This window comes from Nakamurella panacisegetis (assembly GCF_900104535.1).
GTDB classification, from domain to species: domain Bacteria; phylum Actinomycetota; class Actinomycetes; order Mycobacteriales; family Nakamurellaceae; genus Nakamurella; species Nakamurella panacisegetis.
The window spans coordinates 2187150-2648522 of sequence record NZ_LT629710.1 but is presented as its reverse complement, the minus strand read 5'-3'; the positions used below and the strand labels follow the sequence as shown (position 1 = coordinate 2648522).

The 461373-nt window shown below is 69.3% G+C and carries 413 protein-coding genes, 9 tRNA genes, 1 other RNA gene, 3 pseudogenes, 3 riboswitches and 1 other annotated feature (2 of these 430 running past the window's edge); of the genes and pseudogenes, 168 read left to right on the top strand and 258 right to left on the bottom strand.

Annotated elements, in window-relative coordinates:
• Positions 1 to 713 carry the 5' portion of an SDR family NAD(P)-dependent oxidoreductase gene (locus BLS97_RS11675; protein ID WP_090476111.1) on the bottom strand. It extends 46 nt beyond the left edge of the window, so 713 of the gene's 759 nt are visible here — the first part of the coding sequence; its start codon is at positions 711 to 713; the stop codon falls past the left edge of the window.
• Between the two features lie 361 nt (positions 714 to 1074).
• Here BLS97_RS11675 and BLS97_RS11670 point away from each other — a divergent pair, with 361 nt between their 5' ends.
• Positions 1075 to 1959 (top strand): fumarylacetoacetate hydrolase family protein, encoded by an 885-nt coding sequence (locus tag BLS97_RS11670; protein WP_090476110.1) that lies wholly within the window; start codon positions 1075 to 1077, stop codon positions 1957 to 1959.
• Between the two features lie 78 nt (positions 1960 to 2037).
• Here the strand turns inward: BLS97_RS11670 and BLS97_RS11665 are convergent.
• From BLS97_RS11665 to BLS97_RS11655, 3 genes are all read right to left on the bottom strand, one after another.
• Positions 2038 to 2114, bottom strand: a tRNA-Phe gene (locus BLS97_RS11665).
• 45 nt (positions 2115 to 2159) lie between these two features.
• Positions 2160 to 2236: transfer RNA gene (locus BLS97_RS11660), tRNA-Asp, on the bottom strand.
• A 57-nt stretch (positions 2237 to 2293) separates the two neighbouring features.
• A tRNA-Glu gene (locus tag BLS97_RS11655) sits at positions 2294 to 2366 on the bottom strand.
• A 290-nt stretch (positions 2367 to 2656) separates the two neighbouring features.
• Positions 2657 to 2771: riboswitch (SAM riboswitch) on the top strand.
• A gap of 42 nt (positions 2772 to 2813) precedes the next feature.
• Between BLS97_RS11655 and BLS97_RS11650 the strand changes: the two genes are divergently transcribed.
• Positions 2814 to 4250, top strand: coding sequence for an aminotransferase class V-fold PLP-dependent enzyme (locus tag BLS97_RS11650; RefSeq protein WP_090476109.1), 1437 nt, complete (start codon positions 2814 to 2816; stop codon positions 4248 to 4250).
• Between the two features lie 84 nt (positions 4251 to 4334).
• On the opposite strand, the gene BLS97_RS11645 is transcribed toward BLS97_RS11650, so the two are convergent.
• The 10 genes from BLS97_RS11645 to BLS97_RS11600 all read right to left on the bottom strand — a co-directional run bounded on the left by BLS97_RS11645 (position 4335) and on the right by BLS97_RS11600 (position 14444).
• Complete coding sequence (locus BLS97_RS11645; protein WP_090476108.1) at positions 4335 to 6221, bottom strand: MDR family MFS transporter; 1887 nt, start codon at positions 6219 to 6221, stop codon at positions 4335 to 4337.
• Positions 6221 to 6820 carry a MarR family winged helix-turn-helix transcriptional regulator gene (locus tag BLS97_RS11640; RefSeq protein WP_090476107.1) on the bottom strand — a complete coding sequence of 200 codons (600 nt, stop codon included), beginning with the start codon at positions 6818 to 6820 and terminating at the stop codon, positions 6221 to 6223. The genes BLS97_RS11645 and BLS97_RS11640 overlap by 1 nt, the downstream gene beginning before the upstream one ends.
• A 155-nt stretch (positions 6821 to 6975) precedes the next feature.
• Entirely contained in the window at positions 6976 to 8025 is a 1050-nt protein-coding gene (paaE, locus tag BLS97_RS11635) for a 1,2-phenylacetyl-CoA epoxidase subunit PaaE (protein ID WP_090476106.1), read from the bottom strand.
• A gap of 5 nt (positions 8026 to 8030) precedes the next feature.
• Positions 8031 to 8558 (bottom strand): 1,2-phenylacetyl-CoA epoxidase subunit PaaD, encoded by a 528-nt coding sequence (gene paaD / locus BLS97_RS11630; RefSeq protein ID WP_090476105.1) that lies wholly within the window; start codon positions 8556 to 8558, stop codon positions 8031 to 8033.
• Positions 8552 to 9442 carry a 1,2-phenylacetyl-CoA epoxidase subunit PaaC gene (gene paaC, locus BLS97_RS11625; RefSeq protein WP_090476104.1) on the bottom strand — a complete coding sequence of 297 codons (891 nt, stop codon included), beginning with the start codon at positions 9440 to 9442 and terminating at the stop codon, positions 8552 to 8554. Before paaC ends, paaD begins: the two co-directional genes overlap by 7 nt.
• 11 nt (positions 9443 to 9453) lie before the next feature.
• Complete coding sequence (paaB, locus tag BLS97_RS11620; protein WP_090476103.1) at positions 9454 to 9738, bottom strand: 1,2-phenylacetyl-CoA epoxidase subunit PaaB; 285 nt, start codon at positions 9736 to 9738, stop codon at positions 9454 to 9456.
• A complete protein-coding gene (gene paaA / locus BLS97_RS11615) occupies positions 9735 to 10688 on the bottom strand; it encodes a 1,2-phenylacetyl-CoA epoxidase subunit PaaA (protein WP_090481983.1) in 954 nt (317 codons plus the stop codon). The genes paaB and paaA overlap by 4 nt, the downstream gene beginning before the upstream one ends.
• The gene (gene paaZ / locus BLS97_RS11610) at positions 10685 to 12742 is read right to left on the bottom strand and encodes a phenylacetic acid degradation bifunctional protein PaaZ (RefSeq protein WP_090481980.1); all 2058 of its coding nucleotides are present in this window, start codon (positions 12740 to 12742) and stop codon (positions 10685 to 10687) included. Before paaZ ends, paaA begins: the two co-directional genes overlap by 4 nt.
• Positions 12743 to 12894: 152 nt before the next feature.
• Positions 12895 to 13752, bottom strand: a complete 858-nt coding sequence (locus tag BLS97_RS11605; RefSeq protein WP_231988062.1) for a 3-hydroxyacyl-CoA dehydrogenase family protein — start codon at positions 13750 to 13752, stop codon at positions 12895 to 12897.
• The gene (locus BLS97_RS11600; protein ID WP_090481973.1) at positions 13749 to 14444 is read right to left on the bottom strand and encodes an enoyl-CoA hydratase/isomerase family protein; all 696 of its coding nucleotides are present in this window, start codon (positions 14442 to 14444) and stop codon (positions 13749 to 13751) included. Before BLS97_RS11600 ends, BLS97_RS11605 begins: the two co-directional genes overlap by 4 nt.
• A gap of 284 nt (positions 14445 to 14728) precedes the next feature.
• On the opposite strand from BLS97_RS11600, the gene BLS97_RS11595 reads away from it, so the two are divergent.
• The gene (locus BLS97_RS11595; RefSeq protein WP_090481970.1) at positions 14729 to 15328 is read left to right on the top strand and encodes a TetR/AcrR family transcriptional regulator; all 600 of its coding nucleotides are present in this window, start codon (positions 14729 to 14731) and stop codon (positions 15326 to 15328) included.
• A gap of 13 nt (positions 15329 to 15341) precedes the next feature.
• Here the strand turns inward: BLS97_RS11595 and paaK are convergent, their stop codons facing one another.
• The 8 genes and pseudogenes from paaK to BLS97_RS11550 form a co-directional block, all read right to left on the bottom strand.
• Positions 15342 to 16652, bottom strand: a complete 1311-nt coding sequence (paaK, locus tag BLS97_RS11590) for a phenylacetate--CoA ligase PaaK (protein ID WP_090476102.1) — start codon at positions 16650 to 16652, stop codon at positions 15342 to 15344.
• Positions 16653 to 16746: 94 nt separating this feature from the next.
• Positions 16747 to 18220, bottom strand: a pseudogene (gene styD, locus BLS97_RS11585) (phenylacetaldehyde dehydrogenase StyD).
• Positions 18217 to 19786: pseudogene (locus BLS97_RS24655) on the bottom strand (GMC family oxidoreductase). The pseudogenes styD and BLS97_RS24655 overlap by 4 nt, the downstream one beginning before the upstream one ends.
• A 283-nt stretch (positions 19787 to 20069) precedes the next feature.
• On the bottom strand, positions 20070 to 21680 hold the full coding sequence (locus tag BLS97_RS11575; protein WP_157695372.1) for a DUF1593 domain-containing protein: 1611 nt from the start codon (positions 21678 to 21680) through the stop codon (positions 20070 to 20072).
• Positions 21681 to 21887: 207 nt separating this feature from the next.
• The gene (locus BLS97_RS11570; protein ID WP_197676135.1) at positions 21888 to 23033 is read right to left on the bottom strand and encodes a D-ribose ABC transporter substrate-binding protein; all 1146 of its coding nucleotides are present in this window, start codon (positions 23031 to 23033) and stop codon (positions 21888 to 21890) included.
• A gap of 69 nt (positions 23034 to 23102) precedes the next feature.
• Positions 23103 to 24116: an ABC transporter permease gene (locus BLS97_RS11560; protein WP_090476098.1), complete on the bottom strand. Its 1014-nt coding sequence runs from the start codon at positions 24114 to 24116 to the stop codon at positions 23103 to 23105.
• A 74-nt stretch (positions 24117 to 24190) separates the two neighbouring features.
• Positions 24191 to 25744, bottom strand: a complete 1554-nt coding sequence (locus BLS97_RS11555) for a sugar ABC transporter ATP-binding protein (protein WP_090476097.1) — start codon at positions 25742 to 25744, stop codon at positions 24191 to 24193.
• Entirely contained in the window at positions 25741 to 26358 is a 618-nt protein-coding gene (locus tag BLS97_RS11550; RefSeq protein WP_090476096.1) for a DUF2291 family protein, read from the bottom strand. Before BLS97_RS11550 ends, BLS97_RS11555 begins: the two co-directional genes overlap by 4 nt.
• A gap of 489 nt (positions 26359 to 26847) precedes the next feature.
• Here BLS97_RS11550 and BLS97_RS11545 point away from each other — a divergent pair, with 489 nt between their 5' ends.
• The 4 genes from BLS97_RS11545 (at position 26848) to BLS97_RS11530 (ending at position 31303) form a co-directional block, all read left to right on the top strand.
• Entirely contained in the window at positions 26848 to 27735 is an 888-nt protein-coding gene (locus BLS97_RS11545) for a transketolase (protein ID WP_090476095.1), read from the top strand.
• The gene (locus BLS97_RS11540; RefSeq protein WP_090476094.1) at positions 27732 to 28682 is read left to right on the top strand and encodes a transketolase family protein; all 951 of its coding nucleotides are present in this window, start codon (positions 27732 to 27734) and stop codon (positions 28680 to 28682) included. The genes BLS97_RS11545 and BLS97_RS11540 overlap by 4 nt, the downstream gene beginning before the upstream one ends.
• Positions 28679 to 30151: an FGGY-family carbohydrate kinase gene (locus BLS97_RS11535; protein ID WP_090476093.1), complete on the top strand. Its 1473-nt coding sequence runs from the start codon at positions 28679 to 28681 to the stop codon at positions 30149 to 30151. The genes BLS97_RS11540 and BLS97_RS11535 overlap by 4 nt, the downstream gene beginning before the upstream one ends.
• A 159-nt stretch (positions 30152 to 30310) precedes the next feature.
• Positions 30311 to 31303, top strand: coding sequence for a sugar-binding transcriptional regulator (locus tag BLS97_RS11530; RefSeq protein ID WP_090476092.1), 993 nt, complete (start codon positions 30311 to 30313; stop codon positions 31301 to 31303).
• Between the two features lie 93 nt (positions 31304 to 31396).
• Here BLS97_RS11530 and BLS97_RS11525 read toward each other — a convergent pair whose 3' ends face one another.
• The 5 genes from BLS97_RS11525 to thiO form a co-directional block, all read right to left on the bottom strand.
• Complete coding sequence (locus BLS97_RS11525; RefSeq protein ID WP_090476091.1) at positions 31397 to 32383, bottom strand: sugar phosphate isomerase/epimerase family protein; 987 nt, start codon at positions 32381 to 32383, stop codon at positions 31397 to 31399.
• A gap of 217 nt (positions 32384 to 32600) precedes the next feature.
• Complete coding sequence (ribB, locus tag BLS97_RS11520; protein WP_090476090.1) at positions 32601 to 33809, bottom strand: 3,4-dihydroxy-2-butanone-4-phosphate synthase; 1209 nt, start codon at positions 33807 to 33809, stop codon at positions 32601 to 32603.
• Between the two features lie 133 nt (positions 33810 to 33942).
• Positions 33943 to 34731, bottom strand: coding sequence for a thiazole synthase (locus BLS97_RS11515; RefSeq protein WP_090476089.1), 789 nt, complete (start codon positions 34729 to 34731; stop codon positions 33943 to 33945).
• Complete coding sequence (gene thiS / locus BLS97_RS11510; RefSeq protein ID WP_090476088.1) at positions 34724 to 34924, bottom strand: sulfur carrier protein ThiS; 201 nt, start codon at positions 34922 to 34924, stop codon at positions 34724 to 34726. The genes BLS97_RS11515 and thiS overlap by 8 nt, the downstream gene beginning before the upstream one ends.
• Positions 34921 to 36111, bottom strand: coding sequence for a glycine oxidase ThiO (gene thiO / locus BLS97_RS11505; RefSeq protein WP_090476087.1), 1191 nt, complete (start codon positions 36109 to 36111; stop codon positions 34921 to 34923). The genes thiS and thiO overlap by 4 nt, the downstream gene beginning before the upstream one ends.
• 219 nt (positions 36112 to 36330) lie before the next feature.
• Here thiO and thiE (BLS97_RS11500) point away from each other — a divergent pair, with 219 nt between their 5' ends.
• From thiE (BLS97_RS11500) to BLS97_RS11490, 3 genes are all read left to right on the top strand, one after another.
• On the top strand, positions 36331 to 36978 hold the full coding sequence (thiE, locus tag BLS97_RS11500) for a thiamine phosphate synthase (RefSeq protein ID WP_090476086.1): 648 nt from the start codon (positions 36331 to 36333) through the stop codon (positions 36976 to 36978).
• A 334-nt stretch (positions 36979 to 37312) separates the two neighbouring features.
• Positions 37313 to 37385 (top strand) — tRNA-Lys (locus BLS97_RS11495).
• Positions 37386 to 37515: 130 nt separating this feature from the next.
• Positions 37516 to 37908, top strand: a complete 393-nt coding sequence (locus BLS97_RS11490) for a PPOX class F420-dependent oxidoreductase (RefSeq protein WP_090476085.1) — start codon at positions 37516 to 37518, stop codon at positions 37906 to 37908.
• Between the two features lie 3 nt (positions 37909 to 37911).
• On the opposite strand, the gene ribD is transcribed toward BLS97_RS11490, so the two are convergent.
• Both ribD and BLS97_RS11480 read right to left on the bottom strand, forming a co-directional pair.
• Positions 37912 to 38955 (bottom strand): bifunctional diaminohydroxyphosphoribosylaminopyrimidine deaminase/5-amino-6-(5-phosphoribosylamino)uracil reductase RibD, encoded by a 1044-nt coding sequence (ribD, locus tag BLS97_RS11485; RefSeq protein WP_197676133.1) that lies wholly within the window; start codon positions 38953 to 38955, stop codon positions 37912 to 37914.
• Between the two features lie 105 nt (positions 38956 to 39060).
• Entirely contained in the window at positions 39061 to 39852 is a 792-nt protein-coding gene (locus tag BLS97_RS11480; protein WP_090476084.1) for a dioxygenase family protein, read from the bottom strand.
• 59 nt (positions 39853 to 39911) lie between these two features.
• On the opposite strand from BLS97_RS11480, the gene BLS97_RS11475 reads away from it, so the two are divergent.
• Positions 39912 to 40370: a MarR family winged helix-turn-helix transcriptional regulator gene (locus BLS97_RS11475; RefSeq protein WP_197676132.1), complete on the top strand. Its 459-nt coding sequence runs from the start codon at positions 39912 to 39914 to the stop codon at positions 40368 to 40370.
• Here the strand turns inward: BLS97_RS11475 and BLS97_RS11470 are convergent.
• From BLS97_RS11470 to BLS97_RS11440, 7 genes are all read right to left on the bottom strand, one after another.
• Positions 40367 to 41950 (bottom strand): Na+/H+ antiporter, encoded by a 1584-nt coding sequence (locus BLS97_RS11470; RefSeq protein ID WP_090476082.1) that lies wholly within the window; start codon positions 41948 to 41950, stop codon positions 40367 to 40369. The two genes, BLS97_RS11475 and BLS97_RS11470, sit on opposite strands and share 4 nt — an antisense overlap.
• Before the next feature lie 12 nt (positions 41951 to 41962).
• Positions 41963 to 43294, bottom strand: a complete 1332-nt coding sequence (locus tag BLS97_RS11465; RefSeq protein WP_197676131.1) for a reverse transcriptase family protein — start codon at positions 43292 to 43294, stop codon at positions 41963 to 41965.
• 260 nt (positions 43295 to 43554) lie between these two features.
• Positions 43555 to 44499: a hypothetical protein gene (locus BLS97_RS11460; RefSeq protein ID WP_090476081.1), complete on the bottom strand. Its 945-nt coding sequence runs from the start codon at positions 44497 to 44499 to the stop codon at positions 43555 to 43557.
• On the bottom strand, positions 44496 to 46817 hold the full coding sequence (locus BLS97_RS11455) for a hypothetical protein (RefSeq protein WP_090476080.1): 2322 nt from the start codon (positions 46815 to 46817) through the stop codon (positions 44496 to 44498). Before BLS97_RS11455 ends, BLS97_RS11460 begins: the two co-directional genes overlap by 4 nt.
• Before the next feature lie 90 nt (positions 46818 to 46907).
• Positions 46908 to 48857, bottom strand: coding sequence for an AAA family ATPase (locus BLS97_RS11450; protein WP_157695370.1), 1950 nt, complete (start codon positions 48855 to 48857; stop codon positions 46908 to 46910).
• 152 nt (positions 48858 to 49009) lie between these two features.
• Positions 49010 to 49633: an NADPH-dependent F420 reductase gene (locus BLS97_RS11445; protein ID WP_090476078.1), complete on the bottom strand. Its 624-nt coding sequence runs from the start codon at positions 49631 to 49633 to the stop codon at positions 49010 to 49012.
• Positions 49634 to 49780: 147 nt separating this feature from the next.
• Complete coding sequence (locus BLS97_RS11440; RefSeq protein ID WP_090476077.1) at positions 49781 to 50515, bottom strand: SDR family NAD(P)-dependent oxidoreductase; 735 nt, start codon at positions 50513 to 50515, stop codon at positions 49781 to 49783.
• A gap of 136 nt (positions 50516 to 50651) precedes the next feature.
• Between BLS97_RS11440 and BLS97_RS11435 the strand changes: the two genes are divergently transcribed.
• Positions 50652 to 51293: a TetR/AcrR family transcriptional regulator gene (locus BLS97_RS11435; protein ID WP_090476076.1), complete on the top strand. Its 642-nt coding sequence runs from the start codon at positions 50652 to 50654 to the stop codon at positions 51291 to 51293.
• A gap of 418 nt (positions 51294 to 51711) precedes the next feature.
• On the opposite strand, the gene BLS97_RS11430 is transcribed toward BLS97_RS11435, so the two are convergent.
• Positions 51712 to 51784 (bottom strand) — tRNA-Thr (locus tag BLS97_RS11430).
• Positions 51785 to 51874: 90 nt separating this feature from the next.
• Between BLS97_RS11430 and BLS97_RS11425 the strand changes: the two genes are divergently transcribed.
• Positions 51875 to 52306, top strand: a complete 432-nt coding sequence (locus tag BLS97_RS11425) for a hypothetical protein (RefSeq protein ID WP_090476075.1) — start codon at positions 51875 to 51877, stop codon at positions 52304 to 52306.
• Between the two features lie 22 nt (positions 52307 to 52328).
• Positions 52329 to 53081 carry a 3-hydroxybutyrate dehydrogenase gene (locus BLS97_RS11420; protein ID WP_090476074.1) on the top strand — a complete coding sequence of 251 codons (753 nt, stop codon included), beginning with the start codon at positions 52329 to 52331 and terminating at the stop codon, positions 53079 to 53081.
• 92 nt (positions 53082 to 53173) lie between these two features.
• Here the strand turns inward: BLS97_RS11420 and BLS97_RS11415 are convergent, their stop codons facing one another.
• The 4 genes from BLS97_RS11415 to BLS97_RS11400 form a co-directional block, all read right to left on the bottom strand.
• A complete protein-coding gene (locus BLS97_RS11415; protein WP_090476073.1) occupies positions 53174 to 53998 on the bottom strand; it encodes a PSP1 domain-containing protein in 825 nt (274 codons plus the stop codon).
• Between the two features lie 61 nt (positions 53999 to 54059).
• Positions 54060 to 55253: a DNA polymerase III subunit delta' gene (locus tag BLS97_RS11410; protein WP_231988058.1), complete on the bottom strand. Its 1194-nt coding sequence runs from the start codon at positions 55251 to 55253 to the stop codon at positions 54060 to 54062.
• 127 nt (positions 55254 to 55380) lie between these two features.
• Complete coding sequence (locus tag BLS97_RS11405; RefSeq protein ID WP_157695369.1) at positions 55381 to 56142, bottom strand: hypothetical protein; 762 nt, start codon at positions 56140 to 56142, stop codon at positions 55381 to 55383.
• 69 nt (positions 56143 to 56211) lie between these two features.
• Positions 56212 to 56631, bottom strand: a complete 420-nt coding sequence (locus tag BLS97_RS11400) for an Lrp/AsnC family transcriptional regulator (RefSeq protein ID WP_090476070.1) — start codon at positions 56629 to 56631, stop codon at positions 56212 to 56214.
• A 68-nt stretch (positions 56632 to 56699) separates the two neighbouring features.
• Here BLS97_RS11400 and BLS97_RS11395 point away from each other — a divergent pair, with 68 nt between their 5' ends.
• On the top strand, positions 56700 to 57350 hold the full coding sequence (locus tag BLS97_RS11395) for a LysE family transporter (RefSeq protein WP_090476069.1): 651 nt from the start codon (positions 56700 to 56702) through the stop codon (positions 57348 to 57350).
• A gap of 32 nt (positions 57351 to 57382) precedes the next feature.
• Here BLS97_RS11395 and BLS97_RS11390 read toward each other — a convergent pair whose 3' ends face one another.
• The 7 genes from BLS97_RS11390 to BLS97_RS11360 form a co-directional block, all read right to left on the bottom strand.
• Positions 57383 to 59593 (bottom strand): bifunctional MFS transporter/dTMP kinase, encoded by a 2211-nt coding sequence (locus BLS97_RS11390; protein ID WP_157695368.1) that lies wholly within the window; start codon positions 59591 to 59593, stop codon positions 57383 to 57385.
• Positions 59594 to 59611: 18 nt separating this feature from the next.
• Positions 59612 to 60265, bottom strand: coding sequence for a hypothetical protein (locus tag BLS97_RS11385; RefSeq protein ID WP_157695367.1), 654 nt, complete (start codon positions 60263 to 60265; stop codon positions 59612 to 59614).
• 96 nt (positions 60266 to 60361) lie between these two features.
• On the bottom strand, positions 60362 to 63247 hold the full coding sequence (gene topA, locus BLS97_RS11380) for a type I DNA topoisomerase (RefSeq protein ID WP_090476066.1): 2886 nt from the start codon (positions 63245 to 63247) through the stop codon (positions 60362 to 60364).
• Positions 63248 to 63511: 264 nt separating this feature from the next.
• On the bottom strand, positions 63512 to 64138 hold the full coding sequence (locus BLS97_RS11375) for a hypothetical protein (RefSeq protein WP_090476065.1): 627 nt from the start codon (positions 64136 to 64138) through the stop codon (positions 63512 to 63514).
• A gap of 125 nt (positions 64139 to 64263) precedes the next feature.
• Positions 64264 to 65025, bottom strand: a complete 762-nt coding sequence (locus tag BLS97_RS11370; RefSeq protein WP_090476064.1) for a hypothetical protein — start codon at positions 65023 to 65025, stop codon at positions 64264 to 64266.
• 179 nt (positions 65026 to 65204) lie between these two features.
• Positions 65205 to 65990: a hypothetical protein gene (locus tag BLS97_RS11365; RefSeq protein ID WP_090476063.1), complete on the bottom strand. Its 786-nt coding sequence runs from the start codon at positions 65988 to 65990 to the stop codon at positions 65205 to 65207.
• Positions 65991 to 66188: 198 nt separating this feature from the next.
• Entirely contained in the window at positions 66189 to 68468 is a 2280-nt protein-coding gene (locus tag BLS97_RS11360; protein WP_090476062.1) for a sodium-translocating pyrophosphatase, read from the bottom strand.
• A gap of 359 nt (positions 68469 to 68827) precedes the next feature.
• Between BLS97_RS11360 and BLS97_RS11355 the strand changes: the two genes are divergently transcribed.
• Positions 68828 to 70735, top strand: coding sequence for a serine/threonine-protein kinase (locus BLS97_RS11355; RefSeq protein WP_090476061.1), 1908 nt, complete (start codon positions 68828 to 68830; stop codon positions 70733 to 70735).
• Positions 70736 to 70784: 49 nt separating this feature from the next.
• A complete protein-coding gene (locus BLS97_RS11350; RefSeq protein ID WP_231988057.1) occupies positions 70785 to 73115 on the top strand; it encodes a DEAD/DEAH box helicase in 2331 nt (776 codons plus the stop codon).
• Positions 73116 to 73150: 35 nt separating this feature from the next.
• Here BLS97_RS11350 and BLS97_RS11345 read toward each other — a convergent pair whose 3' ends face one another.
• From BLS97_RS11345 to BLS97_RS22870, 3 genes are all read right to left on the bottom strand, one after another.
• Complete coding sequence (locus BLS97_RS11345; RefSeq protein ID WP_197676130.1) at positions 73151 to 73492, bottom strand: Rv3654c family TadE-like protein; 342 nt, start codon at positions 73490 to 73492, stop codon at positions 73151 to 73153.
• Positions 73485 to 73808, bottom strand: a complete 324-nt coding sequence (locus tag BLS97_RS11340; RefSeq protein WP_157695361.1) for a TadE family type IV pilus minor pilin — start codon at positions 73806 to 73808, stop codon at positions 73485 to 73487. The genes BLS97_RS11345 and BLS97_RS11340 overlap by 8 nt, the downstream gene beginning before the upstream one ends.
• Before the next feature lie 62 nt (positions 73809 to 73870).
• On the bottom strand, positions 73871 to 73978 hold the full coding sequence (locus tag BLS97_RS22870) for a DUF4244 domain-containing protein (RefSeq protein WP_157695366.1): 108 nt from the start codon (positions 73976 to 73978) through the stop codon (positions 73871 to 73873).
• Between the two features lie 188 nt (positions 73979 to 74166).
• Between BLS97_RS22870 and BLS97_RS11330 the strand changes: the two genes are divergently transcribed.
• Together BLS97_RS11330 and BLS97_RS24495 are read left to right on the top strand one after the other, a co-directional pair.
• A complete protein-coding gene (locus BLS97_RS11330) occupies positions 74167 to 74676 on the top strand; it encodes an HNH endonuclease (RefSeq protein WP_090476058.1) in 510 nt (169 codons plus the stop codon).
• Positions 74673 to 74909: a recombinase family protein gene (locus BLS97_RS24495; protein WP_090476057.1), complete on the top strand. Its 237-nt coding sequence runs from the start codon at positions 74673 to 74675 to the stop codon at positions 74907 to 74909. Before BLS97_RS11330 ends, BLS97_RS24495 begins: the two co-directional genes overlap by 4 nt.
• 11 nt (positions 74910 to 74920) lie before the next feature.
• Here the strand turns inward: BLS97_RS24495 and BLS97_RS11320 are convergent.
• Positions 74921 to 76083 (bottom strand): IS3 family transposase gene (locus tag BLS97_RS11320; protein WP_090481961.1). Its coding sequence is split into 2 segments (ribosomal slippage): positions 74921 to 75816 and positions 75816 to 76083, totalling 1164 coding nucleotides; the frame shifts between segments, so codons are not numbered across the junction.
• A 7-nt stretch (positions 76084 to 76090) separates the two neighbouring features.
• Between BLS97_RS11320 and BLS97_RS22865 the strand changes: the two genes are divergently transcribed.
• The 7 genes from BLS97_RS22865 (at position 76091) to BLS97_RS11285 (ending at position 83510) form a co-directional block, all read left to right on the top strand.
• The gene (locus tag BLS97_RS22865; RefSeq protein ID WP_157695365.1) at positions 76091 to 76663 is read left to right on the top strand and encodes a hypothetical protein; all 573 of its coding nucleotides are present in this window, start codon (positions 76091 to 76093) and stop codon (positions 76661 to 76663) included.
• A gap of 90 nt (positions 76664 to 76753) precedes the next feature.
• Positions 76754 to 78003 (top strand): IS3 family transposase gene (locus BLS97_RS11310; protein WP_231988056.1). Its coding sequence is split into 2 segments (ribosomal slippage): positions 76754 to 77039 and positions 77039 to 78003, totalling 1251 coding nucleotides; the frame shifts between segments, so codons are not numbered across the junction.
• Positions 77038 to 77166, top strand: a sequence feature (AL1L pseudoknot). (Overlaps the previous gene by 129 nt.)
• A complete protein-coding gene (locus BLS97_RS11305) occupies positions 78004 to 79281 on the top strand; it encodes a phage portal protein (RefSeq protein ID WP_090476055.1) in 1278 nt (425 codons plus the stop codon).
• Between the two features lie 317 nt (positions 79282 to 79598).
• Positions 79599 to 80303 (top strand): phage minor head protein, encoded by a 705-nt coding sequence (locus BLS97_RS11300; RefSeq protein ID WP_157695364.1) that lies wholly within the window; start codon positions 79599 to 79601, stop codon positions 80301 to 80303.
• 745 nt (positions 80304 to 81048) lie between these two features.
• A complete protein-coding gene (locus tag BLS97_RS22860) occupies positions 81049 to 81543 on the top strand; it encodes an HK97 family phage prohead protease (protein WP_157695363.1) in 495 nt (164 codons plus the stop codon).
• Positions 81468 to 82466: a PQQ-binding-like beta-propeller repeat protein gene (locus BLS97_RS11290; protein WP_172832262.1), complete on the top strand. Its 999-nt coding sequence runs from the start codon at positions 81468 to 81470 to the stop codon at positions 82464 to 82466. The genes BLS97_RS22860 and BLS97_RS11290 overlap by 76 nt, the downstream gene beginning before the upstream one ends.
• A 510-nt stretch (positions 82467 to 82976) precedes the next feature.
• Complete coding sequence (locus tag BLS97_RS11285) at positions 82977 to 83510, top strand: DUF1203 domain-containing protein (protein WP_090476051.1); 534 nt, start codon at positions 82977 to 82979, stop codon at positions 83508 to 83510.
• Between the two features lie 244 nt (positions 83511 to 83754).
• On the opposite strand, the gene BLS97_RS11280 is transcribed toward BLS97_RS11285, so the two are convergent.
• Positions 83755 to 84600 (bottom strand): helix-turn-helix domain-containing protein, encoded by an 846-nt coding sequence (locus tag BLS97_RS11280; RefSeq protein WP_269457503.1) that lies wholly within the window; start codon positions 84598 to 84600, stop codon positions 83755 to 83757.
• 53 nt (positions 84601 to 84653) lie between these two features.
• Between BLS97_RS11280 and BLS97_RS11275 the strand changes: the two genes are divergently transcribed.
• On the top strand, positions 84654 to 85823 hold the full coding sequence (locus BLS97_RS11275) for an IS30 family transposase (RefSeq protein WP_090476049.1): 1170 nt from the start codon (positions 84654 to 84656) through the stop codon (positions 85821 to 85823).
• A 414-nt stretch (positions 85824 to 86237) separates the two neighbouring features.
• On the opposite strand, the gene BLS97_RS11270 is transcribed toward BLS97_RS11275, so the two are convergent.
• The 4 genes from BLS97_RS11270 to BLS97_RS24490 form a co-directional block, all read right to left on the bottom strand.
• Entirely contained in the window at positions 86238 to 86531 is a 294-nt protein-coding gene (locus tag BLS97_RS11270; protein ID WP_157695362.1) for a putative quinol monooxygenase, read from the bottom strand.
• 125 nt (positions 86532 to 86656) lie between these two features.
• The gene (locus tag BLS97_RS11265; RefSeq protein WP_197676129.1) at positions 86657 to 87181 is read right to left on the bottom strand and encodes an Rv3654c family TadE-like protein; all 525 of its coding nucleotides are present in this window, start codon (positions 87179 to 87181) and stop codon (positions 86657 to 86659) included.
• Positions 87174 to 87497 (bottom strand): TadE family type IV pilus minor pilin, encoded by a 324-nt coding sequence (locus tag BLS97_RS11260; protein WP_157695361.1) that lies wholly within the window; start codon positions 87495 to 87497, stop codon positions 87174 to 87176. Before BLS97_RS11260 ends, BLS97_RS11265 begins: the two co-directional genes overlap by 8 nt.
• Before the next feature lie 62 nt (positions 87498 to 87559).
• The gene (locus BLS97_RS24490) at positions 87560 to 87712 is read right to left on the bottom strand and encodes a DUF4244 domain-containing protein (protein ID WP_090481951.1); all 153 of its coding nucleotides are present in this window, start codon (positions 87710 to 87712) and stop codon (positions 87560 to 87562) included.
• 368 nt (positions 87713 to 88080) lie between these two features.
• Here BLS97_RS24490 and BLS97_RS11250 point away from each other — a divergent pair, with 368 nt between their 5' ends.
• Positions 88081 to 89508, top strand: coding sequence for an FAD-binding oxidoreductase (locus tag BLS97_RS11250; RefSeq protein ID WP_090476047.1), 1428 nt, complete (start codon positions 88081 to 88083; stop codon positions 89506 to 89508).
• Positions 89505 to 90833, top strand: coding sequence for a class I SAM-dependent methyltransferase (locus BLS97_RS11245; protein WP_090476046.1), 1329 nt, complete (start codon positions 89505 to 89507; stop codon positions 90831 to 90833). Before BLS97_RS11250 ends, BLS97_RS11245 begins: the two co-directional genes overlap by 4 nt.
• Before the next feature lie 32 nt (positions 90834 to 90865).
• Here the strand turns inward: BLS97_RS11245 and BLS97_RS11240 are convergent, their stop codons facing one another.
• The 5 genes from BLS97_RS11240 to BLS97_RS11220 form a co-directional block, all read right to left on the bottom strand.
• Positions 90866 to 91594, bottom strand: a complete 729-nt coding sequence (locus tag BLS97_RS11240; RefSeq protein WP_090476045.1) for a type II secretion system F family protein — start codon at positions 91592 to 91594, stop codon at positions 90866 to 90868.
• Positions 91591 to 92370, bottom strand: coding sequence for a hypothetical protein (locus BLS97_RS11235; RefSeq protein WP_157695360.1), 780 nt, complete (start codon positions 92368 to 92370; stop codon positions 91591 to 91593). Before BLS97_RS11235 ends, BLS97_RS11240 begins: the two co-directional genes overlap by 4 nt.
• Positions 92367 to 93536 carry a TadA family conjugal transfer-associated ATPase gene (locus BLS97_RS11230; RefSeq protein WP_197676128.1) on the bottom strand — a complete coding sequence of 390 codons (1170 nt, stop codon included), beginning with the start codon at positions 93534 to 93536 and terminating at the stop codon, positions 92367 to 92369. Before BLS97_RS11230 ends, BLS97_RS11235 begins: the two co-directional genes overlap by 4 nt.
• Positions 93537 to 93541: 5 nt before the next feature.
• A complete protein-coding gene (ssd, locus tag BLS97_RS11225) occupies positions 93542 to 94609 on the bottom strand; it encodes a septum site-determining protein Ssd (RefSeq protein WP_157695359.1) in 1068 nt (355 codons plus the stop codon).
• Between the two features lie 1163 nt (positions 94610 to 95772).
• The gene (locus BLS97_RS11220) at positions 95773 to 96501 is read right to left on the bottom strand and encodes an oxidoreductase (RefSeq protein ID WP_090476041.1); all 729 of its coding nucleotides are present in this window, start codon (positions 96499 to 96501) and stop codon (positions 95773 to 95775) included.
• A 290-nt stretch (positions 96502 to 96791) separates the two neighbouring features.
• On the opposite strand from BLS97_RS11220, the gene acs reads away from it, so the two are divergent.
• On the top strand, positions 96792 to 98792 hold the full coding sequence (gene acs, locus BLS97_RS11215; RefSeq protein WP_090476040.1) for an acetate--CoA ligase: 2001 nt from the start codon (positions 96792 to 96794) through the stop codon (positions 98790 to 98792).
• A gap of 345 nt (positions 98793 to 99137) precedes the next feature.
• Here acs and BLS97_RS11210 read toward each other — a convergent pair whose 3' ends face one another.
• The gene (locus tag BLS97_RS11210) at positions 99138 to 99617 is read right to left on the bottom strand and encodes a hypothetical protein (RefSeq protein ID WP_157695358.1); all 480 of its coding nucleotides are present in this window, start codon (positions 99615 to 99617) and stop codon (positions 99138 to 99140) included.
• Between BLS97_RS11210 and BLS97_RS11205 the strand changes: the two genes are divergently transcribed.
• From BLS97_RS11205 to BLS97_RS11195, 3 genes are all read left to right on the top strand, one after another.
• A complete protein-coding gene (locus tag BLS97_RS11205; RefSeq protein ID WP_090476038.1) occupies positions 99610 to 100167 on the top strand; it encodes a L,D-transpeptidase family protein in 558 nt (185 codons plus the stop codon). The two genes, BLS97_RS11210 and BLS97_RS11205, sit on opposite strands and share 8 nt — an antisense overlap.
• A gap of 198 nt (positions 100168 to 100365) precedes the next feature.
• Positions 100366 to 100851, top strand: coding sequence for a phage holin family protein (locus BLS97_RS11200; protein WP_090481947.1), 486 nt, complete (start codon positions 100366 to 100368; stop codon positions 100849 to 100851).
• Positions 100852 to 100907: 56 nt separating this feature from the next.
• Positions 100908 to 101822, top strand: a complete 915-nt coding sequence (locus tag BLS97_RS11195; protein WP_090476037.1) for an alpha/beta fold hydrolase — start codon at positions 100908 to 100910, stop codon at positions 101820 to 101822.
• A gap of 12 nt (positions 101823 to 101834) precedes the next feature.
• Here the strand turns inward: BLS97_RS11195 and BLS97_RS11190 are convergent, their stop codons facing one another.
• From BLS97_RS11190 to nth, 3 genes are all read right to left on the bottom strand, one after another.
• Positions 101835 to 103019 carry a MarP family serine protease gene (locus BLS97_RS11190; RefSeq protein WP_090476036.1) on the bottom strand — a complete coding sequence of 395 codons (1185 nt, stop codon included), beginning with the start codon at positions 103017 to 103019 and terminating at the stop codon, positions 101835 to 101837.
• Positions 103016 to 103702 (bottom strand): NUDIX hydrolase, encoded by a 687-nt coding sequence (locus BLS97_RS11185; protein ID WP_090481944.1) that lies wholly within the window; start codon positions 103700 to 103702, stop codon positions 103016 to 103018. The genes BLS97_RS11190 and BLS97_RS11185 overlap by 4 nt, the downstream gene beginning before the upstream one ends.
• A gap of 71 nt (positions 103703 to 103773) precedes the next feature.
• Positions 103774 to 104538: an endonuclease III gene (nth, locus tag BLS97_RS11180; RefSeq protein WP_407938052.1), complete on the bottom strand. Its 765-nt coding sequence runs from the start codon at positions 104536 to 104538 to the stop codon at positions 103774 to 103776.
• 257 nt (positions 104539 to 104795) lie between these two features.
• On the opposite strand from nth, the gene BLS97_RS11175 reads away from it, so the two are divergent.
• On the top strand, positions 104796 to 105032 hold the full coding sequence (locus tag BLS97_RS11175; protein WP_090476035.1) for a hypothetical protein: 237 nt from the start codon (positions 104796 to 104798) through the stop codon (positions 105030 to 105032).
• A gap of 179 nt (positions 105033 to 105211) precedes the next feature.
• Positions 105212 to 105886, top strand: a complete 675-nt coding sequence (locus tag BLS97_RS11170; protein ID WP_090476034.1) for a Crp/Fnr family transcriptional regulator — start codon at positions 105212 to 105214, stop codon at positions 105884 to 105886.
• 60 nt (positions 105887 to 105946) lie between these two features.
• On the opposite strand, the gene BLS97_RS11165 is transcribed toward BLS97_RS11170, so the two are convergent.
• From BLS97_RS11165 to BLS97_RS11155, 3 genes are read right to left on the bottom strand one after another with little or no spacing between them, the layout of a single operon-like run.
• Positions 105947 to 106888 carry a putative RNA methyltransferase gene (locus tag BLS97_RS11165; RefSeq protein WP_197676126.1) on the bottom strand — a complete coding sequence of 314 codons (942 nt, stop codon included), beginning with the start codon at positions 106886 to 106888 and terminating at the stop codon, positions 105947 to 105949.
• The gene (locus tag BLS97_RS11160; protein ID WP_090476033.1) at positions 106885 to 107673 is read right to left on the bottom strand and encodes an MBL fold metallo-hydrolase; all 789 of its coding nucleotides are present in this window, start codon (positions 107671 to 107673) and stop codon (positions 106885 to 106887) included. The genes BLS97_RS11165 and BLS97_RS11160 overlap by 4 nt, the downstream gene beginning before the upstream one ends.
• Positions 107670 to 108452, bottom strand: coding sequence for an NUDIX hydrolase (locus BLS97_RS11155; protein WP_090476032.1), 783 nt, complete (start codon positions 108450 to 108452; stop codon positions 107670 to 107672). Before BLS97_RS11155 ends, BLS97_RS11160 begins: the two co-directional genes overlap by 4 nt.
• Before the next feature lie 75 nt (positions 108453 to 108527).
• Between BLS97_RS11155 and BLS97_RS11150 the strand changes: the two genes are divergently transcribed.
• Complete coding sequence (locus BLS97_RS11150) at positions 108528 to 109274, top strand: MBL fold metallo-hydrolase (protein WP_090476031.1); 747 nt, start codon at positions 108528 to 108530, stop codon at positions 109272 to 109274.
• 22 nt (positions 109275 to 109296) lie between these two features.
• Here the strand turns inward: BLS97_RS11150 and BLS97_RS11145 are convergent, their stop codons facing one another.
• Both BLS97_RS11145 and BLS97_RS23240 read right to left on the bottom strand, forming a co-directional pair.
• Complete coding sequence (locus tag BLS97_RS11145; RefSeq protein ID WP_090476030.1) at positions 109297 to 109752, bottom strand: RidA family protein; 456 nt, start codon at positions 109750 to 109752, stop codon at positions 109297 to 109299.
• On the bottom strand, positions 109749 to 109922 hold the full coding sequence (locus tag BLS97_RS23240; protein WP_090476029.1) for a hypothetical protein: 174 nt from the start codon (positions 109920 to 109922) through the stop codon (positions 109749 to 109751). Before BLS97_RS23240 ends, BLS97_RS11145 begins: the two co-directional genes overlap by 4 nt.
• A gap of 104 nt (positions 109923 to 110026) precedes the next feature.
• Here BLS97_RS23240 and BLS97_RS11135 point away from each other — a divergent pair, with 104 nt between their 5' ends.
• From BLS97_RS11135 to BLS97_RS11125, 3 genes are read left to right on the top strand one after another with little or no spacing between them, the layout of a single operon-like run.
• Entirely contained in the window at positions 110027 to 110275 is a 249-nt protein-coding gene (locus BLS97_RS11135) for a hypothetical protein (protein ID WP_090476028.1), read from the top strand.
• Positions 110276 to 110292: 17 nt separating this feature from the next.
• Positions 110293 to 111336 (top strand): ArsA-related P-loop ATPase, encoded by a 1044-nt coding sequence (locus BLS97_RS11130; RefSeq protein ID WP_090476027.1) that lies wholly within the window; start codon positions 110293 to 110295, stop codon positions 111334 to 111336.
• A complete protein-coding gene (locus tag BLS97_RS11125) occupies positions 111333 to 112448 on the top strand; it encodes an ArsA family ATPase (RefSeq protein ID WP_090476026.1) in 1116 nt (371 codons plus the stop codon). The genes BLS97_RS11130 and BLS97_RS11125 overlap by 4 nt, the downstream gene beginning before the upstream one ends.
• Here BLS97_RS11125 and BLS97_RS11120 read toward each other — a convergent pair.
• A complete protein-coding gene (locus BLS97_RS11120; RefSeq protein ID WP_231988525.1) occupies positions 112441 to 112731 on the bottom strand; it encodes a WhiB family transcriptional regulator in 291 nt (96 codons plus the stop codon). The two genes, BLS97_RS11125 and BLS97_RS11120, sit on opposite strands and share 8 nt — an antisense overlap.
• A 481-nt stretch (positions 112732 to 113212) precedes the next feature.
• Here BLS97_RS11120 and BLS97_RS11115 point away from each other — a divergent pair, with 481 nt between their 5' ends.
• The 3 genes from BLS97_RS11115 (at position 113213) to BLS97_RS11105 (ending at position 116650) form a co-directional block, all read left to right on the top strand.
• Positions 113213 to 115615, top strand: a complete 2403-nt coding sequence (locus tag BLS97_RS11115; protein ID WP_172832261.1) for a penicillin-binding protein — start codon at positions 113213 to 113215, stop codon at positions 115613 to 115615.
• Between the two features lie 10 nt (positions 115616 to 115625).
• Positions 115626 to 116501: a metallophosphoesterase gene (locus BLS97_RS11110; RefSeq protein ID WP_172832365.1), complete on the top strand. Its 876-nt coding sequence runs from the start codon at positions 115626 to 115628 to the stop codon at positions 116499 to 116501.
• 72 nt (positions 116502 to 116573) lie between these two features.
• Positions 116574 to 116650 (top strand) — tRNA-Pro (locus BLS97_RS11105).
• Here BLS97_RS11105 and BLS97_RS23485 read toward each other — a convergent pair.
• The 4 genes from BLS97_RS23485 to BLS97_RS11085 form a co-directional block, all read right to left on the bottom strand.
• Positions 116629 to 116949 (bottom strand): hypothetical protein, encoded by a 321-nt coding sequence (locus BLS97_RS23485; protein ID WP_197676125.1) that lies wholly within the window; start codon positions 116947 to 116949, stop codon positions 116629 to 116631. The two genes, BLS97_RS11105 and BLS97_RS23485, sit on opposite strands and share 22 nt — an antisense overlap.
• A gap of 189 nt (positions 116950 to 117138) precedes the next feature.
• Positions 117139 to 117924, bottom strand: a complete 786-nt coding sequence (locus tag BLS97_RS11095) for a hypothetical protein (RefSeq protein ID WP_157695356.1) — start codon at positions 117922 to 117924, stop codon at positions 117139 to 117141.
• A 260-nt stretch (positions 117925 to 118184) separates the two neighbouring features.
• Positions 118185 to 119231 (bottom strand): hypothetical protein, encoded by a 1047-nt coding sequence (locus BLS97_RS11090; protein ID WP_090476022.1) that lies wholly within the window; start codon positions 119229 to 119231, stop codon positions 118185 to 118187.
• Positions 119232 to 119445: 214 nt separating this feature from the next.
• Complete coding sequence (locus tag BLS97_RS11085; RefSeq protein WP_090476021.1) at positions 119446 to 120279, bottom strand: SH3 domain-containing protein; 834 nt, start codon at positions 120277 to 120279, stop codon at positions 119446 to 119448.
• 330 nt (positions 120280 to 120609) lie between these two features.
• Between BLS97_RS11085 and BLS97_RS11080 the strand changes: the two genes are divergently transcribed.
• From BLS97_RS11080 to BLS97_RS23480, 4 genes and pseudogenes are all read left to right on the top strand, one after another.
• Complete coding sequence (locus BLS97_RS11080) at positions 120610 to 121152, top strand: FHA domain-containing protein (RefSeq protein WP_172832260.1); 543 nt, start codon at positions 120610 to 120612, stop codon at positions 121150 to 121152.
• Positions 121139 to 121339, top strand: coding sequence for a hypothetical protein (locus BLS97_RS11075; RefSeq protein WP_090476019.1), 201 nt, complete (start codon positions 121139 to 121141; stop codon positions 121337 to 121339). The genes BLS97_RS11080 and BLS97_RS11075 overlap by 14 nt, the downstream gene beginning before the upstream one ends.
• Complete coding sequence (locus BLS97_RS11070) at positions 121336 to 123714, top strand: serine/threonine-protein kinase (protein ID WP_090476018.1); 2379 nt, start codon at positions 121336 to 121338, stop codon at positions 123712 to 123714. The genes BLS97_RS11075 and BLS97_RS11070 overlap by 4 nt, the downstream gene beginning before the upstream one ends.
• A 72-nt stretch (positions 123715 to 123786) precedes the next feature.
• Positions 123787 to 124043, top strand: a pseudogene (locus BLS97_RS23480) (transposase); the annotation flags it as partial.
• Between the two features lie 90 nt (positions 124044 to 124133).
• Here the strand turns inward: BLS97_RS23480 and BLS97_RS11060 are convergent.
• Entirely contained in the window at positions 124134 to 124328 is a 195-nt protein-coding gene (locus BLS97_RS11060) for a hypothetical protein (RefSeq protein ID WP_090476017.1), read from the bottom strand.
• Positions 124329 to 124552: 224 nt separating this feature from the next.
• On the opposite strand from BLS97_RS11060, the gene BLS97_RS24485 reads away from it, so the two are divergent.
• The 5 genes from BLS97_RS24485 (at position 124553) to BLS97_RS11035 (ending at position 128834) form a co-directional block, all read left to right on the top strand.
• On the top strand, positions 124553 to 124858 hold the full coding sequence (locus tag BLS97_RS24485; RefSeq protein ID WP_197676600.1) for a hypothetical protein: 306 nt from the start codon (positions 124553 to 124555) through the stop codon (positions 124856 to 124858).
• Positions 124855 to 125019, top strand: coding sequence for a hypothetical protein (locus BLS97_RS23855; RefSeq protein ID WP_231988051.1), 165 nt, complete (start codon positions 124855 to 124857; stop codon positions 125017 to 125019). Before BLS97_RS24485 ends, BLS97_RS23855 begins: the two co-directional genes overlap by 4 nt.
• A 43-nt stretch (positions 125020 to 125062) precedes the next feature.
• Entirely contained in the window at positions 125063 to 126814 is a 1752-nt protein-coding gene (locus tag BLS97_RS11050; RefSeq protein ID WP_090476016.1) for a sensor domain-containing diguanylate cyclase, read from the top strand.
• 111 nt (positions 126815 to 126925) lie between these two features.
• Positions 126926 to 127513, top strand: coding sequence for a hypothetical protein (locus tag BLS97_RS22855; protein WP_157695355.1), 588 nt, complete (start codon positions 126926 to 126928; stop codon positions 127511 to 127513).
• A 97-nt stretch (positions 127514 to 127610) separates the two neighbouring features.
• On the top strand, positions 127611 to 128834 hold the full coding sequence (locus BLS97_RS11035; RefSeq protein ID WP_090476013.1) for a fumarylacetoacetate hydrolase family protein: 1224 nt from the start codon (positions 127611 to 127613) through the stop codon (positions 128832 to 128834).
• 51 nt (positions 128835 to 128885) lie between these two features.
• Here the strand turns inward: BLS97_RS11035 and BLS97_RS11030 are convergent, their stop codons facing one another.
• From BLS97_RS11030 to BLS97_RS10990, 9 genes are all read right to left on the bottom strand, one after another.
• Positions 128886 to 129869: a GGDEF domain-containing protein gene (locus BLS97_RS11030; RefSeq protein ID WP_090476012.1), complete on the bottom strand. Its 984-nt coding sequence runs from the start codon at positions 129867 to 129869 to the stop codon at positions 128886 to 128888.
• Positions 129870 to 130051: 182 nt separating this feature from the next.
• Complete coding sequence (locus BLS97_RS11025) at positions 130052 to 131116, bottom strand: hybrid-cluster NAD(P)-dependent oxidoreductase (protein ID WP_197676124.1); 1065 nt, start codon at positions 131114 to 131116, stop codon at positions 130052 to 130054.
• The gene (locus BLS97_RS11020; protein WP_172832259.1) at positions 131113 to 132360 is read right to left on the bottom strand and encodes an aromatic ring-hydroxylating oxygenase subunit alpha; all 1248 of its coding nucleotides are present in this window, start codon (positions 132358 to 132360) and stop codon (positions 131113 to 131115) included. Before BLS97_RS11020 ends, BLS97_RS11025 begins: the two co-directional genes overlap by 4 nt.
• A 25-nt stretch (positions 132361 to 132385) precedes the next feature.
• Entirely contained in the window at positions 132386 to 133099 is a 714-nt protein-coding gene (locus BLS97_RS11015) for a TetR/AcrR family transcriptional regulator (RefSeq protein WP_172832258.1), read from the bottom strand.
• Positions 133096 to 135111, bottom strand: a complete 2016-nt coding sequence (locus BLS97_RS11010) for a CocE/NonD family hydrolase (protein WP_090476010.1) — start codon at positions 135109 to 135111, stop codon at positions 133096 to 133098. The genes BLS97_RS11015 and BLS97_RS11010 overlap by 4 nt, the downstream gene beginning before the upstream one ends.
• On the bottom strand, positions 135108 to 137225 hold the full coding sequence (locus BLS97_RS23475) for a dipeptide ABC transporter ATP-binding protein (protein ID WP_090476009.1): 2118 nt from the start codon (positions 137223 to 137225) through the stop codon (positions 135108 to 135110). The genes BLS97_RS11010 and BLS97_RS23475 overlap by 4 nt, the downstream gene beginning before the upstream one ends.
• Positions 137225 to 138136, bottom strand: a complete 912-nt coding sequence (locus BLS97_RS11000) for an ABC transporter permease (RefSeq protein ID WP_090476008.1) — start codon at positions 138134 to 138136, stop codon at positions 137225 to 137227. Before BLS97_RS11000 ends, BLS97_RS23475 begins: the two co-directional genes overlap by 1 nt.
• Positions 138133 to 139092, bottom strand: a complete 960-nt coding sequence (locus tag BLS97_RS10995) for an ABC transporter permease (protein WP_197676123.1) — start codon at positions 139090 to 139092, stop codon at positions 138133 to 138135. Before BLS97_RS10995 ends, BLS97_RS11000 begins: the two co-directional genes overlap by 4 nt.
• Positions 139093 to 139094: 2 nt before the next feature.
• Entirely contained in the window at positions 139095 to 140735 is a 1641-nt protein-coding gene (locus tag BLS97_RS10990; RefSeq protein ID WP_090476007.1) for an ABC transporter substrate-binding protein, read from the bottom strand.
• A gap of 259 nt (positions 140736 to 140994) precedes the next feature.
• On the opposite strand from BLS97_RS10990, the gene BLS97_RS10985 reads away from it, so the two are divergent.
• Entirely contained in the window at positions 140995 to 143043 is a 2049-nt protein-coding gene (locus BLS97_RS10985) for an oxidoreductase (protein WP_090476006.1), read from the top strand.
• A 22-nt stretch (positions 143044 to 143065) separates the two neighbouring features.
• Here the strand turns inward: BLS97_RS10985 and larC are convergent, their stop codons facing one another.
• Genes larC through BLS97_RS10910 form a run of 15 tightly spaced genes read right to left on the bottom strand, consistent with a single transcriptional unit; the run spans position 143066 to position 158563 of the window.
• Positions 143066 to 144283 carry a nickel pincer cofactor biosynthesis protein LarC gene (gene larC / locus BLS97_RS10980; protein ID WP_090476005.1) on the bottom strand — a complete coding sequence of 406 codons (1218 nt, stop codon included), beginning with the start codon at positions 144281 to 144283 and terminating at the stop codon, positions 143066 to 143068.
• Positions 144280 to 144948: a nickel pincer cofactor biosynthesis protein LarB gene (gene larB / locus BLS97_RS10975; RefSeq protein WP_090476004.1), complete on the bottom strand. Its 669-nt coding sequence runs from the start codon at positions 144946 to 144948 to the stop codon at positions 144280 to 144282. The genes larC and larB overlap by 4 nt, the downstream gene beginning before the upstream one ends.
• Positions 144941 to 145780 carry an ATP-dependent sacrificial sulfur transferase LarE gene (larE, locus tag BLS97_RS10970; RefSeq protein ID WP_090476003.1) on the bottom strand — a complete coding sequence of 280 codons (840 nt, stop codon included), beginning with the start codon at positions 145778 to 145780 and terminating at the stop codon, positions 144941 to 144943. The genes larB and larE overlap by 8 nt, the downstream gene beginning before the upstream one ends.
• Positions 145777 to 146304 carry a gluconokinase gene (locus BLS97_RS10965; protein WP_090476002.1) on the bottom strand — a complete coding sequence of 176 codons (528 nt, stop codon included), beginning with the start codon at positions 146302 to 146304 and terminating at the stop codon, positions 145777 to 145779. The genes larE and BLS97_RS10965 overlap by 4 nt, the downstream gene beginning before the upstream one ends.
• Positions 146301 to 147641, bottom strand: a complete 1341-nt coding sequence (locus BLS97_RS10960) for a lactate racemase domain-containing protein (RefSeq protein ID WP_090476001.1) — start codon at positions 147639 to 147641, stop codon at positions 146301 to 146303. Before BLS97_RS10960 ends, BLS97_RS10965 begins: the two co-directional genes overlap by 4 nt.
• A complete protein-coding gene (locus BLS97_RS10955) occupies positions 147638 to 148702 on the bottom strand; it encodes a LacI family DNA-binding transcriptional regulator (protein WP_090476000.1) in 1065 nt (354 codons plus the stop codon). The genes BLS97_RS10960 and BLS97_RS10955 overlap by 4 nt, the downstream gene beginning before the upstream one ends.
• Positions 148699 to 149745 (bottom strand): Gfo/Idh/MocA family protein, encoded by a 1047-nt coding sequence (locus BLS97_RS10950; protein ID WP_090475999.1) that lies wholly within the window; start codon positions 149743 to 149745, stop codon positions 148699 to 148701. The genes BLS97_RS10955 and BLS97_RS10950 overlap by 4 nt, the downstream gene beginning before the upstream one ends.
• Positions 149745 to 150638, bottom strand: a complete 894-nt coding sequence (locus tag BLS97_RS10945) for a sugar phosphate isomerase/epimerase family protein (protein ID WP_090475998.1) — start codon at positions 150636 to 150638, stop codon at positions 149745 to 149747. The genes BLS97_RS10950 and BLS97_RS10945 overlap by 1 nt, the downstream gene beginning before the upstream one ends.
• 23 nt (positions 150639 to 150661) lie before the next feature.
• Positions 150662 to 151714, bottom strand: a complete 1053-nt coding sequence (locus BLS97_RS10940) for a Gfo/Idh/MocA family protein (RefSeq protein ID WP_090475997.1) — start codon at positions 151712 to 151714, stop codon at positions 150662 to 150664.
• Entirely contained in the window at positions 151711 to 152541 is an 831-nt protein-coding gene (locus BLS97_RS10935) for a sugar phosphate isomerase/epimerase family protein (RefSeq protein ID WP_090475996.1), read from the bottom strand. Before BLS97_RS10935 ends, BLS97_RS10940 begins: the two co-directional genes overlap by 4 nt.
• Entirely contained in the window at positions 152541 to 153938 is a 1398-nt protein-coding gene (locus BLS97_RS10930) for a mannitol dehydrogenase family protein (RefSeq protein ID WP_197676522.1), read from the bottom strand. The genes BLS97_RS10935 and BLS97_RS10930 overlap by 1 nt, the downstream gene beginning before the upstream one ends.
• Complete coding sequence (uxaC, locus tag BLS97_RS10925) at positions 153935 to 155371, bottom strand: glucuronate isomerase (protein WP_090475995.1); 1437 nt, start codon at positions 155369 to 155371, stop codon at positions 153935 to 153937. The genes BLS97_RS10930 and uxaC overlap by 4 nt, the downstream gene beginning before the upstream one ends.
• A 6-nt stretch (positions 155372 to 155377) precedes the next feature.
• The gene (locus tag BLS97_RS10920; RefSeq protein WP_090475994.1) at positions 155378 to 156271 is read right to left on the bottom strand and encodes a carbohydrate ABC transporter permease; all 894 of its coding nucleotides are present in this window, start codon (positions 156269 to 156271) and stop codon (positions 155378 to 155380) included.
• Position 156272: 1 nt separating this feature from the next.
• A complete protein-coding gene (locus BLS97_RS10915) occupies positions 156273 to 157220 on the bottom strand; it encodes a carbohydrate ABC transporter permease (RefSeq protein ID WP_090475993.1) in 948 nt (315 codons plus the stop codon).
• On the bottom strand, positions 157217 to 158563 hold the full coding sequence (locus BLS97_RS10910) for an extracellular solute-binding protein (RefSeq protein ID WP_090481922.1): 1347 nt from the start codon (positions 158561 to 158563) through the stop codon (positions 157217 to 157219). The genes BLS97_RS10915 and BLS97_RS10910 overlap by 4 nt, the downstream gene beginning before the upstream one ends.
• A gap of 375 nt (positions 158564 to 158938) precedes the next feature.
• Here BLS97_RS10910 and BLS97_RS10905 point away from each other — a divergent pair, with 375 nt between their 5' ends.
• The gene (locus BLS97_RS10905) at positions 158939 to 160609 is read left to right on the top strand and encodes an MFS transporter (RefSeq protein WP_090475992.1); all 1671 of its coding nucleotides are present in this window, start codon (positions 158939 to 158941) and stop codon (positions 160607 to 160609) included.
• A gap of 63 nt (positions 160610 to 160672) precedes the next feature.
• Here BLS97_RS10905 and rpiA read toward each other — a convergent pair whose 3' ends face one another.
• From rpiA to BLS97_RS10890, 3 genes are all read right to left on the bottom strand, one after another.
• Positions 160673 to 161353: a ribose 5-phosphate isomerase A gene (gene rpiA / locus BLS97_RS10900; RefSeq protein WP_157695354.1), complete on the bottom strand. Its 681-nt coding sequence runs from the start codon at positions 161351 to 161353 to the stop codon at positions 160673 to 160675.
• Positions 161354 to 161439: 86 nt separating this feature from the next.
• Entirely contained in the window at positions 161440 to 162243 is an 804-nt protein-coding gene (locus BLS97_RS10895; RefSeq protein WP_090475990.1) for a spermidine synthase, read from the bottom strand.
• Positions 162244 to 162371: 128 nt separating this feature from the next.
• The gene (locus BLS97_RS10890) at positions 162372 to 162827 is read right to left on the bottom strand and encodes an NUDIX domain-containing protein (RefSeq protein WP_090475989.1); all 456 of its coding nucleotides are present in this window, start codon (positions 162825 to 162827) and stop codon (positions 162372 to 162374) included.
• A gap of 96 nt (positions 162828 to 162923) precedes the next feature.
• Between BLS97_RS10890 and BLS97_RS10885 the strand changes: the two genes are divergently transcribed.
• Together BLS97_RS10885 and BLS97_RS10880 are read left to right on the top strand one after the other, a co-directional pair.
• A complete protein-coding gene (locus BLS97_RS10885) occupies positions 162924 to 164912 on the top strand; it encodes an aldo/keto reductase (RefSeq protein WP_090475988.1) in 1989 nt (662 codons plus the stop codon).
• A 3-nt stretch (positions 164913 to 164915) separates the two neighbouring features.
• Positions 164916 to 165929, top strand: coding sequence for a LacI family DNA-binding transcriptional regulator (locus tag BLS97_RS10880; protein ID WP_197676521.1), 1014 nt, complete (start codon positions 164916 to 164918; stop codon positions 165927 to 165929).
• Between the two features lie 7 nt (positions 165930 to 165936).
• Here BLS97_RS10880 and BLS97_RS10875 read toward each other — a convergent pair whose 3' ends face one another.
• Positions 165937 to 166806, bottom strand: a complete 870-nt coding sequence (locus BLS97_RS10875; protein ID WP_090481919.1) for a LysR family transcriptional regulator — start codon at positions 166804 to 166806, stop codon at positions 165937 to 165939.
• Positions 166807 to 166875: 69 nt separating this feature from the next.
• Here BLS97_RS10875 and BLS97_RS10870 point away from each other — a divergent pair, with 69 nt between their 5' ends.
• Both BLS97_RS10870 and BLS97_RS10860 read left to right on the top strand, forming a co-directional pair.
• Positions 166876 to 167934, top strand: coding sequence for an EamA family transporter (locus tag BLS97_RS10870; RefSeq protein ID WP_197676520.1), 1059 nt, complete (start codon positions 166876 to 166878; stop codon positions 167932 to 167934).
• 266 nt (positions 167935 to 168200) lie between these two features.
• On the top strand, positions 168201 to 168995 hold the full coding sequence (locus BLS97_RS10860; RefSeq protein WP_090475986.1) for a putative protein N(5)-glutamine methyltransferase: 795 nt from the start codon (positions 168201 to 168203) through the stop codon (positions 168993 to 168995).
• A gap of 17 nt (positions 168996 to 169012) precedes the next feature.
• Here the strand turns inward: BLS97_RS10860 and BLS97_RS10855 are convergent, their stop codons facing one another.
• On the bottom strand, positions 169013 to 169909 hold the full coding sequence (locus BLS97_RS10855; protein WP_090475985.1) for a phospholipid scramblase-related protein: 897 nt from the start codon (positions 169907 to 169909) through the stop codon (positions 169013 to 169015).
• A 69-nt stretch (positions 169910 to 169978) separates the two neighbouring features.
• Here BLS97_RS10855 and BLS97_RS10850 point away from each other — a divergent pair, with 69 nt between their 5' ends.
• A complete protein-coding gene (locus tag BLS97_RS10850; protein WP_090475984.1) occupies positions 169979 to 171877 on the top strand; it encodes a S9 family peptidase in 1899 nt (632 codons plus the stop codon).
• A gap of 238 nt (positions 171878 to 172115) precedes the next feature.
• On the opposite strand, the gene BLS97_RS10845 is transcribed toward BLS97_RS10850, so the two are convergent.
• The 3 genes from BLS97_RS10845 to BLS97_RS10835 form a co-directional block, all read right to left on the bottom strand.
• Positions 172116 to 173852 carry an AMP-binding protein gene (locus BLS97_RS10845; RefSeq protein WP_090475983.1) on the bottom strand — a complete coding sequence of 579 codons (1737 nt, stop codon included), beginning with the start codon at positions 173850 to 173852 and terminating at the stop codon, positions 172116 to 172118.
• Positions 173853 to 173914: 62 nt separating this feature from the next.
• Positions 173915 to 174475, bottom strand: coding sequence for an NADPH-dependent FMN reductase (locus BLS97_RS10840; RefSeq protein WP_090475982.1), 561 nt, complete (start codon positions 174473 to 174475; stop codon positions 173915 to 173917).
• A 52-nt stretch (positions 174476 to 174527) separates the two neighbouring features.
• A complete protein-coding gene (locus tag BLS97_RS10835; RefSeq protein ID WP_090475981.1) occupies positions 174528 to 175643 on the bottom strand; it encodes a WD40 repeat domain-containing protein in 1116 nt (371 codons plus the stop codon).
• 238 nt (positions 175644 to 175881) lie between these two features.
• On the opposite strand from BLS97_RS10835, the gene BLS97_RS10830 reads away from it, so the two are divergent.
• The gene (locus BLS97_RS10830) at positions 175882 to 176328 is read left to right on the top strand and encodes a universal stress protein (RefSeq protein WP_090475980.1); all 447 of its coding nucleotides are present in this window, start codon (positions 175882 to 175884) and stop codon (positions 176326 to 176328) included.
• A gap of 206 nt (positions 176329 to 176534) precedes the next feature.
• Complete coding sequence (locus BLS97_RS10820; RefSeq protein ID WP_157695353.1) at positions 176535 to 177710, top strand: LptM family lipoprotein; 1176 nt, start codon at positions 176535 to 176537, stop codon at positions 177708 to 177710.
• Between the two features lie 138 nt (positions 177711 to 177848).
• Here BLS97_RS10820 and BLS97_RS10815 read toward each other — a convergent pair whose 3' ends face one another.
• Complete coding sequence (locus BLS97_RS10815) at positions 177849 to 178901, bottom strand: aspartate-semialdehyde dehydrogenase (RefSeq protein ID WP_090475977.1); 1053 nt, start codon at positions 178899 to 178901, stop codon at positions 177849 to 177851.
• Positions 178898 to 180163 (bottom strand): aspartate kinase, encoded by a 1266-nt coding sequence (locus tag BLS97_RS10810; RefSeq protein WP_090475976.1) that lies wholly within the window; start codon positions 180161 to 180163, stop codon positions 178898 to 178900. Before BLS97_RS10810 ends, BLS97_RS10815 begins: the two co-directional genes overlap by 4 nt.
• A gap of 1187 nt (positions 180164 to 181350) precedes the next feature.
• Here BLS97_RS10810 and BLS97_RS10800 point away from each other — a divergent pair.
• On the top strand, positions 181351 to 182694 hold the full coding sequence (locus BLS97_RS10800; RefSeq protein ID WP_090475974.1) for an HNH endonuclease signature motif containing protein: 1344 nt from the start codon (positions 181351 to 181353) through the stop codon (positions 182692 to 182694).
• A 187-nt stretch (positions 182695 to 182881) separates the two neighbouring features.
• Here BLS97_RS10800 and BLS97_RS10795 read toward each other — a convergent pair whose 3' ends face one another.
• Complete coding sequence (locus tag BLS97_RS10795; RefSeq protein WP_157695352.1) at positions 182882 to 183787, bottom strand: hypothetical protein; 906 nt, start codon at positions 183785 to 183787, stop codon at positions 182882 to 182884.
• A gap of 75 nt (positions 183788 to 183862) precedes the next feature.
• Here BLS97_RS10795 and BLS97_RS10790 point away from each other — a divergent pair, with 75 nt between their 5' ends.
• A complete protein-coding gene (locus BLS97_RS10790; RefSeq protein WP_090475972.1) occupies positions 183863 to 184459 on the top strand; it encodes a nucleoside deaminase in 597 nt (198 codons plus the stop codon).
• A 2-nt stretch (positions 184460 to 184461) separates the two neighbouring features.
• Positions 184462 to 185391, top strand: coding sequence for an alpha/beta fold hydrolase (locus tag BLS97_RS10785; protein WP_197676519.1), 930 nt, complete (start codon positions 184462 to 184464; stop codon positions 185389 to 185391).
• A 72-nt stretch (positions 185392 to 185463) separates the two neighbouring features.
• On the opposite strand, the gene BLS97_RS10780 is transcribed toward BLS97_RS10785, so the two are convergent.
• Together BLS97_RS10780 and BLS97_RS10775 are read right to left on the bottom strand one after the other, a co-directional pair.
• Positions 185464 to 185904 carry a hypothetical protein gene (locus BLS97_RS10780; RefSeq protein WP_090475970.1) on the bottom strand — a complete coding sequence of 147 codons (441 nt, stop codon included), beginning with the start codon at positions 185902 to 185904 and terminating at the stop codon, positions 185464 to 185466.
• 28 nt (positions 185905 to 185932) lie between these two features.
• Positions 185933 to 187510 carry a ribonuclease domain-containing protein gene (locus BLS97_RS10775; RefSeq protein ID WP_090475969.1) on the bottom strand — a complete coding sequence of 526 codons (1578 nt, stop codon included), beginning with the start codon at positions 187508 to 187510 and terminating at the stop codon, positions 185933 to 185935.
• A 372-nt stretch (positions 187511 to 187882) separates the two neighbouring features.
• On the opposite strand from BLS97_RS10775, the gene leuA reads away from it, so the two are divergent.
• On the top strand, positions 187883 to 189691 hold the full coding sequence (gene leuA, locus BLS97_RS10770; RefSeq protein ID WP_090475968.1) for a 2-isopropylmalate synthase: 1809 nt from the start codon (positions 187883 to 187885) through the stop codon (positions 189689 to 189691).
• A gap of 343 nt (positions 189692 to 190034) precedes the next feature.
• Here leuA and BLS97_RS10765 read toward each other — a convergent pair whose 3' ends face one another.
• Positions 190035 to 196094, bottom strand: a complete 6060-nt coding sequence (locus tag BLS97_RS10765; RefSeq protein WP_090475967.1) for a family 78 glycoside hydrolase catalytic domain — start codon at positions 196092 to 196094, stop codon at positions 190035 to 190037.
• A gap of 461 nt (positions 196095 to 196555) precedes the next feature.
• Between BLS97_RS10765 and BLS97_RS10760 the strand changes: the two genes are divergently transcribed.
• Positions 196556 to 199585 (top strand): glycosyl hydrolase, encoded by a 3030-nt coding sequence (locus BLS97_RS10760; protein WP_090475966.1) that lies wholly within the window; start codon positions 196556 to 196558, stop codon positions 199583 to 199585.
• Here the strand turns inward: BLS97_RS10760 and BLS97_RS24210 are convergent.
• Complete coding sequence (locus tag BLS97_RS24210; RefSeq protein ID WP_269457499.1) at positions 199561 to 199689, bottom strand: hypothetical protein; 129 nt, start codon at positions 199687 to 199689, stop codon at positions 199561 to 199563. The genes BLS97_RS10760 and BLS97_RS24210 overlap by 25 nt on opposite strands.
• Here BLS97_RS24210 and BLS97_RS10755 point away from each other — a divergent pair.
• Positions 199688 to 200863, top strand: coding sequence for a winged helix DNA-binding domain-containing protein (locus BLS97_RS10755; protein WP_090475965.1), 1176 nt, complete (start codon positions 199688 to 199690; stop codon positions 200861 to 200863). The two genes, BLS97_RS24210 and BLS97_RS10755, sit on opposite strands and share 2 nt — an antisense overlap.
• Positions 200864 to 200893: 30 nt before the next feature.
• Here BLS97_RS10755 and BLS97_RS10750 read toward each other — a convergent pair whose 3' ends face one another.
• Complete coding sequence (locus BLS97_RS10750; RefSeq protein WP_090475964.1) at positions 200894 to 201703, bottom strand: oxygenase MpaB family protein; 810 nt, start codon at positions 201701 to 201703, stop codon at positions 200894 to 200896.
• Between the two features lie 94 nt (positions 201704 to 201797).
• On the opposite strand from BLS97_RS10750, the gene BLS97_RS10745 reads away from it, so the two are divergent.
• Entirely contained in the window at positions 201798 to 202835 is a 1038-nt protein-coding gene (locus tag BLS97_RS10745; RefSeq protein ID WP_090475963.1) for a PHP domain-containing protein, read from the top strand.
• A 4-nt stretch (positions 202836 to 202839) separates the two neighbouring features.
• Here BLS97_RS10745 and BLS97_RS10740 read toward each other — a convergent pair whose 3' ends face one another.
• Positions 202840 to 204135: an MFS transporter gene (locus BLS97_RS10740; RefSeq protein ID WP_090475962.1), complete on the bottom strand. Its 1296-nt coding sequence runs from the start codon at positions 204133 to 204135 to the stop codon at positions 202840 to 202842.
• A gap of 117 nt (positions 204136 to 204252) precedes the next feature.
• Here BLS97_RS10740 and BLS97_RS10735 point away from each other — a divergent pair, with 117 nt between their 5' ends.
• Positions 204253 to 204795, top strand: a complete 543-nt coding sequence (locus tag BLS97_RS10735; RefSeq protein WP_090475961.1) for a TetR/AcrR family transcriptional regulator — start codon at positions 204253 to 204255, stop codon at positions 204793 to 204795.
• 206 nt (positions 204796 to 205001) lie between these two features.
• On the opposite strand, the gene BLS97_RS10730 is transcribed toward BLS97_RS10735, so the two are convergent.
• On the bottom strand, positions 205002 to 205616 hold the full coding sequence (locus tag BLS97_RS10730) for a hypothetical protein (RefSeq protein WP_090475960.1): 615 nt from the start codon (positions 205614 to 205616) through the stop codon (positions 205002 to 205004).
• Positions 205617 to 205640: 24 nt separating this feature from the next.
• Positions 205641 to 206276, bottom strand: a complete 636-nt coding sequence (locus BLS97_RS10725) for a TIGR03086 family metal-binding protein (protein ID WP_157695351.1) — start codon at positions 206274 to 206276, stop codon at positions 205641 to 205643.
• Positions 206277 to 206328: 52 nt separating this feature from the next.
• On the opposite strand from BLS97_RS10725, the gene BLS97_RS10720 reads away from it, so the two are divergent.
• The 3 genes from BLS97_RS10720 to BLS97_RS10710 all read left to right on the top strand — a co-directional run bounded on the left by BLS97_RS10720 (position 206329) and on the right by BLS97_RS10710 (position 208216).
• Positions 206329 to 206820, top strand: a complete 492-nt coding sequence (locus BLS97_RS10720) for a MarR family winged helix-turn-helix transcriptional regulator (RefSeq protein ID WP_090475958.1) — start codon at positions 206329 to 206331, stop codon at positions 206818 to 206820.
• Between the two features lie 8 nt (positions 206821 to 206828).
• Positions 206829 to 207047, top strand: a complete 219-nt coding sequence (locus tag BLS97_RS10715) for an RNA-binding S4 domain-containing protein (RefSeq protein WP_090475957.1) — start codon at positions 206829 to 206831, stop codon at positions 207045 to 207047.
• Positions 207048 to 207148: 101 nt separating this feature from the next.
• Positions 207149 to 208216, top strand: a complete 1068-nt coding sequence (locus BLS97_RS10710) for a hypothetical protein (protein ID WP_090475956.1) — start codon at positions 207149 to 207151, stop codon at positions 208214 to 208216.
• Here the strand turns inward: BLS97_RS10710 and BLS97_RS10705 are convergent.
• From BLS97_RS10705 to BLS97_RS10675, 7 genes are all read right to left on the bottom strand, one after another.
• A complete protein-coding gene (locus BLS97_RS10705) occupies positions 208197 to 209534 on the bottom strand; it encodes an ABC transporter ATP-binding protein (RefSeq protein ID WP_090475955.1) in 1338 nt (445 codons plus the stop codon). The genes BLS97_RS10710 and BLS97_RS10705 overlap by 20 nt on opposite strands.
• Positions 209524 to 210576 carry an ABC transporter ATP-binding protein gene (locus tag BLS97_RS10700; protein ID WP_197676518.1) on the bottom strand — a complete coding sequence of 351 codons (1053 nt, stop codon included), beginning with the start codon at positions 210574 to 210576 and terminating at the stop codon, positions 209524 to 209526. The genes BLS97_RS10705 and BLS97_RS10700 overlap by 11 nt, the downstream gene beginning before the upstream one ends.
• Positions 210576 to 211670, bottom strand: coding sequence for an ABC transporter permease (locus BLS97_RS10695; RefSeq protein ID WP_090475953.1), 1095 nt, complete (start codon positions 211668 to 211670; stop codon positions 210576 to 210578). The genes BLS97_RS10700 and BLS97_RS10695 overlap by 1 nt, the downstream gene beginning before the upstream one ends.
• Position 211671: 1 nt before the next feature.
• Entirely contained in the window at positions 211672 to 212715 is a 1044-nt protein-coding gene (locus BLS97_RS10690; protein ID WP_090475952.1) for an ABC transporter permease, read from the bottom strand.
• A gap of 90 nt (positions 212716 to 212805) precedes the next feature.
• The gene (locus BLS97_RS10685) at positions 212806 to 214581 is read right to left on the bottom strand and encodes an ABC transporter substrate-binding protein (RefSeq protein WP_090475951.1); all 1776 of its coding nucleotides are present in this window, start codon (positions 214579 to 214581) and stop codon (positions 212806 to 212808) included.
• 357 nt (positions 214582 to 214938) lie between these two features.
• Entirely contained in the window at positions 214939 to 215541 is a 603-nt protein-coding gene (gene recR, locus BLS97_RS10680) for a recombination mediator RecR (RefSeq protein ID WP_090475950.1), read from the bottom strand.
• 4 nt (positions 215542 to 215545) lie between these two features.
• The gene (locus BLS97_RS10675) at positions 215546 to 215965 is read right to left on the bottom strand and encodes a YbaB/EbfC family nucleoid-associated protein (protein WP_231988476.1); all 420 of its coding nucleotides are present in this window, start codon (positions 215963 to 215965) and stop codon (positions 215546 to 215548) included.
• Positions 215966 to 216141: 176 nt separating this feature from the next.
• On the opposite strand from BLS97_RS10675, the gene BLS97_RS10670 reads away from it, so the two are divergent.
• The 4 genes from BLS97_RS10670 (at position 216142) to BLS97_RS10655 (ending at position 219994) form a co-directional block, all read left to right on the top strand.
• Entirely contained in the window at positions 216142 to 216909 is a 768-nt protein-coding gene (locus BLS97_RS10670) for an SDR family NAD(P)-dependent oxidoreductase (protein WP_090481917.1), read from the top strand.
• A gap of 246 nt (positions 216910 to 217155) precedes the next feature.
• Positions 217156 to 217509 carry a bifunctional 3-phenylpropionate/cinnamic acid dioxygenase ferredoxin subunit gene (locus BLS97_RS10665; RefSeq protein WP_090475948.1) on the top strand — a complete coding sequence of 118 codons (354 nt, stop codon included), beginning with the start codon at positions 217156 to 217158 and terminating at the stop codon, positions 217507 to 217509.
• Positions 217506 to 218726 carry an NAD(P)/FAD-dependent oxidoreductase gene (locus tag BLS97_RS10660; protein WP_197676517.1) on the top strand — a complete coding sequence of 407 codons (1221 nt, stop codon included), beginning with the start codon at positions 217506 to 217508 and terminating at the stop codon, positions 218724 to 218726. The genes BLS97_RS10665 and BLS97_RS10660 overlap by 4 nt, the downstream gene beginning before the upstream one ends.
• Before the next feature lie 146 nt (positions 218727 to 218872).
• Positions 218873 to 219994, top strand: a complete 1122-nt coding sequence (locus BLS97_RS10655; RefSeq protein WP_090475947.1) for an aromatic ring-hydroxylating oxygenase subunit alpha — start codon at positions 218873 to 218875, stop codon at positions 219992 to 219994.
• A gap of 123 nt (positions 219995 to 220117) precedes the next feature.
• Here BLS97_RS10655 and BLS97_RS10650 read toward each other — a convergent pair whose 3' ends face one another.
• Positions 220118 to 220861 (bottom strand): IclR family transcriptional regulator, encoded by a 744-nt coding sequence (locus tag BLS97_RS10650; RefSeq protein ID WP_090481913.1) that lies wholly within the window; start codon positions 220859 to 220861, stop codon positions 220118 to 220120.
• Positions 220862 to 221004: 143 nt separating this feature from the next.
• Between BLS97_RS10650 and betA the strand changes: the two genes are divergently transcribed.
• Complete coding sequence (gene betA / locus BLS97_RS10645) at positions 221005 to 222681, top strand: choline dehydrogenase (protein WP_090475946.1); 1677 nt, start codon at positions 221005 to 221007, stop codon at positions 222679 to 222681.
• A 70-nt stretch (positions 222682 to 222751) separates the two neighbouring features.
• Here the strand turns inward: betA and BLS97_RS10640 are convergent, their stop codons facing one another.
• The 4 genes from BLS97_RS10640 to BLS97_RS10625 form a co-directional block, all read right to left on the bottom strand.
• Positions 222752 to 223948: an ABC transporter substrate-binding protein gene (locus BLS97_RS10640; protein WP_090475945.1), complete on the bottom strand. Its 1197-nt coding sequence runs from the start codon at positions 223946 to 223948 to the stop codon at positions 222752 to 222754.
• Positions 223949 to 224039: 91 nt separating this feature from the next.
• Positions 224040 to 224879, bottom strand: a complete 840-nt coding sequence (locus BLS97_RS10635; protein WP_197676515.1) for an ABC transporter permease — start codon at positions 224877 to 224879, stop codon at positions 224040 to 224042.
• Positions 224876 to 225664, bottom strand: a complete 789-nt coding sequence (locus tag BLS97_RS10630; protein ID WP_090475944.1) for an ABC transporter ATP-binding protein — start codon at positions 225662 to 225664, stop codon at positions 224876 to 224878. Before BLS97_RS10630 ends, BLS97_RS10635 begins: the two co-directional genes overlap by 4 nt.
• The gene (locus BLS97_RS10625) at positions 225661 to 226533 is read right to left on the bottom strand and encodes an ABC transporter permease (RefSeq protein ID WP_197676514.1); all 873 of its coding nucleotides are present in this window, start codon (positions 226531 to 226533) and stop codon (positions 225661 to 225663) included. Before BLS97_RS10625 ends, BLS97_RS10630 begins: the two co-directional genes overlap by 4 nt.
• Positions 226534 to 226890: 357 nt before the next feature.
• Between BLS97_RS10625 and BLS97_RS10620 the strand changes: the two genes are divergently transcribed.
• Complete coding sequence (locus BLS97_RS10620; protein WP_090475942.1) at positions 226891 to 228270, top strand: MFS transporter; 1380 nt, start codon at positions 226891 to 226893, stop codon at positions 228268 to 228270.
• A gap of 6 nt (positions 228271 to 228276) precedes the next feature.
• On the opposite strand, the gene BLS97_RS10615 is transcribed toward BLS97_RS10620, so the two are convergent.
• Positions 228277 to 228813, bottom strand: a complete 537-nt coding sequence (locus tag BLS97_RS10615) for a hypothetical protein (protein ID WP_157695350.1) — start codon at positions 228811 to 228813, stop codon at positions 228277 to 228279.
• Between the two features lie 98 nt (positions 228814 to 228911).
• Here BLS97_RS10615 and BLS97_RS22850 point away from each other — a divergent pair, with 98 nt between their 5' ends.
• Positions 228912 to 229052 carry a hypothetical protein gene (locus tag BLS97_RS22850; RefSeq protein WP_157695349.1) on the top strand — a complete coding sequence of 47 codons (141 nt, stop codon included), beginning with the start codon at positions 228912 to 228914 and terminating at the stop codon, positions 229050 to 229052.
• A gap of 338 nt (positions 229053 to 229390) precedes the next feature.
• On the opposite strand, the gene groL is transcribed toward BLS97_RS22850, so the two are convergent.
• From groL to BLS97_RS10585, 6 genes are all read right to left on the bottom strand, one after another.
• Positions 229391 to 231040, bottom strand: coding sequence for a chaperonin GroEL (gene groL, locus BLS97_RS10610; RefSeq protein WP_090475940.1), 1650 nt, complete (start codon positions 231038 to 231040; stop codon positions 229391 to 229393).
• Positions 231041 to 231151: 111 nt separating this feature from the next.
• Positions 231152 to 231403, bottom strand: coding sequence for a hypothetical protein (locus BLS97_RS10605; protein WP_090475939.1), 252 nt, complete (start codon positions 231401 to 231403; stop codon positions 231152 to 231154).
• A gap of 91 nt (positions 231404 to 231494) precedes the next feature.
• Positions 231495 to 231857 carry a propane 2-monooxygenase effector subunit MimD gene (gene mimD / locus BLS97_RS10600; protein WP_090475938.1) on the bottom strand — a complete coding sequence of 121 codons (363 nt, stop codon included), beginning with the start codon at positions 231855 to 231857 and terminating at the stop codon, positions 231495 to 231497.
• Complete coding sequence (locus tag BLS97_RS10595; protein WP_090475937.1) at positions 231854 to 232960, bottom strand: aromatic/alkene monooxygenase hydroxylase subunit beta; 1107 nt, start codon at positions 232958 to 232960, stop codon at positions 231854 to 231856. The genes mimD and BLS97_RS10595 overlap by 4 nt, the downstream gene beginning before the upstream one ends.
• Before the next feature lie 33 nt (positions 232961 to 232993).
• Positions 232994 to 234034, bottom strand: a complete 1041-nt coding sequence (locus BLS97_RS10590) for an FAD-binding oxidoreductase (protein ID WP_090475936.1) — start codon at positions 234032 to 234034, stop codon at positions 232994 to 232996.
• A 158-nt stretch (positions 234035 to 234192) separates the two neighbouring features.
• A complete protein-coding gene (locus BLS97_RS10585) occupies positions 234193 to 235860 on the bottom strand; it encodes a ferritin family protein (protein WP_090475935.1) in 1668 nt (555 codons plus the stop codon).
• Positions 235861 to 236212: 352 nt separating this feature from the next.
• Here BLS97_RS10585 and BLS97_RS10580 point away from each other — a divergent pair, with 352 nt between their 5' ends.
• Positions 236213 to 238054 carry a sigma-54-dependent Fis family transcriptional regulator gene (locus BLS97_RS10580; RefSeq protein ID WP_090475934.1) on the top strand — a complete coding sequence of 614 codons (1842 nt, stop codon included), beginning with the start codon at positions 236213 to 236215 and terminating at the stop codon, positions 238052 to 238054.
• A 178-nt stretch (positions 238055 to 238232) separates the two neighbouring features.
• Here BLS97_RS10580 and purU read toward each other — a convergent pair whose 3' ends face one another.
• Positions 238233 to 239105, bottom strand: a complete 873-nt coding sequence (gene purU, locus BLS97_RS10575; RefSeq protein WP_090475933.1) for a formyltetrahydrofolate deformylase — start codon at positions 239103 to 239105, stop codon at positions 238233 to 238235.
• A gap of 238 nt (positions 239106 to 239343) precedes the next feature.
• On the opposite strand from purU, the gene BLS97_RS10570 reads away from it, so the two are divergent.
• The 10 genes from BLS97_RS10570 to BLS97_RS10525 all read left to right on the top strand — a co-directional run bounded on the left by BLS97_RS10570 (position 239344) and on the right by BLS97_RS10525 (position 255883).
• Positions 239344 to 240252 (top strand): IclR family transcriptional regulator, encoded by a 909-nt coding sequence (locus BLS97_RS10570; RefSeq protein WP_090475932.1) that lies wholly within the window; start codon positions 239344 to 239346, stop codon positions 240250 to 240252.
• A 296-nt stretch (positions 240253 to 240548) separates the two neighbouring features.
• Entirely contained in the window at positions 240549 to 242006 is a 1458-nt protein-coding gene (locus tag BLS97_RS10565) for an aldehyde dehydrogenase family protein (protein WP_090481906.1), read from the top strand.
• Positions 242007 to 242154: 148 nt separating this feature from the next.
• Entirely contained in the window at positions 242155 to 243210 is a 1056-nt protein-coding gene (locus BLS97_RS24205; RefSeq protein ID WP_090475931.1) for a quaternary amine ABC transporter ATP-binding protein, read from the top strand.
• On the top strand, positions 243210 to 245318 hold the full coding sequence (locus BLS97_RS10555) for an ABC transporter permease (protein ID WP_090475930.1): 2109 nt from the start codon (positions 243210 to 243212) through the stop codon (positions 245316 to 245318). Before BLS97_RS24205 ends, BLS97_RS10555 begins: the two co-directional genes overlap by 1 nt.
• Before the next feature lie 54 nt (positions 245319 to 245372).
• The gene (locus tag BLS97_RS10550) at positions 245373 to 246485 is read left to right on the top strand and encodes an ABC transporter substrate-binding protein (protein ID WP_197676513.1); all 1113 of its coding nucleotides are present in this window, start codon (positions 245373 to 245375) and stop codon (positions 246483 to 246485) included.
• 356 nt (positions 246486 to 246841) lie between these two features.
• A complete protein-coding gene (locus BLS97_RS10545; protein ID WP_090475929.1) occupies positions 246842 to 249403 on the top strand; it encodes a GcvT family protein in 2562 nt (853 codons plus the stop codon).
• Positions 249404 to 249553: 150 nt separating this feature from the next.
• A complete protein-coding gene (gene glyA, locus BLS97_RS10540; protein WP_090481900.1) occupies positions 249554 to 250846 on the top strand; it encodes a serine hydroxymethyltransferase in 1293 nt (430 codons plus the stop codon).
• A 14-nt stretch (positions 250847 to 250860) separates the two neighbouring features.
• A complete protein-coding gene (locus BLS97_RS10535; RefSeq protein ID WP_090475928.1) occupies positions 250861 to 252102 on the top strand; it encodes a sarcosine oxidase subunit beta family protein in 1242 nt (413 codons plus the stop codon).
• A 32-nt stretch (positions 252103 to 252134) separates the two neighbouring features.
• Positions 252135 to 252434, top strand: coding sequence for a sarcosine oxidase subunit delta (locus BLS97_RS10530; protein ID WP_090475927.1), 300 nt, complete (start codon positions 252135 to 252137; stop codon positions 252432 to 252434).
• Positions 252431 to 255883: a 2Fe-2S iron-sulfur cluster-binding protein gene (locus BLS97_RS10525; protein ID WP_090475926.1), complete on the top strand. Its 3453-nt coding sequence runs from the start codon at positions 252431 to 252433 to the stop codon at positions 255881 to 255883. Before BLS97_RS10530 ends, BLS97_RS10525 begins: the two co-directional genes overlap by 4 nt.
• Before the next feature lie 4 nt (positions 255884 to 255887).
• Here the strand turns inward: BLS97_RS10525 and BLS97_RS24200 are convergent, their stop codons facing one another.
• Positions 255888 to 256022 (bottom strand): hypothetical protein, encoded by a 135-nt coding sequence (locus tag BLS97_RS24200; protein WP_269457497.1) that lies wholly within the window; start codon positions 256020 to 256022, stop codon positions 255888 to 255890.
• 140 nt (positions 256023 to 256162) lie between these two features.
• Here BLS97_RS24200 and BLS97_RS10520 point away from each other — a divergent pair, with 140 nt between their 5' ends.
• Positions 256163 to 256792 (top strand): MBL fold metallo-hydrolase, encoded by a 630-nt coding sequence (locus tag BLS97_RS10520; protein ID WP_090475925.1) that lies wholly within the window; start codon positions 256163 to 256165, stop codon positions 256790 to 256792.
• Between the two features lie 55 nt (positions 256793 to 256847).
• On the opposite strand, the gene BLS97_RS10515 is transcribed toward BLS97_RS10520, so the two are convergent.
• Complete coding sequence (locus BLS97_RS10515; protein WP_157695348.1) at positions 256848 to 258410, bottom strand: MFS transporter; 1563 nt, start codon at positions 258408 to 258410, stop codon at positions 256848 to 256850.
• Between the two features lie 127 nt (positions 258411 to 258537).
• On the opposite strand from BLS97_RS10515, the gene BLS97_RS10510 reads away from it, so the two are divergent.
• Complete coding sequence (locus tag BLS97_RS10510) at positions 258538 to 259167, top strand: TetR/AcrR family transcriptional regulator (RefSeq protein ID WP_172832257.1); 630 nt, start codon at positions 258538 to 258540, stop codon at positions 259165 to 259167.
• Here the strand turns inward: BLS97_RS10510 and BLS97_RS10505 are convergent.
• The 12 genes from BLS97_RS10505 to BLS97_RS10450 all read right to left on the bottom strand — a co-directional run bounded on the left by BLS97_RS10505 (position 259153) and on the right by BLS97_RS10450 (position 270386).
• Positions 259153 to 260166: an LLM class flavin-dependent oxidoreductase gene (locus tag BLS97_RS10505; RefSeq protein ID WP_090475922.1), complete on the bottom strand. Its 1014-nt coding sequence runs from the start codon at positions 260164 to 260166 to the stop codon at positions 259153 to 259155. The genes BLS97_RS10510 and BLS97_RS10505 overlap by 15 nt on opposite strands.
• Positions 260163 to 260513: a TIGR04076 family protein gene (locus tag BLS97_RS10500; RefSeq protein WP_090475921.1), complete on the bottom strand. Its 351-nt coding sequence runs from the start codon at positions 260511 to 260513 to the stop codon at positions 260163 to 260165. The genes BLS97_RS10505 and BLS97_RS10500 overlap by 4 nt, the downstream gene beginning before the upstream one ends.
• Positions 260510 to 260923 carry a nuclear transport factor 2 family protein gene (locus BLS97_RS10495; RefSeq protein ID WP_090475920.1) on the bottom strand — a complete coding sequence of 138 codons (414 nt, stop codon included), beginning with the start codon at positions 260921 to 260923 and terminating at the stop codon, positions 260510 to 260512. The genes BLS97_RS10500 and BLS97_RS10495 overlap by 4 nt, the downstream gene beginning before the upstream one ends.
• Positions 260920 to 261963 carry an LLM class flavin-dependent oxidoreductase gene (locus BLS97_RS10490; RefSeq protein ID WP_090475919.1) on the bottom strand — a complete coding sequence of 348 codons (1044 nt, stop codon included), beginning with the start codon at positions 261961 to 261963 and terminating at the stop codon, positions 260920 to 260922. The genes BLS97_RS10495 and BLS97_RS10490 overlap by 4 nt, the downstream gene beginning before the upstream one ends.
• A complete protein-coding gene (locus BLS97_RS10485; RefSeq protein ID WP_090475918.1) occupies positions 261960 to 262367 on the bottom strand; it encodes a Rid family hydrolase in 408 nt (135 codons plus the stop codon). The genes BLS97_RS10490 and BLS97_RS10485 overlap by 4 nt, the downstream gene beginning before the upstream one ends.
• Positions 262364 to 263551, bottom strand: a complete 1188-nt coding sequence (locus BLS97_RS10480; protein ID WP_157695347.1) for an amidohydrolase family protein — start codon at positions 263549 to 263551, stop codon at positions 262364 to 262366. The genes BLS97_RS10485 and BLS97_RS10480 overlap by 4 nt, the downstream gene beginning before the upstream one ends.
• A gap of 51 nt (positions 263552 to 263602) precedes the next feature.
• Entirely contained in the window at positions 263603 to 264556 is a 954-nt protein-coding gene (locus BLS97_RS10475; protein ID WP_090475916.1) for an ABC transporter ATP-binding protein, read from the bottom strand.
• Positions 264553 to 265539, bottom strand: coding sequence for an ABC transporter ATP-binding protein (locus tag BLS97_RS10470; RefSeq protein ID WP_090475915.1), 987 nt, complete (start codon positions 265537 to 265539; stop codon positions 264553 to 264555). The genes BLS97_RS10475 and BLS97_RS10470 overlap by 4 nt, the downstream gene beginning before the upstream one ends.
• A gap of 11 nt (positions 265540 to 265550) precedes the next feature.
• Positions 265551 to 266423: an ABC transporter permease gene (locus BLS97_RS10465; RefSeq protein ID WP_090481897.1), complete on the bottom strand. Its 873-nt coding sequence runs from the start codon at positions 266421 to 266423 to the stop codon at positions 265551 to 265553.
• A 35-nt stretch (positions 266424 to 266458) separates the two neighbouring features.
• A complete protein-coding gene (locus tag BLS97_RS10460) occupies positions 266459 to 267514 on the bottom strand; it encodes an ABC transporter permease (protein WP_197676511.1) in 1056 nt (351 codons plus the stop codon).
• A gap of 16 nt (positions 267515 to 267530) precedes the next feature.
• Positions 267531 to 269174 carry an ABC transporter substrate-binding protein gene (locus tag BLS97_RS10455; protein WP_197676510.1) on the bottom strand — a complete coding sequence of 548 codons (1644 nt, stop codon included), beginning with the start codon at positions 269172 to 269174 and terminating at the stop codon, positions 267531 to 267533.
• A 180-nt stretch (positions 269175 to 269354) separates the two neighbouring features.
• The gene (locus BLS97_RS10450; RefSeq protein WP_090475914.1) at positions 269355 to 270386 is read right to left on the bottom strand and encodes a LacI family DNA-binding transcriptional regulator; all 1032 of its coding nucleotides are present in this window, start codon (positions 270384 to 270386) and stop codon (positions 269355 to 269357) included.
• Positions 270387 to 270573: 187 nt separating this feature from the next.
• On the opposite strand from BLS97_RS10450, the gene BLS97_RS10445 reads away from it, so the two are divergent.
• Positions 270574 to 272214: a DUF885 family protein gene (locus BLS97_RS10445; RefSeq protein ID WP_090475913.1), complete on the top strand. Its 1641-nt coding sequence runs from the start codon at positions 270574 to 270576 to the stop codon at positions 272212 to 272214.
• Positions 272215 to 272248: 34 nt separating this feature from the next.
• Here the strand turns inward: BLS97_RS10445 and BLS97_RS10440 are convergent, their stop codons facing one another.
• From BLS97_RS10440 to BLS97_RS10430, 3 genes are all read right to left on the bottom strand, one after another.
• Positions 272249 to 274612, bottom strand: coding sequence for a DNA polymerase III subunit gamma and tau (locus tag BLS97_RS10440; RefSeq protein WP_090481888.1), 2364 nt, complete (start codon positions 274610 to 274612; stop codon positions 272249 to 272251).
• A gap of 104 nt (positions 274613 to 274716) precedes the next feature.
• An RNA gene (gene ffs, locus BLS97_RS10435) (signal recognition particle sRNA small type) lies at positions 274717 to 274815 on the bottom strand.
• A 13-nt stretch (positions 274816 to 274828) separates the two neighbouring features.
• A complete protein-coding gene (locus tag BLS97_RS10430; RefSeq protein ID WP_407938051.1) occupies positions 274829 to 275647 on the bottom strand; it encodes a translation initiation factor IF-2 N-terminal domain-containing protein in 819 nt (272 codons plus the stop codon).
• A gap of 824 nt (positions 275648 to 276471) precedes the next feature.
• On the opposite strand from BLS97_RS10430, the gene BLS97_RS10425 reads away from it, so the two are divergent.
• Positions 276472 to 276560 (top strand) — tRNA-Ser (locus BLS97_RS10425).
• A gap of 130 nt (positions 276561 to 276690) precedes the next feature.
• Here the strand turns inward: BLS97_RS10425 and BLS97_RS10420 are convergent.
• Positions 276691 to 278325: an ABC-F family ATP-binding cassette domain-containing protein gene (locus tag BLS97_RS10420; RefSeq protein ID WP_090475911.1), complete on the bottom strand. Its 1635-nt coding sequence runs from the start codon at positions 278323 to 278325 to the stop codon at positions 276691 to 276693.
• Between the two features lie 212 nt (positions 278326 to 278537).
• Positions 278538 to 278645: riboswitch (guanidine-I (ykkC/yxkD leader) on the top strand.
• Between the two features lie 59 nt (positions 278646 to 278704).
• Between BLS97_RS10420 and BLS97_RS10415 the strand changes: the two genes are divergently transcribed.
• From BLS97_RS10415 to atzF, 5 genes are read left to right on the top strand one after another with little or no spacing between them, the layout of a single operon-like run.
• Positions 278705 to 280246: an amino acid permease gene (locus BLS97_RS10415; RefSeq protein WP_090475910.1), complete on the top strand. Its 1542-nt coding sequence runs from the start codon at positions 278705 to 278707 to the stop codon at positions 280244 to 280246.
• Positions 280246 to 280950, top strand: a complete 705-nt coding sequence (locus BLS97_RS10410; RefSeq protein ID WP_090475909.1) for a DUF1989 domain-containing protein — start codon at positions 280246 to 280248, stop codon at positions 280948 to 280950. The genes BLS97_RS10415 and BLS97_RS10410 overlap by 1 nt, the downstream gene beginning before the upstream one ends.
• Complete coding sequence (locus BLS97_RS10405) at positions 280947 to 281597, top strand: urea amidolyase associated protein UAAP2 (protein ID WP_090475908.1); 651 nt, start codon at positions 280947 to 280949, stop codon at positions 281595 to 281597. Before BLS97_RS10410 ends, BLS97_RS10405 begins: the two co-directional genes overlap by 4 nt.
• Entirely contained in the window at positions 281594 to 283846 is a 2253-nt protein-coding gene (locus BLS97_RS23470; RefSeq protein ID WP_197676509.1) for a 5-oxoprolinase/urea amidolyase family protein, read from the top strand. The genes BLS97_RS10405 and BLS97_RS23470 overlap by 4 nt, the downstream gene beginning before the upstream one ends.
• Complete coding sequence (gene atzF / locus BLS97_RS10395) at positions 283843 to 285585, top strand: allophanate hydrolase (RefSeq protein ID WP_090475907.1); 1743 nt, start codon at positions 283843 to 283845, stop codon at positions 285583 to 285585. The genes BLS97_RS23470 and atzF overlap by 4 nt, the downstream gene beginning before the upstream one ends.
• Here atzF and BLS97_RS10390 read toward each other — a convergent pair.
• From BLS97_RS10390 to thiM, 4 genes are all read right to left on the bottom strand, one after another.
• On the bottom strand, positions 285579 to 286874 hold the full coding sequence (locus BLS97_RS10390; RefSeq protein ID WP_090481883.1) for an alpha-hydroxy-acid oxidizing protein: 1296 nt from the start codon (positions 286872 to 286874) through the stop codon (positions 285579 to 285581). The genes atzF and BLS97_RS10390 overlap by 7 nt on opposite strands.
• A gap of 104 nt (positions 286875 to 286978) precedes the next feature.
• A complete protein-coding gene (gene thiD, locus BLS97_RS10385; RefSeq protein ID WP_231988473.1) occupies positions 286979 to 287833 on the bottom strand; it encodes a bifunctional hydroxymethylpyrimidine kinase/phosphomethylpyrimidine kinase in 855 nt (284 codons plus the stop codon).
• A complete protein-coding gene (thiE, locus tag BLS97_RS10380) occupies positions 287830 to 288471 on the bottom strand; it encodes a thiamine phosphate synthase (RefSeq protein ID WP_090475905.1) in 642 nt (213 codons plus the stop codon). The genes thiD and thiE (BLS97_RS10380) overlap by 4 nt, the downstream gene beginning before the upstream one ends.
• Complete coding sequence (thiM, locus tag BLS97_RS10375; RefSeq protein ID WP_172832361.1) at positions 288468 to 289274, bottom strand: hydroxyethylthiazole kinase; 807 nt, start codon at positions 289272 to 289274, stop codon at positions 288468 to 288470. Before thiM ends, thiE (BLS97_RS10380) begins: the two co-directional genes overlap by 4 nt.
• A riboswitch (TPP riboswitch) is annotated at positions 289269 to 289366 on the bottom strand. Its footprint overlaps the gene before it by 6 nt.
• Positions 289367 to 289431: 65 nt before the next feature.
• Here thiM and BLS97_RS10370 point away from each other — a divergent pair.
• The gene (locus tag BLS97_RS10370; RefSeq protein WP_197676508.1) at positions 289432 to 290304 is read left to right on the top strand and encodes an LLM class flavin-dependent oxidoreductase; all 873 of its coding nucleotides are present in this window, start codon (positions 289432 to 289434) and stop codon (positions 290302 to 290304) included.
• On the opposite strand, the gene BLS97_RS10365 is transcribed toward BLS97_RS10370, so the two are convergent.
• From BLS97_RS10365 to BLS97_RS10350, 4 genes are all read right to left on the bottom strand, one after another.
• Entirely contained in the window at positions 290294 to 290743 is a 450-nt protein-coding gene (locus tag BLS97_RS10365; protein WP_090475904.1) for a cupin domain-containing protein, read from the bottom strand. The two genes, BLS97_RS10370 and BLS97_RS10365, sit on opposite strands and share 11 nt — an antisense overlap.
• Positions 290740 to 291555, bottom strand: coding sequence for a transglutaminase-like domain-containing protein (locus tag BLS97_RS10360; RefSeq protein WP_090481874.1), 816 nt, complete (start codon positions 291553 to 291555; stop codon positions 290740 to 290742). Before BLS97_RS10360 ends, BLS97_RS10365 begins: the two co-directional genes overlap by 4 nt.
• A gap of 170 nt (positions 291556 to 291725) precedes the next feature.
• Complete coding sequence (locus BLS97_RS10355) at positions 291726 to 292064, bottom strand: hypothetical protein (protein ID WP_090475903.1); 339 nt, start codon at positions 292062 to 292064, stop codon at positions 291726 to 291728.
• A gap of 111 nt (positions 292065 to 292175) precedes the next feature.
• Positions 292176 to 292478: a helix-turn-helix domain-containing protein gene (locus BLS97_RS10350; RefSeq protein ID WP_090475902.1), complete on the bottom strand. Its 303-nt coding sequence runs from the start codon at positions 292476 to 292478 to the stop codon at positions 292176 to 292178.
• Between the two features lie 63 nt (positions 292479 to 292541).
• On the opposite strand from BLS97_RS10350, the gene map reads away from it, so the two are divergent.
• The 3 genes from map (at position 292542) to BLS97_RS10335 (ending at position 295226) form a co-directional block, all read left to right on the top strand.
• Entirely contained in the window at positions 292542 to 293321 is a 780-nt protein-coding gene (gene map / locus BLS97_RS10345; protein ID WP_090475901.1) for a type I methionyl aminopeptidase, read from the top strand.
• 225 nt (positions 293322 to 293546) lie between these two features.
• Positions 293547 to 294314: an alpha/beta hydrolase gene (locus BLS97_RS10340; RefSeq protein WP_090475900.1), complete on the top strand. Its 768-nt coding sequence runs from the start codon at positions 293547 to 293549 to the stop codon at positions 294312 to 294314.
• 66 nt (positions 294315 to 294380) lie between these two features.
• Positions 294381 to 295226: a siderophore-interacting protein gene (locus tag BLS97_RS10335; protein ID WP_090475899.1), complete on the top strand. Its 846-nt coding sequence runs from the start codon at positions 294381 to 294383 to the stop codon at positions 295224 to 295226.
• A gap of 236 nt (positions 295227 to 295462) precedes the next feature.
• Here the strand turns inward: BLS97_RS10335 and BLS97_RS10330 are convergent, their stop codons facing one another.
• The gene (locus BLS97_RS10330; RefSeq protein WP_090475898.1) at positions 295463 to 296584 is read right to left on the bottom strand and encodes a DUF475 domain-containing protein; all 1122 of its coding nucleotides are present in this window, start codon (positions 296582 to 296584) and stop codon (positions 295463 to 295465) included.
• The gene (locus BLS97_RS10325) at positions 296585 to 297160 is read right to left on the bottom strand and encodes a TerD family protein (RefSeq protein WP_090475897.1); all 576 of its coding nucleotides are present in this window, start codon (positions 297158 to 297160) and stop codon (positions 296585 to 296587) included.
• A 215-nt stretch (positions 297161 to 297375) separates the two neighbouring features.
• Here BLS97_RS10325 and BLS97_RS10320 point away from each other — a divergent pair, with 215 nt between their 5' ends.
• Entirely contained in the window at positions 297376 to 297882 is a 507-nt protein-coding gene (locus BLS97_RS10320) for a GNAT family N-acetyltransferase (protein WP_090475896.1), read from the top strand.
• On the opposite strand, the gene BLS97_RS10315 is transcribed toward BLS97_RS10320, so the two are convergent.
• Complete coding sequence (locus BLS97_RS10315; RefSeq protein ID WP_090475895.1) at positions 297844 to 298284, bottom strand: PGPGW domain-containing protein; 441 nt, start codon at positions 298282 to 298284, stop codon at positions 297844 to 297846. The genes BLS97_RS10320 and BLS97_RS10315 overlap by 39 nt on opposite strands.
• 169 nt (positions 298285 to 298453) lie before the next feature.
• On the opposite strand from BLS97_RS10315, the gene kynA reads away from it, so the two are divergent.
• The 3 genes from kynA to BLS97_RS10300 are packed head-to-tail and all read left to right on the top strand — an operon-like array spanning position 298454 to position 301310.
• Positions 298454 to 299296, top strand: coding sequence for a tryptophan 2,3-dioxygenase (gene kynA / locus BLS97_RS10310; protein WP_090475894.1), 843 nt, complete (start codon positions 298454 to 298456; stop codon positions 299294 to 299296).
• Positions 299296 to 300510: a kynureninase gene (locus BLS97_RS10305; protein WP_090475893.1), complete on the top strand. Its 1215-nt coding sequence runs from the start codon at positions 299296 to 299298 to the stop codon at positions 300508 to 300510. Before kynA ends, BLS97_RS10305 begins: the two co-directional genes overlap by 1 nt.
• Positions 300507 to 301310: a PaaX family transcriptional regulator gene (locus tag BLS97_RS10300; RefSeq protein WP_090475892.1), complete on the top strand. Its 804-nt coding sequence runs from the start codon at positions 300507 to 300509 to the stop codon at positions 301308 to 301310. The genes BLS97_RS10305 and BLS97_RS10300 overlap by 4 nt, the downstream gene beginning before the upstream one ends.
• A 2-nt stretch (positions 301311 to 301312) precedes the next feature.
• Here the strand turns inward: BLS97_RS10300 and BLS97_RS10295 are convergent, their stop codons facing one another.
• From BLS97_RS10295 to BLS97_RS10280, 4 genes are read right to left on the bottom strand one after another with little or no spacing between them, the layout of a single operon-like run.
• The gene (locus tag BLS97_RS10295; protein ID WP_090475891.1) at positions 301313 to 302668 is read right to left on the bottom strand and encodes a guanine deaminase; all 1356 of its coding nucleotides are present in this window, start codon (positions 302666 to 302668) and stop codon (positions 301313 to 301315) included.
• Complete coding sequence (gene xdhC, locus BLS97_RS10290; RefSeq protein WP_090475890.1) at positions 302665 to 303510, bottom strand: xanthine dehydrogenase accessory protein XdhC; 846 nt, start codon at positions 303508 to 303510, stop codon at positions 302665 to 302667. The genes BLS97_RS10295 and xdhC overlap by 4 nt, the downstream gene beginning before the upstream one ends.
• Before the next feature lie 4 nt (positions 303511 to 303514).
• On the bottom strand, positions 303515 to 305905 hold the full coding sequence (gene xdhB / locus BLS97_RS10285) for a xanthine dehydrogenase molybdopterin binding subunit (RefSeq protein WP_090475889.1): 2391 nt from the start codon (positions 305903 to 305905) through the stop codon (positions 303515 to 303517).
• Complete coding sequence (locus BLS97_RS10280; protein WP_231988469.1) at positions 305902 to 307479, bottom strand: xanthine dehydrogenase small subunit; 1578 nt, start codon at positions 307477 to 307479, stop codon at positions 305902 to 305904. Before BLS97_RS10280 ends, xdhB begins: the two co-directional genes overlap by 4 nt.
• A gap of 342 nt (positions 307480 to 307821) precedes the next feature.
• On the opposite strand from BLS97_RS10280, the gene BLS97_RS10275 reads away from it, so the two are divergent.
• Entirely contained in the window at positions 307822 to 308964 is a 1143-nt protein-coding gene (locus BLS97_RS10275) for a glycerate kinase (protein ID WP_090475887.1), read from the top strand.
• Here BLS97_RS10275 and BLS97_RS10270 read toward each other — a convergent pair.
• Positions 308906 to 310018, bottom strand: coding sequence for a DNA glycosylase AlkZ-like family protein (locus BLS97_RS10270; RefSeq protein ID WP_090475886.1), 1113 nt, complete (start codon positions 310016 to 310018; stop codon positions 308906 to 308908). The genes BLS97_RS10275 and BLS97_RS10270 overlap by 59 nt on opposite strands.
• 114 nt (positions 310019 to 310132) lie before the next feature.
• Between BLS97_RS10270 and BLS97_RS10265 the strand changes: the two genes are divergently transcribed.
• Complete coding sequence (locus BLS97_RS10265; RefSeq protein WP_090475885.1) at positions 310133 to 312508, top strand: ATP-binding cassette domain-containing protein; 2376 nt, start codon at positions 310133 to 310135, stop codon at positions 312506 to 312508.
• 100 nt (positions 312509 to 312608) lie between these two features.
• Positions 312609 to 313364, top strand: coding sequence for an HNH endonuclease family protein (locus tag BLS97_RS10260; protein WP_197676507.1), 756 nt, complete (start codon positions 312609 to 312611; stop codon positions 313362 to 313364).
• 62 nt (positions 313365 to 313426) lie between these two features.
• Here the strand turns inward: BLS97_RS10260 and BLS97_RS10255 are convergent, their stop codons facing one another.
• Positions 313427 to 313801 (bottom strand): DUF4342 domain-containing protein, encoded by a 375-nt coding sequence (locus BLS97_RS10255; RefSeq protein WP_197676506.1) that lies wholly within the window; start codon positions 313799 to 313801, stop codon positions 313427 to 313429.
• 53 nt (positions 313802 to 313854) lie between these two features.
• Entirely contained in the window at positions 313855 to 314502 is a 648-nt protein-coding gene (locus BLS97_RS10250; RefSeq protein ID WP_197676505.1) for a GyrI-like domain-containing protein, read from the bottom strand.
• 225 nt (positions 314503 to 314727) lie between these two features.
• Here BLS97_RS10250 and BLS97_RS10245 point away from each other — a divergent pair, with 225 nt between their 5' ends.
• Positions 314728 to 315024 (top strand): hypothetical protein, encoded by a 297-nt coding sequence (locus BLS97_RS10245; protein ID WP_090475884.1) that lies wholly within the window; start codon positions 314728 to 314730, stop codon positions 315022 to 315024.
• Between the two features lie 2 nt (positions 315025 to 315026).
• On the opposite strand, the gene BLS97_RS10240 is transcribed toward BLS97_RS10245, so the two are convergent.
• Both BLS97_RS10240 and BLS97_RS10235 read right to left on the bottom strand, forming a co-directional pair.
• Positions 315027 to 315311, bottom strand: a complete 285-nt coding sequence (locus BLS97_RS10240) for a DUF427 domain-containing protein (protein ID WP_090481861.1) — start codon at positions 315309 to 315311, stop codon at positions 315027 to 315029.
• Positions 315312 to 315373: 62 nt separating this feature from the next.
• Positions 315374 to 315592, bottom strand: coding sequence for a hypothetical protein (locus BLS97_RS10235; protein ID WP_090475883.1), 219 nt, complete (start codon positions 315590 to 315592; stop codon positions 315374 to 315376).
• Between the two features lie 124 nt (positions 315593 to 315716).
• Between BLS97_RS10235 and BLS97_RS10230 the strand changes: the two genes are divergently transcribed.
• From BLS97_RS10230 to BLS97_RS22845, 3 genes are read left to right on the top strand one after another with little or no spacing between them, the layout of a single operon-like run.
• Complete coding sequence (locus BLS97_RS10230) at positions 315717 to 316415, top strand: NAD(P)H-binding protein (protein WP_090475882.1); 699 nt, start codon at positions 315717 to 315719, stop codon at positions 316413 to 316415.
• A 4-nt stretch (positions 316416 to 316419) separates the two neighbouring features.
• A complete protein-coding gene (locus BLS97_RS10225; protein WP_090475881.1) occupies positions 316420 to 316881 on the top strand; it encodes a PPOX class F420-dependent oxidoreductase in 462 nt (153 codons plus the stop codon).
• Between the two features lie 30 nt (positions 316882 to 316911).
• Positions 316912 to 317289: a hypothetical protein gene (locus BLS97_RS22845; protein ID WP_157695346.1), complete on the top strand. Its 378-nt coding sequence runs from the start codon at positions 316912 to 316914 to the stop codon at positions 317287 to 317289.
• Between the two features lie 529 nt (positions 317290 to 317818).
• On the opposite strand, the gene BLS97_RS10215 is transcribed toward BLS97_RS22845, so the two are convergent.
• From BLS97_RS10215 to BLS97_RS10195, 5 genes are all read right to left on the bottom strand, one after another.
• Positions 317819 to 319000 carry a hypothetical protein gene (locus BLS97_RS10215; RefSeq protein WP_157695345.1) on the bottom strand — a complete coding sequence of 394 codons (1182 nt, stop codon included), beginning with the start codon at positions 318998 to 319000 and terminating at the stop codon, positions 317819 to 317821.
• Complete coding sequence (locus BLS97_RS10210) at positions 318997 to 319515, bottom strand: RNA polymerase sigma factor (RefSeq protein WP_090475878.1); 519 nt, start codon at positions 319513 to 319515, stop codon at positions 318997 to 318999. The genes BLS97_RS10215 and BLS97_RS10210 overlap by 4 nt, the downstream gene beginning before the upstream one ends.
• A 73-nt stretch (positions 319516 to 319588) precedes the next feature.
• Positions 319589 to 321541 carry a vWA domain-containing protein gene (locus BLS97_RS10205; RefSeq protein WP_090475877.1) on the bottom strand — a complete coding sequence of 651 codons (1953 nt, stop codon included), beginning with the start codon at positions 321539 to 321541 and terminating at the stop codon, positions 319589 to 319591.
• Complete coding sequence (locus tag BLS97_RS10200) at positions 321534 to 322934, bottom strand: ATP-binding protein (protein WP_090475876.1); 1401 nt, start codon at positions 322932 to 322934, stop codon at positions 321534 to 321536. The genes BLS97_RS10205 and BLS97_RS10200 overlap by 8 nt, the downstream gene beginning before the upstream one ends.
• Positions 322935 to 322988: 54 nt before the next feature.
• Positions 322989 to 323762: a hypothetical protein gene (locus BLS97_RS10195; RefSeq protein ID WP_090475875.1), complete on the bottom strand. Its 774-nt coding sequence runs from the start codon at positions 323760 to 323762 to the stop codon at positions 322989 to 322991.
• Between the two features lie 108 nt (positions 323763 to 323870).
• Here BLS97_RS10195 and BLS97_RS10190 point away from each other — a divergent pair, with 108 nt between their 5' ends.
• Positions 323871 to 325961 carry a GmrSD restriction endonuclease domain-containing protein gene (locus BLS97_RS10190; protein WP_090475874.1) on the top strand — a complete coding sequence of 697 codons (2091 nt, stop codon included), beginning with the start codon at positions 323871 to 323873 and terminating at the stop codon, positions 325959 to 325961.
• Position 325962: 1 nt separating this feature from the next.
• Here BLS97_RS10190 and BLS97_RS10185 read toward each other — a convergent pair whose 3' ends face one another.
• From BLS97_RS10185 to BLS97_RS10170, 4 genes are read right to left on the bottom strand one after another with little or no spacing between them, the layout of a single operon-like run.
• Positions 325963 to 326490, bottom strand: a complete 528-nt coding sequence (locus BLS97_RS10185) for a YbhB/YbcL family Raf kinase inhibitor-like protein (RefSeq protein WP_090475873.1) — start codon at positions 326488 to 326490, stop codon at positions 325963 to 325965.
• Positions 326487 to 327779 carry an acetate/propionate family kinase gene (locus tag BLS97_RS10180; RefSeq protein WP_090475872.1) on the bottom strand — a complete coding sequence of 431 codons (1293 nt, stop codon included), beginning with the start codon at positions 327777 to 327779 and terminating at the stop codon, positions 326487 to 326489. Before BLS97_RS10180 ends, BLS97_RS10185 begins: the two co-directional genes overlap by 4 nt.
• On the bottom strand, positions 327776 to 329863 hold the full coding sequence (gene pta / locus BLS97_RS10175; protein WP_090475871.1) for a phosphate acetyltransferase: 2088 nt from the start codon (positions 329861 to 329863) through the stop codon (positions 327776 to 327778). The genes BLS97_RS10180 and pta overlap by 4 nt, the downstream gene beginning before the upstream one ends.
• Positions 329864 to 329895: 32 nt before the next feature.
• Positions 329896 to 330369 (bottom strand): GNAT family N-acetyltransferase, encoded by a 474-nt coding sequence (locus BLS97_RS10170; protein WP_090475870.1) that lies wholly within the window; start codon positions 330367 to 330369, stop codon positions 329896 to 329898.
• A 124-nt stretch (positions 330370 to 330493) separates the two neighbouring features.
• Between BLS97_RS10170 and BLS97_RS10165 the strand changes: the two genes are divergently transcribed.
• The 6 genes from BLS97_RS10165 to BLS97_RS10140 all read left to right on the top strand — a co-directional run bounded on the left by BLS97_RS10165 (position 330494) and on the right by BLS97_RS10140 (position 336295).
• Positions 330494 to 331228 (top strand): ABC transporter ATP-binding protein, encoded by a 735-nt coding sequence (locus BLS97_RS10165; RefSeq protein WP_090475869.1) that lies wholly within the window; start codon positions 330494 to 330496, stop codon positions 331226 to 331228.
• On the top strand, positions 331225 to 331977 hold the full coding sequence (locus tag BLS97_RS10160; protein WP_090475868.1) for an ABC transporter permease: 753 nt from the start codon (positions 331225 to 331227) through the stop codon (positions 331975 to 331977). Before BLS97_RS10165 ends, BLS97_RS10160 begins: the two co-directional genes overlap by 4 nt.
• Positions 331974 to 332681, top strand: a complete 708-nt coding sequence (locus BLS97_RS10155; protein ID WP_090475867.1) for a TetR/AcrR family transcriptional regulator — start codon at positions 331974 to 331976, stop codon at positions 332679 to 332681. Before BLS97_RS10160 ends, BLS97_RS10155 begins: the two co-directional genes overlap by 4 nt.
• Before the next feature lie 9 nt (positions 332682 to 332690).
• Entirely contained in the window at positions 332691 to 334049 is a 1359-nt protein-coding gene (locus BLS97_RS10150) for an MFS transporter (RefSeq protein ID WP_090475866.1), read from the top strand.
• Between the two features lie 63 nt (positions 334050 to 334112).
• Entirely contained in the window at positions 334113 to 335162 is a 1050-nt protein-coding gene (locus tag BLS97_RS10145) for a lipoyl protein ligase domain-containing protein (protein WP_090475865.1), read from the top strand.
• Between the two features lie 41 nt (positions 335163 to 335203).
• Positions 335204 to 336295: a Gfo/Idh/MocA family protein gene (locus tag BLS97_RS10140; RefSeq protein ID WP_090475864.1), complete on the top strand. Its 1092-nt coding sequence runs from the start codon at positions 335204 to 335206 to the stop codon at positions 336293 to 336295.
• A 13-nt stretch (positions 336296 to 336308) separates the two neighbouring features.
• On the opposite strand, the gene BLS97_RS10135 is transcribed toward BLS97_RS10140, so the two are convergent.
• The gene (locus BLS97_RS10135; RefSeq protein WP_090475863.1) at positions 336309 to 338429 is read right to left on the bottom strand and encodes a RecQ family ATP-dependent DNA helicase; all 2121 of its coding nucleotides are present in this window, start codon (positions 338427 to 338429) and stop codon (positions 336309 to 336311) included.
• Between the two features lie 154 nt (positions 338430 to 338583).
• Between BLS97_RS10135 and gluQRS the strand changes: the two genes are divergently transcribed.
• On the top strand, positions 338584 to 339510 hold the full coding sequence (gene gluQRS, locus BLS97_RS10130) for a tRNA glutamyl-Q(34) synthetase GluQRS (RefSeq protein ID WP_090475862.1): 927 nt from the start codon (positions 338584 to 338586) through the stop codon (positions 339508 to 339510).
• Positions 339511 to 339540: 30 nt separating this feature from the next.
• On the opposite strand, the gene tgt is transcribed toward gluQRS, so the two are convergent.
• The 6 genes from tgt to BLS97_RS10100 form a co-directional block, all read right to left on the bottom strand.
• Positions 339541 to 340767 carry a tRNA guanosine(34) transglycosylase Tgt gene (tgt, locus tag BLS97_RS10125; RefSeq protein ID WP_231988467.1) on the bottom strand — a complete coding sequence of 409 codons (1227 nt, stop codon included), beginning with the start codon at positions 340765 to 340767 and terminating at the stop codon, positions 339541 to 339543.
• A 70-nt stretch (positions 340768 to 340837) separates the two neighbouring features.
• Complete coding sequence (locus BLS97_RS10120) at positions 340838 to 341707, bottom strand: aldo/keto reductase (protein WP_090475860.1); 870 nt, start codon at positions 341705 to 341707, stop codon at positions 340838 to 340840.
• A gap of 347 nt (positions 341708 to 342054) precedes the next feature.
• Positions 342055 to 342375 carry a hypothetical protein gene (locus tag BLS97_RS10115; protein WP_157695344.1) on the bottom strand — a complete coding sequence of 107 codons (321 nt, stop codon included), beginning with the start codon at positions 342373 to 342375 and terminating at the stop codon, positions 342055 to 342057.
• 113 nt (positions 342376 to 342488) lie between these two features.
• Positions 342489 to 342576, bottom strand: a tRNA-Ser gene (locus tag BLS97_RS10110).
• Positions 342577 to 342634: 58 nt separating this feature from the next.
• Positions 342635 to 343108: a nucleoside deaminase gene (locus BLS97_RS10105; protein WP_231988465.1), complete on the bottom strand. Its 474-nt coding sequence runs from the start codon at positions 343106 to 343108 to the stop codon at positions 342635 to 342637.
• Positions 343109 to 343113: 5 nt separating this feature from the next.
• Positions 343114 to 343590 (bottom strand): tRNA adenosine deaminase-associated protein, encoded by a 477-nt coding sequence (locus tag BLS97_RS10100; RefSeq protein ID WP_231988463.1) that lies wholly within the window; start codon positions 343588 to 343590, stop codon positions 343114 to 343116.
• A 149-nt stretch (positions 343591 to 343739) separates the two neighbouring features.
• Here BLS97_RS10100 and BLS97_RS10095 point away from each other — a divergent pair, with 149 nt between their 5' ends.
• Complete coding sequence (locus BLS97_RS10095) at positions 343740 to 344744, top strand: prephenate dehydrogenase (protein ID WP_090481855.1); 1005 nt, start codon at positions 343740 to 343742, stop codon at positions 344742 to 344744.
• A 66-nt stretch (positions 344745 to 344810) separates the two neighbouring features.
• Positions 344811 to 346142: a hypothetical protein gene (locus BLS97_RS10090; RefSeq protein ID WP_090475857.1), complete on the top strand. Its 1332-nt coding sequence runs from the start codon at positions 344811 to 344813 to the stop codon at positions 346140 to 346142.
• A gap of 109 nt (positions 346143 to 346251) precedes the next feature.
• Here BLS97_RS10090 and BLS97_RS10085 read toward each other — a convergent pair whose 3' ends face one another.
• Complete coding sequence (locus tag BLS97_RS10085; protein WP_157695343.1) at positions 346252 to 347355, bottom strand: copper resistance D family protein; 1104 nt, start codon at positions 347353 to 347355, stop codon at positions 346252 to 346254.
• A 30-nt stretch (positions 347356 to 347385) separates the two neighbouring features.
• Entirely contained in the window at positions 347386 to 349068 is a 1683-nt protein-coding gene (locus BLS97_RS10080; protein ID WP_090475855.1) for an ABC-F family ATP-binding cassette domain-containing protein, read from the bottom strand.
• Positions 349069 to 349256: 188 nt separating this feature from the next.
• Between BLS97_RS10080 and BLS97_RS10075 the strand changes: the two genes are divergently transcribed.
• On the top strand, positions 349257 to 349844 hold the full coding sequence (locus tag BLS97_RS10075) for a putative glycolipid-binding domain-containing protein (protein ID WP_157695342.1): 588 nt from the start codon (positions 349257 to 349259) through the stop codon (positions 349842 to 349844).
• 70 nt (positions 349845 to 349914) lie between these two features.
• Complete coding sequence (locus BLS97_RS10070; RefSeq protein WP_090475853.1) at positions 349915 to 350109, top strand: antitoxin; 195 nt, start codon at positions 349915 to 349917, stop codon at positions 350107 to 350109.
• A gap of 61 nt (positions 350110 to 350170) precedes the next feature.
• On the opposite strand, the gene hrpA is transcribed toward BLS97_RS10070, so the two are convergent.
• On the bottom strand, positions 350171 to 354430 hold the full coding sequence (hrpA, locus tag BLS97_RS23845; RefSeq protein WP_231988462.1) for an ATP-dependent RNA helicase HrpA: 4260 nt from the start codon (positions 354428 to 354430) through the stop codon (positions 350171 to 350173).
• A 111-nt stretch (positions 354431 to 354541) separates the two neighbouring features.
• On the opposite strand from hrpA, the gene BLS97_RS10055 reads away from it, so the two are divergent.
• The 3 genes from BLS97_RS10055 to BLS97_RS10045 all read left to right on the top strand — a co-directional run bounded on the left by BLS97_RS10055 (position 354542) and on the right by BLS97_RS10045 (position 356671).
• The gene (locus BLS97_RS10055; protein ID WP_197676503.1) at positions 354542 to 355435 is read left to right on the top strand and encodes a DMT family protein; all 894 of its coding nucleotides are present in this window, start codon (positions 354542 to 354544) and stop codon (positions 355433 to 355435) included.
• Between the two features lie 129 nt (positions 355436 to 355564).
• Positions 355565 to 356125: an SHOCT domain-containing protein gene (locus tag BLS97_RS10050; RefSeq protein ID WP_090475852.1), complete on the top strand. Its 561-nt coding sequence runs from the start codon at positions 355565 to 355567 to the stop codon at positions 356123 to 356125.
• A 342-nt stretch (positions 356126 to 356467) separates the two neighbouring features.
• Entirely contained in the window at positions 356468 to 356671 is a 204-nt protein-coding gene (locus tag BLS97_RS10045; protein WP_090475851.1) for a cold-shock protein, read from the top strand.
• A gap of 41 nt (positions 356672 to 356712) precedes the next feature.
• Here BLS97_RS10045 and BLS97_RS10040 read toward each other — a convergent pair whose 3' ends face one another.
• Entirely contained in the window at positions 356713 to 357798 is a 1086-nt protein-coding gene (locus tag BLS97_RS10040; protein WP_090475850.1) for an FAD-dependent oxidoreductase, read from the bottom strand.
• A 186-nt stretch (positions 357799 to 357984) separates the two neighbouring features.
• The gene (locus tag BLS97_RS10035; RefSeq protein ID WP_157695341.1) at positions 357985 to 358326 is read right to left on the bottom strand and encodes a hypothetical protein; all 342 of its coding nucleotides are present in this window, start codon (positions 358324 to 358326) and stop codon (positions 357985 to 357987) included.
• Between the two features lies 1 nt (position 358327).
• Between BLS97_RS10035 and BLS97_RS10030 the strand changes: the two genes are divergently transcribed.
• Positions 358328 to 358537 (top strand): hypothetical protein, encoded by a 210-nt coding sequence (locus BLS97_RS10030; protein WP_090475848.1) that lies wholly within the window; start codon positions 358328 to 358330, stop codon positions 358535 to 358537.
• Here the strand turns inward: BLS97_RS10030 and BLS97_RS10025 are convergent.
• On the bottom strand, positions 358509 to 359276 hold the full coding sequence (locus tag BLS97_RS10025) for a TetR/AcrR family transcriptional regulator (RefSeq protein ID WP_090475847.1): 768 nt from the start codon (positions 359274 to 359276) through the stop codon (positions 358509 to 358511). The genes BLS97_RS10030 and BLS97_RS10025 overlap by 29 nt on opposite strands.
• A gap of 126 nt (positions 359277 to 359402) precedes the next feature.
• On the opposite strand from BLS97_RS10025, the gene BLS97_RS10020 reads away from it, so the two are divergent.
• A complete protein-coding gene (locus BLS97_RS10020; protein ID WP_090481850.1) occupies positions 359403 to 359876 on the top strand; it encodes a nitroreductase family deazaflavin-dependent oxidoreductase in 474 nt (157 codons plus the stop codon).
• Between the two features lie 46 nt (positions 359877 to 359922).
• Complete coding sequence (locus BLS97_RS10015) at positions 359923 to 360750, top strand: DUF1295 domain-containing protein (RefSeq protein ID WP_231988461.1); 828 nt, start codon at positions 359923 to 359925, stop codon at positions 360748 to 360750.
• 68 nt (positions 360751 to 360818) lie between these two features.
• Here the strand turns inward: BLS97_RS10015 and BLS97_RS10010 are convergent, their stop codons facing one another.
• The gene (locus BLS97_RS10010) at positions 360819 to 361373 is read right to left on the bottom strand and encodes a DUF1697 domain-containing protein (RefSeq protein ID WP_157695340.1); all 555 of its coding nucleotides are present in this window, start codon (positions 361371 to 361373) and stop codon (positions 360819 to 360821) included.
• A gap of 230 nt (positions 361374 to 361603) precedes the next feature.
• Between BLS97_RS10010 and BLS97_RS10005 the strand changes: the two genes are divergently transcribed.
• Positions 361604 to 363499 (top strand): glycoside hydrolase family 15 protein, encoded by a 1896-nt coding sequence (locus BLS97_RS10005; RefSeq protein ID WP_090481847.1) that lies wholly within the window; start codon positions 361604 to 361606, stop codon positions 363497 to 363499.
• A gap of 44 nt (positions 363500 to 363543) precedes the next feature.
• Here the strand turns inward: BLS97_RS10005 and BLS97_RS10000 are convergent, their stop codons facing one another.
• From BLS97_RS10000 to dcd, 4 genes are all read right to left on the bottom strand, one after another.
• Positions 363544 to 364791 (bottom strand): GGDEF domain-containing protein, encoded by a 1248-nt coding sequence (locus tag BLS97_RS10000; RefSeq protein ID WP_090475844.1) that lies wholly within the window; start codon positions 364789 to 364791, stop codon positions 363544 to 363546.
• Between the two features lie 245 nt (positions 364792 to 365036).
• Positions 365037 to 365420 carry a hypothetical protein gene (locus BLS97_RS09995; protein WP_090475843.1) on the bottom strand — a complete coding sequence of 128 codons (384 nt, stop codon included), beginning with the start codon at positions 365418 to 365420 and terminating at the stop codon, positions 365037 to 365039.
• Positions 365421 to 365651: 231 nt separating this feature from the next.
• Entirely contained in the window at positions 365652 to 367829 is a 2178-nt protein-coding gene (locus BLS97_RS09990) for a (Fe-S)-binding protein (RefSeq protein WP_090475842.1), read from the bottom strand.
• A gap of 267 nt (positions 367830 to 368096) precedes the next feature.
• Positions 368097 to 368678 (bottom strand): dCTP deaminase, encoded by a 582-nt coding sequence (gene dcd, locus BLS97_RS09985; protein ID WP_090475841.1) that lies wholly within the window; start codon positions 368676 to 368678, stop codon positions 368097 to 368099.
• A gap of 292 nt (positions 368679 to 368970) precedes the next feature.
• Between dcd and BLS97_RS09980 the strand changes: the two genes are divergently transcribed.
• The 4 genes from BLS97_RS09980 (at position 368971) to BLS97_RS09965 (ending at position 371892) form a co-directional block, all read left to right on the top strand.
• A tRNA-Gly gene (locus BLS97_RS09980) sits at positions 368971 to 369044 on the top strand.
• A 185-nt stretch (positions 369045 to 369229) separates the two neighbouring features.
• A complete protein-coding gene (gene trxA, locus BLS97_RS09975) occupies positions 369230 to 369595 on the top strand; it encodes a thioredoxin (protein ID WP_090475840.1) in 366 nt (121 codons plus the stop codon).
• A 381-nt stretch (positions 369596 to 369976) separates the two neighbouring features.
• Entirely contained in the window at positions 369977 to 370483 is a 507-nt protein-coding gene (locus BLS97_RS09970) for a protease pro-enzyme activation domain-containing protein (RefSeq protein ID WP_157695339.1), read from the top strand.
• Positions 370480 to 371892 carry a S53 family peptidase gene (locus BLS97_RS09965; RefSeq protein ID WP_090475838.1) on the top strand — a complete coding sequence of 471 codons (1413 nt, stop codon included), beginning with the start codon at positions 370480 to 370482 and terminating at the stop codon, positions 371890 to 371892. The genes BLS97_RS09970 and BLS97_RS09965 overlap by 4 nt, the downstream gene beginning before the upstream one ends.
• A 94-nt stretch (positions 371893 to 371986) precedes the next feature.
• Here BLS97_RS09965 and BLS97_RS09960 read toward each other — a convergent pair whose 3' ends face one another.
• The 3 genes from BLS97_RS09960 to BLS97_RS09950 all read right to left on the bottom strand — a co-directional run bounded on the left by BLS97_RS09960 (position 371987) and on the right by BLS97_RS09950 (position 374732).
• Complete coding sequence (locus BLS97_RS09960; protein WP_090481844.1) at positions 371987 to 372526, bottom strand: DinB family protein; 540 nt, start codon at positions 372524 to 372526, stop codon at positions 371987 to 371989.
• A gap of 62 nt (positions 372527 to 372588) precedes the next feature.
• A complete protein-coding gene (locus BLS97_RS09955; RefSeq protein ID WP_090475837.1) occupies positions 372589 to 373020 on the bottom strand; it encodes a TIGR03668 family PPOX class F420-dependent oxidoreductase in 432 nt (143 codons plus the stop codon).
• Between the two features lie 53 nt (positions 373021 to 373073).
• The gene (locus BLS97_RS09950) at positions 373074 to 374732 is read right to left on the bottom strand and encodes a bifunctional 3'-5' exonuclease/DNA polymerase (RefSeq protein WP_090475836.1); all 1659 of its coding nucleotides are present in this window, start codon (positions 374730 to 374732) and stop codon (positions 373074 to 373076) included.
• A 125-nt stretch (positions 374733 to 374857) separates the two neighbouring features.
• On the opposite strand from BLS97_RS09950, the gene BLS97_RS22840 reads away from it, so the two are divergent.
• From BLS97_RS22840 to BLS97_RS09925, 6 genes are all read left to right on the top strand, one after another.
• A complete protein-coding gene (locus BLS97_RS22840; protein ID WP_157695338.1) occupies positions 374858 to 375142 on the top strand; it encodes a hypothetical protein in 285 nt (94 codons plus the stop codon).
• A complete protein-coding gene (locus BLS97_RS09945) occupies positions 375139 to 375531 on the top strand; it encodes a hypothetical protein (protein ID WP_090475835.1) in 393 nt (130 codons plus the stop codon). Before BLS97_RS22840 ends, BLS97_RS09945 begins: the two co-directional genes overlap by 4 nt.
• Positions 375524 to 376150: a TetR/AcrR family transcriptional regulator gene (locus BLS97_RS09940; protein ID WP_090475834.1), complete on the top strand. Its 627-nt coding sequence runs from the start codon at positions 375524 to 375526 to the stop codon at positions 376148 to 376150. Before BLS97_RS09945 ends, BLS97_RS09940 begins: the two co-directional genes overlap by 8 nt.
• A 76-nt stretch (positions 376151 to 376226) precedes the next feature.
• Entirely contained in the window at positions 376227 to 377906 is a 1680-nt protein-coding gene (locus BLS97_RS09935) for an FAD-dependent oxidoreductase (RefSeq protein WP_090475833.1), read from the top strand.
• A gap of 73 nt (positions 377907 to 377979) precedes the next feature.
• A complete protein-coding gene (locus BLS97_RS09930; RefSeq protein WP_090475832.1) occupies positions 377980 to 379443 on the top strand; it encodes an ATP-binding protein in 1464 nt (487 codons plus the stop codon).
• Positions 379440 to 379790 carry a UBP-type zinc finger domain-containing protein gene (locus tag BLS97_RS09925; RefSeq protein WP_090475831.1) on the top strand — a complete coding sequence of 117 codons (351 nt, stop codon included), beginning with the start codon at positions 379440 to 379442 and terminating at the stop codon, positions 379788 to 379790. The genes BLS97_RS09930 and BLS97_RS09925 overlap by 4 nt, the downstream gene beginning before the upstream one ends.
• On the opposite strand, the gene BLS97_RS09920 is transcribed toward BLS97_RS09925, so the two are convergent.
• Both BLS97_RS09920 and BLS97_RS09915 read right to left on the bottom strand, forming a co-directional pair.
• Positions 379783 to 381147: a CoA transferase gene (locus BLS97_RS09920; protein WP_090475830.1), complete on the bottom strand. Its 1365-nt coding sequence runs from the start codon at positions 381145 to 381147 to the stop codon at positions 379783 to 379785. The genes BLS97_RS09925 and BLS97_RS09920 overlap by 8 nt on opposite strands.
• Positions 381148 to 381236: 89 nt before the next feature.
• Complete coding sequence (locus BLS97_RS09915; protein ID WP_197676501.1) at positions 381237 to 381668, bottom strand: hypothetical protein; 432 nt, start codon at positions 381666 to 381668, stop codon at positions 381237 to 381239.
• A 216-nt stretch (positions 381669 to 381884) separates the two neighbouring features.
• On the opposite strand from BLS97_RS09915, the gene BLS97_RS24195 reads away from it, so the two are divergent.
• The gene (locus BLS97_RS24195) at positions 381885 to 383735 is read left to right on the top strand and encodes an acyl-CoA dehydrogenase (RefSeq protein WP_090475829.1); all 1851 of its coding nucleotides are present in this window, start codon (positions 381885 to 381887) and stop codon (positions 383733 to 383735) included.
• Between the two features lie 9 nt (positions 383736 to 383744).
• Here the strand turns inward: BLS97_RS24195 and BLS97_RS09905 are convergent, their stop codons facing one another.
• Positions 383745 to 384482 (bottom strand): class I SAM-dependent methyltransferase, encoded by a 738-nt coding sequence (locus BLS97_RS09905; RefSeq protein ID WP_090475828.1) that lies wholly within the window; start codon positions 384480 to 384482, stop codon positions 383745 to 383747.
• 3 nt (positions 384483 to 384485) lie between these two features.
• The gene (locus tag BLS97_RS09900; protein WP_090475827.1) at positions 384486 to 385880 is read right to left on the bottom strand and encodes a bifunctional lysylphosphatidylglycerol flippase/synthetase MprF; all 1395 of its coding nucleotides are present in this window, start codon (positions 385878 to 385880) and stop codon (positions 384486 to 384488) included.
• A 121-nt stretch (positions 385881 to 386001) separates the two neighbouring features.
• On the opposite strand from BLS97_RS09900, the gene BLS97_RS09895 reads away from it, so the two are divergent.
• Positions 386002 to 386727 carry a uracil-DNA glycosylase gene (locus tag BLS97_RS09895; protein WP_090475826.1) on the top strand — a complete coding sequence of 242 codons (726 nt, stop codon included), beginning with the start codon at positions 386002 to 386004 and terminating at the stop codon, positions 386725 to 386727.
• Positions 386728 to 386779: 52 nt separating this feature from the next.
• Here BLS97_RS09895 and BLS97_RS09890 read toward each other — a convergent pair whose 3' ends face one another.
• The 9 genes from BLS97_RS09890 to BLS97_RS09850 all read right to left on the bottom strand — a co-directional run bounded on the left by BLS97_RS09890 (position 386780) and on the right by BLS97_RS09850 (position 394255).
• Positions 386780 to 387226, bottom strand: coding sequence for a hypothetical protein (locus BLS97_RS09890; protein WP_172832255.1), 447 nt, complete (start codon positions 387224 to 387226; stop codon positions 386780 to 386782).
• Positions 387223 to 388056 carry a heavy metal-binding domain-containing protein gene (locus BLS97_RS09885; protein WP_172832254.1) on the bottom strand — a complete coding sequence of 278 codons (834 nt, stop codon included), beginning with the start codon at positions 388054 to 388056 and terminating at the stop codon, positions 387223 to 387225. The genes BLS97_RS09890 and BLS97_RS09885 overlap by 4 nt, the downstream gene beginning before the upstream one ends.
• 65 nt (positions 388057 to 388121) lie before the next feature.
• Positions 388122 to 388985 (bottom strand): heavy metal-binding domain-containing protein, encoded by an 864-nt coding sequence (locus BLS97_RS09880; protein ID WP_090475825.1) that lies wholly within the window; start codon positions 388983 to 388985, stop codon positions 388122 to 388124.
• Positions 388986 to 389055: 70 nt separating this feature from the next.
• Positions 389056 to 390396, bottom strand: coding sequence for a VWA domain-containing protein (locus tag BLS97_RS09875; RefSeq protein WP_090481832.1), 1341 nt, complete (start codon positions 390394 to 390396; stop codon positions 389056 to 389058).
• Positions 390397 to 390446: 50 nt separating this feature from the next.
• Complete coding sequence (locus tag BLS97_RS09870) at positions 390447 to 390716, bottom strand: hypothetical protein (RefSeq protein WP_090475824.1); 270 nt, start codon at positions 390714 to 390716, stop codon at positions 390447 to 390449.
• The gene (locus BLS97_RS24190; protein WP_090475823.1) at positions 390713 to 391561 is read right to left on the bottom strand and encodes a TerD family protein; all 849 of its coding nucleotides are present in this window, start codon (positions 391559 to 391561) and stop codon (positions 390713 to 390715) included. The genes BLS97_RS09870 and BLS97_RS24190 overlap by 4 nt, the downstream gene beginning before the upstream one ends.
• Before the next feature lie 69 nt (positions 391562 to 391630).
• Positions 391631 to 393040 (bottom strand): Si-specific NAD(P)(+) transhydrogenase, encoded by a 1410-nt coding sequence (gene sthA / locus BLS97_RS09860; RefSeq protein ID WP_090475822.1) that lies wholly within the window; start codon positions 393038 to 393040, stop codon positions 391631 to 391633.
• A 172-nt stretch (positions 393041 to 393212) separates the two neighbouring features.
• Positions 393213 to 393965 (bottom strand): class I SAM-dependent methyltransferase, encoded by a 753-nt coding sequence (locus BLS97_RS09855; protein WP_090475821.1) that lies wholly within the window; start codon positions 393963 to 393965, stop codon positions 393213 to 393215.
• Positions 393962 to 394255, bottom strand: coding sequence for a GroES family chaperonin (locus BLS97_RS09850; RefSeq protein WP_090475820.1), 294 nt, complete (start codon positions 394253 to 394255; stop codon positions 393962 to 393964). The genes BLS97_RS09855 and BLS97_RS09850 overlap by 4 nt, the downstream gene beginning before the upstream one ends.
• Before the next feature lie 111 nt (positions 394256 to 394366).
• Here BLS97_RS09850 and BLS97_RS09845 point away from each other — a divergent pair, with 111 nt between their 5' ends.
• A complete protein-coding gene (locus BLS97_RS09845) occupies positions 394367 to 394957 on the top strand; it encodes a GNAT family N-acetyltransferase (protein ID WP_090475819.1) in 591 nt (196 codons plus the stop codon).
• Here BLS97_RS09845 and BLS97_RS09840 read toward each other — a convergent pair.
• The 8 genes from BLS97_RS09840 to pdhA all read right to left on the bottom strand — a co-directional run bounded on the left by BLS97_RS09840 (position 394954) and on the right by pdhA (position 401687).
• The gene (locus BLS97_RS09840) at positions 394954 to 395412 is read right to left on the bottom strand and encodes a hypothetical protein (protein ID WP_090475818.1); all 459 of its coding nucleotides are present in this window, start codon (positions 395410 to 395412) and stop codon (positions 394954 to 394956) included. The genes BLS97_RS09845 and BLS97_RS09840 overlap by 4 nt on opposite strands.
• 53 nt (positions 395413 to 395465) lie before the next feature.
• Complete coding sequence (locus tag BLS97_RS09835) at positions 395466 to 396230, bottom strand: trans-aconitate 2-methyltransferase (RefSeq protein WP_090481829.1); 765 nt, start codon at positions 396228 to 396230, stop codon at positions 395466 to 395468.
• 286 nt (positions 396231 to 396516) lie between these two features.
• Entirely contained in the window at positions 396517 to 396663 is a 147-nt protein-coding gene (locus tag BLS97_RS23230; protein ID WP_172832253.1) for a hypothetical protein, read from the bottom strand.
• A gap of 176 nt (positions 396664 to 396839) precedes the next feature.
• Complete coding sequence (locus BLS97_RS09830) at positions 396840 to 397700, bottom strand: mechanosensitive ion channel domain-containing protein (protein WP_157695337.1); 861 nt, start codon at positions 397698 to 397700, stop codon at positions 396840 to 396842.
• An 87-nt stretch (positions 397701 to 397787) separates the two neighbouring features.
• Entirely contained in the window at positions 397788 to 398042 is a 255-nt protein-coding gene (locus BLS97_RS09825; RefSeq protein ID WP_090475816.1) for a Smr/MutS family protein, read from the bottom strand.
• A gap of 10 nt (positions 398043 to 398052) precedes the next feature.
• A complete protein-coding gene (locus BLS97_RS09820; protein ID WP_090475815.1) occupies positions 398053 to 399468 on the bottom strand; it encodes a dihydrolipoamide acetyltransferase family protein in 1416 nt (471 codons plus the stop codon).
• A 15-nt stretch (positions 399469 to 399483) separates the two neighbouring features.
• Positions 399484 to 400488 (bottom strand): alpha-ketoacid dehydrogenase subunit beta, encoded by a 1005-nt coding sequence (locus BLS97_RS09815; RefSeq protein ID WP_090475814.1) that lies wholly within the window; start codon positions 400486 to 400488, stop codon positions 399484 to 399486.
• Positions 400485 to 401687: a pyruvate dehydrogenase (acetyl-transferring) E1 component subunit alpha gene (pdhA, locus tag BLS97_RS09810; protein ID WP_231988457.1), complete on the bottom strand. Its 1203-nt coding sequence runs from the start codon at positions 401685 to 401687 to the stop codon at positions 400485 to 400487. Before pdhA ends, BLS97_RS09815 begins: the two co-directional genes overlap by 4 nt.
• Before the next feature lie 420 nt (positions 401688 to 402107).
• Between pdhA and BLS97_RS09805 the strand changes: the two genes are divergently transcribed.
• Positions 402108 to 402842 carry an SRPBCC family protein gene (locus BLS97_RS09805; RefSeq protein ID WP_090475812.1) on the top strand — a complete coding sequence of 245 codons (735 nt, stop codon included), beginning with the start codon at positions 402108 to 402110 and terminating at the stop codon, positions 402840 to 402842.
• Positions 402843 to 402884: 42 nt separating this feature from the next.
• Here the strand turns inward: BLS97_RS09805 and BLS97_RS09800 are convergent, their stop codons facing one another.
• Positions 402885 to 403388, bottom strand: coding sequence for a nitroreductase/quinone reductase family protein (locus tag BLS97_RS09800; RefSeq protein WP_090481827.1), 504 nt, complete (start codon positions 403386 to 403388; stop codon positions 402885 to 402887).
• Between the two features lie 178 nt (positions 403389 to 403566).
• On the bottom strand, positions 403567 to 404508 hold the full coding sequence (locus BLS97_RS09795) for an alpha/beta hydrolase (protein WP_090475811.1): 942 nt from the start codon (positions 404506 to 404508) through the stop codon (positions 403567 to 403569).
• A gap of 49 nt (positions 404509 to 404557) precedes the next feature.
• Here BLS97_RS09795 and BLS97_RS09790 point away from each other — a divergent pair, with 49 nt between their 5' ends.
• Positions 404558 to 405049, top strand: coding sequence for a MarR family winged helix-turn-helix transcriptional regulator (locus BLS97_RS09790; RefSeq protein ID WP_090475810.1), 492 nt, complete (start codon positions 404558 to 404560; stop codon positions 405047 to 405049).
• A 56-nt stretch (positions 405050 to 405105) separates the two neighbouring features.
• Here the strand turns inward: BLS97_RS09790 and BLS97_RS09785 are convergent, their stop codons facing one another.
• Both BLS97_RS09785 and BLS97_RS09780 read right to left on the bottom strand, forming a co-directional pair.
• Positions 405106 to 405966, bottom strand: a complete 861-nt coding sequence (locus BLS97_RS09785; RefSeq protein ID WP_090475809.1) for an alpha/beta fold hydrolase — start codon at positions 405964 to 405966, stop codon at positions 405106 to 405108.
• A gap of 57 nt (positions 405967 to 406023) precedes the next feature.
• Positions 406024 to 406821: an alpha/beta hydrolase gene (locus tag BLS97_RS09780; protein ID WP_090475808.1), complete on the bottom strand. Its 798-nt coding sequence runs from the start codon at positions 406819 to 406821 to the stop codon at positions 406024 to 406026.
• Between the two features lie 142 nt (positions 406822 to 406963).
• Here BLS97_RS09780 and BLS97_RS09775 point away from each other — a divergent pair, with 142 nt between their 5' ends.
• Complete coding sequence (locus BLS97_RS09775) at positions 406964 to 407584, top strand: TetR/AcrR family transcriptional regulator (protein ID WP_197676499.1); 621 nt, start codon at positions 406964 to 406966, stop codon at positions 407582 to 407584.
• A gap of 33 nt (positions 407585 to 407617) precedes the next feature.
• Here the strand turns inward: BLS97_RS09775 and BLS97_RS09770 are convergent, their stop codons facing one another.
• The 12 genes from BLS97_RS09770 to BLS97_RS22835 form a co-directional block, all read right to left on the bottom strand.
• Positions 407618 to 409567, bottom strand: coding sequence for a phosphoenolpyruvate carboxykinase (GTP) (locus BLS97_RS09770; RefSeq protein WP_090481821.1), 1950 nt, complete (start codon positions 409565 to 409567; stop codon positions 407618 to 407620).
• 440 nt (positions 409568 to 410007) lie between these two features.
• Positions 410008 to 411429 (bottom strand): metallopeptidase TldD-related protein, encoded by a 1422-nt coding sequence (locus BLS97_RS09765; RefSeq protein WP_090475807.1) that lies wholly within the window; start codon positions 411427 to 411429, stop codon positions 410008 to 410010.
• Complete coding sequence (locus tag BLS97_RS09760; RefSeq protein WP_090481818.1) at positions 411429 to 412895, bottom strand: TldD/PmbA family protein; 1467 nt, start codon at positions 412893 to 412895, stop codon at positions 411429 to 411431. The genes BLS97_RS09765 and BLS97_RS09760 overlap by 1 nt, the downstream gene beginning before the upstream one ends.
• Positions 412896 to 413014: 119 nt before the next feature.
• Positions 413015 to 414187 carry a DUF6802 family protein gene (locus BLS97_RS09755; protein ID WP_157695336.1) on the bottom strand — a complete coding sequence of 391 codons (1173 nt, stop codon included), beginning with the start codon at positions 414185 to 414187 and terminating at the stop codon, positions 413015 to 413017.
• Positions 414188 to 414361: 174 nt separating this feature from the next.
• The gene (locus BLS97_RS09750) at positions 414362 to 415210 is read right to left on the bottom strand and encodes a hypothetical protein (RefSeq protein WP_090475805.1); all 849 of its coding nucleotides are present in this window, start codon (positions 415208 to 415210) and stop codon (positions 414362 to 414364) included.
• 103 nt (positions 415211 to 415313) lie between these two features.
• The gene (locus BLS97_RS09745) at positions 415314 to 417491 is read right to left on the bottom strand and encodes a dynamin family protein (protein WP_090475804.1); all 2178 of its coding nucleotides are present in this window, start codon (positions 417489 to 417491) and stop codon (positions 415314 to 415316) included.
• A gap of 51 nt (positions 417492 to 417542) precedes the next feature.
• Positions 417543 to 418577 carry an acyl-ACP desaturase gene (locus BLS97_RS09740; protein WP_231988454.1) on the bottom strand — a complete coding sequence of 345 codons (1035 nt, stop codon included), beginning with the start codon at positions 418575 to 418577 and terminating at the stop codon, positions 417543 to 417545.
• 166 nt (positions 418578 to 418743) lie between these two features.
• Positions 418744 to 419085, bottom strand: a complete 342-nt coding sequence (locus BLS97_RS09735) for a histone-like nucleoid-structuring protein Lsr2 (RefSeq protein WP_090481812.1) — start codon at positions 419083 to 419085, stop codon at positions 418744 to 418746.
• 499 nt (positions 419086 to 419584) lie between these two features.
• Positions 419585 to 419917 carry a nucleotide exchange factor GrpE gene (locus tag BLS97_RS09730; RefSeq protein WP_090475803.1) on the bottom strand — a complete coding sequence of 111 codons (333 nt, stop codon included), beginning with the start codon at positions 419915 to 419917 and terminating at the stop codon, positions 419585 to 419587.
• On the bottom strand, positions 419914 to 421623 hold the full coding sequence (locus BLS97_RS09725; RefSeq protein ID WP_090475802.1) for a dynamin family protein: 1710 nt from the start codon (positions 421621 to 421623) through the stop codon (positions 419914 to 419916). Before BLS97_RS09725 ends, BLS97_RS09730 begins: the two co-directional genes overlap by 4 nt.
• 42 nt (positions 421624 to 421665) lie before the next feature.
• Complete coding sequence (locus tag BLS97_RS09720) at positions 421666 to 423666, bottom strand: Hsp70 family protein (protein ID WP_090475801.1); 2001 nt, start codon at positions 423664 to 423666, stop codon at positions 421666 to 421668.
• 30 nt (positions 423667 to 423696) lie between these two features.
• On the bottom strand, positions 423697 to 425112 hold the full coding sequence (locus tag BLS97_RS22835; RefSeq protein ID WP_172832252.1) for an EsaB/YukD family protein: 1416 nt from the start codon (positions 425110 to 425112) through the stop codon (positions 423697 to 423699).
• A 196-nt stretch (positions 425113 to 425308) separates the two neighbouring features.
• Between BLS97_RS22835 and eccCa the strand changes: the two genes are divergently transcribed.
• The 9 genes from eccCa to trmB all read left to right on the top strand — a co-directional run bounded on the left by eccCa (position 425309) and on the right by trmB (position 435219).
• Entirely contained in the window at positions 425309 to 429427 is a 4119-nt protein-coding gene (gene eccCa / locus BLS97_RS09710; RefSeq protein ID WP_172832251.1) for a type VII secretion protein EccCa, read from the top strand.
• A 150-nt stretch (positions 429428 to 429577) separates the two neighbouring features.
• Positions 429578 to 430225, top strand: a complete 648-nt coding sequence (locus BLS97_RS09705) for a class I SAM-dependent DNA methyltransferase (RefSeq protein WP_090475799.1) — start codon at positions 429578 to 429580, stop codon at positions 430223 to 430225.
• A gap of 205 nt (positions 430226 to 430430) precedes the next feature.
• Complete coding sequence (locus tag BLS97_RS09700) at positions 430431 to 430763, top strand: hypothetical protein (protein WP_090475798.1); 333 nt, start codon at positions 430431 to 430433, stop codon at positions 430761 to 430763.
• Positions 430760 to 431569, top strand: a complete 810-nt coding sequence (locus BLS97_RS09695; RefSeq protein WP_090475797.1) for a hypothetical protein — start codon at positions 430760 to 430762, stop codon at positions 431567 to 431569. The genes BLS97_RS09700 and BLS97_RS09695 overlap by 4 nt, the downstream gene beginning before the upstream one ends.
• A 53-nt stretch (positions 431570 to 431622) precedes the next feature.
• Positions 431623 to 431808, top strand: coding sequence for a hypothetical protein (locus BLS97_RS09690; RefSeq protein ID WP_157695333.1), 186 nt, complete (start codon positions 431623 to 431625; stop codon positions 431806 to 431808).
• A gap of 75 nt (positions 431809 to 431883) precedes the next feature.
• Positions 431884 to 432495: a hypothetical protein gene (locus BLS97_RS09685; protein ID WP_090475795.1), complete on the top strand. Its 612-nt coding sequence runs from the start codon at positions 431884 to 431886 to the stop codon at positions 432493 to 432495.
• A gap of 115 nt (positions 432496 to 432610) precedes the next feature.
• The gene (locus BLS97_RS09680) at positions 432611 to 433675 is read left to right on the top strand and encodes an ABC transporter ATP-binding protein (RefSeq protein WP_090481810.1); all 1065 of its coding nucleotides are present in this window, start codon (positions 432611 to 432613) and stop codon (positions 433673 to 433675) included.
• Positions 433672 to 434427 carry a hypothetical protein gene (locus BLS97_RS09675; protein ID WP_157695332.1) on the top strand — a complete coding sequence of 252 codons (756 nt, stop codon included), beginning with the start codon at positions 433672 to 433674 and terminating at the stop codon, positions 434425 to 434427. The genes BLS97_RS09680 and BLS97_RS09675 overlap by 4 nt, the downstream gene beginning before the upstream one ends.
• 63 nt (positions 434428 to 434490) lie before the next feature.
• Positions 434491 to 435219 carry a tRNA (guanosine(46)-N7)-methyltransferase TrmB gene (trmB, locus tag BLS97_RS09670; RefSeq protein ID WP_090475793.1) on the top strand — a complete coding sequence of 243 codons (729 nt, stop codon included), beginning with the start codon at positions 434491 to 434493 and terminating at the stop codon, positions 435217 to 435219.
• A 63-nt stretch (positions 435220 to 435282) separates the two neighbouring features.
• Here trmB and BLS97_RS09665 read toward each other — a convergent pair whose 3' ends face one another.
• The 3 genes from BLS97_RS09665 to BLS97_RS09655 all read right to left on the bottom strand — a co-directional run bounded on the left by BLS97_RS09665 (position 435283) and on the right by BLS97_RS09655 (position 437597).
• Positions 435283 to 436044, bottom strand: a complete 762-nt coding sequence (locus tag BLS97_RS09665; RefSeq protein ID WP_090475792.1) for a LamB/YcsF family protein — start codon at positions 436042 to 436044, stop codon at positions 435283 to 435285.
• Positions 436041 to 436886 (bottom strand): fumarylacetoacetate hydrolase family protein, encoded by an 846-nt coding sequence (locus BLS97_RS09660; RefSeq protein WP_090475791.1) that lies wholly within the window; start codon positions 436884 to 436886, stop codon positions 436041 to 436043. Before BLS97_RS09660 ends, BLS97_RS09665 begins: the two co-directional genes overlap by 4 nt.
• 66 nt (positions 436887 to 436952) lie before the next feature.
• Positions 436953 to 437597, bottom strand: coding sequence for a TetR/AcrR family transcriptional regulator (locus BLS97_RS09655; RefSeq protein WP_157695331.1), 645 nt, complete (start codon positions 437595 to 437597; stop codon positions 436953 to 436955).
• A gap of 429 nt (positions 437598 to 438026) precedes the next feature.
• Here BLS97_RS09655 and BLS97_RS09650 point away from each other — a divergent pair, with 429 nt between their 5' ends.
• Entirely contained in the window at positions 438027 to 440375 is a 2349-nt protein-coding gene (locus BLS97_RS09650; RefSeq protein WP_090481807.1) for an amino acid permease, read from the top strand.
• 110 nt (positions 440376 to 440485) lie between these two features.
• Positions 440486 to 441079, top strand: a complete 594-nt coding sequence (locus BLS97_RS09645; protein ID WP_090475789.1) for an alpha/beta hydrolase — start codon at positions 440486 to 440488, stop codon at positions 441077 to 441079.
• Positions 441080 to 441091: 12 nt separating this feature from the next.
• On the opposite strand, the gene BLS97_RS09640 is transcribed toward BLS97_RS09645, so the two are convergent.
• Entirely contained in the window at positions 441092 to 441733 is a 642-nt protein-coding gene (locus tag BLS97_RS09640; RefSeq protein WP_090475788.1) for a TetR/AcrR family transcriptional regulator, read from the bottom strand.
• 102 nt (positions 441734 to 441835) lie between these two features.
• Here BLS97_RS09640 and BLS97_RS09635 point away from each other — a divergent pair, with 102 nt between their 5' ends.
• From BLS97_RS09635 to BLS97_RS09625, 3 genes are all read left to right on the top strand, one after another.
• Positions 441836 to 443992, top strand: a complete 2157-nt coding sequence (locus BLS97_RS09635) for an MMPL family transporter (RefSeq protein WP_090475787.1) — start codon at positions 441836 to 441838, stop codon at positions 443990 to 443992.
• Positions 443993 to 444326: 334 nt separating this feature from the next.
• Positions 444327 to 445676, top strand: a complete 1350-nt coding sequence (locus BLS97_RS09630) for a glycosyltransferase 87 family protein (protein WP_157695330.1) — start codon at positions 444327 to 444329, stop codon at positions 445674 to 445676.
• Positions 445677 to 445735: 59 nt separating this feature from the next.
• A complete protein-coding gene (locus tag BLS97_RS09625) occupies positions 445736 to 447148 on the top strand; it encodes a DUF2079 domain-containing protein (protein ID WP_090475785.1) in 1413 nt (470 codons plus the stop codon).
• 2 nt (positions 447149 to 447150) lie between these two features.
• Here BLS97_RS09625 and BLS97_RS09620 read toward each other — a convergent pair whose 3' ends face one another.
• Positions 447151 to 447966, bottom strand: a complete 816-nt coding sequence (locus BLS97_RS09620; RefSeq protein ID WP_090475784.1) for a trypsin-like serine peptidase — start codon at positions 447964 to 447966, stop codon at positions 447151 to 447153.
• Between the two features lie 134 nt (positions 447967 to 448100).
• Here BLS97_RS09620 and BLS97_RS09615 point away from each other — a divergent pair, with 134 nt between their 5' ends.
• Positions 448101 to 449294: an alpha/beta hydrolase gene (locus BLS97_RS09615; RefSeq protein ID WP_090475783.1), complete on the top strand. Its 1194-nt coding sequence runs from the start codon at positions 448101 to 448103 to the stop codon at positions 449292 to 449294.
• 6 nt (positions 449295 to 449300) lie between these two features.
• Here BLS97_RS09615 and BLS97_RS09610 read toward each other — a convergent pair whose 3' ends face one another.
• Entirely contained in the window at positions 449301 to 449828 is a 528-nt protein-coding gene (locus tag BLS97_RS09610) for a hypothetical protein (protein WP_157695329.1), read from the bottom strand.
• Positions 449829 to 449984: 156 nt separating this feature from the next.
• On the opposite strand from BLS97_RS09610, the gene BLS97_RS09605 reads away from it, so the two are divergent.
• Positions 449985 to 450551 (top strand): Dps family protein, encoded by a 567-nt coding sequence (locus tag BLS97_RS09605; RefSeq protein WP_090481804.1) that lies wholly within the window; start codon positions 449985 to 449987, stop codon positions 450549 to 450551.
• A 45-nt stretch (positions 450552 to 450596) separates the two neighbouring features.
• On the opposite strand, the gene BLS97_RS09600 is transcribed toward BLS97_RS09605, so the two are convergent.
• The 5 genes from BLS97_RS09600 to ilvA all read right to left on the bottom strand — a co-directional run bounded on the left by BLS97_RS09600 (position 450597) and on the right by ilvA (position 455783).
• Entirely contained in the window at positions 450597 to 451529 is a 933-nt protein-coding gene (locus BLS97_RS09600; RefSeq protein WP_090475781.1) for a hydroxymethylglutaryl-CoA lyase, read from the bottom strand.
• Between the two features lie 40 nt (positions 451530 to 451569).
• On the bottom strand, positions 451570 to 452604 hold the full coding sequence (locus tag BLS97_RS09595) for a zinc-dependent alcohol dehydrogenase family protein (RefSeq protein WP_090475780.1): 1035 nt from the start codon (positions 452602 to 452604) through the stop codon (positions 451570 to 451572).
• Entirely contained in the window at positions 452601 to 453650 is a 1050-nt protein-coding gene (locus BLS97_RS09590) for a zinc-binding dehydrogenase (RefSeq protein ID WP_090475779.1), read from the bottom strand. Before BLS97_RS09590 ends, BLS97_RS09595 begins: the two co-directional genes overlap by 4 nt.
• A 7-nt stretch (positions 453651 to 453657) precedes the next feature.
• Positions 453658 to 454146 carry a DnaJ family domain-containing protein gene (locus tag BLS97_RS09585; RefSeq protein ID WP_090481801.1) on the bottom strand — a complete coding sequence of 163 codons (489 nt, stop codon included), beginning with the start codon at positions 454144 to 454146 and terminating at the stop codon, positions 453658 to 453660.
• Between the two features lie 356 nt (positions 454147 to 454502).
• A complete protein-coding gene (gene ilvA / locus BLS97_RS09580) occupies positions 454503 to 455783 on the bottom strand; it encodes a threonine ammonia-lyase IlvA (protein WP_231988453.1) in 1281 nt (426 codons plus the stop codon).
• Positions 455784 to 455991: 208 nt separating this feature from the next.
• On the opposite strand from ilvA, the gene BLS97_RS09575 reads away from it, so the two are divergent.
• From BLS97_RS09575 to galK, 4 genes are read left to right on the top strand one after another with little or no spacing between them, the layout of a single operon-like run.
• On the top strand, positions 455992 to 456819 hold the full coding sequence (locus tag BLS97_RS09575) for a DeoR/GlpR family DNA-binding transcription regulator (protein ID WP_231988451.1): 828 nt from the start codon (positions 455992 to 455994) through the stop codon (positions 456817 to 456819).
• A 4-nt stretch (positions 456820 to 456823) separates the two neighbouring features.
• Complete coding sequence (gene galT, locus BLS97_RS09570; RefSeq protein WP_407938050.1) at positions 456824 to 457894, top strand: galactose-1-phosphate uridylyltransferase; 1071 nt, start codon at positions 456824 to 456826, stop codon at positions 457892 to 457894.
• Positions 457895 to 457948: 54 nt separating this feature from the next.
• Positions 457949 to 458917: a UDP-glucose 4-epimerase GalE gene (galE, locus tag BLS97_RS09565; RefSeq protein ID WP_090475775.1), complete on the top strand. Its 969-nt coding sequence runs from the start codon at positions 457949 to 457951 to the stop codon at positions 458915 to 458917.
• On the top strand, positions 458914 to 460062 hold the full coding sequence (gene galK, locus BLS97_RS09560) for a galactokinase (protein WP_090475774.1): 1149 nt from the start codon (positions 458914 to 458916) through the stop codon (positions 460060 to 460062). The genes galE and galK overlap by 4 nt, the downstream gene beginning before the upstream one ends.
• 12 nt (positions 460063 to 460074) lie before the next feature.
• Here the strand turns inward: galK and BLS97_RS09555 are convergent, their stop codons facing one another.
• Positions 460075 to 460464: a RidA family protein gene (locus tag BLS97_RS09555; RefSeq protein ID WP_090481798.1), complete on the bottom strand. Its 390-nt coding sequence runs from the start codon at positions 460462 to 460464 to the stop codon at positions 460075 to 460077.
• 76 nt (positions 460465 to 460540) lie between these two features.
• Positions 460541 to 461373, bottom strand: the 3' portion of a protein-coding gene (xylB, locus tag BLS97_RS09550) for a xylulokinase (RefSeq protein WP_197676497.1). Its footprint extends 547 nt past the window's final position; the window shows 833 of its 1380 coding nt (coding positions 548–1380); its start codon lies beyond the right edge, outside the window; its stop codon occupies positions 460541 to 460543.

Here is a 461373-nt window from a genome sequence, read left to right as displayed (position 1 = left end):
GCCAGGTCCGCCCCGGTGGTGGAGCCGGCGGCCGGGGACGCCAGGTAGACCACCGCCGCGGCCACCTCGCTCGCGGCGACCAGGCGCCCGTGCGGCTGGCGGGCGGCCAAAGCGGCCAGCTCAGCGGCCGGATCGGGTGCCGACCGGAGCAGCCCCTGGATCCACGGTGTGTCGGCGGTGCCTGGGTTGACCGCATTCACCCGGACGCCATCGGCCATGCCGTCGGCGGCCATGGCGCGGGTCAGAGCCGACACCGCGCCCTTGCTCGCGCTGTAGACGGCACGTTGCGGCAGGCCGGCGGTGGCCGCGACCGACGAGGTGTTCACCACGGCGGCGTGTTCCGAGGCCCGAAGGTGCGGCCACGCAGCGCGCGAGACCCGGGCGGTACCCACCACGTTCACGTCGAGCACGCGGTGCCACTCCTCGTCGGTGCTGTCCTGCACGGCCCCCTGCGCACCCATGCCGGCGTTGTTCACCAGCAGATCCAGGCCGCCCAGCTGCTCCACGGCCGCTGCAACGGCCGAGCGCACGGAAGGATCGTCCGTCACGTCGGCCCGCACGTAGCCCCACCCGTCCGGCAGATCGGCCGGTCGTTCCGATCGGTCCAGTACCACGACCTGCGCACCCTCGACCGAGAAGGCTTGCGCCACCGCGAATCCGATGCCCGATGCGCCACCGGTGATCAATGCCCGCAACCCGTTCAACTGCCCCATCTGGAGACCCTTCCTTCATTCATGCGCCCGCCACCCGGGTCCGACTCAGGAGCACCAACCGACGGAGAGCTCGCGTGGAGATCCAGCTCGATGCGGCCGGAGTCACCGCCGTCAGATCGCCCGGTCGCCACACCCGTCACCGTGCAGGCCCACATCATCGACGGTTGTCCGGCGGTGGATGCATCCGGGGTCGCGGGGCCGTTTCGTCCGGTTCCCGCGCGCTGGTTGCTACTGTCCTCGGCCAGGAGCACCGCCGGCCGCGACGGCCACCCGGTCGGTTTGACGCGATCGGCGGCCCAGGGCCCAGCACGACGTCGTCCGCGAGAAGCAGGTGGGACCGATCCCCCGGAAAGGTTGATCAATGGAGATCATCAGATACGTTGCCGAGTCGAAGGTTCACGTCGGAATCCGGTCCGAGGACGGAACGGTCAGGCGGCTGGCCGCGCGGTCGCTGGCCGAGTTGCTCCGGCTGCCGTTCCCGGTCCTGAGGGCCCTGGTCGAGACCGGAGGGGTGGTCGAGACGGCCGACCTCCGGATGTTGCCGCCCGTCGACGGGCTGACCGAGGTGTGGGCCAGCGGCGTCACCTACCGCCGGTCGAGCATGGCCCGTCAGGAGGAGAGCGTCGTCGCCGACGTGTACGCCCGGGTGTATGAGGCCGACCGTCCGGAGCTGTTCTTCAAGAGCGTCCCGTGGCGAGTGGTCGGTCACGACGAACCGATCGGCGTCCGTCCCGATTCGGAGATCAACGTGCCCGAGGCCGAGCTCGCCGTGGTGGTCAATGCTGCGGGCGAGATCGTCGGCGCCACCATCTGCGACGACGTCTCCTCCCGCTCGATCGAGGGTGAGAATCCGCTGTATCTCCCCCAGGCCAAGGTCTATTCCGGATCGTGTGCGATCGGCCCGGGGATCCGGCCGATCTGGGAGATCGAGGATCTGCAGAGCCTGAACATCCAGGTCCGGGTCGAGCGGTCCGGGGAGACCGCATGGGCCGGCTCGACCAACACCGACATGCTCAACCGCACCCCGGCCGACCTGGTCGGATTCCTGCGGCGTCACGCCTCCTTCCCGGACGGCGTCGTGCTTTCCACCGGAACCGGCCTGGTGCCCGAGATGGATTTCGACCTGCAATCGGGCGATACCGTCGTCATCGAGATCGAATCCGTCGGCGTCCTGTCCAATCCGGTGATCCCGGCGACCACCGACGAGTTCGCCTGGCTGACACCGGATCCCGCGCGCGCCCCGTAGCTGTGCTCGCCGCGCGTCCCGCCCGGCCCCCAAACAAGAAGATCCCCGCTCGGCCAACCGGCCGAACGGGGATCACTGTGGTGGCCAGGGCCGGGATCGAACCGGCGACCTTCCACTTTTCAGGCGGACGCTCGTACCGACTGAGCTACCTGGCCTCAAACAACAGGCCGGACCCAGGAGACCTGAGCCCGGCCGATGCTTGGCGACCCCGACGGGACTTGAACCCGCGACCTCCGCCGTGACAGGGCGGCGCGCTAACCAACTGCGCTACGGGGCCTTGATGAATCAAGACCAACTGCATACATCTACCCAGACCTTAGTCTGCATTTCTGCGTACCCCCAACGGGATTCGAACCCGTGCTGCCGCCGTGAAAGGGCGGAGTCCTAGGCCGCTAGACGATGGGGGCCTAGACGTCGTCACCGGGGAGAAGTACTACCTGACCTCACCGGCTTCAACGGCTGTCCGTTGGGAGCTACGGAAGCATACGACATCATCGGACCCACCTCCAAAACGATGCCGAGACCTGCCGGCGGCCTCTCGCACCATTGTCCTGACCTGCATGGATGGCACAACACCGAAGCCCCTGACCGGAGTTGGGCCGTTCCGGCGTTACCCAGGTCACACCGGGCAGCGGTGGCGGCCGCCCGGCCGCGGGGCTTTCGCGATCCCCGACGGCTTGCTACCCTTCACCTCGAAGGTCATGAGTGCCAGCGGATAGCTCCGGCTTGCTGGCCGGCAACCCTCCTACCGCGGTGGGGTGCCCCGGATGAAGACCTGGCTTGGTGCGAGGTGCATCAGGCAAGCGCGGACCACCCGGCTCGGCCGGGAGTCCAAGGATTCCTGAGGATCTTTGATGACCGCTGTTCTCGACCGTCCCGACTGGCTCTCCGCGACCGCGCCCACCCACCCGGTGCGTTGGTCCGCCGAAGCCCCGATCGCTCCGCGCCCCGGTGTCCGCCACCCGCACGCTCCCGGACTGGAGATCGTCGGGGCCCACGCCCAGGTGCCATTGGCCGGCGGTGGATTCGTGGAGTACGCGAACCTGGATCACGGTGCCTCGGCTCCGGCCCTGCGCGTCGTCCGCGACACCGTCGACGCCCTGTTGGAGCGTTACGCCAGCGTGCACCGCGGCGCCGGCTGGCACTCGAAGGTCTGCACCGCCCTGTACGAGGGAGCCCGCCGCCCGATCCGCGACTTCGTCGGCGGCCGCAGCGACGACGCCGTGATCTTCACCAAGCACACCACCGACTCCTTCAACCTGCTGGCCCACTGCCTGCCGGCTCGCACCACGGTCGTCGTCTTCGAGACCGAGCACCACGCGGCGCTGCTGCCGTGGGAGGACCGCGACGGCATCAACGTGGTGCGGCTGGCCGCGCCGGCCTCACCGGGCGAGGCGGTGTCGGCGGTTGATCACGCGCTGCGCACCCGGCCGGCCGGTCCGGCCCTGCTGGTGGTTACCGGCGCCTCCAACGTCACCGGCGAGATCTGGCCGGTGACGGCCCTGGCCGCGGTGGCCCGCGCCCGCGGCGCCCGGGTGGCCCTGGATGCCGCGCAGTTGGCTCCGCACCGCCCGTTCTCCATCCGGGAACTGGGGGTCGACTACGTCGCCCTGTCCGGACACAAGCTGTACGCCCCGTACGGGTCTGGCGCGCTGATCGGCCGGGCCGATTGGCTGGAGCTGGCCCCTCCCTACCTGGTCGGCGGGGGCGCCACGGCGACGGTCACCGACGAGGAGACCACCTTCAAGCCGGTGCCCGACCGTCACGAGGCCGGTTCCCCGAACGTCCCCGGCGCCGTCGCCCTGGCCACGGCCTGCCACGCGCTGGCCGCGGCCGACCGGGAAGGCCTGGCCGCGTCCGAGCAGGCGCTGACCGAGCGGCTGCGGGACGGTCTGCTCGACATCCCTGGCGTCACCGTGCATTCGTTGTTCGGCGATCAGGTCCAGACGATCGGAGTGGTCACGTTCACCGTCGCCGGCCAGAACTCGGCCGTCGTCGCCGCTGCCCTGTCGGCCGAGCACGGTATCGGCGTCCGGGACGGCGCGTTCTGCGCACAGCCGTTCGTTCGTCGGTTGCTCGGCGCGGCCGGGTGCGATGTCCAGGACGGCACCGGCCACGCCATCCGCGCCTCGGTCGGGCTGGGCAGCACCACCGAGCACGTCGACCGCCTGGTCGACGCGGTGGAATCCATCGCCTCGCGCGGTCCGCGGCGCCGGTACGTCGTGGTCGACGGCCGGCCCACCCCGGCCGTCGACGACCGCGAACTGCCCGTCATCGCCCCCTGGCAATAGCCGTCACCGGTTGCGGACGCAGCCGCGCACGACGAAGGGCCCGGCGGATGACCGCCGGGCCCTTCGATTCGTTCTGCGAAAGGATCAGACTTCGTGCTTGCCGTGGTCCGGAGCGGCCGCCGTCCCGTCGGGCCGGATATCGGACCCGGCGACCAGGTCGGCCACCGCGACGTGCTCGCCGCCGGCCTCAGGTGAATGGGCCGGCGCATGCTCTCGGGCCTCTTCGCGAGCCGCCGCGGCCTCTTCGGTGCGTTCGGCGGCAACACCCATCGGCGCGGTGACCTGCTGCTCCGAGGCCGGCAGGGTCTCGGCGGCCATGCTGGCCTGTTCCATCTGCGTCTCCTGCAGCGCCGACATGGTGCGCAGCGGGGTCTGCTTGATCATGATCACCAGCGCGAAGGCCACCAGCATGCAGATCGCGCCGCACACGTAGACGACGTGCGTGGAGTTGACGAACCCGACCTGGTACGGGTGAGCGACCACCTGGTCGATCTTGGACAGGAACGATGAATCGATCTTGAGCTGCTGTCCGAGGGAACCGAGGTAGGCCTCCACGTTCTGACCGGCCTTCGCCGCAGCCTTGCCGGCCGCCTGCAGAAATGACGGCTCCGTGACGGAGACCTTCAGCGCCTTCGCCGTGTTGTCACCGAGGGTGTTGAACAGCAGCGACAGGAAGATTCCCACACCGAGCGTGCCGCCGAGCTGGCGGAAGAACGTGGCCGAGGAGGTGGCCACCCCGATGTCCCGGGCCGGGACCGCGTTCTGGACGGCGATCAGCAGGGTTTGCATGCACAGCCCGAGGCCGAGGCCGATCAACAGGAAGTACACGTCGAGCTGGAAGAACCCGGTCTGCACCTTGATGGTCAGCAGCAGGACGAAGGCGACGGTCAGGATGGCGGTGCCGATCACCGGGAAGATCTTGTACTTGCCGGTGCGGGAGGTGAGCTGACCGGACACGATGGAGCCGGCCATCAGACCCACCATCAGCGGCAACAGCAGCAGGCCGGACCCGGTGGGGGTGGCCCCCTTCACCAGCTGCAGGTACAGCGGCAGCATGGAGATCGCGCCGAACATACCGACGCCGACCAGGACGTTGACGCCCAGGCCGAGGCTGAACGTCGCCTGCTTGAACAGGCGCATCGGGATCAACGCCTCGTCCTTCATCCGGAGTTCGATCAGGATGAACGCGATGATGCCGACGACCGCGACGGCGATCAGGCCCAGGATGCGACCGGACCCCCAACCCCATTCGCTGCCCTGTTCGGCCACGATCAGGATCGGGACGATGCCGACGACCAGGGCCAGTGCACCCCACCAGTCGATCCGGTGGTCACGGCGAACGTGCGGGATGTGCAGCACCTTCCACACCACGACGAGGGCCACGAAGCCGATCGGGACGTTGACCAGGAAGACCCAGCGCCAGCCGGCGATCCCCAGGATGCTGGTCGCTCCGGCGAAGAATCCGCCGACCAACGGGCCGATCACCGACGAGGTGCCGAAGACGGCCAGGAAGTAGCCCTGGTACTTGGCCCGTTCCCGCGGCGAGACGATGTCGGCCAGCACCGCGAAGGCCATGGAGAACAGACCGCCGGCGCCCAGACCCTGGAAGGCGCGGAACGCGGCCAGCATCGGCATCGACGTGGCGAACGAACTGGCGGCGGATCCGATGATGAACAGGGTGATGGCCGTCAGGAACAGCGGCCGGCGTCCGTAGATGTCCGACAGCTTGCCGTAGAGCGGCGTCGTCACGGTCGAGGTGATCAGGTAGGCGGTGGTGACCCAGGCCTGGATGTTCAGGCCGTGCAGGTCGTCACCGATGGTGCGGATAGCGGTGGAGACGATCGTCTGGTCGAGCGCGGCGAGCAGCATGCCCAGCAGCAGACCGACCAGGATGGTCATGATCTGCTTGTGGGTGAGCCCGGCCGGACTCGGTGGAGCCGCGGTGGCGGCCGTTGATTCGGTGGTGGCCATCAGTTGGACCTCTCGATGCTGGCTTGCGGTCGTGGTGGAGTCCCTGCAGAGGCGGCGGCGTGCAGGTGATGCGATCTGTTCATGCTGGTCAGGACCTCGTCTCGGTGGTCCTCGAGACTTTGCGTGTAGCGCCGGAGCAGCCGCAAGAAGTTGCTCCGGTCCTCGGCCGGCCAGTCGGCGATCATCGGCTCGATCATCTGGCCCCGATTCACGAAGTGCTCCTGAACGCGACAGACGCCGAGCTCGGTCGGCACCAGGATCGACGCCCGACCGTCGTCCGGGTCGGCCTTGCGCTCGACCATGCCCGTCCGGACCAGGGTCGCCACTTGACGGGAGACCGTGGAGGGGTCGGCGTTCATCGATTCGGCGAGTTCCTTGGCCCGGCGCGGGCCCTCCTTGACCAGCCGCACCAGGGGGAACAGGGCGGTCGTCTCGGGATCGGCGGCCGAGGCGATCCGCGCCTTGATACTTCCGTAGATGCGCATCATCGTGATGATCGAATCGGCGATCTCGGCGGCCTGATCGGCACCCGCCGGTCGGTCGATGTCGGCCGGCTCGCCGGCCCAGGACGGCGCGCCCACGGAGGTGTCACCCGTCATCGTTCCCCTCCCCTTCCTGCGATTCGCGGCCGGCCCGGCTGCAATTGCTTGCAGCCTGCATCTAGTTGCCGCCCGCAATAATGCACCGCTACTTGTGCCGACGCAACTAAATATCTCGGCCGCCGGTGCCGCCCTGGTCGGGCCGGCCCGCGACGTCAGGAATCGAAGTCCACGGTCACCGCATCGGACACCGGAAGGGCCTGGCAGGTCAGGACGTAACCGGCGTCGACCTCCGCCTTCTCCAGCGCGAAGTTCCGGCGCATGTGCACCTCGCCGTGCGTCACCAACGCTCGGCACGTTCCGCACACTCCGCCCTTGCAGGCGAAGGGCAGATCGGGGCGAACCTTCTGCGCTCCGTCCAGCACCGTGACGTTCGGGGGGACGGTGGCAATGGTGCTGCGGCCGTCGAGGATCACGGTCACCTCCGCGCCGGGCCCGGCCGGCGCGTCCTCATGGCGGGTCTCGACCGGCGGTTCGTCGCCGACGTAGAACAGCTCGCGGTGGATGCGGTCACCGGGAACGCCGAATGCGGTGAGCACCTCGATGGCGTCGGTCACCATCCCGAACGGCCCACACAGCCAAAAGTGATCGACGCCCTCGACGTCGACGGTGGCCGGCAGCAACCGTCGGAGACGGTCGGCATCGAGCCGGCCCGAGAACAGTTCCACCTCCTGCGGCTCGCGCGACAGCACGTGGACCAGGTGCATCCGGGATGGGAAGGCATCCTTGAGGTCGGCGACCTCGTCGGCGAACATCACCGAGTCGCTGCGCCGGTTGCCGTAGATCAGCGTGACCGTTGACTCGGGGTGAGCGGCCAGCACCGAGGCGGCGATCGAGAGCATCGGGGTGATCCCCGATCCGGCGGCGATCAGGACGTGACGGCCGGGGACCTCCAGGTCAGGGCTGAAGCTCCCGGCCGGACGCTGCACCTCGATGACGTCTCCCGGCCGGACCTGGTGGATCAGCCATCCGGAGAACAGGCCGCCGGCCACTTCCCGGACCCCGATGCGGGGCGATCTCCCGGCCGGGGCGCAGATCGAGTACGACCGACGCTCCTCGCCTCGCCGCAGCGTCAGCGACTGGCCGGGGGCGAAGCGGAAAGCGTCGACCAGGTCGTCCGGGATCTCGAACCTGACCGCGGCCGAATCGTCGGTCAAGGGCTCGATGTCGGCCACCCGCAGGGAATGAAAGTCGTTACGGGCCATTGCCTTCAGATTTCCTTGACGTATTCGAACGGCTCCGCGCAATCGCGGCACCGGTACAGCGCCTTGCACGCGGTGGCGCTGAAGGCCGAGGTTTCCTCGGTCCGGCGCGAACCGCACCGAGGACACGCGACATCACGGGCGATGGGCGCCAGGGTCAGCGGAATCGGGCCCCCCGGACGGCTTCCGGCAGCATTGGGCGGGGCGATGCCGGCCGCCGACAGCTTGGCCCGCCCGTCCGGGGTGATCCAGTCGCTACTCCACGGCGGCGACAACTCGGTCCGGATCTTGATGTCGTCGAAGCCGGCCTGCGCCAGGCGGAGCTGGAGGTCGTGGCTGATCTCCCGCATGGCCGGGCAACCGGAGTAGGTGGGCGTGATCGTGACGGTGACGCCGGCCGCGTCGACCCGCACGTCACGCAGGATGCCCAGATCGGCCAGCGTCACCATGGGCAGCTCGGGATCGGGCACCCGCGCCGCGACCGCCCAGGCCCGCTCGCGCCGCACCGAATTCGGATTCGTCGTGGTGATCACCATGTCGCGTCCGGGTGGGCTCGGGCGACGCTCTGCAACTCGGCCAGGATGTACCCGAACGCCTCGGTGTGCAGGCCGTCCCGTCCGTACTGACCGCGGACGCCGGCCAGCGGGCGCGCGTCCGGCCGATCCAGCGTGGCGGTGGCCAGGACGGTGTCGAGGATGACATCGACGCCGTCACGCAGGCCGGCGGCGTCGACCGCGACGGCCGGCAGCGAGGTCTCCACCGGGTGCGGACGGAACAATTCGTCGACCAGCGGCCAGATCGCCTCGAACCCGGCCTGCATCCGCCGATGGGACTCCGCCGTGCCGTCACCGAGCCGGACCACCCAGCGGGCGGCGTAGTCCCGGTGATACGTCAGCTCTTTCACGCCCTTGGCGGCGATGGCCGCCAGGACCGGATCCCGGGAGGTCCGCAGCGCCTCGAACTGGGCCAGCCGCCAGGTCGAGAAGACCAGCAGGCGGGCGACCATCTCGGCGAAGTCGGCGTCGGCCCGTTCCACCAGACGGACGTTGCGGAACTCCCGCTCGGCCCGCCAGAACGCGAACCGGTCCTCGTCCCGATCGGTTCCGTCGGCCTTGCCGGCGCGGGCCAGCAGCATCCGGGCCTGACCGAGGAGGTCGAGGGCGATGTTGCCGATCGCCGTCTCTTCCTCCAGCTCCGGCGCGCGGGTCATCCACTGCTGCAGGCGGTGGCTCAGGATGAGCGCGTCGTCCCCCAGCATCAGGCAGTAGGTGGCCAGGGCCTGCCCGTCGACATCGGCCGGAACCGTGGTGTCGACGCCTTGGAGGGCGTCGGTGAACCCGGTTCCGAAGGCCCAGCGGTGGTCCTCGGTCTCCTCGCTCAGCGCGTGGGCGGCGAAGTCGTCTTCGAGTGAGTCACTCATCTTTGCGCTCCTCACATATGGGGGACGTCGTCGGGAATCTCGTAGAACGTCGGGTGTCGGTAGACCTTGTCGCCGGACGGAGCGAAGAACGGGTCCTTCTCGTCCGGACTGCTGGCCGTGATCTCGGCCGCGGGGACGACCCAGATGCTGACCCCCTCGTTGCGCCTGGTGTACAGGTCACGCGCGTGATGCAGGGCCATCTGCGGGTCCGCCGCATGGAGCGACCCGACATGCACATGGTTCAGGCCCCGCTTGCCGCGGAGGAACACCTCGTACAGGGGCCAGTCGGTCTTCATCGCCGACCCGCCGACTTCGCGGCGTGGGCGAGCGCCGCTTCCCTGACCCACGCGCCTTCGTCATGGGCCGACTTGCGATGAGCCACCCGCTGCGCATTGCACGGGCCGTTCCCCTTCACCACGGCCCAGAACTCGTCCCAGTCCGGGGTACCGAAGTCGTAATGACCTCGCTCGGCGTTCCAGCGGAGGTCCGGATCCGGGAAAGTGACGCCGAGCTTCTCGGCCTGCGGGACCGACATGTCGACGAACCGCTGCCGCAGCTCGTCGTTGGTGTGGCGTTTGACGCCCCAGGCCATCGACTGCTCCGTGTTGGGCGATTCGTCGTCCGGTGGGCCGAACATCATCAGGGCCGGCCACCAGAAACGATCGACCGCCTGCTGCACCATGTCCCGCTGGGAGTCGGTCCCCCGCATCATCGTCATCAGGAGCTCGTAACCCTGCCGCTGGTGGAAGGACTCCTCTTTGCAGATCCGCACCATGGCCCGGCCGTAGGGCCCGTAGCTGCTGCGGCACAACGGGACCTGGTTGCAGATGGCGGCTCCGTCGACCAGCCAGCCGATCACGCCGACGTCGGCGTAGGACAGCGTCGGGTAGTTGAAGATCGAGGAGTACTTCTGGCGCCCGTGCACCAGCCGATCCGTGAGGTCGGCGCGATCGGCGCCGAGCGTCTCGGCCGCCGAGTACAGGTACATCCCGTGGCCGGCCTCGTCCTGGACCTTGGCCAGCAGCACTGCTTTTCGCCGCAGCGACGGCGCCCGGGTGATCCAGTTGCCCTCGGGTTGCATGCCGATGATCTCGGAGTGCGCGTGCTGCGCGATCTGCCGGATCATCGTCTTGCGGTATGCCTCGGGCATCCAGTCCCGCGGCTCGATCCGTCGTTCGCGGGCAATCGTCTCGTCGAAGTGCGACTGCAGCTCGTCGGGCTGCGTCTGATCGCTGATCACGGTCACGGTGTGGTCCCTTCCGGCTCGGTGGGCAACGGCCACTGTTTGGCGACCATGGTCAACACGTCGTACTTGGCGACCGACGTGCCGTCCTGCTTGGTCAGATCGGCATCCCACCGCACCTCCCCGTAGTCACCGTCGCGCGGCGTGATGGCCTTGGCGGTCAGGGTGACGGTGAGTTCGTCGCCGGGATAGGTGGGGGTCAGGAAGCGCAGATTGTCCAGTCCGTAGTTGGCCAGGACGGGTCCCGGCGCCGGATCGACGAACAGCCCGGCCGCGAACGAGACAACCAGATAGCCGTGGGCGACCCGGCCGTCGAAGAACGGGTTGGCCGCGGCGGCCTGCTCGTCGGTGTGGGCGTAGAACGTGTCGCCGGTGAAATCGGCGAAGTGGTCGATGTCCTCGATGGTGACGGTGCGCGGGCCGGCCACCACGGTGTCGCCGATCTGCAGCTGCGCCAACGACTTCCGGAACGGATGGGTACCGGTCTGGATGCGGTGGGCCCCGGTGGTCCAGCGACCGGTGACCGCCGTCAGCATGTCCGGGGACGCCTGGACGGCGGTGCGTTGCATGTGGTGCTGGACGCCGCGCAGTCCGCCCATTTCCTCGCCGCCACCGGCCCGACCGGGCCCGCCGTGCACCAGGGCCGGCAGCGGCGACCCGTGCCCGGTCGACTCGCCGGCGTCGTCCCGATCCAGCACCAGCAGCCGTCCGTGCCATGGCGCGAGACCGAGCACCACCTCCCGGGCGACCGCCGGATCGTGCGTGATCAGCGACCCGACCAGGCTGCCCTTGCCCCGGGCGGCCAGGGCGATCGCGTCCTCGAGCGAGGAGTATCCGATCAGGGTGCTGATCGGGCCGAACGCCTCGACCTCGTGCGGCTCGGCCCGATCGCTGGTGGCCCGCAACAGGATCGGGGACATGAAGGCCCCGCGGTCGGTGTCCGCGCCGACCACGTCGACATGGTCGGGATCCCCGAAGACAACAGTCGAGACGTCCAGCAGCGCCTTGAGGGACCGGCGGACGTCCTCCCGCTGCTCGAGACCGGCCAGGGCACCCATCCGGACCGACGGGTCCGCCGGGTTCCCGACAACCACCTTGGCCAGCCGGGCCGAGGCCGCCTCCCCGACCGCGTCGAGCAAGGACTCGGGAACGATCGCCCGCCGGATCGCGGTGCATTTCTGGCCCGCCTTGACCGTCATCTCGGTGGTCAGGGACTTGACGAACAGGTCGAACTCCGGCGTGCCGGGAACTGCGTCGGGGCCGAGGATGGAGCAGTTGAGCGAGTCGGCCTCGCCGGTGAACCGCACACCCGCGGCGACGATGGCCGGATGGGTCCGCAGCTTCCGGGCCGTGCTGGCCGAGCCGGTGAAACCGACCAGGTCCTGCTCGGTCAGGTGATCCAGCAGATCGCCGGCCCTGCCGGTGATCAACTGGATCGACCCGGCCGGGAGCAGGCCGGACGCGACGATCAGCTCCACCAGGCGGTGCGTGACGTACGCGGTCGGGCTGGCCGGCTTGACGACGCTCGGAACCCCGGCCAGGAAAGCGGGGGCGAATTTCTCCAGCGGCCCCCAGACCGGGAAGTTGAACGCGTTGATCTGCACCGCGACGCCACGCAGCGGGGTCCAGATGTGTTGACCCAGAAAGGTTCCGCCCTTGCCCAGGGGCTCGGTCGGGCCGTCCAGCAGGACCGTGCCGCTTGGCAGTTCGCGCCGTCCCTTGCTGGCGTAGCTGAACAGGACCCCGAACCCGCCGTCGACGTCGAACATGGAATCGCCCTTGGTCGCCCCGGTGCGCGCGGAGAGGGCGTAGAGCTCCTCCCGGTGCTCACGGAGATAGGACGCGAGCGCCTTGAGCAACGCCGCCCGTTGGTGGAAGGTCAACGCCCGCAAGGCTGGGCCGCCGACCTGCCGTCCGTAGTCAAGGACCGCGGCCATGTCGATACCGGCGGTGGACAGGCGGGCGATCTCGTCGCCGGTCACCGCGTCGTACACGGCAGCGCCGTCACCGTCCGGGGTGTGCCAGTTGCCTCGTACGTAGCTGGACAGCACTGTCACAACATCCTCCATCTCGACCTGAACTCCGCGAACCAGGGATATACCGACCGTCTGTTCGTTCAGTTATTATGCCGTTGCACGGTGATCGAAGTCAACGTGCGCGGACCGGGCAGCGCGCCGGCGCACCTGCGACGACGGACGGAATCGCTCGATCACGGCCAGGTGAAAAACCCTTGCCCCGATTTCCGGCCCAGTTCCCCCCGAGCCACCTTGTCCCGCAACAGTTGCGGCGCCCGGAAGCGATCCCCCAGGGTGGCGGCCAGGTGGTCGGCGATGGCCAGCCGGACGTCAAGGCCGACCAGGTCGGTGGACCGCAGCGGTCCCATCGGGTGCCGGTAGCCCAACTCCATGGCCCGATCGATGGACGCCGCGTCGGCGACCCCCTCCTCGAGCATGCGGATCGCCTCCAGACCCAGCAGGACACCGAGTCGGCTGGTGGCGAATCCCGGACTGTCCCGGACGACGATGCTCTGCTTGCCCAGTTGCCCCACCCAGTCGGTCGCCCGCTCGGCGACACGTGGATCCGTCCGGTCACCGACCACGACCTCGACCAGAGTGGAGGCCGGGACCGGGTTGAAGAAGTGCATCCCGATGAATCGGCCCGGGTTCGGCAGACCGGCACCGAGCTCGGTGATCGACAGCGAACTGGTATTGCTGGCCAGGACACAGTTCTCACCCACGACGGCCGCCGCCCGGATCAGCACGTCCCGCTTCAGTTCGGGGTTCTCGGGCACCGCCTCGACCAGCAGGCACGCATCGGCCGGCAACTCGCCGATCGCCGGGACCACGGTGAGCCGATCCAGCACATCCGGTACCGGTTCGGTCAGCGCTCCCTTGGCCGAAGCGCGCTCCAGCGACGCGCGGATCCGGTCGCGGGCCGCGGCGGCGGCGGCCGGGTCGCCCTCCGCGACCACCACGTCATAGCCGACACCGGCGAACACCTGGGCGATCCCGGCGCCCATCCGTCCGCCACCGATGACCGCGATCACGCCATTCCGGGGGGACGTCACTTCCGGCTCCGTTCCAGGAATTGGGTCATGCGTTCGTGTTTCTCCTCGGTCTCGAACAGGATGGCCTGGGCCAGGTCATCGGCCACCGGGTGCGGCCCTGGCGCATCGAGGACCAGTTTGGTCAGCCGCAGGGCCAGCGGAACGGCCCGGAGCATCCGGTCGACCAGGGCGTGCGCGGCACCGAGAAGGTCGGCCTCCTGGACGATGTCCGCCACCAGGCCCACCCGCAGCGCTCGCTCCGCGTCCAGGGTCGACCCGCCCAGCAGCACCTGCTTGGCCACCGAGCGGCCGACGAGTTCCGACAGGCGCCAGCTGGCCCCGGCCGCGGCCAGAATGCCGAGCCCGGGCTCCGGGTTGCCGAATCGGGCGGTCGGCGCGGCCAACCGGATGTCACAGGCATAGGCCAGTTCGGCGCCCCCGCCCAGGGCGGGCCCGGCGACCGCGGCCACGGTGGGCTGCGGCAGTTTCGCGATGCGATCGAACAGCCGACTGTTGATGCCCAGCAACGCTTCCCCGCGGCGGCGGTCGCGTAGCTGGGCGATGTCGGCCCCGCCGGCGAAGACGCCGCCCGACCCGATGATGATCAGCGGGCGGGGTCCGGCTTCCAACCGGTCACAGACGGCGTGCAGTTCGCCGATCATGGCTTGGTCGATCGCATTGCGGGCCGCCGGACGATTCAGCGTCACGACCATCCGGTCGGCCCGATCGTCCACCAGCAATGCCCCCCCGGTCGGTTCGCTCACGCCAAGGACCTCCCCATCGAGTCGATTTCCGGCTATTATTCACCCGAACGTTCGGTCTGGTCCAGTCGGGGAGGGCCGTGTCACATCCGCCGGTCGGCGATATTCTCGATCCGACCGCGGCCGGCACGCATCGTTTCGGCCGGCCCGGACCGGACCATGACGGCCGCGAGATCGTCGCCGTCTCGTGGCCGCAGGCGAGCAGATGCAGTCGAGCAGATCAGGAAGCGGATGCCATGACCACACCAGTTCGCCGGCGCGGCCGGCCCGGACACGATGTGGCCTCGGTTCTGGCCGCCTCGGTCGAGGTGTTCAACGAGCGCGGCTACGACGGCACCAGCATGGAGGACCTCTCAGCCCGCCTCGGCATCGGCAAATCCTCGATCTACCACCACGTCGAGAGCAAGGAGGAACTGCTCCGCCTGGCGCTCGACCAGGCCCTCACCGGCCTGGAGGAGGCTGCCGAAGAGATCAAGTCCTCCGACGGACCGGCGGTCGAGCGTCTGGAACTGTTGCTGCGGCGCAGCATCTCCGTGCTGGTCGACCGGTTGCCGTTCGTGACGTTGTTGCTCCGGGTCCGCGGCAACAGTGATGTCGAACGGCAGGCGCTGGCCCGCCGACGCCGGATCGACCACCTGGTCACCGACCTGGTCAAGGAGGCGGTCGGCGACGGTGCACTGCGATCGGATCTGGATCCGGCGGTGGTCGCCCGCCTGCTGTTCGGCACGGTCAACTCGCTGACCGAATGGCTCAAACCGACCAGCAAGCAGACGGCGGCCGACCTGGGTGATGTGGTCTGCGGGGTCGTTTTCGACGGTCTGCGGACTGCTACGTGACGGCCTGACGGGGTCAACGGGCGGGTCGCCGATCGACGACCCGGCGCATCTTGCCGGCCGACCGTTCCACCCCTTCCGGCTCCAGCACGCGCACGACGACGCTCACCCCGATGACGTTCTTGACCAGCGTCCGGAGGCTGGTCGCGGCGGCCTCCGCATCGGCCGCGGTCGCATCCGGACGCCGTTCGACGTGCACCGTCATCTCGTCCATCGGCCCGTGGTCGCGGTGCAGGACGCACTGGAAGTGGGCCGAGAGGGCGGGCGTCTGCAGGATCAGCTCCTCGATCTGGGTCGGGAACAGGTTCACCCCGCGGAGGATGATCATGTCGTCGGTCCGGCCCGTGATCTTCTGGATCCGGCGCATCGGGCGGGCGGTACCCGGCAGCAGCCGCGTCAGATCCCTGGTGCGGTAACGGATCACCGGCATCGCCTCCTTGGTCAGCGAGGTGAACACCAGCTCCCCCTCCCGTCCGTCCGGCAGCACCTCATCGGTGATCGGATCGATGATCTCCGGATAGAAGTGGTCCTCCCAGACGTGCAGTCCGTCCTTGGTGTCCACACATTCCATGGCCACCCCGGGTCCCATCACCTCGGAGAGCCCGTAGATGTCGACCGCATGCAGATCCAGCCGTTGTTCCATCGCCGCCCGCATGTCCGTGGTCCACGGTTCGGCCCCGAACACCCCGACCCGCAGGGACGTCGAGGCCGGGTCGACTCCTTGCCGTTCCATCTCGTCGACGATGGCCAGCATGTAGCTCGGGGTGACCATGATGACCTCCGGTTCGAAGTCCCGGATGAGGGTCACCTGCCGTTCGGTCATACCGCCGGACACCGGAATGACCGTGCAGCCAAGGGCTTCGGCTCCGTAGTGGGCTCCGAGCCCGCCGGTGAACAGCCCGTAGCCATAGGCGACGTGGACCCGGTCGCTGGGTCGCACCCCACCGGCCCGCAGGCTGCGGGCCATCAGACCGGCCCAGGTGGTGATGTCCTGCTTGGTGTAGCCGACCACGGTCGCCTTGCCGGTGGTACCCGACGACGCGTGGACCCGCGAGACCTGCTCCCGCGGGACGGCGAACATGCCGAACGGATAGTTGTCCCGCAGATCGGACTTGGTGGTGAACGGCAACCGGGCGAGATCGGACAACTGCCGGATATCGTCCGGATGAACGCCGGCCGCGTCGAACGCGGCCCGGTAATGGGGCACGTTCGCGTAGGTCCGGCGGACGGTGTCCTGCAGCCGCTGCAGTTGCAGCGCCCGGATCTCATCCACCGAGGCTCGTTCGATCGGTTCGAGTGACTCCGGGCTGGGGGTTCGGTCCTGCATGATTGCTTGCCTCACGATGCTTGTGGTCGGTGCGGGCGGAGTCGACCGGCGGCAACTGCTGCGAGTCACCGCCGGCCGAGGTGGCGGGGCAGCGTCAGAGGACGACGGTGATGACCTTCTCCTCGGTGTTGGCCAGGATGCCACTCCAGCCCAGTTCCCGCCCGATACCACTGGTCTTCATCCCGCCCCAGGGCAGCGCGGGGTCCAGAGCCGCCCAACCGTTGACCCAGACCGCGCCGACCCGCACCTTCGCGGCCAGCGTGTGGGCCGTGGTGACGTCCTGGGTCCAGATGCTCGCGGCCAGCCCGTACTGGGTGGCGTTGGCCAGCCGGAGCGCCTCCTCGTTGTCGTCGAACGGGATGACGACGCCGACCGGCCCGAAGATCTCCTCCCGGGCGACCGTCATGTCGTTGTCCACGTCAGCGAAGATCGTCGGCCGCACGAAGAACCCGGCGCCGTCGTGCTTGCGGCCGCCGGCCACCACCCGGCCCCCTTCGGCCGCACCGCGGGCGACGTAGCCTTCGACCCGGTCCCGCTGCTTGGCGTTGATCAACGCGCCCATGGTGGTGCCCTGGTCGAACGGATCGCCCAGGACCTGCGCCTCGGCCGCTGCGGCGAGGGCATCGACGACGTCGGCGTAGAGCGAACGATGGACCAGGACCCTGGTCCCGGCCGCGCACACCTCGCCCTGGTTGAAGAACAGTCCCATCGCCGTGCCGCCGACCGCGGCCTCGACGTTCGCGTCGGCGCAGATGATCTGCGGTGTCTTCCCGCCGAGTTCCAGCGTCACGCGCTTGAACGTCTGCGCCGCGCTGAACTGGATCCGGCGGCCGACCTCGGGGCTGCCGGTGAAGCTGATCTTGTCGACCCCGGGATGGTCGACCAGCGCCTGCCCGGCGGTCCGGCCCAGACCGGGCACCACGTTGACCGTTCCCGCCGGGAGGCCGGCCTCCTGCAGCAGGGTGGCCAGGTGCAGGATCGACAGGGGCGCGTCCTCCGGCGGCTTGATCACCACGGTGTTCCCGGCGGCCAGATTCGGGGCGAGCTTCCAGGCAGTGATCATCAACGGCGTGTTCCACGGGACGATCGCGCCGATCACGCCAACCGGCTCGCGCACCGTGAAGGAGTGGGTCGGGCGGCCGAAGTAGCCCGCGGTAGGAATGGCGGCCCCGGCCACCTTGTCCGCCCAGCCGGCGAAGTGCCGGAAGGTCGCCACCGCGTTGGGGATGTCCAGCATTCCCGGCTGGGCCAGGGGCTTGCCGATGTCCAATGCTTCCAGCTGGGCCAGAAGGGCGCCGTCTCGTTCGATCAGGTCGGCGATCCGGTTCAGCACGAGGGCTCGCGCCGGGCCCGGAGTCGCCCCCCCACTCCCCCTCCAGGGCCTGGCGGGCCGCGCCGACGGCAGCGTCGATGTCCGATGCCGAACCGGGGGAGATCTCGGCGATGGGGCTTTCGTCGGCCGGGTTGAGATCGGTGAACGTGCCACCGTCCGAACTGGCCCGCCACCGGCCGCCGATGAACAGTTCGGTGGTGATCGGCGTGGTGTCCAGGTCCAGCGTGTTGGTCATGACGAAGCTCCGTTCAAGATGAGATCCGAGCCCTTTTCGCCGATCATGATCGACGGGGCGTTGGTGTTGCCGGCCGGGACGGTCGGGATGATGGACGCGTCGATGACCCGCAGGCCCTGCACGCCAACCACTTTGAGTTCGGGCGTGACGACAACCGATGCGTCCGTGTCGGGGTCGCCCATCTTGCAGGTCCCGACCCGGTGGTGGTGGGTGCCGACCGCTCGGCGCACATAATCGCGCAGTTCGTCCCGGATCGTGGCCGACGGGTCGGGGGCCACCTCGGCGCCACGCCATTCGTCGAAGGCCGCCGCCTGCCCGATCTCGCGGCACATCTCGGCGGCGTCGACCATCGCTTCCAGGTCGTACGGATCGGACAGGATGTTGGGGTCGACCAGCGGAGCGGCGGCCGGATCAGTGGAGGCGAGCCGCAGCGTTCCCCGGGACTTCGGCGCGACCAGGCCCGGGGCGATGGTGTAGCCCTGTTCGGGCACCGGGTAGCTCTCGGCCGGATAGACCAGGTGCAGGAACAACGGTTGCAGGTCGGGCGCCTCGGTCGTCGCGCCCCGGCTGAACGAGTAGAACTTCGCCTCCAACAGGTTGTTCACCCCGGCCGGTACCGGCTTGCGCGATTCGTAGGTGTTGCTCACCAGCAGGTGATCGTGGAGGTTCTCGCCCACCCCGGGCAGATCCACCGTGACCGGCACGCCGACGTCCCTGAGATGTTCCGCCGGGCCGATGCCGCTGAGCAGCAGCAGTTTCGGCGAGCCGATGGTGCCGGCCGAGACGATCACCTCGGCGCGGGCCAGTGCGCGGTGCGAGGTGCCGGAGACGGTCGATCCGGGCGCCGTATCGCCCACGGTGTACTCGACCCCGATCGCGCGTCCGTCCTGGAGCAGGATCCGGGTGGCCAGCGCCCCGGTGGTCACGGTCAGATTGGGGTGGTCCCCCAGAGGTACGACGAAGCTCTTCCAGGCCGGCACGCTCGCCGTCCTTGGTCGTCATGTGGTTGAACCCGACCCCGACCATCTGCTCGCCGTTGAAGTCCTCGGTCTCCTTGTGTCCGAGCGACTTCGCCGCCTCAACGAACGCCTGGGCGGTCGGGTTCGGCGCGTGCACCTTGGACACGGGCAACGGCCCAGCGGCCCCGTGATGCTCGCTCGCCCCGTCTTCGTGATCCTCCGACCGCAGGAACAGCGGGCGCACGCTGTCCCAGTCCCAGCCGGTGCAACCGGCCGCGGCCCACCCGTCGTAGTCGCTGCGGTGCCCGCGGATGTAGATCATCCCGTTCAAAGAGCTGCTGCCCCCCAGGACCTTTCCGCGCGGCCAGAACAGCGAGCGGTTGTTGGCGTGGGCCTGCGGCACCGTCATCACGGCCCAGTCCTGCGAGCCGCCCAGCAGCGCGGGCCAGCCCTGTGGGGAATGAATGTTCGGATCGGTGTCCACCGGACCGGCCTCCAGGACGTGGACGCTGAACCCCGCGTCCAGCAGCCGGCGCGTCACCACGCTGCCCGCCGATCCGGCACCCACCACGACGTAATCAGTGGTGGTGCTCTGCCCATCAGTCATCCGGCCTCCTTGCCGTCGAGATGAGTGCGAACCACGGTGACCTGCGCCACCGCTGTTCGATAGAACACTCCGGAACGACGGCTACCTTGGCCGTAGATGCACGGCCTCTTGCCGAACCGCGCACACCTGCTGAGTGGGCGTATCTCCTCCACCAGGCGATCCGCGGGTCAGCCCATCGGACGCGCCCGCGGGTCCGCTCCTGATCCGACGACGCCGGAACATGACTGATGGGCCGGAGCAGCTTTTGCGCTCCGGCCCATCAGATGTGCTGTCGACCGTTCGGTCACACGACCTGCAGCGTCACCCGCGCATACCGGGTGAGCGGGAACTCCCCGTTGTCCGTGCCCTGCAGGATCACGGAGATGGTCTGGCCCGGTCGGGCGTCGGCCGGCACGGTCACCGTGGTCGATGACGAGGTGCCCCGACTGAAGGTCACCGAGCCGGCATATGTGCCCTCCTCGGCGTACTGCCACCACTTGACGGCGACTCGATCGCGATCGGGGTCGCTGGTGCTCCCGCGCAGGGCGAGTGTCTGCCCGGCCACCACGTTGATGGTGGGGCCGGCGGCAATGGTGACCCTGGGCGCGTGGTTCGCGTCTCGGTAACGCGGCGTCAGGCTCCACTGCACGCGAGCGGCGAAGTCATTCTGTACGGCCGCCTGCCAGCGGGCGGTGGTGTAGTTCTTGACCGCTGTCCCGTCGGCCCCGAGCTCGGTCGGCACCATGGTCCACAGGTTGGGGGACGTGGTGGTCTGGGTGGCGCGGCCGCCCCAGCTGCCCAGGAGCGGGTCGGCCGGATCTTCGATCCCCGTGTTCAACAGCGGGAGATAGGCGACATTGTCACCCTCGGACAGGAAGTCGTACTTGTTCTGGGGCGGGCACCACCCGGTTTTGGCGGCGACCGGGTCACCGAAGATGTCCAGCGGGTCACCCGGCATCGACTGGCCGTCCAGCCAGGACCGGTACAGCGAACCCAATGGACCGACCTGGATGTTCGCCTTGATCCATGCTCCCTGGAAGTACTTGCCGTCATCCGGAAGTCCGCGGAGGTTCCCGGCGCCCCGGTTGCAGTTGTAGCCCCAGGTGCTGTAGCCGGCGGAGAGCTGCTCGACCTTGAGCAGTGGCCACTTGACCGAGATGTAGTTGGCGTAGGTCTCGTCCTGGAAGCCGCTGGCCAGGATGACGGCCTTGTGGGTCACCTTCGCCTTGATGTCGGCCCACCGCGGAGACTTGGAGTACTGCTCGCTGATGGACTGCAGCGCCCGCGCGATCGTGTTAGTCCCTCCCCAGGCCTGGAGGTACAGGGGGCGGGGATCGTTGTCCAGCAACAGCTTCTTGATCAGATCCGAACCGGCCGTGTCGTGGTCCATCTCCCCCTCGAAGTCGATGTTGCCGACCTTGACCCTGGACAGCAGGCCGGACGGTGCCGGGTAGTCCGGGTCCTGCTTCTTCAGGTTCGGGTAGACCTTGGCGTACGCCGTGAGGACGTCGTTCTGGATCGTGCTGGTGCCGGTCCACCGCCAGGACGTCTGCGGCGTGGTGTATTCCCGGCCGGGCAGGAAGAACGGGGTGCCCTTGCCATCGCCGGCAAAGTGGTACCGGCTGCTGGTGTAGATGATGCCCTCGGTGTCCAGGTCGTTGGTGTAGAACAGGTACCGGATCAGCGAGGCCAGGTCGTCCTGCTCCATGTCGGTGGTCACGACCGTTCGAGGCTTCTTCGACTCGGAATGACCCGCGGGCGTGATCGACGCTGTCTCGCTGTGCGGACTGCGCGGAGCACTGGCACTCGCGTCGGCGCCTACCCCCAGCCCGATCGTGGTGGTGGCGAGAAGAAGGGCGGCGCTCAATTTCAAGCCGATCCCGCCCCTGTCGCGGAACTTCAACGTGGAACGCATGAGGTCCTCTCCGAACTGAATGTCCATTCAGCTCTGAATGAGTTCGGTCCATCTCAGTTTGTGTTGGCGCCCTGAACGAGTCAAGTACTGAATGGAAATGCCGAGATGGGGCAATTGGCTTTGAATGCGAAATGAAATGCCAAAAGGGCGGGGTCACACCGGATACCGGCGTGACCCCGCCCTCTGCGGTCGGGCAAGCCCGAAAGATCAGGAGGTGACGGCGAAGTTCTTGACCGTCTTGGCGTTGACCTTGTTCACCAGCACGCAGTCGACCGACTGCTTCTCGTCCTTCCCGGTGGAGCCGCTGGCGATGAACTTGTCGGCCTGCTGGACCGCCATCTGGGCGATCTGACTGGCCGGCTGGAGCACGGTGGCGTCGATGCCGCCCTTCAGGATGGACGCCACGACGTCGGGGCTTCCGTCGAAGCCGGTGACGATCACATTGGTCTTCCCGGCGGCGGCCAGAGCGGCCTCGGCCCCCAGCGCCATGGTGTCGTTACCGGCGATGATGCCCTTGATGTTGGGGTGGGCCTGCAGGATCGTCTGGGTCTTGGACAGGGCCTCGGCCTGGTCCCAGTTGGCCGACTGCTGCGCCACCATCTTCATATCGGAGTACTGGTCCAGGATCGAGTGGTAGCCCTGTGACCGGACACCGGCGTTGGTATCGGTGGCCTTCCCGGTCAGTTCGGCGTATTCACCCTTGCCGCCCATGGCGGTGGCGAACTCCTGGCCACCCAGGGCAGCACCCTGTGCATTGTTGGAGACGATCTGCGCGGCGGCGACCCCGGTCTTGTTGATCTCGCGGTCGATCAGGAACGACGGGATGCCGGCGTCCTTGGCCCGCTGCACGGCGGTGACGGTGACGTCGGCACCGGCGTTGTCGAGGATGATCGCCGCGGCCTTGCGGGAGATGGCCGTGTCGATCGCCTGGCTCTGCTTGGTCGGGTCGTCGTCGTGGCTGATCACCAATGTCTGATATCCGAGCTTGACGGCCTCGGCCTTGGCGGCATCCTGCTCTGCCTTGAAGAACACGTTGTCCGGGGACGGGGTGATGATGACGATCAGCTTGCCGGCGCCCCCGCCTCCGCCCGTGCCGGACCCCGACGCCGGGGCGCTCGAGGCGGCGGCGGCGGACGAACCGGGCGCACTCGAGGCCACGACCGGGGCGCTGGAGGCGGCGCTGGTCGTGGCCGCCGGTGCGGCCGAGGTGGCGGCCGAGGTGGCGGCGGCGGCCGAACTGGAGCCGGTCGCTGCGGTGCTACTGGAGCCGCAGGCCGCAGTGACGGTGAGCAGCGTGACTGCTCCGGCCGAATAGAGGACCTTTCGCCATGCGGTCGCCTTTGACGTGATCATGTGGAGGTTGACCTTTCCGGTGGGGGTGTTGCGGTGGGGGGAAGTGGGCAGATGTCGGTGCACGAACGTTCAAGCAGTGCGGGAGGAGAGCCGGCGCTGCAATTTCTGCTGGGCCTGCTCGGTGATGACGGCCAGAATGATGACGGCGCCCTTGACGACGGACTGCCAGAAAGTGGAAACGCCGACCAGAACCAGTCCGTCGGTGAGAAAGCCGATCACGAATGCGCCCATCACGGTCCCGATGATGGTGCCGCGGCCCCCGCTCAGCGCGGTGCCGCCCAGGACGGCGGCGGCGATGGCGTTGAGTTCGTACGTGGTGGCGGTGTCGGGGTAGGCGGCGCCCAGTTCGGACGTCAGCAGCAGTCCGGCCAGGGCGGCGCAGGCTCCGGAGATGACGTACACCGCGATCTTGATCCGCTTCGTGCGGATACCGGACAGCTCGGCCGCCCGTTCGTTGCCGCCGACCGCGAAAACCCTTCGGCCGAAGGGGGTCCGGGTGGTCACGATGATGGCGGCGGCAGCAACCACGACCATGATCCACACCGCGACCGGAATCCCGAGCCAGGAGTCGACACCAATGATGTGGAAGCCTTCGTTGCCGCGCGCCGACGTTCCGGACAAGTCGGGGAAGGTACCCCCGTTGCTGCGCAGTTGGGCGAAACCGCGGGCAACGTAGAGCATGCCGAGGGTGGTGATGAACGGTGCCACCCCGAATCGGGTGATGACCGTGCCGTTGAGCGCTCCGACCAGGGCACCGACGACGATGCCGATCAGGATCACCATCGCGGCGGAGAAGAAGATCTTCCCGTCGCCCAGCGACAGGCCGTTGAACAGGAGCCCGCCGGAGATCATGCTGGCGAATCCGGCGATGGACCCGACGGACAGATCGATGCCGCCGGTGAGGATGACGAACGTGACTCCGATGGCCAGGATGGCGTTGATCGAGACGTGCTTGGTCATGGTGATCAAGTTGCTCTGGCTCAGGTAGTCCGGGGACAACGCCCCGAAGATGATGACGAGCAGAACGAGAACGACGAGGGTCCGTCCGCGCACCAGCAGGAGGGCGATCTGTCCGGCGCTCATCTTCGGGCGCTGCCTCGGGGCCTTGGCTGCTGGGTCGGGCGGCGGGGCGCTCTTATCGACTTCGGCGTCGACACTCATTGGATTCCTTCCAGAACACTGTCGGAAGCCGAGGCGGCAACCAACTTCTCTTCGGTCACGTCTTCAGCCGAGAACTGCGCGGTCACACGACCCTTGGCCATCACGATCACGCGGTCGGCCATCGCGATGACTTCGGCCAGTTCGGAGGAGATGAACAGGACGCCGTAACCTTCGCGAGCCAGATCGGCCATGATCGTGGCGATCTGCGATTTCGCGCCGACGTCGACGCCCCGCGTCGGTTCGTCGAGCAGTAGTACGACCGGTTCGGTGAGCAGCGCGCGGGCGAGGACGACCTTCTGCTGATTGCCGCCGGACAGGGAGGTCACCGGAGCGTCGAGCCCGGGGATCCTGATGGTCAGATCCTTCACCTTCTGGGCGGCGATCTGGTGCACGTTGCCCGGGGGCAGGACGCCCCACTTCTTCAGCTTGCCCAGGACCGAGAGCACCACGTTGTCCTTGACCGACATCACCTGGACCAGACCGTCGCGCTGCCGATCCTCGGGAACCAGGGCCAAGCCGGCTCGCAGCCGGCTCTGGACGGTTCCCTCGGTTTCCAGCTGACCTTTGATCCGGACCTCACCGGCGGCGGCTTCCCGGGTGCCCATCAGGCATTCCATGAGCTCGGTCCGTCCGGCTCCCATCAGGCCGTAGATTCCGACGATCTCGCCGGCGGCGACGGTCAGGGAGACGTCGTCCACCAGGGGCCGCACCGGGCCGGGTGCGGTGAGGTGGGAGACGTCCAGGATGACCTCACCGGGCGCTACGCCACTGCGGCTGAACAGGCTATTGGGGTCCCGGCCGACCATCTGCCGGACGATCCAGGCAGTGTCCGTCCGGGTCATCGATTCCGACGCGACCAGGTTGCCGTCCCGGAAGACCGTGACGTAGTCCCCGATTCGGCGGAATTCGTCCAGTTTGTGCGAGATGTAGATGATCGTGACGTCCTGCTTGCGGAGGTCCTCCATCACCCCGAACAGGACATCCACCTCGTGGTTGGACAGGGCCGAAGTCGGCTCGTCCATGATCAGGATGCGCACGTCCTCCAGGAGGACCTTTCCGATCTCGACCAACTGCTGCTGGCCGATCGGCAGGTCGGAGACCAGGGTGTTCGGATTCAGGTTCTGGCCGAGTCGGGCCAGCACCGCGCGGGCCTGGCTGCGTTCCCGGTTGAAGTCGACGAAGCGGCGACCTTTGCGTGGTTCCCGTCCGGCGAACATGTTCTCGGCGATGGACATGTTCGGAAACAGGCTGAGTTCCTGGTGGATGATGCCGATGCCGAGGGCCTGCGCCTCGCGGGGGCTGCCCAGGCTGACCGGTTCACCCTCGATCAAGATCCGCCCGGTGGTCGGTTCCACCGACCCGGAAAGGATCTTCATGAGGGTCGATTTGCCGGCACCGTTCTCGCCGACCAGGACGTTCACCTTGCCGCGGTAGGCCTTGAAGTTCACGTCCTTGAGGGCCATGACACCGCCGTAGTTCTTGCTGACGTTCTCGGCCACCAACAGGACGTCGTCCGGCGTCGGCGGCCCCACCGGGTCGGCCGAAGTCATGACGAGACCGCCAGTTTCGTCGGCACGATGCTGATGCTGGTCGGTGACAGCAAGGTGAAGACACCGTCGAAGGCGACGGTCTTGCCGACCGCGAGGCTGCTCTTGACCGGTGCCACCACATCCTTCTTGACGCGGTTGTTCAGCTGCGTGCCGACGTTCTGGTAGTCGATCTGGTTGGTGAATTCGCTGAAGGTGATCCCGACCGCATCGCGCAGAGCGGTGCCGATGATGACCGGTCCGGTCACGATCTGGACGTCCTGCCCGCCGACCGACACGGTGACCGGTCCGTTCGGGTTCGTCGCGTCGAGCTTGGTGACCTTGCCGCTGCCTTTGATCAGGAAGGTGGGAGAGCCGCCGGTGGCCGTGGCCGCCACCCCGTACTTGGTGGCGGCGGCTGCCTTGTCGGCCTTGATCGCCGGGAGCAGGGTCGCGGCGTCGACCGCCTTCTGCTCGACCGTTGTCACCACTTTGCTGGACCAGATGCCGTCTACGTAGGTGGTGGCGTCGAAGGCGCCGGCGCCGCTGGTGCCCTGCCCATTTGATTCGTAGGTCCACAGACCAGGCATGCTGCATCCCGCCAGGAACACCACGGCGGCGGCCAGGAGCACAATCATCCGGACGCGGCGCTGAATAGCTAATCGACATTGATTGAACACGCACCCATCATGCAGGGGTCGGCGAGCGTCGTCAATAGGCAGTGTTCAGCTGCCGGACGGCTGAGCGCCACACGGACTCCACCGGCCGCCCCCGGGTCGGCCCCGGCCGATCGAGGTCCGGCCGTCATGACCTCCCGACCGCCGCTGATGCGCATTGGTGTTGCCCGGCAGGTACTTCGATGCAGGACGAAGGACTTCCGTTGACAGTCGGTCAGTGGCCCCCTAGTCTCTGACTAGTCAGTCGTGACTGAATGACTATTCGACGTTGGGCCCTTCCGGCTTAGCGTGGAACCAGGGACATCCGGCCGTGCTCACCAGACCTGAGACGAGACGGCCCAGTCCGGCTGACCGATCACCGGTCCGGGTCGTCGCGCCATGCGCCGATTCGGCCAAATGGTGCAGCCGCGCAGCCGGTCTGGGCCCAGCTCCGTCAATGGAAGGACAGCAATGAGTACCCTGACCGTGGATTCCGCTTCGGCGGACGCCTTCCTCGCGTCGCGTCGAGGGCTGGGCGAGACCAGCCGCGACCGGATCGTCACCGCGCTGCGGGACCTTGCCCGCGCCGTGCGCTCCAGCGACGTGCAGATGATCAACCGCGCCCAGCTCGGCCATATCGGCGGGGACTTCTCCGTCGCGGACATCCTGGCCACCCTCTACGGGGCCGTGCTCAACATCGACCCGCACCATCCCACCGATCCCGAACGCGACCGGTTCATCCTGTCCAAGGGCCACAGTGCCGGCGCTCTGTACTCCACCCTGGCCCACTGCGGGTTCTTCCCGCTCGACGAACTGGAAACCTTCGCCCAACCGCTCTCGGCCCTCAACGGCCATCCCAACCGGGTCAAGGTTCCCGGCGTGGAGACCAACACCGGGCCCCTTGGCCACGGATTCCCGGTGGCCGTCGGCCACGCGCTGGCCGCGAAGCTGCAGGGTTCGGCCCGTCGCACTTTCGTGGTGATGGGTGACGGCGAACTGCAGGAGGGCAGCAACTGGGAAGCCGCGATGACTGCCTCGCACTATCACCTGTCGTCGTTGACCGCGGTGGTCGACCGGAACCGCCTGCAGCAGGGCGCTCGCACCGAGGACACCAAGCAGCTCGAACCGCTGTCGGACAAGTGGACCAGTTTCGGGTTCGAGGTCCGCGAGATCGACGGGCACGACTACGACCAGCTACTGACGGCGTTCGAACCGTCGACCACCGCCCGGCCGGTGGTCGTCATCGCCAACACCGTCAAGGGAAAGGGCGTGTCCTTCATCGAGGACCGCGTCGAATGGCACCACAAGGTACCCACCACCGAACAGGTCGAAGCCGCACTCGAGGAGCTGAACCGATGACCGCCGCCGTGCAGGTCCCCACCTTCGATTGCCGCAAGGCATTCGCCGAGGAGCTCATCGCCCTCGCTCGCGAGGACGACCGGATCGTCGCCGTCTGCAACGATTCGGTCGGGTCCAGCAACCTCACCGGGTTCCGGGACGAGTTCCCGGACCGGCTCATCAACGTCGGCATCGCCGAGCAGGACCTGGTCGGCGTCGGCGCCGGCCTGGCCAACGGCGGGATGATCCCGTTCGTCTCCGCCGCCGCCCCGTTCCTCACCGGGCGGGCCCTGGAACAGATCAAGGCCGACATCGCCTACAGCCGGGCCAAGGTCGTGCTCTGCGGGCAGTCCCCCGGGATGGCCTACGGCGAACTCGGCCCGACCCACCACTCCATCGAGGACCTGTCCTGGATCCGGGCCGTGGCCGACCTCCCGATCGTCGTGCCCGCAGATCCGGCGCAGACGCGCGCGGCCGTCCGCTGGGCGGCTTACCACTCCGGGCCCAGCTACCTGCGGATCGGACGGTTCCCCGTGCCGGCCGTGCACGCAGACGACACCGTCTTCGAACCAGGCCGGATCAACCAACTGACCGACGGCGTCGACATCACCGTGGTCGCCACCGGAACCATGGTCTCGCGAGCCCTGGAGGCAGCCGAAACCCTTCGGGCCGAGGGTATCTCGCTTCGCGTGCTGAACGTGTCGTTCATCGAGCCGCTGGACACCGAGGCGATCCTGCGGGCGGCCGAGGAGACCGCGGGGGTGATCACCGCTGAGGAGGCCACGTCCACCGGCGGTCTGGGCGCCGCAGTGGCCAGCCTGCTGTCCCAGCACCGACCGACCCCGATGCGGATCCTCGGCATCGATCGCCAGTTCGCGCCGACGGGAAGCACCGAGTTCCTGCTGGACTACTTTGGGCTCAATGCCGCCGGCATCGCGAGCGCCGCAAGGGAGCTATCCGCACGATGAGCCAGGACAACCTTGTGCTCGCGGTCGACCAAGGTTCAGGTTCCACGAAGGCGCTGCTGGTCTCGTCCAGCGGCGCCGTCGTGGCATCTGCGTCCGTTCCGGTCGCCAGCACCTACCCGCGGCCGGGGTGGGTGGAGCAGTCGCCCGCCGAGATCCTGGACAGCGTCCGGGGCGTCGTCGCCCGGATCATGCAGGGGCACGACCCGTCCGCTGTCGTCGCGGTGGGGTTCTCCACCCAGCGCGAATCACTGCTCCTCTGGGACCGCCGGACCGGCCACCCGATCAGCCCGTTGATCAGTTGGCAGGACCAACGCAGCGCCGGGCAGTGCCAGGTCCTCGCCGAGGCCGGACACGCCGACCTGGTGCGCAGCCGGTCCGGACTGCCGCTGGACCCGATGTTCTCGGCCACCAAGGCGACCTGGCTGCTCGACGCCTACGATCCGGACCGGTCCAACAGCCGAGCCGGACGCCTGTGTCTGGGCACCGTGGACTCCTGGCTGATCAGCCGATTCGGTGCGCAGCACCTGATCGAGGTCGGGAATGCCTCGCGCACCCAGCTGCTCGACATCCACACCGGGAAATGGGACGAGGACCTGCTGACCTTGTTCGGTGTGCCGGCCCAGGTTCTCGGTGAGGTCGTGGCCTCGACCGGACCGTTTCCCACCGCCCGAGGCCTTGACCCGCTCCGCGCCGACACCCCCATCACGGCCGTCCTCGGTGACTCCCATGCCGCCCTGTTCGCCCACGCCGGCTGGAACCCGGGCACGGTCAAGGCGACGTACGGCACCGGGTCCTCGGTCATGGGCCTGTGCCCGCCCGGCGCCACGGTGAGTCCCGGGCTGTGTCTCACCATCGCCTGGGACACCGGGGCGGGCCCGAACCTGGCGATGGAGGGCAACATCCGCTCCAGCGGCGCCACGCTGAACTGGCTGTCGCGGCTGTTCGGGCAATCGCCGGCCGCCCTGGCCGCGCTGGCCGATACCGCCACCAGCGACGGTGTGCACATCGTCCCCGCTTTCAACGGGCTCGGCGCGCCGTACTGGGACCGCGATGCGGTCGGACTGCTCTCCGGACTGACCCTGGGCACCGAGCTGCCCCAGATCGCCCGCGCCGCATTGGAATCCGTCGCGTTCCAGGTCGAGGACGTGGTCGCCGCGATCGACCGCTCCGGGGTGCCGGTGAGCCTGCTGCTCGCCGACGGCGGTGCCTCCGGCAATCCGGTCCTGATGCAGTTGCAGGCCGATACCAGCGGCCGTCTGGTGGCCCGGGCGGCCGACGCGGATCTGTCCTCGTTGGGCGCCGCACACCTGGCCGGGCGCCAGGTCGGTCTGTGGTCCACCGACGACCTGCAGCGGCTGCCCCGCAAGCGTCAGACCTTCGTTCCGTCCGTGTCGGCCGACGAGCGAGAGAGCCGCCAGCGCGGCTGGTCCACGGCCGTGCTGCGGTCGCGACCACCGGTACTCCGCTGACCGGGACGGGCCGGCCGATCCCGATCGAGCCCCTTCGTCCGGCTCGCTTGTTGAATAGATAGTCAGTACCATGTGGAACGACAACCGGCCCGGTGTGGACCGGTGAGACGAGGCGTCAATGGCCGGCACAACGCCGGGCGACGGGAGCGGTTCGACCAGATGACCAACCCACACACTCCCCGTGCCCGCGCCGGCCGAGAGCCCGAACCCGACCAGCTGCGCCTGTTGGGCAAGGTCGCCCGCATGTACTACGAGCGGGGCATCCGCCAGCCGCAGATCGCGGCCGAGCTGAGCCTCTCCCAGCCCCGGGTGTCCCGTCTGCTGCGGCAGGCCACCGAGGTCGGCATCGTGCGGACCGTGGTGACGATGCCGCCGGGTACGTACACCGAACTCGAGGACGCCATCCAGGAGCGATACGGGATGCGTGACGTGGTCGTGGTCGACGCGTCCGGTGCCGGTGATGCGGTTCTGCCCGCCCTGGGTGCAGCCACCGCCGACTACCTGGACGTCACCCTCACCGGTGGCCATGTCATCGGGGTGTCGTCCTGGAGCGAGTCGCTGATCGCGGCGGTCGACGTCATGCGGCCCAAGAACATCACCGTGGTCGACAAGGTGGTCCAGATCGTCGGCGGCCTCGGCGATCCCGCCGTTCAGATGCAGGCCACCCGACTCACCGGGCGCCTGGCCGATCTCACCGGCGGCACCCCGGTCTTCCTGTCCGCGCCTGGTCTGGTCGGTAGCCCGGCCATCCGCAAGGCCCTGATGCGCGATCCCTCGGTGAAAGAGGTGACGGAACTGTGGTCCCGGCTCACCGTGGCCCTGGTCGGCATCGGCAGCCTGGAACCGTCGCCGCTGCTGCAGCGCAGCGGAAACGCGCTGGCCGAGACCGAACAGGAAGAACTCCGTTCCCTCGGCGCGGTGGGCGACGTGTGCTTCCGCTATTTCGACGCCGACGGAAAGTCGGTGTCCTCCAATCTCGATCAGCGACTCATCGGCATCACGCCACGGGAATTGATGCAGATTCCCCGACGCATCGGAGTGGCCGGAGGCAGCCGGAAATTCTCGGCCATCCGGGCGGCACTGCGCGGCGGCTGGGTCAACGTGCTGATCACCGATCTTGAGATGGCCCGGCGCCTCGTCGCCGAAGACTGACCGGCACCCGAGACCGGTTGCCGCACAGGCAGAGCGGCGCGAGCCGGCAGCCGTAGGACAATCCCAACGGCCGCCGACCCGGTGACCATTGGCTCAGTACGAGGTGTACAGCGCCTTCTGGGCCAGGCGCAGAGCGCCGATCGCGTCGTGGTTGTCCTGGGCCTCCTGCATCGCCGCGAAGTCCAGCTTGCCCAGCGCCCGTTGAACCGTCTTGAGGAAGTCGATGGCACTGGTGGCCGCGGCGACCGAATCCTCCCGGAACGGGAACTGGTCGAGCTGCCACACTCCCTTCCAATTGTTCTTCTCCAGCGTGTAGAAGAACTCGAAAAGCTCGATGGGGTGGACGGTTCCGGCGATCATGTCGTCGTCCCACTGGCGGAGGTTGTCGTTGACATCCATTCCGAACAGCCGGCCGTAGTCGATGGCCAACTGGGCCGAATCGGCGGGCGACTCGCCACCGAACAGGGCGTGGCCGAAGTCCAGCAGAATGCCGACGTTCGGCAACCCGATCTTTTCGATGCCCAGCAACGTGCGGGCCACGGAGCTGTAGCTCATGTGTACCCGCGGTTCCCTCGGCTTGTACTCGATGGCGAATTTCAGGTCGGGATTCTCCGAGGCCAACGCCGCCACCCCGTCCATGGAGTTCTTCCACAGCGCACCGTGATCGACCTGGAACGGGTAGTCCCAGCCGTCCTGGCCCGGCCACAGCTTCACGTAGTCGGCGCCGAAGTAGCGGACCACGTCCGCCGCCTCGGTGATCAATTCGTGGGCGAGGCGGCGCACCCCCGGGTCCGGGTTGGTGAACGATCCCTTGGCGAACACCCGGGTGTAGATCTCCGGAGTGATACCGACGACGCTCAGGTTCGCCGCATCGAGTTCGGCCTTGACCTGCTCCCGGGTGAAGTCACCGCCGAAGAACGGATAGTTCAGATCGACCACCGACAGATCCTCGACCTGGCCGGCCAACTTGATGGCGTCCAGGATGCTCCGCGGCTCCCCGTAGCCGTCGGTCGCGTAACGGTCGACGTACGTGGCGAAGTGCCAGATGCCTGCGCCGAACAGCTGCTGATCGTTGCTCACCGTTGAAGCCCTTCTCGATCGTGGTCCGCCGCGCCGCGACCGGCCGTCGATGGTCGGAAGGGTCGTCACCGAAAACGGTGAATGGCTATTCGCTACGGACTCGCTAGTCGATTCTAGGGCGCTGACGTCAAAATCTCAATGACGGGGCGGACTTTCTACCCTCGGGACGGTTCCGCAGAGAGCAATCCATCGCGGTGCGCTGCGCGGCTGGCGCCGACTAGGTGGACAGGGGCACGTAGTCCAGGATGGTGAGGCCGTAACCGACAATGCCGGCCCGGCGGGTCGGGTGGTTGGTGAGCAGACGCATCGACCGGACCCCCAGGTCGGCCAGAACCTGCGCGCCGGATCCATATTCCCGTTCGTCAGCCGGCGCCTCGAGCGCCGGCAGCGGAACGTCCACCCCGGTGTCCTGGAGTTCGTAGGCCTGCAGCTTCTCCAGCAATCCCACCCCGCGGCCCTCGTGTCCGCGGATGTACAGCAGTACCCCGCGCCCCTCGGCGGCGATCGTCTCCAGAGCGGCGGTGAGCTGTGCGTGGTGGTTGCACCGCAGGGAGTGGAAGACGTCTCCCGTGACGCACTCGGAGTGCACGCGGACCAGAAGGTCGGTGCCGTCCCCGATTTCGCCGTAGACCAGGGCGATCAACTCGCGACCGGTCACGATGCTGCGGTACCCGTGCACGATGAATCGGCCCTGGGCCATCGGCAGCGAGGTCACGGCGACCTTCTCGATCTGCCGCTCGTGCTCGAGCCGGTGGGCGATCAACTGCGCGATCGAGATCAGCGCCAGGTCGTGGTCGTCGCAGAACACCCGCAGTTCGTCCAGGCGAGCCATCTCCAGCGGATCCTTCTCGCTGACGATCTCGCAGAGCACGCCCGCCGGGCGCAGACCGGCCATCACGGCCAGATCGGTGGCGGCCTCGGTGTGGCCCGGGCGGACCAGGACACCGCCGTCGCGGGACCGCAACGGCACGACGTGGCCGGGCCGGCTGAAGTCCTCGGCCCGGGCGTCCGGATCGGCCAGCAGGCGGATCGTTCGGGCCCGGTCCTGGGCCGAGATGCCGGTGGTCTCGACGTTCTTCGCGTCGACGGTCACGGTGTAGGCGGTGCCGCGGGGGTCCTGGTTGACCCGCGACATGGGGGGCAGATCGAGCCGGTCGGCCTCTTCCTCGGTCACCGGCACGCAGATGTAACCCGAGGTGAAACGCACGGTGAAGGCGACCACCTCCGGCGTGGCCAGCTCAGCCGCGAAGATCAGGTCTCCCTCGTTCTCACGGCCCTCGTCGTCGACCACCACCACCGGGCGCCCGGAGGCGATCTCGGCCACGGCGAACTCGACGCTGTCGAGCTTCGCGTTCGGCCGACCGCGGGGCACCTCGTGCCGGCGAGCGGGCAACTCGATACCCGAGGTTCTCGACGGCACGGGCATCGGAGTTCTCCATCTGTCAGGATCTGCTGGTCTGGACGGGCGCGCGGTGGAGCGACTTCATCATCCCACGCGGGGCGGAGCCATCACCGGGCTGACCTACTCGTGCATTCGGCTCCCGCCCCTTGTTTCCAGCTCAGAGGATCGCCATGCCCTCGAGCGGGGATGAAGCGTGGGCATGCGAGCGGCGCGGGATGCGCCCGGCGAGGTGGGCCTGCCGGCCGGCCGTGACGGCGTTGGCCATTGCACTGGCCATCATCGCCGGGTTCTGGGCGCGGGTCACCGCGGAGGCGAGAAGGACCGCGTCGCACCCGAGTTCCATGGCCAGCGCGGCATCGGAGGCGGTGCCGATTCCCGCGTCCAGGATCACCGGGACGGTGGCCTCCGCGACGATGACCTCGATGTTGTGCGGGTTGCTGATACCCAGGCCGCTGCCGATCGGGGAGCCGAGCGGCATCACCGCCGCGCAGCCGGCCTGTTGCAAGCGCCGGGCCAGGATCGGGTCGTCATTGGTGTACGGCAGGACGGTGAACCCGCGGGCGACGAGTTGCTCGGCCGCGTCGAGCAACTCGAAAGGGTCCGGCAGCAGGGTGGTCTCGTCGGCGACGACTTCCAGTTTCACCCAGCTGGTCTCCAGGGCCTCACGGGCCAGTTCGGCCGTGGTGACCGCTTCCCGGGCGGTGCGGCAGCCGGCCGTGTTCGGCAGGATCCGCACTCCGAGGCGGTCCAGCACGTCCACCAGGGAACCACCGGTCGCGGCATCGGTGCGGCGCATCGACACCGTGCACATGGCGGTCCCGGATGCGGTGATGATCTCGTCGATGACCTGCATGCTGGGTGCGCCGCCGGTGCCGAGGATGAACCGGGAACCGAGCGTGGTCCCGGCGATCGAGAACGGCTGGTCCCAGCTTCCGTGGTCAGCCACCCTGCATCGCCGTGATCAGCTCGACGGCTTCCCCGTGCCGGAGGACCCGAGTCGCCCACTGCGAGCGGGGCACCACGACTCCGCCAACGGCGGCGGCCTTTCCGCGGTCGCTCTCCCCCTCCCGGTGCAGGATCGCGTACAGGGTGACGTCATCCGGGACGGCGCGGTCAACGCCGTTGATGGTGAGGGTCATGCGGGAACCTCCGCAGGTCGGTGGGTGTCGGGATGGGTAGAGAACCGGTCCGGCCGGAACGGCAGGAGTTCGATTGGCAGGGTGCCGTTCGTGATCAGGTCGGCGACGCCGTCGGCGGTCACCGGTGTGAGCAGCACACCGTTGCGGTAGTGCCCGGTCGCGAACACCAGACCCTCGATCCTGCTGGGCCCGATCATCGGGGCGTTGTCCGGCGAGCCAGGGCGCAGGCTGGTGCTGACGTCCTCCAGGTGGGCTTCGGCCACGATCGGCAGCAGCGACTGGGCGTCGCGTAGCAGCTCGTACACGGCGCCGGCCCGAGGCGTCAGACCGAACCCGGTCTCCTCGCTGGATGCCCCCACCACCAGCTCCCCGTCCTCGCGGGGGACGAGGTAGACCGGCGAGCCGCGCACCGTTCCACGGACCACCCGTCCCAGGACCTCGCCACTGGGAAGTCGGAGCCGCAACGTCTGCCCCTTTACCGGCCGCACCCGGGGCATCAATTCCGGGGGCACCCCGTCGACCTGCCGGGACCAGGCGCCGGCGGCCAGCACGGTGATCCCGGCGGGGGCGACCGTACCGTCGGCGAGGACGACACCGGCGACGCGGCCACGGGGCGACCAGACGGCGGTGACCCGCTCGGTGACGACCCGGCCGCCGGCGGCCGAGAACGCCGCGCGGAGCGCGGCGTGCAATTTTCGGTTGTTCACCTGGTGATCGTCGGGAGCGATGATGCCGCCGGGCAGGCCTGGGCTCAGCAACGGCGACTCGCGGCGCAGCTCCCGTCCCGTCAACACCTCTACCGGATGCCCCAGCGATTTCGCGAACACCGCCAGGTCCCGCAGCGATGCGAGGTCGGCGGCGTCCCAGGCGGCGACCACGGAGCCGGTGAGCCGGTAACCGACGTCCATTCCGGCCGCCGACTGCAGTTCCTCGACAAACTCGGGATACCGCTGGGCCGACAACAGATTGAGCGCGAACAGGGACTGCTCGCCGTACCGCAGCTCCGTGACGGGTGCGAGCATTCCCGCCGCGGTCCATGAGGCGCCGGATCCGGGCGCCGGGTCGAAGACGGTCACCGCCAGGCCGCGCTGCGCGCAGCGCCAGGCAATTCCCAGGCCGATCAGGCCGCCACCGATCACCGCGACGTCCACAGCGTTCCCGGGTGCAGGCGACGCGGCGTCGGTCATCGGGGTGTGCGCCTTCCGCGTCGGGCGAGCGCGCACGTCCGCGGAACTCCCTGACCGGCATTGCCCGGATCAGATCGGACGGTCGGCCGCTCGCAGCAGCCCTCTCAGCCCGGTACTCCGAGCTCCCGTGAAAGCGCCACTCTAACCCGCCAGGGGCACCCGCCCACGGAAGGGCTCGGGGACATGAGACTGAGATGCGCTTGTCGTAATGTGGCGCGAATGCCTGATCCCCGTTCCGCGCTCGCCGACGCCCGGCTGTACCTGTGTACTGATTCCCGTTCCGAGAGAGGCGACTTCGCCGAGTTCCTGGACGCCGTTCTCGGCGCCGGGGTGGACATCGTTCAACTCCGGGAGAAGGGTTTGGAGGCGCGGGCCGAGCTCGCCCTGCTGGAGATCGTCGCCGACGCCGCCCGCCGCCACGGGAAGCTGTTCGCGGTGAACGACCGGGCCGACATCGCGCTGGCCTCGAAGGCCGACGTCCTGCACCTCGGGCAGGACGATCTTCCTGTGTCAGTCGCCCGCCGCATCGTCGGACCGGACGTGGTCATCGGGCGGTCGACCCACACCCCCGAGCAGCTCGACGCCGCTCACACCGAACCGGCGGTGGACTACTACTGCGCCGGTCCGACGTGGGCTACCCCCACCAAACCGGGACGGCCCGGAACCGGTCTCGGATTCCTCGATCACGCCCGCACCCGGGCCGGGCGGCCCTGGTTCGCCATCGGCGGGATCAACACGCTGGAGCGACTCGACCAGGTGATCGCGCACGGTGCCCGCCGGGTCGTCGTGGTCCGGATGATCACCGACGCCGAAGACCCAGCGGCCGCAGCCGCGGCAGCCGCCGCACGACTTCGTGAGATCGACTGAGAGCCGATCTCGCGGCCATCCAGGGTCAGGCTTCCCTGGCCGCGAATTGGCCTCGAACCCGTGGCGCTCGACGCCGCCGGGCGAACTCGGGCCGTGACCTGCAGGTCACCACCATCGCAGCGGCACCGCCGGCGGCGATCACGCGCTGCTCGATTCGCCCCTGACCTGCAGATTCAGCCCCCATCGGCGCATCGGCTACCCTGAACAAGCTCTCGGAGCCGCCCTGGCGGCCGCAACGCCCACCGGAGCACCAAGGACCGACCGGAGCCAGTGCACGGGCCACCGAAGTTGATCATGACTTCGGATTGTCCGCCACAGAACCAGCCGGTCCTGAGGGCCTCTAGCTCAATTGGCAGAGCAGCGGACTTTTAATCCGCGGGTTGTGGGTTCGAGTCCCACGGGGCCCACGTGTAACCAGGTCAGAGGGCGTCGGATCGAGACATACTTCCTGGGACCGTGAACGGCCGAAGATTCGCGGGGCGAGTCGAGCAGGCCGCCTGTCGGAATCCCTCGGCGCCAGCCGGGGTTGGACCAGACATGACAGCCACCATCCCCGAGCGGTACCTCCGCTTCTTGGAAGACCCGAACTACGGCAACCTGGGCACCATCCGGCCCGACGACACGGTGCAGGTCAACCCGATGTGGTTCCTCTACGACGGCGAGCACCTCCGGTTCACCCACACCACGAAGCGGGCCAAGTTCCGCAACCTGCAGCACAACCCGTCGATGAGCCTGTCCGTCTCCGATCCGGAGAACCCTTACGACTTCATCGAACTGCGCGGGAAGCTGGTCGAGGTGGTCCCCGACCCGACGGGCGCGTTCTACGTGACCCTCGGGAAGCGCTACGGCAACCCCGATCAGCAGCCGCCGCCGGACCGCGCCGACCGCGTCATCCTGGTGATGAGCATCGAGAAGGTCGCCGTCAAGTAGCTCTCAGCCGCGGACCGTGTAGCGGAGCCGGACATCCGGCCCGAACCGGTCGACGGCCACCAACTCGGCGCGATGGGCCGCGGTCAACGTGTCGACGGCGCTGCCGTCGAGCAGGCTGCGGCCGGCGCCGAGGAGCAACGGGGCGATGTAGACCACCACCTCGTCGACCAGGCCGGCGTCCAGCATCGACGTGGCGAGCCGGGGGCCGCCCTCGAGCAGGACGTGCCGGCGCCCGCGCCGATAGAGCTCACTCAGGACGGCACCGACGTCGACCCGACGCCCGTGGCCGAACTCGGCGGCGGTGGCGATCAGCGTCTCGGCGTCGTCGTTGCGGACCCGGGCGTCGGACGGGGTCCGTCCGGGTGAGTCGATGACGACCCGAAGTGGTTGGCGTCCAACCAGTTCGCCGTCGGCATCCCGCACCGTGAGGAGCGGATCGTCGGCCAGGACGGTGCCCACCCCGACCATCATGGTGTCGACCTCGCCGCGGAGGCGATGGACGTCGGCCCGTGACTCCGGCGAGGTGATCCATCGGCTGGTGCCGTCGGCGGCCGCGACGCGGGCGTCGATCGTCATCCCGGCCTTGAAGGTGACGAAAGCCCGTCGCTTGCGGGTGGCGGTCAGCCAGACCCGGTTGACGTCCTCGGCCGGCGAATCCGTATCGCCGACCTCGTGCACCTCGACGCCGGCCGCCCGCAGGACGTCGACGCCGCCGGCCGCTGCCGGCCACGGGTCCCGAACGGCGACGATCACCTTGGCCACACCGGCCGCGATGAGGGCCTGGGAACAAGGGCCCGTGCGCCCGGTGTGGTTGCACGGCTCCAGGGTGACGACCGCCGTCGCCCCGCGAGCGGCGTCGCCGGCATCGGCCAGGGCGACCACCTCCGCGTGCGGGCCGCCGGCTCGCTGATGCCAGCCCCGGCCGACGATCTGGCCGGACGGAGACAGCAGGACGCACCCCACCACCGGGTTCGGCAACACCGTCCCGGCTCCGCGCGCTGCGAGTTCGACCGCCAGCTCGAGTGCCTGCCTCTCCGCTTCGTTCACACCCGCGAGTGTGCCGCACGTGCGGCCCGCGGGATCAGCCGACGCGGTCACGAACGTCGTCAATCCGGATGTCGACCGGAAGTCGGGCCGAGCGGCCCGGAGAGGTCAGTTGAACTGGAACGACCGCTTGGCCATGCCGTACCAGAAGCCGTCGACCTCGCTGGTGGCGTCGACACCGGATTCCGACCCCGCACCGAGAGCCACGAACAGCGGGGCGAAATGCTCCGTGCGGGGGTGCGCGCGCAGCGCGGCCGGCGCCCGGCGCTGGAAATCCAGCACCGCGTCGATGTCCCCGCCCTCGACGGCTTCCTTGGCCCAGGCATCGAATTCCCGACCCCACTGCGGGGCGGCACCGGACACGTCACCGAAGACCGCCTCCCGCAGATTGTGCGTGGTGAACCCGGACCCGATGATCAGCACACCTTCGTCCCGGAGCGGGGCCAACGTGCGGCCCAGCTCGAACAGCTGCACCGGGTCCAGGGTCGGCATCGACACCTGCAGCACGGGCACGTCGGCCTCCGGGAACATTTCCACCAGCGGCACGTAGGCCCCGTGGTCGAGGCCGCGGTTCGGGTCCTGGTAGACCGGATTGCCCGGCTGGGCAACCAGTTTCGCGACATCCTGGGCCAGCTCCGGCGCGCCCGGCGCCTTGTACTCGACCTCGTAGTAGTGCTGGGGAAATCCACCGAAGTCGTAGGTCAGCGGAACCTGCTCGGTCGCGCCGACGGTGAGCGGCGCCGATTCCCAGTGCGCCGAGACGACCAGGATCGACGACGGCCGGGGCAGATCCTTGCCCCAGCGCCGCAGTTCGCCGGTCCATGTGGCGTCGTCGGCGAGCGGCGGCGCCCCGTGCGAGACGTACAGGACGGGCATGCGGGCGGCGACGGGATCGGTCATGAACCCAGAGTATCCAGATTTATATGAGCGTTCAAGTACCTTCCCGCTACACTGATCCGGTGCGCGACAATCCCTGGCTCAATTCCGAGCAGCAGCAGACCTGGCGGGCCTACCTGGCGATGACGGCCGCGCTCAACGCCCGGATCGAGCGGGACCTGCAACAGGCGGCCGGGATGCCCCACGCGTACTACCTGATCCTGGCCATGCTGTCCGAGGCGCCGGGCCGCTCGTTGCGGATGCACCAACTGGCCGATGTCGTGCAGGCCTCGCAATCTCGGCTCTCCCACGCCGTGGCGCGGCTGGAGGACTACGGATGGGTTCGCCGCGAACCGGCCCCGGGCGACAAGCGCGGGCAGCTCGCGGTGCTCACCGAAGCGGGACACACCCGCTTGGTCGAGGTGGCCCCCAGTCACGCGGAGACGGTGCGCTCCACCATGTTCGACCCGCTGTCGGACGCCCAGCTGGCCGACTTCCGCGAGATCTGCGAAACCGTCCTGTCCCAGATGAAGGACGACTAACCGAGCCGAAGGCTCTTGACGTCCAGGCGGCGCAGTACGCGGTCCGCGGCGTCCGGGTCGACGCCCGGCTCCCCCCGCACCTTGAGCACCTCCGCCCGCGCCGCCGACAGCGCCCGTCCTTCCAGGTCCACCATCAGTCGACGTTGCTCCTGCACCTCGGCGTACACCTCGCGATACCGGTCGAACTCGTCGTCACCGGCCACCCGGGCAGTCATCAAGGCCGTCCCGAGGCGGACGAACTCCTTCACCCGGTCCGATGTGCCGGGAGGAAGATCGTTGTCCTGCAACGCATTCATCACCGCAGCCCGGGCCCGGTCGGCGATCGGCCGCTCGGCCGCATCCTCGGCGTCGGCGTCGTCGGCGATCCCCAGCGCCTTGACCAACGCCGGGAGGGTGAAGGCCGGAATCAACAGGGTCACCACCAGGACCGAGCATGCGATCACCACGATCTCGGTGCGCGCGGGAAACACCGCGCCCTCGAAGACGGTGGCCGGAAGGGCCAGCGCGAGGGCCAGGGTGGCCAGCCCCCGCATCCCGCACCAGGTCAGGATCATCACCTCACGAAGGTTGCGGGGGGACCGATCCGGATCCTCGGACCGGGCGATCGTCTGGAGCGCCACCGTCAACCAGACCGCCCGCACCGCAACCACCACGCCGCACACGAGCGCCGCGTGCCCGAGCATGTGCGGTAGCTGCCGGCCCGCCTCCCTGATCACCGATCGCAGCTCGACCCCGATCAGACCGAAGGCCACGCCGGTGACGACCAGCTCGACCACACTCCAGAACGCCTCACCGGTCAGCCGATCCTCGATGGCGTCCGCCTGCTGACTGCTTCCGAGGGCAAGGGCAGCCACGACCACCGCGATGACCCCGGACGCACGGGCCTCGTCGGCCGCCAGGTACACGGCGAACGGGAGGATGAGGGTCAGGGCATTCCGCCCGGCCACGTCCTGGATCCGGTCGGTCAGGCGGCGGACCAACCAGGCGGTGACCCACCCGATGACCGCCGCCGCCACCACACCGTAGACGAATCGCCACGCCACCGATCCGTTGAGACCGCCGCCGCGGCTGGTCATCAGGGCGGCCAGGGCGGTCTGGAACACCACCAGCGAGGTAGCGTCATTGAACAGACCCTCGGTCTGCAGCACCCCCACCAGCCGGCGCGGTATCCGCAGTGGCCCGGCGACGGCGTCGACGGCCACCGGATCGGGCGGAGCCACCGCCGCTCCGAGGGCGATGGCGGCCGTCAGCGTGATACCCGGAACCAATGCGACCGCCGTCGCGGCGACCGCCGTGATGGTGACCGCGACCAACGCGATGGCCAGACCCAAGATCGATCGCCATCGCGCCCGGAACAGCGAGAGGGACGTGCGCTGAGCGGTGGCGAACAGCAAGGGCGGCAGGAACAACGGCAGGATCAACTCGGGATCGATCGCTATCCGCGACACCGCCGGGATGAAGGCCACACCGGCCGACACCACCACCATCAGGGCCGGCCAGGGCAGACGGACCCGACGGCCGACACCGACCAGGACGACGGTGATGACGGTCAGGGCGACAACCAAGAGCAACGTGGCCATGGGGCACTCATCTCATGTTCCGGACGGGCTGAAGTCGATCTGACTGTAGGTGGCCAGGAGCCGACGACCGCGTTCTGGGTCCAGCGCGGCCACCCAGGCCACCCGCCCTCGGAGATGGCTACGGAAGTCGGTGTGCAGCAAGCGATTCTGCGATTCGGGACCGAAGCGGACACAATTGTGCAGTATCGCCCGGAGGGTGTCGTACTCCGCTCGGGAAACGGTCGGGTGTCGATTCACCACAACGCCGGTCACCGTCTGGCGGTCGTCCTGACCTCGGACCCTGGTCTTCGTGGTGTTCAGCGCAAAGCCCTCCTCCGCGACGATCCGCGCCACCGCCGCGACCACCCCACGGCTGCGGCGGCGCAGATCCGGTCCGGAGAACGTCAGGTCGTCGGCGTACCGGGTGTACCTGGCACCGATCCGGCTCGCATAGGCGGCCAGCCGACGGTCCAGTCCGAAGGCGGCCAGGTTGGCCAGGTGGGGAGAGGTCGGCGCCCCCTGAGGCAGGTGCGGCTCCGCGAGTTTGCGGCGCAGCCGGAACGCCGCCGGGTGGCCCGACGGCATGCGGCGCAGGACATCCACCGGGGTCGCCTGGGTGCACAGACCGGTGAGCAGGTGCGCGACCGGTTCCGGGAACCCGGCCATGCGGAAGAGCCCGTAGATCCGCCGGCCGCTCACCGACGAGAAGAACGACTCGAGATCCAGGCTGATAACGGTGGCCGCATCGACGTGCGGACGGGCTCCGGTCACCGCGCTGCGCCCGGCGACAAATCCGTGAGCAGCTTCGTGGACCGGGATCGGCGCCAGCAACTGCTGCAGAATCTGGCGCTGCACCTCCTTCAGGCGTGGCCGCGGAGCTTCGAGCAGCCGACTTCCGGACCGGGTGCCGACCCAGGTCGAGCGGTAGTGGTGCAGGCCAACGGACGCGGCCCGCCGCTGCAGACCTTTGGTGTCGGCAAACCACAGAAGGTCGGGAACCGACAGGCCGAGACACTCGGCGAGGGCTGTGGCGTCGTTGATGCTGACGACCGGGAAGGGCCGCCGCACGGTGGTGGTCGGGGTGGTCACCCGGTGCTGCGGAATCGGCAACCGTCGGCGCCGGCGGCGGGCGCGGCGCTCGAGCTCCTCCATCGTCCGGGTCCGTCCGATGAGACGGGCCAACTCACGCGGCCGGTCCGCCGGAGGCTCCGGATAGAACTCGAGCACCTCTCGGACGAGGCGGCGGATCCAGGCGTGCCGCTCCCCCAGCACCAGAGCGCCCTGGGCCCGCATAGGCGCCCCGGCCCAGTCCCCCGCCAGCATCCCGTCGGCCAGTGCGGCCGCCAGGCGATCCCGTGCGCGCATCCAGTCTCCCCCTCACCCCCGGACGTCGACGACGGCAGGCGACCTGTCCTGCCTGACGGGCATTGCCCTGCGCGGAGCGCGGCATCATGCCTGTGACGTGCTGCGATACCACCACAACCGGCCCCGGGGTATCCCCGGAGCAGCTGATCGGCCCCGCTGACCACTCGGAGGCGAACCAGCAGTCTCGCCTGCCGTCGTCGACCTGGGCCGAGACTCTCACATCATGGGCGGAGCGGTCGAGAGTTTCTTGCGCGCTGCGGCTACCGAACCGCCTCGACCGCGGGTTCGTCGTCGAGCAGTTGCAGGCAGGCCACGACGTCGCGGTGCACCTGGTCCAGGAGCCGGCGGATCGACGACGTGTGGCCGCTCGGCGCGCTCAGGTCGATGGCCGCGCGGTACATGGTGGTACCGGATTCCTCTTCGACCAGCAGACAACCGATCTGGAGGCGCGCGTTGATCTGCCCGGCCAGTCGGGGCGCGTCGGCGAGCCGGCTCCCGTCGATGACGATCGGCAGCATCGCATACACGACGAGCCAGGTGCGGTCGACGATCTCGGCCAGGCAGTCCCAGTCGACCGTCTCGCCACCCATCGAGAATCCGAGCGGACCGTCCTCGTGCAGCAGGTCCGACCGGACGCCCAGCGCCTCGAGCACGCCGGCCAGTTCACCCAGCGGGTCCCGGCCGGCGTCGACCGTCAGGGACATCAGCAGCCGGTTGGCCTCGATCACGTCGATCGGCATGCCGGGTTGACGGTCGAGAACGAATTGCAGTGCGGCCGAGAGGGAGTCCGCGGCGGCCTGACCAGCGGACGGATGCAGGTAGTCCCAGACGGCGCGGTGAACTTGACCGTCCCGCTCCCAGGTGCCCAGGAACCAGTGGTCGGCATCGGTCCGGACGTCATCGGCCCGGAGCCAGTCGGCCGCCGCGGCCGTACCGAGGTTCGAGGGCGGCGCCAGTCCGGGACCACCGAGCAACACCAGTGCGGTCGACCGTTTGGTCGGTCGGGCCGACGCCGGCGTCGCCGCCACTGCGTCGAGAAGGTCAGGCGTGCAATGCAAATACCCTCGCTCCGCGGCCCGGAGCAGCGTGGCGTCGCTCACCGTGGCCAGCAGTGCCCCGTCGGCGGAGAAGCCCTTGACGGCCAGACTGACCGAATCCCCGTCGGCCGCCCGCAATTCGACGATCGTCGGCGGCGCACCCCTCACGTCGTGCCGCCGGACGCTTCGGCCTCGAGGTCACCCTTCAACGCGGCCGGATCGGACAGTCGCTTCGCGACTTCGGCCGAGCCGGCGGCGGCCTCGGTGAAGGCACCCAGCGCATCCTTGGCGTCGCCGAGCTTGCCCGCGTTCTCCTCCGAGCGCATCTGCGGAATTTTGGCCGTCTTCGCCTCGGCCGTCTGCGCGGCGGCCTTACCGGCGCCGGTGTCCTTCATCAACTGCTGCGTCTTGGCGTGGAATTCCGACATCTTCGCCGCGTGCCGCGCGACGAGGGCGTTGGTGACTTCCTTGGTCGACTTATCGAAACTGTCCTGCGATTCCTTCACCCAGCCGGGCGCCTGGGCGGGCGCCGGCGGCGCCGCCTTCGTGCCCGGCACCAGTCCCGCGGCACGGGCCACCTCCGGACGCGGCGCCTCCGGACGGGCCTGCAGGCCGGTGACCGCGTTGCGGGCCGCATTTCCACGCCGGTTCTGGTCGGGCGCCAATTGACCTACGCCGAGGCCGGCCAGTCCGGGTGCGATGGCGCCGGTGCCGAGCCCGACCGTCTTGTTGACCGCCGCCTGACCGATCCCCAATCCGACGTTCGACGCCGCGGCGCCCGTGCTGGCCAGATTCGAGAAGCCGTGAGTACCAAGCTGTTGCGACGTCGACTGGAACGAACCGGACAGCACGCCGGCGTTTCCGGCGCTGGCCGCGACCGAAGGCGCGACCACCTGCGCGGCGTCGCCGATGAGCTCACTGCCCTGCTGGACGATCTGGGCGTTCACCGTGTTCTTGGCCCGCCAGTTGCTCATGAACGCGCGCTGAACGGTCGACCAGCTCAGCATGATCGCCCCCAAGACGCTGCGCAGAGCTGACAACCCCACGACGATCAATCCGGCCAGCACGGCGAAGGGCACGACCGGCGGCGCGAACACCGACGCCACCCCGAGCCAGATGGCAACCGCGCCGAAGAAGTCACGCAGTTCCCGAAGGATCAGCATGAACGTCTGCAACCCAGCGTGGAATCCGGTCGCCGTGCCATACGCCTTGGACGCCTTGAGCGCGGACAGGGCTTCGCATTCGGCCTTGAGACGGTTCCAGATGAACCCGTGACTGTGGTCGAGCTCGACCGAGTGGCCGCCGTCGGTCGACTTGGTCTCCGGCCGGTAGATGCCGCCAGTCGCCGCACCGGCGACCTTTCCGGCGATGGCATTGACGACTTTGCGGCCCAGCCCGGCTCCGCCGGTGCCCGCCTTGAGAGCACGCTCCCGGAACTGTTGGAACTGCCCCACCCGGAGGGTCAGCTCGCTGCCGGACAACTTCGCTTCACGGACGTGCGCACCCACCGCCTTGACCTGGGCCGAGGCCTCGCCGAACTGGGCGAAACGCTCGCGGTGTTTCCGGGGGTCGACCCGGGCCTTGTCGTAACTGGCGACCCGGTCCTTCGTGTGCTGCATGCTGCGCCCACCGGTCATGACCTTGACCGCGGCCTTGACCGTCTTGGCTTCCTCGTACGTGCCGTCGATCAGCGGCACCGCCTGATCACCCTTGGCCACCGTCTTCTCGGCGAACCGCAAGGAAATCTCGGCCTCCGTGGCGTGCCCGCTCATGACCGGCTCGACCTGGGCCGCGTCGGAGATGCCGTACCGCTTCCACAGCTCGTCCTTCTTCTTCTTGGCGGTAGTTGCCTGTCCGAGCGCGTTTCTGTCCTGTTCCACCCGGGTCGCCGCGGCGAGCGCGAATCGGTGGTCGCTCTGCAGCTGGACATCGTCTCGCTGGGCGGTTTGCAGGAGTTGACCGGCGACGTTCTCGTAGGCGGTGGCCGCCGCGAACGGGTCGGCCGCTTCGGTTTCGACGGACGCTCCCTCGATCGGCATGGCCGACGAGGCGGCCGGGGCGGCCGGGGCGGCCGACGGATCCGCCGCGGCCGCTCCGTCCGGCTTACCTTCCCGGGCGGGGCCCTCAGCCGCGGCCGTGTCCTTGGCCGAGGCCCGGTCGGCCGAGGAGAGACCCTTTCCCTCGGCGCCGCGACCGGCAGTGCCGGGCCGGTCGCCGGTGCGGGCCGCAAAGGCGGGTCCGTTCCCACGGCTGATCTTCACGTTGAAGGGGGCCGAGACGCCATTGGTAGGAGCCATCGGGGCAGGTGGCGCCGCAACGGGCGAACCGTGGGGCGAGTCGGCCCTTCCCGTGGGGGGTGCGGGCGCGAGCGCCGCCTTCGACGAAGCGACGATCGGGCCGGCCGCGTCCTTCGGCGCCGGCGGGGCCGGGGTCAGGGCTTCGTCCTTCTTGTCCTTCGGTCGAACCATCGGCTCGGTCGACGTCATGGTGAAGCCTTTCCCTCGAGAACTCTGACCGTAGACCACGGAGCGCCCCGGACGGCATCGCTCGTTCGGGTCACGGTTACGCCAATCTGGTTACATCTGAAGGTTCACCGGTACGCGACGACCCATTTTCCCCAGTTCCCGGTGGGCCGCCTGGAGCATGTGGCGCATCCCGACCGACTCGCGCGCGGCCGTGGCGGTGAACGTAGCCGCCATCACGATGTTCTTGATTCCACCGCCGGCGATCTCGACCCCCTCGGCCAACCGACCGATGTCGACGGGGTCGGCCTGGTCGAGCTCCGGCACGGCCAGCAGGTGCGAGCGCCAGAGCGCGGCCCGGACGTCGGCCGGCGGATCGTTGAACGGCACCACGAAGTGCAGGCGGCGGGAGAAGGCGGGGTCGAGGTTCCCGCGCAGATTGGTGGCCAGCACGGCCAGGCCGTCGAACTGTTCCATCCGTTGCAGCAAATACGAGACCTCTTGGTTGGCGTACCGATCCTTGGCTTCCTTGACCGCGGATCGACTGCCGAACAACGCATCTGCCTCGTCGAAGAACAGCACGACATTGAGGCTCTCGGCTTCGCGGATGATGCGTTCGAGCTTCTTCTCGGTCTCCCCGATGTATTTGTCGACGACCGAGGACAGTTCCACCGTGTAGAGCTCGAGCCCCAACTCGCCGGCCACGGCCTCGGCGGCCAGCGTCTTGCCCGTGCCCGGGGAGCCGGCGAACAGGGACAGAATGCCGCTGCCCTTCGTGCCCTTTCCACCGAGGCCGGCCGTGCCCAGCAGTTCTTCACGATGTCTGGCCCACGACACCAGTTCGTCCAGGGAGGTCCGTGTCTCCACCGGCAGGATCAGATCGGCGAGCGTCGCGCGCGGGACGATCCGCTGCGCGCTCGCCTCCAGGTGGGCGCCGCCGTGGACCCGGGCCGCGTCACGAAGATCGGCGATCTGCAGTTCCCGATTCTCGGCGAGGGCCCGCAGATCGGCGGCCTGCCGGGCCACTCCGATCTCCTCGGCGGTGAGGGCCAGGTTGAGCAGATCGGTCCAGCCTGGGGTCGCACTGACGGCCTCGGCCAGATCCAGCCGCCACAGGGTCTCGCGGGTCGCCCGGTCCAAAATGGGCGCGGCCGCGGTGAGCGGCACCACCGACGTCCATTCCGCCGGCCACCGCATGCGGTCGACGACGACCACCGGAACAGCTGAATCGGTGAGAACGGTGAGCAGTTGGGGCATGACGGCGGTAGCATCGTCGACCCCGGTGACGACGAGGCCCGCACCGAGCAACCCCGCTTCCCGCGTCACCTCCGCCGCCGCCGCGACGGCCGACATGTCCGGCGGCCGGCGACTCAGGTCGACCACCATCGACGGGATGCCGATGGAGTCGAAAGCCCCACGGCCAGTGGCTGTTCCACTCGTTCCGGGCGCCTGCATCAGATGCACGAGCGAACCCCCGGCCCGCATTCCGTGACCGAGGCCCGTCGCGACGGCCGAGGGCACGATCGCGACCTGCAGGCTCATGGCCGCGATGGCCGACTCCGGCTCGTCGTCCCCGAAGAGGTGGGCCACCACGCGATCGGGCACCCGGATCCGGCGCGTGGTGAACGGCCCGTCGTCCGGAATGTCGAGCAGACGGTGACGAAGCAGCGGAGACCCCGGGCGCAATCGCCCCCGGGCCTGGGCATCCAGGACGTTCCGTCCGGCAAGTTCCAGTGCGACCGACGCGGTCGCGTACCCAGGCCCGCGGACGCCGGTCAGGACGCCGAACAAGGCCGCGACCCGCGGATCCGCGTCGGCCGCCGCCGCGACCGAGAGCAGGTCGGCGTCGAGCTCGCTCAAACCGAAGATCTCTCTCATCCGCGGCAGAGCAGGGTGGTGAGGGCCGTCGGCCGGGCCGGCGTGATCGGGACCGTACTCGTCACGCAGCATCGCGAGCAGAACCTCGACGTCAGGTCGCGACAACTCCCCCGCGGCCCAGTCCGTCCCGCGCCGTTCGAATGCGGCGCTCAACGCCGCAGTCAGCCAGGCCAGAAGTTCGCGCAACTGCCCCACCCCGATCCATGCGCGCCGGCCCCGCGGCCGGTCGCTGGGATCGCCCCCACCCTACGACAAGGCGCACACCATCGTCGTCGCCAAGCCCCGCTCGCCCGAGTTCACTCGCGCCGCGCCGTGTCACCAGAGTCAGGTCACCAGAATCAGCCGGCGAATTCGTCGACGCCGAGGGCGAAGTCCCAGTGGCCGACCCCGTTGCTCGCGAGGCCCATCGTGACCACGCCCATTCCTTCCAGCCAGTGCGCCATCTTGAGGCCACCGACATCCAGCGGGCGCAGCCCGAGGCTTTCGATGAAGACGGCCACGTCCGCCTTGGCCTGCGGGTTGTCGCCGGCCATGAAGACGTTGGGGCGGCCCTTCTCCAGAACATTGCGGAAGACGGTGTTGAAGGCCTTCAGCACGCTGGCACCGGCCGGGGCCACCTTGGCGGCTTCCTGCGCGATCGAGGTCTCTTCGCTGTGGGCCAGTCCGTCGAACGTGGCATTGAAGGGATTGCTGATATCGACGATGATCTTGTCGGCCAGTGCGTCTCCGTACTCGCGGACGACCGGGACGACGCCGGCGTACAACAGGGCCGTGATGACGATGTCCCCGGCTGGAACGGCGCCCCACTCACCCGTCGTCGCGCCGCCACCCAAGGCCTTGGCGAGATTCTCGGCCTTGGACTGATCGCGTCCCATGACCTCGACGGTGTTGCCGCCGGCCACCGCGAGTGTGCCGATGGTGCGGGCCATGTTTCCGGTACCGATAAGGGTGATGCTGCTCATGAGGTGTTCTCTTCCTGTTGTCAGAGGTATTGCGCGGTTTTTTGTTCGTGGTGGGTCCGGTGCAGGGCAACGGACTGGCTGTTGCGACGTCCGCCCGGCCGGTGATCAGCTCACCGCCGGACGATCCGCAATGACTCGGCGCGAGGACTATAGAGCGGTGGTGCCGCCGTCGGCGACCAGTTCCAGACCGTTGACGTAACTGGAATCGTCGGAGGCGAGAAATAGTGCGACGTTGGCGATCTCCTCGGGACGGCCCATCTTCTTGCGAGGAATGAGGGACTCGAACGCCGCCTTGGTCTCCTCGTCGAACAATTCTTCCTGCTTGGCGGTGGCGACTTGGCCCGGGGTCAGCACATTGACCCTGATCTTGCGATCGCGCAATTCGTTGAGCCAGACGCGGGCCCAAGCCTGCTGGACGGCTTTGCTTCCCGCGTAGAGGCTCCAGCCCGGGAAGGCGCCCAGAGAGGCATTGGACCCGGTCATGAAGATCGAGCCGTTGTCGTTCATCAGCGGCAGCGCCTTCTGCACAGTGAACAGGGTGCCGCGGACATTGAGCCCGAACGCGCGCTCGTACTGGTCCTCGGTGATCTCGCCGAGGACGCCCGGCTCGCCCATTCCGGCACTCGCCCACAGCACGTCGATCGAGCCCTTTACTCGTTTGACCGTGTCGTACAAACGGTCGAGATCGTCCAGGTCGGACGCGTCACCTTGGATCGCGGTGACATTGCGGCCGATCGTCTTCACGGCGTCATCCAGCGCTTCCTGCCGCCGGGCCTGAATGAAGACGTGCGCCCCTTCCTCCACGAATAGTTGTGCGCCGGCCAGTGCCATGCCGGTAGAAGCTCCGGTGATCACCGCTACCTTGCCATCGAGCTTGCCCATATTTACTCCGTCGGGTCGAGGGATGTCTGCACAACTCGGTTCTTAAGCACACCAGGTTGTATACCTAACGTAGCCCACGGCCTACCCGGGTGCAAGCTACGTACACCGACCGGTACCCAAGGACTATGCTGAAGGCATGACGGAGTTGGAGAAGGGCCCGCTGGGCCGGCGCCGGGGTCGGGGCGCGCGCGAGCGCATCCTGAGCGCGTCACAGCAGCTGTTCCGCGATCAGGGCATCAACCGCACCGGCATGGATCAACTCTGCGCCGTGGCCGAGGTGTCCAAACGCACGGCCTACCAGCACTTCAGCAGCAAGGACGAACTCGTCGCCGAGTACCTGCGCCGGTTCGATCCCGACGTCATGCCCGAACTGTTCGACCGCACCGACCTCACGCCCCGCGAACGACTTCTCGCCGCCTTCGACATGCCGGCATCGACGCCGCTGTGCCCCTACATCGGTGCGGCCGTCGAACTCCACGACCCCGAACACCCCGCCTCCCGGTACGCCCGCGACTACAAGACCGCCATCGCCGCACGGCTCACCACAACCGCCCGCGAAGCCGGCGCCACCCACCCTGAGGAACTCGGCGAACAACTGGCGCTGCTCATCGACGGCGCCTCGGCCCGCAGCCGCGTCCTCGACCGGGACTCGTTCCCCACCGCCGCCGCCATCGCCGCCGTCCTCATCGACAACGCCATCCCCGCATCCTCTCCAGCGCGGCCCACCGATGAGCCCGGAACTGCCGCGCTCGTCCCCGTTCCGGTGGGTGGCAAGTAGCGGCCCGAGCGGGCCTCGTCGGGGGATGTTCAACTCCAGGCTGAAAGCCGGTCCCGCCAGCGTCGGCCCATCGGGGTCGACGGCCATGACGTCGCGGACCCCTGGACCGAAGGCCTTACTGCGGATCAGCGGCGACCGATCCCGCTGCCCGGTCACAGTCGGCTCGATCCGGTCACTCACCAGGTCGAACCCGGCGGACAGGCCACCCCCTCCCGCCGCCGCCGCGCGTGGCCGGTAGGACAAGCTTCCGTCGTCGCGGTTGCCGGCCTAGGTGGCCGGGCGCCTACTCCTGCTTGATGAGCGACGGTGCCGCATGCTGGAATCATGCAAGGGTCCGATGGCGTCCTCGTCCGATGGCGTCATCGATGGAAACGCAAAAGGCAGGTCAGCGACACACAGTCACTGACCTGCCTAAACGAGCCCCTTTACGGAATCGAACCGTAGACCTTCTCATTACGAGTGAGACGCTCTACCGACTGAGCTAAAGGGGCAGCCTGAACAGTCTAACGGCTCCCAGCGGTCGTCCTGCACATCCTCGCTCCGGTCCCGGACGGCCGAGGGCCGTGGCCTATCTTGGATCGATGAGTCTGCTCATCGACTACTTCAGCGCGCCGGATGACACCACCGCAGCGCAGGCACTGACCAGCCCCGATGAGCGTTCCATGATCATCGAGGGCCGCCGGATCGAGCCGACGGTGTCACTGGCCGTCCTCGAAGGGCTGCTCGGCGGGCGACAGTTCGAGGAGATCCTGGACGACGACCAGTCGTACGCGACGGTGGCCATCAGTGACACCGCGGAGGCGTTCGTCATCCGGCTCGGCGAGCGTTTCGAGGATCTGCTGCTGGCCAACGACCAGAGCCACTTGGAGGCGACCGCGCCCTACTGGGCGACGGCCGAGGAGATGGAGGGCGCCCGGCCGGCCGATCTGGTCGAGTTCCTCACCGAACTGCAAGGCCTCGTGACGCGATCCCGGGACGCGGGGGAACACGTCTACTGCCTGATGGGGTTGTAGCCGGCCGTTCTATGGTCGAACGATGACCTCACTTCCCCTGGCCGGACGCACCGCCTTCGTCACCGGATCCGGTTCCGGCATCGGTGCCGCGATCGCCGCCCGGCTGGCCGCCGACGGCGCCATGGTGACCTGCGTCGACGTCAACTCCGACGCCGTCAACGCGGTGGCCGACCGGGTCGGCGGCATCCCGTTGGTGCTGGACCTGGCCGACACGGCGGCGGTCGCCGAGCTCACCGTCGACACCGACATCCTCGTCTCCAACGCCGGTATCCAGCATGTCGCGCCCCTCCACGAGTTCCCGGTCGAGAGATTCGACTTCATGATGCGGCTGATGTTGCACACCCCGTTCCTGCTGGTGCGGGCGGCCCTGCCGGCCATGTACGCGCGCGGCTGGGGACGGGTCGTGCACATCTCCTCCGCGCACGGGCTGCGCGCCTCGGCGTTCAAGAGCGCCTACGTCATGGCCAAACACGGCACCGAGGGCCTGTCCAAGGTCACCGCGCTGGAGGGCGCGCCCCACGGCGTCACCAGCAACTGCGTCAACCCCGGGTATGTCCGGACGCCGCTGGTCCAGCAGCAGATCGCCGACCAGGCCAGGGCGCACGGTCTGCCCGAGGACGAGGTGCTGGACAAGATCATCCTGGCCCGCTCCGCGATCAAGCGGATGCTGGAACCGGAGGAGGTGGCGAACGCCGTCGCATACGTCGTCGGTCCGGGCAGCGACCTGATGACCGGCGCTTCGCTCTCGCTGGACGGTGGCTGGACCGCTCAGTGATCGGCCCCGCCGTCGGCCCGGCTGCGCGTGCTACCCGGCGACCGGCGGTGCGTTTCCGGCGACCCGCGGTGCGTTCCCGACCGCGCCGGGACTCAGTGCTTCGGACGGGAGTCGTACGCCTTGCGGGCGCTGCACACCGACGCCTTCGGGCAGACCTGTTTGCTGCCGTCCGAGGCGAGGCGGATGACCACTGACTCCCCGGGAACCGAGTGCGAGACAACCACTCCCGGGCCTTCGGGCGAATCGACCGGTTCGCCCACGGCCGGAGTGGTCGCCTTGAAGTCCTGGTACAGCGGGTGCTCGTACTTCAGGCAGCACATCAGCCGCCCGCAGGCCCCGGAGATCCGCATCGGGTTCGCCGGCAGGTCCTGGTCGCGGGCCATGGCCAGGGTGATCGGCTCGTAGTCCTTGAGGAAGGTGGAGCAGCAGGTGTCCCGGCCGCACGAACCGATGGCGCCGGTGACCCGGACCGAATCCCGCGCGGCCAGCTGGAGCAGCTCCACCCGCGACCCGAGGGTGGCCGACAGGTCGCGGAGCAGCGACCGGAAGTCGACCGTCTCCGGTGAGGAGTAGTAGATGACCGTCTTGTTGTTGGCCGGTTGCGGATCGACCGCCAGCACCTTCATCGGCAGGCCGTGCTCGCGGATGAGCTTCCGGCTGGCCACCAGGGTGCGGGCCTTGACCTTCTTGGTCGATTCCTGAGCCTCCAGATCGGCCGCGGTCGCCGGCCCGAGCAGGACCGGGAACGCGTCGGTGTCCTCCGAGGAGTACTCCGCCGCCCACATCACCTGCGCCACCACCGGCCCGCGGTCGGTCGGCAGCAACACGTGATCGCCGACCTCGACGTGCAGCCCACCCGGATCGGCGTAGTGCAATTGCCCGTTCGCGGTGAATGTCACCGCACACACCATGCCCATTCCGGGAACGGTACGCGCAGACCAGTGCTCCGATCGACCTCGCGGTGCCGTTGCCCCCGCACTACCCCCGGTAGAGCTTCATCATCATCGCCTCGACCGCGATCTGCGGCTTGACGTTGGCCTCGATGGCCTCGCGGCAGGCCAGCACCGCATCCAGACGCCGGAGGGCACCCACGGCCCCGAAGCGGGAGGCCGCGGCGTCGACGTCACGGCGCAGGTCCGGGTTGGTCAACGCGACCGCGGCGCCCAGGCCGCGGGCGATCACGTCACGGTAGAAACCGGAGAGGTCCACCAGCGCGCGATCCAGCACATCACGCTCGGTGCGGGTGGCCCGGGACTTCTGTCGCCGCTCCAGTTCCTTGACCACACCGGCGGTGCCCCGGGCGGCGCCTACCGCGCCCTTGCCGGTGCCGCCGGCGCCCAATGCGGTCTTGAGCTCCTCGAGTTCCGCCCCGTCCCGGCGTTCGGACACGACCTTGGCCTGACCCTTCGCCGTGGCGAGCAGATCACCGGCCTCGCTGAACACGTCACTCATCGAACGCAGGGCCCCGGGGACGGCCAGGATCCGGCTGCGCTCCTCACGCGCCTGGTCGTCCCGGGCCAGCCGACGGGCCCGGCCGACGTGCCCGGCCGCGACCGATGCGGCCCAGTCAGCCATCTCGGGGTCGATACCGTCGCGCCGGACCAGCACCTCGGCGATCGCCGCCGGCGGAGGGATCCGCAACGACAGGACGCGACAGCGGGACCGGATCGTCACCGAGACGTCGTCCGGATGGGTGGAGGGCGCGCAGAGCAGGAAGACGGTGCGCGGCGGTGGCTCCTCGATGGACTTGAGCAGTGCATTCGACGCGCCCTCGGTGAGGCGGTCGGCGTCCTCGATCAGGACGATCTGCCACGGGCCGGTGACCGGCCGCCGGGCCGACAACGACACCACCGCCCGCATCTCCTTGACCGAGATGGTCAGCCCTTCGGGGATCACCGACCGCACGTCGGCGTGGGTGCCGCCGAGCACGGTGTGGCAGTGCGAGCAGTGGCCGCACCCCCGGTCCGGGCACTCCAGCGCCGCGGCAAACGCCCGAGCGGCGACCGAGCGACCCGATCCAGGCGGTCCGGTGAACAACCAGGCGTGCGTCATCGCGGCGGTCGGCACGTCCGGATCGGCGTGGCTGGCCGCGACGGCCGTGCGCAGCACGTCGACCGCCTCGGGTTGGCCGATCACATCGCCGAACACACCCAGCCGATCGAAGTCCGTCACGTCTGCCCTTCCGCGCACTGCGGCACCGGACCGACCTGGCCGTTCGGTGTCCGGCGTCAGTCTTGCAGATTCCCCCGACAAGCCGGCGGCCATGACGAGGTGCGGAGCCCCGGCCGCCAGGGCTGAATCAGCTGTGCCGCCCTGGGGGAGGTGTCCCGTCGGATGCGCGCGGACGGCGCGCCGGGGCGGCGGCCAGAAGCGGGCGGAGCCGGGCCTTCTCCAGATTGCTCGCCGCGATCCAGGCGATGTCGCGGTCGTCGGACGCCTGGAGCCATTCGAGATCGGCGGCTCCGTGCGCCGGATCGGCGGCAATCGCGACACTGCAGCAGTAGGCGAGCGCCTGCCGCAGGACGCGGAGCCGGTCGTCGGCCCCGACCGTGTCGCGCAGCCGAACCAGCGCGGCGGTGGCCACACGACAGGCGTGGAGGGCCAGCCGGGCGTTGTCGTCGTCGGTCAGGAGCCGGGGTTCGCAGACCGCCGCGACCGCGGCCCGGAGGACGAGTGGATCCTCCGATTCGAGCCATTGGCCGACCAGTTCCCGCATCAGCGTCGCGTTCTGCGTCCCGATGTCCTGCAGCGCACGGGCCGCCCCCTCGCGCACCCGCCAGAGGTCGTCGGACGCGCGCGTCCGGAGGCGGGCGCGCAGCTCGAGATCGTCGGGGGTCTGAAGGAGGAGTCTCCCCAGGCCCTGGGTGCCGCAGAAGCGCAGGTACTCGTCGGGGTCATCGGCAAACCGATCGATGGCCGAGTCGGGCCCGACGGCGGCAAAGGCATCGGCGAGCGCCAGGTTCGCCCGCGGGCCAGGGAGCCCGGACTCGGATCCGAGCAGCCGTTGAAGTTCGCCGACGTCGAGACCGCTGATCACGGCCCGCCAGTCGACCCTGCCCATGGCCACAATGTACCGACCGACCACGCAGGCCGAAGGTCCCGTCGGCCTGCGGGATGCAGGCCGGCCGGGTCACCGCAGCGCCATCCGAGTCTGCGTCTGCGCGGCCCCACCCTCCCGTTTGAGCAGGCGCAAGAACCGGTCCAGAGACGGCATGTCCCGGAGACGGACACGCAACAGGTAGTCGTAGGGTCCGGTCACGTGCACGGCCTCGAGCACGCCGGCGACCGGTCGCGCCCAGCTCAGGAACGCCTCGGAATCCCGGTCCGGCTGCAACCGCACGTCGATGAACGCCTCGATCCCGGCCGCATCGTCGAACCGCGAATCGGCCAGCACGACCGTGAACCCGGCGATGACGCCCGATGCCTCCAGTCGGCGCACCCGCGCCGAGACGGCGTTCGTGCTCAAGCCGACGTCGCGGCCGATCGCACTGAACGTGGCCCGACCATCCTGTCGTAAGAGGCTGATGATTCTCTCGTCGAGCGGGTCCACACCGAGAACAGTACCGAGCGGCAGAGACTTTCTCGGTCGGCCCGGCGCCGACCGGGCAGAGTTCTCGCATGCAGATCGGTGCCGCACTCGTCAGCGGACTCGTCGCCGGGCTCGCCGTGGCCATTCCCCTGGGTGCAATCGGCGCGCTCTTGTTCACCGAAGGTCTGCGGCGCGGCTTCCGGCGCGGCTGGCCGGCCGCTGCCGGAGTCGCCGCCGCCGACGCGTCCTACAGCATCCTGGCCGTCGTCTTCGGTGTGGCGGCAGCTCCGTTCGTGACCGCTGCTGCTCCGTGGCCGGCGCTCGTGGGCGGCGTCACGATGATCGTCATCGCCGTGGTCGGGGTCAGCAAGGGCCGCTCGGCGTCCGACCACACGTCACGCAGCGGCCCGGCCGATGACGCGACGCGGCCGGCCCGACGCTTCATCGCCTACCTCGCCCTCACCCTCGTCAACCCCATCACGTTGCTGTACTTCATCGCGGTCAGCACGGGGATCGCGGAGATCGTCCGGACGGCGCCGTCCCGCCTCGCTTTCGTCACCGGCGTCGGGCTCGGATCGTTCGGGTGGCAGTGCGTCCTGGTCGCGGCCGGCGCCGTGCTGTCCACCCGTATCGGCCCCCGCATTCAGCGGGTCACCCTGCTCGCCGGGAACATCCTGATCGCCGCACTCGGGCTGGTGATCCTGGTCAACGGAATCGTCGCGGACGCACCCGCGGCCTGAAACCGACCAATCGACGCAGCGCGCTCTGGTCGTCACCGGTGCGGCGGCGCCGCCTCGGCGATGGCTCGACCGGTCGCCGCGTCGGATGCGGCCGTCACCCGGGCCGGCGAGCGCCCCCGCAGAACCGAGGCGATCCGTTCGGCGACTTCGGGCGTCAGGTGTCCGTCCGACCCGTCGGGCAAGGGGGCGACGACCAGGTAGCGCTCGGGCGCGGCCGATGCCCGGTCCCGGAACGCGGCCACCGGGTCAGGACCGGGCTCGACCCCATCGACGCCCGACTCCGCCCCCGGCTCCGGGCCCATCTCCGCCCCCGTCTCCGGCTCCGTCCCCGTCTCCGCCCCCTCCGTGCTCGTCTCCGCCGGACGGCCGAGTTCGTCGGCCACGATGGCCTCGACCACCGGATCCGCGTCGACCGGCGGCACCGCCGCGTCGACCAGAACGGTCAGATCGGGACGCAGACCACCGACGGCCCACTGGGCCAACCGCAGCACCGGTTCCTCCCCCAGCGCCGACTGAACGCCGAACCGGACCACCAGGTCGTCCACGTAGCCGCTGGTCAGGACCACCTTCCCGGCATCGAGGTCGGGCCGGATCCGTTCGGTGACCAGCTCGGCCAGGTCGGCACCGGCCCGGAGGGCGGCCGCTTGGCCGTCGCCCGCCTCGTGGACGAAGAGGACGAGTTCCTCGGCGTCGACGTCAAAGGCCGCGGCCGGCGCGCTGACGCTGCGGGGTTCGACGACATACCCGTCGGTCCGCAGCCGCGCACCCACGGCGGTGATGTAGCGGGCCACCTGCCCCGCATCGGCCCCCTCCACCGCGAGCAGCACCCCCGGGTGTTCGGACCCGTCGATCAGGTCCTCCGGCCGGCGATGCCCGACCAGGCGCCGCAGGAATCCGCCCCCCACCCGTCCCACCTGACGAGCCGCGTAGACGGACACGAGGATGGCGATCAGACCACCGGAGGCCAGCACGATCGCCGCGCCCGAGAACCGCCACCGGAACGCGCCGATCAGCACCAGGTGGGACCCGACGGCGCCGGCCACCACCGGTCCGGCGGCGATGGTGGCCAGCAGGGTGAGCCGCACGGACGACATGACGAACCCGAACACGCGGCCGCGCAACGCATCCGACACCTCGTGCCCGATCATGGTGAACCCGTTGATCCAGGCGATGCCGGCGAACAGTCCCATCACCGACGCCGCGATGGACGCGCCGACGAAGTCCTGGAGCAGGCTCATCACGATCAGGACCAGGCCGGCCGCGCCGATCGCGGACGTGAAGACCATGCGTCGGGGCAGTGTCGGCAGCACCTTCGGACCGATCAGCATGCCGATGGCCAGGCCGGTGAACACCGACCCGAACAGGATTCCGTAGCCGGCGTTGCCCGCACCGAGGCTGGACACGTAGGCCTGGGCCACCCCGGCGGTCAGACCTCCGGCTCCGAACGCACCGAGGATGCCGATGTAGATGGCGCGCATCACCCGGCTGTTCCGGACGAAGGCGATGCCCTCGGTGATCAGCGAGAAGATCGACTTCCCGACCTCCCGCTCGCCGACGAACGACGGGATCAGGTTCCGGGAGAACAGAACCGTGCCGGCCACGAAGAAGTAGGTCAACGCGTCCAGACACAGCGCGATGTTGATGGCCAGTGAGCTGGTCGGCCCGCTGATCAACGCCGACGAACCGGCCGTGCCGGAGGCGGCCTGGGCGCCGAAGAACTGGGCGATCGTGGACAGGAGAGCGAAGACGGCGGCGGCGATCGGGACCATGCCGTAGATCGAGACGTAGTTGAGCTGGTTGGCCACGGCCAGCCGCTCGCGCGGCACGATGTTGACCAGCATCGCCTGCTTCGCCGGGTTGGTGAACAAGCCGACCGCCTCGACCAGGAACTGTGCGGTCAGCAGCCACGTGAGGTTGCCGGAGACGGCGATGGACAGATACAGCAGACCGGCGGTGGTGTCACCGATCACGGCGATCATGCGGCGGTCGATCTTGTCGACCAGGGCTCCGGCGAACGGGCCGAGAACCAGATCGGGCAGCAGCCGGGTCAGCAGTACCCCGGATACGGCCGCGCCCTGGACCAGCCCGGACGAATTCTTGGTCAGGTAGGCCGCCAACGCGGTGGTGGCCAGCAGACCGAGCCAATCCCCGAGGCTGGAGATCGCGATGGCCGCCCACAGCCGACGGAAGACCACGATCCGCAACAGCACCCGGACCGAGCTGGGTTCCTTCGCCCTACTCATCGACTGCCCTCATCGACATCACTTGCGCTGCAACAGGTCCGAAATGGCCGAGATGATCTTCTGGGCCGCTCCGCTGGAGAACAGCACGATACCCAGGACGACCAGGCACCCCCATGCCCCGGACGCTCCGGACCGCTTCCTCGTGGTGGTCCGAGCCGGAGCGGGGGCAGTGATCTGCGACCTGGCCTGGGTCAGCGCCGCGCGCAACTGCGCCATACCCTGCCCCTGCGGTAGATAGGCCGGTGGGCGCACGGGAGGGGTCGCCATGATCGGGGCCGGGAGTTGGTAGCCGGTGCCGGCCGCGGGACGGCGCCCGGCCGGTGGCGCCAGCTGGGCCGGCGGCCCGACCGGCCGGTTCGGCGGCGCGACGTAGGTCGCCGGTCCGGGCGGCGGGAACTGCTCCCAAGGACGACGCGACGCGGCACGCGCGGCTCGCGCCGGTGGCGGCCGGCCGCTGGGGGCGGCCGGAACCGGCGGAGCACTCGGCGGCGGGGCGAGCGGCTCCGGCGTGGCGCTGGGCAGCCCCGGCAGCGGCGACGCGGACAGCGCGTCCGGGAAGACGTCACCGGCCAGACTCGAGGTGAACACCGGCTCGACCGGGTCGGACATCCCACCTGACCCGGCCAAGGCGTCACCGAAGTCCGGTGATGGATCTTCCGCACGTACGGCCATGGACCGATCGTAGGCGGACCGACCGACACGGCGGCCGAAGCCAGGGCACGTTCAGGGACAACCCTGACCGTTCCCCGGGCCGTCACGTGTTCGTCGTCAGTCGGCCTTCTTGACCGCGGCCCTGGTCCGGGTCGCGGTGGCCGTGGCACCCTTCGCGGCGGCGGGCTTGCGCGCGGCCGGCTTGGTGGCGGCCGCCGCCTTGGTCGCCGTCGCCTTGGTGGCGCCCTTGGCGGCCGGCTTCTTGGCCGCCGGCTTCTTGGCCGCCGCGCGCTTGGGCGCCGGGCCGCGAGCCCGCCGTTCGGCCAGAAGTTCGGCCGACCGCTCGACGGTGATCGTCTCGACCTCGTCGCCCTTGCGGAGCGAGGCGTTCGTCTCGCCGTCGGTCACGTACGGCCCGAACCGGCCGTCCTTGATCACCATCGGCTTCTCGGTGGTCGGGTCGATCCCGACCTCACGAAGGGCGGCCGCCGCCGCGGCCTGGCGGCCTCTGGTCTTGGGCTGCGCGTAGATCGCGAGGGCCTGGTCCAGGGTGACGGTGAACAGGTCCGCCTCCTCCGCGATCGACCGGGAGTCGGTGCCCTTGCGCAGGTATGGGCCGTAACGGCCGTTCTGGGCGGTGATCTCCTCGCCGGTGGCCGGGTCGGTGCCGACCACCCGGGGCAGGGTCAGCAACTGCAGCGCGGAGTCGAGGGTGATCGACTCCAGCGACATCGACTTGAACAGCGACGCGGTGCGCGGCTTGACCGCGTTCTTCCCCTTGGTCGGGGTGTCCTCGGGCAGGATCTCGGTGACGTACGGCCCGTAACGCCCGTCCTTGGCGACGATCATGTGACCGGTCACCGGATCCGGGCCGAGTTCGACGTCACCGATCTCGGCCTGCTCGAAGAGGGCGTCGACGACCTCGGCCGTGACCTCGTCGGGGGCCAGGTCCTCCGGAAGGTTGGCCCGCTCGGTCTTGGGCGCGTCGGGCTCCGGGATTTCGCCCTCGGACGTGATCAGCGGGCGTTCGAGGTACGGGCCGTACCGGCCGACCCTGACCGTCACCTGACGGCCCTTGTCGTCGGTGAGCAGCGGCAGCGAGTTGACCAGGCGGGCGTCGATGTCCTCCAGGTTCTCGCCGACCAGCTTCTTCAGGCCGCCGGCCCGCGAGACCGACCCCTCCGGGCCGGTGTCGCCGCCGAAGTAGAACGTCGACAGCCACGCGGTGCGGCCGAGACGCCCCTCGGCGATGCCGTCGAGTTCGTCCTCCATGGCCGCGGTGAAGTTGTAGTCGACCAGGCGGGAGAAGTGCTGTTCCAGCAGCCCGACCACGGCGAACGCGATCCAGGACGGGACGAGCGCCTGCCCCTTGCGCCAGGCGTAACCACGCTCGGTGATGGTCCGGATGATCGACGTGTAGGTCGACGGCCGGCCGATCCCCAGATCCTCCAACGCCTTGATCAGCGACGGCTCGGTGTACCGGGCCGGCGGCGTGGTGGAGTGGCCACCGGGCGTCAACTCGTTGATGGCCAGCTTCTCGTCGACCTTCAGGTTCGGCAGCCGGCGCTCGGCGTCGTCCGCCTCGCCGCCGGCCTCCGCGTCGACCGTCTCCACGTACGCCCGCAGGAATCCGGGGAAGGTGATGGTGCGGCCGGACGCGGTGAACAGGGCCTCGGAGCCGAAGGCCGGGACGCCGGACAGCGGCGCGGTGATCCGCAGGCTCAGGGTGAGGCCGCGGGCATCAACCATCTGCGAGGCGATGGTGCGCTGCCAGATCAGCTCGTACAAGCGGAACTCGTCGGCGCCCATACCGCTGGCCACCTGACCGGGGGTGCGGAAGTTCTCGCCGGCCGGGCGGATGGCCTCGTGGGCCTCCTGCGCGTTCTTGACCTTGCGGGTGTACTGCCGCGGAGCCGGCGGCACGTACTCCGAGCCGTACAGCTCGCGGGCCTGGGAGCGGGCCGCATCCAGAGCGGTCTGGCTCAGCGTGGTGGAGTCAGTGCGCATATAGGTGATGTAGCCGGACTCGTACAGCCTCTGCGCGGTCCGCATCGTCCGCTCCGAGGAGAAGCCCAACTTGCGGCCGGCCTCCTGCTGCAGCGTCGAGGTCATGAACGGCGGGTAGGGGCGCCGGGTGTACGGCTTCTCCTCGACCGAGGTCACGGTGGCGGTGCCCGACTCCAGCGCCGCGGCGACCGTCCGGGCGCCGTCCTCGTCCAGCAGCAGCACGTCGGCGCCGGTCTTGAGGGCACCGGTGTTCTCGTCGAAGTCGCGTCCCGAGGCCAGGCGTTTGCCGTCGACCGAGTTCAACGCGGCGGTGAAGGTCTGGCCCTGCGCGGGCGCCAGCAGGGCGTCGATGCCCCAGTAAGTGCCGGACCGGAAGGCCATCCGGGCTCGTTCCCGCTCGACGATGATCCGGGTGGCGACCGACTGGACGCGCCCGGCCGAGAGGTTCGATCCGACCTTCTTCCACAGCACCGGCGAGACCTCGTAGCCGTAGAGACGGTCGAGGATGCGGCGGGTCTCCTGGGCGTCGACCAAGTTGTTGTCGAGCTCGCGCGGGGCCTCGGCGGCGGCTCGGATCGCGGCCGGGGTGATCTCGTGGAAGACCATCCGCTTGACCGGGACCTTCGGCTTGAGCGTGTCCAGGAGGTGCCAGGCGATGGCCTCGCCCTCCCGGTCCTCATCTGTCGCCAGATAGAGCTCGTCCGCGCCGGCCAGCAGGGACTTCAGCTTGGCGACCTGAGCCTTCTTCTCCGGCGACACGACGTAGATCGGCTCGAAGTTGTGCTCGGTGTTCACGCCCAACCGCGCCCAGGGCTCGCCCTTGTACTTGGCCGGCACATCGGCGGCATTGCGCGGCAGGTCGCGGATGTGGCCGACCGACGACTCGACGATGTAACCCTCGCCGAGGTACTGCGAAATGGTCTTGGCCTTGGCCGGTGACTCGACGACAACCAGGCGGACTCCGGTATGGGTGGCAGCAGCCTTACGTGTGGCCATGCTCGTTCACGTTCTCCTCTATATAGCGGCGTTCCGTCGGCGACCGCATCGGCACCACGAACCCCGGACGGACGGCTGGGCCGACTTCAGGCAAAACCGGGCGTCGGACTGCAGGATGCCATGGATCGTCAAGTCGACCGTGCGTCGCCACCCGATGAACGCGTCACGAACCGGTCCGGGCTGTGGTCGAAATCGCCGATTCGAGGTCCGATCGGGCGACGCGGCTGCGCCGATCGGGCCGGTCGGGCGACCGCGGAGGGCCGGTCAGTGGTCCGGAAGAGGGAAAGCGCCGGCCGGAGCCTCGGGTGGCGGGGTCCCCAGCAATTCGACCAACCGTTCGTGCCGTCGGTGACCGACGATCCGCAGCGCCGGGCCTCCGCCACGGGCGCCGATCAGCGCCCCGGCCAGACCGGCCCGGGCGCACACCGAGGCCAGTGGCTCGTAGGTGTCCGGTGCGTGGCGGTCGAGGCCGAGCAGGAAGCCGGCGTCATCGTGCCGTCCGGCGGCCAGGGTCCAGCAGCGCAGCAGACCGGCGCCGGCGCTCAGACCGGGCGGCACCGACTTCACCGCTCCGCGCGTCCAGGCCCGGGCCAGCTCGGTGAGGGCCGACGATCGTTCGCTCCGCAGCAGCACCCCGCCGTCGGTTCCGTCCTCGGCCGGATCGAGCAGACCTCCCGAGAGGGCCTCGGCCGCCGGCAGCACCTCGGCGCTCACGTCACGCACCCGGAACTCGCGGACCAGCGCCTTCGCCCGCCATTCCTGGCCCAGCAGGATGGACAGACGCGCCCCGTCCGGCCCGGCGGAGATCTGGCCGTGACCGGCCAACAACCCGCCGAGATCCTCTACGCGCGGCGGCGTGAGGTCGGCGGAGAAGAACGAGAGCTGGGACACAGGGTGTCACGTTAGCCGTCCGGACCGCGGGGTCGCGCCACTCGGCGTCGACGTCGGACCGGCCGGCGCGCGGCGCCTTCACCCAGCCGAGCCGGCAGAGCGCGGGCCGCCGGCAGCAGCGGCCGTCAGGTCCCGAGCTGGCTGAGCTTCTGGCACGACGGAATGGCTTCGATCGCCGTCTGCGCCTGAGGCGAGGCCGTCACGCTGTCCAGGTTGACGGCGGAACTCATCGTGCTGATCTGGGTGGCCGTGTCGGTCAGCACCGTCTGGAGCTCGGTGGGGTTCGTGGTGACATCGACGGCGGCCACCTCTCTGGCCGCCGCGGTCAACGTGGAGCCGAGCTTGACCAGGACCGGCTGGACCTTGGCGGCGACCTGGGCGCCACCCTGGATGGTGGGCGCCGGGAGCCCGGCCAGCGACTTGGCGGTGTCGGTGAACGAGGCACCGGCCCGGGAGAACAGCGTCACCACCTCCTGCTGAGCCGTCTTGAGGTCCTTGGCGGCGCTGACCGTGTCACCCAGCTTGCTCAGGTCGGCCAGGGGCAGGAACCCGGTGCAGAGGGTGTCGAACCACCTGGTGCTCTGTGCGTCAAGGCCGGACGAGCCGCGGCCCGAACTCGACGTGCCGCTGCCGGCCGCACTCGAGCCGGTCGCCGCCGAGGACCCCGCGCTGGAACCGGCCAACCGGGACCCCGGCGCGCTGGAGGTCGTGCCCGGGGCCGGATTGGACGAGACCTGCGAGCTGGGCGACGCGGCCGTCGACCGGCCAACGGTCGAGCCGGCCGGCGACGAGACGGAGCTGGTGCCGGGCGAGGGCGTTCCGCCGGTCGACGTGCACCCAGTGATCAGCAGGGCCACGCCGAGCGCCGCCGCGATGGTGATCTGCATTCTGCGCACGTTGTTTCCCCTTCAGCGGCTGTCCCCGTCAGCACGGCAGCGCCGCGTTCGCCGACTCCCTTGGTGGGGGGCCGACGAGGAGACGATACCCACCGGTGCGGACCGCCGGACGCCGAAACGGCCGGCGTCGTCACCAGGACGACGCCGGCCGTCGTCGGGCCGGAGAGGGATCAGTTACCGGTCTTGGCCTTCAACGCGGCACAGGCCGGGATGGCCTCGAATCCAGCCAGGGTCTGCGGGGTCAACTTCAGGGAGCTGAGGTCCTGCAGCGGCTGCAAAGCCGTCGTCATGCTCCCCGACAAGCCGGTGAGGGCTGACGACAAGGCGCTGGGATCCTTCGAGACGTCGATCGCGGCCAATTTCTTGGCCTCGGTCGTGAATGCCGGTCCAGCCTTGGTCAGAGCGATCACGACCTTCGACGCGAACTCCGGACCGCCGTTGAAGGTGGGGGCGGGCAGCCCCTTCAGCTTGTCTGCGGTGTCGGTGAACGCCGAGCCGAGCTTGCTGTAGAAGTCGACCAGCGCCTTCTGTGCCTTCGCCAGATCGGTCGCCGAACTCGCCAACGACGACGGGTCGCTCGTGAGATCGACGACCGGGGTGAACCCGGTACAGAACGCGCTGAACCACGCGGAGGTCTGCGCGTCGAGGGAACTGGAGTTGTCGCCGACGGTGGTGGTGGGCGCTGTCGTCGCCTCGGACGCGCTCGACGACCCAGAGGTCTCGGCCGACCCGGAGGCCGGGGCGCCGGAGGAGGCGGCGGCGCTCGAAGCCGGCGCACTCGACGGCGCCTCGGCGCTCGACGACGGGGCGGCACCGGACGACGGGGCGGCGGCACTGCTTGCGGCGGCCGAGCTCGCCGACGAGGTGTTCGCGGTGGCGGTCCCACCGGTGGAACTGCATCCGGCGAGGAGCAGACCCGCCCCGAGGATCGCCGCCAGCCAACTGGTGCGCTTCATTGAGTACTCCATTTCGATCAGCCATCAAGACCGACCGAACGTATCAACCACCCTCGCGACGGCGCAGGCGTTTGACGTACTTTGCGTCCGGCCCCGAGGTGCGCACCGAAACGGGACGCCCGGACGGCAACAGACGGAACGGGCCGTCCCCACCGGTCCTTCAACCGATGTGGGACGGCCCGCCCGGGGCTGGTCGGATCAGTCCTGCAGCACCGAGGCCCGCCGCTTGGCGATCAGGATCGCCCCAGCGATGACGACCACGGCCACGATGGCGATGGCGATGCGGAGGGCCGTGTTGGAGCTGTCGCCGATGGTCAGCGACACGATCGCCGGTGCGATGAGCACCGATACCAGGTTCATCACCTTGATCAACGGGTTGATGGCCGGGCCGGCAGTGTCCTTGAACGGGTCGCCGACGGTGTCGCCGATGACGGTGGCCTCGTGGGCCGGCGAACCCTTGCCGCCGTAGATCCCGTCCTCGACCAGCTTCTTCGCGTTGTCCCAGGAGCCACCGGAGTTGGCCAGGAAAACGGCCATCAGGGTGCCGGTGGCGATGGTGCCCGCGAGGTAACCGGCCAGGGGGCCGACGCCGAGACCGAATCCGACAGCGATCGGCGCGAACACGGCCAGCAGGCCCGGGGTGGCCAACTCGCGCAGGGAATCGCGGGTGACGATGTCCACGACCTTGCCGTACTCCGGCTTGTTCGTGCCCTCCATGATCCCGGGGATCTCCCGGAACTGCCGCCGGACCTCGCGCACGACGGCGCCGGCCGCGCGGGACACCGCGTTGACGGCCAGGCCGGAGAACATGAACACCACGGCCGCACCGATCAGCATTCCGACCAGCGTTCCGGGCGACACGACGGTGTTGGTGAACGTCCGAAGCCCGTTGACCGCCACGCTGCCCGCCTTGGCCACCGCGGTGTCGATCGCGTTGGAGTACGACCCGAACAGCGCGGTGGCGGCCAGCACGGCCGTGGCGATCGCGATGCCCTTGGTGATCGCCTTCGTGGTGTTGCCGACGGCATCCAGGTCGGTGAGGATCTTGGCCCCCTCCTCGGACACCTCGCCCGACATCTCGGCCACGCCCTGGGCGTTGTCCGAGATCGGACCGAAGGTGTCCATGGCGACGATGACGCCGACCGTGGTGAGCAGGCCGCAGCCGGCCAGCGCGATCATGAACAGCGCCACAGTCAGCGACCCGGACAGCAGGAACGCGCCGTACACGGCGGCCGCGATCACCAGGGCCGTGTAGACCGCCGACTCGAAACCGACCGAGATGCCGGCCAGGATGACCGTGGCCGCACCGGTCAGGGAACTCTTGGCCACGTCCTTCGTCGGCTTGGTGTTGGTATCGGTGAAGTAACCGGTCAGCCACAGGATGACCACCGCGAGGACGATGCCGATGATGACGGCGACGATGGCGATGACGGCCGGGTTGCCGGGCAGCCCCGCGACGGCCGCCACGCCCAGGTCGTTGAAGTTCTTCGGCAGGTAGACCAGGGCGGCGACCGCGCACAGCACGGCCGAGATGGCGGCCGAGATGTAGAACGAGCGGTTGATGGTGGCCAGCCCGCTCTCGGTGGCCCGCGCCCGGGTGATGTAGACGCCGATGATCGCGGTGAGGACCCCGATGGCCGGGACGATCAGCGGGAAGACCAGGCCCTTGGCACCGAACGCGGCACTGCCCAGGATCAGCGAGGCGACCAGGGTGACCGCGTAGGACTCGAACAGGTCCGCGGCCATGCCGGCGCAGTCGCCCACGTTGTCGCCGACGTTGTCGGCGATGGTGGCGGCGTTGCGCGGGTCGTCCTCGGGGATGCCCTGTTCGACCTTGCCGACCAGGTCGGCGCCGACGTCGGCCGCTTTGGTGAAGATGCCGCCGCCGACCCGCATGAACATGGCCAGCATGGCGGCGCCGAAGCCGAAGCCCTCCAACACCTTCGGCGCCTGGTCGACGTAGGACAGCACGACCACGGCCGCGCCGAGGAGGCCGAGTCCGGTAGTGGCCAGTCCGACGCTTCCACCGGTGCGGAAGGCGATCTGCATGGCCCGTTCCCGGCCCTCACCGTTCGCGGCGGCCGCCACCCGGACGTTCGCCCTGGTGGCCAGCCACATGCCGGTGTACCCGATGGCCGCGGAGAACCCGGCGCCGATCAGGAAGAACACGCTCCGGCCGATGCGCTCTCCGGTGGAGTCGGCCGGCAGGACGAACAGCAGCAGGAAGACGATGACCACGAAGACGCTGAGCGTCTTGAACTGTCGGCCGAGGTAGGCCGCGGCGCCTTCCTGGACGGCGGCGGAGATCTCCTGCATCTTCGGGCTGCCCTTGCCCGCGGCCAGCACACCGAGCCGCAGTACGAAGGAGATGACGAGAGCAATGACCGCGACCAGTCCAACCGCAATCACAATCGTGCGGTCACTGCCGGTCAGCGACAGGGTGGAGGCACTGTCGGCGGCCAACGTGAGGTTCTTCATGCGGCTCCTGATCCATTGCGCGATGCGCAGTTAGCTCGGCACCGACAACTTCGGAAGTCGACCGGCGCTGGTCCAGACAAACAATCGCGCCGGACCCGGGCCCGGCGTGAGTGTGATCACTGTAGGGCAGCGGGTATGACACCGGTCACGACAGGCCCCGTCCACCGGTTGCCTGTTTCGATTCAGGTGATGGCCGTCACAAGGAGCACCCGGGGCGTCCGTACCGCGTCCTGACCGCAGGAGCCACCAGCGGATGACAGGTCGTTCGATGGCAACTGGCGGGTCGAGATGACACGCTGGGGCAGGATGCGCCAGGACGAGGTCCGGCGCCGAGACGACAAGGACCGAAGCGAACCGATATGGAGATCCCCGGCTACCGCGATCTGACTGTGCTCGGACGGGGTGGGTTCTCGACGGTGTACCGGGCGGTTCAGGACTCCGTCCAGCGTGAGGTGGCGCTGAAGGTCCTGGGCGTGCACATGGCCGGGGCCGACGCGAAGGAACGCTTCCGCCGGGAGTGCGCGACCAACGGCCGGGTCGGCACCCACCCGAACATCGTGACCCTCTACGACTCCGGTTTCGCCGACGACGGATCGCCGTACCTGGCCATGCAGTTGTGCTCCGGCGGGTCACTGTCGGAGCGACTCAGGGCGTCCGGTCCCCTGCCGGTGGCCGACGTGCTGCGGATCGGTGTGAAGATCTCGGCCGCCCTGCAGTACGCGCACAGCGCCGGGGTCCTGCACCGCGACATCAAGCCGGAAAACATCCTGATCTCCGATTTCGGCGAACCCGAGCTGGCCGACTTCGGGATCTCCTCGGTCGATGACCAGCGCCTGTCGACGGTCACCGCCTCGTCGTTCACCATCAACCACGCCGCACCGGAGGCGCTGGCCGGACAGGGCTCGTCGGTGTCGACCGACGTCTACAGCCTGTGTTCCACCCTGTACACGCTCGTTGCCGGGCACACACCGTTCAACGCTCCCAGCTCCACCGCGTTGGTGGCGCTGGTCAACATGGTGATGAACCAGCCGGCCCCGACCACCGGCCGGGCGGATGTGCCGCCGTCACTGGAACGGTTGCTGGCCGCCGGGCTGTCGAAGACCCCCGAAGCCCGTCCGGCCGACGCCCGGGCCGTCGGCGGTGCCTTGCAGGCGGTCCAGCGGGAGTTGGGCCTGCCCGTCACGGAGTTCCCGATCGCGCCGCCGCCGATGGCCTACTCCCCGACCCAGACGTTCGGGGCCGTCGGGGGAGGCGGCGCAGCCGGAGCGGCCGGCCTGGTGGGTGGAGCGGCCGCGTCCGGCCTGGTGGGTGGCGCCGCGGCGGCCGCCGGGATGGTGGGCGGCGCGGCCGCGATGTCGCCGAACGGCACCGGCGCTCTCCCGCCCACCGGGGCGATGCCGGCGCCGGCCGCGCAGACCGGCGGGCAGTGGGGTGCGTGGGCCAGCGAGGTCAATGCCGATCGGACCGGGGCCGGGTCGGTCCCGCCGGGTGGTGTCCCGCCGGTCGTCCCGGTGCCGTCGACGATCCCGCCTGTCCCACCGTTCCGAACCACCGCGCCACCACCCAAGTCCGACAAGCGGGTCTGGATCATCCTGGCCGCCGTGCTGGCCCTGCTGCTCATCGCCGGCGGCATCTACTACGCGGTGGGCCGGACATCGTCGAACACGGCCCAGCCGAACCCGGGTAGCTCCTCGTCCAGCCGCCCGGCGGGCAGCAAGGCCCCCACGAAGCCGTCGAGCAAAGCATCCGCCTCCCGGGCCACCTCGGCCGCCACCCGCTCGTCGACCACGCACTCGTCCCCGACGACCAGCCCGTCGAGCACCTCGACCAGCCCGACGACCAGCGCCGCGGCCGATCCCGCGGTGATCAACGCGTTCGGGTCCACCACCGTGCCGGCGGGCGACATCGACTGCGCCGACAAGTCCTCGACGGTCAGCCTGTCGATGGCGTGGCAGACCACGGGCGCCACCCAGGCCTGGATCGGCGTCGACACCAAGGACGCCCAGAAGGACCCGACCGCCTCGGTGCCGACGCAGAGCGGCGGCTACCCGATGACCTACGACTGCTCGAAGAAGAGCCACCGGTTCACCCTCACCGTGGTCAACTCCGCCGGCAAAGCCACCAGCACCAGCGTGACCTTCACGTCGAAGTACGCGCCCAAGAGCGCCCCGTCGACGCCGACCACACCCACCTCGACACCGACGTCCACGTCGACGTCGACCACCACGTCGACATCGACCACCAGTTCGAGCGCGCCGACCAGCTGATCGCGTGTGGCTGGCCGGCAATGCCGGCCCGGAGCGGGAGAATGATCCGGTGACCGCCCTCGACCGCCGCAGCGACGACCTGCTCGCCGTGCTGCGCCGGGGGGGCGACCCGTCGGCCGTCACGCACGTCGAGCGGCTGCCGCGCCAGGAGGGCCGGACGGCCCCGTGGCCGGACTGGACGCCCGATCTGGTTCGCACCGCGCTGGCCCGCAAGGGCATTCACGCACCCTGGCAGCACCAGGCCGACACCGCCGAGCTCGCCCACGGGGGCCGGCACGTCATCGTCTCCACCGGCACCGCCTCCGGCAAGTCCCTCGGCTACCAGCTGCCCGTACTGGCCGATCTCATGGCCGACCCGACGGCCTGCGCGTTGTACTTCTCCCCGACCAAGGCCCTCGCCGTTGACCAACTGGCCTCGATCGAGTCGCTCGGCCTGCTCGGGGTCCGGCCCGCACTGTTCGACGGCGACACCCCGATGGAGGAGCGGGACTGGGTCCGGTCCCACGCCCGGCTGATCCTGACCAATCCCGACATGCTGCACCGGGGTGTGCTCCCGGCCCACGCCCGGTGGGCCCGGGTGCTGCGGAACCTGAAGTACGTGGTGATCGACGAGTGTCACGCCTACCGCGGCGTCTTCGGTTCCCACGTCGCCCTGGTGATCCGGCGGCTGCGGCGGCTGGCCCGGATGTACGGGGCCGATCCGGTATTCCTGCTGGCGTCGGCCACGGTCGCCGATCCGGCGGTCGCTGCCCGTCGTCTGATCGGGTCCGACGCCGCCGCGGTGACCGTGGACAGCGCACCCCGGTCCGGCGCCGACTTCGTCCTGTGGGAACCCCCGGTCATGGTGGATGTCGAGGGCGAGAACGGCGCGCCGGTGCGGCGGTCCGCGCCGAATGAGGCGGCCCGGATGATGGCCGACCTGGTCTCGGCCGGCGCGCGGACTCTGACCTTCGTCCGGTCCCGGCACGGGGCCGAGCAGACCGCCATGACGGCCCGCCGGCGCCTCGGCGACACCGACCCGGATCTGGTCGACCGGGTGGCCGCGTACCGGGGCGGGTATCTCCCGGAGGAGCGGCGGGAACTGGAGCGCGCGTTGGGCAGCGGCGCCCTGCTCGGTGTCGCCACCACCAACGCGTTGGAACTCGGCGTCGACATCGCGGGGCTCGATGCCGCCCTGCTGGCCGGATATCCCGGGACGCTGGCGTCGGTCTGGCAGCAGGCCGGGCGAGCCGGGCGCGGCGACCAACGGGCGCTGGTGGTCTTCGTGGCGCGCGAGGACCCGTTGGACTCCTACCTGGTGCACCACCCGGAGGCCGTGTTCGGCAAGCCGGTGGAAGCCCCGGTGATCGACCCCGGCAATCCGCACATCCTGGGTCCGCACTTGGCCTGCGCCGCGGCCGAGCATCGCCTGACCGACGACGACCTCGAACTGTTCGGGGAATCGACGACGTCGGTGATCGCGGACCTGGTGCGGCAGAAGGTGTTGCGGGCCAGGCCTTCCGGCTGGTTCCACCACGAGACCCGGCATCCGGCCGACCAGGTCGACCTGCGCGGGTCGGGCGGCGGTCAGATCGCCATCGTCGAGGAGGACTCCGGCCGCCTGCTCGGCACGGTCGACGAGGCACGGGCGCCGGCCGCCGTACATCCAGGAGCAGTGCACCTGCATCGCGGCCAGACGTATTCGGTGCTCGACCTCGATCTGGAATCGGGTGTGGCCCTGGTCCATCTCGACCGCCCGGAATGGACGACGATCGCCCGGTCCGTCTCGACCGTCGAGATAACCGAGACCCAGGTGACCGACACCTACCCGACGGGCATCCGGGTCGGCCTGGGCAAGGTTTGTGTGACGGAGCAGGTCGTGGGCTACCTGCGCCGGCGCCCGGGTGGCGAGATGATCGACATGATCGGGCTCGACATGCCCGAGCACACCCTGCACACCCGGGCCGTCTGGTACACGATCGACCACGACACCCTGTGCGGGGCCGGTCTTCTCGACCGGGACATCCCCGGGTCGTTGCACGCCGCCGAGCACGCCGCGATCGGCCTGCTGCCGCTGTTCGCAGGTTGCGACCGGTGGGACATCGGCGGCCTGTCCACGAACCTGCACCCCGACACCGGCGAACCCACCGTCATCGTCTACGACGGTTTCCCGGGCGGCGCGGGCTTCGCCGACCGCGGGCATGCTGTGCTCGGGCAGTGGCTCACCGCCGTCCGCGAGGCCGTGCGATTGTGCCCCTGCGCCGCCGGCTGCCCGTCGTGTGTGCAATCCCCCAAGTGCGGCAACGGGAACCAGCCGCTGGACAAAGCCGGTGCGGTGGTCGTGCTCGATCTGGTCGTGCAAGCGATGGCCGCCCGGACGCCGGTAGCCCTCACGGCGTGACGCCGCGCTGTGAGGGCAATGCGGTCGGTATCGATTCACCCCGTCTCCACCGGCCCAGCCCGAGCCCGACCGGAGGCCGAACCACCCCACGTACCCACCCGCGCCTCCACCAGCACATCAAAACCCTGCACCACACACGACACCATCAACCCACCATTGCCCGACACCACCGACCCCGCCCGCGCACACGCCACCCCCTGACCCCACAGCGCCCGCGCCGCCCCGGCCAACGCCCCCAGATCCGCCGCCGTCTCCGCCCGCTCCCGCGCGATCACCACCCCACCCAACCGAATCCCCAACCCGGCCACGACCAACAGCACACCCACCACCAAGGCGACGAACACCGTGGCCACCCCCGCATCCCGATCCTCACCCACCCGTGACCCCCTCCTCCCGCGCCGCGCTCGCACTGGCCCGCACCGACACCCCCGGCAACAGCCCACTCACCGCCCCCGCCACCACCGTGGCCGTCACCAGATCCCCACCCACCCGCACACTGAGCACGGCCCCCGACGGAGCGATCGCGGCCACCGCCGCCACCGCGGCATCGGCATCACCCCGACCCACCAGCCGAGCCGCCTCCCGCGCCGCATCGGCACACCGCAACTGCGCAATCACGCACCCGATCCCGGCCAGACCGGCCCCCACCACGACCATCAGCACCGCCAGCACCAGCGCCGCCTCCACGGTCACACTGCCCCGCTGCCTCAAGACCGCATCCGGCCGGCCACCGCCCGACCGGGACCGGGCCGCGATCACAGCGACGTGTGCAGCGCGGAATTGATCAGACTCGTCAACCCCGACACCACCGAACCGCCCGTGACGATCTTGTACAACACCGCCGCGAACGCCGCCGCCACCACGGTGCCGACCGAGGACTAGTCAATCCCCGCGTTGGAGGAAGCTCGTGGCCCCTGTTGTGACCTGCGAAGACAAGTTCCTGAACCAGAACGACCGCCCGAAGCAGGCAAGCTCGGGGCGGTCTCGAACAATTGTACCATTTTGTCGATCGTGCGATAATGAGAGGCAGTTAAGCAGGCAAGCAAGACACATGAAAAAGATCCATCTCGGCGGCAATGCCGCGACCGGGAAGTACGTCATCATCGATGACCGCGACTTCGAACTAATCAACAAGTACACGTGGCACCTCAGCACCGAGGGAAGTGCAGCGACGACCCTTCATTTGGGGTTTGAGCCGATCACGCACCGTCGTCTAGTCAAACAACTCAGGATGCACCGTCTGATAATGGCGGTCACCAGCGTTCAGGATCATGTTGATCACATAAATCACAACCGACTCGACAACCGTCGTTCAAATCTGCGAGTTTGCACACAGCGCCAAAACAACCAAAACATCCGGCCGACAAGGCGGAACAAGTCCGGATACAAAGGTGTGTGTGCCTATAAGTCGAGATGGCGGGCTTACATAACGCCCAACAAGAGGCAGATGAGCCTGGGGTGTTTCGGCTCCAAGGATGAGGCCGCTCGCGCTTACAATCATGCGGCGACTGAGTTTTTTGGTGAATTCGCCTACCTTAACACCGTTCCGGACGAATCATGAGAGCCGCAATCTATACTCGTCTGTCGCAAGATCCCCGCCAAACGGGACTGGGAGTCGAACGCCAGCTAGAGGACTGCCAGGAATACTGCAGGTTGCGCGGCTGGGAGATCGTCGCAGAGTACTGCGATAATGACACGACGGCGTGGAAAGATGGAGTTAAGCGACCCGCGTATGACGCTCTGATCGACTCGATCAAGGCAGGTCAGTGGGACTGGCAGGTCCCCGTTTTGTAGGCCGGGCAGTGCTAGAGCCTTGGGGTTGATGGTTCGATCTCACAGCCCACCGTTTGGTGGGTGTGGGTGCACTGGGCACCGTACTCGGCGGGTGTGAGGTAGCCCAGCGCCGAGTGGCGGTGCCGATGGTTGTGGTCTTCCTTGAAGTCGCCGATGACCACTCGGGCTTCTCGGAGGTTCGTCCAGTGGTTGCGGTTCAGGCATTCCCTTCGGAGTCGGTTGTTGAACGATTCGATGTGCCCGTTGTTCCAGGGCGTGCCGGGCGGGATGTAGATCAGGCCGACCTTGTTGCGGCAAAAGTCCTGCAGTGCATCGGAGATGAACTCGGGGCCGTTGTCCATCCGCAGCACCCGGGGTGGGCCGCCGCACTCGTCGAACGCCTGCTGCAGGTGTGTGACCAGGCGGTCGGCGGTGATCGACCGCTCGACGATGTGCAGCATCGACTGCCGGGTGTGTTCGTCGATCATCGACGCGATCTTGATGGCCTTCCCGTCGACGGTCGAGTCGTATTGGAAGTCGATGGCCCACACCACCTTCGGCGCGTCCGCCGCGATCTGCGGGACGCTGTTGATGCCGACGCGTTTGCGGGGGTGGTAGATCCTCACCTGCAGTCCTTCGTCCATCCAGAGGCGGTGGACCTTTTTCTTGTTCACCTGCCGGCCCTCGTCGTGCCGCAACGCAGCCCAGGCTCGCCGGAACCCGTGCAGCGGGTGCCCGGTGGCGTAGCGGCGCAGCCAGGCCCGCAGGTCAGCGTCCGGGTCCGCGGGGGTTTGGGCGATCGGGCGGCGCTGGTAGGTGGACCGGTTGAGCCCAACAGCTTTGCACGCCAACCGCTGTGACAGCTTCATTGTGTCGATGAGCATGTCCACCGCGCGGCGTGCCACTGCCGGGCTCAGAATTTTCCCTTGGCCACCTCCCGCAAGGCGTCCTTCTCCAGCTCCGCTTCGGCCAGCAGCCGCTTCAGTCGGCTGTTCTGTTCTCGGAGGTCCTTGAGTTCTTTCGCGGAGTCGCCGTCCAACCCGCCGTACTGCCGGCGCCAGTTGTACAACGTCGGCGCCGACACCTCCAGCTCCGCGGCGACCTCTTCCATCGTCCTCCCCGCAGCGGTCAACTCATCCGCCCGGCGCAGCTTGCGAACAATGTCCTCCGCCGAATGACGCTTCCTACCAGCCATCCCGATCATGTCCTTCCTGCCCCTCACCTGGGGCAACAGGACTCTAAATCAACTCGGCCTCATCCACCGGGGACACGCCAGCACCACCAACCCAACTCTCAACATCGACGCATCTACGACGTCGGTGGCTACTGGCTTGAACGTCAAGGGTGCAGCTGCAGGCGGCGGCATAGCCCTTACCTCCAGATCGTCCGGGACGAACGAGGCAATGTCCATCGACGGTAAGGGTTCGGGTCAGCTCATCCTGCAGAGCGTCGCCACCGGCCAGATCGTTCTGGGCGGGGGTCAGATCGTCAAACGTACGGCCGTTTTCGACCTCGCCTATACGGTGCTTGTGACCGACTACCTCGTCGCCTACGCGACCCTGACGGCAGCACGAACGGTGACCCTTCCGACCGCGGTGTCAGTCTCGGGTCAGGTGTACATCATCATCGACGAGACTGGTTCAGCCAACACGAACAACATCACGATTGGCACGACCTCATCTCAGACGATCAACGGAGCCTCTACCAAAGTCATCAACACCGCCTACGGCTACTACCGGCTCTACTCCAACGGCACCAACTGGATCTTATTCTAATGAGCAACCCAATCGTTCAGGACGACATTGCCGCAGGTTTGAACCACCCCGGCATGTCCGGACACTCCTCTTGTTAGGAAAGATGGAGTCATGGCGAGTACGTCGAAGCGGTACCCGGCCGAGTTGAAGGACCGGGCGGTGCGGATGGTGGCGGAGATCCGGTCCGATCATGGGTCGGAGTGGGCGGCGGTGGAGTCGGTCGCGGCGAAGTTGGGGATCGGGACTGCGCAGACGGTGCAGAACTGGGTCCGCCGCGCCGAGGTCGATGCCGGCAAACGGCCGGGGGTGTCCTCCGAGGCGGCGGAGGAGCTGCGGAAGTTGCGGGCGGAGAACCGAGAGTTGAAGCGGGCCAACGAGATATTGAAGTCGGCGTCAACTTTTTTCGCGGCGGAGCTCGACCGCCGACAGAAGTGATCATCAGCTACATCGATCAGCACAAGGCGGAATACGGCGTCGGGACGATCTGCCGGGTGCTCACCGAGCACGGCTGCAAGATCGCGTCGTCCACCTACTACGACCGCACCCACCAGCAGCCCTCCGCCCGCGCTGTCCGGGACGAGGCGCTGTCCGCGCAGGTCAGTGCGGTGCATGCGGAGAACTACGGCGTCTACGGGGCGCGGAAGGTGTGGTTGACGCTGAACCGGGAGGGCACCGCGGTGGCCCGGTGCACGGTGGAGCGGCTGATGCGCCGGCTCGGTCTGGTCGGGGCTCGTCGGGGCAAGGTCAAACGCACCACTATCGCCGACCCGCAAGCGCAACGGGCCAGTGATCTGGTGGATCGTCATTTCGACCCGGAGGCGCCAGATCGCCTATGGGTGGCCGACTTCACGTATGTTTCGACGTGGTCCGGGTGGGTGTACGTGGCGTTCGTGATCGATGCCTACTCCCGTCGGATCGTGGGGTGGCGATCGGCGACCACGATGACCGCGCAACTCGTCCTGGACGCCATCGAGCACGCGATCTGGACCCGGCAACGTGAAGGGGTGCAGGACCTTTCGGGGCTGATTCACCACAACGACCGCGGATCTCAATATACGTCTGTGGCGTTCACCGAGCGGCTGGCCGACGCCGGCATCGACGCCTCCGTTGGTCGCACCGGGGACAGTTTCGACAATGCTCTGGCCGAGACGATCAACGGGCTCTACAAGACCGAGCTGATCAAGCCCCGCGGCCCGTGGCGGACCGTCGAGCAGGTCGAAGTCGCCACCCTGGAATGGGTCGACTGGTTCAACCACCGCCGCCTGTACGAGCACAACGGCGACCTCCCACCGGTCGAACTCGAGCAGGCCCACTACGCTCAAATCAGAGCCCAGCAAACCGCTGCGCTCTCAAACCCGTAGGTGTCCGGACATGCCGGGGTGGTTCACCCGCTGGACGATGGCTTCGCGGGCCTCGGTGGTTCAGGCCGACTCAACAGCTACTCGACCAAGCAAGACCAGCTGGCCGCGAACCTTGGCTGGTGCTTCGCCGCCAACAGCGCCATCGTCGACCCCACAGCCGCCGTTGAGCTCAAGCTCTACAAGATCAAGAAGGACGGCGACCGCGAAGAGGTCAAGGAGCACGAGATCCTCGACCTGCTGGACAACCCGAACAACGTCCACACAGGCGAGCAGATGCGCCACCTGCACTTCACGTACATGAACTTCGTCGGCGAGAGCTACATCCACATGCTCGATCGGGGTGCGGCTGACTTCGTGCCAGCCAAGGGCAAGCTCCCCCTCGCCCTCGAGATCTTCCCGGCTCATCTGGTCCAGTTCAAGTTGGGCACGACCTACACCGGCAGCACGGTCAAATACTCCGGTCACGAGTACCCGCTGCCTGCCTTCATCCGTGATCTCAACCCCGATCCAGCCAACCCGTTCTTCGGCCGGTCGATCGTCAAGGCCGGCGCCCTGGCCATCGACACCGATGAGCAGATGAAGCAGTGGAACCGCGGCGTGTTCGACAACGGTGCCCGACCAAGCTTGATCTTCAGCACCAACGACCCCCTATCTGATGATGCTTACAACCGCTGGAAGCAGCAGTTCGTGGACGAGCACACCGGCACCGAGAACGCCCACAAGCCGCTGCTGATCGAGGGCGGTGACGCCAAGCCGTACATGCTCAGCCCGACTGACCTCGACTTCCTGGCCAGCCGCGAGTTCTCCATGAAGGAGATCTTGTCGATGTGGCGCCTGTCCCCCGGCATGCTTGGCCAGGTAGAGAACGTGAACCGAGCCAACCTGGACGCTGGCATCTACATGAACGGCATCACCAATGTGGTCCCACGCATCCGCCAGTTCGTCCGCCAGCTCAACGTCACCCTGGTCAAGGTCTACGACCCCACCCTTGAGCTCGACTTCGTGAACCCCGTCCCCGAGGACCAGGACGCCAAGCTCAAGACCGTCACCGAAAGCGTCGGCAAGATCATGACCATCAACGAGGGCCGTGCCAAGTACGGGATGGGGGCGCTCCCCGACGGCCTTGGCGAGACGCTGTACATGTCGAACACGAACGCTCCTCTGGCGTCGATTGCCGATGGGACAGCCCGGCCACCGCTGGCATCGCCTCCTGTAAGCGCTCCTCCAGCCTCTGACACACCGAAGAAGTCCCATGTCGGGGTTAAAAAAACGACCTGACGACCTGTAGATGCTGCGCCGGAAAAGGTGAGCACGACGAGACCGGCTACGAATGCTACCGCTGCAATGCGTCCGGTGAGGTCACGAAGCAAGAGGATCGACAGCCCATCCCATGCGGCGGCCGGCACGACAGCCCTGACCTCTGGATCGACGAGGACGGCAACTACCGCCATGAAGAAGAGAAGGCAGCCAATCAGGTCACAACGAAGGAGCTGACGCCTAAGGAACAGGCCGCCGCTCGCATAGCTCAGGGCAACGATAAGAAGGCCAGGTACGACCAAGCGGCCGCTCAGTTCGAGGCTCAGATGGTCAGCGTGATGGCAGCCCAGTTCAACCAGCAGAAGGCCGAGATCCTCGCTCACCTGGACACGACACGCATCGGTACGAAGAACTACACCCGCAAGGACTGGCTCCAGGACCTCCTCGACTGGGCTGAGGCCGCCGGGAGCTTCAAGACGGCCATCCAGCCAGTTGTGCACGCCACACTGCTCCAGGCCGGCCAGGACGCGATCCAGGGCGTCGGCCTCGAGGCGAGCCAGTTCGACCCGTTCACGCCAGCCATCGTCGAGTACTTCCAGAACCGCAGCATCAAGATTGCCAAGGACGTCACCTACGAAACCGAGAAGCAGCTCCGGGCTGCCCTGAGCCAGAGTGTCGTCGACGGTAAGAGCTCCTACGAGCTGCGCGGAATGGTCGAGAACGTCATGGGCAGCGCCAGCACCATGCGCGCTGACCGCATCGCCAGGACCGAAGTCAGCAGGTCACAGGGCTACGGTGACATCCAGGCTTGGAAGCAGAGCGGAGTCGTTGAGGGCAAGGAGTGGTTTACCGCGGAGGATGAACACGTCTGCCCGTTCTGCGACGACCTAGATCACACGATCGTCGGTCTAGACGACAACTTCTTCGACAAGGGCGACACGCTAGAGGCAGGTGGTCAGGCCATGGCCATGAACTATGACGACGTGCCGAGCTGTCCACTCCACGTCAACTGCCGATGCGTTCTACTTCCTGTTCGAGCGTAAATGTCCCGTCGGAGGCTGGGCGTCCCCAACCTCCCCCAGGACAGTAGCTCTCACCCCGTCACCCTCATCCGATAAACTGAAGTACGGTGTTCAGAATGTAGATTACGTAGTAGGCGATAGCGATTGCGTAGTAGATCTTGGTCCATGTATCCATGATGCGGCTCTCCTTTCTCTAGGTTCGAATGTGTCACTAGGTATATCGCCGCAGGGCCTTCAATTGTTTCTGTCAGACGGCGGGTATTCGAAGTTTCACTCTTTCGGTGTCGTAATCTTTCTTATGACCACGAAATGGTCTTTTTAAAAAGAACGCTTAGCTCGGTTGGACTATTGCCTGCACGTCAAAGATGCTCTACAGTAGGATTCAGAAGATTTAAACAAGGACCATCATGCTCAAACCAGGAACCCCCAACACAACAATCGTCGCACCAGGTACGGCCATAACGGCTACAGCAACTAGCTCCTCAGTCAATACCGGCAACTTCGGCGGCTTCGTCGCCGTGCTGAACGTCGAATCAGTTTTCAGGTACCTCACCAAGCCTGACCGTCAAGTTCCAAGACAGCGTCGACGGCACCGTCTGGAACGACGTACCCAGCGCAGCTTTCACTGCTGCCACAGCAGCCGGCAGCCAGCGCCTGGTGGTATCGAACGTCGCCAGCAAGCTCCGCATCGTGGAGACCGTCTCCGGCACCACCCCAAGCATCGTCCACAGCGCGAAGATCTCGGGTATCGGCTAGGACCAACCCGATGAAGAAGCTCCGGCGCAAGCTCGTCAACTCCAAGGCCTACTCCGTAAACGAAGACGCCAAGAGCGTCACGTTCGTGATCAGCACGAACCAGGTCGATCGGTACGGGGAGGTCGTTGAGCAGGAGAGCTGGAACTTCAAGAACTTCCTGAAGAGCCCACGGCTCCTGTGGGGTCACAACCCTGATGAGCCGGAGAACGTCCTCGGCCGCGCCAGTGACCTCAAGATCTCCGATGACGGCAGTCAGACCACCGCGGTCCTCAACTTCGACACGGACATCAAGCCGATGGCCGACCTGGTTTCCAGCAGATCGTCAAGGGCACTCTCAACACCGTGTCCGTCGAGTTTATCAACCACACGTACAACACCGACGACGACACGCCGATCCTCAAGGACGACGAGCTCCTGGAGATCAGCGTTGTGGATCGCCTGCAGGAATGCGCCGGCCAAGTGTGTTTCACTGCCGATTCCTCCTCGGCTGGCAGCGCTGGACTAAGGATGAACATTCACACCGGGACTATTAGCATTGATCCCGCCCGATCGGCCATCAATTCGCGACCCATCGGCGACAACGGTCTGATCTCGATCCAGAACCCGTCCACGCCCGAGCAGATCGCGCGCCAAGTAGGTAACGGCCTGCTGTGGAAAGAGCCGCTCTCCGACCTCTTCGGGCCAGGTTACGGCACCGACTACGGCTGGAGGTTTCAGACCTTTCCCCCTGCGCACCTCGCCGTCGGCAGCGTCGGGCAAGCCTCCGCCGACGCTGCGAGTCGCACCGTCGTTCATCTCGGGCAGGGCGCCGAAATGGTCGGGTTCAACCTGACGACCGGAGCGCGCCTCTGGCGGCAGGCCGGGGGCATCGACAACGCGTGCATCCCCGACCAAGCCATCACTGAGGACAGCGCACTGTCAACGGTCCGCTGCCGGTGGAGCGCGACCAGCACCGTCACCTTGAACCGCACGAAGATGACGGACATCCTGACCGCGGCGTCAGTGTCCCTGGAAGGGTTCGACCCCCGCACGGGCAAAACAACCTGGAGCGTCGCCCTCTCCGACCCCAGCGGGTCGAGCTACGAGTCTTGGGCCAGCACCATAAAGGTCGCTGGTGACCAGACCCTGGTCGTCAACAGCCCCAAGGGACAGATCACTGTCAATCCGGTCACCGGTCAGACGGCCGCCGCCCCCACCACCCTGCAAGTCATCTGTACCGCCCAGATCACCACCGCGATCGCCCGCGCCGACACGGAAATCAACGGCACAATCAGAAACTACTACGTCACCGGCGACTCCATGCACACCTGCACCACCGCCGGACGCCCCATCGCCCCCACCACGGCCTGGCCCAGCTGGGCCGGAGCCGTCGTCGGCCACGTCCACTTGATCGTCACCCCCGCCGGCCTCCAGGGATACCGACAATAGGACCCGCAGAGGGATCGCGGTTGCCTGTAACCGTCCGGTCATGAAGCCGATCTGGATCAGGGAGATACTGCGCCGCGATCAGCAGGTCATAGCGCCCCCGGCTGAGGCGGCCAACTGAGCCGCAGGCGGGCGACCTCTCGTCAGGCCGCGGGTAGGTATTGCTGGACGCATAACAGCCACGTCAGCAAGTTGGCTGCTGCTGCCGTGATACCGAATCTGGGGATGACGCAACCTTCGAAGGCCATCCATCCGGACGTGCCGGTCACGCTCTCGCCGGGGCCGTCGAGGGGGTCCGCGAGACCCACGACAATCTCGGCACCCAGACCACTCCCCCAACGTCTTCCACCTCGCCGAGGACTCACATGACAAGGTCCCGGGTGGGCCGAAAGGATTTGGCAAGGTTGCGTCGGCCGTGGTCAGATCTCATCACCATCATTCCATCTACATGCGGGGCATGCGGCGTCCGAAACCCGCCAGCATGGATAGAGCGGGCCGACCACGATAGGTGGCATGAACCCCACGACCTCTCTGCGCGTGCATGCCATCGAACCGCGTCGTCTCGACGACATCTTCAGCGCCAATGCGGACGGCCACGGCAATCTCCTCTTGCCCTTCGCCGCATCCGGCGAGGGGGAACCGCTTCGTTGCTGCTTGCGCTACGCCGTTCAGGGCGAGCAGATCGCGTTGGTCTCCTTCGCACCCTTCGACCACCCGTCGGTGTGGACCGAGGTCGGGCCGATCTACATCCACGCGTCACCCTGCGATGGCCCCACCTCGGTCACAAAGTTGCCCCAACAACTGGCTACCGGCCCGCGAGTCCTGCGCACCTACCGAGCTGATGACACGATGAACTACGACCACAACACCGTCGTTTCCAACGAAGCCGACCTGGAACCAATCCTCGAGCGACTGCTCGGCGAACCGGACGTCGAGACGGTGCATGTCCGCACGCTGGCGCCGCAGTGCTTCCTCTACGCGGTCACGGCGGCACACCCTGAAGACGACGCAAGCAAGTCCCGGGAGTACGCGACCGTCGAGCGCTGACTGCGCTTTGGCTATCCACCAGCTGTTGACGCCAATGCGGGCGTTGAACATCGCTTTGTCGCCGATGTGAGGCGGTTGAATGGTGATCATGGTCGATGCCCGGATGACCCGCACCCGGGAGCACAGCCGCACCACCACTCCCGGAACCGCTACGCCCGACCGGTCACCACGTAGTTAATCTCGCTGAGCGAGACCAGGGAATTCCAGTGAGCGCCGCATCAAGGGCGCGAGACGGTTGCGGGTTTCAGGGTGCCGCGACTTGAACGTCGGTAGCTGACCGTCGAGATGCGAGCTTTCGCTTTTTTCCTGGCGTCGACCCGACCCAGCGTTTGAAAGCGACGTTGAACGAACTTGGTGAGGAGTAGCCCAATTGGTGGGCTATTTGGTCGATCGGCGTGTCCGTCGTCTCCAGCAGAGTCGTGGCTAGCCTCATCTTCCAGTTGAAGACGTACGCAGCGGGCGGCACTCCTGCGCTTGCGCGGAACCGTTCGATGAACACGGTGCGTGAGAGTCCGCAAGAGCGGGCCAATTCGCTGACCGTCACGGGAAACCTCGGCTGAGAGTGGATGAGGCGCGCTGCCGGCAGCAGGAAGGGTTCTCGGAGCAGGCGGATCCACCCTGCGGGAAGCGTCATACCGTCGGTCATCCACACTCTGATCACGTGCACGAACAGGAGCTCGACGATCTGTTGGGTCGCCCGGCGAGACGCGGGCAGATCGTGGTTCATCTCGGCGTCGAGTTCTCCGAGCAGCCAAGCGATCGCGCGACCAGCAGTTGAGTCCGCACGGACGTGCGTCATTGCCGGGACAGCACCCTGAAGGAAAGCATCGGTGCCGCCAGAAACTTCGATGTGGGCCGTCACGCACACGTTGCGATCGTCTACCGATAGGGGTGAGACCGGGTCGCCCGGGGATGCTCGGGTGGGCGCCATGTCTGGCCGCGTGCCGAATTCGAACTCGGAGAGGCCATCCAAGATCACCGCCTCGCCGGCCGATACGAGAAACGCCTCGAGTTCGCCGACGATCCGGAACCACAACGCACCTCGCGAAACCGCCAGGATTTTTACCCTGCCTGGCGGGGGAGAGCGGATGAGCCAGGGCGGTTTCTAGCGAACGTCGTGAATCCTGACGAGCGGAGTACGACATGCCTAGATTCGCTGCCAACAAGATGCCGGCTGCGGTCAAACGACGATATTTTGAGCTGATCCGAACTGGCCTGTCCGGGGCTGCGGCGTCGGAGATGGTCGGCGTGTCCTTGAGCTGCGGATCGCTGTGGTTCATCGACGCTGGCAGCGTGAGCTATGTCGATACGCCGATCAGCAACCGCTACCTCAATCAGGACGACCGGATCGAGATCGCCGACGGGCTGGCCCGGGGAGAGCCGGTGAAGTCGATCGCTGCCCGCATCGGTCGCAGCTTCCAGACCGTTTATCGGGAGATCGCCAGGAACAGCAAGGCCGACGGCAGATATCAGCCGTGGTTCGCCCACAACCAAGCCCACGAGCGACGTCGGCGACCCAAGCCGCACCGATTCGCCGCGGACGACCAACTTCGCGCAGTGGTCGCCGGCAAGCTCAAGACCCGATGGTCGCCGGGACAGATCAGTCGATGGCTGCGGCGCCGCTACCGCAATCGACCCGATTGGCACGTCTGCGCCGAGACCATCTACGCGGGCGTCTACCGCGGGCTGATCTGCGCCGCGACCCCTAGCAACCTGCGTACGGCCCGTATCTACCGCCACCGCAGAGGTAGGGGCCGAACCCGTGAAGGCGCGATGAAGCAGTTGACCAAGATGAAGTCGATCTCAAGCCGGCCGGCCGTGGTCGAGCGTCGCGGTCAGGTCGGTCACTGGGAAGGTGACCTCATCATCGGTGCGGGACAACGGTCTGCGATCGCAACACTGGTCGAACGCAAGACCAGACACACCGTCCTGGTCCCACTGCCCGACGGACATTCGGCCCAATCCGTCGGTGACGCACTGATCGCTGTGTTCGCCGGCATGCCACCAGCGCTGCGTCGCACACTGACCTGGGACCAGGGCAACGAGATGTTTCACCACGACCGGATCGAACGGGCCACCAAGATCAAAATCTACTTCGCGGATCCACACTCACCCTGGCAGCGAGGCAGCAACGAAAACACCAACGGCCTCTTGAGACAGTACTTTCCGAAGGGCACCGACCTCTCGCTCATCACCGCCGCCCACCTCGCTCAGGTAACAGCGGAAATGAACTCGCGACCACGCCTGTGCCTGGCGGATCGCACACCAGCACAGCTCATGCGACGATGGGACCGCCGACTGGCAACTCAATGATTCGCAACGTTCGCTAGAAACCGCCCAGTCTCCAGATCCGGATCTGTGCCCAGCGATCGCACATCGTGCGCTCAGCGTCTCGAGCACGCCGGTCACAAGATCGACTGTCACCATTCGCGGACGTTATCACAATTACTCGGCCAGAATTGTCGTGAGTGTACGAGGAAGGAGCATAGAACGCTGGTGCCGGGCCCGATTGGGCCACTCCCGCACCGCGGGAGCAACCTCTCGAACGTCATGAAAGGTGTCCTCTGGGAGTGGGACCTGCGAATTTGGGTTGGCCGTGACCGGTTGGCGTCTCGACGATGGCACGGTCTCAGCAAATTCGGTTGTCCAGCCAACGGCTCTCGGCGGTCGACGGAGGCTCCTGGCAACGGTGCCTTCGACGGGACGAGGTTGCTCTAGACGGTTGTCCTATGCGTTGACCTCATCCCACCAATCGAGGGAGAACGAGTCGATCATCTCGCCGAACGCGGCCATGACCTCGGGGGTGGTGGAGCGCCATTCGGCGTAGGCAGCTTGGTCCGCCTTCGAATCCCACTGCTCGATGAGCAGGAACTTGTTCACGTCCTCCACATTGCGCACGACGCGGAGCCCGATGAGCCCCGGTCGGGATCGGGTAGCGGACAGCGTTGCCTGGTAGTACGAGATGACTTCCGACCCGCGGCCGGGTTTAGCGGTGACATGCAGCAAGGCGGTGTGCGCCATAGTTTCCTTCTTCTCTTTACGGTGAACGCGCCACTGATGTCGACTCGGATGGCATGTTGGTGCGCGCTGCCCCCATCCTGAGCCACAAGATCGACTCCCTGTTGCTCCTTTGGTCGGCATTTGTGTCATATCGTCCGGGCCAGTCTCAGTTCGTCCGAAGTCCGAAGGTTGATCGGCCCCTCGGACGACCAACCGACACGCTGCAGACCGCAACCAGAGTTGAGGTCCGTCACTGCGAGCGACGGCAGCACCCTGCTGCCCGTGGGTTCTGACTGAGTCGGTGGGAGTCCCCGCGCCAGCCGACCCGTCACCCCGTCCCCACCCGGCCCGGCCCGAGCCCGCCCCGACGCCGACCCACCCCACGTCCCCACCCGCGCCTCCACCAACACATCAAAACCCTGCACCACACACGACACCATCAACCCACCATTGCCCGACACCACCGACCCCGCCCGCGCACACGCCACCCCCTGACCCCACAGCACCCGCGCCGCCCCGGCCAACGCCCCCAGATCCGCCGCCGCCTCCGCCCGCTCCCGCGCGACCACCACCCCACCCAACCGAACCCCCAACCCGGCCACCACCAACAACACACCGACCACCAACGCGACGAACACCGTCGCCACCCCCGCATCCCGATCCTCACCCACCCGTGACCCCCTCCTCCCGCGCCGCACTCGCACTGGCCCGCACCGACACCCCCGGCAACAACCCACTCACCGCCCCCGCCACCACCGTGGCCGTCACCAGATCCCCACCCACCCGCACACTGAGCACGGCCCCCGACGGAGCGATCGCGGCCACCGCCGCCACCGCGGCATCGGCATCACCCCGACCCACCAGCCGAGCCGCCTCCCGCGCCGCATCGGCACACCGCAACTGCGCAATCACGCACCCGATCCCGGCCAGACCGGCCCCCACCACGACCATCAGCACCGCCAGCACCAGCGCCGCCTCCACGGTCACACTGCCCCGCTGCCTCAAGACCGCATCCGGCCGGCCACCGCCCGACCGGGACCGGGCCGCGATCACAGCGACGTGTGCAGCGCGGAATTGATCAGACTCGTCAACCCCGACACCACCGAACCGCCCGTGACGATCTTGTACAACACCGCCGCGAACGCCGCCGCCACCACGGTGCCGACCGCATATTCGACGGTGGACATGCCGGCGTCGGGCATGTCCACCTCCGCCGGCCCCGACGTGGCACCGACCAGCTGGTCATTCGGCCGGCGCTGGACCGGCACGTGCTCGACCGGTGCGTGCACCACTCCCTCGAGACTGATCCATTGCCCGGCGTACCAGCGTCGAAATCGTTGCCCCACAGCCACTCCCCTCTCCTGCCGGCTCGGTGCCGGATCAATCCAGGTTGGCCGCGAACGGCGGGCTAGTCCATGGCGATGCCGAGAATGTGGACAACTCAGGTGCTGTGGACAACCTGCGGATTCTCCAGCCTGAACGGCGCGCGCAGGCCGGGCGGTCGGCACCGGCAGAGGACCTACGACGACCGCCTGTCGGACTGTCGGGGCACGCAGTTAGCATCAGGAACATGTCGGAAGAGCCGCTGACGCTCGATCCGCCGGGATCGTCGTCGCCGCAGTACACAACCGGTGCCCACCGGGCCGCGGTGGACCGTCTGCTCGCGAGCTTCCGCGCGGTGCCTCCCTCCCAGACGGTGCGGCTGGCCAAGCGGACCTCCAACCTGTTCCGCGAGCGAGCCCGGACCACCGCGCCCGGCCTGGACGTCTCCGGGCTGACCGGGGTGCTGTCCGTCGACGTGGACGCCCTGACGGCCGACGTGGCCGGCATGTGTACCTACGAGGATCTGGTCGCGGCCACGCTCCCCTTCGGCCTGAGCCCGATGGTCGTACCTCAGCTCAAGACCATCACCATCGGCGGCGCGGTCACCGGGCTCGGGATCGAGTCGACGTCGTTCCGCAACGGCCTGGTGCACGAATCGGTGCTGGAGATGGACATCCTCACCGGCGACGGGCGGATCGTCACCGCCCGGCCCGAGGGTGAGCACGCCGACCTGTTCCTGGGTTTTCCGAACTCCTACGGCAGCCTCGGGTACGCCACGCGGGTCCGGATCCAGCTGGAACGGGTGAAGCCCTACGTCAGCCTGCGTCATCTGCGCTTCGAGTCGACGGCCGCTATCGAGGCCGCCATCGACCGGATCAGCAACGCCGGGGAGCACAACGGCGTCCGTGTCGACTACCTTGACGGCGTTGTGTTCTCCGCGACCGAGAGCTACCTGACGCTGGGTACCCAGACCGACGCGCCCGGTCCGGTGAGCGACTACACGGGGCAGGGCATCTACTACCGCTCCATCCAGCAGCGCAAGACCGACCGGCTGAGGATCCACGACTACCTCTGGCGCTGGGACACCGACTGGTTCTGGTGCTCCCGGGCCTTCGGAGCGCAGCAGCGCGTCGTGCGCCGGCTGTGGCCGAAACGCCTGCGGCGCAGCTCCTTCTACTGGAAGCTGGTCGCGCTGGACCGCCGGTACGGGATCGCCGATCGGATCGAGAAGCGAGCGGGACGGCCGCCGATGGAGCGGGTGGTGCAGGACATCGAGGTCCCGGTCGACCGCACCTCGGAGTTCCTGGACTGGTTCCTGGAACACATTCCGATCGAGCCGATCTGGCTGTGCCCGCTGCGCACGCGGGCCGTCGACGGCGCTCCGGCCCGGGCGTGGCCGCTCTATGCGCTCGATCCAGGGCAGATCTACGTGAACGTCGGATTCTGGTCGGCCGTCCCGACCGAACCCGGTGCGGTGGCAGGTGCGACGAACAGATCTATCGAGGACCAGGTGAACGCCATGGATGGCCGGAAGTCGTTGTACTCCGACGCTTTCTACACGCCGGAAGCTTTTGCCGAGTTGTACGGCGGCGCCTACTACGACGCCCTGAAGGCCCGGTACGACCCGGACGCCCGATTGCTCGGCGTGTACGAGAAGACGGTGGGACGGCGATGACCACGTTCAAGGCTTCCACCGGCCGTCGCGAACGCCAGGCTCCGCGTGGTACCGGCCCGATGACGGTGGCCGCCATCGCGGACGAGGTGCTCGTCGCCCCGCTCCCGTTCCACCTGACCGCCTACGACGGGAGCAGCACCGGACCCCTCGACTCCCCGCTCGGTTTCCACATCGCCAGCCGGCGTGGGCTGAACTACATGCTCACCGCGCCCGGCGACCTCGGTCTGGTCCGGGCCTACATCGCCGGCGACCTGGAGCTGACCGGAATCCATCCGGCCAACCCCTACCCGCTGTTGGTGGCCCTGTCCGACGAGCTGCACCTACGGCGCCCCGGACTGCTCGACATCGCCTCGGTGGCCAAGAGTCTCGGATGGAGTTCGCTGAAGCCGGTTGCCCCACCCCCGCAGGAGGCGCCCGCCCGCTGGAAGCGGACACTGCACGGTCTGCGGCACAGCAAAGCCCGTGACGCCGACGCGATCCACCGGCACTACGACGTCTCCAACGAGTTCTACGAGCACGTACTCGGCCCGTCGATGGCATACACCTGCGCGGTGTTCCCCAACGCCGACGCCAGCCTGGAAACCGCCCAGGAGAACAAGTTCCGGCTCGTGTTCGACAAGCTGGACCTGCAGCCCGGGCAGCGTCTGCTCGACATCGGTTGCGGGTGGGGATCGATGGTCCGGTACGCGGCCCGCCGCGGGGTGAAGGCCCTGGGCGTGACGCTGTCGGCCGAGCAGGCCGAGTGGGCCCAGCGGGCCATCGTGGCCGAAGGTCTGCAGGATCTGGCCGAAGTGCGCTTCCAGGACTACCGGGACGTGCAGGAGTCCGGGTTCGATGCGGTGTCCTCCATCGGGTTGACCGAGCACATCGGGGTGGCCAACTACCCGGCCTACTTCCGATCGCTGCTAACCGTGCTCCGGCCCGGCGGGCGTCTGCTGAACCATTGCATCACCCGGCCGGAGAACAACTCTCAGTTCAAGACCGAGGCGTTCATCGACCGGTACGTCTTCCCGGACGGGGAGCTGACCGGTTCGGGCCGCATCATCACCGAGATGCAGGACGCCGGATTCGAGGTGCGGCACAGCGAGAATCTGCGGGAGCACTACGCGCTGACCCTCCGCGGCTGGTGCGCGAACCTGGAACGGGACTGGGACGCCTGTGTCGCCGAGGTCGGCTTGCCAACCGCCAAGGTCTGGGGCCTGTACATGGCCGGGTCGCGTCTGGGCTTCGAGCGCAACAACATCCAGCTGCACCAAGTGCTCGGAGTGAAGTTGGGTGAACACGGTGCCGCTGCGGTGCCGCTGCGGCAGTGGTGGCAAAGCTGACCTCGGGCCCGGAACAGGCGCGTCGGCCCCGGTCAGAACAGGTGCAGCGAGCCGAGCAGACCGACCACGACCGGGGCCAGCCCGAGGCAGAGAAACGCCGGTAGGAAGCACAGCCCGAGCGGCGCCGTCATGGCCACGCCGGCCCGGCCGGCCGACCTCTCGGCCGCGTCCCCGACCGCCCGTCGCAAAATGGCGGCGTGTTCTCGGACGGCATCGGCGAACGTCGTTCCGCCCGCTGCCGACCGACGGGCGGCCGCCGCCAGGCCGACCAGGTCGGGGTGCGCGTCGGCCGCGTCCCACGCCCGCTCCGGGTCGGCCCCGAGCGCCAGCAAGGCTGACACCGAATCGAGCACCAGCAGCGGATCGTCAGGGTCCGGCTCGTCGAGCGCGCGCAGGACGGACGAGATCGCTTTCAGCGCCGCGCCGATCGCCATCCCGGACTCCAGACACGCGGCCAACAGATCGGCGTGGACCGCGAGCCGCTGCCGGTCGCCGGTCCGCCGGGCGGGGCTGCGTCGTTCCGGCGCCTGGAGACTCACGGCCCCCGCCGCCAGAGCCAGGATCAGCGCGATCCACCAAGGCCACCATGCGGTCACCACGCTCGCCGCGAGCACACCGATCCCGACCACGACCGCGCGGCGGCTGCGCGGCGACCACCCGGTGCGACCCAATCTGGGCGCGCTGCCGAACGGCAGTGGCCCGGGGATGACCAAGAACCCGAGACCGGTGAGGCAGATCGCCGCCGACTGCGCACCGTTCATGTTCGGACGATCCGTGCCGTCCAGGCCAGTCCCGCGCAGGTCAGGGTCGAGCCGAGAAGTAGCAGCAAGTTGCCGACGGCGGTGTCCAGCAGGACGTGGACCGGGTCGGCCCCCATGCCCGCTCCCAGCAGCAGTCCGAGCGCGGGGAGCACGGCCAGCACGTAGCCCGACACCCTGGGTCCGGCCACCTGGGCCGCCCGTGCGGTGTCGGTCCGGACCCGGTCGGCCAGATCGGCCACCGTCGCGTCGATCAACGTCGCCCACGGAACTCCGTGACGGGCCGACAGCGCCCAGCCCACGACCAACCGCTCGGCGGTCGCGGACACGACATCCGGACCGGCCGGCGGCGACTGCGCACCGACCGGCAACCGACCCGACGTCACCGCGGTGGTCAGCGTGTGGAGTGCAGGGCCGGCGTCACGATGGCTTGTCGCGGTCGCGGCGATGGCCGCCACCGGCTGTGCACCGGCTCGCACCTCACGGGCCAGCGTCCGCAGCGCGGCCAACAGCGCGGCGACCTCGACCCGAACCCGGCGCCGGCGCAGTTCAGCGGCGGCCAGCAAGCCGAGGGTCGCCGACAGCAACGCCGTGGCCGTCCCGACCACCGGGCCGACCACCGCTCCGGTGCCGACGCCGAGGATCACCGCGCCGAACAGCACCCGCCCCCGGCGCAAGGCGACCGGTCGGCGCGTCCGGGCGATCGCCCGGGCGGGCTTCGACCGCACTCCCGATGCCGGCCACAACCACAGCGCCAGGGCGAGAGCAACGGCGCTCACCACGGGACGCCGACTCCCCGGGACGCCAGCACATCCCTGAGCAGCGCCGCCCCATCTCCTGACGGCTGTCCGTCGATCACCGCCGGCACGGCCGTGACCCAGCCGTCCGCACCCCGGATCAGCACGGCGATCTCGGCCAGGACACGCCGACCGTCCGGGCGTCCCATGTGCAGCACCACCTGCACGGCGCTGCCGAGCTGCGCGTGCAGCGCCTCCCGGGTCAATCCGGCCGGCGCGGCCAACGCCTCGAGCCGGGCCGGGACGTCAGCCGCCGCGTTGGCGTGCACGGTCCCGGAGCCGCCGTCGTGGCCGGTGTTCAGCGCAGCCAACAGGTCGACGACCTCCGGGCCCCTGACCTCCCCGATGACGATGCGATCCGGTCGCATGCGCAGCGCCTGGCGGACGAGGTGTCGCAGTGGCACCGCCCCGGCCCCTTCCACATTGGCCGCCCGCGCCACCAACCGCACCAGATGCGGATGGGGCGGACGCAGTTCCTCGGCGTCCTCCACCGTGACCAGGCGCTCGCCAGGCTCGACGGCCGCCAGCATGGCCGCGAGCAGGGTGGTCTTGCCGGACCCGGTGCCACCGGAGACCAGGAACGCCAGCCGCGCGGCCAGTACCGCCCGAACGGTGGCCTCGGCCACGCCGCGCAACGTGCCGACCGCGGCCAGCGCGGCCAGATCGTGACGGATGGGCCGCAACACCCGCAGCGACAGGCAACTTCCGGACGCCGCTACCGGCGCGATGGCCGCGTGCAGGCGCGTGCCGTCGGGCAGCCGGCCGTCGACGAACGGCTGCGAGTCGTCCAGCCGCTGCCCGGCCGCCGACGCGAGACGACGGGCCAGGCGGGACACGGCCGCCTCGTCGGCGAACACGATGCCGGTCCGCTCCCATCCGGCGCCACGGTCGACCCGTACGTCGTCCGGAGAATTCACCACCACGTCGGTCGTCGCCGGATCGGCCAGCAGTTCGGCCAGCGGCCCGGCGCCGACCAGCTCCCGCTGCAGGGCCCGGATCAATCGAAGCATCTCCGCGTCCGTGACCAGCACCGACGCCTCGGCCCGGACAGCGCGGGCCAGCGCGGCACCGGTCGGCTCGGCGCGGTCATCAGCCAACCGACGCTGCACGCTCTCGATCAGCGCCTCACTCAGCGGCGGACCCGACATGGCCGTCATCCGACGGCCGTCGGCAGTTGCGCCAGGACCGAGCGCGCCGCACGGGCCAGCGGGCCGCGGCTGTCGGCTCCCGGGGGTTTCCCCTTCTCCAGGTCACGGGCCAGGGACGGCTGGGGACGCATCCGGGCCAGTACCGGCAGGCCGAGGACGTCGCCGATGTCCTCGGCGCCGATCCCGCCCGGTGACGGACCCCGAACGACCAGCTCCGGCTGCACCCCGAGCGCGGTCAGCCGGTCGGCGGTCCGGGCCGCGGCGTAGCAGCCGCGCACGTCGGCGGTGGTGACCAGGACCACACGGTCCGCCTGCTCCAGCACGCGATCGGCGGCCACCGTCGGATGGCGCGGCAGATCGAAGACGGTGAGGTCGCCCGAGCGCCGTCCGGCCTCCATGACGGCGTCCACCACTGCTTCGGTGATGGCGTGGCCCGGGGTCCGACCCTGGCACAGCACGCGGATGCGACCACGACCGAAGGGTGCCTTGGGGAGTGCATCGTGCAACGCGTCGGGCGGAAGGCGGCCCGCCGGTGCGGCGAGCTCGTCCCATCGGATTCCGGGCTGGTCCTCGATGCCGAGCAGCACGTCGAGCCCGGAGCCCCAGGGATCGCAGTCGGCCAGGATGACCGACCGCCCGGCTCGGCCCGCCATGGCCGCGAGCGCCGACGCGAAGACGGACGCTCCGGCCCCTCCGCAGGCGGGCACCACGGCGACCGTCGGGCCGTCGCCGGGGCCACCGGCGAGGGTCCCGGCCAGGAGGTCGATCAGCGCGGCGTCGTCGGCGCCGAGCGTCGCGGTGCGTTCGACACCGAGCTGGAGGCACTGCTTGAGCACGCCTGCGTCCGGTTCCTGCCGTCCGACCGCCACCACGCCCCGGCGCATCGCCAGACGCGCATCGAGCGCGTCGGACACCAGCTCGTCGTCCAGCAACACGATGGGGGCCGACCTCCAGGCCGACCCCGCGCCGACCTCGCCGTGATGGGCCACCTCGACCCCGGCCGCGGCGGCCACCCGCAGCAGGTCGTCGAGCATCAGTTCGTCCCCGGTGACGATCAACGGCCGTGTGTCCATACCGCCTCCCAGCAGTCCGCGCGAGCCGGCGCCGGTCGCCTGTCCGACCTTGTGCCGGTGGCTCGGCGCCACGCATCAAGTGGACCGTGCGCGACGACGGCGGGGACAGCAGCGAAGCGGAAATGTGGATGGCTCGGCGGTATGGGGACAACGTCTCCGGCGACCACGAGGGGCGCCCGGTTACGGTCAATCGTGCGTTCGCGTCGAGGGCCTGCGCGCGAGCCCGGAGACGACAGATGCCGGGCCGCCCTCGCGGGCGATCCGGCATCTGTGATCAGTTAGGGGCGGCCCCCGCCAGGGGGGAGGGCGGGGGCCGCGGGGGTTCAGCTCCGGGGGGTTGAGCTGAACCCGGTGGTCGGCTCCCGGGGGGGTGGAAACCGACTAGCCCACTGTAGACCGCGACGACCAAGCCGTCACGTCGGAGCTCGGCCGTTTTTGGGTATTCCCATGGCTCACCCAAGAAATGAACCCGTTTGGGCGAATCACTGAATCGGTCCGGTGGTTGGGGTGGCCGTTAGCTGTTGCCCAGGAGCCGGATCAGCGGTACCAATGACTCACGGACCCCCGGAGCGGCCAGGGACTGTGGTGGAGGAGAAACCACAGTTCACCCGCCTCGGAGCTCCGCACCTGGACCCCGGTACTCACTCACCGCTATGAGCCGCGAAGGGCACGTCGCCAGGGCTTTCCGCGAAACTCGCGCAGTCCGTTCAACGACGAACGTGGTGAAGCCTGGTAGCCGGCCAGCCCGGGTAAAGACGGCACTTCATCCTCGGATGGAGTGCCGTCTTTGTTTTCCGGTCCTCCTGCTCCCCGGCGGCCCCACGCCCGCGAATCAGCCTGGGACACATCACGATGGGTGTCCGCGCGTTCACCGAGAGAATCGCATCGGCGGACGTCCTCAGCTGTCTGAGCGGTAAGGCCGGCCGGTTGAAGCGCCCATTGTCAACAGATCGAAAGGCCTCACTCGTACGGGTCATGCACTTTCCATCTTTCGGCCCTGGCTTCGTTGAGGCGTTTGAGCACGGTGATGCGCTTCACCCCCGTGACACCCGGTCTCGATGCACGCGCATACATCGACACACCTCGATCTGTCGGGTCCCGACCCTCCTCCGCGAAGGCCGCGGAAACGGCCCGACCGCCCCTGAGCTTCGTCCGTCGCGACGTCAGTTCGCCGCCTCGGCGATGGAGGTGCCCTCCCGCGCCCCGGCTTCCAGGGCAGCGCTGACATGCACGATCCACGCGGCCACCCCGGATCCGTCGGCGAATGCGGCCGCCGACTCGGGATAGACCGAACCCACACGGAGGTGCCCGACTTCGGGCGTCGTGAGGCCGTGCGGGTCGAGTCCCGAACTGATCAGCGTCAGCCGGGCGGCAGCTCGGGCCACCACTCCGTCGGCCGTTCCGAAGGGCCGTAGGTCGAGGATTTCGCCGTGCACCACCGCCACCATCACCGGAGCCGGCCAGGGCGCCGCCAGCACCGTCTGAGCCAGCGCGGACAGACGTGCGGCGAGGTCCGGCCGGTCGGGGGCCGGCCGTCCCAGGAGGTCAGGGTGGCTCAGATCGGCGGCGGCCAGGGTGTGCAGGCGAGCCAGCGCTTGCAGCGGCGCCCGTTCCCAGACCGGGACCAGGCCGCCGATGGCTGCGGCCACCCGAAGGGCACCGGCCAGGACCGGATCGCTCACCGACGCCGCGGCCGGGTCGATCTCGCCGGACCCGCCATCCAGCATCGCCGAGGCCCGGGCCGCGCGGACCGACGCCGCCGCCGAGGTCCGGGGCCACCCTCGTCGGTTGGCCGGATGACGGTGAACCTGCTCGATGGCCGTGCGGGCCCTGGACACCGCCTCCGGCACGCCGGGCAGCGCCAACAGATCAGGCCAGGGCGTCGAGGTCACCCGCTCACGGTAGTCAGGTCGCCGGGGTCTGCTCCCCAGGCCGCGACCACGCCGCGCCGTGCCTCCCGCGACGAGACGGAGCCGGTGGCGCGAACTGACCACCCCGCCCCGGGCACTGTCCGGGCTCCCCGATAGTTTGCTGGTGGGAAGGTGGCTCGTTGGCGTCCGTGCGTCGCGAGGCAGGGCCACCGGGCCGACCTGGGCCGCGTCGCGCGACGCAGTCGTCGCGTCATATCGGGCCAGGCGCACACCGCACCAGCCGACACCGCTGTCGAACAGGGAGACACCCGATGAACGAACAGGCACCCGAAGCCGCCTTGTCCAATCTGCTGGCCGAGGACCGGACCTTCCCGCCCAGCGCCGAATTCGCCGCCGCCGCGAACCTCACGGCCGACGCCTACGAACGGGCCGAGGCCGACCCCGAGGCGTGGTGGGCCGAGCAGGCCCGTCGCCTCTCCTGGTCCACCCCGTTCACGCAGGTGCTCGACTTCTCGGACGCCCCCCACGCGACCTGGTTCGCGGACGGCAAGTTGAACGTGGCCTACAACTGCGCGGATCGCCACGTCGAAGCCGGGAACGGCGACAAGGTGGCCATCCACTGGGAAGGGGAGCCGGGCGACGCGCGGACCATCACCTACTCGCAGTTGAAGGACGAGGTGTCCAAGACGGCGAACGCGCTTCTGTCCCTGGGCCTGAACGCCGGCGACCGCGTGGCGATCTACCTGCCGATGATCCCGGAAGCGGTCTTCTCGATGCTGGCCTGCGCGAGGCTCGGCCTGGCCCATTCCGTCATCTTCGGCGGTTTCTCCGCCGAGGCCCTGCGGACTCGTATCGCCGACGCCAGCGCGCGCCTGGTCATCACGTCCGACGGGCAGTACCGACGCGGGTCGGCCGTGCCGCTCAAGGCCGCCGTCGACGATGCGGTGGCCACCGAGGGTTCACCGGTCGAGCACGTGCTGGTGGTCAACCGCACCGGTCTGGACGTGGCCTGGACCGAGAAGGACATCTGGTGGCACGACCTGGTGGACGAGCAGTCGACCGAGCACGTCCCGGAAGGGTTCCCGGCCGAGCAGCCGCTGTTCATCCTCTACACGTCGGGCACCACCGGAAAGCCGAAGGGCATCCTGCACACCTCCGGCGGCTACCTGACCCAGGTCGCGTTCACCCACCACGCGGTGTTCGATCTCAAGCCGGAGACCGACGTGTTCTGGTGCACCGCCGATATCGGCTGGGTCACCGGGCACTCCTACAACGTCTACGGTCCGCTCGCCAACGGCGCCACCGAGGTGATCTACGAAGGGACGCCGAACACCCCCGACGAGGGCCGGCACTGGGAGATCATCGACAAGTACGGGGTCACCATCTACTACACGGCGCCCACGCTCATCCGCACCTTCATGAAGTGGGGAGCCGAGATCCCGGCCCGGTACAAACTCGATTCCCTGCGGGTGCTCGGCAGCGTGGGTGAGTCGATCAACCCCGAGGCGTGGATGTGGTACCGAACCCACATCGGGCACGATCGCTGCCCGATCGTCGACACCTGGTGGCAGACCGAGACCGGCGCGATGATGATCTCCCCGCTGCCCGGTGTCACCGCCACCAAACCGGGCTCGGCAATGCGGGCCCTGCCCGGGATCGCCGCGCAGATCGTCAACGACGAGGGCGTCCCGGTCGGTCACGGTGAGGGCGGCTACCTGGTCATCGCGAAGCCGTGGCCGGCCATGCTCCGCACCATCTGGGGTGACGACGAGCGCTACCGGGACACGTACTGGTCGCGGTTCGCCTCCCACGGCTACTACTTCGCCGGCGACGGCGCGAAGTACGACTCCGACGGCGCCCTGTGGCTGCTCGGTCGGGTCGACGACGTGATGAACGTGTCCGGTCACCGCATCTCGACCACCGAGGTCGAGTCCGCGCTGGTCGCCCACCCGAGCGTGGCCGAGGCGGCGGTGGTCGGGGCCAACGACGCTCTGACCGGGCAGGGCATCGTGGCGTTCGTCATCCTCCGTGGGGACGCCACCGCGCGCGTGGCCGATGGCGGCCCGGCCGCCGGGGAAACACTCGTCGCCGAACTCCGGAAGCACGTGGCCACCCAGATCGGGCCGATCGCGCGACCGCGCCAGATCATGATCGTCCCCGAGCTGCCCAAGACCCGCTCGGGCAAGATCATGCGGCGACTGCTGCGCGATGTGGCCGAGAACCGCGATCTGGGTGACGTGACGACCTTGCAGGACTCGGCCGTCATGGGGTTGATCACCTCCGGCCTGTCCACCGGCAAGAGCGACGCCTGAGCGCGACTGCTCGGCACTCGCGGGCGGGGTCGCGCCCCGCTCGCGAGAGTGCCCGAGTCGCCCACGGTCCGGTCAACCGGACAGGTGAAGTCTCAGCGTGTCGGGTTGACAATTACTCATCCGGGCTGTTGTCGGTGGTGCTGGTGGGATTAATGTGACGCCTGTGATCAAGAAGCTGGTGCTGTCGGTCACCGCTGTCCTCACCGTGGTCGGCGCCATCTATGTCCTGCCGGCCGCTGTCCCGTCCGGCTCGGCCGAGAAGAACCGTCCGTCGGACGTGGCCCTGCCGGTGTCGTCATCGAGCCCCGTGTCGCCCTCGGGCCCTACCCTCGCGGCCGGCTCCAGTCAGATCTTCGTCCCGAACCTGGCACCGACGACGAGCTTCGCGAACTCGTCCACCCGGTCGGCGTCCACGTCCGCGGCGAGCCGCTCGTCCAGCCTGCCGGTGGTTCGATCGACCGCGATCCCCCGCCCCGTCGCTCCCCCGACCACCACACGCGACGCGACGACACCGGCGCCCGCCGTCGCCGCCGTTCCGTCGACGCCCACGGTGACGACGTCCAGCGCCGCAGCGCCGACGTCGTCCACCGCCGCCCCGACACCCGTGGCCTCGCCCAAGCCGGTCGTCACCGCCCGGACCACCCCGAAACCGGTTGCCGCGTCGACGGCGCCGCGGCCGCCCGCCCGAACAACGTCGGTGGCGCCGAAGCCCACCGTCAGGACCACCCCCAAGCCGACGGCCACCCCCAAGCCGACGACCACCCCCGCCCCCGTCCAGGCGTCGACCACCGCGCCGAAGGCCAGCATCCCGGTGACAGTGGGCAATGCGACGCAGATCATCACCGTCAGCGCTTCATCGCGGTACTCCACCACGGCCACCCTGATCGCCTGGCAGAAGCAGACCAACGGGTCGTGGGCCAGGAAGTTCGGGCCCGTCACCGCCCATCTGGGCCAGGACGGCGTCGGCGCCCCCAGCGAGTACAGCTCGCGCACCCCAGCCGGCACCTGGACCCTGACCCAGGCCTTCGGCCGTAGCTCCAACCCCGGGACGGGCCTGTCCTACTTCCGGACCGACCCGCTCGATTGGTGGGACGAGAACCCGGATTCGCCCACGTACAACCGGCACGTCCGGAGCTCGTCCTCCCCCGGCGGCAGCAGCGAGCACCTGTACTACGAGGTCCCGTACTACAACTACGCCGTCGTGATGAACGTCAACACCGCCGGCGTGCCCGGCGGTGGCAGCGCCTTCTTCCTGCACGTCACCGACGGCGGCCCGACGGCCGGTTGCGTTTCCATCGATCAGGGAACCCTGGTCAAGATCATGCAATGGCTCAAGCCCGGCGGTCACCCACGGATCGCCATCGGCGTGAGCTGAGCCCCGAACACCAACCGCCCGGGGCGGCACCGATCCTCGGCCCGGCGCCGTGGGGCGAAGGACCGAGACGGCCGCGCGACATGGCACGATGAACCCTCGAGCCCGCAGTGCGGCGGTCAGCTCCACCCGATGCATCGGCCGGCCATGTGCCGGTGTCCCAGAACGAGCAGCAGGAACCTTTGAGAGAGGGACGTGACCATGTCAGGCACCCCGCAGCCGCCCGTCAACTACGGCGGGAACACCGGCCGTCCGGCGATCGGGTTGGTCGCCGAGCCCGATGTCGACACGAGCGCGTCCATCGGAGCCCTCGTCAAAGACGCCACGGTGCAGATGTCGACGCTGGTCCGGGCCGAGATCGAACTGGCCAAGTTGGAGGTCGCCGCCTCGGTCAAGACCGCTCTGACCGGTGCCGTTTTCTTCATCGTGGCCGGTGTGATCGGGTTGTTCAGCCTGTTCTTCTTCTGGTTCATGATCGGCGAGATCCTGGACATCTGGCTGCCGCGGTGGGCCGCTTTCACCATCGTGTTCGGTGCCATGCTGGCGATGGTGGGGTTGCTGGCCTTCCTCGGCATCAAGAAGGTCAAGAAGGTCAAGAAGCCCGAGCGCACCATCTCGACCCTGTCCGAGACCGCCTCGACGCTGAAGTCGGCGGCCAAGCATTCCGAGCCGCCCGCCGCGCGGTGAACCCGGGCGATCCGGTCGATCTGGCCAGGGCTCCGTCTCGACCTCCACTTCCGCCGGTGACCGCGGCATCCGTCACCAACAACTCGGCCGCCCTGGCCCACCGGTCGGTCAGCGCCAACGGCATTCGGTTCCATCTGGTCTCGGCCGGCACCGGCCCGTTGGTGCTGATGCTGCACGGCTTCGGCGGAATCTGGACGAACTGGCGTCACCAACTGCCGGACCTGGCCGAAGCCGGACATCACGCCGTCGCCGCGGACCTGCGCGGCGCCGGGGATTCCGACAAACCACCGCGCGGATATGACGCGTTCACGCTGGCCGCCGACGTCGCGGGGATGATCCGCGCCCTGGGCGAGCGGGAGGCGATCCTCGTCGGTCAGGGTTACGGCGGCGTGCTCGCGTTCAACACCGCGATCATGTACCCGGACCTGGTTCGATCGGTCGTCGCCATCAGTGCCCCGCACCCCGGTCGGATGGCGCGGCTGCGCCGTCCCGTCCGGACCGACCCGTACGGGCGCCTGCTGACCTTCGCCGCGCTGCCGATCGCACCCGACCGGCGGCTGGCCGCCTCGGGTGGATCGCTGCTGGAACGGATCGTCCGCTCGCACGCCGGGCCGGCGTGGGCCGCCTCCACGGACTTCACCCGGACCATCGCCGGGATGAGGCGGGCCATCGTGACGCCCGGCGCCGCGCGCGGCGCGATCGAACCATTGCGGTGGGTCGCCCGGTCGCCGTATCGCTCTGACGGTCACCGGCACCGCGAGGCGCTGGCCCGCCCGCTGACCGCTCCGGTGCTGCATCTGGTCGGCGAGGGCGACCGGTTCACCCCGGCCGCCGCGCTTCGCGGCACGAAGGACCAGTGCGCCGGTGCCTACACCTTCGAGGTCATTCCGGGAGTCGGCCACTACCCGGCCGAGGAAGCGCCCGGCATCGTAAACGCCCGGATCGCTGCGTTCTTGAGCTCGTCGGTCTGACGCAGCCGGTCACTAGTCGGCCGTGCAGGCGCCGGTGGCCGCCGGGGTGTCGTCGACCAGGCCCCGGGCGACGACCGGCGCCACCTCGGCCGTGGTGAGTGCGAAGCCGATGTCCGGCTTGTCGATGGCGGCGCCGAACACCACGCCGAGGACGGTGCCGTCGGCGGCGAGCAGTGGTCCGCCCGAGTTGCCGGCGCGCACATTGGCGCGCAGCGTGTACACGTCGCGGGTCACGGTGGCCGACGAATAGATGTTCGGACCGCTGAGCGTGATCCGGCTGCGGATCCGGCCCGGAGTGATGGTGAACGGGCCGTCCAGCGGATAGCCGGCCGGGGCCGCCGAATCCGGGGCCTTCGCCGGTGTCCGGTCGAAGACCAGCGCCTTCCTGGTCATGCCGGGCACGTCGAGCACCGCGAGGTCACGGTTCGGGTCGTAGACGACCACCGTCGCATCGAGCGTCTTGGTGCCCTCCTCCACCGTGACCTTGTCGGTTCCGGCGACCACGTGCGCGTTGGTCAGCAGCTTCCCCGGAGCGATGACGAAACCGGAGCCTTCGATCCGGCGCGAGCAGGACGGGGCGGCGCCGCGGACCTTGAGCACCGACTGTCCGGCCTTCTTCAGCACGGCGGAGGACCCGAGCGTCGAGTCCGGCACGCCGACCTGCACGTCCGGGGTGGGGGTCAGCGGGTCGAGGATGGCCGGGAACCCGGACTCGTCGAACAACTGCCGCATGCGGGTGGAGATGTTGCGGGCGCCGTCGGGCATCACCTTGTCGACCGCACCCAGCACCGCCGACGACCGGACCGCCGACGCCAGCCAGGGGAACGGCACCGACCCGAGCGGCAGGGCGATCATCCAGGCGACCACCAGGACGGCCAGCGTGTTCCCGACCAGCCCCAATCCGCGGTCGAGGGCCATCGCCGGCCGCCAGGTGACCCGCTCGGAGAGCGCGCGGCCGAGAGCGGCACCGGCGATCTCGCCGATGCCGATGCCGAGGACGACGCACGCGACGCCGGCCGCGACCTTGGCCGCGCTGTCACTGATGTGGCTCATCAGCACGGGGGCGATCTTGATCCCGATGACGGCACCGCCGATCGCGCCGATCAGACCGATCGAGGCATTGATGAACCCGCGCCGGTATCCCGACCACGCGGCCCCGAGCAGGAGCGCGATCACCAGGGCGTCGACGAAGGTCACGTGGTGACAGACGTTTCGTCAGTGGGTTCGTTGTCTCCCAGGTGCCCGGCCTCGGGATCGGTCAGTTTCCCACCCGATTCCGGCAGGTCGATGTAGCGCTCCTGATCCCACGGCACCGCCCAGCCACCGAGATCCAGGAGTGCCTCGACCAGGCCCGCGGTGAAGCCCCAGACGACCAGCCCGGCCACCTCGAAGGCCGGGCCGACATACCCGCTCGGATGCCGGACCCGTCCGCGTCGGGCCGGATCAGCCAGCTCCGACACCGGTACCCGGGCGACAGCGGTGGTCTCGCCCGGATCGACGGGGGCCACCGGGCCGGGTGAAGGCCAGTACGCCAGGACCGGGGCGACCAGGAATCCGGTGACCCCCAGGAAGAGTTCCGGGAGCAACGCGACGGGCAGCACGGTCGCCGGATCCAGCCCCGTCTCCTCGGCTCCCTCCCGGAGCGCGGTGGTCACCGCGTCCTCGTCCCCGTCCTGCTTGCCGCCCGGGAAAGCCGGTTGTCCGGCGTGCGATCGCAGGGTGCCGGCCCGCTCGGTGAGAAGGAGATCGGGCCCGGCCGGCCCGTCCGCGAAGAGCATCAGCACCGCGCTGCGCCGTGCCACCTGCGGAGCACTCAGGGCCGGCCGCGGAAGCAGGTCCTCGATGGTGGCTCCGTCGATCCGTCGCACCAATCGGGCCATCCACGCGGGCACCAGGTCGTCGGCGACGAGCCGGCGGCCCACCCGAAGGAAGTCGCCCCGAGACGCGTCGGTCACGTCTCGTCGGCCAGCCCGACCAGGGCCAGCAGGTGCGGACGCTCCGGCCCGGCGACCAGCTGCGCAGCCAGGGCCGGCTCGACCGGACCGGCTCCGTAGGACGGACACAGATCGGCGATGAAACAGGCTCCGCAGGCGGGCTTCTTCGCGTGACACACCCGACGGCCGTGATAGATCGCCTGATGGGAGAACATCGTCCAGTCGGCCGGCGGAATCATGGCGTTGAGCTCGAACTCGACCTTGACGGCGTCCGTCTCGGTGGTCAAGCCCCAGCGGCGGACCAACCGCCCGAGGTGGGTGTCGACGGTGATCCCCGGGACGCCGAATGCGTTGCCCAGGATCACGTTGGCCGTCTTCCGGCCGATGCCGGGCAGCGTGACGAGATCTTCGAGCGTCCCGGGCAGCACGCCGCCGAACCGTTCGACGACGTCGCGGCCCAACCCGATGATGGAGTTCGCCTTGTTCCGGAAGAACCCCGTCGTCCGGATCATCTCCTCGAGCTCGGCGCGATCGGCCCCGGCATAGTCGGCCGCGGCCGGGTACTTCGCGAACAGCGCCGGGGTCACCATGTTGACCCGCACGTCGGTGCATTGCGCCGACAGAATGGTCGCCACCGCCAGGTCCAGCGGCGTGGTGAAATCGAGTTCGCACACCGCATCCGGGAACTCCAGGGCCAGCTGCCCAGCGATCTTGCGGGCCCGGCGCGTCCGGGCCAGCGGTGTGGCCGGCACGGTGGCCCGCTTGATCCTCGGGGTTCGCACCGGCACGGCGACCGGGTCGGTGACGGCGACCTGATCGCCGGTTGTCCTTGGCACGATGCCAGCGTCCCACAAGGGACCGACATCAGTGCCGTGCGGCCGACGAGCCGGGACGCTTCGGGGCCGGTCGGCCCGGGACGGGGCGCCGCGACACCGCCCTGGTTCCTGGCCGACCGTCGCGGCCGAGTGACCCGATAGACCGACGAATCCGAGCGTTCCGCCACCGGGCACCGGCCGCCGGATGCGATGATGACCCGATCATGACGGTCTTCCTGGTGCTCCTGTTCCCGCTCCTGCTGATGGTCTTCGCGCTGCTGATGAGCCGCGTCGAGGACCGGCTGCGACCTGCCCTGGTCACCGAGGACGAGGTCGGTGAGTTCCTCGACCAGGCGCGCCCGGAAGAGGTCAACACCCTGATCCGCGAGGGCTGGTCCGGTGCGCTCGACCGCTTCCGGCTGCGCCGTCGCCCGCGCGGCCGCAAGGTTCGCCGGGGCTGACCTCGGGACCGCTCGAACCCGTCGCTCTCCGGCCCGCCACGCCCGCGCGTTTTGCGCCCCAGCGTGTGCGCAGGGCAGTTGCCGTGGTGGAATGTGATCTCTGGCTCCGCCAGTAGGCACTGTTCGCTCGTCTGCGGACAAGAATGCTGCGCGAAGGCAATTGCTGATCAGGAGGACACGTGGAGGAAACCCTTGCCAGGGCCGGCATCTTCCAGGGGGTCGACCCGGATGCCGCGTTGGCGCTCGGGTCGCAGCTGGAATCGGTCGAGTACCCCCGCGGTAGCTCGATCTTCTCGGTGGGCGAGCTCGGCGACCGGCTCTACGTGATCCTGTCCGGCAAGGTGAAGCTCGGACGCAACTCCCCCGACGGCCGGGAGAATCTGCTGGCCATCATGGGTCCGTCCGACATGTTCGGCGAGCTGTCGGTCTTCGACCCCGGTCCCCGCACGTCCAGCGCCACGGCCGTCACCGACGTCCGCCTGGCCACGATGGACCGCGCCGCTCTGCGGGAATGGATCGCCAAGCGCCCGGAGATCGCCGAACAGCTGCTCCGCGTGTTGGCCCGCCGTCTCCGGCGCACCAACAACAACCTCGCCGACCTGATCTTCACCGACGTCCCCGGACGCGTGGCCAAGGCATTGCTGCAGCTGGCTCGCCAGTTCGGCCAGCAGGAGGGCAGTCACCTCCGGGTCACCCACGACCTGACGCAGGAGGAACTGGCCCAGCTGGTCGGCGCCTCGCGCGAGACGGTCAACAAGGCACTGGCCGACTTCGGGCACCGCGGCTGGCTGCGCCTGGAAGGCAAGAGCGTCGTCATCCTCGACGCCGAACGTCTTTCCCGCCGGGCGCGCTGACCTCCCGCTCACAGCTCACTCAGGGCCGGTAGCGGCGTCCGCCCACGGGTGGACACCGAACTACCGTCCAGCCGGCTTCTCGAACGTGCTCACGGTGACCGTTGCGGTGACCGGTAACGGTTCCGGCAGGGCCTCGACCCGCGCGGCCAACCCGTCCGCGGTCAGGTGCCGAGCGCTCGGGCCCATCCGGACCAGGGCGGAGACATCGGCCCGGGTCAGGCTCATCGCGAACTCGACCACGCGGTGGCCGACCGGGGTCAGCAGTCCGTCGAACGCGGCGACCAGACGGTCGGCCTTGCCCTCGTCGACGGTGAGCATGTCTATGCGATCCCGGAGTTCACCCAGGTGCTTCGGGTTCGGCGTGACGGCGATCAACCGACCGCCGGGTCGCAGTACCCGGCGCACCTCGGACGGATCGCGCGGCGCGAACACGCTCAGCACGGCACCGAGCGACTCCGACCGGATCGGCAGCGACGACCAGGCGTCGGCCACGACGCTCAGCACCCGCCGGTCATGGGCCGCCCGGCGCGCAGCGAACTTCGACGAGTCCAGAGCGATCCCCACCTTCGCCCCGGCCAGATCCCCCGTCGCCCCGGCCAGATCCCCCGTCGCTCCGGCCACATCCCCCGTCGCCCCCGCATCCAGGACGGCGCTCAGGTAGTAACCGGTCCCGGCCCCGATCTCCAGCACCGGCCCCGACACCGGGCCGAGAGCCGCCGCGATGGGGGCGTAGTGCCCGGCCCCCAGGAACTGCTCGCGGGCGGTGACCATGTCCGAACTGTCGCCGGTGTCGGTCCGCGCCCGGGCGGCGAGCAGGGCGACGTAGCCCTGCCGGGCGATGTCGAAGGTGTGCCCGTTCTGGCAGGTGAAAGTGTCGTCATCACAGGTCAGGCCGGTCCCGCAGTGCGGGCAGGCCAGAGCGGCCACCGCGGCCGGCGGGTACCGGTGGGTGGGGTGCCGCACGTGGTGCAGGGCGGCGGCCCGCACGTGTCCGGGCTTCACCCGGAGGTGCGGAGGTAGGCGAGCTGGGCGGCCACCGACAACTCCGCCGCCCCGCGCACGGCCGGCTCGATGTCGGTGTAGACCAGATCCGTCACTGCGTCGACGCCGGCGTCTGCGCCGAGCACCAGCAGCGCCGCCCGGATCGAGTCCAACCGCTGCTGCCGGTGTTCGTAGTAGTCGCGGCAGACGGCAGCCAGATCCGGCAGTTCGGGGCCGTGGCCCGGCAGCACCATGGCGCTGCCCAGACCGGCCAGCCGGTCCAGCGACTCCAGGAAGGATCCGAGGTCGCCGTCCGGATACGCGATCACGGTGGTACCGCGGCCCAGGATCGTGTCACCGGTCAGGACCGCACCGGGCCCGTCGGGCTCGGGCAGATGGAACGACACCGAATCATCGGTGTGACCCGGCGTGGCCAGTACCCGGATCTGCAGACCCGCCGCCTCGATCAGCTCCCCGTCGACCAGCGGGAGACCGCGATGGCAGTGGCCCGGGTCGGCCGCCCGGACGGGCGCCCCGGTGATCTCGGCGAACCGGCGCGCGCCGGCCGTGTGGTCGAGATGGCGGTGGGTGATCAGCACAAGTTCGACCGGCCCCTCGGCGGCCAGCGTCTGCAGGTGCTCCTCGTCCAGCGGACCGGGGTCCACCACGACGAACCCCACCGAATCCGGGCCGGCGAGCAGGTAGGAATTGGTTCCGTCGAGCGTCATCGGGCCGGCGTTGTCGGCCAGCAGCACGCTGACCCCGTACGTGACGCCGCGAACGCGGCCGACCAGCGGGTGCGTCATGTGCCCTGCCTCCGCAAGGAGAAGACCCGGCCGTCAGCTTCGATCTCCAGCGGCTCCCCGGGCCGGCTGCGGACCACCGGCGTGAGCGGGGTGACCGTCTTGCTCTGACTCATCGCCCACTGCACGGTGCCGGCCCGCTGGAGATCGATCAGCATGGACAGGGTCGGCGGCATCATGGCGAGCTGACCGCCGGCGTGCTCGGCCAGCAGGTCCACCGGTCGCGCCCACCGCCCGGATTCGGCCTCGGAGGTGAGCATCTGCGCCTCCTGGCCCTCCGGCTGTGCGGCCAGGAAGAAGAAGGTGTCGTAACGGCGCGTGTTGCCCGGCGGGGTGATCCAGTTCGCCCACGGCCGCAGCAGTTCGGACCGGAGCCTGAGCCGGTGCGGGTCCATCACCTCGCGAAGGGTGCTGCGGTGTTCGGCCACGGCCTGGCGTTCGGACTCGCCCAGGCCACCTTCCGACAGCAGGACGCCGGTCTCTTCGAACAGTTCCCGCACAGCCGCCACCACCAGAGCCGACGCCAGATCCTGCTCCTTGGCCAGCGCCGTCGCCCACCAGCGTCGGTCGGGTCCGGACCAGACCGGGGCGTCATGGTCTCCAGGGTCGACGCCACCACCCGGGAACACGGTGACCGAGGGGGCGAAGGCCATGCCGGCGACGCGGTGCATGACGAAGACCTCGAGGCCGGCCGACCCCTCGCGCAGCAGCATGACGGTCGCCGCCAGGCGCGGCTCGACCGGTTCGGCACCGGCGGGCCCATGGGGACTCTGTTCTGCCACGACGTCACGCTAGCCCGCCCACCCGCCGGTCATCCACGCCGACACCGGATGTTGCCCTGCACATAGGCTGCCGTGATGAGCCGGACGATGGTGGAGGTGGCATCGGGGGTGCTGGTCGCGACCAGCCGCCGGGAGGTCACCACGTCCACCGTCGTGGTGCACGCAGGCACGGCGTTGCTGGTCGACCCGGCCTGGGATCCGGACGAACTGTCGGATCTGGCCGACTTCCTGGAGGAGTCGGGGTTGCGGGTGGAGGCCGGCTTCTCCACGCACGCCCACCACGATCACGTGTTGTGGCATCCCGGGTTCGGCGGCCCTCCCCGGTGGGCCTCGCCGGCCGCCGCCGACCTGGTGGCCGAGTACCGCGGCGAACTGGTGGAGGCATTGGGGCCGAGTTGGCCGGTGGCCTTGATGCCACTCGTCGGGATGGTTCGGCCGCTGGACGGCGACGTCCTGCCGTGGGACGGGCCGCGGGCCGAGATCGTCGTCCACGACGGGCATTCCGCCGGGCACGCCGCGGTCTGGTTGCCCGGGCCCGGCGTGCTGCTGGCCGGTGACATGCTCAGCGACGTCGAGCTGCCGTTGGCCCAGGAAACCGGCCTGGCCGCCTACGACCAGGGCCTCACGGTGCTGCTGCCCTACGTGCGCCAGGCCCGGGTCCTGGTGCCCGGACACGGGCATCCAACATCGGATCCCATGCGGCGGTGGGAGGCAGACCGCCGGTATCTCGACGCCGTTCTGGCCGGCCACGAGGTGAGCGACCCGCGGCTGGCGAACATGGGCATGCGTGACGCCCATGCCGCCAACCTGGCGGCCGACTGACCACTGGGGCCCGGCCGGATCCCTAGCGGACCTCGAAGATCGCTTCCACCTCGACCGGGGTGCCCAACGGCAACTCGGCGACACCGACGGCCGACCGGGCGTGACGACCGGCTTCGCCCAGTACCTCCACGAACAGGTCGGACGCGCCGTTGATGACACCGGGCTGCGCGGTGAATCCCGGGGCGGAGGCCACGAAACCGACCACCTTGACCACGCGGACGACGTTGTCCAGTCCGACTGCGGCGTCCACCGCGGCCAGCGCGTTCAGCGCCGCGAGCCGGGCGTAGCCCTTGGCGTCCTCCGGGCTGATCTCGGCACCGACCTTGCCAGTGGCCGGGAGCTTGCCGTCGACGAACGGCAGTTGCCCGGACGTGTACAGCATCGACCCCGACCGCACGGTCGGGACGTAGGAACCGGCGGCGGCCGCGGGGCTCGGCAGCTCGATGCCGAGTTCGGCCAGACGATCGGCGACGGTCATGCGCGCTCCCGCTTCAGGTAGGCGACCAGCTGCTCGGGGTTGGGTCCGGGGACGACCTGGACGAGTTCCCAGCCGTCCTCTCCCCAGGTGTCCAGGATGGCCTTGGTGGCGTGCGTGAGCAGAGGCACGGTGGCGTACTCGAAGGTTCGCCGGGTGGCGGGTGTCGTCATGGGAACAACTCTAGGGGCTGACCGGCCGATCACCCGGACCAGCGCCACCCGGGCCCGCGGTTGTCTCGTCCGGGCCGCGCCGCACCGGGGATAGTGTGGCGCGCATGGACGGGTGGCACGCCCTGGCGGCCGGGGTCGAGGCGCTGATCCTCGGGGTGCTGGTGCTGCTGCGCTACGACACCCTGCGCGATCGGCCGGCCTGGACCCTGGGCCGGGCGACCAGGGCGGCGGCCAAGCTGGCCGTCGTCGTCCCGATCGGATTCGTGGCGGTGCTCTTCGTCCCGATCTGGGTCGGGTTGATACTGATCGCCGTGCCGGCGGTCACTGTGGGCGTCATGGCGCTGTCGAGCTGAGGGGAACCGGACCCGACATGACTCCCCGAGAGGCCGCGGACGCGGCCCCCCGCACCAGGATCGACCCCGACGCGTGGCCGGCGGCCGCCCGCCGCGCGCGGCTGCACGTCGTCACCGGGAAGGGCGGAACCGGCAAGACGACGGTCGCGGCGGCCCTGGCCCTGGCGCTGGCCGCCGACGGCAGGCGGGTGCTGCTGGCCGAGGTCGAGGAGCGGCAGGGCATCGCCCGGCTGTTCGACGTTCCGCCGTTGCCCTACGAGGAGCGGAAGATCGCCGTCGCCTCGGGTGGCGGTGAGGTGCGGGCGCTGGCCGTCGACATCGAGGCCGCCCTGCTCGAATACTTCGCGATGTTCTACAACCTGGGCTTCGCCGGGCGGACCCTGAAGCGGATGGGAGCGGTCGAGTTCGCTACCACCCTGGCCCCGGGCCTGCGTGACGTCCTCCTGACCGGCAAGGTCAAGGAGACGGTGACCCGGCGCGGTCACGATGCCCGGCCGGTGTACGACGCGGTGGTGATGGATGCCCCGCCGACGGGCCGGATCGTGACGTTCCTCAACGTGACCGTGGCCATGGCCGATCTGGCCAAGCGCGGTCCGATCCGGAACCAGGCCGACGGGGTGGTCGAACTGCTGCACTCGGCCGACACGGTGGTGCATCTGGTCACGCTGCTGGAGGACATGCCGGTGACCGAGACCCTGGAGGCGATCACCGAACTGCGCTCGGCGGACCTGCCGGTCGGTTCGATCATCGTCAACGCCGCCACCGTCTCGCATCTGGGCCCGGCCTCGCTCAGGCCGGCGGCCGAGCACCGTCTCGACATCAACCGCCTCGGCGCGGGACTGGCCGGCGCCGGTATCGATCCTGACCCCGAGCTGCTGGACGGGCTGGCCCAGGAGACGGCCGACCACGCCATCCGGGTACTGGCCGAGCAGGAGTGCCGCGCCCAGCTCGCCGCGGCCGGGGTGCCGATGCTGTCGTTGCCGCGGCTGGTCGACGGGGCCGATCTCGGCGGGGTGTACGAGTTGGCCGACGAGCTAGCCGGACAGGGAGTCGGGCGATGAAGGCGCCACTGGATCTGGCCGGGGTGCTCACCGACCCGTCCGTCCACGTCGTGGTCACGTGTGGTTCCGGCGGGGTCGGGAAGACGACGACCGCGGCGGCGATGGCCCTGTACGCGGCCGACCAGGGACGCAAGGTGGCGGTGCTGACCATCGACCCGGCCCGCCGGCTCGCCCAGTCGCTCGGACTGGGCGAACTGGACAACGTCCCCCGCAAGGTCGACGTGGTGCACGCCGATGACGGCGGGGAACTGTGGGCCATGATGCTCGACACCCGGCGCACGTTCGACGAGATGGTGTCGTCCAACGCGAACGCCGATCACGCCGGGAAGATCCTCTCCAACCCGTTCTACAAGACCATCTCGACCTCGTTCTCCGGCACCCAGGAGTACATGGCGATGGAGAAGCTGAGCCAGTTGGCCGCCACCAACGAGTACGACCTGATCGTGGTCGACACTCCGCCGTCCCGCTCGGCGCTGGATTTCCTCGATGCGCCGCAACGACTCTCATCGTTCCTCGACGGCCGGATGATCCGCCTGCTGGCCAGCCCGGGCCGAGGCGTCATGCGGATCGTCGGGGCCGGCTTCCAGATCTTCACCAAGGCCGTGACGTCGGTGATCGGCGGCCAGATGCTCAGCGACGCCGCGACCTTCGTGCAGCTCTTCGAGGGAATGTTCGGCGGCTTCCGGGAGCGGGCCCAGGCCACCTACGACCTGCTGCGCTCCTCGCGGACGGTGTTCGTGGTGGTCGCGGTTCCGGAGCCGGATGCCCTGCGCGAGGCGTCGTACTTCGCGGATCGGTTGCGGGCCGACCGGATGCCGTTGGCCGGGCTGATCCTGAATCGCACCCATCCACCGACGGCGGATCTGGATGCGGCCAGCACGGCCGCGGCGATCCGCGACGCGGCCGGTTCGTCCCCGCTCACCGCGGCGGCCCTGGGCATCCACGCCGACCGGCTCAACGTACGGGCCCAGGAGCAGCGCATCCGGGCCCGGCTGGACCGGGCCCACCCCGACCTGCCGGTGGTGGAGGTGCCGGCTCTGGCCTTCGACGCGCACGACCTTCCGGATCTGCGCATCATCGCGGCCCGGTTGACCGGCGGAGCGATCAGCTAGCCGCTTCCGCCGTGGCCGATGCCCTGGCCTCCTCGAGCAGGGGACGCCAGCTGGTGACCTCCGGGGACTTCTTCAGGACGGCGCGGCGCTGCCGCTCGGTCATACCGCCCCAGACGCCGTACTCGATCTGGTTGTCCAGGGCGTCGGCCAGGCACTCCAGGCGCACCGGGCAGGCCTGGCAGATCTTGGCGGCGTCACGCTGAGCGGCGCCGGTGACGAAGAGCGCATCCGGGTCGGCCCCGGCGCAGACCGCGCGGACCGTCCATTCGGAGTCGCGGAGCAAGGTGGTGATGGCGGGCCGGCCGGCCTCGATGTCCTGCCCGCCGTAGCTCGCAGAGACACCGGCGTCCTCGGGGACAACGCTCAGCGTGGGTCGGACCATCTTCGACACATCCCTTCTTGCTCCTCGCGGAGCTCTGACATCGATCGGTTGCGCCGGGCGCCCCACCTGCACTGGAAGTGCTCCCGCAGCCATTCGTTCAAACCGACCCCCGGATCGGGTGGCCGGTGACGACGGCAGTTGTGACGCAGCCCGCCTCCCGGGCGTTCCATGTCGGGAAGAGCAGGGATCACCGAACGCAGATACGTCCCGTTCGGAGGAATCTGTGTGGCCTGCGCCTCCACCGGGTGTCAGGCGACCCGGGCCGCCGTCACCGAACGTGACCAGCAAGTGGCGTGCTCGTGGTCCGGACGGGAGGAAACCTCGACCTCACCCTGGCCCCGGTAACCTTGCCGACGTGCGAGTTCTAGGTGGTATCGGCCGATTGACGATCGCGACTCTGCTGGCCGGAGTGCTGGTCGCGGGTCTCCTGCTGCCGTATTCGCTCGGGCTGGGGCTGGCGTCCAACAAGATCACCGGCGCCTTGGCGGCCACCAACGAGAACGTCCTCGACGGGGTGATCCCGGAGCGCAGCGCCATCTACGACAACACCGGCACCAACCTGATCACCTACGTCTACGACCAGAATCGACAGATCGTCCCGAGCGCGAAGATCTCCCAGACCCTCAAGTCGGCGATCGTCGCCATCGAGGACAAGCGCTTCTTCATCCACAAGGGCGTCGACTGGCGCGGCACCGTGCGGGCGCTGCTGAGCAACGCATCCGGCGGGCAGCAGGGCGGATCCACGCTGACGCAGCAGTACGTGAAGAACTACCTGTTCCTGGTGCAGGCGAAGACCGATGCCGAGAAGGCCGCGGCCATCGCCGTCACGCCGGGCCGCAAGCTCCGCGAGGCCAAGCTGGCCTTGACCCTGGAGCAGAAGGAGACCAAGGACGACATCCTGACCGGCTATCTCAACCTGGTCGCGTTCCTGCCGAACGTCTACGGAGCCGAGGCCACCGCCGAGGCCCTGTTCGGGGTGCACGCGTCGGATCTGACCCTCGCCGAGGCGGCCATGATGGCCGGAATGGTCAACAACCCCAACAAGTACAACCCGACCGACCAGTCGTCCTACCAGGACTCCATCGACCGGCGGAACGTGGTGCTCACCCTGATGACCCAGCAGGGCTACATCACCACCGCCCAGATGCAGGCGGCCAAGAGCGACGACCTGCGCGCGGAGCTGAGCAAGCGCAAGTCGATCTCCACCGGCTGCGTCCCCCGCTCGGATGCGGTCAGCGACAGCCGTTTCACCAACGGCTACTACTGCCAGTACGCACTCGACTACCTGGCCACGGCGGGGATCAGCGCCTCGGCGATCGCCGACGGCGGGTACAAGATCGTCACCAACCTGGACAAGACCGCGACGACGAACGCGAAGACCGCCGTCAACAAGACGGTGTCGCCGACCACGTACAAGAACATCGCCAACGTCATGGCGGTGGTTCAACCGAACTCCAACCGGAAGGTTCTCGCCCTGGTGGCGAACCGGCCGTATGGGCTCGACACCACCAAGGGTCAGACCGTGCAGAAGCTGACCACCACGTTCGCGCCGCTCGGTGCCGGTTCGACGTTCAAGATCTTCACCGCCGCGGCCGCGCTGAAGGCCGGCCTTGGCATCAATTCCAAGGTCGACAACCCGGTGCAGTACGCCAGCACCATCGCCCCGGCCCACGCCTTCCACAACAACACCGACAACGCCGAGACCTTCCCCACCCGGCTGTCCATCACCGATGCCCTGGCTACGTCCCCCAACACCGCCTTCGTCGAGTTGGAGGACAAGCTGACCCTGCCGGTGGTGGTGAACATGGCGGTCGCGCTGGGCATGAAGGGCTACAACCTGCCGGCCGGCCAGGTCGACACGTTGTTCACCGGCAGCACCAACACCTACGCCCAGGAATTGGTGACCCAGAAGGTGGCATCGTTCACCCTGGGTGTCACGCCGGTCAGCCCGCTGGAACTGGCCAACGTCGGGGCCTCGCTGGCCGACAACGGTGAGTGGTGCCCGCCCAACCCGATCAACATCGTGACCGACCGCAACGGCGGGGTCGTCACGGTCAAGGCGCCGGCCACGTGCACCCAGGCGGTCAGCCCGGACATCGCCAACGCCTTGGCCCGGGCCATGGGTGAGGACATCGACGGCAGCAAGGGGACGGCGAACCAGTCGGCCAAGGCGGCCGGCTGGAACCTGACCCCAGGGACGGCGGCCGGGAAGACCGGCACCACCGGCGACTACAAGTCCTCGGCCTTCCTGGGCTTCACCCCCAAGTACAGCGCGGCCAACCTGACCTGGGACTACACGCCCAAGCCGAAACCGATCTGCATGAACCCGCCGAAGGCCGCGACCGACCCGCTGGCCTTGACCGCCGCCGGAACCTGCACGGTCGCCCAGGCGAAGAGTTCCGAGGGCAACACCACCGCGACGATCACCGGTATGACGGGCGGATCGGTCCCGGCCACGACCTGGTTCCAGGCCATGCTCGGCATCCAGAAGGCCGACCCGACCTACGACCAGGCCAACCCCACCCTGTTCCCCCCGGCCAGCGGTTACTCGGTCGACGGCGACCCGAAGACGGTCGTCCCGAACGTCGTCGGGGAGCTCTCCACCCAGGCTGCGGCCGATCTCCAGGCCAAGGGCTTCGTGGCCGATCTGCAGATCGAGACGCAGAGCCAGTCGGTGGCGGTCAACCACGTGACCCGGCAGTCCCCGGCCGGTTTGGAGAATGCTCTGCCCGGCAGCACGGTCACCGTCTACTACTCGGCGGGACCCACGACCAGTGGCGGCTGATCGCGCCCTGATGAGGTCGGCCGCCGCAGTGGCCGGGACCGCCGCCGCCGGCCTCGTCTACTCCACCGTGCTGGAACGTCGGTGGTACGCCCTGCGCCGGGTCGAGGTGCCGGTGCTGGAGCCGGGGGCATGGCCGATCCGGCTGCTGCACTTGTCGGACCTGCATATCACGCCGGCCCACCACCACAAGGCGGCGTGGGTGAGTGCTCTGGCTGACCTGCGGCCCGACCTGGTGATCAACACCGGTGACTCCCTCTCGCACCACCAGGCCGTCCCGATGGTGGTCAAGGCGTTCGGAACGCTGCTGGACGTGCCGGGTGCGTTCGTCTTCGGCAACAACGACTACTACGCTCCGCGGCCGAAGTCGCCGCACCGGTACTTCTTGAAGTCGACTCCGCTGCCCAAGACGGACCCGCTGCCGTGGCGTGATCTCCGGGCCGCCCAGGCTGAACGCGGTTGGGTCGACCTGTCCAATCGCAAGCAGGTCCTCACCGTGCGTGGGCAGCGGATCGCGTTGGCCGGAGTGGACGACCCGCACCTCAAGCGCGACCGGTACGCCGAGATCGCCGGCGCGGCCGACCCTGACGCCGTGGTCCGGATCGGCGTCGCCCACTCCCCCGAACCCCGGGTCCTGGACGCGTTCGCCGAGGACAGCTACGACCTGGTGGTGGCCGGGCACACCCACGGCGGCCAGCTCCGCATCCCCGGGTACGGGGCCATCGTCACCAACTCCGGCATCGACCGGGGTCGCGCCCGCGGGCTGTCCCGGTGGGGGGCCGACATGTGGCTGAACGTCTCGGCCGGCCTGGGCAACTCGCCGTACATGCCGGTCCGGTTCTGCTGCCGCCCCGAGGCCACGCTGCTGACGCTGGTGCCAAGAGCATGAATCCCAGCCCACCTCGCCGGTCAATCTGGTTCGGAGCACCCCGTCGGATCGGATAGACTTTTCGAGGTTCACCGGGGTGTGGCGCAGCTTGGTAGCGCGCTTCGTTCGGGACGAAGAGGTCGCAGGTTCAAATCCTGTCACCCCGACCAGTGACACCGCAGAAGAAGGGCCAGCCTACGCCAGTCGGAGGCTGGCCCTTCTTCTGACCTTGGGCAGTTTTCGGCACAACCGCTGCAGACGCTGCCTGATCAAGCGCGATTGCGACGAGATCCAGGTCGTCGGGAAACAGGTCCGCGTAGACGTCCAGCGTCGTCGCAGCCGACTTGTGCCCCTGCATCATCTGCACTGACTTCACGTTGGCGCGGCGTTGGCGCTTGCGCACGATCGCCGGCTCGAGCAGACCCTGGGGCCCAATCGGGTCGACCCCCTCAGATCGGGCCTGCTCCACCAGGGCCTGGCCGAACGGCTGCTGATCAATCCGTTCCGATTCGGCATGGCATCGATGATCTCGGTTCCTTCCCGCCAAGCTGAGCGCGGCGTGTCAAGGACCAAGATCATGTACACCCTTCCCCGGATACTCCCGATTTGTGTGCTCACGCTGGTCCTTAGAACCAGATGATTTGGCGACCGAATAATCTCACGGGGCGGCGATCTTGAGCAGTTTCAGTTGGTGGCCGTCCCAGTCCAGGGTTGCGGTGTAGTTGCCGCTGGCCTTGCCGGTGTGGGGTCCGTTGTCAGGTGAGAGGGCGTTGCCGTTGGTGGTGGTGTAGTGCAGGTCCATGTGGTAGTTGCCGGTGACGGCGAAATTGCCGTGGGCGGTGTCGAAGGAGACGAGCGCGCCCTGCACGGGGTCGCTGGTGAGGGTCCATTGGGCGCTGGTGACTGTGCCGACTTGGATCACGGCGGCGCTCTGAGGGCAGTTGGGGATGGCCAGGCCGCCTGCGGTGAGCGGAACGGCAAGGGTCGCGCAGTCGGTGAAGCCGGCCTTGACGGCGGTCAGAACCGCGGCGTCCGCGACCTCGGTGGGGCGGGCGAAGGGCGGCAGGTTCGGGGCAGGCTCCGCGGCGGCCGCGTCGCTGGAGAGGAATTGGACGTTCTGGAATGAGTGTCCGTCCCACGTCATGGTGGCCGCCGCGATGCCACCGACGTAGTCGAGGAAGGGCCGCAGACTCTGACCGCCGATCGTGTAGGAGACGTCCATCTGGTATAGCCCGAATACAGTGACCTGACCGGCCGCAGTCGCTACGCCGGGCTGGGCAGGCGCGGGGACGGCGACGGCGTAGTCCAGGGGTCGGTTGAGGACCCTCCAGTGCGCGGTAAGGGCTTCACCGGCGGCCAGGCTTTGGGGACAGTTCGGCGGCTGCAACGAGGTCGACTGGGCGCAGGTCAGGAACGCGACGGTGGTGGCGCGAATCGCCTGCACGGACCAGTCCAGCGGAAGTCCCGGCGGGACGGACGTGGAGGGTAGCGGGATCGGCGGTGTGCATCCCGGCAGTGACGCGCAGGGCATGGCTGTTGGGGTTCCAGGCTCGGTGAGGTTGGAACTGCAGCCGGCTGCTAGGGCGCAGGCCGCGACCGCGACCGCGACCGCGAGTAGCCCACGTCGCAGGGGGCCGTTGGTGGCAGCGGTCGGTGGATGTGCGGTCATTGCGGACCTCCGGATGACGGGCGAGCGGTGGCTGGTTATCGGTCGATTGTGACCAGGGTGAGTTGCTGCCCGTCCCATGTGAGGGTGGCGGTGTAGGTGCCGGTGCTGCGGGATGTGCGCGGGCCGGCGTAGGGGACGTTGGCGATCACACTGTTCAGGGTCATGTCGTAGCTGCCGGTGAGCGCGAAATTGCCGTGTTGGGTGTCGAAGGACACCAGCGCGCCCTGGATGGGGTCGGCGTTGAGGACCCAGCTGGCGCTGACGGTGTTCACGTCCAAACCGCCGAGCAGTTGTTGCGGGCAGTTGGGGACGGCGGGCGCTGTGCTGTGGATGCCGACCACGGCCGAAAGCGGCATCTTCAACGTCACGCATTGCTTGAATCCTGCTGTGACAGCCTGCAGCACGGCGGCGTCGCTGACCTCGGCGGGGCGGCTGAACGGTTTGACGGTCACCGAGGGCAGATCAGTGAGCAGAGCACTGTTCTGGGGGAACGCGACGTTGGACACGGCGCTGCCGTCCCAGGTCACGATGGCCGCCGCGGTGCCGCCGATGTAGTCGCGGTAGGGGCGTAGGCCCTGGCCCGCGAGGGTGTAGGAGACGTCCATCTGGTACAGGCCGAAGACCGCGACCCTTCCCGCGGAGTGGGCGCCGCCCGTTTCGCCGGGTGGTTCCATCCGAACGGCGACGGCGTGCTCGAGGGGCTGGTTGAGCAGGTGCCAGTGGGCGGTGAGGGCATCGCCGTAGGTGTTGACTGCTTGGGGGCAACCCGGCGGCGTGAGGGTGGCGGCCTGCGCGCACGCCCGCAGGCCGGCGGTAGCTGCGCGGATCGATTGGACGGACCAATCGGCCGGCAAGCCGGGCGCCGAGGCCACAGATTCTGCTGCGGTCGCCGAGCCGGTGAGCCGGCCCGGCGGTGGCGCGGAACGCACACCGGAGGCGACCGAGACGTCCCGGATCGGCGGACCGGACGCGGTGGGCGGCGGCGAGGCGGTGCCGCCGCACCCGGCCAGAACGACCAACAAGGCGACGCCCACCAGCGCCCCCAACAGTGTCCGGGCGGCTGGGCCGGTCTCTGTGTTCATGACAACCTCCAGGTCGGTTGCTGTGCTCGGCCGTGCCGAGCGCAACGGTGGCAGTGGTGGGATCGAGAGTCTGGGGAGTTCGGGCCACCGGGAGGTGGCGGCCCACACTCGAGGCCGGGCGGCGGTTCTGATCGCGCTCAAATGACTGCCGGTCGCCATGCTCGGCACGTGGTCGCAGTCTTTCGGCCCAGATCCGACGGTGGTCGGGCTTGGGTCAACTGCCGATGGGCCGGGACCAGCCGAGGTACCGATTAGTCAAGTAGCCGGTCACCGGGTACTGCCTGACGGGTAGCCGTTGCCCGTCGAAACCGTAGGTTCCCACTTCCTGGCCGCCACCGATAGAGACCGCAACGTGTCCGTAGGCGCCGCCAGCGTAGAAGACCAGCGCCCCAACCGGCGGGTAAGGATCCAGGTGGATGCGGCCGTTGTTCTTCTGCCAGTAGTAGTCGGCCAACGCGGAACCGAACTGGAACCGGAATCCTTCCGCCTGTTGAACGAATGCTTCGCACAAGCCGCTCCAGGGGCGATGAAAGTAATCGCTCCATGTCGGGTCCGGGGAATTCTTCTCGCCGACGGCCCAGTTGGCGGCGTTCTGCATCTGCGGGGTGACAGCCGGCGACGGTGCGGGCGGGCCAGGCGTCGCAGGTAGGCAGGGCAGTGTGCCAGGTGCGTAGTTGTTCCAGGATGGGGTGGTGGTCAGGTAGTCGGTGATCGCACCGACGACGCCGTTGCCGAATTGCACGCTGTCCCAGGTAGCGTTGCCGCCGATGTTGGTGCCGCCCTGCCACTGGCAGCGCAGGGTGAAGGTTGCGCCCGCGGGTTCACCGCCGATGACGGCGGCGTTGGTGCCCGGGCCGCTGCGGACGTTGACGGCCGCCGTGGTGGAGAAAACGCCGGTGGCCGAGGCGATACCGCCGCTTTGCAGGGCGACCACGCAGCTGGCGGCGACCGCGGCGGCGACCAGGACGGCGCGCCGGACCCAGCCCCCACGGCTGGTGGCGGCGCCAACCGCCGCATCTGGATGCATCATCCTTCGCTTGCGCTCCATCTCTTTTGCTCCTTGCCTAGGGGGTCAGTCTCTGGTTGCCGTCGGTGACGGCGCAGGTGGACGGAGGTGCTGCGCGCCGTGTCAGTCCGGCGGGGCCGTTGGCGGCGGGAGTTCCGCGCGGCGGGGCTTCGCGGCGGTGCAGGAAGTTGTTCCCAAACGGTGGCACCCGCAGTCCGGTGTTGGCTGCGGGCATTTCGGCGTTAAATGTGTGGGTATCGGTTCCTGGTGTGCAGCGGCATCGGCCGCGTTGATGTCAATCGGGATCACCGGCGATGTGGCTGGAACCACGCATCGTGGACAACGGCGTGGGTCCTCTCGGTGGAGGCGCGGATGGTCCGGCTCGAGGTGCATGACGGCAGCCGCCGCCGGACCGTGTCCGTGATGGTCGACCCGGTCCGGATCGGGCGGGACGAGACCTGCGAGGTCCAGCTCCCCGGAGATCCCACGGTGTCCCGGCTGCACGCCATCTTGCGGACCCAGGACGGGCACTGGGTGGTGCAGGACGGTGGGAGCCGCAACGGCACCTACCTCAACGGGCGCAAGGTGTCCGGTCCGGCCGCCATTCGCTCATGTGATCGGCTGTTGATCGGCGACTACGTCGTGGTCTTCCAGGGCGACGAGGACGCTCCGGTGCAGACCATCGACGCGCAGGGGCGGGACCTGACCCGGACCCGGCTGGAGACAGGTTTGTCGGCGCGGGAGCTGGATGTGCTCCGGCTGGTCTGTGCCGGGCACGGTGACCTGCAGGTGGCCGGCGAGTTGTTCATCAGTGTCAAGACGGTGCATTCGCATCTGGACCGGATCCGCGACAAGACCGGCTGCCGCCGCAGGGTTGAGCTGGTCCGTTACGCGATCGATCATGGCATCGCCTGAACACCCCGAGGACACCCTCGCCGCGACCGCCCCGGCCGCGGGGGGTGCGGCACCCCGCGGGCTGCCCACGGTTCCCGCGCGGGTGCGGGTGTACCGGCCGCGTCGTTACCGGGCCCGAGCCTTCCTGTACGGGTTCGTCGTCGCTGCGCTGCTCGTCGCCGCCGCACTGATGTGTTGGCTCCGATGAGGGAACAACGCCGTGGTGATCAACCGGCCCACGTGGGCCGCTACCGGGTGAGCGCGGTGCTGGGATCGGGAAGTTTCGGCACCGTCTATCTGGGCTCTGACCCGACCATCGGGTCGCCGGTCGCGGTGAAGGTGCTGGACCGAGATCGCACCGACGACCAGGCGTCCATGGCCGCATTGCGGTCCGAAGCCGATGCGATGCGGCGCATCCAGGATCGGCATTGCGTCCGGGTCATCGACGTCGTCGATGAGCCCGATGTCACCGCGATCGTCACCGAATTGATCGACGGCGCATCGCTGCGGGCCGTGCTGACCCGCGCCGCCGGTCGGCTCACCGGCCCGCAGGCATTGGACGTCATGCGCGGGGCCCTGCTCGGTTTGACTGCGGTACACACCGCAGGCCTGATACATGGCGACGTCAAACCGGACAACATCCTGGTCGACCGGCGGGGAGTGTCCCGGCTCATCGACTTCGGCCTGGCCCGCCCGCAGGGGGCGGTGTCAGCGGACGGCTCGGTGGCCGGTTCGCCGGCATACATGAGCCCGGAACAAATCACAGGCCATCAGGTAACGGGACGCAGCGACATCTACGCCTGCGCGGCGGTGCTGTTCGAGTTGCTCACCGGGCGCCGCCCCTACGTATCGGACCGGGTGGTCGACGTTGCCCGGATGCACCTGAACGCACCTGTGCCCGACCCCAGGGAATTCGAACCCACCCTCGCCGCCGATTTGGCGCAACTGTGCATGAAAGGGCTGTCCAAAGACCCCGCCGACCGGTACGCCACGGCCGCGGACTTCCTGGCCGCCCTGGAGCAGGCCGCCCAGCAGAGGTACGGCGCGGCGTGGCGAACCGGCCTCGGCCTGGGAGCCCTGGCCGGCGCCGCCGCCGCCCTCATCACCCACGCAGTCGCACAGACGGACTCGGTTTCCCCGCCGATCACAACGACCCCCGAATCCGTCTCAAGCCGCACCCCAGCCGCTGGGCATCGCCCCCGTTCTTCGTCGGCCCGCAGGATCAGCCGACTCACCAGACGGTCCCGGATCGGCGCGTCCGCCGTAGCGGCCGTAGTCGCCACCGCCGTCATCGTCGTTGTCGCCGGGAAGATCACTTCCCATCCGTCGGCTGCTGCGGGAACCGCAGAGGCATCCACGACGGCTGGGCCCGCTTCCGTCACGACAAACCTTGTTGGGCAACCACCAGCAGGCGGGCCGACCACACCCGACACCGTTGCCCACCCCACCCTCCCTGCCACCACCTCGACGAAAAGCGAGCTGACCACCCACTCGACCGGTCCGGCGCCCCCACCTTTGCCTGCCGTCGGTACCGGGGAGTCCACCACCGCCCGCGCGACGGCCCCGGCCCGGGCGTTCGCCGCAGTGGCTGCGCACGCCTTCACCCCGGTCGCTGCCGTTGCCGCGAATACCTACTACAGCGCCAGTTGCCCAACATCGCCAACCTGTCTCGCCGTCGGCAAGGACGCGGCCGGGCAGCCGATCCTGAGCACAACCACCGACTCCGGCCTCACCTGGCACACGACGTACCCCCCTGTTGCCTACGCGCTCGGGCTGATCACCTGCACCAGTCCAGCGCACTGTATCGGCGCACAAGACACCGGCCACAGCGACGCCCTCGTCGTCTCCGATGACGCCGGCGCCACCTGGCAGCCCGCAAGCGCGCCACCGCTGAGCGCACTGCACAGCACGAGCTGCCCCACCGCGAACGACTGCCTCGCCGTCGGCGGCGACGAGCGGTCCGGGCTGGCCGAATCGGTGGCGAGCACCGACGGCGGCCACCGCTGGCATCCCGTTACCGCGCCCGGGCCCGCCATTTCGCTCGACTGCATCGACGCCACCCACTGCTGGGCCGTCGGGACACGCGCGTGGTTCAGCGCGGACCTTGGCCAGTCCTGGCGCACGATCCCTCTTCCCAGCGACTTCGACCAGGCCACCGGCGCGCCCCCGCCCACCGGCCCAGGCCGATTCTTCGGCGGCGAGAGAATCGTGCTGAATGGGGTCGCGTTCGGCTCGGACACAGACGGCATCGTCTTCGGCGGCGCGCAATGCGGAGGCCAGGGCGTCACAAAATGCGCATCCGCCCTGTTCAGCACGCACGACGGCGGAGACACCTGGACCTTCTGGGCGCTGACGGACGTCACGAGATATGGCGACGGCACCTTCGCCGTATGTCGCGACACCGCCTGCCTGCTCCGCACCGACACGTTCACCAACTCCGTTCTTGCCAGCACCACCGACGGCACCACCTGGACCACCCGACAAACCTTCGACGGCTACCTTGCCGGGCTCGCCTGCGCCCCCGCTGGCGGCACGTGCCTCGCCCTGGCCAAGACCGGCATCTACGTCAACCACATCGGCTGACAGCCGGTGCATTCACAACTCAGGGCCGCGCAACCGAAACGGTGCACCGGCACCACAATCCTTGACTGGCACATGGAGATCGAGGTGCCGCGGGACCGGGCTGGCACGTTCGAGCCGCCGATCCCGGGAGGAGCGGCAGCGCCGACTGGCCGGGGTCGATGAGATCGTGCCGTCGTTGTACGAGAAAGGCTTGACCGCCGGGGAGATCTCGGCCCACTTCCAGGAGAGCTACGGCGGCGGCGGTGTCCAAAGAAACGATCTCGCGGATCACGGACAAGGTCATCGAAGAGATGACGACCGGGCAGACCCGGCCCTTGGGCTCGATTTACCGCGGCAGATCTACGTGCAGGTGGAAGACCTGGTGGAGTGGCTGCGCCGGGGGATGAAACCGGGCCCGACAATGCCGGTCGCCATCGCCCCTACAGGTGCTCCAACTCCTGAACGTCCCCGTCGAGGGAATGCAGAAATATTCGAGCCGGCCCGGAACCGCGGGCCAACTCGGCAATGTGGGTCAGGGCCGGGGAGAGCGCCTCATGGGCATCGAAGACCGTTTGACCGTGACGACACGCCCACGTGCCATCTCCCTGCTCCATCACCCGAAAGAACCATGCCATCCCACCGACGGTAGGTGGTTGTCGCCAGGGTGCCAAGGGACCAAAGACCCTTGTCGGGATACTCCTTATACCCGAGGGCGACGCCGGATGGGTGTTTGTCCCCTGCATTTACCACACCATCGTCTACCCGGCCGGTCCGGACTCTTCGTCCACATCCGGCCAGATCGTCTGGTCATAGGATTCCCTGAGCTTCGCTCGTTAGCCTCGACCCAGCTACTACCCCTCTGATAGTAGCTTGGCTGTGCGGGATTGGACTCTCCGGTGCGACGCTGCTCCCCGGTACGACCGCGCCGTTCGCTCGTCGGCGTGATCTGACCGGCTTCGAGAACCACTCCGGCCAAACGATCTTGTCGGATGGTCAGCAGAGCCTGGGGCGCGTCGTGAAAGGCTGGGGGAACAACAGCGACGGCGGGACCGAGGGCGCGATCACCCGAGGCGCTATCGGCACCTACCTGCAGGACCCATCCTTCCCAAGAATCCTGCCCTCACTGATCATCTGCTTCTTTCCGCACTCCGCCGTCGCCACGTGATCGACGAGCTGAGGCCACTCGACGACCGGCTGGAGCGAGGCGCGGCCCAGGAGGCGTCCGGGCGCCCTCACCGGATGGTCAATCGGATGGAGCGCAGAAGGGCGGGCAGCGAAGGTCTCGATGCCGGCACCCATCCGGCTCTGGCCGCAGACACCCACTGAGCAGGGCCGGAACCCCGTCGGGAGAAACCCCTAAAGTGGTCGTATGGGTTCGCCCGGGAGCGCAGAGCAGCTTCGCCAGTTGCGTTCGGCCGAGGCCGCGCTGGCCGTCCTGGACGGCCTGCCCGGCTTGGTTGCGCTGTGGGACCGGGACCTGCGCAACGTCCTGGCCAACCGGGCCTATCAGGACTACTTCGGCTACGCCCCTGAGGCCATGCCGGGCCTTCACATCCGCGAGGTCCTCGGTGAGAAGCTGTTCCAGGCGAACCGCTCGTACATGGAACTGGCCCTGCAGGGTGAGGAGCAACTGTTCGATCGGACCCTGGTCGATCAGCAGGGCCGCACCCGGCACACCCAGGCCTCCTACGTGCCGCACATCGTCGACGGCAAGGTCGAAGGTTTCTTCGTGCTCGTGACCGACATGACCGATCGGGTCGAGGCCGAGCAGACCCTGCGGCGCAGCGCCAAGCAGTACCGGGCACTGGCGGCCAGCATCCCGGGCGGTTTCGTGCTGCTGTTCGACTCCCAACTCCGGTTCCAGATCGCCGAAGGCAGTGAGCTGGCCAGCTTTGGATACCGACCGCAAGATCTGGAGGGCAAGACGGTCAGCGAGGCCTTCGACCCCGGCCTGGCCGCCGATCTCGAACCGCGTTATCGGAGGGCGCTCGGCGGGGAGCTCACGGTGTGGACCCAGCGGGTACGTGACCGCGTGTTCAGTCTCAGAGCAGCCCCGGTGGCCGACGCCGACGGCACCGTGTTCGCCGGAATGGTCATCGCGCAGGACGTCACCGTGCAGCATCGCGCCGAGGCGCTGCAGGCGGCCCTGCGCGAGATCGCCACGGCGGTCGCCCGGGCTGAGCCGATCGACCGGGTCAGCGCCCAGATCGCGAACAGCCTGACCGCCATCTTCAACGCCGACACGGCGGCCGTCGTGAAGTTCAGCGACCCGGACCACGGCGAGATCATCTCCATGGCACCGGTTCAGCCCGACACCGTGTCGGCGTCACTGACGTTCGGGCCGGAGGACTGGTCAGCCACCGCCCAGGTTGCCAAGACCGGCCTTCCCGCTCTCGTCGGCTACCGGCAGCAGGACGCCGGCCTGGTCGGCGCACTCCGCGCCGAGGGACTCGTCGCCGGAGCCGCTGCCCCGATCCGGCACCAGGGCCAGTTGTGGGGCGCCATTGCCCTGGCCGCACACGAGGCCGACCAGTTGACCTCCGAGGTGCTCGAGCAACTGGCCAAGTTCGCCGAACTGGTCGAACTCACCCTCACCAACCTCACCGCCTGGTCGACCCTGACCGCGCAGGCCGCCACCGATCCGCTGACCGGCCTGTCGAACCGCCGGGCCCTGGACGATCACCTCGCCCGGGAACAGGAGACGGCCCGACTCACCCACGAGCCGCTCAGCGTCATCGCGATGGACCTGGATCACTTCAAGGAGGTCAACGACACGCACGGTCACGCCGTCGGTGACCGCGTCCTGACCGAGGTCGCGGCCATCCTGACCTCGGTCGCGCGAAAGTCCGAGATACTCGCACGCATCGGCGGCGAAGAATTCCTCTGGGTGCTCCCTCGCACCGACACCGCGTCCGCGACGTTGGCGGCCGAACGCGCCCGCGCCGCGATCGCCGGCCACCACTTCGACGAGGTCGGCCGGGTGACCCTCTCCTGCGGCGTGTGCTCGACCGACGACGTCGAGAATCCGCAGTTGCTCCTGGCCGAGGCGGACGCCGCGCTCTACGCCGCGAAACAGGCCGGCCGCAACCAGGTCGTGGCCCACCGGAGCCGGCCGCACTGATGCGAGCCACCGACGGCCGCCTTCGCCGAGCGCAACGGCAGCCGCGCCGCGGGCCAGGAATCTGTTGGGTGTTCGCCGGTCCAAGTGGCGGCCGTCGGCCTAAGCTGCCCCATGACCTCACATAGCCTGCGCTGGGCATCCACGGCGGCGCTCCTGCTCCTCCTGGTCGCCTGCGGCAGGCCGTCAACGTCCACGACGGCCGCGTCGAATGGGTCGGTCCCGGCCGGCCCTCCGTCGGCCATGGGCGGCCCTTCAGCGGCGATGGCCGGCCCTTCGGCGGCCGCTGGGGCGAGCCGGGCCGGTTCCATCGATGTTTGCGCACTGCTCAGCGAGGCCGACGCCGCGGCGGTCGCCCGGGAAAGGGGCCTCAACGGAGCCCAGACGTCGGCCACGAAGTACACGCTGAAGGCGACCAGGTCGGCCACCACCGGGGGCGCCACCATGCCGATGTCGGGCTGCACGTTCACGATCGACGGTGACGGAGCCTCGGGCACGGTCGAGATCGATGTCCTCTCCGCCGACAACTTCGCCATCTACGCCGGCGGAGTGAAAGTCCCGGGACTGGGGGACGAGGCCTACAAGGGAGACGGTCAGACCGTCGTCCGGGTCGGTGACCTCATGCTGCAGACATCGGAGAATTCCTTCACCGACGGGTTCGCCGTTGCGCTGTACCGAAAGATGATCCCGCATCTGAAGTAGGCCACGCCGGCACCGGCGGCTTGTAGGGTGTCGATGGTCTGACGATGCCACGCTGGCGGGAACGGCTGGGACGGCGTGGTCGAGCCGGAGGGAAAACGTGGACAGCTGGCTGGATCTCGACCCCGACGCACCCTTCGGACTGGGAACGCTTCCCTACGGCGTCGTCTCACCCTCGGCCGGAGGTGACCGACGGGTCGCCGTGGCCATCGGCGGCCAGGCGCTGGACCTGGCGGCCGCCGCCGGGGCCGGGATCCTCGGGCCTCGCCTCGTCACGGAATGGTTCGCCGCGGACTCCCTCAATCGCTTCATGAGCACCGGCCCGACCATGTGGCGCGAACTGCGGGAGCGCCTGGTCGAACTGCTCAGCGCCTCCCGCCACCAGGACCGCACCCGAGGTGTCCTGGTGGAGCGCCAGTCCCTGCGCGAATGGCTGCCGTGGGACGTGACCGACTACGTCGACTTCTACTCCTTCGAGGCCCACGCCAAGGCCACCGCCCGCATCTTCCGGCCGAGCAGTCCCGAACTACCTCCGAGCTGGCGCTCCCTGCCCATCGGATATCACGGGCGGGCCGGTTCCGTCGTGGTGTCGGGTACTGAGGTGACGCGGCCGCGCGGGCAGTACCTCGATGACGCCGGCGCCGTCGTCGATGGCCCGACCCGCAAACTGGATATCGAGGCCGAGGTCGGATTCGTCGTCGGCGTAGGACGCGACGGGCCGGCCCGGCTGCAGGAAGATGTGCTGGAGGACCACGTTTTCGGGGTCGTACTCGTCAACGACTGGAGCGCCCGCGACGTGCAGCGCTGGGAATACGTACCCCTCGGACCGTTTCTCGGCAAGTCCTTCGCCACGTCGGTATCGGCCTGGGTCACGCCCCTGGTCGCCTTCGATCAGGCTCGGGTGGAAGGCCCACCGCAGGATCCGCTGCCGCCGCCGTACCTGGCGGGCTGCGACCGCCGCGGAATCGATCTCCGCCTGCGGGTGGATGTGAACACGACGACCGTCGCCGAGCCGCCGTTCGAGGGCATGTACTGGAGCCCGGCCCAGCAACTGGCCCATCTCACCAGCAACGGCGCGCGCCTTCGCACCGGTGACCTGTACGCCTCCGGCACCGTCTCCGGATGGGAGCCGGGCCAGGCCGGCAGCCTGCTCGAGGCATCCCTGGACGGCACCGTCCCCGTCGTCCTGGACGACGGGACGCAACGCGGCTACCTGCGCGACGGGGACACCGTGACCATCACCGCCCGCACCGGTCGTGGCCCCCGGGTGGATCTCGGCCCGGTCGTCGGACGGGTGCGGCCGCCGCTCGCCGAACCGTTCTGAGCGAGTTCTCTTCTCGCTGCTGCCTGGGTCAGATCTGCGGGCGGTCTGCGGTCAGGTTTGCGGCTGGATCCGCTTCGCCGACTGCGACGCCGCCGCCCGCCGGTGACGCTTCTGCTCGTACATCGCGGCATCCGCACTCTGCCAGGCACCGGGGAACCCGGAGATGATGCTGTACGGGGCGTACCCGATCGAACCAGGAGTGCCGACCAGCGTCAACTGCTCGGAGAGACGGTCGACGAGATGCTGGGCCTGCTCGGAGTTGGTGTGGGCGGCCAGGATTCCGAATTCGTCACCGCCGAGGCGGGCCACGATGTCCATATCTCTGGTCGTTTCCGCAATCGCCCGGGCCGCCTGCCGGATGTGGGCGTCACCGGCGTCGTGCCCGTAGCGGTCGTTGACCAATTTCAGGCTGTCCAGATCCAGAATGATCACTGAGCCGGTGTGCCCGAACCGGCGATAACGCGCCTCTTCGGTGGCCAGAAACCGGTCCCATCCGCGTCGGTTGTACAAACCGGTCAGAACGTCGGTCTCGGCGGCTGTGGCCGAGCGTTCGGCCAATTGCTCCGCCTGCGTGCGCATCAGATCGGTCTGCAGAATCGTCGTGAGCAATTGCGCGAGAATCTGCAGCAGTGGCTCGTGTTCCTTCAATTCGGCCGGCTGACGTTCTTCGTCCAATCCGCACAGGGTGCCGAACACCTCACCGTCGGCCTGCAGCAACGGCAGGCCGACGTAGGCGCCGATCCGCAGATCCCGTCGCACGCCGGCACCGGCGTAGGCCGGGACCTGTTCGACGTCGGGCGCGATCCGAGGCCCATCGCCGGCCAGCATGTATTGGCACATCGAATCCGACCACAGGTGGGAGTTTCCGGCCCGCTGGCCATAGACCGAGTCCTTCACCGCCAGGTAGAGCTGCGTGTCCTGGCTGTGCCGGGTCACGGACCAGAATCCCATCGGTATCGCGGCCTGCAGGTACTCGAGTACCATCGCGCAGGCATCGTCGAACGTCGTGCTGGCGCCGAACTGCGGAATCTGCATCTGATACCCTCCTGACCTCGGAAAATAACCTATCACGGCCGATCAGCGAGGACTTTCGGGCCGCGACCGGGACGACCGGAAATCGAAATCGAAACCCGCCCCGTTCGCGGATCGGCCGAGACGGCGCGTTCGGTCGGGGTCGCGACTTCGCCCGGGTCGCCGGCATGGCGGTCGACGCCGGGTCAGAGCCGATCGACGACCAGGGCCGACAGCGGCACCGAACAGCAGGGCAGGAACCGGCCCTGGGCAATCTCTTTCGGCCGGATGCCGCCGGCGTGCTGCATGTCCACCTGGCCCGATACCAGGCGACTCTTGCAGGTACCGCACAGGCCCTGCGAACAGGACGACGGCAGGGTGATACCGGCCGCGGCAGCGGCCTGCAGCACCGTGCTGCCCGGCGGGCTGTGCACGGTCCGCCCCAGGTGGGCGAACTCGATGGGAAAACCGGCGTCGGCCAGATGCTCGGCCGGATCGGCGTCCTGCCGCTGCAGCGCCACCGCCGGGTCGGCGAAGGTGAAACTCTCGCGGTGCAGATCACCCGGGTCGCAGCCGAGGGCGATCAGTTCGTGCTGCAGGTCCGACATGAACGATTCGGGGCCGCAAGTGAGCACTACCCGCTCGGCCAGATCGGGCGCGATGTGGGTCAGCAGCCCGGCCGACACCCGCCCGCGGTAGCCGGGCCAGCCGTCGTCGTCATGGCTGGGTACGAGAACGGTTCGCAGTCCGGTGGTCTCGGCCGTGAGCAGGGCCAGCTCGGCCCGCTGGATCAGATCGTCCGGAGTGTGCGCCGCGTGCACCAGGACGATGTCGTGGGCGCGCCCGCCGTCGTGCAGGGCGCGGAGCATGGCCAGGAACGGGGTGATACCGCTGCCGCCGGCCAGCATCAGGTACTTCGCCGCCGGGTGATCCTCCATGGTGAATTCGCCCAGGGGATCCGAGATCGCCCGCACCGTCATGCCGGGCCGCAGGTGGTCGTGCAACCAGGTCGAGACCACTCCGCCCGGCCGGCGGCGAACCGTGATCGAGATGGTCTCGGGGCGGGTCGGCGGCGAGGACAACGTGTAGCTGCGCAGCACCTCCGCACCGTCGATGTCGAAGGCGAACACCAGGTGCTGACCACCGCGGAACGAGAACCGCTGCGGGGTGCGGGCGGCCAGCACGAAGGTCTTCACCGTCGCGGTGACGGTCCGCACGGCCCGGCAGACCAGCACGTCGTCCCGGTCGGGATCCCAGACGGGCAGGCTCACAGAATCTCTCGCACGCGCTGGACGTACCAGTTGCAGAACGCCTCCACCTGATATTCCGGCGGCAGGTAGGGCCCCGGGACGTAGGCCGGGTTCCCGACCCCGGCGTGGGCCCGGGCCACGAACGCCCGGTCCTGGTCGTTGGTCTGCTGCCAGACATAGGTCAACTTGTCGACGTCGTAATCGACCCCTTCCACCGCATCGGCGGCCACCAGCCAGGTGGTCCGCAGCAGCGAGCTGTCCGCGGTCAGGGGCAGCACCGAGAACGTCACGATGTGATCGGACAGGAAGTGGAACCAGGCATTGGGCTGCAGGTGCATCGAGAGCCGGCCGAGCCGCGGTTCGGTGAAGTCGGCCAACAGCTTCCGGCTGGCCAGGGTGCCGTCGATGGTGAACGACTCCCCCGCCATGTCCAACGGCTCCCGTTCGATGCGGAACCCGGTGCGCCGGGTGTCCAGCTCCTCGATGGCCGCCCACGGCAGGCCGTTGCGGGCGCAGATCCCCTCGAATTCGGCCTTGGCGGCCAGGTATCGGTCCCAGGCCGGACGCAGGCGCGGCCCGATGTCGGACTCCTGGTAGCCGTAGACCGGGAACAACGAGCACAGCAGCTCCGGGTGCCCGCCGCAGTGCGTGCACTCGCGGTTGTTCTCCATCACCAGCTTCCAGTTGCCGTTCTCCACGATGTCGATCTGATGGGCGATCTTCGTCGTCGGCAACCGGTGCGGCGCCAGGTAGGGCGTCACGCGCGAGGCGAACTCGTCGAAGTCCTCGGGCGGATCGTCCGACAGACAGACGAAGATCAACCCGGAGACGTTGCGCAGGTTCACCTTCCGGAGGGAGAACAACGACCGGTCGAAACCGGGCGGCGTCGATTCCGCGTGCAGCAGGTGCCCCTGCTGGTCGTAGGTCCACTGGTGGTAGGGGCACACGATGTTTCCGATGGAGCCGCACTTGTCGTCCAGCAGCCGGGACCCGCGGTGCCGGCACACGTTGTGGAATGCGCGGATCTCCTCGTCGTCGTCCCGGGTGATGATCACCGAGTAGCGCCCGACCGAGACGGTGACGTAGTCGCCGGCCTCCGGCAGATCCGGCTCCACCGCGACGAAGATCCAGCTGCGGTAGAAGATCGCGTCGAGATCGAGGTCAAGCGCCTCGGGCGAGACGTACAGGTCACCCTCGAGCGAGCGACCTGGGGTTCGGGTCGCGATGAGCCCGGCGACATCTTCTCGGATCCGGCTGGTGGTCACGGTGCTGCCTCTTCCATTTCGGCTCTCACGTACGGTCGCGTGAGCGGCGGTGCGGTTCTCGGTTGCTGCGTGCGGTGTCGGGGGCCGCGGCCAGCCGCCGGTCGACGTAGTCGTGCAGGAGGGCTCTGGCCCGCTGTGGTCCGATGGGTCCACCGGGGAGGAAGGCCTGGGCCGCCCAGCCGTCGAAGACGGCCATGAATTCCATCGCCGCGACGTCGATGTCGTCGAATTCGAAGGTGCCGTCCGTCCGGCCCCGTTCCAGGATGGCCACGATGTCGGCCCGCCACTGGACGTACACCTTCACCTGCCAGTCCGCGTGGAACTGGTCGTGGGCCGACAGGGTCCAGAAGTCCAGCCAGAGCCGCCAGTGCTCGACCGTCCGGGCGCCGTCGGCGAAGAAGCCGTCGATGATGGTTCCCAAGGCCGCGGCGCCGTCCGGTTCCAGGGCGGCGCGGGCCGAGATGGGCCGGTAGAAGTCGTCCATCTCGGCGTGCAGCACCTCGGCCAGCAGCTCGGCGATACCGGTGAAGTGATAGGTGACGGTGCCCAGTGAAACCCCGGCCCCCTGGGCGATGTCGCGCATGCTGGCCGCGAAGAGCCCGCGATCGGCGATCAGTACGCGGGCCGCCTCCACGATCAGCTGCCGCCGGATCTCGGTCGGCTGACGGACCCGGTCGCCCTCCCGCCGGCCTCGGGCCACACTGCCGCCCGTTCCCCGAGCCGGGGTGCGGCCGGTCAACACGACGTCCTGGGTGTGCGCCGGCGCCAGGTGTTGACGAAGACGTCCTCGCCGTCGAGGGTGGCGGCCAGACGGTGTTCGGTCACGAAATGCGTGGCGTCGGCGGTCATGGTGGCGGTGACGTCGATGCGCACGTCCCAGCCCTCGCGCACCAGGCCGATGTGCCAGCTGGAGGTGGCCGTGGCCGACAGCGGGTCGTCGGCCCGGATCGAATACGTCTCGAGGGCTCGTTCGTGGAAGACCAGACCGTCCGGATAGGTGCGGCTGCCGCCGTAGTTCGGGTCGACGGTGAGGGTCCACCGGCCGCTGGCCGGTTCGTACCGCACCTCGCGCTCGGGGATGTCCGGCGCGGCGGCGTGCATCACCACGGCGAGCGGCTCGGACTGTTCGGGCGGCAGGAAGGTCACCGGTTCGCCGGGTTGGTCGAGCGACCGGCAGGGCACGTGCAGGACGCCCGCCGTCAGGTCCAGCGACAGCACCGAAGGTTCCGGGTGCGGCCAGACCCACGGCCAGTAGCTGTTGCTGACGGCGATCCGGATCCGGTGCCCGGCCGGGAAGGCCCAGGCCATGGCGACCAGCGGGACGTCGACCTCCATGTCCTGGCCCGGCACGACCGGGGAGATGGAGTCCATCCCGGCCCGGCTGAGCAGATTGAGGCAGCCGCGGGTGACCAGGGTGGAGCTCCCGTCCGGGGCGACATCGCAGATCCGGACGACCACGTTGGCCGCCGCGGTGGCGGTCAGCCGAAGCCGCAACGACGCGATGCCGAGCATCTCCAGCGTCTCGGCCAGGGGCGCCGTGTCCAGGCAGGTCGACCGCCCATCCTCGGCGCGCTGGTCGGGCGGAAGATCCGACGGGTTGCCGAACGGGAAGTACCGGCCCGCGTCGACGCCGGTGTGCTGCGGCGCCGACACCAGTACCCGGCCGGCATCGGCTGCGGCACAGGTCATCTCGGCCAACGAGAAGGCCACCGGCTGCACGGCCGGACTGGGCCAGGTCGCTTCCCCGATCCACCGTCCTGGACGCTGCGCGTAGCGGGTGGCGGGCCGGACCGAGTCCTGCATCCAGACCCGCAGCGCCGGATCGTCCTGGACCCCGTTCGGGACATCCTTGAGCCAGTGGTCCCACCAGCGCAGCGTCTCCTGCAGGAATCCGATGGCCGGGCCCGGTTCCAGATCTCGGTCCGGGTACTGGTGCGACCACGGCCCGACGATGCCCTTCACCGGCGCCGAGAGATTCTCCAGCAGCCGGAACACCGTGTTGCGGTACGGATCGGCGAAACCACCGACGGCGAGCACGGCCGCACCGATGCGGGAGTAGTCCTGGCAGACGCTGCCGTGCTGCCAGTACTCGTCGCGTTCCTGGTGCGCGAGCCACTTGTCCAGATACGGCTCGGCCGCTACCAGCCGTTGCTGCCACATCTCGCGCCAGGCCGGTCCGACCCGGGCCGGGTCAGGCGGACGGGCGGTGAAGGCGAGCATCGTCGTCGCCCAGCCGGCCATGTCGATCCCCAGCACGGCGCCGCCGAAGTAGTGCACGTCGTCGGCGTAGCGGTCGTCCGTCGAGCAGACGGTGACGATGGCCTTCAGCGGCTCCGGGGCGATGGCGGCCAGCTGCAGGGAATTGAAGCCACCCCAGGAGATGCCGAACATCCCGACCGCGCCGGTGCACCAGCTCTGCCGGGCCAGCCAGTTGATGACCTCGACCCCGTCGGCCAGTTCGGTCGGGCTGTACTCGTCGGTCATCACCCCCTCGGAGTCGCCGGAACCGCGGAGGTCGACCCGGACGGAGGCGTATCCGTTGGCGGCGTACCAGGGATGGCGCTGAGCATCCCGCGGCGCCGTCCAGTCGCCCTTGCGGTAGGGCAGGTATTCCAGCAGGGCCGGCACCGGCCGGGCCGCTGCGTCGGACGGCAACCAGATCCGGGCCGAGAGCCTGGTGCCGTCGGTCATCTCGATCAGCACGTGGTCCAGGACCTCGACCGATCCCGCGGTCGGGAGGATGGTCGTCATCGGGCATCGACCAGTTCGCCGGGGTGGTTCAGGTCGGTGAGCGGCAGGTGACACCGGATCCGGTGGCGGTCGGCCGGCTGCCGGACGGGCGGTGCCTGTGTGTTGCAGGTTCCCTCGATCCGCAGTTCGCACCGGCGGTAGAACGGGCAACCGGCCGGCGGCGGTGCCGACTCGGGCTCGTCGGCCCTGGTGCGCGGCGCGGCGACCCGGGCCGTCGCCGTCGGTACCGGGTCCATCACCGAATCCAACAGCAGCCGGGTGTACGGGTGGTTGACCGCACCCGCGCCGTGCACGCCGAAGACGTCCTCGACGGTGCCCTCTTCACAGATCCGGCCCAGATACAGCACCACCACCCGGTCGGCCAGGCCGCGCACGACCGCGAGGTCATGTCCGATGAACAGGTAGCCCAACTGGTGTTCGGCCCGCAGATCGTCCAGCAGCCCGAGCACCGACGCCTGCACCGAGACGTCCAGCGCGGAGACGACTTCGTCGGCCAGTAGGAGGGCCGGATCGGCGGCCAGCGCCCGAGCGATACCGGCGCGCTGCCGCTGACCGCCGGACAGCTGGGCCGGCAGCCGATCGGCGAACGACGTCGGCAGTCCCACGTCGGCGAACACCTCGTCCCGGCGTGCGGTGGCCTTCTGGCCCCGGAGGCCGAGCAATCGCAGCGGGCGGGCGACGGCATCGCCGACCGAGCGCCGCGGGTTCAGCGAGGTGTCGGCGTTCTGGAAGATCAACTGGACCTGCCGGCGCCACTGCGGGGCACGCTTGGCCGCCGGCAGCGTCAGATCGGCCGTGGCCCCCGTTGTTCCGGCCTGGCGCGGGTGCAGGGTGAGTTCTCCCGCGGTCGGCCGTCGCAACCCGGCCAGGGTCCAGGCGATGGTGGATTTCCCGCTGCCGCTCTCACCGACCAGCGCCACCACCTCACCCTGCCGGACCTCGAGGTCGATCCCGTCCACGGTCGGGCCGGTGGCGGCATCGGGCTTGGCCCGGTAGTCGACCTGCAGCCCGCGCACCTGGAGCAGGACCGGGCCGAACTCCCGGTGCTCGCGGGGCCGGACCTGGGACGTCCAGACCGGTTGGTCCAGAACGTGTTCGGTCCGCAGGCAGGCGCTGACCCGACCGTCGGTCAAGGGCCGGCGGGTGGCCAGGGCCGGCGCCGGGTCGTGCGTGCAGGCCTCCTGGGCGAACGGGCAGCGGGGCGCGAAGGCGCAACCGGGCAACGTTCCCGGACCCACCGGTGAACCGCCCGTCATCCCCACCGGAAGGCCGGGGGCACTGATCCGGGGCACGCTGGCCAGCAGGCCGCGGGTGTACGGATGAGCAGGCGCGGCAAACAGTTCGGCCGTCGGGCCGGCCTCGACCACCCGGCCCGAGTACATGACCAACATCCGGTCGCACAGCCGGGCCACGGCGCCGAGGTCGTGGCTGACCAGGACGATGGCCACCCCCAAGGTGGCGCGCAGGTCGGCCAGCAGCGCGAGGATGCCGGCCTGGGTGACCACGTCAAGGCCGGTGGTCGGCTCGTCCATCACCAGCAGGCGAGGCGAGCCGGCAATACCGATGGCGATCGCCACGCGCTGCAACTGGCCGCCGGACAGCTGGTGCGGATACCGGGCCAGCAGTTGCTCGGGTTCCGGGAGACGTACGAGCCCGAACAGCCGGATGGCCTCGGCCCGGGCGGCCGCGCGGTCCATCCCCCGTCCGAAACGGAGCACCTCGCCGATCTGGTCACCGACGCGCATCGACGGAGTCAACGCGTGGCCGGCGTTCTGCGGGACGAAAGCAACTGTGCCGCTGCGGATCCGGCGGAGCGTGGGCCCGGAACTGCGGAACAGGTCCTGGGCGCCGATCAGCACGCGGCCCTGGGTGATCTTCGAACCGGCCCGCAGGTGGCCGACCAGGGCCCCGGCCAGGGTGGACTTCCCGCAGCCGGATTCACCGACGACGGCGACGATCTCGCCCGGCGCCACGGTCAGATCCACGTCGACCAGCACAGGCATCACCTTCTTGCCGGCCCGGTAGGACACCGTGACCTTCTCGACCACGACGACCGGCCCTCCGGTCGCCTCGCCCGAGACCTCCAGCGGCGTCGCCGCTTTCGTCGTGTCCATCAGGCACCTCCGGTGATGCGGTCGATGCCGCGGGCCTTGGCCAGGCCGTCGGCGGCCAGGTTGAGTCCGACGATCAGGGTGGCCAGCGCGATGATCGGCCCGATGGCGGCCCAGGGGGTGACGGTGAGCAGGCTGCGGCTCTCGGACACCATCAGGCCCCAGTCCGGCGTCGGCGGATTGGCGCCGAATCCGAGGAACGACAGCGAGCTGACCAGCAGGACGATCCACGAGGCGCGCATGGCGAACTCGACCAGGACCACGTCCAGAATGTTGGGCAGGATCTCGCGAACCATGGTGGCCCAGGGGTTCTCGCCCCTGGCCCGGGCCGCGGTGACGTAGTCGAGCCCGACCACGGACTGCGCCCCGGCCCTGACCACCCGGATCACCGCCGGGCAGTAGACGACGGTGGCGGCCAGCACGATCACCGGTGCGCCGGCCCCCAGCACCGACACCACGACCAGCAGGGCGAGGATGGCCGGTACCGACAGCACGGCGTCCAGGATGCGCATCAGGACCTCGTCGAACCAACCGCGGAAGTAGGCGGCGGCACAGCCGAGCGCCGTTCCGATCCCGACCGACAGCACCGCGGCGGCCGCGCTGATCAGCATCGCGTTGCGGCCACCGTAGATGACCCGGGACAGCACGTCCCGGCCCAGCTGGTCGGTGCCGAGCCAGTGCGACGATGTCGGGTTGACGATGGCCTCGAGGGGGCTGGTGGCGATCGGCGAGTACGGCGCGATCCAGGGAGCGGCCACGGCTACCACCACGTGCAGCAGCACCAGGACGACGCCCGTCATGGCGACCGGCGATCCGAGCAGGGACCGCAGGGTGCCGGTACCGCGCCGGGGCCGGCCCTTCGGGTCGTTGCGCTGCGGCGCGTCGCCCACCGGACCGGAAATGTTCTCGCTCATGACGCCCGCGCCGGGGTGCGCAGTCGCGGGTTCAGCGCGGTCGCGGCCAGGTCGGCCAACAGGTTGGAGACGACGTACACGAGCGCGCCGATGACGGCGATGTACTGCAGCACCGGGACATCGCGGTTGTGCACGGCGTCGAGCATCAGCGTGCCGATCCCCGGATAGTTGAAGACCGCCTCGACCACCACCACCCCGCCGACCAGCCAGGCGATGTTGATGGCGATGACGTTCAGGGCGGGCAGCAGGGCATTGGGCAGCGCGTGGTGCAGCAGCACCCGGCGGCGGGGCAGGCCGCGCAGGGTCGCCATGGCCACGTACTCACTGGCCATCACGTCGATGACGCTGGTCCGCATCATGCGCACGATGTAGGCCGCCATCACGATCGACAGGGCGGCGGCGGGCAGCGGTACGTTGTGCAGGATGGTGCTCAGCGGGGCATCCGGCCCGTCCGTCACGACCGCCGGGAACCAGGCCAGCTTCACCGCGAACACCAGGACCAACAAGGTGGCCAGGGTGAACTCCGGCACGCTCATCGCCACCAGGGCGACGCCCGAGATGAGGACGTCGGGCAGCCGGTCCCGGGTGAGACCGGCCACCACCCCGAGGATCAGGGCCAGGGTGATCCCGACGACGATGGTGATCCCGGCCAGCACCGCGGTGTTCCGCAGGTAGTCGCCGGCCATGGTGACCACCCGCTGCGAGGTGGCCAGCGAGGTGCCGAAGTCCCCGTGCACCGCCCCGCCCAGCCAGCTCAGGTAACGCAGAACGCCCGGGCGATCGAGGTGCAACTGCGCGGTGAGTTGGGCCACCGCGTCCGGCGTGGCGTCCTTGCCGAGGATCTGGGTGGCCAGATTGCCCGGCAGTGCCTGCAGCGCAACGAAGACCAGCACGGTGGCCAGCACGATCGTCAGGACCGCGAGCGCGAGCCGCCGGGCAATCAGCTTTCCCAGCATGCTTATGCGCCGAACCCGATGTTGACGTAGTCGAACTCGAAGCCGAATTCCTTGTAGTTGACGACCTTCTTGGACAGGCCGATGATCCGGTCGGCGAAGAAGGGCACGATCGAGGCGCTGGAGTCGACCAGGATCTTCTGCGCGTCCTGGTAGTACTGCTTCCGCTTGGCCGTGTCGGCCTCCTTGCGGGCGCTGTCCAGGATCTTGTCGAAGGAGGAATCGGACCAGAGCGACTCGTTGTAGGACGAACCGGTCCGGAAGATCTGGTTGAGCAACTGGTCGATGGGCCGGCCTGTGTACCAGTACGACACACAGAACGGCTTCTTGATCCAGACGTCGGTGTAATAGGAATCGGCCGAGGCCGTCTGGATGCTGATGTCCAGCCCGGCGCCCTTGACCGAACTCTGGTAGGCCTGGGCCAGGATCGACATGACCGGCTCGTAGCTGGAGGTGTAGAGCTGCTGGCTGCCGGAGAATCCGGCCGAGGCGAGCAACGACTTGGCCTTGTCGGGGTCGTGCGGGACCGAGTAGTCGAGGTAGTTCGGGTCGGTCGGGGGCACCGGGTTGTTGTTGGCCACGGTTCCGAGCCCGTGGATCGACAGGTCGATGACCTCCTTCGGGTCGTAGGCCAGCTTGAATGCCTGACGGACCTTCACATCAGTGAAAGGCTTTGCCGTGTAGAGCATCGGCATCACGTACCAGGCGGCGTTCTTGACGGTGGCTGTGGTGGCGGTGCCGGAGGCGGTGACCGTCTTCGAGGTGGCGTAGTCCAGGTTGGTCTGGGCCACCAGGTCGACCTGCTGGGCCAGCAGGGCGTTGACCCTGGCCTGCACGTCGGCGATCGCGGTGAACTCGATGCTGTCCACCTTCGGCGCCCCGCCGAAGTAGTTCGGGTTCGCCTTCACCGTCCCCTTTCCGGCTGCCTTGAACGAGACCAGGGAGAACGGCCCTGTCCCGATTCCGGTCGATCCGATGGTGCCGGCCGAACCGGCCGGAATGACGTAGCAGTTGTAGTTCATCAACAGGCTGACGAACTCGGCGTTGGGCGACTTCAGCTTGACGACAAGGGTTTTGGCGTCCTTGGCGGAGACACCGGAACTGTCGAGGAACGGCGAGAGCACGCCGGCCTGCGGTGACTTCGTCTTCGGATCCAGGATGTGTTGCAGGGTGTAGACGGCGTCGGCCGAGGTGAACGCCTTCCCGTTGTGGAAGGTCACCCCCTCGCGGAGTACGAACGTCCACGTCATCTGGTCGGCCGAGACCGACCAGCTGGCGGCCAGATCCGGGGCGACGGCACCCGAGGCATCCTGCTTGACCAGGCGGTTGTAGAGCGCGCCGAGGTACTCGTAGGCCGAGAGCGAACTGGCCGGGTCCAGCGTCTCGACCGTGGAGGCCGGGGGCCGCGCGATGCGCAGGGTGCCGCCCGACTTCGCCGTTCCGGTCGCGCCGCTGGTGACCGCCGCCGAACCCGCGGCACTGGTGGTGGCCCCTCCGACCGCAGCCGAGGAGGTGCCCGACGTCGATGACGAACTGCTTCCGCAAGCCGCCAGAATCCACGGCGCGACCACAAGGCCGGCGCCTCCGAAGAGCACGGCCCTTCGCGAGATGCCTTGCGCCAGACCTGGTCTGGCAGCGGGAGGCATGGCCGGAACTACGCTCGGTGCCGGTTCTGAAGCATTGCTGGGCGTGGCATCCATTTCAAGGACCTCTCAGCTGGTGTCGGATCGACCGGAAACGACTTGCGTGTCGAGTCGGGTATCGACTGGCGGCGGCTCTGCGCGATACTCTAACGACCGTACGATTAAACCGTACGACCGTGCGATACGGGAAGATAAATCTCCTGTTTCCGGCAAGTAAATCGCCGCTCCCCACCTCCCGATTGACCAGAGACGAGTCGAGAAGATGTCATCGCTGCTCACCGATCCGCTCCTCGAGCCCTTCCAACTCGGGCCCCTGACCCTGCGCAACCGGGTGGTGAGCACGTCGCACGAGCCGGCGTTCTCCGAGGACGGCATGCCGAAGGAGCGTTACGCCGCCTACCACGTCGAGAAGGCGAAGGGCGGAGTGGCGCTGACGATGATCGGCGGGTCGGCCGTGGTCTCCCCCGACAGCCCGCCGGCGTTCGGGAACCTGCTGATGTACAAGGACGAGATCGTCCCCTGGCTCTCCCGGCTCACCGATCAGGTGCACGAACACGGCGCGGCGGTGATGTGTCAGCTCACCCACCTCGGTCGGCGGACCAGCAACTACGCCGGCGACTGGCTGCCGGTCCTGGCCCCCTCCCCCCTGCGCGAGCCCGCGCACCGTGCGTTCCCGAAGCAGGCCGAGGGGTGGGATCTGGCCCGGGTGGTGGCCGACTACGCCGCCGCCGCCCAGCGAGCCGTGGCCGGAGGGCTGGACGGCATCGAATTGGAGGCCTACGGGCACCTCCTGGACGGGTTCCTCTCCCCGGCCACCAATCGCCGCGCCGACGGATGGGGAGGCACCCCGGAACGCCGGCTGCGCCTGGCCCTGGCCGTGGTCCGGAGCATCCGCGACGCGGTCGGGCCGACCTTCCCGATCGGGATGCGCCTGGTCATCGACGAGGACGTCCCGGGCGGCATCGACCCCGACTCCGGTATCTCGGCGGCCCGCACTCTCATCGCCGAGGGCATCGACTTCATCAGCGTCATCCGCGGCCACATCGACACCGACGCCGCCCTGGCCAGGGTGATCCCGCCGATGGGCACGCCGTCGGCCCCGCATCTGGAGTTCGCGGGCTGGGTGAAGAAGGAACTCGGCGTGCCGGTGATGCACGCCTCCCGGATCGCCGACGTCGCCACCGCCCGACATGCGATCCGGGACGGACTGCTGGACCTGGTCGGGATGACCAGAGCGCAGATCGCCGATCCCTACCTGGTGGCCAAGATCGCCGCCGGCCAGGAGGACCGGATCCGGCCCTGTGTCGGGGCCGGCTACTGCCTGGACGCGATCTACCAGGCGAGCGACACCAAGTGCATCCACAACCCGGCCACCGGACGCGAACTGCTGCTCCCACACCATGTGCCGCCGTCCACTGGGCCGAGCCGGAAGGTGGTGGTGATCGGGGCCGGCGCGGCCGGGCTGGAGGCGGCCCGGGTCCTGGGCGAACGAGGACATCGGGTGGTGGTCCTGGAGGCGGCACCGGAGGCCGGCGGCCAACTGCTGCTGGCCGCCCGCTCGGCGGCGCGCAGGGATCTGCTCGGGATCGTCGACTGGCGCCTGACCGAATCGGCGCGGTGCGACGTCCGTATCCGATACAACACCTACGCCGATGCCGCGACGGTGATGGCCGAGGCGCCGGATGTGGTGGTCGTGGCCACCGGCGGGATGCCCAACACCGGCTTCCTGGAGTCCGGGTCGGAGCTGGTGCTCGACACCTGGGACGTCCTGGCCGGCTCGCGGCCGCCGGCCGGTGACGTGCTGCTCTACGACGACCACGGCGGACACAGCGCCATGGACGCCGCAACGGCCATCGCCGAGTCCGGAGCGCGTCTGCACATCGTCACCCCGGAACGCACCCTGGCCATGGACGTGGGCGGGATGAACTATCCGCGCTACTTCGGGATCCTGGACCGAGCGCACGCGAGAACGACGCTGCTGCAACGACTCCGCTCGGTCCGCCGCGGTGCCGACGGCCGGCTGGTGGCCACCCTGTTCAGCGAGTACAGCGAGCTCGAGACCGAATTGACGGTCGACCAGGTGGTGGTCGAACACGGGACCCTGCCCAACGACGAGCTCTACCACGCTCTGGTGCCGGGCTCGAAGAACCTGGGCGCCGTCGACCATCGGGCCCTGCTGGCCACCGCGACCCAGTCGTTGACGCCGAACCCGGCCGGCCGGTACCAGCTGTTCCGGATCGGGGATGCGGTGTCCAGCCGCAACGTGCACGCCGCGGTGCTCGACGCCTACCGGTTGTGCCTCGCGATCTGAACGACGTCTGCTTCCTGGACCGCTAACCGGTCCGGCCCGGAGCCGCCGGCGGGACCACAACCCCCTGGTGCCAACCCGCGGCCCGGGCGGCCAGCTCCGCCGCCCGGAGCACGTCGGGCTGGCTCCGGGACAGCGCGGCGGCCCGGGCCGCGACCGAGTCGAACTCCGGGGTGACCTGGCTGACGACCCCGTCCCGGAGCGCGATCTTGACCGACACCGGGCCGCCGTCCACGTCGACGTCGACGAAGAAGCGGCGAAGGGCGTGTTTGGCCGCTTCGACCTGACGGACACCGATGGTGCTGGTCAGGTCGTACATCCGGTCCCGCAGTCCATCCGCCCGTTCGGGCCGGCACAGGACATTGAGCGTGTGGGCCGGACGGCCCTTCTTCATCAGAATCGGCGTGAGCCACACGTCGTCGGCGCCCGAGATCAGCAGCTCCTGCAGGACGCCGGGCCAGAGCCGCGGGTCGAGATCGTCGACATTGGCCTGCAGGATCAACGCCGCACTGGTGGCGGGAGAACCCTTCTCGATCAGGTCACCGAGCAGGATCCGGGTGACGTTGGCCCGACCGGTGATGTCACGTGTCCCGGCGCCGACGCCGACGGTCCGCATCACCATCGCCGGAAGTTCCGGCTCAGGCCGGGCCAGCGCGGCCAGCAGCGCCATTCCGGTCGGTGTGGTCAGCTCACCATCGCCACCGGCGCTGACCGGCCAGCCGAGGGCGAGCTGGGCCACGGCCGGCACCGGGACCGGGATGGTGCCGTGGGCGACCCGGACCTGGCCCGAGCCCAACGCCACCGCGCCGGCCGAGATCGACGTGACGCCGAGGTCCGCCACCGCGGCGCACACCCCGACCACATCGGCGATCGAGTCGAGCGCCCCGACCTCGTGGAAATGGACCTGTTCCGGATCGATGCCGTGCACGTGACCTTCGGCCCGCGCCAACCGTTCGAACACGGCCTGGGCCGACACCCCGACCGCCCCGGGCAGCCCGTCCAGCAGCCCCCGCACGGTGCGCCAGGTGCGATGCGGCGGATCGTCGACCAGGACGTCGACGTGAGCCTTGGTGGCCCGCTGCCCGGCCCTGGTCACCGCCTCGACCCGCAGGCGCACCGATCGGGCCACCACCGAATCGATCGCGCCCTGCACCGCGGTCAGGTCGGCCCCGGCGTCCAGCAGGGCTCCGAGCAACATGTCCCCGGCCACGCCGGCCGACGGGTCGATCCACAGGTGCGTCATGTCGGGGCGGTGATCTGCGCGGCCAGATAGCCGGCGCCGTAACCGTTGTCGATGTTGACCACGCTCACCCCGGGCGAACACGAGTTCAGCATGGCCAGCAGAGCCGCGATGCCACCGAAGGACGCGCCGTAGCCGACCGACGTGGGCAGCGCGATGACCGGCGCTTGCACCAGTCCGCCCACCACGCTCGGCAGGGCGCCGTCCATTCCGGCCGCCACCACCAGCGCCCCGGCCCCGCGCAGGGTGTCCAGCCGGGCCAGGATCCGATGCAGCCCAGCCACTCCCACGTCGACGATCAGTTCGACCTCCCGACCCAGGTAGCGCGCGGTCAGGGCGGCTTCCTGGGCCACCGGCAGGTCGGAGGTGCCGGCGGCGACGACCACCACCGGTCGTCCGGTGGGGGCCGGCGGTTCCGGGGGCCAGGCCAGCAGCCGGGCGGTGGTGTCGTACCGCGCGTCGGGCAGGTGGGCCAGCACCGCGGCGGCGTGCGCGGCCCCGGCCCGGGTGAACAGCGTGGTGATCTCCCGGTGCCGGGCGATCTCGGCCGCGATCAGGCCGACCTGCTCGGCCGTCTTGCCCTCGCAGTAGATCGCCTCCGGATATCCGCGCCGGCGGACCCGGTTCAGATCCAGGTCGGCGATCCCGGCCAGCGCGTCGTCAGGCACCGGAGGCCAGCACGGTCAGGGTGAAGGCTCCGGACGCCAGGCCGCCCAGATCCACGGCCGCGTAACGGAATCCGGCGTCCAGCACGGCCTGGCGGATCTGGCGTCGCAACGGGTCGGCCGCGGCCCGGACCAGGTCGGCCGCCGGGAGTTCGAGTCGGGCGATGTCACCGTGGTGGCGGACCCGGAAGTCGGTCAGTCCAAGGCGGCGCAACGCGCTCTCGGCCCGGTCGATCTGGGCCAGCTTCTGCGGGGTGACCTCGTCGAAATGCGGGATGCGGGAGGCCAGGCACGGCGCGGCCGGCTTGTCGGCGCAGGGCAGCCGCCAGGACCGGGCCAGCCGGCGGACGGCCGCCTTGTCCAGCCCGGCGTCGGCCAGCGGGCGCAGCACCCGATGCCCGGTCGCGGCTCTCGACCCCGGTCGGTCCGGACGGACGGCGTCATCGGCGTTCTCGCCGTAGGCGATGGCGTCCAGCCGGTTCCGGTGCAGGACCTCCTCGTCGATCCGGGTGAACAGCTCGTCCTTGCAGTGAAAGCACCGGTCCGGCCCGTTGCGGCGGTACGCGTCGTTGTCGCCTTCGTGGGTCTGCACCTCGACCAGGGTGGCTCCGATGTGGGCGGCGGTGGCCCGCGCTGCCTCGTGCTCGTCGGCGGCCAGGCTGGGCGATACCCCGAGAATCGCCACCACCTGGCCGGCACCCAGATCACGCACGGCCGCGGCCAGCAGGACGGACGAGTCGACGCCGCCGGAGAAGGCAACGCCGAGCCGCTCGACGCCGGCCCATCCGTCGGAAAGTGAACGGGGGACCGGGAGTTCGGTCCGGTCGGCGCTCATTTCTGTTCCAGACCCAGCGCGTCCAGCGCCCGGCGCAGCACTTGCTCCGGCGATCCTTCGATGCTGACGGCGACGCCGTCCTCGCCTGGCTGCAACGGTTCGAGCGTGGCGAACTGGGAGTCGAGCAGCGAGGTCGGCATGAAATGCCCGCTGCGAGCGGCCATCCGGACGCCGACGGTGTCGTGGCTGCCGGACAGGTGCAGGAACCGGACCCGGGCCGCGGCCTGCACCAGGCGGTCCCGGTAGATGCGTTTCAGGGCCGAGCAGGTGACGACGGCGTTGTCGTCGATCGAGTTGATCCAGTCCACGATCGACGCCAGCCACGGCCAGCGGTCCTCGTCGGTCAGCGGGACGCCGGCGGCCATCTTGGCCACGTTGGCCGGGCTGTGGAAGTCGTCGGCCTCGGCCACCCGCCACCCGAGCGCCGCCCCGAGTTCCTGCGCGACGGTCGTCTTGCCCGATCCGGCCACCCCCATCACCACGACGACCGTCTTGGCCTTACCTGCCCTTTCGGCCGCCGTCATCCCTGGGCTCCGTCGGGCCCCGCGCTGCGGCCGTCGGGCTCCCCGGTCCCCGGGGGGCCGCCGGGGCGACGGAGGCGGTACAGCACCTCACCGGCGTGCGGTTCGACGAAGGTGTCCGGATCGGCCTCGTACTCGGCGATGTCGACGGTGGCCGGATCCAGGTAGTCGAGGTTGACCGCGCGCACCACGTCCTCCGGAATGCCGGTGGCCAGGGTGACCTGGACCCGGTTCCGCTCGCCGTCGGCCGGGCTCCAGGTGCCCTGCCCCCGCAGGTGGGTGGAGTGGGCCAGATCGCCCCAGGGCACGTCCTTGAACCGGTCCCACTGACCCAGGAAGTAGTCCCGATTGTGGTACCCGATCTCGGCGATGTGCGGGTGCATCACGGAGATCTCGGTGATGTGCGGCGCGTAGATGATCACCTCGCCGCCGTCGGCCACGATCGGCTCCAGCTTGTAGAAGCCCTTGGCCGCGGTCCAGATGTCCTCGTACTTGCTCGGCATGATCGACAGCACCCGCCGCACGGGCGCGTCCCGATAGGTCACGTGGGTCTCGGCAGAGATCTCCGCACATGCCGCCCAGGCGTCCTCCGGGGTACCGAAGGCGATGGCGTGCAACGAATCCGTGCCGGACGCGACGACCAGGCACAGGGCCAGCCGCTGCGCCGGGATCAGCCTCGACGCCTCGTTGATCAGCGCTCGGACCGGGGTGATCCCGCTGGTGCCGATCATGTCGGCACTGGTGATCAGCGCGCCGACCCAGTGCGACAGGTCGATGAGTTCCTGACCCGACACCCCGGGGAAGAAGTACTTGTTGCCGCCGGAGAATCCGACCACCTCGTGCGGGAACACCGGCCCGATCACCAACGCGATGTCGGCCTGCGCGACGTGCCGGTTGATCCGGACCGTGACCTCCGGCCCGTTCAGCAGTCCGTGAGTCAACTCGGCCAACCGGTCCGCGGTGATGGTGCCCAGCGTCGTGAACGTCTCGGGCCGCCAGGATTCGTGGTTGATCACGGTCCACCCGGGGTACACCGACCCGACCTCTCCCTCCGGATACCCGAGGTGCCGGGCCAGGTGCTCGGGGGTCATGCCCTGGTGGGTGCCCAGCGCGATGACGACCGTCACGGCGTCGGTCTGCGGGGCGAGCACGGCGTGCACGGCCCGCAACAGCAGCGGCAGCGGGCAGGTCCGGGTGCCGTCCGGCACCACCAGGGCCACCCGCTGACCACGGAAGTCGATGTCGGCCAAGGCTTCCCCGATGAACGCCGAGACGTCCTCGTGGCTCAGCTCCGCGCCCGGGCCGCCCAGCGTATGCAGAGCGGGAACCATCGTGGTCATTCCTTGTCCTTCCGGTGACGGGCGGGGCCGGCCGAGCCACGCTCGATCAGGTGGGTGGGGACCACCAGCGCGCCACCGGCTCGTGGTTGGGCACCGTTGATCACCGCCAGCAGGTTACGGACCGCGATGACGCCCATCTGTTGCAGGGGGGCAGCCACCGTGGTCAGGGCCGGGGTGATGAGGCTGGAGGCGAAGATGTCGTCGAAGCCGATGACGCTGACGGCCGTGGGGACGACGATGCCGGCCTCGGCGAGTTGGTTGATCACACCGATGGCGACCTGGTCGTTGTAGGCGAGCACGGCGGACGGGAGGGGCGACATCAGGTGAGTGGCGGCCTCCCGGCCGCCGTGAACGGTGGGAGCGAAGGGTCCGATACGGCGGGTCGAGACCTTCAACTTCGCACCGACCTCCAGCAGCGCGCGCCAGCGGGCGCCGTCCGCCCACGAGGCTTCCGGACCGGCCACGTAGGTGACCGATCGGTGTCCGAGGCCCAGCAGGTACTCCACCACCTGACGGACGCCGGACTGGTTGTCTGTGGTCAAGCTGGGGACCTCCGGGATCGAGCGGTTCAGCACCACCATGGGCTTCTGCCGGGCGGTCACCTTGATCGCCGCGTCGGACATCCGGCTGGTCGCGAGCACGATCCCGTCCACGATGGGAATGACCCGTTCCAGTGCCTCTCGTTCCAGCACCTCGGACTCCTGGCCGTCGGCCAGCACCATGGTGAATCCCGCTTCGGCCGCCGCCGCCTGGGCCCCCCGGATGATCTCGGCGTAGAACGGGTTGGCCACGTCGGAGATGGTGAAGGCGATGATGGAGGTCCGGCCGGTGGGCAGGGCGCGAGCCAGTGGGTTCGCCCGGTAGCCGAGGCTTTCGGCGGCGCCACGGATGCGTTCGGCGGTGACCGCGTTGACCCGGCCCGGCCGGGCGAAGGCCCGGGAGACGGTGGAGGCGGCCACGCCGGCCTTCCGCGCCACGTCGTAGATGGTGGCGGACTTCGGCGCGTCCGTCCCGTCGTCGCCCGGACCGTCGGCCCTGGTCCGGGGGCTGTCGGACTTCACCGCGCGACTCGATCCAGGCTTGCCCCGGGCCACCGGCCGGGCCGGCGCCGGGCCAGGTCGGACTGGGCGTACACATCGGTCACGATGCGCAGAGTCTCCATGGCCGCGGCCGGATCGATCCAGAACGGGCGCCGGCGGCGGACGTGCCGGTAGAAGTCGTCGATCAGCCGCTCATGGGACAGGCCCCAGTACGCCTTCTCTCCGGTGGCGATCCCGTCCGCGGCGACGAACAGGGTCTGCCCGTCGGTGTAGGTGACGGTCAGGTCGTTCTCCAGCCGGACGGTGGCCCGGTCAGCGAGCAGCTCGATCATCACCGGCGCGTTGTCGATGTAGGAGTTGGTGGCCTGGAAGATCGATCCGGCCCCGCCTCGGTGACGCAGCACGATGCTGGCGGTGTCCTCGACCTCGACCGGATCGTCCAACGTGAGTCGAGAGGCCTGCCCCCGGACGTCGACCACCTCGCCCAGGAACCACTGCAACAGGTCCAGGGTGTGGATGGACTGGTTGATGAGCACCCCGCCGCCGCCCTCGGCCCAGGTTCCGCGCCACGGCCGACGCTCGTAATAGCTGTTGTCCCGGAACCAGTCCACGCTGGCCCGGCCGCCCCGCAGGGCGCCGAGAGCGCCGGTGTCGATCAACGAGCGCAGCGCCTGGGACGTGTTGTTGTACCGGTTCTGGTAGCAGACGCCGACGATGGCCGAGCCGCCCTCGGCCGCGCGCTGGACCTCCTGCGCGTCGGCCATCGAGGTGGCCACCGGCTTCTCCACCAGCACGTTGACGTTCCGGCGCAGCGCGGCCGTCGTCATGGCGGCGTGCTGGGCGTGGGGGGTGCAGATGTGGACGACATCCGGCCGTTCGGCCTCGAGCATCGATTCGAAGCCCGGGTACGGCGTGACGTCCCACCGCTGGGAGGCCGCGGTCAGCCGGCTCCGCTCGACGTCACACACGGCCACCAGCTCGGCGTCCCCGTGCGCGGCGATGGCGTCGAGGTGCACGGCCGAGATGTCACCGCACCCGACCAGGGCGATCCGCAGAGCCGTCATCAGGACGATGCGCCCCGCGGCAGGGTCGACATGGCCCAGTCGTAGGCGATCTGGTGACACTCCCGCAAGGGCACCGTCGGCACGTCCACCTCGATCATGTAGTCGCCGGTGAAGCCGGAGGCGAACGCATCGATGCAGCCTTGCAGGTCCACGTCACCGGCGCCGGGCTCGGCCCAGATCCGTCCGGGCAGCGTGGCCTGACGGTAGTCGAGCCCGTCCGCATCGGCCCGGGCGATCCCGGCGGCGAACGTGTCCTTGAGATGGATCGCGACGATGCGGTCGGCGTAGTCGCGCAGCACCTGCGCGACATCCGCTCCGGCCCAGGACATGTGGCCGGTGTCCGGACCGAACGAGATCACGCCGGCGCCGAGCTCGTCCAAGACTCGGCGGATCTCGGCCTCGGTCTCCACCCATCCCCCGACGTGCGGGTGGAGAGCCGCCGTGACCCCTTCGGCCTGCATGGCCCGGCAGGCAGCACCCATGCCGTCGATCACCCCGGACAGCCGGCCTTCGTCGGCATCGGTTCCGACCGCCGGGCGGAGCATCCGGGGCGAACCGGGCGGCTCGATCGTCGAGATCATGCAGACCGACTGGCCCAGCCCGGCCTGCACGGCGGCGAACCGTCCGGCGGCCTCGGCCACCTCGGCGTGCCGCGCCGGGTCGTCGAACGATCCGTTGAACAGGCTCACCGCCGGGGCGAGGCCGAAACCCTCCAGCCACGGCAGGTAGTCGGCCGGGTTCATGTCGCTGGGCACGTCGGCCTTGACCGCGCGGTACCCGATGTCGGCGAGTTCGGCGAAGGCCCGGCCCAGGTTGGCCGTCGAACGGTCCGGTGTGCCGTCGATCAGCCAATAGGCGATCGGGTTGACCGCCAGCCGGGGTTGCGTGCTCATGGGTGTCTCCTCGGGGTGCAGGGCTACAGCGTGACAGGTAGGCCGGTGCGGGCCGATTCGTACAGGGCCAGGATGACGGCCAGCGAGGTGCGGGCGTCGGTCGTGCTCACCCGCGGCTGTCGGTCGGTACGGATCGCTTCGACGAAATCGGCCAGTTGCCTCTGGTGCGCGTCGCCCAGTCCCGCGTCCGCCGGGTCGAGTCTGAAGTCCGGGGTCACCTGGTTGAGCCCGGTCCCGCTGGACATCTGGATCTCCGGTGCGGGACCGACGTTCTCGTGGAAGAACACCAGTTCGTCGTCGGAGATCACCGCTGATCCCTTGGTGCCGAAGATTCGGAGGCTGGCGTCCAGGCCCGGGTAGGCGGCGGTGGTGCCGTGGATCAGCCCGAGGGCGCCGGAGGAGAACTTGACCACCGCGGCCGCGGTGTCCTCGACCTCGATGCGTTCGTGGGCCAGACAGGCGGTGTGGGCGAAGACCTCGACCGGAGTGCCCACCGTGGTGACCATCAGATTGATCGTGTGGACGCTCTGGTTCATGATCGCGCCGCCGCCGTCGAGGGCCCAGGTGCCGCGCCAGTCCCCGGAGTCGTAGTACGTCTGCCCGCGCCACCAGGCATGGGAGGCGATGGCCGAGGTGACGGTGCCGAGATGCCCGGCCCGCACCGCGTCCAGCACCTTCTCGGTCGACCGGTCGAACCGGTGTTGACTGATCACGGTGACCTTCCGGCCCGAACGTGCCTCGGCCGCGATGATCCGGTCGGCCGCGCCGAGGCTGATGTCGATCGGCTTCTCCACCACGACATGCTTACCGGCTTCCAACGCGTCGACCGCGACGTCGGCGTGCAGGCCGCTGGGGGTGCAGACGGTGACCGCATCGATGTCCGGCCGGGCCAGCAGGGCAGCCACGTCGTCGAACGCCTCGACACGGCCGAACCTGGCGGCCATCGCGGATGCCTTGTCCAGCTTGATGTCGGCGATGGCCACCAGTTCGGCCGAGTCGGCCAGACCGGCCAGGGCCCGGCAATGCACCTCGCCGATGACGCCGGCACCGATCACGGCGAATCTGATCTTGCTCATGCGTAGGTGATCCCTTCGTTGTCCAGCAGGGCGGTGAATGCGTTGGTGGCCCGGGTGAACTCGGCCGCGCCGGAGAAGCCACCGAGCGGATTCACCGCCGCCAGGTGGGGCTCCATGGAGAAGAACCCGTCGTAGCCGTCGGCCCGGAGGGCGCTGATCGTCTCGCGGACCTGACCGTCACCCTCGCCCGCAGCCACCACCTCGCCGGTCGCCAGCACCGCGTCCTTGACCTGGATGTAGACCGTGTGCGGACGGAGCCGGTCGTAGGCCTGGGTGAACGGCCGAACCCCGCACTGCACGTAGTTGGCCGCGTCCCAGGCCAACTTCAGGGTGGGTCGGTCGACCGATTCGACGATGTCCAGCACCCGCTCGGGGACGTCCCCGAAGATCTCCTTCTCGTTCTCGTGCAGGAGGACGACACCGGTTCCCTCCGCCCGCTCGGCCATCGCCCGCATCCGGCGGATCACCTCGTCCCGGTGATCAGCGGGGGGCTGGTCGGGACGCAGGAAGAACGAGAAGATCCGGATGTACGGCGCCCGCAGCCGGGCCGCGACAGCCAGGGCCCGGTCGAGACGGACCAGGTGTTCGTCGAAATCGTCCTCGATGTTGACCTTCCCGATCGGCGAGCCGATCGAGGAGACCGCGATCGAGTGCGCGGCCAGCACCTTCTCGACCTCGTCGAGTTGCTCGTCGGTGAGATCGAGAACGTTGACGTTCCAGGCCGAGCGCAACTCGATGTGGCCGATGCCGAGCTGATCCAGCAGCCGGCACTGGGTTTCCAGATCCGGGTCGATCTCGTCGGCGAATCCCGAGAGGGTCCACGTCATTACTTGCGCTCCCTTGCGTTGGTCCGTTGTGAGGTGATTCCCGTCGGGCCGACCAGTTCCCGGCAACCGGCGGTGACGGCGTCGACCAGGTCGCGGTCGCGCGTCAGGGCGGGGTCGAGCGATCCGAGCACGGCGACGACGGCTGCATCCAATTCCCCGGCGGCCAGATCCGCCAGGCCCGCGGTGGCGTCCTTCACCGGCGCCCCGGCCCCGCGCAGGTGATTGATCCAGGCCGAGACGACCCGGATCGCACCGGTCGGCATCCGTCCGGCCGCGCGTTCCCGGCGCAGCACGGGCAGGATGCGGACGCCGATCTTCTGCGATCCGTCGGCGGCGATCTGGGCCAGCCGGTGCCGGATCCCCGGGTTGGTGAACCGAGCCACCAGGGCGTCGCGGTACTCCTGGTTCTCCGCGGCGGGCAGGGTCAGGTGAGGCAGCGCCTGGGCCCACCACTCGTCGACCCAGCCCCGGCACACCGGGTCGGCCATCGCCTCGGCGATGGTGTCGTGCCCGCGGGCGCTGCCGGCGTAGGCCAGCAGACTGTGAGCGCCGTTGAGCATCCACAGTTTCCGCTGTTCGAACGGCCGGATGTCGTCGACGAAGCGGGCGCCGGCGGCGTCCCAGGCCGGCCGGCCGGCCGGGAAGTCGCCGGACAGCACCCATTCGCTGAACGGCTCGGTGACCACCGGTGCGGCATCGTCCGATCCGGTGAGGGCGGCGGCCGCCGCCCGATCGGCGTCGGTGGTGGCCGGGGTGATCCGGTCGACCATGGTCGTCACGAAGCTCACGTGGTCGTCGATCCACCGGGCCAGGGCCGGGTCCACCCGGTCGGCCAGCTCACCGACGACGGCCGCCGTGACCCGGCCGTTGTCGGGCAGGTTGTCGCACGAGACGACGGCCAGGGACCCGGCGCCGGCCGCCCGCCGTGCGCGCAGCCCGGCCACCAGCCGGCCCGGCATGGTCTGCAGCGGTCCGCCGGCCGTGGTCAGCGCGGCGAGGTCGGCCTGCACCTCCGGCCGGTCGATGCCGAGCCGCCCGTCCGGGCCCCGGACGTACCCGGCTTCGGTCACGGTCAACGTCACCACCGCCACCGCCGGATCGGACAGGTAGCCGGTCAGGGCCGCCGTGTCCGCCCCGGGATGGGCACGGGCCACCGCCGGGACGATCTCGGCCCGGTCCCCGTCGCCCCCCCGGGTGATGAGCGTGTACAGGCCGCCCTGCGCCTCCAGCGCCTCGGCCAGCGCGGTCGACCGACCGGTGAACGCCGCGATCCCCCAGTCCGGCGCATCCGGTGCGTGAGCGGTGTACCAGGCCTGATGGGCCCGGAAGAAGTTGCCGAGACCGAGGTGGACGATGCGGATCGGTGGACCGTCGCCGGCCCGCAGAAGTGCCCTCACAGCTTGAACACGGCCCTGGGCTGGTCGGTGACCAGGCGGCTGAGACCGTCCATCGCCTCGTCGAGGTCGAGCCGGTGCTCGGCCACCAACTCGGCCAGGAATCCGGCGTCCAGCCGGCGCGACATGTCGTGCCGCGCCGGAATGGAGCAGAACGCCCGGGTGTCGTCGATGAAACCGGACAGCCGCGACAGCCCGGCGATCTCGGAGACCGACCGCTGGAAGGTGCGGATCTCGGCCGGGTTGTCCAGGAACCACCACGGCGCCCCGACGTACACCGACGGGTAGAAGCCGGCCAGCGGCGCGATCTCCCGGCTGAACGTGTCGGCGTCCACCGTGAACAGCACCAGGTGCAGGTTGGGGTGGGTTCCGTACCGGGTCAGCAACGGCTGCAGGGCGCGGGTGTACTCGGTGGCGACCGGGATGTCGTGGCCGGTGTCGGAACCGAAGCCGGCCATCGTCGCCGGGTGGTGATTGCGGAGCACCCCGGGATGCACGGTCATCACCAGCCCGTCGTCGCACGACATCCGCGCCATCTCGGACAGCATGTGCCGGCGGAACGCCGTGGCCTGGGCCGCCGTCACGTCACCGGCCCGGGCCGCACGATAGATCCGCGCGGCCTCCTCCGGTTCCAACCCGGTGGTGATGACGTCGTCGTGGCTGTGATCGGCGGAGACGGCACCGTTGGCGATGAAGAACCGCCGCCGGGCCTCCAGGGTCCGCAGGTAGCCGTTGTAGTCACCGGCATCCATGTCGGCCGCGGCGGCCAGTCGATCGACCGCGGCGTTCCAGCCGTCCTCGAACGGCTCCAGGTACCTGTCGGGGCGGAAGGTCGGGACGACCCGGGCACCGAACGTGGGATCGGCGGCCAGCGCACGGTGGGCCGACAGGTCGTCGGACGGGTCGTCGGTGGTCGCCAGCACGTCGATCCGGAAGTGGGCGAGCAGCGCCCGCGGCCGGAACTCCGGTTCGGCCAACCGCTCCGCGACCTGGTCGTAGAGCCGATCGGCATTCTCAGCGCTCGGTCGCTCGGTGACACCGAAGATGCCACCCAGTTCGGAGTCGAACCAGTACCGCACGGGCGTGCCCCGGAAGACCGCCCAGTTCGCACACAACGTCCGCCACGCCTTCCGGGCCTTGGCTTCGGGCAGCGGGCCCTCACCGACCCCGAGTTCGGTCAACGGCGTGCCGTTGGCGTGCAACATGCGGGTCACGTAGTGATCCGGTTGCAGCAGCAGGCTGGTCGGATCGGCGAACGCCTCGTCGGAGAGCAACATGGTCGGATCGACGTGCCCGTGCGGGGAGATGATCGGAAGGTTCCGCACGGTTTCGTACAGCTCACGGGCGATGTCCCGGGTGCGCGACTCGGCTGGGAACAGGCGGTCGTCGTGCAGGGTGAGCGGGGCCGCCCGGGGGAGTGGATCGGTGACAGTCATTGGTTTTCAGCCCTTCTCGCCGCCGGCGGTCAGTCCGCCGACCAGTTGCCGCTGGAAGATCATGTAGAGGATGACGACCGGTGCGGCCGAGATCAGCGACGCCGCCATCAGTTGCCCGTAGAGCGGCAACGAACCGCCCTCCGTCGTCACGGCGAACGTCTGCAGCTTGATCGCCACCGTCTGCGTCTCCGGGGAGGTCAGCACGGTGGCGAACAGGACGTCGTTCCAACCGACCAGCAGCGAGAAGATCAGCGTCACCACCATTCCCGGGACCATCAGGGGAAAGATGATCTTGCGCAGGGCGCCGAATCGGGTCAGCCCGTCGATCATCGCCGCCTCCTCGAACGCCACCGGAATCTGCCGCAGATTGGTCAGCAACAGCCAGGTCGCGAACGGAATGGCAAATGTCAGGTAGGTGATGATCAGCGCCGGCCGGGTCCCGATGATCGGAATGCCGAGAGCCGAGCCGAACGAGGAGAACACCACGAACAACGGCAGGATGATCATCACGCCCGGAATTGACTGGAAACCGACCAGGGACGTCATCAACGGTCCCCGACCGCGAAAGTTGAACCGGGCCAAACAGTATGCTGCGCCCAGTCCGAAGAATGTGGCGATCACCGCCGCACTCAGCGAGGCGACCAGGCTGTTGATCAGACCCTGGGCCAGGTCCACCGTCGAGAACACGCTGACGTAGTTGCTGAACACAAACTGGCTGGGCCAGAACTCGCCGGACGAGGACTCGAAATCTGGACTGATCGAGATGATCACCATGTAGACGATCGGCAACAGCATGCACATCAAAAGGGCGACGATCACGATCGACAGCCATCGCGGCAGCAGCCGTTGCGGATTCCGGGCGCGGACCCTGGCCCCGGTTCGGGTTTGAATGGCGGTCATGTCAGTCCTCCCCGGCTCTGGCCGTCAACCTGGACGCCCGCAGATAGAACACTGCGGGGATGAGCAGCAGAATCAGCGACAGCACCGACATGGCGGCGCCCAGCCCGAACCGGAACGTCTGGAACGACGTCTGATAGATGTTCACCGGCAGGGTCAGCACCGGATCGGGGGCCGGACTGCCGAACAGGACGAACGGCAACGTGAAGTTGTTGAAGTGGGCCAAGGTCGACAGCAACAGGCCCAGGAACAGTTGGTTGCGGATCTGCGGGAGCACGACGTAGCGGATCTTCTCCCACCACGTCACCCCGTCCATGTCGGCCGCTTCGTACAACTCGTTCGGAATGTTCTGCAACCCGGCGATGGTCATCATGTAGACGAACGGCCAACCGGCCCAGATGTCGACGATGACCAGGGCCCAGAACGTGTTGTCACCGATCAGCCACTGGCCGCCGTCGATACCGAACAGGGAGAGGAAGTGATTGAACGCCCCGTTCGGCTGCAGGATGAATCGCCAGACCGTCGCCGTCACGAACGACGGCAGCACATAGGGCACCAGGAACAGTGACCGAACCAGGAACCGGCCGCGGAACGGCGTGTTGACCGCGAGCGCGGCCAGCAGGCCGATCGGCGCACACACCACCGTGGTCAACACCGAGAACGCCACGCTGACCCACAGCGAATGCAACAGCCCGGAGGTACTGAGAGCTTCGCTGTAATTGTCGAAACTGATGAACGGGGCGCTGATCCACGATTTGAGCGAGTACTGGTCCAGGTCCAGGAAACTCATCACCACGGCCAGTGCGAACGGCACCACGATCACCAGCAGCAACAGCAGCAGCGTGGGTGACATCAACCACAGCGGCCGCCCCCCAGGAGTGCGGACCTTACGCGGCTTCTCGGCACTCACCGCCCCGGCGACCACCGGGTGGGGTTGCAGGCCGGTGGTCATTTGTTCGCTCGGTCCAGACTCGACTGCGCCGCGCTGTTGGCCTTGGTCAGCAATGCCGTGATGGCGCCGGTGTCGTAGCTTCCCTTGACCAGGGAAGGCAGTGACTGCACCACGGTGTTGGTGACCCCGTTCTGCACATCCGACCACGCGCCGGTGAAGGCCGTAGGGGTGGAACCCTTCTCAGCCGCGGCGAACGGGGCCAGCGTGCTGTTCTTCGCGGCCAGCGCGGCGAAGGCGTCCTTGTTGGTCGGCAGGAATCCGAAGTAGTTGAACTGGGCGGTCTGCATCTCGTTGCCGGTCAGCAGATTCACGTAAGCCAGGGCCAGGTCCTTGTTCTTCGAATACGAGGCGATCGCCACGTTGTCACCGGAAACGATGCTCTGCGCGGCCGAAGCGCCGGCCGGGCGAGTGGTCATGCCGACCGGGACGTCCGGCAGCGGTGCGAATGCGTACTTACCATTCACCGACGACTTGTCCAGGCTCGGAATCGCACCGGGACCGGACATCACGATCATGGCCGCCTTGCCCGAACCGAACGCGGTCACGGCGTCGGCGTTCTTCCACCCGACGCTCTTGGTGTCCGTCACCTTGTACTTGGTCACGAAATCGAAGTACGTGGCGGTCGCGGCCACCACCTTGGGGGACGTCAGCTGGGCCGTCTTCAGATCCTTGCTGACGAACGAGCCCCCGGACTGCTCGCTCAGGGTCCAGATGTACTTCCAGGGGTCGAACCCGTCGGCGTAGTCCATGGCGAGGCCGTAGACGCCGTTCTTGGTCAGTTTCGTGGCCACCTTGATCAGGTCGTCCCAGGTGGCCGGCGGGGTGGTGATCCCGGCCGCCTTGAACATGTCGGTGTTGTAGACCATGGCGTACGGGCGCATCGCGACGGGGATGCCGATCTGGTGGGCGGCATCCGGGCCGGACATCGCCAACGACTCCGGGTAGTAGCGCGCACGTCCACCGATCTTCGCCCAATCGGCGTCGGTCAGGGTGGTGAAGCCCTTGGTCGCATAGGCGACCGGGGTGAAGGTGGTGCCCAGCTGGTAGACGTCCGGACCGGTACCGCTGACGATCGACGCCTGGATCTTCGTCGTCTCGTCCGAACTGCTGGCGTAGGTCTCGATCGTCAGGTCGGCCCCGGTGGCGGCTTTGAATTTGGCCGTGATCTCCTTCGACCAGGCCGCAAATTGATCGGGGTAATTGGGTTGGGCACTGATGAAGACGTCCAGGCTGCCTCCACCCCCGGATCCGGAACTGCTGCTCTTGCTTCCGCATCCGGTCAGCAACAGCGAGGCGCCGGCCAGGACGGCCACCGCGGTGAAAATGGGGCGTGATCGTCGCATGATCCACTCCTTCTCGGCGGACCCGGCCACTCTGGCGGGTTCGTGTGGTCCGACGGTAGGAGAGACGCAGGTCATACGGGAACCGGTTGCCATAAGTTGCCGCGAGAGCGTTGTGCCTGGTCAGCAAATTCCCGCCCGGAGATCCAGCGTCTTCACGGCCGATGTCGCATCACGTCCACCGGAGCAGCGACAACTGGGGGCGCGACATCAACTCTGTTCGGTGAACGCGTGCAGGAGGGAAGTCGATGCCTTCCCTGGGCACGAACTCCAGCGAATCGCCCGATTGGCCCGCGGCGAGCGTCATGGTGACGGTCCGCGGGTAAAGATGGTCCGTGGTTCCGAACTCGGGCCACCCGACCGTCGGAGGAGCTGTCCATGACTGAGCCGGACAGGCCAGATTCGGCCCGGCCGCACGTGCCCGCGCACGAGGCGCCCGGGGTCGCCACCCCGCACCCGGAGCACCGGCCGGCTCACCTGCGGATCACTGACGAGGACTCAGCGGACGGCACGGTGCGCGGACGCTCCGGACCCGAACCCCACAAGTGGTGGACACTGGTCGCGGTCTGCCTCGGGACGTTCATGCTGCTGCTGGACGTGACCATCGTCAACGTCGCTCTACCCGACATCCAGGCTGCGCTCGGTACCTCGTTCTCCGGGCTGCAATGGGTGGTCGACGCCTACGCGCTGACCCTCGCAGCGCTGCTGCTGACCTCCGGGAGCCTGGCCGACCTGTTCGGCCGGCGCCGGCTGTACGTCATCGGTCTCGTTCTGTTCACCGCGGCGTCACTGCTGTGCGGGCTGGCCGGCACGTCTCTGTTGCTCCAGCTCTCCCGCGGTCTGCAGGGCATCGGCGGAGCGATCATGTTCGCCGTCTCGCTGGCCCTGCTGGCCGACGCGTTCCGCGGCAAGGACCGCGGCGTCGCGTTCGGCGTGTGGGGCGCGATCACCGGTCTCGCGGTGGCCATCGGCCCGCTTCTCGGCGGCGCTCTGACGTCTGGTCTGTCCTGGCGGTGGATCTTCCTGGTCAATCTGCCGATCGGCGCGTTCGCCGTCGTCATCTGCCTGCTGCGGGTCGCCGAATCGCGGGCCCAGAACGCCCGCCGGCCGGACTGGCTCGGCTTCGTGGTCTTCACGCTGGCGTTGTCCAGCCTGGTCTACGGTCTGATCGAGTCGAATCAGAGAACATTCGGCAGCGGGCTGGTCATCGGCTGTCTGGTCGCGGCCGGCGTCCTGCTGCTGCTCTTCGTGCTGGTGGAGTTGCGCAGCAGGTCGCCGATGTTCGACCTGTCGCTGTTCCGGCTCCCGACCTTCAGTGGGGGCGCGGTGGCGGCGTTCGGGCTCAGCGCCTCCATCTTCGCGCTGCTGCTCTACCTGGTCCTGTACATCCAGGACGTGTTGGGGTTCAACGCCTTCCAGACCGGCCTGCGCCTGCTGGTGCTCTCCGGCGGCATCATCGCCACGTCGGCCGTGGCCGGCCGGTTGACCTCGCACGTTCCGGTGCGGTTCCTGATCGGCCCCGGTCTGCTGCTGGTCGGCGTCGGCCTGCTGCTCATGCGCGGGCTGGACGCGAACTCGACGTGGACCCACCTGATCCCGGGCCTGATCGTCGCCGGAGCCGGGGTCGGGATGGTCAATCCGCCGTTGGCCTCGACCGCGGTCGGGGTGGTCGACGCCCACCGGGCCGGCATGGCCTCCGGCATCAACTCCACGTTCCGGCAGGTGGGCATCGCGACCGGGATCGCGTTGCTGGGAACCCTGTTCACCGGTCAGGTGACGGCCGCCGTCCGGTCGGCCACCGCCGGCGTGCCGGCCCTGGCCGACCAGGGCGACCGGATCGCCACCGCCATCGGGTCCGGCGGCGTGGCCCAGCTGATCGCCGGGCTGCCGGCCGACCTGCGCCAACAGGTCGGTGCCTTGTCCCGCACCGCCTTCACCAGCGGCTTGGACCGGATCATGCTCGTCGCCGCGATCATCGTCCTGGTCTCGGCGGTCGTCGCCTTCTTCGCCATACGCAGCAAGGACTTCGCCCAGCAGAGTGCGCGCTGACCGACACCGCGGCAGCCGGGGCGGTCCCGGTCGTAGGTGGCGGACGGTGTTCCGGCCCCGGGGTCAGCGGAGCGTGCGGTGCACCACGCCCGACCCGGTGGCCAGGATGATGTCGGTGCTCAACTCGGGCGGGAAGATGCCGTGTTCGACCAGCCCGGCGGTGTCACGGAGGAACCGCGCCGTGACGGCCGGATCGTCGATCGCCCCGAAGAAGTCGGCGATGACGCCCCCGTCCGGGCTCGGCGGCACGTCACGCAACCGGGTCGAACCCAGCCGGCGCAGGGTGGAATCCAGCCCGAAGGCCAGGAGCTCGACCGGGATCGGCGCCCGGAGGACGTCCACCGCCTTCGACGAGTCGGCGATCACGACGAACCGGTCCGACGTCGCGGCGACGATCTTCTCGCGGGTGTGCGCCGCCCCGCCGCCCTTGACCAGCCACCCGTCCGGTGTCACCTGATCGGCTCCGTCGATGGCGATGTCGAATCGCACGATGCTGCCGAAGGGTCCGACGGCCAGGCCGAGCGCGGCCGCGGCCGCCTCGGTCTGCGGCGAGGTCGACACGCACCGGATGTCGAGCTGTCGCCGGGCCAGGGCGGGCAGCAGGTAGGCCACCGTCGAACCGGTGCCGAGGCCGACCAGCATGCCGTCCTCGACCAGCAGCGCCGCCGCCTCGGCGACACGCCGCTTCTCACCCTCCTGGCTGTCGTCCGGCGTGGCGGCGGGTGTTGCTGGACTGGATGTCACGGCTCTCCTCGTGGTCGATCTTCCGGTGCTCATCATGCCGATGCCGGACTGCGCCGGCGCCACCGGCCCGGGTCGGCTCGCCACGCTCAGTCGCCGCCGACCCGCCAGGTCGCGTCCGGCGGGATCGGTGAACGCATCGGAGACGCGTCGGTGAGCGGCTCCACGTCACCGACGAAGTCGCCCAGCGCCGGTCCGGACAGCGCGAGCGACGGACCCAGCGGTCCGTCCTCGGCGAGCACCAGTTCGATCGGCAGGTGCCCGGCCCGGCCCGCGACGATCACCAGATTGCCGACATCGCCCGTGGTCTGGCCGCTCACCACGATCTCGGCGAACTGCGTGGCCACGGCGGCCACGATCCGCCGCAGGTACATCGACTGCGCGGCCGCGGTGGTATTGATCAGGAGCAGGCCGGTCGAGCGCAGGACGCGGGCCACGTCGGCGAAGAACTCCGCGGTGCTCAGCTCGGCCGGGACCCGCCCGCCGCTGAAGGCGTCGATCACCACCACGTCGGCCGAGTCGGCCGGATGCGCGCCGAGCCCGCGGCGACCGTCGGCCGGCCGGAACTCGATCCCGGAATCGGGCGGCACCGGAAGCCTGGACTGCACCACCCGGAGCAATTCGGGGTGCGGCTCGAACACCACTTGTGCACTACCCGGCCGGACCTGGGCCAGCCACCGCGGCAGGGTCGCTCCCCCGCCGCCGATGTGGATCGCCTCCAGTGGCCCTTCCGGCATGGCGACGACGGCCTCGGCCAGGGCCTGGACGTAGGGGAACTCCAGGTAGGAGGGATCGTCCAGGGCGACGTAGGACTGCCGGACGCGGTCCAGCAGCAACAACCACCCGCCCGGACGGTCGTCGTCGGCCAACAGTTCGACCTGGCCGTCATTCACGCTGCCAACTGTAGGTCCGCCCGCCGAGTGGACCCCCACCGCGGCCAACGATCGGCGCGACGTCGCCGAACGGTCCGGCCGATGTCAGGGTCTGGCCCGACTCCGAGCAGCACACCGTCGACGCGGCCCTACGGCCGGGGCAGCACCGCGTCGACCAGTTCGGCGACCCGCGGCCAGGTGTGGGCAAACCCGTTGTGCAGGGGCAGTTCGGTGACCCGGGACGACGCGACCCATGCGGTGCCGGAGGATTCGTGGTTGTTGCGCGGCACGAACGGGACCACCAGCGGCGCGATGACGGTGGTGTACGACCACCCGCCGTGATCGTCGACGAACTCGGCTCCGGGCCGGACGTCGGAGGCGCGCAGGCCGATCTCCTCGGCCGACTCGCGCAGCGCGGCCTGGGCCGCGGACTCCGCCCGATCGCGCGCACCGCCCGGGATGCTCCACGTTCCGCCGTTGTGGACATGGGTCGACCGCAACTGCAGCAGCACGTCCGAGCCGCGGACGATGAGCAGCCCGGCCGCCCCGAACCGCCCCCAGTGGCGGTGCCCGAGGGCGCACACCGTCCATCCGTCGCCGCTCATGCGGCCGACTGTATCGCCATTGACAGAGCACCACCGCGGTCATAGCCTGGCCCGGCCGTGAACGTTCACGGCCATAACCCTCGCGGAGAGACGCTCATGGAATCCACCTGCGGCTGGGCCGTCCTCGGCCCCGGCGCCATCGCCCGTCGTTTCGTCTCGCAGCTCCCGTCCAGCCGCACCGGCCGGTTGGTCGCGGTCGGCAGTTCGGACCCGAGCCGGGCGCGCGCGCTGGCCGACGAGGTCGGTGGCGACGTCCGCGCCGGCACCTACGACGAGGTCCTGGCCGACCCGGCGGTCGATGCGGTCTACATCGCCACCGTGCACACCAGCCACGCCCGTCTGGCCCTGGCCGCCATCGCCGCGGGCAAGCACGTCCTGGTCGAGAAGCCGCTGGCGCCGAACCTCGGGAGCGTGATGGCGGTGGTCGACGCCGCCCGCGCGGCCGGGGTGACGGTGGTCGAGGCCTACATGTACCGCTTCCACCCCCAGACCGAGCTGTTGCTCCGCCTGGTCCGGGAGGGCGCCATCGGGGCGGTTCAGCACGTCGACGCCAGCTTCTCCTTCGCGGTCCCCGCCCAGACCGGCCGGCTGTTCGACCCGGCCCTGGCCGGCGGCGGCATCCTGGACGTCGGCGGCTACCCGGTGTCGATGGCTCGGGCCGTCGCCGGCGCGGCCATCGGCGCCGCCTTCGCCGAGCCGCTCGACCTGCGGGCCTCGGGCCGCATCGGATCCACCGGCGTTGACGAGTGGGCGCTGGCCCATCTCACCTTTGCCGACGGGATGACGGCGTCGCTGCGGACCGGGGTCCGGTTGGCCGACCCGCAGAGCGTGACCGTCTACGGCTCCAACGGCTACATCGCGTTGAACGACCCGTGGACGATCGGCGGCAACACCACGTTGACGCTGCGGGTGGCCGGAGCCGAACCGCAGGTCCACACCTTCGCGTCGGACTCGGCCGAGCACCGGCCCTACGCCCTGGAGGCGGACGGCCTGGCCGCCGCGGTCGCCGGCAGCGGCGAAGCGGGCCTGATGTCGCTGGACGACTCTCTCGGCAACGCCAGGGTTCTCGACCGGTGGCGGGCCGCGATCGGCCTGAGGTACCCGTTCGAGACCGACACCTCGAACATTCCGACCGTCTCCGGCCGGCCGCTCGCGGTCGACCGGTCGGCACCGATGCGCTACGGCGCCATTCCCGGTCTCACCAAGCCGGTGTCCCGGCTGGTCATGGGCTGCGACAACCAGCCCGACCTGGCCCAGGCGTCGTCCATCTTCGACGCGTTCTTCAGCTCCGGCGGCAACACCTTCGACACCGCCTGGCTGTACGGGAAGGGCTACTACGAGAAGCTCTTCGGGCAGTGGATGGCCAACCGCGGCATCCGGGACGACGTCGTCGTCATCGTGAAGGGGGCCCACACCCCGCACTGCGACCCGGAATCCCTGTCCCGCCAACTGCTGGAATCCCTGGACCGCCAGCAGCACGACCGCGCCGACATCTACATGATGCACCGGGACAATCCCGAGATCCCGGTGGGGGAATTCGTCGACGTGATGAACGAGCACGTCGACGCCGGGCGGATCACGGTGTTCGGCGGTTCGAACTGGACGCCGGAGCGGGTCGATGCCGCAGATGCCTATGCCGCGGCCAACGGCAAACGCGGATTCTCGGTCCTGAGCAACCACTTCGGGCTGGCCGAGGCCTACGACGTGCCCTGGGCCGGGTGCGTGCAGATGACCGACCCGACCGCGAAGGCCTGGCTCGAACGCAAGCAGATCCCGCTGCTGCCCTGGTCCTCGCAGGCCCGTGGGTTCTTCGCCCGGGCCGATGCGAACGATCACAGCGACGCCGAACTCGTCCGCTGCTACTACAGTGACGGCAATTTCGAGCGCAAGCGGCGAGCCGAGAAACTGGGCGCCGACCTCGGAGTCCCGGCGACCGCGGTGGCGCTGGCCTTCGTGCTGTCCCAGACCTTCCCGACGTTCCCGCTGTTCGGCCCCCGGAGCACGGCCGAGATGCGGTCGTCGATGGCCGGACTGTCGGTCGACCTGGACGCGGCCCAGCTCGCCTGGCTCGATCTTCGGGACTAGCCGGTGCCGGAGGAGGGGCACGCCGGCCCGGCCGCGTCGTCCGGCCGCCCGGCCACCATCAACGATGTGGCCGCGGCGGCCGGGGTCTCCCGGCAGACCGTCACCCGGGCGGTCAACAACATGCCCGGCATCAACGCCGCGACTCGCGAGCGCGTGCTGGCCGCCGCGCGGGACCTGCACTACCGGCCGTCGCGGTTCGGCCGGGGACTGGTGAAGCCGCAGGCCCGCACCCTGGGGCTGCTGATCGACGACCTGGCCAACCCCTACTACGCCGAACTCGCGTCGGCCGTCCTCGGTCTGGCCGCCGACGCCGGCTGGAACGTCGTCCTGGCCGAGCGGGCGCATGCCGCGGCCGACGAATTCCTGGTGGAGGCGTTCGCCGACCAGGTCGACGCGTTGGTGAGCTTCATCAGCACCGGCCTACCCGGCCGGAGCGACGGGCTGCCGGACCAGCCGATCGTCGAGATCGACCCGTGGAACCCGGTCACCGGGCACGGCCGGGTGGACCTGGACATGGAACCGGCGGTCCGGGAGGCGGTCCGGCACCTGCGAGATCGCGGGGTCAGGGCCCCGGTGGTGCTGGACCGGGTCGGGCCCAGCGCCCGGGCCAAGCTGTTCCTCCGCGAGTTCGGGGCCGCCGGCCTGACGCCCACGCTCATCGCCGGCGCCGCCACCGATCTCGACGGTGGCGCCCGTCAGGCCGGGTTGGTGCTGCGGCACCACCCGGAGGCGGACGCCGTGGTCGCGTTCAACGACGTCATGGGGTTCGGGGTGCTCCGCGCGCTGGCCCTGGCCGGGATCGACGTGCCCGGGCGCATCCGGGTGGTCGGCGTGGACGGACTCCGCATCGGCCGCTTCGTGACTCCCCGGCTGACCACCCTGGCCCTTGACCTGTCGGCCGTCGCATCGGCCGCCCTGGAGATCGTCCTGGCCATGCACGCCGGAACCGCGCCGGCGTCGGGTCCGGCCACCCACCGCCGCGTCGCCTATGCCCTGGACATCGGCGAGTCCAGCTGAACCGGGCCTATGGCTGCCGGTAGAGCTCGGTCAGGATGTCGACGATCTGCGGCGTGGCCGGGTGCGGGTCGTCCCGCCACCAGGCCACGTACACCGGCACCGGCGGGCCGTCCCGCACCGGCCGGTAGGTGACCCCGGGCCGGGGGTACTGCGCCACCGTCGCCTCGGTCGTCATGCCGACCGCCCGGCCCGCCCCGATCAGGCCCAACCAGTCGTCAACGTCGACGATGTCGATCACCTCGGCCGGGCGGGCCGCGCCCGGCCACAGGTCGAGCGTCGTCGTCCCGGTGCGCCGGTCGATACCCAGGGTGCGTCCGGCGTAGTCGGCCAGGACGACGCTGCGACGGCGCGCCCACGGGTCGTCGCTGGCCACGGCGCAGTACCGCCGCTCGAGGCCGACGATCGTCCCGTCGAACCGCCGGGGGTCCGGCGTGCTGCGCATGATCGCCGCGTCGCAGCTGCCTTCGGCCAGACCACCGGTGACGGAGTTGTGGCGGACCAGGACCAGCTCGGTCTGCTCACGCCGGCTCGGCCATTGGCGCTGCAGCGGCACGGTGTGACGGCCGACGGCAGACCACGCGTAGCCCAGCCGCAGCCGGTCGTGGCCGGTGGTGACGTCGGTGACCAGTCCGTCGAGATCGGCCAACAGCCGCCGGGCGTGCACCAGCACCCGGGTGCCGGTGGCGGTCGGCGCGACCACCCGCGTGGTGCGCCGGAGCAGCCGGACGCCGAGGGCGGACTCCAGGGCGGCCAGCGTCCGGGAGACGGCGGCCTGGGACACGCCGAGCTCGATCGCCGCGTCGGTCAGGGTTCCGGCATCGACAATGGCGACCAGACATCGCAGATGCCGGATCTCGACCATCCGTGCCGGATTCATGAGCAGATCGTATGACGCGTGCGATTCATGCATTTCATGAATAGCCGGCGCCGGAGAAGACTTTCCGGCATGAGCGACCGACCGACGTCACCGGAGGCTCGGCGCACCGGCCTGGCCATCCTGCTCGGAAGCGCCCTGTCGTCCCAGATCGGCGCGGCCGCCGGTTCGCTGGCCTTTCCGACGATCGGCGCGGTCGGGGTCGTCACCGTGCGGCAGTTCGTCTCCGCCATCACCCTGCTGTCCATCGCCCGACCGCCACTCCGCACGTTCACCCGCCGGCAGTGGATGCCGACCATCGCCCTCGGGCTGGTCTTCGGGCTGATGAACCTGAGCCTGTACGTGGCGATCAGCCGGATCGGTCTCGGGCTCGCGGTCACCCTGGAGTTCCTCGGGCCGCTGGGGGTCGCGCTGGCCGGTTCCCGCCGGAGGTCGACCTTCGGCTGCGCGGCGCTGGCGGTCGTCGGTGTGGTGCTGCTGACCGATCCGCGGCCGACCACCGACTACCTGGGCGTCGGGTTCGGCGTGTCGGCCGCGCTGTGCTGGGCGGCCTACATCCTGCTCAACCGCGAGATCGGACGGCGGCTGCCCGGAATCCAGGGATCGGCCGCGGCCGCCGGACTGTCCGCGTTGCTGTTCATCCCGGTCGGCATCGTGACGTTCGTCCTGCACCCGCCGACCATGGCCGCCCTCGGTCTCGCCCTCTGCGCGGGCCTGCTGTCCTCCGTGGTCCCGCAGGTGGCCGACCTGATCACGCTCCGCCGCCTGCCGGCCCACCTGTTCGGCATCCTGATGAGTGCCCACCCGGTGTTCGCGGCGACCGTCGGCACGGTGGCCCTGCACCAGCGCCTGGCCTGGCCCCAGTGGGCCGGCATCGCCGCCATCGTGGCGTCCAACACCTGGTCGGTGCTGGGCCACCAGCGGCGTTCGAGGTCAGACGCGGACGAGCGATCCGTCGTGGGTGATCTCGTGGGCATCGGGGTCGTCGAACCAGACGCCGCCCACGCCGAGGTAGCGGAACCGGATCTCCTGGCCCCGGGGCACGGCCACGCTGACGCTGCGGGTCCCGTTGCTGCGCCGCACCAGCCGGTGGGCGCCCGGACGCCAGTCATTGAACGACCCGACCACTGACACCGCGCCGTCGTGCACATCATCGGGCAGCACGAACTGGACCTTCGCGGCCTTGGTGTCCGGGTGGGAAATGCGGATCGTCATCGGTGTCTCCAACGGGGCTGATCGAGCAGGGACGAGTCCGAAACTAGAACCGGAACCGGTGCGGCGCGCCGCGCCGCGCCGCCCTGGGACGAGCTGTGACCAACCGGAAACACAACGTCGCCGGCCGGTCACACGAGCGGCGGCGCTGCGTCCGCCGACCGGCCCGGGTAGCGTCGTCGCCGATGAACGTGACCCCGGCGACGGAAGCCGCCATTGTCGGCCGGCTGCGCCGCGCCGGGTGCGTCTTCGCCGAGGACGAGGCCACCCTGCTGATCGCCGAGGCCACCGACGAGGACCATCTCGACGCGATGGTCGGTCTGCGTTCGGCCGGGCAGCCGCTGGAGCACATCGTCGGCTGGGTCGACTTCTGCGGGCTCCGGGTCGTGGTCGAGCCCGGTGTCTTCGTGCCCCGGCAGCGCACGGAGTTCCTGGTCCGCCGGGCGATGGAGCTGATCGGGGACCGCACACCACCGCCGGTCGTGGTCGACCTGTGCTGTGGGTGCGGAGCCCTGGGCGCGGCGCTGGCCCATCGGCGCGCGGTCGAGCTGTATGCGGCCGACGTCGACCCGGCCGCGGTCCGCAGCGCCCGTCTCAACGTGGAGCGGATCGGTGGCCAGGTGTTCCTGGGCGACCTGTTCGACGCCCTCCCGGATCGCCTTCGGGGCCGGGTCGACCTGCTGATGGTCAACGCCCCGTACGTGCCGACCGGCTCGATCGAGTTGATGCCGCCCGAGGCCCGTCTGCACGAGCCGTCGGTCGCGCTGGACGGCGGGCCCGACGGCCTGGACATCCACCGCCGGGTCATCGCCGCGGCCGGCGACTGGCTGGCGCCGGGTGGGCATCTGCTGATCGAGACCAGCCAGGAGCAGGCCCCGACGGCGGCCGCCCTGATGGCGCGGGCCGCCCTGACCGCGCAGATCGCGACGTCGGACGAGTTGTACGCGACGATCGTCATCGGGACCAGGCCGGCCGGCTGATCCCGGACCGGCGCGGACTAGTTGAAGCCGCGGGAATCCTGCTTCAACGCGGTGTCCACGGTCAGCGCCGACGCGACGACCAGAGAGAGTAGCGGGTCGGTGAGCGGTCGGTGGATCTGCACCATGTACTTGTCGGCCGAGGTGAACATGGTGGTCAGCAGGCCTTCCCAGGTCTTGGTGATGCGGGCGACCTCGGCCCCAGTGTGGTCCTGGATGGAGAAGTTCCAGGCGCGCCAGTTCTCGGCGTTGAGCGAACCGATCTCCTGACCGCTGCATTCCAGGCCGAACCGGATCTTGCCGAACACGTTCCGCTGGATCAGCCGGCCGATCTCGGTGCCGTCGCCCCGTTGCACGATCAACGTCGACTTGAACACCTTGGCCGGCCGGGTCAGCTGCATCAGGATCTGGCCGTTCATGTCCCGCACCTCGAGCCGGTGGGTCATGAACTGGTCGAGGTCGGTGAGGAACCGGAGGGCCTTCTTCGCCCCGCTCTGCCCGACCTCGGTGACCATGCCGATCTGGCCACCGTCCTGCGCGAAGACCGCGTACTCGTTGGTCAGTTCGACCAGCTTGCGCTTCTGGCTGACGAAGATGATCTGCTCCGTCATCGGCGATCGGTAACCCGACGCCACCGGCCCGCCGACCTGCATGTGGCCGCCGAAACTCTGGTCCCCGTAGGTGTGTCCGGGCGACGCGGCGGCGGTGGGGGGATATCCGCCCGGCTGGTACTGGCTCGCCGGCGCCTGGTACTGCGGTGGCTGGGACTGCGGCTGCTGGGACTGGGCCGGAGGCGGCTGGTACTGCGGCTCGGACGGCTGGGTGTGTTCGCTCCAGGCGCCCCCGTCCCACCAGCGCAGGGTGCCCTGGGCACCGGAGGGATCGGGATACCAACCGGCGGGGATCGATGCAGTCATAGGCCCCAGTTTCGCATCCGGATCCCTCTGGTGGCGCGGAAACCCGCGAACAGCAGGCAGGATGTCCCCATGCCCAGCAATGTCGACGGTCCCCAGGCGGCCCACCCGCATCCCAATGCCGCTGTCCCCGATCGGTTGTTCGCCGACGACGCGATGGAACTCACCTGGCGCCAGCGGTTCTCGGCCACCCGCATGTCCCTGGCCGATCCGGCCCGCGACGTCCCGGAGCGCGCGGTCTACGTGTCCAACGCCAACGGTCGCTACGAGCTGTACTGCTGGGACATCGCCACCGGAACCCACACCATGGCCACCGAGCGTTCCGACGGCACCTCCCACGGCACCCTGTCGGCCGACGGATCGACTTTGTACTGGTTCGACGACACGGCGGGCGACGAGTTCGGTCAGTGGCAGCGGCAGCCGTTCGGCAGTGGACCCGGATCGGCGTCACTGGTCCTGCCGACGGTGGATCCGGGCTACTCGGCCGGGCTGGAGGTCGGCCAGCAGGTGATCGTGGCCGGTTTCTCCGACGACGACGGCACTCGCATCCACCTCAGCCTGCGCGGCGGCGAACCGGCCGTGGTCTACCGGCACGCGGGTGACGCGGGCGTCGACACCCTGTCCCGGGACGAGAGCATCTGGGTGCTGGCCCACTCCGAGCACGGCGACTCGCGCTACCCGGCGCTGCGCGCGCTGGCCGTGACCGACGGATCGGTGCTGGCCGAGCTGGACGACACCCCGGGAAAGGGCTTGTCCGCCATCACCTTCTCCCCGGTCGCCGGAGACCAGCGGGTACTGGTCGGGCACGAGCGGCGCGGCCGGGACGAGCTGCTGCTGTGGGACGTGAGCACCGGCGCGACGACCGAACTGGCGATCGACCTACCGGGCGACATCACCGGCGACTTCTACCCGGACGCGCAGTCCCTGCTGATCGTCCACACCAGGGCCGGCCGCACCACGATGCACCGCTACCACCTGGCCTCCGGCACGCTGACCGACCTCCCGGCGTCGCCGGGGGTCGTCTCCGGCGCCCTGGTCCGGCCGGACGGTGCCGTCTGGTACCGCTGGTCGAGCGCCGAGCAGCCCGGACAGCTGCGGACGCTGGAGCCGGGAGCGGCCGCCGATGCGACGTTGCTGCTGCCGCCGGGCGGGATCGCGCCGACCTCGCAGCCGGTGACCGACCTGTGGGTCGACGGGCCGGGCGGTCCGATCCATTCATTGATCGCCCGCCCGGCCGGGTGGGGCGCGCCGGCTGACGAGGAACACTCGAACCGCCCCCTGCCCACGGTCTTCTTCCTGCACGGCGGCCCGGCCTCGGCCGACGAGGATTCCTACGACGCCACCCGGGCGGCCTGGCTGGACGCCGGATTCGTCGTGGTGAACGTGAACTACCGGGGATCCACCGGGTACGGATCGGCCTGGCGGGACGCGATCTCGCAGCGGGTCGGTCACACCGAACTGGCCGATGTCGCCGCCGTCCACGACCACCTGGTGGTCACCGGCGTGGTCGATCCCAACCGCTGCGTCCTGGCCGGATACTCCTGGGGCGGCTTCCTGACGTTGCTGGGTCTGGGTATCCAGCCGTCCCGCTGGAGCGCCGGGATCGGCGGCGTGCCGGTCGCCGACTACCTGCAGGCGTACGAGGACGAGATGGAACCGCTCCGGGCGTACGACCGGGCCCTGTTCGGCGGTTCGCCGGACGAGGTCCCGCTGGCCTACGTCGATTCGTCGCCGCTGACCTACGTCGACCAGGTGGTGGCGCCGGTGCTGATCCTGGCCGGCGAGAACGATCCCCGGTGCCCGATCCGCCAGATCGACACGTACCTGGATGCGCTGGCCGCGCACGGCACGCCGTACGCGCAGTACCGGTACGACGCCGGCCACGGTTCGATGGTGGTGCAGGAACGCATCCGTCAGGTGGCCTGCGAGATCGCCTTTGCCCGAACCACTCTCGGCCTTCCGGGGGCCTGATCCGAGCAGCGAGTCGGACCAGCTGAGGGTTCCGTTGGCGGCTGTACGGCGACGGGTCGTCGGCGGCTGGACGGCGTCGATTGATCGGCGTCGGGTCGTCGGCGGTAGTACGGCGCCGGGTCGTCGGCGGTAGTACGGCGTCGGGTCGTCGGCGGTAGTACGGCGCCGGGTCGTCGGCGGTAGTACGGCGTCGGGTCGTCGGCGGCTGTAGGGCGTCGGCTCGGCCAACCCAGGCGGCTCAGGATCGGAGCTCGGGGAAGTCCTCCAGACGGAACTCGGCCCCGGGCGCGGCCGCGCCAACGGCGTGGATCAGGTCTTCGCGGCCCCGCAGTTCGACCCGACGGATCTTGCCCGAGATGGTTTTCGGCAACTCGGCGAACTCCAGACGCCGGATCCGCTTGTGCGGCGAGAGGTGCTCCAGCGAGTACCGGAAGATCGCCGCGGCGGTTTCCCGGTCCGGCGGGAACCCGTCGGTGAGCACCACGTACGCCTTCGGCACGGCCAGCCGCAGCGGATCCGGAGAGGGCACGACCGCCGCCTCGGCCACCGACTCATGTTCCAGCAGAACGGATTCCAACTCGAACGGGGAAATCCGGTAGTCCGAGGCCTTGAACACGTCATCGGCCCGGCCGACGTAGGTGACGTACCCGTCGGAGTCCACCGACCCGACATCGCCGGTGTGGTAGTAACCGTCGGCCATGACCTCGGCGGTCCGGTCGTCGTCGCCGTGGTAGCCGGCCATCAGGGAGACCGGCCGCCGGGACAGATCGAGGCAGATCTCACCCTCCCCCACGGCCGAGCCGTCCACCGGCGTGACCGCTCCGGTGACAGTGTCGACCAGGGCCACCGTGAACCCGGGCATCGGTCGGCCCATCGACCCCTCCTTCACCGGCTGGCCCGGCGAATTGCCGATGGCCAGGGTGGTCTCGGTCTGGCCGAACCCGTCTCGGATGGTGACGCCCCAGGCCTGCCGGACCTGATCGATCACCTCGGGGTTCAACGGCTCGCCGGCCCCCACCACCTCACGGGGCGGCGTGGTCAGGGCCGACAGGTCGGCCTGGATCAGCATCCGCCACACGGTGGGCGGTGCGCAGAACGTGGTCACCTCGTGCTCGGCCATCACCCGCATCAGTTCGGCCGCGTTGAACCGGCCGTAGTTGTACAGGAACACCGTGGCCCCGGCGATCCAGGGGGCGAACACGTTGGACCACGCGTGTTTGGCCCAGCCCGGCGAGGAGATGTTCAGATGCACGTCGCCGGGCTGCAGGCCGATCCAGTACATGGTGCTCAGGTGACCGATCGGGTACGAGGTGTGCGAGTGGGCGACCAGTTTCGGCAGGGCGGTGGTGCCGGAGGTGAAGTAGAGCAACAGGATGTCGTCGGCTCGGGTCACGCCATCCGGGGTGAAAACCGTTGCCGCACTGATGCTGTCGGTGTAAGGAATCCAGCCGTCGACCGGTTGCCCCACGGCGATCCGGACGAAGTCGCCGTCCACCCCCACGAACTTCGGGGTGTCGACGTCGCGGGCGATGACGAATGACGCGCGTCCCCGCTCCACCCGATCACGCAGGTCGGACGTGGCCAGCAGGGTCGAGGCCGGGATGAGGACGGCGCCGAGTTTGATGGCGCCCAGGATGACCTCCCACAACTCGACCTGGTTGCCGAGCATCAGGATCACCCGCATCCCGCGCCGCACACCCAGTTCGTGCAGCCAGGCCGCCATCTGATCGGACCGGGCCGAGAGTTGGGCGTACGTCCAGGAGCCCGAGCGTCCGTCTTCCTCGACGATCTTGAGCGCTGGCCGGTCCGGATGCTCGGCGGCGATGACGTCGAACCAGTCGAGGCCGAAATTGAAGTGTTCAGGGCGGGGCCACCGGAAATCGCGGACGGCGACGTCGAAGTCGGTCCGGTTCCGGAGCAGGAACTCTCTCGCCGCTCGGACCATCTCGGTCCCGACGGTCGGTTCTGACGTCATTGTCGATGTTCCTCTCGCCCGGAGCAGCATTTGCCGCCCATCCTCATCGTCGCAAATCCGGATCAGCCGGCGACGATGACCCCGTGGAATTGCATCATCTGCGCGGCCAGGAGTTCGGTCGAGGCAGCCACCGCCGGGTCGTCGGGCACGTCATCCGGGCCGAAGGTCGTCACCGCACTGTTCACCGTGAGGCCGAGCGGGGTCGGCCAGCCGCGCAGGGCGTGGATGACCTGTCGCAGCGTTCCCAACGTGCTGACGGCCGCCTGCCACCCGCGGGCCACTGCGATCGGCGCGACCGCACGGCCGTCCAGGTACGGACGATCGTCGGTCCGGAGCTCCTCGAGATAGTCCAACGCGTTCTTCACCAACCCGGACACCGTGCCGTGATACCCCGGCGAGGAGATCACTACGGCGTCGGCCGACCGGACGGCCTCGATGTACGCCCGCGCGGTGTCCGGGAGCGGAGCCGACGGATGGTACGGCGGGAAGTCCAGCGCCCGCCCGGTGAAGGACGTGGTCGTCGCCCCCCTGGCCCGGGCCGCGGCCAGCACGGCGCGCAGCGCCCGCTCGGACTGCGAATCCGGGTCGATCGATCCGCCGATGCCCACGATCTGTTTACTCACTCCTCGATCCTGCCCTGCCCGACGGCCGGCCGTGGTGGGCGGGTCCCTCACGTCACCCGAGCGACCAGCCGGCCACCGCGTTTCCGCTCATCGCCGTCGGGCTGGTGATGCCGAGTGAATCCACGCCCGACCAGGCGAGACCGGCATCGGCGGGCAGGACCCCGCGCACCGTCCCGACGGTCACGGCGGCGAATCCGGCCGGGACGATCTGGACCCGCAGGGCCGCCCCCGCTTCGGTCGACGTCCCGATACCGGACACACTGAACGACGTGACGCAGGCCAGCTGGCGGCCGTCCGGGGAGTACGCGGCGAGGGCGTAGTCGCCCTTCACCCCGTCCAACGGCGACAACGCCCCCGTCTTCAGATCGAGCACCTGCGGGGGCCCTGGATGCCCGTAGGTGGAGAACCCGACCACGGCGTGACGGCCGTCCGGGGCGACCGCGAGCGGCACGGCCTGGGTACCGCCCGGCCCCAGCGGCCCGAACTCACGGCGGGTGCCGGTGGCCGTGTCGATCACGATCAGGTCCGGCGGGATCTGGTCGACCCGGTACGCCGTGAAGACCGCGCTGTCCCCGCCCACCACGAAGTGACCGGACTGGAACTCATACGGACCGGTGGCCACCGCGACCACCCGCGGCACCAGGGATGCCGGGTCGACGTCCACCACCCGGGTACTCAACCCGTTGGCATCACTGGATCCGCTGATCAACAGCAGATGACCATCCTGCCGGTTCCAGGCCATGTTCACGTAGAACGACGTGCCGCCGCCGGGCGGCACCGGGGGGATCGGTCGCACTCCTCCGGTGGCGACGTCGACCAGGGCGACCGTGCCTCGGCCCCGCGCATCGACGCCCTGACCGAGGGCCACCGTCCGGCCGTCCGGCGCGAACATGGCGGTCACCGGATGCCGGCCGGTCACCGTGGTGGCCGCGCAGACGCGGTCGGATTCCCCCACGACCGGCACCAGGCAGACGCCATGAGCGGCGTCGGCAACGGCGGCGGTCGTGCCGTTGGGGGCCAGGGCCAGGAAGCCGGCCGGCGCCGGGACGACGTGCGCGCTCACCGAACCGGCCGGGCGCGCGACGTACGGGGCGATGGCGGCCGAGCCGGCGACCGTGCACCCGCCGATGAGCAACATCAGCGCCAGCGCGCCCGGCAGCCGCCACATGCGTTCAATGTACGAGTGGCTGGCGCCGGCCGTAGGCGGGCGATCGCACCGATCGCCGCACGGTCGGCGCGGATGGCTTGCCTCCACCGCGCGTGGCCTCTGCATGGTGCAGGTCGTCGGGACGCGAAAGCTGACCGGCACGCTGATCGGTCTGCGCACCCGTCCCGTCCCCATGACGGGCTGAACACAGCGGCGCGGCCCGGTCGGGAGCAGTCCCGGGATAGGGAACAGTAGGGGCATGGGTTCAGTTTTCGAGCGCGGCACCGACGGCCCGAAGGTGATCGTCGTCGCCGTGGACGGTTCGGTCACCTCTCTCCGAGCGGCGTCCTACGCCGCGGGGCTGGCGCGGCGGCAGTCGGCCGAACTGGTCGTCGTCTTCGTGGCCACCGGATCGCCGATGGCCAACTTCGTCCCGGCCGCGGGGGTGGCGGTGGACGAGGCGCTGCACGACGTGGCCGCCCAACTGCGGAAGCAGGTCGAGATCGGGGCAGCCGACCAGGGCATCCGCGCGCGGTTCATCGAGGCGAAAGGCGATCCGTACGCCGAGATCTCCCGGATCTGCCAGAAGGTGATGGCCGACGCCGTGGTGGTCGGTGCCTCGACCTCCTCCGGGCACCGCCTGATCGGCTCGGTGGGTGTTCGGCTGGTGCGCGCCGGTCTCTGGCCGGTGACCGTCGTCCCCTGAGGGGATCGTCGGTTGCCCGGTGCCGGTCTCTGGCCGGTGAACGTTGTCCGCTGAGGGCCCAGCGGCCTTTCGGACCGACTGCTCCGCCGGGTCGGGGACAACAACACGACCGGTGAGAACAGCACCGCTCGTAACACCTTGGAAGTCGTAGCGCGGGCCGGTTGCCCGGGTGCCGATCCACGCGTGTCCTGCGCTAGCGTTCGGCCGTGCGCAGACTCCGTCGGGCCGTCCTGGTCGTGGTCGGCGCCGTGATCATCGCCGGATGTACGGCCCCGTTGGGCCGTCCCACGCCGCCCCCGGCCGCCTCGGCGGTCACATCGGCCTCGGGGGTCACATCGGCCGCCACGGTTCGGCCGTCGGCCCCTCCTCCGGCCTCGGATCCTCCGGCCTCGGACTCTCCGGACCGCCCGACCTCTCCGGACCGCCCGACCGGGAGGGTCGCAAGCAGTTCACCGGCGGGGGCCCAGCGATCCGACCGGCCGCCCCGGACCACGGCGTCCGATCCGACCTCTCGGTCGGCGAGCGCCGGGGCCTGTCCCGGCGGCCGGTGTTACACGGTCGGCCCGGTCCATGAACTGCCGGCGGGAGTCGCGCCCGAGTCCAGCGGCATCGTGGTGTCGGGCCACGATCCGGACGCCTACTTCGTCGTCGACGACGGCACCGGGGTGCACGACATCGTCGCCGTGCGGGGCAACGGCTCATTGATCGGACGGGTTGAGGTGCAGGGTATGTCGGCCGGAAATGCGGAAGCCTTGTCGGCCGGCCCGTGCGGTGATCGCGGCGGACGATGCTTCTATGTCGGCGATATCGGCGACAATGCCGTGAAGCGCTCGCGGATCTCCGTCTACCGGCTGGACGAGCCTTCCCTGCGGCCACTGCCGGCCACCCCGGTCGCCGCCGATCGATGGGATTACGTCTACCCGGACGGGCCACACAATGCCGAGGCGATGTTGGTCGACGCCGACGGATCACTCCTGATCATCACCAAATCTGCGCGCAACGACGCCGGAGTGGTTCCGCCGCACCGGATCTACCGCGCGTCACCCGGCGGCGGCACACTGACGTACCTTTCGTCGTTCACCCCACCGGCACCCAGCCGTTCCGCGCAGTCGCTGTTCACCGGCACGGTCGTCACCGACGCCGCCGCATCAAACGGACGCGTCCTGATCCTCACCTACGACGAGGTGACCCAGTATGCAGCGCCGAAAGCCGGTGCCGCTCTGGCCGATTTCGCCTCGTGGCCCCATCGCGAGCTGCCCGATCCGCCGATGATCCAGACCGAGGGCATCGCCTTCCAGACCGCGGGCTGCGGTTACGAGGTCACCTCGGAGCAGGGCCCCGCCGGCACCCGTTCAGCGATGGCCGCAGTGCTGTGCCGCTGACCGGCGGCGCCCATCGCGGTGCCGGTCCGCTGACGGTTGGCGGCCCCGCGGTGCCGTTCCGCTGACCGTTGGCGCCTCCCGCAGTGCCGTTCCGCGCGGTGGCTGCCGTCGCGACCACCGCGCGGGTGACGCCGACCGTCACAGGACGGCGGCGACCACTTCGGCGATCTGCACGGCGTTGAGCGCGGCGCCCTTGCGGAGGTTGTCGTTGGAGATGAACATCGCCAACCCGCGCCCTTCCGGCGCGCCCTGATCGGACCGCAGACGCCCGACGTAGGACGGGTCGGTTCCGGCCGCCTGCAACGGGTTCGGCACGTCGGTCACCTCGACCCCCTCGGCCGTCGAGAGCAGCTCCGTCGCCCGCTCGACCGACAGTGGCGTCGCGAACTCGGCATTCACCGAGAGCGAGTGCCCGCTGAAGACCGGTACCCGCACGCACGTTCCGGACACCAGCAATCCCGGGATGGACAGGATCTTGCGGGATTCGTTGCGCAGCTTCTGCTCTTCGTCGGTCTCGAACGACCCGTCGTCGACGAGGTTTCCGGCCAGCGGCACCACGTTGAACGCGATCGGCCGGACGTACTTCTTCGGTGACGGGAACTCGACCGCCTTCCCGTTGTGGGTGAGGCCGGCGGCGCCGTCGACGACCGCCTTGACCTGACCGTCCAACTCCGCCACCCCGTCGAGTCCGCTGCCGGACACCGCCTGGTAGGTCGAGACGATCAGGCGCACCAGGCCCGCCTCGTCGTGCAACGGCTTGAGCACCGGCATGGCAGCCATGGTGGTGCAGTTCGGGTTGGCGATGATGGCGCCCCGGCCCGGCGTGACCGCGGACAGCGCCGCCTCCGGGTTCACCTCGGAGACGACCAGCGGCACCGAGGGGTCCATCCGGAACGCGGAGGAGTTGTCGATGACGACGACCCCGGCCGCGGCGAACTTGGGAGCCAGGGCCTTCGACGTCGCCCCACCGGCGGAGAACAGCGCAATGTCCAGCCCCGAAGGGTCGGCGGTGGCGGCGTCCTCGACCACGATGTCGGTTCCCTGCCAGGACAGCGTCGATCCGGCCGACCGGGCCGAGGCGAAGAATCGGATGGACGCGATCGGGAACTCCCGCTCGGCCAGGATGCGACGCATCACGCCGCCGACCTGGCCGGTCGCGCCGACCACGCCGATGTTCAAGGGGCGGCTCATCGTCCGGTTCCTCCGTACACAACTGCGTCGTCATCGGCGCCCAGATCGAACGCCGCATGGATGGCCTCGACGGCCTTGTCGAGTTCGACGTCACGGACCAGCACGGAGATCCGGATCTCCGAGGTGGAAATGATGTCGATGTTGACACCGGCTTCGGCCAGGGCTTCGCAGAACGTCGCGGTGACCCCCGGGTGCGAGCGCATACCCGCCCCGATCAGCGAGACCTTGCCGACGTGATCGTTGTAGACGATGGCGTCGAATCCGATGGCGTCCTTGCGTGCCTCCAGCGCGGCAACGGCTCTCGGCCCGTCGGACTTGGGAAGCGTGAAGGTGATGTCGGTCTTGCCCTCGGCGGCGCGAGAGATGTTCTGCACCACCATGTCGATGTCGATCTCGGCGTCGGCGATGGTGCGGAAGATCCGCGCCGCCACGCCCGGGTGGTCCGGAACCGCGGCCACCGTGACCTTTGCCTCGCCGCGCTCGTGGGCGACGCCGGTGATCAATGCCTGTTCCACTGTCAGATCCTCCATACTGCCGGTGACGATGGTGCCTGCCTTGTCCGAGTACGACGACCGGACGTGCACCGGGACGTGGTAGCGACGGGCGTATTCGACGCATCGCAGCATCAGCACCTTGGCGCCGGCCGCGGCCATCTCGAGCATTTCCTCGTAGGTGATGGTGTCGAGCTTCTTGGCCTTCGGCACGATCCGCGGATCGGCGCTGAACACCCCGTCGACATCGGTGTAGATCTCGCACACATCGGCCCCGAGGGCCGCAGCCAGCGCGACGGCCGTGGTGTCGGAACCACCACGCCCGAGGGTGGTGATGTCCTTGGTGTCCTGTGAGACGCCCTGGAACCCGGCGACCAGCGCGATCGCACCCTCGTCGAGGGCGGCACGGATACGGCCCGGCGTGACGTCGATGATGCGGGCCCGGCCGTGGGTGGAGTCGGTGATGACCCCGGCCTGGGACCCGGTGAACGAGCGCGCCTCGGCGCCGAGTGCGTGGATGGCCATGGCGACCAGGGCGTTGGAGATGCGCTCGCCGGAGGTGAGCAGCATGTCAAGTTCACGGGCCGGCGGCACCGGGGCCACCTCCATGGCCAGATCCATGAGTTCGTCCGTCGTGTCGCCCATCGCGCTGACCACTACGACGACGTCGTGCCCGGCCTTTCGCGTGGCGACGATTCGCTCGGCCACGCGCTTGATGCGCTCTGCTGTGGCCACCGACGAACCGCCGTACTTCTGGACGACGAGACTCACGCTCGCACCCTTGCCCTCTCGCAACACCCGGCTCGGTGGATACCGGCGCGCAAGCAGCAGGCGCCGGCCGGTTCGTCAGCGCCGCCGCCGACCCAGGTAGCCGATCAGGTGACGAGCTGTCGCGGGTGGGGTGCCGGTGGCCCCTCCCGGCACCGCGGTGATCCAGGAAAAGCCGTGTTCAGATTACCCGTCGGCGCCCGACGAATTTGCCAGCGCAGCCCGGCCGGAAGATCCGCAGTTGCGGCCCGGCCCCGCCGCAGGGACTGCTCCGGGCAGGGTGAACGGGCACAAGATCTCAGTGGTTCCTCGCAGGTCGGACCGGGCGGTGGTGGATGGAGACCCGGCACGCACAGCCGGCACGGTTCAGCCGGGCCGGGGCGCCGGGTCCCCCAAAGGCGGGCCCCAAGGCCGACGGCGGGTCGGAGGTCGGGGCCCAAGGCCGACGGCGGGTCGGAGGTCGGGGCCCAAGGCCGGCGGCGGGGGTCGGAGGTCGGGTCCCAAGGCCGACGGCGGGTCGGAGGTCGGGGCCCAAGGCCGGCGGCGGGGGTCGGGGCCGAGGCCTGGGGCTGGGCGCCGTCACTGGCGGCCGGTCCCGACTCGGCCGCCGCACCCCACGCGGCCGCCGGACCCGACTCGGCCGCCGGTCCCGAGGCGAGGGGCCGAGGCCTGGGGCTGGGCGCCGGCACTGGCGGCCGGTCCCGACTCGGCCGCCGCACCCGACTCGGCCGCCGCACCCGAGGCGAGGGGCCGAGGCAGGGTCCCCAGCGGGCCGCCGATCGGCCGGGGGCACATGGGCCGTCGGGGGCGTGGCCCGTCGACAGGGCCCAACGCGGCACACCGGACGCCCTTGCACGCCGTGCTGTGGAGCCGTCCCAGCCGCAGTCCGGCTCGACGGCGGACCCGCAATACCGCGTGCCAAGTTCTCGTGCGCGTGTGCACTTGTCAGGCCAGCCCACGGGTCGGTGGGCGACTCGTAATACCGGCCGGCACTTGTCATATCGCCGGCGAGATGACGAGTGCCAGCCACGTATTACAAGTAGTCCCGGGCAGCGTAAAAGTCGCGCCTCCGCAATCAGCACCGTCTTCACGGCCCTGGCAATATCGTCACCAATCCGTGATCTTTCCATCGCCGGAAATGGCCGTCCGCGCACGGTCGACTGTCGGTGGCCTGCGATAGCGTTTGCGGTATGGGAGGGACCGGATTCACCGACATCGACCAGGCCAGACAATTGGTCCGGTCGGCGATGGAATCTGTCCGGGAATTGACCGACGGGGGGTACTGGAAGATCAACGCCGACGATCTGTTGGAATTGGCCCGGGAGTACGAGACTCTGTCGCGGATGGTGCTCGCGGCGAACGTGCACCTGGCCGGGGAGATCGACACCCAAGGCATCGCGGGGCAACGGTCCTGCTCCTCCACCGCTGCCCTGTTGGCCCAGACGGTGCTGATCTCCCCCGCCGAGGCGACCCACCGCGTCCGCGCCGCCCGGCACACCCTGCCCCGCGACACCCCCACCGGCCCGGAGCTGCCACCGCTGCTGCCGGTCCTGGCCGACGCCTTGGACACCGGCCGGGTGGGTTCGGAGCACGTGCGGACGATCGTGGCGACCATGGGGAAACTGCCCGCACCGTTGCCGCCGGAGCAGCGGGACTTCTGCGAACACCTCCTGGTCGAGAAAGCAGCGGTGGTGGATCCACGGAGTCTGGACAAGATCGCCACCGCCGTACTGGACGCCGCCGACCCCGACGGCACCCTGGACGAAACCACCCCGGCGTCGAAGATGGAGTTGCGGTTCGGCTCCCGTAACGCCCGCACCGGACTGACCGGCCTCACCGGCACCCTGGACGACCACGGCGTCGACGTGATCACCAGAGCCATCGACGCTCTCGCCGCGCCCCGACCCATCCCCGGCCCGACCCCCGGTTCCGACTGCACACCCGATCCCCGGCCGTCGGCGACCCGGCGGGCGCACGCCCTGATCGAGGCATTGGAGCGGTACCTGACCGCCGGGGACGGGCCGGCCAACGGCGGGGAGAAACCCCACGTCGTCGTCTACGTGCACTGGGACCAGATGCACGGCGAGATCACCCAGGCCACCCGCGAATCCGGGTACGCGATGACCCCGGCCCAAGCCCGCCGCTACCTGTGCGACGCGAAGATCATCCCCGTCGTCCTGGGCGGGCAGGGGGAGATCCTGGACGTCGGGCGGGCCATGCGAACCTTCACCCGCGGCATGCGGCGGGCCATCACCGCCCGGGATCGCGGCTGTGTCTGGGACGGCTGCGACCGGCCGGCCACCTGGTGCGACATCCACCACGTGAACTGGTGGGAACGCGACCTCGGCGACACCAGCACCGCCAACGGGGTACTGCTCTGCGGATACCACCACCGAGAAATTCACCGCAGCGAATGGCAAATACGATTCGACGACCACGGCCATCCCGAGACCATTCCACCGAAATGGACCGACCCGGAACAAAGACCCCGCCGCAACCGACTGCACCACATCCGGGAAATGCTCGACCCCTAGCTGCATATTACCCGGCGGCGAGTTCTGCCGTACGCATCATTTCCCCGTGCTCGTGCGCGGGGCCACCAACCTGAGCCTGCGACGCCCGGAACTGACCCCGATGCACGGTGGTCAGCACACCGTTGAGCAGCCGCGACCAGCACGACCGCGTCCAAGGCGCCGCGCCGGTTCCCGCCGCGCCGGTTCCTCAACGCAGCGGCAGCGCCTTCGACCCGATCCCGATCACCGAGCCGGTCAGCTTTCCGGAGCCGACGACAGTCACCACGCACTGCACGTACGGCGCCCCGGCGGCCTGGGCGACCACCTTGACGGCCAGGCGCCCGCCCTTGGTCGGGTCGGAGGTCTTCATCACCGACGCCGCCAGGGTCCGGCAGCCGGCCGTCATGCCGTCCGCATCCATCCCCGACACGATGGACGTACCGGAGTCGGTGGGCGACGCGACGAAGCCGTAGCCCAGCTGCTGCGTGCTGTGCGGCGAGGTGCAACTGGTGGGTGTCCCGCGCGGTACGACGCTGCGGTCCCAACACAGACCGAACTCATCCGGCAGGGTGCCCGAGTCCCAGCTCGACTTCAAGGAGGTTGTCGCGTTGTAGGTCTGGCCGACCGTGGACAGCACGCACGCGGTCCAGGTGCGACCGGCCGCCCGGTCGTGGGCGTTCGGTCCGACCGTGACCGCGTCGACGTGGATGCTCTTGGTCCATTCCATCCCGTCGATGGTGGACGTCGCCGTGGTGCCCAGGTACTTCTCCACCTGACTGCGGCAACTCGGATTGGCCTGGACGAACTCGTCGAGCGTGGTGACGGTCGAACTGCTCGTCGGCTGCACCGAGATGATCTCGCCGATGACGGTCCCTGTGCAGGACGGGGCGACGGTGGCCACCGGGAGAGCCGTGACGGCCGCGTTCGGCCTGGTCGCGCGCGGCGGTCGATCAGGGCCGGTGATCGCCGTGACGCAAGAGCCGACGGTTGGGGGCGCCGCGATGACCTCGGAGACGGCGCTGCCGGCCACGCGCTTGCCCACCAGCGACGGTACGACCATGGCACACAGGAGCGCGACGAACAGCACCATCACTCCGGCAGCTCGGCGGTCCACCGGATCGAGGGTAACGACCTCGGCTGTGAGGGCGGTGGATACGCTGGGCCGGACACCGACCCGCGGGAGCCGCACATGATCAACACCTCGATCCTGGCCACCGGATTCACGGCCGTTCTGCCCGACTGGGTGATGCCGTTCGTCGCGGACTACCAGGCGCCGCTGGTCACGTCGGAGGACCGGATGGCGTTGGTGCACGCGCTGGCCGATCGCAACCACGTGGCCGGCAACGGCGGCCCGTTCGCGGCGGTGGTGGCCGACCCGGCCACCGGCGAGATCGTCTCGGTCGGGGTCAACGTCGTGCTCTCCAGCGGTCTGTCCAGTGCGCACGCCGAGGTCACCGCGATCTCGTTGGCCCAGGTCGGCCTCGGGTCCTGGGACCTGGCCGCGACCCGCCCCGGCCTGGAGTTGGTCGTCAACTGGCGTCCGTGCGCGATGTGCTTCGGCGCCGTTCTGTGGTCCGGCGTGCAGCGGCTGGTGGTGGCCGGTGACGGCCCTGATCTCGAACGGCTGACCGGATTTGACGAGGGCCCGGTGGTCGCCGACTGGGCCGAGCAGTTGGCTTTGCGGGGCATCGAAGTGGAGCAGGATGTCCTGCGTGACGGCGCGATCGCCACCTACACGGCATACGGCGAAAGCCAGGCGCTGGTCTACAACGCCCGTAGGTCATGACCGTGACCGGGGCGAGCGCAGCGACCGGAAACGGCAACACCGCGAGCGCAGCGACGGAAAATGTCACCGGGCCGCGTGCGACCGGGCCGAGCGAAGCGGGTGTCACCGAGCAGTATGTCGACTCCGACGGCGTGCGCATCAACGTGGCCTGCGCAGGCCACGGTCGGCCGGTGCTGCTGCTGCACGGATTCCCGGACTCCTGGCACCTGTGGTCGGCCCAGATCAACGCTCTGGCGGCCAACGGGTTTCAGGTGATCGCGCCGGATCTGCGGGGATTCGGCGCGTCGGACCACCCGGAGGACGTCGCCGCCTACCGGATGCCGTTGTTGCATTCCGACATCACCGCTGTGCTGGCCCATTTCGGCGTGGAACGGGCAGCGGTCGTCGGACACGACTGGGGCGCCGGGATCGCGTGGAGCTTCGCCATGCGGCATCCGGCGGTGGTCGAGCGGCTTTCCGTGCTCTCGGTGGGTCATCCCGGGGCCGGAATGTCCAGCATCGCCCAACGACAGCTGTCCTGGTACATGCTGTGGTTCCTCACCCCGGGGGTGGCCGAAGCTGTTCTGCCGCAAGCGAATTGGCAGGCCTTCCGGGAGTGGGCGTGGAGCGGGGCCAATACCGACCCCCTGATGGACGCCCAGATCGCGGCTCTGGCGCGCCCCGGTGCGCTGACCGCGGCACTGGGCATCTACCGCGCGAACATCCGGCCGGAGACGTTCTACCGGCCCACGGTTCCGCCCATGCCGCACGTCGCCTGCCCGACCATGGGCGTGTGGTCGACCGGCGACCTGTTTCTGACCCGCGAGCAGATGGTCGACTCGGCCGCATTCGTCGACGGCCCCTGGCGGTACGAAGAAGTGCCCGGCGGCCACTGGATCCCGGCGCAGGCCCCGGATCAGTTGAGCGCACTGCTGCTGGATTTCTTGGCCTGACCGGCCGTCTCGACCTGACCGATCACCGCTGCAGCCGACCCGACGGTCCGATCAGCTGGTCCGACCGGCCGCTCAGGGCGGGAAGCTGTCGCCCGAGCCGGTGAGGATGACGAACAGCTGCACGTCCCGCGGGAAGCTGCCCTCGTGCCCCGGTCCGACCGCCTTGGCCAGGTCGGTGAACACACCAACCGCCTGCAGCAGGTCACCCAGCGCCGGGCCGGCCATCGCGTCGGCATGACGGAGCACGAGGGCCCCGCTGTCCGCCGGATGCTCCGCCAGCGCACCCCAGATCCGGTCCTCGAGGCCCGACCACTTGCGCAGTCGCTCATCCGGCCCCAACCCGAGACCAGTTGCCGCGCAATCGAAGAAGTCCTCACGACGAGACACATGACGGACATCGATCTCGAGCAGGTACACCCCGGCCCGGTCGAGCTGTGGACGCCACTGCGACTCGTAGATCCGGTCGTCGACCAACGTGGTCAGGTCGGTCAGGGCCAGCGGGAACGACGTCATTCACTTCTCCAGACTGGTATCGGCACGCTCAGCCGTTGATCAGGAAGAACGGCGGGGCGTCGTTCGTCTCACCGTAGTGGTTGCGGGAGTAGTAGATGCGACCGCTGCTGACGTGAACCACCAGCCGCCGGATCCCGTGGCCCGCCGTCCCGACCTCCTTCTGCACGTAGTACTCGCGGTAGCCGCCGGCCCCCTTGACGCCGGGCAGATCGCCGTCGCGGTTGGCGTGCGCCTCACCCCATTTGACCCCCGGGGGGTGGCCGACGAACGTGACCGAACTGCCGGCCCGGTACTGGGCGATGGCGTCTTCGAGGGCGTCCTTCTCACCAGGCCCGGTGGTGAAGGAGGCCGCCGTCCGTTCCTTGATGATGGTGCCGTTGCCGGCGAGCAGACCTTTGGCGATCTGGTCGGCCCGCAGCTTCTCCCGCTTCTCCTTCTCGGCCTTCGCCTCGGCGGCAAGTCGGATCGACAGGGGATCTCGCCCGGCGTACATCGCGATCTTGGCTTCCAGGCCGCCGAGACCCTCGTTCGGCTGGCTCTTGTTCTCGCTGGCCAGCACCTGGTCCCACGACATCTTCTTGTGGGCGTCCATCCACTTCTCGAGGTTGAGCTTCTGCTGGCTGTTCTGAACGGTGGCGGTCTCGGTCTCCACCGCCTCGAACCGGTCGGAGATCTCGATCGCCTTCTCCACCAGACTCTCGTTGCGGTCCAGGTCGGCGGTGAGGCTGACCCAGTTCCGGTCGACCACCGCCTTCTCGATGGCCTCGATCGCTTCGGCCAATCCCGTCGGGATGTGGCACGGAAGTTGGGTCAGGACCTTGGCCGCCTTCTCCAGCAACGGCCCCTTTCGGGTCTCGGCGTCGGACAGGATGGCGGCGGTGGTGGTGCGGAACTCGTCCAGCAGCGGTGCTGCCTTCACGTAGTCCTTCGCAACGATCTGTTCGTTGATGGCAACGAACTCCGGTGCCTTCGCTGCCTTCCCGGCCGCCAGTTCCTTGGCCAGGAGTCTGGCCATGCGGAGACAGGACTTCTGGCCGAGCGCCTGCTCCTGGTCGACGTCGGGCCCGGCCTTCTGTTTCTTGGCCACAGCCGCTTCGACACCGGCGTGGTCAGCGCCGGTCACGGTCTTCTGGGTCGCCCCGACCTCTTTGGCCTCGGCCGTGGCCCGCCGGCCGGACCCGCCGGCCAGCGCGGCCGTCTTGAGGTGGGTGTTCAGCGCGCCCTGGTGGGCGCCACCCGACACCAGGCCGGCCGTCTCACCGACCTGCTTGGCCTCGGCCGTCGCGGCCGCACCCGGGGTCGCCGTGCGTTCGCGCACCAGCGCGTGCAGCGCCGCCCGTCGGGGGTCGTTCGCCGCGATCTTGCCGCCCGGCGCGTTCATGTCCGCGACCTTGGCTTGCCGCTTGGCCGCCTCGACCTCGAATATCTCGTCGTCCAGGTCGGAATCGATCATCTGTCGTCGCAGCGGCGCCAGCGCCGGCCCGCCGGTGAGCAATCCGGCGACCGGGCGGCTGTCGGTCCGGGGCGCCGAGCTCTCCGGCTCGACGGTGGCCTCGGACCGGGGGGCGGTTGTGCTCGACCGCCGGGCGCGGAGCGGAGCCGTCATGCGAACCTCCGGGGTTCGTGGGTGTCCCCCGAACGATAGAGTGATCGCCTGGCCAGGAGAAGAGCCGAATCGGCTACATCCGGGGACACGGTGGGTGACGACGACGGCCTGTTGCGGGTGGCCGGCCCGCCGCTCCACCGGTGGCCTCGACCCGGGCAGGTTGCCACCGCCCGGCCCACCGGGGGTATGGTCCATGACGTGGTGCGCATCGCAGCAGCCGGCGTTCTCGCCGTGAGCCTGCTCCTTAGCGGCCGCGACGGAGCCTGATTCCAGACTGGCTCCTCCGTCGCGGGACTTTGTGCTGCTGGTCGACCCCTCCCCCTCCCGGGCGGCAACGGTCGCACCCGGGACTCTCCTGAAGGAACCCACGTCATGAGCACTCCCCCCGTCTCTCGTCTGAGCACGCCGGTCGGCGACATTCCCACTGGTCAGCACCCGTACAACCGGCAGCGCGGCAGCCAGATGCCGTTCCAGCGCTACACCCCGTTCACCCCGATCGACCTGCCCGACCGCACCTGGCCGACCAAGGTGATCGACAAGGCGCCGCTGTGGTGCGCGGTCGACCTGCGCGACGGCAACCAGGCCCTGATCGACCCGATGACGCCGGCCCGCAAGCGCCGCATGTTCGACCTGCTGGTGGCCATGGGCTACAAGGAGATCGAGGTCGGCTTCCCCGCCGCGTCCCAGACCGACTTCGACTTCGTCCGCGAGATCATCGAGCAGGACGCGATTCCGTCCGACGTCCGCATCCAGGTGCTGACCCAGGCCCGTCCCGAACTGATCGCCCGCACCTACGAGGCTCTGGAGGGCTGCCACTCCGCCGTCGTCCACCTCTACAACTCCACGTCTACCCTGCAGCGCCGGGTGGTGTTCGGGCAGGATCGCGCCGGCATCATGCGCATCGCCACCGACGGGGCCGAGGAGGTCGCCCGCTGGGCCGAGAAGTACCCGGACACCGACTGGCGCTTCGAGTACTCACCCGAGAGCTACACCGGCACCGAGCTGGAATATGCGGTCGAGGTCTGCAACGCCGTCTCGGCGATCTGGGCCCCCACCCCGGAGCGGCCGATGATCGTCAACCTGCCGGCTACCGTCGAGATGGCCACACCGAACGTCTACGCCGATTCGATCGAGTGGATGCACCGCAACCTGGCCCGGCGGGACTCGATCATCCTGAGCCTGCATCCGCACAACGACCGCGGTACCGCCGTGGCCGCGGCCGAACTGGGCTACATGGCCGGTGCCGACCGCATCGAGGGCTGTCTGTTCGGTAACGGCGAGCGCACCGGCAACGTCTGCCTGGTGACGTTGGGGCTCAACATCTTCAGCCAGGGCGTCGATCCGCAGATCGACTTCTCCGACATCGACGAGATCCGCCGCACGGTGGAGTACTGCAACCAGCTGGCCGTCCCCGAGCGCCACCCGTACGGCGGGGACCTGGTGTACACGGCGTTCTCCGGCTCGCACCAGGACGCGATCAAGAAGGGCTTCGACCACCTGAACCGGGATGCCGCGGCGGCCGGAGTGCCGGTGGAGCAGTACACCTGGCAGGTGCCGTACCTGTCGATCGACCCGAAGGACGTCGGCCGGTCGTACGAGGCCGTCATCCGGGTCAACTCGCAGTCCGGCAAGGGCGGGGTCGCCTACATCATGAAGACCGAGCACGGGCTGGACCTGCCCCGCCGTCTGCAGATCGAGTTCTCCCGGGTGGTCCAGGGACACACCGACTCCGAGGGCGGCGAGGTGAACGCGGCGTCGATGTGGCGCTACTTCGCCGACGAGTACCTGGAGCGGACGACGCCGGTGGAGTTCATCCGCGCTCGCGTGGAGACCCCTGAGGACGCGCCCGAGGGATTGGACACTCTGGCCGCCCGGCTCGTCGTCGACGGAGACGAGCAGGTGCTGCGGGCCCAGGGCAACGGCCCGGTGGCCGCGTTCTGCAACATCCTGGCCGCGGCCGGCCACGACGTCCGGGTGCTCGACTACGTCGAGCACGCCCTCTCGGCCGGCGGCGACGCCCGCGCCGCCGCCTACCTCGAGTGCGCCATCGACGGCCAGGTGATCTGGGGGGTCGGCATCGACTCGTCCATCACCCGCGCGTCGCTCAAGGCCATCGTCTCGGCGGTCAACCGCTCCGCGGCCCACGCCGCCGAGGAATCCTCGGACTCCGAGCGCCGCTGACCGGATCGCCCGGCGTTCACCCGCGTTCGGCGTGGATCAACTTCTCAGGCATGGACGAACGTGACGACTTCCGTCACTTTCGTCCCAAATCGTCGAAGTTGATCCACGCGCCACCGACCCGAGCAACAGATCCACGCGCCACCGACCCGAGCGACCGATCCACGCGCCACCGACCCGAGCGACCGAGCCACGCGCCACCGACCCGAGCGACCGAGCCACGTGCCACAGGGCCGACCGACTGTGATCCACGCGCCACCGGCCCGGCCGGTCCCCAAGCCAGACGAGCGAGAACGACAGTGCCCCGGACCCATCAAGGTCCGGGGCACTGTCGTTCGCCAACTGCCTACTTCGTGACGGTCAGCCCGGTCTTGACCGAGGCGGCCGAGACCACCGTGCTGCCGGCGTAGGACACCGTCAGCGTGTACTTACCGACCGACAGCTTCGGCAACGTGACCGAGGCGCGACCACCGGACAGACGCGCGGCACCGGTCGCCACGAGCCGGCGGCCGGCCATCGCCTTCACGATCACCACCCCGGCGGCGGCAATCGACTTCGAGTTCGTCGACACCGTCACGCCGACCACCGCTTTCGCCGATGCCCGCACCGTTCGAGCCGGGGCCTTCACCTTCGCCGTGGCCTTGACAACGACCAGCTTGGCCGTACCGGACGACGGCTTGACCGACCGGTCACCGGAGTAGGACGCCGTCAGGGTGTGCGTTCCGACCGACAGGGTCGCCGGCAGCGTGATGGTCACCGCGTTCTTCGCCAGCCGTCCGCGGGCGATCACCCGGCGTCCGTCGGACAGGGTGACGATGCCGGTCGCCGTGAGTCCCGGAACCTGGACCACCACAACGGCCTTCGGCGAGTTGCCGTACACCACGGTGGACGGCGTCACCCTCAGCGACGTGGAGGACGTCGCCTTGACCACGGACAGGTCGACCGTGTCGGAGGAGGCCGCGTACACGGCGTTCCCCGAGTAGCCGACCAGCAGCCGGTACGACCCTGGCAGGAGAGCACTGGCCTTGATGGTCAGTACGACCCGGCCACCGGACAGGACACCCTGGCCGACCTGCACACCGCGTGACGTGACGCGGACAGCCCCGGTCGGGACGGCTCCCGAGCCGGACACCTTGACCGTCAACGTGACCGAACCGCCGGCGCCGACGGAACCGCTGGACAGCACCGCGAGGGTGGTCGACGTGAGGAGGGTGACCCCGGCCTTCGGCATCGACACCTGATGCGTTGCTTCGACATTCCCCGCCTGGTCGACCGCCCGGTAGGAGATGACCACCGCCGCCGCACCGACCGTCACCGGGCCGGTCGCGGTGAGCCAGCCGCCGCCCGGCAACTGGTACTCGATGCGGGCCACACCGGAGGTGTTGTCGGCCGCGGTGAAGGTGGCCTGGCGGGTCACCGGGTCCACCGAGCCACTCGACACCGGCGGAGTGGCATCGACCTTGGCCGTCCAGGCCGTCGGCGCCGACACGTTGCCGACGGCGTCCGCCGCCGTCACCGACGCTGTGTGGATCCCGTCGGTGGTGAAGGTGATCGGAGCCGAGACCTGCGCGGCCTCCGCACCGTCCACGGCCGCCGAGATGACCGGGAACTGGTCACCGTCGTCCGTGGCGCTCGCCGTCAGGGTGACCGGCGAGGTGTACCAGCCGTTGGTCCCGTTGGGCGCCGCCGGGTCGGTCGTCAGTGTGACGGCCGGAGCGGTGGTGTCGGCCCCCGGCGCCGGCAGGGTCCAGACATCCGCGATGGACGGGTCGTAGTTGAGTCCCTGCGGGTTGTTGTCGAACCGCACCGTCACCGTGTCTCCGGTCAACAGCGTCGGGTCGTCGACCAGCACCTGGTACATCTCGGTGCCGACCCCGCCGGTGTGGGTGAACATCCGGGAGTTGACCAGGACGCCGTTGACCTTGACCGTGTACTGCTTGATCTGCGGACCGTCATAGGTTTCCCGGGCCCGCAGCACGAACGGCTGGCCCTTGGTGATCTTCATGGTGAACTGGATGAACCCGTCGGTGGTGCCCTTGAAGGTGTAGCGGCGGGTGTATCCGGCCTCGTCCGGGCTGTTGCCCGAACGGGACGAGAACGTCACGGCGTGGGCAGGTTCGTCCGCCGCCGCCGAACCGGTGTTGCCCATGTCGAGGTAGTCGACGACCTGCGTCGCCACGGGTTCGCCGATGGTCAGCGTGAAGGGCACCGCCGCCTGGGCCAGCGTCTGGGTCGACGAGGCGAAGGAGGCCGTGATCCCGCTGATGGGTCCGGCCGTGCCGGTCACCGGCGCGAGCAGAACGACCGTGACAGTCGCGTCCGCACCCGCCGCCACCGTCACCGGGGCGGAAGGATCGGGCACCGCCCAACCGGTCGGAACGGCGAGGGACACCGATCCGGTGACGGCGGTGGTGGAACGGTTGTGCAGCGCCACCTTCACCCGCGCATACCCGCCCGGGACGGCCGAGGCCGGGGTCGCGGCGGCGGTGAGAGTGACCGGGGTACCGACCGTCACCGTCGTCGAGGCCGGGATGGACACGCGCCCGGACTGACTGGGCACCTCGACCCGACCGACGAGCGCGTTGCTGCCGACCGTCGCGTCCGCGGGCACCGAGACGGCGAACGCGAAGGTAGCAGTCTGACCGGCGGCCACCGCGACGTGCGCAGCACTGGCCGGCGTGGCCGACCATCCGGCCGGCAGATCGAGAGATGCTCCCATGTCGGCGATGTCGCTCGTCGAACCGTTGACCGCGGTCACCGAGAGGTTGACCGTCTGCCCGGGCAGCACCTCACCGGTCGGTGCGGTGGTGGTGACACTCAGGCCGAGCGCGGCTGCAACGGCCTTGCCCAGACTGTCCAGCATCGGGGTCAGCAGACCGGTCAGTGCGTCGGAACCGGCCTGGTCGAGCGGTCCGGCGGCCAGGTCGGCCGCAATCAGCGATGACGCGTCCTTCAGCGCGGCCAGGGCGGCAGCGGCCTTGGTGGCCACCACCGTCGGGTCGGCCAGAGCCGCATCGACGTCATCGTTCGCGGTGCCCAGGTCGGCCACCAGCGCGGCCCGCTGGGCGTCCGTCAGGTTGGCCGCGGTGACCTTGGCCCCGAGGGCGGCGAGCCCGTCCTTGACCGATGCCAGATCGGCCGCCGGGGATTCGACGGCGAATGCGTAGTCGCCGGAGCCGATCTCGATGGTGACGGTGTCACCCGTGTCCGAGTCGGACACGACTCCGTCCGCCTTGGACAGCGGCTGCCCGCCTTCGGTGACGGCCAGCGGGTTGACCGCCGGAACGACTACCCGTGCCGTCGTGTTGGCCGGGACCGAGACATTCAGGTGATACGAACCAGCCGCCACGGTCCAGTGGCTGCTGACGGTGCCGTACGGGGTCTGGTAGTCCATCGAGCTGTGGGTGAGGTCGCCGCCCGGAACCGGTGCGATCAGCGACTTCCTGTACCCGGGCTCGAGCGCGGAGATACCGCCGATGGTGTCGTACATCCAGGCGCCGACGGAGCCGTAGGCGTAGTGGTTGAACGAGTTCATACCCACGTCGCCGAACTGCCCGTTCTGGCCGATCGAGTCCCAGCGTTCCCACACAGTGGTCGCGCCCTTGCTGATCTCATAGCCCCAGGACGGGTAGTCCTTGTTCAGCAGCACCCGGTAGGCCACGTCACTGCGGCCGATGTCGGTCAACGCGGGCAACAGATCCTTCAGCCCGAGGAACCCGGTGGACAGGTGCCAGTTGGCCCGCTGCAGGGTGGCGACGAAATTGGTCGCCATGGCCGTCCGCACTGCGTCCGGCGCCAGACCGAACGAGATCGAGATGGCGTAGCCGGTCTGGGTGTTGCTGGCCAGGTTGCCGAAGGCGTCGATGAACGACGCCTGGTACGACGCCCGGATGTTGTTGTAGAGGGTGCGGTACTTGGTCGCGTCGTCGGTGTTGCCGATCGCCGCCGCCATCTGGGACATCAGATCGGCGCTGTGCGCGTAGAACGCGGTGCCGATGATGTTCGACGCCGTGTCGTCGTTGAGGTTCAGCCAGTCCTTGTAGGCCCCGCCGTCCCGCTGGAAGTTGTTGCTGGTCGATGCCAGGTAGTCCATGTACTTCGTCATGGACGACCATCCGGATGCGATGACCGCGGTGTTGTCGTAGCTCTGCCACACCGCGTACGGCACGGTGATTCCGGCGTCGGCCCAGCCCGCGTTGCCGCTGCCGAATCCACTGAAGGACGGGGCGACGTCGGTGTAGGCGCCGCTGCTCAGCTGGTCGGTCCTCAGGTCCCCGATCCACTTGGACAGGAAGGCCTCCGAGTCCAGGTTGTAGGTCGCGGTGCTGGCGAATTCGCTGATGTCGCCGGTCCAGCCGAGCCGCTCGTCACGGGCCGGGGTGTCGGTCGGGATGGAGACGAAGTTGCCCCGCTGCCCCCAGGTGATGTTGCTCTGGATCTGGTTGACCAAAGCGTCGGACGTGCTCAGGTCCATCGTCTTGCCCCCGGCCGATCCCCACACCATGCCGGTGACGTCGGCCAACGCGGGCGCGGTGTCCAGGCCGGTGACCTCGACGTAGCGGAAGCCGTGCTGGGTCAGCGTGGGATGGAAGGTGATCGTGCCGTCGGCGGCGAACGTGTAGTAGTCGGTGGCCTTGGCCGAGCGGAGATTCGCGGTGTAGATGGTGCCGTCCGGGTTCTCGACCTCGGCGTAGCGGATGCGGACCTGCTGGCCGGCCTTGCCGGTCAGCGTCAGCTTGGCCGTCCCGACCATGTTCTGGCCCAGGTCGTAGACGAACGCCTTCGGGGATGGCTCCTTCTGGGTCAGCGCGGGACGCTCACCGGTGATACGCACCGGCTGGTCGGTCTGCGGCTTGAGCTTGGCCGTCTGCGAGGCCCGGGTGACCACCGGACTCCAGCTGGAGTCGTCGAAAGGCGTGGTGTCCCAGCCCTTCTGCTCCTTGCTGGCGTCGTAGGACTCACCGTTGTAGAGGTCGGCCGACCTGACTGCCCCGGTGGACGCCTTCCAGCTGCTGTCGGAACCGAAGGTCGAGCTGGTGCCGTCGGTGTACGTGACCCGCACCTGGGCGATCACGGACAGGTCGGAGCCCCAGAAGTTGCGCCCGGTCAGCAGGTTGCCGGCGAACCAGCCATCGGCCAGTTGCACGCCCAACGCGTTGTCCCCGGCCTTCACCTGGCTGGTGATGTCATAGGTCTGGTACTGGTACGTGGTGTTGTAGTCGGTCCAGCCCGGCGCCAGGTACTCGTCCCCGACCTGAGCCCCGTTGAGGTTCAACTGGTACAGACCCTGGGCCGAGGCGTACGCCCGGGCCGACGCGATGGTCTTGCTCGTGTCGGTGGTGAAGGTGCCGCGCACGATCGGCGGCGCCACGCTCTGCCAGACCTCGTTGTCGCCGCTGATCTGCAACCCGGTGGCCGAGGTGGTCCCGCCGGTGAACGGGTTCTCCTTGGTGAGATCAGGATTGAACAGCGTGCTCCCGTCGGCCGCGACGACCGTCATGTCCTTGATCGTGGCGTTCTCGATGCCGTTGGTCCGCAGGCCGACGCCACCGGTCGGGTGGTCGCCGTTGGTGAACGAGCTCACCGACTCCCCGTCGATCGAGGTGGTGATGAGGTTTCCGGCGACCGTGATGGTGATGGTGTGCTGGGCGGTGGGTCCGCCGTGGCCGTTGATGACCGCACCGATGTCCTTGGTCTGGCCGGAAATCACGGCGTAACCGCCGTTGACCTTGGTGTGCGGGCGGAGAGCGTAGCCGGGCTGATCCTCGTTGTAGTTGATCTGCCACATGTACTCGTTGCTGGTGTCGGTGGCCCGGAAGATGAACCCGACGGCCGACTTGTCGGAGTTGTTGATGGTGAAGTCCGACGTCAGGGTGTAGTCCGACCAGCTGTTCGTCCCGGCCGATCCGACCCAGTTGCTGCCGTCCCAGTCCGTCGTGTTCAGCAGTCCGGTCTCGAACCAGGCCGGCGTGCTCCAGTCGGAGGTGGCCCCGGAGTTGTCCGTCAGCTGCACCTGCCAGTAGTAGCGGGTGGACGAGGTGAGCGCAGCGCCGCCCCACGGGACGTCCAGCGACTGGGCCGAGGCGACCTGGCCGGAATCCCATGTCGGTGCGGCGGCCAGCTGATCGATCGAGTTGGAGGCGCGGATCCGGTAGGCGGTCTGTGTGCTCCCGCGGGTCGCGTCCTGCAGTTGCCAGGACAGACGCGGCGTGGTCGACCCGACGCCCAACGGGTCAGTCAGGTCGTTGGTGGTGAGGCCAGTGGCCTGGGGCGCGGCCGTCGCAACGACCGCGGGCTTCACCGTCTCGGGCCTTCCCGGGGTGGCGCCGTAGGCGGGTGCGATCACCCCACCGGTCGTGATGAGGGTGACGGTCGCGCAAACTGCGACCAGGGATCTGATGCGCATTCAAAGCACCTTTGCTTTCGAATGAAGGTTGGCGGATTACCGGCGATTTAACGCCCGGAGGGCACAGCATGCACGCACGGCCAGCGCAGGTCAACCACATGACTTTGCCAGATCCAATGCCGCCAGGCACGGAGCGCACCTTTCGAGAATCAACGGTACTTAGGTCCGAAAACAACGAAAGGCGAGAACTTGCGAGCGCAAGCCCGACGGTTGCGGGACCAGCGAGTGCCGGCTACACATACATGAACCTTCAATCATTCATCAGCCATCCTCCCGTGGATCACCCGAATGCCAGCACCTTGACACTCGGGGCGAATTTTTCCGGCTTCGGTCCAACCGCAAGCGCGGAACTTGCGGGCGCAACGGTGCCCATTTCCTTTCTCTGAAAGGTTTCACGCTGGGTGGATCCGCTGCTATGGTTCGGTCGACCTCACTACCTTCGACGGCGACGGACGTGACCGATGAATGCTGCGACACCCATGTCCGGCGGCCTGACCAGACGACGCATGATCGGTCTGTCCGCCGCGGTCACCGCCGGGATGCTCGCTCCAGCCTCCAACGTCCTCGCTGACGCGGACTCGACAATGCCCAAGCCGCAACCCCTTTCGGGCGTCTCCGGGCACGGGATCGCCGCGTTCGCTCGGCCACCGGCGTCGGTGGCACCCAAATTCCGCTGGTGGTGGCCGAACGGCCAGGTCGATCCGGACGAGATCGCCCGCGAGGTCGACCAGGTCGCGGACGCCGGCTTCGGCGGTCTCGAGGTCGCCGACGTCCACCACAGCGTGGCCGCCGGGCGGCTGGACGTGCAGAAGTACGGCTGGGGCTCGCCGGCCTGGGTGACCGCCGCCAACCGGGCACTGACCCAGGCCAAGCGTCGAGGCATCACACTCGACTTCACCATGGGCCCCTCGTGGCCGAGCGCGGTACCCACCATCACGCCCGATTCGGTCGCTGCGTCCCAGGAACTCGCACCGGGCTTCGTGACGATCGCCGGCGGGGCGAGCTTCGCCGGGCCGGTTCCGCCGCCGACGATCGCCCCGGCGAGTGGCGCGAACAACGCCACACTGCTTGCCGTGCAAGCCATTGCTGTCGCGGGTCCGGCCGTCAAGGCGGTCACCCCACTCGATCCGGCCTCGCTGATCGACCTGACCTCGGCCGTGGTCGGGACGGACCGGGCGGCGACCGTCAGCTGGACCGCCCCCACCGGCAGCTCCTCCTGGATCTTGATCGCGTACTGGCAGCGGGGCTCGGGACAGCAGCCCGAAGCCGGACCGCACACGTCGCCGACGGCCTACGTGGTCGACCATTTCAGCGCGGCCGGGATCGCCGCGGTCACCGATTTCTGGGAGGAGAACATCCTGTCGGCCGGAATGAAGCGGCTGCTGAAGGAGTCGGCCGTCGCATTCTTCGAGGATTCCCTGGAGATCGAGACCCCGACGACGATCTGGACGCCGGGATTCCCACGGCTTTTCACCGCCTCCCGCGGCTACGACATACTTCCCTACCTGTCGGTCCTGGTCGAGCAGAAGGGCAAATTCCTCTTCACCTTCGACGCGGCCACCACCACCGGCGTCCGGGACGACTACAACACCGTCCTCTCGGAGCTGTACCGCGACCACCACTTGTTGGTATTGCGCAATTGGGCCAATCGCCTAGGAATGAAGCTCCGGGTCCAGCCGTACGGCCTGTCGACGGATTCGATCGCCTATGCCGGATTGCTCGACATTCCCGAGGGCGAATCCCTGGGTTTCAAGAATCTCGACGACTACCGGTGTCTGGCCGGCGGCCGGGACCTGGGTGGCCGGAACCTGCTGTCCTGCGAGTCCATCTGCTACGCCGGGCAGGCCTACAACACGACCTGGACCCAGGCGCTGCAGACCATCGGCAGCTTCTATGCGGCCGGTGTGAACCAGACCGTCATCCACGGGTTCGCCTACGCCGATGCCCCCGGGGCGACCTGGCCCGGATTCGCTGCGTTCTCCCCCTACGACGGTGGCGCCATCGGCTACGGCGAGGCCTGGGGCCCCCGGCAGCCCACCTGGGCCCACATGAGCGATATCGGGCGCTACCTGTCCCGCACCCAGCTCGTACTGCAGACCGGCGTCCCGAAGTACGACATCGTCTTCTACCGGCAGAAGGGCTACGTCTCCACCGGTATCGGGGCACCGTGGGCGACGGCGTCCGGCATCCCGATCGGCTGGACGCACGGTTTCCTGAGCTCCGGCACGCTCGACTTCCCGCTGGCGCAGGTGAAGGGCGGCGTGCTGGCGCCCGAGGGTCCGGCCTACAAGGCGCTCGTCCTCGGGCCCGACCAGTTCACCGGCGGCCAGTACGGTCTTCGCCTCGAGGACGCCGAGAAGTTGCTGGCGTTCAGCAAGGCCGGGTTGCCGATCGTCGTCCTCGGTACCTGGTCGCCCGCCGTCACCGGTGGCCGGCCCGATCAGGCCGCTAACGCCGCGCTGGCCCCGATCCTGGCCGAACTGCTGGCTCGACCCAACGTCCGTCAGGTCCTCGACCAGAACTCGATCCCCGACGCCCTGGCCGCGCTGGGGGTGACGCCGGCCGTCACTCACGACAACACGACGCTCATGCACGTGCATCGGGTCGCCGGCGACACCGATCTCTACTACCTGTCGAACGCCAAGCACAGCGAGAAGATCAAGCCGCTGCCGATCGACCAGTCGGTGCACCTGACGTCCACCGCGGCCGATGCCGTGCCCTACCGGCTGGACGCCTGGACCGGCGAGATCACGCCCATCGCCGAGTACACCCGGGCCGGTCGGACGATCACCGTCAACGTCACGCTCAACGCGGGCGAGGGCACCATCGTGGCGCTGGCCCCGGCGTCGCGGAGCTCGCACCGGACCGGTGACGACGTGCATGCGGTATCGACCGAGGCCGATTCCGTCCGGCGGGACGACCGGAGCCTGGTCATCCGGGACAGCACGGCCGGGACCTACCGCACCACGCTGTCCGACGGCCGCGTCCGGACCACCACCATCGGCCCGGTACCGGCGCCCATTCCGATGACCGCCTGGTCCCTTCAGGTCGAGGACTGGCAGCCCGGCGCGGCCGTCACCAGCACAATCAAGCCGTTGGTCGCCGTCGACCTGCCGGCACTGGTGCCGTGGTCGTCCGTCCCGGCGATCCAGGACGCATCCGGCATCGGGCACTATCGCACCACGGTCACGCTTCCTCGCACCTGGTCGTCGACCACCGGCGCGGTCCTGGATCTCGGCGTCGTCAACGGCACATTCCGAGTGAAGGTCAACGGCCGGGCGGCCGACCCGACCAGCGTGCTGCGACCCCGGATCGACCTCGGCGGCCTGCTCCGCCCCGGGCCGAATGTGATCGAGGTCGAAGTCGCCTCGACCTTGCTCAATCGTCTGCGCACCGTCACTCCCGCCGTCTACGGAGTGGCCGCCCGCCAGAGCTACGGCCTGCTCGGGCCGGTGCAGTTGTTGCCCTACGTCGAAGCCGTGGTGCGGTAGGTCGTGGTGCAGTAGGTCGAGGTGCAGTAGGTCGAGGTGCGGTATGTCGTGGTGCGGTAGGCACGGAGGGCGGCCGGTCGGGGAAGGCCCGATGATGGGTCCATGATCAGCATGAGTGCGGCCGAGCGACGACGACGCCTGCAGACCCGCCATCGGCTGACGGCGGACACCCGGGTGGCCGACATCGTGGCCACGGCGGACGCCATGATCGCCCTGCACGCGACCGACCCGGCGACCGTGTTCCTGTCCGCCTGGGCGCGCGTGGGCCGGAGCTCCCAGCCGGAGATGGCCGATGCCATCTCCGTACACAAGCGTCTGGTCCGGATGATGGCCATGCGGCGCACCATGTTCGTGGTGGGCGATGACCTGGCGCCGGTCCTCCAGGCCTCCTCGGCCGTGGAAGTAGCCGCGACCCAACGGAAACGGCTGCTGTCGGCCCTGGCCCAGGCCGGGCTGGACGGTGATCTGGACGCCTGGCTGACCGACGTGAGCGCATCCACCATGCGGGCCCTGATCAGCCGCGGGCACGCCCAGGCGGCCGATCTCGTGGCCGACGAACCGCGATTGAACACCGTCCTGGACATCTCTCCCGGCAAGTCGTACGGCGGGCCGCAGAAGATCACCAGCCGCGTCCTGACCCTGCTCGCGCTGGAGGGCCGGATCGTCCGCGGCGCCACCGTGGGCGGCTGGACGTCGAACCGCACCGAGTGGTGGCCGGCCGACGCCTGGATGCCCGGCGGGCTGGGCCACCTTGACCCGGCCGCCGCCCGGGTCGAGTTGGCCGCTCGATGGTTGCGCGTGTTCGGGCCGGCACCGGTTGCCGACCTGAAGTGGTGGACGGGCTGGACTCTCGGGCAGGTGCGGGCGGCCCTGACATCGGTCCCGACCGTCGAGGTCGATCTCGACGGCACGCCCGGGGTCGCCCTCGCCGACGACCTGGATCCGACACCCGAGCCGGAGCCGACCGCGGCGCTGCTGCCGGCACTGGACCCCACGCCGATGGGGTGGGCCGAGCGCGGATGGTTCCTGGGCGACCATCGGTCCCAGCTGTTCGACGCCACCGGCAACATCGGTCCGACCATCTTGTGGCGGGGGAGCGTCGTCGGGGGGTGGGCGCAGCGCCCGGACGGCCAGATCCGCACCCACCTGTTGCAGGACATAGGTTCTGCCGGCCAGGACGCCGTCGACGCCCGGGCCGCCGAGTTGCGCGACTGGCTGGGTCCCCTGCGCGCCGTGCCCCGGTTCCACACTCCGCTGGAACGCGAACTGCTGAGGTGAGCCCCGAGGCCACGGGTTTCGCCGTGTGCGTCAGGCCGACAGCCGGGCCTTCGCCGCCTTGAGCGTCGGCCCCGCCCGGAATCGCTCCGGGACGGCCAGCGCACCCGCGCGCAGCGCTCGGAGCGCGCCGGTCGCGGCCAGGTCGGTGAGACCCAGGTCCGGCAGCCGGTACATCCGGCGCGCCCATCCGGGGAGCAGCCCCATGGACAGTGCGGCCAGGCCACCCCAGGCCGGACGGGCCGGCGTGAGCACCTGGACCCACCCCGGCATCGGCGGCCGGACGACTCCCCTGGCTCCTCGGCGGGCCGCCGCGGTGAGCCGCAACTCTGGCCGGACCCGGACGAAGTAGTCGGCCAGCTCGGCCCGGCTGGACGGTACGTCGGGCGCGGCCAGGCCCACCAACTCGGCCGATCGCACCTGTTCCCGCAAGTAGGCGTCGGCCTCGTCGTCCGTGAGGTCCAGTCCCCCGCGCCGCGCCACCGACAGAAGCGAGTCGACCTCGGAGCAATGGACCCAGAGCAGGAGGTCGGGCCGGTCCAGGCGGAACTCGTCCCCGGTGAAGGGGTTCCGACCGCGGAGCTTGCGGTGGATGCCCCGGACGCGGGCCGCCGCCCGCAGTGCCTCACGCTCGGGGGCGAAGGTGATGGTGGCGATGTACTCCGAGGTTCGGGTGAGCCGGCCCCACGGGTCGGCATGGAACCCGCCGTTCTGCTCGACCGCGGCCATGGCCAGGGGATGCAACGCCTGCAGCAGCAGACCGCGGAGTCCTCCGATCGCGTAGGTGGGGTCGGCGTGCACCCGCCAGGTGATGCTGTCCGGGCCGAAGAGTCCGTGATCCATATCCGACGGTACGTCCGGTCCGGGCCCGCTCGCCCTTCCGGACTACGCAAGTGCGCGGACCGCGTCGGTGGCGCGGCGTCCTACCATCAGCGGCATGGATCCAGTCGCCGCGCTCCGGCGCATTGCCTTCCTGCTGGAACGCGGTCAGTCCCCGACGTACCGCGTGAAAGCGTTCCGGACGGCGGCGACGGCGCTGGCCCGGCTCCCCGACGGTGAGATCGAGAAGCGGGTGGCCGCGGGCACCCTGACCAACCTCGCCGGCATCGGGCCCAAGACCGGCGCCGTCGCCGAGCAGTCGATCGCCGGACGGGTCCCGGACTATCTGGCCGACCTGGAGAAGGATCTCCAGCCGTTGGCCGTGGGGGGCGAGGACATCCGGGCCGCCCTTCGCGGTGACCTGCACACCCACAGCGAGTGGAGTGACGGCGGCAGCCCGATCGAGGAAATGGCGATCACGGCGGTCGAGATCGGTCACGAGTACATGGTGCTGACCGATCACTCACCCCGCCTGACGGTGGCCAACGGCCTGACCGTCGAGCGTCTGCAGAAGCAGTTGGCCGTCATCGAGGCGGTCGACCGGGCCCTCCCGGGGTTCCGTCTGCTCTCCGGCATCGAGGTGGACATCAACGAGGACGGCACCCTCGACCAGACCGACGAGATGCTGGGCCGGCTCGACGTGGTCGTCGCCTCCGTCCACTCGAAGCTGCGATCGGGCTCCCGCGAGATGACGGCCCGGATGCTCGCCGCCGTCCGCAACCCCCACACCGACGTGCTCGGTCACTGCACCGGCCGGATGGTCGCGGCCGGGCCGACCAGAGGACGACCGACCAACCGGCCGGAGAGCACCTTCGACGCCCAGATGGTGTTCGACGCCTGCGCCGAACACGGCGTGGCGGTCGAGATCAACTCCCGGCCCGAACGTCTTGACCCGCCGAAACGGCTGATCGACATGGCACTGAGGGCCGGTTGCCGGTTCAGCATCGACACCGACGCGCACGCACCGGGCCAACTCGACTGGCAGATGCTCGGTTGTGCCCGGGCCGCCCAGGTCGGCGTTCCGATCGATCGCATCGTCAATACCTGGCCGGTGGAGCGACTCCTGGAGTGGACTGCGACGCACCACGGGGCGTGAGCGGCTATCGGGTCGGCGACCGGTGATCGGTGGTGACCAGAGCCGGCATCAGTTCGCTGACGATGCTCTCGCCCGCGACCTCCATCGCGGCCGCGTCGACATCGACCGCCGCCGCGATCGAGCGGCGGAGCGACGCCAACACCACCAGAGCGATCAGGAAGGCGCCGATCGCGCAGCCCGAAGTCACCCAATAGGCAGTGGACGCTCCGCTGGTGTCGATGACGTACCCGGCCAACGGGGTGGCCACGGCAATTCCGACGGCCATTCCGGACCCCGTCCAGGACATCGTCTCGGTGAGGCGATGGGCCGGCACGATGCGCTCGACCAGGCTCATCCCCGAGATCAGGGCGGGCGAGCACGCGACGCCGGCCAACATCAACCCGGCGCCGACGAAGGCGATGCTGGGCAGGAACGGCATCGGCAGTGTCACCACGGCGAGCACGGCGATCGCCACACCGAACTGGCGGAGCAACGACGCCCTGAAGTTGATGACGCCGAAGATCAGACCGGCCAGCAGCGACCCGAATGCGTACAAGGCCAGCAGGAAGCCGGCCACACCGGAGTGCCCGGCCTCCTTCGCGAAGGCCACGGTGGTCACTTCGAAGGAGCCGAAGATGCCGCCCATCAGAGCGAAGATCGCGGTGATCCCGGCGACCCCGGGCAGCAGGATGGCCGGCCTGCCGCGGCGCTCCCGGCCCCGGCCGGAGGGCGCCGGTTCGGTGCTGTGCTGGGTCAGCAGCAGCAGGGTGCCGATGAGCAGGAGACTGGTCGCCAGCACCAACGCGGCGGCCGGAAAGAGTTGCAGCGCAAGGACGGTGGCCAGCGGCGGACCGATGATGAAGACGGCCTCGTCGATCAGCGACTCCCACGCGAACGCGGTTCGCAACTGCGGGTCGCCCGAGAGCATGGCCGACCAGCGGGTCCGCACCAGCGGTCCGATGATCGGTTGCGAGGCCCCGGCCACGAGCGCCAGCGCGAGAATCGGCCAGGTCAGCTCGGTGTAGACCGCGAAGAAGATGATCGCCGCGATGGCCGGCACATGCACGAAGAGCTGCTTCGGCACGACGCGACGCTGGCCCCGGACGTCGATCAACCGGGAGACCTGGGGGCTGATCGCCGCGCCGGACAGAGCGTAGATGGAGGAGACGGTGCCGGCCACGGCGAACGAACCCCGCTCGGCCGACAGCAACATGACGGCGCCGAGGCCGGCCATGGACATCTGCATGCGGGCGAGCATCCCGGCCGCGGAGAAGCGGGCGGCGCCGGGGCGGCGCAGGACCTGGATGTACGGGCCGAACACTGGACACACTCCCTGACGTGACCGGACCGATGTCCGGAAGAAAAGTTCACAACCGAGTAACACAACAAGGGACGGTTGAAAAAGCTTCCTGCACCGTCCAGCCGGTACAGTCTATCCATGGCCACCGATACCCGCCACCGAATATTGCGAGCACTGCGCGACATGCTGGCGCGAAGCGGCAACGGTTCGGTGACCCTGGAAGCGGTCGCCGCCGAGGCCGGCGTGTCCAAGGGCGGGTTGCTCTACCACTTCCCCTCGAAGTCGGCGCTGTACCTCGGCCTACTGGCCGACGTCCGGGACACCGTGGCCGCCGAGATGGCCGAGGCCGTCGCCCGATCCGGGGCGGCGCGCGGCTTCCTGGAGTACTCGGAGCCGGTCGAGGACGGCGAGGAGGGCTTCTTCACGTCCCTGATCGCCGCCGTCCGGACGGGGCAGAATTCCGAGAACGACGAATCGGACGCCCAGGCCGCGCAGTTGCTGGCCGACATCTTCCGGGCCTGGGAACAGCCGATGCGCGACGCGGTGACCGACCCGGTGCAGGCCGAGAACATCAGGCTGGTGGGTTTCGGCCTGTACTTCGCCGCCCTGACCGGCCTGCCCCCGGTTGATCCGGCCGTGCTGGCTGCTCTCTTCGATCGACTGGTGGCCGGCCAGCACTGACCTGGTCATCGCCGGCGTGGATCAACTTCGTCATTTTGGGACCCACGGGACAGAAGTGAACAAGTTCGGCCACGCCTGAGAAGTTGATCCACGCCAAGGGACGGGCTCAGGGGGCTGGGCTCAAGCGGATGGGCTCAGGGGCGGACTCGGGCGGGCGGACTCAGGAAGCGGGCGCACGACGAGACCCGGAACGATGCGGGCCAGCGTCAGCGACGCCGGCGGCCGTCGGCCCGCTTCGGTGTGGCCGACCCCCACCGCTCGGGCTGGATCTGCGGGATACCGGCGTCGGCAAACACCTTGAGCACGCTGGCGTGGCCGTTGGGCGCACAGGCCAGGACCACCTCTTCCCGGGCGGCGCCGCGCTGTTCCCGCCCACCGTCACCGCCCTCCCTCTCGGGACCCGCACCCTCCCACGCCGCGTCGCCGTCTCGCGGCGCAGCAACGCGTGAATCACCCTGGCCTGCGGCCTCCACCGCCGGAATGGGCCGGTAGTCCAGCCGGAACAACGTCCAGTACCGGTTCACTGACCGCTCCGCCCGGCCTTCGTTGGCCATGGGCCAGAACGACTGCAGCCCAAGGAGATCAACCTCGACGTGGGTCATCTCCGAACCGGACACCCGGCTGAAGACGACCAAGCCGTCCTTCACTGTCAGATATCCGCTCTCGACGTTCGCACCGACCCGCCGAGCCCCGGGAAAGGTCGCCGTGCCGGTGCTTTCGAACTGCTCGAGCGTCTTCTCCGAACGGCGGGCCCTGGACCGTTCACCGGCACGCCCGATCACGACGGCGTCGAAGCCGGCCTCGAAGATGAAATCCAGCATGTTCCGCCCCTCTGGGTCGCCCGCTCAGCGTACCGGCCTCGCCACGGCCGGCAGTGGCCATGCGCGCGGATCGCGCCCCAGGTGGGCCAGGACCGAATCCAGCCGCGAGAGGGCCCGGTACCGCACCGGCGCACGGAAGGCCGAACCGGTCTGCCCCCGTCCCGGTTCGGCCGGAATGCGGGCCGTCACCGTCGCCACCACATCCAGCAGGTCATCCGGTACCTCGTAGGGCCGGGCCAGGGACGCCGCGACATCCCAACCATGTACGACACTGTCGAGCAGGTGAGCCAGCAAGGCCGTCCGGGCGGGAATCGGGGCAGCCGGCGACAGCTCCGGCATCCAGACGTCGCCGGCCAGCCCGGACGCCGCGAACGCCGCCTCCAGCGCCCGCTCCGAAGCGGCGAGCGCGGCGGCCGGATCATCTCCCGGATCGACCGGCCGCCAGGACTCGACATCCCGGCCCTCTCCGCGCGCCGCGGCTCGCAGTCCGAGGTTCTGACCGAGCATGTGCGCCAACAGATCCCGCAGACGCCAACCGTCACACGGACTGGGCCGCTCCAGATCGACCGGAGGGGAGAGCACTCCGTCCAACAGCGCCTGAGCCCGGGCATGCAACCGCAACAGTTCGGATGACTCGACCGTTCCATCATCGATAGACATACGTAGATCGTCTACCGCTGTAGACGCTTTGTCAATGCTTATCATCTAACACATGCCGCAGACCGAACGCCGCGAACTGGCCGCGCAGTTCGTCCCGATCACGCGGCTCCTGATGCAGGCCGAGGAACCCCTGCTCGAAGCCAACGGAATCACCATGTGGGAGTACGTCGTCCTCAATGCCCTGACCGCCGGGGGCGCGGCCACGCAGCTGGAACTGTCCGGCCGAACCGGCCGCGACAAGACACGCCTGATCGAGCACCTCGACCGGCTCGAGTCGGCCGGTCTGCTGACCCGGCGGCCCGATCCGGCCGATCGGCGCGCCCGCATCATCGAGATCACCGACGCCGGACGAGGCGTCGTCCGGCGGTGCGCCTCCGCCATCAGGACGATGGAGGACGCTCTGCTGCAACAATTCTCGGCCGCCGAGCGGGATGGATTCCGCCGCGTACTGGCCGTCCTGGCCGAGCGCGCACAAACCCGCGGCTGGCCGACCGGGACTCCACCCGGCCGCGACGCCGAGCCGGGCCCCGCGGATGCGAGATGATTGCTCGCATGACCAACCGCGTGCACGACGTCCCGATCAAAGACGACATGATCCGGCTCGGTCAGCTCCTGAAGCTGGCCGGCGCGGTCGACACCGGCGCCGACGTCCGCCCGATCCTCGAGGACGGCCTGGTGATGGTGAACGACGAGGTGGAGACGCGCCGCGGCCGGCAACTCCACCGTGGCGACATCGTCACCCTGGAGGGGATCAGCGTGCGGATCGTGTGAGCCGCCCCTCTGCCTGAATGCCTGCCCGAAGAGGCAGGATTCGGCGGGCGTCCGAGGCTACGGTCGGCGGGATGGCGAAGAGGGACCCCAGGTGGTGACCGATGAAGCGGCGGCACGAGCATGACGAGCGGGACACCCCGCCGACGCCGGCCCGGGCCGACCCACCCGAGCATCCGCTCATCGGGCTCCAGCGGCAGGCCGGCAACCAGTCGGTGACGGCCGCGATCCAGCGCACGCTGGAGGTCACCGGCTCCGACCGCGACGTGGCCTCGATGCTGGGAATGCTCCGCCGCCCCAGTGGTCTCGACCTGGTCCATCACCGCAAGACGCACCAGGTCACGATCGAGGGCAGGAAGGACAAACCGCCGTCGCCGGCCTTGGCGGCCAAGTTGACCGAGGTGATCGAGGACCCGGCCCGGGTCGCGAAGGTCAATCTGGGGCGCAAGCAGGAAGGTGTGGGCTTCGGCGAATTCCCGACGGATGAACAGAATCCGGTCCAGGAGTTGCGCATCGACCACTTCGAGGCCCTGGAGAAGGGCGTCCCGGGCGCCGGGACCGCGACCCTGGCCCACGAGATCACCGAGAACTATGCCGCCACCGACCAGGAGGTGCACGACGCCGGCTGGGAGTTCGCACACAGCCGGGTGCACCCGGGCGCCGAGGCGGAGGCGAACCAGGTCCTGGAAGAACTGCAGCTCAGCCGGGGCGACAAGCCATCCGGACGGCGCCAGACGCAGTACACCTTCACATCCGGGAAAGGACCGACGGAACGCACGACCTGGGCCGAGGCGCGCGAGAACCAGTACCACCTCTGGGATGTCGGCCCCGGCGGGACCATCACCCATGCCCGTACCGCGCCGATCGTCCGGCTGGCCGAATTCTCACTCGAACTGAGCGCTCTGTGGAAGGTGCTGCCCACCACGGCCGCACCGGTGGTGGCCCGGATCGCCGAACTGATCACGGCGAATCCCTCGGCATCGGTCACCCTGCGCGGGTACACGAGGACGGGCCAGCAGGCCACCGCGGACGAATGGTACTGGGCCGTCCAGTCCGAGGTGGCCGAGATCGTCGGTGACTCGATCCTGGCATCGGCCCAGCGCTACGCCTTCGAACCGGTCCTCGCCGGCGACAACCACGTCGTCATCACCGTCAACCGACCGGGGCCGTGACGCCTCCCGTTCCGGTCAGGTCGACCACGTCCGAATAGAGGTGGCAGGCCACCGACGTCGAGCTGCCGGCCTCGACGATCGGCAGCAACACGGGCCGCACCGAGTCGACGAATTCCAGTTGCACGCCGCCGGGAACCTGGTTCATCTCGATCAATCCGGTGAAGAACGGCTCGGCCGGATTCTCCCGGCGGATCGACTCCAGGACGGCGATCACCTCGGCCGACCGGGGCGTGCGGAGCAGCGCGACCCGATCGACGGTCTGCAGCGCACCCAGATCGGGGAACAGTTCCGATTCCCGTTGGTAGACCTCGAGATCGACCGTGGTCCAGCGTTCTTCCAGCACCACCTTCAGATCCCTCGCCTCCCAACCGCAGGCCGCGAACGCCCTCGGGCAGCGCGGATGGAACGGGCAGCCCTGCGGGGGGCGGGCCGCGTCCGGGATCTCGCCGCGGGGCAACTCGGCCGGCGGTCCACCGACCACCGACACGTCCGGGATCGCCTTCAGCAGGGCCTGCGTGTACGGATGACGAGGATTGGCGAAGATCTCCTGGGCGGTACCGATCTCGACGATCTTGCCCAGGTACATGATCGCCACGCGGTCGCAGAAGAAGCGCGCGCTGGCCAGGTCGTGGGTGATGTAGATGAACGAGATCCCCAGATCGGCCCGGAGATCATTCATCAACGACAGGATCTTGGCCCGGACGCTCATGTCGAGCATGGAGATAGGCTCATCCGCGACGAGCACCTCCGGCCCCAGCGCGATGGCCCGGGCGATCACCGCCCGCTGCTTCTGGCCGCCGGACAGTTCCGACGGGTACTTCGGCGCGAAGCGTTCCACCGGGGCCAGCCCGACCCGTTCCAGGGCGGACGCGACCTGGGCCCGCCGCTCCCCCGCCGGGACACCGTGGATCCGCAGGGCATCGGAGACGGCCTGCTCGATGGTCATCGACGGGTTCAGTGCGGCGTGCGGATCCTGGAAGATCATCTGCAGCTTGGCCCGCAGCGGCCGCATGGCCTTCTCCGCCAGCCGGGAGATCTCCCGCCCGCGGTACTTGATGCTGCCGGCGGTCACCGGGGCCAGCCCCAGCACCGCGCGGCCGAGCGTGGACTTCCCGGAGCCGGACTCACCGACCAGCCCGACCACCTCGCCCGGTTTGACGTCCAGGCTCACACCGTCCAATGCCTTCACCGAGCCGGACGATCGGCCGATCAGCCGGCCCAGCGCCGAGCCCCGCAGGGCGAAGTGCACCGACAGGTCGGTGAGCGACAGGATCGGGGTCTCGTGACCGGTCTCGGACTTGCTCAGATCAGGCTTCATCGGCGACCAACACCTCCCGGCGAGTCAGCGGCGAGCGCTCGTCGCTCGTCAGCGAATCCAGTTGCAGCAGATGGCATTCGACTTCACGGCCATCGGCGAAGTCGGTCGTCGCCGGGAGCCGCTCAGCGCAGACGGCCATGGCGTGCGGACACCGCGGGTGGAACCGGCAACCCGGCGGGGGGTTGCCCAGGTCCGGTGGCGCACCGGGGATGGTCCTCAGCTCGGTGGTGGTGAGCGAGATGGTCGCCCCCAGCAGTTCCTGGGTGTACGGGTGCTGGGGGTTGGCGAACACCTCGGCCACCGTCCCCTGCTCGACGATCCGGCCGGCGTACATCACCGCGACCCGGTCACAGGCCTGCCCGACGATGCCCAGGTTGTGGGTGATCAGCAGCATGGCCGGGGAGAAGGTGGTGCGGATCTGGCTCAGGATCTTGATGATCTGCGCCTCGACCAGCACGTCGAGGGCGGTGGTCGGCTCGTCGGCCACCACGAAGGCCGGCTGCAGGGCCAGGGCCAGGGCGATCATGATGCGCTGCCGCATGCCGCCGGAGAACTCGTGCGGGTAGTTCTTGTACCGCGACGGCGGGATACCAAGGGATCGAAGGGTTTCCAGGGCCCGCCGGTCGGCCTCGGCCCGGCTCACCTTCTCGTGCGACCGGATGGCCTCGCGGAAGTGGTCGCTGATCCGCATCAGCGGATCGAGCCGCGTCATCGGCTCCTGGAAGATCATCCCCAGGCCGGCCCCCCGCATGGCCGGCCAGCCCTTGGCCGCCAGCTCGACGAGATTCCTTCCGTCGAACGTGATCTCACCGTCCATCGCCGCTCCGGACGGAGTGAGACCGAGCAGTCCGCGACCGAGAGTGGATTTTCCGCAACCACTCTCACCGACCAGGCCGAGGACCTCGCCACGCTGCAGGCGGAACGACACGCCGTCCACCGCCTTGATCGGGCCGCCGGCCCCGGCGTACCAGACCCTCAGGTCCGAGACGTCGAGAACGGTTCCGGTGCCGGCGTTCTTGGTCAGGGTGGGGGTGCGGGCCATCATCGGTTGTCCTCTGCGATTTCGGCGTCCCGGACAGGATCGGGCTCGACAGGATCGGACTCAACGGGATCGGGCACCACGGGATCGGACTCGACGGCCCGGACCCGGGACGCCGCGCGACCCCGGCTGGGCATGATGACCTGCGACAGCCGCCTGGCCCGGAGCAACGGGTTGAGCACGTCGTTCAGGCTCTCGCCGATCAGCGAGAGGCCCAGCACCAGCAGCACGATGGCCAGGCCCGGGAACACGGCCGTCCACCAGATGTCGGAGGCGAAATCGGACCTGGCCTTGTTGAGCTGGTAACCCCACTCGGCGGCCGACGACGGCTCGATACCGAACCCGAGGAAGCCCAGGCCGGCCAGCGTCAGGATGGAGTCGGCGGCGTTGACCGTGGCGATGATCGGCACGGACTGGACGACGTTGCCGAACAGGTACCGGCGCATGATCGTCGCCGGGGACGCCCCGACCGCACGCGCCGCCTCGACGTACGGCTCCTGCTTGGCCGAGATGGTCGCGTTGCGCACCACCCGGAAGTACTGCGGTATGTAGATCACGGTGATCGAGATGGAGGCGGCCAGGATGCCGCCGCCTTCCCCGGAACTGCCGCCGACCAGGGCGATCGAGACCACGATGGCCAACAACAGGGAGGGGAACGCGAACAGCGCGTCCGTGATCAGCACCAGCACGCGGTCGACCCAACCGCCGCGGTACCCGGAATACAGCCCCAGCGGGACGCCGACGATCAGCGACATCAGGACGGCCAGCACCACCACCATCAGCGCCGTCCGGGCCCCGTAGATCACCTGGGACAGGACGTCCTGACCCTGTCCGTTGGTGGTGCCGAACCAGTGCTGGGCGCTCGGTGCGGACAGCCGCGGGAATCGGGCACCGGCCGCATTGGTCACGTCGTTGAAGTTGTACGGCGCGATCCACGGCGCGAAGACGGCCAGGATGACGAACACCAGGGTGATCACGGCGCCGGCGATGAGCATCCCCCGCTGCACGCCACCGGTCTGCCGCAGCGCGGTGATGAATCCGGCCTTGCGGGTCTTCGGCTCCTCGACGCCCGGGCCCTCCAGCGAAATCGCCACCATGTCAGTACCTCACTCTGGGGTCGATGAGCGCGGTGGCCACGTCGATCAGGAAACTGACCACGACCACCACGATCGCGATGACGGTCACGATGCCCTGCACGGCAACGAAATCCCGTTGGAGCAGGTAGTTCCCGAGCTCGTACCCGAGACCCTGCCACTCGAAGGTCCGTTCGGTCAGGATGGCTCCGCCCAACAGCAACGCGCCCTGCAGTCCCATCACCGTGACCACCGGGACCAGGGCGTTGCGGAAGGCGTGCTTGCGGACCACACGTCCTTCCGCCACCCCGCGGGCCCGGGCCGCCTCGACGTAGTCCGACCGCATGGTCTGCAGCAGGTTGGTCCGCACCAGCCGCAGGAAGATCCCGGCCGTCAACAGGCCGAGCACCAGAGCCGGAAGTATGGTGTGCCGCAACACATCCCAGATGTAGCTGGGCTGCCCGTACAGAATGGAGTCGATGATGTAGATGTGCGTGCGGGGCGAGACGTTGGCGATGGCCAGTTCGGTCGTCGGGTCGGCCCGCCCGGACACCGGCAACCAGTCGAGCACGATACCGAACAGCAGTTTGGCCAGCAGCCCGACGAAGAACACCGGCGCCGCGTAGAACAGCACGCCGCTGACCCGCAGGAAGACGTCGGGGAAGCGGTCGCGATGGCGAGCCGCGATGCGGCCCAGCGGAATGCCGACCCCGACGGCCACGAGGAAGGCCCAGAAGGTGAGCTCGAGGGTGGCCGCACCGTTGACCAGGATGATGTCGGAGACCTTCTGGTTGTCGGTCAGCGTGGTCCCGAAGTCCCCGTGCAGCAGCTTGCCCAGGTAGGAGAAGTACTGCACCAGAATGGGCCGGTCGAACCCGGCCGCGTGTTTGCGAAGCGCGATCTGGTCCGGTGGGAGACGGCCACCGAGCGCCGCGTCGATCGGGTTGCCGATCACCCGCATGAAGAAGAAGACCAGGGTTACCAGGATCCAGATCATCGGGATCATCAACGCCAGCCTGGTCAGCAGATAGCGCCGCAGACCACCCGACGTCGCCGTGGTGGATGCCATCGAGGCTCCTTGTTTTTCTTGTCAGAACAACCGGCAGCGGGCCGGCTGGGCTGTGTCAGCCCGGCCGGCCCGCCGGTGGAATCGCCTCGGTCAGGAGGTCTTGCCGATCAGCCAGAAGCGGAACAGGAAGGTCGAGTCCAGCGTCTTGTCGACGCCGGTGACGTTCGTTCCGGTGACGGCGATCTGCTTGCCCTGCAGGAGCGGCAGGGTCGGCATCTCACCGGTGGCGCCGATGGTCTGGATCTTCTCGATCGCCGCGGTACGGGCGGCGCCCGTGCCCGACTGCTCGGTGGCGATCAGCGGCAGCACCTTGTCCGTGTCGCACGGCCGGCTGCCGACGACGGCCGTCTTGACCGTCTTCGGGTCGTCGCAGTAGTGCGCGCCGACGAAGTTGTTCGGCACCAGGAACGGCGAGATGTAGTTGTCGGCATCCGGGAAGTCAGGGAACCAACCGAGCTGGTAGACCGGGTAGGCGTCGGCCCGACGCTCCTTGGAGTAGGTGGTCCACTCCGTGGACTGCAGGTTGACCTTGAACAGTCCGGTCGCCTCCAGCTGACGCTTGATCTCGCCGTACTCGTCGGCCGAGGTCGGGCCGTAGTGGCCGAGCGCGTACTGCAGGTTGATCGTCACCGGGGTGGTGACGCCGGCCGCGCTCAGCGCCGCGGCGGCCTTGGTCTTGTCCGGCGTCGCGCCGAATTCCGTCTTGAAGGCGTCGACGTGTCCGGGCAACCCGTCCGGGACCATGGAGTACACCGGGGTGTAGGTGTCCTGGTAGATGTCCGTGGCCAGCGCCTGCCGGTCGACCGAGAACGCGACCGCCCGACGGACGGCCAGCTTCTGGGCGGCGGTACCGCCGGGCATGGTGTTCAGGTTGAAGACCATGTACCTGAGCTCACCGCCGGGACCGTCGAGCACCTTGACCTTGGAGTCTTTCCGCAGGTCGGAGATCGACTGGGCGTCCAGCGAACGCCAGGCGACATCCACCGTGCCCTGCTGCACGGCCAGCTTCAGGTTGGACGCATCGGTGAAGTACTGCAGCGTCACGCCGGAGTTGGCCATCGCGCCGCCGTTGCCCTGGTAGTTCGAGTTGGGGGCGAGTGCGGCCAGCTGATTCTTCTGGTAACCGGCGGCCAGCTTGTACGGGCCGGAGCCGATGACCTTGGCGTCATCGAGCAGCTTGTTGGCCGGGAACACCTTGGAGTCGACGATCGGGCCGGCCGACGTGCCCAGGATGAACGGGAAGGTCTGGTCGTTCGGGGTGTTCAGGGTGAACACGACCGTGGTCGCATCCGTGGCCTTGACCGACTTCATGTTGGCCAGCAGGGACGCCGGGCCGTTCGGGTCGTTGATGGTGATGATCCGGTTGAAGGTGAACTCGACGTCCTTGGCCGTCAGCGGATCGCCGTTGGAGAACTTGAGGCCGGGCTTCATGGTGCAGGTGTAGGTCGCGCCCTTGTCGGTGAAGCCGCACTTGCTGGCCGCATCCGGTGTCGGGACCTTCTGACCGGCCGGGATGACCACCAGGAACTGGTACAGCTGGGTCTCCAGCATCAGCGACCCGTTGTCGTACGAGCCGGCCGGATCCAGACTGACCACCTGGTCGGTGGTACCGATCTTGATCGCCGGGCCGGTCGGGGCGGCCGGGGCGGAGGACGACGCCGAACCGCCGGAGGCGGTGGAACCGGCGGCCGTCGAGCCGGCGGGCGCACTGCTGCTCCCCGATCCGGCCGGAGCGGCGGCAGTCGATGTGGTGGTGGCCGACGATGATGCGTTGTCGGTGCGGCCGGAGCCGCAAGCGGCGAGGGACACCGCCAGAGTGAGAGCTCCGGCGGCGGCGATCAACCGCCGGGAGTGAGTGCTGCGCATGGAACCTCTTTCCGTCGGCCCGCAGGCGGGCCTGACTGGGGACGAGAAACTACAGCGGACAGCCGAACCGGGTGCCCGGCTCACGGGTGACCGGCGTCGGGCGATTTTCAGGACAGTACGCCAGGGTCTTGTCACCTGTGATGACCGTGGGTCACGTTTGGGGAACTCTTGCGAAAACTGGAGTCGGCGTGTCCGACACATGGGCGTGGTAGGGCCGCTTCGAGAAATGGCGCCGTTGCGCGATCGAACAACGCACAATCTGCCGGTCGGGGGCCGTCCCCGACGCAAGAAGTCCCGCCGCTCGTGAACGGGAAACCGGCAGGCAAGAGAGCCCGTCCGGGCCGGGAGTACTACCGGTCAGGCGTCGACCGACCGGCGTCCGGAGAAGGCACGGCCGAGGGTGACCTCGTCGGCGTATTCGAGGTCGCCGCCGACCGGCAGGCCACTGGCCAAGCGGGTCACGGCGAGATCCGGGAAGGTGCGCAACATCCGGATCAGGTAGGTGGCCGTCGCCTCGCCCTCCAGGTTCGGGTCGGTCGCCAGGATCACCTCGTTGACGCCGGGCTCGGCGATCCGACGCAGGAGCTGGGCGATGCGCAGCTGATCGGGGCCGATGCCGTCGATCGGCGAGATGGCCCCGCCCAGCACGTGATAGCGGCCCCGGAACTCACGGGTCCGTTCGATGGCCGGGACGTCCTTGGGCTCCTCGACCACGCAGATGACGCCGGCGTCGCGTCGCGGGTCGTTGCAGATCCGGCACAGGTCGCCCTCGGCGACGTTCCCGCATTCGGTGCAGAACTTCACCTCGTCCTTGACCCGCTGCAGCGCCGTCTGCAACCGGGTGATGTCGGCGCCGTCGGCCGTCAGCAGGTGAAAGGCCAGGCGCTGGGCGGACTTCGGACCGATGCCGGGCAGGCGCCCCAGTTCGTCGATCAGGTCCTGTACGGGGCCTTCGTACACGCCTCTAGGCTCCCGACGGGGGCAGAGCGGCCGGAGCGTCGTCTTCGTCGTCGTCGTCGAACTCGTCATCGTCGTCGTCCGCCGGGAAGCCATCGATCGTCGGCAGGCCGAACGCGGACAGGTCGAGCCCGGCCGGCGGTCCGGCCATCGCGCCCATGGTCTGCTCGGCCGACTCGGTCGCGGCTCGCGTCGCGTCACGGACCGCGGCGATGACCAGGTCGGCCAGCGTCTCGACGTCCGTCGGGTCGACCACCGACGGGTCGATCACCAGGGCCTTCAACTGCCCGTCGCCGGACACCGTCGCCTGCACCAGCCCGCTGCCGGCGTGGCCGGTGAACTCGGCCGCGGCCATATCGGCCTGCGCCTGCGCCATATCGGCCTGCATCTGCTGGGCGTGCTGCAGCAGGGACTGCAGATCGGGCATGCCGGGCATCATGGCGGATCCTCACCTCACGTCGGTCGCGCCGGACGGTCGGTCCGGACGTACGGCTCCAGCCTACGGGCGGATGGTCGTCCTTCGCCCCGGCGGCGTCATCGTCCATGCTGGTGTTCCGATCGACCACGCCCCGGGTCGGCCACGCCGAGAGAACAGAGCCAGCCATGACGTCGTCCCCCTTCGATCTGACCGGCCAGGTCGCCCTGGTCTCCGGTGCCAACCGTGGGCTCGGACGGGCCATCGCGCTCGAGCTGGCCGGCGCCGGGGCGGCCGTCGCGCTGGGTGTGCGGCGTCCGGAGGCGGGCGGCGAACTGGCCGAGCTCATCCGGCGCGACGGTGGCCGCGCCGTCGTGGTGCCGATGGACGTGACCGATCTGACCGGCAGCCGGAGCGCGATCGACCGGGCGATCACCGAACTCGGCCAGTTGGACATCCTGGTCAACAACGCCGGCGGCGGGATCAACGACGCGGCCATCGACGTGACCGAGGAGGACTTCGACGCCGTCTGGGCTCTCAACACCCGGTCCACCTTCTTCCTGTCCCAGCATGCGGCGAGACACATGCGTCCCCGGCACACCGGCGCGATCGTCAACATCGCGTCGCAGGCCGGCCTGGTCGCGTTGCCCGGCGAATCGTCGTACTGCGTGAGCAAGGCCGCGGTGGTCCACATGACCAAGGCCCACGCGGTCGAGTGGGGCGAGTACGGGATCCGGGTCAACGCGGTCGCCCCGACGTTCATCCGCACCGACGGCACCGGTGCTGCGCTGTCCGATCCGGCCTTCGAGACGGACACACTCGAGCGGATCGCTGCCCTGCACCGGATCGGCGTGCCGCGGGAGGTCTCGGGCGCGGTGGTCTTCCTGGCCTCGCCGGCGGCGTCGTTGATCACCGGGGTGACCCTGGCCATCGACGGCGGCTGGACGGCCCGATAGGTCCGGATAGGTACGGCCCGATAGGTCCGGCCCGATAGGTACGGCCCGATAGGTACGGCCCGATAGGTACGGCCGACGGCCGCGAACGGACCGGAGCGCGTCGCCGATTCTCCGAGATCGGCTCCGCAGGTTTCGTCGAGATCACGTCGGCCGAACATCTCGCCGAAGGCGGGCGCAATGCCTTGACAGGGCCACAGCACTGCTCGAAGCTGTTGCGTAGTACGAATCGGGTTGTGCCTAGCGCAAATGAGGATGCCTGTGTTGCGGATCTGCCCGCTTGCTGACCTGCCGGCCGGCGAAGCCATCCGAGTCGACGACGTATCCCCGCCGATCGCGGTGTTCCACACCGATGACGGCGAGGTGTACGCCATCGACGACACCTGCACCCACCAGGACGCCTCACTGGCCGACGGCTGGCTCGAGGGCTGCGAGATCGAGTGCCCGCTGCACGCGTCCAGGTTCGACCTCCGGACCGGTGCCGTCGACGCCCCTCCGGCCAAGCGCGGCGTCCGCACCCACGCCGTGACGGTGACCGACGGGGACATCTTCGTGACGCTGTCGCAGGATGCCCCCAACCTCCCGCCCGGCGTTTCGGTTTGACCGGCCTCCCGACCTCGGTGACCGTGGTGGGCGCCGGCCTGGCCGGGCATGCCACCGCGAAGGCGTTGCGACAGCAGGGCTTCACCGGCACGATCACCGTCATCGGCGACGAGAGTGTCCGTCCCTACGACCGCCCCCCGCTGTCCAAGGACTTCCTGGCCGGTCTCACCGGAGTCTCGGAGCTGGCCCTGGAACTGGAGGACGAGGCGCTGGACGCGCAGTGGGTCCTCGGCGTGCACGCGATCGGGCTCGACCCGGTCACCCGTACCGTCGCCCTGGACGACGGCACTCTGATCGCCTCCGACGCGGTGGTCATCGCCACCGGCTCACGGGCCCGGCGAATGCCCGGCGCCCCGGCCGGCGTGCACACCGTCCGCACCCTGGCCGACGCGGCCGCCCTGCGCGAGGAACTGAAACCCGGTGTCCGGCTGGCGGTCATCGGGGCCGGCTTCATCGGAGCCGAGATCGCCTCGACGGCAAGAGGTCTGGGAATCGACGTGACCGTCATCGAAGCGGCCCCGGCGCCGTTGGCCGGCCCACTGGGCCCCGAGATGGGACGCGTCGTGGCCGGTCTGCACGAGGCGAACGGAGTCGCCCTGCGATGCGGCGTGGCGGTGGCCGGCCTGCTGGGCACCGAGCGGGTCACCGGCGTGCTCCTGGCCGACGGCACCGAGGTCCCGGCCGACGTGGTGGTGGCCGGCATCGGCGCCGTACCGGCGGTTGAGTGGCTCGAAGGCAGCGGACTCGACCTGGCGGCGCCGGGCTCCGGCGGGGGCGTGGTCTGCGATGCGGTCGGCGCCACCAACTTCGCCGGCGTGTTCGCCGTCGGCGACTGCTCGGCCTGGTTCGATGACGTCCGCGGTCGGCACCACCGCATCGAGCACTGGACCGACTCGCGCGACCGGCCGGCCGTCATGGTCGGCGCGATGCTGGGCCATCCCCCCACCACCCCGTTGCGGCCGCCGTACTTCTGGTCGGACCAGTACGGCGTGAAGATCCAGTTCACCGGGCGCCGGGACGGCACCGAGGAGGTCACCATCGAGGCCGGGAGTGCCGAGACCCACGACATCCTGGCCGTCTACCGCCGGGACGGCGAACCGGTCGCCGTGCTGGGCATGAACCAGCCCAAGCTGTTCACCCGCTGGCGCAAGCAGTTGTCCGGCCCGCCCGGGCGCGTCGTCCCGTCCCAGTCCGACCCATCACCGACCCACCCTTGACAGCCCCGGCTCACCCGCCGGAGACTAGCCTCGTTGCATCCAGCAGAACGCGTTGCATCTGACGCAACCAGCTCCGCCGCCGCATCATCTGCCTCTCCCGCTGCTCTCTCCGCCCGATTCCTGCCGTGACCGCGAAGGTGATTGCCATGACCACCACCGAACTGCCCGAATCGCTGATCTCCACGCTGCCCGGACACTTCTACACCGACCCCCAGATCTTCGCGCTGGAGCAGGCGAAGATCTTCGAGGACATGTGGTTCTGTGCGATTCGCTCGTCGGACATCCCGACGCCGGGCAGCTTCCGCACCGTGCAGGTCGGCAGCGAGTCGATCCTGATCTCCCGCAGCCGCAAGGGCGAGGTCAGGGCGTTCTTCAACATCTGCCGGCACCGCGGCGCCAAGTTGTGCACCGAGGCGGCCGGCGAGGTGGCCCGCGCCTTCCAGTGCCCGTACCACGCCTGGACCTACGACCTCGACGGAAAGCTCATCGCCGCACCGAATCTGACCAAGATGCCGGATGTCGACCGGGTCGAGTACGGCCTGCGCAAGGTGCACCTGAGGGAGTGGCTGGGATACGTCTGGGTGAGCCTGGCCGACGAGCCGCCGTCGTTCGAGGGCACCGTCCTGCAGGAGGTCGTCGACCGGCTCGGCGAGGTGGCGAACCTCGATCACTACCAGGTCGACACGCTGTCCGTCGGCCGCCGCATCGTCTACGACGTGCAGGCCAACTGGAAGCTGATCATCGAGAACTTCATGGAGTGCTACCACTGCGCGACCATCCACCCGGAGCTGACCGAGGTGCTGCCGGAATTCGCCGACGGATACGCCGCTCAGTTCTTCGTCAACCACGGCGCCGACTTCGCGCAGGACGTCAAGGGTTTCACCGTCGACGGGTCAGAGGGTCTCGAGGTGCTGCCGGGCATCGATCCCGACCAGGACCGCAAGTACTACGCCATCACGGTCAAGCCGCAGGTCTTCATCAACATGGTGCCCGACCACATCATCTTCCACCGCATGTACCCGATGGCCGCCGACCGCACCATCGTCGAGTGCGACTGGCTGTACCTACCCAGCGTCGTCGAGCAGGGCAAGGACGTCAGCAAGTCGGTCGAGTTGTTCGACCGGGTCAACCGGCAGGACTTCGACGCCTGCGAGCGCTGCCAGCCGGCCATGTCGTCCCGCGTGTACCGCGACGGCGGGGTGCTGGTGCCCAGCGAGCACCACATCGGCCTGTTCCACGACTGGCTGCAGAACAAGATCCAGGCTTGACCCGGGTTCGGCATGGATCAACTTCTCAGGCCTGGACGAACTTGTTCACTCGCATCCCACCGGTCCCAAACCGTGGAAGTTGATCCATGCGGGCCCCGGCCGGCCCTCCCGTCCGGCGCCGCGTTAGCCGAGATGCCCCATGCGTTCACTGATGCGGGCCGCCGCCGCGACGACCGACCGGGCGGTCTCGCCCAGCTGGGCCACCGGCAGTCGATAGGCCGGCCCGCTGACCGACACCGCGGCGATGGCGGCCGGGCCGGCACCGAAGACGGGCGCCGCCACGGCGTTCAGTCCCGTCTCGTACTCCTCGGCGGTGATCGCGTACCCGTCGACGTGCACCTGGGCCAGCTGACGGCGGAGCACCCGGCCGTCGGTCACCGTGACCGCCGTGTAGCGGTGCAGACCGGCGTCGATCAGCCTGTCCTGCAACGGCTTCGACAGGTAGGCGAGCAGGACCTTGCCGGACGACGTGGCGTGCAGGGGCGTCGGGCGGCCCACCCAGTTGTTCACCGAGATCGCCCCGCCGCCGTGGGCCTGGTGGACGTTGATCACCTGATCGCCCTGCAACACCGCGATGTTCACCGTCTCGCCCAGCTGCTCGGCCAGTTCCTCGCAGATCTCCCGACCCTGACTGGTGACGTCCAGCCGGCCCCCCATCGCCCCGGCCAACCGCAGGATGCCGTACCCCAGGCGGTAGCGACCCCGGTCGCCGGCCGCCTCGATCAGGCCGCGCCCCTGCAGCGCACCGAGCAAGCGCGACGCGGTGGACTTGTGCACCCCGATCGCCGCCGCCACCTCGGACACTCCGGCCTCGCCGCGACGGGCCAGGAACTCCAGAGCCGTGATGGCGCGGTCGACGGACTGCACCGCGCTCGCGGGTCTGGCCGCGCCGTCGTCCGAGCTCACATCCGCAGGGTTGTCCATGACGCAACCCTAAGCGGTGGACGAGACTTGTTCAGCCCCTGGCCCGTCACTTGTCGCAAGACCGACCACAAGGAGTACCGCACGCCGTGAGCACCCCGAAGAGCGCCTTTGACTATGTGATCGTCGGCGGCGGCAGCGCCGGATCCGTACTGGCCGACCGGCTCTCCGCCGACGGACACTCCACCGTCCTGGTCCTGGAGGCCGGGCGCAGCGACTACCCGTGGGACCTGTTCATCCAGATGCCGGCCGCGCTGACCTTCCCGAGCGGCAACCGCTTCTACGACTGGCAGTACGAGTCGGAGCCCGAACCGCACATGAACGGGCGCCGGATCGCCCACGCCCGGGGCAAGGTCCTCGGCGGGTCCAGCTCGATCAACGGCATGATCTTCCAGCGGGGCAACCCGCTTGACTACGAGCGCTGGGGCGCCGACGCCGGCATGTCCGACTGGGACTGGGCGCACTGCCTGCCCTACTTCCGGCGGATGGAGAACTGCCTGGCCGCCGACCGTGACGACGTGATGCGCGGCCGGTCCGGTCCGCTCGTGCTGGAACGCGGCCCGGCCACCAACCCGCTCTTCGGGGCCTTCTTCGACGCGGCCGTCCAGGCCGGCTACCCGCTGACCGACGACGTCAACGGCTTCCGGCAGGAGGGGTTCGCCCCGTTCGACCGCAACGTGCACAAGGGTCGCCGCCTGTCCGCCTCCCGGGCCTACCTGCGGCCGGCCATGTCCCGCAAGAACCTGACCGTGTTGACCAGGGCCCTGGCCACCGGCGTCACCTTCGACGGCACCCGCGCCACGGGCGTCACCTACTCGCGCAACGGCCGCAACCACAAGGCCACCGCCGGTGAGGTCATCCTCTGCGGCGGCGCCATCAACTCCCCGCAGCTGCTGCAGCTCTCCGGCGTCGGCAACGCCGACGAACTGCGCGCCCTCGGCATCCGCTCGGTGGTCGACCTGCCCGGGGTCGGCGCCAATCTGCAGGACCACCTCGAGGTCTACATCCAGTACGCCTGCACCGAGCCGGTGACGATGCAGCCGTACCTGAGCAAGCTGCGCCAGCCGTTCATCGGTCTGGAATGGATCCTGGCCCGGAAGGGCCCGGCCGCCACCAACCACTTCGAGGGTGGCGGGTTCGTCCGGTCCAACGAGGACGTCGAGTACCCGAACCTGATGTTCCACTTCCTGCCGATCGCCGTCCGGTACGACGGGTCGGTGTCCGAGGAGGTGAACCGCACCGGCCACGGTTACCAGGTGCACGTCGGCCCGATGTACTCCGACGCCCGCGGGACCTTGAAGATCACCTCCACCGATCCGCGCAAGCACCCGGCCCTGCGGTTCAACTACCTGTCCACCGACCAGGACAAGCGGGAGTGGGTGGAATCGATCCGGGTGGCCCGGGACATCCTGAACCAGCCGGCCATGGCCCCGTACAACGGCGGCGAGACCTCACCCGGCCCCTCGGTCTCCACCGACCGCGAGATCCTGGACTGGGTGGCGGCCGACGCCGAGACGGCTCTGCACCCGTCGTGCACGGCCAAGATGGGCCCCGCGTCGGATCCGTTCGCCGTGGTCGACCCGGCCACCATGCGGGTGCACGGCACCCAGGGCCTGCGCGTGGTCGATGCGTCCGTCATGCCGTACGTCACGAACGGCAACATCTACGCGCCGGTGATGATGCTGGCCGAGAAGGCGGCCGACCTGATCCTGGGCCGCGCTCCGCTGGCTCCGTCCGACGCGCCGTTCTACCGGCACACCAAGTAGTCCCCGACCACGGGCCAGGCGCGACACCAGGGCCCCGGCATTCGAGCCGGGGCCCTTGGCGTCGGCCGGGTCAGGCGCCGCCGGGGTTCAGCGTGACGGTGATCGGCTTGAAGCCGGCCCCGGTGACATCGACCCCCTTTGCCTTCAGCGCATCGAGTGCCTTCTGCGCATAGACGTTGGTGAACGCGTCCTTGTCCGGCGCCTTGGTCAGCACCGTCTTGCCGTCGGCGTTCTTCGTGCCCATGGCGATCTTCACGGTGCGGTCCCAGTCGGCCTGGTTGACGATGCCGATCCCGGCGGTGGACGGCCAGATCAGCTTGTTGACCTCGTTCATCTGCCAGAGCTGGTGGCTGGCACCAAGTTTCGAACCGGATTTGACCACGATGTCCCGGCACTCGGCGGCGTGCGTCGAACAGTAGATCCAGCCCTGGAAACTCGCCGTCAGCATCTTCACCGTGGTGGCCTGGTACGTCGGGTCGGACAGCTTCTTGGTGCTGGCCCAGATCGCGTCCTGGAGCATGGACGTGCCCTCGTCCGACCATTTGATGACGTTGAAATCGGCGGTCGTGTAGAGCTTGCCGGTCTTCGGGTTCTTGGCCTCCAGCACCTGCGCGTACTCGTTGTAGATCATCGCCTGAGCGGCGTCGATATCGCCGTTGAGCAGCGCGTTCTCGTCGAACTGCTGCTGCACCAGCGTGACGTCGGTCGACGGGTCGAGCCCGGCCTTGGTCATTCCGGCGAACAACTCGAATTCATTGCCGTAACCCCAGTTGCCGACCTTCTTGCCCTTCAGATCGGCCGCGGTGGTGATGTTCTTGTCCTTGAACGAGACCTGCGTGGTCCCGGAACGCTGGAAGATCTGGGCCACGTCGGTGATGTCGGCCCCCTGTTCCCGCGACTGCAGCGCCTTGGGCACCCAGGCGATGGCGTAGTCGGCCTGCCCCTGGGCCAGGACGGTCTGCGGGACGATGGTGGTCCCGCCCTCGAGCAACGTCACGTCCAGGCCCTGCTCCTTGTAGAAACCCTTGTTCAACGCCACGATGTAGCCGGCGAACTGGGCCTGGTTGAACCACTGCAGCTGGAGCTTCACCTTGATCAGCGGGCCGCCCGCCGGGGCGGACCCGGCCGCGGACGACGATCCGGCCGCGGAGCTGGACGGGGCGGCGCTGCCGGCCGATGTCGTACTGGAACTGCTACAGGCAGCCAGCGTGACCAGACTCATGACGGCCGCGGCGGCCAGGGCAGTCCTGCGAATCCGTTGATACATGGACGGTCTCCTTCGTGGTGAGGCACTGATGCGGACCAATCGGGAAATGCAACGGCGACGCTGCCGATCTCGGGGACGATGCGCGAGGAGTTCAGGACACGGGGCCTTGACGCGCTCGCATGGCCAACGTTTCGACCAGCAGAGCGGCCAGGAAGAACAACAGACCGAGAACAATCGCTCCGACCACGTAGGCCCAGGCCAACGCGTAATCGCTGGCCGCGACGGCGGAGGTGATCTTCGGCCCGAGGCCGGTCTGCAGACCACCGAAATACTCGGCGACGACGGCCGAGATGACACTGAGCGAAGCGGCCAGCCGCAGTCCGGTGAAGAAGTGCGGGAGAGCCCCGGGGATTCGTACGTAGCGCAGCACGGCCAACCCGCCGGCCGCGTAGCTGCTCATCAGCTCGGCGTGCACCGGGGACAACTGCTTCAGCCCCCGGACGCTGTTGACGAACACCGGGACGAACGTCGCCACCGTGACCACCAGCCGCCGCGGCCAGGTGGAGGTGGAGTCGAACATGGTGTTGAAGATGGGAGCCAGCACCACGATCGGCATGGTGGCGGCCGCCGCGGCGAGCGGCGTGATCAGCTCGTCGGCGATCCGGAGACGGGCCGAGAGAGCGGCCGCGATCACGGCGAGAAATGTCCCCAACAGCAATCCGGCGAGCGCGTTCGCGCCGGTCTTCCCGGCGGCGAGGTAGATCCGGTGGAGATTGCCGCCGAGTGCACTCCCGATGTCCGACGGAGCCGGAAGGACGAAGGTCTGGACGTCGAACGCTTTCGTCACCCACTGCCAGAGGGCGAGCACGACCAGGCCCAGGACGATCGGCGGCCACACGAAGCCGAACACCGACCCGGTGCGGCGCAGCAGGGAGACGCCGGATCGAACGGGATCCAGGGTCGCGGCCGACTCGGCGGGCGGGGCGCTCACCCGATCACCTCATCGACGTCGGCCCGGCCCCGGAGCGATTCCCGCACCCTCGTCACGGCGGCGAAGAACTCCTCGGATTCGCGGGTGCTCACGTCACGGGAGCCCAGCGCGATCGGGACCACATCGGCGATGCGGCCCGGCCGCGGGGACATCACGACCACCCGGTCGGACAGGAACACCGCCTCCGAGATCGAGTGCGTCACGAAGACGACCGATGCCCCGGTCTCGCCGGCGATCCGGACCAGCTCTCCCTGCATGCGCTCCCGGGTCATCTCGTCCAGCGCACCGAAGGGCTCGTCCATCAACAGCAGGGACGGACTCTCGGCCAGCGCCCGGGCGATGGCCACGCGTTGCTGCATGCCGCCGGACAATTCCCCGGGCCGGTGGTCGGCGAATTCGGAAAGGCCGACCAGTTCGAGCAACTCCCGGGCCCTGGCCCGACGTTTCGCCTTGCCGACCCCGTGGACCGCCAGTGGCAGTTCGACGTTCCCGGCCACCGAGCGCCACTCCAGCAATCCGGCCTGCTGGAACGCGAATCCGTATTCCTGGTCCCTCCTCGCCCGGTCGGCCGATTTGCCGTTCACCGTCACCGAGCCGGTACTGGGTTCGATCAACCCGGCGATGATCCGCAACAGCGTCGATTTCCCACAACCCGACGGTCCGATGAGCGAGACGAATTCGCCACCGCTGATGCTCAGGTCGATCCCGCTCAGGGCGGTGACGTCGCCCTTGCGGGCGGTGAAGATCTTGCTCACGCCGTCGATCTGCACACTGGTCTCGTTCATGCGGTGCGTCCTCTCTGGTAGCGGCGCAGGCCGAGGTCCAACAGACCGACCAGGGCGGCGGCGATCAGGCCGAGCACGGCGGCGCCGATCACCGCGGCGTACAGCCGCGACGGGTCGCCGGTCGCCTGCTGCGAGTAGTCGATGATGACGCGGCCGATCCCGTCCGGCACGCCGATCGACGTCTCCGCGACCACGGCACCGACCACCGACGCGGCCGCCCCGAGGCGCAATGCCGGGATCAGGAACGGGACGCCCGCCGGGAACTTGAGCCGGACCAGCGTCGTGATGCGGCCGGCCGAGAGTGACCGGAACAATTCGGTGTGGACGGCCGTGGGCGACTTGAGCCCGCGCAGCATCCCGACCGAGACCGGGAAGAAGGAGAGGTATGCCGCGATCACAGCGACCGACATCCACTGCTGCCACTGGAATCCGCCGAAATGCAGCCCGGCCCCCCACCCGGAGATCAGAGGCGCGATCGCGATCAACGGCACGGTCTGGCTGAGCACGATCCAGGGCAGCAGCGCCCGTTCGGCCACCACCAGGGCATCCATCAACAGGGCCAGCGCCAGGCCGACGACTGCTCCGACGACCAGGCCCCCCAGGGCCAGGGCCAACGTGTGCAGCCCGGCCGAGACGATCGATCCGAGCACGCTGCTGCTCCCGGCCAGGGACACCTCCTGCGAACCGAACGCGGACCAGATTGATCCCAGGTGCGGCATCGAGGAGTCGCCGGTGCGGGGCAGTACCCGGGTGCCGAAGACGCTGATGCCGTCGGCCGGCGCGAAGTCCTTGTAGAGCTCCCAGCAGGCCCCGATCAGGACCAGCCCGACCAGCGCCATCACCGTGCGCCGAACCGCAGTGGACGTCACGAGGCCTCCCCGAGGTGGCACGGCCAGGAAGGTCCTGACCGGGGTGCTGCGACGCGTACCCAGCGAATCGGAATTCTCCTCGGGGATGGGGTTGTGGGTGAAGTGAACGGGCTGATTCTCAGCAACGCTTGTTACGCGCGAGTGACATGCACGGAATTCAGCCATTCGGCTCAGGAGCAGGCCGTGACCGTCCGGGCACCGGGTATCTCGTCCGGGCACCGGGTATCTACGGTGCCGGACACTGGTCCTCGTGAATACGGAGCGGCCGACCCAGATGTGAGCCGCGCGATGGCCCGCCCCGAGGGTGCGAGCGAGCCCGTTTGACCTGTACCGCACTTCAACTTCTACCGTGAGGAGATGACGATCGCCGCCCCGCCCGCACGTCCCAGCCTGTTCGCCCCGGGCTTCCGGGCCGTGTCCATCGCCGGCGTCACCATGGTCGGCGTGCAGGCGTTCGAGGCGGTGGCGGTGTCCACCGCGATGCCCACCGTGGCCGCCGCGCTCGGTGGGCTGAACGGTTACGCCCTCGCCTTCGGGGTGCCGGCCGCGGCCAGCATCGTCGGGATGGTCTCGTCGGGAAGCTGGAGCGACCGGCGCGGACCGGTCGGCGCCCTTGCCGTCGGCTGGCTGCTGTTCGTCACCGGCCTGCTCGTCGCCGGGCTGTCGACCTCGATGACGATGCTGATCGGCGGTCGCGCACTGCAGGGCCTCGGGTCCGGCCTGACCTCCGTTGCCCTGTACGTCGTCGTCGCCAAGACCTACCCGGAATCGCTCCGGCCGCGGATCTTCTCGGCCTACGCGGCGGCGTGGGTGCTGCCGGCGTTGCTGGGTCCGGTGATCGCCGGGTTCGTCGTGGTGCACCTCGGGTGGCGATGGGTGTTCCTGCTGGTTCCGTTCATCGCCGTGGCCGCGGCGGTGGCCGGCTGGGGCCCTTGCCGTCGGCTGCTGGCCGCGCACGATCCTGCTCCGGCGACGCTGACCGTGCGAGAGAGCCTGCGACGCAGCAGCTTCGCCGTCATGGCCGGGTTGGCCGCGTGCCTGCTGTCGGTGGCCGGTCAGACGCAGCGTTCGGTCGCCATCCCGGCCATGCTGGTGGGGGTGCTGCTGCTGGTGGTGGCCATTCCCAAGCTGCTGCCGAGCCGCACCTACCGCAGCGGCCGGGGGCTGCCGACGGTCGTCCTGCTGCGCGGGTTGACCGGAGCGGCCTTCACCGCGGCCGAGGTCTTCCTTCCGCTGTTGCTCTCCCGCGAGCGCGGCCTGTCCCCGACCGGAGCCGGGATCGTGCTCACCGTCGGTGCCCTGGGTTGGTCCGCCGGGTCAGCGTGGCAAGGGCGCGTCAGTGCTTCGGATCGCCGACCGGCCCTGCTGCGGCTCGGACTGATGATGCTGACCATCGGCATCGCGGGGGCCTGTGCGACGGTGTTCCCGGCCGTCCCGCTGTTCTCCGTGTATGTGGCCTGGACGATCGCCGGACTGGGCATCGGCATCGCCTACCCCACCATGTCGGTGCTCACCCTCGAACTGTCCGCGACCGACGACGAGGGCCGCAACTCCTCGGCGCTGCAGGTGAACGAGGCGTTGCTGCAGGCCATCACCCTGGCCGTGTCGGGCACGGTGTTCGCCGCCCTGATCGTGAGCTCGCACGTCCTGCCCTACCTCGCCGGATTCACCATCGCCGCCGGAGCAGCCGCGACGGGAGCGGTACTGGCCTCCCGGGTCCGCCTCCCCACCGGCTGAGCCCGTTCAGGCGGCCCGCCAGGGCAGGGTGAACCCGCCGGACATGAGGTCGTTCCAGCCGTCGAAGGACGCGATGATGCCGGCCATGAGGCTCTCGTCCAGACGGCCGCTGCGACCGCCGGCCAACACCAGCAGGGCGTAGCAGTAGAGCCAGTAGCACTGGCTGGCCGCGTCACCGGCGCTGCGCTCGAGTTCGCTGATCACCGCCGGCATCAGCGTGACGACGAACGTACTGAGCGCCTCGGCCGACTGGGACAGTTCCTGTACCCCGGTGAAGACCCGGTCGCGCATCTCGGTCAGCACCGGGGATGTCATCGGGGCGAGCTCAGGTTGGAACGCGTGCGCGCGTTGAACGCCGTTCAGCACGGCCGTCACGATGGCACCGCCGTGTTCTCCGCTGTAGCCCTGGCCCGGGTTCTCCGGCGAGAAGATCCAGCCGGCGATCTCATCGAGCACCAGGATTTCCAGGCTCGGCAGGTCGCGGAGGGTCAGGTCGGCGAATCCGGCCCGGCCGGGCGACGTCTTCTCGGCGGTGTCATCCATGTCCTGCATCTCCCGGAGCTAGCCGTTCTCAATCTGAGACGGACGAAGTATGTTGCTTTCAATAGCGTCTCGGCCATGCGGCAGAGAGAGGTCCCGACATGCCATCGCTGAACCCGTCGACGCCCCACGGCCATCCGCATCACGCGCACCGCGCCTCGAGCGTTCGGATCAGCGTCGTCGAGGGAACCCTGCTGCTCCTGCTGACCGTCGTCATCTGCGTCGCGCTGCTCGCCCTCTGAGGGCTCGCGGATCAGCCCACCCCGGCGTGGATCAACTTCTCAGGCGTGGATCAACTTGTTCGTTTTGGGACGGATGAGGCAGAAGTGGTCAACTTCGTCCATGCCTGGGAAGTTGATCCACGCCGAACACGGGCGCCAATCGGGCGCACAGCCGGGCACCTCTCGCCGCGACCATCTAGGCAGCCGCCCAATCGGGCGCACAGCCGGGCACCTCTCGCCGCGACACGAGAGGCGCCCCGCTGTTCAGGTGGAGCCCGGGCTCCATCGTCGGTGGCGGTGGCCGCCGGTCGACCCGTTCGGGCCGGGCCGGCGGCTGATGCCGATCTCACGCGCCCGGGTCAGTAGATGTTCGACGGGCGGACCATGCCCTCGGCGAGGTCTCCGAACCCGGGGGCCATGATGGCGCCCGGGTTGACCAGAACCTCTTCGACGATGGCGGTTTCGGTGGTGATGAGCAGGGCCGCGATGGAGGCGGCGCTCTGCAGGGCGGACCGGGTCACCTTCAGCGGGTCGATGACGCCGAAGTCGAACATGTCGCCGTACTCGCCGGTCATCGCGTTGAAGCCGTGGCCGAGAGGCAGCTCGCTGACGATCTGCACGACCTCGTCGCCTGAGTAGCCGGCGTTGATGGCGATCCAGCGCAGCGGCTCGTCCAGTGCACGCCGGACGATCTCCCGGCCCTGCAGGGCATCGCCGGTGAGTTCCAGCGAATCCAGCGCCGTCCGGGCGTGCACCAGCGACGACCCGCCGCCGGCCACGATGCCCTCCTCCAGCGCCGCCTTGGTCGCCGAGAGCGCATCCTCGACTCGGTGCTGCTTCTCCCTCAGCTCGACGCTGGTGGCCGCGCCGACGTGGATGACGGCGACCCGACCGGACAGCCGGGCGATCCGCAGGTTCAGGTTGTCCTGGTCGTGCTCGTTCTCGGTGCGCTCCAGTTCACGGCGCAGATGCCCGATGCGGGCTTCGATCTCACTTGCCTGGCCGGCCCCGCCGATGATGGTGGTCCCCGTCTCGGTCACCGTCACCTTGTGGCACTGGCCGAAGTGCTCCACCTGGAGCTGGTTGATGCTCAGGCCGGACTCCGGGCTGACCACCCGTCCACCCATCAGGGCGGCCAGGTCCTCGAGCTCGGCGACCCGGCGGTGTCCGAACCCGGGGGCGCGCACCACCACCGAACGGAAGGTGCCGTGCACGTTGTTGGTGACGAGCATGTTCAGCGCCGGCCCGTCGACGTCCTCGGCCAGGATGACCAGGCCCCGGTTGGACTTGCGGGCCTGTTCCAGCACCGGCATCAGGTCCTGCACGGACGACAGCTTCTGGTTGGTCAGCAGCACGTAGGGGTTCTCGAAGACGGCTTCCATGCGGTCGCGGTCGGTGACCATGTACGGGGAGATGTAGCCGTGATCGAACTCGACGCCGTCGATGAACGTCAGGTTCAGGCCGAATGACGCCGACTCCTCGACGGTGACGACGCCGGTGGTGCCGACGCGGTCCATGGCCCGGGCGATGACATCTCCGATGGCCCGGTCGTCGCTGGCCGACAGACTGGCCACGTGAGCCAGGTCGTCGATGCCGCCGACCTGACTGGCCCGGTCGGCGAGCGTGGTGACCACAGCCGTCACCGCTTCCTCGATCCCGCGGCGCAGTTGCATCGGGTTGGCCCCGGCGTCGACCGCGCGCAGGCCCTCCCGGACGAGCGCCTGAGCCAGAACGGTGGCCGTGGTGGTTCCGTCGCCGGCCACCCCGTTGGTCTTCATCGCTACTTCCTTGACCAGTTGCGCCCCCATGTTGGCGAACGGGTCGCGGAGCTGGATCTCCCGGGCGATGGTGACCCCGTCGTTGGTGATCGTCGGTGCGCCGGTGAGCTTTTCGATGATGGCGTTGCGGCCTTTCGGACCGAGGGTCACCTTGACCGCGTCGGCCAGGGCATTCACCCCCGATTCCAACAGTCGCCGGGCTTCGACGTTGAAGCGCAGATCCTTCGCCATGGTGAGAACAACCTTTCGTGGGGGTGGAGCGTCGCGGATTTCGGTGCCGTGGTGCGTTATTCGTGGTGCAGTATTTCTTCGTGATGCGATATTCCGTGGTGCGCAAGCATTTCAGTGGGTCAGCGAACCGACCCGATCGGAGAGGTAGGCGTCGGGCAGGGTGGACAGGCCCAGATCGGCCCGAAGGCGCAGCAGAGCAGAGCGTTCCGGCCCGGTCGGCAGATCGAACAGCTGAGCCGAGTCGAGTTCGTCGGCTTCCCACCCTCGGCGACGCAGCAGCTGCCGCGCCTCGGCCAACGCCGCCGCGTGGTCGCGCCGCCGCTCGTCATCGGCCTCGATGGCGGTGATCGTCAAGTGGTACATGGATTTTCCTCCTTGGGAGGGCACTGCGGATCGGGTGACGCCGAGGATGTGCGCCGACGGCACCCGACCCGCAGAGCGGAGCGGCCACCGGTCAGTTGACGACCGGAAGATCGAAATCGATGTACTCGGCGGCATCCTCGGGGTTGGCGAAGAGCATCGTCTTGTCGTCGAAATGCACCATGCGCCCGTAGTGGGTGGACATGATCTCCTCGAAATCCGACTGGTCGAATTCCGCACCGAGCGCTTCGGTGATCTCCTCGAAATCGAAGGTGATCGAGCCGCTGCCGTCCACCCGGATCATCGACGGATACTCGGAGATGGTGACACCCGGCTTGTGCGACATGATCTCGGCCACCACATAGCCGTTCTGGTTGTTCATCAGCGTCACCCCGCACATGTTGGACGACGTGCGGTTCACCGCGCCGAAGTCTGAGGGTTGAACGGTCTCGGTCATGCGGAAAGCTCCTTCGGTTCGGTCAGGCCCAGATCGGACAGGGTGGCGCGCAGACCCTCCTTCGAATCGTCCAGCGATGTTTCGAAGCTGATGATCTTCTCCAGTGGCTGCGACCAGATCGGCTGCAGGGTGCGGGCCGCCTTCAGGCTCACCGGCACCCACTTCGACAGCCAACCCTGCATGATCACCCGGTTGGCTTCGCCGTGCACAGCGTCCTTGGCCAGCATCGAGAACAGCGTCCGGGTGTAGTTCAGATCCCGGGAGTAGTCGTTCTCGCCGGCGCCGACGATGGTCGGGGTGACGTAGTCGCCGTTGCGGGCGGCGATCTGCATGACGAGGTGGCTGCGGAACAGCACGCCGACCAGCGATTCGTACACGACGTTGGTCGCGAACACGGCCTCGGCCCAGTCGCCGATCGCGGTCAGCTTCTCCACGTTCTCGCGCACGCCCTGCCACACCGGGTCGTTCTGCCAGACGTCACGGTGCACCGCCCCGTCGAATCCGATCCCGGCTTCGGAGAGGTCCAGGTTGTACAGGGCCAGGTCCTGGGCAAACCGCAGCTTGTGCACGCTGTTCACGCAGATCGCGTTGTTGAGCATGTTGGTCGGAGCCGAGCGCTGGGCGGCGACGAAGACGTGCATGCCCAGGCCGTGCTCGGCGTGCATCCAGGCGCCGACGTTGCGCTCCAGGAATGTCACCCAGGTCGGCGAGAACGCCTCGAAGGCGCGGGCGCCGCGGGCATTCGCCAGGTTCTGCTGGACCTGACGGACGATGTTGGCGTTGTTGCGGAAGATCGTCTGTTCCCACTCCTCGTTGGGATCGCGGAACAGGTGCCAGTCGCTCGACTTCAGCTCCGTCCAGTCCTTCGGGTAGCCGCCCGGGCTGTCGGCGAAACCGTAGAGCCAGCCCTGGCTCAGGTGCCGCTCCGGGTCCGGCTGGACGTCGACGGTGACGTCCTCGTAGGTGGTGGCCCGCAGCTTGGTGGGCTTGAAATAGTTGTAGGTGCGGCTCTTGGAACTCGGAAAGTCCAGCGCGCCGGCCTCGGCGTCGGTGAACTCCGGTTTCGGGAAGCTGCGCACGGGTGTCGCGGCGGTCTGTGTCATGTTTCCAGCTCTCTGGTGTGGATGACGGCGATGTCAGATGACGGAGGTGGTGAATTTGTCGAAGTAGATCCGGTCGGTCGGGACGCCCCGGCTCTCCAGGATCGGGATGGCAGCATCGACCATGGGCGGCGGGCCGCACAGGTAGAGGTCGGCGTCGGTCAGGTCGGCCTCCCGACGATTGACGACATCGGTGACGAAACCGGTGTCACCCTCCACCCCGAGCTCGGTCCAGTCGTCCGGCCAGGTGTCGGACAGGCAGGGCACGAAGGTGAAGTCGACCAGCCGGTCGGTCATGGCCATGATCTCCGGCAGGTAGAACAGGTCGGTCGGGTTGCGGGCCCCGTAGTAGAAGGTGACCGGCCGCCGGTTCTCGGTCTCGGCCATGTGCCGCAGCAGGGAGAGGATCGGCGCCATCCCCGCTCCGCCGCCGATACACACGATCCGCCGGTCCGACTTCGCGCGCAGGGTGAAAGTTCCGTACGGTCCGGTGATCTCGAGCTCGTCGCCGACCTTGATGCCGCCCTCGAGCAGCCCGGAGAAATGGCCGCCGGCGTACTTCTTGATGATGAATTCCAGCTCACCCGGTGTGGTCGTGGTGGTGGCCATCGAGAACGAACGGTGCTGGTCCGTCCCCGGGATCGAGATGTCGCTGTACTGACCAGGTTTGAAGTCGAAACGACCCCCGCTGACGGTCAGCCCGAGGGAGACGATGTCGTGGGTGAGCGGCGTCAGGTGCCGGACGGTGGCGGTCACCTTCTGCAGCGGCACCGCGTCCCGGAGTACCTCCTCGTCGTAGTTGATCAATTCGATCTCGGCGTCGCTGTACACGTGGGTCTTGCACAGCAGGATGTACCCCTCCTCGCTCTCGTAGTCGGCGAGAGCGAATGTCGAATACCGGTCCATCTGCACGTCACCCTCGATGAGGAACGACTTGCAGGCCGAGCACTGACCCTCACGGCATCCGTGCATCAGGGTGATGCCCTGCCGGAACGCGGCATCCAGGACGGTCTCCGACTCCTCGACCTCCATCTCCAGGTCGACCGGTTCGAACTTGACGCGGTGGGTTTCCCCCATGACTTTCACTCCTGACAGTGGTGAGAAACGTGCCGTACATCCGGCCGACCGATCACCAGGACGATGACCGGCCGGACGGATGCTGCGCGGGCGGACCAACGGAGAACGCCCGGGCCGGGCCCGGCGATGGCGGCGACCACCGGGCCCGGCACTTCGTGTTACGCGGAGGCGAAAGCCGCGGCCGCGGCCGACGTCCGGCCGCCGGGGCCGCCCGCCTTGTAGTCGGCGATGTGCGCTTCGCGATCCGCGTCGGACATCTGGTTGAGCAGGATGTTCGGGCTGGCGAAGTTGATGCCCCGCAAGTCGTCCAGGGTCCACAGCTTCTTCGGGTCGTCGAGGTGCAAGTGCGGCTGCGGGATCAAGGTCTTGCCGTCGTCCCGTACGTAGCCCAGGTCCTTGACGATGTCCGCGAGATCCCGGTTGTGGTGCAGGGTCTCCCATTCCCGGTGCCCGGTGAGCCGTCCCATGTTCGGAGTGGCCCGGCCCTCGTACTCGGGACGGAACGCCTTCATGTCGGTCCAGGCGCACGTCTCCGAGCAGTAGGTCTTCCAGGTGCCGTCCACCTTCTCGGTGACCATGTCCTCGCGGATGAGGCACGGCACCATGCAGGTCCAGCACCGGTGCGGGTACTGGTACCCGACGTCCTCGAACGCGATCGGCTTGTTCAGGCCCGGGTAGGCCAGGCGGTTGTAGTTCTCCCACCACTTGCCGTACTTGCTGTACCAGCCCGGGTACTTGTACTCGAACCATTCGAAGTCGACGTCGGTCATCGCGTCGATGCGCCAGTAGTTCACCGGCCAGCCGGTGGCGAAGAACTGGGCCGTCTCGTGCACGTAGCCCTTGTTGATGATCCGGTTCCAGGCCTCTTCGACCAGGTCGTGGGGGATCTTCAGGCCGTACTTCTCCAGCGGGATCAGGTAGCTGCGGTAATAGTCGTCGTAGATCCAGCGGCGCCACATCTCCGCGTAGCTGTCGCGCTCCTTGCGCCGGTCCTTCGTGCCGTACTCGATGAAGGTGCCGATCGCGGCGTCGACCACGCAGTGGTTGTTCCACCAGGCGTAGCGCAGGTCGCGCTCGAGCAGCTGGCGGTTGTCCTCGTCGGCCAGGGCCATCAGCAGGATGGAATAGCCGTTGCTGATGTGCCGGGACTCGTCGGACTGGACCGAGTGGAAGACCGTCGGCAGCAGGTAGTCGCCGTTGGCCGCGGCCTCGGACGGCATGGCTACGAACAGGGTGTTGGTGAAGGCGGTCTCGGCGACCACCGTCAGGTAGATGTTGGCCGCGGTGATGGCGTCACCGGTGATGAAACCCTCGCCGAACTGCCGGCCGATGGTGCCGGCGTAGTTGTTCGAGAAGGCCTTCTCGGTGATGTCGAAGCCGGCCGGGTCGATGTAGTGGTTCATGTAGAGGCGCTTGAGGTTCATCTGGATCGTCGAGTGGCGTACCTCGTCGATCATCTGCACGGCGAGCCCGTTGTGGATCTCCGGGTTCGGCACGGCGTCGATCGCCATCGGCATCGCCCGCGCGGCGGAGATCTCCGGGAACGGGATGATCGACAGGAACAGCTTCTGCCACTCCATCCACCGTTCCTGTACCTGGCGGAACATGTTGCCGCGGATGGCACCGTCCATGGCACCGAAGACGCGGTTGTCCTTCTCCTCCTCCATCGGGAAGTAGGACCGCAGGATCTGCTTCAGCGGGTCCTTCTTCGGCGCCTTGTCGAACTTGTAGTCGGTCCCGAACCGAGTTGCCGGCGTGGCAAAGGTGGGCTCCCACGACAGCTCGGTGATCTTCTGGTGCGCCTTGCTCAGACTCTGTCTGCTCACTGCTCGTCCTCCTGTGGGTCGGTGGCTGACACGGCGGACATGGGCCCGGTTCGGATCGGTGGGTCACGCCTGGACGCGGTCGGTCCGCTGCGGATTCCGGCCCGGCCGCGGGGCGCCGGGGTCATGTCCTCGTGGTCGAATCACACCGTGCGAGCAGGGGCGTACCCGTCTCAATCTGAGATCCCCGCCACACCCCTGGCGTCAACTGCATAGACTCGCTACAACGCGTCCTGGAGGTGCGCTGCACGCACCGCCCCCGGTAAGGCCCGCCGACGAGCCGCAACGGGGGTTGCCCCTCCGGCCGCCCGCCGCCGATCGAAGATCAACTGTCGCACCACGAAGGACCCTGGCAATGACGCCACTACCTCGAGCGCGGACCGCCCCAACGCACCGGCCACTGCGGCTTGCCGTGGCTCGGGAGGCCTTCCTGACCGCCGAACCGGTCGACGAGATGTCCGTCCGTGCACCGATCCTCACGTCCTGGCAGCGTTCGCGGGCGTTCCGCGTGATGGCCGACCGCCCCGACCTCCGGTTCGTGAAGGAACCGAACCCCAACTCCCCGCTGATGCTGTGCTCCGAGCCGATCCTGAAGCAGCTGGAGGATGAGCTGACCGATCAGCCGATCAGCATCGTGCTCACCGATGCCAACGGTCTGGTCGTCGACCGCCGCGCCCCCCGCGGACAGCTTTCCCGTCATCTCGACCACGTCAACCTGGCCCCCGGTTTCAGCTACGCCGAGAACCTGGTCGGCACGAACGGCGTCGGGACGGCCCTGGAATCCGGACTGCCCACCCTGGTCAGCGGACACGAGCACTACGCCGAGAACCTCGAGCGACTGACGTGCGCCGGCGCCCCGATCCATCATCCGATCAGCGGTGCTCTGCTCGGCGCGCTCGATCTGACCACGTGGGCCAAGGAGCCGGGTTCCCTGCTGCTCACCCTGGCCGTGACCACGGCGAGCAGCATCGAACGCAACATGCTGACCCAGGCCAGCCAGGACGAACTGGCGCTGCTGCGGGAGTACCTCAACGCCTGCCAGCACGCCGGCGGGGTGGTGCTGGCCATCAGCGACGAGCTGGTGATGATGAACGACCAGGCCCGGCAGAACCTGAATCCGACCGACCAGGCTGCCCTGCTCGGACGCGCCGCCGATGCGCGGGGTCTCGGCCGGCCGATCACGCTGGTCGCCGAGTTGCCCAGCGGACTGATGGCGCGAATGCACTACCAGCCGGCCTTCCTGGACGACCGTCTGGTCGGCGGGGTCCTGCGGGTGCAGTTCAGCTCCAGTTCGGCGGCCGTGGAGAGCCAGACCTCGACCTTGGTCCCGATGTCGGTGACGCTGCCCGGCCTGGTCGGCAGCTCACCGGTGTGGACCCGCTGCGTGCGGTCGGTCGACTCCTGGTACCGCCGCCGGGAATGGGTCGCGCTGGAGGGTGAGGCCGGGGTCGGCAAGACCGCGCTGGCCCGCGCCGTGCACCAGCGCCAGCATCCGACCGGACGAGTGGTGGTGCTGGACGCCGGCGACCCCGGCGAGATCGAGGCATGGCTCGACGAGGTGGCCGAGGCGTTGGCCGGCGACGGCGGCGCGGTGATCCTGCAGCACGTCGACCGACTCGATCCGGCGTCGTTGACCGGGTTGGTCGATCTGCTGGCCGAGGCGGCCGCCCACGCCGACCAGCCCGACCATCCGTGGGTGGCCATCACCATGGCCACCGAGCGGTCCGGCACCGAGCTGGAGTCGCAGCTGCTGCCGCACTTCCCGCACTCGGTGCAACTGCCACCGCTGCGCCACCGTCTCGACGATCTCCCCGTACTGATCCCCCATCTGCTGCACCGCATCGCCGGCCCCCAGCAGAGCCTGACCTGTTCGCCCGAGGCCATGCGGCAGCTGATGAAGCTCCCCTGGCTGGGCAACGTGGGCGAACTGCGCGAGGTGCTGCAGAAGGTGATCCGGCTGCGGCGTTCCGGCAGCTTCACCGTCGAGGACCTGCCGGCCCAGTGCCGTTCGGGCAGTCGCCGCCAGCTGACGCCGCTGGAGAACCTGGAGCGCGACGCCATCGTGGCCAGCCTGATCGCCAATGACGGCAACAAGGAACGCGCCGCCCAGGAGGTCGGCATGTCCCGCGCCTCGATCTACCGCAAGATCCGTGACTACGGCATCCACGTGCAGCTGCCGTCCGGACGTCACGCCTGAGGCCGGACACGTGCATTCCGGTCGCGTCGAGCGAACCGGCCTGCGTCCGTCGAGCGAGCCGGCCTGCGTCCGTCGAGCGAACCGGCCTGCGTGGATCAACTTCCGTGTTTTGGGACGGAAGTGACAGAAGTCGTCACTTTCGTCCCTGCCTGCGAAGTTGATCCACGCCGAACACGGGTCAGCGGAAGACGACGGTGCGGGTGCCGTTGGGCATGACCCGGCGCTCGCAGTGCCACTTGACGGCCCGCGACAGGACCTGGGTCTCCACGTCCCGGCCGGCCGCGACGAGGTCGTCGGGGCCCAGGTTGTGATCGACCCGGGCCACGTCCTGCTCGATGATCGGCCCCTCATCGAGATCGTCGTTGATGTAGTGGGCGGTGGCACCGATCAATTTGACGCCACGGTCGTGCGCCTGGTGATACGGCTTCGCACCTTTGAAACTGGGCAGGAAGGAATGGTGGATGTTGATCGCCTTTCCCGACAGTGCGCGGCTGGTCGACTCACCGAGCACCTGCATGTAGCGGGCCAGCACCACAAGATCGATCTGATGCTCGGCGATGAGCTCCAGCATGCAGGACTCGGCCTGTGCCTTGGTATCCGGCGTCACCGGAAGGTACGCATAGGGAATGTCGTAGGACGCCGCCAGTGCGGCGAAATCGTTGTGGTTGGAGATGATCACCGGAATCTCGATGTTCAACGTGCCCATCCGGTAGCGGTACAGCAGGTCGTTCAGACAATGGCCGAATTTCGACACCATGATCAGGGTCCGGGTCGGGGTCGCCGCATCGACCAGTTCGTACTCCATCGCATGCTGTGCGGACACGTCGTCGAATCCGGCCCGCAGGTCCGCGAGATCGGGTACCGGCCCGACGAAATCGAAATGCACGCGCATGAAGAACCGTCCGGTCAGACGGTCGTCGAACTGCTGGCTGGCCAGGATGTTGGCGCCGAACCGGACCAGATAGCCGGTCACCGCGTACACCAACCCGGGCCCGTCCTGGCACGACAGGGTCAGGATGAACTCACGGCCGACAACGGGACTCGGGGACACCGCACCTCCAGGTGAAGATCGCTCGGGTTGCACACCGCGCAACGTGTCGCTCAATGTGCAACGCACAGCATGTTCGCTGTCGTTCGTCCGGTCAAGGGTTCCGGCGCGGTGACCGCGAAATCTCCCTCGTCACCTCGGCCCGAGCCGTGCCGCCACTCCGGAGCGACGCCCTTCGCGGGAAGGCGATCGCCGCGGCACCCCACCACCGGCCGATGAAACTGCCGCTACTCTCCGACGTATGCCCGAACCGGCCCTGTCGCGCGCGGCCCACCATGGCGAACCGGCCGAGTTCGCCGACCGGAGCGGCCGCGCGCCCGACGGCCGCGCGGTCGACAGCGGCAGCGGCAACGGGAGCGGCTCCGTGCAATCGGTCGACCGGGCCCTGACCATCCTCAAGCTGCTGGCCGCGGACGGCGAGCTGGGTGTCACCGAGATCGCCGGCCTGCTGGGCGTCCACAAGTCGACGGCCTCACGTCTGCTGGCCACTCTGGAGACCCACGGACTGGCCGAACAACTGCCCGACCGGGGCCGCTACCGGCTCGGCGTGGGCGTCCTGCGACTGGCCGGGGCGACGCGGTCGCGGCTGGACATCGTGCGGGAGAGCCGCCCGGTGACGGCGCCACTGGCCGCCGACATCGGCGAAACGGTGAACATCGTCATTCTCTCGGGCACCGAGACCCTGTATCTGGACCAGGTGGCCGGCCCGTCCGCGTTGCAGATCCACAACTGGATAGGGCACCGAAACCCGGTGCACGCCACCGCGAACGGTCGGGTACTGCTGGCGCACGCATCGGCGACCGAGGCCGAGGCGATCCTCGGCGCGGCCCTGACCCCGTCCGGCCGGTTGCGTGCTCTCACGCCGAACACGATCACCGACCGGGCCGCCCTGCAGGCCGCCCTCGCCCTGGTCCGCCGGGACGGCTACGCAGTGGCGGTGGACGAACTCGAGATCGGGCTGACGGCGGTCGCCGCGCCCATCCGCGGGGTCGACGGTTCGGTCATCGCGTCTCTCTCGGTGTCCGGTCCCAGCTTCCGACTCGAGGCGACCCGGATGCCCCGCGCGATCAAGGCCGTCCGCGACGCCGCGGCCCTGGTGTCGGCCCGCATGGGCTACCTGGCTCCGTCCGGCGGGATTCGTCCCGTGTGACGGTCCCTGTGTGTGACGGCCATGTGTCGGTGACACCAGCTCAATCGGGGCGCTGCGTCACGGACAGGTAAATCTTCGCCGGTCAGGCCACCCCGATCACCCCGGCACCCTTGACACCCCTCCCACGCCGTTCCATGCTGTTGCTCAGGAAGCACGGCGATGCGTAATGCGCAACAGTTCGATCGCCGTCGCCATCATGACCGTGACCGTCCGACGTGGAGGTATCAGGAGTGAGCGCGAGCCTTGCGCAGGGATCAGCCCCAGCAAGTGCTGCGACCGCATCTGCTCCCCGCGGCCTGTACGTGAACGGGGCGTGGGCCACCTCCAGCGGTGGCACCCGGCTGATCAGCTGTCCGGCCGATGGCACCCCGGTAAGCACGGTGGTCGAGGGGTCGGCCGCCGACGCCGAAGCCGCCGTGGCCGCCGCCCGCGCCGCCTTCGACGAGGGCAGCTGGGCCGCGTTGCCGGAGAAGGCCCGTGGCGAGATGCTGCTCCGCACGGCCGATCTGCTGGTCCGGGACAAGGCGATCTACGCCCGGGCCGAGGCCCTTGACACCGGGAAGCGACTGGTCGAGGCCGAGTACGACATCGACGACATCGTCTCCTGTTTCCGCTACTACGGCGGTATCGCCGGCACCGACGCCGGGCGGGTGGTCGACACCGGGAACCCCAACGCCATCAGCCGGATCGTGTACGCCCCGGTCGGCGTGTGCAGCCTGATCACCCCGTGGAACTACCCGCTGCTCCAGGTGTCGTGGAAGGTGGCCCCCGCGCTGTTGGCCGGCAATACGTTCGTGCTCAAGCCGAGCGAACTCACCCCGTCCACGGCCATTCTGCTGATGGACACCCTGGCCGAGGCCGGGGTCCCGGCCGGCGTGGCCAACCTGGTCACCGGCAACGGCCCGGAGGTGGGGAGCGTGCTCACCAGCGACAAGCGGGTCGACATGGTGTCCTTCACCGGCGGGCTGGCCACCGGCAAGGCGATCATGGTCGCCGGCGCGGCCACGGTGAAGAAGGTCGCGCTCGAACTCGGCGGAAAGAATCCCAACATCATCTTCGCCGACGCCGATATCGAGGCGGCGATCGACTACTCCCTGACGGCCGTCTTCCTGCACTCCGGACAGGTCTGCTCGGCCGGCGCCCGGCTGATCGTCGCCGCCGAGCTCCACGACCGCGTGGTCGACGAGATCGTGACGCGGGCGGCCCGGATCAAGCTCGGCGGTCCGTTCGACGAGACTGCCGAGACCGGCCCGCTGATCTCCGCCGCCCACCGCGCAAAGGTGCACGCCTACGTGCAGGCCGGCGTGGCCGAGGGCGCGGTACTGCGGAGCGGTGGCGTGATTCCGACGGACGGTCCGCTGGCCGACGGCTACTACTATCCGCCAACGGTTCTCGACGGATGCACGCGAGCCATGACGGTGGTGCGCGACGAGTCGTTCGGCCCGGTCATGACCGTCGAGACGTTCACCAGCGAGGCCGAGGCGATCGAGATCGCCAACGACACCGACTACGGCCTGGCCGGTGCCGTCTGGACGTCCGACGCCTCCCGCGCGCAGCGCGTCGCCGGCGCCCTCCGGCACGGCACCGTCTGGATCAACGACTACCACCCCTATGTCCCCCAGGCCGAATGGGGTGGCTTCGGCCAGTCCGGCAACGGACGGGAACTCGGACCGACCGGGCTTTCCGAGTACCGCGAGATCAAGCACATCTGGCAGAACACCGCCCCCGCACCGCAGTACTGGTTCGCTCGCTGATATTCCTCGCTCCGTCCGGCTCCGGCCGGTCCGCAGTTCAGTACCGGCTCCGGCCGGGACGTGGCATTCCTCCCCGGTCCCCGGTGGGATGCCGAACACCAGAACGTGCCCGGCCCGATCAGCTTCCTCCACTGCCCGAGGAGATGTGATGACAGCACCCGCCACTCCCGATTTCTCCGTTCGCCATCTCTGGAAGGTCTTCGGCCACAAGGCCGACCGGATCCCGAACGATCCGGCGATGGTGAAGCTGACCGGTCCGGAGATCCTCGAGCAGACCGGGTGCGTCGCGGCCGTCCGCGACATGAGCTTCGACGTCGCCCGGGGTGAGGTCTTCGTCGTGATGGGTCTGTCCGGCTCCGGTAAGTCGACGTTGGTCCGGTGTCTGACCCGCCTGATCGAGCCGACCGCCGGCCAGGTGTTCCTCGAGGGGCAGGACATCATGAAGGCCTCCGCCTCGGCGCTGCGCGACATCCGGCGCAAGAAGATCTCCATGGTGTTCCAGCACTTCGGCCTGCTACCGCACCGCAGCGTGGTCGACAACGTCTCCTACGGGCTCCAGGTCCGCGGCACGGGCAAGGCCGAGCGGTACGCCAAGGCCCAGGAGGTGATCGAGCTGGTCGGTCTGCACGGTTACGAACGTCGCTTCCCGGACCAGCTCTCTGGAGGCATGCAGCAGCGGGTCGGGTTGGCCCGCGCCCTGGCCAACGACCCCGACGTGCTGCTGTTCGACGAGCCGTTCTCCGCCCTCGACCCGTTGATCCGGCGGGACATGCAGGCCGAGGTGATCCGTCTGCACCGCGACATGGGCAAGACGATGATCTTCATTACCCACGATCTGTCGGAGGCACTCAAGCTGGGCGACCGGATCCTGATCATGCGTCACGGCGAGCTCGTGCAGATCGGCACCGGCGACGAACTCGTCGGGGCTCCGGCCGACGACTACGTGGCCGACTTCGTGTCCGAGGTGCCCAAGGCGGACGTGCTGACCCTCAAGTGGATCGCCCGACCGGCAGCGGACCTTGACCTCTCGACCTCGGTCACCCTGCCGGCTGGCACCGTCATCCGGGATGCGATCCCGGCGGTGATGGGGTCACTCGCCCCGGTGCGGGTGGTCGACGGGGACACCACCATCGGCGCCGTCACCCGTGACGACATCCTCGGCGTCATCGGGGCCCGGCCGGGACATACGCAGGCGGTCGCCTGATGTCCGCCGGCACGACCAGCGACTCGACGAGCGAGAGGGCGGCGAGCCGGACCATCCCACCCGCCCCGACCCCGCCCGCCGCGTCGCCGGTCCCGCACCGGCGGCCCTTCCCCGCTCTGGCCGTCATCGTCATCGTGGTGCTGGCCGTCTGGGTGATCGCCCGGTACGCGTTCGCCGACCGGTGGAATCTGGCCCTGGCCCCCAACGACACCACGACGATCCACAACAACCTGAACACCTGGCAGGACTGGGTCGCCCAGAACCAGAACGTCAACCCGGTCTTCATCTACTTCGTCAACTACATCCAGATCCTGCTGCAGCACGTCAGCGATTTCATGAACAACGTCTTCTACCAGACGCAGACCGGCCTCGGCATTCCCTACATCGGCTGGCTCGGCACCACGGTGCTGGTCACGTTCGTGGCCTTCGCGATCGGCAACGTCAAGGTGGCCGGGTTGACCCTGGCCGTCTTCGTGTTCCTGGTGCTGCAGGGGCTGTGGACCGACGCGATGGCCAGCTTCGCCCAGGTCGTCACGGCGGTGCTGTTCGCCTTCGTCGTCGGACTCCCGCTCGGGATCTGGGCCGGGGTCAGCAACCGGATGAACGCGGTCATCACCCCGGTGCTGGACTTCATGCAGATCATGCCGTCGTTCGCCTACCTGGCCCCGTTCGTACTCATCTTCGGCCTCGGCACTGCTTCGGTCACCGCAGCCGTGTTCATCTTCGCGGTGCCCCCGATCATCCGGCTGACCGCGCACGGCATCCGTCAGGTCCCGACCACCACCCGCGAGGCGGTGGATTCCCTGGGCGCGACCGGCATGCAGCGACTGCGGACGGTGCTGTTGCCGATGTCCAAGCGCACCATCGTGATCGGGATCAACCAGACCTTCATGGCGGCCCTGTCGATGGTGGTCATCGCGGCCTACATCGCCGCCCCCGGGCTCGGGTCGGACGTCCGGAATGCGTTGCAGGGCCTCGACGTCGGCACCGCCTTCAATGCCGGCCTGGCCATCGTGCTGATTGCCATCGTGTTCGACCGGGTGGCGACCGCGGCCAGCGTGCGCGCCGAGCTCGCGGTCCGCAGGGGCAACTACTCGAACCGCCGGCGGCTCGTGCTCGTCGCGATCGGGCTGGTCCTCACGCTAGTCGCCATCTACCTGTCCCGCACCTACATGTGGGCCGCCCAGGCGCCGGCCACCTGGCCGAACTGGGGCCAGGCGATCAGCGACGGCGTGAGCAACGCGGCGAACTGGGCGCAGACCCATCTCTCGTTCCTCACTCTGGACTTCCAGAACGGCATCGCCTACGGGCTGCTGAACCCGCTGCAGTCACTGCTGGTCGACACGCCCTGGTTCGTCGTCGCGCTCGCGTTCGTCATCCTGGCCTACCTGGTCGGCGGCTGGCGGGTCGCACTGTGGGTGGTACTCGGTTCCCTGGCGCTGCTGGTGCTGGGCGTCTGGTCGGATGCCATGTTCACCCTGGCCTCGACCATCCTGGCCAGCATCGCCGCCATCGTCATCGGCGTGGTGATCGGCGTCTGGATGGGCCGTTCCAAGGGCGCCGACCGCGTGATCCGGCCGGTTCTCGATGCGGCCCAGACCATGCCGGCCTTCGTCTATCTGGTCCCGTTCCTCGGTCTGTTCGGCATCGGCCGGGTGACCGCGATCCTGGCCGGTGTGGTCTACGCCGCGCCGGCGGCCATCAAGATCGTCGCCGACGGCATCCGCCAGGTACCGGTCAACACCATCGAATCGGCCATCTCCACCGGATCCACCAAATTGCAGATGATCACCAGGGTGCAGATCCCGATGTCGGTGAAATCCATTGCGCTGGCCTCGAACCAGGCCGTCATCTACACGCTGTCGATGGTGGTGATCGGAGCGGCCGTCGGTGGCGGCGGCCTCGGTTACCTGGTCATCAACGGCCTGCAGAATCCGCTGTACTTCGGCAAGGGCCTGGCCGCCGGCCTGGCCCTGGTCGTCCTGGGCATCATGGTCGACCGCGTCACCCAGGCCGCGGCCAACCGGTCGGGCCAGAAGGCCCGCAGAGCGACCGAACTACTTCCCCCACCCAAGATCTCGGCTCGTCCCATCGCCGAAGCCGCCTGACCCGCCGCCACCGGTTTTCCCCGCCCGAACCGCACTCAACCCGTAGGAGACCGCATGAGCAACACCACCTCCAAGACCGTCAAACGGATGGGGATCGGCCTCACCGCCTTCGCGCTGCTGGTCAGCAGCGCCTGTGCGGCCAAGGTCAACCAGGCCGGTGGCGATTCGACGACGGCCGCGGCCACCAGCCCGGCCGCCGCTGCGTCCGGGGCGGCTCCGGCTTCCAGCACGGCCGCCTCCGGCGGGGCGTCCGCGTCCAGCAGTCCGGCCGCCTCGGGAGCGGCCTCGACGGGAAAGATGTTGCCCGTCACCGGCACCTGCAGCGCGCCAGTCAACCTGGCGATGAACGACTGGGTCGGTTACACCGCCGACGCCGCCGTCGTCACGTACATCCTGGAGAACGACCTGAAGTGCAAGGTCAACCAGAAGGCACTGGCCGAGCAACTGTCCTGGCAAGGCTTCGCCAGTGGGCAGATCGACGTCATCATGGAGAACTGGGGCCACGAGGATCTGGCCGCGAAGTACATCACCCAGCAGAAGGTCGCCGTCGATGCCGGCCTGACCGGCAACCTGGGCCAGATCGGCTGGTACGTCACCCCGGCCACGTTGAAGATGTTCCCGGACATCACCAACTGGCAGAACCTGAACAAGTACGCCAGCAAGTTCGCCACCTCCGAGTCCGGCGGCAAGGGCCAGCTGCTCGACGGCGACCCGTCGTTCGTCACGAACGACGAGGCCCTGGTGGCCAACCTGAAGCTGAACTACAAGGTGGTCTACGCCGGCTCCGAAGCGGCCCTGATCCAGGCCTTCCGCAACAGCCAGAAGAACAACACGCCGGTCCTGGGCTACTTCTACTCGCCGCAGTGGTTCCTGTCCGAGGTGCCGCTGACCAAGATCAACCTGCCGAAGTGGACCCAGGGCTGTGACAGCAACCCGAAGACGGTCGCTTGCGACTACCCGAACTACAACCTGAACAAGATCATGTCGACCAAGCTGGCCAACTCCGGTTCCCCGGCCGCCGCGCTGATCAAGAACTTCAACTGGACCAACGACGACCAGAACCTGGTCGCGAAGTACATCACCGCCGACAAGATGACGCCGGAAGCGGCCGCCAAGAAGTGGATCGACGCCAACCCGGCCAAGGTCAACGCCTGGCTCGGCAAGTAGGGCACACCGAACTCGGGTGACGCGGGCGGATCCCATCACCGCCCGCGTCACTCGGCCTCATCAGCAGCGCAGTGGTGACGGCGCATCGCCGTCGTCACCACTGCAGGTGCTGATCGGCCCAGCAAGTGTTGATCGACCCAGTAGGGTCGACCGGCTCAGCAGCGTGACCGGCTCAGCGGAGTTGATCGGCCCAGCGGAGTTGATCGGCCCAGCAGGAGGTGGTCGGCCCGGCCGATCGCCGAATTGCTCAAATATCGGACCAGTACTGGCTTTCCACCCCTTGACAGTCGCCCACGACTCGGGCCAGGCTGTTGCATAGAGCGCATCTAGTTGCGTATTACGAAACCGGAGGACAGATGGCCCAGCCGTCGTTCGCACAGCCAGCGGTCGTCATCATCGGCGGCGGCATCGTCGGGGCCAGTCTGGCCGACGAGATCACCGAACGGGGCTGGACGGACGTCACCGTCGTCGACGGTGGTCCGCTGCCGGTGTCCGGCGGGTCCACCTCGCACGCGCCCGGCGTGGTCTTCCAGACCAACGGCAGCAAGGTGATGAGCGAGTTCGCCATGTATACCGTGAACAAGTTCAAATCCCTTGTCCACCAGGGTGATTCGTGCTATCTCGCGGTCGGTGGCCTGGAGATCGCCACCACGCCCGAGCGGGCGCTGGAACTCGAGCGGCGCTACGGGTACACGCAGTCCTGGGGGGTGCCCGGCGCCCGCCTGCTGGACGCCCGGGAGACGGTCAGGACCTGGGACCTGCTCGACCCGAGCACGGTGCACGGCGGCCTGTACGTCGCCGACGACGGCATCGCCAAGGCGGTCCGCGCCGTGGCCGCCCAGCTGGACCGGGCAAGGTCAAGGGGCGCAACCGTTCTGCCGCACCACGAGGTGCTGGACGTTCTGGTCACCGGCAACCGGGTGACCGGTGTACGCACCGATCAGGGCGACATCCGCGCCGACATCGTGGTCTGCTGCGCCGGCATCTGGGGCCCGAAGGTGGCCGCCATGGTCGGCCAGACGCTCGCGCTGACCCCGCTGGCCCACCAGTTCGCCTGGACCGGTCCGGTGAACGACCTGGCCGGCCGGACCAGCGAGGCGGTCCGCCCGGTCCTGCGCCACCAGGACGCCGACCTGTACTACCGGGAGAACGGCACCGGCCTGGGCATCGGCTCCTATCGGCATCGCCCGATGCCGGTCAGGTCAACCGATCTCGCGTCCTGGAAGGACGCGGCCGCGGCTGGCGGTCAGCCGTCCGTCCTGGATTTCACCCCGGAGGACTTCGAGTTTCCGCTGGCCGAGACGGCCCGGATCCTGCCGAGTCTCGGCGAGCTGGAGCTGAAGAACGCGTTCAACGGCGTCTTCTCCTTCACCACCGACAACATGCCGCTGCTCGGCCCGCACGCGAGCATCGACGGGTTCTGGACGGCCGAGGCCGTCTGGGTCACCCACTCGGCCGGGGTGGCCAAGGCCATGGCCGAGTGGATCGTCGACGGCTACTCGCGCAGCTTCGACCTGCACGCCTGCGACCTCAACCGGTTCGAGCGCCACCAACTCGCCCCGGCCTACATCGAGGCCAAGGACTGCCAGAACTTCGTCGAGGTCTACGACATCCTGCATCCGCTGCAGCCGATGGAGCATTCCCGGCCGCTGCGCACCTCGCCGTTCTACGCCCGCGAACTCGAACTCGGCGGCGTGATGCTGGAGGCCAACGGCTGGGAACGGCCGCACTGGTACGCCGCGAACGACGCCCTGGTGACCAGCGACCGCAACACCGGTTGGCACATACCGCAGCCCGGCGACTGGGCCGGCCGGTTCTGGTCCCCCACCATCGCCGCTGAGGCCGCCGTCACCCGCACCGACGTGGCGATCTACGACATGACCGCCCTGAAGCGGATCGAGGTGACCGGGGCCGGGGCGACCGAGTTCCTACAGAGCCTGGTCACCGGGAAGATGGCCAAGTCGGTCGGGTCGGTCACCTACTGCCTGATGCTCGACATCGACGGCGGTATCCGGTCCGACGTCACCGTGGCCCGGCTGGGCGAAGAGCACTACCAGGTCGGCGCCAACGGCGCGATCGACCTGGACTGGATGCGGCGGCACCTGCCCGACGGCTCCGCGGTCCAGGTCCGGGACATCACCGCGGGCACCTGCTGCATCGGCATCTGGGGCCCGAAGGCCCGCGACGTGGTGCAGCCGCTGACCGACACCGACTTCTCCAACGCCGGGTTCAAGTACTTCCGGGCCAAGCAGGCGTTCCTGGGAACCATCGAGGTCACCGCAATGCGGCTTTCCTACGTGGGCGAGCTGGGGTGGGAGCTGTACACCACGGCCGACCAGGGCCTGGTGCTCTGGGACCTGCTGATGAAGGCCGGGGCCGAGCACGGCATCATCGCCGCCGGTCGCGGTGCGTTCAACGCGCTGCGCATCGAGAAGGGCTACCGGAGCTTCGGCGGCGACATGACCGACGAGCACACCCCGGTCCAGGCCGGGGTCGACTTTGCGGTGAAGATGGACCAGGACTTCCTCGGCAAGGACGCCCTGCTCACCCGGGAGGACGACGGGAAGCGGCTCTGCCTGTTGACCATCGAGGGCGAGAACGACATCGTCATCGGCTCCGAGCCCGTCTATGCCGTTGGCATGGATCAACTTGGCCCGAATGGGACCCGTGGGACAGAAGTCGACAAGTTCGGCCATGCCGACGAAGTTGATCCACGCCAGGAGGGGCGGGCGATCGGCTACGTCACGTCCGCCGCGTACGCCTACACCCTGGGCACGCCCCTGGCCTACGCGTGGTTGCCGGCCGGGTACACCGCGCCGGGCACCAGCGTCGAGATCGGCTACTTCGGCGACCGGTACCGCGCGGTCGTCACCGCCGAGCCGGCCTTCGACCCGGAGATGAAGAAGATCCGATGCTGAGAATCCAGGGGGTGCTCACTACGGTGGACATCGGATGCGGGCGATCGGCTCCCGCTTCCGCCGACCGCGTCACCGACTCCTCCGACCGGGACGCACGACCAGGGAGAAGTCGTCATGACGACCACCGTTGACAGCAGTGCAGAGACGTCCATGGCCTGGCCGGGACTGAACGCCGGCCTGGCCCAGGCCGACCCCGAGGTCGCGGCCCAGATCGCCAACGAGCTGCACCGTCAGCAGAACACCCTCGAGATGATCGCCAGCGAGAACTTCGCGTCCGTGGCGGCCATGCAGGCGCAGGGCAGTGTGCTGACCAACAAGTACGCCGAGGGCTACCCGGGCCGGCGCTACTACGGCGGCTGCGAGTTCGTCGACGTCATCGAGAAGCTGGCCATCGACCGGATCAAGGCCCTGTTCGGCGCCGGGTTCGCCAACGTGCAGCCGCACTCCGGAGCCCAGGCCAACGCCGCCGCCATGCAGGCCCTGATCAAGCCGGGCGACACCATTCTCGGTCTGTCCCTGGCCCACGGTGGCCACCTGACCCACGGCATGCGGATCAACTTCTCCGGCCTGCTCTACAACGTGGCCGCCTACGAGGTGTCCAAGGAGGACTACCGCGTCGACATGGACGAGGTGGAACGCCTGGCCAAGGCGCACCAGCCGAAGCTCATCATCGCCGGCTGGTCGGCCTACCCCCGGCAGCTCGACTTCGCCCGGTTCCGGCAGATCGCCGACGAGGTCGGTGCGTACCTGATGGTCGACATGGCCCACTTCGCCGGCCTGGTCGCGGCCGGCCTGCACCCGTCGCCGGTGCCCTACGCGCACGTCACCACCACCACCACCCACAAGACGCTGGGCGGCCCGCGCGGCGGGGTCATCCTGACCAACGACGCCGACCTGGCCAAGAAGATCAACTCGGCGGTCTTCCCCGGTCAGCAGGGCGGCCCGCTGGAGCACGTGATCGCGGCCAAGGCGGTGGCGTTCAAGATGGCGGCCGACCCCGCGTTCACCGAACGCGCCGGCCGTACCGTCCGGGGCGCCTCGATCCTGGCCGAACGCCTGGTGGCCGATGACGTCACCGCGGCCGGCGTGACCGTGCTGACCGGCGGCACCGACGTGCACCTGGTGCTGGTCGACCTGCGCAACTCCGACCTGGACGGCAAGACCGCCGAGGACCGCCTGCACTCGGTCGGCATCACGGTCAACCGCAACGCCGTCCCGTTCGATCCGCGCCCGCCGATGGTGACGTCCGGCCTTCGGATCGGCACGCCGGCCCTGGCCACCCGTGGCTTCGGCGACGAGGACTTCGCCGAGGTGGCCGACATCATCGCGGCCGCGCTCACCGCCGGCGTCGGCGACCTGGACGACGAGCTGGCCACCGGTCTCAAGGCTCGCGTCGCCGCCCTGGCCGAGGCGCACCCCCTGTACCCAGACCTCACGTACTGAGAAGGAACCGATCAGTGACGCCCACCCCGGTCCAGACTCCGCCCGGAGCCGATCTCCCGCAGCACCCGGAATTCCTCTGGCGGAACCCGGAACCGAAGCGTCACTACCAGGTCGTCATCATTGGAGGCGGTGGCCATGGTCTGGCCACCGCCCACTACCTGGCCCGGCGCGGGATCACCGATGTGGCGGTGCTGGAGAAGGGGTGGCTGGCCGGCGGCAACATGGCCCGCAACACCACCATCATCCGGTCGAACTACCTGTGGGACGCCAGCGCCGGGATCTACGAGCACGCGCTGAAGCTCTGGGAGCACCTGGACGAGGACCTGGACTATCCGATCCTGTTCTCCCAGCGCGGCGTGCTGAACCTGGATCACTCGCTCACCGACATCCGCGACTCGCGGCGGCGAGTGGCCGCCAACCGGTTGAACGGCATCGACGCCGAGTGGGTGGATGCCAAGGGCGCCAAGGACATCTGCCCGATCCTGAACATCGAGGACAACATCCGGTATCCGGTGCTGGGGGGCACCTACCAGCCGCGCGGGGGTATCGCCAAGCACGACTACGTGGCCTGGGGTTTCGCCCGGAGCGCCGACGCGGCCGGGATCGACCTGATCCAGAACTGCGAGGTGACCGGGATCGACATCGTCGCCGGTCGGGCGACCGCGGTGCAGACCTCGCGGGGCCCCATCACCGCCGACCGCGTCGCGATGGTCGGGGCCGGGCATTCCTCGGTGCTGGCCGCGATGGCCGGTTTCCGGCTGCCGGTCCAGTCACATCCGTTGCAGGCCTTGGTGTCCGAGCTTCTGGAGCCAGTGCACCCGACGGTCGTCATGTCGAACGCCGTGCATGTGTACGTCTCCCAGGCCCACAAGGGTGAGCTGGTGATGGGCGCCGGCGTCGACTCCTACAACGGCTACGGGCAGCGGGGCTCGTTCCACGTCATCGAACGGCAGATGTCGGCCGCCGTCGAGCTCTTCCCGATCTTCGCCCGCGCCCATGTGTTGCGCACCTGGGGCGGCATCGTCGACACCACCCCGGACGCGTCGGCCATCATGGGCCTGACCCCGGTGGAGAACCTCTACGTCAACTGTGGTTGGGGCACCGGCGGTTTCAAGGCCACACCCGGGGTCGGACACCAGATGGCCGAGCTGATCGCCACCGGCGAGGTGCCGGAACTGATGCGGGAATTCTCGCTGGAACGGTTCACCACCGGCCGTCTCGTCGACGAGCACGGCGCGGCCGCCGTCGCCCACTGACCGTCCGTCGCGCCTTATCTGTAGGAGCCATCATGATGCTGATCGACTGCCCGGAATGCGGGCCCCGCAACGAGAACGAGTTCCACTACGGCGGACAGGCGCACGTCGCCTATCCGGCCGACGGCGGTGCCTCCATGTCCGAGGAACAGTGGGCACAATTCCTGTTCTTCCGGGACAACCCGAAGGGCCCGTTCGCCGAACGCTGGGTGCACGCCGCCGGTTGCCGCCGTTGGTTCAATGCCGTCCGCGACACCGCGACCTACGAGTTCCTGGCCGTCTACCGCACCGGTGAACCGCAGCCCGTTCTCGACCGTTCAGGAGCATCCGCATGACGTCCAGTCGACTCGCCTCCGGCGGCCGGATCAACCGCCGCCGACCGCTGAGCGTCACCTTCGACGGGCAGGTGCTCGACGCCTTCGACGGGGACACCCTGGCCTCGGCGATGCTGGCCTCGGGGGTCCAGATCGCCGGGCATTCGGTGATGCTGGGCCGCCCCCGCGGCATCTCCTCCGCCGGCCCGGAGGAGGCCACCGCAGTCATCCAGGTCGAGAAGCCTTTCCCGGAGCCGATGCTCACCGCCACCACCGTCGAAGCAGTGGACGGTCTGGACGCGCGCGGCATCTTCGGGCAGGGCCGGCTGGCCGCCGACGGGGACCCGCACGCCTACGACGCGATCCACCACCACTGCGAGGTGACGATCGTCGGGGCCGGCCCGGCCGGCCTCGCGGCCGCGTTGACCGCCGGCAAGAGCGGGGAGCGGGTGCTGCTGATCGACGAGCGCCCGAAGGCCGGCGGCGCCCTGCTCACGCGGACCGAGATGGCCTGGGCCGACAGCATCGTCGGCGAGCTGGCCGGGATGCGGAACGTGGTCCACCTGCAGCGCACCACGGTCACCGGGTACTACGACGACAACTTCCTGATCGCCGTTGAGCGTCGCACCGGCCACCTGAGCGCGGAATCGACGGACGGCGCGGTGCGGGAACGGATCTGGCGGATCCGGTCCGGCCGGGTGGTGCTGGCCACCGGCGCGCACGAACGCCCGATCGTCTTCGCCGGCAACGACGTTCCCGGCGTCATGCTGGCCGAGTCCGTGCGGGTCTACCTGCAGCGGTACGGCGTGCTGGCCGGGGAGCAGGTGGTCGTCTTCACCGCCCATGACGACGCCTATCGGGTGGCCGGCGAACTGATGGCCGCGGGCGCCGCGGTCGTCGTCGTCGACCCACGCATGCCGGAAGATCACGTCGCCGATCCCGATCCGGAACTGACCACCGGCGCGGTGCTGGTCGGCAGTGTGGTGGTCGGCACCGAGACCGGCGACGACGGCGGTCTGACCGCCGTCCTGGTCCGGGACGCAGCCGGCGAGATCCGCACCGTCCCAGCGGATCTGCTCGCTGTCTCGGGCGGCTGGAACCCGGCCGTGCACCTGTACTCCCAGGCCGGCGGCAAGCTGGTGTTCGACCCGATCGTCGGCTCGTTCGTGCCGGACGGCGCCCGTCAGCGGGTCACCGTCGTCGGCAGCGCCAGTGGCCTGCGGACGACCGGCGACTGCGTGGCCGACGGCGCCGCGGTCGGCGCCGACACCGGGCTGACCGGCAACAACATCATCGTGCCGCCCGGCGACGACCTGCCGGCCGAGGTCACCCCGCCCGCTGCGGTCTACCTGGTGGCCGACCCCGACGCCGACCCGCACACGCTGACCACCCACTTCGTCGACGTGCAGCGGGACGTCACAGTGGCCGACCTGGTCCGGGCCACCGGGGCCGGGCTGGCCTCGGTCGAGCACGTCAAGCGCTACACCACGGCCGGGACCGCGCACGACCAGGGCAAGACCTCCGGGGTCCTGGCCACCGCGGTCATCGCGCACGTGCTGGGCGTCGAGCCAGGCGAGTTGGGCACCACCACGTTCCGCCCGCCGTACACGCCGATCTCGTTCGCCGCGCTGGCCGGTCGGGAACGGGGCGACCTGTACGACCCGGTCCGCACCACCGGGGCGCACCCCTGGCACGTGGCCCACGGGGCCGAGTTCGAGAACGTCGGGCAGTGGAAGCGGCCCTGGTTCTATCCGGCCCCGGGCGAGGACATGCACGCCGCGGTCGCCCGCGAGTGTGCCGCCGCCCGCACCGGTGTGGCCTTCATGGACGGATCCACCCTGGGCAAGATCGACGTCCAGGGGCCGGACGCGCCGGCCTTCCTGGACATGCTCTACACCAACCTGATGTCCACCCTCAAGGTCGGCATGATCCGCTACGGCGTGATGTGCGGGCCGGACGGCATGGCCATCGACGACGGCACCGTGTTCCGTCTCTCCACCGAGCGTTACCTGGTCACCACGACCACCGGCAATGCCGCGAAAATCCTTGACTGGATGGAGGAATGGCTGCAGACGGAGTGGCCCGAGATGCGGGTCTGGTGCTGCTCGGTGACCGAACAGTGGGCCACCATGGCCCTGGTCGGGCCGCGCTCCCGCAGCCTGCTGGCGGCACTGGCCCCGGATCTGGCCGTGTCCAACCAGGACTTCCCGTTCATGGCCTGGCGGGACACCGTGGTCGCCGCCCTGCCGGCCCGGGTGGCCCGGATCTCGTTCTCCGGTGAGCTGGCGTACGAGATCAACGTGGCCTGGCACGACGCGGCGGCCCTGTGGGACGCCGTCTGGTCGGTCGGCGAGCCGGTCGGGCTGACCCCGTACGGCACCGAGGCCATGCACGTGCTGCGGGCCGAGAAGGGTTACCCGATCATCGGTCAGGACACCGACGGCACCATCACGCCGCAGGATCTCGGGATGAGCTGGGTCGTGTCGAAGAAAAAGGCCGACTACATCGGCAAGCGCTCGCATGCGCGCCCCGACAACGACCGGCCTGATCGCAAGCACCTGATCGCACTGCTCCCCCGCGACGAGCGGCTGCTGCTGCCCGAGGGCGCCCAGATCGTCGCCACGCCGACGCTTCCCCCTCCCCCGGTGCCGATGCTCGGACACGTGACCTCGTCCTACCCCTCGGCGGCCCTCGACCGGACGTTCGCCCTGGCCCTGCTCAAGGGCGGCCGCGACCGGATCGGCGAGACGGTCTACGTCGTCGTCGACGACGTGCCGCAGCCGGTGGTGGTGACCGGACCAGTGGTGGTCGACCCGGACGGGCAGCGCCGCGACGGCGACCCGGCGGGCGACGGTGATCCGATCCCAGCCCTCACCCTCGCCGCGGCCCTGCCGGTCTCGCCGCTGCGCACCTACTGCGACGAGTTCGCCGCACTCTCGCATCCGGCTCACGCCGGGGTCCGGATCGCCGAATCACCCCTGATGTCGATGGTTCTGGTGCGGGCGCGGCACGGAACGGCCGGCGCCGCGGCGGTGGAGTCGGCCCTGGGGACGACGTTGCCGGCCACCACCGGAGAGGTCACCTACGCGCACAGCGACGCCGTCCTGGCTCTCGGGCCGGACGAGTTCCTGGTGCTGGCCGGCCCGGGCCATGCCGCCGAACTGGAGTTGAGGTTGCGGACCGCGTTGGGCGACGAGCCCGGTGCCGTCACCGACGTGTCGGCGTCCCGCACCATGCTCCGGATCTCCGGCCGCAACGCCCGCCGGATGCTGGCCCACGGCGTCGCCCTGGATCTGGACCGGCTGCCGGAGAGCACCTGCGCGCAGTCGGTTCTGGCCCAGTGCGCGGTGGTGCTGTTCAGCGACGGACCGGCCTGGACCGACGACGACCTGATCAAGGTGCTTGTACGCAGTTCCTTCGCCGCGCACCTGGCCCAGTGGCTGCTGCTGACCGCGCCGGAGTACGTCTGAGGGACTACTTGATCTTGACCAGCTTCCGCTTCTTCACGGTGTAGCCGGACGGCAACGTGCCCTCGGCCAGCATCCGCAGCGGACAGCGACCGCACTTCGGCTTGCTGACGCAGCATTCCTTCTTCGGCTTCGAGGACACCAGGTCAGCTTAGCCTGTGCTTACCCGATAGCGAGGCCCGCAGACCGCGCAGGCGGGTGATGGGCGCGGACGGGCGGGTGATCCGTGAAAAACTGGAACTGTTCGCGCCCCGTCCCGGGGTGCCCGTGTGAAGGAGTCCTGTGGCAGCGCGCATCGACAAGATCGTCACTTCCGGCACGTTCTCGCTCGACGGCGGCACCTGGGACGTCGACAACAACGTCTGGCTGATCGGCGACGACGACGAGGTGCTGGTGATCGACGCGGCCCACGACGCCTCCGCCATCGCCGACGCCATCGGTCCGCGCCGGCTGGTGGCCATCCTGTCCACCCACGGCCACGACGACCACATCGACGCCGCCCCGGAACTGGCGACGCTCACCGGTTCACCCATCCTGCTGCACCCCGCCGATGCCCACCTGTGGGGCCAGAAGCATCCCGATCGCCGGCCCGACGTCGACCTGACGGACGGCCAGGTCATCGTCGTGGCCGGCATCGAGGGCACGGTCATGCACACGCCGGGGCACGCGCCGGGAGCGGTGTGCGTGTACTTCCCCGCACTGGGCGCCGTCTTCAGCGGTGACACCCTGTTCAACGGCGGCCCCGGCGCGACCGGGCGTTCGTTCTCCGACTTCCCGACGATCATCGAATCGATCCGCTCGCGTCTGCTGACCCTGCCCGCCGAGACGGTGGTGCACACCGGTCACGGCGACGACACCTCGATCGGCGCCGAAGCACCGCACCTGGACGAATGGATCGTCCGCGGCCACTGAGGGCCGTGACCGAGGCCCGGGGCCGGGGCCGGGGCCGGGGCGCACCATCGGTCGCTCAACCGGCAACCGGGCGGCCACGCTGCATCAGAACGAAAGAGATGACGGCGACGGCCGCCGCGGCCACGGCGCCGACGACGAACACGGCGTTCACCCCGCCGGCCGTCGCCGCGCGGGCGGCTTCCGCCACCTGGGCCGAAATCGCCCCCGGGACGTGTGACGCGACCTGCACGCCGCCTCCTGACCCGACCGCGGAGGCCAGCTCGTCGCGCGCGGACACGGTCAGCGGCAGCGCGGACACGCGCGTGTCCATGGCCGATGTGACGTGGGCGGTGAAGATCGACCCGAGTGCGGCGACGCCGGCGGCGAGACCGATCTGCCGGAAGGTGTTGACCGTCCCGGTCGCCATGCCGGCCTGCGCGATCGGCACCGCAGCCAGGGCGGCCTGTGAGGTCAGCGCCGAACTCATGCCCAGCCCGACCCCGGACAGGACGAAACCGAGCACGAGGTGGGTCCACGAGGACGAGCCGTTCAGCCCGGTCATGGTGGCCAGGCCGATCGCGACCAACGCGCCGGTGAGCGGCATCAGGTAGCGCGTCTGGACGCGATGGCCGAACCGCGCGGCCGGGGGTGCGGCCAGGAACGATGCCACGGTCAGCGGGAGGAAGCGCAGACCGGCCTGGAAGGGCGTGTAGCCCAGGGTGTTGATGAAGTAGAGCGCGATGTAGCTGGTCGACGCGACCAGCGTGGCCGAACTGATCAGGGCCAGCAGCGCCGGGCCGACGAAGGAGGGACGCCGGAGCAGGGACAGGTCGAGCATGGGCTCCGGGGTGCGCTGTTCCCGGACGACGAACGCGACCAGCAGCACGACGGTCACCCCCATCAGGACGATGACCGGAGCCGACCCCCACCCCTCGTCACTGCTGCGGATCAATCCGTAGACCAGGGCCACCAACGCGGCCGACAACGCGATGGTGCCCGGCCAGTCGGCCTTGCGAGCCACGGCGGCCCGGGACTCGGTCAGCACGAACCGGGCGCCGACGAGCGCAGCGGCCCCGATCGGGACGTTGATCAGGAAGATCCACCGCCAGCCCGGCCCATCGACCAGCGCACCACCGAGCAGTGGGCCGACCGCCGTGGCCGCGGCCAGGGTTGCGCCGAAGGCACCGATGGCCCCGGCCCGCTTCTTCGCATCCGGGAAGGCGGCCGCGATGAGCGGTAGTCCGACCCCGAAGAGCATCACCGCGCCGAGGCCCTGGACCGCGCGGATGATGTTGAGCGTCAACGCGTCTCCGGCCAACGCGCAACCAAGGGAGGCCAGGGTGAAGACGGCCATGCCGGCCAGGTACAACCGCCGCCGGCCCATCCGGTCACCGATGGTGGCCGCGGTGAGCAACAGCCCGGCGACCGGCAGCGTATAGGCGTCGACCACCCATTGCAGAGAGCCGAGCGAGGAGTTCAGGTCCTTCTGGATGTTGGCCAGGGCCGCCGTCACGATAGTCATGTCCAGCAGCAACATGAACATGGCCGCGCAGACCAGGACGAGCGTCCAACCGGGACGCACCCGGTGCGGGCCCGGCGCGAAGGGCGCCGTGGGATCGGACATGGAGGTTGTGGTCACGGCGAGCTCCCAGCTCTTGGGCTACAGGTGTTGTGGGAAGGTCCGACGCTAGGTGTACAGCTGTAGCGCTACAGTTGTCAATAGATCGGCTGGAATCGTCCACGCGAGCTGGGAGAGGATGGGCACCATGGCGGACACCCCGACGCAACGCCGCACCCCCTCACGGCGGGGCGGCGGCGAGGCCCTGCGAACCGAGATCATCGAGGCGGCGAGCGCGCTGCTGGCCGAGACCGGCGACGTGGCGTCGATGTCGTTGCGCGCGGTGGCCCGGGCGGTCGGCATTGCCACCACCTCCATCTACCTGCACTTCGCTGACCTCGACGAGCTGATCCTGGCGGTGAAGCTCAAGCGATTCGCCGAGCTGACCGAGTGCCTCGACGCCGCCGTCGCCGGTGCCGGTGGTGACCCGGTGGAGCAGGTGCGGGCGATCGGACACGGCTACGTGACGTTCGGGCTGGCCAACCCCGGCCACTACCGCGTCATGTTCTCGGCCTCGACCAAGGGCACCATCCTCGGCCCGAACGGGATGACCATCGGCCTCGAGGCGTTCAACTCCCTGGTCACCGTGGTCAGCGCGGCGCTCGACCGTCCACCCCTTGACCGCGAGGTCGAGATCGTCTCGACGAACCTGTGGAACTTCGTGCACGGCATCGTCCATCTGCGGACGGCCCGCTCGACATTTCACTGGCCGGATCTGCGCGCCCAGGTCGACGACATGATCGACCGGACGTTCGGACTGCGCTCAGCGTCTCAGTAGCGGCAGCACCTCGGCGCCCAACAACGCGACCCCGCCCTGGTCGGTCAGCCCGTGCGGGGTGCCGAACTCGACCCGCGACGCCCCGGCATCGATCAGCGCCTGTGCCTGGGCGGCCACCTGTTCCGGGGTTCCGGAGAAGGCGAACAGATCCAGGACGTCGTCGGGAACGAGCTCACCGGCCGCCCCGTGCCGACCGAGATCGACCAACCGGTTGATCTCCCCCAGCAGGGCCGGCTCGAGTTGCACGGTCGGATCCAGATCGGCCACCACGGCCAGGTACATCGCCACCTCGGTGCGGGCCCGGCGCCGGGCGGCGACGCCGTCGCGGTCGACGACGGTGACCGCGCCGACCACCACTCCCACCGCCTCGGCCGGGCGACCGGCCGCCATCCGGCCGACGGCGATCCGCTCCCGCATCACCCCCACCGTGGCCGGGTTCGCGGTGCCGCCGATCTTCACCTCGTCGGCGATCCGGCCGGCCACCGCCGCCAGCCTCGGTCCCCACGTCCCGATCAGCACGGGCGGCCGGCGGCCGCTGGTCGGGTACCGGAGCCGCACTCCGGGAGCCAGCGAGAAGAGGTCGCCCGGGCGGCCGGAGTCGTCGCCGGTCACCAGGGCCGAGATCACCCCGATCGCTTCCTCGACGGCCACCGCGGGCCGAGGCTGCGCCACTCCGATCGCGCCCAGCCAGGTTCCGCGGGCCAACCCGAGGTAGGCGCGCCCGTCGGACGCGGCATCCAGCGCCAGCCACTGGCCGGCGATCTCGTAGGGGTGCTGGGTGAACGGGTTCCAGCAGGCCGCGCCCAGCCGGACCCGGGTCGTGCTCCGCGCCATCTCCAGCAACGGCACGATCGGCGGCTGGAACAGCAGATCGCCGAACACACTCACGACGTCGAATCCGTAACTCTCGGCCAGGACGGCCAGCCGGGCGTACTGCCCCACCGGCTTGTCCGACTGCAGACCGAGGCCGATCTCGACCCGGCGCGGGCCCCGCGTCACGTCAGGTCGCCGGCGTCCATGGTGCGGGTCCGGGTGCGCTCGATCCGCATCACCAGCCGTTCCTCCGGGTCGGGACAGCAGATCAGCGAATCGGTCTCCAGCCAGTCGGCCGCCGGCAGTTGCCGTTGTTTGGCGGCCAGGAACGGCAACACCGACTGCAGGGCGAACACGCAGAAGTGCTTGCCCTCCGGGATCCGTAGCCGGGAGGAATGGTCGAGTTCGAAATGGTCGCCGACCTGCATCCCGCACACCGAGCGGCCTTCGATGCTCTCGACCGTCACCCGGAGGTCGAACAGCGTCATCGATCGGTCGGCCCGATCCGCGGAGTCCGGAGTGCTCGGCGTCATCGAGGGCTGACCCGAACGTCCTCGTGGTTGTGCACGGCCAGCCATCGACCGTCGACCCGGCGCCACACGCCGGTGACCCGCACATGTTGCGGGGCAACGTCATCGTCGTCGAACCGAACGGTCAGCCAGTGTCGGGCGACCGCGGTGTCACCCCAGACGTCGATCACCGGATCGGTCGCGTCCAGGGCCACCACGGACGGTCCGTCGCCCGCGGCCGGGCGGCGGTCCCGCGCCGCGTCGAGCTGGGCCTTCCCGCGGATCAGCTCGGCCTCCTCGGAATCCCAGAACGTCCCGTCCGGGTGCAGATGAGAGTCGATTCGCGGCCGGTCGGCGGCCAGAAATCCGGCGTAGATGTCCAGGGTGGCGGCCCAGATCGCTTCCTGGGCGGAGCTCTCCGCGGGTGCGGTCATGTCGTGCCTCCGTTGGTGGTGAGAGTGGCTGAGGCCGCGACCCGCGGCACGGTGCCGAGCGCCGGCATCACCCGCTCGCCCAGAATCCGCACCGCGGCGAGCGGGTCCGGCCCGAGCGGCGGGCCGAACGACAGGTGCTCGGCGCCAAGGCGCTGCAAGGCTCGGCACCGGTCGATGACGTCGTTCTCGTCCCCGGCGATGCCCAGTCTGAGCATCCGCTCGTCGATCATCGCCACCGCCTGCGCCGCCCGTCCCCGCTGGGCCAGGGCGGCCGCCGCCAGAAAGTCCTCCGGCCGCAGGCCGACCTCGGCCAGCAAGTACGGGGAGATCGAGGGACCGTAGTAGGCCAGCTTCTCGGCCAGCGCCGCCCGGGCGGCGGAAGCGTTGTCGGACAACGACACCCAGATGCAGGCGGGCAGGTCGAAGACCGCCGGGTCCCGTCCGGCGACGCGCAGACCGTCGTGCACCTGCGCTTGGGCCGTGGCGAAATGCTCGGGCGGGTACAGCAGGGGCAGTGCGCCGTCGGCCAGCCGCCCGGCCATGGCCAGCATCTTCGGGGCCATGCCCCCGACGTACACCGGCACCGGCGCCGTCTGCTCGAACCGGAGCACGCTGTGGTCCCCGAACCAGGACGGCAGGTCGGCGTCGGACACGTCCCGGTGCCCGAGCATCCGCCGCAGGGCCGCGACCGCCTGGGCGGTGGTGGCCAGCGGCTTCGCGCGCGACAGACCGGCCCAGGACAGGAACTCCTCCGAACCGGCACCGATGCCGAGCAGGAAGCGGCCGCCGGACACCTCGGCCAGGGTGGCGGCCGTCATCGCCAGCTCGGAGACGTGCACCGAGTACGGGTTCATGATCGCGATGCCGAGCCTGATCCGGGAGGTGCGCGCGGCCAACGTTCCCATCAGCACCGGCGCGCTGCGCAGGTACAGATCGTTGGACACCCAGAGCTGGTCACAGCCGAGATCCTCGGCCAGCAGCGCGATCTGCAGCAGATCCGCCGCCGGCAGATCGTTGTTCAACCGCAGGGACCACGTCATCGGGGCCGACCCGACCCGACGACGGCGTCGGCCTCGATCTCGACCAGAAGGCCCTCGCCGACCAATCCGGCCACGAAATACACCGAATTGGCCGGGGACACGTCGCCGAGCAATTCCCGGTGGGCCCGCGAGGCCGCGTCCACGTCGGCCCCCGGGACCAGCAGGAGCCGCGTCCGGATGATGTCGAACCGGCTGCCCCCCAGGTGCTCCACCGCGGCGATCACCTGTTCCAGGGCGGCCGTCGCCTGACCGAAGGTGTCACCGGGAAATCGCTGCGCCCCGTCCGGAGCGGTGGTCCCGCTGACCGCGACCCACTCGCCGGCGCGGGCCGCCCGACTGTATCCGGCGCGGTCCTCCCACGGCGATCCGTCGCGGTGGCGGGTGGGGTGGCCGGCCCCGGTCACGCCGCACCACGGATGATCGAACCGGCCTGCACGACGAGCGAGATGTGGCGCAGCGCATCGAGATCGTCCAGCGGGTCGCCGTCGACGGCGATCAGATCGCCGACGTAGCCCGGCCGGACCTGTCCGACGTGGTCGTCGATCCGCAGCAACCGCGCGGCCTGGGTCGAGACGGACTGCAGCGCCTGCAGCGGGGTGAGGCCGGCCTCGGCCATCAGCAGCATCTCGTGGACCGCGGCGGGCACCCCGTCGACCAGATCACCAGGGGGGTAGTCGGTTCCGTTCACCAGCGTGACACCGGCCCGGATGGCCCGTTGGATGCTCAGCAGGTGGTCGTCGGCCGCGGCCAGGGCCTGCTGGATCGAGTGCTCCTCGAAATGGTTGGCCCGCATCCAGGACTCGCTGCGGGTGACGCACAGCGTCGGGGTGAGGAAGATGTCCGGACCGACCATGCGCCGCGCCGTCTCCTCGTCCAGCCGGTAGGCGTGCTCGAAGGACGTCACGCCCTGGGCCAGCGCCTGCCGGATGGCGATGGACTCGCCGGAGTGGGCCACGACGTACTTGTCGCTGTCCCGGGCGGCCCGGACGACACCGCGGATCTCCTCGTCGGCCATCTCCTGCGAGTCGTAGTGCTCGCCGGCCTTGGCCAGGCCGCCGTTGATGAAGATCTTCACGTGGTCAGCGCCGGCCGCGATCTCGGCCGCCGCCGCACGGTAGAACTCTTCCTCGCCGGTCGCGTAGGCGGTCGCGGCTCCCTCACCGTGGCCGCCGACGGTGGAGATCGCCCGCCCGGCACCGCGGATCCGCGGGGCGCTGATCCAACCCCGGGCCGCGGCCCGGCGCAACGACAGATCGGCCCGGTTCTGTTCGTGGACGCACCGGATGGTGGTGATCCCGGCCTGCAGGGCCTGATGGGCCCGGGTCGCCGACCGATACGCCGTGACGGCCGGATCCTCACGCTCGTCGGTGTCGGAGAACGGGAACACCACCGAGAGATGGGTGTGGCAGGAGATCAGACCGGGCAGCAGCCAACGCCCGGCGACGTCGACGACCTGCGCGTCGGCCGCGCCGACCGGCGGGGCCGACGCCACCTCGACGATCCGACCGTCCGGACCGATCTGAACCGCCCGGTCGCGCAGCTTCTCACCGGTGAGGACGTCGACGACGTTGGCATTGACCAACCACACAGTTGGGCTCCTAGTTGACAGCTCGGGCGAAGATGTTGGCGGGCAGGACGTTCACACCAGCGAGTCGGCCGGAGCCCGGACCAGGCAGGCGACCTCACGCTCGTTGATCAGCACCGGGCCCGGATCGATCGTGCGGCATCGATCCTCGGCGATCGGGCAGCGCGGGTGGAACCGGCAGCCCGACGGTGGGCTGGCCGGGTCGGGCACGTCACCGGGCAGGTCGACCGGCAGGAGTCCACCGCCGTCGGCCCGAGGAATCGCGGCGATGAGAGCTTCGGTGTACGGGTGGACCGGGGCGGTCCAGACCTGTTCGGTCGGGCCGACCTCGACGATGCGCCCGAGGTACATGACGGCGACCCGGTCGGCGATCTGGCGGACCACCGACAGGTCGTGCGAGATGAACACCAGGGCCAGGCCGGTCTCCCGGACCAGCTCGCCGAGCAGATTCGCCACCTGGGCCTGGGCCGAGGCGTCGAGCGCGCTGATCGGCTCGTCGGCGACCAGGCACTCCGGATCGGCGGCCAGGGTTCGGGCGATGGCGATGCGCTGCCGCTGTCCGCCGCTGAACTCGTGCGGGTACTTCTCGGCGGCGTCGGCCGGCAGTCCGACCCTCTCCAGCAGGGCGGTCACTCGTTGCGCGGCAGCTTCTTTCGTGCCGCCACCGAGCGCGACCCCGTCACCGATCAGAGCCCCGACCCGGCGTCGCGGGTTGAGCGAGGAATATGGGTCCTGGAAGACCATCTGCAACCGGCGCAGGGAGGCCGACCGCTTGCGACGGCCGAGCGGAGCAACGGCACTTCCGGCGAACGTGACCGAGCCCTCGGCGGCCGGCTCCAATCCGACCATGGCCCGGCCCAGGGTCGATTTGCCGCAACCGGATTCGCCGACCAGGCCGAGGATCTCACCCGGACTGACCGTGAGATCGATGCCGTCCACGGCTCGCACCCTGGCTCCCCCGCGTCCGTAGTCGACGCACAGGCCGGACACCTTCACCAACGCGGTCATCGGGTCTTCTCCAGGACGGGCCGGGCCAGCGGGTCGACCGGGCAGGCTAAGAGGTGCCCGGGTGCGACCGTGACCAACTCCGGCCGATCGAGGGAACAGCCGGGCTCGGCGTGTGGACACCGCGGGTGGAACGGGCAGCCGGTCGGCACGTTGCCCAGACTGGGTGGGCTGCCGGCGATCGGGCGGAGCTCGGCCGCGCCTCCCTCCGGGTGCGGAAGGGCGTCGAGCAACCCCCGGGTGTACGGATGCCTTGGGGCGGAGAGGATCTCCGATCGCGGGCCGACCTCGGCCATCCGTCCGCCGTACATCACGCAGACCCGATCGGCCAGCGCCGACATCACGCCCAGATCGTGGGTGATGATCACGACGGCCAGGCCCCGTTCCGTCCGGAGTCGTTGCAGCAGGCGCAGGATCCCGGCCTGCACCGTCACGTCGAGGGCCGTCGTCGGCTCGTCGGCCAGCAGCAGCCGTGGCTCGCAGGCCAGGGCGACGGCGATGGCTATGCGCTGGCGCATCCCTCCGGAGAACTGTCCCGGATAGGCGGTCAGGGCCTGCTCGGGGTCCGGAATCCGGACGGTGGCCAGCAGGTCGACGGCCCGGGTGCGGGCCTCGCTCCGGCTGACCCCGAGGTGATGACGCATGTGCTCGGTGAGTTGCCGCTCGACGGTCAGGATGGGGTGCAGGCTGGTCGCCGGATCCTGGGAGACCATGGCGATCTGCCGGCCGCGGACGGCACGGATCTTCTTGGGCGACATGGTCAGCAGATCGGTGCCGTCGAACACCGCCTTGCCGGCCGTCCGGGCCCCGTGCGGCAGCAGACCGAGCAGGGTCAGCGCGGTCATCGTCTTGCCGCTCCCGCTCTCCCCCGCGATGCCGAGGATCTCCCCGGTGTCGACGGAGAACGACACGTCGTCGACCGCCTTGAACGAGCCGCGAGCGGTGCTCAGCGCCACGCTGAGATGCTCGATGGACAGCAGAGGCATGATCTCCGGCCCTAGTCTCTGAGCGCTTTTGCGGTGCGCGGGTCGAGGGCATCCCGGAGGGAGTCCCCGATGAAGTTGAACGCCAGCACGACGGTCAGGATGGCCAGGCCGGGGAACAGACCGATCCACCACTTGTCGAAGTTCTGGGCACCGGCCGCCACCATCGCGCCCCATTCGGCCAACGGGGGTTGCGCGCCCAGGCCGAGGAACGACAGGCCGGACAGCAGCAGCACGGCGTTGCCGACGTCCAGGGCCGCCATCACCAGGACCGGGCCGAGCACGTTGGGCCGGATGTCGACCAGCAGCGCCCGCAGTGGTGACGCCCCGAGCAGCCGCGACGAGATGACGTACTGCGAGTTGCGGGCCGAGAGCACCAGTCCGCGTACCAACCGGGCGTACGCCGGCCAGGACACGACGACCACGGCCAGCACCGCATTGCGCAGCTGCGGACCGAGGGCCGCGGCCACCGCCATGGCCAGGATGATGCCGGGGAAGGCGAAGACGATGTCGGCCAGCCGCATACCGACCGCGTCCACCCAGCCGCCGAAGAACCCGGCCAGCGCGCCGACGACAGAGCCCACCAGCATGGCGCCGAAGACCAACAGGACGGCCAGCGGCAGCGAGACCCGCGCGCCGTACACGACCCGGGACAGCACGTCCCGACCCAGTTCGTCGGTGCCGAGCCAGTGCTGCGCCGACGGTCCCTTGAGCTGCACGAAGTCCTGGGCCAGCGGGTCCGACGGTGCGATCAGCGGGGCGAAGATGGCGATGACGACCCAGGCCGCGACCACCACCACGCCGACGATGGCCAGCGGCTGCCGCCAGGGGGAGGTCGACCGCCGTCGAGCCGCCGTCGGTTCCGCCGGGAGGGCGTCCGCGGTGATCAACGCATCGGCGCCGAAGGCCGGTTCGGGCGCGCTCACGAGAGCCGGATCCGGGGATCGATGACGCCGTACAGCACGTCGACCAAGAGGTTCATCGCGATGTAGACGACCGCCACCACCAGGCTCACGCCCATGATCGCCGGCAGGTCGAGGTTGATGGCCGACAGGTAGGCGTACTGGCCCAGACCGGGCCAGGAGAAGATGTTCTCGACCAGCACGGCCCCGGAGAGCAGGCTGCCGAAGGCCACCCCGGCCACGGTGATGATCGAGACCAGGGCCGGGCGCAGCACGTGCCGCAGCACAACGGTCCGCTCCGGCAGGCCCTTGGCCCGCGCGGCCCGGACATAGTCGTTGCCCAGGATCTCCAGCACCGACGCGCGGGTGAAACGCAGCAGCAGACCGATGGTGTAGGTGGCCAGCACCAGGCCGGGCAGCACCAGGTGGTAGACCGCGGAGCCGAACAACGACCACTGGCCGTGCAGCAGGGCATCCACCGTGTACATGCCGGTGATGTGGTCCGGCGGGGTCTGGGTCGGGTCGAGCCGCCCACCGCCGGGCAGGATCCCCCACTTGAAGAACAACAGGTAGAAGGCCATCAGGGCGATCCAGAACGTCGGCATGGACACACCGCCCAGGCTGACCACCCGCAGGACCTGATCGGGCCAGCGATCTCGGGTCACGGCGGCCAGGATGCCGAGGCTGACCCCGATCAGGAGGGACAGCACGATGGCGAAGATGGCCAGCTCGAAGGTGGCCGGGACGTACTCGGCCAGGTCGGTGCTAACCGGCCGATGGCTCTGCTGGGACAGCCCCAGATCACCGTGCAGCACGTTCCAGATGTAGGTCAGGAACTGCACCGGCAGCGGTTTGTCCAGGCCGTACTTGTGACGGAAGGCGGCCACTGCGCCCGGATCCTCGACCGCCTGCTGACCGAGGTTCGCGGCCGCCGGGTCGCCCGGCACCAACTGGGTCAGGATGAACGAGACCAGGGTGGCCCCGAGAACCAGCAGCAGCCCGATGCCGAGCCGCTTGAGGATGAACAACCACAGATCGCGGTGCCGGGAACGCTTGCGCGCTCCCGGCACCGCCACTGAGGTCTTCGCGCTGCTAACCGAGCTCACTGAGGTCGACCAACCAGAGGGCGTTCGCCTTCACGTTCTTCACCGAGTTCGCGGCGACCAGGATCTGGGCCGGCTGGATCAGCGGCATGATCGGGCCGGACTGGTTCATCATGGTCTGGATCTGCGTGTACTGCTTGACCCGGGTCGCGTCGTCGATGGTGGACGCCGCCTGCTTGCCGAGTGCCTCGAGGGCGGGCGACTGACCGGCCAGCCAGTTGGCGCGCTTCCCGACGACCTGGCCGGGCAGGAAGTTCAGGTAGTCGCTGGGATCCGGGTAGTCCGGTCCCCATTCCCACAGACCCATTTCTTCCTTGCCGCCGCGGTAGGAGTCGAGCGCGGTCTGCACCGACGCCGGCGCCAGCTTCACGGTGATACCGACATCCTTGAGGTTGGCCTGAACCCGGGCCGCCAGATCACCGAAATTCAGTCCGTTGACCTGGATGTCGCTCGGGTAGGACAGCGTGACCGTCGGATTGGTCAGGCCGGACTTGGCCAGCGCGGCCTTCGCCTTGGCCAGGTCCCGCTTGACGCCGGTACCGGCAGCGAGCGAACCGAGGAACATGGTCGGGATGATGCCATTGGCCTGCACGGCACCGGTTCCGGCCAGCGAGACGAGGGAGTCGTAGTCCACGCCGTACCGGACCGCGTCCTGGAAATCGGGGTTGGAGGTCACCTTCGACACGGCCGGGCTGTTGTTGGTGAACAGGAAGAACACGTTGGGCGAGGCGCCGTTGATCGTCTGCACGCTCGACCCGAGGCCGTCGGCCTGGGCCGGGGACAGATCGACCGCGATCTGCGACTGGCCCTTGAGCACGTTCAGCTTCTGCACGTTGGCCTGGACGTTGCGGACGATGATCTTCTCGTATTTCGGCTTGGTGCCCCAGTACTTCGGATTGGCCTCCATCACCACCTGCGTGGTGGTGCTGTAGGAATCCAGGGTGTACGGACCGGCGCCCTGCGACTTGGTGTTGAGGGCCGTTTCCGCCTTGTCCGACGTTGCCGCCGAGGCGTCGTCGGACCCACCCGCGGCCTTGACCGCCTTGGAGTTCAGGATGCCGAGCGCGGAGTTCGGCACGATGAACGGAATGGCCGGGTTGGGGGTGGCGCTGGTCAGGACGACCGTGTGGGCGTCGGGAGCGGTCACCGTGATACCGGCCATCAGGAACGACGGGTTGCCCTTGAGGTTGGCCACCCGGTTGAGCGAAAAGACCACGTCGGCCGAGGTCACCGGGGTGCCGTCGGAGAAGACGGCGTCGGTGCGGAGTTTGAACGTGTAGACCTTGCCGTCCTTGGACGCGGTGTAGGACGACGCGAGATCAGGGACGGGCTTCTTGACGTTGTCGCCGGCGAAGGTCAACAGCGTCGAATACATCGCGTGATCGATGAGAAGCCCGGTGGGTTCGAACATCCGGCCCGGGTCGGCGGTCTTTAGCTGGAAGGCGGTGTCGACCACCAGGGTGCCGCTGCTGGTCACGGTCCCGGCGGCCGACGACGAGCTCGACCCGGCGCCGCCGGAGCCGGCGGCCGTCGGAGCGCTGGTCGACGTGGCCGTACTGCTGCTGCCGCACGCGGCGACGGTGACCACCAAGGAGGCGGCCACCGCACCGGCCGTCCATCTGCGTATGCGCATCTGCTCCCTTTCGCCCACCGGCGCGGTTCACCCAACGGACCCGGTGCTTCTCGCCGCGGAATGCAAACGATTGCATACACCGTTGCACTGACCGATTGCCATGTCAACGCCGGGTGTTACAGATGGGAAAACATCAAGCGCCAGCGCACCGAATGCGGGCTCGGCCGGATCCGAGACCCCCTACCGACCAGGCGATCGGCCCGGTGCCGGGCCGACCGATCCCCGCTCCACCAAACGGGTGGGAATCCGGTGCACGGCCGGCCGTGCCGCCGACCCACCCGACCCGTTGATACGCGCCGTCAGCAGACGGGCGACCAGTTCGGCCATCTGCGCCGGCTGGTTGTCCACCACGGTGATCGCGGGAGACCACCACTGCATGATCGGGGCGTCCTCGTAGCAGATGACACTGAATTCGGAGGGGATGTCGATGCCCAATTCCCGCAGGCGAGGGAGCGCTCCGTAGGCGGATTCATGGTTGGCGACCAACAGGGCGGTTGGCCGGCGACTCCGGGGCAATGCCAGCAACCGGTCGACCGCGTCCCGGCCCGTTTGCGCGGTGAACGGTCCGGTCACCGCCCAGTCCTCGTCCACCGGGCGGCCGGCGGACGCCATCGTCTGTTCGTATCCCAGTCGGCGCTCCCGCCCCGAGGTCACCGTCGGCGGTCCGGCGACGATGCCGATCCGTTTGTGCCCTCTTTCCAACAGCAGGCGCACACCTGCTGCCGCACCGGCACTTTCGTCACCGAGCACGCAATCCCCGACCAGCTTGCCCGGACGTCGACCGAGGTGGACCACGGGGATCCCCCGTGATCTCACCTCCGCGAAGGCCTGGCTGTCCGAACCGACCGCCACCACTCCGGAGGCGTTGAGTTCCATGAGCGTGTGGAGTGCGTCGCGCTCCTGGCGCGGATCCCCGTCGGTGATCGACAGGACCAATTGGTGCCCCGCCTCGGACAATCGCTGCTGCACGATCTCGGCAATCACCCGGAAACTGGTGTTCACCAGATTGGTGACGACCAGCCCGACCAACTGCGACCGTGACGTCCGTAGCGTCCGGGCACTCGCGTTCGGCCGATAGCCCATCTCGGTGGCCACCCGCTCCACCCGGGCTCGGGTAGAAGCGCTGACCAACGCCGACCCGGCCAGGGCCCGGGAGGCGGTGCTGACCGAGACGCCACTGAGCCGAGCGACCTCACGCAGATCCTTGGCCATCGGTGACTCCGTTCCTGGCTCGGTGCGGGAAGGGCATGAGAGTGAACGGCAAGCGCGGTGCCGGTCCCACCCGGTAGGCTCGCGGTCGATTCAGACCATAGCGACATGCAAACAATTGCTGCGATCAAATCCGGCAATTGGGCGTCCGCCGGAAACTTCGATTGCGGCAGAGGGGTCGTCACCGATCATGCATCCATCGTCACCGCTGGAGGATCTGGGTCTGCGGATCTGGGACTGGCGGGCCCGGCACCAGCCCCGCACCCGTGACGACATCCCGCGGCTGGACCGGCCGGACGGCTGGCGCCCGGACTTCAGCGCCGCCACCGTGGCTGCCCTCCGAACGCAGCGTAATGCCTTCGCCGCGGAACTGGCCGCCCTCGATCCCGGCCCCCAGCCCGCCGACGTCATCGACCATCGATTGTTGTCGAGCCTGCTCGACCGCGTCACCTGGGAGCTGGACGTGGTGCGGGCCTGGCAGTGCCAGCCGCGGTTCTACATCGACCAGGCGTTGGGCACCGTCTTCGACACCTTGCTCCGCCCAGGCGTTGACGCGCCCCGGGTGCTCGGGGTGATCCGGCTGCTGCTGGCCGCTCCGGGCATCCTGGCCGACGGATTGGACAATCTGGCCGAACACAGTGTGGCCGAGTTCGCCACCCTGGCCATCGACGAACTGGCCGACATCGACCGGCGGTGTTCGGCGCTGTCGGTCGCCCTCGGTGCGGCGGCCCCGTCGCTGGCCGACGAGGTCCGTCAGGCCGGCGCAGTCGCGGCGGAGGCGCTGCTGGACTTCCGTGGTGCCCTGATCGCCGGTCTCCCGACCATGGCGCGATGGACCCCCGTCGGGTCCGAGCAGTACCAGTGGTTTCTGCGACGGGTAGCGGTGATGCCGTTCACCCCGTCCGAGTTGCTGGCCGTCGGCACCGCCGAGCTCGACCGCGCGATCGCCCTGGAACAGATCGAGCGGGGACGCCGGTACGGGCGGCCGCGACCGCCCGCCGTCCTGCCCCGGGACACGGCGACCCAGGTCCGACGGCAGGGTGAGCTGGAACAACAGGTCCGCGACTTCTACGTCGGGCACGGGTTGCTCACCCAGCCGGAGTCCCTGCGGCACTACCTGATCGCCGAGATGCCGGACTACCTGGAGCCGTTGCGTTTCCTCGGCGTCGCCGACGACCTGACATCACCGGCCCGGCTGCAGGAGAACGCGATCAGCTACACCCCGCCCCCGGGAGCTGATCTGCCGTACTTCTACGCGGCCAACGCGATCGACCCTCGGGCCGGGATCGTCCATGAAGGGGCCCACTATCAGCAACTCGCACTGTCCTGGCGCCACGAACGCCCGCTGCGACGGCACTTCTACGATTCCGGCCCCAATGAGGGCATCGCGTTCTACAACGAGGAGATGATGCTGGCCGCGGGTCTGTTCGACGACGCACCGGACACGCGGGAGATCATCTACAACTTCATGCGGCTACGCGCGCTGCGGGTGAAGGTGGACGTGGGCCTGGCCACCGGCCAACTGGGCATCGATTCAGCTGCGGAGTACCTGGCCTCGGAGGTGCCGATGGACATGGGCACCGCCCGCGAGGAGGCCGCTGCCTTCGCGGAGGGACCGGGCCAGGCCATCTCCTACCAGATCGGGAAGTCACAGATCTTCGCCCTGATCGCCGATGCCGTCCGGCTGGGCGGTCGCGACACCGCGCTGCAGCCGATCCATGATTTCCTGTGGCTCAACGGGAATGTCCCGATCGCGTTGAGCCGCTGGGAACTGCTGGGCTTGACCGACGAGTTGGCCGCAGTCGACGTGGCGGCGCCGCCGACCGCCTGACCGGCCGATCCGATGTCCATCGGGACGGAAGTGGCTACCCCAGGGGATCGAGGCGCTTGGCACCCAGCTGAGTGGTCAGCAGTTCGATGGCCATCTCCTCCGGATCACGCACGACCGCTTTCGGGGCCGACGGGTCGACGTCGTAGCCGTAGTCGTCCGGGATGTCGTCCTCGTCCGGCGGCGGAACCAGGTCGGACACCGGTCCCTTGGACTGACCACCGCGTTGCGGGCCGACAGATGACGGTGCGCCGCGGCCGTTGCCGGCCGGAGAGCCGCCATCCGCCGCTTCGCAACGGATCGCCCAGTCGACACCAAGGACCTCTTTCAGCGCGGCCCTCAGCAGGTCGGCGTTGGCCGGCTCGACCACGCGGCGGGCCATGCCGGCCGCGGGCATGGTCAGGTTCAGCGCGCCGCCGCTGACCGAGGCCACAGTCGCCGAGGCCAGCAGGATCTGCGTGGTGCGCCGATGGCGTTGCACGACGGCCAGCACCTCGTTCCACACTCGGCGCACGTCCGTCACGTCAACGCCGCCGGAGGGGGCCGCAGCTGACGCCGCTTCCACCCCGGCCGGCCGTTGGCCGGACGGTGGCGGTGATTCGGCCGGTCGCCGGCTGGACGGCGGTTGCGATTCGGCCGCCCGCTGCGGTCCGTCGCCGGTCGGTCCGCCCGCTGCGGGTGGCCGTTCCCGGGCGCGCTCGGGTTGCGTGGCTCGGTTGGCGTCCTCCGCTCGACGCTCCGGCGGCGCATCGACCGGGCGCGCGGCGGAGGAGCCGACCGGTGGCCGCTGGGAGGACAGGCGCGGAGGCGCGGGAAGTCCCAGGTCCGGACCGGCCGGTCGGGACGGCGGGGCGGCGGTCCGGCCAGCCGGAGGGGGCGTGATCGGCGCCGACGGCCGGGAATCCGAGCCGGGCTCGGGAGCGGACCGCGTAGATGCCGGGGCACCGGCCTGGGAGGGGCGACGGAAGCGGGCAGCCGGTTCGGCGGGCGACTCGGGGGCGGGGGGCCGCGACTCGGGTGCGGGCGGGCCCACCTCGGGCGCGGGCGGCCGGGCGGACTCGGCCGGACGGCTCGCGTCGACGGGGCGACTCGATTCGTCACGGCCCGCCCCGGCCGGGCGGTCCCGGGCGGCATTCGTGGCGGCCGCCTGCGTCACCGGTGCCGGCGCGTGATCGGCCGGGGGCAGCGGGTTCGACGACCGCGCCTGCTGCCCGGTGCCGGGACCCGGGTCCTCCCCGGCGATGGACATCCGGCGCTCCATGCGTTCCAGCCGCTGCAGGAGCGCGCCGTCGGCGAGCGATGCGGCCGGAAGCAGCATTCGCGCACACATCAGTTCCAGCACCAGGCGCGGCGAGGTGGTGCCGCGCATGTCGACCAACCCGGCGTGCAAGGTCTCGGCGAACCGGGAAACCGTTGCTGATCCGAGCCTTTCGGCCTGGATCGTCATCAAAGCGAGCTGATCGTCCGGAGCATCGATGAGGCCCTTCGACGCGGCGTCGGGAACGGCGGACAAGATCACCAGATCGCGCATCCGCTGCAGCAGGTCGGCCGCGAAACGCCGCGGATCGTGTCCGGCTTCCACCACCTTGTCGACCACCCCGAAGACCGATGCACCGTCCCCGGCGGCCAGGGCATCGACCATCTCGTCGAGCAGGGCCGCGTCGGTGACTCCGAGCAGCGCGACCGCATGCCGGTAGGTGACGCCGTCGTCACCGGCTCCGGCCAGCAGTTGGTCGAGCACCGAAAGTGAATCGCGGGCCGAGCCGCCGCCGGACTGGATGACCAGCGGGAACACCGCCGGCTCGACAGTGACCCGCTCTTCCGCGCAGAGGCGTTCGAGGAGGGTGCGCAGGGTGGCCGGCGGGATCAGCCGGAACGGGTAGTGATGGGTGCGCGACCGGATCGTGGTGAGGACCTTGTCGGGCTCGGTGGTGGCGAAGATGAAGACGAGATGCTCCGGCGGCTCCTCGACGATCTTCAGCAGCGCGTTGAACCCCTGCGGCGTGACCATGTGGGCCTCGTCGATGATGAACACGCGGTAGCGCGACTCGGCGGGCATGTAGAAGGCCCGGTCGCGCAGCTCGCGGGTGTCGTCGACCCCACCGTGGCTGGCGGCGTCGAGTTCGACCACGTCGAGGGAACCAGGCCCTTCGGGAGCCAGTGCGATGCACGACGGGCAGACTCCGCACGGGTCGGGCGTCGGGCCCTGCACGCAGTTGAGCGACCGGGCCAGAATGCGCGCCGACGACGTCTTTCCGCAGCCCCGGGGGCCGGAGAAGAGGTAGGCGTGGTTGATGCGCCCGGCGGCCAGCGCGGTGCGCAGCGGATCGGTGACGTGCTCCTGCCCGACCACCTCGGAAAAGGTTGCCGGGCGGTACTTGCGATACAGAGCCAATGCCACGCTGCGAGCGTACGTGGTGGCACCGACACTCATCTACGAGCAATCCCGGCAACTCCATGACCTGCGACGCCCCGACCCACCGGGCCCGAGGGGCGACGACGCCGAGACGAAAGGGGACCCCCGCACCCGTCAGAGCTCACGGACCCTTGCTGCCTTCCGGCCCTGGGGGGGTTGATGAGATGGACGCCGCGGGGGTCCGTCTCACAGTCTAAGGCATCAGCTCAGCTGGAAGCGTCCGGTCAGTCTGGTGCCGGCCCGACGAGGCTGCTGTTCGGCCTCTCGAATCCGGGCCCACACGGAAGTACTGGCTTCTCCATCGCGCAGCCGCTGAAGCGCGGTCCGGCCGGACAGCTTCTTGCCGAGGTCGGTCGGGGCGATGTCGGCCGACCGGCATCGATCGGCCACGCCGGACTCGGACGGTCGAAGACCGTTGGCCAGCCAGATCTCCTGATCGGCCGGGCTGATCCCGCGACGTTCCCACTCGGCGTCGTAGTCCGGCTCCGGCTCGGCGACGAGCGGTGCGACCGGAGCCGAAGCCGGCCGCGGCGCCAGACCGCGCGGCGGGGCGGCCGCGCTCGGAGCGGGCCGGGCGGGCGGCCGAGCGGCCCGGGCCGCGGGAACGGCGAACGGGTTGGCGAAGTCCCCGGTCGTCCGAGGAGCGGTGGGCACGGCAGCCGGGGCCACCGGCGGCAGGAACAACGACGACTGGCTGGGCACCGGGATCGGTGCCGTCACCGGCGCCGGGACCGTCGTCACCGGGAGGGGCACCGTGTTCGTCGTCGGAGCGGGATCGGTCGTCGTCACCACAGCGGGCCCGCGGGCCGGCTCCGGCACGTCGGCCCGAACGGTCCGGGCCGGTTTGGGTGCCCGCAGACGCCCTCGCACCTTGGCCGCGGCGGAGACGCCGATGACGGTCGACGGACCCCGTACCTTCTTTCCCAGGTCGGCCAGAATGGTCTGGACCTGTTGGGTGCTGACATTCAGTTCCGAAGCCAACTCATGCACCCTGATTTGCGTCAAATCTGGCCTCCACATCAACGGCCCGGCATGTACCCGAACCTGTATCGGGATCATGATGCCTCACGTCGCCCGCCCGCCATAGCCCGGGACACGCCCGTGATTGCGCCGACTCGACAAGAACCGTTTCAATGATGCCACGCAGGTAGTCGACTTGTTTCGGAGCGTGATCGACTTTTGGTCATCGCGGCCTGTCAATCCCGCCCGGGGCGTCCGCCGTTCGGTCGGCAGAACGCTTACCCTGGCACCGTTTCCGAGGCGCGAGGACGAGAGCCGGGCAAGTCCGGGCGGCGACTACCGGGCACCGGCGTCCGCTCGTGGACATCATCGGACACCGGACTCGGGGCACACCACACGCACCTGTCGCCATAAGGCACAGCAACTCTCGTCGACGGGAGGCGACAATGCGTCACGTTCTTGTGGCGTAAGGAAGGCTTGCCCGGGGTCAATACCGACACCGCGTACCGGGCGAAGCCCGACACCCGCACCCCGGATTGGCGTGAGATTTCGTAACGGATTTCCTATGAAGTCGCCCCGGACCGACCGATCGGTCGGCCGCGGGGCCGAGTGTGGCCACCATCACGCCCGGCGGCGGCCGTTTCCCGGTCGGTGCCTGTACCTGCCCGTAGGTCGGCCGCTTCCATCGACTACCCGGCCCGGGTCCATCCGGCGACCCGACGGCCCGGTCCCATCGGCGACGTGGTCCGCGTCGACCGGGGGGCCGGTCAGCCGATCCGTCCGGCGCCACCGCGCGCCGGCCTCCCAGCTCCCCCGGCCGATGACCGGGACGTCGACAGGCTCGTTGGTCAGCGACCGTCCCGCGGCCCGGTATAGTTCCCGCCGGAGGATTCGCCTAGTGGCCTATGGCGCACGCTTGGAATGCGTGTTGGGTTAACCGCCCTCAGGGGTTCAAATCCCCTATCCTCCGCCAGCGGTACGCGGCTCCGACCTGCCACGCAGGTCGGAGCCGTTCTGGTCTCCGGGGCCGGCCGCACCGGCTCGGCCCACCCGTCAATGCGGGTGACAGGCCCCGGGAGACGCTCGTCACCGCCCGAACCAGGTCAGATCTCCCGCACCGCACCGTTTTCCACGTGCCAACGGCGGTTCAGGTGCACTGCGTCGAGCATCCGGCGGTCGTGGGTCACCAGCAGCAGGGTGCCGGTGTATTCGTCCAGCGCCTGTTCCAGCTGCTCGATGGCCGGGAGATCGAGGTGGTTGGTCGGCTCGTCCAACACCAGCAGGTTGACCCCCCGCGCCTGCAGCAGCGCCAACGCGGCGCGGGTGCGCTCGCCCGGCGAGAGCGAGATGGCCGGGCGCAGTACGTGTTCGGCCTTGAGACCGAACTTGGCCAGCAGGGTCCTGACCTCGGACTCGGGCCAGTCGGGGACCAGATCGCCGAAGGTCCGCAGCAGCCCGGCCGGGCCGAGCAGCAGACCGCGGGCCTGGTCGACCTCACCGACGGCCACCCCGGATCCCAGATGGGCGGCCCCGCCGGCCAGTTCCAGGCGTCCCAGCAGGATGGCCAGCAACGTCGACTTCCCGCCGCCGTTGGGTCCGGTGACACCGATCCGGTCGCCGACGTCGACCTGGAGATCGACCGGACCGAGGCTGAAGCTGCCGCGCTTCGCGATCGCGCCCCGCGCGACCGCGACCACCGTCCCGGACCGGGGGGCGGCCTGGATCGTGTACTGCAGCTCCCATTCCTTCCGCGGCTCGGCCACCTCGGGCAGCCGCTCGATCATCCGCTCGGTCTGCCGTGCCTTGGCTGCCTGCTTCTCCGTCTGTTCGACCCGGAAGTTACGGCCCACCTTGTCGTTGTCCTTCTTCCGGGTCGCCTTGCGCAGCCCGGCGTCCATCCAGGCCCGCTGCATGCGACCGCGTTCCTCGAGCCCCGACCTCTTGTCGGCGTATTCGTCGTAGGCCTCGCGGGCATGCCGACGACTGACCTCCCGCTCGGCCAGATACGACTCGTAGCCACCGCCGTAGACGCCGATCCGCTGTTGGGCCAGGTCGAGCTCGACCACGGAGGTCACGCACCGAGCCAGGAACTCCCGATCGTGGGACACCACCACCAGACCGACCCGCTGACCGGTGACGAAGCGCTCGAGCCGGGCGAGCCCGTCCAGATCCAGGTCGTTGGTCGGCTCATCGAGCAGCAGGACGTCGAACCGGGACAGCAGAAGGGCGGCCAGCCCGACCCGGGCCGCCTGCCCGCCGGACAGGCCGGTCATCGGCGTGGCCGGGTCCACGGTCAAGCCGAGTTCGGCCAACATGGCCGCCGTCCGTTCCTCCAGGTCGGCGCCGCCCAGGGACAACCAGCGCTCGAGTGCGGTGCCGTAGACGTCGTCGGCCCCCTCGTCGCCGTTGGTCAGAGCGGTGGTGGCCGCCTCCATCGCCGCCTCGGCCGCGGCCACCCCGGTCCGTCGGGCCAGGTGCTGCCCCACCGTTTCCCCGTCCGGCCGTTCGACCTCCTGCGGGAGATACCCGATGGTGGCGTCCGGCGGGCTCACCACGACGCGGCCGGATTCGGGACGGTCGAGGCCGGCCAACAGGCGGAGCAGGGTGGACTTGCCGGCGCCGTTGACACCGACCAGACCGACCACGTCACCCGGGGCGACAACCAGGTCCAAGCCGGAGAACAGCACCTTGTCCCCATGGGCGGCGGTCAGATCCCGGGCCAGCAACGTTGCACTCACACCTGCAGATCCTGCCAGGCCGCAGCCCCCGCGCCGGCCCCCGAGGCCGCTCGCGCCGTCGCGACCGGAGCCATGCCGGGCCGCGGGCGAAGGCCGTCGGTGGTGTTTCGGGACGATTTCCCGATTCCGGCGATCGGTCATCGAGACGAAACCGCAGGCGACCACATCCGAAACACACCGGGCGTTCACTGTCCATTGACTCGTTCACTGCAGCGAGGCGCACCTAGGGTTCCTCCGATCCTCGCCGGATCGGGTTTGCGACCGAGAGGTGCAGGCAGGGCTTCGGCCCTGTTCCACGGCGGGATAAAAGCCCGGGAGGCCATCGTCATTGGCCCCCGCCGGCGTTGTCGTGGGCCCTGGATTCACCAGGAGTCGTGACATGACCGCAGTCGCAGTTGGAACCGACACCGTTGCGTCGTCCGATCTCGGCGAGTTCGGGTACGAGCAGCAACTCCACCGTTCGATCGGGAGCTACGCGTCGTTCGCGGCCGGGTTCTCGTTCGTCTCCATCCTCACCACCATCTTCCAGCTGTTCGGCTTCGGCTACTCCTTCGCCGGTCCGGTCTTCTTCTGGACCTGGCCGGCCGTCTTCCTGGGGCAGCTGACGGTCGCCCTGTGCTTCGCCGAACTGGCTGCGCGGTACCCGATCTCGGGCGCCATCTATCAGTGGTCACGCCGGCTCGGCGGTCACGTGGTCGGCTGGTTCGCCGGCTGGACGATGATCCTGGCCCAAGTGGTGACGGTGGCCGCCGCGGCGGTAGCCATGCAAGCCGTGCTGCCGTCGATCTGGTCGGGATTCCAGCTGGTCGGCGGTGACCCGAACCCGTTGACGCCGAGTGGCGCGAAGAACGCCGTCGTCCTCGGCGTGATCGTCCTAGTCGGCACCACCCTGATCAACTCCTTCGCGGTCAGGGTCATGGCCGTCATCAACTCCATCGGGGTCACCTGCGAGCTGGTCGGTGTCGTGTTGCTGGCCATCGCGTTGTTCAGCTCGGCCAAGCGGGGCCCGGGCGTCGTGCTGAACACCCAGGGCCTGTCCGGTGGACTGTTCGGTTCTCTGCTGGTCGCCTCGCTGATGGCCGCGTACGTCATGGTCGGCTTCGACTCGGCCGGCGAACTGTCGGAGGAGACCCACAATCCGCGGAAGACGGCGCCCCGCACCATCATTCGCGCGCTGACGGTCTCGGCCGCCGGCGGCGCCTTCATCCTGATCGGTGCTTTGATGGCCGCCCCCGAGGCCAACGATCCGAACATCGGCACCGGCGGGTTGGCCTACGTGATCACCAGCCGGCTGGGTGACGTGCTGGGCAAGGCGTTCCTGGCCGACGTGGTGCTGGCCGCCTTCGTCTGCACCCTGGCCATCCAGACCGCCACCACCCGGATGATCTTCTCGATGTCCCGTGACGAGGTGCTGCCGTTCTCCCAGCAGCTCGGCAAGGTCTCCCGCAACGGCGCCACCGCGACCGCCTCGATCCTGGTCGGCGTCCTGGCCGTGGCCCTCCTGCTGGTCAACATGGGCCAGACCGGTGTCTTCACGGCGCTCACCAGCACCTGCATCGTGCTGTTGTACCTGGCCTACCTGATGGTCACGCTGCCCATGCTGCTCAAGCGCATCAACGGTTCGTGGGGCCGTCTGCCGACGGTGCGCGACGAGGCCGGTCGACCCGGATTCTCCTTGGGCCGCTTCGGACTTCCGCTCAACGTGATCGCCGTGCTGTTCGGCCTGGCGATGATGATCAACCTGGCCTGGCCACGGGAGGCGGTCTACGGTTCCAGCCCGGTGCTGCACTACTTCGCGCTGATCTTCCTGGCCGTGGTCATCGTCGGCGGCGCTCTGGTGTTCGCCGCCAAGAAGCGGGCCTATCGCGAGGCCATCGGCCACGAGATGACCGTGACCGCCGTCGCCGAGGCCGCGGTCTGATGGCGCTCTACACCCACGAGATCCCGGGCGGCGCGGCCTGGTCGGTGACCCTCAAGGCCGGCCGGAGCCTGACCCTGACCACCACCGGTGCCGGCGCGAACGTCTCGACGCTGGTCTTCGCGGCCGACCGGCTGGACCGGATGAATGTCCCGGACACCCTCAAGGCCCAGATGACCGCCCGCGTCAGGCCGCCGGTGGTGCTGATGAGTGATCGCGGACTGGCCCTGGCCAGCGTGGTCGACTCCTCCGTGCCGTGGCACGACGCGTTGTGCGGATTCACCGGTCCCCGGGACCTGGAGCGCCTCTCCCCCACCGACTACCAGCACGACCGCAACGAGTGGCGCCGCAGTGCCCGCGAACTGTTCCTGCTGGAGCTGTTCAAGTACGGCATGGGCGAGGCCGACCTGCACGGCACGGTGAACTTCTTCTCCAAGGTCGTCCCGGCCGACGACGCCTCGTGCTCGTTGACCTTCGTCCCGCAGGCCTCGGTCGCAGGCGACCACGTCACCCTCCGGGCCGAGCAGGAGCTGCTCGTCATCCTGGCCACCACGGCGCACCCGCTGGACCCCTCGGTCCGGTGCGCACCGGCCGGCGTGGTCGCCTCGGTTGACCTGGCCGCTCCGTGGGACGGCGCCGATCCGTCGGCGACGTTCCGCCCCGAGAGCTTCCGGGCCCTCGACCAAACCCGAAAGGCGTTCGCATGACCGGCATCCTGAGTCTCACCGAGAGCGACCTGCGCGTCGAGAACGCGGTGCTCGACACCGTCGTCGGGGCCGGGGACGGCTTCCTGGGCACCGTCCCGGCCGGCGGCCGCTTCCGCATCGTCGACCTCGACGGCAACCAGGCCGCCGACACCCTGTTCTACGACGCGGCCGACATCGACAACCGGTACAGCGCTTTCGACACGATCCGCGAACAGACCGCCGTGTACCTGACCACCGGATCGAAGCTGATGTCCGGCCGGGGCGACCTGCTGGCCACCATCGTCGCCGACACCTGCGGCCGTCACGACACCGTGGGTGGCGCCTGCGCGCAGGAGTCGAACGTCATCCGTTACGGCGACCACGTCCGTCACCAGCACGCCTGTCGTCAGACGTTCCTGAAGTACGGCGCGTCGGTCGGTATCGGACAGCGTCAGCTCGGTCACAACATCAACTTCTTCATGAATGTGCCGGTGACCCCGGACGGCGGCCTGACCTTCGCCGACGGCCTGTCAGCCCCGGGCAAGTACGTCGAGATCCGGGCCGAGCGCGACCTGTACGTGCTGATCTCCAACTGCCCGCAACTCAACAACCCCTGCAACGGCTGGAATCCGACGCCCGTGCAGCTGCTGGGTTGGTGGGACAAATGACGGTCACCCTGACCGGGCCCGGCGCGGCGATCGCCGAGGCCGAGGGCGCGGAGTCCCTGGGCGGCAACGGCATCGAGTTTCTCAAGCCGGGGATCCAGACCACCGTGCAGGATCTCGCCGGGCGGTCCGGGTTCTGGGACGTCGGGGTTCCACCGTCCGGCGCGTTCGACGACCACTCGTTCGCCCTGGCCGGGCTGGCCGTCGGCAACACCCGGGGCGAGGCCGGGCTGGAATGTGTGATGGTCGGCCCGGTGCTCGCGTTCACCGTCGACACCGTGATCGCCGTCGCCGGGGCGGCCACGACGGCGCGGCTCGACGGCGTCCGGGTGGTACCCGGAGTGCCGACGCCGGTAGCCGCCGGGGCCGTGCTGGACATGGGCAAACTGGCCGGCCCCGGGATGCGCGGCTACCTGGCGGTGTCGGGTGGCATCGATGTGCGCGAGGTGCTGGGCAGCCGATCGACGTTCGTCCTGGGCAAGTTCGGTGGCCTGGACGGTCGGGCCCTGAGGCGGGGAGATGTGTTGCCGCTCGGGCGTTCCCGGAATCCGGTGCACGACGTCTCGGCCGCGTTGCCGGTGCTGACCTCGTCGTGGGAGCTGCGGGTCATGCTGGGTCCGCACGGCGCGCCGGTGCACCTGACCCCCGACGGCGCCGACGAACTGTTCGCCGCGAGCTGGGCGGTCGACCACCGCAGCGACCGCACCGGCGTCCGCCTGGTCGGTCCCACCCCCGGGTGGGCTCGGACCGACGGTGGCGAGGCCGGTCTGCACCCGTCGAACGTGCACGATTCAGCCTACCCAGTGGGCGGGATCATGCTATCCGGTGACACTCCGGTGATCGTCGGCCCCGACGGTCCCAGCCTCGGCGGGTTCGTCGTGCCCTGTGTGGTCATCGGCGCCGACCGCTGGATCCTCGGGCAGCTCCGGCCCGGTGACGCGGTGCGGTTGGTGCCGGTGTCGCTGGAGCAGGCGCGCGCCGCCCAGGCCACCCGGCGCTCCACCCTCGCCGCCCTCGTCGCACCCACGTCCACCGTCGCACCCCCGTCGGCCGTCGCACCCACCCCGGCGTGGATCAACATCGCAGGCGTGGATCAACATCGTCGGATTGGGACGCAAGGGTCAGAAGTCAACAAGTTCGGCCCTGCCGACGAAGTTGATCCACGCGGAACCCCGGGCGACGTCGACCCACGCGGAACCCCGGGCGACGTCGATCCACGCGGGACCGGCGACGACGTCGATCCAGGTAGCACCCGCGTGGCCGTTGATGCACCCGAAACACGGCTGACGGCACCGCTGGCGGCGCTGGCCCCGACCGGACACCGACCCGACTTCACGGTGCGGCTGGCCGGGGATCGGCACGTGCTGGTCGAGGCCGGCCGGGTCGAGTTCGACCTGACCGTCCGGATGTGGATCCACCTGTTGGCCGACGCCCTGCGGGCCCACCGCCCGGCCGGTGTCACCGAAATCGTCGAAGGTGTGCGCTCTCTGCTGGTGGCGGTGGACGACAGCCGTCTCCGGCCGACCGCGCTGGCCGCGCATCTGGCCGATCTGGCCGCCGGTGTGGCCGATCCGACCGAGGTGACGTTGAACGTCCGCGAGGTCACCCTGCCCATCGCCTTCGACCATCCGCAGGCGCACGAGGCGATGCAGCGCTACCAGAAGTCGGTCAACCCGACCGCCCCCTGGTGCCCGGACAACGTCGAGTTCATCCGTCGGATGAACGACCTGCCGCAGCGCGACGACGTCTTCGGCATCGTCGAAGCGGCAACGTATCTCGTCGTCGGCCTCGGGGACGTCTACCTCGGCGCGCCGGTGGCGGTGCCGATCGACCCGCGTCATCGGCTGGTCACCACCAAGTACAACCCGGCCCGGACCTGGACGCCGCAGAACGCGGTCGGGATCGGTGGCATCTACCTCTGCGTGTACGGGATGGAAGGGCCCGGCGGCTACCAGCTGGTCGGCCGGACGGTGCCGGTGTGGCGTCTGCTGACCGACGACCCCGAGCGCGATCCGCAACCCTGGCTGTTGCGGCAGTTCGACCGGCTGCGCTTCACGCCGGTGACGACCGAGGAGCTGGAGGACACCCGGGCCGACATCCTGGCCGGGCGCTCCGATCTGCGGACCCGAGCGGCGCAGTTCTCACTGTCCGAGGTGGCCGGCATCGAGGCCCAGCACGCCGCCGAGATCGCCGCCACCCGCGCCACTCGCCAGGCCGCCTTCCAGGCCGAGAGGGCAAGGTGGAACGCATGACCGGCACGCTGGCCGGACCGTTCCTGACGGCGCCGATCCCGATTGACCTCCCGGCAACCGAACGGGTCCGGATCGCCTATCGACGGATGGCCGCGGCGAATCGGCCGGAGGTGTGGATCACGGTGCGGGACAGCACATCCGTCCTGCTCGAGGCGGCCGCGATCGACGCCCGGGTGGCCGCCGGCGAGGCGTTGCCGCTGGCCGGGCGGCTGATCGCGGTGAAGGACAACATCGACGTGGCCGGCCTCCCGACCACGGCGGCCTGCCCGGAGTTCGCCTTCACCCCGGACGCCACCGCCACGGCGATCGCGCGGCTGGTCGAGGCCGGCGGCATCGTTCTGGGCAAGGCGAACCTGGACCAGTTCGCCACCGGGTTGGTCGGCGTTCGATCGCCATACGGCGCCGTGCGCTGTGCGTGGGACCCGCAACGCGTGTCGGGCGGGTCGAGTTCCGGCTCGGCCGTCGCGGTCGCGCTCGGGATCGCCGATATCGGGATCGGCACCGACACCGCCGGTTCCGGTCGGGTCCCGGCCGCCTTCCACGGACTCATCGGGGTCAAGGCCACCCTCGGGTTGGTTCCCACCACCGGGGTCCTCCCGGCCTGCATCGACTACGACTGCGTGACGGTCTTCGCCCAGGAACTCGCCCTGGCCCGTCAGGCCATCGGCGTGATGGTCGGCCCGGACCGGGCCGATCCCCGCAGCCGGGTCTGGCCGCCGGATGTCCCGCTGGCCGCACCGTCGGTGCCGCGCATCGCGGTACCGCGGCCGGAGGATCTGCAGGCGCTGGAACCGGGTTACCGGCGGGCGTTCGATGTCGCCGTGGCCGACCTGGCCGCCTCCGGTTGCCGGGTCGACACGGTGGACATCTCCGGCTTGCTCGATGCCGCCCGCCTGCTGTACGACGGGGCCATCGTGGCCGAGCGGTACTCGGCCGTCGGGGAGTTCCTGTCCGGGCGGCCGGCCGGGGCCGACCCCACGGTGTCGGCCATCGTTCTGAACGCCGGACGGGTGGCCGGACCGGCCGTCATCGACGACCAGGATGCGCTGTTGCGGGCCAAAGCGGCGGCGGGACAGATGCTGTCCGGATTCGACGGACTGCTGCTGCCGACCACCACCGAACATCCCACGATCGCCGCGGTCCGGGGCGACCCGGTGGCGATCAACCGGCGGCTCGGGACCTTCACGAACTTCTGCAATCTGCTGGACATGGCCGCGGTCGCCTTCCCGGCTGCCCCGGCCGACGGCGCTCCGTTCGGAGTGATGATGGTCGTGCCTGCGTTCCACGACCAGGTCGCCCTCGACCTGGCCGCTCGCTTCCTGGGCCAGGAGCCAGGAAATCCATTGCCCGGCAACGGGATCGAGGTCTCCGTGTTCGGCGCGCACCTGCGCGGCCAGCCCCTCAACCGTGAACTGCAGGCCCTGGGCGCGCGGTTCGTCGAACCGGTGCAGACCAGCGACGCCTACCGGTTGGTCGCTCTGGACACCGTGCCCGCCAAACCCGGCCTGGTCCGGGTCCTGCCCGGTGACGGCGCGCCCATCGCCGGCGAGCGGTGGCTGCTCTCGCCGGCCGCCCTTGGCACCTTGCTGGCCACCCTCCCGGCGCCGATGAGCCTGACCAGCGTCGAACTGGCCGACGGCCGTTGGGCGGTCGGGTTCGGCTGCTCCCACCAGGCGGCCCTGGACGGCTCCGACATCACCCGGTTCGGCGGCTGGGCCGCGTATCTCGCCAATCACTGACGCGCGGCGCCCGGGCCCCCGGGGTCGGGCGCCAGCGCGTCAGCACTGATGTCGGCCACGCGGGTCAGACCGCACAGGCCCATCGTGAGGTCGAGCTCGGCCAGCAGATTCTCCAGCACATCGGAAACCCCTTGCCGTCCGCCCAGTCCCAGGCCGTAGACGTACGGGCGGCCGATGCAGACGGCCCGCGCGCCGAGCGCCAGCGCCTTCACCACGTCAGCGCCGCTGCGGACCCCGCTGTCCATCAGCACCGGGATCCGACCGTCGACCGCGTCGACCACCCCGGGCAGGGCGTCCAGGGAACCGCGCGCCCCGTCGACCTGGCGGCCGCCGTGGGTCGAGACGACCAGCCCGTCGATCCCCTCGTCGACCGCGCGCCGGGCGTCATCCGGGTGCAGGATCCCCTTCAGCACCACCGGGAGTGCGGTCATCGTGCGCAGCAGATGCAGGTCGTCCCAGGTCAGCGACGGCCGGGAGTAGACGTCCAGGAAGGTCTGGACGAAGGCCATGGGCACCGGCGACCGGAGATTGTCCAGCAGCCGGCCCGGGTGCCGGCGGGCGATCCGGATCAGCGCCGACAACGCGGCCGGCAGCTCCGCGACCGACGGGCGGATGCGGGTGCCCGGCGCTCGCGCGGCCACCAGTTCGGCGAACACCGGATCGCTGGTGTACTGGGCGATCCCCTCGCCGGTCGCGAACGGGAGCGACCCCAGATCCAGATCACGCGGCCGCCAGCCGAGCATCGTGGTGTCCAGGGTGACGACGATGGCCTCCGCGCCGGCCGCCTCGGCCCGTCCGACCAGACTGGCGACCAGGTCGTCGGAGGTGCTCCAGTAGAGCTGGAACCAACGAGGCGAATCCCCCATCGCGGCCGCGCACTCCTCCATCGGGACGGACGCCTGGTTGGAGAAGATGTACGGCAGGCCAAGGGCCGCCGCCGCTCTCGCGACGGCGAGGTCCGCGTCGCGGTGCACCAGGCCGAGCGCGCCGATCGGCGCCAGCAGCATCGGCGCGGGCAGCCGGCGGCCGAACAGCTCGACCGACAAGTCCCGGGACGAGACGTCCCGCAACACCCTCGGCGACAACTGACGGCGCGCGAAGGCAGCCCGGTCGGCGGCCATCGTCAGCTCGAGTCCGGCGCCCCCGGTCACGTAGGCGAAGGCCTTGGCCGACAGTCGAGATCGAGCGGCCGCCTCCAGGGCGGTCCAGCCGGTGGGCACCTCCGGTCGCCGACCGAGCACCCCGGCGGCGTAGATCGAACCCTGCCGTGCCCGTCCGGAGATCGTCATGCCGACCACTCTTGCACCCCGGCCGACCGTCACACCCACGTCCGAGGGGTTACACCCCCGGTCGACCGGCGGCCCGTGGCCGTCGCGAGTTCACCGTCGCGAGTTCACCGTCGCGGCCACATGGCCGAGAAGTGATGTACCGGGCCGTGTCCGCTGTAGGGCGAGTAGTCGGTGCCGGTGCCGCCGATCATGAGCTCGTCGGCGTGGCGCAAGGCCGTGGTCAGGTAGGCCTTCGCCTCCTGCACGGCGGTGAACCAGTCATCAGCGCCGGGGCGGAGTACGGCGACGGCCGAGGACAACGTGCAACCGGTGCCATGTGTATTGGCGGTGTCGATCCGCTCCGCGGTCAACTCCTGCACCCGGCCGTCGCTGTCGACCAGGTAGTCCGTCGCCTCCGGGCCGACCAGGTGGCCACCCTTCAGCAGCACCCGCCGCGCGCCGATCGCCCGCAGCGCAAGGCTCTGCGCCCTGGTCTCGTCCGCATCCGCGGCACGCTGGGTACCCAGCAGCGCGGCCGCCTCGTCCAGGTTCGGCGTGATCAGGTCGGCCAGTGGCAACAACTCCGACCGCATGACGTCCTCGGCGTCGGGTGCCAACAGCCGATCCCCCGACGTCGCCACCATCACCGGATCCAGGACCACGACGGGCGGCGCGTACCGCCGCAGCGCATCGGCCACCGCCCGGGCGATCTCCGCGTTCGCGATCATGCCGACCTTCACGGCGTCGATGCCGACGTCGGCGAACAACGCGTCGAGCTGCTCGGCGACGAACCCGGCCGGGATCGGGAAGACGCCGGACACGCCGCGGGTGCTCTGCGCGGTCAGGGCCGTGATGACGGCGCAGCCGTAGCCACCGAGCGCACTGAAGGTCTTCAGATCGGCCTGGATCCCGGCGCCGCCGCTGGGATCGGAACCGGCGATGCTCAGCACCACCGGCGGGTGGCCGGGCGGCCGGGTCACGGCGCGTCCCATCCTCGGCGCAGCGTCGCAGCCGCGGCCGCCGGGTCGGCCTGACCGCAGATCGCCGAGATGACCGCCAGACCAACCGCTCCCGCGCGACGCAGCTCGGGGATGTCCGCCGCCTTGACGCCACCGATGGCCACGCAGGGCACCGAACCGGCCGCACACATCGCGGCCAGGGCGTCGAACCCGATCGCGGGTGCGGCGTCGGTCTTGGACGGCGTGTCCCGGATCGGGCCGACCCCGAGCAGATCGACGGTGCCGTCCGGCAGCATCAGTGCGTCCCGCAGTTCCGCCTCGGTCGACACCGAGAGGCCGAGGTGGGCGGCCGGTCCGATCAGCCGCCGAGCGGCGAGAGGATGCAGATCGCGCTGACCGACGTGCACGCCGTGGGCCCCGACCGCGAGGGCGACGTCGACCCGGTCGTTCACGATCACCGGAATGCCGGTCTCCCGGAGCGCGTCCAGCACCGCCGTCGCGAGCGCGGCCAGATCACGGGTGCTGGCCAGCGGATCGCGGATCTGAACCGCACTGACTCCCCCGGTCACCGCCCGCCGCACCGTGTCGACCACCCCGGCCGGCCCGCCGCAGAGCACGGTGTCGGTCACCAGGTAGACCGACGCGTCGATCCTGCTCAAGAAACGCTCACCGCGCCTCCCTGCGCAATCTCGTTGCCCGACAGCTCGTCCAGCGCATCGAGGAAGGCCACGGCGAACATGCCGATCCCCTCGCTCTGCTTCGCCGCCCGGTCGCCGGCCACACACACCCAGGCGGTGGCGGCGGCCGCCGCGAGCAACCGATCCGGGGTGACGGCGGCGCAGGCGCCCATCAGCGCCCCGAGGAAGCACCCCACTCCGGTGACCCGGGTGAGCTGGTCGTTGCCCGACGCCACTCGTACCGTCCGGGTGCCGTCGGTGATCAGGTCGACCGCGCCGCTCATCGCGACCACGGTGGCGAAGTCCCCGGCCACCTGCGCCGCGACCTCGGCCACCTCGTCGGGGGTCGCCGTGGAATCGACTCCCCGTCCTCCCGTGCCACCGGACAACGCGCCGATCTCGGAAGCGTTACCCCGGATGACGGCCGGCCCGAGGGCGGCGAATTCGTGGGCCAGACCGGTGCGGAGGGGCAGCGCCCCGATGGCCACCGGATCCAGGATCCACGGCACCCCGGCCCCGATAGCCCCGGCGATACCGGCCCGCATACCCGCCGCCTGGGCCGTGGTCACGGTGCCGAGGTTGATCAACAGGGCGCCGGCCACCGACGCCAGCAGACCCGCCTCCTCCGGCGCGTCGACCATGGCCGGCGCGGCACCGGCGGCCAACAGACCGTTGGCGGTGAAGTTCGCGACCACGGTGTTGGTGATGCACTGCACCAACGGCGAGGCCGCTCGCACACGGTCGATCACGGCGGCGATGTCGGCCGTCGTCAGAGCTGATTCCAGAGTCACTGGCGTTCCCTTCGCAAGCACTACCTTGGCAGGTTCCACGGGTGCATCTCAGCCGGTTCTCGCCTCCGGCGCCCCGCGCCGTCCACCACCGTAGCCGGTTCCGGTGCGTGCCTGGGTACGCACCGTCCCGGCGGGCGTAGGTTCTGTGGCCATGACCATCACCCCACCCCGACGGCTCGGCGTCATGTTCGACCGGGCCCGCCCGCCCGAGCAGCTCGCCGGCTTCGCCCGAGACCTGGAGCAGGCCGGCTTCGACGAGATCTGGGTGGTCGAGGACCTGGGCTGGGGTGGGGCGATGTCGTCCGCGGCCACCGCGCTGGCCGCTACCGGATCCATCACCGTCGGCATCGGGATCGTCCCCGCGCCGCTGCGGAACGTCGCGGTGCTCGCGATGGAACTGGCCACGCTGGAGCGGCTGCATCCCGGGCGGCTGCTGGCCGGGATCGGCCACGGCGTGACGCCATGGATGCGGCAGGTCGGTGCGGCCGTCGAGTCACCGCTGACGCTGCTGGAGGAGACCTTCCGGGCCACCCGCGCGCTGCTGCGCGGCGAATTCGTCGATGCCCACGGCCGCTACGTGACGGTGGACGGGGTCCGGCTGGTCCACCCGCCGGCCGCGGTGCCGCCACTGCTGGCCGGTGTCATGAAGCCGCGGTCGCTGGCCCTGGCCGGCCGGGTCGCCGACGGCACAATCCTCGCCGAAGGCACCGGGCCGAGCGTCATAGCCGCTGCGCGGCAACACATCTCAGCCGCCAGTGAGCATTCGCTGACCGTTCTCACGCACGTGTGCATCGAATCCGACGAGCAGGCACTGGCTGCGGCCACCGCCGACGTCCGGGCCGAGTTCGCCGAGGTTCAGGGCGTCGCTCCGGCGCAGGTCTACCTGGCTGATGGGCCGGCATCTGTTGCTGCGCAGAAGGTTTCCGCGCTCTGGGACGCCGGCGCGGACAGTGTGGTGCTGCGCCCGATCGGCGATCGGCCGCTGGCGACGGTGCTCGCCCTGCGGGCGGCCCTCACCGGCTGAGCTCGTCGATCCGGGTCGCCCACCCGGGGAACATCGCCGTCAACTCCGGCTGGTCGCCCAACTCGAAATCGGACCACTCGAAAGCGGGCACCACCACGGTCGACACCAAAGACCAGGCCCCGTCGGGCGAGGCGCCCTGCCAGGTGCCCGCCGGAATCAGTACCTGCGGCTGCTGCCCGGCGGCGAGATCGCTGCCCAGCACCACCTCACGGCCGTCACCGTCCAGGACGAGCATCCGCAGAGGCGCGCCGGCGTGGTGGAAGAACAGCTCGTCGCTGGTCCGCATGCGGTGCAGCGCCGAGAAATCGTCCCCGGACACCAGGTAGTAGATGGCCGTCGCTGCGCTCGCCCCGGTCGCCGTGTACACCCGGCGGAAGTAGCCACCCTCGGGATCCAGTCGCTCCAGGCCGAGGCGGGCGATGATCTCCTCGGCCGTCACCCGTGCACCGCCGTCAGTTCCTGGGCGATCACCGTCATGTTCTCCAGCAGCGGGCCGCCGAACGTCGTCGCCATGGCCACGTCCGAGGCGTCCCGGCCCCGGCCGATCAGGATGCGGCCCTTGCGACGCTGGTTGTTCCGCGGATCGAAAGTCCACCATCGTCCGCCCAACCAGACTTCCATCCAGGCCGCGAAGTCGTTCGGCGAACCGTCATCGGGTACGTCCATGAACGGCAGGTACCCGAACACGTACCGGGCCGGGATGTTCAGTGCCCGGCAGAAGGAAATGGCCAGGTGAGTGAAATCGCGGCAGACCCCGAATCCCGACGCATTGACGTCGGCCGCGGTCGAGGTGGGATGGCTGCTCCCGTACGCGAACTGCAGATGACGATGAACGTGGTCGCAGATCGCCTGCACCCGTTGATATCCCGGTGGCGTGTCGGCGAAACGCCACCAGGCTTCGTTGCCCAGCATGTCGGGCAGGCAATAGCGGCTGGGCATTGTGTAGAGCAGGACGTCGTCCGGCAGTTCGTGCGGCGCGACCTCCGGGGCCGATTCGTCGAAATCCTCGGTCTCGTCGGCCACGTCGACCAGGGCTCGATAGGAGAACGTGGACGGCCCGGCCGGCAGCACCACCCGCAGGCAGCGGTTGCCGTACAGGTCGCGGTACTCGTGCGCATCGAGCGGCGGCCGGAAGCTGAACGCCTCACCGGTGACGCCATCACCCAGAGGCGCGACCTGGAAGACAGTGGACGTCTCTATCTCGGCCGAATACGTGAAGTCGCAGCCGATCTGGACCCGCCGGTTGGTCACACGTGACTCCATTCGCCGGGCCGACCCCGGCCGGTCGACCGCTGGTCGGCAGATCGCCGGGTCGGCAGCGAACCCTGCACCGGAGGGCTCGTCGCCCGAGCGTAGTCACGTCGTGTTGTCGGCAGGTTTCGGACGCGCACGGCCCGGGCACGACGGGGCCGCGGGCGGAGTCAGCCCTGCGGACGATTGCCGGGGTTCCGCCGCCGAACCGGGGTGGTGGGCTCGGTCGGCTCGACGACGGCCGGGCCGGGGGCCAGCATCCGTTTGGCCACGGCCACGGCGGCCCGGTAGCTCTTCGTCCGGGTGAGTTCGCACAGCCGGTTCTGTTCGGCCGGTGACGGTGTCGGATTCTTCAGCAAGATCTTGAGCTGCCGATCGACCGGCAGATCGCGGTTGCGGTCGACCTGGGTCCGACCCGGGCGGTTGAAACCGCGCCGCTGCGGATGGTCCCCGGCCCCGTTGGACCGCCCGGCACCGGACGACGACCGCCGATCTCCACCTGCAGCCATGCGCCTACCTCTTCCTCGTGAACCGTGACCTACCCACGGTAGAGGTTCGGCGGCCCGGTGCGCGACGCCCGCGGTCGGGACGCGACCGCCGGCCGCCTCGCTACCGACGCGTCAGGAAGCCATCCGTTCCCGGGCTCGGCGGCGTGACGCGGCGGGTTCGATCTCCTCGTCCGGCCCCTTGATCTCGGCCCACACCGCATCCAGCGACGCCCCAAGGACATCGGCGATCGCGGCAATGGTCGGGAAGGCCGGGGTGGCGACGCGTCCGGATTCGATCTTCCGGAGGGTCTCCGGCGAGATCCCGGCGTCGAGCGCGACGTCCAGCATCGAGCGCTGCCCCCGGGCGCGACGCAGGAAGTCACCGAGACGCTGACCGCGCTCGATCTCGGCGGGGGTGAGGGGCAGTCTGACCATGCGCCAATGATAGTACCGGTACTATATGGCCGGTATAGTTATTGGAATGTGGAGACAACGATCATGATCGAGATTCTGAGCGCCACCGAACTGCGGCGCGCGCGGGGCACCGGCGCGGTGGTCGCGCAGATCCTGCAGACCCTCAAGGGCCGGAGCACAGCCGGCACGAACCTCCTGGACATCGATCGGTGGGCCAAGGAGATGATCACCGAGGCCGGGGCCATGTCCTGCTACGTCGACTACGCGCCGTCCTTCGGCCGGGGGCCGTTCGGCCACTACATCTGCACGTCGGTCAATGACGCCGTGCTCCACGGACGCCCCCACGACTACACCCTCGCCGACGGCGATCTCCTTTCCCTCGACCTCGCCGTTTCCACCTCCGGGGTGGTCGCCGACTCGGCGATCAGCTTCGTGGTCGGTGACGCACCGGCCCCGGAGAGCGTGGCCCTGATCGACGCGACCGAACGTGCCCTGCGGGCCGGAATCGCCGTGGCCGGCCCCGGTATTCGCATCGGCGACATCTCCCACGCCATCGGCTCGGTGCTGCACGAGGCCGGATATCCGATCAACACCGAGTTCGGCGGTCACGGCGTCGGATCGACCATGCACCAGGACCCCCACGTGTCCAACACCGGCCGGCCCGGCCGGGGATACCGGCTGCGACCCGGACTGCTGCTGGCCCTGGAGCCGTGGGTCATGGCCGACACCGCCGACCTCGTCACCGACGCCGACGGATGGACCCTGCGCAGCGCAACCGGCTGCCGGACGGCCCACGGCGAGCACACGATCGCCATCACCGACCACGGCGCCGACGTCCTCACCTTGCTCCAGCAGTCAGACTGATCGGCCGGCCCGGGGCGACACTCGGGCCCGAGCACGTTCGGCCGGGCCCGCGCTCGGCGTCACGGAACGCGCCCTCGACCGCCTCGCCGGGACCGCTGTTGTGATCTGGGCCGGCTCCGATCCCGCCCCCTGGAGGACGGTCCGTCGAGCCGGAAGCCCGGCCGATGTCGGCCTGGTCTCGTAGAGTCGCTCGGACCAACCCCCGACGACGAGGCGGTCAGACCGATGGCCCATCTGCGCTGCGACTTCTATTCCGACGTGCTCGGGCTGAGCACCTCGATGACGGTGATCCTGCCCCAGCAGACCACGACCCAGATCGGCCTGTCCGGCACCGCCCGCGACGGCGGGCATCCGACGCTGTACCTGTTGCACGGGCTCAGCGACGACGACACCACCTGGACCCGCCGTACGTCGATCGAGCGGTACGTGTCGACGATGGGGCTGGCCGTGGTCATGCCGCAGGTGCACCGCAGTTTCTATGCCGACGAGGCGCACGGCAACCGGTACTGGACGTTCCTGTCCGAGGAGCTCCCGGCCGTGGCCGAAAGCTTCTTCCGGCTGTCGCCGCGGCGGGAGGACACGTTCGTCGCCGGGCTCTCGATGGGCGGGTACGGCGCCGTCAAGTGGGCGCTCCGCTGTCCCGAGCGGTTCGCCGCCGCGGCCAGCCTCTCCGGATCCCTGGACATCCGGGACCCGCAGCGGTGGCGGGACAAGCCGTCGATCATGAAGCGTGTCTTCGGCGAGTCGGAGGACGCCGTGCCGACGCAGGAGGACGTGCTGGCGCTGGCTCGGCGGATCGACCCCAACATTGCTCCCAGTCTGTACATCGCCTGCGGGCAGCAGGACCGGCTGTGCGAGTCGAACGAGCTCTTCGTCAAGACCGCCGAATCGGCCGGCCTCGCCGTGACCAGCAAGTTCACGCCCGGAGAACACACCTGGGACCTCTGGGACGCGCGGATCCGGGACGTCCTGGACTGGTTGCCGTTGCACTGAGCACCCGAAACCCTCTGATTGGGCCTGGTAAGGTAAGCCTAACCAGATCAACGAAGAGGGAATCCGATGACTCAGGCCACCCGCCGCCGCGCCGCACCCAAGACCGCCACCGTGGTCCGGACCGAGCGCCTCAGCCCGACCATGATCCGGGTGGTCTTCGGCGGCGCCGACCTCGTCGATTTCGAGCCTTCCGACTGCACCGACTCGTACGTCAAACTGTGGTTCCTCCAGCCCGGCATCGACTACCCTCGACCGCTGGACCTGGACCGGATCCGGGCCGAGGTCCTGCCGGAACACTGGCCGGTGGCGCGCACGTACACCGTCCGGAACTTCGACGTCGTGGCCCGCGAGTTGACCATCGACTTCGTGCTGCACGGTGACAGTGGGATCGCCGGGCCCTGGGCCGCACGGGCCCGCCCGGGCGACGAGCTGCTGGTGGACGGCCCAGGGGGCGGTTACGCGCCCGATCCCCAGGCCGTGTTCTACCTCTACCTGGGAGACGAGAGTGCCCTGCCGGCCATCGCCGCGGCCCTGGGCGCCCTGCCGGCCGACGCCGCCGGACAGGCGCTGATCGAGGTCCACGACGCGTCATCGGAGTTGCCGCTGGCCGCACCGCCTGGGGTGGCCGTGAGCTGGGTGCACGCCGGCGACCGGCCGGTCGGGCGGGCCCTGGTCGAGGCGACCCGGTTGCTGCAGTTCCCGGCGGCATCAGTCGACGCGTTCGTGCACGGCGAGGCCGGCTTCGTCAAGGAACTCCGCCGGCTGCTCCGCGTCGAGCGGGGCGTACCCAAGGAGCACCTGTCGATCTCGGGCTACTGGCGGATCGGAGCCACCGAGGAGGGCTGGCGAGCCGGGAAGGCCGAGTGGAACCGTCAGGCCGACGAGGTCGAGAAGGCCGCCGGCCTGGCCTGAGCCGGGCCTGGGCCTGTGGGTCGGGGCCTGGGCCTGGGCCTGAGCTGGGCCTGGGCGCATACCGAACGGCCCGGCGCATACAGAAGGGCCCGACTCCGCCGATTTTGAGGCGGATTCGGGCCCTTCTGTATGCGCGGGTCAGAAACGTATGCGCGGGTCAGAAACGTATGCGCAGGTCAGAAACGTATGCGCAGGTCACAAACGCATGCGCCGGGCACAAACGCATGCGCCGGAAGCTACACGCGGACGTCGATCTCTTGGACCGGTTCGCCTTCGGCGGCCTCGCGGCGGTTGCGCATCAGGCTGGACACGAACGCGGCACCGATCAGGACCAGGCCGACCAGGCCGGTGACGACCTCGTTGACCTCCCACTTGATGGTGATCAGCAGGATCAGGGCGAGGGCGCCGATCGCCCAGTGGGCGCCGTGCTCCAGGTAGACGTAGTCGTTGAGCGTGCCCTTGCGGACCAGGTAGACCGTCAACGACCGGACGAACAGGGCGCCGATCAGGCCAAGACCCAGCGCGATGATGATCGGGTCCGGGGTGATGGCGAACGCGCCGATGACGCCGTCGAAGGAGAACGACGCGTCCAGGACCTCCAGGTACAGGAACAGGAAGAACCCGGCCTTGCCGACCGCCTTGGCGATCTCGGACGGACCGCCGTGCGCCTTCCGTTCGAACTCCTCCTCCTGGCTCTCTTCGAAGTTCTCGAACAACCCGCCGAGCCCGTTCACGGCCAGGTAAGACACGATGCCGAGCACGCCGGCGGCGAGGACCTTCCCCGGATCGGCGGCGACGGTCTGGCCGATGACGAACAGCAGCACCCCGGCGATGATCACCGACAGCGCGTCCAGCTTGCCGATCCGCGCCAGCGGCCTCTCCAGCCAGGTCAGCCAGGTGATCTCGCGCTCCTCGAACAGCCAGTCCAGGAACAGCAGCAGCAGGAACATGCCGCCGAAGGCGGCGATCTGCGGGTGCGCCTCGTGCAGCTTGTAGGCGTAGCTCTCGTGGTCGGAGATCGGAAGCTTCTGGAACGCGAGGGTGATGGCGTTGCCCGGGCTCATGTGAGCGGTCAGGACGACCACCAGCAGCGGGAAGACCAGCCGCATACCGAACACGGCGATGACGATGCCGACGGTCAGGAAGATCTGCTGCCAGCGCTCGCTCATCCGCTCGAGCACCTTGGCGTTGACCACGGCGTTGTCGAAGGACAGCGTGATCTCCAGGATGCCCAGGATCAGCGTGAGGCCGGCGGCCTTCCAGCCGCCGTAGAAGTAGGCGACGACGATCGCGGCCAGGGAGATGATCCCCGAGGCGGCAAAGATCCGGGTCGCGCTGTGGTTGGCCGGTGCGGTCATCTAGACATTCACTCCGAAGTCGATGGCAATTCCACGGAGACCAGAGGCGTATCCCTGGCCGATGGCTCTGAACTTCCATTCGCCGTTGTAGCGGTACAGCTCGCCGAAGACCATCGCGGTCTCGGTTGACGCCTCCTCGGTGAGGTCGTAACGGGCCAGCTCGGACCCGGTGGTGCGGTCGACGACGCGGATGAAGGCCCCCCGGACCTGGCCGAAGGACTGGCGTCGCTGGTCTGCCTCGTAGATGGACACCGCGAAGACGATCGAGGTGATGGTCGGCGGCACGGCGGCCAGGTCCACATTGATCTGCTCGTCATCCCCGCCGGCGCCGCCGACCAGGTTGTCACCGAGGTGCTCGATCGACCCGTCGGGCGACCGCAGGTTGTTGAAGAAGACGAAGTACGAGTCGCCGAGGATCTTGTGGTCCGCACCCAGGGCCAGCGCGCTGGCATCCAGGTCGTAGTCGGCGCCGGTCGAGGACCGGACCTGCCACCCGAGAGCCACGGTCACCGCGGTCAGGTTCGGAGCGGCCTTCGTCAGGGAGACGTTCCCGCCCTTGCTCAGACTCACGCTCATGATGTGCTCGACTTTCTGGCCGTCCCCGGCCGGCGCTGGACATGGTTCACGGGACCGCGACTTCTGGCCCGGAGAACGACCGAACCGAACTCGGTGTTCCGCGTGAAGCCTTCCATGCGCGAGGCCGGTCCGGGTGGGTTTCCGCGTGCGCCCACCATCCGAAGGAAAGGTAAAGACCTCGTTACCCGCCCACTATCGCATGCGAGGATCCGCGTATGACGAACCAGCCGGGCGCCGGGCGCCGGATCGTGATCGCCGCCACTGCGTGGGACTCGCCGGCCGCCACGGGGTTGCGGGAGGCACAGCAGGAGGAGCTGCGGGCCCTCTACGACGGGGACACCGAGCCCGGCGTGAAACCCTCGGCCGCCGACGTCACGGTCTTCCTGCTGGCTCTGGAGGTTCCGGCCGGTGACGCCGATCAGGCGACCGACGCGATCGCGGTGGCCTGTGGTGGCCTGCGGCCCCTGGGGCCAACGACAGCCGAGATCAAGCGGATGTACGTCCGGCCGTCACATCGCGGTGCCGGGCTGTCGCGGCTCGTGCTGGACGCGCTCGAGGCCAGCGCCGTCGAGCACGGGTGGACCCGATTGATGCTGGAGACCGGTCCCCTGCAGAAGGCCGCGATGGGCCTCTACACCACCGCCGGGTACGCGGCCATCCCCGCGTTCGGCGCGTACGCCGACTCAGGGACGTCGCTGTGCTTCGGGAAGACCCTCGCCTGACGCCGGTCGATCCGCATCGTCCGGCTGGGGCGTGTTCGCCCGGCGCAGCGCGTAGACGATGGTGCCGACCAGAATCAGCCCGCTGATGATCAGCGTGATCGCGGCGAGGGTGTTGACCCACGGCACCGCGACGCCAGCCAGTTCGACGATCCCGATGGCCACCAGCACCAGGGCGGACAGGACGGACAGCCCCGTCTGCCACCTGTTCCGGGCCACCTGGTCGATGCCGTCCTGAGCCTTGCCCCAGGCGTAGTCCAGCGGCACCTTCGCCCATTCGAACTGGGTGGCCAGCAACGCGAGAGCGGCGGCGATCAGCAGGAAGCCGGGACCGGGCAGCACCAACAGGGCGATGCCGATCAACAGCAGGGCGATGCCCAGAATGGCGACCGCGGCTCGTTTCATCCGGATTTCCTCACGGGTTCACGGTACCGAAGGCGGCCGCCGGGTCCTGAGCGTCGCTCAGGATCGGGCAGGTTTCGACCCGCCAGCCATAGTGCGGATCATTGACTATCGTCACAGATACGCAATATGCTGCGGACTCGGATCCCGGCCAGCGGAAACACGGTTCAGCATGGAGAACGGCAACATCCGTCCGCTCGAGGACGGCATCGAGAAGGACCTGACCGGGCTCAACTACGGCTCGTACCTGCAGCTCGACACGCTGTTGGCGGCCCAGGCGCCCCTGTCCACCCACCACGACGAGATGCTCTTCATCATCGCGCACCAGACCACCGAGCTGTGGTTGAAGCTGGTGATCCACGAACTCCGGTCGGCCATGGCCCTGATCGCCGCCGACTCCCTCGGACCGGCTCTGAAACGCCTGGCCCGGATCAAACACATCCAGAAGCAGATGACGGACCAGTGGTCGGTGCTGGCCACCCTCACCCCCAGCGAGTACGCCCAGTTCCGCGGGATCCTCGGCAAGTCCTCGGGCTTCCAGTCCATGCAGTACCGCCTGCTGGAGTTCTTGCTGGGGAACAAGAACGCCGCGATGATCGCGGTGTTCGCCCACCACCCGGAGCAGCAGCAGATCCTGCAGGCGGCCCTGGACGCGCCCAGCCTGTACGACGAGTTCCTGCTGTTCCTGCACCGCCGGGGCTACGCGATCCCGGCCGAACTCCTGGACCGGGACCGGCGGGTGCCGCACACGCTCAACGCCGCCCTGGTCGACGTGTTCACCGGCATCTACGACGCCCCGGAGGCCCAGTGGGACGTCTACGAGACCTGCGAGGAACTGATCGACGTCGAGGACACCTTCCAGACCTGGCGCTTCCGTCACCTCAAGACCGTCGAACGCATCATCGGGTTCAAACGTGGCACCGGCGGATCCTCCGGTGTCGCCTTCCTGCGACGCGCCCTCGACCTGACCTTCTTCCCCGAGCTGTACGCCGTGCGCACCGAGATCGGACGCTGATGACCGTCACCCGCCCCGACGCCCAGGCCTTGGACGCCGCCGATCCCCTGGCCGCCTTCGGGTCTCGTTACCTGCCGCAGCCCGACGACGTGGTCGCCTATCTCGACGGCAACTCGCTCGGGCGGCCGTTGGCCTCGATCGCCGAGGTCTGGACCGATTTCGCGCACCAACAATGGGCCGGGCGGCTGATCCGGGGTTGGACCGAGGGCTGGATGGACCTGCCCGAGAAGGTGGGGGACGAACTGGGCGCTGCCGCCCTCGGCGCCGCCCCCGGGCAGACGGTGATCGCGGACTCGACGACGGTCAATTTCTACAAGGCCGTGCGGGCCGCGATCAACCTGCGCCCGGGACGCCGCAAGATCGTGATCGACCGGGACAACTTCCCCACCAACCGGTACGTGGTCGAGTCGCTGGCCAAGGATCACGGCCTGGAGATCGTCTGGCTGATCGGCACCGACGTCGGCGGCATCGGCCCGGACGACCTGGCGGCCGTCCTGGACGAGGACGTGGCGGTGCTGACGATGAGCCACATCGCCTACCACTCCGGCTATCTCGCGGACATGGCGGCCGTCACCGCCGCCGCGCACGCCGTCGGCGCGCTGGTGGTCTGGGACCTGTGCCATTCGGTCGGCAGCGTGCCGATCTCGCTCGACGCCTGCGACGTGGACCTGGCCGTCGGCTGCACCTACAAGTTCGTCGGGGCCGGACCGGGGGCACCGGCGTTCAGCTACGTCAACGCCCGGCACCATGACCGGTTGGATCAACCGATCTGGGGCTGGCTCGGCCGGCAGGACTCGTTCGAGATGGAGCAGGGTTACGTCCCGGCCGCCGGTATCCGGTCGATGATCTCCGGAACGCCTTCTGTGCTCGGCATTCTCGCCGTCCGCGAGGGCGCAGCAGTGATCGCCGAGGCCGGCATCGACGCCATCCGCGCCAAGATCGTGGGCCTGGGCGAGATGGTGATCGACCTGTTCGACGAGCACCTGCAGCCCCTTGGCTTCCGGCTCGCGTCACCCCGGGACCCCATTCGGCGCGGTGGCCACGTCAGCATCGCGCGGTCCGATGCCCGCGAACTGTGCTCCCGGCTCACCGCGGCCGGGGTGTTGCCGGACTTCCGGACGCCGGACGCGATCCGCATCGGCCTCTCGCCCCTGCCCTTGCGTTTTACCGAGGTGTGGGACGGGGTGTCGGTGATCCGGGACCTGTCGGCATGACGGCGGCCGGGGATGCGGCCCCGGCGTCACCGGGATCGTTGATCGTCACGTTCGCCGGGCTGTACCTGCGGCCCATCGGCGGCTGGATCGCGGTGGCCGACCTGATCACGCTGCTCGGCGCGGCCGGGGTCGCTCCCAACGCGGTGCGTCAGGCCCTGGTGCGGCTGAAGTCCCGCGATTTCCTGGCCGGTGAACGCCGGGCCGGACGGGCCGGATACGCCCTGACCGAGGCCGCGCGGGCCGACCTCGAGACCGGCGACCGGCGGATCTGGCGCTTCGGCGAAGCCGAGCCGACCGACGGGTGGGTCCTGGCCGTCTTCTCGGTCCCCGAGCACGCCCGGGCCGAGCGACACCGATTGCGCACGGTGCTGTCCTGGCTGGGCTTCGGAACGGTCGGCGCCGGTGTCTGGATCGCCCCGGCCGCCTTGGCCGCCCCGGCCCGGGAACAGGTGTCCGCCGCCGGTCTCGGCGCGTACGTGACCTGGTTCGCCGGAGCGACCCTCGAGCTGGCCGACGCCGCGGCCTGGTGGGACCTGGAGGAGCTGCGGCGGTTGTACTCCGAATTTCTCGACCGCTGGCGCGACGTCGACGCCACCACCGAGCCGGGGGCGGCATTCGCCGGATACCTGAAGCTGGTCGACGACTGGCGGCAGTTCCCCCGCATCGATCCCGGGCTCCCGGCCGGGCTGCTGCCACCGGACTGGCCGGGCCGCAGGGCGTTTCGCACATTCTCCGGACTGCGGGATCGCTGGTCCGACATCGCCGCAGATTTCGTGTCTCGCAGTCTCCGGACGAGGTGAGATCAGCTCAGCCCGGCCCGAACCGGCCATGGCACCGGCGGCCACGGGCCGCCCGCAAGGTGCGACGAGGAGGTCGTGGCCGCCGGGGCACCGCGCAGCCAGACGCCGGCCACGTCCGACGGCGCGGCCAGCGCGAACACCCGGGCCAGCGCATCGACCGGATCGGTTGCGTGTCGCAGGTTCACGGCGAGGGTGGAGCCGTCCGCGGGTCGCAGCCAGACCGCGTCGAATTCCTTGCCGACACTGAAATCGCCGACGCGGTCCGCTATTCCGAGGGCACGGGCGCCGGCCAGGGTGCACAGGAACAACAGTTGCACCGGATCCAGCGCCGAACCGTCCGCGCCCAGCAGTTGCTGCATGAAGTAGGCCTGCAGCCCTTCCTTGGGCAGGAACAGGCCGGTCCCCGCGCCCACGTCGGAGCCGAGCGCCACCCCGACGCCGTGGGCCCGGTGCCGACGCAGCGGAAACAGTCCGCTGCCCAGGGCCGAATTGCTGGTCGGACAGTGTGACGCCCAGGCGCCGGTCTCCCCCATCAGCGCCAGTTCCTTGTCGGTGGCGTGCACGTTGTGGGCGAAGACGCTGCGATCGGTGACCAGACCGTGCTGGTGGTAGGTGTCCAGGTAGTCGCGGCGATGCGGGAACAGCGAGACGACGGCGGCCACCTCGGCCGGGTTCTCGTTGAGGTGCGAGGTGAAGGTGATGTCGCCGTCCAGCAGTTCACCGCAGACGCTCAACACGGCGTCACTGGTGGAGAGCGAGAAACGCGGTGTCACCGCGTACTTCAGCCGGCCCTGGCCGTGCCACCGGTCGATGAGGTCGGCGCTCTGCTGTCCGGCGGCCTCGGGCGTGCACAACAGGTCGGCAGTCAGGATCCGGTCCGACACCACCAGTCCGGACGTCACGTTCATGTCGCGGGCGCGGGCCCCGGCGAACAGCAGATCCATGGCCGCGGCGAAATGCGAACCGAAGACCAGCGCCGACGTGGTGCCGACGGCGAGCAATCCGTCCAGGAATTCGTCGGCCACGGCCGCGGCGTAGCCCGGCTCGGCCAGGCGGCTCTCCTCCGGCAGCGCGCATTTCTCCAGCCAGTCCAGCAGAGGCATGCCCAATCCGCCGACCGCGCGGATCTGCGGGAAGTGCACATGGGTGTCGACGAACCCCGGCAGCACGAGGCCGCCGGCCAGGGTCACCACCTCGTCGTCCGGCGCCTCGGCGCGCACCCGGTGGAACGCCGCCCGGGCGACGATGCGGCCGTCCCGGACCAGGAGCCCACCGTCCTGATCGGCCCGCAGGGCCTGCGCGCCGTCGATGAACGGATCACCCGACGTGTCGACGATCGCTCCCCGGTAGATCGTCACGTCAACACCATTGACCCAGGGCCGTCGGCGATCTCGGCCGGGCCGGCCGACCGGCCCCGCTGCTCCAGAAGCCGGGCCGCGATACCCACGGCGATCACCGCGGGCTCCTTTCCCGGCAGTTCGGGCATCCCGATCGGGCACCGGATCCGGCCGATGGCGGCCGCGTCGTGCCCGGCCTCGGCCAGCATCGACTGGAACCTCGTCCACTTCGCGCTGGACCCGATCAGTCCGACGCTGCCCAGTGCGGGGAGCCGCAGGGCGGCGTCGCACAGCGCGAAGTCCTCGGCGTGATCATGCGTCATGATCAACACGTGGGCGCCGGCGGGCAGCCGGTCGAGCGCCTGCTCCCCTAGTACCAGATGCTGGACGGACACCTGGGCCGGGCCACCGGTGACGTCGGCCAGCCGCAGCTCGTCCAGTTGTTCCGGGCGCGAGTCGACCAGGTGCAAATCCACGTCGAGCCGGGACAGGATCCGGGCCAGCTCGAATCCGACGTGCCCCATCCCGAACACGGCGATCACCGGACGCGCCGGCAACGGTTCCAGCAGCAGCCGGACGACCCCGCCACAACACTGCTGCCCGTGCGGGTTCCGGGCGTGGGCATTGAGCCGGGACTCCTGCATCTCCGGCACCGTGGCCCCACTGGCGATCATGGCGCGAGCCCGCCGGACGGCCGCCTCCTCCAGGTTGCCGCCGCCGACGCTGCCCCACAGGTGGTCGGCCCCCACCACCATCTTGGCGCCCGCGTCGCGCGGCGCATGACCGCGTACCTCGACGAGCGTGACCATCACCCCCGGCCGGTTGTCCCGCCGGAGTTGCTGGACCGCACTGAGCCAGTCCATCGCGCTACACCCGAGCCGGTATCGCAGAGACCGGGACGGAGACCGTCCCATCGGCGGCGGCGCGGGCCGTCTCGATCGCCCAGAAGACCGCTTCCGGGGTCGCGGGTGACGCCAGCTCGACGCTGTGACCCGGCGGGGCGAAGGCACCCACCGCGGCCCGCAGCGCTTCACGCACGCTGAACGCCAGCATCAACGGAGGCTCGCCGACGGCCTTGGAGCCGTAGACCACACCCGACTCGGTCGCCTTCTCGTAGAGGTGCACGTTGAACTGCGCCGGCATCTCCGAGAAGCTCGGGATCTTGTAGGTACTGGCCGCCTGGGTGTTCAGCCGCCCCCGGTGCGGACCATCGCTCTCGTCCCAGCGCAGCTCCTCGAGCGTCAGCCAGCCCACCCCTTGCACGAACCCGCCCTCGATCTGACCGATGTCGATCAGGGGAGAAAGGCTGTCCCCGACGTCGTGCACGATGTCGGCGCGCAGCAGCCGATAGGCGCCGGTGAATCCGTCGACCTCGACCTCGGACACCGCGGCGCCGTAGGCGAAGTACTTGAACGGCTCACCCTGCATGCGCTCGGCATCCCAGTGCAGACCAGCGGTCCGGTAGAAGCCGGCCGCCCACAACTGCACGCGCTGGAAATAGGCGTCGTGGACGAGCGTGGCCCACGGAAGGCGCTGGTCGTGGAAGCCGATACCGGTGGCCCAGCCGTCCACAAACCGCACGTCGTCCGGATGGATGCCGAGCTTCCCGGCGGCCACCACGGCGAGGCGCTCCCGAATCTGGTCACAGGCGTTCTTCACCGCGCCGCCGTTCAGGTCGGCCCCCGAACTGGCCGCGGTCGCGGACGTGTTCGGCACCTTGTCGGTGCGGGTCGGCGCCAACCGCACGGTCGACAGCGGCACCCCGAGAGCGGTGGCCGCCACCTGGATCATCTTCGTGTGCAGTCCCTGCCCCATCTCGGCGCCGCCGTGATTGATCAGGACGGAGCCGTCCTTGTAGACGTGCACCAGCCCACCGGCTTGGTTGAACGCGGTCAGATTGAACGAGATGCCGAACTTGACCGGGGTGATCGCCAGCGCCCGCTTGGTGTGCGGCGACGACGCGTTGTACGCGGCGATCTCACGTCTGCGGGCGGTCACCTCGGCGCGCTCGTTCAGGACCTGCCAGATCTCGACCAGTCGCTCGGCGTGCCGGACCGGTTGCCCGAACGGCGTTCTCTGGCCGGGCGAGTAGAAGTTCCGGCGGCGCAGCTCCTGCGGGTCCACCCCCAGCAGTGGGGCGCACCGGCCGAGGATGTCCTCGATGACGATCATCCCCTGAGGACCGCCGAACCCACGGAACGCGGTGTTGGACTGCTGGTTCGTCTTCGCGACCCGCCCGTCGACGTGGATGTCGGGAATCCAGTAGGCGTTGTCGATGTGGCACAGCGCGCGAGCCAGCACCGGCTCGGACAGGTCAAGGCTCCAGCCGCCGTTGCTGGTCAGGGTGGCCCGCAATCCGCAGAGGCGGAGATCGTCGTCGAACCCCACCTCCCACTGGGCCAGGAACGGGTGCCGCTTGCCGGTCATCGTGATGTCCTGCGTGCGGTTGAGGCGCAGGCTCACCGGCCGGGACGTCAGAGTGGCCCCCAGGGCGGCCACGGCGGCGAGTCCGTGGGGCTGGAACTCCTTGCCGCCGAAGCCGCCTCCCATCCGCAGGCACTGCACGGTGACGGCGTGGGCCGGGACGCCGAGGACGTGCGCGACGATGTCCTGCGTCTCGCTCGGGTGCTGCGTGCTGGACTGCACGAATACCTGGCCGTTCTCGTCGACCAGGGCCAACGCGGCCATCGTCTCCAGGTAGAAGTGCTCCTGGCCGCCGAATTCGAACTCACCGGAGAACCGGTGTGCGGCACCGGCCAGGGCGGTGTCGGCGTCGCCGCGGCTCACCGTCCGTCGACTGCCCTGGAAACTGCCCGCGGCGATCGCCTCGCGCACACCGATCAGCGACGGGAGGGTTTCGTAGACCACCTCGACGGCGGCCGCGCCCAGCCGGGCCGCGTCCAGGGTCTCGCCGAGCACCCAGCACACGGCATGCCCATAGAACATCACCTCGGACGGGAACAGGGGTTCGTCGTGTTTCTCGCCGGCGTCGTTCAGTCCCGGAACATCCGCCGCCGTCAGCACTTTCACCATCCCCGGAACGTCATGGGCCGGTTGCACGTTCAGCCGGACGACCTTGGCGTGGGCGTGCGGCGCCTGCACCGGCCACGCGTGCAGGGCGTCCTTGGTCCGGGCCAGCAGGTCCTGGGTGTACAGCGCGGCCCCAGTGACGTGCAGGTCGGCGCTCTCGTGCGGGATCTCCAGTCCGACCTTGGGGTTGACCGGGCGATCGGCGAGCGGTCCGTGCTGCTTGCTCATGCCGTGACCTCCGTCCGGTTCGGCGACTGGTGGTGAGCGAAGAACTTCAGCAGTGAGGTACGCAGCGTCGCCGCGCGATAGGGGGCGCTCGCCCGGTGATCACCCATGGGCGTTCCCTCTCCACCCAGGACCTCCGCTGCCACCGCAACAGCAGCTGCATCCCAGGGCTTTCCGATCAGAGCGGCCTCGGTTCCGAAGGCCCGCAACGGGATCGCGGCGACGCCGCCGAGGCCGATCTTGAGATCGGTGACCATCTGCCGCCCGGGCTCACCGGGCTCCAGCCAGAGGGCGAAAGCAACGGCGACGCTGGAGATGTCGTCGAACCGTCGCTTGGCGATCTTGTGGAACGCGGTCACCGGAGCCAGTGGGCGCGGGATCCGGATCGACCTGATCAATTCGTCCGGCTCCTTGATCGACTCGCGATATCCGGTGAAGTAGTCCGCCAGCCGGACCGTGCGCTCGCCGTCGGCCCGGGCCAGCACCAGCGAGGCGTCAAGGGCCAGCAGAGCCGGTGACGAATCGCCGATCGGCGAACCGGTGCCGAGGTTGCCCCCCAGCGTCGCCCCGTTGCGGATCAGCCGGGATGCGAATTGCGGGAAGAGCTCGGCCAGCAAGGGGATCCGGCCGGCCAGGCCGCGTTCGACCTCGGAAAGGCTGAGCGCCGCCCCGATGTCGATGAAGTCATCGCTGACGTTCAGCTCGCGGAGCTCGGCCAGCCGGTCGATGGCGATCGTGAGCTCGGTGCGCGCGTGCCGGATGTTCAGCTCGACCCCCCAGTCGGTGGAACCGGCCACCAGCCGCGCCGTCGGGTGGTCGGCGAGGAGGGTCAGAGCTTCGGAGAGCGTCACCGGGCGGGCGAAGTCGCCCTGCCCGCTGCTGATCCGGGTCGGCGCCGGCTCCGGGGCCGGTCGCTGCAGTCGCACCTGCAGCGGATCGTCGTCGGCCGGCGCTCCGAGGGCGTACGCAGCGTCCCGGATCGGCCGATATCCGGTGCAACGGCACAGGTTTCCGGACAGCGCGTGCAGATCGAAACCGTTGGGGCCGTGCTCGTGATCCGGCGCCGAGCCGGGAGCGGCGGGGTCGTCGGCGGACTCGACCCCCGGGTCACGAACGGCCCGCCGAGCACCGCCATTTGGCTCGGCCGATGGGGCGGGCTCGATCCGACCGGTCGGCCGACGGTCCGCTCGATAGAATTCGGAGGCCATGGAGCAGACAAAACCCGGTGTGCAGTAACCACATTGAGACCCGCCGCGAGTCGCCATCTCCGCCTGGACCGGATGCAGGGCGGTCGGCCGACCCAGACCCTCGGCGGTGACGATCTCCTGCTGATCCAGCCCGGCCGCGGGAACCAGACAGGCGTTGATCGCCGTCCAGCGGGACCTCGATTCCCCGTCCGGCCTGGCGACCAGGACCGCACAGGCGCCGCACTCGCCCTCGGCGCATCCTTCCTTTGACCCGGTGTAGCCCGCGGAGCGCAGCCATTCCAACAGGGTGACGTGACCCCCGACCTCCCCGAGAAGTCGCGACCGGCCGTTCACCACGAGTTGAGGCTCCACGGATTTCTTCTCCCTCACGACATGCGCTGTATCGAACAGTACTGCGGCACTCTGGGCCCGACCAAGGTTCCGTCACTCTCATTCCGCGGTGTGAAACAGGCCGCGTCCCGGGCCGGGAGGTGGTCATCCCCCAGTCCTACTATCCGGCCATGACGGGCACGTGTCCGGTTCGTCACGCGGCAATCGCCGCCGTCGTGCCCCATCGCCGTTCGCCGTCAGGGGTGGTTCATGATGGACATCGGCGCTCGAACCGCGACGAGAGAGTGGGTGCACCGGTGCCCGAGGTGACCGCAGCCCGCCCCAGGTGGATCCGCGGCCGGTCCGACCGCGCTCCGGGCGCCACCGGCCTGGCCTGACGCGATGGGTACGGTGCTCATCGCCTGCGACAAGTTCAAGGGTTCGCTGACCGCACTCCAGGTCGGCCAGGCGTTGGCCCGCGGCATCTCGGCGGTTCGACCCGATCTGGTGTGCGATCTGATGCCGGTGGCCGACGGGGGTGACGGCACCCTCGACGCCGCGCTGGCCGCCGGGTTCGACGAGATCCCGGTCATGGCCACGGGCCCCACCGGTGAAACGGTCAGCACCCGGTTCGCCCGGCGCGGGACCACGGCGGTGGTCGAACTGGCCGATGCCTGCGGGCTCGGTCGACTGCCCGGTGGTCGGCCGGCGCCGTTGACGGCCTCCACCCGTGGGGTGGGTGACGTGCTCGGAGCCGCGCTGGACGCCGGTTGCCGGCGCATCGTGCTGGGCATCGGCGGCAGCGCGAGCACCGACGGAGGCGCCGGCATGGTGGCTGCCCTCGGGGCCCGGCTGCTGGATTCCGCCGGGCGGCCACTGCCCTCCGGCGGGGCAGCCCTGCTGGACCTGGCCGCCGTGGACCTGGCCGGCCTGCACCCGGCGCTGCCGGACACCGAGGTGCTGATCGCCTGCGACGTCGACAACCCGCTCCTAGGCCCGACCGGTGCGGCTGCCGTGTACGGACCGCAGAAGGGTGCTGACCCGGACGCCGTCGCCCTCCTCGACCGAGCGCTCTCGGTGTGGGCCGACGCCGTGTCCCGCCGCACGTCCGAGGATCTGCGCGCGCTTCCGGGCGCCGGCGCGGCCGGCGGCGTCGGATTCGCCGGGGCGGCCCTGCTCGGCGCTCGGCTGGTGCCGGGCATCGACGTGGTGCTGGACCTGATCGGTTTCGCCGACCGGTTGTCGTCGGCCTCACTGGTGATCACCGGTGAGGGGTCGCTCGACGAGCAGACCCTGCACGGCAAGGCTCCGGTCGGGGTGGCGCGCGCCGCGCGGGCGTCGGGAGTGCCGGTGGTGGCCGTCTGCGGTCGCTGCCGGCTCACCGAGAACCAGTGGCGCGCCGCGGGGTTCGATGCGGTTCACCCGCTGTCGGCGCTGGAACCGGACCTCGCGACGTCGATGGCCCGGGCGGCCGAACTGCTGCAGCTCATCGGTCGATCGCTGGCCGCAACAGCTCCACACGCAGCCATCGCGCCAGATCGGTGATCTCCCGGTCGACGGCGGCAGCCATGGTCGGGCTGAACGGCACGTCCTGGTGCACGGCGTCGACCCGCAGCACGCCGGCCTTGCGGTCGGCGGTGGCGTCGACCTTCCCGACCAGGGCATCGCCGTACAGGATCGGCAGCGCGAAGTAGCCCCAGCGCCGTCTGGCCGCCGGTTTGTACATCTCCAGCTGGTAGTCGAAGTCGAATACGTCGACCATGCGCTTCCGGTCGTGGATCATGCGGTCGAGCGGGGACAGCAGGGCCGCGCGGCCCGAGAACGGTTGCCCCAGTTGGTCCGGGTCCACCCGCCACGTCCCTTTCACGCCGTCGATCACGGCCGGCTCCCCGGCCTCCCCCACGTTCCACGGCTCGTTCGGTGTCTCCTGGGTTCGGGACCGCGCGATCCCCAGCGACCGGAGCCGCTTCTCGTCCCGGATCCGCCGCGCCTCCTCCACCGGCACCACCGGATCGTCCGGATAGACCCGAGAGGCCAGATCCCACAAACGTTCCCGGCCCCGCCGACCGACCACTGCGACCTCGCCGGCGGCCGTCATGATCTCCAGCATCTCCAGCACGTTGCGGTTGTGCGTCCATCCGCTCGAGACCCACGGCACGTCACAGGTGTCGGGCAACTCGGTGCTGGTCAGCGGACCGTCCGACTCCAGCCGGTACAGGATGTCGTGGCGACAGCCGTCGTTGGCCTCCAGCCAGTCCCGCAGACCCCGCTGCCAGGGCTTCAGGCCGTCGCCGGTGCGCCATTGCGCCATCCCGGCCCGGTACAGCACCAGGTCCTCGACCGGCCGGATCATCAGGGACAACTCGACCAAAGTCCCGGCCTCGAGTTCGGCCTGCAGATCGGGCGGCTGGTAGGTCGAGCCGAGGCGGCTCCAGAGCACCAGATCGGCGTTGGGTGCCACCGCTGCGGTCGGGTCGTTCTGCAGCACGGTCAGCCGCCGCACCGTGTCGAGCACGTCGGTCGGCCGGGACCGGTCCAGCCGATTGGCCCGCACCGAGATGCGCCGCGCATCGGCCTTGGACAGCTGGTGCACCGTCATGGCGACCAGCGTAGAGGGCCGAACGGGTCAGGAATCGAGAAGCACCACCTTCCGAGCCGCGGCTAGCCTGATCGACACAGCCGTCAGCCCGACCCACCGCACCAGGGAGCGAACATGCCCAGCAAGACGTGCCCGGAGCCGGCCGTTGCCGATCGCCACGACCGGATCCGGGTCTACGGCGCCCGCGAGAACAACCTGAAGGACATCAGCATCGAATTGCCGAAACGGCGGCTGACCGTGTTCACCGGGGTCTCCGGTTCCGGCAAGAGCTCCCTGGTCTTCTCCACCATCGCCGCCGAGTCGCAGCGGATGATCAACGAGACCTACAGCGCCTTCCTGCAGGGCTTCATGCCGACGCTGGGCCGGCCCGATGTCGACGTCCTGGAGGGCCTGACCACGGCGATCGTCATCGACCAGGAGCGGATGGGCGCCAACGTGCGTTCCACCGTCGGCACCGTGACCGACGCCAATGCCATGCTGCGCATCCTGTTCAGCCGGCTCGGCCGCCCGCACATCGGGTCGCCGCAGGCCTATTCGTTCAACGTCGCGTCGATCAGCGGCGCCGGCGCGGTGACGACGCAGCGCGGCGGACAGACGGTCAAGGAACGCCGCAGCTTCAGCATCACCGGCGGGATGTGCCCGCGGTGCGAGGGCCGGGGCAACGTCACCGACATCGACCTCACCGCCCTCTACGACGACGGCAAATCGCTGCGCGAAGGTCCGTTCACCATCCCCGGCTACAGCATGGACGGATGGTTCGGCCGCATCTTCATCGGTTCCGGTTTCTTCGACCCGGACAAGCCGATCCGGAAGTACACGAAGCGGGAGATGGCCGACCTGCTGTACAAGGAACCCACCAAGATCAAGGTCGAGGGCATCAACCTGACCTACGAGGGCCTGATCCCGAAGATCGAGAAGTCCATGCTGTCCAAGGATGTCGACACCCTGCAGCCGCACATCCGGGCGTTCGTCGAGCGGGCGGTCACCTTCACCACCTGCCCGGAGTGCGACGGCACCCGGCTGTCCGCGGCGGCGCGCTCGTCGAAGATCAACGGCCTGTCGATCGCCGACGCCTGCGCGTTGCAGATCAGCGACCTGGCGCAGTGGCTCGCGACGGTGGACGATCCGTCGGTGGCGCCGCTACTGGCTGCGCTGCAGCACAGCTTGGACTCGTTCGTCGGGATCGGCCTCGGATACCTGGCCCTGGAGCGGCCGTCGGGCACGCTGTCCGGTGGAGAAGCGCAGCGGATCAAGATGATCCGCCATCTCGGCTCGTCGCTGACCGACGTGACCTACGTGTTCGACGAGCCCTCCATCGGGCTGCACCCGCACGACATCCAGCGCATGAACACTCTGTTGCTGCAGTTGCGCGACAAGGGCAACACGGTGCTTGTGGTCGAGCACAAGCCGGAGATGATCGCCATCGCCGACCATGTGGTCGACCTCGGACCAGGGGCCGGCCAGGCCGGTGGCGAGGTGGTCTTCCAGGGGACGGTCGAGGGCCTTCGCGCCAGCGGCACGCTCACCGGCCGGCACCTGGACGATCGCGCCGCGCTGAAGCCGTCGGTGCGTACGTCCAGGAACGCGTTGTCGATCCGCGGAGCGAGCACCCACAACCTCAAGGACGTGGACGTCGACATCCCGCTCGGCGTCCTGGTGGTGCTGACCGGGGTGGCCGGATCGGGCAAGAGCTCCCTGATCCAGGGCCATGTCACCGGCCGGGACGGGGTGGTCGGTGTCGACCAGGGGGCGATCAAGGGTTCCCGGCGGAGCAACCCGGCGACCTACACCGGGCTGTTGGAGCCGATCCGCAAGGCCTTCGCCAAGGCGAACGGGGTCAAGCCGGCCCTGTTCAGCGCCAACTCCGAGGGTGCCTGCCCCAACTGCAACGGGGCCGGGGTCGTCTACACCGACCTGGCCATGATGGCCGGGGTGGCCACCGTCTGCGAGGTGTGCGACGGCAAGCGGTTCATGGCGGAGGTACTGGAGTACAAGCTCGGCGGCAAGGACATCAGCGAGGTGCTGGCCATGCCGGTCGACGAGGCTGAGCGGTTCTTCGCCGCCGGTGACGCCGCCGTGCCCGCCGCCCACGCCATCCTGACCCGGCTGGCCGACGTCGGCCTCGGCTACCTGAGCCTGGGGCAACCGCTGACCACCCTGTCCGGCGGCGAACGGCAGCGGATCAAGCTGGCCACCCACCTGGGCGAGAAGGGCGGCGTGTACGTCCTCGACGAGCCGACCACCGGTCTGCACCTGGCCGACGTGCAGAACCTGCTGGGCCTGCTCGACCGGCTGGTCGACTCCGGCAAGTCGGTGATCGTCATCGAACACCACCAGGCCGTGATGGCTCACGCGGACTGGATCATCGATCTCGGTCCAGGGGCCGGGCACGACGGGGGCCGGATCGTGTTCGAGGGCACGCCGAGCGATCTGGTGTCGACCAGGTCCACGGTGACCGGCGAGCACCTCGCGGCCTACGTCGGGCGCTGACGGCTCACGCCGGGGGCTGGCGTCTCACGCCGGGGGCTGGCGTCTCACGCCGGGCGCGCCGGTGCCCGGATTGTCGGTGATCTCTGGCAGCCTCATCCCGGTGACCACCGCACGAACGCCGATGCCCGCGATCATCTGGCTCGTCGCCGTGCTGTTCCTGGGCTGTGGTTGCTCGGCCGCCGCCGTCACGGCGTCGCCGGGTCCGGTGACCCGGGCGGCGACGGCCGCCTCGACCGCCCTCCAGGCGTTGGCGGCCCTGCCGGTGAAGGGCCGGGCTCCCCTCACCGGCTATTCGAGGGCCCAGTTCGGCGCGGCCTGGACCGACGACAACCACGCCCTCTGGGGCGGCAACGGTCTCGACACGCGTGACGATGTCCTCTCGCGCGATCTGGTGGGCATCGTGTGCCGGCCCCGGCCGGTGTCCACCGCGGCCCATTGTGTGGTGAAGAGCGGCACGCTCGACGACCCGTACACCGGCTCGACGATCGCCTTCGTCCGCGGAGTCGACACGTCCGCCCTCGTCCAGATCGACCACGTGGTCGCTCTGGCCGACGCCTGGCAGAAGGGCGCCCAACAGTTGACCAGGGGGCAGCGGATCGACCTCGCCAACGATCCCCTCAACTTGATCGCGGTCGACGGCGCGTCCAACCAGAAGAAGGGCGCCGGAGACGCCGCCACCTGGCTCCCGCCCCACAAGAGCTATCGGTGCGCCTACGCCGCTCGGCAGATCGCCGTGAAGGTCAAGTACTCGCTGTGGGTGTCACCGGCCGAGGATCTGGCGCTCCAGCAGGTCCTCTCGGCGTGCACCGCAGAGCCCCTGCCCATCGCCGCGCTCAGGGCGTCGACGGACCGCTGACGTCGTCGCGACCCGGCCTCCGGCGCCGCTGTCCCGACCGGAGTCCGGATCGCGCCGACCGATCAGGTGTGTTCGGCGCCTGGCTTCTCTGCCGGTTCGCCGTCCTTGGTGGGCACCTCGCCGGAGGCCGCGATCTCCTCCGGTCGGTGCTCCACCTCGATCGTCCAGTCGTAGGCCAGGGCAGCCACCGCTCCGACCGCGGTCACCGCGGGCGCCACGACCGCGGCGACGACCCCGGCGGTCACCGGAATCTCGAGGACCGGGTGGCCCTCGTCGTTCTTCACGACGATGCGCCGGACGGTCCCCTGGTGGAGCAACTCCTTGACCTTGGCGACCATCGCGTCCCCCCGGAACTTCGTGCCCATCCGGGTTCTCGGCGGGTTCGAGGAAGTGACGACGTCGGCCTGGGCGGCGGAATCCTTCTGGGCGGTGCTCACAGCTCTTCTCCTTTGGTTGTGGTGGGTCCGCCGGTCGGGCGGGCGTTGGGTGTTCACCGATCACCGGACGTGGCGGTGGCCGCTTCCAGGAAGGGCTGGCGAAGGATGGTCCGGAGCCTCTCGGGTGCGCTCCGCCGCGGATCACCCAGGTAGATCTCGTGGTGTTTCTGGAAGCGGCCGTCGAAGCGGCCGCCGTGCTCATGGATGAAGTCGTGCAGGCGGGCGATGGTCGGCCCTTCGGCCTCGTACGGACCCAGGTGCATGATCTGGGCCGCGCGACCCTCGGTGAAGGATTCGAGCCGGGTGTCGTCCAAGCGGCGTAGGTCCTTCTTCTCCGCCAGCTCCGCGCGCGCCGCCTCGACCAGGTCGGCGCTCACCTCCGGCGGCTGGCGGATCATCATCGTCCACTGCCAGTCGCCCCCGTTCTTGACGCGGAAGGCATCCATGTCCGGCGCCCACCACAGGCCCTCGAGTGCACCGACCTTGTGTTGGACTCCCAGCGACCGCTTGAGGGCGAACCGCACCGTGTAGGACAGCCCGTACAGCACCGGAATCGCACGCTGAAAGCTCTCGCCGGTCTCCGGGTCACCGGTGCCGTCGATCATCAGGAAGGTCATTTCGGGAACCATGACGATCTGCGGCTCCGCCGTCGCCCGGTAGAGAGCGACGTACTGCGGCTCCAGATCCGTCTGCGTGGCCACCGGCACCCTCCTCCAACTCGTGGACTCCAGGATGGCGGCGGCCCCGAGGGGGCCGAAAGGGCCGAAAGTCCCGTCGTCGGGCCGGCGGCCCCACGCGGTCGATCGGGCGGAGGGATACCCCGCAGCCGATCCGCCCGGGGCGATCCTGATGACCTTCGGCCCTGGCCCCCGGCCGGGGCAGGCGGTGCGATGGCGACAACACATCCGACCGGGAAGGGGCCCCTCATGCCAATCTCGCCCACGCAACAATCGCGGCACCCGGCGACGGCCGCCGGGCCGCACAGCCGCACGGCGGACGCCGACGAAGGGCGGCCCCGGCATCTCGAAGTGGTGTCGCCGTCGATCCGAGTGAACGTCGCGTTCCCGTTCTCCGCGATCACCGTTGCGCAGCCCGATCGAGAGTTCTCCGAGCTGCTGTCCATCGTCGCCGGACTGGCCGACCTGCTCGGCGGTCTGGCTCCGGGGTCGGTCGTCGCCGACCTCCAGAAGCGGGCCGCCGCGCTCAGATCCGGGTCGGCCTGAGCTCAGTCGGTGACGGTGACGCCCTTCCAGAAGGCGACGTGGTCCTTGATCTGCGCGGCCGCGTCCTTCGGAGCCGGGTAGTACCAAGCCGCGTCCGGGTTCTGCTCTCCACCGACCGACAGCGTGTAGTACGAGGCGGTGCCCTTCCACGGGCAGACCGAGGTGGTGGCGGAGGCCAGCAGATACTCGGTCTTCACCGATTCCAGCGGGAAGTAGTGGTTGCCCTCCACGATCTCGGTGGAGTCGCTCTGCGCGATGACGGCGCCGTTCCAGGTAGCGGTGGCCATGATGTTCATCCGATCGACGTCTGACGTGATCTTTTCACGCTACCCCCGGCCGGCCGCGACCGTCAGTCCGGTTCGATGGGCTGCTCCGGCTTGGTCCGCCACAGCGCCAGCACGATTCCGGCCAGGGCGCCGACGATCAGCCACAGCCAGCCGTGCCCGGTGAAGATACCGATGGCCAGCCCGGCCAGGAGGCCGGTGACCAGCCAGATCACCACCGCGAGCAGGCGGTCGTACTTCGGGGCCGGCGGCTTCTTCGCGCCGGGCTGTCGGGAGGGAGCCACGGCCCCGATAGTAGTGGCATCCCGAGTCTCCCATGCCTCCTCCGGGCCGGTCCTCATCGGCGACGGAACGCAAATGTAGGTGGCGCCGACCGGGGGTCGGGGTCCCCCTGAGTACCGTGGAGTGATGAAGGTTGTCATTGCAGGTGGCCATGGACGAATCGCACTCCATCTGGAGCGGCTGCTGGCCGAGCGGGGCGACCATCCGGTGGGGCTGATCCGCAATCCCCTGCACGAAGCCGACGTCATCGCGGCCGGCGCCTACCCGGTCCTCATCGATCTCGAGAACACCACGGCGGCTGCCCTTTCCGAGCACCTGTCCGGCGCGGACGCGGTCGTCTTCGCGGCCGGGGCCGGGGCGGGCAGTTCGGCCGAGCGCAAGGATTCGGTCGACCGGGCCGGAGCGGCGCTGCTGGCCGACGCCGCGATCCTGGCCGGGGTTCGCCGTTATCTGCTGGTGTCGGCGATCGGCTCCGACGCCGGGGCGCAACCCGAACACGACCCGGTGTTCGCCGCCTACATGACGGCCAAGCAGGCGGCCGACGAGGATCTGCGCACCCGCGACCTGGACTGGACGGTGATCCGCCCGGGCGCGCTGACCAGCGAGTCGGGCAGCGGACACGTCACGCTGACCACCCGCGTCGGACGGGGTTCGGTGCCACGTGAGGACGTCGCCGCCGTCCTGGTCGCTCTGCTGGACGAGCCCCGCACGGCCGGGCTCTCCCTAGACCTGGTGTCGGGGCGTCATCCGATCGCCGAGGCCGTAGCCGCCACCGTGCTCGCGGGCGCCGAGGGTGCCCCGACCGCCGAGAACGGGGAGAACTGACCCCATGGCCCGCACCGTAGCCACGACGACCGAGGTCGACCGGAAGAACCTGCTGGACTTCGTCCGTCCACGTCACAACATGATCGTGACGACGTGGCGAGCGGACGGTGGCGTGCAGAGCTCACCGGTGTCCGGGGGCGTGGACGCCGAAGGTCGCATCGTCGTCTCCAGTTATCCCGAACGGGCCAAGGTGCACAACGTCCGCCGGGAGGGCAAGGCCTCGGTCCTGGTGCTGTCCGACGACTTCGGCGGGGCCTGGGTGCACATCGACTGTGACGCCGAGGTTCTCGATCTGCCCGAGGCGATGGAGCCGCTGGTCGAGTACTTCCGCAGCATCGCCGGTGAGCACCCCGATTGGGACGAATACCGCCACGCGATGACGGTGCAGGGCAAATGCCTGCTCCGCTTCACCCCGACCCGCTGGTCGCCCGTGGCCACCGGCGGCTTCCCGTCCCGGTTGGCCTGATCCGCGGGTCGCGACTCGGGTCATAGGGCGGTGGTCCCCTCACTCCGGGCCTACGAGGTCTGCATCTCCACGATGAACTCGGCTCGCCACATCTCCTCCATTGCGGCTCGAAAGTGCCGGCCCACGAGCGCCCGGACGCCGTCCCCGTCTGGAGCCAACCCGCGCAACCGGTCGAGCCGCGCACCCCTCGCCGCGGACAACGGACTGAACTTCGACAAGTTCGTCGAAGTGGTGGTGGTGGGCAACAACGGCATCCAGGGACTTCGAGACCTCGACAAGCTGGATACGCTGTTCGCCGCTCTGTCCCACCGCCCACGGCGGGCCCTTCCGGCCACCCTCCAGGGGCACGGCGGATCGATGACCTCCGGGCGACCCGCACGGAGCCGCCCCCCCAACGGCGGTGGGTAGGGGCTGGGTCAGCCGCTGCCTCTGGGCTACCGGTGGAGGCCGTCCTTGACTATTCCCCAAAGACAGGATCCGCAATGAGCTCGCGGCCAAATCGGCCGCCTTACCTCATCTGGACGGCTGTTGTCCTCATAGGGGTTACAGCGGCCGCCACAGGTACGGCATTGACGCTCGTATAGGAGGGCGGACCGTGGAGCCCAGGCCTCCTGTTGCCCGAGATCTTGGTGCTCCTTTTGCCCCTTGCGATCGTCTACAGAGGAAGGCGTGAGCCACGCAGCACGGACCGCCAACTCACTGAAGCTGTACTTGGGTGATCGACAGGTACTGGCTGGATGGGTCCACGGCTTCATTCCCGCCCGTCCGGCGCCTGTTTTCGCTTCCTCGACCAAGGTCGCGACATACGCGATCGGTGCCGTGGAAGGCTGCGGTACTGACGGTAGCTCGCCATTTGTAATCCACATTCAGATACCGACCATTCTGGCGACGTAGAACAGCACGATTGACACCTCGCTCACGGGACGCATTTCGGCTGCTATCGGCTTTGCTGCGCGATTGCGGCACTGCCGACGTCGTAGAAGCCGACCGTGCGATGAAGGAGGGTGACCATCGGCTCGGCGAGCTGGCGGGTGAGGGTGCCGTTCGAGGCTCCGTAAACCCCTCCGCAGCCATTGAGATGGACTCTGACGCTCAGGGGTGGTCCGGATGCGTACTCCAATTGCACGGTGACCGTTTCCTCGGCCACGCGGCAGTCTGACCCATCCGGTGGTCGGTGCACCGACAGACCGGACGGGGCGTCGTTCATGGCCGCGATGAGGGTGGTCAAGGATTCCGCGGAGACGGACGCGCTCTGGGCCAGGGTGCCTTTCAGGTACCGACAGGCTACGGCCGATTCCGGCGCGCCCGGGACCAGCTGCTGATCTGCTCCGCCCCGCGCCGGAGATTTCCCGCCCACGACCGCTGACGGATCGGAAAGAGTTGCGACACAGCCATTCTGGTCTTGATCAACCAACCGTGCGGACGCGATCAGCGAGCCGATGAGCGAGGCGTCGGGTGAGCTGATCAGGACGGCCACGTGAATACTCGGCAGGACGTACAGCGTCCGGTGCAACGCGTCGGTGGGCGCGCCCGAGGTGATCTTCGCCGGGATCCCGGCCACCTGTCCAACGGTCGTTGCCGATGACAGTGGGCGCTCCGGTGCGGCCATGTCGGACAAAACGTTCGCGGGAAGTCCCGTGTCGGGTTTCGCCAGCAGGGAAGGCGGGAGCAGGTCGTCACGGTAGAGCCAGAGGGCCGTCACCGGTCGCGTGGGGATGCCACAGGCCGGGGCGCCGGAGGCGGGTATGAGTACGGTGTTGGACAGCGGCTGCCCACACTTCTGGTCATTCAGCTTCCACGCCTTCGGCACGTCCAAACTCAGGTTTCCGAAGGTCACAATCCGAGATGTCGACGGTGTGGCGGTATGCGGAGCACCGCCGGTGGCCGGGGGGTTGTCTGCGCCATTTCGTCCTGCCCTCAGAATTGGCACCGCGATAGCCACGGCAGCCACGGCAGCCACGAGGGCGGCGACGGCCACGGTGGCCCCGACCGCTCGCCACCGGCTCCGACCGCGGCCGGTGACCGCTTCCACCAACCGCTGATCTGGGCCACTGATCGGGACCGCTCGGAGCTGTGCTCCCCAGTCCTTCAGGATGGCATCCATCTCGTCGTCTGTCATTGGTCGTCCTTCATCATTGCGCGAAGATGAGTGCGGGCATCGAACAGCTGCGATTTCGCCGCGCCCGCGGTGATGCCCAGCATCCCTGCGACCTCGTTGATGGGGAGATCAGCCAGGTAGTACAGCAGGACCAGCTCCCGCTGTCTGGTCGGGAGCCCATCGATCGCCCGCTCGATGTCGACCCGATCGGCTATCGAAACCGGCCCGGCATCGGAAGCGGGAAGACGACTCTGGTGTGGAGGCGGAGCGGATCGTGCCCGACGTCGCCGCACCCGGTCGAAGAGAATGCCGGCCAACCAGACCCGCGCGGATCCACGCGCTGGATCGTAGGTTTCCCAGCGACGCCACGCCCGCTCCAGCGTTTCCTGAACCAGATCCTCGGCATCCGCCGCCGGGACCGTCCGCCGAGCGATTGCAGCCAGAACCGGCAGCTCAGGAACGACCCATCGGGAGAAAGAACGAGCACGTTCTGAATCACCACCAGAAGCCACAGGCATCACCGCAACCTCGCTCATACCTGATCTACGCCCGAATACCCCGGTTCGGTTTGGTCCGTTGAGGCCGCGGTTGTCGCTGGTCGCCGATGGCCTACCGCCGGGTGCGCAGGTAGTCGGCTACCACCTCGGCGCCCAGGCCGTCGAGATCGGGCGCGACGACCCGGCCGCCGCAGCGCCGGGCAAGCGAATCCATGAACTCGGCCAGACGCGGGTCGTCGCCGAGCACGAAGAAGCTGATCGCGGCCCGGCGGCCGGTGAGCCGGTCGAGCTCGACCAGGGTGGCCCGCACCGTGCGCGGGTCCGGCGGGTAGGAGAACGCGAAGTCGCCGTCCGGTTCCAGGTGCGCGGTGGGCTCGCCGTCGGTGACGACCAGCACGACCGGCATCGCATCCGGTTGGGACCGCAGGTGTTCACCGGCCAGCATCAGCGCGTGCTGCAGGTTGGTGCCCTGCACGTACGCGCCTTCCAAGCCGATCAGTTCGCCCAGCTCCACCTTGTCCGCCCGGCGGCCGAACGTGATGAGCTGCAACGCGTCTCCGCGGAAACGGGTCGAGATCAACTGGTGCAGCGCGAGGGCGGTGCGCTTCATGGGCACCCACCGGCCGTCCTGCACCATGGACCACGAGGTGTCGACGCACAGGGCGACGACGGCGCGTGTGCGCTGCTCGGTCTCGATGACCTCGACGTCGCTGACGTCCAGCCTGCGCTGGTCACCGCCGGCCCGCCGCAGCTGGGCGTTGAGCAGGGTGCGGGGCACGCTCCAGGCCTGGGTGTCGCCGAACGCCCAGGGCCGGGTGGATCCGGTCGGTTCCCCGGCCGCCCCCGACCTGCGGGTCTCCCGCTCGCCCCGGCGGGCCGACAAGCGGTCGGCGATGTCCTTCAGGGCCGACTCGCCCAGCCGACGCAACGCCTTGGGCGACAACCGGAGTGACCCGTCGTCGTTCCGGTCGAAGATGCCCTGTTCGCGCAGTTCGCGTTCCAGGTCGGCCAACTCCTTGACGTCCATCCGGGCCTGCTCGCCCAGCGCCTCTTCCAGCGCGTCGAGATCGATGTCGTCCAGTTGGGCGCCGGGGTAGCTCTGGGCCAGCTGCTCGGCCAGCGCATCCAGCTGTCCCAGCTGTTCCAGCGCTCGGGTCCCTTCACCCAGTCCCATCGGGGAGTCGCCGCTGAACCGTCCGGAGCCGGACCAGTCCTCGCTGGGGCGCAAGCCCTGGAGTTGCGAATCCAGTTGCGACAACGCCTGGGCCAGGCGCGGATCACCGAATGCCTGCTGGGCCAGCTCCGCCAGTTCGGCCCGCTGCTGCGCCGTCATGGAATTCATCATCCGTTGCGCAGCCGCCGATCTCGCGGCGAGCAGATCGATCAGTTCCTCGATGTTGCGCGGATTCTCCGGGAAGTACTCTCCGTGCCGGTTCATGAATTCGTCGAACTGCTGCGGGGTGTCATTGCCCTCGGAGTGCGCGGCCAGCAACGAGTTGAGATCGTCGAGCATCTTGCGGATGTTCTCGGTGTCCTCCGGGGTCGCCTGCTGCAGTGCCTGTTTCATGCCGGCGAACCGCTGGTCCAGCATCTCCTTGCCCAGCAGGTCCTGGATCTGCTGGAACGTCTCCCTGGCGTCACTGGACTGAAAGTCGTACTTGCCCAGTTCCCGGACCGCGCCGCCGGTGTCGCCGGGCAGCGTGTCGAGTTCCATCTCCTTGAAGCGGGCGTCGTCGGTCTGCTGCCGGCCGAGCACCTCCCGCTCCTGGTCGAGCGCCTTGGCCAAGAGTTCGCGCACGGCCTGCAGGGTGCCGTCCAATCGGTTGTCCCGCTGCAGATCTCGCCGCTTCTGCCAGATCCGGCGGGCCAGATCGTCCAGGCCGCGGCGGTCGGGCAGACCCTGCCGCATGAGTTCCCGGAGGGCCTGACGGGGCGAACTGCCCTCCATCACGTCCTTGCCGATGCGGTCCATGGCCGCGCGCAGGTCGACCGGCGGGGCCAGCGGATCGGGTCCGTCGACGTACCCCGAGTATTCGTACGCCGACCGGCCGGGGACATCAGCCATAGCTGACCGTGCTCTCGTCGTCGCTGGCTTGTTTGGACAGTTTCCGGGTCAGGAACAGCAGCTCCAGGGCCAGCTCGGCGGCCGAGGCCATCGGGCCCGGATCCTCGGTGCCGGCGGCGCCGAGACGCTGCGCGATGACGGTGAGCACGGCGACGTCCGGCAACGCGCGGACCACGTCGCCGGCCGGAACGCGGTCCCCGGTACGCAGCGGATGCCGGGTGACGGCCTCGGCCAGCGGCGTCAGATCGACGCCCCGGAGCCGGGTCCGGGCGGTCTCGGCCGTGGCCCGGCGGAGCAGGTGCTCCAGGATCTCCGATTCGCGGCCCTCCTCGCCGGTGGCGAACTCGAGCTTGCCGCGCAGGACGGCCAGGATCGACTGCAGGTCGATCGGGCGGGCCGACGCCCCACTCTCGTTGGTCAGTGCCGCCCGGCGGAGGGCCGCTGCGGCAACGGTTTCCGCCGCCGCCACGGAGAACCGGGCGGACACGCCCGAACCCTGGTCGATCGCGGTGGATTCACGGAGCAGGCGGGTGAACCGGGCGATGATCTCCAGCAGGTGGGCCGGGACGTCGGCCACCAACTCCGCCTCCTGCTCGATCAGCGCCACCTCGTCGGCCAGCCGGAGCGGGTAGTGGGTACGGATCTCGGCGCCGAAGCGGTCCTTGAGCGGGGTGATGATGCGACCCCGGTTGGTGTAGTCCTCGGGGTTGGCCGAGGCCACCAGGAGGACGTCCAGGGGCAGCCGCAGGGTGTACCCGCGGACCTGGATGTCGCGTTCCTCCATGACGTTGAGCAACGCCACCTGGATCCGCTCGGCCAGGTCGGGCAGTTCGTTGATGGCGACGATGCCGCGGTGGGCCCGGGGCACCAGCCCGAAGTGAATGGTCTCGGGGTCGCCCAGCGAGCGGCCCTCAGCCACCTTGACCGGATCGACGTCACCGATCAGGTCGGCCACCGCGGTGTCCGGAGTGGCCAGCTTCTCGGTGTACCGCTCGCTGCGGTGCTTCCATGCGACCGGCAGCGCGTCACCCAGATCGGCGGCCCGGCGGATGGACTCGGGCGTAATCGGCGCGTACGGATGCTCGCCGATCTCGGAGAACGCGATGTAGGGCGTGTGCTCGTCCAGCAGATTGGTCAGGCTGCGCAGCAGACGGGTCTTGCCCTGCCCGCGTTCGCCCAGCAGGACGATGTCGTGTCCGGCGAGCAGGGCCCGTTCCAGCTGCGGGAGGACGGTGCTCTCGAAACCGACGATGCCGGCCCACGGATCTTCCCCGGCCCGCAGCGCGGCCAGCAGGTTCTCGCGGATCTCTTCCTTGACCCCGCGCAGTTCGTGACCGGACGCGCGGAGCTCGCCGAGGGTGGAGGGCAGTTCTTCGACAGGTGTGGTTCGCACAGTTCTCGACGGTACGCCTGCGCCTGTCGTGGGCTCAGGCGTACCGGAGGAAGATCAGGCCTCGCTCATCGCCGCTTGCTCGATGCGGCCCCGGGCGGCGAGAGCCGCGGCGCGGGCGGCGATCCGGCGGGACTGCTCCGCCTGTCCGGCGTCCAGGACGTCCTGGGCCACCTCGACGTTCTGGGCGTGCGGGTTGCCGTGGTACTTCTCGATGTAGGCGTCCAGCTCGGGACCGGAGGTCCACGACGTGATCAGGCAGTAGCGCGGGTCGGGGCCGACGTGGGTCGCCGCGTGCCACAGGCGCTGCGTGTCGATCAGCAGCTGAGCGCCGGCCGGCAACGCGATCCGGGTCTCGCCGCTGGGGTCGGTGCGGTTGTCCCGCAGGACGAAGAAGCTGTCCTTGTCGTCCGAGAGGTTGAAGAAGCCGCGGACCACCCAACCGGTGCCGTCCGGGTTCAGCCGGTTGTTGTCGTCCTGGTGCAGGTTGTACAGGCAGTCGGCGTACGTGTTCGGCTGCAGTTCGATGACGCGGCAACGGCCGACGTTGGCCCCCGGCTCCTGCGCGCGGCGGGTCAGGATGGGCGCCTTCTCGACCTGGGACGGGATCCAGACGCCGTCCTTGTCGGTGCGGGGCGGCACGTGGTTCCAGAAGCCGTTGCACTCGATCTCGCCGAACGCGCTGGCCAGCGGAGCGAAGCGGGTGTCGCCGGAGGATTTCCAGTCGTTGTACTCGATGTCCAGCCACTCCTTGGGGTCGAGTTCCTGGTTGTAGCTGTCGAGGACGACATAGCCGGTCTCTTCGAGAGCTGCCGAAGTGATGTAACCCATGGTGTGACTGTCGATCCCTTCATCCGGGTGCGTGGAGTGAGTGCTCGGGCCCCAGCCTACGTCCGGTGTCATGATCGGGAGCCAATGGCGGCCTAGAATCGGTGCCCGATGAGCGCCCACACGAGTACCGGGTCCGATACCGCCACCAACGTGACCGCACGGGCGGTCAACACCGTCGCCTGGTTGTCCGCCGCCGACACGGCCATCGTGGTGCCGGTCTACCAGCGGCAATACCGATGGGACATCGGCCGCTGCGAACAGCTGTTGACCGACGTCCGCGCGGTGGCCGACCGGCACGACCGGCACACCCACTTCCTCGGCTCGATCCTCTCGGTGACCAGCAGCGATCCCACCGTCGACGGTCTGGGCGAACTGGTCCTGATCGACGGGCAGCAGCGCATCACCACCCTGATGCTGCTGGCCGCGGCGGTACAGCACACGCTCCTGGCCGCCGGCGATCCGTCGCCGGCGGACGGCGTGGTCGGCGAGATCGAACATCTGCTCGTGCGCGCGGCCGGCGACGACCGCCCGGCTCGGACCAAACTGCGACCGCATGACGCCTGGGCCGAGGTGTTCGAGCGGGTGGTGCTGGGCCGGCCGGCCGGCGATGCCGGCCCCGACGCGGACTCGTCGTTCGACGACAACTATGCGTTCTTCCGCAGCCAGATCAGCCCGGCCGAGGCCCCGCACATCTGGCGCGGGCTGAGCAAACTCGAGCACGTGGCGATCAGCCTGGCCGCGAACGCCAACGCCCAGCAGATCTTCGAGAGCCTGAACTCCACCGGCGAGCCGCTGCGGGACCACGAGCTGATCCACAACTACGTCCTGATGGGGCTGTCATCGGCCGCCCAGCACCACGTCGAGAACACCTACTGGGCGCCGATCGAGCGCTGCACCGGTGATGCCATCGGCCGGTTCTGGCGGCACTACCTGGTGATGGCCACCGGCCGCGAGGTCGCCCTGAACCGGGACGGCTCCGGCGAACGCAGTGTCTACGACGCGTTCCAGCAGCGCTTCCCGCGACTGGACCGCGCGACCCTCGACGATCACGCGGCGCAGTGGCTGGCCTGCGCCCAGGTCTATCAGGTGCTCCTGGAGCCCGACCGCGAGCCCGACCCGCGGATCGCCCGCCAGTTGCACGGCATCAACGTCTTCGGGCCCGGTACGTACCCGTTGGTGATGCGGGTCTACCGCGACTACCGGACCGGCGTTCTGGACGCCGAGGCCCTGGTGCGGACCCTCGAACAGCTCCAGGCCCTGCTGCTCCGTCGCACCGTGGTCGAGATCGGCATCTCGCGCCTGGTCGCTCGGCTGTGCCGGGCGAGCGAGGCGGGCCTGGACGCGCTGGTCCGGGCGATGGCGCGGATCACCCCGTCCGACGAGCGGGTCCGGGTGGCGCTGAAGTACCGGCCGCTCCCGCACGCGGGCTACGTGCTGGGCCGGCTGGCCGGCGTCGATCGGGTCGGTGACCTCGACGTCGAGCACGTGTTCCCGCTGGCCCCGTCGGACCACTGGACGGGCGACGGCGTCCGGGAGTGGGCCGACTACACCGAGGACGAACAGAACAGTCACCGGGCGCTGGCCCAGACGCTGGGGAACCTGACCCTGCTGGAGATCCCGCTGGCCGACCGGGCCGACGAACTCTCCTACCCCGACAAGCGCGACGCGGTCTACCCGCACAGCGCCGTCCGGGCGACGGCCGACCTGGCTCACCAACCGACGTGGGGCACCGCCGCGATCGCCGCCCGCACGGCCCGCCTCACCGCCGACCTGTTGCGCATCTGGGCTCGCCCCGGCGCCGACCTGGGCATCCCGATCGACGACGACGGGCTCACCCCGGTCCTGGACGCCGTCCGGCGCCGCGGGTGGCCGCGTGGCTGGGAGCGCGAGTTCGACTACGTCGAATACCGCGGCGAGCACTGGGAGGTGCACGACGTCAAGTACCTGTTCAACCGGGTGTTCAAGCGGCTGTGGGCCGACGCGCGGCCCGACGTCGAGGTGTTCATCGGCCGTCGCGGCGGCCCGATCTTCCCGGCCCCGGCCTGGAACGGGCAGTGGGACACGTTGGACGGCGGACGTCACCTGTACATGGGCTGGGACGCGAAGTACATGCTCACCGCAGTGCAGGACGTCCTCGACGAGGCCGGTGTGGCCGCCGAGGTGTACGTCAAGTACTCCTACATCGGTGAGCTGATGTAGTTCACCGCACCTGGTAGGTCGGCACGATGACGGCCCGGGCCAGCGTGTGGAACACCAGGTTGAACGACAGGTACGCCGGCGTGACCGAGTCGTCGATCTCGAGCGCCGGCACGTCGAGGGCGTGCACGACGAAGTAGTAGCGGTGCGCCCGGTCGCCGGGCGGCGGCATCGGGCCGGTGTAGCCGACCTGGCCCGCGTCGTTGCGCAGCTGGAAGGCGCCGCCGGGCAACGCTTTTCCGTCGCCCGCCCCCTGGGCCAGGCTGGTCACGTCGGCCGGGATGCCGGCCACCGCCCAGTGCCAGAAACCGCTCGGGATCGGGGCGTCGGGATCGAAGCAGGTGACGGCGAAGCTCTGCGTCTGGGCCGGGAATCCGGACCAGCTCAACTGCGGTGACACGTTGCCGTGGCCACCGGCGTACCGATCCGCCACCGGCTCACCGTCGCGGACGTCGTTGCTGCTGACGGTGAAGGTGCCGACCGACGGGAGCAGGTCGTACGGATCGGGGGCAACGGGACGGTCCAGCGTCATGACGAGCTCCTCGGGGTCGGGGCGGTTCTCCTTCCGACCGTAGCGCGACCCGGCCGGGCGGGGTGAGCCGACACCGCCGTCCCCGCGACCAGCGAGACCAGCTCGGCCGCGGCCCGCGCGATGGCGAGTTCCTCGTCGGTCGGGATCACCATTACCGTCACCGGCGCGCCGTCGGGTGAGATGATCCGCGGCTCGGACGAACGGACCGCGTTGCGGGCGGGATCGACCGAGATGCCCAGACCCTCGAGGCCGGTCATGATGCGGGCCCGCACATCGGCGGCGTTCTCACCCACCCCGGCGGTGAAGGTGATCACGTCGACCCCGCCGAGCACGGCCAGGTACGCCCCGATGTACTTGCGGATGCGGTGGCAGTACACGTCGAGGGCCACGGTGGCATCGGCATCGCCGGCCGCGACCAGGTCGGCCAGGTCCCGGAAGTCGCTCACGCCGGACAGGCCGAGCAACCCCGAGCGGCGGTTCAGCAGCGCGTCCAGTCCGTCCACGTCCAGACCACCGGTCCGCAACAGGTGCAGGATCGCCCCCGGGTCGAGGTCGCCACTGCGCGTACCCATGACCAACCCCTCCAGCGGCGTCAGGCCCATGGACGTCTCGACCGCGACCCCGCCGCGGATGGCCGAGGCCGACGCCCCGTTGCCCAGGTGGAGCACGATCTGGTTGAAGTCCTCCAGCGGCCGGCCCAGCACGGTGGCCACCCGCCCGGAGACGTACTGGTGTGATGTGCCGTGGAATCCGTATCGCCGGATCTGTTGCGCGGCAGCGGTTTCCCGGTCGATCGCGTAGGTGTACGCGGCCGCCGGGAGGGTGCGGAAGAAGGCCGTGTCGAACACCGCCACCTGCGGAACGCCCGGGAAGGCAGCCATGGCCTGTTCGATGCCCGTGGCATTGGCCGGGTTGTGCAGGGGAGCCAGAGCGGAAAGGTCGCGGATCTGCCGCAGCACCTCGTCGTCGATCAGCACCGGGTCGCCGAACAGCGACCCGCCGTGCACCACCCGGTGCCCGACGGCGGTCATCGCACCGGTCTGCAACGGGCGGCCGGAATCGACGAACAGCTGCTGCATGATCCGCACCGCCGTCGCGTGATCGGGAATCGGCCCGTCGAAGGAGGTTTCGTTGCCGGCGAACCGGTGGGACGCGTGACCGACGGCCTGGCCGATCCGCTCGATCAGTCCGCCGGCCACCGCCGTCCCGTCGACCACGTCGATCAGCTGGTACTTCATCGACGAGGAGCCGGAGTTCATCACCAACACGCGGTGGGTGCCCTCGGTCATGTCGCCTGCGCCGTTCCGGCCGGCGAGCTCTGGGCCTGGATCGCGGTGATGGCCACGGTGTTCACGATGTCGGCCACCAGCGCCCCCCGGGAGAGGTCGTTGACCGGCCGGTTGAGGCCCTGCAGCACCGGGCCGATGGCCACCGCGCCGGCGCTGCGCTGCACCGCCTTGTAGGTGTTGTTGCCGGTGTTGAGATCCGGGAAGATCAGCACGGTCGCCTTTCCGGCCACGTTCGAATTCGGGAGTTTGGTCGCGGCCACGTCCGGGTCGACGGCGGCGTCGTACTGGATCGGCCCCTCGACCAGCAGGTCCGGCCGCAATTGGTGTACGAGATCGGTGGCCCGCCTGACCTTGTCGACGTCCGCACCGGCGCCGGAGGACCCGGTGGAGTACGAGAGCATCGCCACCCGCGGTTCGATGCCGAACTGCTGGGCCGTGGTCGCGCTGGAGATGGCGATGTCGGCCAGCTGTTCGGCCGTCGGGTCCGGATTCACGGCACAGTCGCCGTACACCAGCACCCGGTCGGCCAGGCACATCAGGAACACGCTGGAGACGATCGCCGTCCCGGGCACCGTCTTGATGATCTCGAACGACGGCTTGATGGTATGCGCGGTGGTGTGCATGGCACCGGACACCATGCCGTCGGCCAGGCCGAGGTGGACCATCATGGTGCCGAAGTAGGAGACGTCGGTGACGATGGTCCTGGCCTGCTCCATCGTCATGCCCTTGGCCGCCCGCAGCCGGGTGTACTCGGCGGCGAACGTCTCGACCAGAGCCCGGTCGGTCGGCGACTGGATCTTCGCCCCGCTGATGTCCAGGCCCGCAGCGGATGCCTTGGCGCGCACCACGTTCTCGTCGCCGAGCAGGGTCAGGTCGGCCACGCCGAGCCGAAGCAGACTGGCCGTGGCCCGCAGGATCCGCTCGTCCTCGCCCTCCGGCAGCACGACGTGACGACGACTGGATCGGGCCCGCTCGATCAGCTGGAACTGGAACATCAGGGGCGTCATCGTCGTGCCGCCACCGACATCGATCGCCCGGAGCAGGGCGTCGCCGTCGACCGAGTCGTCGAACACCCGGAGCGCGGTTTCCAGCTTCACCCGCGAATCGGCCGTGAGCCGGCCTCGTGCCCCGGCGAAAATGGTTGCCGTCTCGAACGTCCCGAGTTCGGTGATGATGATCGGGAGCTCCTGCGGGACGCCGTCCAGCAACCGGGTCACCGGCTCCGGCGGCACGTAGCCGCCGGTCAGGACGATCGCCGACAGGTGCGGGAAGGTGCCGGACTGATGCGCCATCAGCAGGCCGGGCAGCAGGTCGTAACGATCACCGGGGGCGATCACCAGAACGTCCTCGACCAGGCGGGTGAGAACGTTGGGCAGGGACATCGCGGCCACCACGAATCCGAGAGCCTCCCGCTGCAGCCAGGCTGGGTTCCCCCGCAGCAGCCGTCCGTCACAGGCCTGCAGGAGCGCTCCGACCGTCGGCGCCACCAACACCGGCACCTCGGGGATGGCCGCCACCGGCAATGTCGAGTCGCGCCCGAGTTCGGCCCTGACCGCTTCGAGTTCCTCGGGATCGACGCGGTTGGCGATCAGCGCGACCGGGCGCGCGTGGGCCGCAGCGAGTTCGGTGACCGCGAAGTCGGCGGCCATCCTGACCTGCTCCGGCGTCCGCCCCCGGCCGTGCACGACCAGCACCACCGGCGAACCGAGGTTGGCCGCCACCTTGGCGTTGAACGCCAGTTCGCTGGGCGTGGAGACGTCGGTGTAGTCGCTGCCGAGCACCAGCAGCACGTCGAAGCGGTTCACCAGGTCGTGGAACCGGCGCACGATCTCCATCAGGGCCGCGTCGGGATCGGAGTGCATGACCTCGTAACTGACCCCGATCGCCTCGTCGTAGGTCTGCTCCACCGCGGGCTGCGCGATCAGCAGCTCCACCACCAGGTCGGTGCTCTTGCTCGACTCGGTGACCGGGCGGAAGATCCCCACCCGGCCGACCTGCCGGCTGAGCAGGTTGACCAGACCCAACGCGACCGTTGACTTGCCCGATTCACCCTCGGGTGAGGCGATGTACACGCTGCGCGACATGGGCGTCAGGGTATCGGGCCGGCGCCGCCGGATCAGAGGTCGGCGGCCAACGTCGTCTGCAACGACGCGAAGCCGTGCCGGCGGTAGAAGCGGATGGCCCCCTGGTTGGCGCTGTAGGCGGTCACGCGGCACCGCACCGCGCCGCGCCCGCGGGCCCAGGCCTTGAACTCCCCCATCAATCGGGTCCCGATGGACTGCCCGCGCCACTCGGCCATCACGTTGAGGCTGATCAGGTCCACCGTCGGGGCGAGCCATGTGGCCGGCTCGGCGTCGAACCCGCCGGTCAGATGTCCGACCACCGCTCGTCCGTGTACCGCGACCAGCACCAGCAGGTCGGGATCGGCCAGGTTGCCGGTCTCGTAGTCGGCTGCGTTGACGGCCGCCCACTCGGGATTCCGGAGCCGATCGTGGACGATACAGTCTTCCCGGAACAGGCTGACCCCGGAGGCGACCAGGCCGTCGACGTCCGACATCGTGGCCCGTCGGACCACCACCGGATCGTCCATGGATCAAGCGTATCCACCGCGGCCGGGCCCTCGCGCGCCAAGGATCGGCGAACCGTTGACGGGCCGCGCCGCCGCCTTCTACAGTGAAGTCATCACCCGTTGAATTACGGTTCCGGGAGGCGCCATGGACATCGCCGTCGAGGTCTGCGACCTCACCGTTCTACGTGGTGCCGGTCGCCGACGGCAGCTCGTGCTGCAGCACCTCTCGTGCCGGATGGAGCAGGGCCGGATCACCGGTCTCCTCGGGCCGTCCGGGGCCGGGAAGTCGACCCTGATCCGGGCGATCGTGGGGGTGCAGCGCATCGCGTCCGGCACCGTGACCGTGCTGGGCGAGCCGGCCGGGTCCGCGTCGATCCGGCGGCGTCTGGGCTACCTGACCCAGGCTCCGTCGATCTACCCCGACCTGACCGTGCGGGAGAACGCCCGCTACTTCGCCGCGCTCGTCCCGGCCGGCCCGGGGACAGCCGATTCGGTGATCGAAGAGGTCGGCCTGGGGGCGGCCGCCGACCAGCTGGTGAGCACCCTGTCCGGCGGACAACGGTCCCGGGCCAGCCTGGCCTGCGCGCTGGTCGGCGCGCCCGAGGTGCTGGTGCTGGACGAACCGACGGTCGGGCAGGACCCGGTGCTGCGGGAGGAACTGTGGAACTCGCTCCGGGTCAGGGCGGCCGCCGGGGCCACCGTGATCGTGACGAGCCACGTGATGGACGAGGCCAACCGCTGCGACCACCTGATGTTGATCCGCGACGGCGGCCTGCTGGCCGACGACACCCCGGACGCCGTCAAGCGCATGGCCGGCACCGACGATCTCGATGCGGCGTTCCTGACGCTGATCCGTCGCCAGGCCCAGGCGTCGGCATGACGACCGTCGGCCGCCGTCCGCACATCCTGTCGGCCACCATCCGCCGGATCCTGCTCCAGCTCCGGCACGACCGCCGCACCGTCGTCATGATCATCGGTGTACCGGTCATGTTGATCGCTTTGCTGTACTTCATGTTCAAGAACGTCCCGGCCGAGTTCAACTCGGTGACCCTGACGATGCTGGCGGTCTTCCCGTTCATCATCATGTTCCTGCTCACCAGCATCGCCATGCTGCGCGAACGAACATCCGGGACGCTCGAGCGCCTGATGACCACCCCGACCAGGACGGTGGACCTGCTGTTCGGCTACGGGATCGCGTTCGGCGCCGTCGCCGCGGTCCAGGCCGCCGTCACGTGCGCCTGCGCCTATTGGCTGTTGGGTCTGTCAACGGCCGGTGGTGCCGAATACGTGGTGCTGGTGGCGGTGTTGACGGCTCTGCTCGGCGTCGGCCTCGGACTGTTGTGTTCGGCCTTTGCCCGCACCGAGTTCCAGGCCGTGCAGCTGCTACCGGTGATCGTGATCCCGCAGATCCTGCTGTGCGGCCTGTTCGTCCCCCGACCGGCGATGGCCGGTTGGCTGGAGATCGTCTCCGATGTCATGCCGCTCTCCTACGCCGTCGAAGCATGCGGACAGGTCGGCCGGCATGTCGAGCCGACCGGGCTCCTGTGGCGTGACCTGGCCGTCATGGCCGGCTGCGTACTGATCGCCCTGCTGCTGGCCTCGGCCACCTTGAGGAGGCGGACGGATTGACCGGTCCGGCCCGGACCGGCCGGCGTCCGGGGAACCCCGACACCCGCCGGCAGATCCTGGACTCGGCGCGGAAGGTGTTTGCCGGCCACGGGTTCGCCAAGGCATCGATCCGCCGGATCGCGGCCGGGGCCGGCGTCGACCCGGCCCTGGTGCACCACTACTTCGGCTCCAAGGACGAACTGTTCCTGGCCACCGTCCAGTTGCCGGTCGACCCGCGGGCGGTGGTCGATCAACTGGTGCTCGACGGGCCCGACGGCCTGGGCACCCGGATGATCGGCGCCATCCTGCAGGTCTGGGAGTCGCCGGCCGGCGCGTCGCTGATCGCCGCCATCCGCACCGCCATCGGCGACCCGACCACCACCCGGGCGCTCGGGGAGTTCATCACCGCGGAGATCGTGACCCGCCTGCTCCACTCGCTGAACTGCCCGCCGAGCGAGGTCCACCTGCGGACTGGACTGGTGATCTCGCAGGTCCTGGGGGTCGTCGTCGGGCGGTACGTGCTCGCGTTGGAGGCCCTGACCCAATTGGGTACAGCCGAGATCGCGGCCGCCGTCGGGCCCACCTTGCAGGCCTATCTCACCGGCACCCTCGCCGGCGCCCAGCTCAGCCCCGGTGAGGGCGAACCTCGGGCCGGGCGCCGGCCCCGGCCGGCCGTCGGACGCAACCCGAGCGCCGTGCACCCGCCGGTGGACACCAGACCTTAGGCTGCCGCCATGGACAACAGGGTCGACCCTCCCTCGCTGCGTTCGCCCGGTGCCGAGGGGACCGTGACCCGGGGCCAGATCGCCGCCTGGGGTCTGTGGGACTGGGGCTCGTCAGGGTTCAACACGGTGATCGTCACGTTCGTCTTCTCGGTCTACCTCACGGGCAGCGTCGGGACCGAACTGAAGGCGATCACCGGCGCCTCGGCCGACACCTGGTACGCGCTGTCCATCGGGGTCGCCGGCCTGCTGATCGCCGTCCTGGCCCCGGTGACCGGCCAGCGGGCGGACGCGGAGGGACGGCGCCGGCGGTCGCTGGCCGTGTACTCGGCGCTGGTCGCGATCACCATCGTCGGCCTGTTCTGGGTGCGCGACGACTACCACTACTTCTTCCTCGGCGCGGCGTTGATCGGCCTCGGCTCGATCTTCTTCGAGATCGCCGCCGTCTTCTACAACTCCATGCTGCGGCAGATCTCCACGCCGTCCAACATCGGCCGGGTCTCCGGCTTCGGTTGGTCCATGGGTTACTTCGGCGGCATCTTCCTGCTGTTGTTCTGCTACTACGGCTTCATCTCCGGGGACGGTGACACCCGCGGCTTCTTCGGGGTGAGCACCGCCGGCGGGCTGAACATCCGGATCGTGGCGTTGGTGGCCGCGGTCTGGTTCTCCCTGTCGGCGCTGCCGGTCCTGTTCAAGGTCCCGGAGATCCCGCCGGGCCCGAAGCAGCGGCGCGTCGGCTTCCTGGCCGCCTACCGGATCCTGTTCCGCGACATCGCGTCGCTGATCCGCACCGATCGGCCGGCGGCGACGTTCCTGCTGGCCAGTGCCATCTTCCGGGACGGCTTGGCCGGCATCTTCCATTTCGGCGCCATCCTGGCCGCCACCGTCTACGGGTTCACCGCCGGCAACGTGCTGATCTTCGGGGTGGCGGCCAACATCGTGGCCGCGCTCGGGGCACTGGTGGCCGGCCGGTTCGACGACCTGCTCGGCCCGAAACGGGTCATCGTCTTTTCCCTCGCCGGTCTGCTGATCAGCGGGTCCATCCTGATGTTCCTGTCCGGCCCGGGGCCGTTCTGGGTGCTGGGGCTGATGCTGTGCCTGTTCGTCGGGCCGGCCCAGTCGGCGTCCAGGACGTTCATGGCCCGCCTGACTCCTCCCGGCAACGAGGGGCAGATGTTCGGCCTCTACGCCACCACCGGGCGCGCCGTGTCGTTCCTCTCGCCCCTGCTGTTCGCCCTGTTCGCTCACGTGATCTTCGGCGCCGACCGCGCCGGCATCGCCGGGATCCTGCTGGTCCTGGCGGTCGGGCTGGTGCTGACCCTGCGGATCACGGCTCCGACCGACCGCGCGGTGGTGGTCACGCCGGCCTGACCGGAATGGGCCGGACGACAATGCGGTTGCTCTGCACAGGAGCACAGCGAACGGAGCACGGTCATGCATGGTGAGTACAAGGTCCCGGGCGGCAAGCTGGTCGCCGCCGACGTCACGGTCGAGGACGGCACCCTGGTGTCGGTGGCCATCTCGGGCGACTTCTTCCTGGAGCCGGACGAGGCCCTGGAGGACATCAACGCCGCGCTGACCGGGCTGCCCGCCGACACGAACGCCGCCGCCTTGACCGATGCGGTCGAAAAGGCACTGGCTCCCGGCGTGACGATGATCGGCTTCACCCCGGAGTCGGTCGCCATCGCCGTCCGGCGGGCCCTGGGCCGGGCCACCAGCTGGCACGACCATTCGTTCGAACTGCTCAGCGCCGGGCCGCAGCACCCGGCCATGCAGATGGCGATCGACGAGGTGCTCGCCCGTCAGGTCGGCGCCGGCACCCGTGCCCCGTCGCTGCGCATCTGGGAATGGGCGTCGAACGCCGTCATCATCGGCTCGTTCCAGTCACTGACCAACGAGGTCGATCTGGAGGCCGCGGCCCGCCACGACGTGACGGTGGTCCGCCGGATCTCCGGCGGCGGTGCCATGTTCGTCGAGCCGGGCAACACCATCACCTACTCGCTGTACGTGCCGGGCTCGTTGGTCGAGGGGCTCTCGTTCGCGGCGTCGTACTCGTTCCTGGACGACTGGGTGCTCGGTGCGCTGGCCGACGTCGGGATCGAGGCGAAGTTCGTGCCGCTCAACGACATCGCGTCCCCGGCCGGGAAGATCGCGGGTGCCGCGCAGAAGCGCCTGGCCGGCGGCGGCGTTCTGCACCACGTGACGATGGCCTACGACATCGACGCCGACAAGATGCTGGACGTGCTGCGGATCGGCCGGGAGAAGATGTCGGACAAGGGCATCAAGAGCGCCAACAAGCGTGTCGATCCGCTGCGCTCGCAGACCGGGTTGTCCCGGGAGGCGATCATCGGCGCGATGATCGCGCACTTCGACGCCCGGTACGGCCTCACCCCGGTGGAGCTCGACGCGGCCACGCTGGCCGAGTCGGAAGCCTTGGCCGCTGGCAAGTTCGCCACCCCGGCCTGGACCGCCCGCGTTCCGTAGCCGGTTCGAGGCCGCGCCGGGCGACCTGCCAAGATGAGCGCATGACGCTCACCCCGTACACCGTCGGCATCGTCGGAACCGGATGGCGGGCAGACTTTTTCGCTCGCCTGGCCCAGCTGATGCCGGACCGGTTCACGCTGGTCGGGGTGGCTGCCCGTCGCACCGAATCGGCCGAGCGGGCCACCGCCCGGTGGCAGGTCCCCGGCTATCTTGATCCGGGCGAGTTGCAGCGCCGGCAGCGTCCGGACTTCGTGGTCAGCTCGGTGCCGTGGCCGGCGAACCCGGCGGTGCTCACCGACGTGGTCGGCGCCGGCGGCCGTGTACTGAGCGAGACACCCCCGGCGCCGGACGAGGCGGGACTGCGCGCCCTGTGGGACGCCGTCGGCGACCGGCGGATGGTGCAGGTGGCCGAGCAGTACCTGCTGCTCCCGGCCCACGCCGCGCGGATGGCCGTGGTGCGCGGCGGTGTCATCGGCACCCCGACCTCGGTCCAGGTGTCCTCGACCCACGGCTACCACGCGGTGTCGATGATGCGCGGGTTCCTCGGCGCCGGGTTCGGGCCGGCCACCGTCTGCGCCCGGACGTTCGATGCACCGCTCGTCGACCCGCTGACCCGGGCCGGCTGGACCGATGACGACACGGAGAAGCCGGCCACCACCATCATCGCCACCGTCGATCTCGGCGACGGCCTCTCCGGGCTCTACGACTTCACCGACAACCAGTGGCACAACCAGCTGCGGTTCCGGCGCATCCTGATCCGGGGGAGCCGGGGCGAGATCGACGACAACCGCGTGATCCGGCTGGCCGAGCCGCGTGGCATCACCGAATCGGAACTCCGTCGCTACCAGCTCGGCCACGACCTGAACCTGGACGGTCACGACACCGAGCACTTCTCGTTCGACGGAACGATCGTGTACCGCAATCCCTTCGTCGGGCATCGACTGATGGACGAGGAGATCGCGATCGCCTCGATCATGGCCGCGACCGGAGCGTGGGCCCGCGACGCCGGACCGGCGCCGTACCCGCTGGCCGACGGTTGCCAGGACCACCTGATCTCACTGGCCATCGACGAATCGGCCCTCACCGGAGAACCGGTTACCACGTCCGTTGGCCCCTGGTCCGACGCGGGCTGACGTCGGGGCCGTTTCAGCCGACCGCAAGCACGAACGGGAAGACCGCCGCGGCGCCGGCGCGACGCAACTCGCGGGCGGCCACGGCCAACGTCCAGCCGCTGTCGGTCCGGTCGTCGATCAGCAGAACCCGTTGGCCGGCCACCGCTTCCGGATGGTCGAGCCGGTGCCGGCCGAGGATGCCTTTGAGTCGCTGCGCGGAGTTCACCGCCGACGGGGGCGGCGGCCCGTCGGAGAGCAGGTCGAACCGGGCCAGCACCGGGACCTTGCGGTACCGGGCCATCCCGGTCGCCAGGTGCTCGACCAGTTCGCGTTTCGTCACGGATTCCAGGAAGACCACGCCGTCGATCTGCGCCAGCTCGGGCCACGCATTGAGTACGTCCACCGCAGCGTGGCGCAGCGGTACCGGCGTCGGCCCGTCGGCCGCGTCCGCGCGCAACGCATCGCGAAGGGCAGTGCCCCAACCGATCCCGTCCAAGCGGCCGACCGCCCGGCCGGGCTCGGCCCGCTCCCCCATCGGGATCTTCCCGGACAGTGAAACCCCCATCGCCGACATGCCGGTGGGCCACTGACCACGGGGATCAACGGCGATTCCAGGGATCGAGAGCTTCGCCCGCGCCGCCTCCACCCCGGAGACGTCGGCCGATGCATCGAGGCGGAGCCCACCGCAGTTGTCGCAGCGCCCGCAGCCGACGCTGCCCGGGTCGTCGTCGAGTTGGAGACGCAGGTAGTTCATCCGGCAGTCGGACGTCTGCTGGTAGGTGATCATGGCCTGCTCCTCGACCTTGCGGGCCTGGGCCACCCGCTCGTAGCGGCCGGTGTCGTACGTCCACGGTTTCCCGGTCGCCGTCCAGCCGCCCGACACCCGTTGCACGGCACCATCGACGTCGAGCACCTTGAGCATCATCTCCAGCCGCGAACGCCGCAGCTGGACCCGCGGTTCGAGCGCCGGCAGGGACAGCGGCCGTCCGGCCGCCTCCAGCTCCGACAACGTCTGCAGCACATCGAATTCGGCCGGGAACCCGAGCGAGCCGAAGTAGTTCCAGATGTCCTGGTCCTCCTGGCCGGGCAGCAGCACCACGGTGGCGTTCTCCACGCCACGGCCGGCCCGGCCCACCTGCTGGTAGTAGGCGATCGGCGAGTTCGGGGCCCCCAGGTGAACGACGAAGCCGAGGTCCGGCTTGTCGAAACCCATACCAAGGGCTGAGGTGGCGATCAGCGCCTTGACCCGGTTGTTGATCAGGTCGTCCTCGGCCTGCAATCGGTCGGCCTGTTCGGTCTGACCGGAGTACGCGGCCACCTCGAAACCGTTGCCGCGCAGGAAATCGGCCACCTGCTCGGTGGCCGCCACGGTCAGGCAGTAGATGATCCCGGAGCCGGGCAGCTCGGGCAGGTGCTGGGCCAGCCAGGCCAACCGCGACGGCTGGTCGGGCAGCTTGACCACACCGAGATGCAGCGACTCCCGGTCCAGCGTCCCCCGCAACACGAGAACCGGCGCGGCGTCGGCGATCTGCAACTGCTCGGCCACGTCGGTGGTGACCCGGGCGTTCGCGGTGGCCGTGGTGGCCAGCACCGGGATCCCGGACGGCAGATCGGTCAGCAGCGTACGGATGCGGCGGTAGTCGGGCCGGAAGTCGTGGCCCCAGTCGGAGATGCAGTGGGCCTCGTCGATGACGACCAGTCCGGCCGTGGCCGCGAGCTGGGGCAGCACCTCGTCCCGGAAGCCGGGATTGTTCAACCGCTCGGGCGAGACCAGCAGCACGTCCACCTCACCCGACCGCACCTGCTGGTGCACTCCGGCCCACTGCTCGGAGTTGGCCGAGTTGATCGTCACCGCGCTGATCCCGGCCCGCCCGGCCGCGGCGATCTGGTTGCGCATCAGCGACAGCAGCGGCGAGATGATCACCGTCGGCCCGGCCCCCTGCTCGCGCAGCAGGGCCGTGGCCACGAAGTAGACCGCCGACTTGCCCCACCCGGTGCGCTGGACCACCAGAGCCCGGCGCCGGCCCGCCACCAGCGCCTCGATCGCGGTCCACTGGTCGTCTCGCAACGTCGCCGCGTCGGATCCGACCAGCGCTCGCAGGTGCTCCTCCGCCCGCTCGCGCAGACCGGTGGTCGTCAGACTCTCCGTGCTCATGCCCTACCCCGCTCGTCGTTCGGTCGCGTGCGCCGGAACTCGACCGGCTCTTGCAGGGTAGGCGCTGCCACCGACGCCCGATGAGCCGACGACAGGCGCGAGCGGCCCTGATCGAGGTTCTCCGCCGGTTCGACGCGCCCGATAACCTGGCCCGGTGGATCCCGTCCCCGGTGCCGGCCGGTTCGCCCCCAGCCCGTCGGGGGATCTGCACGTCGGGAACCTCCGCACCGCCGTGTTGGCCTGGCTGTTCGCCCGGACCACCGGTCGCTCCTTCCGGCTGCGCGTCGAGAACCTGGACCGGGTCGCGCCCGGGGCGCAGGAACGCCAGCTGAACGATCTGACCGCGCTCGGCCTGGACTGGGACGGCCCGGTCGTCCGCCAGTCGGATCGACACGAGGTCTACACGGCGGCGATCACCCGGCTCGAGCAGGACGGCCTGACCTACGAGTGCTTCTGCACGCGCCGGGAGATCCAGGAGGCCGCCGCCGCCCCGCACGGTCCCGAGGGGGCCTACCCCGGCACCTGCCGGAACCTGACGGCGCCCGAACGCGGCGAACGGCGACAAGCGGGGCGACGATCGGCCCTGCGACTGCGGGCCGAGGCGGCCGAGTGGACCGTCCACGACGACCTGCTCGGTGACCTGACCGGTCCGGTGGACGACCTGGTACTGCGCCGGACGGACGGCGTCGTCGCCTACAACCTGGCCGTCGTGGTTGACGACGCGGCAGCCGGCGTCGATCAGGTGGTGCGCGGCGACGACCTGCTCACCTCGGCTCCGCGTCAGGCCTTCCTGGGCCACCTCCTGGGCTTGCCCCAGCCGACCTACGCGCACGTGCCGCTGGCGCTGAACATCCACGGGGCCCGGCTGGCCAAGCGCGACGGAGCCGTCACCCTGACCGATCTGCGAGCGCTGGGCCGTTCTCCGGGGGACGTGCTCGGAGTGATCGCCCGGTCCCTGGACCTGGCCGAACCCGGCGAGGACGTCACGATGACGGAACTCGCCGCTCGGTTCGACCCGACCGCGCTCCCCCGCCATCCGTGGGTGTTCGACCCGGGCGGGGTGCGACCGTCGTCTCGATGAGCCGCCGGGCGGATCACCGCGCCGGAGCGTCTACGGTCGTCGCGTTCCGTCGTAGTACCGGCCCAGGAATTCGGACTTGAACTCTGCGAAACTGCCCGCGTCGATGCTGCGGCGGATGTCGTCCACCAGTTTCACGATGAAGCGCTCGTTGTGGATGGTGGCCAGGGTGCAGGAGACCATCTCGTTGCCCTTGAAGAGGTGATGCAGGTAGGCCCGCGTGTAGTTGGCGCAGGTGTAACAGTCGCAGTCCTGCGCCAGCGGGGTGAAATCACGGCGGAAGCGGGCCGCCACCAGGTTGTACCGGCCGTCGGGCGAGTAGATCGCACCGTTGCGGGCGACCCGCGACGGCGAGACGCAGTCGAAGGTGTCGGTTCCGTTCTCGATCGCGGTGAAGATGTCGTCCGGCTCGCTGATCCCCAGCAGGTGACGGGGCATCGTCTCCGGCATCTCCTCGCAGCACCACCGCACGATGGTGCCGAGGTTCTCCTTCTCCAGGGCCCCGCCGATGCCGAAACCGTCGAACCCGAGTGGCAGCAGGTCCCGTACCGCCCGCCGCCGCAGGTCCTCGTACTGCGCACCCTGGATCACCCCGAACAAGGCCTGGTAAGGCATTCCGGCACGTTCGGCGGTGAGCCGCCGATGCTCGTCCACGCACCGCACGGCCCACTCCTGCGTCCGGCGGACCGAGGATTCCTGGTACTCGCGGGTGTTCATCAGCGTGGTGCACTCGTCGAAGGCGAAGATGATGTCCGCCCCCAGCCGATGCTGGATCTGCATCGAGATCTCCGGCGTGAAGCGGTGTTTCGACCCGTCCAGATGCGACTTGAAGGTGACCCCGTCGTCGTCGACGGTGGCCAGCCTGGTCTTGCCGGCGGCGATCACGTCGTCGGTGCCGAGGCCCCTGGTGTCCATGGCCAGCACCTTCTTGAACCCGGCGCCGAGGGAGAGCACCTGGAACCCGCCGCTGTCGGTGAAGGTGGGCCCTGACCAGTTCATGAACCGGCCCAGGCCGCCGCCGGCCTCGACGATGTCCGCCCCCGGCTGTAGGTACAGGTGGTAGGCGTTGGCCAGCACCGCCTGCGCGCCGAGATCCGACATCGATTCCGGCAGAACCGCTTTCACCGTCGCCTTGGTGCCGACGGCGATGAAGGCCGGCGTCCGGATGTCACCGTGCGGGGTGGACAGCGTGCCGGTGCGGCCCTGCGCGTCGGGGAGGCGGCTGGTCACCGTGAAGGAGGTGGAGGTGCTGGTGGTCACCAGTACATCCAACCAAGGATTCGCACCCGCTCCGGGCACCCGGGACGAGCCCGGGTGCCCGCCGAGGCGATCAGACGGCCTTGGTCAGGGTGTCGAACTCCTCGTCGGTGAGCTCGATCAACGCCGCCGCCAGGTTGTCCTGCAGGTGCGCGACCGACGAGGTGCCGGGAATCGGCAGCACGACCGGCGAGCGGCGCAGCAGCCAGGCCAGGGCCAGCTGCGAGGGCGAGGCGTTGTGCTCGCGAGCGAGCGCATCCAGTGGGCCGCCCGCCTTGGCCAGCTGCCCGGTGGCCAGCGGGAACCAGGGGATGAAGGCGAGTCCGTTGGCCTCGCAGTGGTCCAGCACGGCCTCGGCCGAGCGGTTCGCCAGGTTGTAGAGGTTCTGCACGCTGACGATCGGGGCGATCTGGGTGGCGGCTTCGATCTCGGCCACCGACACCTCGGACAGGCCGATGTGCCGGATCTTGCCCTCCGACCGGAGGGCGGCGAGCTCGCCGATCTGCTCGGCCAGCGGGACCTTCGGGTCGATGCGGTGCAGCTGGAGCAGGTCGATGCGGTCGACGCCGAGGTTGCGCAGGCTCAACTCGATCTGCTGGCGCAGATACTCGGGCCGGCCGACCGGGATCCACTGGTTCGGCCCCTGCCGGGTGAATCCGGCCTTGGTCGCGATGACGAGATCGTCGGGGTACGGATGCAGCGCTTCGCGGATCAGGGCGTCGGTGACGAAGGGACCGTACGCGTCGGCCGTGTCGATCAGGTTGACGCCGAGCTCGACGGCCCGGCGGACGACCCGGATCGCCTCGTCATGATCGGCGGGCTCGCCCCAGACCCCACTTCCGGTCAGCTGCATGGTTCCGTACCCGAGGCGATTGACGGTCAGGTCGCCGCCGATGGTGAATGTCCCTGAGGCCGCTGCCGGCCGGTTCTCGGTGGTGGTCATGTCACATCTCCAGTTGCTGCTCGAAGGGGCCGATCTCCGGTGATCGGCGGCACGTCAGTCAGCAACAGCGGAGGCGGCACATTCATGCCCGCCGCGGGTGCATTCACCCGTTCACGGGAGGGAGTGGGAGGAAATCGATGTCGGAGCCGGGTCGAGCCCAGCTCCGACATCCTTGTCGATTCGACTGCTCCTGGATCCGCGTTGCACTCGACGGACCGAGGAAATTGGACGGCTCCCGGCGGCGGTGAGGATGGGGGACTCGGTGTCACTGGGGCCGTGAGAACAACTCTGCGGCTCGGGTCTGTGGCGATGGGGTGGCGGACCTGAGCGGTAGCCATGACCCGAGGTCAGTCGTCTCTGGCCCGTCCGCGAAGCAGCGATGTCGGGCCGTACACCACGTGCTCACCGTCGAGCAGCGTCATCCCCGAGATCCCGGCCCGCCGCAAGCGGGCCGCGTTGTGCTGGATCCACTTCTCGGCCGCGTCGGCCGAGGTGAACCGGACCGGTGGCCCGACGACGGCCACCCCGGCGTCGTCGGCGAACAGCCATCGCCAGTCGCCTCGGGCCGAGCCGACCGGTAGCTCGTCGCCGAAGGGACTCAGGGCTTCGAGGAAGGCCAGCACACGATGACGCAACGAGGGCCGTCCGGCCGGAATCAACTTTCCCATATACCCACCGTCCCTTCCGCATGTGGGCGGTTGCGGTGCACCGCCTGTGAAACGGGTCAACGCTCCAGAGACGGAAGAGCCCCGCCGATCGAATGATCGGCGGGGCTTCAACGTGGCGGTGGCGGAGGGATTTGAACCCTCGGAGGCTCTCACCTCACACGCTTTCGAGGCGTGCTCCTTAGGCCGCTCGGACACGCCACCGCAAGAAAGTATAGGTGAGGTTCAGGACCCCTCCGACCACGCCGACGGCTGCCGCGGATCAGCGGCGGGGGGCGAAGAAATCGACCAGCGCGGCGGCGCACTCGTCGGCCAGCACCCCGCCGCGGACCTCCACCCGGTGGGTCAGCCGGCGGTCGCGCATCACGTCCCAGAGCGAACCGGCGGCCCCGGTCTTGGGCTCCCAGCAGCCGAACACGACGGTCTGGATCCGGGCCAGGACGATCGCGCCGGCGCACATCGTGCACGGCTCCGCGGTGACGGCGAGCGTGTATCCGGTCAGATTCCAGTGGCCCAGCGCGGCCGCGGCGGCCCGCAGCACCAGGATCTCGGCGTGGGCCGTCGGGTCGCCGGTGGCCTCCCTGGCATTCCCGGCGGTGGCCACCGGAGCACCGGACGCATCCAGGATGACGGCCCCGATCGGGACGTCGCCGGTGGCCGGAGCAAGGGCCGCCGCGGCCAGCGCCGTGCGGATCAACGCCTCGTCGGCCCGCCGGATGTCGGCAAAGCCGGGCACGAACGTCAGACCTTTTCCAACAGCGCGGCGAACTGATCGCCGAAACCGCACCGCTGGGCGATCAGCGACAGCTGCTCGTCGGGATACAGATCGGACTCGTCGACGATCAGTTGCATCTCCTGCTCGTGCATACCGAGATCGGCCAGCAGCGCGAGGTCGCCCTCCGGCCACGGCTCGTCGTCGACCTCGTCCTCCTCGGGGGCCTCGATGTGCAACTGGTCAAGGACATCGGCCGCGATGTCGTAGTCCAGGGCGGCCGTCGCGTCGGACAACAGAAGGGAAGCGCCGCCCGGGATGGGCCGCACGATGACGAAGAACTCATCGTCGACGGCGATCATGCCGAACACCGGCCCGGTGGCCGCCACTCGCCGGAGCGCGGTGATCACGCCGTCCAGATCCTCCAGCAACTCCTCGTCGAGCAGCGAGCACTTCCATGCGCCGTCCTGCAGGACAACTGCCGCAGCGAACCCGTCGATAGTCACGCGGCAGACGTTACGCAGGTTCTTCCCGCGGGGCCACGCCCTTGACATCGAACCAGTTCACGACGTCGACCGCCACGGAGCCTGGGTGCCGGGCCCGACTTCGGCGGCCGCACTACTGCGCGGGCGCCGGACCGACCATGATGATCACCATGACGTTTTCGGAAGTCGGCGATCCCACACCACCGTTGTTCGTCCTCGGGCTCGGCCTGATCGGCGGTTCCTTGATCCGGGGGGCCACGGCGTTCACCGAGGTGTCCGGCTGGTCGCCGACCGCGGCGACCCGGGACGCCGCGGCGGCCGACGGGTTCACCGTGCACAGCTCGCTGGAGGACATCCTCGATGCCGCCGCGGAACAGGACGGCCTGCTCGTCCTCGCGGCGCCGCTCACCGCGTTCGACACGTTGCTGCCCCGGATCGCCGAGCGAGCGCCCACCGTCAAGCTCACCGATGTCGCGAGCGTCAAGGCCCCGGTCGCCGACCAGGTCGCGGAGCTGGCCCCGGAGGTGCGATACGTCGGTTCGCACCCGATGGCCGGCACCCAGTTCAGCGGATGGTCCGCCGGGTCGGCCGGCCTGTTCGACGGCGCGGCCTGGGTCACGTGCCTCGACGACGACTCCGACCTGACGGTCTGGGGGGACGTGGCCGGCCTGGCCCTGCGGCTCGGATCGCGGGTGGTGCCGACCGAGGCGCCCGCTCACGACGACGCGGTGGCTCGGATCTCGCACGTCCCTCATCTGCTCGCCCTGGCCCTGGCCCAGGTCGCCCAGGCCGGCGGATCGCTGGCCGGATCGCTCGCGGCGTCGTCATTCGCCGATGCCACCCGGGTGGCCGCGACCCGGCCCGAGTTGATCCGGGCGATGTGCGAGGCGAACGGAAAGGCACTGCTCGGCGTCATGGACGAGACCCTCGGCCTCCTTGGCGTGGCCCGCGGCTCCCTGGCCTCGACCGGATCGCTGCAGAAGCTGACCAGTGGTGGGCACGAGGCGCGGGTGGCGTTCGAACATCGCGCCGACTCGCTGATCGAGCTGACCCTGTCCGGTCCGGATCTGCTCGACCAGCTGATCTCGGTCGGGTCGGCCGGCGGTCACGTCGCCGGCCTGATCGGTGCCGACGACGATCTCCGGGTCCGCGTCTGGTACCCCAGCGAGGCCTGACGAGCCTCTACGCTGCAGTCAGGAGCGAGGGCCGGTGCCGGCCGGCCAACAGCGAAGGGCAGTGCCATGCAGCGGCTTGCGGGATTCATGCGGACGTACTGGACGCGCGGCGAGCCGGGGCGGTCGACCCCGAGGTCGCTGGCCGTCTTCATGCAGCGGATGTGGATCGCCGCGCTCGCGTTCAAGCTGCTCGGATCCTCCTGGGACGTCTCGTGGCACTTCAAGTGGCTGCGTGACGACTTCGCGCCGCCGCACCTGCTCAACACCGTCGGCACCGGCATCGCCATCGGCCTCGTCCTGGCCCACACCTTCACCGGGTACGGGGTGGAGCGGACCTCGCTGCGGATCATGCAGTGGGGCACCGGCATCTTCGTCGTGGCCGGCCCGATCGACGTCGTCAACCACCGGATCAACGGTCTGGACCTGACGGCCTGGTCGCCGTCCCACCTGCTGCTCTACACCGGCACCGCGATCATGGTGGTCGGCGTCATCCGGAACTGGTTCCGCACCTACCCGCGGGACGGGCGGTTCGCCCGCCAGTGGACCGTCGGTCTGATCGCCCTGTTCGCCTTCATGTTCGAGGATCTCTACTTCCCCACCGGCCAGCAGGAATACGGCGTACTCGAGGTGGCCTCCTGGCTGCGCGGCAGCCCCTACGCCGAGCCGTCGCTGCTGGCCTTCGCGGCCAAACAGCTCGGCCGGCCGGTGGACGACGTCGCCCTGAACCATTTCGCCATGCCCATCCAGCCGTGGGTGTACCCGGTCTGGGTGCTCGCCGTGTGTGTCGCCCTGCTGCCGCTGGCGCGGATGATGGTCGGTTTCCGCTGGACGGCCACCCTGGTCGTCGCCGGCTACGTCGTCTACCGGTGCGTGCTGTGGCCGCTGCTGGTTCTCGGCACCTTCCCGCCCAGCTACCTCCCGCTCTATCTGCTGCCCATCGGGCTCGCCGTCGACCTGTTGTTCCTGCTCCGTCTCCGTCCGTACCTGCGCGCGGTGGCCGGCGGGCTGCTGATCACCGCGATCGGATACGGCCTGTACTGGCTCAGCGCCGTCATCACCGGTACCCCGACCGATCTGGCCCGGATGAACATCGCCCAGATCCGGGCCGCGTTCACCTCCGGGTCGCATCTGCTGACCCCGCCGGTGGCGTGGTGGTCGATCTGGATCGCCCTTCCGCTGGCCGTGCTCACCTGGTCCGGAGTCACCTACCTGGCCGACCGCGGTGCCGGCCTGGGCCGCCCGCGGCCCCCGGCCCTCAGTGTCGAGTTCGGGCCCGAGCCCCGGCGCGACGAGCACGGCCGGTTGGACGGTTGGCCGGGCCAGACGGACAAGGCCGAGCCGGCCCCGCCGGTTCAGCCGACCGCACCCGCGAAGCGGGGGACCGGCGCCCGGACCTGACCGCCGGACCGCGGCCGGCGCTGTCCCCCCGATTTCCGGCCGGTCACCCACCTGAGGCGGCGGCCCCACCTGAGGCGGTCGCCGGCCTCACCGGCAAGGGACCGGTAGCTCAGAACGGCGTGACCGACGCCCGGGTCAGCACCACCGCGACCCCGAACGCCACGGCCAGGGTGACGATCTCCCAGCCGCACCACAGTGCGACGGAGGTCGCCTTCTTCTGCACCACCAGGGGCAGGATCCGGGTCCGGACGCGGACCGCGATGATCGCGATGATCACCATGCAGACGGCCTTGGCCAGCAGGATCACGCCGTAGCGGGTGGTCACGATCGAACCCGGCAGCTGCGTGATCGGCGACAGGGCCAGCTCCAGCAGGCCGTTGAACACGCCGGTCACCCCGACGACGAAGACGCACCAGGTGGCCAGCTTGGAGAACCGCGGCAGGGCCTCGGCCAGAAGGGCCGGCTCCCGGGCCAGGAAGATCACCAGGGCGGCCAATCCGCCGGCCCAGGCCGTCGCCGCGACGACGTGCAGTTCCATCGAGACCATCGACAGATCGTGGTAGTACCAGTTGGCCGCGTGCCCGGTGAGCGGCAGCGGCAGGAGGCCGAACAATGCGATCCCGACGCGCAGTTCGGCCGGCACCTTCTCCCCGTGCCGGACCGCGACGCGGGCCAGCCACAACGACAGCAGGGCGCACCCGGCCGACATCAACAGGCCTTTACCGGCCGCGATGTTGCTGACGTAACTCCAGATCGAGGCGGGGGTCACGGTCCGCGTCGGGTCGAGTTCGACCGACAGCAGGACGACCGAGACCAGGGCCGAGATCGCCCACAGGGCCGATGCCCAGACGGCGTAGCTACGCGACCGGCCGACCACCGCCTCGGTGCGCTCGGGCCGGTCGAAGCCGACCATCTTGGACAGCAGACCGAGCCCGGTCACGGCCACGGCGCTCAGGTCGAGCAGCGTGCGGAACACCGGGATGCCGATGGTGACGATCCACGGCGGGGCGACGATCCCGGCCACCGACGATGCTTTCGTGACGTCGGAGCCGACGATCGTTGCGACCAGGCCGGCCGCCACCACCAGCAGGGCGAACAGTCCGCCCGAGGTCACCAGTCCGGCGAACCGCACGGGCCGGGCGGAATCCGGCCGGGTCCGGGTTCCAGGGGTCCGGACGACCCCCGACGACTTCCGGCCCGGCGCTGTACTCACCTCAACATGGTGACACGGCCGGCGGTCCCGTCACCGCGTCCGCTGCACTCGGGAGACATCCCAGACCGGATCGTCGTATCGGGCCACCGAGCCACTGGCGTCGAACACCAGGAACGCGTCGAAGGTGCGGGCGAAGGTCCGATCGTGGGTAACGGCCACCACCGTGCCCTCGAAGGCGTCCAGGGCCTGTTCCAGGGACTCGGCCGAGTGCAGGTCGAGGTTGTCGGTCGGCTCGTCGAGCAACAGCAACGTGGCCCCGGAGAGCTCCAGCAGCAGGATCTGCAGCCGCGCCTGCTGACCGCCCGACAAGGTGTCGAAGGTCTGCTCACCGGAACGGGCCAGTCCGTAGCGGTCGAGGGCGCGGGCCGCCTGCTCACGTCCCATCCCGGCCCGATGGTCGTCACCGCGATGCAGGATCTCCAGCAGCGTGCGCCCGGACAACTCCGGGTGGGAGTGGGTCTGCCGGAAGTAACCGGGCCGGACCCGCGAACCGAGGACCACGGTGCCGGTGTGCCGGACCGGATCGACCGGGGTGTCGCTCACCGGCTGGTGCTCGATGTCCGGGTCGCTGCCGCCCGCGGCCAGCAGCCGCAGGAAGTGCGACTTTCCGGAGCCGTTGGCGCCGAGCACGGCCAGCCGTTCGCCGTAGAAGATCTCCAGGTCGAAGGGCTGCATCAGGCCGGTGAGCTCCAGTTCGGTGCACACCACGGCCCGCTTGGCGGTGCGTCCGCCCTTGAGCCGTATGGTGACGTCCTGCGACAGCGGCAGTTCCTCCGGCGGCCCGGCCTCCTCGAACTTGAACAGGCGGGTCTTCGCCGCCTGGTACCGGGACGCCAGGCTGTCCATGTAGGCCGCCTTGGTTTTGTACATCTGCACCAGGGCCTTGAGCTTGGCGTGTTCCTCATCCCACCGCCGACGCAACTCCTCGAGGCGGGAGTTCCGGTCGAGGCGAGCCTGGTGGTAGGTGGCGAACGAGCCGCCGTGCACCCACGACACGGCCCCGGCCACCCCGGGTTCCAGCGTGACGATCCGGTCGGCCGCGCGGGCCAGCAGCTCACGGTCGTGGCTGATCAGCAGCACGGCCTTGGGCGTCTCGGCGAGCTTGCCCTCCAGCCAGATCTTGCCCGGGACGTCCAGGTAGTTGTCCGGTTCGTCCAGCAGCAGCACCTCGTCCGGACCGGCCAGCAGCAGCTCCAGCACCAGTCGCTTCTGCTCGCCACCGGAAAGGCTGGTGACGGCCCGGTACTTGGCCCGGTCGTACGGAACGCCGAGGGCGGCCACGCAGGCGAAGTCGAAGGCGTTCTCCTGGTCGTAGCCGTGCACGTCGGCCCAGTCGGCCAACGCCTGGGCGTACCGCATGGCGACGGCGTCGCCCTCGTCGCTCATCATCTCCAGTTCGGCCGCGTCGATCCGGGCCGCTACCTCGCGAACGGGAGCCGGCGACACCGTCAGCAGCAGGTCGCGGACGGTGGAATCGTCCCGGACGGAACCGATGAACTGCGGCATGACGCCGAGGCCGCCGGAGCGGGTGATCGCTCCGTCCTCGGCCTCGAGCTCCCCGGTGATGATCCGCAGCAAGGTGGTCTTGCCGGTCCCGTTGGGCCCGATGACGGCCGTGACGTTGCCCTGCCCGAGACGGAACCTGACGTCGGCCAGCAACGGCCGGCCGTCGGCCAGGGAGTAGCTGATACCGGCGACCTCGAGATGTCCCACGTCGTTGACCCTCGCCCACGGCGCGCTGGCCCGTCAAATGACTTGCCGGGGTCGCCGGGCCGGTGACGCAGACACTCCGGTTTCCGGGTGATGTCGGGCTCGTCAAACTCCTGGATCTGGGTGAACATCTCACCCGTTGCGCCCGCCGTGGCCTTGCGGGTGGGGCCAACGGGTTTAACGTATTTTCTGTGACCACCACAACGACATCCACGCGCATGCTGACCTGGACCTCGGACGACCAACACCGACTGGAAACCGTGCGGGTGGTGCTCACCGACCGGGGACTGCGGGCCAGCGGCCACATCGTGTCGGCCGCCATGGAGGCCTTCGGTGTCGCCTACACGCTGCTGGTCGATCCCGAGGGCCGCAGCCGACGGCTGACCGTGCAGAGCGATTCCGGCACCGGCGAACGCACGCTGACCCTCTCCCGGGTGCCGGGCGGGCAATGGGTGGCCGACTCCGGCAGCGGCCCCCGCACCCTCACCCAGGTGGAACCGGCGCTCGACATCGATCTGGTGGCCTCCGCGTTCACCAACTCGCTGGCCATCCGGCGCCTCGGCCTGCACCGCAACATCGGGCAGGCCAACCTGACCGTGGCGTCGGTCGGCGGCGCCGACCCCGAGGTGACCGCGGTCCAACACATGTACCGCACCGTCTCGGCCGACTCCAACGGCGCCGTGATCCTCTACACCGGCCCGATGGGCGAACGGGAGCTGACGGTCGACGCCGACGGCTTCGTGCTGCATTTCCCGGGTCTGTCCGACCGTCTACGGTAGTCAGGACTCCGATCGGGCGTGCTGCTGAACGTGATCACGCCCGGTCCTGACGCGAGGAGAAGGTGCGGCCATGGTGGATTTCGGCGAACTGAAGGACAAGGCCGAGGGCCTGGTTTCCGGGCACGAGGATCAGATCAAGCAGGGTATCGACAAGATCGGTGACTTCGTCGGGGAACGGATCGGGCACGACAAGGTCGATCCGGTCGAGGAGAAGTTGTCCGGTTTCGTCGACTCGCTCGGGCGGAACAAGCCGAGCGAGCAGTAGCTCTTCCATTCCCTGACACCGCCCGGCCCTCGACCGTTGCCGACGGCCGGGCGGCGGGCGTTCACCGCCGCAGCGTGGCGATCGCGTTGCGCAGACGCTTCTCCGAGACCGGCACGGCGGTGCGCATCGGCTGCGCGAAACTGGCCACGCGGTACTCGTCGAGCAGGCGGCGGACGTCGGCCACATCAGGGTCGTGCGCCCGCTCCGGCCGCAAGGCGGCCACCGCGTCGTCGATCTCGGCCTCGAGCGCATTGATCTCGGCCATCCGTTGCCGGTCCCGGTCCGGATTCTCCCGCAGCCGATCGGCCCTGACGCTGAGCGCCTGCAGGTAGCGGGTCAGATCCGGCAGGTGGGCGGCGGTGGTGCGGGTGAGGAACCCAGGGTGCACCAGTCGCTTCAGCTGCCGTCGCAGGTCGGCGACCTGGGGCGCGAGCGCGGTTCCGGCGATGCCGTCGATCAGCCGTTCCGCCTCGTGGGCCTCCTTCAGCGCCGCCTCGGCGGCCACCACGATGTCCAGCACCGCCCGATCCAGTTGCGGCGTCAGTTTCTTCACCAGGGCGGCGTACTCGGCCGCGGTCCAGGCCGGTCCGCCGGCCCAGTCGAGCAGGGCGTCCACGGCCGCCTCGGTGGCGTCGGAGAGCAGCGCGGCGACGCTCCCGTGCGGGGTGACGGTCAGGGTGAGCATCTGCGGCCGCGACAGTGCGTTCCGGACGTGGGTGAGCGGGTTCTTCGCACCCAGCACCAGCAGCCGGCGGATACCGGCCCGCATCGCCCGCTGCTGGTCGGCCTCGGAGGCGAACACGGTCACGCCCACCTTCTGGCCCTCGTCGACCAGCGCCGGGAATCCCTGCACCTCGTGTCCGGACACCCAGGTCGTGGTGGTGCGGGGGATCCCGTCCGGCGGGAACCCGGTCAGGCCGGTCCGCTCGACCGTGCCGGAGGCCTTGGCCACCGCCTTCCGGCCGTCGGCGCGCAGGGACTCCTGCAGCTGCGACAGGTTCTTGCCCTCGCCAACGGCTCGCCCGGAGTCGTCGACCACCCGGAATCCCAACCGCAGGTGGTCCGGGATCTTCTCCGGTTCGAAGTCGTCGGCCCGGACGACGACGCCCGTCATCGCGGTCAGGGTCGCGGCCAGGGCCGGCGCCAGACCGGACGGGCCGTCGTCGGGGATCTGCGACAGAGCGGCGGCGGCGAAGTCCGGCGCGGGAACGAAGTTGCGGCGCAACGTTTTCGGCAACGAGCGGATCAGGGCCACCGCATAGTCCTTGCGCAGGCCGGGAATCTGCGCGTCGAACGCGGCCGGGTCGATCCGGGCCAGCACGGCCAGCGGAATGGTGACCGTCACTCCGTCGTCCGTCCGGCCGGGTTCGAAGACGTAGTCCAGACCGAGGTCCACGTTCCCGGCGGTGAACGTGTCCGGGTACGCGGTCAGGTCGACGTCCCTCGACCCGGCGTTGCGCAGCATGTCCGGGGTGAAGGTCAGCAGATCCGGGTGCTCGCGAGAAGCCTTGCGCCACCAGCTGTCGAAATGCCGCGAGGAGGTGACGTCGGCCGGGATCCGTTCGTCGTACAGGGCGAACAACGACTCGTCGTCGATGACGATGTCGCGACGCCGAGCCCGGTCCTCGTGTTCGGCGACCTCCCGCAGCGCGGCGAGATTGGCGGCGAAGAACGCGTGCCGCGTCTGCCAGTCGGCCTCGACCAGGGCGTGCCGGATGAACATCTCGCGACTGGTCACCGGGTCGATCCGGTCGAACTGGATCGACCGCGCCCCGATCAGGGTGACCCCGAGCAGCGTGACCTTCTCGGTTGCCGTCACCTGACCGCGCCGGGCGTCCCAGCGCGGCTCGGAGTAGCTGCGGCGCAACAGGTCCCCGCCGACCTTCTCCACCCAGGTCGGGTCGACCGCGGCCACGATCCGCCCCCACAGGCGGGAGGTCTCGACCAGTTCGGCTGCCACCACCAGCCGCGGGCCGGACTTGGCCAGCGCCGACCCGGGCCAGATGACGAACTTCGACCCGCGGGTTCCCTGATACTCCCGGCCCGGCTCCAACCGCAACCCGATGTGCGACAGCAGCCCGGACAGCAGGGCCGTGTGCACGCGCTCGGTGTCGACGAAACTCACGTGAGAGCCCTTTCCCTGGGTCGTGATCACCGCGGCGGCGACGCCGACCGGCTGGGCCTCGACCACACGGTTGTCCCGTTCGACGGGGCGACGGCCCCGACGCTTGCCACCGGCGGCCGAACTGCGTCCGGAGGCGGAACGGGTGGCGGCTGCGGGCGGCGGCTTCCCGGCGTCCGCGGTCACCTGCGCGGCGGCGACCATCGCCCGCGACTCCGTGTCCATCTTCAGCTGGCGGGCCACCTGACGCAGTTGGGCGTGCAGGTCCTGCCACTCCCGGATGCGCAGGTAGTGCAGGTACTCGGACCGGCACATCCGGCGGAAGGCATTGCCGGAGCGGGCTTTCGCCTCGTCGGCCAGATAGTTCCAGAGGTTGACCAGCGACAGGAAGTCCGACTTCGGGTCGGCGAATCGGGAGTGGGCGGCGGTGGCCCGGTCGCGGTCCTCCAACGGGTACTCCCGAACGTCCTGGATGGCCAGGGCGGAGGTGATGACCAGGACGTCGGCCAGACAGCCGAGCCGGTCGGCCTCGACGATCATCCGGGCCAGCCGGGGGTCCAGCGGCAGCGCGGCCAGCGCCCGGCCGGTCGGCGTCAGCCGCACCCGGCCGTCGTCCCCGGAGCGGTCCAGTGCCCCCAGTTCGGTGAGAACCGTGATGCCGTCGGTGATCTGTCGGGTGTCCGGCGGCTCCAGGAACGGGAACGAGGCGATGTCCCCCAGCTCGAGTGAGGCCATCTGCAGGATCACCGACGCCAACGACGTCCGCGAGATCTCCGGGTCGGTGTACTCCGGGCGACCGGCGAAATCCTCCTCGGAGTACAGCCGGATGCAGATGCCGTCGGCCACCCGGCCGCAGCGGCCCGCCCGCTGGCCGGCCGAGGCCTGCGAGATCGGCTCGATGGGCAGTCGCTGCACCTTGGTCCGCGTCGAGTAGCGAGAGATCCGGGCCGTACCGGGATCGACGACGTACCGGATCCCGGGCACCGTCAGCGATGTCTCGGCGACGTTGGTGGAAAGCACGATCCGGCGGCCGACATGCGAGGAGAAGACCTTGTGCTGGTCGGCCGCGGACAGCCGCCCGTAGAGCGGGAGCACCTCGGTGTGTCCCGGACGCGAGGCCAGGTGACCGCGCAAGGCCTCGGCCGTGTCGGTGATCTCCCGTTCACCGGACAGGAACACCAGGACGTCGCCGTCGCCCTCCCGGGCCAGTTCGTCGACCGCGTCCACGATCGCCTGGGCCAGGTCCCGGCTGCTGTCGTCGCGGGACACCTTGCCGCCCTTGGGCTTCGGAGCATCTTGACGAGGTACCCGGTCGGTGTCCTGGCTGTCGAGCTCGTCGTCGGAAAGGTCGTCCGCGCCGTACGGCCGGTACCGGATCTCGACCGGGTAGGTGCGTCCGGAGACCTCGACGATCGGGGCGTCACCGAAGTGCCGGGAGAACCGGCCCGGGTCGATGGTGGCCGAGGTGATGATCACTTTGAGATCGGGCCGCTTGGGCAGCAACTCGACCAGGTACCCGAGCAGGAAGTCGATGTTCAGGCTGCGTTCGTGGGCCTCGTCGATGATGATCGTGTCGTAGGCGCTCAGCAGCCGGTCCCGGGTGATCTCGGCCAGCAGGATCCCGTCGGTCATCAGCTTGACCAGGGTGTCCGGGCCGGTGTGGTCGCCGAACCGGATGGTGTAGCCGATGGCGTCGCCGAGCTCGGTCCCGGTCTCCTCGGCGATCCGCTCGGCCAGGGCCCGCGCGGCGATCCGGCGGGGCTGGGTGTGCCCGATCAGCCCGCGCACGCCCCGCCCGATGGACAGGCAGATCTTCGGCAGCTGGGTCGACTTCCCCGAACCGGTCTCGCCCGCCACGATCACCACCTGGTGGTCCCGGATGGCAGCGGCCAGGTCGTCGACCCGCTCGGACACCGGCAGCTCGGGCGGGAAGGTGACGTCCGGGACGCCGGCGACACGGCGGGCCAGCTTCTGCTCGGCCGCCCTGATCTGCCGGTCGAGGTCGGTCAGAGCCTGGCTCGACCCCTCGTCGTTGCGCTCGCCCCGTCGCCCCTGGCCGGAGCGGCGACGCAACCCGCCCAGCCGGCGTCCCAGCCGACCGGCGTCGGCCGTCATCACGTTGTCCAGCCGGGCGATCAGCGCACCGACCGTCGGGGCCGCGCTCGTGGTCGTTCCGCCCTCGTTCAATTCCAGAGTCATGTCTCGTCCAGAATATGTGTCGCGCCCGCCGACGGTCGCCGAACGCGCTCCCGGCCGGACCGGGCCGCAGAACGTCACGGCCGGCCGGATCGATTCTGCGACACTGGGCCGATGTTCGTCGGATACCTGCTGGCCGTGATGGCGGCGCTCGGGTCCGGTGTCGGGTCGGTTCTGGAGTCCGTCGCCATCCGCCGCTCCGGTGCGTACGGGGGTGACGCCGACGACCTGGGCAAGATCGGGCGGCAGCCGCTCTACCTCCTCGGGGTGGGGATCGACATCCTCGGGTTCGTGGCCGGCGCCGCCGCCCTGCACCGGCTGCCGCTGTTCCTGGTCCAGTCGGTACTCGCCTTCAGCGTCGGGGTCACCGCGACCATCTCGGCCTTCCTCGGTACCAAACTGGGACGCATGGGCTGGACCGGCCTCGGCATCGCCGCGCTCGGCCTGATCACCCTCGGGTTGTCGGCCGACCCAGGGCCGGCCCACCCGCTGCCGCCCGGCTGGCGGTGGGTGATCCTCGGTATCGTCGCGCCGGTCGGCCTCATCGGCTTCTACGGAAGCCGGGTGGAGAGCCGCTGGTGCGCCGCGCTCCTGGCGTTCGGTGCGGGCCTGGGATTCACCGCGGTCGCGGTGTCGGCCCGGACCCTGCACGTACCGCCTCACCTCTGGGCCTGGTTGGCCGAGCCCTCGATCTGGGCGATCGTCCTCAACGGTGTGGCCGCGACCGTCGTGTTCGCCCTGGCCCTGCAGAAGGGCACCGCCACCACGGTGTCGGCGGTCATGTTCACCACCAACACCGTGCTGCCGTCGGTCATCGGCCTGACGCTGCTGGGTGACTCCATCCGTGACGGCTGGGCCGTCCCGGCCGCCGTCGGCTTCGTCCTGGCCGTCTCCGGCGCCGTCGCCCTGGCCCACTTCTCGTCGGTGCACGTCGTCGAGATCCGGCCTCTGCACCTGCACCATCGGGCCGAGGACGGCGACGGGCGTCTGGCCGCGGAGAGCGCGTAGGGCCGGCCTTCCGCCGGATCGGTCGGCCGGTTCCGGGACCGCGGGATCGGGGTCACCCCGTCCCGACCGCGCCCGGCGCGTGCCAGACTCGAACGCGCCATGGCCCCGACGACTGGAGGACGACGCCAGATGGTGTCCTTCGACCTGAAGAAATTGTTCCGCGTGCCGGACGCGCAACAACGGCTCGCCGGTCTCCACCTGCGCGGCGACCTGCAACGGGCGGCCGGGCACATGGCGTCGGACGAACGATCGGATGCGCACCTCAAGCCCGTGGAGGACCTACTCACCGAGACCGAATCGGTGATCAGGATCGTCGAGGGGACGCGCGACCGGCGCATGGGCTTCCTGGTGTTGACCACGGAGAACGTGATCTTCCGGCTGCACGGCGCCGCACCCGGCCTCGGAGAGGTCGTTCCGCTCGGCGGCGTGACCGACGTGACGGACGACGTGAAGAGCATGACCGGCCAGGTGCGGCTCGAGACGGCGGCCGGGCAACTGGTGGTGGGCAAGATCCTGGGCACCCAGGCGGCGCAGTTCGCCCTGGATCTCCGTGAGCAGCTCCGCTCGCCCGGGCTGACGCCGCGCGACCCGGTCGCCGAACTCCTGGAACTGCGCGAACGCCATGCGGCCGGGCTGGTGAGCGACGCCGACTACCGAACGGCGAAGGCCAAGCTCCTCGACCAGCTGTAGGCCCTTCGGCCCAGGTCAGACGGGGCGCACGCGCGTTCGGCCTCGCTCCGCGCGGCCGCCCTGAGCAGGGGTGATCACTGACCGTCCACCCATCCGGCGGTGGCGATGATCATTACGCCGGATGGGTGCAATGAGCGTAAGTTTGCGTCCGGATTCGGTGTTCAGTCCGTGTCATGGAATACTGGGTCTTGGTTACAGTTCTTGAGTTCGTGTCATAGCGGTCCCAAGGCAGTCGATCGTCTTGGGACTTCTCGGATCTTGTGTCCGAAATGTCGCACTCGTCGACGAACCCGGAGAGACGAAACACGTCCCTCTGATCGGTCACATGCAAGGAGAAACAACATGGCACAGGGAACCGTCAAGTGGTTCAACGCTGAAAAGGGCTTCGGCTTCATCACCCCCGAGGGTGACGGACCGGATGTCTTCGTCCACTACTCGGAGATCCAGTCGGGCGGCTACCGCTCGCTCGAGGAGAACCAGAAGGTGACCTACACGGTCACCCAGGGTGCGAAGGGCCCGCAGGCCACCGGCGTCACCGCCGTCTGATCTGCGTTGATCCTCGGACCTAGGTCCTAGATCTTCCTGCTTCAGGGCGCCACTCCTTCGGGAGTGGCGCCCTGAAGTGCTTTCCGGGTGGGGTCAGCCAGTAGCTGCTGCAACTCGCGCACCGCGAGACGCCCCGCGCGGTTGGCCCCGATGGTGGAGGCCGAGGGGCCGTAACCGACCAGGTGGATCCGTCGATCGGTGGCCACCGCCGTCCCGTCCATCACGATCCCGCCGCCGGGGGCGCGCAGGTGCAGCGGTCCCAGATGGTCGAGCGCCGCACGGAAGCCCGTGTTCCAGAACAACACGTCGGCGTCGAAGCGCGAGCCGTCGGCCCAGACCACGCCGGCGGGGTCGATACGGCTGAACATCGGCCGGCGATCCAGCAGCCCCGAGGCCAGGGCCGCGCGAACCCCCGGCGTCAGGCCCAGCCCCGTCACCGAGACCACCGACCTCGGCGGCAGCCCCCGCCGCACCCGATCGGTCACCATCGCAACCGCGACCCGGCCGGCTTCCGGGCTGAAGTCCCGCTCGAGGAAGACCGGTGTCCGGCGCGTCACCCAACGATGATCGGCCGCGTGCGGAGCGAGCTCCAGCAGCAGTTGCACGGCCGAGATGCCACCGCCGATCACCACGACCCGCGCACCGTCGAACTCGCCCGGGTCGCGGTAGTCATGGGTGTGCAGTTGCCGGCCGGCGAAGGTATCCGCGCCCGGATAGAACGGCCAGAACGGCCGGGACCAGGTCCCGGTGGCATTGATCAGCGCCCGCGATCGGTAGAGATGGCCGTCGGTGCTGGTGGCGACCAGGTGCTCGCCGACCGATTCGACCGACCGCACCCTGACCGGGCGGCGGATGTTCAGTCCCATCTCGGTTTCGTAGCGGGCGAAGTACGCCGGGACGGCCACTCGGGCCGCCGTCATCGGGTCGACCGGCGGAACTGCCGAGCCCGGGAGTTCTCGGATGCCGTTGACCGTCTCCATGGTCAAGGTCGGCCACCGGTGCTGCCACGCACCGCCGGGGGCGGCCTCGCCGTCCAGCACGAGGTAGGACAGACCGGCCCGCTGCAGGTGGAACGCGGCTGACAGCCCCGCCTGTCCGGCCCCGATCACCAGCACGTCGACGTCCACGCGGCCCCTTCCGGCTTCAACCGGCACAACCGAGGAGCACCCGGAGTTGTTCCCGCCGTTGGTGGCGCCGACAGCCACGGGAATGATGGCCGCGGCGTCCGACGGGAGAGCACATCCCAACTGGCCGAAGCACGAACCGGGCCTGCCCCGGGAGCCTGTGCAACGGACTCGCGGACCCCGCCCGTCCTAGGGTGGGGCGAGAAGCGAGGAGATGCACGTGGCGAGAATGCGAGATCTGATCATGGGGGTCGGCACCGGGTTGGTGGCGATCACGCTGCTCGCGGGGTGCGGGGCCAGTTCGTCGGGGTCGCCGGTGAGTTCCAGTGCGGGCGCCCCGAGTTCCGGTGCGTCGGTGTCGGTCCCCTCCGCTGCGACGACGGTGTCGCCCCCGAGCACCGAGACCCGGCCGCCGGGGAGTTCCGGGATCGGCAGCTCCCCGGCCGGACCGTCCGCCCCCGCAACGACTCCGTCGAGGTCGACCGTCGTTCCGATCCCCCTGACCACGCCGGCCGACGGAGCGAAGCTCACCTTGACCGGCACGGTGGAAGCCGGGGTCGAACCCAGTTGTCTGATCCTCACCGACGAGAAGACGGGGTTGCGGGTGAATCTGACCGGCGGGGATCCCAAGATCGTCAAGGTCGGAGCGGACGTGACGGTGACCGGCCAGATCGTGAAGAACATGATGAGCTACTGCCAGCAGGGCGAGGTGTTCAAGGTGCAGAAGGCAGCGGCGAAGTGAGCGCCCCGGCAAGATGGTCGGGCGGACGGAGGCCGACGTACCGGCCCATCGACTCGGCGGCCGCCGCGAAGAACTCGTCGGCCGGGTCCATCGAGCCCACCAACTGCCCGAACAGCTCGAATGTCACCATCCCGAACAGTTGGGTCCACGCGACGACGCCGCGCAGGGCGACCCCGGGCGGGAGCTGAACCGCCAGGGCGGTGGTGACCGTGCCCAACTGATCCCGGAGCCGATCCGGTAGCCCCGGCGCTCCCTCGGCGGTCACATCCGGCTCCGCCCCGACCAGGGCCCCGATCGAGAAGGCGTGCTGGAGCACCCCCATGATCACCGTCGGCACCCGCCCGGCGGGGACGATGGTGTCCTGCGGCGCCCGGTAATCCGGTATCGGTGTGCCGAAGATCAACTCGTATTCGTGACGATTGCCCAGCGCCCAGTCCCGGACGGCGTGGCTCACCGCGCCCCAGCGATCCCACACGCGATCGACCGGGATCGGGGCGTCGGCCGCCTCGACCGCCGCGCCGAGTGAGTCGTACGCATCGATGATCAGGGCCGTCAACAAGTCGTCCCGGGTCGGGAAGTACCGGTAGACGGCCGACGAGACCAGGCCGACCTCGCGGGCCACCGCCCGCACCGACAGCCGGGCCGGCCCCTCGACCCCCAGCTGTCGGCGCGCGGCGTCCTTGATCGAGCTGGTCAAGGCGGCGCGGGCCAGTTCCCGGGCCGTCACGCTGGCGTTCATGCCCCCATCATGCCGCATACGGAGAGCGCCGATCAACGACGAGATCACTGCTCTTGACAATGCCGCGAGCAGAGAGTTCACTGATCCATAACGAGAGCACCGCTCTCTCTGTTGGAGGAGGACCTCATGTCGACAGTGCGATACGTGAAGCCGGGCCGTTGGACCGCCGCGTTCAACTCGGTCACGGCCCTGATGACCCGGATGGGGATCACCGTGTGGGGCAGCCGTCAGCTCTACGTCCGCGGGCGTTCCAGCGGACAGATGCGCCAGACCCCGGTCAACCTGCTCACGTTCCAGGACCACCGCTATCTGGTCGCACCCCGCGGAACCACCCAGTGGGTGCGGAACCTGCGCGCCGCCGGGGAGGGCCAGCTGCGCCTCGGCCGACGGATCCAGACGTTCACCCCGACCGAACTCGCCGATGAGCAGAAGCCGGCCATCCTGCGGGCCTACCTCAAGCGCTGGAAGTTCGAGATCGGCGTCTTCTTCGACGGCGTGGGGCCCGACGCCACCGATGCCGAACTGCTCGCCATCGCCCCTGGCTACCCGGTGTTCGAGATCGCGACCGAGACCGGCGCCGACCCTCGTTCGTCCCGGTGAGGCATCCGACGTACAGGTCCGTGATCGAAGGTGGAATCCTGAAGAGGTGAGTCCTTTCGTCGCCAGTCTCTGGGTCGCCCTCGCCTTCACCCTCGCCACCTGGGCGCTGTCCTTGATCACGGGTGACCACTCGTGGGTCGATCGGATCTGGTCCGTCGTGCCGGTCGTCTACCTGTGGATCTTCGCCGTCGGAGCCGGGCTGGCCGACGCGCGGCTGGACGTGATGGCCGGGCTCGTCACCCTCTGGGGCGCTCGACTGACGTTCAACTTCGCGCGGAAAGGCGGCTACGCCAAAGGCGGGGAGGACTACCGGTGGCCGTTGCTGCGCAGCCGGATGTCCGGTTGGCAGTTCGCGTTGTTCAACTTCTTCTTCATCTCGGCCTACCAGAACGCCCTGCTGCTGGCCATCGCCCTGCCGACCGACACCGCGCAACGCCACCAGGGTGGGTTCGGCGTCATGGACGTGCTGGCCGCGATGGTCTTCCTGGTGCTGCTGATCGGCGAGACCGTGGCCGACCAACAGCAGTGGAATTTTCAGCAGCGCAAGAAGGCCGACGCTGCCGCGGGACGCCCGTCCGGGGTCGGCTTCCTCCGGGCCGGATTGTTCCGGTACAGCCGTCATCCCAACTACTTCTGCGAGATCGCCATCTGGTGGGTCGTCTTCGCGTTCGGCGCGATCGCCGCCGGCTCGGTGGTGCAGTGGACCGCCGGCGGAGCAGTGCTGCTGACCCTGCTGTTCGTCGGCTCGACCAACTTCACCGAGGGCATCACGGCCGGGAAGTACCCGGAGTACGCCGAGTACCAGCGCACCACGTCGGCCGTCGTCCCCTGGCCGCCCCGACGCTCGGCCGACCCGCAGACCAGCCCGGCCTGAGGCCTGCGACCCGAGCATCCCCGGCGCCGTCTCCCGCGGCTCGGCCGGAACCGCCCGCCGGCACCGGGTCAGGCGCTCATCTCGACCAGCTTGAGCGCGGTGGTCCAGTTCCGCATGGTCACCGTCACCCCGAGCTTGCGGTCCCAGTCGACCGTGCCGAAGAGCGACTTGAGAGCGCCCTGCGGGCACCACAGATAGCAGTGATCGCGGTCGATGTGATGAAGCCCACCGACCGCCGGATCCACATGTTTGGCCTTCACCAGATCCTCGAAGGCGGCCACTCGGCCCGCGTCCGGGATCGCTGAGAAGAAGCCGAGCAGGTGTTTGGCCGGATCGTCGGCGATGTCGGAGTAGGGGTCCGATCCGACCGCTGCGACCAGCTGGGCATGCGTCCGGACGACCACCCTGACGTCGAGCTTCAACTCGTCCAACAGGGCTTTCTCGATCGCCCGGCCGACTGCGTCCCCCGGGTCTTCGGCAGTGAACGCGGCATTGCCGCTCTGCAGGTGGGTGGCCACGTCGGCCAAGCCGAGGCCGGACATCACGGCCCGCAGGTCGGCCATCGCCACCCGTTTCGCCTTGCCCACGTTGATCCCCTTGAGCAGGGCAACGTATCTCGTCATCCGACCTCCAGCCGAACGGGCGCCACCGAAGGGGGCCGCGTCCCCCATGGCGCCCAATGTTGACGCGAGAACGTAATCATTCGCGGGCCGACAGCCGCGACAATATCCGGGTGAACGACATCATCCCGTCCGTCCAGACCGCGGCGCCCAACGGGCACTACGACGCGATCAGCGTCGACCAGGGGGCCTTCAGCTCGACGGCGGCCGCCAGCGTCAACACCGACACGGTCATGCTGCAGCACTTCGGCACCAGCAACTTCCCGAACATCGCGGATTACGCGTTCCTCTCCGATTGTGAGACGAACTGCCTGATCGCACCATCCGGCGCGGTCGAATGGTTCTGCCTTCCCCGCCCCGATTCGCCCAGCGTGTTCACCGCCCTGCTCGACCGGTCCGGCGGGTCGTTCCGGTTCGGGCCGTTCGGTGTGAAGGTGCCGGCCGCCCGCCGGTATCTCCCCGGAACCCTGGTCCTGGAGACCACCTGGCAGACGCCGACCGGGTGGGTGGTCGTCCGGGATGCGTTGATCATGGGTCCCTGGCACAACGTCGACGAGCGGTCCAAGACCCACAAGCGTTCGCCCACCGATATCGACGCGGCCCACTGCCTGCTGCGCACGGTCCGCTGCATCTACGGCACCGTCGACATGTCGATGGTGTGCGAGCCGGTGTTCGACTACGCCCGCGTCGGCGCCAGCTGGTCCTATCCGACGAACAACTACGCGCAGGTGATCGCCAGGGCCGACGGACAGCCGACGCTCACGCTGACCAGCTCCCTGCGCCTTGGCATCGAGGGCCGCGCGGCGATGGCCCGCACCAAGATGTCCGTCGGCGACTCCCACTTCGTCGCGCTGACGTTCTCCGAACTGCCGCCGCCCATGTCGACCGAGGAGGCCCACCGCCAGATCGACAAGACCGGCGAGTACTGGCGCGAGTGGTTGACCCAGGGTTCGTTCCCGGACCATCCGTGGCGCATCTTCCTGCAGTCGAGCGCGTTGGCCCTCAAGGGCCTGTCGTACGCGCCGACCGGGGCGCTCCTGGCCGCCGCGACCACCTCGCTGCCGGAGACACCGCACGGAGAACGGAACTGGGACTACCGCTACACCTGGATCCGTGACTCGACGTTCGCCCTCTGGGGCCTGTACACCCTCGGGTTCGACCGTGAGGCCAACGACTTCTTCTTCTTCATCCACGACGTCACCAAGGACAACCCGGACGCCCTGCAGATCATGTACGGCGTCGGTGGCGAGCGGCACCTGGAGGAGTCGACCCTGGACCACCTGTCCGGATACGACGACGCCCGCCCGGTCCGGATCGGGAACGGCGCGTTCGGGCAGCAGCAGCACGACGTGTGGGGCGCACTGCTCGACTCGATCTATCTGCACACCCGGTCACGGGAGCAGATGCCCGAGGAACTGTGGCCCATCGTGGTGGCGCAGGTCGAGAACGCCGCCTCGCACTGGCGGGCACCCGACCGCGGCATGTGGGAGGTGCGCGGCGAACCGCAGCACTTCACGTCCTCGAAGATCATGTGCTGGGTGGCCCTTGATCGCGGCGTGCGCCTGGCCCGCCTGCACGACTCGAACGCCACCGCCGACAAGTGGCAGGCCATCGCCGACGAGATCCACGCCGACGTCCTGGCCAACGGCGTGGACGAACGCGGCGTGCTGGTGCAGCGGTACGGCGACACCGCCCTGGACGCCTCTCTGCTGATGGCTCCCCTGGTGCGGTTCCTCCCGCCGGACGACCCGCGTATCCGGGCCACCGTGCTGGCCATCGCCGACGAGCTCACACACGAGGGGTTGGTCCTGCGGTACCGGGTGGCGGAGATCGACGACGGCCTGGCCGGCGAGGAGGGCACCTTCACCATCTGCTCGTTCTGGCTGGTCTCCGCGCTGGTCGAGATCGGGGAGGTGGACCGAGCCCACGCCCTGTGCGAGCGCCTGCTCTCCCACGCCTCCAGCCTCGGGCTGTACGCGGAGGAGCTGGACCCGCTGACCGGGCGTCATCTGGGCAACTTCCCGCAGGCGTTCACCCACCTCGCGCTGATCAACGCGGTGACGCACGTGATCCGGGCCGAGGAGAATTCGCACGCCTTCGGTTTCAACCCGGCCAACCGGCAGAGCTGAACGGCTCCGGCCGGGTCACCCCCTTGACGCGACCCGGCCGGATGTCAACGGGTACCGCCTCGTTTGCGTCGGTACATGTCCTCGTCGGCCGCCGACACCAGGTCCATCTCGGCCATGTGGTCCCGTGCGGCGGCAGTGCCGATCGACGCTCCGAGCGCGATCGGGCGACCGTCCACCTCGATCGGCACGGCCAGCTCGGCCGCGACTCGGTCCCGCAGGTCGGCGGCGGCGTGCAGGTCACCGGGGGCGACCACCACGAACTCGTCTCCGCCGTACCGGGCCAGGAAGCTCTCCGGCCCGGTCGCCTCGGACAGCCGCCGCGCGATCTCGACCAGCACCCGGTCGCCGACGACGTGCCCATAGGTGTCGTTCACCGACTTGAAGCCGTCCAGGTCGACCACCAGCAAGCTGAACGGGGTCGCGGACCGGCGGCCCCGGAGACGGCCGTCGAGGTGGAAGGTGAAAGCGGAGCGGTTGGCCAGGCCGGTGAGAGGGTCGGTGGCCGCCTGCTCGGTTCGGGACAACAGGACGTGCGCGGTGTGGCGCAGCGCGAATGCCACTCCGAGCAACGGGAGCAGTAGTACAGGGGCCTGGATGGCGACGAAGGCCAGCATCGGTGTGACCATCGAGTCCAGACCCCAGAACGACGGGCCCTGCCGCAGTTGTTCCGCCAGCTGGGCCAGGGTCAACCGGTCTCGGGTGGCACCGACCCCGAGCAGGAGCAGGGAGTTGGTGACGCGGGACGTGACGGCCAACGCGACGACCGACACCAGCAGGGCCCAGGGCAGGCCCACATGCCCGCCCAGCGCGGTCTGTACCGCCGCCGCCGCGCAGCCCGAGGTCAGTCCACCCAGGCCCGCCCCGGTGGCGTTGAGCCACGGTCGCCACCACGGTCGCCGGAATTCGACCAGCGAGTTGAGCAGGCCACCGATGAAGTGCAGCGGGATCGCCCGCGGACCGAAGGCCAGCACCGCCGCATCGGCCAGCGATACCGACCAGATCATCCCCGACCACACGGAATTGGTCGGTGCGGCGACGGATTGACGTGCCAACGGCAGCACCGGATAGATCTCGACCGCGACGACCAGCGCCAGCAGGAGGGCCAATGCCGGCCACGTCGAGCGACCGACGAACACGGCCCCGAGCGGGCGGGCCAGCAAGGCGAGATAGCTGCCGATCAAACCGGCCATCAGGACGACCCAGAGCACGCGGAACGACACCGACAGGCGACGGAAGGGCATCGTCCGGTGATCGATGGCCGACGCCGGATCGCGGGCAGGCAGCGCTGTCACGACTCTCCTTGCTTCGGCACCGACGGGGGCACGTATGAGAGCCGTCCGGGGACCGGACAGCACGTCATAGTGCGTGATACGGCGCACATTAACCCGAACGGCCTACGGACTGCGGACCACTCATTTCTCTGTCACCCATCCGCGCCAGAGTCCGAGTCGGGAACCCTCCCAGCGAGGAGTCCCGGCCCCCCGCCGCCCCCGGCCGTCCGCTCCTCGTGTCGAACCGGACCGAGAGGGTCCCCTTGCTACCGGACGACGAACGCGGTCGAGCAGGACCAGCCGATGTCGCCCTTGACCGCGGACACGGTCACCGCGACCCGCTGACCCTTCGCGGCGGAGCCGGTGTTGAAGCCGCTGACGGCGGCACCTGTCTTCGACCCGGTGGTCAGATGGGTCGTTGTACCGGACCGGAAGTGAGCACTCACCCTGACCCGGACGCCGGCGCCGATCTGGCCGATCCGGATCGCCACGTAGGAGTGCTGATGCACGGTCGACGCAGATGGTGCTGCGGTGCAGCCCAGCACGACGGTCGGGGCCTTGGCCGGTGCGCTCGCCGAGGCCGAGCCGACCGGGACGAGGATCATGGTGAGACCGGCGACGACCGGGGCGAGCAGGGCACGAGCGCGCATGGCGAGCAGCTCCGAATGAGGGTTGGGGTGTGCCGTCGACCATATGGGCGGCTGATCATCCCCGACAGGGACGGGCGCGGTTTTCCACCATCCGTGACCGAGTCATCACCCTGACGAGTGAAAATCAGTCTTCAGGGTCCGACGTTCCCTGTACTTCAACGCAGAGTGACGAATCGGGGGGTCGCGTCAACCCAGACGGGGGTGGGTCCGGTCGCGGGACCTACCTGCTCGTCAGGCCCCGCGGACGCCGGCCAGCAGCATCTGCGCGACGTCGATGACCTCCACGTCGGCGCCCACCGGTTCGTCCTGCCCCTGACGAGCGGTGAGGCCGTCGGTCAGCATGACCCGGCAGAACGGGCATCCCGTGGCGACCTGGGTGGCGCCGGTCTCCAACGCCTCGTCGACCCGCTCCAGGTTGATCCGTTTGCCGATCTTCTCCTCCATCCACATGCGGGCGCCTCCGGCGCCGCAGCACATGGAGCGGGCCTGGTTACGGGGCATCTCGGTGAGCTGCAGGCCCGCGGCGGCGATGAGTTCGCGCGGCGGGGAATACACCTTGTTGTGCCGGCCCAGGTAGCACGGGTCGTGGTAGGTGACGTTCGCCGGCTGGACGTCGACCTTGCGGACCAACCGCTTCTCGCGCACCAGCTTGTTCAGCAACTGGGTGTGGTGCACGACCTCGTATTCGCCGCCCAGTTGTGGGTACTCGTTGAGCAACGTGTTGAAGCAGTGGGCGCACGACACCACGATCTTCTTCCGCTTCCGGCCGCCGAATGCCGCGTTGATCGTCTCGACGTTCTGCTGGGCCAACATCTGGAAGAGGAATTCGTTGCCGGCCCGCCGAGCCGGGTCACCGGTACAGGTCTCCCCCGTCCCGAGCACCGCGAACCCGACCGCGGCGATGTGCAGCAGCTCGGCGATCGCCCTGGTGGTCTTCTTGGCCTTGTCCTCGAAGGCGCCCGCGCATCCGACCCAGAACAGATACTCGTGGTCGTCGTCGATCACATCGGTGACCACCGGCACCTCGAAGTCCAGGCCCTTCGCCCAGTCCATCCGGTCCCGCTGGTTCTGGCCCCACGGATTTCCCTTGTTCTCCAGGTTCCGGAACAGACCACCCAGCTCGGAGGGGAACTCCGATTCGATCATCACCTGATAGCGGCGCATGTCGACGATGTGATCGACGTGTTCGATGTCCACCGGGCACTGCTCGACGCACGCACCGCAGGTGGTGCAGTCCCACAGCACCTCTGGATCGATGATCCCGCCCACCTCGGGTCCGCCGATCAGCGGGCGCCCGGCCTCCAGCATGGCCAACGGATTCTCGTGGGCGAACGCGGCGAGGGCTTCGTCGGAGAGTTTCTCGACACCGGCCATGTCGGTGCCCCCACCGGCCGCCAGATAGGGCGCCTTGGCGAACGCGTGATCCCGCAGGGCGAGCATCACCAGCTTGGGCGACAACGGCTTCGCCGTGTTCCAGGCCGGGCACTGCGACTGGCACCGCCCGCACTCGGTGCAGGTGGAGAAGTCCAGCCAGCCCTTCCAGGTGAAGTCCTCGATCTTCCCGGCTCCGAAGGTGTCCTTCTCCGGATCCGCCTTCTCGAAGTCGAGCACCTCGCCGTTGCTCATCATCGGACGCAGCGCGCCCAGCGCCGTCCCGCCGACATCGGAACGCTTGAAGTAGATGTTGAAGAAGGCCAGGAACCGGTGCCAGGCAACGCCCATGGTCAGGTTCCGCGAGATGACGATGGCCCAGACCATCGAGATGATCACCTTGATCAGGGCAACGACACTGATCGCCGCCAATGACGACGGCAGGATGTGCCCCAGTCCGGTCGAGATCGGCGCCGCCCAGGTCGGATAGGGCAGATTTCCGGTCGCCGATTTGAACCCGCGGATGAGGAAGATGCAGATGCCGATACTCAGGATGACGGCCTCGACGAAATAGGCCTGCGGGAAATTCGAACCCTGGAACCGGGAGCGCCGGTTGACCCGCCGCGGATGGGCGAGCTGACGGATCGTGATCAGGGTCGCGATGCCGAGCACCGTCGTCAGGCCGATCAATTCCACGAACAGCCCGTACCAGGCCTGATGGCCGAGCCAGGGGATCTCGAACTGCGGGTGGAAGGTCTCCCCGACGGCCTCGACCAGGGTGAGCACCAACGCTCCGAAACCCACCATCACGAACCAGTGCGCGACCCCGACGATGCCCCACTTCAACATCCGGGTGTGCCCGAGGAACTCCTTGACCAATGTCTTCGCGCGGGGCAGAACCGGGCCGCTCCGCGTCGGGTCGGGTCGACCCAAGGTGAGCGTGCGGTAGATCTGCAACGCGGCCCGGCCGAGCATTCCGAACCCGACGACGATGAACGCGGCCGACACCAGGCCGGTGACGTAGTTGTAGCCGCTCATCGGACGACTGCGCGGGTGAGCGCGGTCATGGGCCCGGCGCAGGTTGTCATCGGCGGTCGCTCCTTCGCGGGTCCGGGCCGGAATCGGCTGACTACCGAAACACCGCTCGCGACCCAGTGGTCAGTCAGGGGCGGCCGCGACACTTCCGAGCACGCGGCCGTCGGTCGGACCATACGAGGTTACCGGTCGGTAACCGAAGCGCGGGCACGTAGCCGGACGGAGCGAGTGGTGCGCGTCACGCCCAGTTGGCCGACCGGGCGGCCCTGGTCAGCGGCGGGTGTCGTCCCGGCGGAAGTTCAGGTACGACCGCGAGGGCGTCGGGCCGCGCTGCCCCTGGTAACGAGACCCGTAGATCGACGAGCCGTAGGGGTGCAGCGACGCCGATGTCAGACGGAACAGGCACAGCTGCCCGACCTTCATCCCCGGCCAGAGCGTGATCGGCAGATTCGCGGCGTTGCTGAGCTCCAGCGTGATGTGGCCGGTGAAGCCCGGATCGATGAACCCGGCCGTCGAGTGGGTGAGCAACCCCAGCCGCCCCAGTGACGACTTGCCCTCCAGCCGCCCGGCCAGGGTGTCGGGCAGCGTGACGGCCTCGAACGTGGAGCCCAGGACGAACTCACCGGGATGCAGGACGAACGGGGCGTTGTACTCGACCTCGACCATGCTGGTCAGCTCGTCCTGCTGCTGCTCGGGGTCGATGTGGGTGTACTTCTGGTTGTTGAACACCCGGAAGTAGCGGTCAAGCCGCACGTCGATGCTGGCGGGTTGGATCAACGTGGGGTCGAACGGATCGAGCCCGAGGGCTCCCGATTCGATCTCGGCGCGCAGGTCACGGTCGGACAGCAACATGCGCGTGAGCCTATCCGGGTTCTCGTGGAGCTTCGGTCGCGTGGTGCGCAATCCGCGGCGCACTCGTCACATTCCCCCCACTGGTAACGCCGGTCGGCACCGGTCAGACCACCGGCGGTGCTACCGGTGGCGCCGCGGTCTTACCTGAGCCCCCACCAGGCACGGCGACACCAGGCACGGCGACACCAGGCACGGCGACACCAGGCACGGCGACACCAGGCGCGGGGTCGGTCGGCCCGGCCGCGCGAGGTACCGGGGACCCCCACCGGGTTGGGTATAGTGGCCGAACCATGCGGGTGTAGTTCAGTGGCAGAACTTCAGCTTCCCAAGCTGATAGCGCGAGTTCGATTCTCGTCACCCGCTCCATCGCCGGCCGTTGCCCTGCGCGGAGCGGCGGTCAAGCGCGAACGGCGTCCCGCCGCCGTGTTCTGCCCCGTCCAGAGACGTCGTCGGCCGTTCGGGCTCGGTCCGCCGGCCCATCCGATGGGAATGTCGGACCACCGATCAGGCGTTGGAACTGCTGACATCAGCAAACCCCGACGGAGGAACCCGTGAGTACGTCCACCCTGACCGGCAGCACATTCGAAGAGACCGTCACGAGCAACGACATCGTGCTGGTCGACTTCTGGGCATCGTGGTGCGGCCCGTGCCGGAACTTCGCACCCGTCTACGAAGCCGCAGCGCAGGACAACCCGGACATCGTCTTCGGCAAGGTGGACACCGAGGCCGAGCAGGCCCTGGCCGGCGCGGCGGGCATCACTTCGATCCCGACGCTGATGGCGTTCCGCGACGGCATCCTGGTCTTCTCCCAGCCGGGGGCTCTCCCGCGCAAGGCACTGGACCAGGTCATCGAGGGCGTCAAGGGCCTGGACATGGACGAGGTCCGGGCCAGCATCGCCACGCAGCCCGCAAGCTGATCCCTCCATCCGGCGTCGACCGCGGTCGTCGCCACGGCAGTGAACCATCGCCCCGGCGGGCACCCCCAAACCCGCTGGGGCGTAAGGTTTACCAGAGCATTACCCGGCCGGCGAGGGGCGCTCACGGCGGCCGGACCACCCGGATCATCACGCCCGTCCGCGGAAGGCCACCGCGCTCCGTGATCACGGCAGGGCCATCCGGGCTAACTCATCTCCCATGAGTCTCACATGTCTTGACCGGTCATCTTTAGCCCTGGTAAACCTCCGCAGGGTGCCTTCCGCACCGGGACGAGATGACATTTGGGGAGATGATCCATGATCAAACGCCGGATTTTCCGGTCAGTGGTGGCTGGAACGGCAGGAATTCTCGTTCTGCCCTTCATGGCGGTCGCCGCCAACGCGGCTACGGCCGCCCCGTCGGAACTCACCGTGCCGGACACCGCCCCGACCTGGGCGACTCCGGCCAATGCGGCCGGAACCCCGGCGGCCACTGACAAGATCTCGATCCGGGTGGCGCTGCAACTGCGCAACGCGGGCTCGGCCGAGAGGGCCGCTCTGGCGGTCAGCGATCCGGCATCCCGTAATTACGGGCAGTACCTCAGCGCGGCCCAGTTCAACGCCCGTTATGCGCCGACCGAGGCCTCGGTCGCCCGGGTCAAGAACTTCCTGGCCGGCAACGGGCTGACCGTCACCGGCCAGGCAGCCGGGAACCGGTGGGTCAGCGCGACCGGCACGGTGGCCCAGCTCGACAAGGCCTTCCACACGACCCTGAGGACCTACACGTACCGCGGCGACCAGCGGCGTGCCCCGTCCTCCGACGTGAAGGTGCCCTCCACCGTGGCCGCTGACGTGTCGACCGTGACCGGCCTGACCCAGGGTCGACCGTGACCGGCCTGACCCAGGGCTCGGCCGTCCACAAGCCGCAGACGGCCAGGGTCCCTGACCAGCGGAACGACGGCGCGAAGCGCTCAGCGGCCGCGACGCCGTCGGTGGCCAAGCCGCCCGCCAGTCAGTGCTCGGACTACTGGGGCGAGTTCCAGCAGACCGTGCCCGCGGTCGACGGCCAGACCTCGGTCAACACCTACATCTGTGGCTACCAACCGTCTCAGTTGCGGAAGTCCTACGGCACCGATGGCGTCGTCAAGGGCGGCACGACCGGCAAGGGCGTCACCGTGGCCATCATCGACGCCTACGCGTCCCCGACCATGGAGTCGGACGCCAACGCCTACGCGACGACCTTCGGCGAGCCGACCTTCAAGCCGGGCCAGTACACCGAGACGACGTTCGGCCCGTTCAACCTCCAGGACGAATGCGCCGGCGAGGCCGGATGGAACGGCGAGGAGACGCTCGACGTGGAGGCCGTGCACGGCATGGCGCCGGGTGCCTCCATCCACTACATCGGGGCCCAGAACTGCGACTCCGGCATCGACGACGCACTGAACTACGTGGTCCAGAACCACACCGCGGACATCGTCAGCAACTCCTACGGCAACCTGGGTGAGGACATCGGCTCGGACGAGATCGCCCTGGAACACTCGATCTTCCTGCAGGCCGCCCTCGAGGGCATCGGCATGTACTTCTCCTCCGGTGACGACGGCGACGACGTGATCGACGGCCTGAGCCCGACCCCGGACTACCCGGCGTCCGATCCGCTGGTGACTGCGGTCGGCGGGACCAGCCTGCTGCTGGACAAGAGGAACAACCGGGTCACCGAGACCGGCTGGGAGACCTCGCTGGACTTCATCGACTACAGCGGATCGACCGCCGTCTATTCCGCCCCCCTGCCCGGCGAGTTCGTCTTCGGCGCCGGCGGCGGCACCAGCTCTGTGTTCGCCCAGCCGTCCTACCAGCGCGGGGTCGTGCCGAACTCGCTGTCCCAGGTCAACGGACAACAGAAGATGCGGGTCGTCCCGGACATCTCCGCCGACGCCGATCCGTACACCGGGTTCTACATCGGTGAGACCGTCGACGGGCAGTTCGGCATCAGCTCCATCGGTGGCACCAGCCTCGCCGCCCCGCTGATCGCGGGCATCCAGGCCGTGGCCAGCCAGCACCGGCGGTTCCCGATCGGGTTCGCGAACCCGATGCTGTACAGCATCAACGCGCACTCGTTCGCCGATGTGCTCGACACGGCCAAGCCGATTCGCTTCGCCAGCGTGGGTGCCAGCTACACCGGGACGTTCAACACCGGCGACACCCAGACCACCACCCGCGGCTACGACAACACCACCGGCCGCGGAACCCCGAACGGGGTGACGTTCCTGCTCAGCGAGCTGATCTACCCGTTCCGCTTCTGACCCACCGATACCGCGGCAGCGGGCCGGTTCCCACCCCGGGGCCGGCCCGCTGCCGTTCTCGCCACCTTGTCCGGACCGCCCGGGCGAGACCCGGTCAGCGCTCGACGTCGTGTAGGTGATGCTCGATGTCGTGCAGGTAGTAGAGCCCCAACGTCTCCATGGTGAACACCGACCCGTTGCTCCGGCGGCCCACCCGGGCCCACTGCGCGTCGCTCAGACCGGAGAAGACACCGGCCGCGGACACGGCCTCCCGTTCGATCTCCCGCGCCACATCGGCCGGATCGGCCTCCCAGTACCGCTTCTCGAGGGCCGTCTCGTCCTGGTTCCAGTTGGCGAAGACCGGGTCCTGCTGCTCCTGGATCAAGCGGCCCCGCCGGCCGAAAGTGGTGTGCACATCCCTGGTGTGACACCCATATTCGACGATGGACCAGATGGTCGGCGCCGGGCGGGTGGCCGCGTCGGCGGCAGAGAGCGCCGTCCGCCAGCGCGGCGTGGCGGCCAGGAGTCGATCGGCGATCCGGTGTCGATCGACGGCGGACGTGGTGAACCCGCATTCCGGACAGGGCCGGTCCAGCACCCAGGTCCAGTCCTTGTCGTCGGGATCGGGCACGGCCGGAAGGTCATCAACAGTCACCTGCGCACCGTAGCGGGGCCAGACCCGTGCCGAGCCGCCACCCTTCGGTCGATCCCTCGCGGTCAGGTCGTGTCGTGCCCGGAAGCGCTCCACCCGACCAGCGTCAGGATCCGGCTCCTGACCACCACCCCGGTGGGCCGCACGTCCTGGTACTGCGGGTACTTCGCGGCCAGTGCATCGACTGCGGCCAGGTCGTTCTCGGCCGTGCCCGCCGTCGCCTCCGCGTCGGCCCGCACCCACCACAGTCGTTCCCAGTCGTCGTCGTAGTGCTCGACCAGGAAACTCACCCGCGGATGGACGGCGATGTTCTCCAGCCGCCGCAACGCCGTCGTGCTCTTGGGCTTGTGGTCGATCGCGAACGCGATCCCGTCGTCGAGCAGTACGAACGTCACCGGAACCAGGTGCGGAGCACCCGTCCGGTCCACGGTGCCGAGCACGGCCCGACGGGCGGCAGCCAACCGCGTTCGGGCGAGGTCAGTCGGCAGGCGCGGCATGGGGCCAGCCTGCCACGGCGGACCCGGTCCGGTGCCAGGCGCCCGACGACGGGCTATTTGGCATCCGCGTAGCAGTCGACCACCACGGGCCGAACCGGGGTGGCCGCCGTACTGCCCGGGAAGACCAAGCGCCGCGCCGACTCCGCGGCGGCGATCGTGAGCTCGCCGACCTGTTCGGCGGTTCCGATCGGCGTGTGCACCACCAGCTCGTCATGCTGGAAGAAGACCAGCTCGGCCCCCGGTACCCGGCGGAGGTCGCGGCGGAGGCCGGACAGCCAGACCCCGGCCCAGTCGGCGGCCGAACCCTGGACCACGAAGTTGCGGGTGAATCGGCCCCAGCTGCGGGCGATCTGCCGGGCTCGCTGCTCCTGGGCCGCGGTGGCCTCGGGCAACGATCCGGCCTGCAACTGGTCCCACCAGGCCGGACCGGGCGGCGGGCTGGTCCGGCCGAGCACGGACTGGACGGTGCCCCCGAGCTCGCCCTGGCGGGCCGCGTCCTCGACGCAGGCCATGGCCACCGGGTAACGCCTGCGGAGCGTCCCCAGCAGACGGCCGGCCTCCCCGGACGTGGCGCCGTACATCGCACCCAGCATGGCCACCTTGGCGTGCGCCCGGTCGCCACCGAACCCGTCGTCGGCCAGCGCGGTGTAGAGATCGTTCTGCTGGGACACGGCCTGCAGCACCGGATCCCGGGAGATCGCGGCCAGCACCCGCGGTTCCAGCTGAGCGGCGTCGGCCACCACGAAGGTGTACCCGGGGTCGGCGATCACCGCCTGCCGCACCAGCTTCGGGATCTGCAGCGCCCCGCCGCCGCGGGCCGCCCAGCGCCCCGACACCACCCCGCCCGGCACGTACCCGGCGTGGAATCGGCCGTCCCGCACCCACTCCGCCAGCCAGTTCCAGCCGTTGGCGGTGAACAGGCGGGACAGCTCCTTGTAGGCCAGCACCGGAGCGACGGCCGGATGGTCGATGTCCTTGATCACCCACGAGCGGGTGGACTCGATGTCGAACCCGAGTCGCTGGAATGCGGCTTTGAGTTCCACCGGCGAATCCGGATTCAGCGGCGTCCCGAACGCGTCGACGATCTGGTCGGCCAGCTCGGCCAGTCTGGCCGGACGCGTCCCGGCCGTCGGCCGGGGGCCGAGCGCGTCGGTGAGGATGCGGTCCAGCACGTCGGCGCGCAGCGGCAATCCCAGCCATCCCATTTCGACGGCGGCCAGCGCCGCCGCGGACTCGGCGGCGACCAGCAGCTTGAGCGGCCGGTTGTCCCCGATGCGAGCGACCTGGTCGCGGTACGCGGTGGCCAGCGCGCTCAGCGCGTCGACCGATGACGGCGAAGCCGGCCCGAACAAGGTGGGGTGTCCGACCGGCGTCCCGGACGCGGGGTCCGGCGGGACGGCCAGCCCGTTCACCCGCGCGTGCACCGCGGCCGCGGCCGCCGGTGCTCCATAGTGACCCTCCCGGCCGAGGAGGATGCGCTCGGTCAGCGTGACGTCGTGGCAACGCAGCGGGCGGAACCCGGTCGGCAGCAGGGGCGCGTAGATCGGTTCGGTGGTGTCCCACAACCAGCGCACGTCGTCGGATTCCAGGCGACCCAGGGTCGCCGGATCGGGGACGAACTCAGGCTCGGCGACCGGCTGTCCCTCCGGCGACAGCGCCTGCATCTGCCAACCCGATCCGCGGGACACCAGGGCGACGATCACGGTCGTCATTGTCCCGGGCGGTGCGAGGTCGTTCGGACACCCTTTCCCGTAGACCGAGTCTTGAGCAGTCGCTCAACCCGTGATCTACTTGGCGTTGAGCGACTGCTCAACATACGAGGATCAGGAGGAACGTCGTGCATGACGAATCCGACGAGGGGCGGATCAGCGTCAGATCCGACGCGTGCGGACCAGATCTGCTGACCCGGCGACCCTGGTGGGCGGCCGTCGTCGCCGGAATGTCGTCGATGCTCGCCGCCGGGTTGCTCGCAACTCTCCTGCGCCTGCATGCCGGACCGCCGCTCGCGGTGCTACTTGTCGGGTCCGGAGTCGTCGGCGTCGCCTGTGCACCAAGGGCCTTCTGGGGCAAGTCCGCACTGAGTCGCCACCATCCGATGGATGCCCAAGGAGGGAGAGCATGACGCTCACCATCCGGGCGGTGGTGTTCGGTTCCATCGCCGGGGCAGCCGTGGGTGCCGCCATCGGATTCCTCGCCGGATCCCAAGTGGACATGAGCGTGGGAGTGCTAGGGATCGCGTTCGGGGGGATCTACGGAGGGGGCGTCGGCGTCGTCTGCGGTGCCTTGAACGGAGCCGTTCTCGCCGTCGTGCTCGCGCGTCGGGTGCGGTCGGCATGGGTGGCACCGACAATCACCGGCCTCGTCTCAGCCGCCGTCGGGGTCGGCCTGATCGCCGCCGAGGAGACCGATGGCCCGCCCGGCTGGCCGGTCCGGCTCTGGATCGGGGCAGCCTTTCTCCTGACCGGCGTTGTGGGAGGGTGGGTGGTGACCAGAAGGGGCGCCCGTGACTGATGCACGCCAGAAGTTGCTCGACGCGGCACTGGTCACCTTGCGGGACAAAGGCATCGCGGGCACATCGGCGCGCGTGATCGCCGGCGAGGCCGGCCTGAGCCAAGGATTGGTGTTCTATCACTTCGGCAGCGTCGATGCGCTGATCGATGCCGCTTGCCGCACCGCCACCAAGGCCCGGGTCGACCTCTACCGGGATCGGTTCGCGCGGGTCACCTCGCTGCACGACCTGCTGGCGCTCGGGCGCACCTTGCACGACGAGGAACGAGCAGCCGGCAGCGTCACCGTCATGGCGCAGGTGCTCGCCGGGGCCCAGCAGTCCCCGGCGTTGGTCGAGGCGGGCCGCCACAGCCTCGACCTGTGGCTGTCCGAGATCGAGTCCACCATCCGCAGGGTGATCGTCGAGAGTCCGATCGCCGACGCGATCGACGTACGCGGGCTGTCCCGGGCGGTCAGCGCCGCGTTCATCGGGCTGGAACTGTACGAAGGCGTGGATCCGGCCGGGGCCACCGACGCGTTCGCCGCTCTCGACCAGCTGGCGGTCCTGATCGAAGTGGTGGAGGACCTCGGCCCGATCGCCCGGCGGGCCCTGCGCAACCGGATGCGCAAGGCCGCCCGCTGACCACGCCCGCGGCGGTGGGCGGGGTCCTCGATAAACTGATCCTCGTGAGGAAGCCACCGACCCCGATGGTCCGTTCGTGAGTTCGCCGACCACGCCCGCACCAGCCCGCGCCGCGATTCTGACCGTCGACGACGATCCCGGCGTCTCCCGCGCCGTCGCCCGTGACCTGCGGCGTCGCTACGGGGAGAGGTACCGGATCGTCCGGGCCGAGTCCGGCGCGACGGCGTTGGAAGCACTCAAGGAGATGAAGCTGCGCGGCGACGAGGTCGCCGTGCTGCTGGCCGACTACCGGATGCCGCAGATGAGCGGCATCGAATTCCTGGAGCAGGCCATGGACCTGTACCCGGTGGCCCGGCGGGTACTGCTGACGGCGTACGCCGACACCGGCGCGGCCATCGAGGCCATCAACGTGGTCGACCTCGACCACTACCTGCTCAAGCCCTGGGATCCGCCGGAGGAGAAGTTCTACCCGGTGATCGACAACCAGCTGGACGCGTGGCTGGCCGCGGACCGGAGGCCGATCTCGGAGATCAAGGTGATCGGTCATCGTTGGTCGGCCCGATCGTCCGAGGTCCGGGAGTTCCTGGCCCGCAACCAGATTCCGTATCGATGGCTGTCCACCGACGAGGCCGAGGGCAGTCGCCTGCTGGCCGCGGCGCAGGCCGATCCGTTGGCCCTGCCGGTGATCATCGCTCCGGACGGCACGGTCAGCGTCCAACCGACCGACGCCGAGTTGGCCGACGCCGTCGGCCTGGACACCTCTCCCACCGGCGACTTCTACGACATCGTGGTGATCGGCGGCGGGCCGGCCGGGCTCGGAGCCGCGGTCTACGGGGCCTCCGAAGGCCTGCGCACCGTGTTGGTCGAACGGATGGCCACCGGTGGCCAGGCCGGGCAGAGCTCCCGCATCGAGAACTACCTGGGCTTCCCGGACGGAGTCTCCGGATCGCAACTCACCGATCGGGCCCGTCGGCAGGCCACCAAGTTCGGGGCCGAGCTGCTCACCACCCGCGACGTCGTCGGGTTGGAGGTCAACGGGTCGGCCCGCACCGTGCGGTTCGCCGATGGCGCCACCCTCGACGCGCACGCCGTCATCCTGGCCACGGGGGTCTCCTACCGGCGCCTCGGTGCGCCCGGGCTGCAGGACTTCACCGGGCTCGGCGTCTTCTACGGCTCCGCCATGACGGAGGCGCCGCATTGCCGGGAGCAGGACGTCTACATCGTGGGCGGCGCCAATTCCGCTGGTCAGGCCGCGGTGTACCTGGCCAAGACGGCCCGGTCGGTGACCATCGTGGTGCGGGCCGCCTCCCTCGAGGCGTCCATGTCGTACTACCTGATCCAGCAGATCGCCGCGATCGACAACATCACCATCCGCACCTGCAGTGAGGTGATCGAGGCCGCCGGGTCCGACCATCTGGAGCGGCTGACCATCCGGGACAACGCGGCCGGCACCGACGAGCAGATCGACTGCGGCTACCTGTTCATCTTCGCCGGCGCGGCGCCGCACACCGACTGGCTCGACGGCGTCGTGCTCCGGGACGATCACGGATTCGTGCTCACCGGGCCCGACCTGTCCCCCGACGGGCGCCCGCCGGGCTGGACCCTGGACCGGCCGCCGTATCACCTGGAGACCAGCGTGCCCGGTGTGTTCGTCGCCGGCGACGCCCGCGCCGAGTCCGCGAAGCGGGTGGCCTCAGCCGTCGGCGAAGGGGCCATGGCGGTGATGTTCGTGCATCGCTACCTGGAGAAACTGTGACCGCCGGCGAAATACCGGACGCTGGAGAGTTGTTGTCGATCACGGAGGCCGCATCCGGCGGCATGGAGACACGATGACCATCAAGACCGACCCGATTCCCTGCGACATCGACGAGCTCAGGACGCTCTTCCTGTTCGAGAAGCTGAACGACGAGCAGCTCGACTGGATCTGCCGTCACGGCCACACCATCCACGCCGAGCCGGGGGACGTCTACGCCGAGGGCGAGCCGGCCACCTGTTTCTACGTGCTCCTGTCCGGAACGCTGGTGATGTCGAAGCTGATCGGCGGCGAACAGGTCGAGATCACCCGGTCGTCCCAGGTCGGTGCGTACACGGGAGCCTGGCAGGCCTACATGGGCGATCGGGTCCCGCAGGTCTACAACACCTCGATGCGGGTCGTCGTGCCCAGCCGTCTGCTGGTGATCGACGCGGCGGACCTGGCGACCATCATGCAGGAGTGGTTCCCGATGGCCGTGCACCTGCTCGAAGGCATGTTCATCGGGCAGCAGAACATGAAGCAGACCACCGACCAGCGGGAACGCCTGCTGGCGCTGGGCAGTCTGTCGGCCGGGTTGACGCACGAACTGAACAATCCGGCGGCGGCGGCCGTTCGGGCCACGTCGTCGCTGCGCGACCGGGTCGCGCACATGCGTCAGAAGCTCGGGGCCATCTCCGCCGGTTCCTGGGACCGGGCCACCCTGAGCCAGCTGATCGGGCTGCAGGAAAAGGCGGTGCAGCAGGTGGCCAAGGCGCCGGCCCTGACCCCGCTGGAGGCGTCCGACCGCGAGGACGCGCTCAGCGACTGGTTCGAGGACCACGGGATCCGGAACGGCTGGGAGCTGGCCCCCACCTACGTGCAGGCCGGGCTGACCTCGGACTGGCTGGACGGGGTCGATGCGGTGGTCGGACCGGATGTGCTCGAAGGTGCCGTCCGGTGGATCAACTACACGGTCGAGACCGAACTGCTGATGAACGAGATCGAGGACTCGGTCACCCGGATCTCGACCCTGGTGCAGTCGGCCAAGCAGTACTCCCAGCTGGATCGAGCACCGTTCCAGGTGGTGGACGTGCACGAACTGCTCGACGCGACCCTGCTGATGCTGAGCGCGAAGATCGGCAAACAGGTCACCGTGGTGAAGGACTACGACCGGACGTTGCCCCACGTCGCCGCGTACGCCTCGGAGCTGAACCAGGTGTGGACCAACACCATCGACAACGCGATCCAGGCGATGGCCGGGGTGGGCACGCTGACGATCCGCACGGCCCGGGACCGCGACTGGCTGCTGGTCGAGATCGGCGATACCGGTCCCGGCATCCCGGACGACATCAAGAACCGCATCTTCGAACCGTTCTTCACCACCAAACCGGTCGGCCAGGGCACCGGCCTCGGTCTGGACATCTCCTGGAGAATCGTGGTCAAGAAGCACCACGGCGATCTCAAGGTGGTCTCGCAACCCGGCGACACCCGCTTCCAGATCCGACTTCCGCTGACCCCGCCGGAGAACGCGGCCCCCACCGAACAGGAGACCACCTCATGACGGAGTCCGTCCCCGGCATCAACCCGGACGTCGCCCCCAGCGGCGCTGGATGTGTGGAGTGCGACGCGACCGGCGGCTGGTGGTTCCATCTGCGGCGGTGCGCCGACTGCGGGCACGTCGGCTGCTGCGACAGCTCACCCTCGCAGCACGCCTCGGCCCACGCCGCCACGGCCGACCATCCGTGGATCCAGAGTTTCGAGCCGGGCGAGGACTGGTTCTACAGCTACGCCACCGAGGAGATGTACAACGGTCCGGAGTTGGCTCCGCCGACCGCTCACCCGGCCGACCAGCCGACGCCCGGTCCGGCCGGTCGCGTCCCGGCCGACTGGATGCGGCACCTCAACTGAGCCACTCCGGCGGAGCCGAACCCAGAGGCGCCGCCGGCACGGACCACGACATCCGGGCCGGGCCGACCGCGAGCGGCCCGGCGAGGCGCTCGCCGGGACCCCAGAACGTCTGCTCCGGCGTCCGAACCGGTGTCAGCTCCTCGACCGGGCCCTGCTCCGGGTGGGCCTTGAAATCTTGCAGGAACATGGCGGTGCGGGCCAGTGACACCCTGCTCACGCTGCCCAGTCCGGTCCGGCGACGCTCGCACATGGCCCGCAACGCCGCCGTCGCCGCGAGATAGCCGGTGGCGTGGTCGAGGGCCTGCACCGGCAACGGCGTCGGAACCGAATCCGGAGCACCATCCGGCGGGAACGCGATGCCGCTGCTCATCTGGACCAGCGAGTCGAACCCGCGCCGATTACGCCAGGGCCCGGACCAGCCGTAGGCGTCCAGCATGACCTCGACCAGACCCGGCCGAGCACCGTGCAGTTCCCGCTCGCCCAGTCCGAGGTGGTCCATCGCCCCGGGCCGATAGCCGTGGATCAGCACGTCGGCCTCGGCCAGCAAGGCCAGCAGCACGTCCCGATCCACCCGCAGATCCATTCGTGCGCAACGCTTTCCGATCGTCATCTCGGCCTCGAGCGCCGGCTCCTCCCGGTCGGGAGGGTCGATGCGCAGCACCTGTGCCCCGAACCCGGCCAGGAACCGGGTGGCCGTCGGGCCGGCCAGCACGCGGGTCAGGTCGAGCACCTTGAGGCCGTCGAGGGGACGCGTCGCCGGACCGGTCTCCGGGATGACGGCCGCGATGTCGGTGAACACCCGCGACGAGAGCAGGTCGTGGGCGACGGCCATGCCCTGGTGATGATTGCGCCATTGCTCCGGACTGCGCAGCTGGGCCGCACAGCCCCCGGCCTGCACCACGGCGCGTTCGAGTTCCCGGGCGCCCCATCCGCGGACGACCTGCGCGACGTGGTCCCGGGCGGCGGGCCGCCGCGCCGGATCGGCAACGCCGATGACGGCCAGCGCGACCTGACGGTGCCGGGGGTCGTTGGTGTGCAGCCTGACCCAGCCGTCGGCGCATCGGTAGTCGCCGGCCACCGAGTCCCACGGGTCGGGCAGGGACCAGCCGTCCGGACGGAACGACATGCCGAACCAGCCCGCGGCCAGCGCCCGGTCGACGACGACCTGGGCCCCGGGGTTCGCGAACTCGGACAGGGCCAACCCGGCGGCCCCGATGGTCGCCGCGGCGAGATCGGCCACCGGGTACCGCGAGCCGATCCCCCGGGCCCCGTCGAACTGCACCCGCTCGGTGAGATCGGCCGTCCCGCCGACGGCGGACCACACATGGTCGAGCAGCGTCCGATCGATCCAGCTCATGCCCCGATGGTGCCACCGCGGGCAGATCAGGCGGCTCGGCCGGGGGCGATATTCGCCCCGACAACCTTCAGTCACCCGTGACCGATGGCTCAGGTCTCCGGATGCAGTTGGCGGCGGATCTCCTCGAGCTTGGCCCGCCCGGCCTGTTCGCGGGCGGCGCGCTGCTGCTCGGCGGTGATCGCCGCCTGCTGCTCCGCCGCCGCCCGGGCGGCGGCCTCACGTTCGGCCTCCGCGGCGGCCAGCTCGGCACTCCCGGCGGCGGTGGCCAGCCGGCCCTGGATCTTGTCCCGTACGTAGTCCAGGCTCGGCACTCCGGCTTCGGAGTAGTCCGGCGCCGGCATCGACGGATACGGCGACAGCGACGGGATCTCGACGATCTCCGCGTCGACGACGTCCTCGTCGTCGTCCAACGGCGGTGGGGCGTCGGCCAGCGCGGCCGTGGAGACGATCTCAGCATCCAGTGGCGGAGCAACGGCTCCGGACTGGTCTTGGTCACGGTCGGGGCCGGGTGCCTGGTCCATGACGTCTCCTCTCCTGCGGGGAACGAGGATCCAAACCCTACCGGCGGCGCGCCGACGCGGCCGTCATCGCGGCCGGCGACCGATCACGGCCGTCCGACCTTGCCTAAGTTACCGACCAGTAATAACCTGGGCCTACTCGCCGGTAACATCGCTCTCCGATCGAGCCCGGCCAGGCCGTCCGACCCGTGCCAAACCATCGCCGCAGGGAGATTCATCGTGAGTCACTACCGTTCCAACCTCCGTGACCTGGAGTTCAACCTCTTCGAGGTACTCGGTGCCGGCGACCGCATGGGCCGTGCCCCGTTCGCCGAGATGGACGCCGAGACCGCACAGGGTGTGCTGACCGAGTTGGAGAAGGTGGCCGCCGGGCCGCTGGCCGCTTCGTTCGTCGACGCCGATCGTCATCCGCCGGTCTACCATCCCGAAACGTTCTCGGTGACGATGCCCGAGTCGTTCAAGAAGTCCTTCGCCACGGCGATGGAGGGCGACTGGTGGCGTCTGGAACTGCCGACCCACCTCGGCGGCTACGGGGCCCCGCCATCGCTGCGCTGGGCCGCCGCCGAACTGATCCTCGGGTCCAACCCGGCCATCCAGATGTACAGCTCGGGCCCGAACACGGCCAAGCTGATCCACGAGCTCGGCACGCCCGAGCAGAAGAAGATGGCCGAGACCATGATCGAGAAGCTCTGGGCCTCGACCATGGTGCTGACCGAGCCGGATGCCGGCAGTGACGTCGGCGCCGGCAAGACGAAGGCCATCCGTCAGGAAGACGGCAGCTGGCACCTCGAGGGCGTCAAGCGATTCATCACCTCGGCCGAGCACGACATGAGCGAGAACATCGTCCATCTGGTGCTGGCCCGCCCGGAGGGTCCCGGCGTCGAGACCCGGCCCGGCACCAAGGGCCTGAGCCTGTTCATCGTGCCGAAATTCCTCTTCGACGCCGAGACCGGCGAGCTCGGCGAACGCAACGGCGCCTTCGTCACCGGGCTCGAGCACAAGATGGGGTTGAAGGTCTCCACCACCTGCGAACTCAGCTTCGGCCTCAACGGCACCCCGGCCGTCGGATACCTGGTCGGCGAGGTGCACGACGGCATCGCCCAGATGTTCCACGTCATCGAGTACGCCCGGATGATGGTCGGCACCAAGGCCATCGCCACCCTGTCCACCGGCTACCTCAACGCACTCGACTACGCCAAGATCCGCGTGCAGGGCGCCGATCTGCTGCGGTCCGGCGACAAGACCGCCCCCCGCGTGACGATCATCCACCATCCCGACGTCCGCCGGATCCTGATGCGGCAGAAGGCCTATGCCGAAGGCCTGCGGGCCACCTACCTGTACACGGCCGGCTGGCAGGACCGCATCGAGGCCAAGGACGTCTCCCAGACGGTCGATCTCAAGCTGGCCAAGCGGGTGAACGATCTACTGCTGCCCATCGTCAAGGGGGTCGGCTCGGAGCGGGCGTACGAGAACCTGGCCCTGTCGCTGCAGGTATTCGGCGGCTCGGGGTACACCCAGGACTACCCCATCGAGCAGTACATCCGCGACGCCAAGATCGACACCCTCTACGAAGGAACCACGGCGATCCAGGCCCAGGACTTCTTCTTCCGCAAGATCGTCAAGGACAACGGCGCCGCCCTCTCGGTGGTCGCCGCGGAGATCGGTGAATTCCTGGCCGCGCAGAGCACCGAGGGCAGCCGCCACAAGGAGGAACTCGCCCTGCTGCACACCGCACTGACCGAGTTCCAGGCGATGGTGGGTTCCCTCGTCGGGTTCGCCCTGGCCGCGGCCCAGGATCCGAAGAGCCTGTACAAGATCGGCGAACACGCGGTGTCCTTGCTGATGAGCGCCGGCGACCTGCTCATCGGATATCTGCTGCTGCGCCAGGCCGTGGTCGCGCAGCACGCCCTGGACAACGGCGCCTCGGCCAAGGACGTCGACTTCTACAACGGCAAACTGGCTGTTGCCCACTGGTTCTCGCGCAACATGCTGCCCGAGATCACGGCCCGCCGGGCCATCCTGGAAGCCGCCGACACCTCGCTCATGGAGATCCCGGAAGCGGCGTTCTGACCTCGGCGCTCAGGTCCGTTCGGCGACGAAGATGAGTTCCGGTGCGGTATCGGTCACCGCTTCGCGGGTCCAATCGCCGAACACCTGACGAACCGCGAAGCCGGCGTCGGCCAGGCTGGTACGCACCTGCGCCGACGTCCGGAACCGCAGGGTGCTGGGGCTCAGGACGACCCGGCCGTCGGCGGTGAAGACCGTGTGTCCGGTGAACGAGACGAAGTCCGGGCGCACGTCGGTGATCTCGACCCAGGTCTCGAACGCCTCGGGGCCGTCATGGGCGCGGTGGCTGTCCGTCCGGTTCCAGGCCCTCCAGCCGCGAGCCGACGGATTCCTGGTCTCGAAGGCCAGAACGCCGCCGGGGCGCAGCGCCCGGGCGCAGTCGGCCAGCACGGTGCGCCACTGCTCGTCGGTGAGGAAGACCTGCGCCGCGTGGCCGGTCATCACCACCAGATCGGCCGTGGCCGCCGGCAGGGCCGACGAATCCCCGTCCAACCAGCGGACCTGATCGGCACCCGGACGCCGTCGGGCCACGTCCAGCATGGCCGGCGCCGGGTCGACTCCGGTGACCGTCGCGCCCTGCGCGGCCAGCTCGACGGCCAGGGCACCGGTGCCGCAGGCCAGGTCGATGATGTGGCGAGCGTTCAACTCCCGGGCGAGGGCAAGGTAGAAGTCGAAGTCCTGACGGGCTGCGTTCGCGGTGTCGTAGATCGCGGCGACCCGTGGATCGACGTAGTGCTGGTCAAGATGCACGGCTCAGCCTCGACGGCGCCGGTGCGGCCCGAATTCCAGACTCAGCATGGCGGCCAGCGACGGGATGAACGCCCGGCGCTTGAACAGCACGTAGCGGTGCTGGCCGAGCCCGTGGAACTTGCGCAGGAAGGTGTACAGCGACTCCAACTCGAGCAGGCCGTCGCCCAGATGGACCAGGCGGTAGAGAGCCTGGCGGACGCGACCCCGGGCGGCGTCGTCGAACAGTTCGGGGAACGCCGCGAACGACAGCGACAGGTGCACGGCACCGCGTTGCCGCGCCCAGGCGACCATGTCGACCGCCATGCGCTCGTCGGTGCCGTTCGGCGCGTCGGGCCGGCGGCAGGGCACGTCCAGCGACACCTCCCGGCCGCCGTCGGCCGTGCCGTACCGCTGGAACCCGGCCACCGCCCCCTTGCGGTCCCGGGCGATCACCAGCCACAGGCCAGGGATCTCACCAGTGAGGAGCCGGTCGAGGATCATCGAGAAACCGCGCCGCTGATCTCCGCGGTCCACCGCGTCGGCCACGGCCAGCAACTCGCGCCGCAGCGGCTCGTCGATGTCGGCCTCGGCCAGCACCTCGGTGGTGACCCCGGCATTGTGCGAACGGTTCACCGCCTGCCGCAGGTTGCGGAACTGCCGGCCGTTGAGATGGAAATTCTGCACGTCCAGGACGACCTCGCGGCCGAACGCGACGGAGCGCAGACCCGGGCCGCCGCCGCTCCGGTCGGCCCACAGATCGCGGCAGCGCTCGCCCGCACCGAGCACGGCCACGCGCCAGCCGTTGCCGCGGCAGAAGGCGGTGAACTCCCCGATCAGCGAGGCGAAAGCGGACGTGTCGCCGACCGGATCGCCGCCGACCACGGCGATACCGAAGCGGGTGCGGTACCCGACGGCCGCCGTACCGGCCGCATTGAGGAAGTAGCTCTTGCGCGAGTGCAGGACGAACGGAGCCAACGGGTCGTCCGGTGTCTCGTCCACCAGCGGGATGATGAAATGCAGCATCGCCGGGTCGGGCCGGCTGGGGGCCGGCAGGACCAGGGCGAAGCCGACCAGTACGGTGGCGACGAAGCCGATCAGGCCGAAGTGGGTGGCGTCGGCCGCGATGGCCACGACCAGGCCGACGGCGGCCAGACCGACGTGGCGGGCGGTGAACGGCCGCCGCAACCGGATGCCCCGGCCCAGCAGGATCAGGGCGGCCACCGACGCGAAGATCCAGGCCCGTTCGACGTGCCGCTCGGTGAGACGATGGGAGTACACGGTGATCAGCGCAGCGATGACCAGCACTGCAACGGCGGCGGCGTCACCGGTCCAGACCCACCTCCGGCCACCGGCGTCGCTTGCGTCCCGGCTGGGCAGCACCTGCTGCGCAACCGGTTCGATGTGCTCGAGGTCGGTCACTCATCGCTCCACAGTTGTCATACTCGTTTCACATATATCACTCAGAGAACAACACTGACACCCGTTTGCCGTATTTCCGCCTTCCCCGGGAACGTCGGCCTTCTCACGTAAGGGGTGGCTGATGACGTCGGAGCCGGATCCGGGTGCGCCCGCCGCACTGGCCCGGCTGGACCGGGCCGTGGCGGAGTGCCGGGCGTGCCCCCGGCTCGTCGCGTGGCGGGAGCAGATCGCGGCGCAGAAGCGTGCGGCATTCCGCGACGAGGTGTACTGGGGGAGGCCGGTTCCCGGATTCGGGCCGGCCGACGCGTGGCTGGCCGTGGTCGGGTTGGCGCCGGCCGCGCACGGCGGGAACCGCACGGGCCGGATGTTCACCGGGGACCGCAGCGGCGACGTCCTGTTCGCGGCGTTGTTCCGGGCCGGACTGGCGTCGCAGCCGCATTCGGTGTCCATCGGTGACGGATTGACGTTGACCGGGGTCCGGATCACCGCACCGGTGCACTGCGCACCCCCGGACAACAAGCCCACTCCGCAGGAACGGGACACCTGCGCGCCGTTCTTGGCCGCGGAGTTGCGGATTCTCGCCCGGACCGTCCGGGTCGCGCTCGTGCTCGGGGCCTTCGGTTGGCAATCGCTGCTCGCCGCATTGGGATCGATGGGCTGGCGGGTCCCGCGACCACGGCCGAAGTTCGGGCACGGGGCGGAGGTCGAGCTGACGAGCCCGGACGGAGCACCCCTGACTGTCCTTGGCTGCTACCACGTGAGCCAGCAGAACACTTTCACCGGTCGCCTCACCCCCGCCATGCTCGACGCCGTGCTGGCGCGCGCCGCCGCGCTACGCTCGCCCTGACGCCGCTCGCACCGGTCCGGGCAGCGGCGGCGGCCCGACGGAGGCCGAGCCCTCACATACCGAGCAGTGCCGCCAGTGCCTGACGGGCCGCCGCGTTCTGGGCGGCCTGGGCGCTGAGCTCAGCGGCGAACTGACGGACCCACTCGTCGATGCCGATCTCCTTCCGCGAGATCACCACACCCCCGACCACCTTGCGGACCTGGGCCTGCACGGCGCCGTGCCGACCTTCGGCCAGGTCCAGTTCGCGGTCGGTCCCGCGCACGGTCAGCCTGACCGGCCGGCCGGGGCGGCCGGCCATCCGGTCGCCCATCGAACGCTCGTACTGGACCTCGACCACACCTCGCGGGAGGGCCTCGCCCAAGGCACCGGTCAGGACCCGCGCGAACGACGCGACGTCGTTCCGGTCGTTGTGCAGCATCGCGGCCAGCAGCTGCACGTCCCCCAGCGGACCGAGGCCGCTGGACTGCGCGGATCCGAACTCGCCGTCGCCGGAAGTCATCGATCGGCCAGAGGCAGCATCAACTGCGGCGTCGGGATCGAGTGGTCGGCCCGCAGCGGCCGTACGGCCGTGCCGACGGCGAAGAACTCCGTGGTGTGACCGCCCCATCGGTGGGGCAGGGACAGCAGGTTGACCCCCACGATGCCCTCGGCCTGCAACGCCTCGCCCTCGGCCTGCATCCGGCTCATCGCCAGCTCCCGGGCGTCGTACAGCGCCTCGGTGAACTGCGGGATCTCCACGTTCTGGCCGATGTTGGAGAACATCTGCCCGAACCGCTGATGGGCGATGTGATAGACGCAGGTGCCCATCACCATGCCGAGCGGTGCGTACCCGGCCTGCAGCAGGGTCCAGAAATCCTGACCCGACAGGTCCGACGTGAACGGCTTCCCGGTGTTCGGCTTCCAGCCGAAACCATCGGGGGCCGTCGCGGTGTCGGCCTTGACGGCCGTTCCGACGGCGGTGAATTCGGCGAGGTCGGAGCCGAACTCCTTGAACTCGATCTCCAGGCGGACGGCGACCACGCCGTCCGCGCCGAGCACGTCGGCCTCGGCCTCCATCCGGGTCATCGCCAGTTCCCGCGCGTGGTACATGGCACCGGACAGGGTGCCCAGCTCCTGGTTCTGGCTCCAGCGCCCGGCCTGGAAGCCGACGTGATAGATGCTGGAGCCGAAGACCAACCCCAGCGGCCGGAACCCGGCCTCGCGGACCAGCAGGAATTCGTTGACCGACAGGTCGGACGTGAACATCGCGGTGGGCTGGCCGGGGCGCATGGAGGCCAGCCGGCGCAGAGCGTCCTGCGGGATTCCGAGAGCGTCGTGCTCGATGGTCATCAATGGTCCTTCGGTGGGGTCATGACAAGGGGTCGGGTCATCGTGGATCGGTCATCGGAGATCGGTCATCGCAGGGGAAGGAACGAAAGGGAGGTCGGCCGGGGTTTCACGCCGGGGCGGGCGAAGGCGACGATGCCGGTACCGAACATCCGGGCCTCGGCCAAGTGGTCCCGGTGCCCGTCCGACGGTTCCTGCTCCCAGACCCGCATGCTCGATCCGGTGATCAGCACACCCTCGGCCGCCTTGGCCGCCGCGTGTGCGGTGACCTTCTGCCGAGCCTGGTGCCGGACCAGGTTCGTCAGCTCGGTGAACCCGGATACCTCCGTGTTCACCCAGCTCCGGGATTGGGCGTAGGTCTGCCAGTCGTCGTGCCGGACGGCCAGGGCGATGCCGTAGACGATGGACGTCGGAATCCACCCGTTGCGCATCAGCTTGCACACATCGGCCCCGGACAGGTCGGTGAGGAACGGCGTCGCGAGGACCTTGGGAACGGCGTCCGCCCCGGATCGCTCCTGTCCCAATCGGACCGCGCTGCCCAGCGCGACGAACTCGTGATTGTCGTTGCCCAGGTGGGTCACCGTGATCCGCACGTCCATGACGCCGTCCGCACCCAGCATCGTCGCCTCGGTCGCGAGTCGCTGCAGCGCCGTGTCGTAGCCATGACGGACCGAGTCGACGTACGGGGCGTAGCTGCCGAAGGTCGTGACCCGGGCCTGCCGATAGTTGTTGCCCCAGTAGCCGCATCCGGCCCAACCCTGCCATCCGAGGTGTTGGACGATGCAGCCCATCACCTCACCGACCGGATTGAGGCCGACCGAACGAGCACTGGCAGCACTCGGCACGGACAGCAGGGAAGTGCGCACACCGGAGGCGCGGGCCCGGGCAATGCGGTCCAGCGCCACCTGCGGAAGTCCCGCGTTCACCGTCATGCGTCCCGCCTTCCGCTCCAGGGCAACGCCAAGCTACACCTGACCCCTGGGAGTCTCCCCAGATCGGTTACTAGCGCAAAATACCGGCCGCTCGGGCCGAACGGAGCCAGTCGGGAAATTCGTGCAGCAAGCGGCGGTACAGCTCTCCGTCGTCGATTCGATCGATGTCCGTGACGGGGAAGAAGCCGACGTTGTCCACCGTCCGCCCGGTCATCTCGTCCAACTTGGTCAGCACCCCGAAGTTGTTGTTCCCGATGCCGACGAACTGCCAGAAGGCAGGCAGACCCGACGCCTTCTTGATGAGGTTGGTGATTTCCTTCTTCTTGGTGAACCCGCCGTCGGTGAAGAACAGCACCAGAGTCGGACCCTGTTGTCCGGCCAGGGAATTGATGATTTCGTTCATGATCGGAATCTCGTCGTTGTATCCGCCGATGTCCCGGTAGTTGATGCCCTGATGGACGCCGCTCATGTGAATGAAATCGGCCATCCAGCGTTCCAGGTATTCGACCCGGATGTCCGGCAGTTTCGCGAATTTGACCGCGTAGAGATAGCACTCGAGGGATCCGTCGTCATCGAGCTGGATCGCCACCGGCACCATGCGCTCGATGACCCGGTGCACGATTCCGGCCGCGTATTCGTCCGCCATGGAGCCGGTCTTGTCCAACACCAGGACGATCCGCGCCCGCTCATTCTGCGCGCCCTTGGTCATCAGGACCTTGGCCACCTCACGCTTGCGCAGGTCCAGCTTCTCGCGTTTGACGAGGGACAAGCCGGCCTCGCCGGGAACGGATCGGACACCGTCGGCCTGTGGGGCGACCGCTGGCGGGGCTTGGACGGCCGGGGCCGGCGGGACCGCCTGCGGTGCGGGCGGAGTCGCAACCGGCGCAGTCGGAACGGGCGGGGCCGGGGTCGGCTCGTCGTCGACGCTCACGCCGTGCTCCTTGGCCAGCCCGGAAAGACCCTCGGTCCAGCCCGCCGACACGTTCCGGACCTTCCAGGCACCGCCGCGGCGGTAGATCTCGACCAGCACGGCCGCTCGTTCGGTGGTCAGACCCGCGGCCGGCGCCGAGTGCTGGTCCGACGGCCCGCTGACGGTCACCCCGAGGCCGGCGATCCCGGCCAACGAACCCGGGACGGAATCGTCCAGCGACACGGCGACGGCCAGCTTGTCGATCCCGGCCGGCACGCCGGCCAACTCGATGGACAGCCGATCGGCGGCGGTCAACCGGACCGCCCCCTCGGGGGAGGCCGGTTGGTTGAAGAAGATGAAATCGGCGTCGCTGCGGACCTTTCCGGTGTCCGTCAGCTGGAAGACCATGAGGTCAACCGCGCCCTGGCGGGCGCCCGCGACGGCCACCTGAAGGCTGGTACCGGCGATGGGGGCATTGCCCCCGCGAGTCAGATCAGGCATACCCGCCACCCTGCCAGAGCGACGCCGCGGTTCGCGGGCGATCGGAGAAATCACTCCCCGGCCGGTCGCCGCCGTCGGCCGCGCATCCGGTTCCGCTGTTCGGCCAGGATGCGGTCGAGGGCCTCCCGACCCTGAGGTTCTGGATCGGGCCCGGACGCTCGGCCGGAGGGTTCGGCGACCTTCCCCGGGTCGGGCTCCGGGACAACCGCTCGGTGGGCCGTGCGGCGACCACGCTGATCGCCGGTGAGCGCGCCCGGGTCGGCCGGTCGGTCGGCCAGTGCGTCGAGCCATCGGGCCAGCCGCTTGGCCAGCGACGTCATCGGCGCAGGTCTCCCCCGGGTGCAGTCCATCCCCCCGGGGTCGGCGGGGAGAACGGCGGCGGCGGCGGGAGACTGCCGCCGGGGGGCGGGAACCCGCCGGGCATCGGGTAGGTCGACCCGGGCGGCTGGGCATTGATCGTTGCCGCGACCGCAGCGGGTTGCCGCTCGCCGGACGGCGGCGGCGGATAGGCGGGCGCCGAAGGCGGGGTCGGATAGGCGGGAGGCGGGGTCGGGGCCGGGGCCGGGGCCGGATAGGCGGGAGCCGGAGGCGGGGTCGGTTGCGGCGGGTAGCCGGCCGCCGGCGACGGGGAGACCACGCTCGGCAGCACCGGCGACGGCAGCGCCTCGGGCGCCGGCTCCTCGTCGACGCTCACGCCGTGCTCGCCGGCCAACGCCGACAGCCCGGCCGCCCACCCGGCCGAGACGTTACGGACCTTCCAACCACCGGCGCGGCGGTAGATCTCCACCAGCACGGCGGCCCGCTCGGTGGTGAGTCCGGAGGCCGGAGCCTGCGAACCACCGGTGACGGTGACGGCGAGTCCGGGGATCGACGCCAGCGACCCGGGCACCGAATCGTCCAGGGCGACCGCGACGGCCAGGGTCTCGACCCCCGCCGGCACCGCGTTCAGATCGGCGGTGACCCGATCCGCCGCGACCAGCCGGACGGCCCCCTCCGGCGATGCCGGCTGGTTGAAGAAGACGAAGTCGGCGTCGGTGCGGACCCGGTGGTCGGGGCCGAGTTGGAACACCATCAGATCGACCGATCCCTGTCGGGCACCGGACACCGCCACCTCGACCACACCGGCCGGCAGCGCCGCATTCGCCCCGCGCGAGAGAACCGTCATGCTTCCGAGCTAACCACGGACGCCGGCCCGGCGGCGTCAATTCGCTCGCCTCGTCCCGCCGTCGGGCGCCTAGAGCAGGGTGACCCGGGCGATGGCCCTCATCTTGTTCACCGCGTCCAGCGCCGCCACCTTGTACGACTCGGCCAGCGTCGGATAGTTGAAGACGGCGTCGACCAGGAAGTCGACGGTGCCCCCGCAGCCCATCACCATCTGGCCGATGTGGACCAGCTCCGTGGCGTTGGTGCCGAACACGTGGACGCCGAGCAGCTCACGCGACTCGGCGTGCACCAGCAACTTCAAGATGCCGTAGGAGTCGCCGAGGATGGCCCCCCGAGCCAGCTCCCGGTAGCGGGAGACGCCCACCTCGAACGGCACGTTCTCGCTGGTCAGCTGATTCTCGGTACGGCCGACGTAGGAGATCTCGGGGATCGAGTAGATGCCGATCGGCTGCAGGTCGCCCAGCTTGCCGCCGACCGACTCGCCGAACGCGTGATAGCTGGCCCGGCGACCCTGTTCCATGGACGTCGCAGCCAGCGCCGGGAAGCCGATGATGTCGCCGACGGCATAGATGTGGTCCACCGCGGTCTGGAAGTTCTCGTTGACCTCGAGCCGTCCGCGTTCGGCCGGTTCGATGCCGGCGGCCAGCACGTTGACCGTGTCCGAGGCTCCCTGACGCCCGGCCGAGTAGAGCACCGTGTCGGCCGGGATCTTCTTGCCCGACTCGAGAATGGTCAGCGTGCCGCCGGCGTGCCGCTCCACGGTGCGCACCGACTCGCCGAACCGGAAGGTGACCGCGAGGTCCCGGAGCTGGTACTTCAGCGCCTCGATGATCTCCTCGTCACAGAAGTCGAGCATCCCGGACCGCTTCTCGACCACGGTCACCTTGGTGCCCAGGGCGGCGAACATCGACGCGTACTCGATGCCGATCACCCCGGCCCCGACCACCACCATCGACGCCGGTACCCGGTTCATGTTCAGGATCTGGTCGGAATCCACGATGGTCTCGCCGTCGAACTCCACCGAACTCGGGCGGGCCGGGCGCGTTCCGACGGCGATGACGAACTTGTCGGCCGTCAGGTCCTGTTTGACGCCGTACTCGTTCTCCACCTCGACGGTGTGCGGGTCCACGAAGCGGGCCGTGCCCGGGATCAGCGCGACCCGGTTGCGGGAGAGCTGGTTGCGGATGACGTCGATCTCGCGGTTGATGACGTGCTGCGTCCGAGCCGAGAGGTCGGCCACCGTGATGTCGTCCTTGACGCGGTACGCCTGGCCGTAGAGCTCCCGTTGGTTGAGACCGGTCAGGTACAGCACGGCCTCGCGGAGTGTCTTGGAGGGGATGGTGCCGGTGTTGATGCAGACACCGCCGACCATGTTGCGGCGTTCGATGACGGCCGCCTTCCGGCCCAGCTTGGCCGCGGCGATCGCGGCCTTCTGGCCGGCCGGGCCGGATCCGATGACGATCAGGTCGAAGTGGTCCATGACGGCTCATTCCTGTCGGGCGGGAATTCGGTGCGGCGCGCCCAGGGCGGGTGGCGGCGCAGGTCAGATCCTTCGGCTCCGGTGCCGCTCGTCATCTTCGTCCATCGCCGCGGCGCCGGTGAAGCCGGGCTTGCGTGTCGCGGGGAAGCCGGGCCGACCCAGGCACACGAACTCAGACGAACACGCGGACGCACGACGCGACCTGATGGAACGGCAACTCCGACACCCCTCGACGATCGGCCTCGGCCTGAGCCACCGCCGCCATCTGACCCAGTCGGGCCTCCCGCTCGGCCTCCGGCATGACGGCGAAGACCGAGTGGGTGGCCAGGAGGGACTTCAGTGCGGCCGGGGTCATCATGTGTTGCCATGGGAAGAGCCGCGCCGCGAACGGCACTCCGGCCAAGCCCTGCTCGGCCCAGGGATTGGCCCCGTCGTCGGTCGCGTCGTCGGTGCCGACAACGTCCGGATGCAGCGCGGCCAGTTCGTCGAGCCAGGGTTCGCGCGGGCCGGCTTCGTTGCCGATGATGCCGAGCCAACCGCCCGGGCGCAGCACTCGCCGGACCTCGGCCACCGCCCTCTGGTGGTCGAACCAGTGCCACGCCTGACCGACCAGCACCGCGTCCACGCCGCCATCGGCCAGCGGCAACGCCTCGGCCGGAGCGTTCGCCAGCTGGACGTGCGGATGGTTCGCCCGAAGGACGTCCAGCATGTCCGGGTCGGGTTCCACCGCGACCACCTCCACTCCGAGCCGGACCAGCACTCCGGTCAGTTTCCCGGTGCCGGCCCCGACGTCGGCGACCAGACGGGCGTTGTCGGGGACCAGCCAGCGCACGGCCTCCTCCGGGTAGCTCGGGCGCCAGCGGTCGTAGTCGGCCGCGAAGGTGCCGAAGACCCGTGCGCGCCGGGGATCAACGGGCCCGCTCACAGGTACATCCCGCTGCCGCTGCCCGCGGCCTCGCTGGCCACCGCCTGCAGATCCCGTTCGCGCAGCACCAGGTAGGTCTCGCCGCCGATCTCCACCTCGAACTGATCGTCCGGGCTGAACAGCACGCTGTCACCGATCTTCACCGACCGGACGTGCTGCCCGATTCCCTGTACCTCGCCCCAGATCAGCCGCTTGGCGACCTCGGCGGTGGCCGGGATGACGATGCCGCCGCGTGACGTGCGCTCGCCGGCCGCGCCGGAGAGCTTGATCAGGATCTTGTCGTGCAGCATCTGGATCGAGCGAGGATGGTTGGGCACGGTCCGAGCCTAAGGCGTCGCGGCCGCGATCGGCCCGGCCTTCAGGACGCCGATCGTCCGGAACCGGGCCTACATTTCCTCGGCATGAGCACAACCGAGATGACGGTCGACGGTTATCGGATCGAGGCGCTCGGCCCGGGGACGTGGGATGCGTTCGCGGGCCTGGCCGAACGGCACAACGGGGTGTGGGGCGGGTGCTGGTGCACCTGGTTCCACCTCCACCCCGACCCGCCCGAGCGCCGGGAGCTCGGGCATCGCGAGTTCAAGCGGCAGCTGGTGCAACAGGACCGGACGCACGCGGCGCTGGTGTTCGACGGTGACGAGGCGATCGCCTGGGCCCAGTTCGGTTCGGTGGCCGAGCTGCCGAACATCCATCACCGCAAGGAGTGGGAACAGGGCGTCACCCAACCGCCCGACTACCGGATCACCTGCCTGTTCGTCGACCGCCGGTACCGCCGCCAGGGTATGGCCGCGATCGCGGTCCGCGGAGCCCTGGAGCTGATCGCGGCGGCCGGCGGCGGTCTGGTCGAGTCCTACCCGCACGACGTCCCGCCGGAGAAGAAGATGTCGGCGTCGTTCCTCTACAACGCCACCCGCAGCATGTACGAGCAGCTGGGCTTCACCTATCAGCGCCCCAAGGGCAAGGGCAACTGCGTGATGACGAAGACGGTCTAGGGTTCCAACCTGGTGTCCAGCGGCGGCGGCATCAGCCGCTCGTTGGCCGCGGCGATCCGGGCCAGCACACCGAGGGCGTAGGCGTCGGCCGCGGTCTCCGCCTCGATGTCCTCGTCGGGGCGGGGCGGCAACCGGACCGTCACGATGAACCCGGCCGATCCCTGTTCGCCGGCCCGGAGCGAGACGAAGGTCGGTCCCATCAGCTCACGGAGCTGGTCTTCCCGCGGCAACCAGAGGGCATCGTCCAGTCCGACCGAATCCAGCGCCCACTCGGTGGTGCCGTTGAATCCGAGCACCCGGGCGTCGGCCGGGCCCTGGGCCTCGATCGTCATGTCGGAGAGGGTGAAGACGTCGCTGACGAAGTTCTCGTTCACGATGCTGAACCGGTCCCCCATGGCCGGAATCCAGCGGACGCCGGCGTCGCGCAGGGCGACGGCGAGTTCACGGCTGATCACGGTGGCCTCCGATCGTCGATTCGACCAACTCTACTGATCGGGCGGGACACCGATCAGGGCTTGTGACCGACGGCGAAGATCCGGCGGAACGGGAACAGGGTGCCGCCGCGACGCCGCGGATACGCAGCACGTAGCCGGCTCGCGTACTCGGCTTCGAAGGCGGCGAACTTCTCCGAGGCCAGCGCCGCGCGCAGCGGCCCGAGCGCGGTGCCGCGGACCCACTCCAGCACCGCGTCCTCCCCGGGCAGGACGTGGACGTACTGCGTCTCCCAGGCATCGGCCGACCATCCGGCGTCCAGCAGCAGTTCCGCGTACCCAGTGGCGGTGTCGACCGACGGCAGAAGTCCGGGGGTGCCGGCCAGCTCGGCGGTCAGTCCCTGGTCGCGAACCACGTCGCGGATCAGGGTGTGGGAGGGCGCTTCGAAGTTGCCGGGCACCTGCCAGGCCAGCCAAGCGCCGGACGGCAGCGCCTCGGCCCAGTTCCGCAGGAGTTCCCGGTGGGTCGGTACCCAGTGCAGGGCGGCGTTGGTGATCACCACGTCGGTGTCGGGCCCGGGCTGCCAGGATGCGATGTCCCCGACGACGAAGGTGGCCCCGAAGTCGGCCGGCGCCTGGGCGATCATCTCCGGTGACGAGTCGATCCCCGTGACCGAGGCGCTGGGCCAGCGGTCGGCGAGAGTCACGGTCAGGTTGCCCGGACCGCAGCCGAGGTCGACCACGGTCCGGGGGTTCTCGGCTCGGACCCGGCCGGCCAGGTCGAAGAAGGGGCGGCCGCGATCGTCGGCGAAGCGCTGGTACTGATCAGGGTTCCAGGTAATCGTCACGCGGCCGATGGTAGGCCGGGGGGCACGACCGGCCGCCGAGCCGGGGCCCGCCGCGAAATCCGGTGGGACAGCAAAAGACCCCGGGGGCTGCCAGGTCGGGGGTCCGGCAGCAACCGGGGTCAAGTGTGATGTCGCTGAACGCGGCACGGGCGTTACAGGAAACTTCGGCTGAATTCCTGCGGGTGGACCACGCACTCGGCGGCGCTGCCGGATCCCGGCGGGGAGGAGAGCCCGCCGCGACCACTCCGGCCGGCCACAATGCGGCCGGCTGGGCGTCCGATCAGCGGGTGTAGCCCTGGCGCTGGGCCATCAGGATGATCTCGTCACGCATCGCAGGGGTGGCGGCGCGCTCGATGGCGCGACCGATCTCGCGACGGTTGCGGGAGATCTCGCGGTTGTTGCGGATGGCGTTCGTGATGCGGCTCATGATGTTCCGTCCTTACGGGTGTTGCAGTACTGCCGACGGCCTCTTCTTCGGTGCCACCGCCGGGCTTGCTGTCTCTGACACCTTGTATGACGTTCCGGCCCCCCTTTTCGTTACCCGATTCGCCGGTGAAGCGCGTCACACACCGCCGAATCAAAGGCTAATCAGGACTCTTACCCTCATACGTCCGGCGAAAGCTCTCCAAGACGAGGCGGCCCCCCGACCGCCGGGGCGCGCCGCCCGGCTTCGTCGGCCGCCTGCTCCTCCTCCTCGGGCCGGCCGTCCTGCTCGTCCGGCTTCCGCTCCGGCGCCGGGCCGATAGCCGCGGCCAGCAGACCCGAATTGGGCATGCTGATCGGGCCCTCGTCATCGGTCTCGATCGTCGTGTAGAGCAGGCCGGCGGCCACGATCACGCCCTCGAACGGCCCCCCGAGCGCACCGGTCCGCACCTTGACCCGGGTGCCGGGGACGTAGGGCCGGGCGAACAGCAGCACCAGTCCGGCGAAGAAGTTGCCCAGCGTCTGCTGGGCCGCGATGCCGATGACGACGCCCGTGACGGCCCCGCCGACCAGCAGGTTGCCCAGATCGATGTTCAGCAGGCCGAGCAGGCCGAGCGCCACGGTGAGGTAGCCGACGATGGTGATGATCAGGCGGATGGCGGACGCAGCGGCCAGGCCCGCCTTGTTGGTGGTCACCCGGGCCAGTTCACGAGCCACCGACCGGGTGGCCAGCGCTCCGGCGAGCACGAAGACCACGGCCAGGGCGACGACGATCACCGTCAGGTAACCCGGTTCGACGTCGACGCGGTGCCCGAAGAAGGTGAACACCGCTGCCGTCGTGCGGCCCAGACCGCCCAGCCGCTCTCCGACGACGAAGGCGATCATGGTGATCAGGACGGCCGGTACCGCCTTCTTCAGGTCGGGCCGGGCGTTGCGGTCGATGGCCTTGAGCAAGGCCAATCCTCGCCGGCGCTGTCGGTCGGCCGAATCGGAGGCGGCCGGCGTCGATCCGGTCGGGGCAGTTGACGAGTCTTCTGTCATGCCGACCATGCTGTCAGGCCGGGACCACGGGCCGTCGGAGACCAAGCGGCCCGTGAGGCGTAACTCACCGCACCGCCCGGCCGCTCGTCATTTCCAGCGGAAGTGGACGAAGACCCGGCCGAAGTTGTCGGAATCCTTCTCCACCCGGTGGTAGAGCGCCTTCACGTCCTTCTGGGCCAGGAACCGGAGCACGTGCTTCTTCAGTGCACCCGATCCCTTGCCCGGGATGATCTCGACGAGCGGCGCCTTCTTGGCCACCGCCTCGTCGATGATCGCGCGCAGGGCCCGGTCGATGTCCCGACCCGAGTTGTAGATCTCGTGCAGGTCGAGCTTGAGCTTCACCGGCCCGCGATCAGAACGCCAGAGCCAGACCGGGGTCGGCCAGCAAGGCACCGACGTCGGCCAGGAACTGTGAACCCTGCTGACCGTCGATGACCCGATGGTCGAACGAGAGCGCCAGCTGGCACACCTTGCGGACCGCCAGCTGCCCGTCGACCACCCACGGCGCGTCCTTGATCGACCCGAGGGCCAGGATCGCCGATTCGCCCGGGTTGATGATCGGGGTTCCGGTGTCCACGCCGAAAATGCCGACGTTCGTGATGGTGAAGGTGCCGCCGGCCATCTCCGCCGGCAACGTCTTCCCGGCTCTGGCCTTGTCGGTCAGCCCGCCCAGGGCGGCGGCCAGACCGCGCAGGTCCAGCTGATCGGCGTCCGGGATCACCGGAACGATCAGGCCACGCGGAGTGGCCGCGGCGATGCCCAGGTTGACGTAGTTCCGGTAGACGACCTCGCCGCTGTCACCGGCCCAGACCGAGTTGATCTCCGGTGTCCGACGGGCGGCCAGGCAGACCGCCCGGGCGGCGAAGGCCAGCGGGCTCAGTTTGATGTCGGAGAAGTCGGGCCGCTTCCGCAGCCGTTCGCGGAGCTCCATCATCGGGGTGACGTCGACGGTCAGGAACTCGGTGACGTGCGGCACGGTGAAGGCGGACGCCACCATGGCCTGGGCCATCATCTTCCGGACGCCCTTGACCGGCACCCGCGTCTCCCGTGGGTGCGAACCACTCCCGGCCGGCACCGGCGGGACGGTCGACCCAGGTGACGCCGCAACCGGTGTCGCCGGAACAGGTGTCGCCGCAACTGATGTCGCCGGAGCGGCGGCCGTCGTGGTCGCGACCGGGGCCGTCGGTGCGGCGGCCGCCTCGACCTCGGTCCGGGAGATGACACCGTCCGCGCGGCCCGGGCTGACCGTGGACAGATCGACCCCGAGGTCCTTGGCCAGCTTGCGCACGGGCGGCGTGGCCTTGGGGGCGAACGATGCCGCGCTCTTCGGGACGCGCGCGAGATCGAAGCCGAGGTCGTCGACCGGCCGCATCTCGCCCTTGCGGGCCCGCCGGGCCGAAGCCGGCGCGGCCGACACGTAGCCGACGAGCGTGGCGATCCGGCCGTCGGCCGTCATCTCCCCGATCTTGGCCCCGCCGTTCTCAGCCGTTGGCGCCTCGGGAGCGGGGGCGGACGACCCGCCGGGTTCGGTGTCGATGCTGATGATCGGGGTGCCGACGTCGACCGTCACGCCGGGTTCGACGAGCAGCGCCGTGACCCGACCGGCGTACGGGGACGGGAGTTCGACCGCCGCCTTGGCCGTCTCGATCTCGACCATGATCTGGTTGACCGTCACCGTGTCGCCCACGGCGACGTGCCAGGCCAGGATCTCGGCCTCGGTGAGGCCTTCGCCCACGTCGGGCATCGGAAACGTCTGGATGTTCGTCATGTTCGGCAGGGTTCCTCAGTAGGCCAGGACGCGGTCGACCGCGTCCAGGACTTTGTCGAGATCCGGTAGGTAGTAGTCCTCGAGCTTGCTCGGCGGATACGGCACGTCCAGACCGGCGACCCGCAGTACCGGCGCGGCCATCGAGTAGAACGCCTCCTCCATCACCCGGGCGGCGATGTCGCTGGTGATCGACGATTCGCGCGGCGCCTCGCTGACCACCACCAACCGGCCGGTCTTGCGCACCGACTCCAGCAGGGGGGCGAGGTCCAGCGGGGACAGTGACCTGAGCTCGACGATCTCCAGCGAGCGACCCTCGGTGGCGGCGGCATCGGCCGCCGAGCGCAGCACCGGCATCGACGGACCGTAGGACACCACGGTCACGTCCGTGCCCGGCCGGCGGACCACCGTGGAGAACGTCGTCGCCGGGGCGGCGTTGACGTCCAGCGGGGCCTTCTCCCAGTACCGGCGCTTCGGTTCGAAGAACACGACCGGATCGTCGGAGGCGATGGCCTCCTGGATCATGAAGTAGGCGTCGGAAGCGTTGGAGCAGGTCACCACCCGCAACCCGGCGATGTGACAGAAGAACGACTCCGGGGCCTCGGCATGGTGCTCGACGGCGCCGATCCCACCGCCGTAGGGAATCCGGATCACCATCGGCATCCGGACCTTGCCCTGCGTCCGGAAGGTCATCTTGGCGACCTGCGAGATGATCTGGTCGAAGGCCGGGAAGACGAAACCGTCGAACTGGATCTCGGTGACCGGGCGGTAGCCACGCATGGCCAGGCCGACTGCGGTCCCGACGATCCCGGACTCGGCGAGCGGGGTGTCGATCACCCGGTGCTCGCCGAAGTCCTTCTGCAACCCGTCGGTGACCCGGAAGACTCCGCCCAGCTTGCCCACGTCCTCCCCCATGATCAGCACCTTGGGGTCGTTCTCCATGCTGGCCCGCAGCCCCATGTTGATCGACTTGGCCAAAGTGGTCGAGGTGCCGGATGCGGCCCCATTGCTCGTCTGCGTCATCGGGACACCTCCTCGTCCGCAAAGCCGGCCAGGTAGGCCAGGAGTTCGGCCTGCTGCTCCTCGATCTGGTGGTTCGGTTCGGAATAGACGTGGCTGAGCATCCGCTCGGGCGGCGGGACCGGCATCGCCACGCAGAACGCGCGGAACCGGGCCGCGAGCTCGTCGGCCTCGGCGTCGACCGCATCGAAGAACGACGAATCGGCCATCCCGGTGCGGGCCAGGTGCACCTTGACCCGCTCGATCGGGTCGAGCAGCTTCCAGGCCTGGGCCTCGTCGGCCTGCCGGTAACGGGTCGGATCGTCGGACGTGGTGTGCGCGTCCATCCGGTAGGTGAAGGCCTCGATCATCACGGGCCCGTTGCCGGTGCGGCACTCGTCCAGCGCCCACCTGGTCGCGGCCAGGCACGCCAGCACGTCGTTGCCGTCGACCCGGATGCCCGGGAATCCGTACCCGCGGGCGCGGTGGAACAGCGGCACCCGGGACTGCCGTTCGACCGGCTCGGAGATGGCCCACTGATTGTTCTGGCAGTAGAAGACGACGGGCGAGTCGTAGGCGGCCGCGAAGACCATGGCCTCGTGCACGTCACCCTGGCTGGTCGCCCCGTCGCCGAAGAAGGCGATGGTGGCCTCCGACGGCCGGGAGGTCGGCCCGGCCGGGCCGACCAGGCCGTCGAGCCGCTGCCCCATGGCGTATCCGGTGGCGTTGATGACCTGGTTGCCGATGACGATGCAGTAGCCACTGAACCGGGTCTCGTGCGGATCCCAGTTGGTGTGCTCGACGCCGCGGAACAGGCCGAGCAGTTGGGTCGGGTCGATGCCGCGGCACCAGGCGACGCCGTGCTCGCGGTAGGACGGGAACGCCATGTCCTGCGGCTGCATCGCCCGGCCGGCACCGATCTGGGCGGCCTCCTGGCCCAGCAGCGGCACCCAGATCGACAGCTGCCCCTGACGTTGCAGGGCGTTGCCCTCACGGTCGAATCGGCGCACCAGCACCATGTCGCGGTACAGACCCTGGAGCAGTTCAGCCGACACCTCGAGCGGGTAGTCCGGGTGGGGGTGGTACTCACCCTCCGGGCTGAGCAGCTGGACCAGGTCCTCACCACCGCTGGTCGCCTTCAGGCCCGCGATGACCTGATCGGGAGACGGAGTCGCTCCCGGGTGCGGTGTGGCGCCGACCCCGGCCGCACCTCGTGCCTTCACTCCCCGCGCTGTCGTCAGGCTATCGATCCACTGCTGATTGACCACCGGTACATCTCCTCGTCGAATGGGTCCCGCCCCCCGGGATCGCCGGTGGGTCGTGGGCGCCGCGCAGGAGTAGCCGAACCGGCCCGTGGGTGGAGCCGCCCGGCTGCTGAAGTCGGCGTTGACGGTCAGCATTTGCCTCGCTCTTGCCTGGCCCGATGGCGTTCGGCGCAAACGATCTGCCTCAGATACTGGCACGGATTCCCGGGCCGGGTGATCCCGGCCACCTCCGACCGTCGGAGGCCCGAATGTAGGAGGTGGGCGGCACCGCCGCTCGCGACGTCATGGGCTCGGCCATACGATCACTGCTGAGCGGGCTCACCTGGTCGCTCGGACCGGTGTCAACCGTCGATCCCCGTCGAGTACTGAGAGGTCACAGTGGAGCTGGAACACCGATTCGAGGTACCGGTCGGCATCGAGACCGCGTGGACGACCCTGCTCGACATGGAGAAGGTCGGGCCCTGCTTTCCCGGCGCCACCCTGGAGACCGTCGACGGCGACAGTTTCACCGGGTCGGTCAAGATCAAGCTCGGCCCGATCCAGCTGACGTACAAGGGCAAGGCCAGGATCGTCGAGAAGGATCCGGTGGCCCACCGGGCCAAGATCGAAGCCTCGGGCAACGCCGCTCGGTCGGCCTCCACCGCAGCCATGCTGGTGACGGCGACCGCCACCGCCGTGTCACCCAACCGCACGGCGGTCGACCTGGTGACGACGTTGTCGATCACCGGTCGCCCGGCCCAGTTCGGGCGGGGCGTGATGGTCGAGGTCGGCAACAAGCTGATCGGTCAGTTCGCCGACGCCGTGTCCACACAGCTCTCCGGTCGCACCTCGGGCGGGGCCGAACTGGTCAACGAGGTCAACCCGGACGAGGTCGCGGCCGAGGTCAGCGCCGCCTCCGAGGCCGCGTCGGCCGCCGGTTCCGAGCCCTACCGCTCGATCGGTGCGCACCGGGTCCCGGGGGTGGCCCCGGAACCGATCAACCTGCTGCAGTCGGCCGGCGCACCCATCGCCAAGCGGCTGGCCCCGGTCCTGCTCGGCATCATCGCGCTGCTCCTGCTGCGCCGGATGGCCCGGCGGCGGCGCGCTGCTCGTGCGGCTGCGACCCAGGACTGATCGGCGACCGCAGACCCCTCCGGCGGTCGAGATGCGGCCACGTCACGTGCCGGGCGGACCGTTATGGACCGACGCCGCGGGAAGGTCGACGATGCGGAACACGGGGTAGTCGGCGGCGATGCGCTCGAACGCCGACAGCGGCGCCCCCCGGTCGACGGGAATGTGCGGGCGCGCGCCCGGAGCTCGTTCCAGGTAGCGGCGCAGGATCGGGGCCCGCTCGGTCACGTCGACCTCCTCCAGGCGGACGACGGTGCGCCGGCGACCGTGGCCCAGCACCGCCCGGCCACCGGCGGCCCTGACGTTGCGAACCCAGTTGACGTTCGGGCCGAGCATCGACACCAGATAGCGTCGCCCGTCGACGTCGGCCACCGCCAATGGAACCGAGATCACGCGCCCGGTCCGACGGCCCGCGACCTGCAGGGTCACCATTCGTGAGGGAAACAGCTTGCTCAGCACGGTGTCGAGCCGGTTCAGCGGCCGGGCCCACCAGTTCGGCCGGCCGCCCCGGTACATCCACCGGTAGTAGCGGTTCACCCAGTCAGGCATCTGCGCCTCCACCCGGGTTGGGCCAACCCGCGGGCCGCCCATGGCCCATCGTGCCGTCGATCACTTCTGATTCGGGGAACTCCACGACCACGAGCCTGCCCCGTCGGACCGGATCGCCGGTAGGGCCGAACGAACCAGTGCGCGGGCCGTCAGGCCCACCTCATTCTTCCTCGGCGACCTACTGATGGGCCACGACGGGTTCCAGGTGAGTTCCTGGGCGAGCAGCGCGGAGGTGCTGGGTGATGAACAGGGCCGCTCGATCGAGTGCATGATCCGCCTCGTCGATGACGCCGACGAACGCCTGGAACACATGCGGTGCGTTTCCGGTGATGTCGAGGATGACGTCGATTTCGGCGTCGCGTGCGCGCTGGGCCAGCCGCACGGAGTCGTCCAGGAGCAGTTCATTGGTGCCGACCTGGAGCAGGATCGGCGGGAAGCCGGTGAGGTCCGCGAGGACGGCGGGAGCCAGCATGGGTTGCTCTGGATCCTCGCCGGCGAGATAGAGCCGGCCGGTGTGCTCCATCCCGTCGCCGGTGAAGAAGGGGTCGACATCCCGCTTGGTGCTCATTGTGGCGCCGGTGCGGGTGTGGTCCAGCCCGGCCGAGAACGCCACGATCGCGGCCGGCATCGGCAGGCCGGCATCGCGGGCCGCGATGCACGTCGTCACCGTGAGTCCGCCACCTGCGGAATCGCCGGCGAAGACGATCTGGGCGGGGTCGGTGCCACGGTCGAGCAGGCTGCGGTACGCCGCGACGCAATCGCGTATCGCGGCCGGGAATGGGTGCTCGGGGGCGAGCCGGTAGTCCAGCGAGATCGCCCGCACGCCGGTTCGCCTGACCAGGTTCGCCGTGAGGACCATGGCGGTCTGCGGCGATCCGAGCACGAACGAACCGCCGTGGAAGTACAGGATGGCTCCTTCGCGGGCCTCTCCCCGCGGCTCGACGAGGACGGCCCGCCGGCCGGCCAGTTCGGTCGGCGAGTGCATCACGCCGCCCGGAAGTGGGAAGGTCGCCATGAACGCGGCGAAGTCCTCCCGCATGCGCTCGACCGACTCCGGCCCCGTCGGTTTCGGCGCGGTCTGCAGTGTCGTGTCCAGCGCCTGCCGTTGCTCCCTGCTCACGTCGTCTCCTCAAGCTGAAAATGCTGGAAATGGAGTTACATGCCATGGCATGTTTGTTAAACTGTATGCCGTGGCACCTACTTTGACAAGCGAGCAGCTCACCGACTTCTTCGACAACCTGGTCCGGTGCGAGACCCGGCTGTACAACGCACTGGGCGATCGCCTCCGGGCCGAGCACGGCATCACCACGTCCCAGTTCGAGTTCCTGCGCTATCTCGCCGCACACCCGGACTCACGCGTGGGTGACATCGCCGCGAACTTCGCGGTCGGGATCGGCGCCATCAGCAAGGTGATGGATCGCCTCGAAACGGCGGGATGGGCGATCCGGGTCCCGAACCCGTCGGACCGACGGTCGTCCCTGATCAGCCTCAGCGCCCGCGGGGCCGCACTGCTCACCGAGGCCGAGCCGACTTTCGGCCAATGCCTCCGAGAGCTGGTGTCAGGCGTCGTCCGCGCGGACCAGATCGACGCCGCGGCAGGAGTTCTCGCCACTCTGCGCCGCTCGCTCGAAGCCGCCCGGGTCGGCCTCCCGACCGGATAGCGCTCTGGGGTCCCGATGGCGATCGGGACCCCAGCCGCAGGTGACGGGCCAGTGGTTCAGCCGGTGTGCCGGGCGGCGTCCTCGATCACGCTCTCGACCGCCACCGGCTGGGAGATCAGCGACAGGTGCGAGGCGTGGATCGTCGTCACGGTGGCATGGGCGCGCTGGGCCATGAACTGCTGCGCGGCCGGCGGGATGGCGTGATCGTCAGTGCCGATGACGGCCCAGCTGCGGATGCCGGTCCAGGCCGGCGGGCCGGAGACGTCGGCGAGTGCGGAGGCGGCGATGGGTCGTTGGGTGGCGGCGAGTTCGGCGTTCTGCCGAGGCGAGAGGTCATTGCCCAGGACGCTGCCGAACTGGGTCGGCTTGACGTAGGCGTCGACGACGCCGCCGGCTGACGGGACGAAGTTCAGCGCGGCCGGCACGAGCCGGCTGCCGGGGAACTGCGTGTTGATGCTGTTGATCGTCTCCCCCTGGGCCGGGATGAAGGCGTCGACGTAAACCAGGGCCTTGACGTCGGGGTTTCCGGTGGCGGCGTTGGTGACGACGAAGCCGCCGTAGGAGTGGCCGACCAGAACGATCGGGCCGGAGATGGTGGCCAGATAGCTGGCCAGGTACGCCGAGTCTCCGGCGACGCCACGCAGCGGGTTCGGGGGTACGTCGACGGTGTATCCGTCACGCTGCAGGCGCGTGACGACGCCGCTCCAGCTCGAACCGTCGGCCCAGGCGCCGTGCTCCAACACGATGGTCGGCTTGGGGCGGGGCTGGTGGTTGCTGGGCTGAGTGCTTCCGGACGGCGAACTGATGGCGGTCGAGGCAGCCGCGCCGGTCGCGGGACCGGCGATCACGCCGGCCAGGGCGAGGCCGGCCAGCGCGAATCGCATCGTTCGCGGGCCGAACCTGAAGGATGGGCGCATGGGAGGGTCCTTTCGGTGACGGTGTACTGCTGGGTTGGCCGTGATGAGGTGTGGGAGTCAGAGGCCTTGACGGCGGAGCCAGGACAGGGTGTAGTCGGCGATCTCGCGCCAGCCGTGGTCCAGGACGAGGGAGTGGCCACGGTCGGGGAACACCTGGTAGTCGGTGACCGCACCTGATCCGGAGTAAAGCTTCTGGGCCGCCTGGGCGACCACCGCCGGGACCGTGTGATCCTGGCCGCCGCCCAGGATCAGCAGCGGTCCGCGATCACTCCGCTTGGTGTCGACGGCCGCCGGGGAGGACTTCTTGAAGTTGGCGACCGAGGCCTCGAACAGTGGTCTGCCGGGCCCGGGAATCGCGAACCGGTCGAACAGCTCGCCGGACTCGGTCGCGCTGATGGCGTTACCGAAGCCGTATCGGAACTGCTTGCGGGTCAGGGCTACGGCCCGCTTCTTGTTGCCCGGCTTGGACAGAACCGGCAGCGCCGAACGAATCTGGGCCAACGGCAGTGGCCTGACCCCCTTGATCTGGCCCGGGTCGATGGCGATGGCCGCCGCGGCCACGCCTGCGGCCAGCAGCTTCTGCGCGATGAGGCCGCCGAACGAGTGCCCGATGACGATCGGTGCGGCCGGCAACCCGCGAATGACGTCGAAGTAACCGTTGGTGATCTCGTCGATGCCTTTGTTCGCGACCCCGGCGGCGTTGGCCCGGGTCTGCGCGGCGGTCCCCGAATCGCCCGGCCAGCCCGGAGCGATCGGGTCGTACCCGGCCGAGGCGTACAGCTCGACCCAGGGCTGCCAGGCGTCCGAGTGGATCCACAGGCCATGAATGAACACGACGGGGATTGCTGGGGTCATGAGGCTCTCCTTCAATTGGTAGACTAACTAGTAACTCCACCAATGACCATAGAGCAGCTCATGAAGCCGCGCAAGCAGGAATTCCACGGCCGCCGATGGCCGACACCGGAATGGGAAGAGGTGAGGCAGACTGAGAGGCGACATGACACACACGGAGACGAGCCCAGCCGGCGGTGCCCCCGCTGCCGTCCACCCGGCCACGAAGGTGCCGATGCGGGAGCGCATCGTCGACGCCGCCACTGAGTTGTTCTACGCGCAGGGCCTGCGTGCGGTGAGCGCGGAGAAGATCATCGCCCAGGTGGGCATCACGAAGGTCACCTTCTACCGGCACTTCCCGACGAAGGACGAGTTGATCGTGGCCTACCTCGAGCGACGCGCCGAATGGGAACGCGACGCCATCGCCGGCGCCCGGAAGGCAGCCGGGAACATTCCTGACGTGTTCCGGATCGTGGCCCAGGCCATCGGGGCCGAGAGTTGCCGTCCAGGATTTCGGGGTTGCCCGTTCATCAACGCGGCAGCCGAGTACGCCGACCCGGACCACCCGGTACGACGGGTGGTGGATACGCATCGCCGCTGGTTCAGACAGGCCATCCAGGATCTTCTCGACGAGATCGAGGTCGAGAACTCGGCCCGGGTCGCCGACGAGTTGGTCATGTTGCGTGACGGTGCGATGGTCAGCGGCTACCTCAGCGACCCGGCCACGGTTGCGGATGCGCTGTACAACGCCGGCCGCGCAGTGATCGCGTTCAGCTCCCGATCCTGACCACCGGACGCGGCCGGCCCCCGCGAGCCGGCTTCAGGCCAGACCCAAGCGCGACTTGAGGCCGGCCAGTTCGGCGTGCAGGGACTCCGGGACGGTGTCGCCGATGAAGTCGAACCACTCGTCGATCAGCGGTAGCTCGGCCTTCCACTCGTCCACGTCGATGGCCAGGGCAGCCTCGACGTCTTCCGGTGTGACGTCCAGCCCGTCGATGTCCAACTCGCCCGGGGCCGGGACCAACCCGATCGGGGTGGACTGCGCGTCGGCCCGCCCCTCGAGGCGGTCGATCACCCATTTCAGCACCCGGGAGTTCTCGCCGAAGCCGGGCCACAGGAATCCACCGTCGGCGGCGCGCCGGAACCAGTTGACGTAGAAGATCTTCGGCAGTTGGTCGGCATCCGGCCGGTCGCCCAGGTCGGCCCAGTGCTTGAAGTAGTCGCCGGCGTCGTAGCCCATGAACGGCAGCATGGCCATCGGGTCACGACGGACCACACCGACCGCACCGGTGGCCGCGGCGGTCGTCTCGGACGAGAGGGTGGCACCCATGAACACACCGTGATTCCAGTCGCGCGCCTGGGCCACCAACGGAATGGTCGTCTTGCGCCGGCCGCCGAACAGGATGGCCGAGATGGGGACGCCGACCGGCTCGTCGTACTCAGGGGCCAGGATCGGGCACTGCGTGATCGGCGTGCAGAAACGGGAGTTCGGGTGAGCCGCCGGTTGTCCGGCCGACTCCAGCTTGTTCCCGTCGGCATCCAGACCGGACGGAGTCCACTCGCGGCCCTTCCAGTCGGTGAGGTGGGCCGGCGGCTCCGGCGTCATGCCCTCCCACCAGACGTCGCCGTCATCGGTCAGGGCGACGTTGGTGAAGACCGAGTTGCCGGCCTCGATGGCCTTCATGGCGTTGGGGTTCGTGGTCCAACCGGTCCCCGGGGCCACCCCGAACAGCCCGTATTCCGGATTCACCGCGTACAGCCGTCCGTCGGTGCCGAACCGCATCCAGGCGATGTCGTCGCCCAGCGTCTGTACCTCCCACCCCGGGATGGTCGGTTCCAGCATCGCGAGATTCGTCTTGCCGCAGGCACTCGGGAATGCGGCCACCACGTAGTGGACGTCCTTCTCGGGCGAGATCAGCTTGAGGATCAGCATGTGTTCGGCCAGCCAACCCTCGTCCCGGGCGATCACCGAGGCGATCCGGAGCGAGTAACACTTCTTGCCCAGCAAGGCGTTTCCGCCGTAGCCGGAGCCGAACGACCAGATCGTCCGCTCCTCGGGGAACTGGGTGATGTACTTCGTGTCGTTGCACGGCCACGGCACGTCCGCCTCGCCCGGGGCGAGCGGCGCACCAACCGAGTGCAGGGCCCGCACCCAGGTGCCGCCGGCATTGATCAGTTCCAGAGCCCGGTCACCCACCCGCGTCATGATCCGCATGGAGGCCACGACGTATTCCGAATCGGTGATCTCGACGCCGAGCATCGGGATTTCCGCCTCGTACGGTCCCATGCAGAACGGGACGACATAGAGCGTCCGGCCGCGCATGCTGCCGCGATAGAGGTCGGTCATGATCGCCTTCATCTCCGACGGCGCCATCCAGTTGTTGGTGGCCCCGGCGTCCTTCTGCTCCACCGAGCAGATGTAGGTGCGGTCCTCGACCCGGGCCACGTCGCTCGGATCGGAGGCGCAGTAGAAGGAGTTCGGCTTCTTGGCCAGTCGGACGAAGGTGCCCGCCTCGACCAGCTTGTCGGTCAACGCCTTGTACTCCGCGTCCGATCCGTTGACCCACACCACGGCGTCCGGCTCGGTCAGCGCGGTGATTTCGGTGACCCAGTCCAGCAGGGCGGCGTCGGTGGCCACGATCGGGGATGCCGGTTCGGGCACGGTTGCGGTCGGATCGGGCACGGCAGCCAGCCGCGTGCGGGCGGGCGACGCGGTCGGACGACTGGGCACGGCGATCTGTTCGAGGGGCGGATTGACAACGGCGGTCATCGACACCATCTCCTGTTGATTTTCGTTTGATTGGCGCCCATCGGCCAACATTCCCGTCGGCGCAAAGCCAGCGGCAACCGGCCGACTCTGGCGAGGATTCCGCTGACTTTAGCCACGGAGTCTACGATTTCGCCGGTGATCTTGTGAGGCGCACACCACAGAATCGTGAAAGAGATCGATTCAGAACACGTGATGGCACACACGTTTGTTTGAATATGTTGAGACTTGAATTGTTGTGGTCAGAAAATGAATTCGGCGTGCCATCCACCCAAATTCGGGCCCTGTGCCGCGCTCGGCCGGCTCGACGGGATGCGTGACCGGGGCCCAGGATGGACTCGCCCGAGAGGTCGGCACGGTCTGCTGATCGGCCGACGACGACGCCGGTCAGCACAACCCACCCCCGGGGGATCCGAACCCCACCCCGCGACAGCGCCTGCGGCCTACTGCGCCTTGGACACCGAGGACATGTTGAAGCCCTCCACCCGGACCGGCGGCATCGCGCTGCGGGTGAACCAGTCGCTCCACTCGCGGGACAACGCCGCCTGCGTCCGGCCCACCACCGCGGCCTGCCGCAGCACGTCGAGCGGCGACATGTTGAACCGGAAGTTGTTGACCGCGCCGGTGACCTCGCCCTTCTCGATCAGGAACACCCCGTCCCGGGTCAGGCCGGTCAGCAGCATCGTCATCGGATCGACCTCCCGCAGGTACCACTGGGAGGTGACCAGCAGCCCCCGGTCGACCCCACGGACCAGGTCGTCGACGCCCAGGCTGTCGTCACCCCCGTCGAGGATCAGGTTGTCTCCCACGGTCCGGAACGGGACCCCCTTCTCGGCTGCCAGGCTCCGGGTGTTGACCAGGTTGGCGATCCGTCCGTCGGCGATGATGTCCGTCCGTTCGATCCGGGCGCCGTTGTCGAACACCGAGAACGAATCGGACGATGACCCGGTCAGCACGAACGGTGCCGCATCCAACCCGCGGTACGCCGGGTCCGAGTACAGGTACAGAGGCTGCTCGGACAGGCGCTCCCCGAGCCGGGTGCCGCCGCCGGGGGCGGAGAAGGCCGAACGTCCCTCGTACGCACCGCGGGCGCCGGCCATCCAGGCCAGGTACAACAGGAAGTCGGCCACCGCGGTCGGCGGAAGAACCGTGTCGTAGCGCCCGGGCGGCAGGTCGACGGTGCTTTTCGCCCAGTCCAGCCGTCGGGTCAGGCCGTCGGTGACGGCCCGGACATCGACGTCGGTGAAGTCGGCCGTGTAGGCGCCGGCCCAGGACGAGCGGGCCAGGTCGGCTGACTTCGCGTTGACCTCCACCGTCCCGGTCGGCTGCACCCAGCGGCGCCGGATCCCGGTGGACGTTCCGAGGTAGCTCGTGCTGATCTCGTGGCGGGCGAACCCGAACAGCAGGCGGTCAGCCGACCGGGCTTCGTCGAACGAGGGGGCCAGGTCGGCGAGCAGGCGGCGGTAGACGCCGAAAGTGGTTTGTTCACCGGGAGTGTCGAAATCCTCGTCCGAACCGCCGGCCTGCTCCGGCCCGACCAGCTCGGCGTAGTCCTGCGCCCGCCCGGCCGAGGCGGCCGCGGCGGCCTCTCGTTCCGACTGCCGGACGACCTCGACGACGGTGCGCGCCGACGCCGCACCGGACGCGGAGGCGTTCACCGTTCCGGATGCACCTCCGACCACCGAGATGACGAACCACGACAGGTTGTCCGAGACGCCGCTGGTGGTGACCGTGTTGTTGGCCCACCGCACGTTAGCCGTGCTCTCGGTGGTCACCACCACCACACAACCATCGGAACGCGATGCGGCCAGGGCGATTTCGACGATCTGGACCGGCGTCAGGAGCGCTGGATCGGCGGTCGGCATCAGGCCCCCTCGTCAACTGTGTTGAGCACGTTGATGCTGCGGAACCGCGCCGAGGGGCTGCCGTGCGACACCGGAGCGGTCTGCCCGGGCTGCCCTTTGCCGCAGTTCAGGGCACCGCCCAGCAGGTACGTTCCGGGTCCGCCGACGGCGTCCATCGCTCCCCAGAAGTCGGTCGTGGTGGCCTGGTAGGCGACATCCTTGACCTGGCCGTCGATCTCGCCGTTCAGGATCCGGTAGAAGCGCTGCCCCGTGAACTGGAAGTTGTAGCGCTGCATGTCGATCGACCAGGACTTGTCGCCGACCACGTAGATCCCCCGCTCCACCCCGGCAATGAGATCGGCCGTCGAGCCGCCCCGCGGATCGGGCTGCAACGACACATTGGCCATCCGCTGCAACGGTTGATGCGACGGCGAATCGGCCAGCGCGCAGCCGTTGGACCGGTCGAGCCCGAGCCGCTTCGCGAACACCCGGTCGACCTGGTACCCGGTCAGGATTCCGGCGGTGATCAGGTCCCAGGACTGTCCGGCGACACCGTCGTCGTCGTACCCGATGGTGGCCAGGCCGTGCGGCACGGTCCGGTCACCGGTCACGTGCATCACCGGTGAGCCGTAGACCAGGGTGCCGAGCTGGTCCGGAGTGGCGAAGGAGGTACCGGCATAGGCCGCCTCGTAGCCGATGGCCCGGTCGTACTCGGTGGCGTGCCCGATCGATTCGTGGATCGTCAACCAGAGATTGGTCGGGTCGATGACCAGGTCGTACCGGCCCGCAGCCACCGACGGGGCCTTCTGCTTCTCCGCGAGATCATGGGGCAGGGAATCGATCTCGCCGTCGAAGTCCCAGGTGCCATCGGTGAGGTACTCGAAACCGCGGCCCACCGGCGGCGCGAGCGAGGACATGGATTCGAAGCCGCCGGACGCGGCGTCGACGGCCACCGCTTCCAGATCGGGCTGCAACCGCACCCGCTGCTGGGTCGTCATGGTGCCGTCGGTGTCGGCGTAGAACTTGTTCTCCTTCACCGAGTGCAGGCCTGCCCTGGTGTGCGCCACGCCGTCGGCGGCGAGCAGTCGCTCGGACCGATCGAGCAGCAGCGCCACCTTGTCCGCGGTCGGCACGCCGAACGGGTCGACGTGATACGCGCTGACCCAATGGACGTCCCGATGGATCGGTTCGGGCGCCCGCTCCACCCGCTCGGCGACGACCCCGGCCAAGGCCCGGGCGACGTCAACCGCCTGCCGGGCGGTCGCCGCCGCGGCATCGGTGGTCGGCACCACCGCGGCCGCAAAACCCCAGATGCCGTCCACGATGACCCTGACCGCGAACCCGGTGGTGGCCGAGTCGACGGCCGACTGCACGACCGTGTCCCGCAGGTGCAGCTCGCTGGTCATCAGCCGTTCGAAGCGGAAGTCGGCGAACGACGCACCGGCCGCGGTGGCGGCCGACAGGGCGGCGTCGGCCAGCCGGCGCATCGGGAACTCGAGGAACGCGGCGTCGATGCCGTGCTCGGGACTGGGTCGGACGCTCACCCCGTCACTGTAGGACGCGGCACCGACGCCTGGCTCGGGAACGGCAGGGTTGGTGGTCCGTCTCAGCCGGTGGTGGCCGCGGCGGAGGAGTCCGGCACGAACTTGCCGTCCGCACCCATGTGTCCGGTGGCCGCCTGCGTCCAGCCGCCGTGTCCGTCGGAAACGCCGATGACGACCTGACCGCCGGCCGAGATCTGGGTGATCTGGTCGGCCGTGCCGTCGCCGTCGGTGTCGGTGTAGCCGACGACGGTGCCGTCGGCCAGGTGCGTGACGACGGTGTCCGGTGTCCCGTCGCCGTCCAGATCGGTGGTCGGGTGGCCGAGGTCGTAGTCCTTGCCGTCCTCGCTGAAGGTGATGTCCCCGTCCGGCTCGTTTCCGCTGATCGGGGCGCTGTTCGGGACCGGCTCGGCGACGGTCCGGCCGTCGCCGGTCGGCTCGGAGGTGGTCTGGCCGGAGGTGGTGTGGTCCGAGGCCCCGGTGGCCGTGCCTGAAGTGGTGGTGTGGCCGGACGTGACCCCGGCCGTGTCGGCCGGGTCCAGACTGGCATCGGGGTTCGGAGTGCCGTCGGGCACGAGATTTCCGGAGGCGTCGAGATGCCCGGTGGTGGTGATCGTCCAGCCGCCGTTGTTGTCGGCCACCGCGATGACGACCTTGCCGTCCGCTCCGATCTGCGTGATCTGATCGGCGTGGCCGTCGCCGTCGCGGTCGGTGTAGCCGGTGACCGATCCATCGCTGTTGTGCACGACGGCCGTGTCCGGTGATCCGTCGTGGTCGAGATCGACGGTCGGTGTTCCGATGGAGTGGGCCGAGCCGTCGCTGCCGGTGACCGTGATGTCGGACCCGGCGTCCGAGGACGAACCGGTCTGGGTGCCGTCGGTCGAGGCGCCGGTCGTGCTGCTGCCCGTGTGGTCGGTGGTGGAGGCGCCGGTGTCGGTTCCGGTGGTGCCGTCGCTCGACCCGCCGGTCGTGCCGTCACCCGAGCCGTCGATCGGCGCTCCGGTCTTCGGGTCGACCTGGTTGCCGTTCTCGTCGTAGGCGTGGATCGAGTCGGCGTGGCCGTCGTGGTCGGAGTCGGTGATGACGTACTCGTGGTCGTCCTCGATCACGATCACCGAATCGGCCACCCCATCGTGGTCCGAGTCGTAGGTGGCCGCCCCGAGATCGGTGGACCCGGAGGAACCGCTGATGCTGATGTCGTGGCCCGGCTGCACATCGGGACCGGTGTCGAACTCCATGGTGGCTCCTCGGGTCGGGTCGGCGCCTCGGGCGCCTGCTGGTTCGTGCACCTGTGACGAGAACATCGGACATTCGGTTCCCGGTCAAGATGCCGCCGGGCCGGAACGACGCCGCACGACGAGCGATGGCCAGGAGCCGATTCGGTGCGTGGAGCGGCGGCGGCCTCCGGTGCGTCAGGGCGCGCTGCCGGAAGCCGCCCATGTCCCGTCGTGTTCGAGGGTGTAGTTGGCCGTGACCTGCCCGGACGGGTCGGTGGTCCAGGCCCTGTCGGCCACGCCGTCACCGTCGGAGTCCCGGTAGTAGAGCGTGGATCCGCCGGGTCCGGCCACCTTCACGGTGTCCGGAACGCCGTCGCCGTCACTGTCGATGGTGGCCGGCCCGGCGTCGAACGACCGGCCGCCCACCGCCACCTCGACGTCGCCCCGGTCGGGGTCGGTCCGGGCCGCGACGTGGGCCGGGGTCTGCTGCGCATGGTCGACGACCACGATGCCGTCGGCGTCGACGTGACCGGTCTGGACGACGTCCCAGCCACCGTGGTCGTCGGGAACGGCCCAGGTCGCGGTGCCGGTGGTCGGGTCGATCTGGATCATCTGGTCGGGGTGGCCGTCGCCGTCGGTGTCGGACAGGACGAGGATGTCGCCGGCCGCCGTGTGCACCGCGACCGACTCGGCGATCCCGTCCCCGTCGAGGTCCTCGACCGGTGGGCCGAGGTCCGTCGTGCCGCCGCCGAGGCTGGTGTAGACGATGTCCGGAGCGGTGTGGGTCGCCGGCGGATCGGCCCCGGGCGCCGGGCCGGGAGCGGATGGCTCAGCCTCGGTGGTCGGGACGAATTCGGCGCCGTGCGCCGGAGCGGACTCGCCGTCGCCGTCGGCGTCCCCGGCCGCGGCCGCCCCGATGTGCTCCCCGGGCACGCCCGGATAGTCGTGGTCGTCGAAAGCGGCTGCGGACAGCGCTTCGAGGTGGTCCGGCGGCACATCGGGTTCGGATCCGAAGTGGTCGGCCGGGTCGGCGTCGGTGAACATCGATCCTCCTCGGGCAGTCGCGGTCGCGGATGAGGCACGGTACTGCGGTTCGGACTCGCGGACGGGCCTTTCGGTTCCGCCGACCCGCGATCAGGGGCGTGGATCAGGGCGGCGGAGCGAGCGGCGGATCGGCCGGATCGGCCGGAGAAGCTGGACGGCGCGCGGGCGCCGCCGCGACCAGGGCGGCCAGGTTCAACCCGGCGAACCGGGCATCGGATGTCGGCCGCGGCGACGGTTCGGGCGCCGCGTGGCGACCGGACGGTGCCCGCATCAGTTCCGGCAGGCCACCGGGCAACTTGATGGATCGAGGGGGCGCCGGCGCGGCCGGGGCCGGCCGCGTGGCGGGGCTCGCGTCGCCCGACTCGGTCGCCTGGAGGACACCGGCCCGGGTGGCCCGGATGCGGTGCAGCAACGCCTCCCCGCCGGCCACGATGCTCGCTCCGGCGGCGCGGCGTTCGTCCAACGTCCGCACGCGCCCGGACCGTTCGGTGGCGTCCAGTTTCAGCGCGCCGTCGACCTCTCTGATCTGCTGGTCGAGAGCGGCGACCTGACGCGTGAGGGCGTCGTCCAGGGCCAGGGTCAACTGCTCGTCGGCCTCGATGAACTGCTCGGCGATGTTCTGGTCGATCTGGGCCTTGGCCTCCCCGAGCACCTCCATCAGCCACTGCTTGAGGTGTCCCTTCTCGGCGATCCGACGGCGCGATTTCATCAGGTAGAACGCGGCGGCGCCGCCGAGGACGATCGACACCGGCGCCATCACCACGCCGAAGGCTGCGGGCAGGGCGGCCGCCGGCAGCATGGTCAGCATCCGGGACATGGTGAAACCCATGCCGGCGCCGGACATCGTCATGATCGTGTCGTCCATGTTCCTGGGTTTGTCCGGGGCCCGCGTGACCAGTGCCTGGTACGGACGGGTGGCCAGCTGGGAGACCAGCACGGTGAGCTCCGGCGGCGTGAACAACTCGGACAGCACCGTCCGGCAGATCCGGCCCATGGCGTCGGTCAGCCGGCCATGGGCCCGGGCGGTCATCGCCTGGGCGTAGGCGTCGATGTGGAAAGCCATGTTCTTCAGTTCGGCGTTGTCCGCGGCGTCGATCGCCCCGCGGAACATCTGGGATGCCTCCCGCACCTCACGCGCCGTCTCGTGCGTGAGGTCGACCCGCGCCCGCTGGATCTCGGCCCGCAACATCACCTGCCAGCCGCGGGTCCCCGCCTTGCGCTGATTCAGCAATTCCTCACGTCGGGCCTTGAGCGCATCGGCCTGCGCCGCCCCGGCGGTGAGAGCCGCGCGTCGGGCGTCGAGCTGGGCCAGCGTGCCGGTCAACACGGTGATCGAGGTGCGGATGATGTTGGCTTCGGCCATCATCGCCGCGGCCGCGGCCACCTCCGTCCGGAGCGCGGCGCGCAGTTGGGGGACGCCGGACTGGGCCAGCAGCACGTCGGCGATCTTCGGATCGGTCTGGCCGGCCGCGGCCTCGGCCAGCCGGGACGAGACCGGATGGACCTGCGCGGCGGCGAACCGCGGCGCGTGGCGGGCCAGCAGCAGTCGGTTCGCCTCGACGATCTCACGCCACCCGCGGTAGGCGTCGGTCTTGGTGATGACGAAATGGACGGCCTCGACCCGGTCGGAGACCTGGGCCAGGAAGTCCAGCTCCCGCCGGGTGAGCGGCGCCGAGGCGTCGGCCACGAACAGCACCGCGGTCGCGGCGGCCGCGGCCTCGGCGGCCAGCTCGGCGTGGGCGGCGATCAGCCCACCGACGCCGGGGGTGTCCACGATCGTCATCTCGGCGGTGATCGGGGACGGCACACCGACCTCGATCCAGCGCGGCGGCGGGAGCTCGACATCCGGCTCGCCGTCGACCGTGGCCCAGGCTCGCAGGTCCTTCGGCGGGAAGGTGACGTCGGCCAGGCCGCCTCCGAACCGGGCCACCGTGTACGGGACCGGTGCGTGCCTGAACACCAGGTAGCTGCAGGTCGCGGTACCGGCATCGACCGGCGACAGGCCGTTCACGCCGAGGAGCGCGTTGACCAGTGATGACTTCCCGCGGTTGGTCTCGCCGACCACGACCACCCGCGGCGACTGCGGGCTCGCCTTGCGCGCGGCCAGGTTTCCGGCGCTGTCCGGGTCGTCGACGCGTAGCCAGTCGGTGGACCCGTCCCGCCACTGGCGAACCGCCTGCGGGAGCGGCAGCCCGACCGGCCGGCCGGCCACCGGACGAGCCGCCGCCGGCGTGGCGATGCCGAGTGCCGCGACCGACGCGAACGGATCGGGTGCAGTCATGCCGCCGAACCTACCTGCGTCCCGGTGGCGGTCGGGTGGCTTCGGCGAAGGTCAGGTCGTGGCCGAAGGCACGAGCAACGGCGAGGGGACGGGCGTGGCTCCGGCCTTCGCCTCCGCCTTGGCCGCCATCCGGGCCCGCATGGTCTCGCGCTGCTCCACAAACCGGGCGGCCTGGGCATCCAGCCCGGCCATGAAGGCGGCCAGTTCCTCACGGGCCCGCTCACCCTCCGGGCCGAGGTCGCAGCGGGTGAAGACGTTCCAGAACTTCAGCACCGGCTGAACCACTGCGTCGTGGTGCAGACGCAGGTCGTAGATGCCGGCCTTGGCGATGGTGACGGCGTTGCGGGTGTAGCCGGGCATGTTCGCCCCGGGCATCTCGAACCCGAGCACCTCGTCGCGGATCGCCGCCATGGTGGCGTCCGGAGCGCGGTCGAACGCGGCCCCGACCAGGTTCCGGTAGAAGATCATGTGCAGGTTCTCGTCCAGGGCGATCCGGGCCAGCAGGGCTTCGGCCAACGGATCCCCCGACGCCTTGCCGGTGTTGCGGTGCGACACGCGGGTGGCCAACTCCTGGAAGGAGACGTAGGCCACGGTGTTCAGCACCGACTTGTCACCGGAGTCGTAGCCGGCCGTCATGTGCGCGATGCGCAGGTTCTCGAGTTCGACCGGGTCGACGCCGCGGGTCACCACCAGGTAGTCGCGCAGGGCGATGCCGTGGCGGCCCTCCTCGGCGGTCCAGCGGCCGACCCACTGACCCCAGGCGCCGTCCCGGCCGAACCGGGTGGAGATCTCACGGTGGTAGGACGGCAGGTTGTCCTCGGTGAGCAGGTTGACGATCATCGCCGTCTTGGCCGTCGGATCGAGGGTGGAATCGGCCGGATCCCAGTCCTGGCCGCCCAGCATCTCGAAATCCCGGCCCTTGCTCCACGGGATGTAATCGTGCGGCATCCAGTTCTTGAAGACCGACAGGTGACGGTTGAGGTTCTCCTCGACGACCGGTTCGAGGTCGTGCAGCAGCCGGGTCTGCAGTCCCGCGGCGTCGCGGGAAATCGTTCTGGTGCTGATTCCACTCGAGGTGATCGTCAAGTCTTGCTCTCCAACTCCGGGGTTTGGGCGACGCGTCGAATCCGACGGACGTACTTGCCCAAAAGCTACCCCGTGTTTCGGGGAGATTTCCTCGACGGAGAGATATTCACATCAGCGGAACCTTCGTCGGTGTCCGCACGTTGGGGTGGCACAAGGCGGCCGCTGACTACTGCCCGGTGGCCGCCATGTACTGCGCCCGGACGTCGGCCGACACCCGGCCGCGGACGGAGACCGGCACCCCGTTCTCGTTGGCCCACTGCCGAATGACGGCGGCATCGGGTCCGGCTGACCGGCTCCGCGATGTCGACCGGGCGGCCGAACCGGCGGCCGGCACCTTGAGGTGCCGACCGGCGGCGACGAACTCGGCCATGGCCTTGCGGAGCGCCTTCGCGTTCTTCAGATTCAGATCGATTTCATAGCCGACGCCGTCGATACCGAAGGAGATCGTCTCCACGGCCTTGCTGCCGTCGAGATCGTCGAGAAGTTTGACATTGGTGACCTGAGCCATGACGAGGCCTTCCGATTCGGGTGAACGTGTGGACCACATCATCGCTCACGGAAGACCGGAACGTGACGACGAACCACCGATCCGGCGAAACGAAAGGACTGCCTTTAGTGTCGCTGAGGGCTTAGACCCTCCACCACCCGCGAGCGACTCCATCGCGCCGGATGAACCGGTCAACAATCCCGGCGTCGCCCCGTCTCGGCGAAACTGGTTGCCGGACAGTCGAATCAACCTCGTCGCAGTCACGGTTGGCGATTCCGGACCCGGCGCCGATTGCGCGCGAATTACCGACCTGCCGGCAGCCGATATCTCGATGGGCCGACCGCGCACGCGTGATCGGCCGGTCGATCCGGGGTCGCCACGCCGAACGACGACCGGCTCAGGGCGAATCGGCCGATTCCGGGCGGGACCGATCGCCCGCCTATTCCCCGGGCGCGGAATTCCCGGCGCCCAGCCGGGGCATCCGCCCCGGGGATTGCCCGTTTGGCGTCGGCCGGAGACCTCAGCCGGAGCGGAAAACGACGACCACCGGCTCCCGAACCAGCCGCCCGCGGTCGCGGAAGCCCACGGTCTCCGTCTCGGCCACGGTGTTGTGCCGGGCCGGGTCCGAGGTCGGTTCGACCCCGCCGACCTCGTGGGACGACGGGTCGAACGGCTGGCCGTCGGGCCGGATGACCTCCACCCCGACCTGTTCCAGCCCGACTGTCAACCGTTCCCAGACCCCGGGACTGCGCGCCCGGTCCCAGGCGTAGATCAACAGATCGATCAGCAGCCGGCGCTCGGCCGCGAGGTCGGGATCGGACTCCACCTCGCCGCGCCCGGTCTGGTCGGTCATCGCCAACCCTCGCCCGGCCGGCCCTGGTTCGGGTACTCAGCGGCGAACGGCGGAGCGGCCGGGGCCCGGCCGTCCGAGACCGGCGGCCATCGGTTCGGCGGGATCATCGGCTGCGGGAAATTGCCCGCGGCCAGCGCACCGATCGGACCCGACGGCAGGTCGCCCCTGAGGTCCTGCCAGAGCAGGAAGTACGCGCGGTGCACGACATGCGCGACCCGGCTCTGGGCCGGTGTCGCGCCGAAGGATGCGAACGAACGCCACCAGCCGGCGCGTTCCAGTGCCGCCGCCGCCAGCAGCGTCGCCGGCGCGCCGGGCAGACCCAGTTGATCCTCCGGCCGCACCGAGCCACCCAGGCGGAGGATCTCGGCCGTGAGGTCCGCCGGCATGGCCACCGCCCCCGTGCTGACCAGCGTCAAGGCCTCCATCAGGCGAAGCTGGTGGGCTTCCGGGCGCTGCAGCAGCACCTCGATCGCGTCGTGCACCCGCTGCCGCTCCGCCCAGTCGTCGGAGGACGCGGCCAGGGCCGCCATCGACGCCAACGCGGCCGACGCCTTGATCCCGTCGGCCCGGGCACGGAAGACCTCGCCGAGCCGCCGACGCAGGTCGGCGAACCCGGACGCGTCCAGCAGGCGTCGGCGGAGCTCACCGGCCGAGATCGACGGCTCGGCGCGCAGGATCGACACCGCCTCGGCAATGCCGAACAGGTCCAGCAGCTGCAGCAGCCGGATCCGGGTCGGGCGATCGATCGGGGCGTCCATTTCGGTGAACAGGTCGGCGGCCATCGTCATCGCCCCGAACAGGCCCGGGTCGACGCCGGTCAGAGCTCGCAGGGCCTCGGCGTCGGCCGCGGTGAAAGCTCCGGTCTCGGCTGTCTCGGCCAGCAGCCCGATCACCGGGAGAACGTCGGCCACCCGCGGCCGGAGCAGATCGGCCTGGCTGCGGGCCAGGATGCGGGCGGCCTCCCTGATGTCACCGCCGGCGCCCTGCACCGAGTCGGCGACCACGGTGTCGGCCTTGTTCAGCACGGCCAGGGCGTTCACCGGGCCGGCATCACGAGAGGCCGTGGCGGCGGTGAACGCGGCCAGCACCATCGTGTCGTCGGCCCGGACGGACTGGGTGAACACGTACACGACCGCTTCGGCGCCGGCCACCGCGAACTGCGAGACGGGGTCGAGCCCCGCGCCCTTCCCGCTCTCCGCGACCGAGGACGGCGACGCCGCGGCTGTCGCCCCAGCCGCGCCGAGCAGCGCTTCGGTTCGCGACACCGACACCGCGTCCAGCGAGCCGAGCCCCGGGGTGTCGATGACGGTGATGTCGGCCAGCAGCGCGCTGGTCAGGTAGGCCTCGAGATGGGAGACACCGGCCAGATCGACCCCCAGGTCGGCCGGGATGCCGCCGTCCGGCGCGAACGGCAGCGTGGACCGGCGGCCGTCCTTGAACAGCACTTCGATGCGGTCGACGGTGCCGTACCGGAAGCGGGTCACCAGCCGGGTGCACTCGCCGATGTCGGTGGGCGCCACGCGCCGCCCGATCAGCGCGTTGACCAGCGTCGACTTGCCGGATTTGATGCGCCCGGCCACGGCCAGCTGCAGCGGCGTGTCCAGACGCCGCAGTACCTCGCCGACCCCCGCCGCGGTGCGCGGTGACACCTGGGGGAGCAGCGCGGTGCACATCGCGCCGACGGCCTGCGACAACGGACCCTGCATCGGTGCCTGCCTTCTCGGATGGATCGGAGGTGGACCCGCGACTCAACCCCGGGGTTTGAACGTCTGTGACCAGTAGTCGAGCAGGTCGCTCTGGGTGGACAGGTCGAGGGAGACGACCAGCCCGACGTAGCGCTGACCGCTCAGGTCCCAGGCCAGCACGGTTGCGCCCACCGACGGGTTCAACGACGACGTCCCGAGATCGGGCAGGTCGTAGACGGCCACCACGCGGCCGCCGGGACCATTGGCGAACTGCGTCGTGGAGTCCCGCTTGTAGGCGTCGTACTTGTCCTTGACCTTGTTGCGGTAGACGGCCTCGACGTACGCCGCCGCGGCGGCCGAGTCCCTGACCGTCATCGTGTAGACGAACACCTTCGTCTGCCCGTCCGGCAGCTCACCCGGGGTGATCCCGCACCGAACGGCCCGGCTGACCTGGAACACCCCGCCGGCCGTTCCCTTCACGGCGGTGTTGAAGTCGGTCGTGATGTCGGAACAGTCGATCAGCCCGGAAACGTTCTGGCTCATGAACGCCACCTCGCCGGCGGTGAACACCTTGCCCGGCCCGAGCCCGGTGGTCACGGTGGCGCTGACCCGTGGACCGCCCCCGGCACTGGAGGCCGGCCCACCGGAAGTGGTGAGGTTCGTCGACGGGTCGGATGTCTGCGTAGCGGTCGGTTCGGCCGCCGGGGCGTTCCCGCCGAACGGCCGGGTGACCACCAGGACCAAGCCGATGACGGCCAGCAGGACCAACCCGCCGACCAGGATCGGCCAACGCCGTCCCCTGGCCCCGGCCGTCGCTGCGACCGTCGGGGCCGGGGCGGGCCGCGCCCTCGGGGGCGGCACGAGGGCCGGGTCGCCGCCGGCGACCGGCGTGTCGGATCGGAGCGGACGCGGCCCGGTGGAGGGCCCAGGGCGGTCGGACATCGCCACCGTCCGGCTTCCGCCGCGGTGCACCGGCACCAACAGCGCACCCAGCGCGACCGCGGTCTCCGGCTGGTCCAGCGCGACCGGGGTGACGTGCAGCCGGTCCTGGATCAGACCGGCGACCAACGGGATCCGCGACGAGCCTCCGACCAGGAAGATGCCGCCCAGCCGGTCCGGTGTGATCCCGGCCGTCCGCAGGGTCGCCGAGAGCACCTCGATCGAGCGGAGCAGATTGGGCCGGATCAGCCCCTCGAACTCGGTACGCGTCAGGTGGGCGTCGGCGAAGGGGTCCGGCAGCGAGACGTCGGTCTGCGGATACCGGGACAGCGTCTCCTTGGCCGCCCGGACGTCCTCGGCCAGGGCTCGCGCGGCCCGGCGTCCGTAGGGATCGGCCGGCCGCAGGATCTGCTGCCAGCGGGCCGGATCGATGGACGAGGTGGTCCGCCCGACCTGGTCCAGGATCGCCTGGTCGAAATCGAGACCGCCGAGATCGGGCAGCCCGGCCTCGGCCAGCACGTGGAACTGCCCGTCGTCGGCATCCGGGGCCGACGGGCTGGGCGGCGTGCGGCCGACGATGGCGACGTCGAAGGTTCCGCCCCCGAGGTCGTACACCGCCACCGTTCCGCCCGGCGGCAGCGCACGGCCGGGCAGCCGGGTGAACTGGGCCGCCGCGGCCACCGGCTCCGGGATGAGCACCAGGTTGGCGCCCAGCCCGGCCGCGCGCGCGGCCGTCACCAGCACGTTCTGCCGAGTGGCGCCCCACTGCGCCGGGTGCGTCAGCCGGACCTCGTCGGGTGCCGCGCCACCCAGTTGCCGGCGGACCTCAGTGGCCACCACCCGCAGCACGGCGGCAATGACGTCCACCACCGGAACGACGCGGTCGCCCAGCAGGACCTCCCCGTCGTCGATGCGCCGTTTGGGATTGGGTTCGAAGCGGGTCGGGTCGAGCCGGGCCTGACGCTGGGCGTCACGGCCGACCGTCACCTGTCCATCGGCCGCGACGAACACGGCCGACGGCAGCATGGGAGACGTGTCGAAGGTGACCGTCCGGGGTGCCTGCCCGTCGACCAGCAATGCCGCGACGGTGTTCGACGTACCGAAGTCGATGGCCAGGAGCCGCATGTCACCTGCCTCCGTCTTCCGCTGTCATGGTCAGCCCCACCATCGTTGAACTGCCGGAATGACCCGGAACAGCAGGACCAGCCCGGGCACCAGGGCCAGCACGGCCAGCAGCTCCAACCGCTCGAGCCCGCGTTGTACCCGGGCCCCGCTCACTTCGCGGAGCGTACGCAAACCGCCCAGCAGGAGTAGCGCACCGACCACCATCAAGACCAGGAGCACCAGGACCGACCCGGTGGCCGGGGTCAACTCGAGCCAGGCGGGCAGCCGCAGAGCGACCGCGACCGCAACGACCACGGTGACCGCCAACATCGGCCCGATGTGGGCCGCCCGGGTGAACATCCGGCTGCGCGACCCGAACACCGCGCCGCCGAGAATACCGAGGGCAGGGGCGGTCCAGGCGATGCTGCCGTCGTCGGGAGCACGGACGATCAGTTCCCAGCCGGCCACGGCGCCCACCACCGCGGCCGAGCCGACGAGGCCACCGGCCAGGGACAGCCCCCGCCGGACCGCGGCCACGACCAGCGCGCGGGGCACCGGCTCCCCGCGCTCGTCGGCCACCATCAGGTCGACCAGCCCGGCGCCCCCGAGGGCCGCCTGGCCGGCCAGGCCGGTGAGCACCACGGCGAGCACCAGCGCCAGGGCGGCGGTGCGATCGACCGGCAGCCCGGCCCGGATCCCGATCAGGCCGCCGACCGACGCGAGAGCGCCGATCAGCGCACCGGTGGCCAGACCGGGCGTCCGGCCCACCGCCCCGGCCGCAGCCAGTCCGAGCGCCGCCGCGGTGACCAGCAGAAGGGGGAATCCGTTCCACGCGACGCCGAGTTCGTCGATCGGCCGGGTCGGCACTACTCCGGGAAAGGACAGGTCGCCCACCCGGCCGAGGATCGACGGTCGGGCCGCGACGACCCCGAGGACGACCGCAGGAGCAGCCGGAACCGCGGTGAGGGCGGCCGTCCGGCCGCCCGGTTCTCCGATGGCCGCGCCGACCGCAAGGGCGGCCAGCAACACCACGGCCGGGGCGATCCAGCCCACGGCCGAGGTCGTACCGAGGCCCAGCAGCAGGCCGCCGCCCATGACGACCACGAGCAGCCAGGCGATCCCACTCCGCCTGGCCTGATCCCGCCAGGCCGGCGCCGCGTCGACCACGGTCTCGGCGACGACCTCCTCCACGTCGTCGACGAACGGCGCCGGGGGCGCGGTCGCCGCCTCGGTGAGGTACAGGGCCGCCCCGTCCAGCACCCCGACGTCGTCCAGGGAGCGGTTCGGATCGAGGGCCCCGAACTCGGGGGCGGCCAATCGCCAACGCACCGGGGCCGCACCGGTGGGAACCGACAGCAGGCGCAGCACGATCGGCATCTGTTCGGTCAGGGGCGCGTCGGCCGGGAGCGAGACATCGATCTGCCGACCGTCACCGACGACGGTGACCCTGGTGAACCGGGTGCTCATGAACCTCCCTCGAGCGCGTGCCTGCGGTGCCGCCGATCGCGGCCCCGACGTCCGCCTGGACCGCTCCGGCGACCGTTCGGTTCCGTCAACCGCCGATGGCCCCACGTCCGGCCGTCCACACATCCGGCGAAGACCCCCCGGTCGGCTGCCCGACCGCCGTAGTCTAGGGCCGCACTCGGGAGGAGAGGTCCGACGCATGACCCAACGGCTGATCCACCGCCCGGCGCGGAGCCACCCGGAGCCGGTCGATCTGCGCCCGGTCGAATTGCTCGCGCCCCCCACGTTGCCCGACGCCGCGGCCGGTCTGCAGGGCGTCATGCAGATCCTGATGCCGATCATGGGCGGCGCCGGATCGTTGATCATGATCGTGGCCAACCGGAACCCGGTGATGCTGATCGCCGGCGGCATCATGCTGACCGCCACCATCGGCGGCGCCGTGGTGATGTTCGTGGCCCAGCGGACCGGGACCGCCAGGCGAGCCACCGACCTGCGGCGGCGGTATCTGGACTATCTGGACCGCGTGCGATCCGACCTGGCCGTGGCCGTGGCCGAGCAGCGCTCCCGCGCCCTGCGGCACCACCCCGACCCGGCGGTGCTGCCGGAACTGGTCCGGGATCCCCTCCGGTTGTGGGAGCGACGCCCCCAGGACCCGGACTTCCTGATCGCCCGGGTCGGCACCGGGTCCAGCCCGTTGTGGCGAAGGGTGAGCGCTCCCCCCGCACGGGATCAACTGGCCGAGCCGGACGTGGTGGTCGCCGCGGCCACCCTGCGCATCGTGGAGCGGGACCGCGTGGTGGCCGGTATGCCGATCGGCCTGCCCGTCAACGGCCGGGTCTGCGTGGTCGGGCCGTCCGGGCCGGTCCGTCAGATCGTCACCGCGGCCCTGGCCCAGCTGGCGGCCACGCACGGGCCGGGTGAACTGCGGATCTACGGGTGCGTTCCGCGGCGCAGCGCGGGATGGCTGGACTGGCTCAAGTGGCTGCCGCAATCCCTCTCCACCGAGGAGTTCGACGGGTCCGCCCCGAAACGCCTGGTCACCGAGCATGCCGAGCAGCTGGCCACGCTCCTTGGCCCGGAGATCTCGCGCCGCACCTCGGAAGCGGTCCGGGCCGGTCGGTTCGGGCGGGCGGACCCGTCCCGGCTCGGACCGGCGCTGGTGGTCATCGTCGACCTGGGCGTGTCGGTCGACCTGTTCATCGGGTTGCCTCCCGAGTTCGAACCAGCCGATCTCGGGATCAGCGTCGTCACCCTGGTCGAGCACGCAGCCCTCGAACCGGAACGGGTCGACGTCCGGCTGACCTGCCACGATGCCGGGATCACGGTGCAGGACCTGCGCCCTCCGGGGGAGGACGACAACGCGGAGGCCCGCCTCAGGGCGGCCGGGGCCAGGACCGGGCTGGGCGACCGGATCGAGGCGTCAACCCTCCGGGCCCTGGTCCGGGAGTTGACGGCCGTACGGCTGGTCGAGGAGACCGCGGCCGCCGCTCCGCTGGACGCCACGCTCGACCTCGGTGATCTGGTCGGGGTCACCGACCCGGCGCACTTCGACGTCAGCCGGACCTGGGCTCCGCGGGCCGGGGCCGACTTCCTGCGGGTGCCGTTCGGGCTGGGCCCGACCGGCGAGCGGGTCTTTCTCGACCTGAAGGAGCCGGCCCTGGGCGGTATGGGTCCGCACGGGTTGTGCGTCGGGGCGACCGGGTCGGGCAAGTCGGAGGTGCTCCGCACCCTGGTGCTGACCCTGGCCATCCTGCATCCGCCGGAGCGGCTGTCCATGGTGCTGGTCGACTACAAGGGCGGCGCCACCTTCGCCGGCCTCGAGCACATTCCGCACTGCGCCGCGATGATCTCCAATCTGTCCGACGACACCGGCCTGGTCGATCGCCTGCACGACGCCCTGTTCGGGGAGATGAAGCGCCGCCAGCAGGTGCTGGCCGACGCCGGCAACCTGCCCAACATCACCGAGTACAACCGTCGCCGCGACCAGGGCGACGAGGCCTGCCGAGCCCCGCTGCCGAACCTGTTCGTGGTCATCGACGAGTTCGGCGAGCTGCTCACGGCCAAACCCGACTTCATCGAGCTGTTCTTGGCCATCGGACGGATCGGACGGTCCATCGGGGTCCATCTGCTGCTGGCCAGCCAGCGACTCGAGGAGGGCCGGCTGCGTGGACTGGAGTCGTTCCTGTCCTACCGGCTGGGCCTGCGGACCTTCAACGTCGGCGAGTCCAGGGCCGTCCTCGGCGTCGGGGACGCCTACGAGCTGCCGCCGATGCCGGGATCGGGCTTCCTGAAGGTCGACACCACGGTCTTCGAGCGGTTCAAGGCCGGCTACGTATCGGGGCCGTACGTGCCGCCGGCGACCGCAGAGACCTTGGTCGACGCGCCACCGGTACCGGCCCCTTTCCCGCTGTTCAACGACACGGCGGAGTACCTGGCCGCCGTCGCACCGGACCGCCCGGCGGCCGGGCCGGCCGACGACGCCCTGGCCCCGACGGTGCTGGACGTGGCCGTCCGTCAGCTCGCCCGGGCCGGCCGTCAGGTCAGCCCGATCTGGCTGCCCCCGCTCCCGGCCGAACTCACCCTTGACGATGTCGTCGGCGGGCTGCGGGTCGACGGTGTCCTCGGCTTGCGGACGGAATCGGCGCCGCCGCCGTTGACGGTCGCGCTGGGCCGGCTCGACAAACCGGCCGAGCAGAAGCAGGAGCCGCTGCGACTGGACCTGGCCGCGTCCGGCGGGCACCTGGCCGTCCTCGGTGCTCCCCGGACCGGCAAGTCGAACCTGGTGCGGACCCTGGTCGTCTCGGCCGCCCTGAGCCACCAGGTGGGCGAGGTCGCCTTCTACTGCCTGGATCTCGGAGGCGGAGCGCTGCGCGTCCTCGACGGCCTGCCGCACGTGGCCGGTGTCGCCAGCCGGCTCGAGCCGGACCGGGTCCGCCGGACGGTGGCCGAGGTGGCGGCGGCTCTGGCCGAGCGGGAGGAGCTGTTCGCCCGGCTCGGGCTCGATTCGGTCGAGGCCATGCGCGAGGCGTTCCGGCGGGGCCGGCTCACCGAACTGCCGGTGGCCGACGTGTTCCTGGTGATCGACAACTTTCCGGTGCTGCGCAGCGATTTCGAGGATCTGGCCGATCTGGTCCAGGACCTCGGAACCCGCGGCCCCGGTTACGGCATCCACCTGATCCTGACCTGCGGCCGGTGGTCGGACGTCCGGATGCAACTGCAGGCGGCGATCGGGACGAAGATCGAATTCCGGCTCAACGACCCGGGTGATTCGGTGCTCGGCCGCAAGCAGGCGGTGAACCTGCGCGCCGGGAACCCCGGGCGCTGCCTGGTCGAGGGCGGCCTGATGGCGCAGATCGCCCGTCCGGAATTCGCCGCCGGGCTGCCGGGTCGCCTTCGCGGGACCTCGACCGGCGGTTCGACCACGCCGGGGCCGGCCGCCCCGGAGCCGGCCGCGACCGAGCCGGCGGACCCGGCGGGTCCGTCGCCGGGGACCACCCTGGAGTCCCTGATCCGCTCGATCGCCGCCGCGTGGCCCGGCGATCCGGTCCCGCCGATCCGGATGCTGCCGACGCTGGTCGACCAGGCCCGGCTGCTGGCCTCGGCCGGCCCGCGCGCAGGCATCGTCATCGGGGTGGACGAGACCGATCTGAAGCCGGTCGAGCTGGACTGGCGGGGCGCCGACTCGCATCTGCTGATCGTCGGCGACGCGGAGTCGGGCAAGACGTCGCTGTTGAAGCTGCTCGTGCGGGATCTGGTGTCGCGATACACCGACCAGGAAGTGGTGTTCGCGGTGTTCGATGTCCGGCGCACTCTGCTCGACGTGGTGCCCGAGGACTACCTCGGGGCGTACGCCGGCACCACCGCCATGGCCGCCGGGATGGCCGCCGGCGTGGCCGGGGAGCTCCGGGGACGTCTGCCCCCGGATGACGTGACCGCCGTCGCCCTGCGCACCAGGTCCTGGTGGCGCGGGCCGGAGATCTTCGTCATCGTCGACGACTACGACCTGCTCTCCCCCGCCGGCGCCGGACCCTTGGCGCCGTTCGTCGAGTTCCTGCCCCAGGCCCGCGACGTCGGGTTCCACCTGATTGTGGCCCGCCGCTCCGGGGGCGTGTCCCGCGCGCTGTACGAGCCGGTGCCGCAGCGTCTGCGGGAGGTCGGGGCGACCGGTCTGCTGCTGTCCGGCGACCGTCAGGAGGGCGCGATCTACCCCGGGGTGCACCTGTCGGTCCAACCACCCGGCCGCGGCACGCTGATCCGCCGCGGCCGCAAGCCGGTGTTGATCCAGCTCGGCCACCGACCGGACGACGCGGTCGACTGACGTTCACCGGAGCGGCCCGACCGTCGACCGGAATGGTATTCACGCTGAAACGGCCTGAGAGCGTGAATGTCATACCGGTCGATGCGCGCCAGGCGAGCCGGGCGCGGGAGCCGCGGGGGCTGTCGGTGACCGCCGCTAGCCTCCCCATCCATGACGGACACCCGTGCGCTCGAGCTCACCCGCCGCAATTACGACGCCATGGCCCAGCGCTACGCCGACTGGGTGCCCGGCGTCTTCCGGGAGCAGACCCTCGATCTGGCCATGTTGCGGGCGTTCGCCGAACTCGTCGGCGGCCAGGAGAACCCGACAGTCCTCGACATCGGTTGCGGCCCGGGACATGTGACCAGCTGGATGGCCGACCTCGGGCTGGCCGCACGTGGCATCGACCTGTCGCCGGCGATGGTCGAGCTGGCCCGGAACGCCCACCCCGAGCTCGCGTTCGACACCGGTTCGATGCTCGACCTGGAGCTGGAGGACGCGTCCGTCGGCGGCGTCCTGGCGCACTTCTCGATCATCCACACGCCGCCGGCCGACGTGCCGACGGCGTTCGCCGAGTTCGCCCGGGTCCTGGCGCCGGGTGGTCTCCTGCTGTTGTCGTTCCAGACCGGCGACGCCGGGCCGCCCGGGTGGACGGCGTTCGAGCACAAGGTGTCCCCCGCCTTCTGCTGGTCGATCGACGCCATGTCCGCGCGGCTGACCACGGCCGGTTTCGACGAGATGGCCCGGCTGCGGGTCGAAGCCGGGCCGTCCGACCGGTTCCCCGGTGGACATGTCCTGGCCCGTAAACGGTCCCGCTGACCGTCGTCAGCGGGAGGCGCGGGCCACGAGTTCCAGCCCGGCAATGACGGATCGACTGTGGACAACTCGTCCGTCGGCGCCCCGGGCCCTGGCAGCATGACCCACGGAACGACCCGGGACCATCGCGACCGCCGGTTCGTCCGTGATCGCATACCGGCGTCCCGGGTACCACCCGCACGGCAGGTCAGGAAAGGCAGGCGCAACGGTGTCCACTCCTCATGCGCAGTATCCGTACGCGGCGCTCCAGTCGGTCGGCGCCAACCTCAGAGGCATCTCCGAGCAGATCGGCTCGAAGTCCAAGGGCGCCTTCGACATCGCCGGTCTCACTCAGGACCAGTCCCGGATCAACGACGCGATCGGGCACTTCCGGTCCGAGTGGGAGGCCAGCGTCAAGAAACTCGGCGAGAACATCGGCGGCTTCGGCGAGCTGAGCACCCAGATCGGGACCATCGCCGCGCAGACCGATGAGGAACTGGCGAAGGCGATGCGGCCCGGCGGTTCCGCTGGTGGCCCACAGGGTTCGGCGCGGGCCGTATGACGCGCATCGACGAGCTGGCCGCGCAGCGGACAGAGCTCAACCCGGACGTTCCGTTCCCGCCGTTCCCACTCTGGATCTCGGTCCCGTCCAGTTGGTCCCCGCTCGACTCGAACCCGGGCACCTGGCGGCGCTCGGCCGACGACCTGATCGACACCACCTTCCGCGGCGCCCGGCTGCCCGCTCGGGAGCGACGCGAGATCGTCGGCCTGCTCGAAGGGCTGGTCGCCGATTGTCAGCGAGCCGGGGCCGCGCTGAGTCTGGTCACCGTCGGACGCCGGGCCGCCGGGGGCGCCGCGAGCTTCGGCCTGCACGTGGCGTTCGCCGGCGACGGCCGTCCGGCCTCACTCGGCCGGATCCACGACATCCTGCCGCGGACCGGCGTGACCAGCGAGATCAACACGGCAACCGGGCCCGGGGTGTTGCACCGCGACCGGATGACGATGATGGTGCCGGGGACGGCCCAGGTCGCGGCCCTGACCAGCATCCAGATCTTCGTGCCCATCCCGGACACGTCGTGGACGGTCGTGCTGTCGACCGCGAGTGCCTACCCGGAACTGACCGACCCGCTCGAGGCGCTGGTCCGGTCCGTGGCCGAGAGCATCCGAACCGACGACGAGGACCGGGGCGAACGGCCGACCGACCCGGCGGAGACCGACCCGGCGGAGACCGGCTCGGCGGAGCCGGAGTTCACCCCCTCACCCAGCCTGGCCGCGCCGGGCTTCGAGCGCGGCTTCGGGACCCTGGTCCAACGGCGCCTTGATCCCCCGGCCGACGAGCCGGACGAATTCGGCGAGAGACTCCCGTGACCGACCCCTCACCCACTGGTCGGCCGGCGACCGCAGCCCCACGGCCCAGGGTGGTGCTCCAGGCACACGCGACGCGATCGCTGACGGCGCTCGCCCTGTTGCTGCACGGATGGGAGCGCGGCCCCCGGGACATGCGGAAACCGTTCGGGACGCTGATCGCATCGGTCGTCATCGCGGCCATCATCGTTCTCGCGGTGGCGGTCGGCGGACGGGTCGGGGCGATGATCGGACGGCGGTAGGGGAAGCCCACACCCACAGGGCCTGCATAGGTCACGGCCACCCGATGTTTCGCATTCGGACATACTCTCGATGGAGTGAGCACGTGGATCAGCAGTCGCCATCGGATACTCGGCCCGTTGCTGATCGTCTCCGGCCTCTTCATCATTCCCTGGTTGATCTACCTGTCCTTCCAGCTGCCGGGCACCGTCAAAGCGAGCAACTGGTCGACGATGTGGATCGGACTCGACGTTGCCGAGGCGATCGGGCTGATCGTCACCGGGATCCTGCAGTGGCGCCGCAGCCGCCACCGGAGTCTGCCCGCGGCGTTCACCTCTGCGCTGATGGCACTCGACGCCTGGATCGACATGACCACCTCGGCCGCCGGGAGCGCCCGAACCGTGGCCCTCGTCATGGGATTCACGCTGGAGATACCGATCGCGATCGCCTGCCTGGTGCTGGCCGTCGCCACCGCCCCGGCCGCCGCGGGGCTGGCCGCCTCGACCGAGACCCGGGCCGCCCCGGCACCGACCGAGTTCACCACACCGGCCGCCGCCGACACGGCCAGGCTCAACGCCGCGGCCACGGCCAGGCCGAATGCCATGGCCACGGTGAAGGCGAATCCGTCGCCGCCGGCAGCCACTACATCGCTGACGCGGTCGATCACGTCCACCGCCCGCCGTCGGCCGGTGACCGGGCCGTCGGCCTGAGCGATCGTCCGCAGGACCGCTGGAAACCGCGACATCCGGCAGCAAAGCACGCATCATCGCGTCCGATGCCATGGGAATACGCGCGCTTGCCTCCCTGCTGCTGCAGGATGGGCTCATGATCGAAGTGACGGCACTGTCCAAGACCTTCGGCCGTACCAAGGCCGTCGACCATCTCTCGTTCACGGTCCGGCCCGGCGTGGTCACCGGCTTCCTCGGCCCGAACGGCGCCGGCAAGTCCACCACCATGCGGATGATCCTGGGTCTGGACAACCCAACCTCGGGCCAGGCCCTGATCGACGGGCGCCAGTACGCCTCGCTGGTCAGGCCGCTGACCAAGGTCGGCGCGCTGCTCGACGCGAACTGGGTGCACCCGAACCGGAGCGCACGGGCCCACCTGCGGTGGATGGCCGCCTCGAACGGGCTGCCCACCCACCGGGTCGACGAGGTCCTTGACACCGTCGGCCTCACCAGCGTGGCCGGCAAGGCGGTCGGCAAGTTCTCCCTCGGCATGAAACAGCGGCTCGGATTGGCCGGTGCCATTCTCGGTGATCCCGAGGTGCTGCTGTTCGACGAACCGGTGAACGGACTCGATCCGGAGGGCATCGTCTGGATCCGGCAGTTCATGCAGAGCCTGGCGTCCGCCGGCCGCACCGTGTTCGTGTCCTCTCACCTGCTGTCGGAGATGGCCGTCACCGCCGATCACCTGATCGTCATCGGCCGGGGCCGGTTGATCGCCGATGCATCCACGGCCGACTTCATCAAGGAGTCGACCGAGTCGACGGTCAAGGTGCGCTCGCCACGTCTGGCCGAGCTGGCCGACCTGCTCGTCCGCAACAACATCCGCATCACACCGACCGACGGAGCGCTCACCGTGCACAGCGCCCCGATCGAGCAGGTCGGTGATCTAGCCGGCGCCGCCGGAATCACCCTTCACGAACTGTCCGGGGTCCAGGGATCGCTGGAAGAGGCGTTCATGCAGCTGACCGGCGATTCGGTCGAGTACGGCGGTCATGGGCTCCCGGCCGGAGGGGACCCGATGCTGCCGTCGGGGACGGTTGCCCCGGGCGGCGGGACCGGTGGGTACGGTCCGCAAAGCGGGTACGGGCCGCCCGACAGGTACGGTCCGCCGGGCGGACCCGGCACGACCGGCACCACCGGACCGGAAGGACAGCCGCGATGATGAGCCTGATCAAGGTCGAGCGGATCAAGCTGCTGTCGACCAAGTCCCCGTACTGGTGTGTCGCGTCCATCCTGGTGGCGTCGGTGCTGATCGCGCTGGTCATCGGGCTGTCCGATCACGGCTCCCAGGCGACCACGGTCAATGGGGTCAGCGGGGTCAACCTGGGCAAGAGCGTCTTCATGATCATCGCCGCCCTCGCCGTGACCACCGAATACCGCTTCAACACCATGAAGAGCACCTTCCTGGCCGCGCCACACCGGGTCAACGTGCTCCTGGCCAAGACGGTGCTGCTGGCCGTGTTCGGAGCCGTGCTCGGCTTCGTGTGCGCGATCGCGGCCTTCTTCCTGACGAAGGCGCTGGCCACGAACCCGCCGATCCCACTGGTCCTGGAGGGCGAGGTCTGGCGGGAGGTGGCCGGTTACGCCGCACTGTTCGCGATCGCCGCGGTGATCGCCGTCGCCGTCGGGACCCTGTTGCGGCAGTCGGCGGGGGCGATCAGCCTGCTGCTGGTCTGGTCGCTGCTGTTCGAAAGCCTGTTCCAGCTGATCCCCAAGGTCGGCGACAAGATCCACGCCTGGATGCCGTTCACCGCCGGAACCGAGTTCGTCAGCCCGACCAGCAACGTCGAGACCGTCGGGCGGGCGACCACCAGCGGCGGACCGACACCGATCCAGGGGCTGCTGGTGTTCCTGGCCACGGGGATCGTGCTCTGGCTGATCGCGGCGGTCGTGCTGAACAAGCGGGACGCCTGACCGACCGGCGCCGGAAAGATCCGGATTCGCTTTCCGGCTCCCCCGCCACCTACCGTGGCGAGCATGCAGGACTCGCGGATCAGAACCGTCACGCCGGAGGACGGCCTCCCCGCGCACTTCCGTCGGGTGGTCAGTTTCCATCCTCGCGGTGGCCGGCTCAACGACGTCCAGCGTCGGGCGTGGACCGAGCACGCCGAGAGCTGGTACCTGGACCCCGAGGACTACGGGCCGGAGAATCCGTTCGACGGCGACCGGGCGTTCGGGCGGTCCGCGCCGCTCGTCATCGAGATCGGGTCCGGCATGGGTGAATCGACCGCGGCCATGGCCGTGGCCCGCCCGGACATCAACCTGATGGCCGTCGAGGTCTACAAGCCCGGAGTGGCTCAGACGTTCCACCATCTGGCCCGGGCCGGGGCGAGCAACGTCCGGGTGATGCGGGGCGACGGGGTACAGATCCTCACCGAGTTGATCGCGCCGGGTTCGCTGGCCGAGGCATGGCTGTTCTTCCCCGATCCGTGGCCGAAGACCAAGCACCTCAAGCGGCGCCTGGTCACGCCGCCCTTCACCGAACTGGTGGCGTCGCGACTGCGCAAGGGCGGCACTTTCCGGCTGGCCACCGATTGGGCGCCGTACGCCGAGCAGATGCTCGCCGTCGGAAGCACGACCAAGGGGCTCCGCAATGCCTACCCCGGCTGGGCCGCCCGACCGGACTTCCGCCCTCGTACCCGGTTCGAGCGGCGCGGCATCGCCGCCGGCCGGGAGATCTTCGACCTGGAGTTCACTCGCCGCTGAGGTCCCGGGAAAGACGTCGATCCCACCGGTCCGATCAGGCCGCGGCGGGCCGATCCACCCAGTTCACTCGACGAACGACCGCACCCGGGTCCCCGCTGCGGTCAACGCCTCGTACACGGCCCGGGCGATCCCGACCGCACCAACCGAATCACCGTGCACGCAGATCGAATCGGCTTGCACGGCAATCGATTCGCCGGTGACGGCCCGGATCCGCCCGGACGTGACCAGGTCCACCATCCGGGTCGCGATCTCTTCCGGATCGTGCAGGACCGCGCCCGGCTCACGTCGCGACACCAATGTCCCGTCCGCCGCGTACGCCCGGTCGGCGAACGCCTCCCGCACTGTCCGCAGCCCGGCGCGCTCGGCCGCGGCCAGGAACGCCGACCCCGGCAGTCCGACCACAGCCAGGTCGTCGTCGTAGGCGGTCACGGCGGCCACCACGGCGGCCGCCTGGTCGGCGTGCCCGACGATCGCGTTGTACAACGCGCCGTGGGGCTTCACGTACCGGACGCGGGTTCCGGCCGCCCGGGCCACGCCGGCCAGCGCACCGATCTGGTAGATGACGTCGGCCGCCAGGTCCTCCGGCTCCACGTCGATGAACCGCCGGCCGAAACCGGCCAGGTCGTGATAGCCGACCTGGGCGCCGACCACCACTCCGTGCCGGGCCGCGGCGTGCACTGTGCGCCAGAGCGTCGACGGGTCCCCCGCGTGGAACCCGCAGGCCACGTTGGCACTGGTGACCACCTCGAGCATGGCGTCGTCGTCACCGAGCGTCCAGGACCCGAAACTCTCGCCCAGGTCGGCGTTGAGATCGATCGCGATCACGCCTGGCCGATCACCTGACGTTGCCGGCCCAGACCCTGGATCTGAAGTTCGAGCACGTCAGCCCGCTGCAGGTACGGGAATCGGCCGGACAGGGCAACGCCCTGCGGGGTTCCGGTGTTGACCAGATCCCCCGGATCCAGGACGAGAACCTGGCTCAGCTGATAGATGATCTCGGCGACGTCGAAGATCATGTCGGACGTGTTGGAATCCTGACGCGGCTCGCCGTTCACCCAGCTCTGCAGCCGCAGGTCCTGCGGGTCGCCCAATTCGTCCGGGGTGACGAGGTAGGGACCGAGCGGGTTGAACGTCTCGCAACTCTTGCCCTTGGACCACTGCCCGCCGCTGGTCTCGAGTTGGAAGGCGCGCTCGGAGACGTCGTTGGACACCGCGTACCCGGCGACGCACTCCAGCGCCGCCTCCCGGGACGGCAGGTAGCGCGCGGTGGACCCGATGACGACGCCCAGTTCCACCTCCCAGTCGGTCTTGCTCGACCCGCGCGGGATCAGCACCTCGTCGTTCGGCCCGACCACGGTGTTGGGCGACTTGTAGAACAGGATCGGTACGGCCGGCGGGGGCGAGCCGGTCTCGGCTGCGTGCGCGACGTAGTTCATGCCGATGCACAGCACCGCCCCCGGCCGCGCGATCGGCGCCCCCAGCCGGCGTCCGGTGATGTCGATCGAGGGGAGCCGACCGGCCGCCGCGGCCAGTCGGGCCAGTCCGCCGCCGGCGAAGAACGCCCCGTCGAATTCGGTGGTGATGCCCGACGCGTCGAACGTCGCACCGGTCCGATCCATCACGACGGGGATCTCCGATCCCGCGGGTCCGACCCGTAGCAGCTTCATGAACGCGAACCTACCCGGCGCGACGACCGGCGACCGGCCCAGGCCACCCGGACGAGGCCGTCATCGCTACTTCGACGCGGCCAGCCGGTCGAGGGCGCCGACGTAGAGATCGAGGCTGAACCTCAGATCGGCCGCGGCGTCGGCCGTATGGAGCCGGTCGAGCACGCCGGCCAGGGCCGGCAACGTCTCGACCGCGGCGCCGCTCAGACGGCGCTGCTCCCGGACGGATTCGTTGGGCGGAGCCGGTGTCAGGGCCAGCGCCGGACCGAGCACGAACCCGCAGACCAGACTTATCAGCGAGTTGTAGGCGTGCACCTGATCCTGAGCCGACAGCCCCGAATCGGCCAGGATCTCCAGGATGGAATCGATCACCTCGATGGCCGAGCGACCGGAGACGTTGACGTCGGGGGCGTCGAGTTCCTGCGCGACGAGCACGGAGATCATGGCCGGATTCTCCATACCGGCGTGGAAGATGTCCTGGAGGAGTCCGGTCAGGCGCTCCGTCCACGGCGTCGCCGGGTCGACCGGGCGGAGAGTGGCGAGCGAACGATCGGCCATCAGGACCAGCAGGGCCCGCTTGTTCGGGACGTGGTGGTAGAGGGACATGGCCTCGACGCCGAGTTCCTGGGCGAGCTTGCGCATGGATACGCCGGCCAGACCCTCCTGGCGGGCCAACCCGAGCGCGGCCTGGACGATTCGCTCCCTCGTCAACGGGACCCGGTCCGCACTCATCTGAAGCCTTTCACTAGCGGCCGATCCACATCTGCCAGTTCGCTCCGCGGGCGAATCCGCGACATCGGGTCCACCCTCGTGGGGCGTGCCACACACGTTACGACGGCTCTTGCTGCCTTACATCTCAAGTCATACACCGTAAGACAGATCTCGACAGAGTGAACGGCGCGTTGGCATACAGGTGAGGACACGCGGAATGAGAAGCAGCGCTAAACACGAGGTCCTGGGCCTTTCGGGCTCTCGGGGCCTGTCGATGGCCGCAAAGGGATCGAAACTGCTGGGCAGTGGTGTCGCGCTGAACGCTCTGACCTGCGAGTTCAGATCAGTGCCGGTCGTTGGCCGTCAAGAATTCGTCAAGATCGACCCCGGTGCGTTGACCCTCTCGTGTGCCCCGCCGACACTCGGGCCGTGTCACCCACCCCCATCGCGGCATCCTCCGCCGTCCTCCCCGACCTGAACCTCCCAGAGCGGCTGTCTTACCGCGTCAAGCGCCGCCTGCTCGGACCGCCGTTGACCAACGACCAGCTCAAGCACGAGCGGCTGGGGAAGTTCCTGGCGTTGGGCGTCCTGGCCCCGGACTGCATCTCGTCCTCGGCCTACGGCACCGAGCAGATCCTGACCGCCTTGCTCCCGTACGCCGCGCTGGGCGCCTTCACCCTGGTGCTGCCGATCACCGGGGTCGTGATCGCGATCCTGGTGCTGTTGACCATCTGCTACCGCCAGGTGGTGTCGGTGTACACCAAGGCCGGCGGGTCCTACATCGTGGCCAAGGAGAACTTCGGCCCTCGGGTGGCCCAGGTCGCCGCGGTCGCCCTGCTGATCGACTACGTCGTGACCGTGGCCGTGCAGATCGCCGCGGGGACGGTGGCCGTTGTGTCGGCCTTCCCGGTGCTCGGCGTCGGTCCTCGGCCGGTGTTGATCGACGTCGGCATGATCCTGCTGCTGTGCTGGGGCAATCTCCGCGGGATCAAGGAGGCCGGCAAGGCGTTCGCCCTGCCGACCTACTTCTTCGCTCTGGTGGCCGGCTCCATGATCATCGTCGGCATCATCCGGGAGTTGATGGGCAACCTGCCGCAGATCGACCCGACGCATTTGCAGGGCGTGCACATCGGCCACGCCAACGGCTTCGTGATGGGCGCGACCGCGATGGTGCTGTTGCGTGCCTTCGCCAACGGCGGTTCCTCGCTGACCGGTCTGGAGGCCATCAGCAACGGGGTGGGCATGTTCCGCTGCCCGGAAGGGCAGAACGCCAGGAAGGCCATGCTGGTCATGGCCTGCACTCTGGGCTTCCTGGTCTGTGGGGTCTCCCTGCTGGCCCACTTCACCCACGCCACGCCGTACGCCGACGGGTTCCCGTCGGTGATCAGCCAGGAAGCCCGCCTGGTGTTCGGGCACGGGGTGGTCGGCAACATCCTGTTCGGGGTCATGCAGACGGCCACCGCGATCATCCTGTACACCGGCGGCAACACCAGCTTCAACGGCTTCCCGTTCCTGGCCAGCTTCGTCGCCGACGACGCGTTCCTGCCTCGCCAGCTCCGCAAGCGCGGGCATCGGCTGGTGTTCTCCAACGCGATCATGGTGCTCACGGCGGTGGCGCTGGTCCTGGTGGTCGCCACCGACGGCAAGCTGGACGCCCTGGTCCCGCTCTACGCGATCGGCGTCTTCACCGGGTTCACCATGGCCGGTTTCGGCATGGCCAAGTACTTTCGGACCCACGGCGGTCCGGGCCAGCGGCGCAAGATCGCGCTCAACGTGGCCGCCGGCACCACGTCGCTGATCGTGGTTCTGATCTTCGCGGTGGTGAAGTTCAGCGAGGGCGCCTGGGTGGTGGTGATCCTGTTCCCGGTACTGGTGTTCGCGCTGATCCGACTCAATCGCGAGTACCGGACGGAGGCCGAGGTGCTGCGCGACCTCGACTCCGAACGGCTCTCGGCGGGCACCAAGTACTCGCACCACACGGTGCTGGTCTTCGTCGACGCCCTCGATCTGGCTTCGGTCGAGGCGCTTCGGTACGGGCAGAGCCTGCGTCCGAGCACGCTCCGTGCCGTGCATTTCGTGCTCGACAGCGCGCACGCCGATCGGCTCTCGAAGAAGTGGCAGCGAGCCGCCCAGATCGTCCCCCTGGAACTGGTCGACTGCCCTGATCGGCGCCTGGGCCGGGCCACGCTGGAGATGATCGCAAGAGAGGCCAGGCCCCGCACCGAGGTGACGGTGTTGTTGCCGCGACGCAGCTACGCCACCATGCTCGGCCGCCTGCTGCACGACCGGACGGCAGACCATCTCGCGCGGTTGATCAGCCGAATTCCCAACGCCACGGCCACGATCATTCCCTACGACACGAACGCCAAGATCACCTCGATGCAGGAGGATCGGCGAGCCGATCTCCCGGAGCCACCGGCGCGACCGGTGACCGCGGTGTTGGCCGACCGCCCGACCGGGTCGACCCGGACCGCGATCCTGAAGTACGCCGCGCCCGAACCGCCGGCCGGTGCGGTCCCGATCCGCGACCTGGTGTCCGGCGATTCCTGCAACGTCCAGGGACGGGTGCGGACGGTCAGGGTCGGCTGCGTCGGCGACAGCCCGACCTTCGTCTGCGAGATCGCCGACTCGACCGGCAATCTCACGGTTCAGTTCTACGGACGGCGCACCGTCGCCGGAATCGAACCGGGCCGGCTGCTCCGGGTCCAGGGCCGTTCGCTCCAGCAGGACGCCGGGTACGTCATCGCCAATCCCGACTACCAGCTGTTGACCAACTGACGCGGGTCTCGAGCACACGGGGGCTTCCGCTGTTCGGAATGACGAGGACCGCTCCGACCTGATCACCGCCGGCCGGTAGCCTGTGCCCTCATCGATCAGGAGGATCCCCGTTGCCCGAGACGCGCCCCAGTTTCCTTGTCCTGCACGGCTTCCAGAACCACCGACCGGCCGGGCACTGGCAGCACCTGCTGACCGACGATCTCCGGGCGGCCGGACACCCGGTCTCCTACCCGCCGCTGCCCGACCCGGACCACCCCGACCGGGCGGCATGGCTGGGCAAGATGTCCGCACTGGTCGCGGCCATGCCGACCGGACACCGGGTGGTGGTAACCCACAGCCTGGCCGCCGTCGCCTGGCTGCACGCCGCCGCCCTCGGGACCGTCTCGGCGGACCGGGTCCTGTTGGTGGCCCCGCCGTCCCCCGCCGTCCTGGCCGGGATCCCCGAGGTTGCCGCCTTCGCGGAGCCGACGGTGACGGCCGCACAGCTGGCCGCCAGTTCGTCCGGACCGGTGCGTCTGGTCGCCTCGGACGACGACCCGTACCACCCCGACGGCGCGGCCGCGACCTACGGGACGCCATTGGCCATCGACACCGATGTCATACCCGGGGCCGGTCACCTGGATCTGACCGCCGGATACGGTCGATGGCCGTCGGTGCTGGCCTGGTGCCTCGACCCGTCCACCCGGCTGACCGCCCGGACCTGACCGACCGGGGGGTCAACGGCGTCCCGACAACCCACCGAGCACCATCCTCAGGGTGGTCTGGAAGATCAGCTCCAGCTCCGGCTCCGGCAGGTGGGACAACGGACCGTCCAGACAGAGGATGGCCAGTCCGTGCACCGCCGCCCAGGCCGAGACCGGCGCACCGGCCGCCATCGTCGGATCGAGCAGGCCCGCCGACTCCATCTCCTGGAGGATCTCGGTGAGCAGCCCGAAGGCGCGGACGTCGGTGGTGAGCTCGATGTCCTCCATCATCGGCAACCCGATACAGAACGTTCGGAACAGGCCCGACTCGGTGAGCGCGAAATTCAGGTAGGCCCGTCCGATCGCTTCCAGGCGCGCGACCGGATCCGATGCCGGGACCTTCCGGCCGGCCGCCTGCATCTGTGTCGCCAACTCCTCGAGGGCGCGCAGTTTGACTGCTGTGACCAGAGCCGTCTGGCCGTCGAAATGCCGATACGCCGCGGTGGCCGACACTCCGACCCGACGCGCCGCACCCCGAAGCACAACCGCGTCCGGGCCGCCGATCCGCGCCAGCTCGACCCCGGCGTCCAACAACGCCTCGGCCAAATGGCCGTGGTGATATCCGCGCGTCCGGCTGATCACCGTCGTTTCGGTTTCGCCTGTTTCCGCGCTCATGTCACGCATTGTCCCCCGTTCGGGCCCGACGGTTGACGACGCCAATACGGCCCGCCTATGTTTACGCCGTAAACATAGCGGGTGAGCCGATGTGGGGACCAGATGACCAAGACCGCCACCGCTCCGACCGTTCGCCGCGACGGCCTTCTCTACCGTTTCGGTCTCTGGCTCGGACGGCACGCCAAGGCGGTGTTGATCCTGGGCGGAATCGCCCTGGTGGTCTTCGGCGTCATCGGGGTCGGCGCCTTCGGGAAACTCAAGGCCGGCGGTTTCGAAGATCTGGGCAGTGATTCCTCTCGCGCCGCCGCGATCACCAACGCCCACTTTGCCGCCGACCCCAACCTGTTGCTGGTGGTCACCCCGGACGACGGACGGCTCGACTCCGCGCCCAGCAAAGCGGCCGGATCGGCCCTGACCACGGCCATCGCCTCGAAGCCGGACGTGACGGTAACCGGCTCGTACTGGACCACCCCCGCGGCCGGCCTGGCCGCCACCGACCGCAGCTCCGGCCTGATCACGGTGGTCATCTCGGGCGATCATTCGGTCTCCCGCGCGGCCGATCTGTCCGCCGAGTTCAGCGGCGAACGCGGCGGCGTGACGGTCAAGGTCGGCGGGCAGGCGGCGGTCCTGGGCGACATCAACCGCCACGTCTCGAGTTCGCTGGTCCTGGCCGAAGCCATCGCCCTGCCGTTGACCCTGATCCTGCTGCTCGTGGTGTTCGGGTCAGTCGTGGCGGCGCTGCTGCCCCTGCTGATCGGGGCCTTCGCCATCGCCGGGACGTTCTTCGAGCTGTCGGTGCTGGGCTCGATCACCGACGTCTCGGTGTTCGCCATCAACCTGACCACGGCCCTGGGTCTCGGTCTCGGCATCGACTACGGACTCCTGCTGGTCGCGAGGTTCCGTGAACAACTGGCCGCCGGCGAGGTGGTCGATGTCGCGGTGGCCCGGACCGTCGCCACCGCGGGCCGGACGATCCTGTTCTCGGCCGCGGCCGTGGTCGCCGCCCTGGCCACCCTCATCCTGTTCCCGCTCTACTTCCTCTCCTCGTTCGGTTACGCCGGGATCGGTGTGGTGCTGATCGCCGCGCTCGGCGCACTGGTGCTGATCCCGGCCGCTCTGGCCCTGCTCGGCCGCCGCGTCGACGCCGGCCGCCTCCCCTTCACCGGCACGGCCCGCAACGCCGAATCGCGGTTCTGGTTGCGGTTCGCCACCGCCGTGTTCCGGCACCCGGTGCGGACGGGCGGCCCTGTGTTGGTCGTGTTGTTGCTGGCCGCCGTACCGCTGATGGGCATCAAATTCGCTCTGCCCGACGCCTCGGTGCTGCCGACCGACGCGGCCAGCCGCCAAGTGGCCACCATCCTGGCCCAGCAGTACCCGTCGCAATCCACCGCCGTCATCACGCTGGTCTCGGCGACACCGACCGACTCGGCCACGGCCACGGCCGCGGGCGCGATCGTCAGCAAGGTCCCGGGCGTCACCGGCGTCGAATTCGGCACCGCCACGCCGGACACCCTGTCCTACCGGCAGCTGAAGGTCTCGACCGACGCTCCGAAGGCCTCCGAGGCGGCGAAGTCACTGGTGAAGGCGATCCGAGCGGCCGCGCCCGGGACCGCGGCGGCGGTCTTCCTGGTCGGCGGTTCCGATGCCTCGCTCACCGATACACTGTCCGGCATCGGGCACCAGCTGCCGTGGGTGCTGTTGATCATCGTGGTGACGACCTTCATCCTGCTCTTCCTGTTCACCGGAAGCGTCCTGCAGCCGCTCCGCGCCCTGGTGGTCAACGGCCTGTCGCTGTCGGCGTCGATCGGCGTCGTGACCTGGATCTTCCAGGACGGACACCTGATCGGGCTCCTGGGTGCCACCGCACGCCCGATGGACGCGTCCATGACGGTGCTGCTGCTGTCCATCACCTTCGGCCTGTCCATGGACTACGAAGTGTTCCTGGCCAGCCGGATCACCGAACTGCACTTCGCCGGTTCGGGCCTGCAGGACGCCGTGACCCACGGACTCGCCCGTACCGGACGTCTCGTGAGCAGCGCGGCGCTGCTGCTGGCGGTGAGCTTCTTCGCCTTCACGACCTCATCGGTGTCGATGCTCCAACTGTTCGGATTCGGGGCCGGCCTGGCGGTGTTGATCGACGCCACCCTCATTCGGGGCGTCCTGGTACCGGCGGTGATGCGCCTGCTCGGGCCGGCCAACTTCTGGTCGCCGGGCCCGCTGCGGAAACTGCACGCAAAGGTCGGCCTGTCCGAGGAGTGAGGCCGGGCCGGACACCACCCGATCAGGCGTGCTTTACCCACACAAAGGAAACTCAAACGTAGGAGCAGACCAGTGAACCTGGTCACGCGAACGGCGGTTCCGGCGGCGGCGCGCTTCGCCGGCAGGGCTGTCGTCCCGGATTCTGCGGGCCGGCGGACGGCACAGAACATCCTTGCCGGCAAGATCTTTCGCAGGGAAACCGGACATCTCGGTCGGTGACGATGTGACGTCCCTGCGGCCGCCGATAGCACAGGGTTAATGATCCGACCACCGCCGCCCATTCGAATGGGCGGATCACCGCCCAGACCCCACCGCAGGTGGCACAATGCGGACCGTGGACATCCTCCGATCGACCCGGTCTTTGCCGACCTGGGCCGCCGTCGATGTTCGCGAATTACCGCGTCGCACCCGGACAATTGTGATCGGTGTCGCAGTCCTGGGACTGCTCGCCGCATTCGCAATTTCATTCGAGATCTACCGCCGATTCGGCGCCCCGCGCAACGAACTCGATCTGCGTATCTACTACAACGCGATGGCGTCGTGGCACGGCGGCAACGATCTGTACAGCTACGCCTACCCGGACAAGGTCAACGGCCTGCTCGGGTTCACCTACCCGCCGTTCGCCGCCCTGATCATGTCTCCCCTGCCGATGCTGTCGATCCGATGGATCATCGCGATCGCCGGGCTCGGGATCGTGGCCACCACCGTCGTCCTGGTGATGCTGTCCCTCCGCGAACGGATGTACCTGCGTCGGCCGCAGTTCCTGCTGGCCACCGGTCTGGCCACGGCCGCCGCCTTCTGCCTGCAGCCGGTCTCGCAGACGTTGGCCTACGGGCAGGTGAACACCGCGCTGGCTGTGCTGGTGATGGTCGACGTGTTCGTCCTTGGCCGCCGCGGCAGCCGCTTCGCCGGCGTCGGGATCGGTCTGGCCATGGCGATCAAACTGACGCCGGCCATCTTCCTGGTCTACCTGGTGATCGGGCGTCGCTGGCGAATGCTGAGAGTCGCCGTGGCCACCGCCGCCGCGGCCACGCTGGCCGCGGCTCTGGTCGTCCCGGCCGACTCCTGGCAGTACTTCACCTCCCTGCTCTGGGACGCCGGCCGGGTGGGCGTCGTCGACAACACCGCCAACCAGTCGCTCAACGGAACCCTGGCCCGGATCACCGGCTCGCTCGCTCCCGACAAGGTGGTCTGGGCCGTCGGTGTGCTCATCGTGCTCGCCGTGGGATCGGTACGGATACATCGAGCGGTCGGTGCCGGCGACACGCTGCTGGCGGTCACCGTCACCGGTCTGATGGGGGTACTCATCAGCCCGGTCAGCTGGATCCACCACGCGGTCTGGATCGTGCCGGCCGTGGTCGTGGCCGTCGCCCAGCTGGTTCGCACGGTGCCCCGTCACCGGTTCCGGCCGGCGGCCGGCAACACCCGCCTCGACCCGGCCGACCGCACCGCCATGCGCCGGTGGATCGCCGGCGCCGGCCTGCTGGCGACCGGCCTGTTCGTGTTCATCGTGAACACGCGCAACCTGTTCGGCCTGCCCGACGTGCACTACGCCGGCCGGTCGATCGGAGCGGCCCTGGCCGGCAGCATCCAGACGATCTGGATGCTGGCCGCGCTGGTGTTGTTGCCCATCCGCACGGACATGTCATCCGAGAGGCCCCGTCCGCTCGCGGGGTCCCGGTAGGCTCGCCGCGTCGGCTCGACCGCGTCGACGTTCCAGCCGCGAGAAGCAGGGGTACAACCATGGCCGGCGGCCGGTCCGACGCCGTCGTCGCCGGCGAAGCCGCCCCCCATCGGCGCGTCGCGTTCATCAGCGGCGGCGCCTTGGTGCTGTACCTGCTCGACTCCCTGATCCGGAACGCCCGCTTCCTCTCCGGCTACGACCTGACGATCTTCGACCAGGGGGTCGACGACTACGCACACTTCCGCGCCCCGGATGTGCTGATCAAGTCGCAGCAACCGTTCAACCTCCTGGGCGATCACTTCCACCCGATCCTGATGCTGCTGGCTCCGCTCTACCGGTTGTGGCCCGACGCCCGGATGCTGCTGGTGGCTCAGGCCGTGCTGTTCGCGGTGTCCGTGCATCTGCTGTCGCGGGTGGCGGTGCGGCGTCTGGGCCGCCTGGGCTATTTCCTCGGGGCCGCATTCGCCCTGAGCTGGGGGGTGCTGCAGGCGGTCGATTTCGACTTCCACGAGATCGCCTTCGCGGTGCCCCTGCTGGTACTGGCCCTGGACGCCGTGCTGGACGGTCGGATGCTCCGGATGGCCCTGCTCGCCGGGTCCCTCGTGCTGGTCAAGGAGGATTCGCCGCTGCTGATCATCGGGATCGCCCTGGTGCTGTTGGTGCAGCGCCGCTTCCGCTGGGCGGCGATCCTCGGGGTCTTCGGGATCGGTGCGTTCATCCTGTTGATCACGGTCGTCATCCCGCACTTCAGTTACTCGCACACCTACACGTACTTCGCCTACGCCGGCGGTGGTTCGCACGGTGTGGGCGGCCTGATCGGTACGGCGTGGCACACCGTGTTCTCGCTGCGTGGCCTGATCTTTCTCGGTGCCCTCGCGCTGACCGCCGGATTGGGTCTGCGTTCGCCCCTGATCCTCGCCCTGCTGCCCACCCTGGGCGCCCGGATCGTCTCGAGCAACTACGCCTACACCGGATTCCTCTTCCACTACAACGCCACCCTGATGGTCATCTGCTTCTTCGCCCTGATCGACGGGATCGTCCGACAGCGTGGCGGGGGAGGCCGTGCCACGCAGGTCCTGCGTTGGCAGACCGTGCTGCTGGCCGGGGTGGTCGCGGTCAGCGTGGCCCGGGCGCCGACCATTCCGAGCATCGCCCCCGTGGTCGCCGCCTGCCCGCGCTGCGACCAGGCGCAGGCCGCAGTGTCAGTGATCCCGGACGGAGCCAGAGTGGCGGCGGATGTGTTCCTGCTGCCACACCTGGTGGACCGGGCGCAGGTGATGCAGGCCGTGCCGGGCTTCGTCGACTCCACCGGCCTGCCACTGCGGGCCGACTGGGTCATCCTCGACCTGGACAGCACCTCGTTCACCCCTGGATGGAGCCGCACCCTGCTCGCGTCATTGCTGGCCGGCGGCCGGTTCGCCGAGGTCGCCCGCCCAGGGCGTTACGTCGTGCTGCGGGCGGTCGGACGATGAACTCAGCAGCCGTCGTCCCCGGTCGAGGGTGCACTGTCGGCCGGTAGGCCGAGGATCGCCCTGACCTCCAGTACGTAGATCTGCGTGTCGAACGCGGAGGAGTACGAGGTGGAATCGGTGCACCCGCCCTGGTGCAGACCGCCGATCACGGCATCGACCGTCGACGTGCCCTTGACGCTGGTCGAGTCGATCCACGGGCTGCCACTGGAACCGGCCAGGTATCCCCCGCACCGGAAACTCGGGTACCCCTGCTCGACCCGCGGCGCGACCTTGCAGCTGATGGGCGCATCCCCGGATCCGGCGACGTAGCCGGTCACGGACACCCAGTCGGGCAGAGCGGCCGCGACACCGGCGGCGTTGCCCTTGACGAGTTCGCTCAGCCCCATGATCCGGCCCTTGATGACCCGGTCGTCGACCTGCAGGATCGCGTAGTCGTAGCTCGGGTCCTGGGCGCTGACCCAGAGTCGCGGCATCCACGCCCGGACCACGGTCCACGCCCCGTACGGCTCGACCGGCTTCTTCGTCCCGTCGTAGCCGGGGACGAAGGTCATGCCGGCGCCGGTGCCGTGCACGCAGTGCGCCGCCGTCAGGACCAGTCCCGATCCCGCGGCCAGCAGACTCCCGGTACAGGTGTGCTGCGGAGTGGCGCCATCGGCGAAGATCGCCCCGACGCTCGGTACGGGAGCCACCGTGGAGGCCGTGGCGCCCGCCGCGGCGGTCGCCGAAACGACCGACATCCCGGACATCAGGATCAGTGATCCGAGCAGGCCAAGCACACTCCGTCGGCGTCGCGGCGCCAACGAACGCGGGCTGAACATTGATGTCACTAACCTTGTCTACTACCGGAGGACGGATGTGGGCAACGTGGTCGCTGATTCAGGGGCGGGTCACAGGTGAGCCACCGACGCCACCCGAATGACCCTCCGTCGTCGGAAGTTGGGGAAGTGCGCACGTGGAGTTGACCGGCTCGCTGTTCGCCTGGATCGTCTGGGTGGCGGCCATCGGCCTGTTCGTCTGGGTCATCATCGATTGGCCCCGGTCCGCGCGCCCCGGTTGGCTGTCGGTCCTGCGCCGGGTCGGATACCAACTCGCGGTCGTCATCCTGCTGCTGCTGGCCGTCGGTACCGCCCTGAACGACCAGTACGGCTGGTACGCCAATTGGGGGGACCTCGGCACGATCTTCGGCGCCACGGCCGCGCCCGGACACGAGGTGGCGGCCGGCGCGGCAGCGACCGCGGCGGCGGGGCCGATCGCGGTCGACTCGCGGACGAGCGTCCACCACACTGCCGTTCCGCTGGCCGATCTGCCGAGCCTGGCGAAGATCGACCTCGCCACCGGACGCGGGCCGGCCAACGGCCAGATCCGCTCGTACGAGATCGACGGAAAGGCGAGCGGATACCGAGGCTCGGTGGCCGTCTGGTTCCCCGCGTCGTACACCGAGCCGGCCATGGCCGGCCATCGCTACCCAGTGATCGAAGCCTTCCACGGGGTCCCTGGTGCGCCGCGGCAGATCTGGTTCAACATGCATCTGGGCGATCAGGTGGCGACGGCGGTCTCGGCCGGCACGATCGCCGACTCGGTTGTCGTGATGCCCTACTGGTCCCCCAAGAATGTCGACACCGAGTGCCTCGACGGGGGCAAGGGCTTCATCCAGATGGAAACGTTCCTGACGAAGGACGTGACCACATGGGTGGAGCACCACCTGCGGGTCTACGAGGACCGGAGCTCGTGGGCCACCATCGGCCTGAGCGCCGGCGCCTGGTGCGCGTCGATGCTGACCATGCTGCATCCGACCCTCTACTCGGCGGCCATCAGCCTCGGGGGCTACTGGCAGCCCGGCTTCGAGGCCGGTTACGTCCCGTTCGCACCGAACAGCCAACAGGCCCGGCACTACGACCTGCTCGCCACGGCCCACGACGACCCGCCGAAGGTCGCGCTGTGGGTGCAGACCTCGCCGGCCGACGTCTTCTCCTGGGGCACGACCAGCGAACTGCTCAAGACCGCCCGGGCCCCGCTGTCGGTGACCGCAGACGTCATCCCCAATGCCGGCCACCGATTCTCCGTCTGGGTGGGCCTGGTCCCGCAGACGCTGCAGTGGCTGGGCCGCACAGTGCCCGGGTTCCGCCCCGTCGCCCCCGCTCGATGACCGCGATCACCGACCGCGGGAGGCCCGGCTGGCGGTGAAGTAGGCGTTCGACGCACTCATGTACATGAGAACGATGGCCACCACGGCCAGCGCCACCCCGATCCAGCCCGAGATCTGCGTGCTCGAGGACCGGTAGACATGCCCGTTCACCGTCACCGAAGCCGAGGCCGAGAAGGCGCTGAGGATCGATAGCGCCGACAGCACGGTGAGCACGATCCGGGCCCAGTTGCGCCCGGCCCTCATCTTGAAGGCGAACAGCAGGTACAGCGCCAGGAGAGCGGCCCCGACCACCACGGTGATCGTCTTGGCCGTGTTCACCAGCGCTTGCGCGTCGACCCCGGAATTGCCCGCGTTTGCGGCGACCGCCTCGTCCCAGACGTTGCTGGTCAACCCCAGGACGATCCCGACCGCAGCCAGAAGAGCAACGAGAAGGTAAATGGCGAATGCGCCGGTGACGGTTCCCGGCGGTGCCGGCCGGGGGCCCGGTCCGTAGGACGTATTGGCAGCTGAGGCAGGGTATGAAGGAGTGGTCATGCTCGGACGATAATCGCGGCCGGGCGACCTTGCACGGCGAATGGGAAAAATCGGCGGCGATCGAAAGACGTTTCGGTGTGGGTGAACCGGGTACTGCCGCCGAGACACCGAATCGACACCAGCGCCATGCAACTCGTGGCCGCGAAGGAGATAGTGATGGCCCGCAAGACCTCCGTTCCGCGTTTCACCGTGCCCAGCCTGGATCCGAAGCAGGGAGCCGAGGTGGCCGCCATTCTGCAACAGCGGTTGCATGCGCTCAACGACCTGGCCCTGACCCTCAAACACGTCCACTGGAACGTGGTCGGCCCCCATTTCATCGGCGTCCACGAAATGATCGACCCGCAGGTGGAGGTCGTCCGCGCGTACGTGGACGAGACGGCGGAGCGGATCGCCACCCTCGGCAGTTCGGTCAAGGGGACTCCGGGTGCCCTGGTCGCCGAACGGACATGGGACGACTATTCGATCGGCCGAGCCGACACGATCGCCCACCTCGGCGCGCTCGACGTCGTGTACCAGGGCGTCATCGCCGATCACCGCAAAGCGGCCGAGGACACCGAGGAAACCGACCCGGTGACCAATGACATGCTGATCGGGCATCTGCACCAGCTGGAACTCTTCCACTGGTTCATCCGCGCACACCTGGAGAACGCTTCCGGCACGCTGGCCACCACCGGCGATACCACCGAGAAGTCCGGTGCCGCCTCGGGGGCCAAGGCCAGCTGATCCGGCCCGGCCGGGCGATCAGGTTCCAGGGTCGGCGACCCGGTTCTAGGGCAGGTGAAGGCCCACGCGGCCAAGAGGCTTCGGGCGTCCGCCGGCGCGGTGAAGGGAACTGGCCAGCGGGTGCCCGACTGCCTGCTCGACCAGACCGGCCGCGACCAGAACGGCGTCCAGGTCGATTCCGGTGTTCACCCCCGACTCCTGGAGCATGTACACCAGCTCCTCGGTGGCGATGTTGCCGCTGGCCCCAGGGGCGAACGGGCAACCACCCAGACCGCCGACGGATGCATCGATCTGGGTCACTCCGGCCTGCACCGCGGCCAGCACATTGGCCTGCCCGGTGCCGCGGGTGTCGTGGAAGTGCACGCCGACGTCAAGACCCGCGGCCGACCGTACCGCCTGCACCAGGTCCACCACCCGGCGCGGGGTGGTGGTGCCGATGGTGTCCCCCAGGGCCAGCCGGTCGGCGCCGAGTTCGGTTGCTCGCCGGGCGATCTCGACCGTCCGCGCGGGCGGGGTGGGCCCGTCGAACGGGCAGTCCCAGGCCACGGCGACGATCACCTCGCAGTGGCCGCCGCGTTGGTGGACCAACTCCGCGATCGGCGCCGTGAGCGCCAGCGCATCGTCGCTGGTCCGCCCGACGTTGGCCAGCGAGTGCCCGTCGGCCGCCGAGACGACGTACTCCAGTTCGGTGAAGCCGGCATCCAGAGCACGTCGGGCCCCGTTGGGGCTCGCCACCAGCGCCGACCAGAGCACGTGCGGCCACCGGTGGAGTTGAGCCGCCACCTGGTCGCAATCGGCCATCGCCGGCACCGCCCGCGGAGAGACGAAGGCGGTGGCCTCGATCCGCCGGACACCGGTGGCCACCAGGGCCGCGATGATGGCCAGCTTCGCGTCCAGCCCGATCGGTCGCTCGAGTTGCAGCCCGTCACGCAGACCCACTTCACGGATATCGACCGCTGGGGGTAGATCAAGCGACATCGTCGTCACACTCCCGTCTCCACGCCCAGGGTAGAGGGGTTCATATCCGGATGACGGTCATACCGGCCCCGCCGGGGCGGTCCATCGCCGCCAGCACCCCGGTGGCCTGCTCGAAGGCGACCACCTCCCCGACCAGTTGTCGCGGGTGCAACCGCCCGTCGGCAACGGCAGCCAGCATTTCCGGGTAGTCCCCGACGGCCATCCCGTGCGAGCCGAAGATCTCCAGCTCGCGGCTGATGACCAGATCGAAGGGCACTGCGGTCATGGCCTTCTCGGCCAGCAGCAGCCCGACCTGCACGTGCCGGCCCCGCCGTCGGAGCGATGCTACCGAGGCGGCCACCGTGGCCGGGTGACCGATCGCGTCGACCGAGACGTGCGCGCCGCCCCCGGTCAATTCGAACACAGCGGCCGCCGTGTCGGCGACCTCGCTCGCGTTCACCCCCGCCTCCGCTCCCAGTTCGGCCGCGGCCGCCAGGGCCGCCGGCGACACGTCGACCGCGATCACCCGAGCACCGAGAGCAACGGCGATCATCACCAACGAAAGTCCGACACCTCCGCAGCCGTGGACGGCCACCCACTGCCCGCGGTGCACGCGGCCATGAGCGGTCAGAGCCCGGAATGCCGTCGCGAACCGGCAGCCGAGAGATGCGGCCGCGATCAGGTCGACCTCGTCGGGGACGTGGACCAGGTTGGTGTCGGCACGTGGCAGGGCGAGTTGCTGGGCGAACGACCCGGGCCGGGTGAAGCCCGGCTGTTCCTGATCCGGGCACACCTGGGCGTCTCCGGCGCGGCAGTACTCACATTGCCCGCAGCCCAGCACGAACGGTGCCGTGACCCGGTCGCCCACCTTCCAGCGGGTCACCGACGGCCCGACGGCCGCGATCACCCCGGAGTACTCGTGGCCGGGAATGTGCGGCAGGACAACCGGATCGTGGCCCTTCCAGGCGTGCCAGTCGGACCGGCAGACGCCGGTGGCCACCACGTCGAGCACGACGCCGTCGTCGGGACAAGCCGGCGCCGGGACGTCCATGAGTTCCAGCGCGCCACCGATCTCGGTGTAGCACAGCGCTTTCAAGGCCGGACCAGCACCTTGATCGACCGGCGCTGGTCCATGTCGGCGTAGCCGACGGCGATATCGGCCAGCGGCACCTCAGAGGTGAACACCGGTCCGGGATCCAGCGTGCCGGCCAGTACGTCGTCCAGCAGCGCGGGCAGGTACGTCCGCACCGGGGCCACGCCGCCGTGTACCGAGACGTTGCGGCCGAACATCTTTCGCAGGGGCAGGCCGTCCTTGACCCCGTGCGGGACGCCGACGTATCCGACGGTCCCGCCGGGCCGGGCGGCTCCCAGCGCGGTGTCCCAGCTGTCGGTGGTGCCGACGCACTCGCACACGCTGGCCGCGCCGAGACCGTCGGTCAGGTCGTGGACCCCGCTGATCGCATCCGGGCCGCGGGCGTTGACGATGTGCGTGGCTCCGAAGTCGGTGGCCATCGCGGCACGGTCCTCGTGGGTCGACAGCATGATGATCTTCTCCGCCCCGAGGCGGCGGGCCGCCAGCACGGTGCACAGGCCGACCGCCCCGTCGCCCACGATGGCGACCGTGCTGCCCGGCCCGACCCCGGCCGAGAGCGCGGCGTGATGTCCGGTCCCCATGACATCGGACAGGGACAGGAACGCGGCCGTTCGTTCGTCATGTTCGTCGGACGGCACCGGCACCAGGGTGCCGGCCGCCTGCGGCAGCCGGACGTACTGGCCCTGGCCGCCGTCGATGAGCCAACCGTCCCGATCCTGGGCCCCGTAGCTGCCGCCGATCAGGCACGACGTGGTCCAGCCGGCGAGGCAGTTCACGCACTTCCCACAGGACACCACGAACGGTGCAATGACCAACTGGCCGACCGACAGACCCTCGACGTCGGCTCCGAGTTCCTCCACCACCCCGACGAACTCGTGCCCGATACGGCGCTCGCTGCCGTCGACCACCCCGCGGTACCCCCACAGGTCGGACCCACAGATGCAGGCGGCCGTGACTCGGACGATTGCGTCGCTGGGCGTGACGATCCTCGGGTCCGGCACGTCGTCCGCGGAGATGTCGCCCGGTGCGTGGAGAACGGCTGCTTTCATGGGGAGATCATGCACGATGGTCCCGGACGCGGATCCACCTCGTCAGGTGCGTCAGGCGCCGCCGTCGGCGCGGGTCCGGCGGCCGCTCGGCCGGCTCGGGTCGTTGCGGGGTGCGGGCGGCCCGCCAGCCGATGACGATCTGGTCGGCGTCCAGTTGCATCAACGTCATCGACGGTCCCTCGCCGGCCGGCTTGGCCAGCGCATCGCCGATCCGGACGTTGAGTTCGGCGACCGCCTGCCGAACGCTGGTCTCGGTCGCCATCGCGGGGATGCGGGACAGGAGGTCCTCGGCTTCCCGGCGCAAGGCCAGCGCCGGCGGCAGGAAGGCGACGCCGTCGATCCCCTCCCGCATCATGTACTGACGCAGCCACCAGTTCTCGTCCCGGGGTCCCCCCAGGTCGCGCAGCGGTTTGCCGGCGCCGGGGAGATCGTCGAAGAGCCCCTTTTCCTGGGCGGCCAGGATCTGACGCTCGACGATGCGGTCGATGCTGCTCATGTCCATCCCTTCGGCGTCGGCCGGGCGTCCTTCGACGGTAGCCGCGTCCCCTCGATCCCGCCCGGTGCGGTGTCCATCGAATCGCGGACGGGTGGTCGTGAGAGGGCCGGTCCCATGGTGCATGTGGTGGTCGTCGGGGCCGGGATCGTCGGCGCGGCAGCGGCCGAGCGGCTCACGCGGGCCGGGGCAACGTGACTATGGCGGCTCGGGGCGACTCGTAAGACCTGCCTCGCACCCGTCATGTCCCCGGCAGCATGACGAGTAGCCCACCGGTATGACGAGTCGCCCACCACCCCGCGCGCCGAGCCGACAGGGCCCACCCCCACCCGCGCGCCAACGACCCGCTGCCGCAGGACCTACATCAGGAAGCGGTAGGCGGCGGAACCGGGCTCGATTCGCTCGTAATCCATGGGACCGGCTGCCATGCGCGCCATGAGCCCGTCCAGCCCGTCGGCCGAACCGAGTTCGATACCGACCAAGGCCGGCCCGGTCTCACGGTTGTTGCGCTTGACGTACTCGAACAGGGTGATGTCGTCGTCCGGGCCGAGGACCTCGTCCAGGAAGCGGCGCAGCGCGCCGGGCTCCTGGGGGAAGTCGACCAGGAAGTAGTGCTTGAGCCCGGCGTGCACCAGCGAGCGTTCCAGGATCTCGCCGTATCGGGAGATGTCGTTGTTGCCCCCCGAGATCAGGCAGACCACGGTCGACCCGAGGGGCAGGTCGAGCTGCGGCAGGGCGGCCACCGACAGGGCACCGGCCGGCTCGGCGATGATGCCCTCGTTCTGGTACAGGGCCAGCATCTCGGTGCAGATGGCGCCCGGGTCGACGCTCGTCACGGACAGGTCGGCCCCGCCCAGCACCCGGTACGGGAGGTCGCCGATCCGGCGCACGGCAGCCCCGTCGACGAAGGGATCCAACGACTCCAACCGGACCGGTCCGCCGGCGGCCAGAGCGGCCGTCAGCGACGCGGCCCCGACCGGCTCGACCGCGGCCAACCGGACTCCCGGCGCCCGCTCCCGCAGGTAGACGGTGAGTCCGGAGAGCAAGCCGCCGCCACCGACCGGGACCACGATGACGTCCGGCTCCCGACCGAGGTCCTCGATGATCTCCGCTGCGATGGTGCCCTGACCGGCCACGGTGCGGGGATCGTCGAACGGCGGCACCATCACGGCGCCGGTGTCGCGGGCGAACACCCGCGCCGCCTCCGAGGCGTCGTCGAAGGTGTCGCCCACCATCACCAGATCGACGTGGTCGCCGCCGTGGACGCGGATGCGGTCTCGCTTCTGCCGCGGCGTTGTCCGGGGCAGGAAGATGGTGCCGCTGATGCCCAGTACCCGGCAGGCGAAGGCCACACCCTGCGCGTGGTTGCCGGCACTGGCGCACACCACGCCGGCCGCTCGTTCGTCGGCGGTCAATTGGGACATCAGGTTGAACGCCCCGCGCAGCTTGTACGAGCGGACCACCTGCAGGTCCTCGCGCTTGAGGTAGACCTTGAGCCCGGTCGCCTGCGACAGCCGCTCGCACGTCTCCAGCGGGGTCGGGACGACGACCCCGGCGATTCGGCGCGTGGCCTGATCGACATCGGCGGCGGTGAGTCCGTCGGCGAACACCGGAACGTGGATCTGGGGGGAGACGGACACCGACTCATTCTCCCCGACCTCACGGCCGACCGGACCGCCCGCCGGACGCCGGACGCGCTGACCTCCGCTGGTCACGCCTCTCCGGCAGATCCCACAGAAAGGCACACAGCCGGCTCGGATATGGTTGACAGTGTTCGAATTGGAGTCAAGACTCAACATGTCCGCACGCTTTCGAACATCCGGACCACCGTTACGAGGAGGAACTGAGTTGCTGGCCCCAGTCCGCCAAGCCCGGATCCTGGACGAAGTGCGCCGGTCCGGCGGCGTCCGCGTGGCCGATCTCACCACGTTGTTGGGCGTCTCGGACATGACGGTGCGCCGTGATCTGGAGATCCTCGATCGCAAGGGCCTGCTGGCCAAGGTGCACGGAGGCGCCACCGCGGTCGAGACGGCCAGTGCGATCGAGCCCGACTTCGAGGCCAAGAGTGTCCGCGAGCTCCCGGAGAAGGAGGCGATCGCCGAGCGCGCCGCCACCCTGGTCCGCCCGGGCATGGCCATCGCCATCACCGCCGGCACCACCACCTGGACCCTGGCCCGGCATCTGGCCGGTGTCGCCGACCTCACCGTCGTCACCAACTCGTTGAAGGTGGCCGAGGTCCTCAACCACCAGCAGCGACCGGATCTCACCGTGGTCCTCACCGGTGGCCTCCGCACTCCGTCCGACGGGCTGGTCGGACCCATTGCTGTGCAGGCGATCCGCTCGCTGCGAGTGGACATGGTGATCATGGGGGTGCACGGCATCGACGAGCACGCCGGCCTGTCAACGCCGAACCTGATGGAGGCTGAGACCAACCGCGCTCTCGTCGAGTCCTCCCGGCGCCTGGTGGTCGTCGCCGATCACACCAAGTGGGGCGTGGTCGGCCTGGCCCAGATCGCCCCGCTCCGCGCCGTCAGCACGCTGATCACCGACGATCGGCTCGACCCGCACGCGGCGGCCGTGCTGGCCGACCAGGTCGGCGAAGTCATCATCATCCCGACGTCGGACGAGACATCGTTCTCCTCCGGCGACCACGACGACCGGAAGTCGGACGCCTGACATGATCCATCGCCTCTCCGCTCGCCTCGCCGATGACCGTGAGATCATCTACTTCGACGAGAGTCCTGACGAAACCAGGATTCTCGTGGATCCACGGGACCTGCCCAAAGTCGAGTCGACGTCCACCGTGCGCTACGACCAGCTCACCGGGGAGTGGGTGGGAATCGCCGGGCACCGCCAGACCCGGATCTATCACCCCCCGGCCAACCAGTGTCCGCTCTGCCCGTCGACCGCCGAGAACCAGAGCGAGATCCCTTCTCCCGAATACGATGTCGTCGTCTTCGAGAACCGCTTTCCGTCGTTGTCCGGGAGCGGCAGTCCGGCCGAGGTCAAGGAACTGTTCACCGTCGCTCCGGGCAACGGGCGATGCGAGGTGGTCTGTTTCACGTCCGACCACAACGCCACCTTCTCCCACCTGACGCCCGAACGAGTCGGCACGGTGATCGAGGCGTGGGCCGACCGGACGGTGGAATTGTCCCGGCAGCCCGGCATCGAACAGGTCTTCTGCTTCGAGAACCGCGGGGCTGAGATCGGGGTCACGCTGGCCCACCCCCACGGGCAGATCTACGGCTATCCCTACGTCACGCCGCACACCGCGGCCATGCTGCGCCAGGTCGAGAAGCATCGAGAGGCGAGCGGCCGCAACCTGTTCGGTGACCTGATCGACGCCGAGATCGCCGACGGTTCGCGGATCGTGGCCCAGAACGAGCACTGGGTCGCCTTCGTCCCGTTCGCCGGGCGCTGGCCGGTCGAGGTACAGGTCTTCCCGCGGACGCGGGTCCCGGACATCCCCGCCCTGTCGACGCAGCAGCGGCTCGCGCTGGCTCCGATCTACCTCGAGGTCCTCCGCCGGATGGAGGGCGTCTTCGCCGACACCCTGCCCGCCATCTCGGCGTGGCACCAGGCCCCGGTGTCGCAGGGGCGGGAGGACTTCTGGTTGCACCTGCAGATCTTCACCATCCGCCGCGAGGTCGGAAAGCTCAAGTACCTGGCCGGATCCGAGTCGGCCATGGGCGCATTCGTCAACGACATCCCGCCGGAGGTCGCCGCCCAGCGTCTCCGGGACGCATCATGACCTGCCGCCGGCGCACCGCGCCGCGCCGATCGCACGAAATGGAATGCTGACATCATGAAGACTCTTGTCGTCGGCGGCGCCGGTTACATCGGATCCGTCGTCACCCGCCTGCTGATCCAGGACGGCCACGAGGTGGTCGTGCTCGACAACTGCTCGACCGGCCACGCGGACTCGATCCCGGCCGGCGTCCGGTTCGTCCAGGCCGACATCTCGGCCGTCGGTGAGGTGCTGGCCGGGGCCGATTTCGACGCCGTCCTGCACTTCGCGGCCAAATCCCTGGTCGGCGAATCGGTTGCTCACCCGTCGCTGTACTGGCACACCAACGTGATCGGTTCCCGGGCGCTGCTCGACGCCATCACCGAACACGGCGTGCCGCGCTTGGTGTTCTCCTCCACCGCTGCCGTCTACGGTGAGCCGGACACGTTCCCGATCACCGAGGACTCACCCACCAAACCCACCAGTACCTATGGGGCGACCAAGCTCGCCGTCGACATGATGATCACCAACGAGTGCGCGGCCACCGAACTGGCCGCCGTCTCGCTGCGCTACTTCAACGTCGCCGGGGCGGCGTGGGGTGCCGGCGAACGGCACACCACCGAGACCCACCTGATTCCGATCGCCCTCGACGCGGTGGCCGGACGGCGCGACAAGCTCAACATCTACGGCGACGACTGGCCGACCCCGGACGGCACCCCGATCCGGGACTACGTACACGTGGCCGACCTGGCCCGGGCGCATGTCCTGGCCCTGACCGCAGCCCACCCGGGAGAGCACCTGATCTGCAACCTGGGCAACGGCAACGGGTTCAGCGTCAAGCAGGTCATCGCCGAGGTGGAACGGGTGACCGGGCTGGAGATGCCCGTGGTGTCCGGCCCGCGCCGAGCCGGCGACCCGACCCGGCTGGTCGCCTCGGCCGACCGGGCGCGGGAACGCCTCGGTTGGGAGCCGCAGCACGACCTTCGCCAGATGGTGGCCGACGCCTGGGAATTCAGCAACTCCGTCGCCGCCCAGGAACCACGGTGACCGAAGCGATCGACCTGTTCCACCGCACATTTCCGGAAGCCATTGGTGCTCAGGCGTTCTCCGCTCCCGGGCGGGTGAACCTGATCGGCGAGCACACCGACTACAACAACGGTCTGGTGCTGCCGTTCGCCATCGACGCGCGCACCCACGTGGTGGTCGCGCGGAACGAACTCCGCACCGTCCGGGTGGTCTCCGCGCAGCGACCCGACGAGATCAGAACGATCGCGGTCGACCGGATCGACCCCGAGACGGCCGGAAGTGATTGGTCGGCCTACGTTTTCGGCGTTCTCTGGGCGTTCGCCGACTCCGGACGCGAGGTGGGCGGGATCGACCTGGCGATCAGCTCCACCGTTCCCGTCGGCGCCGGTCTGTCATCCTCGGCGGCGCTGGAATGTGCGGTGGGGCTCGCCGTTTCGACCGTGTTCGGCCACGACCTGAGCCTGGACCAGATCGCCCGGCTGGCTCAGCGCGCGGAGAACGACTACGTCGGGATGCCGTGTGGACTGATGGACCAGATGGCCTCGGCCACCTGTGAGCAGGGCAACGTCCTGTTCTTCGACGTCGGCGCGGATACGTGCGAGAACATCCCGTTCGACCCGGAGTCCGACGGCCTGTCGGTGCTGGTCATCGACACCAGGGCGCACCACTCCCTGGCCGACGGGGAGTACGCCAAGCGGCGGGCCTCGTGCGAGCAGGCCGCGGCCACGCTGGGGATCGAGTCGTTGCGGGACATCACCTTCGACGGTCTGGACGCGGCACTGGCCCGGTTGGACGACGCCCTGTTGCGGCGGCGCGTGCGTCACATCGTCACGGAGAACCGGCGGGTGGAACGCGTCGTCGAGCAGCTCCGTCACGCCGGGGCGATCGCCATCGGACCGGATCTGACCGCATCCCACGTATCGCTGCGGGACGACTTCGAGGTGTCCTGCCTCGAGCTGGATGTCGCGGTCGACGCGGCCCTGACCGCCGGCGCCCTCGGCGCCCGGATGACCGGCGGCGGTTTCGGCGGTTCGGTCGTCGCGCTGGTCCCACACTCGGCCAAGGATCGGGTGAGCTCCCAGGTGCTCGCGGCCTTCGCCGCGAGATCCCTGACCGCGCCGGTCATCCGGACCGTGACACCGGCCCAGGGCGCCCGCCGGGACTGACGCCGCACCCGATCAACGGTGAGAGACCCGGGCGGTGACCTCGATCTCGATCAGCATCTTCTCGTCCATCAGGCCGCACTGCATCATCGTCGCGGCCGGCGGGGCGTCACCGAAGGCCGCCCGCAGCGCGGGCCAACTGGCGGGGAAGTCGGCGCGGTCGGGCAGCAGGTAGCGGACCCGGACGACGTCGGCGAACGACGCACCGGCGGCGGCCAGGGCCGATCCCACGTTGCGCAGCGCCTGCTCCGTCTGCGCCTCCACCCCGTCGGGCATGGTCATCGTGGCGTAGTCGAAACCGGTGCAACCGGACAGGAAGACCCACTCGCCGTCGACCACCGCGCGGGCGTAACCGATCTGCTTCTCGAAGACCGATCCGGAGCTGATGTGCCGCCGCGGGGGCACGACGGGTCGACCGAGGGCGCCGTTGTCGTCCGGTGCGTCGGCGGCGCTGTGCCGCCCGGTCACCGGGACGACCGCGTCACCAGCCAACGGTGGCGTCCCGCAGCGCGTCGTACGCAACTCGCACCTGCGGGGTCGGTTCGCCGGTGAACTCCTGGTACGGGGCCGGGGCCCACTCGGGCAGCGCCTGCCCGCCGGACAGGGCCCACGCCGCCTGACGGGCCGCGCCCAGTGCGACGTACTCACCGGCTTCGAGCACCCGGACGGCCTGGCCGAACACGCCGGGCGCCAACTGCTGCACGGCCGGGTTCTTGGCGCCGCCGCCGATCATCAGCACTCGGGTCGGCTTGACCCCGAGGGCGTCAACCGCGTCGGCCAGCGAGCACAGCAGGGCCTCGACAGCGGCGCGGGCGAAGTTCTCCCGGGTGGCGCCGGAGGTGAGGCCGGAGAACACACCGGATGCGGACGGGCGGTTCGGGGTGCGCTCGCCGTCGAGATACGGCAACAGGGTGAGCCCGCCGGCGCCCACGTCCCCGGCCAGGGCGAGCCGGGCGAACTCCGCGTGATCGACCCCGAGCAGGCCCCCGACCACGGAAAGGATGCGGGACGCGTTGATGGTGCACACCAACGGCAGGTACTGGCCGGTGGCGTCGGCGAACCCCGATACCGAGCCGGTGGGATCGGCGCAGGCCTGCGAGGCCACGCAGAAGGCGGTACCGGAGGTGCCGATGGAGACGACCACGTCCCCGGGACCGATGGCCAGGCCGAGGGCCGCCGCCATGTTGTCGCCGGTGCCGGCGGACAGGATCGTCCCGTCGGGGGTCCGCGAGGCGACGGCGCCCGGAGCGACCAGTCGCGGCAGGACGGGCGCGGCGGTCCGCCCCAGCGCCCAGGCGGCGATCTCCGGGATCC

Coding starts and splice junctions, on each gene's coding strand:
- BLS97_RS10135 (WP_090475863.1), bottom strand. CDS start 338,429: ATGAGCACGGAGAGTCTGACGACCACCGGTCTGCGCGAGCGGGCGGAG.
- BLS97_RS10685 (WP_090475951.1), bottom strand. CDS start 214,581: ATGCGCAGCACTCACTCCCGGCGGTTGATCGCCGCCGCCGGAGCTCTC.
- BLS97_RS09885 (WP_172832254.1), bottom strand. CDS start 388,056: ATGACCATCGAGCACGACGCTCTCGGAATCCCGCAGGACGCTCTGCGC.
- BLS97_RS09640 (WP_090475788.1), bottom strand. CDS start 441,733: ATGAGCGCGGAAACAGGCGAAACCGAAACGACGGTGATCAGCCGGACG.
- BLS97_RS09990 (WP_090475842.1), bottom strand. CDS start 367,829: ATGAGCGGCTACAACTACGTCACCGGCCTGGTGTCGGCCGCGTTCATC.
- BLS97_RS10050 (WP_090475852.1), top strand. CDS start 355,565: ATGGTGTCCTTCGACCTGAAGAAATTGTTCCGCGTGCCGGACGCGCAA.
- BLS97_RS10920 (WP_090475994.1), bottom strand. CDS start 156,271: ATGACCGCCATTCAAACCCGAACCGGGGCCAGGGTCCGCGCCCGGAAT.
- BLS97_RS09995 (WP_090475843.1), bottom strand. CDS start 365,420: ATGCGCGCTCGTGCCCTGCTCGCCCCGGTCGTCGCCGGTCTCACCATG.
- BLS97_RS11270 (WP_157695362.1), bottom strand. CDS start 86,531: ATGGCGCACACCGCCTTGCTGCATGTCACCGCTAAACCCGGCCGCGGG.
- BLS97_RS09950 (WP_090475836.1), bottom strand. CDS start 374,732: ATGACGACCGTGATCGTCGCCCTGGTGTCCCGCGGATCGGGTTGGCAG.
- BLS97_RS10450 (WP_090475914.1), bottom strand. CDS start 270,386: ATGGCCAAGGATCTGCGTGAGGTCGCTCGGCTCAGTGGCGTCTCGGTC.
- BLS97_RS09660 (WP_090475791.1), bottom strand. CDS start 436,886: ATGAAGCTGCTACGGGTCGGACCCGCGGGATCGGAGATCCCCGTCGTG.
- BLS97_RS11480 (WP_090476084.1), bottom strand. CDS start 39,852: ATGACCGATCCCGTCGCCGCCCGCATGCCCGTCCTGTACGTCTCGCAC.
- xdhC (WP_090475890.1), bottom strand. CDS start 303,510: ATGGACTGGCTCAGTGCGGTCCAGCAACTCCGGCGGGACAACCGGCCG.
- BLS97_RS11570 (WP_197676135.1), bottom strand. CDS start 23,033: ATGATCACGTCAAAGGCGACCGCATGGCGAAAGGTCCTCTATTCGGCC.
- BLS97_RS10500 (WP_090475921.1), bottom strand. CDS start 260,513: ATGACGCCGAGCACTCCGGACTCCGCGGATCGGGCCGACCGATCGATG.
- BLS97_RS10320 (WP_090475896.1), top strand. CDS start 297,376: ATGACGAACCAGCCGGGCGCCGGGCGCCGGATCGTGATCGCCGCCACT.
- BLS97_RS11200 (WP_090481947.1), top strand. CDS start 100,366: ATGTCAGGCACCCCGCAGCCGCCCGTCAACTACGGCGGGAACACCGGC.
- BLS97_RS09895 (WP_090475826.1), top strand. CDS start 386,002: ATGACGTCGGAGCCGGATCCGGGTGCGCCCGCCGCACTGGCCCGGCTG.
- ribB (WP_090476090.1), bottom strand. CDS start 33,809: ATGCCCGTGCCGTCGAGAACCTCGGGTATCGAGTTGCCCGCTCGCCGG.
- BLS97_RS11425 (WP_090476075.1), top strand. CDS start 51,875: ATGAGTCTGCTCATCGACTACTTCAGCGCGCCGGATGACACCACCGCA.
- BLS97_RS10095 (WP_090481855.1), top strand. CDS start 343,740: ATGACGTTTTCGGAAGTCGGCGATCCCACACCACCGTTGTTCGTCCTC.
- BLS97_RS10545 (WP_090475929.1), top strand. CDS start 246,842: ATGGCCCAGCCGTCGTTCGCACAGCCAGCGGTCGTCATCATCGGCGGC.
- BLS97_RS11490 (WP_090476085.1), top strand. CDS start 37,516: ATGACAGCCACCATCCCCGAGCGGTACCTCCGCTTCTTGGAAGACCCG.
- BLS97_RS22855 (WP_157695355.1), top strand. CDS start 126,926: ATGACCTCACATAGCCTGCGCTGGGCATCCACGGCGGCGCTCCTGCTC.
- BLS97_RS10445 (WP_090475913.1), top strand. CDS start 270,574: ATGCATCCATCGTCACCGCTGGAGGATCTGGGTCTGCGGATCTGGGAC.
- BLS97_RS11445 (WP_090476078.1), bottom strand. CDS start 49,633: ATGAGCAGCATCACCCTTATCGGTACCGGAAACATGGCCCGCACCATC.
- BLS97_RS11435 (WP_090476076.1), top strand. CDS start 50,652: ATGACGGAGTTGGAGAAGGGCCCGCTGGGCCGGCGCCGGGGTCGGGGC.
- BLS97_RS10885 (WP_090475988.1), top strand. CDS start 162,924: ATGGAATCCACCTGCGGCTGGGCCGTCCTCGGCCCCGGCGCCATCGCC.
- BLS97_RS10620 (WP_090475942.1), top strand. CDS start 226,891: ATGACGATCGCCGCCCCGCCCGCACGTCCCAGCCTGTTCGCCCCGGGC.
- sthA (WP_090475822.1), bottom strand. CDS start 393,040: ATGGACCACTTCGACCTGATCGTCATCGGATCCGGCCCGGCCGGCCAG.
- BLS97_RS10455 (WP_197676510.1), bottom strand. CDS start 269,174: ATGCGCATACGCAGATGGACGGCCGGTGCGGTGGCCGCCTCCTTGGTG.
- BLS97_RS09625 (WP_090475785.1), top strand. CDS start 445,736: ATGGCCGGCGGCCGGTCCGACGCCGTCGTCGCCGGCGAAGCCGCCCCC.
- BLS97_RS10055 (WP_197676503.1), top strand. CDS start 354,542: ATGTTCGTCGGATACCTGCTGGCCGTGATGGCGGCGCTCGGGTCCGGT.
- BLS97_RS10005 (WP_090481847.1), top strand. CDS start 361,604: ATGCTGCAGCACTTCGGCACCAGCAACTTCCCGAACATCGCGGATTAC.
- BLS97_RS10855 (WP_090475985.1), bottom strand. CDS start 169,909: ATGACTGCATCGATCCCCGCCGGTTGGTATCCCGATCCCTCCGGTGCC.
- BLS97_RS10670 (WP_090481917.1), top strand. CDS start 216,142: ATGACGTCGTCCCCCTTCGATCTGACCGGCCAGGTCGCCCTGGTCTCC.
- BLS97_RS10165 (WP_090475869.1), top strand. CDS start 330,494: ATGGACATCGCCGTCGAGGTCTGCGACCTCACCGTTCTACGTGGTGCC.
- map (WP_090475901.1), top strand. CDS start 292,542: ATGATCGAGATTCTGAGCGCCACCGAACTGCGGCGCGCGCGGGGCACC.
- BLS97_RS10615 (WP_157695350.1), bottom strand. CDS start 228,813: ATGGATGACACCGCCGAGAAGACGTCGCCCGGCCGGGCCGGATTCGCC.
- BLS97_RS09605 (WP_090481804.1), top strand. CDS start 449,985: ATGGCCCGCAAGACCTCCGTTCCGCGTTTCACCGTGCCCAGCCTGGAT.
- BLS97_RS11530 (WP_090476092.1), top strand. CDS start 30,311: ATGACCAACCCACACACTCCCCGTGCCCGCGCCGGCCGAGAGCCCGAA.
- BLS97_RS10415 (WP_090475910.1), top strand. CDS start 278,705: ATGACCGCAGTCGCAGTTGGAACCGACACCGTTGCGTCGTCCGATCTC.
- BLS97_RS11185 (WP_090481944.1), bottom strand. CDS start 103,702: ATGGCCCGATTGGTGCGACGGATCGACGGAGCCACCATCGAGGACCTG.
- BLS97_RS11405 (WP_157695369.1), bottom strand. CDS start 56,142: ATGGGCAGGGTCGACTGGCGGGCCGTGATCAGCGGTCTCGACGTCGGC.
- BLS97_RS22860 (WP_157695363.1), top strand. CDS start 81,049: ATGAAGAAGCTCCGGCGCAAGCTCGTCAACTCCAAGGCCTACTCCGTA.
- BLS97_RS10835 (WP_090475981.1), bottom strand. CDS start 175,643: ATGTGGCGGCTGCCGGGCGCGCTGGCGCTGATGTTGCTCATCGGCGGG.
- BLS97_RS10495 (WP_090475920.1), bottom strand. CDS start 260,923: ATGACCGCACCCGCGGAGAGCTCCGCCCAGGAAGCGATCTGGGCCGCC.
- BLS97_RS10525 (WP_090475926.1), top strand. CDS start 252,431: ATGACGTCCAGTCGACTCGCCTCCGGCGGCCGGATCAACCGCCGCCGA.
- galE (WP_090475775.1), top strand. CDS start 457,949: ATGAAGACTCTTGTCGTCGGCGGCGCCGGTTACATCGGATCCGTCGTC.
- BLS97_RS22835 (WP_172832252.1), bottom strand. CDS start 425,112: ATGAGCACCCGGTTCACCAGGGTCACCGTCGTCGGTGACGGTCGGCAG.
- BLS97_RS10705 (WP_090475955.1), bottom strand. CDS start 209,534: ATGAAGCCTGATCTGAGCAAGTCCGAGACCGGTCACGAGACCCCGATC.
- BLS97_RS09815 (WP_090475814.1), bottom strand. CDS start 400,488: ATGACGCAGACGAGCAATGGGGCCGCATCCGGCACCTCGACCACTTTG.
- BLS97_RS10555 (WP_090475930.1), top strand. CDS start 243,210: ATGTCCGCCGGCACGACCAGCGACTCGACGAGCGAGAGGGCGGCGAGC.
- BLS97_RS10335 (WP_090475899.1), top strand. CDS start 294,381: ATGACTCAGGCCACCCGCCGCCGCGCCGCACCCAAGACCGCCACCGTG.
- BLS97_RS11550 (WP_090476096.1), bottom strand. CDS start 26,358: ATGATTGTGCTCCTGGCCGCCGCCGTGGTGTTCCTGGCGGGATGCAGC.
- paaD (WP_090476105.1), bottom strand. CDS start 8,558: ATGGTGATCACCACGACGAATCCGAATTCGGTGCGGCGCGAGCGGGCC.
- BLS97_RS09830 (WP_157695337.1), bottom strand. CDS start 397,700: ATGACAGAAGACTCGTCAACTGCCCCGACCGGATCGACGCCGGCCGCC.
- BLS97_RS10910 (WP_090481922.1), bottom strand. CDS start 158,563: ATGCGACGATCACGCCCCATTTTCACCGCGGTGGCCGTCCTGGCCGGC.
- BLS97_RS10410 (WP_090475909.1), top strand. CDS start 280,246: ATGGCGCTCTACACCCACGAGATCCCGGGCGGCGCGGCCTGGTCGGTG.
- BLS97_RS10815 (WP_090475977.1), bottom strand. CDS start 178,901: ATGAGCCGCCCCTTGAACATCGGCGTGGTCGGCGCGACCGGCCAGGTC.
- BLS97_RS10950 (WP_090475999.1), bottom strand. CDS start 149,745: ATGACGGCTCTGCGGATCGCCCTGGTCGGGTGCGGTGACATCTCGGCC.
- BLS97_RS10800 (WP_090475974.1), top strand. CDS start 181,351: ATGGGAGGGACCGGATTCACCGACATCGACCAGGCCAGACAATTGGTC.
- BLS97_RS10070 (WP_090475853.1), top strand. CDS start 349,915: ATGGTGGATTTCGGCGAACTGAAGGACAAGGCCGAGGGCCTGGTTTCC.
- BLS97_RS10090 (WP_090475857.1), top strand. CDS start 344,811: ATGCAGCGGCTTGCGGGATTCATGCGGACGTACTGGACGCGCGGCGAG.
- BLS97_RS11230 (WP_197676128.1), bottom strand. CDS start 93,536: ATGTCGGGTCCGCCGCTGAGTGAGGCGCTGATCGAGAGCGTGCAGCGT.
- BLS97_RS11440 (WP_090476077.1), bottom strand. CDS start 50,515: ATGGGCAAGCTCGATGGCAAGGTAGCGGTGATCACCGGAGCTTCTACC.
- BLS97_RS10275 (WP_090475887.1), top strand. CDS start 307,822: ATGGGTACGGTGCTCATCGCCTGCGACAAGTTCAAGGGTTCGCTGACC.
- BLS97_RS10010 (WP_157695340.1), bottom strand. CDS start 361,373: ATGACGAGATACGTTGCCCTGCTCAAGGGGATCAACGTGGGCAAGGCG.
- BLS97_RS09945 (WP_090475835.1), top strand. CDS start 375,139: ATGACGCTCACCATCCGGGCGGTGGTGTTCGGTTCCATCGCCGGGGCA.
- BLS97_RS11575 (WP_157695372.1), bottom strand. CDS start 21,680: ATGCGTTCCACGTTGAAGTTCCGCGACAGGGGCGGGATCGGCTTGAAA.
- leuA (WP_090475968.1), top strand. CDS start 187,883: ATGAGCACTCCCCCCGTCTCTCGTCTGAGCACGCCGGTCGGCGACATT.
- BLS97_RS11600 (WP_090481973.1), bottom strand. CDS start 14,444: ATGGTCGTGACGCTGAATCGTCCGGCGGCCCGCAATGCGATCGACCAA.
- BLS97_RS09820 (WP_090475815.1), bottom strand. CDS start 399,468: ATGACGAACATCCAGACGTTTCCGATGCCCGACGTGGGCGAAGGCCTC.
- mimD (WP_090475938.1), bottom strand. CDS start 231,857: ATGACCGAGACCGTTCAACCCTCAGACTTCGGCGCGGTGAACCGCACG.
- BLS97_RS23470 (WP_197676509.1), top strand. CDS start 281,594: ATGACGGTCACCCTGACCGGGCCCGGCGCGGCGATCGCCGAGGCCGAG.
- BLS97_RS11645 (WP_090476108.1), bottom strand. CDS start 6,221: ATGGCCACCACCGAATCAACGGCCGCCACCGCGGCTCCACCGAGTCCG.
- BLS97_RS09770 (WP_090481821.1), bottom strand. CDS start 409,567: ATGACCGCCGTTGTCAATCCGCCCCTCGAACAGATCGCCGTGCCCAGT.
- BLS97_RS10530 (WP_090475927.1), top strand. CDS start 252,135: ATGATGCTGATCGACTGCCCGGAATGCGGGCCCCGCAACGAGAACGAG.
- BLS97_RS10390 (WP_090481883.1), bottom strand. CDS start 286,874: ATGACGATCTCCGGACGGGCACGGCAGGGTTCGATCTACGCCGCCGGG.
- BLS97_RS10325 (WP_090475897.1), bottom strand. CDS start 297,160: ATGAGCGTGAGTCTGAGCAAGGGCGGGAACGTCTCCCTGACGAAGGCC.
- BLS97_RS09955 (WP_090475837.1), bottom strand. CDS start 373,020: ATGCCGCGCCTGCCGACTGACCTCGCCCGAACGCGGTTGGCTGCCGCC.
- BLS97_RS09970 (WP_157695339.1), top strand. CDS start 369,977: ATGGCGGTCGCCGCCAACGCGGCTACGGCCGCCCCGTCGGAACTCACC.
- BLS97_RS10605 (WP_090475939.1), bottom strand. CDS start 231,403: ATGTACCACTTGACGATCACCGCCATCGAGGCCGATGACGAGCGGCGG.
- BLS97_RS10405 (WP_090475908.1), top strand. CDS start 280,947: ATGACCGGCATCCTGAGTCTCACCGAGAGCGACCTGCGCGTCGAGAAC.
- BLS97_RS09585 (WP_090481801.1), bottom strand. CDS start 454,146: ATGAGCAGCATCGACCGCATCGTCGAGCGTCAGATCCTGGCCGCCCAG.
- ssd (WP_157695359.1), bottom strand. CDS start 94,609: ATGGACACACGGCCGTTGATCGTCACCGGGGACGAACTGATGCTCGAC.
- BLS97_RS11090 (WP_090476022.1), bottom strand. CDS start 119,231: ATGAACACAGAGACCGGCCCAGCCGCCCGGACACTGTTGGGGGCGCTG.
- xdhB (WP_090475889.1), bottom strand. CDS start 305,905: ATGAGCAAGCAGCACGGACCGCTCGCCGATCGCCCGGTCAACCCCAAG.
- BLS97_RS10655 (WP_090475947.1), top strand. CDS start 218,873: ATGACCACCACCGAACTGCCCGAATCGCTGATCTCCACGCTGCCCGGA.
- BLS97_RS11150 (WP_090476031.1), top strand. CDS start 108,528: ATGAGCCGGACGATGGTGGAGGTGGCATCGGGGGTGCTGGTCGCGACC.
- BLS97_RS10665 (WP_090475948.1), top strand. CDS start 217,156: ATGAGGATGCCTGTGTTGCGGATCTGCCCGCTTGCTGACCTGCCGGCC.
- BLS97_RS11240 (WP_090476045.1), bottom strand. CDS start 91,594: ATGAACGGTGCGCAGTCGGCGGCGATCTGCCTCACCGGTCTCGGGTTC.
- BLS97_RS09765 (WP_090475807.1), bottom strand. CDS start 411,429: ATGCCGACCGCCGATCCAGCGCTCCTGACGCCGGTCCAGATCGTCGAA.
- BLS97_RS09775 (WP_197676499.1), top strand. CDS start 406,964: ATGACACACACGGAGACGAGCCCAGCCGGCGGTGCCCCCGCTGCCGTC.
- BLS97_RS09730 (WP_090475803.1), bottom strand. CDS start 419,917: ATGACCGACCAGACCGGGCGCGGCGAGGTGGAGTCCGATCCCGACCTC.
- BLS97_RS10350 (WP_090475902.1), bottom strand. CDS start 292,478: ATGGTCAGACTGCCCCTCACCCCCGCCGAGATCGAGCGCGGTCAGCGT.
- BLS97_RS09725 (WP_090475802.1), bottom strand. CDS start 421,623: ATGCAGGGTCCGTTGTCGCAGGCCGTCGGCGCGATGTGCACCGCGCTG.
- BLS97_RS10850 (WP_090475984.1), top strand. CDS start 169,979: ATGCCCAGCAATGTCGACGGTCCCCAGGCGGCCCACCCGCATCCCAAT.
- BLS97_RS11670 (WP_090476110.1), top strand. CDS start 1,075: ATGGAGATCATCAGATACGTTGCCGAGTCGAAGGTTCACGTCGGAATC.
- BLS97_RS10190 (WP_090475874.1), top strand. CDS start 323,871: ATGAGCGCCCACACGAGTACCGGGTCCGATACCGCCACCAACGTGACC.
- BLS97_RS10510 (WP_172832257.1), top strand. CDS start 258,538: ATGGCGGACACCCCGACGCAACGCCGCACCCCCTCACGGCGGGGCGGC.
- BLS97_RS10875 (WP_090481919.1), bottom strand. CDS start 166,806: ATGAATCCGGCACGGATGGTCGAGATCCGGCATCTGCGATGTCTGGTC.
- BLS97_RS24490 (WP_090481951.1), bottom strand. CDS start 87,712: ATGCCCGACGCCGGCATGTCCACCGTCGAATATGCGGTCGGCACCGTG.
- BLS97_RS10965 (WP_090476002.1), bottom strand. CDS start 146,304: ATGACGGCGGCCGAAAGGGCAGGTAAGGCCAAGACGGTCGTCGTGGTG.
- BLS97_RS09930 (WP_090475832.1), top strand. CDS start 377,980: ATGACCATCAAGACCGACCCGATTCCCTGCGACATCGACGAGCTCAGG.
- BLS97_RS09680 (WP_090481810.1), top strand. CDS start 432,611: ATGATCGAAGTGACGGCACTGTCCAAGACCTTCGGCCGTACCAAGGCC.
- BLS97_RS11070 (WP_090476018.1), top strand. CDS start 121,336: ATGAGGGAACAACGCCGTGGTGATCAACCGGCCCACGTGGGCCGCTAC.
- BLS97_RS11370 (WP_090476064.1), bottom strand. CDS start 65,025: ATGCAGATCACCATCGCGGCGGCGCTCGGCGTGGCCCTGCTGATCACT.
- eccCa (WP_172832251.1), top strand. CDS start 425,309: ATGACCCAACGGCTGATCCACCGCCCGGCGCGGAGCCACCCGGAGCCG.
- BLS97_RS10430 (WP_407938051.1), bottom strand. CDS start 275,647: ATGTGGAGGCCAGATTTGACGCAAATCAGGGTGCATGAGTTGGCTTCG.
- groL (WP_090475940.1), bottom strand. CDS start 231,040: ATGGCGAAGGATCTGCGCTTCAACGTCGAAGCCCGGCGACTGTTGGAA.
- BLS97_RS10340 (WP_090475900.1), top strand. CDS start 293,547: ATGGCCCATCTGCGCTGCGACTTCTATTCCGACGTGCTCGGGCTGAGC.
- BLS97_RS23240 (WP_090476029.1), bottom strand. CDS start 109,922: ATGACGACACCCGCCACCCGGCGAACCTTCGAGTACGCCACCGTGCCT.
- topA (WP_090476066.1), bottom strand. CDS start 63,247: ATGGCCACACGTAAGGCTGCTGCCACCCATACCGGAGTCCGCCTGGTT.
- BLS97_RS10025 (WP_090475847.1), bottom strand. CDS start 359,276: ATGAACGCCAGCGTGACGGCCCGGGAACTGGCCCGCGCCGCCTTGACC.
- BLS97_RS10245 (WP_090475884.1), top strand. CDS start 314,728: ATGCCAATCTCGCCCACGCAACAATCGCGGCACCCGGCGACGGCCGCC.
- BLS97_RS11365 (WP_090476063.1), bottom strand. CDS start 65,990: ATGAAGCGCACCAGTTGGCTGGCGGCGATCCTCGGGGCGGGTCTGCTC.
- paaB (WP_090476103.1), bottom strand. CDS start 9,738: ATGAAGACCGACTGGCCCCTGTACGAGGTGTTCCTCCGCGGCAAGCGG.
- BLS97_RS10890 (WP_090475989.1), bottom strand. CDS start 162,827: ATGAGCGGCGACGGATGGACGGTGTGCGCCCTCGGGCACCGCCACTGG.
- BLS97_RS10845 (WP_090475983.1), bottom strand. CDS start 173,852: ATGACGTCAGAACCGACCGTCGGGACCGAGATGGTCCGAGCGGCGAGA.
- BLS97_RS10230 (WP_090475882.1), top strand. CDS start 315,717: ATGAAGGTTGTCATTGCAGGTGGCCATGGACGAATCGCACTCCATCTG.
- BLS97_RS10315 (WP_090475895.1), bottom strand. CDS start 298,284: ATGAAACGAGCCGCGGTCGCCATTCTGGGCATCGCCCTGCTGTTGATC.
- BLS97_RS10830 (WP_090475980.1), top strand. CDS start 175,882: ATGGGTTCAGTTTTCGAGCGCGGCACCGACGGCCCGAAGGTGATCGTC.
- BLS97_RS10300 (WP_090475892.1), top strand. CDS start 300,507: ATGACGGCGGCCGGGGATGCGGCCCCGGCGTCACCGGGATCGTTGATC.
- BLS97_RS11560 (WP_090476098.1), bottom strand. CDS start 24,116: ATGAGCGCCGGACAGATCGCCCTCCTGCTGGTGCGCGGACGGACCCTC.
- BLS97_RS10240 (WP_090481861.1), bottom strand. CDS start 315,311: ATGGCCACCGCTACCTGGAACGGCGCCGTCATCGCGCAGAGCGACTCC.
- BLS97_RS11355 (WP_090476061.1), top strand. CDS start 68,828: ATGGAGATCCCCGGCTACCGCGATCTGACTGTGCTCGGACGGGGTGGG.
- BLS97_RS10675 (WP_231988476.1), bottom strand. CDS start 215,965: ATGCCCGATCTGCAGTCCCTGCTGCAGCACGCCCAGCAGATGCAGGCC.
- BLS97_RS10710 (WP_090475956.1), top strand. CDS start 207,149: ATGAAGCGGCGGCACGAGCATGACGAGCGGGACACCCCGCCGACGCCG.
- BLS97_RS09785 (WP_090475809.1), bottom strand. CDS start 405,966: ATGCGCCCATCCTTCAGGTTCGGCCCGCGAACGATGCGATTCGCGCTG.
- BLS97_RS10775 (WP_090475969.1), bottom strand. CDS start 187,510: ATGACGGCTCCGCTCCGCGCCCGGCGGTCGAGCACAACCGCCCCCCGG.
- BLS97_RS11135 (WP_090476028.1), top strand. CDS start 110,027: ATGGACGGGTGGCACGCCCTGGCGGCCGGGGTCGAGGCGCTGATCCTC.
- BLS97_RS11125 (WP_090476026.1), top strand. CDS start 111,333: ATGAAGGCGCCACTGGATCTGGCCGGGGTGCTCACCGACCCGTCCGTC.
- BLS97_RS10630 (WP_090475944.1), bottom strand. CDS start 225,664: ATGAACGAGACCAGTGTGCAGATCGACGGCGTGAGCAAGATCTTCACC.
- BLS97_RS09720 (WP_090475801.1), bottom strand. CDS start 423,666: ATGCGGCTCCTGGCCATCGACTTCGGTACGTCGAACACCGTCGCGGCA.
- BLS97_RS09755 (WP_157695336.1), bottom strand. CDS start 414,187: ATGGAGTTCGACACCGGTCCCGATGTGCAGCCGGGCCACGACATCAGC.
- larC (WP_090476005.1), bottom strand. CDS start 144,283: ATGACGCACCTGTGGATCGACCCGTCGGCCGGCGTGGCCGGGGACATG.
- BLS97_RS11555 (WP_090476097.1), bottom strand. CDS start 25,744: ATGACTTCGGCCGACCCGGTGGGGCCGCCGACGCCGGACGACGTCCTG.
- BLS97_RS11650 (WP_090476109.1), top strand. CDS start 2,814: ATGACCGCTGTTCTCGACCGTCCCGACTGGCTCTCCGCGACCGCGCCC.
- BLS97_RS09850 (WP_090475820.1), bottom strand. CDS start 394,255: ATGCTGCACGACAAGATCCTGATCAAGCTCTCCGGCGCGGCCGGCGAG.
- BLS97_RS10985 (WP_090476006.1), top strand. CDS start 140,995: ATGTCATCGCTGCTCACCGATCCGCTCCTCGAGCCCTTCCAACTCGGG.
- BLS97_RS11060 (WP_090476017.1), bottom strand. CDS start 124,328: ATGGCATGGTTCTTTCGGGTGATGGAGCAGGGAGATGGCACGTGGGCG.
- BLS97_RS10780 (WP_090475970.1), bottom strand. CDS start 185,904: ATGACGTCGTTCCCGCTGGCCCTGACCGACCTGACCACGTTGGTCGAC.
- acs (WP_090476040.1), top strand. CDS start 96,792: ATGAACGAACAGGCACCCGAAGCCGCCTTGTCCAATCTGCTGGCCGAG.
- BLS97_RS09635 (WP_090475787.1), top strand. CDS start 441,836: ATGACCAAGACCGCCACCGCTCCGACCGTTCGCCGCGACGGCCTTCTC.
- atzF (WP_090475907.1), top strand. CDS start 283,843: ATGACCGGCACGCTGGCCGGACCGTTCCTGACGGCGCCGATCCCGATT.
- BLS97_RS09890 (WP_172832255.1), bottom strand. CDS start 387,226: ATGACTTCCGGCGACGGCGAGTTCGGATCCGCGCAGTCCAGCGGCCTC.
- BLS97_RS23475 (WP_090476009.1), bottom strand. CDS start 137,225: ATGGACACGACGAAAGCGGCGACGCCGCTGGAGGTCTCGGGCGAGGCG.
- BLS97_RS10045 (WP_090475851.1), top strand. CDS start 356,468: ATGGCACAGGGAACCGTCAAGTGGTTCAACGCTGAAAAGGGCTTCGGC.
- BLS97_RS24190 (WP_090475823.1), bottom strand. CDS start 391,561: ATGACGGTTCTCTCGCGCGGGGCGAATGCGGCGCTGCCGGCCGGTGTG.
- BLS97_RS11110 (WP_172832365.1), top strand. CDS start 115,626: ATGAGGTCGGCCGCCGCAGTGGCCGGGACCGCCGCCGCCGGCCTCGTC.
- BLS97_RS11395 (WP_090476069.1), top strand. CDS start 56,700: ATGCAGATCGGTGCCGCACTCGTCAGCGGACTCGTCGCCGGGCTCGCC.
- BLS97_RS11145 (WP_090476030.1), bottom strand. CDS start 109,752: ATGACCGTCGCCGATCGTCTGGCCGAACTCGGCATCGAGCTGCCGAGC.
- BLS97_RS09600 (WP_090475781.1), bottom strand. CDS start 451,529: ATGTCGCTTGATCTACCCCCAGCGGTCGATATCCGTGAAGTGGGTCTG.
- pta (WP_090475871.1), bottom strand. CDS start 329,863: ATGTCGCGCAGCGTGTACATCGCCTCACCCGAGGGTGAATCGGGCAAG.
- BLS97_RS10750 (WP_090475964.1), bottom strand. CDS start 201,703: ATGGATCACGGACTCTTCGGCCCGGACAGCATCACCTGGCGGGTGCAC.
- BLS97_RS09610 (WP_157695329.1), bottom strand. CDS start 449,828: ATGACCACTCCTTCATACCCTGCCTCAGCTGCCAATACGTCCTACGGA.
- BLS97_RS10170 (WP_090475870.1), bottom strand. CDS start 330,369: ATGGACGATCCGGTGGTGGTCCGACGGGCCACGATGTCGGACGTCGAC.
- BLS97_RS09915 (WP_197676501.1), bottom strand. CDS start 381,668: ATGGACCAGGCACCCGGCCCCGACCGTGACCAAGACCAGTCCGGAGCC.
- BLS97_RS10870 (WP_197676520.1), top strand. CDS start 166,876: ATGAGCGACCGACCGACGTCACCGGAGGCTCGGCGCACCGGCCTGGCC.
- paaK (WP_090476102.1), bottom strand. CDS start 16,652: ATGCAGGACCGAACCCCCAGCCCGGAGTCACTCGAACCGATCGAACGA.
- BLS97_RS10330 (WP_090475898.1), bottom strand. CDS start 296,584: ATGACCGCACCGGCCAACCACAGCGCGACCCGGATCTTTGCCGCCTCG.
- BLS97_RS09620 (WP_090475784.1), bottom strand. CDS start 447,966: ATGTTCAGCCCGCGTTCGTTGGCGCCGCGACGCCGACGGAGTGTGCTT.
- BLS97_RS10370 (WP_197676508.1), top strand. CDS start 289,432: ATGACCATCACCCCACCCCGACGGCTCGGCGTCATGTTCGACCGGGCC.
- BLS97_RS22850 (WP_157695349.1), top strand. CDS start 228,912: ATGCCATCGCTGAACCCGTCGACGCCCCACGGCCATCCGCATCACGCG.
- BLS97_RS09735 (WP_090481812.1), bottom strand. CDS start 419,085: ATGGCTCAGGTCACCAATGTCAAACTTCTCGACGATCTCGACGGCAGC.
- BLS97_RS11535 (WP_090476093.1), top strand. CDS start 28,679: ATGAGCCAGGACAACCTTGTGCTCGCGGTCGACCAAGGTTCAGGTTCC.
- BLS97_RS09920 (WP_090475830.1), bottom strand. CDS start 381,147: ATGAGCTGGATCGATCGGACGCTGCTCGACCATGTGTGGTCCGCCGTC.
- BLS97_RS24205 (WP_090475931.1), top strand. CDS start 242,155: ATGACAGCACCCGCCACTCCCGATTTCTCCGTTCGCCATCTCTGGAAG.
- BLS97_RS10215 (WP_157695345.1), bottom strand. CDS start 319,000: ATGACAGACGACGAGATGGATGCCATCCTGAAGGACTGGGGAGCACAG.
- BLS97_RS11540 (WP_090476094.1), top strand. CDS start 27,732: ATGACCGCCGCCGTGCAGGTCCCCACCTTCGATTGCCGCAAGGCATTC.
- BLS97_RS10690 (WP_090475952.1), bottom strand. CDS start 212,715: ATGGCATCCACCACGGCGACGTCGGGTGGTCTGCGGCGCTATCTGCTG.
- BLS97_RS11075 (WP_090476019.1), top strand. CDS start 121,139: ATGGCATCGCCTGAACACCCCGAGGACACCCTCGCCGCGACCGCCCCG.
- paaE (WP_090476106.1), bottom strand. CDS start 8,025: ATGGCCCGTAACGACTTTCATTCCCTGCGGGTGGCCGACATCGAGCCC.
- BLS97_RS10720 (WP_090475958.1), top strand. CDS start 206,329: ATGCCGCAGACCGAACGCCGCGAACTGGCCGCGCAGTTCGTCCCGATC.
- glyA (WP_090481900.1), top strand. CDS start 249,554: ATGGCCTGGCCGGGACTGAACGCCGGCCTGGCCCAGGCCGACCCCGAG.
- BLS97_RS09780 (WP_090475808.1), bottom strand. CDS start 406,821: ATGACCCCAGCAATCCCCGTCGTGTTCATTCATGGCCTGTGGATCCAC.
- BLS97_RS10570 (WP_090475932.1), top strand. CDS start 239,344: ATGCCCGAACCGGCCCTGTCGCGCGCGGCCCACCATGGCGAACCGGCC.
- BLS97_RS09745 (WP_090475804.1), bottom strand. CDS start 417,491: ATGACTGCACCCGATCCGTTCGCGTCGGTCGCGGCACTCGGCATCGCC.
- BLS97_RS11175 (WP_090476035.1), top strand. CDS start 104,796: ATGACGGTCTTCCTGGTGCTCCTGTTCCCGCTCCTGCTGATGGTCTTC.
- BLS97_RS10990 (WP_090476007.1), bottom strand. CDS start 140,735: ATGCCTCCCGCTGCCAGACCAGGTCTGGCGCAAGGCATCTCGCGAAGG.
- BLS97_RS11050 (WP_090476016.1), top strand. CDS start 125,063: ATGGGTTCGCCCGGGAGCGCAGAGCAGCTTCGCCAGTTGCGTTCGGCC.
- BLS97_RS10115 (WP_157695344.1), bottom strand. CDS start 342,375: ATGGGAAAGTTGATTCCGGCCGGACGGCCCTCGTTGCGTCATCGTGTG.
- BLS97_RS09705 (WP_090475799.1), top strand. CDS start 429,578: ATGACGGACACCCGTGCGCTCGAGCTCACCCGCCGCAATTACGACGCC.
- BLS97_RS10640 (WP_090475945.1), bottom strand. CDS start 223,948: ATGTATCAACGGATTCGCAGGACTGCCCTGGCCGCCGCGGCCGTCATG.
- thiO (WP_090476087.1), bottom strand. CDS start 36,111: ATGACCGACGCCGCGTCGCCTGCACCCGGGAACGCTGTGGACGTCGCG.
- BLS97_RS10020 (WP_090481850.1), top strand. CDS start 359,403: ATGTCGACAGTGCGATACGTGAAGCCGGGCCGTTGGACCGCCGCGTTC.
- BLS97_RS10590 (WP_090475936.1), bottom strand. CDS start 234,034: ATGGGGGAAACCCACCGCGTCAAGTTCGAACCGGTCGACCTGGAGATG.
- BLS97_RS10700 (WP_197676518.1), bottom strand. CDS start 210,576: ATGGCCCGCACCCCCACCCTGACCAAGAACGCCGGCACCGGAACCGTT.
- BLS97_RS09925 (WP_090475831.1), top strand. CDS start 379,440: ATGACGGAGTCCGTCCCCGGCATCAACCCGGACGTCGCCCCCAGCGGC.
- BLS97_RS10905 (WP_090475992.1), top strand. CDS start 158,939: ATGACTGAGCCGGACAGGCCAGATTCGGCCCGGCCGCACGTGCCCGCG.
- BLS97_RS10860 (WP_090475986.1), top strand. CDS start 168,201: ATGAACGTGACCCCGGCGACGGAAGCCGCCATTGTCGGCCGGCTGCGC.
- BLS97_RS10695 (WP_090475953.1), bottom strand. CDS start 211,670: ATGGTGGCGATTTCGCTGGAGGGCCCGGGCGTCGAGGAGCCGAAGACC.
- BLS97_RS24495 (WP_090476057.1), top strand. CDS start 74,673: ATGAGAGCCGCAATCTATACTCGTCTGTCGCAAGATCCCCGCCAAACG.
- BLS97_RS10790 (WP_090475972.1), top strand. CDS start 183,863: ATGATCAACACCTCGATCCTGGCCACCGGATTCACGGCCGTTCTGCCC.
- BLS97_RS11160 (WP_090476033.1), bottom strand. CDS start 107,673: ATGACGCACCCGCTGGTCGGCCGCGTTCGCGGCGTCACGTACGGGGTC.
- uxaC (WP_090475995.1), bottom strand. CDS start 155,371: ATGACTGTCACCGATCCACTCCCCCGGGCGGCCCCGCTCACCCTGCAC.
- BLS97_RS11080 (WP_172832260.1), top strand. CDS start 120,610: ATGGTCCGGCTCGAGGTGCATGACGGCAGCCGCCGCCGGACCGTGTCC.
- BLS97_RS22865 (WP_157695365.1), top strand. CDS start 76,091: ATGTCCTTCCTGCCCCTCACCTGGGGCAACAGGACTCTAAATCAACTC.
- BLS97_RS10935 (WP_090475996.1), bottom strand. CDS start 152,541: ATGACGTGGACCCTCTCGGGATTCGCCGACGAGATCGACCCGGATCTG.
- BLS97_RS10210 (WP_090475878.1), bottom strand. CDS start 319,515: ATGAGCGAGGTTGCGGTGATGCCTGTGGCTTCTGGTGGTGATTCAGAA.
- BLS97_RS11420 (WP_090476074.1), top strand. CDS start 52,329: ATGACCTCACTTCCCCTGGCCGGACGCACCGCCTTCGTCACCGGATCC.
- BLS97_RS09675 (WP_157695332.1), top strand. CDS start 433,672: ATGATGAGCCTGATCAAGGTCGAGCGGATCAAGCTGCTGTCGACCAAG.
- hrpA (WP_231988462.1), bottom strand. CDS start 354,430: ATGACTCTGGAATTGAACGAGGGCGGAACGACCACGAGCGCGGCCCCG.
- dcd (WP_090475841.1), bottom strand. CDS start 368,678: ATGTTGCTGTCCGACCGTGACCTGCGCGCCGAGATCGAATCGGGAGCC.
- BLS97_RS11385 (WP_157695367.1), bottom strand. CDS start 60,265: ATGGCCGTACGTGCGGAAGATCCATCACCGGACTTCGGTGACGCCTTG.
- BLS97_RS10755 (WP_090475965.1), top strand. CDS start 199,688: ATGATCAGCATGAGTGCGGCCGAGCGACGACGACGCCTGCAGACCCGC.
- BLS97_RS10160 (WP_090475868.1), top strand. CDS start 331,225: ATGACGACCGTCGGCCGCCGTCCGCACATCCTGTCGGCCACCATCCGC.
- BLS97_RS10120 (WP_090475860.1), bottom strand. CDS start 341,707: ATGACCACCACCGAGAACCGGCCGGCAGCGGCCTCAGGGACATTCACC.
- BLS97_RS09845 (WP_090475819.1), top strand. CDS start 394,367: ATGAGCACAACCGAGATGACGGTCGACGGTTATCGGATCGAGGCGCTC.
- BLS97_RS11030 (WP_090476012.1), bottom strand. CDS start 129,869: ATGCAGATTCCGCAGTTCGGCGCCAGCACGACGTTCGACGATGCCTGC.
- BLS97_RS11465 (WP_197676131.1), bottom strand. CDS start 43,294: ATGCGCGCACGGGATCGCCTGGCGGCCGCACTGGCCGACGGGATGCTG.
- BLS97_RS10960 (WP_090476001.1), bottom strand. CDS start 147,641: ATGACCACGATGGTTCCCGCTCTGCATACGCTGGGCGGCCCGGGCGCG.
- BLS97_RS10725 (WP_157695351.1), bottom strand. CDS start 206,276: ATGTCTATCGATGATGGAACGGTCGAGTCATCCGAACTGTTGCGGTTG.
- BLS97_RS10305 (WP_090475893.1), top strand. CDS start 299,296: ATGACCGTCACCCGCCCCGACGCCCAGGCCTTGGACGCCGCCGATCCC.
- BLS97_RS09695 (WP_090475797.1), top strand. CDS start 430,760: ATGACGCGCATCGACGAGCTGGCCGCGCAGCGGACAGAGCTCAACCCG.
- BLS97_RS11250 (WP_090476047.1), top strand. CDS start 88,081: ATGTCGGAAGAGCCGCTGACGCTCGATCCGCCGGGATCGTCGTCGCCG.
- BLS97_RS11275 (WP_090476049.1), top strand. CDS start 84,654: ATGCCTAGATTCGCTGCCAACAAGATGCCGGCTGCGGTCAAACGACGA.
- BLS97_RS10265 (WP_090475885.1), top strand. CDS start 310,133: ATGCCCAGCAAGACGTGCCCGGAGCCGGCCGTTGCCGATCGCCACGAC.
- thiS (WP_090476088.1), bottom strand. CDS start 34,924: ATGACCCTCACCATCAACGGCGTTGACCGCGCCGTCCCGGATGACGTC.
- BLS97_RS11595 (WP_090481970.1), top strand. CDS start 14,729: ATGACCACACCAGTTCGCCGGCGCGGCCGGCCCGGACACGATGTGGCC.
- paaC (WP_090476104.1), bottom strand. CDS start 9,442: ATGAGTGACTCACTCGAAGACGACTTCGCCGCCCACGCGCTGAGCGAG.
- BLS97_RS10735 (WP_090475961.1), top strand. CDS start 204,253: ATGGCCACCGATACCCGCCACCGAATATTGCGAGCACTGCGCGACATG.
- BLS97_RS10995 (WP_197676123.1), bottom strand. CDS start 139,092: ATGCTGGGAAAGCTGATTGCCCGGCGGCTCGCGCTCGCGGTCCTGACG.
- BLS97_RS11545 (WP_090476095.1), top strand. CDS start 26,848: ATGAGTACCCTGACCGTGGATTCCGCTTCGGCGGACGCCTTCCTCGCG.
- BLS97_RS10475 (WP_090475916.1), bottom strand. CDS start 264,556: ATGACCGCGTTGGTGAAGGTGTCCGGCCTGTGCGTCGACTACGGACGC.
- BLS97_RS11640 (WP_090476107.1), bottom strand. CDS start 6,820: ATGACGGGTGACACCTCCGTGGGCGCGCCGTCCTGGGCCGGCGAGCCG.
- BLS97_RS11285 (WP_090476051.1), top strand. CDS start 82,977: ATGAACCCCACGACCTCTCTGCGCGTGCATGCCATCGAACCGCGTCGT.
- BLS97_RS10940 (WP_090475997.1), bottom strand. CDS start 151,714: ATGAGCAAGATCAGATTCGCCGTGATCGGTGCCGGCGTCATCGGCGAG.
- BLS97_RS10765 (WP_090475967.1), bottom strand. CDS start 196,094: ATGCGCATCAGATCCCTGGTCGCAGTTTGCGCGACCGTCACCCTCATC.
- BLS97_RS10490 (WP_090475919.1), bottom strand. CDS start 261,963: ATGACGTGGTCCCTGCGGTTGAACAACGATCTGCCGGCGGCGGATCTG.
- BLS97_RS10915 (WP_090475993.1), bottom strand. CDS start 157,220: ATGACCACCGGCCTGCAACCCCACCCGGTGGTCGCCGGGGCGGTGAGT.
- BLS97_RS10140 (WP_090475864.1), top strand. CDS start 335,204: ATGACGCTCACCCCGTACACCGTCGGCATCGTCGGAACCGGATGGCGG.
- BLS97_RS11390 (WP_157695368.1), bottom strand. CDS start 59,593: ATGAGTAGGGCGAAGGAACCCAGCTCGGTCCGGGTGCTGTTGCGGATC.
- BLS97_RS10760 (WP_090475966.1), top strand. CDS start 196,556: ATGAATGCTGCGACACCCATGTCCGGCGGCCTGACCAGACGACGCATG.
- trmB (WP_090475793.1), top strand. CDS start 434,491: ATGCAGGACTCGCGGATCAGAACCGTCACGCCGGAGGACGGCCTCCCC.
- BLS97_RS11415 (WP_090476073.1), bottom strand. CDS start 53,998: ATGGGCATGGTGTGTGCGGTGACATTCACCGCGAACGGGCAATTGCAC.
- BLS97_RS09790 (WP_090475810.1), top strand. CDS start 404,558: ATGTTTGTTAAACTGTATGCCGTGGCACCTACTTTGACAAGCGAGCAG.
- BLS97_RS11085 (WP_090476021.1), bottom strand. CDS start 120,279: ATGGAGCGCAAGCGAAGGATGATGCATCCAGATGCGGCGGTTGGCGCC.
- larE (WP_090476003.1), bottom strand. CDS start 145,780: ATGAGCGCCGACCGGACCGAACTCCCGGTCCCCCGTTCACTTTCCGAC.
- BLS97_RS11130 (WP_090476027.1), top strand. CDS start 110,293: ATGACTCCCCGAGAGGCCGCGGACGCGGCCCCCCGCACCAGGATCGAC.
- BLS97_RS11300 (WP_157695364.1), top strand. CDS start 79,599: ATGGCAGCCCAGTTCAACCAGCAGAAGGCCGAGATCCTCGCTCACCTG.
- BLS97_RS10205 (WP_090475877.1), bottom strand. CDS start 321,541: ATGGCTGATGTCCCCGGCCGGTCGGCGTACGAATACTCGGGGTACGTC.
- thiE (WP_090476086.1), top strand. CDS start 36,331: ATGCCTGATCCCCGTTCCGCGCTCGCCGACGCCCGGCTGTACCTGTGT.
- BLS97_RS11360 (WP_090476062.1), bottom strand. CDS start 68,468: ATGAAGAACCTCACGTTGGCCGCCGACAGTGCCTCCACCCTGTCGCTG.
- BLS97_RS10355 (WP_090475903.1), bottom strand. CDS start 292,064: ATGGCTGCAGGTGGAGATCGGCGGTCGTCGTCCGGTGCCGGGCGGTCC.
- BLS97_RS11245 (WP_090476046.1), top strand. CDS start 89,505: ATGACCACGTTCAAGGCTTCCACCGGCCGTCGCGAACGCCAGGCTCCG.
- BLS97_RS09590 (WP_090475779.1), bottom strand. CDS start 453,650: ATGAAAGCAGCCGTTCTCCACGCACCGGGCGACATCTCCGCGGACGAC.
- BLS97_RS10270 (WP_090475886.1), bottom strand. CDS start 310,018: ATGACGGTGCACCAGCTGTCCAAGGCCGATGCGCGGCGCATCTCGGTG.
- BLS97_RS10580 (WP_090475934.1), top strand. CDS start 236,213: ATGACGCCACTACCTCGAGCGCGGACCGCCCCAACGCACCGGCCACTG.
- BLS97_RS10195 (WP_090475875.1), bottom strand. CDS start 323,762: ATGGGTTACATCACTTCGGCAGCTCTCGAAGAGACCGGCTATGTCGTC.
- BLS97_RS10945 (WP_090475998.1), bottom strand. CDS start 150,638: ATGAGCACGCAACCCCGGCTGGCGGTCAACCCGATCGCCTATTGGCTG.
- BLS97_RS10550 (WP_197676513.1), top strand. CDS start 245,373: ATGAGCAACACCACCTCCAAGACCGTCAAACGGATGGGGATCGGCCTC.
- BLS97_RS11010 (WP_090476010.1), bottom strand. CDS start 135,111: ATGACGACCATCCTCCCGACCGCGGGATCGGTCGAGGTCCTGGACCAC.
- BLS97_RS10150 (WP_090475866.1), top strand. CDS start 332,691: ATGGACAACAGGGTCGACCCTCCCTCGCTGCGTTCGCCCGGTGCCGAG.
- BLS97_RS10180 (WP_090475872.1), bottom strand. CDS start 327,779: ATGACCGAGGGCACCCACCGCGTGTTGGTGATGAACTCCGGCTCCTCG.
- BLS97_RS11000 (WP_090476008.1), bottom strand. CDS start 138,136: ATGAGCGAGAACATTTCCGGTCCGGTGGGCGACGCGCCGCAGCGCAAC.
- BLS97_RS11330 (WP_090476058.1), top strand. CDS start 74,167: ATGAAAAAGATCCATCTCGGCGGCAATGCCGCGACCGGGAAGTACGTC.
- kynA (WP_090475894.1), top strand. CDS start 298,454: ATGGAGAACGGCAACATCCGTCCGCTCGAGGACGGCATCGAGAAGGAC.
- BLS97_RS10730 (WP_090475960.1), bottom strand. CDS start 205,616: ATGCTGGATTTCATCTTCGAGGCCGGCTTCGACGCCGTCGTGATCGGG.
- BLS97_RS09800 (WP_090481827.1), bottom strand. CDS start 403,388: ATGCCTGACTGGGTGAACCGCTACTACCGGTGGATGTACCGGGGCGGC.
- BLS97_RS10715 (WP_090475957.1), top strand. CDS start 206,829: ATGACCAACCGCGTGCACGACGTCCCGATCAAAGACGACATGATCCGG.
- BLS97_RS09750 (WP_090475805.1), bottom strand. CDS start 415,210: ATGTTCACCGACGCCGACCCGGCCGACCACTTCGGATCCGAACCCGAT.
- BLS97_RS10185 (WP_090475873.1), bottom strand. CDS start 326,490: ATGACGCTGGACCGTCCCGTTGCCCCCGATCCGTACGACCTGCTCCCG.
- BLS97_RS10595 (WP_090475937.1), bottom strand. CDS start 232,960: ATGACACAGACCGCCGCGACACCCGTGCGCAGCTTCCCGAAACCGGAG.
- BLS97_RS24210 (WP_269457499.1), bottom strand. CDS start 199,689: ATGGACCCATCATCGGGCCTTCCCCGACCGGCCGCCCTCCGTGCCTAC.
- BLS97_RS09875 (WP_090481832.1), bottom strand. CDS start 390,396: ATGCCTGATCTGACTCGCGGGGGCAATGCCCCCATCGCCGGTACCAGC.
- BLS97_RS11470 (WP_090476082.1), bottom strand. CDS start 41,950: ATGGCCACGTTGCTCTTGGTTGTCGCCCTGACCGTCATCACCGTCGTC.
- BLS97_RS10745 (WP_090475963.1), top strand. CDS start 201,798: ATGGATCCAGTCGCCGCGCTCCGGCGCATTGCCTTCCTGCTGGAACGC.
- BLS97_RS10470 (WP_090475915.1), bottom strand. CDS start 265,539: ATGCCTCTGCTGTCCATCGAGCATCTCAGCGTGGCGCTGAGCACCGCT.
- BLS97_RS10225 (WP_090475881.1), top strand. CDS start 316,420: ATGGCCCGCACCGTAGCCACGACGACCGAGGTCGACCGGAAGAACCTG.
- BLS97_RS11455 (WP_090476080.1), bottom strand. CDS start 46,817: ATGACGTCGACCGAGCCGATGGTTCGACCGAAGGACAAGAAGGACGAA.
- BLS97_RS23230 (WP_172832253.1), bottom strand. CDS start 396,663: ATGAGCCGCATCACGAACGCCATCCGCAACAACCGCGAGATCTCCCGC.
- BLS97_RS09880 (WP_090475825.1), bottom strand. CDS start 388,985: ATGACGGTGAACGCGGGACTTCCGCAGGTGGCGCTGGACCGCATTGCC.
- BLS97_RS09870 (WP_090475824.1), bottom strand. CDS start 390,716: ATGACGTCGCTGGCCAAGCGGCTGGCCCGATGGCTCGACGCACTGGCC.
- BLS97_RS09760 (WP_090481818.1), bottom strand. CDS start 412,895: ATGCGCCGGCTGGCCGACGCCGCCCTGTCGGCCGCCACCGCGGCCGGT.
- BLS97_RS10145 (WP_090475865.1), top strand. CDS start 334,113: ATGCATGGTGAGTACAAGGTCCCGGGCGGCAAGCTGGTCGCCGCCGAC.